424 protein-coding genes, 5 tRNA genes, 3 rRNA genes and 8 pseudogenes are annotated in these 461,373 nt (G+C 69.4%); 173 read left to right on the forward strand and 267 right to left on the reverse strand.

Going from position 1 to position 461,373, the window contains the following annotated elements; translation table 11 throughout:
* Positions 1-524: 524 nt before the first annotated feature.
* Positions 525-998: a hypothetical protein gene (locus C8E96_RS30085; RefSeq protein ID WP_228769991.1), complete on the forward strand. Its 474-nt coding sequence runs from the start codon at positions 525-527 to the stop codon at positions 996-998.
* Between the two features lie 246 nt (positions 999-1,244).
* On the opposite strand, the gene C8E96_RS30090 is transcribed toward C8E96_RS30085, so the two are convergent.
* A complete protein-coding gene (locus C8E96_RS30090; protein ID WP_091377318.1) occupies positions 1,245-2,672 on the reverse strand; it encodes a hypothetical protein in 1,428 nt (475 codons plus the stop codon).
* 189 nt (positions 2,673-2,861) lie between these two features.
* Here C8E96_RS30090 and C8E96_RS30095 point away from each other — a divergent pair, with 189 nt between their 5' ends.
* Complete coding sequence (locus C8E96_RS30095; protein WP_091377315.1) at positions 2,862-3,050, forward strand: hypothetical protein; 189 nt, start codon at positions 2,862-2,864, stop codon at positions 3,048-3,050.
* Positions 3,051-3,200: 150 nt separating this feature from the next.
* Here C8E96_RS30095 and C8E96_RS30100 read toward each other — a convergent pair whose 3' ends face one another.
* Together C8E96_RS30100 and C8E96_RS30105 are read right to left on the reverse strand one after the other, a co-directional pair.
* A complete protein-coding gene (locus C8E96_RS30100; protein WP_091377312.1) occupies positions 3,201-3,650 on the reverse strand; it encodes a hypothetical protein in 450 nt (149 codons plus the stop codon).
* Between the two features lie 119 nt (positions 3,651-3,769).
* Positions 3,770-6,430 carry an ATP-binding protein gene (locus tag C8E96_RS30105; RefSeq protein WP_133794894.1) on the reverse strand — a complete coding sequence of 887 codons (2,661 nt, stop codon included), beginning with the start codon at positions 6,428-6,430 and terminating at the stop codon, positions 3,770-3,772.
* A 207-nt stretch (positions 6,431-6,637) separates the two neighbouring features.
* On the opposite strand from C8E96_RS30105, the gene C8E96_RS30110 reads away from it, so the two are divergent.
* The gene (locus C8E96_RS30110) at positions 6,638-8,500 is read left to right on the forward strand and encodes a S8 family peptidase (protein WP_091377307.1); all 1,863 of its coding nucleotides are present in this window, start codon (positions 6,638-6,640) and stop codon (positions 8,498-8,500) included.
* A gap of 477 nt (positions 8,501-8,977) precedes the next feature.
* Here C8E96_RS30110 and C8E96_RS30115 read toward each other — a convergent pair whose 3' ends face one another.
* Positions 8,978-10,126 carry an NmrA family NAD(P)-binding protein gene (locus C8E96_RS30115; RefSeq protein ID WP_407642661.1) on the reverse strand — a complete coding sequence of 383 codons (1,149 nt, stop codon included), beginning with the start codon at positions 10,124-10,126 and terminating at the stop codon, positions 8,978-8,980.
* 251 nt (positions 10,127-10,377) lie between these two features.
* Here C8E96_RS30115 and C8E96_RS30120 point away from each other — a divergent pair, with 251 nt between their 5' ends.
* From C8E96_RS30120 to C8E96_RS34545, 4 genes and pseudogenes are all read left to right on the forward strand, one after another.
* Positions 10,378-12,132, forward strand: coding sequence for an FG-GAP-like repeat-containing protein (locus C8E96_RS30120; protein WP_166658168.1), 1,755 nt, complete (start codon positions 10,378-10,380; stop codon positions 12,130-12,132).
* A 13-nt stretch (positions 12,133-12,145) separates the two neighbouring features.
* The gene (locus C8E96_RS30125; RefSeq protein WP_133794896.1) at positions 12,146-12,598 is read left to right on the forward strand and encodes a HEAT repeat domain-containing protein; all 453 of its coding nucleotides are present in this window, start codon (positions 12,146-12,148) and stop codon (positions 12,596-12,598) included.
* A 72-nt stretch (positions 12,599-12,670) separates the two neighbouring features.
* A complete protein-coding gene (locus C8E96_RS30130) occupies positions 12,671-14,407 on the forward strand; it encodes an esterase/lipase family protein (protein ID WP_091377297.1) in 1,737 nt (578 codons plus the stop codon).
* Positions 14,408-14,581: 174 nt separating this feature from the next.
* Positions 14,582-15,031, forward strand: a pseudogene (locus C8E96_RS34545) (amino acid transporter); the annotation flags it as partial.
* Between the two features lie 30 nt (positions 15,032-15,061).
* Here the strand turns inward: C8E96_RS34545 and C8E96_RS30140 are convergent.
* Positions 15,062-16,360 carry a TetR/AcrR family transcriptional regulator gene (locus C8E96_RS30140; protein WP_091377294.1) on the reverse strand — a complete coding sequence of 433 codons (1,299 nt, stop codon included), beginning with the start codon at positions 16,358-16,360 and terminating at the stop codon, positions 15,062-15,064.
* 249 nt (positions 16,361-16,609) lie between these two features.
* Here C8E96_RS30140 and C8E96_RS30145 point away from each other — a divergent pair, with 249 nt between their 5' ends.
* A complete protein-coding gene (locus C8E96_RS30145) occupies positions 16,610-17,491 on the forward strand; it encodes a hypothetical protein (protein ID WP_091377291.1) in 882 nt (293 codons plus the stop codon).
* Positions 17,492-17,746: 255 nt separating this feature from the next.
* Here C8E96_RS30145 and C8E96_RS30150 read toward each other — a convergent pair whose 3' ends face one another.
* Positions 17,747-23,647, reverse strand: a complete 5,901-nt coding sequence (locus C8E96_RS30150; protein ID WP_166658169.1) for a DNRLRE domain-containing protein — start codon at positions 23,645-23,647, stop codon at positions 17,747-17,749.
* A 235-nt stretch (positions 23,648-23,882) separates the two neighbouring features.
* Here C8E96_RS30150 and C8E96_RS30160 point away from each other — a divergent pair, with 235 nt between their 5' ends.
* Together C8E96_RS30160 and C8E96_RS30165 are read left to right on the forward strand one after the other, a co-directional pair.
* Complete coding sequence (locus C8E96_RS30160) at positions 23,883-25,505, forward strand: helix-turn-helix domain-containing protein (protein ID WP_091377285.1); 1,623 nt, start codon at positions 23,883-23,885, stop codon at positions 25,503-25,505.
* 84 nt (positions 25,506-25,589) lie between these two features.
* On the forward strand, positions 25,590-25,958 hold the full coding sequence (locus C8E96_RS30165) for an Imm1 family immunity protein (protein ID WP_091377282.1): 369 nt from the start codon (positions 25,590-25,592) through the stop codon (positions 25,956-25,958).
* Between the two features lie 45 nt (positions 25,959-26,003).
* Here C8E96_RS30165 and C8E96_RS33600 read toward each other — a convergent pair whose 3' ends face one another.
* Positions 26,004-26,174 carry a hypothetical protein gene (locus C8E96_RS33600; protein WP_166658170.1) on the reverse strand — a complete coding sequence of 57 codons (171 nt, stop codon included), beginning with the start codon at positions 26,172-26,174 and terminating at the stop codon, positions 26,004-26,006.
* Positions 26,175-26,848: 674 nt separating this feature from the next.
* On the opposite strand from C8E96_RS33600, the gene C8E96_RS30170 reads away from it, so the two are divergent.
* Entirely contained in the window at positions 26,849-28,441 is a 1,593-nt protein-coding gene (locus C8E96_RS30170) for a hypothetical protein (protein WP_133794902.1), read from the forward strand.
* Positions 28,442-30,327: 1,886 nt separating this feature from the next.
* Here the strand turns inward: C8E96_RS30170 and C8E96_RS30175 are convergent.
* The 4 genes and pseudogenes from C8E96_RS30175 to C8E96_RS34550 form a co-directional block, all read right to left on the reverse strand.
* Positions 30,328-30,537: a hypothetical protein gene (locus C8E96_RS30175; RefSeq protein WP_091377274.1), complete on the reverse strand. Its 210-nt coding sequence runs from the start codon at positions 30,535-30,537 to the stop codon at positions 30,328-30,330.
* Positions 30,538-30,748: 211 nt separating this feature from the next.
* Positions 30,749-30,934 carry a YegP family protein gene (locus C8E96_RS30180; protein ID WP_091377272.1) on the reverse strand — a complete coding sequence of 62 codons (186 nt, stop codon included), beginning with the start codon at positions 30,932-30,934 and terminating at the stop codon, positions 30,749-30,751.
* Positions 30,935-31,504: 570 nt separating this feature from the next.
* Entirely contained in the window at positions 31,505-31,714 is a 210-nt protein-coding gene (locus tag C8E96_RS34295; RefSeq protein ID WP_228769989.1) for an NUDIX hydrolase, read from the reverse strand.
* A gap of 56 nt (positions 31,715-31,770) precedes the next feature.
* Positions 31,771-31,836: pseudogene (locus C8E96_RS34550) on the reverse strand (hypothetical protein); the annotation flags it as partial.
* 108 nt (positions 31,837-31,944) lie between these two features.
* On the opposite strand from C8E96_RS34550, the pseudogene C8E96_RS30190 reads away from it, so the two are divergent.
* A pseudogene (locus C8E96_RS30190) lies at positions 31,945-32,190 on the forward strand (tyrosine-type recombinase/integrase); the annotation flags it as partial.
* Positions 32,191-32,299: 109 nt separating this feature from the next.
* On the opposite strand, the gene C8E96_RS30195 reads toward C8E96_RS30190, so the two are convergent.
* Positions 32,300-32,373: transfer RNA gene (locus tag C8E96_RS30195), tRNA-Pro, on the reverse strand.
* Positions 32,374-32,803: 430 nt separating this feature from the next.
* Between C8E96_RS30195 and C8E96_RS30200 the strand changes: the two genes are divergently transcribed.
* The 5 genes and pseudogenes from C8E96_RS30200 (at position 32,804) to C8E96_RS30220 (ending at position 37,058) form a co-directional block, all read left to right on the forward strand.
* A complete protein-coding gene (locus tag C8E96_RS30200; RefSeq protein WP_091377265.1) occupies positions 32,804-34,924 on the forward strand; it encodes a sensor histidine kinase in 2,121 nt (706 codons plus the stop codon).
* Complete coding sequence (locus tag C8E96_RS30205) at positions 34,921-35,343, forward strand: roadblock/LC7 domain-containing protein (RefSeq protein ID WP_091377261.1); 423 nt, start codon at positions 34,921-34,923, stop codon at positions 35,341-35,343. Before C8E96_RS30200 ends, C8E96_RS30205 begins: the two co-directional genes overlap by 4 nt.
* Complete coding sequence (locus C8E96_RS30210) at positions 35,340-35,684, forward strand: DUF742 domain-containing protein (RefSeq protein ID WP_091377258.1); 345 nt, start codon at positions 35,340-35,342, stop codon at positions 35,682-35,684. Before C8E96_RS30205 ends, C8E96_RS30210 begins: the two co-directional genes overlap by 4 nt.
* A pseudogene (locus C8E96_RS30215) lies at positions 35,674-36,239 on the forward strand (GTP-binding protein). The gene C8E96_RS30210 and the pseudogene C8E96_RS30215 overlap by 11 nt, the downstream one beginning before the upstream one ends.
* A 27-nt stretch (positions 36,240-36,266) precedes the next feature.
* Entirely contained in the window at positions 36,267-37,058 is a 792-nt protein-coding gene (locus C8E96_RS30220; RefSeq protein WP_091377255.1) for an alpha/beta fold hydrolase, read from the forward strand.
* 3 nt (positions 37,059-37,061) lie between these two features.
* On the opposite strand, the gene C8E96_RS30225 is transcribed toward C8E96_RS30220, so the two are convergent.
* The 16 genes from C8E96_RS30225 to cmk form a co-directional block, all read right to left on the reverse strand.
* Positions 37,062-37,961 carry a DUF1906 domain-containing protein gene (locus C8E96_RS30225; RefSeq protein WP_091377252.1) on the reverse strand — a complete coding sequence of 300 codons (900 nt, stop codon included), beginning with the start codon at positions 37,959-37,961 and terminating at the stop codon, positions 37,062-37,064.
* 1 nt (position 37,962) lies between these two features.
* Positions 37,963-38,127 (reverse strand): hypothetical protein, encoded by a 165-nt coding sequence (locus C8E96_RS33605; RefSeq protein ID WP_166657832.1) that lies wholly within the window; start codon positions 38,125-38,127, stop codon positions 37,963-37,965.
* Positions 38,124-39,269, reverse strand: a complete 1,146-nt coding sequence (locus C8E96_RS30230) for a hypothetical protein (protein WP_091377247.1) — start codon at positions 39,267-39,269, stop codon at positions 38,124-38,126. Before C8E96_RS30230 ends, C8E96_RS33605 begins: the two co-directional genes overlap by 4 nt.
* 6 nt (positions 39,270-39,275) lie before the next feature.
* Entirely contained in the window at positions 39,276-40,304 is a 1,029-nt protein-coding gene (locus C8E96_RS30235; RefSeq protein WP_091377243.1) for a hypothetical protein, read from the reverse strand.
* A 20-nt stretch (positions 40,305-40,324) separates the two neighbouring features.
* On the reverse strand, positions 40,325-41,383 hold the full coding sequence (locus C8E96_RS30240) for a hypothetical protein (RefSeq protein WP_091377240.1): 1,059 nt from the start codon (positions 41,381-41,383) through the stop codon (positions 40,325-40,327).
* Between the two features lie 31 nt (positions 41,384-41,414).
* Entirely contained in the window at positions 41,415-42,281 is an 867-nt protein-coding gene (locus tag C8E96_RS30245) for a phage distal tail protein (protein ID WP_166658171.1), read from the reverse strand.
* Between the two features lie 5 nt (positions 42,282-42,286).
* Positions 42,287-43,426, reverse strand: coding sequence for a phage tail protein (locus C8E96_RS30250; protein WP_133794904.1), 1,140 nt, complete (start codon positions 43,424-43,426; stop codon positions 42,287-42,289).
* Between the two features lie 31 nt (positions 43,427-43,457).
* On the reverse strand, positions 43,458-44,177 hold the full coding sequence (locus C8E96_RS30255; protein ID WP_091377229.1) for a hypothetical protein: 720 nt from the start codon (positions 44,175-44,177) through the stop codon (positions 43,458-43,460).
* A 12-nt stretch (positions 44,178-44,189) separates the two neighbouring features.
* Entirely contained in the window at positions 44,190-44,462 is a 273-nt protein-coding gene (locus C8E96_RS30260; protein WP_228769988.1) for a DUF5361 domain-containing protein, read from the reverse strand.
* 116 nt (positions 44,463-44,578) lie between these two features.
* Positions 44,579-44,869 (reverse strand): hypothetical protein, encoded by a 291-nt coding sequence (locus tag C8E96_RS30265; protein WP_091377223.1) that lies wholly within the window; start codon positions 44,867-44,869, stop codon positions 44,579-44,581.
* 64 nt (positions 44,870-44,933) lie between these two features.
* On the reverse strand, positions 44,934-45,509 hold the full coding sequence (locus C8E96_RS30270) for a phage tail tube protein (protein WP_091378142.1): 576 nt from the start codon (positions 45,507-45,509) through the stop codon (positions 44,934-44,936).
* A gap of 64 nt (positions 45,510-45,573) precedes the next feature.
* On the reverse strand, positions 45,574-45,981 hold the full coding sequence (locus C8E96_RS30275) for a hypothetical protein (RefSeq protein WP_091377220.1): 408 nt from the start codon (positions 45,979-45,981) through the stop codon (positions 45,574-45,576).
* Positions 45,978-46,142 (reverse strand): hypothetical protein, encoded by a 165-nt coding sequence (locus C8E96_RS33610; protein WP_166657833.1) that lies wholly within the window; start codon positions 46,140-46,142, stop codon positions 45,978-45,980. Before C8E96_RS33610 ends, C8E96_RS30275 begins: the two co-directional genes overlap by 4 nt.
* 501 nt (positions 46,143-46,643) lie before the next feature.
* Positions 46,644-48,047 (reverse strand): ribosome biogenesis GTPase Der, encoded by a 1,404-nt coding sequence (der, locus tag C8E96_RS30280; protein ID WP_091377217.1) that lies wholly within the window; start codon positions 48,045-48,047, stop codon positions 46,644-46,646.
* Complete coding sequence (locus tag C8E96_RS30285) at positions 48,044-48,688, reverse strand: lysophospholipid acyltransferase family protein (protein ID WP_091377214.1); 645 nt, start codon at positions 48,686-48,688, stop codon at positions 48,044-48,046. Before C8E96_RS30285 ends, der begins: the two co-directional genes overlap by 4 nt.
* Positions 48,685-49,380, reverse strand: coding sequence for a (d)CMP kinase (gene cmk / locus C8E96_RS30290; RefSeq protein WP_228769987.1), 696 nt, complete (start codon positions 49,378-49,380; stop codon positions 48,685-48,687). Before cmk ends, C8E96_RS30285 begins: the two co-directional genes overlap by 4 nt.
* A 140-nt stretch (positions 49,381-49,520) precedes the next feature.
* On the opposite strand from cmk, the gene C8E96_RS30295 reads away from it, so the two are divergent.
* Together C8E96_RS30295 and C8E96_RS30300 are read left to right on the forward strand one after the other, a co-directional pair.
* Positions 49,521-49,946 (forward strand): nitroreductase family deazaflavin-dependent oxidoreductase, encoded by a 426-nt coding sequence (locus C8E96_RS30295; RefSeq protein ID WP_091377207.1) that lies wholly within the window; start codon positions 49,521-49,523, stop codon positions 49,944-49,946.
* A complete protein-coding gene (locus C8E96_RS30300) occupies positions 49,943-51,022 on the forward strand; it encodes a winged helix DNA-binding domain-containing protein (protein ID WP_091377203.1) in 1,080 nt (359 codons plus the stop codon). Before C8E96_RS30295 ends, C8E96_RS30300 begins: the two co-directional genes overlap by 4 nt.
* A 533-nt stretch (positions 51,023-51,555) precedes the next feature.
* Here C8E96_RS30300 and C8E96_RS30305 read toward each other — a convergent pair.
* The 4 genes from C8E96_RS30305 to C8E96_RS30320 all read right to left on the reverse strand — a co-directional run bounded on the left by C8E96_RS30305 (position 51,556) and on the right by C8E96_RS30320 (position 54,794).
* A complete protein-coding gene (locus C8E96_RS30305; protein WP_091377200.1) occupies positions 51,556-51,975 on the reverse strand; it encodes a CBS domain-containing protein in 420 nt (139 codons plus the stop codon).
* Between the two features lie 70 nt (positions 51,976-52,045).
* On the reverse strand, positions 52,046-53,203 hold the full coding sequence (locus C8E96_RS30310; RefSeq protein WP_091377197.1) for a kynureninase/PvdN C-terminal domain-containing protein: 1,158 nt from the start codon (positions 53,201-53,203) through the stop codon (positions 52,046-52,048).
* Positions 53,200-53,970: a tryptophan 2,3-dioxygenase gene (locus C8E96_RS30315; RefSeq protein ID WP_407642662.1), complete on the reverse strand. Its 771-nt coding sequence runs from the start codon at positions 53,968-53,970 to the stop codon at positions 53,200-53,202. Before C8E96_RS30315 ends, C8E96_RS30310 begins: the two co-directional genes overlap by 4 nt.
* A gap of 29 nt (positions 53,971-53,999) precedes the next feature.
* Positions 54,000-54,794 carry a PaaX family transcriptional regulator gene (locus C8E96_RS30320; protein ID WP_091377190.1) on the reverse strand — a complete coding sequence of 265 codons (795 nt, stop codon included), beginning with the start codon at positions 54,792-54,794 and terminating at the stop codon, positions 54,000-54,002.
* A gap of 74 nt (positions 54,795-54,868) precedes the next feature.
* On the opposite strand from C8E96_RS30320, the gene C8E96_RS30325 reads away from it, so the two are divergent.
* The 9 genes from C8E96_RS30325 to C8E96_RS30365 all read left to right on the forward strand — a co-directional run bounded on the left by C8E96_RS30325 (position 54,869) and on the right by C8E96_RS30365 (position 63,957).
* Positions 54,869-55,717: an LLM class flavin-dependent oxidoreductase gene (locus tag C8E96_RS30325; protein WP_228769986.1), complete on the forward strand. Its 849-nt coding sequence runs from the start codon at positions 54,869-54,871 to the stop codon at positions 55,715-55,717.
* Complete coding sequence (locus C8E96_RS30330; RefSeq protein WP_091377186.1) at positions 55,714-57,762, forward strand: oxidoreductase; 2,049 nt, start codon at positions 55,714-55,716, stop codon at positions 57,760-57,762. The genes C8E96_RS30325 and C8E96_RS30330 overlap by 4 nt, the downstream gene beginning before the upstream one ends.
* Positions 57,759-58,517: a creatininase family protein gene (locus C8E96_RS30335; protein WP_091377182.1), complete on the forward strand. Its 759-nt coding sequence runs from the start codon at positions 57,759-57,761 to the stop codon at positions 58,515-58,517. The genes C8E96_RS30330 and C8E96_RS30335 overlap by 4 nt, the downstream gene beginning before the upstream one ends.
* 30 nt (positions 58,518-58,547) lie before the next feature.
* Positions 58,548-60,074, forward strand: a complete 1,527-nt coding sequence (locus C8E96_RS30340) for a benzoate-CoA ligase family protein (RefSeq protein ID WP_091378134.1) — start codon at positions 58,548-58,550, stop codon at positions 60,072-60,074.
* Positions 60,071-60,751: an SDR family NAD(P)-dependent oxidoreductase gene (locus tag C8E96_RS30345; RefSeq protein WP_091377179.1), complete on the forward strand. Its 681-nt coding sequence runs from the start codon at positions 60,071-60,073 to the stop codon at positions 60,749-60,751. Before C8E96_RS30340 ends, C8E96_RS30345 begins: the two co-directional genes overlap by 4 nt.
* Entirely contained in the window at positions 60,748-61,575 is an 828-nt protein-coding gene (locus tag C8E96_RS30350; protein WP_091377175.1) for an enoyl-CoA hydratase family protein, read from the forward strand. Before C8E96_RS30345 ends, C8E96_RS30350 begins: the two co-directional genes overlap by 4 nt.
* Positions 61,572-61,979, forward strand: a complete 408-nt coding sequence (locus C8E96_RS30355; protein ID WP_091378130.1) for a RidA family protein — start codon at positions 61,572-61,574, stop codon at positions 61,977-61,979. The genes C8E96_RS30350 and C8E96_RS30355 overlap by 4 nt, the downstream gene beginning before the upstream one ends.
* A gap of 274 nt (positions 61,980-62,253) precedes the next feature.
* Complete coding sequence (locus C8E96_RS30360) at positions 62,254-63,366, forward strand: acyl-CoA dehydrogenase family protein (RefSeq protein WP_228769984.1); 1,113 nt, start codon at positions 62,254-62,256, stop codon at positions 63,364-63,366.
* Positions 63,367-63,378: 12 nt separating this feature from the next.
* Positions 63,379-63,957, forward strand: a complete 579-nt coding sequence (locus tag C8E96_RS30365) for a DUF4240 domain-containing protein (protein WP_091377169.1) — start codon at positions 63,379-63,381, stop codon at positions 63,955-63,957.
* Here C8E96_RS30365 and C8E96_RS30370 read toward each other — a convergent pair.
* Complete coding sequence (locus C8E96_RS30370; RefSeq protein WP_091377166.1) at positions 63,950-65,311, reverse strand: TrpB-like pyridoxal phosphate-dependent enzyme; 1,362 nt, start codon at positions 65,309-65,311, stop codon at positions 63,950-63,952. The two genes, C8E96_RS30365 and C8E96_RS30370, sit on opposite strands and share 8 nt — an antisense overlap.
* An 89-nt stretch (positions 65,312-65,400) precedes the next feature.
* Here C8E96_RS30370 and C8E96_RS30375 point away from each other — a divergent pair, with 89 nt between their 5' ends.
* Both C8E96_RS30375 and C8E96_RS30380 read left to right on the forward strand, forming a co-directional pair.
* Positions 65,401-65,883: a cation:proton antiporter regulatory subunit gene (locus tag C8E96_RS30375; protein WP_091377163.1), complete on the forward strand. Its 483-nt coding sequence runs from the start codon at positions 65,401-65,403 to the stop codon at positions 65,881-65,883.
* A complete protein-coding gene (locus tag C8E96_RS30380; RefSeq protein ID WP_091377160.1) occupies positions 65,883-67,052 on the forward strand; it encodes a cation:proton antiporter in 1,170 nt (389 codons plus the stop codon). The genes C8E96_RS30375 and C8E96_RS30380 overlap by 1 nt, the downstream gene beginning before the upstream one ends.
* Here the strand turns inward: C8E96_RS30380 and C8E96_RS30385 are convergent.
* The 10 genes from C8E96_RS30385 to ald all read right to left on the reverse strand — a co-directional run bounded on the left by C8E96_RS30385 (position 67,049) and on the right by ald (position 75,165).
* Complete coding sequence (locus tag C8E96_RS30385) at positions 67,049-67,504, reverse strand: VOC family protein (protein ID WP_091377158.1); 456 nt, start codon at positions 67,502-67,504, stop codon at positions 67,049-67,051. The two genes, C8E96_RS30380 and C8E96_RS30385, sit on opposite strands and share 4 nt — an antisense overlap.
* Before the next feature lie 31 nt (positions 67,505-67,535).
* Positions 67,536-68,714, reverse strand: a complete 1,179-nt coding sequence (locus C8E96_RS30390) for a DUF1015 family protein (protein WP_091377156.1) — start codon at positions 68,712-68,714, stop codon at positions 67,536-67,538.
* A 38-nt stretch (positions 68,715-68,752) separates the two neighbouring features.
* Positions 68,753-69,490: a pseudouridine synthase gene (locus C8E96_RS30395; protein ID WP_091377153.1), complete on the reverse strand. Its 738-nt coding sequence runs from the start codon at positions 69,488-69,490 to the stop codon at positions 68,753-68,755.
* On the reverse strand, positions 69,480-70,289 hold the full coding sequence (gene scpB / locus C8E96_RS30400; RefSeq protein ID WP_228772093.1) for an SMC-Scp complex subunit ScpB: 810 nt from the start codon (positions 70,287-70,289) through the stop codon (positions 69,480-69,482). Before scpB ends, C8E96_RS30395 begins: the two co-directional genes overlap by 11 nt.
* Before the next feature lie 212 nt (positions 70,290-70,501).
* Complete coding sequence (locus C8E96_RS30405; RefSeq protein WP_091377150.1) at positions 70,502-71,335, reverse strand: segregation and condensation protein A; 834 nt, start codon at positions 71,333-71,335, stop codon at positions 70,502-70,504.
* Positions 71,332-71,718, reverse strand: a complete 387-nt coding sequence (locus C8E96_RS30410) for a hypothetical protein (protein WP_091377148.1) — start codon at positions 71,716-71,718, stop codon at positions 71,332-71,334. Before C8E96_RS30410 ends, C8E96_RS30405 begins: the two co-directional genes overlap by 4 nt.
* Positions 71,715-72,653, reverse strand: a complete 939-nt coding sequence (locus C8E96_RS30415) for a ParA family protein (RefSeq protein WP_091377145.1) — start codon at positions 72,651-72,653, stop codon at positions 71,715-71,717. The genes C8E96_RS30410 and C8E96_RS30415 overlap by 4 nt, the downstream gene beginning before the upstream one ends.
* Before the next feature lie 101 nt (positions 72,654-72,754).
* Positions 72,755-73,069, reverse strand: a complete 315-nt coding sequence (locus C8E96_RS30420) for an ArsR/SmtB family transcription factor (RefSeq protein WP_091377143.1) — start codon at positions 73,067-73,069, stop codon at positions 72,755-72,757.
* 57 nt (positions 73,070-73,126) lie between these two features.
* A complete protein-coding gene (gene xerD, locus C8E96_RS30425) occupies positions 73,127-74,047 on the reverse strand; it encodes a site-specific tyrosine recombinase XerD (protein WP_091377140.1) in 921 nt (306 codons plus the stop codon).
* Positions 74,044-75,165, reverse strand: coding sequence for an alanine dehydrogenase (ald, locus tag C8E96_RS30430; protein WP_091377137.1), 1,122 nt, complete (start codon positions 75,163-75,165; stop codon positions 74,044-74,046). The genes xerD and ald overlap by 4 nt, the downstream gene beginning before the upstream one ends.
* Before the next feature lie 93 nt (positions 75,166-75,258).
* Between ald and C8E96_RS30435 the strand changes: the two genes are divergently transcribed.
* Positions 75,259-75,750, forward strand: a complete 492-nt coding sequence (locus C8E96_RS30435; RefSeq protein WP_228769983.1) for a DUF1707 domain-containing protein — start codon at positions 75,259-75,261, stop codon at positions 75,748-75,750.
* A 16-nt stretch (positions 75,751-75,766) separates the two neighbouring features.
* Here the strand turns inward: C8E96_RS30435 and C8E96_RS30440 are convergent, their stop codons facing one another.
* From C8E96_RS30440 to tyrS, 15 genes are all read right to left on the reverse strand, one after another.
* Positions 75,767-76,381: an NUDIX domain-containing protein gene (locus C8E96_RS30440; RefSeq protein ID WP_228769982.1), complete on the reverse strand. Its 615-nt coding sequence runs from the start codon at positions 76,379-76,381 to the stop codon at positions 75,767-75,769.
* Positions 76,378-78,087 (reverse strand): CTP synthase, encoded by a 1,710-nt coding sequence (locus C8E96_RS30445; protein ID WP_091377132.1) that lies wholly within the window; start codon positions 78,085-78,087, stop codon positions 76,378-76,380. The genes C8E96_RS30440 and C8E96_RS30445 overlap by 4 nt, the downstream gene beginning before the upstream one ends.
* Positions 78,088-78,308: 221 nt before the next feature.
* Positions 78,309-78,971, reverse strand: a complete 663-nt coding sequence (locus C8E96_RS30450) for a hypothetical protein (RefSeq protein ID WP_091377128.1) — start codon at positions 78,969-78,971, stop codon at positions 78,309-78,311.
* Positions 78,972-79,137: 166 nt separating this feature from the next.
* Positions 79,138-80,079 (reverse strand): copper transporter, encoded by a 942-nt coding sequence (locus C8E96_RS30455; RefSeq protein WP_091377126.1) that lies wholly within the window; start codon positions 80,077-80,079, stop codon positions 79,138-79,140.
* Positions 80,076-81,260: a putative cytokinetic ring protein SteA gene (steA, locus tag C8E96_RS30460; RefSeq protein ID WP_091377123.1), complete on the reverse strand. Its 1,185-nt coding sequence runs from the start codon at positions 81,258-81,260 to the stop codon at positions 80,076-80,078. Before steA ends, C8E96_RS30455 begins: the two co-directional genes overlap by 4 nt.
* Before the next feature lie 94 nt (positions 81,261-81,354).
* Positions 81,355-83,127, reverse strand: a complete 1,773-nt coding sequence (recN, locus tag C8E96_RS30465; RefSeq protein WP_176926782.1) for a DNA repair protein RecN — start codon at positions 83,125-83,127, stop codon at positions 81,355-81,357.
* A 55-nt stretch (positions 83,128-83,182) separates the two neighbouring features.
* On the reverse strand, positions 83,183-84,070 hold the full coding sequence (locus C8E96_RS30470; RefSeq protein ID WP_091377116.1) for an NAD kinase: 888 nt from the start codon (positions 84,068-84,070) through the stop codon (positions 83,183-83,185).
* Positions 84,067-84,876: a TlyA family RNA methyltransferase gene (locus C8E96_RS30475; protein ID WP_091377113.1), complete on the reverse strand. Its 810-nt coding sequence runs from the start codon at positions 84,874-84,876 to the stop codon at positions 84,067-84,069. The genes C8E96_RS30470 and C8E96_RS30475 overlap by 4 nt, the downstream gene beginning before the upstream one ends.
* A 4-nt stretch (positions 84,877-84,880) precedes the next feature.
* Positions 84,881-85,090, reverse strand: a complete 210-nt coding sequence (locus C8E96_RS30480; protein WP_228770021.1) for a hypothetical protein — start codon at positions 85,088-85,090, stop codon at positions 84,881-84,883.
* 41 nt (positions 85,091-85,131) lie between these two features.
* A complete protein-coding gene (locus C8E96_RS30485; protein WP_091377110.1) occupies positions 85,132-86,130 on the reverse strand; it encodes an HAD-IIA family hydrolase in 999 nt (332 codons plus the stop codon).
* A gap of 6 nt (positions 86,131-86,136) precedes the next feature.
* Complete coding sequence (locus C8E96_RS34305) at positions 86,137-89,076, reverse strand: hypothetical protein (RefSeq protein WP_228772123.1); 2,940 nt, start codon at positions 89,074-89,076, stop codon at positions 86,137-86,139.
* Between the two features lie 303 nt (positions 89,077-89,379).
* Positions 89,380-89,496: ribosomal RNA gene (gene rrf, locus C8E96_RS30495) — 5S ribosomal RNA — on the reverse strand.
* A 107-nt stretch (positions 89,497-89,603) separates the two neighbouring features.
* Positions 89,604-92,712 (reverse strand): 23S ribosomal RNA (locus tag C8E96_RS30500).
* A gap of 369 nt (positions 92,713-93,081) precedes the next feature.
* A 16S ribosomal RNA gene (locus C8E96_RS30505) occupies positions 93,082-94,599 on the reverse strand.
* The 16S, 23S and 5S rRNA genes sit together here, the layout of an rRNA operon.
* A gap of 582 nt (positions 94,600-95,181) precedes the next feature.
* Positions 95,182-96,465, reverse strand: coding sequence for a tyrosine--tRNA ligase (gene tyrS / locus C8E96_RS30510; protein WP_091380656.1), 1,284 nt, complete (start codon positions 96,463-96,465; stop codon positions 95,182-95,184).
* Positions 96,466-96,626: 161 nt separating this feature from the next.
* Between tyrS and C8E96_RS30515 the strand changes: the two genes are divergently transcribed.
* Positions 96,627-98,465, forward strand: a complete 1,839-nt coding sequence (locus C8E96_RS30515; RefSeq protein ID WP_228770115.1) for a bifunctional metallophosphatase/5'-nucleotidase — start codon at positions 96,627-96,629, stop codon at positions 98,463-98,465.
* 54 nt (positions 98,466-98,519) lie between these two features.
* On the opposite strand, the gene C8E96_RS30520 is transcribed toward C8E96_RS30515, so the two are convergent.
* From C8E96_RS30520 to argC, 9 genes are all read right to left on the reverse strand, one after another.
* On the reverse strand, positions 98,520-99,155 hold the full coding sequence (locus C8E96_RS30520) for a DNA-3-methyladenine glycosylase (RefSeq protein WP_228770116.1): 636 nt from the start codon (positions 99,153-99,155) through the stop codon (positions 98,520-98,522).
* The gene (gene argH, locus C8E96_RS30525) at positions 99,125-100,555 is read right to left on the reverse strand and encodes an argininosuccinate lyase (protein WP_091381400.1); all 1,431 of its coding nucleotides are present in this window, start codon (positions 100,553-100,555) and stop codon (positions 99,125-99,127) included. Before argH ends, C8E96_RS30520 begins: the two co-directional genes overlap by 31 nt.
* A 229-nt stretch (positions 100,556-100,784) precedes the next feature.
* Complete coding sequence (locus tag C8E96_RS30530; RefSeq protein ID WP_091380664.1) at positions 100,785-101,981, reverse strand: argininosuccinate synthase; 1,197 nt, start codon at positions 101,979-101,981, stop codon at positions 100,785-100,787.
* A complete protein-coding gene (locus C8E96_RS30535; protein ID WP_091380667.1) occupies positions 101,974-102,510 on the reverse strand; it encodes an arginine repressor in 537 nt (178 codons plus the stop codon). The genes C8E96_RS30530 and C8E96_RS30535 overlap by 8 nt, the downstream gene beginning before the upstream one ends.
* Complete coding sequence (argF, locus tag C8E96_RS30540) at positions 102,507-103,427, reverse strand: ornithine carbamoyltransferase (protein ID WP_091380671.1); 921 nt, start codon at positions 103,425-103,427, stop codon at positions 102,507-102,509. The genes C8E96_RS30535 and argF overlap by 4 nt, the downstream gene beginning before the upstream one ends.
* A gap of 3 nt (positions 103,428-103,430) precedes the next feature.
* Positions 103,431-104,621, reverse strand: a complete 1,191-nt coding sequence (locus C8E96_RS30545) for an acetylornithine transaminase (protein WP_091380673.1) — start codon at positions 104,619-104,621, stop codon at positions 103,431-103,433.
* Positions 104,618-105,505: an acetylglutamate kinase gene (gene argB / locus C8E96_RS30550; RefSeq protein ID WP_228770117.1), complete on the reverse strand. Its 888-nt coding sequence runs from the start codon at positions 105,503-105,505 to the stop codon at positions 104,618-104,620. Before argB ends, C8E96_RS30545 begins: the two co-directional genes overlap by 4 nt.
* 8 nt (positions 105,506-105,513) lie before the next feature.
* Entirely contained in the window at positions 105,514-106,686 is a 1,173-nt protein-coding gene (argJ, locus tag C8E96_RS30555) for a bifunctional glutamate N-acetyltransferase/amino-acid acetyltransferase ArgJ (protein WP_091381402.1), read from the reverse strand.
* A gap of 2 nt (positions 106,687-106,688) precedes the next feature.
* The gene (gene argC, locus C8E96_RS30560; protein ID WP_091380678.1) at positions 106,689-107,705 is read right to left on the reverse strand and encodes an N-acetyl-gamma-glutamyl-phosphate reductase; all 1,017 of its coding nucleotides are present in this window, start codon (positions 107,703-107,705) and stop codon (positions 106,689-106,691) included.
* 156 nt (positions 107,706-107,861) lie between these two features.
* Between argC and C8E96_RS30565 the strand changes: the two genes are divergently transcribed.
* Positions 107,862-109,007 (forward strand): hypothetical protein, encoded by a 1,146-nt coding sequence (locus tag C8E96_RS30565; protein WP_091575006.1) that lies wholly within the window; start codon positions 107,862-107,864, stop codon positions 109,005-109,007.
* Here the strand turns inward: C8E96_RS30565 and C8E96_RS30570 are convergent.
* The 7 genes from C8E96_RS30570 to def form a co-directional block, all read right to left on the reverse strand.
* Positions 108,999-110,594: a hypothetical protein gene (locus tag C8E96_RS30570; RefSeq protein ID WP_091380683.1), complete on the reverse strand. Its 1,596-nt coding sequence runs from the start codon at positions 110,592-110,594 to the stop codon at positions 108,999-109,001. The two genes, C8E96_RS30565 and C8E96_RS30570, sit on opposite strands and share 9 nt — an antisense overlap.
* Complete coding sequence (locus tag C8E96_RS30575; RefSeq protein WP_091380685.1) at positions 110,591-111,238, reverse strand: O-methyltransferase; 648 nt, start codon at positions 111,236-111,238, stop codon at positions 110,591-110,593. Before C8E96_RS30575 ends, C8E96_RS30570 begins: the two co-directional genes overlap by 4 nt.
* Positions 111,239-111,250: 12 nt before the next feature.
* Complete coding sequence (locus tag C8E96_RS30580; protein WP_228770118.1) at positions 111,251-112,234, reverse strand: asparaginase; 984 nt, start codon at positions 112,232-112,234, stop codon at positions 111,251-111,253.
* A 414-nt stretch (positions 112,235-112,648) separates the two neighbouring features.
* Complete coding sequence (locus C8E96_RS30585; RefSeq protein WP_091380687.1) at positions 112,649-113,152, reverse strand: flavoprotein; 504 nt, start codon at positions 113,150-113,152, stop codon at positions 112,649-112,651.
* The gene (locus tag C8E96_RS30590; RefSeq protein WP_091380689.1) at positions 113,149-114,579 is read right to left on the reverse strand and encodes an RsmB/NOP family class I SAM-dependent RNA methyltransferase; all 1,431 of its coding nucleotides are present in this window, start codon (positions 114,577-114,579) and stop codon (positions 113,149-113,151) included. Before C8E96_RS30590 ends, C8E96_RS30585 begins: the two co-directional genes overlap by 4 nt.
* Positions 114,576-115,499 (reverse strand): methionyl-tRNA formyltransferase, encoded by a 924-nt coding sequence (gene fmt, locus C8E96_RS30595; RefSeq protein WP_091380690.1) that lies wholly within the window; start codon positions 115,497-115,499, stop codon positions 114,576-114,578. The genes C8E96_RS30590 and fmt overlap by 4 nt, the downstream gene beginning before the upstream one ends.
* Complete coding sequence (gene def, locus C8E96_RS30600) at positions 115,499-116,044, reverse strand: peptide deformylase (RefSeq protein WP_091380692.1); 546 nt, start codon at positions 116,042-116,044, stop codon at positions 115,499-115,501. Before def ends, fmt begins: the two co-directional genes overlap by 1 nt.
* Positions 116,045-116,187: 143 nt before the next feature.
* Here def and C8E96_RS30605 point away from each other — a divergent pair, with 143 nt between their 5' ends.
* Complete coding sequence (locus C8E96_RS30605) at positions 116,188-116,742, forward strand: RNA polymerase sigma factor (RefSeq protein ID WP_228770119.1); 555 nt, start codon at positions 116,188-116,190, stop codon at positions 116,740-116,742.
* Positions 116,739-117,986 carry a hypothetical protein gene (locus C8E96_RS30610; protein ID WP_091380696.1) on the forward strand — a complete coding sequence of 416 codons (1,248 nt, stop codon included), beginning with the start codon at positions 116,739-116,741 and terminating at the stop codon, positions 117,984-117,986. Before C8E96_RS30605 ends, C8E96_RS30610 begins: the two co-directional genes overlap by 4 nt.
* 3 nt (positions 117,987-117,989) lie before the next feature.
* Here the strand turns inward: C8E96_RS30610 and C8E96_RS30615 are convergent, their stop codons facing one another.
* The 16 genes from C8E96_RS30615 to pyrR all read right to left on the reverse strand — a co-directional run bounded on the left by C8E96_RS30615 (position 117,990) and on the right by pyrR (position 134,618).
* Positions 117,990-120,023 (reverse strand): primosomal protein N', encoded by a 2,034-nt coding sequence (locus C8E96_RS30615; protein WP_091380698.1) that lies wholly within the window; start codon positions 120,021-120,023, stop codon positions 117,990-117,992.
* A gap of 30 nt (positions 120,024-120,053) precedes the next feature.
* A complete protein-coding gene (locus C8E96_RS30620) occupies positions 120,054-120,224 on the reverse strand; it encodes a DUF397 domain-containing protein (protein WP_091380699.1) in 171 nt (56 codons plus the stop codon).
* 6 nt (positions 120,225-120,230) lie between these two features.
* On the reverse strand, positions 120,231-121,064 hold the full coding sequence (locus C8E96_RS30625) for a helix-turn-helix domain-containing protein (RefSeq protein ID WP_091380701.1): 834 nt from the start codon (positions 121,062-121,064) through the stop codon (positions 120,231-120,233).
* Between the two features lie 57 nt (positions 121,065-121,121).
* Positions 121,122-121,526, reverse strand: a complete 405-nt coding sequence (locus C8E96_RS30630; RefSeq protein ID WP_091380703.1) for a DUF5313 family protein — start codon at positions 121,524-121,526, stop codon at positions 121,122-121,124.
* A gap of 59 nt (positions 121,527-121,585) precedes the next feature.
* Positions 121,586-122,767: a methionine adenosyltransferase gene (gene metK / locus C8E96_RS30635; RefSeq protein WP_091381406.1), complete on the reverse strand. Its 1,182-nt coding sequence runs from the start codon at positions 122,765-122,767 to the stop codon at positions 121,586-121,588.
* Between the two features lie 63 nt (positions 122,768-122,830).
* Positions 122,831-124,099: a bifunctional phosphopantothenoylcysteine decarboxylase/phosphopantothenate--cysteine ligase CoaBC gene (coaBC, locus tag C8E96_RS30640; protein WP_166658173.1), complete on the reverse strand. Its 1,269-nt coding sequence runs from the start codon at positions 124,097-124,099 to the stop codon at positions 122,831-122,833.
* Complete coding sequence (gene rpoZ, locus C8E96_RS30645) at positions 124,096-124,383, reverse strand: DNA-directed RNA polymerase subunit omega (RefSeq protein ID WP_091380704.1); 288 nt, start codon at positions 124,381-124,383, stop codon at positions 124,096-124,098. Before rpoZ ends, coaBC begins: the two co-directional genes overlap by 4 nt.
* A gap of 16 nt (positions 124,384-124,399) precedes the next feature.
* Positions 124,400-125,005 (reverse strand): guanylate kinase, encoded by a 606-nt coding sequence (gene gmk / locus C8E96_RS30650; RefSeq protein ID WP_091380706.1) that lies wholly within the window; start codon positions 125,003-125,005, stop codon positions 124,400-124,402.
* Positions 125,002-125,319: an integration host factor, actinobacterial type gene (mihF, locus tag C8E96_RS30655; RefSeq protein ID WP_091380708.1), complete on the reverse strand. Its 318-nt coding sequence runs from the start codon at positions 125,317-125,319 to the stop codon at positions 125,002-125,004. The genes gmk and mihF overlap by 4 nt, the downstream gene beginning before the upstream one ends.
* Before the next feature lie 688 nt (positions 125,320-126,007).
* On the reverse strand, positions 126,008-126,829 hold the full coding sequence (gene pyrF / locus C8E96_RS30660; protein ID WP_091380710.1) for an orotidine-5'-phosphate decarboxylase: 822 nt from the start codon (positions 126,827-126,829) through the stop codon (positions 126,008-126,010).
* Positions 126,826-130,170, reverse strand: a complete 3,345-nt coding sequence (gene carB, locus C8E96_RS30665) for a carbamoyl-phosphate synthase large subunit (RefSeq protein WP_091380712.1) — start codon at positions 130,168-130,170, stop codon at positions 126,826-126,828. Before carB ends, pyrF begins: the two co-directional genes overlap by 4 nt.
* Entirely contained in the window at positions 130,163-131,293 is a 1,131-nt protein-coding gene (gene carA, locus C8E96_RS30670) for a glutamine-hydrolyzing carbamoyl-phosphate synthase small subunit (protein WP_091380714.1), read from the reverse strand. Before carA ends, carB begins: the two co-directional genes overlap by 8 nt.
* Positions 131,286-131,828, reverse strand: a complete 543-nt coding sequence (locus C8E96_RS30675; RefSeq protein ID WP_091380717.1) for a PH-like domain-containing protein — start codon at positions 131,826-131,828, stop codon at positions 131,286-131,288. Before C8E96_RS30675 ends, carA begins: the two co-directional genes overlap by 8 nt.
* A complete protein-coding gene (locus C8E96_RS30680; RefSeq protein ID WP_091380720.1) occupies positions 131,825-133,102 on the reverse strand; it encodes a dihydroorotase in 1,278 nt (425 codons plus the stop codon). Before C8E96_RS30680 ends, C8E96_RS30675 begins: the two co-directional genes overlap by 4 nt.
* Positions 133,099-134,031: an aspartate carbamoyltransferase catalytic subunit gene (locus C8E96_RS30685; protein WP_091380723.1), complete on the reverse strand. Its 933-nt coding sequence runs from the start codon at positions 134,029-134,031 to the stop codon at positions 133,099-133,101. Before C8E96_RS30685 ends, C8E96_RS30680 begins: the two co-directional genes overlap by 4 nt.
* Positions 134,028-134,618 carry a bifunctional pyr operon transcriptional regulator/uracil phosphoribosyltransferase PyrR gene (gene pyrR / locus C8E96_RS30690; RefSeq protein WP_091380726.1) on the reverse strand — a complete coding sequence of 197 codons (591 nt, stop codon included), beginning with the start codon at positions 134,616-134,618 and terminating at the stop codon, positions 134,028-134,030. The genes C8E96_RS30685 and pyrR overlap by 4 nt, the downstream gene beginning before the upstream one ends.
* Before the next feature lie 254 nt (positions 134,619-134,872).
* On the opposite strand from pyrR, the gene bldD reads away from it, so the two are divergent.
* Positions 134,873-135,361 (forward strand): transcriptional regulator BldD, encoded by a 489-nt coding sequence (gene bldD / locus C8E96_RS30695; RefSeq protein ID WP_018686187.1) that lies wholly within the window; start codon positions 134,873-134,875, stop codon positions 135,359-135,361.
* A gap of 70 nt (positions 135,362-135,431) precedes the next feature.
* Here bldD and nusB read toward each other — a convergent pair whose 3' ends face one another.
* Genes nusB through C8E96_RS30710 form a run of 3 tightly spaced genes read right to left on the reverse strand, consistent with a single transcriptional unit; the run spans position 135,432 to position 137,549 of the window.
* Positions 135,432-135,851 carry a transcription antitermination factor NusB gene (gene nusB, locus C8E96_RS30700; protein ID WP_091380729.1) on the reverse strand — a complete coding sequence of 140 codons (420 nt, stop codon included), beginning with the start codon at positions 135,849-135,851 and terminating at the stop codon, positions 135,432-135,434.
* A gap of 1 nt (position 135,852) precedes the next feature.
* Positions 135,853-136,416: an elongation factor P gene (gene efp, locus C8E96_RS30705; RefSeq protein WP_091380732.1), complete on the reverse strand. Its 564-nt coding sequence runs from the start codon at positions 136,414-136,416 to the stop codon at positions 135,853-135,855.
* Between the two features lie 38 nt (positions 136,417-136,454).
* Complete coding sequence (locus C8E96_RS30710; protein WP_091380735.1) at positions 136,455-137,549, reverse strand: M24 family metallopeptidase; 1,095 nt, start codon at positions 137,547-137,549, stop codon at positions 136,455-136,457.
* Positions 137,550-137,610: 61 nt separating this feature from the next.
* Here C8E96_RS30710 and C8E96_RS30715 point away from each other — a divergent pair, with 61 nt between their 5' ends.
* On the forward strand, positions 137,611-138,039 hold the full coding sequence (locus tag C8E96_RS30715; protein ID WP_091380737.1) for a B-4DMT family transporter: 429 nt from the start codon (positions 137,611-137,613) through the stop codon (positions 138,037-138,039).
* A gap of 142 nt (positions 138,040-138,181) precedes the next feature.
* Here C8E96_RS30715 and C8E96_RS30720 read toward each other — a convergent pair whose 3' ends face one another.
* The 14 genes from C8E96_RS30720 to C8E96_RS30785 all read right to left on the reverse strand — a co-directional run bounded on the left by C8E96_RS30720 (position 138,182) and on the right by C8E96_RS30785 (position 153,032).
* Positions 138,182-139,663 (reverse strand): glycoside hydrolase family protein, encoded by a 1,482-nt coding sequence (locus tag C8E96_RS30720; RefSeq protein ID WP_091380740.1) that lies wholly within the window; start codon positions 139,661-139,663, stop codon positions 138,182-138,184.
* Positions 139,664-139,747: 84 nt separating this feature from the next.
* Positions 139,748-140,182 (reverse strand): type II 3-dehydroquinate dehydratase, encoded by a 435-nt coding sequence (gene aroQ / locus C8E96_RS30725; RefSeq protein ID WP_091380743.1) that lies wholly within the window; start codon positions 140,180-140,182, stop codon positions 139,748-139,750.
* Complete coding sequence (gene aroB / locus C8E96_RS30730; protein ID WP_091380744.1) at positions 140,179-141,288, reverse strand: 3-dehydroquinate synthase; 1,110 nt, start codon at positions 141,286-141,288, stop codon at positions 140,179-140,181. Before aroB ends, aroQ begins: the two co-directional genes overlap by 4 nt.
* Positions 141,285-141,797, reverse strand: a complete 513-nt coding sequence (locus tag C8E96_RS30735; RefSeq protein WP_091380747.1) for a shikimate kinase — start codon at positions 141,795-141,797, stop codon at positions 141,285-141,287. Before C8E96_RS30735 ends, aroB begins: the two co-directional genes overlap by 4 nt.
* Positions 141,794-142,987: a chorismate synthase gene (gene aroC, locus C8E96_RS30740; RefSeq protein ID WP_091380781.1), complete on the reverse strand. Its 1,194-nt coding sequence runs from the start codon at positions 142,985-142,987 to the stop codon at positions 141,794-141,796. Before aroC ends, C8E96_RS30735 begins: the two co-directional genes overlap by 4 nt.
* 1,168 nt (positions 142,988-144,155) lie before the next feature.
* Positions 144,156-144,977, reverse strand: a complete 822-nt coding sequence (locus C8E96_RS34445; RefSeq protein ID WP_091380784.1) for a prepilin peptidase — start codon at positions 144,975-144,977, stop codon at positions 144,156-144,158.
* Positions 144,978-145,076: 99 nt separating this feature from the next.
* The gene (locus C8E96_RS30750; RefSeq protein ID WP_091380789.1) at positions 145,077-145,931 is read right to left on the reverse strand and encodes a shikimate dehydrogenase; all 855 of its coding nucleotides are present in this window, start codon (positions 145,929-145,931) and stop codon (positions 145,077-145,079) included.
* Entirely contained in the window at positions 145,921-147,144 is a 1,224-nt protein-coding gene (gene mltG, locus C8E96_RS30755; RefSeq protein ID WP_091380792.1) for an endolytic transglycosylase MltG, read from the reverse strand. The genes C8E96_RS30750 and mltG overlap by 11 nt, the downstream gene beginning before the upstream one ends.
* Positions 147,141-147,632: a Holliday junction resolvase RuvX gene (gene ruvX / locus C8E96_RS30760; protein WP_091380795.1), complete on the reverse strand. Its 492-nt coding sequence runs from the start codon at positions 147,630-147,632 to the stop codon at positions 147,141-147,143. Before ruvX ends, mltG begins: the two co-directional genes overlap by 4 nt.
* Positions 147,629-150,292, reverse strand: a complete 2,664-nt coding sequence (gene alaS, locus C8E96_RS30765; RefSeq protein WP_091380799.1) for an alanine--tRNA ligase — start codon at positions 150,290-150,292, stop codon at positions 147,629-147,631. Before alaS ends, ruvX begins: the two co-directional genes overlap by 4 nt.
* Before the next feature lie 55 nt (positions 150,293-150,347).
* Positions 150,348-150,611 (reverse strand): hypothetical protein, encoded by a 264-nt coding sequence (locus tag C8E96_RS30770; RefSeq protein WP_091380803.1) that lies wholly within the window; start codon positions 150,609-150,611, stop codon positions 150,348-150,350.
* A complete protein-coding gene (locus C8E96_RS30775) occupies positions 150,608-151,024 on the reverse strand; it encodes a DUF948 domain-containing protein (protein WP_091380807.1) in 417 nt (138 codons plus the stop codon). The genes C8E96_RS30770 and C8E96_RS30775 overlap by 4 nt, the downstream gene beginning before the upstream one ends.
* A gap of 55 nt (positions 151,025-151,079) precedes the next feature.
* Positions 151,080-151,679 carry a hypothetical protein gene (locus tag C8E96_RS30780; RefSeq protein ID WP_133794906.1) on the reverse strand — a complete coding sequence of 200 codons (600 nt, stop codon included), beginning with the start codon at positions 151,677-151,679 and terminating at the stop codon, positions 151,080-151,082.
* 15 nt (positions 151,680-151,694) lie between these two features.
* Positions 151,695-153,032 carry a replication-associated recombination protein A gene (locus tag C8E96_RS30785; RefSeq protein WP_407642663.1) on the reverse strand — a complete coding sequence of 446 codons (1,338 nt, stop codon included), beginning with the start codon at positions 153,030-153,032 and terminating at the stop codon, positions 151,695-151,697.
* Positions 153,033-153,076: 44 nt separating this feature from the next.
* Here C8E96_RS30785 and C8E96_RS33790 point away from each other — a divergent pair, with 44 nt between their 5' ends.
* Positions 153,077-153,679 (forward strand): uridine kinase family protein, encoded by a 603-nt coding sequence (locus C8E96_RS33790; RefSeq protein WP_133794909.1) that lies wholly within the window; start codon positions 153,077-153,079, stop codon positions 153,677-153,679.
* Here C8E96_RS33790 and C8E96_RS30795 read toward each other — a convergent pair.
* On the reverse strand, positions 153,669-154,625 hold the full coding sequence (locus tag C8E96_RS30795) for a helix-turn-helix transcriptional regulator (RefSeq protein ID WP_091380818.1): 957 nt from the start codon (positions 154,623-154,625) through the stop codon (positions 153,669-153,671). The two genes, C8E96_RS33790 and C8E96_RS30795, sit on opposite strands and share 11 nt — an antisense overlap.
* Positions 154,626-154,707: 82 nt before the next feature.
* On the opposite strand from C8E96_RS30795, the gene C8E96_RS30800 reads away from it, so the two are divergent.
* Positions 154,708-155,289, forward strand: coding sequence for a TIGR03086 family metal-binding protein (locus C8E96_RS30800; RefSeq protein ID WP_091380821.1), 582 nt, complete (start codon positions 154,708-154,710; stop codon positions 155,287-155,289).
* Between the two features lie 2 nt (positions 155,290-155,291).
* Here the strand turns inward: C8E96_RS30800 and C8E96_RS30805 are convergent, their stop codons facing one another.
* The 6 genes from C8E96_RS30805 to aspS all read right to left on the reverse strand — a co-directional run bounded on the left by C8E96_RS30805 (position 155,292) and on the right by aspS (position 162,895).
* Positions 155,292-156,341 (reverse strand): zinc-dependent alcohol dehydrogenase family protein, encoded by a 1,050-nt coding sequence (locus C8E96_RS30805; RefSeq protein WP_091380824.1) that lies wholly within the window; start codon positions 156,339-156,341, stop codon positions 155,292-155,294.
* A 12-nt stretch (positions 156,342-156,353) separates the two neighbouring features.
* Positions 156,354-157,451: a pyridoxal-phosphate-dependent aminotransferase family protein gene (locus tag C8E96_RS30810; RefSeq protein ID WP_091380827.1), complete on the reverse strand. Its 1,098-nt coding sequence runs from the start codon at positions 157,449-157,451 to the stop codon at positions 156,354-156,356.
* 10 nt (positions 157,452-157,461) lie between these two features.
* Positions 157,462-158,283 (reverse strand): SGNH/GDSL hydrolase family protein, encoded by an 822-nt coding sequence (locus C8E96_RS30815; RefSeq protein ID WP_228770120.1) that lies wholly within the window; start codon positions 158,281-158,283, stop codon positions 157,462-157,464.
* A gap of 471 nt (positions 158,284-158,754) precedes the next feature.
* Positions 158,755-159,969, reverse strand: coding sequence for a hypothetical protein (locus tag C8E96_RS30820; protein WP_091380834.1), 1,215 nt, complete (start codon positions 159,967-159,969; stop codon positions 158,755-158,757).
* A 187-nt stretch (positions 159,970-160,156) separates the two neighbouring features.
* Positions 160,157-161,098 carry a DUF389 domain-containing protein gene (locus C8E96_RS30825; RefSeq protein ID WP_091380837.1) on the reverse strand — a complete coding sequence of 314 codons (942 nt, stop codon included), beginning with the start codon at positions 161,096-161,098 and terminating at the stop codon, positions 160,157-160,159.
* The gene (gene aspS, locus C8E96_RS30830) at positions 161,099-162,895 is read right to left on the reverse strand and encodes an aspartate--tRNA ligase (RefSeq protein ID WP_091380840.1); all 1,797 of its coding nucleotides are present in this window, start codon (positions 162,893-162,895) and stop codon (positions 161,099-161,101) included. It abuts the gene before it with no gap.
* 546 nt (positions 162,896-163,441) lie between these two features.
* Here aspS and C8E96_RS30835 point away from each other — a divergent pair.
* A complete protein-coding gene (locus C8E96_RS30835; RefSeq protein ID WP_228770121.1) occupies positions 163,442-164,233 on the forward strand; it encodes a hypothetical protein in 792 nt (263 codons plus the stop codon).
* A gap of 195 nt (positions 164,234-164,428) precedes the next feature.
* On the opposite strand, the gene C8E96_RS30840 is transcribed toward C8E96_RS30835, so the two are convergent.
* Complete coding sequence (locus C8E96_RS30840; RefSeq protein ID WP_091380845.1) at positions 164,429-165,073, reverse strand: hypothetical protein; 645 nt, start codon at positions 165,071-165,073, stop codon at positions 164,429-164,431.
* A gap of 127 nt (positions 165,074-165,200) precedes the next feature.
* Entirely contained in the window at positions 165,201-167,111 is a 1,911-nt protein-coding gene (locus tag C8E96_RS30845) for an intein-containing Rv2578c family radical SAM protein (RefSeq protein ID WP_091380848.1), read from the reverse strand.
* Between the two features lie 132 nt (positions 167,112-167,243).
* Between C8E96_RS30845 and C8E96_RS30850 the strand changes: the two genes are divergently transcribed.
* Genes C8E96_RS30850 through C8E96_RS30870 form a run of 5 tightly spaced genes read left to right on the forward strand, consistent with a single transcriptional unit; the run spans position 167,244 to position 172,016 of the window.
* Positions 167,244-168,662: a fatty acid desaturase gene (locus C8E96_RS30850; RefSeq protein ID WP_091380851.1), complete on the forward strand. Its 1,419-nt coding sequence runs from the start codon at positions 167,244-167,246 to the stop codon at positions 168,660-168,662.
* Positions 168,662-168,853 (forward strand): ferredoxin, encoded by a 192-nt coding sequence (locus C8E96_RS30855; protein ID WP_091380854.1) that lies wholly within the window; start codon positions 168,662-168,664, stop codon positions 168,851-168,853. Before C8E96_RS30850 ends, C8E96_RS30855 begins: the two co-directional genes overlap by 1 nt.
* Before the next feature lie 3 nt (positions 168,854-168,856).
* On the forward strand, positions 168,857-170,062 hold the full coding sequence (locus C8E96_RS30860; RefSeq protein ID WP_091380857.1) for an NAD(P)/FAD-dependent oxidoreductase: 1,206 nt from the start codon (positions 168,857-168,859) through the stop codon (positions 170,060-170,062).
* 1 nt (position 170,063) lies between these two features.
* On the forward strand, positions 170,064-170,666 hold the full coding sequence (locus C8E96_RS30865) for a TetR family transcriptional regulator (RefSeq protein ID WP_091380860.1): 603 nt from the start codon (positions 170,064-170,066) through the stop codon (positions 170,664-170,666).
* Positions 170,667-170,702: 36 nt separating this feature from the next.
* On the forward strand, positions 170,703-172,016 hold the full coding sequence (locus tag C8E96_RS30870) for a YibE/F family protein (RefSeq protein WP_176926811.1): 1,314 nt from the start codon (positions 170,703-170,705) through the stop codon (positions 172,014-172,016).
* A 236-nt stretch (positions 172,017-172,252) separates the two neighbouring features.
* Here C8E96_RS30870 and C8E96_RS30875 read toward each other — a convergent pair whose 3' ends face one another.
* Both C8E96_RS30875 and C8E96_RS30880 read right to left on the reverse strand, forming a co-directional pair.
* Positions 172,253-172,894: a hypothetical protein gene (locus C8E96_RS30875; RefSeq protein ID WP_091380866.1), complete on the reverse strand. Its 642-nt coding sequence runs from the start codon at positions 172,892-172,894 to the stop codon at positions 172,253-172,255.
* A 2-nt stretch (positions 172,895-172,896) separates the two neighbouring features.
* A complete protein-coding gene (locus tag C8E96_RS30880) occupies positions 172,897-173,607 on the reverse strand; it encodes an MBL fold metallo-hydrolase (protein ID WP_091380869.1) in 711 nt (236 codons plus the stop codon).
* Positions 173,608-173,737: 130 nt separating this feature from the next.
* Between C8E96_RS30880 and C8E96_RS30885 the strand changes: the two genes are divergently transcribed.
* The 4 genes from C8E96_RS30885 to C8E96_RS30900 are packed head-to-tail and all read left to right on the forward strand — an operon-like array spanning position 173,738 to position 176,636.
* On the forward strand, positions 173,738-174,619 hold the full coding sequence (locus C8E96_RS30885; protein ID WP_176926812.1) for a peptidylprolyl isomerase: 882 nt from the start codon (positions 173,738-173,740) through the stop codon (positions 174,617-174,619).
* A gap of 2 nt (positions 174,620-174,621) precedes the next feature.
* Complete coding sequence (locus tag C8E96_RS30890) at positions 174,622-175,377, forward strand: peptidylprolyl isomerase (protein WP_091380873.1); 756 nt, start codon at positions 174,622-174,624, stop codon at positions 175,375-175,377.
* A 6-nt stretch (positions 175,378-175,383) separates the two neighbouring features.
* Positions 175,384-175,926 (forward strand): hypothetical protein, encoded by a 543-nt coding sequence (locus C8E96_RS30895; RefSeq protein WP_091380875.1) that lies wholly within the window; start codon positions 175,384-175,386, stop codon positions 175,924-175,926.
* A 29-nt stretch (positions 175,927-175,955) separates the two neighbouring features.
* Positions 175,956-176,636 (forward strand): helix-turn-helix domain-containing protein, encoded by a 681-nt coding sequence (locus C8E96_RS30900; RefSeq protein ID WP_091380877.1) that lies wholly within the window; start codon positions 175,956-175,958, stop codon positions 176,634-176,636.
* Here C8E96_RS30900 and C8E96_RS30905 read toward each other — a convergent pair.
* The 15 genes from C8E96_RS30905 to C8E96_RS30975 all read right to left on the reverse strand — a co-directional run bounded on the left by C8E96_RS30905 (position 176,599) and on the right by C8E96_RS30975 (position 191,735).
* Positions 176,599-177,474, reverse strand: a complete 876-nt coding sequence (locus C8E96_RS30905) for a hypothetical protein (RefSeq protein WP_091380880.1) — start codon at positions 177,472-177,474, stop codon at positions 176,599-176,601. The two genes, C8E96_RS30900 and C8E96_RS30905, sit on opposite strands and share 38 nt — an antisense overlap.
* A gap of 52 nt (positions 177,475-177,526) precedes the next feature.
* On the reverse strand, positions 177,527-179,833 hold the full coding sequence (locus tag C8E96_RS30910; RefSeq protein WP_091380882.1) for a RelA/SpoT family protein: 2,307 nt from the start codon (positions 179,831-179,833) through the stop codon (positions 177,527-177,529).
* Between the two features lie 123 nt (positions 179,834-179,956).
* Positions 179,957-180,475 carry an adenine phosphoribosyltransferase gene (locus C8E96_RS30915; protein WP_091380885.1) on the reverse strand — a complete coding sequence of 173 codons (519 nt, stop codon included), beginning with the start codon at positions 180,473-180,475 and terminating at the stop codon, positions 179,957-179,959.
* A gap of 1 nt (position 180,476) precedes the next feature.
* Positions 180,477-181,682, reverse strand: coding sequence for a protein translocase subunit SecF (secF, locus tag C8E96_RS30920; RefSeq protein ID WP_091380888.1), 1,206 nt, complete (start codon positions 181,680-181,682; stop codon positions 180,477-180,479).
* Between the two features lies 1 nt (position 181,683).
* A complete protein-coding gene (gene secD, locus C8E96_RS30925; protein WP_091380891.1) occupies positions 181,684-183,492 on the reverse strand; it encodes a protein translocase subunit SecD in 1,809 nt (602 codons plus the stop codon).
* 229 nt (positions 183,493-183,721) lie between these two features.
* Entirely contained in the window at positions 183,722-184,120 is a 399-nt protein-coding gene (gene yajC / locus C8E96_RS30930) for a preprotein translocase subunit YajC (protein WP_091380894.1), read from the reverse strand.
* A gap of 113 nt (positions 184,121-184,233) precedes the next feature.
* The gene (gene ruvB, locus C8E96_RS30935) at positions 184,234-185,289 is read right to left on the reverse strand and encodes a Holliday junction branch migration DNA helicase RuvB (protein ID WP_091380897.1); all 1,056 of its coding nucleotides are present in this window, start codon (positions 185,287-185,289) and stop codon (positions 184,234-184,236) included.
* On the reverse strand, positions 185,289-185,876 hold the full coding sequence (gene ruvA / locus C8E96_RS30940) for a Holliday junction branch migration protein RuvA (protein ID WP_091380900.1): 588 nt from the start codon (positions 185,874-185,876) through the stop codon (positions 185,289-185,291). Before ruvA ends, ruvB begins: the two co-directional genes overlap by 1 nt.
* On the reverse strand, positions 185,873-186,457 hold the full coding sequence (gene ruvC, locus C8E96_RS30945; protein WP_166658175.1) for a crossover junction endodeoxyribonuclease RuvC: 585 nt from the start codon (positions 186,455-186,457) through the stop codon (positions 185,873-185,875). Before ruvC ends, ruvA begins: the two co-directional genes overlap by 4 nt.
* 51 nt (positions 186,458-186,508) lie before the next feature.
* Positions 186,509-188,260, reverse strand: coding sequence for a metallophosphoesterase family protein (locus tag C8E96_RS30950; RefSeq protein ID WP_091380903.1), 1,752 nt, complete (start codon positions 188,258-188,260; stop codon positions 186,509-186,511).
* Positions 188,261-188,350: 90 nt separating this feature from the next.
* Positions 188,351-188,863, reverse strand: a complete 513-nt coding sequence (locus C8E96_RS30955; RefSeq protein ID WP_091380906.1) for a DUF4262 domain-containing protein — start codon at positions 188,861-188,863, stop codon at positions 188,351-188,353.
* 87 nt (positions 188,864-188,950) lie between these two features.
* Positions 188,951-189,703, reverse strand: a complete 753-nt coding sequence (locus C8E96_RS30960) for a YebC/PmpR family DNA-binding transcriptional regulator (protein WP_091380909.1) — start codon at positions 189,701-189,703, stop codon at positions 188,951-188,953.
* Positions 189,704-189,713: 10 nt separating this feature from the next.
* Entirely contained in the window at positions 189,714-190,334 is a 621-nt protein-coding gene (gene pdxT, locus C8E96_RS30965; RefSeq protein ID WP_091380914.1) for a pyridoxal 5'-phosphate synthase glutaminase subunit PdxT, read from the reverse strand.
* A gap of 36 nt (positions 190,335-190,370) precedes the next feature.
* Positions 190,371-190,679, reverse strand: a complete 309-nt coding sequence (locus C8E96_RS30970; RefSeq protein WP_091380917.1) for an AzlD domain-containing protein — start codon at positions 190,677-190,679, stop codon at positions 190,371-190,373.
* 369 nt (positions 190,680-191,048) lie between these two features.
* Positions 191,049-191,735, reverse strand: coding sequence for an AzlC family ABC transporter permease (locus C8E96_RS30975; RefSeq protein WP_091380920.1), 687 nt, complete (start codon positions 191,733-191,735; stop codon positions 191,049-191,051).
* Between the two features lie 72 nt (positions 191,736-191,807).
* Between C8E96_RS30975 and C8E96_RS30980 the strand changes: the two genes are divergently transcribed.
* On the forward strand, positions 191,808-192,365 hold the full coding sequence (locus tag C8E96_RS30980) for a helix-turn-helix domain-containing protein (RefSeq protein ID WP_091380923.1): 558 nt from the start codon (positions 191,808-191,810) through the stop codon (positions 192,363-192,365).
* Between the two features lie 37 nt (positions 192,366-192,402).
* Here C8E96_RS30980 and pdxS read toward each other — a convergent pair whose 3' ends face one another.
* Positions 192,403-193,314, reverse strand: coding sequence for a pyridoxal 5'-phosphate synthase lyase subunit PdxS (gene pdxS / locus C8E96_RS30985; RefSeq protein ID WP_091380926.1), 912 nt, complete (start codon positions 193,312-193,314; stop codon positions 192,403-192,405).
* Positions 193,315-193,538: 224 nt separating this feature from the next.
* Here pdxS and C8E96_RS30990 point away from each other — a divergent pair, with 224 nt between their 5' ends.
* Positions 193,539-195,644, forward strand: coding sequence for an elongation factor G-like protein EF-G2 (locus C8E96_RS30990; protein WP_091381417.1), 2,106 nt, complete (start codon positions 193,539-193,541; stop codon positions 195,642-195,644).
* On the opposite strand, the gene C8E96_RS30995 is transcribed toward C8E96_RS30990, so the two are convergent.
* The 5 genes from C8E96_RS30995 to C8E96_RS31015 all read right to left on the reverse strand — a co-directional run bounded on the left by C8E96_RS30995 (position 195,645) and on the right by C8E96_RS31015 (position 199,965).
* The gene (locus C8E96_RS30995; RefSeq protein WP_091380929.1) at positions 195,645-196,619 is read right to left on the reverse strand and encodes an NUDIX hydrolase; all 975 of its coding nucleotides are present in this window, start codon (positions 196,617-196,619) and stop codon (positions 195,645-195,647) included.
* Positions 196,616-197,740: a glycosyltransferase family 4 protein gene (locus C8E96_RS31000; protein WP_091380932.1), complete on the reverse strand. Its 1,125-nt coding sequence runs from the start codon at positions 197,738-197,740 to the stop codon at positions 196,616-196,618. Before C8E96_RS31000 ends, C8E96_RS30995 begins: the two co-directional genes overlap by 4 nt.
* A 25-nt stretch (positions 197,741-197,765) precedes the next feature.
* Entirely contained in the window at positions 197,766-198,677 is a 912-nt protein-coding gene (locus C8E96_RS31005) for a phosphatidylinositol mannoside acyltransferase (RefSeq protein ID WP_091380936.1), read from the reverse strand.
* Entirely contained in the window at positions 198,674-199,282 is a 609-nt protein-coding gene (gene pgsA / locus C8E96_RS31010; RefSeq protein ID WP_091380939.1) for a phosphatidylinositol phosphate synthase, read from the reverse strand. The genes C8E96_RS31005 and pgsA overlap by 4 nt, the downstream gene beginning before the upstream one ends.
* A 188-nt stretch (positions 199,283-199,470) precedes the next feature.
* Positions 199,471-199,965, reverse strand: coding sequence for a MarR family winged helix-turn-helix transcriptional regulator (locus C8E96_RS31015; RefSeq protein WP_091380943.1), 495 nt, complete (start codon positions 199,963-199,965; stop codon positions 199,471-199,473).
* 119 nt (positions 199,966-200,084) lie between these two features.
* Here C8E96_RS31015 and C8E96_RS31020 point away from each other — a divergent pair, with 119 nt between their 5' ends.
* The gene (locus C8E96_RS31020; protein ID WP_091380946.1) at positions 200,085-200,648 is read left to right on the forward strand and encodes a YceI family protein; all 564 of its coding nucleotides are present in this window, start codon (positions 200,085-200,087) and stop codon (positions 200,646-200,648) included.
* Here C8E96_RS31020 and C8E96_RS31025 read toward each other — a convergent pair.
* Positions 200,639-201,205 carry an HIT family protein gene (locus C8E96_RS31025; protein ID WP_091381419.1) on the reverse strand — a complete coding sequence of 189 codons (567 nt, stop codon included), beginning with the start codon at positions 201,203-201,205 and terminating at the stop codon, positions 200,639-200,641. The genes C8E96_RS31020 and C8E96_RS31025 overlap by 10 nt on opposite strands.
* 77 nt (positions 201,206-201,282) lie before the next feature.
* Here C8E96_RS31025 and C8E96_RS31030 point away from each other — a divergent pair, with 77 nt between their 5' ends.
* Positions 201,283-201,732, forward strand: coding sequence for a cupin domain-containing protein (locus C8E96_RS31030; RefSeq protein WP_228770123.1), 450 nt, complete (start codon positions 201,283-201,285; stop codon positions 201,730-201,732).
* On the opposite strand, the gene C8E96_RS31035 is transcribed toward C8E96_RS31030, so the two are convergent.
* The 3 genes from C8E96_RS31035 to C8E96_RS31045 form a co-directional block, all read right to left on the reverse strand.
* Positions 201,718-202,095 carry a hypothetical protein gene (locus C8E96_RS31035; RefSeq protein ID WP_091380952.1) on the reverse strand — a complete coding sequence of 126 codons (378 nt, stop codon included), beginning with the start codon at positions 202,093-202,095 and terminating at the stop codon, positions 201,718-201,720. The two genes, C8E96_RS31030 and C8E96_RS31035, sit on opposite strands and share 15 nt — an antisense overlap.
* Positions 202,096-202,815: 720 nt before the next feature.
* On the reverse strand, positions 202,816-204,837 hold the full coding sequence (thrS, locus tag C8E96_RS31040) for a threonine--tRNA ligase (RefSeq protein WP_091380954.1): 2,022 nt from the start codon (positions 204,835-204,837) through the stop codon (positions 202,816-202,818).
* A 101-nt stretch (positions 204,838-204,938) separates the two neighbouring features.
* Positions 204,939-205,574, reverse strand: coding sequence for a DUF305 domain-containing protein (locus C8E96_RS31045; RefSeq protein WP_091380957.1), 636 nt, complete (start codon positions 205,572-205,574; stop codon positions 204,939-204,941).
* Between the two features lie 184 nt (positions 205,575-205,758).
* Here C8E96_RS31045 and C8E96_RS31050 point away from each other — a divergent pair, with 184 nt between their 5' ends.
* From C8E96_RS31050 to C8E96_RS31060, 3 genes are all read left to right on the forward strand, one after another.
* Positions 205,759-207,159 (forward strand): LVIVD repeat-containing protein, encoded by a 1,401-nt coding sequence (locus C8E96_RS31050; RefSeq protein WP_091380960.1) that lies wholly within the window; start codon positions 205,759-205,761, stop codon positions 207,157-207,159.
* A 158-nt stretch (positions 207,160-207,317) separates the two neighbouring features.
* Positions 207,318-208,730 carry an LVIVD repeat-containing protein gene (locus C8E96_RS31055; protein ID WP_228770124.1) on the forward strand — a complete coding sequence of 471 codons (1,413 nt, stop codon included), beginning with the start codon at positions 207,318-207,320 and terminating at the stop codon, positions 208,728-208,730.
* A gap of 101 nt (positions 208,731-208,831) precedes the next feature.
* Positions 208,832-210,247 carry an LVIVD repeat-containing protein gene (locus tag C8E96_RS31060; protein ID WP_166658284.1) on the forward strand — a complete coding sequence of 472 codons (1,416 nt, stop codon included), beginning with the start codon at positions 208,832-208,834 and terminating at the stop codon, positions 210,245-210,247.
* A 51-nt stretch (positions 210,248-210,298) separates the two neighbouring features.
* Here the strand turns inward: C8E96_RS31060 and C8E96_RS31065 are convergent, their stop codons facing one another.
* From C8E96_RS31065 to C8E96_RS31085, 6 genes are all read right to left on the reverse strand, one after another.
* Complete coding sequence (locus tag C8E96_RS31065) at positions 210,299-210,907, reverse strand: malonic semialdehyde reductase (protein ID WP_091381427.1); 609 nt, start codon at positions 210,905-210,907, stop codon at positions 210,299-210,301.
* Between the two features lie 102 nt (positions 210,908-211,009).
* On the reverse strand, positions 211,010-211,729 hold the full coding sequence (locus C8E96_RS31070; RefSeq protein WP_091575014.1) for a hypothetical protein: 720 nt from the start codon (positions 211,727-211,729) through the stop codon (positions 211,010-211,012).
* Positions 211,730-211,771: 42 nt separating this feature from the next.
* Positions 211,772-211,918 (reverse strand): hypothetical protein, encoded by a 147-nt coding sequence (locus C8E96_RS33620; RefSeq protein WP_166658177.1) that lies wholly within the window; start codon positions 211,916-211,918, stop codon positions 211,772-211,774.
* 390 nt (positions 211,919-212,308) lie between these two features.
* Entirely contained in the window at positions 212,309-213,340 is a 1,032-nt protein-coding gene (locus C8E96_RS31075) for a TolB family protein (RefSeq protein WP_228770125.1), read from the reverse strand.
* Positions 213,337-214,602, reverse strand: coding sequence for an MFS transporter (locus C8E96_RS31080; protein WP_091380966.1), 1,266 nt, complete (start codon positions 214,600-214,602; stop codon positions 213,337-213,339). The genes C8E96_RS31075 and C8E96_RS31080 overlap by 4 nt, the downstream gene beginning before the upstream one ends.
* A gap of 72 nt (positions 214,603-214,674) precedes the next feature.
* The gene (locus tag C8E96_RS31085; protein WP_091380969.1) at positions 214,675-216,090 is read right to left on the reverse strand and encodes a CBM96 family carbohydrate-binding protein; all 1,416 of its coding nucleotides are present in this window, start codon (positions 216,088-216,090) and stop codon (positions 214,675-214,677) included.
* 245 nt (positions 216,091-216,335) lie between these two features.
* On the opposite strand from C8E96_RS31085, the gene C8E96_RS31090 reads away from it, so the two are divergent.
* Entirely contained in the window at positions 216,336-217,517 is a 1,182-nt protein-coding gene (locus C8E96_RS31090; RefSeq protein WP_166658178.1) for a HupE/UreJ family protein, read from the forward strand.
* Here the strand turns inward: C8E96_RS31090 and C8E96_RS31095 are convergent.
* The 3 genes from C8E96_RS31095 to C8E96_RS31105 form a co-directional block, all read right to left on the reverse strand.
* Positions 217,514-217,966, reverse strand: a complete 453-nt coding sequence (locus C8E96_RS31095; RefSeq protein WP_091380975.1) for a hypothetical protein — start codon at positions 217,964-217,966, stop codon at positions 217,514-217,516. The two genes, C8E96_RS31090 and C8E96_RS31095, sit on opposite strands and share 4 nt — an antisense overlap.
* A 56-nt stretch (positions 217,967-218,022) precedes the next feature.
* A complete protein-coding gene (locus C8E96_RS31100) occupies positions 218,023-218,940 on the reverse strand; it encodes a helix-turn-helix domain-containing protein (RefSeq protein ID WP_091380979.1) in 918 nt (305 codons plus the stop codon).
* Positions 218,941-219,035: 95 nt separating this feature from the next.
* Positions 219,036-223,388: an OmpL47-type beta-barrel domain-containing protein gene (locus C8E96_RS31105; RefSeq protein ID WP_133794913.1), complete on the reverse strand. Its 4,353-nt coding sequence runs from the start codon at positions 223,386-223,388 to the stop codon at positions 219,036-219,038.
* A gap of 264 nt (positions 223,389-223,652) precedes the next feature.
* Here C8E96_RS31105 and C8E96_RS31110 point away from each other — a divergent pair, with 264 nt between their 5' ends.
* The gene (locus C8E96_RS31110) at positions 223,653-224,183 is read left to right on the forward strand and encodes an AMIN-like domain-containing (lipo)protein (RefSeq protein ID WP_091380988.1); all 531 of its coding nucleotides are present in this window, start codon (positions 223,653-223,655) and stop codon (positions 224,181-224,183) included.
* 150 nt (positions 224,184-224,333) lie between these two features.
* Here the strand turns inward: C8E96_RS31110 and C8E96_RS31115 are convergent.
* From C8E96_RS31115 to C8E96_RS31130, 4 genes are all read right to left on the reverse strand, one after another.
* A tRNA-Val gene (locus C8E96_RS31115) sits at positions 224,334-224,408 on the reverse strand.
* 1 nt (position 224,409) lies between these two features.
* Positions 224,410-224,481, reverse strand: a tRNA-Cys gene (locus C8E96_RS31120).
* A gap of 84 nt (positions 224,482-224,565) precedes the next feature.
* Positions 224,566-224,638: transfer RNA gene (locus C8E96_RS31125), tRNA-Gly, on the reverse strand.
* A gap of 124 nt (positions 224,639-224,762) precedes the next feature.
* Positions 224,763-225,188, reverse strand: a complete 426-nt coding sequence (locus C8E96_RS31130; protein ID WP_018687187.1) for an SsgA family sporulation/cell division regulator — start codon at positions 225,186-225,188, stop codon at positions 224,763-224,765.
* A gap of 377 nt (positions 225,189-225,565) precedes the next feature.
* Between C8E96_RS31130 and C8E96_RS31135 the strand changes: the two genes are divergently transcribed.
* From C8E96_RS31135 to C8E96_RS31170, 8 genes are all read left to right on the forward strand, one after another.
* The gene (locus C8E96_RS31135) at positions 225,566-225,976 is read left to right on the forward strand and encodes a TIGR02611 family protein (RefSeq protein WP_091380993.1); all 411 of its coding nucleotides are present in this window, start codon (positions 225,566-225,568) and stop codon (positions 225,974-225,976) included.
* A gap of 49 nt (positions 225,977-226,025) precedes the next feature.
* Positions 226,026-226,100: transfer RNA gene (locus tag C8E96_RS31140), tRNA-Val, on the forward strand.
* Positions 226,101-226,867: 767 nt separating this feature from the next.
* Positions 226,868-228,412 carry a TIGR02677 family protein gene (locus C8E96_RS31145; RefSeq protein ID WP_143116543.1) on the forward strand — a complete coding sequence of 515 codons (1,545 nt, stop codon included), beginning with the start codon at positions 226,868-226,870 and terminating at the stop codon, positions 228,410-228,412.
* Positions 228,409-229,617 carry a TIGR02678 family protein gene (locus C8E96_RS31150; RefSeq protein WP_091380997.1) on the forward strand — a complete coding sequence of 403 codons (1,209 nt, stop codon included), beginning with the start codon at positions 228,409-228,411 and terminating at the stop codon, positions 229,615-229,617. Before C8E96_RS31145 ends, C8E96_RS31150 begins: the two co-directional genes overlap by 4 nt.
* On the forward strand, positions 229,601-233,737 hold the full coding sequence (locus C8E96_RS31155) for a TIGR02680 family protein (protein ID WP_091381000.1): 4,137 nt from the start codon (positions 229,601-229,603) through the stop codon (positions 233,735-233,737). The genes C8E96_RS31150 and C8E96_RS31155 overlap by 17 nt, the downstream gene beginning before the upstream one ends.
* Positions 233,734-235,032 carry a Wadjet anti-phage system protein JetD domain-containing protein gene (locus tag C8E96_RS31160; RefSeq protein WP_091381002.1) on the forward strand — a complete coding sequence of 433 codons (1,299 nt, stop codon included), beginning with the start codon at positions 233,734-233,736 and terminating at the stop codon, positions 235,030-235,032. The genes C8E96_RS31155 and C8E96_RS31160 overlap by 4 nt, the downstream gene beginning before the upstream one ends.
* 247 nt (positions 235,033-235,279) lie before the next feature.
* Entirely contained in the window at positions 235,280-238,912 is a 3,633-nt protein-coding gene (locus tag C8E96_RS31165) for an AAA domain-containing protein (RefSeq protein ID WP_166658180.1), read from the forward strand.
* Positions 238,913-238,926: 14 nt separating this feature from the next.
* Entirely contained in the window at positions 238,927-240,429 is a 1,503-nt protein-coding gene (locus C8E96_RS31170) for a phospholipase D-like domain-containing protein (RefSeq protein WP_133794917.1), read from the forward strand.
* A gap of 756 nt (positions 240,430-241,185) precedes the next feature.
* On the opposite strand, the gene C8E96_RS31175 is transcribed toward C8E96_RS31170, so the two are convergent.
* The 4 genes and pseudogenes from C8E96_RS31175 to C8E96_RS31190 all read right to left on the reverse strand — a co-directional run bounded on the left by C8E96_RS31175 (position 241,186) and on the right by C8E96_RS31190 (position 244,787).
* The gene (locus C8E96_RS31175; protein WP_091381010.1) at positions 241,186-242,727 is read right to left on the reverse strand and encodes an MFS transporter; all 1,542 of its coding nucleotides are present in this window, start codon (positions 242,725-242,727) and stop codon (positions 241,186-241,188) included.
* A 13-nt stretch (positions 242,728-242,740) separates the two neighbouring features.
* Positions 242,741-243,499: pseudogene (locus C8E96_RS31180) on the reverse strand (SDR family oxidoreductase).
* Between the two features lie 26 nt (positions 243,500-243,525).
* Positions 243,526-244,023: an SRPBCC family protein gene (locus C8E96_RS31185; protein WP_091381012.1), complete on the reverse strand. Its 498-nt coding sequence runs from the start codon at positions 244,021-244,023 to the stop codon at positions 243,526-243,528.
* Positions 244,020-244,787, reverse strand: a complete 768-nt coding sequence (locus tag C8E96_RS31190) for a TetR/AcrR family transcriptional regulator (protein ID WP_228770126.1) — start codon at positions 244,785-244,787, stop codon at positions 244,020-244,022. The genes C8E96_RS31185 and C8E96_RS31190 overlap by 4 nt, the downstream gene beginning before the upstream one ends.
* Positions 244,788-244,888: 101 nt before the next feature.
* Between C8E96_RS31190 and C8E96_RS34315 the strand changes: the two genes are divergently transcribed.
* The 3 genes from C8E96_RS34315 to C8E96_RS31205 are packed head-to-tail and all read left to right on the forward strand — an operon-like array spanning position 244,889 to position 246,145.
* Positions 244,889-245,383 carry a hypothetical protein gene (locus C8E96_RS34315; RefSeq protein WP_228770127.1) on the forward strand — a complete coding sequence of 165 codons (495 nt, stop codon included), beginning with the start codon at positions 244,889-244,891 and terminating at the stop codon, positions 245,381-245,383.
* Positions 245,380-245,763, forward strand: coding sequence for an isochorismatase family protein (locus C8E96_RS31200; RefSeq protein ID WP_228770128.1), 384 nt, complete (start codon positions 245,380-245,382; stop codon positions 245,761-245,763). The genes C8E96_RS34315 and C8E96_RS31200 overlap by 4 nt, the downstream gene beginning before the upstream one ends.
* A gap of 46 nt (positions 245,764-245,809) precedes the next feature.
* Positions 245,810-246,145 (forward strand): MmcQ/YjbR family DNA-binding protein, encoded by a 336-nt coding sequence (locus tag C8E96_RS31205; RefSeq protein WP_228770129.1) that lies wholly within the window; start codon positions 245,810-245,812, stop codon positions 246,143-246,145.
* A gap of 21 nt (positions 246,146-246,166) precedes the next feature.
* Here C8E96_RS31205 and C8E96_RS31210 read toward each other — a convergent pair whose 3' ends face one another.
* Positions 246,167-247,117, reverse strand: a complete 951-nt coding sequence (locus C8E96_RS31210; protein WP_091381018.1) for a helix-turn-helix transcriptional regulator — start codon at positions 247,115-247,117, stop codon at positions 246,167-246,169.
* 92 nt (positions 247,118-247,209) lie between these two features.
* Between C8E96_RS31210 and C8E96_RS31215 the strand changes: the two genes are divergently transcribed.
* Together C8E96_RS31215 and C8E96_RS31220 are read left to right on the forward strand one after the other, a co-directional pair.
* A complete protein-coding gene (locus tag C8E96_RS31215; protein ID WP_091381020.1) occupies positions 247,210-247,626 on the forward strand; it encodes a VOC family protein in 417 nt (138 codons plus the stop codon).
* A 1-nt stretch (position 247,627) separates the two neighbouring features.
* Positions 247,628-248,188 carry a YdeI/OmpD-associated family protein gene (locus C8E96_RS31220; protein ID WP_091381021.1) on the forward strand — a complete coding sequence of 187 codons (561 nt, stop codon included), beginning with the start codon at positions 247,628-247,630 and terminating at the stop codon, positions 248,186-248,188.
* A gap of 6 nt (positions 248,189-248,194) precedes the next feature.
* Here the strand turns inward: C8E96_RS31220 and C8E96_RS31225 are convergent, their stop codons facing one another.
* Together C8E96_RS31225 and C8E96_RS31230 are read right to left on the reverse strand one after the other, a co-directional pair.
* A complete protein-coding gene (locus C8E96_RS31225; RefSeq protein ID WP_091381023.1) occupies positions 248,195-249,331 on the reverse strand; it encodes a carboxylate-amine ligase in 1,137 nt (378 codons plus the stop codon).
* 92 nt (positions 249,332-249,423) lie between these two features.
* Positions 249,424-250,242 (reverse strand): adenine nucleotide alpha hydrolase family protein, encoded by an 819-nt coding sequence (locus C8E96_RS31230; RefSeq protein WP_166658181.1) that lies wholly within the window; start codon positions 250,240-250,242, stop codon positions 249,424-249,426.
* 672 nt (positions 250,243-250,914) lie between these two features.
* Here C8E96_RS31230 and C8E96_RS31235 point away from each other — a divergent pair.
* From C8E96_RS31235 to C8E96_RS31260, 6 genes are all read left to right on the forward strand, one after another.
* Complete coding sequence (locus C8E96_RS31235) at positions 250,915-252,933, forward strand: alpha-1,4-glucan--maltose-1-phosphate maltosyltransferase (protein WP_091381026.1); 2,019 nt, start codon at positions 250,915-250,917, stop codon at positions 252,931-252,933.
* Complete coding sequence (gene treS / locus C8E96_RS31240; RefSeq protein ID WP_091381028.1) at positions 252,923-254,638, forward strand: maltose alpha-D-glucosyltransferase; 1,716 nt, start codon at positions 252,923-252,925, stop codon at positions 254,636-254,638. Before C8E96_RS31235 ends, treS begins: the two co-directional genes overlap by 11 nt.
* A gap of 11 nt (positions 254,639-254,649) precedes the next feature.
* Positions 254,650-255,990 (forward strand): maltokinase N-terminal cap-like domain-containing protein, encoded by a 1,341-nt coding sequence (locus C8E96_RS31245; protein WP_091381430.1) that lies wholly within the window; start codon positions 254,650-254,652, stop codon positions 255,988-255,990.
* A complete protein-coding gene (gene glgB / locus C8E96_RS31250; RefSeq protein WP_091381030.1) occupies positions 255,987-258,185 on the forward strand; it encodes a 1,4-alpha-glucan branching protein GlgB in 2,199 nt (732 codons plus the stop codon). Before C8E96_RS31245 ends, glgB begins: the two co-directional genes overlap by 4 nt.
* Positions 258,186-258,509: 324 nt before the next feature.
* Positions 258,510-258,851 carry a nitroreductase/quinone reductase family protein gene (locus tag C8E96_RS31255; RefSeq protein WP_091381032.1) on the forward strand — a complete coding sequence of 114 codons (342 nt, stop codon included), beginning with the start codon at positions 258,510-258,512 and terminating at the stop codon, positions 258,849-258,851.
* 23 nt (positions 258,852-258,874) lie between these two features.
* On the forward strand, positions 258,875-259,642 hold the full coding sequence (locus C8E96_RS31260) for an alpha/beta fold hydrolase (RefSeq protein ID WP_091381035.1): 768 nt from the start codon (positions 258,875-258,877) through the stop codon (positions 259,640-259,642).
* A gap of 45 nt (positions 259,643-259,687) precedes the next feature.
* Here the strand turns inward: C8E96_RS31260 and C8E96_RS33795 are convergent, their stop codons facing one another.
* Complete coding sequence (locus C8E96_RS33795) at positions 259,688-262,573, reverse strand: VPS10 domain-containing protein (protein ID WP_133794919.1); 2,886 nt, start codon at positions 262,571-262,573, stop codon at positions 259,688-259,690.
* A gap of 245 nt (positions 262,574-262,818) precedes the next feature.
* Between C8E96_RS33795 and C8E96_RS31270 the strand changes: the two genes are divergently transcribed.
* From C8E96_RS31270 to C8E96_RS31295, 6 genes are read left to right on the forward strand one after another with little or no spacing between them, the layout of a single operon-like run.
* Entirely contained in the window at positions 262,819-263,763 is a 945-nt protein-coding gene (locus C8E96_RS31270; RefSeq protein ID WP_228770130.1) for a carbohydrate ABC transporter permease, read from the forward strand.
* Complete coding sequence (locus tag C8E96_RS31275; RefSeq protein ID WP_267463846.1) at positions 263,720-264,949, forward strand: ABC transporter substrate-binding protein; 1,230 nt, start codon at positions 263,720-263,722, stop codon at positions 264,947-264,949. The genes C8E96_RS31270 and C8E96_RS31275 overlap by 44 nt, the downstream gene beginning before the upstream one ends.
* The gene (locus C8E96_RS31280) at positions 264,946-265,959 is read left to right on the forward strand and encodes an ABC transporter ATP-binding protein (RefSeq protein ID WP_091381041.1); all 1,014 of its coding nucleotides are present in this window, start codon (positions 264,946-264,948) and stop codon (positions 265,957-265,959) included. The genes C8E96_RS31275 and C8E96_RS31280 overlap by 4 nt, the downstream gene beginning before the upstream one ends.
* Positions 265,959-266,918: a carbohydrate ABC transporter permease gene (locus C8E96_RS31285; RefSeq protein WP_228770131.1), complete on the forward strand. Its 960-nt coding sequence runs from the start codon at positions 265,959-265,961 to the stop codon at positions 266,916-266,918. Before C8E96_RS31280 ends, C8E96_RS31285 begins: the two co-directional genes overlap by 1 nt.
* A 41-nt stretch (positions 266,919-266,959) precedes the next feature.
* The gene (locus C8E96_RS31290) at positions 266,960-267,574 is read left to right on the forward strand and encodes a hypothetical protein (protein ID WP_133794921.1); all 615 of its coding nucleotides are present in this window, start codon (positions 266,960-266,962) and stop codon (positions 267,572-267,574) included.
* Complete coding sequence (locus C8E96_RS31295; protein ID WP_091381045.1) at positions 267,567-268,367, forward strand: transporter substrate-binding domain-containing protein; 801 nt, start codon at positions 267,567-267,569, stop codon at positions 268,365-268,367. The genes C8E96_RS31290 and C8E96_RS31295 overlap by 8 nt, the downstream gene beginning before the upstream one ends.
* On the opposite strand, the gene C8E96_RS31300 is transcribed toward C8E96_RS31295, so the two are convergent.
* On the reverse strand, positions 268,368-270,017 hold the full coding sequence (locus C8E96_RS31300; RefSeq protein ID WP_091381047.1) for an AMP-dependent synthetase/ligase: 1,650 nt from the start codon (positions 270,015-270,017) through the stop codon (positions 268,368-268,370). It abuts the gene before it with no gap.
* Between the two features lie 91 nt (positions 270,018-270,108).
* A complete protein-coding gene (locus tag C8E96_RS31305) occupies positions 270,109-271,326 on the reverse strand; it encodes a lipase family protein (RefSeq protein WP_091381049.1) in 1,218 nt (405 codons plus the stop codon).
* Between the two features lie 115 nt (positions 271,327-271,441).
* On the opposite strand from C8E96_RS31305, the gene C8E96_RS31310 reads away from it, so the two are divergent.
* Positions 271,442-272,062, forward strand: coding sequence for a TetR/AcrR family transcriptional regulator (locus tag C8E96_RS31310; protein WP_407642689.1), 621 nt, complete (start codon positions 271,442-271,444; stop codon positions 272,060-272,062).
* A gap of 24 nt (positions 272,063-272,086) precedes the next feature.
* Positions 272,087-272,797 carry a spermine/spermidine synthase domain-containing protein gene (locus C8E96_RS31315; protein WP_091381054.1) on the forward strand — a complete coding sequence of 237 codons (711 nt, stop codon included), beginning with the start codon at positions 272,087-272,089 and terminating at the stop codon, positions 272,795-272,797.
* A 190-nt stretch (positions 272,798-272,987) separates the two neighbouring features.
* Here the strand turns inward: C8E96_RS31315 and C8E96_RS31320 are convergent, their stop codons facing one another.
* From C8E96_RS31320 to C8E96_RS31330, 3 genes are read right to left on the reverse strand one after another with little or no spacing between them, the layout of a single operon-like run.
* Complete coding sequence (locus C8E96_RS31320; RefSeq protein ID WP_091381056.1) at positions 272,988-273,671, reverse strand: hypothetical protein; 684 nt, start codon at positions 273,669-273,671, stop codon at positions 272,988-272,990.
* Positions 273,668-273,991 (reverse strand): hypothetical protein, encoded by a 324-nt coding sequence (locus C8E96_RS31325; RefSeq protein WP_133794923.1) that lies wholly within the window; start codon positions 273,989-273,991, stop codon positions 273,668-273,670. The genes C8E96_RS31320 and C8E96_RS31325 overlap by 4 nt, the downstream gene beginning before the upstream one ends.
* A 12-nt stretch (positions 273,992-274,003) precedes the next feature.
* Positions 274,004-274,306, reverse strand: a complete 303-nt coding sequence (locus C8E96_RS31330) for a YbaB/EbfC family nucleoid-associated protein (protein WP_091381061.1) — start codon at positions 274,304-274,306, stop codon at positions 274,004-274,006.
* 89 nt (positions 274,307-274,395) lie between these two features.
* On the opposite strand from C8E96_RS31330, the gene C8E96_RS31335 reads away from it, so the two are divergent.
* The 11 genes from C8E96_RS31335 (at position 274,396) to C8E96_RS31380 (ending at position 283,037) form a co-directional block, all read left to right on the forward strand.
* Positions 274,396-274,608 carry a hypothetical protein gene (locus C8E96_RS31335; protein WP_091381064.1) on the forward strand — a complete coding sequence of 71 codons (213 nt, stop codon included), beginning with the start codon at positions 274,396-274,398 and terminating at the stop codon, positions 274,606-274,608.
* 97 nt (positions 274,609-274,705) lie between these two features.
* The gene (locus C8E96_RS31340) at positions 274,706-277,009 is read left to right on the forward strand and encodes an ATP-binding protein (RefSeq protein ID WP_166658182.1); all 2,304 of its coding nucleotides are present in this window, start codon (positions 274,706-274,708) and stop codon (positions 277,007-277,009) included.
* 341 nt (positions 277,010-277,350) lie between these two features.
* Complete coding sequence (locus C8E96_RS31345) at positions 277,351-277,821, forward strand: CBS domain-containing protein (protein WP_091381434.1); 471 nt, start codon at positions 277,351-277,353, stop codon at positions 277,819-277,821.
* A complete protein-coding gene (locus C8E96_RS31350; protein WP_091381069.1) occupies positions 277,818-279,116 on the forward strand; it encodes an ArsB/NhaD family transporter in 1,299 nt (432 codons plus the stop codon). The genes C8E96_RS31345 and C8E96_RS31350 overlap by 4 nt, the downstream gene beginning before the upstream one ends.
* Before the next feature lie 26 nt (positions 279,117-279,142).
* Positions 279,143-280,513: a TrkH family potassium uptake protein gene (locus C8E96_RS31355; protein ID WP_228770132.1), complete on the forward strand. Its 1,371-nt coding sequence runs from the start codon at positions 279,143-279,145 to the stop codon at positions 280,511-280,513.
* Entirely contained in the window at positions 280,503-281,165 is a 663-nt protein-coding gene (locus C8E96_RS31360; RefSeq protein ID WP_091381072.1) for a potassium channel family protein, read from the forward strand. Before C8E96_RS31355 ends, C8E96_RS31360 begins: the two co-directional genes overlap by 11 nt.
* 118 nt (positions 281,166-281,283) lie before the next feature.
* Complete coding sequence (locus C8E96_RS31365) at positions 281,284-281,553, forward strand: hypothetical protein (protein ID WP_091381075.1); 270 nt, start codon at positions 281,284-281,286, stop codon at positions 281,551-281,553.
* Between the two features lie 101 nt (positions 281,554-281,654).
* Positions 281,655-281,834: an RGCVC family protein gene (locus C8E96_RS33800; RefSeq protein ID WP_091381079.1), complete on the forward strand. Its 180-nt coding sequence runs from the start codon at positions 281,655-281,657 to the stop codon at positions 281,832-281,834.
* A 79-nt stretch (positions 281,835-281,913) separates the two neighbouring features.
* Entirely contained in the window at positions 281,914-282,060 is a 147-nt protein-coding gene (locus C8E96_RS33630) for a hypothetical protein (RefSeq protein ID WP_166658183.1), read from the forward strand.
* 189 nt (positions 282,061-282,249) lie between these two features.
* The gene (locus C8E96_RS31375) at positions 282,250-282,633 is read left to right on the forward strand and encodes a low affinity iron permease family protein (protein WP_091381081.1); all 384 of its coding nucleotides are present in this window, start codon (positions 282,250-282,252) and stop codon (positions 282,631-282,633) included.
* Entirely contained in the window at positions 282,630-283,037 is a 408-nt protein-coding gene (locus C8E96_RS31380) for a low affinity iron permease family protein (protein WP_091381083.1), read from the forward strand. The genes C8E96_RS31375 and C8E96_RS31380 overlap by 4 nt, the downstream gene beginning before the upstream one ends.
* Positions 283,038-283,040: 3 nt before the next feature.
* On the opposite strand, the gene C8E96_RS31385 is transcribed toward C8E96_RS31380, so the two are convergent.
* From C8E96_RS31385 to C8E96_RS31400, 4 genes are all read right to left on the reverse strand, one after another.
* Positions 283,041-283,451: a DUF6098 family protein gene (locus C8E96_RS31385; RefSeq protein WP_091381086.1), complete on the reverse strand. Its 411-nt coding sequence runs from the start codon at positions 283,449-283,451 to the stop codon at positions 283,041-283,043.
* A gap of 48 nt (positions 283,452-283,499) precedes the next feature.
* Positions 283,500-283,715, reverse strand: a complete 216-nt coding sequence (locus C8E96_RS31390; RefSeq protein ID WP_091381088.1) for a hypothetical protein — start codon at positions 283,713-283,715, stop codon at positions 283,500-283,502.
* A gap of 31 nt (positions 283,716-283,746) precedes the next feature.
* Positions 283,747-284,319 carry a DUF6292 family protein gene (locus tag C8E96_RS31395; RefSeq protein WP_091381091.1) on the reverse strand — a complete coding sequence of 191 codons (573 nt, stop codon included), beginning with the start codon at positions 284,317-284,319 and terminating at the stop codon, positions 283,747-283,749.
* Positions 284,320-284,434: 115 nt separating this feature from the next.
* Positions 284,435-285,463, reverse strand: a complete 1,029-nt coding sequence (locus C8E96_RS31400) for an NAD-dependent epimerase/dehydratase family protein (protein ID WP_228770134.1) — start codon at positions 285,461-285,463, stop codon at positions 284,435-284,437.
* An 85-nt stretch (positions 285,464-285,548) separates the two neighbouring features.
* Between C8E96_RS31400 and C8E96_RS31405 the strand changes: the two genes are divergently transcribed.
* Positions 285,549-286,580 carry a Ppx/GppA phosphatase family protein gene (locus C8E96_RS31405; RefSeq protein ID WP_091381093.1) on the forward strand — a complete coding sequence of 344 codons (1,032 nt, stop codon included), beginning with the start codon at positions 285,549-285,551 and terminating at the stop codon, positions 286,578-286,580.
* A 414-nt stretch (positions 286,581-286,994) separates the two neighbouring features.
* Here C8E96_RS31405 and C8E96_RS31410 read toward each other — a convergent pair whose 3' ends face one another.
* Both C8E96_RS31410 and C8E96_RS31415 read right to left on the reverse strand, forming a co-directional pair.
* On the reverse strand, positions 286,995-289,298 hold the full coding sequence (locus C8E96_RS31410; RefSeq protein WP_228772124.1) for an ATP-binding protein: 2,304 nt from the start codon (positions 289,296-289,298) through the stop codon (positions 286,995-286,997).
* Positions 289,299-289,419: 121 nt separating this feature from the next.
* Complete coding sequence (locus tag C8E96_RS31415; protein ID WP_091381095.1) at positions 289,420-290,280, reverse strand: esterase/lipase family protein; 861 nt, start codon at positions 290,278-290,280, stop codon at positions 289,420-289,422.
* A 126-nt stretch (positions 290,281-290,406) separates the two neighbouring features.
* Between C8E96_RS31415 and C8E96_RS31420 the strand changes: the two genes are divergently transcribed.
* Positions 290,407-291,075, forward strand: a complete 669-nt coding sequence (locus tag C8E96_RS31420; protein WP_091381097.1) for a TetR/AcrR family transcriptional regulator — start codon at positions 290,407-290,409, stop codon at positions 291,073-291,075.
* A 14-nt stretch (positions 291,076-291,089) separates the two neighbouring features.
* Here C8E96_RS31420 and C8E96_RS31425 read toward each other — a convergent pair whose 3' ends face one another.
* From C8E96_RS31425 to C8E96_RS31435, 3 genes are read right to left on the reverse strand one after another with little or no spacing between them, the layout of a single operon-like run.
* A complete protein-coding gene (locus C8E96_RS31425) occupies positions 291,090-292,571 on the reverse strand; it encodes a flavin-containing monooxygenase (RefSeq protein ID WP_091381099.1) in 1,482 nt (493 codons plus the stop codon).
* Complete coding sequence (locus C8E96_RS31430; protein WP_228770136.1) at positions 292,568-293,455, reverse strand: SDR family oxidoreductase; 888 nt, start codon at positions 293,453-293,455, stop codon at positions 292,568-292,570. The genes C8E96_RS31425 and C8E96_RS31430 overlap by 4 nt, the downstream gene beginning before the upstream one ends.
* Before the next feature lie 2 nt (positions 293,456-293,457).
* The gene (locus C8E96_RS31435; protein WP_091381104.1) at positions 293,458-294,381 is read right to left on the reverse strand and encodes a patatin-like phospholipase family protein; all 924 of its coding nucleotides are present in this window, start codon (positions 294,379-294,381) and stop codon (positions 293,458-293,460) included.
* Positions 294,382-294,486: 105 nt separating this feature from the next.
* On the opposite strand from C8E96_RS31435, the gene C8E96_RS31440 reads away from it, so the two are divergent.
* Complete coding sequence (locus C8E96_RS31440) at positions 294,487-295,083, forward strand: TetR/AcrR family transcriptional regulator (RefSeq protein ID WP_091381107.1); 597 nt, start codon at positions 294,487-294,489, stop codon at positions 295,081-295,083.
* A 73-nt stretch (positions 295,084-295,156) separates the two neighbouring features.
* Here C8E96_RS31440 and C8E96_RS31445 read toward each other — a convergent pair whose 3' ends face one another.
* Entirely contained in the window at positions 295,157-296,098 is a 942-nt protein-coding gene (locus tag C8E96_RS31445; RefSeq protein WP_228770137.1) for a zinc metalloprotease, read from the reverse strand.
* A 442-nt stretch (positions 296,099-296,540) separates the two neighbouring features.
* On the opposite strand from C8E96_RS31445, the gene C8E96_RS31450 reads away from it, so the two are divergent.
* The gene (locus C8E96_RS31450; protein WP_228770138.1) at positions 296,541-298,130 is read left to right on the forward strand and encodes an adenylate/guanylate cyclase domain-containing protein; all 1,590 of its coding nucleotides are present in this window, start codon (positions 296,541-296,543) and stop codon (positions 298,128-298,130) included.
* A gap of 227 nt (positions 298,131-298,357) precedes the next feature.
* Here C8E96_RS31450 and C8E96_RS31455 read toward each other — a convergent pair whose 3' ends face one another.
* Positions 298,358-298,729 (reverse strand): VOC family protein, encoded by a 372-nt coding sequence (locus C8E96_RS31455; protein WP_091381109.1) that lies wholly within the window; start codon positions 298,727-298,729, stop codon positions 298,358-298,360.
* Positions 298,730-298,812: 83 nt separating this feature from the next.
* Here C8E96_RS31455 and C8E96_RS31460 point away from each other — a divergent pair, with 83 nt between their 5' ends.
* Entirely contained in the window at positions 298,813-299,058 is a 246-nt protein-coding gene (locus tag C8E96_RS31460) for a hypothetical protein (RefSeq protein WP_091381445.1), read from the forward strand.
* Here C8E96_RS31460 and C8E96_RS31465 read toward each other — a convergent pair.
* Complete coding sequence (locus C8E96_RS31465; RefSeq protein ID WP_091381111.1) at positions 299,055-299,660, reverse strand: TetR/AcrR family transcriptional regulator; 606 nt, start codon at positions 299,658-299,660, stop codon at positions 299,055-299,057. The genes C8E96_RS31460 and C8E96_RS31465 overlap by 4 nt on opposite strands.
* 97 nt (positions 299,661-299,757) lie before the next feature.
* Between C8E96_RS31465 and C8E96_RS31470 the strand changes: the two genes are divergently transcribed.
* Both C8E96_RS31470 and C8E96_RS31475 read left to right on the forward strand, forming a co-directional pair.
* Positions 299,758-301,404 carry an acyl-CoA dehydrogenase family protein gene (locus tag C8E96_RS31470; protein ID WP_091381113.1) on the forward strand — a complete coding sequence of 549 codons (1,647 nt, stop codon included), beginning with the start codon at positions 299,758-299,760 and terminating at the stop codon, positions 301,402-301,404.
* Complete coding sequence (locus C8E96_RS31475; RefSeq protein ID WP_091381115.1) at positions 301,397-302,239, forward strand: crotonase/enoyl-CoA hydratase family protein; 843 nt, start codon at positions 301,397-301,399, stop codon at positions 302,237-302,239. The genes C8E96_RS31470 and C8E96_RS31475 overlap by 8 nt, the downstream gene beginning before the upstream one ends.
* Positions 302,240-302,354: 115 nt before the next feature.
* On the opposite strand, the gene C8E96_RS31480 is transcribed toward C8E96_RS31475, so the two are convergent.
* Positions 302,355-304,319, reverse strand: a complete 1,965-nt coding sequence (locus C8E96_RS31480; protein WP_091381118.1) for a discoidin domain-containing protein — start codon at positions 304,317-304,319, stop codon at positions 302,355-302,357.
* 257 nt (positions 304,320-304,576) lie between these two features.
* On the opposite strand from C8E96_RS31480, the gene C8E96_RS31485 reads away from it, so the two are divergent.
* Entirely contained in the window at positions 304,577-305,740 is a 1,164-nt protein-coding gene (locus C8E96_RS31485) for an MFS transporter (protein WP_166658184.1), read from the forward strand.
* A 170-nt stretch (positions 305,741-305,910) separates the two neighbouring features.
* Positions 305,911-316,485, forward strand: a complete 10,575-nt coding sequence (locus C8E96_RS31490) for a calcium-binding protein (protein WP_091381122.1) — start codon at positions 305,911-305,913, stop codon at positions 316,483-316,485.
* Between the two features lie 51 nt (positions 316,486-316,536).
* Here the strand turns inward: C8E96_RS31490 and C8E96_RS31495 are convergent, their stop codons facing one another.
* Entirely contained in the window at positions 316,537-316,917 is a 381-nt protein-coding gene (locus C8E96_RS31495; RefSeq protein WP_091381134.1) for a winged helix-turn-helix transcriptional regulator, read from the reverse strand.
* 90 nt (positions 316,918-317,007) lie between these two features.
* On the opposite strand from C8E96_RS31495, the gene C8E96_RS31500 reads away from it, so the two are divergent.
* The 4 genes from C8E96_RS31500 to C8E96_RS31515 are packed head-to-tail and all read left to right on the forward strand — an operon-like array spanning position 317,008 to position 319,724.
* Positions 317,008-317,910 (forward strand): NAD(P)-dependent oxidoreductase, encoded by a 903-nt coding sequence (locus C8E96_RS31500; protein ID WP_228770139.1) that lies wholly within the window; start codon positions 317,008-317,010, stop codon positions 317,908-317,910.
* Positions 317,907-318,791 (forward strand): NAD(P)-dependent oxidoreductase, encoded by an 885-nt coding sequence (locus tag C8E96_RS31505; RefSeq protein WP_091381138.1) that lies wholly within the window; start codon positions 317,907-317,909, stop codon positions 318,789-318,791. Before C8E96_RS31500 ends, C8E96_RS31505 begins: the two co-directional genes overlap by 4 nt.
* A gap of 57 nt (positions 318,792-318,848) precedes the next feature.
* Positions 318,849-319,034, forward strand: a complete 186-nt coding sequence (locus C8E96_RS31510; RefSeq protein WP_091381140.1) for a CDGSH iron-sulfur domain-containing protein — start codon at positions 318,849-318,851, stop codon at positions 319,032-319,034.
* A gap of 30 nt (positions 319,035-319,064) precedes the next feature.
* Entirely contained in the window at positions 319,065-319,724 is a 660-nt protein-coding gene (locus tag C8E96_RS31515) for a HemK2/MTQ2 family protein methyltransferase (protein ID WP_091381144.1), read from the forward strand.
* Here the strand turns inward: C8E96_RS31515 and C8E96_RS31520 are convergent.
* From C8E96_RS31520 to C8E96_RS31560, 9 genes are all read right to left on the reverse strand, one after another.
* Entirely contained in the window at positions 319,708-320,697 is a 990-nt protein-coding gene (locus C8E96_RS31520) for an iron-containing redox enzyme family protein (RefSeq protein ID WP_091381147.1), read from the reverse strand. The two genes, C8E96_RS31515 and C8E96_RS31520, sit on opposite strands and share 17 nt — an antisense overlap.
* On the reverse strand, positions 320,697-321,857 hold the full coding sequence (locus tag C8E96_RS31525; protein ID WP_091381149.1) for a carboxylate-amine ligase: 1,161 nt from the start codon (positions 321,855-321,857) through the stop codon (positions 320,697-320,699). The genes C8E96_RS31520 and C8E96_RS31525 overlap by 1 nt, the downstream gene beginning before the upstream one ends.
* Before the next feature lie 71 nt (positions 321,858-321,928).
* On the reverse strand, positions 321,929-322,789 hold the full coding sequence (locus C8E96_RS31530; RefSeq protein WP_091381151.1) for a dienelactone hydrolase family protein: 861 nt from the start codon (positions 322,787-322,789) through the stop codon (positions 321,929-321,931).
* A gap of 103 nt (positions 322,790-322,892) precedes the next feature.
* Positions 322,893-324,434: an AMP-binding protein gene (locus tag C8E96_RS31535; RefSeq protein ID WP_091381154.1), complete on the reverse strand. Its 1,542-nt coding sequence runs from the start codon at positions 324,432-324,434 to the stop codon at positions 322,893-322,895.
* Positions 324,435-324,452: 18 nt separating this feature from the next.
* Complete coding sequence (locus tag C8E96_RS31540) at positions 324,453-325,715, reverse strand: ABC transporter substrate-binding protein (RefSeq protein ID WP_091381157.1); 1,263 nt, start codon at positions 325,713-325,715, stop codon at positions 324,453-324,455.
* Positions 325,712-326,866, reverse strand: a complete 1,155-nt coding sequence (locus C8E96_RS31545; protein WP_091381448.1) for a branched-chain amino acid ABC transporter permease — start codon at positions 326,864-326,866, stop codon at positions 325,712-325,714. The genes C8E96_RS31540 and C8E96_RS31545 overlap by 4 nt, the downstream gene beginning before the upstream one ends.
* A 7-nt stretch (positions 326,867-326,873) precedes the next feature.
* Positions 326,874-327,752, reverse strand: a complete 879-nt coding sequence (locus C8E96_RS31550; protein ID WP_091381159.1) for a branched-chain amino acid ABC transporter permease — start codon at positions 327,750-327,752, stop codon at positions 326,874-326,876.
* Positions 327,752-328,552, reverse strand: a complete 801-nt coding sequence (locus C8E96_RS31555) for an ABC transporter ATP-binding protein (protein ID WP_091381161.1) — start codon at positions 328,550-328,552, stop codon at positions 327,752-327,754. Before C8E96_RS31555 ends, C8E96_RS31550 begins: the two co-directional genes overlap by 1 nt.
* 637 nt (positions 328,553-329,189) lie before the next feature.
* Positions 329,190-330,002 (reverse strand): ABC transporter ATP-binding protein, encoded by an 813-nt coding sequence (locus C8E96_RS31560; protein WP_091381451.1) that lies wholly within the window; start codon positions 330,000-330,002, stop codon positions 329,190-329,192.
* A gap of 136 nt (positions 330,003-330,138) precedes the next feature.
* Here C8E96_RS31560 and C8E96_RS31565 point away from each other — a divergent pair, with 136 nt between their 5' ends.
* From C8E96_RS31565 to C8E96_RS31575, 3 genes and pseudogenes are all read left to right on the forward strand, one after another.
* Entirely contained in the window at positions 330,139-331,320 is a 1,182-nt protein-coding gene (locus tag C8E96_RS31565) for a GAF domain-containing sensor histidine kinase (protein WP_228770141.1), read from the forward strand.
* On the forward strand, positions 331,317-331,937 hold the full coding sequence (locus C8E96_RS31570) for a response regulator (RefSeq protein ID WP_091381166.1): 621 nt from the start codon (positions 331,317-331,319) through the stop codon (positions 331,935-331,937). The genes C8E96_RS31565 and C8E96_RS31570 overlap by 4 nt, the downstream gene beginning before the upstream one ends.
* Before the next feature lie 56 nt (positions 331,938-331,993).
* A pseudogene (locus tag C8E96_RS31575) lies at positions 331,994-332,799 on the forward strand (TIGR02452 family protein).
* Between the two features lie 5 nt (positions 332,800-332,804).
* Here the strand turns inward: C8E96_RS31575 and C8E96_RS31580 are convergent.
* Together C8E96_RS31580 and C8E96_RS31585 are read right to left on the reverse strand one after the other, a co-directional pair.
* Positions 332,805-333,236, reverse strand: coding sequence for an OsmC family protein (locus C8E96_RS31580; RefSeq protein WP_091381168.1), 432 nt, complete (start codon positions 333,234-333,236; stop codon positions 332,805-332,807).
* Between the two features lie 76 nt (positions 333,237-333,312).
* Positions 333,313-333,903: a hypothetical protein gene (locus C8E96_RS31585; RefSeq protein WP_091381171.1), complete on the reverse strand. Its 591-nt coding sequence runs from the start codon at positions 333,901-333,903 to the stop codon at positions 333,313-333,315.
* 270 nt (positions 333,904-334,173) lie between these two features.
* Here C8E96_RS31585 and C8E96_RS34700 point away from each other — a divergent pair, with 270 nt between their 5' ends.
* Positions 334,174-335,340 (forward strand): endonuclease, encoded by a 1,167-nt coding sequence (locus C8E96_RS34700; RefSeq protein WP_091381173.1) that lies wholly within the window; start codon positions 334,174-334,176, stop codon positions 335,338-335,340.
* Positions 335,341-335,452: 112 nt separating this feature from the next.
* Positions 335,453-335,998: a hypothetical protein gene (locus tag C8E96_RS31595; RefSeq protein WP_133794925.1), complete on the forward strand. Its 546-nt coding sequence runs from the start codon at positions 335,453-335,455 to the stop codon at positions 335,996-335,998.
* A 3-nt stretch (positions 335,999-336,001) separates the two neighbouring features.
* On the opposite strand, the gene C8E96_RS31600 is transcribed toward C8E96_RS31595, so the two are convergent.
* The gene (locus tag C8E96_RS31600; protein WP_091381179.1) at positions 336,002-337,600 is read right to left on the reverse strand and encodes a GMC family oxidoreductase; all 1,599 of its coding nucleotides are present in this window, start codon (positions 337,598-337,600) and stop codon (positions 336,002-336,004) included.
* A gap of 104 nt (positions 337,601-337,704) precedes the next feature.
* On the opposite strand from C8E96_RS31600, the gene C8E96_RS31605 reads away from it, so the two are divergent.
* Positions 337,705-338,295, forward strand: a complete 591-nt coding sequence (locus C8E96_RS31605) for a cysteine hydrolase (RefSeq protein WP_091381182.1) — start codon at positions 337,705-337,707, stop codon at positions 338,293-338,295.
* A gap of 936 nt (positions 338,296-339,231) precedes the next feature.
* On the opposite strand, the gene C8E96_RS31610 is transcribed toward C8E96_RS31605, so the two are convergent.
* From C8E96_RS31610 to C8E96_RS31620, 3 genes are all read right to left on the reverse strand, one after another.
* Entirely contained in the window at positions 339,232-340,263 is a 1,032-nt protein-coding gene (locus C8E96_RS31610; RefSeq protein ID WP_091381186.1) for a fatty acid desaturase family protein, read from the reverse strand.
* A gap of 242 nt (positions 340,264-340,505) precedes the next feature.
* The gene (locus C8E96_RS31615) at positions 340,506-340,919 is read right to left on the reverse strand and encodes a DUF4267 domain-containing protein (RefSeq protein WP_091381190.1); all 414 of its coding nucleotides are present in this window, start codon (positions 340,917-340,919) and stop codon (positions 340,506-340,508) included.
* A complete protein-coding gene (locus C8E96_RS31620; RefSeq protein ID WP_091381193.1) occupies positions 340,916-341,506 on the reverse strand; it encodes a TetR/AcrR family transcriptional regulator in 591 nt (196 codons plus the stop codon). Before C8E96_RS31620 ends, C8E96_RS31615 begins: the two co-directional genes overlap by 4 nt.
* A gap of 163 nt (positions 341,507-341,669) precedes the next feature.
* On the opposite strand from C8E96_RS31620, the gene C8E96_RS31625 reads away from it, so the two are divergent.
* Positions 341,670-342,029, forward strand: a complete 360-nt coding sequence (locus C8E96_RS31625; protein ID WP_228770142.1) for a YidH family protein — start codon at positions 341,670-341,672, stop codon at positions 342,027-342,029.
* Positions 342,026-342,280 (forward strand): DUF202 domain-containing protein, encoded by a 255-nt coding sequence (locus tag C8E96_RS31630; RefSeq protein ID WP_091381197.1) that lies wholly within the window; start codon positions 342,026-342,028, stop codon positions 342,278-342,280. The genes C8E96_RS31625 and C8E96_RS31630 overlap by 4 nt, the downstream gene beginning before the upstream one ends.
* On the opposite strand, the gene C8E96_RS31635 is transcribed toward C8E96_RS31630, so the two are convergent.
* Positions 342,270-343,499: a YncE family protein gene (locus C8E96_RS31635; protein ID WP_091381200.1), complete on the reverse strand. Its 1,230-nt coding sequence runs from the start codon at positions 343,497-343,499 to the stop codon at positions 342,270-342,272. The genes C8E96_RS31630 and C8E96_RS31635 overlap by 11 nt on opposite strands.
* Positions 343,500-343,567: 68 nt before the next feature.
* Positions 343,568-344,575, reverse strand: a complete 1,008-nt coding sequence (locus tag C8E96_RS31640; protein WP_091381202.1) for a hypothetical protein — start codon at positions 344,573-344,575, stop codon at positions 343,568-343,570.
* A gap of 514 nt (positions 344,576-345,089) precedes the next feature.
* Between C8E96_RS31640 and C8E96_RS31645 the strand changes: the two genes are divergently transcribed.
* Positions 345,090-345,602: a hypothetical protein gene (locus C8E96_RS31645; protein WP_091381205.1), complete on the forward strand. Its 513-nt coding sequence runs from the start codon at positions 345,090-345,092 to the stop codon at positions 345,600-345,602.
* A gap of 167 nt (positions 345,603-345,769) precedes the next feature.
* Positions 345,770-346,027: a hypothetical protein gene (locus C8E96_RS31650; RefSeq protein ID WP_091381208.1), complete on the forward strand. Its 258-nt coding sequence runs from the start codon at positions 345,770-345,772 to the stop codon at positions 346,025-346,027.
* Here the strand turns inward: C8E96_RS31650 and C8E96_RS31655 are convergent.
* From C8E96_RS31655 to C8E96_RS31710, 12 genes are all read right to left on the reverse strand, one after another.
* Complete coding sequence (locus C8E96_RS31655) at positions 346,024-348,027, reverse strand: EAL domain-containing protein (protein WP_091381210.1); 2,004 nt, start codon at positions 348,025-348,027, stop codon at positions 346,024-346,026. The two genes, C8E96_RS31650 and C8E96_RS31655, sit on opposite strands and share 4 nt — an antisense overlap.
* 133 nt (positions 348,028-348,160) lie before the next feature.
* A complete protein-coding gene (locus C8E96_RS31660) occupies positions 348,161-348,982 on the reverse strand; it encodes an SAM-dependent methyltransferase (protein WP_091381213.1) in 822 nt (273 codons plus the stop codon).
* A gap of 87 nt (positions 348,983-349,069) precedes the next feature.
* Complete coding sequence (locus C8E96_RS31665) at positions 349,070-349,957, reverse strand: alpha/beta hydrolase (protein ID WP_091381216.1); 888 nt, start codon at positions 349,955-349,957, stop codon at positions 349,070-349,072.
* On the reverse strand, positions 349,954-352,230 hold the full coding sequence (pucD, locus tag C8E96_RS31670; protein ID WP_091381220.1) for a xanthine dehydrogenase subunit D: 2,277 nt from the start codon (positions 352,228-352,230) through the stop codon (positions 349,954-349,956). Before pucD ends, C8E96_RS31665 begins: the two co-directional genes overlap by 4 nt.
* Positions 352,227-353,591, reverse strand: a complete 1,365-nt coding sequence (locus tag C8E96_RS31675) for an 8-oxoguanine deaminase (RefSeq protein WP_091381223.1) — start codon at positions 353,589-353,591, stop codon at positions 352,227-352,229. The genes pucD and C8E96_RS31675 overlap by 4 nt, the downstream gene beginning before the upstream one ends.
* The gene (locus C8E96_RS34330; RefSeq protein ID WP_091381457.1) at positions 353,588-354,061 is read right to left on the reverse strand and encodes a (2Fe-2S)-binding protein; all 474 of its coding nucleotides are present in this window, start codon (positions 354,059-354,061) and stop codon (positions 353,588-353,590) included. The genes C8E96_RS31675 and C8E96_RS34330 overlap by 4 nt, the downstream gene beginning before the upstream one ends.
* A complete protein-coding gene (locus C8E96_RS31685) occupies positions 354,058-354,930 on the reverse strand; it encodes an FAD binding domain-containing protein (RefSeq protein WP_091381226.1) in 873 nt (290 codons plus the stop codon). Before C8E96_RS31685 ends, C8E96_RS34330 begins: the two co-directional genes overlap by 4 nt.
* Before the next feature lie 13 nt (positions 354,931-354,943).
* Positions 354,944-355,804 carry a factor-independent urate hydroxylase gene (gene pucL / locus C8E96_RS31690; RefSeq protein ID WP_091381229.1) on the reverse strand — a complete coding sequence of 287 codons (861 nt, stop codon included), beginning with the start codon at positions 355,802-355,804 and terminating at the stop codon, positions 354,944-354,946.
* Positions 355,804-356,118 (reverse strand): hydroxyisourate hydrolase, encoded by a 315-nt coding sequence (uraH, locus tag C8E96_RS31695; protein WP_091381232.1) that lies wholly within the window; start codon positions 356,116-356,118, stop codon positions 355,804-355,806. Before uraH ends, pucL begins: the two co-directional genes overlap by 1 nt.
* Positions 356,115-356,648, reverse strand: a complete 534-nt coding sequence (gene uraD / locus C8E96_RS31700; RefSeq protein ID WP_324187091.1) for a 2-oxo-4-hydroxy-4-carboxy-5-ureidoimidazoline decarboxylase — start codon at positions 356,646-356,648, stop codon at positions 356,115-356,117. The genes uraH and uraD overlap by 4 nt, the downstream gene beginning before the upstream one ends.
* Positions 356,649-356,726: 78 nt before the next feature.
* The gene (locus C8E96_RS31705; protein WP_091381236.1) at positions 356,727-357,197 is read right to left on the reverse strand and encodes a flavoprotein; all 471 of its coding nucleotides are present in this window, start codon (positions 357,195-357,197) and stop codon (positions 356,727-356,729) included.
* Positions 357,194-358,333: a helix-turn-helix transcriptional regulator gene (locus C8E96_RS31710; protein WP_091381238.1), complete on the reverse strand. Its 1,140-nt coding sequence runs from the start codon at positions 358,331-358,333 to the stop codon at positions 357,194-357,196. Before C8E96_RS31710 ends, C8E96_RS31705 begins: the two co-directional genes overlap by 4 nt.
* A 138-nt stretch (positions 358,334-358,471) precedes the next feature.
* Here C8E96_RS31710 and C8E96_RS31715 point away from each other — a divergent pair, with 138 nt between their 5' ends.
* Both C8E96_RS31715 and C8E96_RS31720 read left to right on the forward strand, forming a co-directional pair.
* Positions 358,472-358,723: an AMED_5909 family protein gene (locus C8E96_RS31715; protein ID WP_091381241.1), complete on the forward strand. Its 252-nt coding sequence runs from the start codon at positions 358,472-358,474 to the stop codon at positions 358,721-358,723.
* Between the two features lie 65 nt (positions 358,724-358,788).
* Positions 358,789-359,139 carry a hypothetical protein gene (locus C8E96_RS31720; RefSeq protein WP_091381244.1) on the forward strand — a complete coding sequence of 117 codons (351 nt, stop codon included), beginning with the start codon at positions 358,789-358,791 and terminating at the stop codon, positions 359,137-359,139.
* 50 nt (positions 359,140-359,189) lie between these two features.
* On the opposite strand, the gene C8E96_RS31725 is transcribed toward C8E96_RS31720, so the two are convergent.
* The gene (locus tag C8E96_RS31725) at positions 359,190-361,355 is read right to left on the reverse strand and encodes a 3-hydroxyacyl-CoA dehydrogenase NAD-binding domain-containing protein (RefSeq protein ID WP_091381246.1); all 2,166 of its coding nucleotides are present in this window, start codon (positions 361,353-361,355) and stop codon (positions 359,190-359,192) included.
* A gap of 19 nt (positions 361,356-361,374) precedes the next feature.
* Complete coding sequence (locus C8E96_RS31730; protein WP_091381249.1) at positions 361,375-362,589, reverse strand: acetyl-CoA C-acetyltransferase; 1,215 nt, start codon at positions 362,587-362,589, stop codon at positions 361,375-361,377.
* A gap of 124 nt (positions 362,590-362,713) precedes the next feature.
* Here C8E96_RS31730 and C8E96_RS31735 point away from each other — a divergent pair, with 124 nt between their 5' ends.
* Positions 362,714-363,928 carry a TetR/AcrR family transcriptional regulator gene (locus tag C8E96_RS31735; protein ID WP_228770144.1) on the forward strand — a complete coding sequence of 405 codons (1,215 nt, stop codon included), beginning with the start codon at positions 362,714-362,716 and terminating at the stop codon, positions 363,926-363,928.
* Between the two features lie 13 nt (positions 363,929-363,941).
* The gene (locus C8E96_RS31740) at positions 363,942-365,300 is read left to right on the forward strand and encodes a cytochrome P450 (RefSeq protein WP_194957348.1); all 1,359 of its coding nucleotides are present in this window, start codon (positions 363,942-363,944) and stop codon (positions 365,298-365,300) included.
* On the opposite strand, the gene C8E96_RS31745 is transcribed toward C8E96_RS31740, so the two are convergent.
* Positions 365,268-366,059, reverse strand: a complete 792-nt coding sequence (locus C8E96_RS31745; protein ID WP_091381252.1) for a phosphotransferase family protein — start codon at positions 366,057-366,059, stop codon at positions 365,268-365,270. The two genes, C8E96_RS31740 and C8E96_RS31745, sit on opposite strands and share 33 nt — an antisense overlap.
* 408 nt (positions 366,060-366,467) lie before the next feature.
* Between C8E96_RS31745 and C8E96_RS31750 the strand changes: the two genes are divergently transcribed.
* Positions 366,468-367,109: a TetR/AcrR family transcriptional regulator gene (locus tag C8E96_RS31750; protein ID WP_228770145.1), complete on the forward strand. Its 642-nt coding sequence runs from the start codon at positions 366,468-366,470 to the stop codon at positions 367,107-367,109.
* Between the two features lie 48 nt (positions 367,110-367,157).
* Here C8E96_RS31750 and C8E96_RS31755 read toward each other — a convergent pair.
* Positions 367,158-367,820, reverse strand: a pseudogene (locus tag C8E96_RS31755) (PP2C family protein-serine/threonine phosphatase); the annotation flags it as partial.
* Positions 367,821-367,844: 24 nt separating this feature from the next.
* Entirely contained in the window at positions 367,845-368,168 is a 324-nt protein-coding gene (locus C8E96_RS31760; RefSeq protein ID WP_133794927.1) for a hypothetical protein, read from the reverse strand.
* 170 nt (positions 368,169-368,338) lie between these two features.
* Here C8E96_RS31760 and C8E96_RS31765 point away from each other — a divergent pair, with 170 nt between their 5' ends.
* The gene (locus tag C8E96_RS31765; RefSeq protein WP_091381260.1) at positions 368,339-368,737 is read left to right on the forward strand and encodes a MerR family transcriptional regulator; all 399 of its coding nucleotides are present in this window, start codon (positions 368,339-368,341) and stop codon (positions 368,735-368,737) included.
* A 2-nt stretch (positions 368,738-368,739) separates the two neighbouring features.
* On the forward strand, positions 368,740-369,093 hold the full coding sequence (trxA, locus tag C8E96_RS31770) for a thioredoxin (protein ID WP_091381263.1): 354 nt from the start codon (positions 368,740-368,742) through the stop codon (positions 369,091-369,093).
* Between the two features lie 8 nt (positions 369,094-369,101).
* On the opposite strand, the gene C8E96_RS31775 is transcribed toward trxA, so the two are convergent.
* Positions 369,102-369,659, reverse strand: coding sequence for a TetR/AcrR family transcriptional regulator (locus C8E96_RS31775; RefSeq protein WP_091381266.1), 558 nt, complete (start codon positions 369,657-369,659; stop codon positions 369,102-369,104).
* A gap of 99 nt (positions 369,660-369,758) precedes the next feature.
* Here C8E96_RS31775 and C8E96_RS31780 point away from each other — a divergent pair, with 99 nt between their 5' ends.
* Positions 369,759-370,145, forward strand: coding sequence for a DUF6463 family protein (locus tag C8E96_RS31780; RefSeq protein ID WP_091381268.1), 387 nt, complete (start codon positions 369,759-369,761; stop codon positions 370,143-370,145).
* A 181-nt stretch (positions 370,146-370,326) separates the two neighbouring features.
* On the forward strand, positions 370,327-370,854 hold the full coding sequence (locus tag C8E96_RS31785) for a DinB family protein (protein ID WP_228770146.1): 528 nt from the start codon (positions 370,327-370,329) through the stop codon (positions 370,852-370,854).
* Position 370,855: 1 nt separating this feature from the next.
* On the opposite strand, the gene C8E96_RS31790 is transcribed toward C8E96_RS31785, so the two are convergent.
* The 18 genes from C8E96_RS31790 to C8E96_RS31875 form a co-directional block, all read right to left on the reverse strand.
* Positions 370,856-371,260, reverse strand: a complete 405-nt coding sequence (locus C8E96_RS31790) for a VOC family protein (protein WP_091381468.1) — start codon at positions 371,258-371,260, stop codon at positions 370,856-370,858.
* A gap of 49 nt (positions 371,261-371,309) precedes the next feature.
* Positions 371,310-371,912, reverse strand: a complete 603-nt coding sequence (locus tag C8E96_RS31795) for a TetR/AcrR family transcriptional regulator (protein WP_091381274.1) — start codon at positions 371,910-371,912, stop codon at positions 371,310-371,312.
* A 9-nt stretch (positions 371,913-371,921) separates the two neighbouring features.
* Positions 371,922-373,079, reverse strand: a complete 1,158-nt coding sequence (locus tag C8E96_RS31800) for an acyl-CoA dehydrogenase family protein (RefSeq protein ID WP_091381276.1) — start codon at positions 373,077-373,079, stop codon at positions 371,922-371,924.
* Positions 373,076-375,025 carry an acetyl/propionyl/methylcrotonyl-CoA carboxylase subunit alpha gene (locus C8E96_RS31805; protein ID WP_091381470.1) on the reverse strand — a complete coding sequence of 650 codons (1,950 nt, stop codon included), beginning with the start codon at positions 375,023-375,025 and terminating at the stop codon, positions 373,076-373,078. The genes C8E96_RS31800 and C8E96_RS31805 overlap by 4 nt, the downstream gene beginning before the upstream one ends.
* An 8-nt stretch (positions 375,026-375,033) precedes the next feature.
* Complete coding sequence (locus C8E96_RS31810; protein WP_166658185.1) at positions 375,034-376,632, reverse strand: acyl-CoA carboxylase subunit beta; 1,599 nt, start codon at positions 376,630-376,632, stop codon at positions 375,034-375,036.
* On the reverse strand, positions 376,629-377,816 hold the full coding sequence (locus C8E96_RS31815) for an acyl-CoA dehydrogenase family protein (RefSeq protein ID WP_091381279.1): 1,188 nt from the start codon (positions 377,814-377,816) through the stop codon (positions 376,629-376,631). The genes C8E96_RS31810 and C8E96_RS31815 overlap by 4 nt, the downstream gene beginning before the upstream one ends.
* Positions 377,771-379,375 (reverse strand): acyclic terpene utilization AtuA family protein, encoded by a 1,605-nt coding sequence (locus C8E96_RS31820; protein ID WP_228770160.1) that lies wholly within the window; start codon positions 379,373-379,375, stop codon positions 377,771-377,773. The genes C8E96_RS31815 and C8E96_RS31820 overlap by 46 nt, the downstream gene beginning before the upstream one ends.
* A gap of 47 nt (positions 379,376-379,422) precedes the next feature.
* Complete coding sequence (locus C8E96_RS31825; protein ID WP_166658186.1) at positions 379,423-380,211, reverse strand: TIGR03084 family metal-binding protein; 789 nt, start codon at positions 380,209-380,211, stop codon at positions 379,423-379,425.
* A 218-nt stretch (positions 380,212-380,429) separates the two neighbouring features.
* A complete protein-coding gene (locus C8E96_RS31830) occupies positions 380,430-381,311 on the reverse strand; it encodes a hypothetical protein (protein WP_091381285.1) in 882 nt (293 codons plus the stop codon).
* 61 nt (positions 381,312-381,372) lie between these two features.
* Complete coding sequence (locus tag C8E96_RS31835; RefSeq protein WP_091381287.1) at positions 381,373-382,050, reverse strand: zf-HC2 domain-containing protein; 678 nt, start codon at positions 382,048-382,050, stop codon at positions 381,373-381,375.
* A gap of 5 nt (positions 382,051-382,055) precedes the next feature.
* Positions 382,056-382,607 carry a sigma-70 family RNA polymerase sigma factor gene (locus tag C8E96_RS31840; protein WP_166658187.1) on the reverse strand — a complete coding sequence of 184 codons (552 nt, stop codon included), beginning with the start codon at positions 382,605-382,607 and terminating at the stop codon, positions 382,056-382,058.
* Positions 382,608-382,669: 62 nt separating this feature from the next.
* The gene (locus C8E96_RS31845) at positions 382,670-383,953 is read right to left on the reverse strand and encodes an NAD(P)/FAD-dependent oxidoreductase (protein WP_091381292.1); all 1,284 of its coding nucleotides are present in this window, start codon (positions 383,951-383,953) and stop codon (positions 382,670-382,672) included.
* The gene (locus C8E96_RS31850) at positions 383,950-384,168 is read right to left on the reverse strand and encodes a ferredoxin (protein ID WP_091381293.1); all 219 of its coding nucleotides are present in this window, start codon (positions 384,166-384,168) and stop codon (positions 383,950-383,952) included. Before C8E96_RS31850 ends, C8E96_RS31845 begins: the two co-directional genes overlap by 4 nt.
* Positions 384,165-384,743: a ferric reductase-like transmembrane domain-containing protein gene (locus tag C8E96_RS31855; RefSeq protein ID WP_228770147.1), complete on the reverse strand. Its 579-nt coding sequence runs from the start codon at positions 384,741-384,743 to the stop codon at positions 384,165-384,167. Before C8E96_RS31855 ends, C8E96_RS31850 begins: the two co-directional genes overlap by 4 nt.
* Positions 384,727-385,710 (reverse strand): DUF1996 domain-containing protein, encoded by a 984-nt coding sequence (locus C8E96_RS31860; protein ID WP_091381296.1) that lies wholly within the window; start codon positions 385,708-385,710, stop codon positions 384,727-384,729. Before C8E96_RS31860 ends, C8E96_RS31855 begins: the two co-directional genes overlap by 17 nt.
* A complete protein-coding gene (locus C8E96_RS31865) occupies positions 385,707-386,495 on the reverse strand; it encodes a DUF4142 domain-containing protein (protein WP_166658188.1) in 789 nt (262 codons plus the stop codon). The genes C8E96_RS31860 and C8E96_RS31865 overlap by 4 nt, the downstream gene beginning before the upstream one ends.
* Complete coding sequence (locus tag C8E96_RS31870) at positions 386,479-386,985, reverse strand: COG4315 family predicted lipoprotein (protein WP_166658189.1); 507 nt, start codon at positions 386,983-386,985, stop codon at positions 386,479-386,481. Before C8E96_RS31870 ends, C8E96_RS31865 begins: the two co-directional genes overlap by 17 nt.
* 120 nt (positions 386,986-387,105) lie before the next feature.
* Positions 387,106-388,275: a S8 family peptidase gene (locus tag C8E96_RS31875; protein ID WP_091381300.1), complete on the reverse strand. Its 1,170-nt coding sequence runs from the start codon at positions 388,273-388,275 to the stop codon at positions 387,106-387,108.
* A gap of 252 nt (positions 388,276-388,527) precedes the next feature.
* Between C8E96_RS31875 and C8E96_RS33805 the strand changes: the two genes are divergently transcribed.
* The 5 genes from C8E96_RS33805 to C8E96_RS31900 all read left to right on the forward strand — a co-directional run bounded on the left by C8E96_RS33805 (position 388,528) and on the right by C8E96_RS31900 (position 395,300).
* Positions 388,528-390,672 (forward strand): S8 family serine peptidase, encoded by a 2,145-nt coding sequence (locus C8E96_RS33805; RefSeq protein ID WP_176926814.1) that lies wholly within the window; start codon positions 388,528-388,530, stop codon positions 390,670-390,672.
* A 14-nt stretch (positions 390,673-390,686) separates the two neighbouring features.
* Entirely contained in the window at positions 390,687-392,303 is a 1,617-nt protein-coding gene (locus tag C8E96_RS31885) for a trypsin-like serine protease (RefSeq protein WP_166658190.1), read from the forward strand.
* A 168-nt stretch (positions 392,304-392,471) separates the two neighbouring features.
* On the forward strand, positions 392,472-393,374 hold the full coding sequence (locus C8E96_RS31890) for a transcriptional regulator (RefSeq protein ID WP_091381307.1): 903 nt from the start codon (positions 392,472-392,474) through the stop codon (positions 393,372-393,374).
* A 243-nt stretch (positions 393,375-393,617) separates the two neighbouring features.
* Positions 393,618-394,589 carry a hypothetical protein gene (locus C8E96_RS31895; RefSeq protein ID WP_133794929.1) on the forward strand — a complete coding sequence of 324 codons (972 nt, stop codon included), beginning with the start codon at positions 393,618-393,620 and terminating at the stop codon, positions 394,587-394,589.
* Positions 394,590-394,655: 66 nt separating this feature from the next.
* Positions 394,656-395,300, forward strand: a complete 645-nt coding sequence (locus tag C8E96_RS31900; protein WP_091381310.1) for a hypothetical protein — start codon at positions 394,656-394,658, stop codon at positions 395,298-395,300.
* Here C8E96_RS31900 and C8E96_RS31905 read toward each other — a convergent pair whose 3' ends face one another.
* Positions 395,301-396,653, reverse strand: a complete 1,353-nt coding sequence (locus tag C8E96_RS31905; RefSeq protein WP_091381312.1) for a type I glutamate--ammonia ligase — start codon at positions 396,651-396,653, stop codon at positions 395,301-395,303.
* Positions 396,654-396,663: 10 nt separating this feature from the next.
* On the reverse strand, positions 396,664-397,617 hold the full coding sequence (locus C8E96_RS31910; protein WP_091381314.1) for an LLM class F420-dependent oxidoreductase: 954 nt from the start codon (positions 397,615-397,617) through the stop codon (positions 396,664-396,666).
* A 103-nt stretch (positions 397,618-397,720) separates the two neighbouring features.
* On the opposite strand from C8E96_RS31910, the gene C8E96_RS31915 reads away from it, so the two are divergent.
* Together C8E96_RS31915 and C8E96_RS31920 are read left to right on the forward strand one after the other, a co-directional pair.
* Positions 397,721-398,560, forward strand: a complete 840-nt coding sequence (locus tag C8E96_RS31915) for a helix-turn-helix domain-containing protein (protein ID WP_091381316.1) — start codon at positions 397,721-397,723, stop codon at positions 398,558-398,560.
* A 6-nt stretch (positions 398,561-398,566) separates the two neighbouring features.
* Positions 398,567-398,749: a DUF397 domain-containing protein gene (locus C8E96_RS31920; protein WP_091381318.1), complete on the forward strand. Its 183-nt coding sequence runs from the start codon at positions 398,567-398,569 to the stop codon at positions 398,747-398,749.
* 59 nt (positions 398,750-398,808) lie between these two features.
* Here C8E96_RS31920 and C8E96_RS31925 read toward each other — a convergent pair whose 3' ends face one another.
* Both C8E96_RS31925 and C8E96_RS31930 read right to left on the reverse strand, forming a co-directional pair.
* A complete protein-coding gene (locus C8E96_RS31925; protein WP_091381320.1) occupies positions 398,809-399,228 on the reverse strand; it encodes a VOC family protein in 420 nt (139 codons plus the stop codon).
* A gap of 114 nt (positions 399,229-399,342) precedes the next feature.
* Positions 399,343-401,415: a S9 family peptidase gene (locus C8E96_RS31930; RefSeq protein WP_091381481.1), complete on the reverse strand. Its 2,073-nt coding sequence runs from the start codon at positions 401,413-401,415 to the stop codon at positions 399,343-399,345.
* Between the two features lie 160 nt (positions 401,416-401,575).
* Between C8E96_RS31930 and C8E96_RS31935 the strand changes: the two genes are divergently transcribed.
* From C8E96_RS31935 to C8E96_RS31945, 3 genes are all read left to right on the forward strand, one after another.
* Positions 401,576-402,121 carry a TetR/AcrR family transcriptional regulator gene (locus tag C8E96_RS31935; protein ID WP_091381323.1) on the forward strand — a complete coding sequence of 182 codons (546 nt, stop codon included), beginning with the start codon at positions 401,576-401,578 and terminating at the stop codon, positions 402,119-402,121.
* 67 nt (positions 402,122-402,188) lie between these two features.
* The gene (locus C8E96_RS31940; RefSeq protein WP_091381325.1) at positions 402,189-402,569 is read left to right on the forward strand and encodes a nuclear transport factor 2 family protein; all 381 of its coding nucleotides are present in this window, start codon (positions 402,189-402,191) and stop codon (positions 402,567-402,569) included.
* Positions 402,570-402,645: 76 nt separating this feature from the next.
* Positions 402,646-403,266 (forward strand): hypothetical protein, encoded by a 621-nt coding sequence (locus C8E96_RS31945; protein ID WP_091381328.1) that lies wholly within the window; start codon positions 402,646-402,648, stop codon positions 403,264-403,266.
* An 11-nt stretch (positions 403,267-403,277) separates the two neighbouring features.
* Here C8E96_RS31945 and C8E96_RS31950 read toward each other — a convergent pair whose 3' ends face one another.
* The 6 genes from C8E96_RS31950 to C8E96_RS31975 all read right to left on the reverse strand — a co-directional run bounded on the left by C8E96_RS31950 (position 403,278) and on the right by C8E96_RS31975 (position 406,679).
* Positions 403,278-403,724 carry a hypothetical protein gene (locus tag C8E96_RS31950; RefSeq protein WP_228770148.1) on the reverse strand — a complete coding sequence of 149 codons (447 nt, stop codon included), beginning with the start codon at positions 403,722-403,724 and terminating at the stop codon, positions 403,278-403,280.
* A 2-nt stretch (positions 403,725-403,726) separates the two neighbouring features.
* Positions 403,727-404,905 carry a DUF6973 domain-containing protein gene (locus C8E96_RS31955; RefSeq protein WP_091381331.1) on the reverse strand — a complete coding sequence of 393 codons (1,179 nt, stop codon included), beginning with the start codon at positions 404,903-404,905 and terminating at the stop codon, positions 403,727-403,729.
* Positions 404,905-405,201, reverse strand: coding sequence for a hypothetical protein (locus C8E96_RS31960; protein WP_091381333.1), 297 nt, complete (start codon positions 405,199-405,201; stop codon positions 404,905-404,907). The genes C8E96_RS31955 and C8E96_RS31960 overlap by 1 nt, the downstream gene beginning before the upstream one ends.
* Before the next feature lie 194 nt (positions 405,202-405,395).
* On the reverse strand, positions 405,396-405,899 hold the full coding sequence (locus C8E96_RS31965) for a nuclear transport factor 2 family protein (RefSeq protein ID WP_091381335.1): 504 nt from the start codon (positions 405,897-405,899) through the stop codon (positions 405,396-405,398).
* 16 nt (positions 405,900-405,915) lie between these two features.
* Positions 405,916-406,377, reverse strand: coding sequence for an SRPBCC family protein (locus tag C8E96_RS31970; protein WP_091381337.1), 462 nt, complete (start codon positions 406,375-406,377; stop codon positions 405,916-405,918).
* Positions 406,374-406,679: an ArsR/SmtB family transcription factor gene (locus tag C8E96_RS31975; protein WP_176926815.1), complete on the reverse strand. Its 306-nt coding sequence runs from the start codon at positions 406,677-406,679 to the stop codon at positions 406,374-406,376. The genes C8E96_RS31970 and C8E96_RS31975 overlap by 4 nt, the downstream gene beginning before the upstream one ends.
* 103 nt (positions 406,680-406,782) lie before the next feature.
* On the opposite strand from C8E96_RS31975, the gene C8E96_RS31980 reads away from it, so the two are divergent.
* Positions 406,783-407,595, forward strand: coding sequence for a S1C family serine protease (locus C8E96_RS31980; protein ID WP_091381343.1), 813 nt, complete (start codon positions 406,783-406,785; stop codon positions 407,593-407,595).
* Positions 407,596-407,645: 50 nt separating this feature from the next.
* On the opposite strand, the gene C8E96_RS31985 is transcribed toward C8E96_RS31980, so the two are convergent.
* Together C8E96_RS31985 and C8E96_RS31990 are read right to left on the reverse strand one after the other, a co-directional pair.
* Positions 407,646-409,139, reverse strand: coding sequence for a CoA-acylating methylmalonate-semialdehyde dehydrogenase (locus C8E96_RS31985; RefSeq protein ID WP_091381344.1), 1,494 nt, complete (start codon positions 409,137-409,139; stop codon positions 407,646-407,648).
* A complete protein-coding gene (locus C8E96_RS31990) occupies positions 409,139-410,449 on the reverse strand; it encodes an aspartate aminotransferase family protein (protein WP_091381347.1) in 1,311 nt (436 codons plus the stop codon). Before C8E96_RS31990 ends, C8E96_RS31985 begins: the two co-directional genes overlap by 1 nt.
* Positions 410,450-410,639: 190 nt before the next feature.
* On the opposite strand from C8E96_RS31990, the gene C8E96_RS31995 reads away from it, so the two are divergent.
* Together C8E96_RS31995 and C8E96_RS33640 are read left to right on the forward strand one after the other, a co-directional pair.
* Positions 410,640-411,776 carry a glycosyltransferase family 39 protein gene (locus tag C8E96_RS31995; protein ID WP_091381348.1) on the forward strand — a complete coding sequence of 379 codons (1,137 nt, stop codon included), beginning with the start codon at positions 410,640-410,642 and terminating at the stop codon, positions 411,774-411,776.
* A gap of 152 nt (positions 411,777-411,928) precedes the next feature.
* Positions 411,929-412,072: a hypothetical protein gene (locus C8E96_RS33640; RefSeq protein ID WP_166658191.1), complete on the forward strand. Its 144-nt coding sequence runs from the start codon at positions 411,929-411,931 to the stop codon at positions 412,070-412,072.
* On the opposite strand, the gene C8E96_RS32000 is transcribed toward C8E96_RS33640, so the two are convergent.
* The gene (locus C8E96_RS32000) at positions 412,069-414,012 is read right to left on the reverse strand and encodes a TPM domain-containing protein (protein WP_091381350.1); all 1,944 of its coding nucleotides are present in this window, start codon (positions 414,010-414,012) and stop codon (positions 412,069-412,071) included. The two genes, C8E96_RS33640 and C8E96_RS32000, sit on opposite strands and share 4 nt — an antisense overlap.
* Before the next feature lie 83 nt (positions 414,013-414,095).
* Between C8E96_RS32000 and C8E96_RS32005 the strand changes: the two genes are divergently transcribed.
* Positions 414,096-415,700 (forward strand): PucR family transcriptional regulator, encoded by a 1,605-nt coding sequence (locus C8E96_RS32005; protein ID WP_091381485.1) that lies wholly within the window; start codon positions 414,096-414,098, stop codon positions 415,698-415,700.
* A gap of 41 nt (positions 415,701-415,741) precedes the next feature.
* Complete coding sequence (locus tag C8E96_RS32010; RefSeq protein ID WP_228770149.1) at positions 415,742-416,314, forward strand: amidohydrolase family protein; 573 nt, start codon at positions 415,742-415,744, stop codon at positions 416,312-416,314.
* Between the two features lie 4 nt (positions 416,315-416,318).
* On the opposite strand, the gene C8E96_RS32015 is transcribed toward C8E96_RS32010, so the two are convergent.
* Entirely contained in the window at positions 416,319-416,519 is a 201-nt protein-coding gene (locus C8E96_RS32015) for a hypothetical protein (protein ID WP_091381354.1), read from the reverse strand.
* A 318-nt stretch (positions 416,520-416,837) separates the two neighbouring features.
* Here C8E96_RS32015 and C8E96_RS32020 point away from each other — a divergent pair, with 318 nt between their 5' ends.
* The 6 genes from C8E96_RS32020 to C8E96_RS32045 all read left to right on the forward strand — a co-directional run bounded on the left by C8E96_RS32020 (position 416,838) and on the right by C8E96_RS32045 (position 422,795).
* Positions 416,838-418,376, forward strand: a complete 1,539-nt coding sequence (locus C8E96_RS32020; protein ID WP_091381356.1) for an NCS1 family nucleobase:cation symporter-1 — start codon at positions 416,838-416,840, stop codon at positions 418,374-418,376.
* Positions 418,369-419,211, forward strand: a complete 843-nt coding sequence (locus C8E96_RS32025; protein WP_091381358.1) for a nitrilase-related carbon-nitrogen hydrolase — start codon at positions 418,369-418,371, stop codon at positions 419,209-419,211. Before C8E96_RS32020 ends, C8E96_RS32025 begins: the two co-directional genes overlap by 8 nt.
* 9 nt (positions 419,212-419,220) lie before the next feature.
* Entirely contained in the window at positions 419,221-420,606 is a 1,386-nt protein-coding gene (gene hydA / locus C8E96_RS32030; RefSeq protein ID WP_091381361.1) for a dihydropyrimidinase, read from the forward strand.
* Positions 420,607-420,616: 10 nt separating this feature from the next.
* Positions 420,617-421,612, forward strand: a complete 996-nt coding sequence (locus C8E96_RS32035) for a TIGR03842 family LLM class F420-dependent oxidoreductase (RefSeq protein ID WP_091381363.1) — start codon at positions 420,617-420,619, stop codon at positions 421,610-421,612.
* A 112-nt stretch (positions 421,613-421,724) separates the two neighbouring features.
* A complete protein-coding gene (locus C8E96_RS32040) occupies positions 421,725-422,222 on the forward strand; it encodes a peptidoglycan-binding domain-containing protein (protein ID WP_166658192.1) in 498 nt (165 codons plus the stop codon).
* A gap of 9 nt (positions 422,223-422,231) precedes the next feature.
* Positions 422,232-422,795 (forward strand): hypothetical protein, encoded by a 564-nt coding sequence (locus tag C8E96_RS32045; protein WP_091381368.1) that lies wholly within the window; start codon positions 422,232-422,234, stop codon positions 422,793-422,795.
* Here the strand turns inward: C8E96_RS32045 and C8E96_RS32050 are convergent.
* Complete coding sequence (locus tag C8E96_RS32050; protein ID WP_091381370.1) at positions 422,772-423,653, reverse strand: PPK2 family polyphosphate kinase; 882 nt, start codon at positions 423,651-423,653, stop codon at positions 422,772-422,774. The two genes, C8E96_RS32045 and C8E96_RS32050, sit on opposite strands and share 24 nt — an antisense overlap.
* Positions 423,654-423,790: 137 nt before the next feature.
* Here C8E96_RS32050 and rocD point away from each other — a divergent pair, with 137 nt between their 5' ends.
* The gene (gene rocD, locus C8E96_RS32055; RefSeq protein WP_091381372.1) at positions 423,791-425,029 is read left to right on the forward strand and encodes an ornithine--oxo-acid transaminase; all 1,239 of its coding nucleotides are present in this window, start codon (positions 423,791-423,793) and stop codon (positions 425,027-425,029) included.
* Positions 425,030-425,073: 44 nt separating this feature from the next.
* On the opposite strand, the gene C8E96_RS32060 is transcribed toward rocD, so the two are convergent.
* On the reverse strand, positions 425,074-426,696 hold the full coding sequence (locus C8E96_RS32060) for an ABC-F family ATP-binding cassette domain-containing protein (protein ID WP_091381374.1): 1,623 nt from the start codon (positions 426,694-426,696) through the stop codon (positions 425,074-425,076).
* 62 nt (positions 426,697-426,758) lie between these two features.
* Here C8E96_RS32060 and C8E96_RS32065 point away from each other — a divergent pair, with 62 nt between their 5' ends.
* Positions 426,759-427,406, forward strand: a complete 648-nt coding sequence (locus C8E96_RS32065) for a phosphatase PAP2 family protein (RefSeq protein ID WP_091381375.1) — start codon at positions 426,759-426,761, stop codon at positions 427,404-427,406.
* A 108-nt stretch (positions 427,407-427,514) separates the two neighbouring features.
* Complete coding sequence (locus C8E96_RS33645; protein ID WP_166658193.1) at positions 427,515-427,673, forward strand: hypothetical protein; 159 nt, start codon at positions 427,515-427,517, stop codon at positions 427,671-427,673.
* Between the two features lies 1 nt (position 427,674).
* On the opposite strand, the gene zapE is transcribed toward C8E96_RS33645, so the two are convergent.
* Complete coding sequence (gene zapE / locus C8E96_RS32070) at positions 427,675-428,694, reverse strand: cell division protein ZapE (protein ID WP_091381377.1); 1,020 nt, start codon at positions 428,692-428,694, stop codon at positions 427,675-427,677.
* 40 nt (positions 428,695-428,734) lie between these two features.
* On the opposite strand from zapE, the gene C8E96_RS32075 reads away from it, so the two are divergent.
* The 7 genes from C8E96_RS32075 to C8E96_RS32105 all read left to right on the forward strand — a co-directional run bounded on the left by C8E96_RS32075 (position 428,735) and on the right by C8E96_RS32105 (position 432,123).
* On the forward strand, positions 428,735-429,499 hold the full coding sequence (locus C8E96_RS32075; RefSeq protein WP_091381379.1) for a pyrimidine reductase family protein: 765 nt from the start codon (positions 428,735-428,737) through the stop codon (positions 429,497-429,499).
* A gap of 179 nt (positions 429,500-429,678) precedes the next feature.
* On the forward strand, positions 429,679-430,158 hold the full coding sequence (locus C8E96_RS32080; RefSeq protein ID WP_091381381.1) for an Asp23/Gls24 family envelope stress response protein: 480 nt from the start codon (positions 429,679-429,681) through the stop codon (positions 430,156-430,158).
* On the forward strand, positions 430,155-430,451 hold the full coding sequence (locus C8E96_RS32085) for a hypothetical protein (protein WP_091381382.1): 297 nt from the start codon (positions 430,155-430,157) through the stop codon (positions 430,449-430,451). Before C8E96_RS32080 ends, C8E96_RS32085 begins: the two co-directional genes overlap by 4 nt.
* Complete coding sequence (locus C8E96_RS32090) at positions 430,448-430,630, forward strand: hypothetical protein (protein WP_091381384.1); 183 nt, start codon at positions 430,448-430,450, stop codon at positions 430,628-430,630. The genes C8E96_RS32085 and C8E96_RS32090 overlap by 4 nt, the downstream gene beginning before the upstream one ends.
* Complete coding sequence (locus C8E96_RS32095) at positions 430,627-430,989, forward strand: Asp23/Gls24 family envelope stress response protein (protein WP_091381386.1); 363 nt, start codon at positions 430,627-430,629, stop codon at positions 430,987-430,989. The genes C8E96_RS32090 and C8E96_RS32095 overlap by 4 nt, the downstream gene beginning before the upstream one ends.
* Before the next feature lie 4 nt (positions 430,990-430,993).
* On the forward strand, positions 430,994-431,530 hold the full coding sequence (locus C8E96_RS32100; RefSeq protein WP_091381388.1) for a DUF6286 domain-containing protein: 537 nt from the start codon (positions 430,994-430,996) through the stop codon (positions 431,528-431,530).
* Positions 431,527-432,123: an Asp23/Gls24 family envelope stress response protein gene (locus C8E96_RS32105; protein WP_091381390.1), complete on the forward strand. Its 597-nt coding sequence runs from the start codon at positions 431,527-431,529 to the stop codon at positions 432,121-432,123. Before C8E96_RS32100 ends, C8E96_RS32105 begins: the two co-directional genes overlap by 4 nt.
* A 2-nt stretch (positions 432,124-432,125) precedes the next feature.
* On the opposite strand, the gene C8E96_RS32110 is transcribed toward C8E96_RS32105, so the two are convergent.
* The gene (locus tag C8E96_RS32110) at positions 432,126-432,509 is read right to left on the reverse strand and encodes a DUF1801 domain-containing protein (RefSeq protein WP_091381392.1); all 384 of its coding nucleotides are present in this window, start codon (positions 432,507-432,509) and stop codon (positions 432,126-432,128) included.
* A gap of 51 nt (positions 432,510-432,560) precedes the next feature.
* Here C8E96_RS32110 and C8E96_RS32115 point away from each other — a divergent pair, with 51 nt between their 5' ends.
* Positions 432,561-433,655: an ATP-dependent DNA ligase gene (locus C8E96_RS32115; protein WP_166658194.1), complete on the forward strand. Its 1,095-nt coding sequence runs from the start codon at positions 432,561-432,563 to the stop codon at positions 433,653-433,655.
* A 2-nt stretch (positions 433,656-433,657) separates the two neighbouring features.
* Here C8E96_RS32115 and C8E96_RS32120 read toward each other — a convergent pair whose 3' ends face one another.
* Both C8E96_RS32120 and C8E96_RS32125 read right to left on the reverse strand, forming a co-directional pair.
* Entirely contained in the window at positions 433,658-434,197 is a 540-nt protein-coding gene (locus C8E96_RS32120) for a dihydrofolate reductase family protein (RefSeq protein ID WP_091381394.1), read from the reverse strand.
* A 19-nt stretch (positions 434,198-434,216) separates the two neighbouring features.
* Positions 434,217-435,131, reverse strand: coding sequence for an EamA family transporter (locus C8E96_RS32125; protein WP_091381396.1), 915 nt, complete (start codon positions 435,129-435,131; stop codon positions 434,217-434,219).
* A 761-nt stretch (positions 435,132-435,892) separates the two neighbouring features.
* Between C8E96_RS32125 and C8E96_RS34555 the strand changes: the two genes are divergently transcribed.
* The gene (locus tag C8E96_RS34555; RefSeq protein ID WP_133794930.1) at positions 435,893-436,840 is read left to right on the forward strand and encodes a cold-shock protein; all 948 of its coding nucleotides are present in this window, start codon (positions 435,893-435,895) and stop codon (positions 436,838-436,840) included.
* A 135-nt stretch (positions 436,841-436,975) separates the two neighbouring features.
* Here the strand turns inward: C8E96_RS34555 and C8E96_RS32135 are convergent.
* Positions 436,976-437,194 (reverse strand): annotated as a pseudogene (locus C8E96_RS32135) (transposase); the annotation flags it as partial.
* A 264-nt stretch (positions 437,195-437,458) separates the two neighbouring features.
* Between C8E96_RS32135 and C8E96_RS32140 the strand changes: the two are divergent.
* The gene (locus tag C8E96_RS32140) at positions 437,459-438,988 is read left to right on the forward strand and encodes an alpha/beta hydrolase (protein ID WP_091371320.1); all 1,530 of its coding nucleotides are present in this window, start codon (positions 437,459-437,461) and stop codon (positions 438,986-438,988) included.
* 246 nt (positions 438,989-439,234) lie between these two features.
* Here C8E96_RS32140 and C8E96_RS32145 read toward each other — a convergent pair whose 3' ends face one another.
* On the reverse strand, positions 439,235-439,852 hold the full coding sequence (locus C8E96_RS32145; RefSeq protein WP_091371318.1) for a DUF6319 family protein: 618 nt from the start codon (positions 439,850-439,852) through the stop codon (positions 439,235-439,237).
* Positions 439,853-439,980: 128 nt separating this feature from the next.
* Here C8E96_RS32145 and C8E96_RS32150 point away from each other — a divergent pair, with 128 nt between their 5' ends.
* A complete protein-coding gene (locus C8E96_RS32150) occupies positions 439,981-440,184 on the forward strand; it encodes a hypothetical protein (RefSeq protein ID WP_091371313.1) in 204 nt (67 codons plus the stop codon).
* A 3-nt stretch (positions 440,185-440,187) separates the two neighbouring features.
* Here C8E96_RS32150 and C8E96_RS32155 read toward each other — a convergent pair whose 3' ends face one another.
* The 3 genes from C8E96_RS32155 to ligD are packed head-to-tail and all read right to left on the reverse strand — an operon-like array spanning position 440,188 to position 442,836.
* On the reverse strand, positions 440,188-440,382 hold the full coding sequence (locus tag C8E96_RS32155; protein ID WP_091371311.1) for a hypothetical protein: 195 nt from the start codon (positions 440,380-440,382) through the stop codon (positions 440,188-440,190).
* 56 nt (positions 440,383-440,438) lie between these two features.
* The gene (locus C8E96_RS34350; RefSeq protein ID WP_228769726.1) at positions 440,439-441,755 is read right to left on the reverse strand and encodes a hypothetical protein; all 1,317 of its coding nucleotides are present in this window, start codon (positions 441,753-441,755) and stop codon (positions 440,439-440,441) included.
* 31 nt (positions 441,756-441,786) lie between these two features.
* Positions 441,787-442,836, reverse strand: coding sequence for a non-homologous end-joining DNA ligase (gene ligD / locus C8E96_RS32165; protein WP_091371274.1), 1,050 nt, complete (start codon positions 442,834-442,836; stop codon positions 441,787-441,789).
* A 29-nt stretch (positions 442,837-442,865) separates the two neighbouring features.
* Here ligD and hisS point away from each other — a divergent pair, with 29 nt between their 5' ends.
* The 7 genes from hisS (at position 442,866) to C8E96_RS32200 (ending at position 450,618) form a co-directional block, all read left to right on the forward strand.
* Positions 442,866-444,209 (forward strand): histidine--tRNA ligase, encoded by a 1,344-nt coding sequence (hisS, locus tag C8E96_RS32170; RefSeq protein WP_228769725.1) that lies wholly within the window; start codon positions 442,866-442,868, stop codon positions 444,207-444,209.
* 24 nt (positions 444,210-444,233) lie between these two features.
* A complete protein-coding gene (locus C8E96_RS32175) occupies positions 444,234-444,560 on the forward strand; it encodes a hypothetical protein (protein ID WP_091371270.1) in 327 nt (108 codons plus the stop codon).
* A gap of 28 nt (positions 444,561-444,588) precedes the next feature.
* Positions 444,589-445,032, forward strand: coding sequence for a peptide-methionine (R)-S-oxide reductase MsrB (msrB, locus tag C8E96_RS32180; RefSeq protein WP_091371268.1), 444 nt, complete (start codon positions 444,589-444,591; stop codon positions 445,030-445,032).
* A 111-nt stretch (positions 445,033-445,143) separates the two neighbouring features.
* On the forward strand, positions 445,144-446,064 hold the full coding sequence (locus tag C8E96_RS32185) for a TIGR04222 domain-containing membrane protein (RefSeq protein WP_166658195.1): 921 nt from the start codon (positions 445,144-445,146) through the stop codon (positions 446,062-446,064).
* A gap of 17 nt (positions 446,065-446,081) precedes the next feature.
* Positions 446,082-446,888 carry a DUF692 domain-containing protein gene (locus C8E96_RS32190; RefSeq protein WP_091371468.1) on the forward strand — a complete coding sequence of 269 codons (807 nt, stop codon included), beginning with the start codon at positions 446,082-446,084 and terminating at the stop codon, positions 446,886-446,888.
* The gene (locus tag C8E96_RS32195; protein ID WP_091371265.1) at positions 446,885-447,220 is read left to right on the forward strand and encodes a hypothetical protein; all 336 of its coding nucleotides are present in this window, start codon (positions 446,885-446,887) and stop codon (positions 447,218-447,220) included. Before C8E96_RS32190 ends, C8E96_RS32195 begins: the two co-directional genes overlap by 4 nt.
* A 305-nt stretch (positions 447,221-447,525) precedes the next feature.
* Positions 447,526-450,618 carry a S8 family peptidase gene (locus C8E96_RS32200; RefSeq protein ID WP_166658196.1) on the forward strand — a complete coding sequence of 1,031 codons (3,093 nt, stop codon included), beginning with the start codon at positions 447,526-447,528 and terminating at the stop codon, positions 450,616-450,618.
* Positions 450,619-450,620: 2 nt separating this feature from the next.
* Here the strand turns inward: C8E96_RS32200 and C8E96_RS32205 are convergent, their stop codons facing one another.
* From C8E96_RS32205 to hemE, 4 genes are all read right to left on the reverse strand, one after another.
* Complete coding sequence (locus C8E96_RS32205) at positions 450,621-451,868, reverse strand: CoA transferase (RefSeq protein WP_091371261.1); 1,248 nt, start codon at positions 451,866-451,868, stop codon at positions 450,621-450,623.
* 92 nt (positions 451,869-451,960) lie between these two features.
* Positions 451,961-452,653, reverse strand: a complete 693-nt coding sequence (hemQ, locus tag C8E96_RS32210) for a hydrogen peroxide-dependent heme synthase (protein WP_091371260.1) — start codon at positions 452,651-452,653, stop codon at positions 451,961-451,963.
* A gap of 12 nt (positions 452,654-452,665) precedes the next feature.
* Positions 452,666-454,306 carry a protoporphyrinogen oxidase gene (gene hemG, locus C8E96_RS32215; protein ID WP_091371258.1) on the reverse strand — a complete coding sequence of 547 codons (1,641 nt, stop codon included), beginning with the start codon at positions 454,304-454,306 and terminating at the stop codon, positions 452,666-452,668.
* Entirely contained in the window at positions 454,303-455,394 is a 1,092-nt protein-coding gene (gene hemE, locus C8E96_RS32220) for a uroporphyrinogen decarboxylase (RefSeq protein WP_091371256.1), read from the reverse strand. Before hemE ends, hemG begins: the two co-directional genes overlap by 4 nt.
* Before the next feature lie 149 nt (positions 455,395-455,543).
* Between hemE and C8E96_RS32225 the strand changes: the two genes are divergently transcribed.
* A complete protein-coding gene (locus C8E96_RS32225; RefSeq protein ID WP_091371254.1) occupies positions 455,544-456,107 on the forward strand; it encodes a DUF3000 domain-containing protein in 564 nt (187 codons plus the stop codon).
* Positions 456,108-456,134: 27 nt separating this feature from the next.
* Positions 456,135-456,443, forward strand: coding sequence for a hypothetical protein (locus C8E96_RS32230; protein ID WP_091574969.1), 309 nt, complete (start codon positions 456,135-456,137; stop codon positions 456,441-456,443).
* A 60-nt stretch (positions 456,444-456,503) separates the two neighbouring features.
* On the opposite strand, the gene C8E96_RS32235 is transcribed toward C8E96_RS32230, so the two are convergent.
* Complete coding sequence (locus tag C8E96_RS32235; RefSeq protein ID WP_166658289.1) at positions 456,504-458,954, reverse strand: zinc carboxypeptidase; 2,451 nt, start codon at positions 458,952-458,954, stop codon at positions 456,504-456,506.
* A gap of 232 nt (positions 458,955-459,186) precedes the next feature.
* Positions 459,187-460,338, reverse strand: a complete 1,152-nt coding sequence (locus C8E96_RS32240; protein ID WP_228772097.1) for a dipeptidase — start codon at positions 460,336-460,338, stop codon at positions 459,187-459,189.
* A gap of 257 nt (positions 460,339-460,595) precedes the next feature.
* Between C8E96_RS32240 and C8E96_RS32245 the strand changes: the two genes are divergently transcribed.
* A complete protein-coding gene (locus C8E96_RS32245; RefSeq protein WP_035282988.1) occupies positions 460,596-461,312 on the forward strand; it encodes a response regulator in 717 nt (238 codons plus the stop codon).
* Positions 461,313-461,373: the final 61 nt, after the last annotated feature.

Raw genomic sequence — 461,373 nt, forward strand, 5'->3', positions numbered from 1 at the left:
TGGCCCGGTTCCCGGGGGCCCTGACTGCGCCGGTCATGGACATGGTGTGCCCCGGGGCCGCGGGAAGCGGCGCCAAAGGCGGTCGCCGGTGAGCGTGTCGAAAGAGGTGGACCTCCCATGGGCCGCGGCCACGTGGATCGTCGAGCCAGGCGCAGAGGGTTCGACCCATTGGACAGCCTTGGTTTCGGTGCCGTCTTCCCGGGATATTCCGCCGATCCACTTGCCCTTTCAGAGCTCGCGCCCTCGCCCTCCACGCCCATCCACAGACTCAAAACGTCCTTATGACCGTCTACTGTGACCCCGATGGCGGGCACGACCGGCCGGCGGTCCCCACCCGGCTATCGGCTCATTGCGCGCCCCGGTGGTGGCTAGCGCGCTCCGGAGCGAAGGTCGCGAAACCCTCATTGCTGGAGCCGTCTTCGACTACGCTGCCGTTCGTGCCCGGACAGACATGGTCCCCCGATCCTGAGACACCCGTCATCGAACACCGACCCGGCCGGTGGGCGTTCATCGGCGGGCTGGCCATGGTCGTCGTCTTCGGGTTGATCGCCGTCTTCCCGGACGTCGGGCAACCGTCAGCTTCGTCGAGAGCGAAGAATATTTCTCCGGCCGCCGCGTCGTTCCTCTTCGGCGCACTCGCGCTGAGCGGCCTGCTGGTCATGATCGGCTCCGTCCCCCGCACGCATCGCTTCGTCGTCGATCAACGTGGACTGTGGTGGCGAGCCGGTCGCAAATCCGACCTGATCGCGTGGGAGGAGTTGCGTGCCGTGCGCGCACGGGAACCGCGCCCGCCGGTCAAGGGTGACCCGACCTCAAAGCCCGTACGGTCGGCCCTGGTGTTCACCCCCGCGGACGGCCGTTTCGCGACTCGCCACAGCGCGCTGGTGAAGCCCCTGCCGGACGCCAATCCGGACGTGGAACTGAGAGTGCCGAACATCGCCACGGTCCGGCAGCTGGCCCAGGAGATAGCCAAAGTCCGGCCGGACCTACTTCACTGAAGGCGACCGTCGGTGGACGGCGACGCCGTGACGACCTTCGAGTCGGACGACGCCGACGAGACATTCGAGGTCGAGCCTGATACCGAAAACGCCGGTCCGGGCCTGTCCCCGGGACCAGACCCGGCCCACCGGGGGGCATTCGAAGTCTGCCGTACAGCAATAGGAATCCTGGGTTGAGGATGCTCACTGGTCGCCAATGAGTCCATTGTGGAGGTTATGCGCTCAAGGCGGCTTGGGCGTCGCGCCTCAGGGTTCGCGGTGCAGGTACTTCTTGATGCAGTGCACCACGCCCTGGCGGGTGGCGAAGGCGTTGAAGTCGGCGAGAAGGCGCACAGTGAAGCCCATGCCGGTCCACAGTCGCTCCATCTCGTTGTCCAGCTTGGCGAGATCGGAGTGGTCACCGTGGCCGAACGTGGGGAGGTAGACATTCCTGCCCACGCTGGTGCTGTTCTCCACCAGGCAGTTGTTCCAGGTGATGTGGTGCCACTCCCGGACGCGGATCGTCGAGTCCGGCTGCGCCCCCGCCGCCGCGAACGCGGCGACGGCCTCAGCCAAGTGCGCCCCATCCGGGGTATTCGCGAACTCCCGCAAGCGTTCGAACGGCAGCTGGTTGACGATCGTGGGCCAGTGCACGAGCGGGTTGCGCACGACGTCGAAGCCGTCGGCGGTGAGCGCGGCGGCGACCTCGTCGTAGGCGTTCTGGATAGCGAACGGCGACGTGGTTCCCAGGATCCGGTCGGCCAGGGCCGGGCTGCCGACGAGGATCCGGAAGCGGTCGTTCTCCGCCCGGCCGACGAGGGTGATGAACATGTCGATATGAAAGATCGGCTGGAGGACACCCGTGCCCCCGGCGGGGAGGTCGAGGTGGAAATCCCCGGATTCCACCGTCGCGTAGAACTCCTTGATGCCGAGTGGACGCCGCGTACCGACGAGCCGCAGTGTGCGGCCCTTGTCGACGTGTCGGCCAAACAGTTCGCGGACGAAATCGGGCTGAGACTGCCCTGGGGGCACGGTGACGGGGATCTCGCCGCTTTCGATGCGCTCGAGGGTGTCCAGGAAGTAGTCGGCGCCCAGCATCCAGAAGTCGTCGCCGACGAGGCAGTTGCCGCCCTGGAAGATCAGGGGGGCTTGACTCGCCCGGACGGAGCTGTACTCCTCCACGTTGTCCGCGATCAGAGAGTCGCCGCTCCTGGGAAAGGTCCAGGGCTCGAGTAGGTAGGTTTGCCGCTCTCCCCCGTCCGTCAGGGCCACGTAGCCGTCCTCGGCCCAGTCGGTGAAGTCGATGTAGTCGGGCATGGGAACGTAGGTGACGTGCGCGGGCAGGTGCGAGGCTGAGTCGAACCAACTCTCGATCGTCTGTCGATCACTTTCGTGGTGGACAACGATGAAAGTGGTCCCAGGACGCAGCGCCCTGATCACCGAACGGTATCCGCTGGACAGGGCACGCGAGCGGACACCGAAGCTGGGGAACGCGAACAAGATGCTCTTGATCGCGCCGGAGAAAGACGAGACCAGGCTGGGGTCCGCCAGCCCCGGGGTGGACCTCACCAAGGCGCGGAACAGGTTCAGCGACCGGATGCGGCCGGCGTCGAGGGCTGGGAGTGGGTCACGGTCGGTTCGCTTGTGTCGGGGAGCATCGGGAACGAGGAACCGGTACGCGGTGTCGCGGTTCATGGACTCCCCTTTGCGTGGTGTTCGTACGGTCGCAGGAGGTCCGTCGCGTGCAGGAGGTCGGGCGTTTCAGCGCATCCTGCTGCGATCAACACTTGGGTACCGGGGCGATCATGTGCCGGTGGGAGAAGGAGTGCGTGGTGTCTTCGAACACGAGGGTCACCGCCGTGGGGGGTACACGGCATCCTCACCGTGAGCACGGAGGATGAATCCGGGGCGAGCGAGCCGGACTGCGGGTCGGCCGACGCGACGTCGGGTTCACCTCGCACCGTCCAGTCGAAGTCGCCGGTCGAACTGCTTTCGCTGGTGAGCGTGACCTTGCAGGTGCGGGGTTTGCCGGTGCCATACGAGCAGCTGGCATCGGTGGAAATCGCGTACTGAGCCGCGGGTGGCGCCGATGTGCTCCGCTCAGCCGGTTTGCGTTGTGGGGGTGGTTCCGCGGTGAGTGAGAGGTAGCCGACGTAGCAGGCGATCGCGAGGACGACGGTCGTCATCAGGCTGAACAAGGTCTTCATGTCCGCACCTCGTCTCTCAGCAACCCGGAGTCCAGCCGAAGATCGTCAGATGGATTCCGTAGTCGTGGTGGTGGCCTGCCGAGTCGACGGTGTGGACGCACACGCTGATCGTGGTGTCGAGCAGCGACTCCTCCGCCTCGCCGGGGACGCGGAGGTTGACGGTGACGTCCTTCGGCACGTCGACGTCGTGCGCGAGCAGGTACGTCGTGAAGCCATCGTCGGCCAGCTGCTTGAGGTGATCGCCGTCCATGTCGGCCAGCTCGGCGACCACCGTGTGGAAGTCGGCACGCGCGGTGAAGGCCTCGGCGATGGCGATGAGCCTCCTGCTCTCCGTGAAGATCGGCTCCGCGCTCCGGCTCGCGTCGAGGCTGTCCTTGGCCCCGAACTTGTCCTTCGCGCCTCCCGGCGCGTCGGTCACCTTGTCCTTCGCCCCGGTGGTGCCGGTTCCGGCGACGTTCTCGGGCATGTCTGGCTCCGTTCCGATCGGCGTTATCAGTACGGGATCAGCCTGAGGTCGCCGTCCGGCCGGTTGACACATCCGGACGAAACTGGACGAAATCGCCTGCCGATGGTCGGGACCAAGGGCTACGCCATGGCGTCGTCGAGCTCGGCGAGCAGGGAACGAACCTCGCCGCACTTGGTCAGCCCCAGCCGGGAGTACGCGGTGTACGCCTGTTCCAGGGCACGACGGGCCGCGGCAGTGTCGCCGATGTCGCGGAGTACCAGCGCGGATCCGGTGAGCACCTCGGCCCGGGCGTACGGATCGGCGGTGTCCTCGGTGAGGGCCAGGGCCGCGACGTGCCGTTGGACAGCGTCGGCGGATCGGCCCAGGTCGTGCAGGGCCAGGCCGAGGTCGAGCAGCGCGTAGGTCTCGGCCGTGGCGTCGCCGAGGTCGTGGGCGAGTGAGACCGCCTCGTCCAGGAGGTGGACGGCCTCGTCGAGACGGCCGGTCCGGTGCGCCACAACACCGAGACCGCGCATCGTCTCGGCTTGGCCGACTCGGTAGTCGAGCTCCTGGAACAGAACGAGGACGTGCCGGTAGTCGCGTTCCGCGTCCGCGTGGTGCCCGTGCTTCCGTTTGAGGTCGGCGAGGTTCCCCAGCGCCACTGCTTCGCCGACGCGGTTGCCGACTTCCGCGGCGATGGCCAGGGCGGCGGCGAATTGCGTGCGGGCGTCGTCGTCGCGGGCAAGCCGTTCGTACACCATGCCGAGGTTGTTGCGGGTACGTCCCTCGCCTCTGCGGTCCCCGATCTCGCAGTGGACGGCGAGCGCCTGCTCGTGTGTCCGAAGTGCGTCGGGGTACCGGCCCAGCTGCAGGTGGGCCAGGCCGAGGGCGTAGAGCGCCCGGCCTTCCCCGGCGCGGTCACCAGTTTCGCGGTAGACCTCCAGCGCGGCACCGACGTGGCGGAACGCCTCGCGATAGCGGCCCAGGCGCCAACACGCCAGCGCGAGACCGTGCAGCGCGGCGCCCTCGCCGCGCCGGTCGCCGGTCTCGCGGTGCATCTCAAGCGCCATCTGGTGGTGGCGCAACGCCTCACGGTTGTCGCCGAGACGACCGCACGCGGTGGCGAACAGACCGGTTGTCGTGGCTTCCCCGGCGCGGTCACCGGATGCCCGCGCCACCGATCGCGCCAGGTCGTGCAGGGAGTGCGCGTCGTGGTAATGCGAGTGCGCGTCCAGGTACGCCGCGAGCGCCCGGGACAGCCCTACCGTGTGGCCGGGTGACGTCGTCGCCGCCAGCCGCGCGGCGGTCAGCAGGTTCGCTCGTTCCGCGTCGAACCACCGCACGGCCGCCGGGGCGTCGGCGAACCGGGACGTGATCGCCTCGCCACCCGGGGACGGAAACCCTCGGTCGCGGGCATCGGTCGCGGAGTCCAGGTAGTGGTCGAGCAAGCGGGTCAGCGCCCCCGCCCGCACCGGCTCGGCCAGCCCCTCGGCCCGTTCAGCCGCGAACGCGCGGAGCAGGTCGTGCATCGCCACCCGGTCCGCGCCCACCTCCTCGATCAGGTGAGCTCGTGCCAACCTGCTCTGGATCGTCCTGGCGGCCGCCGGGTCGACGCCGAACAGCGCGGTGGCCGCGGCCAGGTCGATGTCAGCCCCCCGGTGCAGGCCGAGCAGCGCGAACGCGTTCGCGGCGTCGCCGGTGAGGTGCCGCAACGAGTGCGCGAACACCGCGCGCGCGGCCGTGTGCTCATCGTCGCCCGCACTGAGGAGATCGAGACGACGTGACTCGTCCTCCATCTCGGCGACCAACTCGGCGAGGGGCAAGGCTGGACGACTCACGGCCAGTTCCGCGACCAGCCGCAACGCCAGCGGTAGCCGCGCACACCGCCGCGCCAGCACCGCGGCGCTCGCGGGCTCGGCGGCAGCGCGCGGTCCGATGAGCCCGCGCAGCAACGAGAACGCCTCCGCTGGGGGGAGCCTGCCGAGGGAGATCCGGACCGCGCCGTATCGGGCGACCAGAGCGGGCAGGGTGTCGCGGCTGGTGACCAGGACGACACAGCCTTCGGACCCGGGCAGCAGGTCGTGAACCTGGTCGGGTCTGTGCGCGTTGTCGAGCACGACGAGGATCCGTTTGCGGTCCGTCAGGGTCCGGAACCTGGCGGCCCGCTCGGCCACGTCCGACGGGATGTCGGCACCGGAGAGGCCGAGCGTGCGGAGCAGCCGCTCCAGCGCCACAGCGGTGGACATCGGTTCGTCCGGGTCGTAGCCGCGCAAGTTGAGGTAGAGCTGGCCGTCGGGGAACTGGCAGGCAGCCCGGCGGGCCCAGTGCACGGCCAGTGCCGTCTTCCCGACCCCCGCCGTGCCGGAGATCAGCGCGGCGACCATGGCCTGTCCGGTCCGTGCCTGCTCGGTCAGGTGGTCCAGCGTCGCCAACTCCGCCGCACGGCCGACGAACCCGCGCACGTCGCCAGGCAGCTCCCGCGGCCCCACAGTGGTCGGCTGGGCGGTCAGCGGCGGGGTGGTCGATGAGGTGCCTGATCGGTCCGGCGTGCCTGCCGCGAGCCACAACTCGTGGAACCGCTCCACGTCGCCGCCCAGCGTTTCCACGATGAGCTCGAGCAGGCCCCATTTCGGCAGCCTGGGCTCGGAGAACGCGGCGAGCACGGTCGTCCGGCTACAGCCCAGTTCTTTCGCCATGTCCCGCAGGCTGGGCCACCCCGCCCGGTGGTGCAGATTGTGGAGCGCGTCGAACAGCGCCGCAAGGTCCGTGCCCGACACGTTCGGTCTAGACAGCGCGCCCACGCCTGCCTCCCTTGGCGCCCACCGAAATCGGCATCCCCCGGTGTTCCGTGGGCGACCCCGCACCGTCTCAGCGTGACGACCACAGGACTCGCTGTAAAGCCGGTTTCCAGGTGGTCCTTTGCCGTCCAGATTCGTCCGGATCCGTCAGGTCCGCGTCCCGGACCTCCAAAGTGGCCGCAGACGGAATAACCGGACGAAGGAAACGACATGGCAACCCGCGATCCCGCACTGGATCCACGACTCGGCGACCTGGTCGACAAGCTCACCGAACCCGGCTTGCTCGACGACGACCTCGACGCCGGGCGCGTGCGGGTCCAGTCGGTCGAGCACGAGAAGGTCCTCACCGTGCGCGTGCTGGTGAAGGTGTCCGGCGCGCCACCCCACGTGCCCGGCAGCACGTGGATTCCGCTGGCCGCGGGCATCCACGCCGTCGAGGTCCCGGTCGCCGAGTTGCGAAGACTCGCCGCCCACCCCACGGTGGACTACGTCGAGGCCTCGCAGCCCTACGCGCCGCAACTGGACACCGCGCTGGGCGAGACCGGTGTCGACCTGCTGCACCAGCCCGCGGCGCCGCGTCCGGCACTGACCGGCAAGGGTGTGGTGGTCGGGGTGATCGACAGCGGCATGGACTACACCCTCGACGACTTCCGCGACGCCGACGGCCGCAGCCGGGTCGCCTTCCTCTGGGACCAGACCGAGGAGCCAGCCGCGGGGGAGCACGCCGCGAGCCCATGGGGCCTCGGCGTGGAGTACGACGCCGCCGCGCTCGACCTCGCCCTCAAGCACGACGACCCGTTCAACGTCGCCCACCACCAGCCCGAGCCGAGCAGCCACGGCACCCACGTGGCGGGCATCGCCGCGGGCAACGGCCGCAGCGCGGACGCGCAGTTCCCTGCGGGGAAGTTCGTCGGCGCCGCACCGGAGGCGACGATCGTCTTCGTGCAGCCCCAGCCCGCCCGCGCCGGGTCGTTCACCGACTCGTGGACCGTGGCCGCGGCGGTGTCCTACATCTACGCCAAGGCCGACGAGCTGGACCTGCCGTGCGTGATCAACATGAGCCTCTCGCGCAACGGCGGCAGCCACGACGGCGCGAGCCTGGTCGAGCGGGTCATCGACAGCCTGGTGGAAGCCCAGTCCGGTCGGGCCTTCGTGCACGCGGCAGGAAACGGCCATGTCTGGGACAACCACGCCTCGGGCACGCTCGCGGCGGGCGCGACCCGCACACTGAGCTGGCAGGTCGGCGGCGGTCTGGAACTGCCCGGCGGCGCCGTGCCCGCCGCACCCGACCCGTCGCTCAACGAGCTGGAGCTCTGGTACTCCTCCAATGACAGCTTCCACGTCCGGCTGATCAGCCCGACCGGCGCGTCGACCGTTGCCTTCGCGCCGGGAGACCGGGACTTCCACACGTTCGCCGACGGCACGACCGCGCTCGTCGACTCCGAGCAGTTCTCCGCGCTCAACGGCGACGCCCGCGTGTTCATCCGGGTGGAACGGGGCACGGCGCCCGCGGTGACATCGGGGAAGTGGCAGGTCGAGATCACCGCCGCGGAGATCCGCGAGGGCCGCTTCGACGCCTACATCGAACGCGACGCACGCGAGCGGGGGGTGCAGCACATGCAGTCGTTCTTCCCCACGCCCGACTTCGACGGCGAGCAGACCCTGGGCACCCCCGCCACGTCGCGCACGGGCATCGCGGTGGCCAACTACGACCACCGCACGACGATGATCCAGGACGCGAGCAGCCGCGGGCGCACCCGCGACGGCCGGGCGAAGCCGGATGTCGCCGCCCCCGGTGTGCGGATCATGTCAGCCTGCTCGATGGGCGGACGTCCAACCGAGGCGGGCGCGGTGCACCCGATGCGGGTCCCGAAGACCGGCACCAGCATGAGCGCGCCGCACGTCGCGGGCATCATCGCGTTGCTTCTGCAGCGCAGGCCGGGCCTCACCAGCGAGCAGATCCGATCGATCCTCGTCGCCTCGGCCCGCCAAGTCGACGGCGTTGCCGTGTTCGACCAAGCATGGGGCCACGGCCGGGTGGACGCCGTCGAAGCCGTGCGGCTTCTCGGCTGACCGCAGCCGGAGTTCAGGTCGGTTGGGGAAGTTCACCCGATTGGGAAGATCGACTATGACGCCTCAACGGGATCAACAGGCGCCGCGGGAGCACCCGGCTCCAATTCAAACGCCCGCCGACCTGGGAAAACTTCCAGGACGACGGGCGTTTCAATGGCCGTCGGGCTGACAGGATGTGAACCTGCGACCCCTTGACCCCCAGCGGCGTCCCGATCATGCGCTGACCTGCTGAAACAGAGAATCCGCTGGACAACATGGGACTGTTGAACAACGTTGAGCGCAGCTGACGCTGGATCAAGAACGCACCACGCTCCAGATCCGCTCCTGCTCTGCCTGCACCCTTACTCCGCCCCAGTTCGGCTGTATCAGCTGGATCGGCTGGGTCGCCCATGGTTTCGGCTGCTTGCCTGACACTCTCGATGTGCTATGCCCGGGCAGCAGGGATCGAATCCATGTCACCGTGTTTGGCCGTTCCGCTCAGCGGAAGTCCGCCGCGTGGTCTACCGCCCACTGCCGGAAGGAACGGGGCGGGGTGCCGGTTATGCGCTCCACCTCGTCGTTGACCGGCTCCGGATTGGCGAGCATCTCCGCCTGGGCGGGCACCACCGCCTCCACCAGCTCCGCCGGGTACCCGGCGGCCTTCATCTGCTCGACCGCCTCATCCAGTGAGACCTCCTCGAACCGCACCGGCCGTCCGATCGCCGCACTGATCAGCGCCACCTGCCGCTTCTGGGTGACCAGTTCCAGCCCGGTGATCACGGGACGGGTACCGAGAAGGGCATCCGTCGTCAATGCCTCAACGGCGACCGCGGCCATGTCCGCCTCATGGATCAGCGGGCGGGCCAGCCCCGCGAACGGCGCCCGCACCACACCGGTGGCGCGAACCTCGTCCGCCCAACCCAGCGTGTTGCTCGCGAACCCGGTGGGCCGCAACGCCGTCCACTCCAGACCCGATGCCTCGATCAGGCGCTCCAACTCCGTGTGGAACATCGTGATCGCCTCACCCGGCTCCTCCGACTTGCTCCCCACCCCCTCAGAAGACAGGTACACCACCCGCCGTGCGCGTTTCCCGATCGCGTCGATCACATCCGACGCGCCTTCAGCGCTCAGGAACGGCCACACCAGGAAGACCGAATCGACACCCTCCAAAGCCTCCTCCAGCGACGCGGGATCACCAAGATCGCCGCGCACCGCCCGCACACCCTCCGGGAAGTGCGCCTCCCCACGCACCAGCGCCCGCACGGGTATCCCCGCCGCGTGCAACTGGGCCACCACCGCACCCCCAACGTTTCCAGTCGCGCCGGTCACCAGAATCCTGGGCTGTGTCATCGGAAATCCCCCTGTCTCGCCGTTCGATGACACAACTCTCGTACATCGACCAAGGTCGAGGTCAAGCCACGTTTCACCGGTCCACACAGGACGCCCTGGAACCCCTGGCTGAAACTCGTCCACCGCCGCGCGATTTCGATACCCGCCGCGTGACCGAGATACCGGGAACATGCGAGTCGCGGTCCTCACTGATCCAACCTCCGAGGTCGATGGCCGCGAGTTGGGGGCGCGCAGGTCAGGGCGGTCGACGACGATGGTGCCGGTTGGCTCGTCGGCTCCGCCGAATCTGGCGAGCATGGGTTCGACGGCGCGCTCGGCGAGATCCTCGTGGTTGAGGTCGATCGCGGTGATGACGGGGGCCGTTCGAGCGTGTTCGGCGTCTTAGCAGATCGACGACCGAGTGAAAATCGCCCGTTCGGACGTATCCGATCGCGTAACAGGCGGAGCGCGCTGAGCGACCACTACTCAGTGGGATGCATATATGACCGTGTGCGATGGCCATCTCAGGATCGAATCAGGTACGGGGCCGGCTGGAGGTAAGGGTTCCCATGTCTCGCAACGACGATTTCGACGGCGACGGACGCGCGGAGTTGCTGGTGTCCAGCCCTTGGGGCATCGGGATCCTCGAGATGTCGGGCAGCACGTTCACCGCGCCGGTGATGGCGCCCAACGGCACCCGGTTCGGCGGCTGGCTGCTCAACACCGGGGACAACCGGTTCGGCCCCGTCGGGGACTTCGACGGCGATGGCCGGGCCGAGATCGTGTTCTCGAGCCCTTGGGGCATAGGCGTTCTTGAACAGCGGGGCAGCACGTTGGCACCGCTGATGATGGCGCCCAATGGCACGCGCTTCGGCGGCTGGAATTTCCAGTCGGGCGACAACCGCTTCGAGAAGGCCGGGGACTTCGACGGCGACGGGCGCACCGAGCTGCTCATCTCGAGCCCGTGGGGCCTCGGCGTGTTGGAGCTCGCCGGGTCGTCGCTCGCGGCTCCGATGATGGCACCTAACGGCACCCGGTTCGGCGGCTGGAACCTCCAGACCGGGGACAACCGATTCGGGCCCGTCGGCGACTTCGACGGTGACGGTCGGGTCGAGGTGTTCGTCTCCAGCCCTTGGGGCGTGGGGATTCTGCAACTGCAGGGCAACACGATGCGGCCGCTCATGATGGCGCCGAACGGGACGAGGTTCGGCGGCTGGCTGCTCAACACCCGGGACAACTTCTTCCGTATCGCCGCGGATTTCGACGGCGACGGGCGTGCGGAGCTCCTCGTGACCAGTCCCTGGGGCATTGGGATTCTCGAACTCTCCGGCGGAACCCTCTCGGCGGTCACGATGGCGGCGAACGGGACGCGCCTGGGTGGCTGGGTCGTCGACACGACGAACAACCGCTTCGGTCCGGCGGCGGACTACGACGGCGACGGGCGGGCCGAGCTGCTGATGAGCAGCCCGTGGGGAATCGGCACGCTCGAGCTGAACGGCGGGGCTCTCACCTCCCCGCTCATGGCCGCGAACGGCACGCGCGTCGGGGGCTGGGTCGTCGACACCACGAACAACCGGTACGGCCCGGCCGCGGACTACGACGGCGACGGACGCGCCGAGCTCATCGCCACCAGCCCCTGGGGACTCGGCGTGCTCAAGCCGACCGGCACGTCGGCGGGATCGCCGGTGATGGCCCCCAACGGCACCCGCTTCGGCGGCTGGAACCTCCAGACGGTCGACAACCGGTTCGGCGTCCGCCGGTCGTGCTTCGAGCACGTCGTGATCCACTTCAAGACGCTCGTCGCGCAAACCGCCGCCATCACCACGTTCATGGACACGCAGTACAAGGCGATGGAGGACCTGTTCGCCGACTACGGCATCGCGACCTACCGCGGGACGACCGAGGACCTGAGCGCCGACACGACGCTCGCGGGCGTGGTCGACCTCGACGTGGGCTCGTGTCTCCTCGGAGTCCCCACGGCCGAACACAACACGCTCTTCGCCCGGCGCAACGGCGCGGGCGTCAACGACATTGTCGTCTATGTCGTCCGGACCCTGACCAACGGCGCGGGATCGACGAACCTGCTCGGCTGCGCCACCCACCCGGCCAACCAGCCGGGGTGCGCGGTCGTACAGGCGAACGCCCGGTGGCTGCTCGCCCACGAGGTGGGCCACGTGCTCGGGCTCAGACACTGGGCCAACCCGCCCGCGACGAACAGCCAGTACCTCATGTTCCCCAACGTCGGTTGGACGGGCACGCCGCCGGACATCGTCCAGACGGAGGTCGCGACCATGGTGGACTCGGCCCTCACCCGGGCCTTCTGAGAGGGGTGTGGCGATGGCCATGAACATGCAGGAGATCCGGTCGCGGCTCAGCTCCATCGAGGGCGACGCGCAGATGTACGTCGACCTCGGTGACGACGAGGTCCCCCTGCTGGTGGAACTCCTCGACGACGAGGAGGCATGGATGGCGCAGCGAGCGGTGTACGCCCTCGCCAGGATCGCGACACCGGACGCTCTCGCCGCGCTCGAGCAGGCCAGCGACAGCAGCCGCGCGGAGGTGCGCGTCGCCTGCGCGACCAGTGCGAACCTGCTCCCATCGGAGGCCGCCGACCGAGTCCTGACCAAACTCCTGACCGATCGGGAGGTGGGAGTGCGAAAGTTCGCCGTCGAAAGCGTGACGCCCGACAACGAGGACAGCGTCCGACAGCTCGTGGCCGAGATGACCGACGCGGACGACGACGCCCTCAGGGCCAAAGCGCAGACCCGGGCGCGCGAACTCGGATACTGACCCACCCCAATCGCCCGGTAACTCCCCCTGCGGTTCGGCCGATGATGTGGGTAGAGCGATGCGGAGCGTGCCATGGCCCAGCCGTCCGATGACGTATCAGTCGTCCTGGTGCACGGAATCGGCGCGCAGGCGATAGGTGACACGCTCAGCAAGTTCCTCCGCGGCTTGGAGACCACCCTTGTCGATCGCCCGAACCTGATCCGCGTCGACGAGGCCACCGCGCGGGTGACTGTCGCGGACAAAACGGTGACGGTGCACGAGGCGTGGTGGGCCGACATCCTCGGCGGGGACACCGTGCGCGGCACGTTCCGGCCGCTCGACATCCATGTCCTGGCCTGGTTCCCGTGGCTCAACCTCAAATTCGCCGCCTACGCCAACCGGCCCGTCGTCCGCGCGATTCTCTGGACACTCGTGTTGGCGCCCGCGGCGGTGCTGATGCAGTTGACCGCCCGAGTGTGGCTCCCGGTCGCGTCCTTCTTCATGCGGATGAGGAGGGGCGACTCGACGGAGCGGTTCACGATGGGCCCGCTGTTCGACGAGGTGCTCGCCGATGTCGGCAACTACCTGGCCTCCGCCGGAAGGGCGACGCGCCCGGGATCGTCCGTTGCCGACGCCGCCGCGCGCATCCAGCAGCGGGTGATCGACGCGGTACGTGCGGCCAATCCGGATGGAACCCGGCGGGTGGTGGTGGTCGCGCACAGTCTGGGCACGGTGATCGCCTACCACGCCTTGGCCGGGACACTCGCGGCAAAGCCCGGCGCGGCCGTGCCCCTGCTGGCAGGCGAAGACGCCGAACGCGTCTCGCACCTGATCACCATCGGCAGCCCACTGGCGAAGATCCGCTGGATCTGGCCGATGCTGGTCTCACCCCATGCCAGCCTGGCGACACGCATCCCGAACTTGTCCTGGACGAACCTGCGCGACCGACTCGATCTCGTCGCGGGCAAGCTCCGCCACCAGACCACGTGGGGTCCGGTGCACGACATACCCTTGTTCGGCCGCGCATGGCTGGCCACCGCCCACACCGCCTACGAGCGCGACCCGGATTTCACCGAAGTCCTCCTGTCCGCCCTCGGCGTCGAGCGGCGGCCGACACACGAACTCTCGGTCGCCACCCGGGTGCGGTTGCTCGCGGTGTCCCTCGGATCCATTGCGGCGGCACTGTTCCTCGTCGTGTTCGCGCTCGCTGTCTCACTCGCCGCGTCCGCGGCGGTGCTGTTCGTCCTGGCAGGCTCATTCGCCCTGGCGACCGCGCTCGACGTGGCGGGTTTCGGCGCCGACGCGATCGACACCGGTTTCCGACTGGGATTCGTGCTCGCCCTCTACGGCTATCCGCTGGTGCTCGGGATCCTGCTTCCGTTCGGCTGGGGGCGGGTCGTCGCCGGATACGAGCACTACGCGTTCCGGTATGGACAGTGGCCGCCAGAATCGCCGAAGGAGGAGGTCGACGAGCCCGCACCCCCGGCCGCTGCTCCGTTGAGACTGCGGGACCGGATCTCGGGGTGGCTGCTCGTTCTGGCGCTACTAGCGGCCGCCCTCCCACTCGGTGTCGTCATCTACCAAGACGTCTCGCCGGGCACACCCGGACCGTTCGATCCGGGATTGAGCAGCGGCGCCCGCGTCGGCTATGTGGCCCTCGCGCTCTTCGAAGGAGCGCTCACCGAAATCGTGGTCGGCTTACTCCTCGCCGCACTCTGGGTGATCCTGTTCGAAGGGCTGCCGACGGTCTTGCGGGCATACCGCCGCTGGGTTCACGATGTGACCGTCCCGCCGCGCGCGGATGTCGCGAGCCCTATCGCCGACGCCTAAGCCAGGTCAGAGGGGGCGGACGTTCTCCGCTTGCGGCCGCCTCGGTGACCTCTACGGCCGCAAACGGATCTTTCTGCTTCAGCCGCCCAAGGGGGACAGCCCCGCGGGTGCGGGGAGCACCCGGACTTACCGCCTCAGGTCTTCGGTGTGGTGGGGACAGCCCTCGTGATCTAGCTGATCTCCCGGGTCTCGCGCACAACGGAACTGCGCGCCGAGCGCATCGAGTTCGACGAGACCGCGCGCCAGTTCGTCACCGACACCCTCGCCCACGACGGGCAGCTCACGCTCATCGCCAACAAGCGGCAGACCGGCGAAGCCACCGAATACCAGGAAAAGGAACTCGAACAGCGAGACATGAACCCCCTCCCCGGAACCGCCGACGTCCTGTTCCTCGAGATCGACGTCACCGACCCCTCACAGTTCAGCGGCGTCCTCTCAGTACGCGGCCTGGAAGTCGACGGCTACCGCATCCTGCGCGCCGAGAGCCCCGCCGTCCCCAACGCACTCGCCGCCATCCTCCTCGCCCTGCGCGACAGCACCGGCGTCCGCCCGCACTGCCACTTCGAATGGTCCGAAGGCAGCCCGCTGCACCACGTCTTCCGCTACCTCATCCTCGGCCAAGGCCCTGATCCGGTCTCAGCAGTGCCCCACGACTCATCCGCCGTCGTCGTCACGAACGAGCAAGCCCCGCAAGCACGTCGCTCCGACGACGGCCGCATGGGTGAGTGGATCGTCATCGCGGCGGGTGAAACACCGCAGCAGCAGGTTGTTCGTCAGCGCGGCGGCCAAGTCGTAGGACGCGAGAGCGTCGTCGAAGAGTCCGTTCCGCTGGCCTGCCGCGATGACGGGCTCGATCAGACTGGGCAGATCAAGTTCACGTTTGACATGGATCGCCGTCTCGGGGGCGGTAGCGGTGTCATGTGCTACCACCATCAGGAATGCTTCCACATACTCGATATGGCGCACAGCGAAAGTCGCCAAGCGGCCGAGGAAACGTTTGACGATGACATCGGCTGTGATGCCAAGGGCGATGTCGTCCCCGACTTGCGACTTGAGCTCCTGGAAGGGCACGCGCAGGGCACTGACGACGATCATGGCCTTGCTGGGGAACAACTGCTTCAAGACGGGCAGCGGCACGCCTGACCGGACGGAGATGTGGACGAGCGTGGTCGAGAAATAGCCCCGGGCCGCGAACTCGACCCGCGCGGCGTCGACGACCGCGCTGCGCGGGTCCTCGGGCAGGCTGTCGGTCAGCGCGACCTCATAGGTCACCATGATCTCGTCGGCGAGCGGCCCCACCACGTCGTCGATGTGCTCATGGTTCTGGCCGGTGTCCACAATGGAGCCGATGAGCGCGACGACGACATCGCCGAAGAGATGGTCGGGCACGGCGGTCGGATCGGCGAGATGCCGCACGGCGAGGCCTTCGACCAAGGCCGTCAACGACACGGCCATCGACTCGGCGGTGAACGGCGCACGCAGCGACGCTCCCCAGCGAGCGAGGATGGCCTGATATGCCTTCATCCCGGCGTCGTCGTACGCCGCATAGGCTTGACGCAGCTTCTTCATCGCGCCGCGGTGCTCGCGCGCCAGAACGAGGGTGGCCAGCTGCGCCAGCGTAGCGGGATCCTGGCGCACTTGCTGAAAGTCCCAGGCACACACCGCCCTGATCGTCTGCCGCGGATCACCTTTGGTCTGGATGAAAGACTTCTCCACCATGTCGGTAAGGCTGCGCGTGACTCGCTCCGGCGCTTCCACCAGTGAAGCCAGAAGTTCATCGACGTAGCGGCCCTTGTCACCGAAGGTGGCGAAGAACGTCTTTTCGCTGACTCCCGCCCGCTCGGCTATCTCGGCGACATTGAGTCCCCGGCTCAAGACCTTGATCCCGTCTTCCAGCAACTGGGAAATCCCGGCAGCGATCAGTCTCGCGCGCGCTGGATTCGGATCGACCATCGGATGCCTCTGCTCGACAACGAGACCAGCCGATGGCTTGGGCCACCAGCGTCACCTACATCGCGCCCCAACCGGCAGACGTTAGTAATCGCTCACCCGCGGCGAAGGTGTTCACTCACTTGGGTTAGCGCGACCCGCAAGATCGCTCCGTTGAAGGCTCACCGGCCAAGCCCACAGACTCGGGTCACCCCAGGCGCGAACAACGGCTGTTCGCAACCGCCAGTCGGGCACAGATCAGGAGTCCTTGACATGAAACAACTCTCACTCGCCGTGCTGGGCGCGACCATGGTGGCATCGTTGGTCACGGCGACGCCGGCGTCCGCCGACGAGGCCGACCTGGTCACCACAGCGGAGACCAGCCAGGCGCTGTCGGCGACACCGGGCCTTCTCGCCGAGTCCGACACGGTCCTGACGACCGCGGACGCGGACTCCGCGGCAACCAGCACGGTGGACGGCACGACCCTCGACGTGCCGAAAGACGCGGGCGACGGCATCACCATCGACACCGCGGGCACCCCCGCCATCTCCGTGGAACTGCCCAACGCGGACGACGCGGCGACCGGGAATCTCGTCGCACCCGGCACCGTGGCCTACCCCGCCGACAACGGCACCTCCAACGCCGTGCAGGTCACCGAGGACGGTGGCGTTCGGATGCTGACGGTCATCGACAGCGCCGACGCCCCAACGGAATTCGCCTACAACATCACGGTCCCCGGCGGGGGCCGCGTCGCCCTGCAGCTCGAAGGAGGTGGGGCCGAGGTCCTCGACTCCGCGAACAACGTCGTCGCGCTCATCCAAGCGCCGTGGGCTCGCGACGCGGCAGGCCAGTCCATCCCGACGCATTTCACCACCGACGGCAGCGCGCTCACACAACACGTCGAGCACGCGGGTGCCACCTACCCGGTGACCGCGGACCCGTTCTGGATCATCGCGCCCACGGTGATCGTCGGGGCGTTCCAGGCAGCCGCCTATGCCTGCGGGCTTGGCTACCTGGCCGGTGCGGCGTGGCAGATCTTCTGGAACGGCTGGGTCTGGCAGCAGGTCCGCCGCGCGGGCCGCGAGGGCTGTGTCGAGGGGATGGTCGGCAGATTCGTCCCGTGGTCGAAGGTGCGAAACCTCATCAAGAGATGAGGTCGCGACCCTGAAGCCCGAGCCCTGCCGGACTCGGGCTTCAGGGGTAACACGCGCCGGTACCCGGAGAGAGGTCAGCACTGGTCACGCTCCGACCCCAATGCCTTTGGTACGAGCCCGGTGCCGCCACACACCTGCCTCAAACAGGCGTGGGGAATTCGCGGGTCAGCGGTCGAAGTTCCAGCGGCACTCGCCCCGCCAGAAAGCGGGCGGGGGCGGTCGCACGCGACCGCCCCCGCCCTCCTCACCCCCTCGTCACGACCAGCCCCACCACGGCAGACTCACGTACCTGGTCCATCCGTCGTAGACCGGCACCCACGCGCCGAACCAGCGGAACGCGTCGGTGTCCTCCCAGTACCGCTTCGACCACTGGCCCGGACGCAGCCACGCGGTCGGGCTGTCCCCGCACACCCGCCACCAACTGCACCGGTTCTTGGCGATCAGCACCGACCGCACACCCACGTTGATCACGATTCCGCAGATCTTGAAGATCCACCACCGCTTGCAGTCCCCGAGTCCGTCCACATCGGTGCAGTTGGCCGGGTTGCCGGAGCAGTAGTCGTACGGGTTGGCGCTGCCGCCGTACACCGGGTCGACGCTGAGGAAGCGCCCGGTGGTCGGGTTGTACACGCGCGCGCCCATCAGGACGAGACCGCCCGGGTTGTCCGCGGCCCGCTCGCGTGCGCCGAGCCAGCCGTAGCGCCGGGCGCCCGCGTCGGACGTCGCGCCGTACTGGTCGTACGCCGCGGTGTAGGCAAGACCGCTGCTTCCGTTGCCGACCACGCCCGCCACGAAGTCGCCGTGCAGGTTGGTCAGCTGCCACGTGATGCCCGCCGCGCTCGACCAGGTCGCCACCGGCGTGGCCGTGCCGGGCACCATCCGGGTGCTGACGCCACCGCCCTCATCCGTCCACAGAGGACTATCACTGTCGGAGCCGTAGTGGTGCTTGCGAGTCACCGTTCCGTCAGTCCACGACCGCACGCGCGAGACGCCCACGTCCAGAGTGAACGTGCTCGTGCGCGAGCCCTGGGTGATCGACTTCGCCATGTCGTTGCCGTGGTAGGCCACCGCGATCTCGCCGCCCGCCGCGTCCGCCGCGGGAACCGTGGTGGTCCGGCCGAGCGCGTCGTAGGCGTAGCCCGGCCCGGTGACCCGGTCCGCGCTGTCGTAGGTCCACGTGCGCGACCCCGACGCCGTCGTCGTTTGGCACGCCCCTTCCGCGGCGGGACCGAACGTGGTCAGCCCCGTGCGGTTGGCGTCCGCGTCGAGCGCATACACCCGGGACACGCACCCGGTCGCGTCCTTCGTGCTGTCGGTGACGGTGCGGCCCGCCTTGTCGAACGCCGCGGTCTGCGTGCCGAACGACGACGTGGTCAGCGCCCGCTGCGAGTGGGCGTTGAGCACCGCGCTCTCCGTCCACAGGGTGCAGTCCGCCTGGCCGCAGCCCGGCCGCTCGTAGCGAACCGAGGTGGGCACATCGTTCGCCGCGTACCCGCGGGTGACGACCACACCGGTGGGCCAGGTCTCCCGCACGAGACGACCATCTGCGTCGTGCTCCGCCTGGAACTGCCCGGCCTGGCTGTCGTGGGCTCCGGTCACCAGACCGCGCGCGTCGTAGGTGTACGAGCGCACCGCCTTGCCGTCGTCCACTCTGGACACCCGGCCCGCCGCGTCGAACTCGGTGCGGGTGGTGTTGCCGTCGGCGTCGGTGTAGGCCGTGACGCGGCCGAACGCGTCGTACGCCTTGGTGACCGCGCCGCCGTCGGACTCGGTGCGCAGCGGCAAGCCGCCTGCCTCGTCGTAAACCGTCCGCGTGACCGGCATCCCGGTGACGGATACCGCCGACAGCCTGCCCGCGGCGTCGTAGGCCTTGTCCGTGACCCGCAGGACACCCGCGCTGGTGCGCTCGGTCAGCGTCCGGACCTGGTTGTACAGGTCGTACGTCGTCACGGTCACCGGGACCTCGGGTCCTGTGGCGGCCTGCCCACCCGGCCCGGTGCGGCACACGAGCCCGGCCCACTCCGGCCGGTTGTCGCACTCGGTGGCGCCTGCCCCGGTGCCGGACCGGTAGTAGAGCGTCACTCGGGTGTCCGGCGTCGCGGTAGAGCCCGCGCCGCCTGCGACGGTGCGGCTGGCGATGCGGCCGTCGGCGTCGTACGCCGTGCGGGTGACCAGGTTCAGGCCGCCGGGATCGACGGTCTGCCCGGTCTCCGCGCTCGTCGTCCAGTCGTATTCGGACTTGGTGACCCGCAGGTCCGCGTCCCCCTCGGCGTGGCGCACGCCCGTCGTGGTAGTCGTGGGCAGACCGGGGGTCTGGCCCTGCGGCGCGCCCTCGTCGTAGGCGACGTGGGTGCGGACACGGCCGGTCACCGTGCGCCCGTCTGGCAGTGCCACCGGGTGCTCCGGCCCCAGCGTCTCCACCGGGTTGTTGCCCGCGGTGTAGGTGGTCACCGTGGACAGTCGGGCGGCGAGCGCGGCCTGCTCGGACGCGGTGGCCAGGGCGGTGGCACGGTTCGCCGCGGTCAGCGAGCGCACCGCGTTTCCGCGGGCGTCGTGCCACGTGGTGGACGTGTGCCCGCCCGGCGCGACGGTGTTGACCGCGCGGCCATCGGCGTCCAGGTAGGTGAGCGCGGCCTGCGCGAAGGAACTCGGCAGGGTCCCTGCCGCCTGGTCGCCGTCGGGCACCTGGGTCGGCGGGAACACCGCGGCCGCCGTCACCGGCGACTCCTGCTGGCCCCAGCGGCTGGTCTGCGCCGTGGACAGGTCGTGCGGCGCGCCCGCGCCGGACACCGCAACCCGGTACACGACGGTCGTCTTCGCCTCACCCGCCGGGCCGGTGCGCGACACCGCGGCGAGCCTGCCCGCGCCGGCGTCACCGGGCACGGCCGTGTAGCTCAGCCGCCACGGCGCCTGCGCGGGCGGGGTGATCACCGACAGCAGCCCATCCTGGCCGTACTCGTATACCTGGGCGACCTGACGCGTGGTGCCGCCGTCGGTCCAGTCGAGCCGCGGGTCCCGGGCCGACCGCAGCCTGCCCGCCGTGTCGTACGCGTAGCGCACGAGCACGACCGTGGCCATGCGACCCGCGTCGGGGTCCCACGCGGTGAGCGAGACCTGGCTGAGCCTGCCCGCCCGGTCGCCCCACTGCTCGGCGGTCGCAGTGCTCGCGCCCGCGTAGGCGAACTCGAGCGCGCGGCAGCCGCGCACCAGCCCGGCCGCGCAGGACACGCCGGCGGGCACTGGGGCGAGCACCCTGGTCGGGCGCAGCATGGACACCCCGTCGACGGTGGCTTGCTCCCACGAGTACGCCGTGGCGCCCGCGGAGCCGTCCGCGGTGGCCGAGGTGGGCATGTACTGCCCGCTCGGCGCGCCCGCGGGCCGGGTGAACGCCGTGCTCGTGCCCTCGGTGTCGCGCAGGGTGTAGGCATCGGTGGCGGACTTGTAGGTCAGAGTCAGGTTCTCCGCGCCCGGCTGCGGCGCGAAGGTCGCCCCGCTCGCGTCCGATGTGGACTGGGTGAACCCGATCGTGCCGCCCTTGGCCAGGTCGACCTGGACCAGAGTGCCCGACACCGTCACCTTGGTGTAGCTGTTGGCGACGGTGAGGCTCGAGGTCCAGCCCGGTCCGAACATCGGGTCGAGCCCGTCGGCCTGGCGGGTCGAATAGGTACGGGTGACGCCGACGTTGCTACCCGCGGCCACGTCGGTGTGCGAGACGGAGAAGTCGCCAGTGACCAGGTTGACCGTGCCGGGGCCGACCTCGCTGGTCGCGGCGGTGCCCTGGTCGCGGTCGAAAGTGAAGCGGGCCGCGCCGGACGTGCCGCCTCCGCTGAAGGCCGCGCGCACCTGGACCGGGCCGTCGGCCGCGGTCCCGCCGCCCGCTCCCAGGGTGCGGGCGACGTCCCAATTCACCTTGGTGGTCGTGCCATCCGCGGCGACCGGGGCAGGCCAGGCGACCGCGCCGCCGCCCGCGGCGATGGTGACGTCTCCGGCCGGGATGGTGCGCCAGTCGTCCGTGTCGGCCCGGCGCCAGTGGTAGGTCACGCCGGTCGCGCCAGCGGGCGCTTGGCCCTGCAGCGAGCTCGTGCCCGCGACGACGTCACCCGCCGTTGGCACCAGCACGGCCGCCGTCCCGGCGTAAAACGCGTACGCCCTCGTGGGCGAGAGGTTGCCCGCCCGGTCCTTGGCGCGCACGAACAGGGTGTGCGGTCCGTCGCCCGCCGGGGTGACGGTGACCGAGGCCGCGCCGCCCAAGGCGGCCACTTCGGCAGTCGGCGGGTTGGTATCCAAGCCGTGCACGAAGCCGACCACGTCGGCGGTGCCCGCGGCGCCGAGGCTGAACGTGCCCGGCTTGCCCGCGCCGCCCGACCACTCGCCCTCCGGGTATTCGGCGGAGGCCGCGGTGGGCGTCGCCGCCGGGGCGGTCGTGTCGACGGTGAACTCGCACCACGCCGACCACGGGGAGGTGTTGGTGCCGTCGGTGGCCCGCGCGCGCCAGGAGTACGTGCCGCCGTCGGCGAACGCGCCCGCGGCAACGGTGGCCGCCACAGTGGCGCCCGCCGCCGCGCCGACGGTGGTGCCGCCGATCTTGGCGCCGTTGGTCACCCACCACTCGAACTCGGCGGTGACGGTCGCGGTGTCCGGGTCGGACACGGTGGCCGACAGGCGCGGCGTGGCGGACGAGGTGAATGGCCTGCCTGAGCCGATCACGCAGCCGCCAGTGCTGGGCGTGGTCGCCGGGGCCGATACCGAGGGCGCCGCCGCATAGGTGACCGTGACCCGGGGCATGACGGCCGAACCGCCCTGCAGGGACCGGAACTGCTTCCAGTTGTCGGTCTCGTCGGCGGCCTTGACGCCCATGTACGCCTTGGCCACGCCCGCCGTGGCCGCCCGCTGGAAGAACGCCGTCGCGTCGACGCCCACCCAGTTGTCGTCGCAGGTGGTGCTGTAACCCTTGGTCTCGGTGGAGGTCGCCTCCCGCGTCAGCAGCGCGGGCTGGGACGTCCAGTGGATCGGGTTGCTGTAGGGCGCGACCGTCCAGATCTCCCAGGCCGCCGCGGTGCACGAGGCCGACCAGAAGTTCCAGAACTTCAGGCTGGCCGAGGTGATCCGGCCGTGGGCGAACGCACTGGTGTCCCACTGCAGGAACGACCGGGCGATCACGCCGCCGCCCTTGCCCAGTTGCAGGTCGTTGGCGCCGGAGCGGTCGACGGTGTCGTTCTGCTTGACGTAGGTGTCCGACGTCGGATTGATGGTCACCGACGGGTCAATGGTCACCGGGTACTGCGTCTCCGGGCTCGACAGCCACGCGGCGTCGCCCTCGAGAGCGAGGTCCACCCCGCCCGCGCGGGACTCCGCCGCAACGCCGAGCAGCTTTTCCCGGATCCGGCCGCCGTCGCGGCTGCCCTGGGCGTCCCACATCAGCGGCGTAGGCACCCGGCCGACCGGCGCGCCCGACGGGTCGACGATGGAGAGCGAGCCGGGACCGTCACCGACGAACTTCAGCGATCGGCTCACCAAGGGCAGCGTCAGCTTCGTGAGCTTGGCGGCCGCGGCGCGCGTGTGCACGACGAGGAACTGGTCGAACCCGGTGGAGGTGGCCTCCACGACCAGGTCGACGCCGGGGCGCACCGCGCGGTAGGTGGCGCGGGCCCCGTTCAGCACCGGCTCCGGCAGCGGACCGGACCAGCGCATCGATACGGTGTCCCCGGCCGCGTCCACGGTCGCCAGCGCGTGCTCGCCGGCGCCCGCCCTGCCGGACAGCTTCAGGCCGCGCGGGTGCGCGGCGGGCACGATGGCGCCGTCGGGTGTCTTGCGCAGGGTCAGGTCGGCGGGCACCCAGCGATCACCCTGCCGCACCCGGGACGGCCCGGCCGTCACGTCGGCGGTGAGCGTGCCGTCCGGGTTTGCCCACACGGTGGTGTTCTCGGACGCCGCAGAGGCCACCTCGATCCGCTTGCCGCAGAAGCGGGCGGTCGACCGCGCGGCCGCCGCGTCGGGCCGGGCGTCTGGGCAGGTTGCCGGTGCGGGTTGCGGCGCGGCCGGGGCCGCGGCGGCCAGGGGCCCGGGGCCGGGTACCTGTCCGCTCAAGGCCAGCGCCGCCACCACGGCGACAAGCAGCGGACGGCGGGCATAGGCCCGCCGACTGGTTGTTCTCATGTTCCGGAGTCCCCCTCATGGTCGTTGCGCGGAGCGGTGGCTCACGCGGCGGCGGGAGCATCGCCGATCACCGCCAGCCCCGGCAAGGGCTTTGCCGCGACGAGGGACGGTGGGACGATTTCAGTGCGCTGACCAGCGCGAACACGCCTAGTTGGGACAGTGCGACGACCTGTCTGACGGGGTGTGCATACTGTCGCCGTCCGCGCGGGCGCGCGGCGTGGATGGGGGAGCAGTCGTGTCACGGTCGGACGACAGATCCGCGCTCGCGGACCTGCTCGCGCAGCTGAAGGACCGCAGCGGTCTGAGCTACGCGGCGCTGGCACGCAAGACCAACATCAGCCGGTCATCGGTGCACCGGTTCTGCAGCGGTGCGGGCCTGCCGCCCGACTTCGGCACGGTTGAGCGGATCGCCACCGCGTGCGGGGCGAGCAAGGCAGACTTGGACTCGCTGTACCGGCTGTGGTCCCATACGGCCCAGTCGCCCGCCGAGGAGCCCCTGGCTGAGGCGACCGAACCCACTCCGGGCACGCCCGAGCCGGGACCGTCCGTCGAGGCGCCCGCCGCCCCGCGGTCCCGGCACGGCGCGGTGCGCTGGATCGCCGCGGCGGCCGCTGTCGCGCTGGCGGTCCTCGCGCTCGCGGTGGTGGGCACGAGCGGGGGCGAGCCGACCGGTCCCGCCGAACCGACCGCCGACAGCGCGCCGCCGTGGACGCAGGCGCCCGCGGCGGTCTCTCCGCACTTCTTCGGGGTGACGATCAACAGCTCCACCGGCGCCATGCCGACCTTCCGGGTGGGCGCGGTCCGGCTGTGGGACAGCCGCACCCGGTGGGCGAACCTGCAGCCCCGCCGCGGCCAGTTCGACTGGTCGATCCTGGACCGCCTCGTCGCGGGAGCCCAGGCGCAGGGCCTTCCCGTGCTGTTCACCATCGGCGGCACCCCCGAGTGGGCCGCGCCGACGAGCCCGCGCTCGACCTATGCCGACGGCTCCCGGACTGGTCCGCCGGACGATCTGGCCGACTGGGACGCCTTCATCCGGACGCTGGCCGAGCGGTACCAGGACCGGATCCAGGCCTACGAGCTGTGGGTCGTCGCCAACGACAGCCGCTTCTTCAGCGGCGACCCCGCGACTCTGGCCGAGATGACGGCCCGGGCCAGCAAGATCATCAAGGCCGTCGACCGGCGTGCCGCGGTCATCTGCCCCTCCATGGGCAGGCTGTGGGAGAACGAGGGCCGCACGTGGTTCGAGCGCTTCGCCGCGACCCGCGCCTACGATCACTGCGACGCGGCCGGGGTGAAGCTGCACCAGCGGCAGGCGTCGGACCCGCCGGAGACGCTGGCGGAACTGATCACCCTGATCGACCGCACGTTCCACAAGGCGGGCATACACCCGAAGGTGTGGAACACGGGGACGAGCTACGAGACGGCGCTGGCCGCGCCGCTGGACGAGGACACCGCGGCCGACCACGCCGTGCGCTTCTACCTCGCGGGCCTGTACGGGCAGGTCAACCGGATGTACTTCTACAGTTGGGGCGGGGTGAAGCTGCCCATCGTCCTGCAACGCGACGGCGGCCCCCCGACCCGCGCCGCCCTGCACGTCGAGGAGCTCCAGCGCTGGCTGCGGGACGCGGCGATCGAGTCGTGCGGGCACGGGACCGGGTACGGACTGCCCGCATCGGTGTGGCAGTGCCGATTCCGAGGAGCCGACGGAAGGCCGTTCCTCATCGTGTGGGCAGAGCGCGGGTCGGCTCGGATGCCCGCGCCGCCGGGTGTGCGGGAGATCCGCCACCTCGACGGGACGACGACGGCGCAGGCGGCGGATCTCCCAGTGACGACCCGGCCGATCCTGGTCACGCTCTGAGCCCGGCAGCTCCGTTGGGGGGGGACCGCGGCGATCAGCGCGACTTGAGCGACGGCAGGCGTTCCCGGGTGGTCCGCGACCCAGTTGATCTCGCTGCTGCGGTCGCGCGGAGTCTCGATCCCTGGGGACGACGTCGACCACCTCATGCACGTCCTGACCACCACGGCCCCGTTCGGCGCCACCCTCCGAACCACCGACGGCGGTGGCGTCGCCAGCGAACTCGTCGTCGGCATCCACGACAACCGGGGCGCCCTCTACTACAGCGACGACACCGGCTCCTGGTACACCCACGGCCCCACCCCCGACGACCACGGCCCGGTCTACGCCGAGGTCGACTTCCCCGACCACAGCGAAATTCCCGCCGCCGACATCCGGGCCGCGCTCACCGAGTACGTCCACAAACAAGCTCGGCCAATCGGCGTCACCTGGAAGCAGGACCCATTCGCCGGCTGAGATCGTCACTCCCGCCGCCGCAGCGCATAGCCGGGAACGAGTTTGTCAACCATGACCGGTCTGAGCCGCGCGAGCTGGGCCAGTTTCGTCATCGACGAAGGCGAACGTGTCCAGCAGGGCTTTCGCGCCGGGACCGGCCGGGCGGACCCCGTTCTGGTAGTCGCGGTAGGCCGCCATCGTGAGCTCGCGGCGGTGGGCCTGCTCCTCAACGACCATCTCGGCGTGGAAGTTGGCCTGGGAGCCGCCGGGGCGGTGGACATAGCCCTCGGTGGTGGCGACCGAATGTGCTTGAGGTTGATCTTCGCCGCGAACAGACCCTGCGGGCGGTGCGCGAGTTCGAGGGCGAGGGCGAGGGCGAGGGCGAGGGCGAGGGCGAGGGCGCGACGCAACATTCGCGCGTTGACGGGTCCGGCGGGGATCGACTTGAGACCGAGCCGCGTACCGGCCGGGCTGTTGACTCACCTTCGGAAGATGTTGAACCGGGTGAGGAACTCGAACCTGCCGAAGATCGAGGACTCGGGCCGGAAGTGGGACACGCCCAATGTCAGTGCTCACGACCCAGCGCGGTTGTCCCGGGTGGTGCCGGAGAAGCCGCGGTCGATGTAGACCCGATCCGCTGGCACCCCAGCGCTGCGAGCTGTTCGACCTGAATCTCGACGTCCGGATCGTTGGTCGAGCAGCGCGCGTACCCGCCCTACTGTCCCTGCATGACCCCGGATGTCCGGATAGGGCCCCACAAGTTGGACGACACCCTGAACAGGCTTACGGAACATCCCGACCAGCGGTCGGGTGCGCCTAGCGCGGTGTTCCGGTAGAGGATCCACCACCGGAACACCTCCAACCGGGTGCCGGTTGGCACCCCGCGTAGGCGATGATCCACAGTTGAACGGGTGAGCGACTCGCAGACGCCGCCCGTCCTGGACGGGCTCAGCCAACTGGAAAAAGCAGTCATCGACGCCGCCCGCCGAGGAACTTGGGCACAGCCCGACACCGAGCTGGAGGCCGAGCAACTCGCCTCAACCGAGGACCTGGGATTGCAGGTACGTGCCGAGCTGATCCGCGAACTGCTCACGGGGCGCCGCGGCGAACTCGATCCCCGCGGCGTGCTCATCCGGGGTGTTCGGGTGCTCGGCCTACTAGACCTGGACAACGTCAACGCGGTCACCGGCCTCGCTCTGGACGGCTGCGCGCTGCCGGACGGCCTCACGTGCAGGCAGGCCCAACTCCACCATGTGGACATGCGCTACAGCATGCTCTCGGCCCTGAACGCCCACGGCGCCCGCATCGACAGCGACCTGATCTTGAGCGACGCGCACATCACCTGCACCAGCGAGGACGGCGCCCTCCGACTCCTCGGCGCGCACATCGGCGGCCAACTCGGCCTCGACCGCATCACCATCACCAACACCACCGGCTCCGCCCTACACGCCGACGGCGTCCGCGTCGACAGCGACCTGTTCTTGGACGACGCCCACATCACCTGCACCAGCGAGGACGGCGCCCTCCGACTCCCCGGCGCGCACATCGGCGGCCAAGTCGGCCTCGACCGCATCACCATCACCAACACCACCGGCCCCGCCCTACACGCCGACCGCGCCCGCATCGACAGCAGCCTGTTCTTGCGCGACGCGCACATCACCTGCACCAGCGAGGACGGCACCATCCGGCTCCTCGGCGCGCACATCGGCAGCCAGGCTGACCTGGCACGAACACAGTTGACCAACGAGTCGGGCCCCCTGATGAAGCTGATGGAGACCCACGTCAGCGGCCCACTGTTCCTGCCTGCCACGCTGGTGTGTCCGCGATCCCGACTCGAAATCGGCGACCGACTCTGCCCCGACAGCACGCGTCGGATGGTCGTGGGAGGGCTGGTGTTCTCCCAGCTCGGGGACATCTCGTGGCGGCAGTGGCTGCACCTGCTGGTTCACCACACTCCCGAGTACCGACCCCAGCCCTACCAGCAACTCGCCGCCGTGGAGCGCTCCGCGGGGCACGACAACAACGCCCGCTTCATCCTCATCACCCAGCAAGACGACCTCCGCCGCCGCGTCCCCGACGCATTCGGCGGCCCTGTGGCTCGGTGGCGGCACTGGCTGTGGGGCTGGCTGGGCCGCTACGGCTACCGCGCACAACGCCTCGTCACAGCCCTGCTCATCGTCCTGACCCTCGCCGGAGCCACCGGCTACACCGCCGGCGAGATCACCACCCGACCCGACCACCACACCGCCGAACGCGTCCAACCACCCACCACCCCCGCCACCGCACCCGGCATCCCCTGCTCCACCGCCGAACTCATCGGCCTCGGCATCGACCGCGGCCTCCCCCTAGGCGCCACCGGCCTACGCGCACGCTGCGACCTCGACACCACAACCCGCTGGGGACAAGCCTTCACCTACCTGCTCTGGACACTCCAAGCCCTCCTGTGGGCTCTGGCCACCCTCACCATCGCCGCCTACACCGGCCTCATCCGAAAAACCACCTGACCATGCCCCGACAAGCCCCAGATCCGAAGTCCGGTGACACCCGACTGACGTACATCAGCGGGTCTGATCAATGAAGACCAGGCGGCGGCGGTGGGCGAAGCGGAACAGCGACCGCAAATGAGGTGAACGCGCCCGCGCGGCGGTGCCCCCGCTGGCTGTCGAGCACGTCGATGACGTCCTGCTCGGTAACCTCGCGCAGGTGTCGGTAGGTGCCCGACCAAGTCGTCAGGCACGGCTGGACCCGTCCGAAGTCCGAAGTAGGTGTAGAGGGTGCTGCGCGACCGTGGCCTGGCCCGGTCTCCACCGGCGTGGAGTTCCATCAGCCAGGCGCGGATCGAGCACCGCAGCGGCCAGCATCGTGGAAACGAGGGTGGGCAGTGCAGACCGAACCTTGCTGAGACGAACGGGAACGCCCTCCGCCTGGCCGAGAACACCATGCAGAGCAGCGAGCAATGTGCCCGGCATCGCTCGCTGCGCCCCTCCCAGCCAGAAAAATTGCCCGGCGGGCTCGACGTGCCGCTTGCTGCGCGGGCATCGGGTGGCACCTAGCGCGGGTCGAGCTACTGGCGAGCCAGTCTCGTCGAAGTACGCCTCGGTGGCGCGGCGGATCCGTGCGAGTCGCTTCGACACGGCGCTGTGGTCGATCGAACTCACAGGTCACCCATGCTGGTCGGCAGGCAAGTGCGACGAGTCGCGCACCTTCGCCGCATCGTCCGGAGCGAACCCACTCACACCGAAGGACTCACGCGGCGACCATGTCGTCCTGATACCGGCCGTCGCCGAAACCGAGCATCGGCGTGCTGATGACCGTCTGCGCCGCACCAGGACTGCTCGCTCAGGACCAGCGCCGCAGGGTCGTGCACCTCTACGACAACGTCGATGCTCACCTTGACCCGCCGCGGCTGAGAGTCACCCATCCAGCGAGCAAACGGCGACCGGATCCCGCGGTTCCGAAGATCGACAAGTCGCCCGGACATCTCCTGCGTGGTCGTCTGCGCGTCATCACAGTCAACCGACATGAACGGCCCTGTCCGGCCCCCGATGGCCCATGGCGGCGTCTACCGGCGTCAACGACAGCCAATCGGCGATGTACCGGTTTCTGGTCGTACAGGTCTGACCAGGGCGAATAGCAGCAGTTCAGGTCGGTCGGGAAAGTTCGCCCGATCGGTAAGATCGACTACGACCCCTCAACGAGATCAACGGACACCGCAGGAGGACCCGGCTCCAGTTTCGCTCCATACCGGCCGGTAGAAAGATCTATGCGTCCACAAGGGACGATCAACAACGTAAGTGTCGTTCAATATCAAAACACCCGCCGACCTGGGTAAACTTCCAGGAAGACGGGCGTTTCGATGACCGTCGGGCTGACAGGATTTGAACCTGCGACCCCTTGTTCTAATTCGGGTCCAATCTGACCTGCGGATTCTCGGCCCAAACACGCTCTGACCTCGAAAAACGTTGTTGACCGTTGTGGTCGTTTTACGCCCTCTGCCGGTGGCATGTTGTGCAAATGTTGAACGGGTCTGTCCTTTGTGGACACCCACAGGGAGGGGGCTTCCTGCCATCCCGTCGACCTGGCTTCAGCCCGATCGCGCCGTGTCAAGGGGGCACCTGCCGCCAAGAGTGAGGTTACCGCGGACTGCCCCCTTGACGCGGTGTGATAGCCCTCGGGAGGTCGTCGGGATGGCAGGAAGCCACCGACGAAACGTGAGATCACGTGCTCGCCGACCATCCTGGAGACCTGCCGCGCGGCGAGCGCTGTCCTTGCCATTGGCTGCTGTACAGCAAGCTGCCGCTCCCGCAGCTATAAGTCCCATCGGCTGGGCGATTCAGCATGCCCACTACTGAACCGTTTCGTGGATGTTGTCCCGTGATGCCGTCGGTCGCTAGCGGTCGTACCCGCCCGGCGACTCGGGCACGATCACGGCGGTGTCCCAGCTTCCGGGCGCGTATGTCGCGATCGGAAACGAGTTGGTGGAAAACTGGGAGGTCATCACCGTGAGATGTCCATCCTTGATCAGGAAGCCGTGCCCGTCCTGATGTGACGTCGTCTTACCCCTGTGCGTAACGTCAAGTGCCATGTCGATTCCCTTCATGTGACGCGATCATTGCTTGGTGAGGTGGTCCTTAGTGGACACCCACTGGGAAGTCACCGACAAACGTGAGATCACACGCGCGCTGACCATCCTGAAGACCTGCCGCGCGGCAGGCGCATTGTGGTACTAGTGTCACCGGATGGTCCTTGCGGGTCCGAGGTGGTTGAGACACCTCGGACCCGCAAGGACCTCTCGCGTTCGGTCGAGCGGTCTACTCGACGATCTTGCCCCCTCCCGCCTGGTTGATGATCGTCTGCGCCGACGTGCGCGCGTCCGACTTATTGATGTAGGTCTCGCTATGAGCGAGGACATTGCCGTTGCTGGAGACGATTCGGAAGAACCATTGCCCGGACGTCGCCTTGAGGATGCGGAAGGTCATGTCTTCGTCTTCTTTCATCAGTTACACGACCGTTATCGGACCGTGTTGGTTCCCATTTTTAGCACTCCCACTCTGTGAGTGCAAGCAGATGCGGCGCTCCAAACCACTAGATGTAGTGCCCGTAACGGACCGTGCACCCACATATTGAAGGCGTCAGAGCTGTCGCGTGCCGCCTACCAGTACTTACACTGATGTAGTTCGCTCTAGAAATTATGCTAGATATCGCTCTGCGTAGCCAAAACGGCAGGCCAATTCATCCGTTTGGCGGTTGCTTCAGAACCCGAATGCAATTCGTTACTGGTCGGTATTCGAACAATGTTGTGCGATTCGGTCTGGCTGGGCTGTACCAATGGGCCTAACCGCGATGTGCGTGGGGGCCTACGTTGGGTCTTACACAGCCCAGGCGGTTCGGCATGCGCGGCACGCCTTCAGTCCGCCGCCCGCGTGGGGCCGGTCCGGAGGACCCAGGCCCCACGCTTGGGCGAGCGGTAGAGAATCAGCGTGCCTGCGGGCGCCCGCAGGGCGTCCGCCTTGAACAAGTAAAGAAACTCTGCACGCACCGGCTACAGCAGATCGGCAGCCCCCGGACTAGGCAGAGATCAAGTCGAAGCCGTCGTGAGCGCGCACGGATGGGTAGGGCTCGAAGGCGTCGAGGACGCGGATCGCGAATGCTGGGGACATCAGGTTGCGTACTTCGTCGCGGGTGAGCCAACGGACCTCATGGGCTTCATCCGCCGCACGGGCGGAGCCTTCGCCTGGTGTGCAACGGAAGACGAGGGCGACGATGCCGCGCGGCATGTTTTGTAGACACCGCTGAGAGATCCAACATGGACGCTCAAGCCGGTTTCTTCTTCGATCTCGCGCCGGACACCTTCCTCGAAGGACTCCCCCAGTTCGAGGATGCCGCAGGCGCTTCCCAGTGGCCGTTGTCGCGGCGACGGATGGCCAGGATCCGTTGGTCAGCGTCGATGACTACGCCCGCCACGCTCACTGAGTGCTTGGGTGCTTCGCCCATGACGCTCGTTCCGGCTGTCGAGGCCGCCAAGCTCAAGGTGCAGGGGCTCACCCCGCACAAGCTGCGGCACACCGCCGCGTCCCTCGCGATCGCCGTAGGGGCTGATGTGAAGGTCATTCAGCTCATGCTCGGGCACGCTGACGCGTCGATGACGCTGAACGTGTACGGGCACCTGTGGCCGGACCGGCTGGACGAGGTGGCAGACGTCCTGGACATCCGCCGAACGGCGGCGCTGGAGGACGAGGATCGGGCCGCGTAAACGAACGAACCGCCCTGGGGCGTGTTGTGCATATGTTGCACAGCCCTCGGGCGGTTCGTGTTTACTGTCGACTGAAAGGCCGCCTACCTGCGTAAACGTGTCTTCCGAGTCGGGCTGACAGGATTTGAACCTGCGACCCCTTGACCCCCAGTCAAGTGCGCTACCAAACTGCGCCACAGCCCGGCCGCATCCGCTCTCGCGGGTGCTGGGCAAGACTAGCGCACCGGCCGTGTGGGGATCTAATCGGGGGCAGCCGGGCGGGGATCTTGCTGGGGGCACGAGGCGGGCGTGGTCCCGTGAATGGGAATGGGTGTAGCCGCCCTCACATTGCCCAATGCCCACCGGGAACGGTAGTGCGAGTCAATTCATCGGGAATCGCACGTAGACCCCCAGAGTGCCGTGAGATTTCGTCAACAGCAGTTAACGACAATCGCGCTGGATCCACACCTGCGCGCGGAAACTCGCTGGTAGAGCACAGTTCCGTCCCTATTTGTTGCCTGCCGGTGAACCCCGGAACCAGCCATGTGAACAGTGCGAGCTCGGCGCATTCAAACGGCCGGAAAGGCACGCGGCGGCCATAGACTGACGGGGCCGACTAATTAGCTGGGGACTCATGACCGAGCGTAGACGTGGTTCTGTTCGTGGCAGGCTGACCCAACTGCTGGCCGTGGCGCTGACCATCGTGCTCAGCCTGATCGGCTACGCGATGACCGTCGAGGTGCGCAGCTACCGGGCGGTCACGGCGGCGGTCGAGTCGGTTTCGCTCGCGTTGGGGGTGCAAGGGGTCGTTCACCAGTTGCAGCGGGAGCGGGGGCTGACTCTCGGGTTGTTGGGGGGCGACGACCGGTTCGCCGAGGGGCTCGCTCAGCAGCGGCGCCAGACCGACAGCGCGGTGGCGGCCTTGCGCGGCGAGCTTGACCGTGGGGTCCCGCGGGGCGGGGAGGAGCTTTCCGCGGCTGTGCGGGGGCTCGACAAGCTGGTGACCGTGCGGGCGGGCGCCGACGCGCGGACCGGGAAGCGGGCGGAGACCTTCGACTTCTACACCTCCGCGATCTCCGGGCTCAGCGACGTGGTCCTGACCTCTGAGGACACCACCGACCCGGGCCTGCGCCGCGGGTTGGAGGCGCTGCGGACGTTGGGGGACGTCAAGGAGTCGGTGGGGCGGGAACGCGGGTTCCTCAGCGGCGTGTTCGCCGTCGGCTGGTTCTCCGGGGACGAGTACGTCCGGTTCACCGAGATCCGCGCGACCAAGCTGGCCGCGGCGGCCGAGTTCGAGCGGTTGGCGACCGGCCCGCAGAAGGACGCCTTCGCCGCCGCGCAGCGGACGCAGGCCGGGCAGCAGGCGGCGCGGTTGGAGCAGGTGGCTTTGCTGGGCGCCGCTGGGCCGCTGCCCGAGGAAGTCGACCCGATGCTGTGGTTCGACTCCATCACCACGGTCATCGACGACCTGCGCGACGTGCAGACCTCCGTCGGCGACGACATCACCGCGCACGCCAAGGTGTTGCACCGCGAGGCCGAGACCGACGTCATCCTCGCCATCCTGGTGGCCTTCCTGGCCGTGGTCGTGTTGGTGTGGCTGGTGATGAGGAGCATCCGCTCGATCACCGTCCCCCTCGCCAAGCTGGCCAAGGACGCCGACACCGTCGCCTCCACGGGCCTTCCCGCGGCCATCGCCGCCGTGCAGGCCGGGCACACCGGCGTCGACGACGATCCCGTGCGGGTCGACGCCGAGGCCTGCGGCGAGATCGTCGCGCTGGCGCAGTCGATCGACCGGGTCCGCACGTCGGCGATGACGTTGGCCGGTGAGCAGGCGCTGTTGCGGCACAACGCCCGGCAGTCGCTGGCGAATCTGGGGCACCGCAACCAGAACCTGCTCCGCAGGCAGATCAGCGCGATCAGCGAGTTCGAGCAGACCGAGCTCGACCCGGACGCGCTGGGCAAGCTGTTCCTGCTCGACCACCTGGCGACCCGGATGCGGCGCAACGCCGAGAGCCTGCTGGTCCTGGTCGGCGAAACCAGCCCGAGACGGTCCGGCACACCGCTTCCGGTGGTGGACGTCATCCGCGCCGCACTGTCCGAAGTGGAGGAATACACCCGAGTCGAGCTGCGCGGCATCGACCCGGTGTTCATCTCCGGCTCCGTGGTCACGGAGGTGGCGCACCTGCTCGCCGAGCTGATCGAGAACGGCCTGTCGTTCTCCCCACCCGACCGCGCCGTCGAAATCCAGGGCAGGCGCACGAAAAACGGCTACCTGCTGGTCGTCACCGACTACGGCATCGGCATGTCCGCCGAGCAGCTCGACGCGGCGAACGCCAAGTTCCGCGGTGTCGACCCGTTCCTGGTGGCGCCCACGAAGTTCCTTGGCCACTACGTGATCGGCATGCTCGCGGCCACTTTGGACATCGGGGTCCGACTCGTCGAGTCGCCCACTTCCGGTGTGAGCGCCCGAGTTCTGCTCCCCACGAAACTACTGGCCGAGGCACCCGTGGAGCCGCTACCTGTGATCGTGCGCACCCGCCCGTCCAAAGCCCTCGACGACGTGCCGCCCAGCAGCGGACGCACCCGCAACGGGCTGGCCAAGCGGACCCGCAGGCCCGCCCCGGAACCCGTCCGCCCCTCCGCTGTCGAGACCACGAACGGCCGCTCCCCCGACGACGTCCGCTCGATGCTGTCGTCGTTCCGCAACGGCCACCAGCGCGGCACCAACCGCACGAGCGAACAGGACACCGCATGACTGTCGCCACAACGAATCCGCAGACCTTCGGCTGGCTGCTGGCCACGTTCGTCCGCAACACCCACGGCGTGCTCGACGCCGTCGCGGTGTCCTCCGACGGCCTGCTGCTCGCCCTGTCCCCCGGCCTGGACCGCGCCGACGGCGACCACCTCGCCGCCGTCGTCTCCGGGCTCTCCAGCCTGAGCCGCAGCGCGTCGCACCGCTACGACCTCGGTGGCCTGAAGCTGATGATGATCGAGATGAACCGCGGCTTCCTGCTTGTCTCGGCCATCTCCGGCGGCTGCTGCCTCGGTGTGTTCGCGGGCGACGACGCCGACATCGGGGTCGTCGGCTACGAGATCGCCCTGCTGGCCGAGCGGTTCGGCGCCGCGCTCAGCCCGGCGCTGATCAGCGAACTGCGAGAGGTGCTCCCACGATGACCAGACACGCGCTGCCCGACGACGGCCCGTTCATCCGGCCCTTCCTGGTCACCGCGGGCCGCACCCGCCCGGTCCAGCCGACACTGCGGGTCGACGCGCTGATCACCACCCTGCCCGCCGCCGGGTCCGCCCGGCTCACCTTCGAGGCCAAGCAGGTCGCCGACCTGTGCCGCACCCCGAAGTCGGTCGCCGAGGTGGCGACCGCGATCGGCGTGCCGCTCGGCGTCGCCCGAGTGCTGATCGCGGACCTGGTGGCGGCCGGGCTGCTGGCCTGCGGACCGGTCCCGGAGCTCGACTTGTCCGCGCTGGAAAGGATTCGCGAGCTTGTCCATGCGCTCTGACCGCGGCCCGGCGTCGGTGAAGATCGTCATCGGCGGCGGGTTCGGCGTCGGAAGACGACCCTCATCGGCGCGATCTCCGAGATCGAGCCGCTGGCCACCGACGCGGTGATGACCCAGGCGTCGATCGGGGTGGACGACGCGGCGGGGCTGCCGGACAAGACGACCACGACGGTGGCGTTCGACTTCGGCCGGATCACCCTCGACCCGCGGCTGGTCCTCTACCTGTTCGGCACGCCCGGCCAGGAGCGGTTCTCGTTCCTGTGGGACGACCTGTCCGAGGGCGCGCTCGGCGCCGTGGTGCTCGCCGACACCCGGCGGATCGAGGACAGTTTCCCGGCCCTGGACTACTTCGAGTCCCGCGGCACCCCGCTTGTGTTGGCCGTCAACCGGTTCGACGACGGCAGGCGCTTCGACCTCGGCGAGGTCCGGGAGGCACTCGACCTCACCGACGACGTCCCCGTGGTCTCGTGCGACGCCCGGTCGCGCGCGTCGGTCAAGCAGGTGCTCGGCGCGGTCGTGGAGGTGGCGATCGGGCAGCGGGCGCGCGCTATTTAAGGTGGGTGCGACGACAGGAGACCCACCGTGCCGATCGCTGACCTGGGTGACCGCAAGCTGCACTACATCCGCCGCGGCGAGGGCGCTCCGCTGCTGCTGATCCAGGGCATGGCCGGTCACCACGCCATCTGGGGCGAGCCGTTCCTGTCGCTGCTCGAACAGCACTACGACGTCCTCGCGTTCGACCACCGCGGCATCGGCGAGAGCGACCGGGCCGACGAGCCGTTCACCGTGGCCGAGATGGCTCAGGACGCGGCGAAGCTCATGGCCGCCGTGGGCTGGGACCACGCGCACGTGCTGGGCATCTCGATGGGCGGCATGGTGGCCCAGGAACTCGCCGTTCGGCACCGCGACCGGGTCCGCACGCTCACCTTGGGCTGCACCTACGCCGGGCCGGACGGCGGTTCACTACGGGCGCCGGGCCCGCTGCGCATGGTCGAGGCGATGAACACCGGCGACGTCGCCAAGATCCTGCGCGCGGGCTACGAGGCGAACCTGTCCCCCGCGTTCCGCGCCGATGAATCCCGGTTCACGCGGTTCACCGAGGTTTCGCTGTCCGTGCGCGTCCCGTCGCCGGTGATCCTCCTGCAGTTCCAGGCCATCCTCCAGCACGACGCCGTGGCGGGGCTGCGGACTCTCGACGTGCCCACGCTCGTCGTGCACGGCACCGCGGACGAGATGATCCTGCCGGTGAACGGGCAGCACGTGGCGAGCCTGGTGCCCGACGTCCGCCTGGAGACGATGGACGGGGTCGGGCACCTGTTCTGGTGGGAACAGCCCGAACGCAGCGCTGAGCTGGTCCGAGGACACGCCCGCTGACGGTCAGGCGGATTTCTGTTCGTCCGAACCCTTGGTGAGCTCGAGCAACGCCGCGAGCACCGCGGCGGGCAGCTGCACGCGCAGGATCTCCGCGTGCTGCTCCGGGGTGATGCCCTGGCCACTGCGGATCGCGGCGATGAGGTTCGCCTCGTCGTCGCTGAGCGCGCCCGCGAGCGCGTCGAGCTTCGCCTCGATACGGCTGTCCGCCGCCATCAGCCGGGCGAAGTTCAACGGCAGGTAGGACACCTCGGTGCGCAGGTTCGTCGTCCGGTCCTGGCCGTGGACAGGGATGTTCTCGTCGAGGGCTGCCATGTCGTCCTCCTGGTGGTCGAGTTGCCCGAAGTCGGGTTTGAGCACGTCGTTGACATCGCAGGCGACACCGCCCACGACGGGTTGACCGATCCGCTGGTAGAGATGCGCCGCCCGACTGCGGTGGCCGCCGGACCACGCCGCTGTCTGCCAGCCGTACGCGGCGTGGCCAGGGACGGCGGCGTCGATCACACTGGCCTCGCCGTAGATGCCGACCCGGTGTTTGCCCAGCACGGAAGCGGCGCCGTCGAGATAGGCGCGCACGGCGGGGAGCTGCCCGGGCAGGATGTCGCGGTCGGCGGCGAAGTAGATCGCCCGCGGCTGCGCGACACCGATCGCCGCGGCCTGGCCGAGCGCCCACCGTGCGTCGTGCGCACCCGCCGCCCGGCCTTCCAGAATGCGGCTGGTCGACACCGCCTGGTAGACCAGCGCGACGGCGAGCCCGTGCCTGCGCATGTCGGCTAGTTCCCCCGCGGTGATCGGCCGTACCCGCGAGGCGCCCTCCTTGCGCAGGTAGCGGATGACACCGCCGTAGCCCGCCTGCTTGATCGCCGTCGCGGCCGGATAGCCCGCCGAGTAGTCGAGGATCTGCATCTCACCGCTCCGGGGTCTCGTCGTCGCTGTCCGGCACGGGAGTCGACGCCGCCGCCTGCGCGGTCTGCGCCGCTGACGGGCCGCCACGGGTTTCCAGGGCGCGCAGGCGACGTTTGATGTCACGCAGTTCGCTGAGCAACGAGTCCGGCTGGTTGACCCGGGTCATGGCAGTCCTCCGCTGATCGGGGAAACGGTGAGTCGCACCTGCTCCTCGCCCGCGTCGTCGCCCGGGGTGACCTCGATGGCGACGACGCGCACCTGGAACTGGGTGCCTTTGGGGAAGAACTCGTCCCGCACGACGATCAGCGCGTGATCGCCGACCTGGTAGGAGCCGAGCACCGGGTCGAGGTCGCCGCGGACGGTCAGCTCGGGCAGGACGACCGGGTCGGCCGCGGCGGCCAGCGCCGAGCGGGCCTGTGAGCGCAGCAAATCCGCGTCGGTGAGGTGGACCAGCGACAGCTCGGTCTCCAACAACGGCCTGCCCGGCGCGGTGCTCTGCGCGATGCCGACGATCTGCCCGGCGTCGTCCTCGTCGCCCAGGGCGAACACCCGGGTGGCCATCGACGAGCCGTCGCGCGGCCAGGCGTACTCGATCAGGTTCCCGCCGTACTCCCACACGAGCGGCGTCCCGGACTGACCCAGCTCCGGGGTGCCGACGCGGAGCCGCCGCACTACGTCGCCGCGGTCGTCGTAGGCGACGTCGAAGACGAAGTCGGGCCCGTTCTCGAGGTTCGACAGTTCGCGCAGCGCGTCACCGACGGTCTTGAGCTCGCGGCCCGGGTAGGTCATGGTGCGCCGGAAGCCGGACACGACAAGGGGATCCGACTGCACGCCGATGTTGCCGCGCGGGTGCGCCTGGGCCGTGGCGACCAGGCCGCGGGCGATCTCGGCCTGGTCGGTGTCGGTGTAGGTGACGGTGATCGGCGACAGGTTGCCCACCGACGGGTCGAAATCCCTCGGCAGCACCCGGCGGTGGTCGAAGTACGACAGGAAGTCCGCCGCGCCGATGTCGATCGCGCGGTCGGCCGAGGAGTACTTGCTGGTCCAGATGATGCCGCCCCAGACCAGAACCCCGTCGCGCTCGACGTAGACGACGGTGTGCGCGGGCCGGGTGACGAACTCCGGGTCATGGACGGCGATGCGCGGGTCGCCGAGCACGAGCTGGCCCTGGAACTCCCCCGCGTCGTTCAGCGTGATGCCGAACGAGACCCCGCGCAATGGAAGCTCGGCGAGGACCTGGCCGGTGATCAGGTCGGCGACGATGTAGCGGTAGCGGCCGCCGGAGCGGCGCGTGTCAGTGGTCGGCATGCTTCCTCAGCCCAGCAGGTAGGACGTGTTCAGGAAGACCTGTTCGTCGATCGGCACTTGCTGGGCGTTGTCGGTCCACAGCACCAGCGACCCGCTGGGGTAGAGGCCCAGTTCGTAGAACTGCGGGGCGCTCTTCTGGTGTCCGTAGTAGGTGGTGGCGACCCAGCGGTGCGCCCACGTCGGCCGATACGCCTGCGGGAGCGTGAGAATCGCCGTGCCGTGGGCGGCGGTGGTGTTCTTGCGCGTGACGGAACCGCTCAGGTGCACGATCTGGCCGATGCGCCGGACCCGGATCGCCGTGCCGTCGTTGACGGGTTCGAGCCCCACCGCGGACCAGTCGGCGAGCAGCGGGACCTCCACCCAGCCGGTGTCGTCCTCCACGACGAGAGACCGCCACCCCGTGCCGTTCCAGAACTCCACCTTGCCGGTGTCGATCCGGTGCACGTAGAACCCTGGGTACGGGTCGACCGGGCGCTCAGAAGCGTTGCGCACCGGCAGGATCCCGCCGACCGCGCACGTGTAGGGGCGAAGGTCGACGATGTCGGCCGCGGCGATCATCGTGGCCCCCGCGCGCACCTTGAGGCGGGCGAGGCGCACCACGTCACCGGTGACCGCCGGGTCCGCCGGGCTCGCCGTCGGCGTGCCGGTGACGACCTCGACGGTGAACGCCGACCTCGAATCCCCGTACTGCGCGTCCGACTGGCGGGCGACCACCAGGTCGTAGCGCGGGTAGGAGGCGTGGGCGGGCGCCGCGGTGAGCACATCGACCGTCTTGACCTGGTCGAGCGTGGCCAGGTATGAGCCCGCGGCCGGGTTGCGGGTGCCCTGGATGACGGCCTGGAACGGCTGCACGGTGATGCTCGCCGACGGTGTCGCGGTCGGCCGCACGAGCCCCGGGTCCCCAGGCGCGGGCCGGAGACCGCTGCGCGACTGGAGCGGGCCTTTGGCGGCCAGCGCGAGTGCGCCGGTGGCGAGACGGGCGTCCTCGGCGTCGACGACGCTGCCGGAGAGCCATCCGGAATCACGTTCGGGCATGGTGCTTCCTTCGCTGGTGACTAGCGGGCGGTCGGGATCGCGAGCACGTTGATCGAGTCGTAGGGATATCCCCAGCCGGCCCCGGCCGTACCGGTGCCGTCCATGCGCTGCAGGGCGACCTTGAGCGTCATCACGGTGTTCGCGGGCTGGCTGACCAGCGCGGTCAGCACCACGGTGTTCATGCCCGCTCCAGGCCCCGAATTCACCACGGACAGGCCCACGACCGAGCCATTGGCGCTGAGCGTGCAGTCGTAGCGGTCGACATTGGACGTCGAGTCGATGATCGCCTGCGCGGTGACGTAGAGGGTGCGGGGGAAGTACACGGCGGGCACGGTGAGCCGGTTGAACACCTTGGCCGAGTCGGCGCCCGCCGAGATCCCCTGTGGCCAGCCTGCGTCGTTCGGACCGTACGTGGCGATGCTGTTGGTGACCGCGGGTTCCCAGCGCTGCCCGTCGTAGACCTCGAGCAGCCGCAACTCCTGGCGGTAGGCCGCCTGACCGGGGTACGGGGCGACCGGACGCGCGGTGGCGCTCGCGATCGGGATGATCCCGCCGACCGCCGCGGTGAACACCCGCCGGTCCACGATCTGCGCGGTGTCGATCACCGTCGCGTTCGCGGGGACATTGATCCGGGCGAGCACGATGTGGTCGCCTGCGACGGTCGGCTCGACCGGGGTTTCCGCTGGTGTCCCGGCGATGTGGCTGACCGTCAACGCGGAGGACGTGTCGCCGTACTGCGCGTCGGTCTGGCGCACCACGATGAGGTCGACCCGCGCGAAGGTCTGGTGTGCGGGAACCGCGCCGAGAACGTCGATCGTCTTCGTCTGGTCGAGCGTGACCAGGTACGACCCCGCACTGGGCGAGCGGGTGCCCTGCAGCACCGCCTGGAACGGGCCGACCTGGACCTGGCCGGACGCCGGGCTGGCGGGGATCACCTTTCCCGCGGAGGGGAACGGTTTGAGACCGGACCGGTTCTGCACCGCGCTCGCGCCGCCCGAAGCGAACACTCCGGTGGCGAGACGGGCGTCCTCCGCGTCCACGACGTTGCCGGACAGCCATCCGGAATCGCGTTCGGGCATCAGTGAACTCCTTGGGAGGTGGGGTGGCGGGTCAGCTCCATGCGTCCCGCCATTCGGCGGTCAGGCGGGCCGCCGCTTCGTAGCTCGCGGACCGGAAGGCGACGGTCGTGCCCCCGCGAACCAGGGGGAACCAGCGGGAACCGGGCAGCAGCGCCGAGCGGCGGGAGGCGAGGCCCTGCAACAGGACCGTGCGCGCGTCGGTGTCGACCACGAGCACCTCACCGGCCGCGAGCCGGATGGCGAACGCGAGTTCCTCGCCGGTCTGCGAGTTGACGATCACCGGGTCGGCGCAGGGGCCGCTGATCTTCCAGGTCGGCCAGGTGGCGGCCGACCCGGCGTTCTCGAGGGTCAGTCGGCCGCCGGAGGACCCGGCGCCGAAGTCCAGCGGGAAGCGCAGCGGGAAGGTCAGCCCGCCGCTGGACGTGGCCAGCGGGCAGGTCGCGGTCCGCAGCTCGGCGGAGTAGCGCAGCGGGTCCGGCGCGGTGACCTGCAAGGAGAACTCGAAGACCCCCGCCTTCTTGTCGAGCACCTTCGACTCCGCCGACAGGCGCACCAGCGAACGGCGGGTGACGTGCGGTTCGGTCACGACCATCGGCTGCAGCCGGGAGCCGTCGTTGAGCACGGCCGCGAGCCGGTCCTTGGCGCGCTCCTTGCGCAGCCGGTCCGGGGCCAGTGCGGTGCCCTCCAGGGTGATCACCCGGGCCGACCGGTAGGAGGGGGCGTCGAACGCGCCGTCCCGCTCGGGCCGGTCGGTCAGCGACAGGCGGACCGACGGCGAGGACGACCAGCCCTCCTCCTTGGTGATCCACCACTCGACCCCGTCCTCGTCGACGGAGTTGCCGATCCACCCGTCGACGGTGAAGACCGGTTGCTGCAGAACACTTCCCGGCAGTCGCATCGCCGTCACCGCTTCCCGGCCCAGGCCAGCTCGCGCGCGGCGATCCGGCCGATCTCGTATTCGGACTGCCGTGCCCGCGGGTGGATGTTGACCGTCACCGGGGCCGCCTCACGGCGCTTCGCCCCGGCGAACTCCATCAGCGCGGGAAGCTTCGAGAGCGGGATGATCGCCTCGGACTGGCCCGCCTCGGCCACGTTCACCAGCCGCCCGCCCGGCACGGGGGTGGCGATGCCGCCCTGGGCGAGTTGCGGGATCTGCGGCAGGTTGAGGCCGAACGTCTTGCCGCCGACCAGCGGCACCCAGTCGGGGATGGTCACGCTGATGCTGTTGAGGCCGCGGATCGCCATGTTGACCAGTCCGATGATCGCGTTGATCGGAGCTTTGACCGCGCCGAGCACCGCCTCGAACGCCGCCCTGGCGAACCCGGCGAGGCCGTCCCACGCCGACCGCAGGGCGCCGGTGACCCGGTTCCACACGGCGGGGATCGCCTCGCCGATCCAGTTGATCACCGGCATGATCACGGCTTTGATGCCGTTCCACGCACCGGAGACGACGGAGCTGATCACGTTCATGACCGTGCGGATGACGGCGGAGATTCCGTTCCACACAGTGGAGATGACCGTGCTGATGATGTTCATGACCGTGCGGATCACGGTCATCACGATGTTGATGTAGGTGCGGACATAGGCCTCGATCCACGGCCAGACGACGCTGATGATCTTCTTGATGAAGTCCATCACCGCGCCGACGACCTGGCCGATGATCCGGAAGGCCGTCGACACGACTTGTCGCACTTTTTGCGACTGCATGGCCATGTCGACGAGCTTGCTGATCAGCGGCATCAACAGACCGAGCAGGAAGCCCAGGACGTTGGCCTTCATCGCGGCGTTGAGTCCCTTTTGCGCGGTCGTGGCCGTGCGCAGGCCCTGACTGAACCGCGAGAAGAACCCGCCGCCCGAAGCCGCCTCCCGCCCGGCCCGCTGGATGGAACTCGACGCCTGATCCGCGGCGGTCTTGAGCTGCCGAACCTGCGTGGTGCTCTGCGTCGCCGCCGCACGGAAGCGGCCACCGGCGCCACTGGCCTGCGTCAGCGCGGTGCGGAACCGGCCGATCGCGCTTGTGGCCTGTACCAAGGCAGTTCTCATGCTGGCTGGCTTCCTTGTCTGGTGAGGGTGATCAGCGGAGGAAGGACTCGATGGCGCGAAGCTCGTTGCGGAACCGGGTCGCGGCGGAGCCGTTGCCGCGCAGCTCGCGGTCCAGGTCGAATAGCGCCTTGCGCAGCAGTTGGGTCTCCCGCTGGACCCGGGCGGTGTCGTTGCCCGCCCCCGACCGGTTTGCCGCCGCGTCGCGCCGCACCGCGTCGATGCGCCGATTCAGGGCGGTTTTCGCGGTGGAAAGGTCGGTACCGACCCGCCGCACGCCGCTGACGGCCGCAGTGGCGTCGCGCGCGACGCCCGACACCCGCCGGTCAACCGCTCCGATCTGGGTTCGGATAGCCGCGAATCGCCCCGAGAGGCCGGTGAGCTCCGTGGAGATCCGCCGGTTTACCTGGCTGCGAAGATCGCCGGTCTTCCCCTGCAGCTCGGTGATCCGGGTGTGCGCCCGGACCGCCGTGGCCTTGAGCTGCTCGGGTAGTTCGCCCCGGGCGCGCAGCTTGCGGTCCTCGATCATCTTCCAGATGTCGAGGCCGGGCGGCTCGAACTTGATCGCGCTCCATTCGGCCTTGATCCCGTTGACGCCCACGAGCGCGTAGTTGGCGTCGAGCTTGAGCCTGGTCAGTTCGCGCTTGATCCCCTTGATGTCCTCGAAGATCGCGTTCTCGGCCTTGCCGATCAAGTCGCCAACGGCCTTGACCATCGCCAACGACTGCTCGGGCGTCAGGAAAGGGTGCGTCATGGTGGTCCTCGGTCAGCTTGAGAAGAACGCCGCGAGGTCGGCGGGGCCCGCCGAACCGTCTTGCTCGTCCTTCGCCTGCGGGGCGTCCCCGGGGCGGGGGATCGCTTGCGGGTACGGGATTTCCTCGGCGTCCTCGTCCCGGTTGACCGAGGCGAACATCCAGTTCGACACGGCCAGGTGGTCCACCATCGCGGCCAGAAGGTGGTCGCTGAGGTTCCAGGCCGCTTCCTCGCCGTGCATCGACTTGGCGAACGCCGAATCCCCCGGCAGGTGCTCGATCAGCACCCGCAGCCGCCGGGAGGTCAGCTGGTCTCGGTGCCAGTCGAGGAGGTCGATCCCGTAGTACCGAAGGAGATCGGCCTCCAGGGCCTCGGCGTGCTCGTCGACGAGCGCGCCGAGGCTCAGCCTTCCCCCAGGCTCAGGCCCGTCTCACTGCCGTAGGCCTCCAACAGCGCCGCGACGTCCTGAACGGTCACGTTGTGCTTGTTGAACCGCTCGAACTGGTCGTCGCCGAGCAGGACCGCCAGCAGGCCGTCGATGTCGTTGTCGTCGACCTCGCTGAGACGCTTCGCCGTGCTGCGCGGGAATTCCCGGGGCAGGGTGAAAACCTCGTCGTCGAGTTCGAACTCCCAGTCGGAGCCGACAGCCTCGAGGCGCTGGGCGCGGGCGGCGTTGACGTTGAAGCGGGTCATCAGTGCGTTTTCCTCTCGGGGGAAGGGGCGCGTCCGCTGGGACGCGCCCCTCGGCTGGAACTGCTCAGGCGACGGCGTACGCCGGGTCCTTCATCAGGAACGTGACCAGCGGGGCCTTGTCCTCCACGGCGAGCGCGGTGAAGGTGACGCCCAGCTTCAGCGGCGCGGTCCGCACCAGGGCGATCTCGTCGGTCTCGGTGACCTGCCCGCGCCCGACCACGAGGCGGTACTTCACCTCGGTGCCATCGGTGAACTCGATGCCCAGCATCCGCTCGTCGTAGACCGGCTCCGCCGCCATCTCGTACTTGAACATCCCCGACCCGGCCGCCGTCGGGCTGACCGCGCCGCCGCCGAAGAAGAACGGCAGCGTGTCCTCGTTGAGCTGCAACATCTGGAACTTGAAGGTGAGGTCGCGGTCGGAGTACACGAACCGGGCGGGGCTGACGCTCTGCCAGGTGTCGATCGGGTCGATCTTGTCCTTCTTGGTGACCTTGACACCGTCGGTCGTGGTGTAGCCGAGGTCCTTCCACTCGGCGCCCCACGCCGCGGTGGCGTCCGCCGGGGCGGCGGTGCCCAGGGGGGCGACCAGGATCCGGCCGCTGCCCGCGACCCGGATCTCCTTGGCGTTCGAACCAGACATGCTCACTCCTTGTGCACCATCACGGGTCCCGCGCCGGGAATCGGCGGCGGGCTGAACAACGGGGTCAGTTGGGCCGCACGAGCAGCCGAACGGTGGAGAGGTAACGATTTCCCGCCGGGTGGTGGTAGTCGGGCAGCCACCGCGGCCCGTCCTCCTCGATCACGTCGACCACGAGCGCGCCCCCGTAGACGAGGTCACGCAGCGTCAGGACCGCCGACCGGGCGAGCAGCGCCACCCCGTGCGCGGCTGTCTTGTCGGGTCCGTAGCACTCCAGGTCGACCAGCGGGTGGTCGAGCCACTGGTCATCGACCCACGCGCCGCCGACCCGGGACACCAGCACGGCCTTGCGCGTCCCGTCGAACCCGGCGGGCGGTCGGTTGTCCACCAGGACCCCGGCCAGCTCCGGCCGGTTCTTCACCGAGTCCACGACCAGCCGCTCGATGTCCGGGAAGACGATCGCGGGCCCGGTCATTCCGCGCTCGGCGCGGGTGGGCGCCGCGTCGGCTTGCGGGTTTCCTCTTCCACGGCGACGGCGACGCGCCCGATCAGTGACCGCGCGGTGTCGGAGTCGACTTCGACCTCGTCACCGGGCGCGTGACCGTCCCACCAATAGGTCAGCCGGATTTTGGGCATGACTCTCCTTATGAATGCCGAATTCGGCGTTTACGAGACCCCGGAAGAATCGGCGCGCGCTAATAGCGCACGAGGAATCAACCGGTGAGGAGGCGACCGCGAATACGCCGTCCGCAGATTGCGGACTGCGCGCGTCGAGCTACCGAAGAGGGTGCGCCAAAGCCGAGCGCACCTAGCGTAAAGAGATCTGCCCGTGGGCGAACGTGGCTACCTGTATGGCATCCGTCGTCGTGGCCGACCGGGCACACGAAATACAAGACAAAGACACTATTCCCCCAGGAACGTTGTGTCGCGGATCAAACCCCCATCGTCCTCAGCCAGGCTGAGTGACACGAGACCGAGAAACTCGGGTCGCTACTTCGATTATGTCGTAGATCCACCGCAACTTTCAAGGTGATCGGCGAACGTTGTGGACAACCCGCGAAAAGCGCAGGTGGCGGCCCCGAAAACACAAATGCCCGACCCCTCGCGGGGGTCGGGCACCGGTGGAGAAGGCTCTGGCTACTTGCGGGCCTTCTTCTCCCGGACGCGAACCGAGATGCGGACCGGGCTGCCGGTGAAGCCGAACGTCTCACGGAACTTGCGCTCGACGAAGCGTCGGTAGCCCGCCTCGAGGAAGCCGCTGGTGAACAGCACGATTGTCGGCGGCCGGGTCGATGCCTGGGTGGCGAAGAGGATCTTGGGCTGCTTGCCGCCGCGGACCGGGGGCGGGGTGGCGGCGACCAGGTCGGCCAGCCACGAGTTGAGCTGCCCCGTCGAGACGCGGTGGTCCCAGGAGTTCAACGCGGTGCGCAGCGCCGGGGCGAGCTTGCGGACCGAGCGGCCGGTCAGCGCCGAGACGTTGACCTTCTCCGCCCAAGGCACCCGCACCAGTCCGCGCTCAAGCTCACGGACCATCGCGTGGCGGCGGTCCTCGTCGACCAGGTCCCACTTGTTGAACGCGAGCACACACGCGCGACCCGACTCGACGACCATCGTCAGCACCCGCAGGTCCTGCTCGGCGATCGGCTCGCTGGCGTCGAGGAGGACGATGGCGACCTCGGCGGACTCGATGGCCGCCTTGGTGCGCAGCGACGCGTAGTACTCGGTGCCGCTGGCGAAGTTGACCCGCTTGCGCAGGCCCGCGGTGTCGACGAAGCGCCACAGCTGGCCGTCGAGTTCGACGATCGAGTCGACCGGGTCGACCGTGGTGCCCGCGACCGAGTCGACGACCGCGCGGTTCTCGCCGGTGAGGCGGTTGAGCAGGCTGGACTTGCCCACGTTCGGCTTGCCGACCAGCGCGACGCGGCGGGGGCCGCCCTGCACGCCGAAGGTGTCCTTGGGCGACTCGGGCAGCGCGGCGAGGATCGCGTCGAGCAGGTCGCCGGAGTTGCGCCCGTGCAGGGCGCTGACCGGGAACGGCTCGCCCAGGCCGAGCGACCACAGCGACGCCGTGTCGGCGATCAGCCGGTCGTCGTCGACCTTGTTGGCGACCAGGATGACCGGCACCTTCGAGCGGCGCAGGACCTTGGACACGGCCTCGTCGGTCGCGGTGGCGCCGACAGTGGCGTCGACAACCACGACGACCGCGTCGGAGTGGGTCATCGCGTACTCGGCCTGCGCGGCGACAGCGCCCGCGAGGCCGTCGGCGCTGGGCTCCCAGCCGCCGGTGTCGAGCACGGTGAACTTGCGGCCGTTCCACAGCGCGTCGTAGGCGACGCGGTCGCGGGTGACGCCAGGGGTGTCCTGCACGACCGCCTCACGACGGCCGAGGATGCGGTTGACCAGCGTGGACTTGCCCACGTTCGGCCGCCCGACGACGGCGAGCACCGGCTTCGGTGTGGCCTCGCCGTCGTCGTCGGCGAACTCGTCGCCGATCGAGTCCCATTCGGACTCGTCGGACCAGGTGCCATCGAGCTCTGTCATTGATTCCGCTTCCGCTGTTCGTCAAGTTCGTCAACCAGGCCGGCGAGCCGGACCCGGATCTGTTCGGTGGCCTCGATGAGGCCGGTGCGCCCGCGTCCGACCGTCAGGTCGAACGGCTCGCCCACCATCATGTCGATCCTGGGGCGAAACCGCCGCCGGGCGCCTTCGGGCCGGTGCGTGCCGCGGGTCGCCACCGGCAGCAGGGTCGCGCCGGTCGAGCGGACCAGCCAGGCCGCGCCCTGCTCGGCGACCGCGACGTTGCCTTCGCCGCGGGTGCCTTCGGGGAAGACGCCGACCAGGCCGCCGCCCTTGAGGACGTCGACCGCGGTCAGGAGCGGGGTTCGGTCGGGTTCACCGCGCTTGACCGGGACCTGCCCGATCGCGCGAAGACCCCGTCCCGCGATGCCGCGGAACATCTCCTGCTTAACCAGGAACACCGAACGGCGCGGCAGCATTCCGAAGATGAGCTGCGGTTCGAGCATGGAGCTGTGGTTCGCGACCAGCACGACCGGTCCCGTGCGCGGGACCCGGTCGATTCCGTGCACGCGGATGCGGAACGCGGGGCGGAAACCCCAGCGTCCGATCATCCGGCCGACGTCGTGCAGCCAGGGCAGTGCCCCCGCGGGGAGATCTGTGGTCATCGACCCGCCGGTTGCACGGATGTGCCGCTCAGGCCGCGGTCACGGACCAGGTCGAGCAGGTGCGCGACCACGCCGTCGATGTCGAGTTCGGTGGTGTCGACCTCGATCGCGTCATCAGCCTGCTTGAGCGGCGAGGCGGCGCGGGTCGAGTCGAGCCGGTCGCGGCGCTCCACGTCGGCCTTGACCACGTCGACGGTGGCCGTGCGGCCCTCGGCGCTGTCCTGGCGGGTGCGGCGCGCGGCGCGCGCGTCGGCGGACGCGGTGAGGTAGACCTTCAGTCCGGCGTCCGGCGAGACCACGGTGCCGATGTCGCGGCCCTCGACGACGATCCCGCCGACGGTGGCCCGGACCTCGCTGATGATCTGCCGCTGCCGGGCGACCAGCAGTTCGCGCACCTTCGGCACCGCGGAGACCGCGGAGACGGCGAGGGTGACCTGCTGGCCGCGGATCTCGGTGGCGACGTCCTCGGAGCCCAGGTGGACGTTGGCGCGGTTGGGGTCGGTGCCGACGTGCAGGTCGGTGGCCTCGGCGACGCGGCGGACCGCGGTCACGTCGGCCGGGTCGACGCCCGCGCGCAGCACGGCCAGCGTCACGGCCCGGTACATCGCGCCGGTGTCGAGGTAACCCGCGCCGAGCGAGGCCGCGAGCCGACGCGCTACGGTGGATTTACCGGTGCCCGAGGGTCCGTCCATCGCGACGACTCCACGAAGCTGACCCTGTCCCACCGCGGCATCCTCCTGCTGATTTGTCCCAGACCAGTGCTCCATTCTGCCTGGCCCCTCCGGCGGGCCGACGCCCGGGCGATGTCGGTGGGCCGCGATACCGTCGTGGCATGACCGAGATCACGGACAGCTCGACCGGGTGGGTGGCCAGGCACATCCAGCGCTACGTCGAGACCGACGGTGCCGACGGGTACCTGTTCAACGGCTATCCGACGCTGCTGTTGACCACGCGCGGGCGCAAATCGGGTCAGCTGCGGCGCACCGCGCTGATCTTCGGCGAGTCCGACGGCCGCTATCTGCTGGTCGCGTCCAATGGCGGCGCGGTGAAGCACCCGGCCTGGTATCTCAACCTCGCGGCCGACCCGGAGGTGACGGTGCAGATCCGCGGCGAGGTGTTCGCCGCCCGCGCGCGCACCGCGACTCCGGAGGAGAAGCCGGAACTGTGGGCGGCGATGGTCGAGGTGTTCCCGACGTACGCCTCCTACCAGCGCAAGTCGCCGCGTGACATCCCCGTGGTCGTGTTGGAGCGGGTGTGATCAGCACTCGCGCGCTGAACCGGGCGACGCTGGCCCGGCAGTTACTGCTCGAACGCTCCGACCTCGGAGTCGTCGACGCGGTCGAGCACCTGGTCGGGCTGCAGGCGCAGACGCCGCACACCTGGTACGTGGGCCTGTGGTCGCGGCTGCGCGATCTCACCCCCAAGCAGGTGTCGGACGCCTTGGAGTCGCGTGAGCTGGTCCGGATCGCGCTGATGCGCTCGACCATCCACCTGGTCAGCGCCGCCGACTGCCTGCGGCTGCGCCCCCTGTTGGCCGCGATGCTGACCACTGGCACGAACGCGATCTTCGGCAAACGCCTCGTCGGCGTCGACCGGGAGGAGTTGGTGGCCGCGGGCCGCTCCATTCTGGAGGAGCAGGCCATGACGTTCGGCGAGCTGGGCAAGACGCTGGCCTCGAAGTGGCCCGACCACGACCCGTTGGCGCTGGCGCAGGCCGTCCGGGGGGATACGCCGCTGGTGCAGGTCACCCCGCGCGGGCTGTGGGGGCGGTCGGGCAAGGCCGCGCACACCACGGCCGAGCAGTGGCTGGGAGATCTCGAGGTCTCGGAGCTGACGCTAGCCGGAATGGTCCGGCGCTACCTGGGCGCGTTCGGCCCGGCGTCGGTGAAGGACGTGCAGACGTGGTCGGGGCTGACCAGGCTCTCGGAAGTGGTCGAGGAGATGGACCTCGTCACCTTCACCGACGAGCACGGCCGCGAACTGTTCGACGTACCCGACGCGCCGCGGCCGGACGAGGACACACCCGCGCCAGTGCGGTTCCTCTACGACTTCGACAACCTGTTGCTGTCCCACGCCGACCGGTCGCGGGTGGTCACGCCGCGGGTCAAGGAGCAGAACTTCGACCCGCATGGGCCGATCCCCCGGTTGGTACTCGTGGACGGGGTCACGGCAGGCGCGTGGACCACGGAGATCGGCAAGGAGCGGGCGGTGTTGAAGGTGCGGCCGTTCGATCCGTGGCCTGCTGCGGCGCGGGATGAGGCGGAGGAGGAGGGGGCGCGGTTGTTGGCGTTCCTGGCTGGGGAGATTTCGGACCAGCGGGTGGAGGTTGGCTGAGCGGCATCGCTGAGCCGCATTCCTGGTGCCCCAGGCGTGAGTGGTGGGTGCACCTTGGTTGGGCTGATCCATCCCGGGCTGGTGCGGTGGTGCACCTTCGGGTGGTTGGGCTGGCTGCCGCATCCCCACCGGGCTTGGGTGGGTGTGCACCTTCGGGTGGTTGGGCTGACTGCCGCGTCCACACCGGGCTGGTGCGGTGGTGCACCTTCGGGTGGTTGGGCTTGATTCGGGGACCCCTGAGATGGCCCTGCGGGTCAAGAGCGTGGGGAAAGGGACGCCCCGCCCCCGCGAGGGTAGGGCCATCTCCGCCCCGAATAAAGCCCAACCACCCGAAGCTGCAGTCGCGTTGATGGCCTCGCCTCAGGCGTCGGGGTGCGGACCATCGCGGGATCAACCCATCGCGGGGTCAACGCTCAACCACCGAAGCCGGCGGGGGCGGGCGGCTCGTTCATGCTTGCCAAGGCGTCAAGCGGATGGCCGCTTGGAGTCGGCTGAGCTGCCTTCGGCGTCCCGAAGGCGGCTCAGTCGTGGGGTTACCTGGCTGCGTAGACGCTTTCGACGAACTGGGCGATCTGGTCTTCCGACAGGTGCCTGCCCACGTCGGCCTCGCTGATCATCCCGACGAGGCGTTTGCCTTCCAGCACCGGTACGCGGCGGATCTGGTGGGACTGCATGGTGCGCAGCACCTGGTTGATGTCGGCGTCGGCCATGACGCAGTGCGGGGCGCCGTTGGCGAGGTCGGACGCCTTCATGTCGGCCGGGTTCTTCCCCTCGGCGCAACACTTCAGGACGATGTCGCGGTCGGTGATGATCCCGTGCAGCCGGTCGTCGTTGCCGCAGATCGGCAGCGAGCCGACGTCGAGGTCGCGCATCATCCGTGAGGCGACGAGCAGGCTTTCGTCCTCGTTGATGCACTCGGCACCGGCATGCATGATGTCGCGAGCGGTAGTCATTCGCGGCTCCTTCCGCTGGGTGGTCACGACCCTCCCAGCGTGCCCCCACCACCGCCGCACGGCGACTCGATCACGCGCTGACCTCGCCGAACGCCGCCATCGCCGCCCGCAGTTGGTCGTCACGCAGGTACGGTGCCGGGCCGAAGCGCAGGTGATCGCCGCGACTGTCGGTGAGCACGCCGCGTTCGGCGAGGGCCTTTTGGTACTCGGCCGCGCGCGGTGTGCGGATGGCCAGGAAACCGCCGAACAACTTGCGCGGGGAACGGTCTCGGGTGGCCACCGACGCGGGCAGGAGGAGGTCGTCGAACGCGGTCGCGAGCAGGGTGGTCTGGCGCAGGGAGATGTCACGCAGCACCGGCGCCGTCAGCCCCTGCTCGGCGAAGAAATCGATCACCGCGGCGGCCCGGTAATGGCTTGTCGGGTCGTAGGTGGAACCCGCGAACCGGGTGCCGCCGGGGCCGTAGGTGACCCTGGTGGGGTCCTTCTCGTCGGCGAGCGCGTCGAACTCGGCGAACCAGCCGGTGACGACCGGGCGCAGCCGCTGGGCGTGCGCGGGCAGCCGCAGGAAACAGTTGCCCTCCCCCAATTGCAGGTACTTGTAGCCGCCGCCGACGACCCACACGTCGGTCAGTCCGAAGTCGGGCAACGACATCGGGACGACCCCGAGCGCGTGGTAGGCGTCCACGAGCAGTTCGACGCCGTGCCCGGCGCAGGTGAACGCCAACCCGCCGAGGTCGGGGACGATGCGCGAGGTCTCGAACAGGACCGACGACACGAGCACGGCCGCCGTCGAGGAGTTCACCTCGGCGGCCAGCCGCTCGGCCAGGGTGTCGGCGGGCAGCGCGGGCACCTGCACGACCTCGATCCGCTCCTCGGCGAGCCGGGCGAGTTGGCGGCGCAGGGTGTGGAACTCGCCGTCGGTGGTGACCAGCCGCGGCCGGGAACGCAGGTCCAGCGCGGAAAGGAACCGCACCACGAGCTCGTGGGTGTTCGCCCCGAGCGCGATGTCGCCCGCCGGGTCGTCGAGCAGGACGCGGTACCAGTCGCGCAACTTGTCGGCCTTGGCGAACGCGCGCGACCACTTCTCGTCCACAGTGGACGCGGCGTCGTCGAACGCCTCGATCTGGCCCTCCAGCGCGACATCCGGCCACGCCTGGTGCGAGTGCCCGGTCAGCAGCAGCCGGTCGGCGACCCGGAAACGGCTGTAGTGCGCGGCCAGATCGCTCACAGTTCGCTCCGCACAGCCCACAGGTCCGGGAACACCGGCTGGAACAGGGTCTTGCGCAGGTAGGCCGCGCCGGGCGAGCCACCGGTTCCCGGCTTGTCGCCGATGGTGCGCTCGACCATCTTCACGTGCCGGTAGCGCCACTCCTGCAGACCCTCGTCGAGGTCGACGAGGTGTTCGGCCACTGTGGACGGACCGGAGTCGTCGGCGTAGACCTGCAGCAGCACCTTCTGCAGCCCCGGCGAGGGCTCCACCGGCTTGCGCACGTCGCGTTCGAGCAGGTCGACCGGGACGGCGTAGCCGTGGGAGTGCAGGTAGGCCAGGAACGAGTCGAACACCGACGGCCGCGACATCGCGCCCTCGATCTGCGCCCGCTGCGCACCGCCCTGCGGATAGTGGGCGAACGCGCGCTCGTCACGCCTGCCCAGCACCGCCTCCAGCTCGCGGAACTGCGCGGACTGGAAGCCGCTGGACGCGTCGAGGCGGGCCCGGAAGCTGGTGAACTGTCGCGGCGTCATCGTCTCCAGGACGTCGATCTGCGCGACGATGACCTTGAAGATGGTCAGCACCCGGCGCAGCACCCGCACCGCGTGCGGGGTGTGCCCGGAGACCAGGACGCGCTGCAGCTCGTCAAGTTCGTGCAGCAGCTGCTTGAACCACAGCTCGTAGACCTGGTGGATGACGATGAACAGCATCTCGTCGTGCTCGTCGGAGCGCGGCCGCTGCGCCCCCAGCACCTCATCGAGCGCCAGGTACGAGGTGTAGGTCAACGATGCTGCTGTGTCTGCGGACTGGTCGGTCACGGCGTCATCACTCCGTCGAAGTGGCGCTGCGCTTGTGGCGCGAGCGCCGGGTAGGCGTGGTGGAACAGCGTCACGGCCGCGGCCCGGCAGGGCGGCGGGGCGACGAGATCGGCGGGCAGCTCGGGGTCGAGCAGCGCGAACTGGCGGTAGGTGTGCATGAGGCGGACGCGCAGCTCGAACGCCGAGCGCGGGTTGTCGGCTTTGGCTTCGCCGAACTCGGCGACGAACGACTCGTAGCGGGCCGCGAGGGCGTCGAGGTCCCAGACCCGGGGCACGAAGGCCGCGAAGTCGGGCACCTGGGCGGGCTCGCCGACCATCACCCCAGCATGCGCGCTCACGTCGAGCTGGTCGAGCAGGGCGGCCACCTCGGCGGTGCGGTCGCGCGGGGCGAGCCAGGTGCCGTCCTGCACCGAGCCGAAGCCAAGGAACCGCAGCCGGGCCACCAGCCGGGCCCGGGACACCCGCTGCGACTCCGGGATCGTGTGCCACAGAATCGTCCACGGGCCCGCAGAGCTATCACGGCCCAGGCTGAAGATGCGCCGGTCGCCCTCGGCGAGCACCGCGGCGGCGCGCGGGGTGACCGTGTAGAAGACCATCCGGCCGTCTTTGACCCGTTCGAGCAGGTCACGGCGGACCAGCCTGGTCAGCGCCACCCGGGCGGCGCCCTCGGTGAAGCCGAATTCACCCAGCAGGGCGACGAGCCCGCCGGACCACACGGCGGTGCCCTCGCGGGGGCCGACGTGCGCTCCGAGAATGGTCAGGACCAGGTCCTGCGGCGCGGGTTCGAACACAGTCGGAGCATAGTTGACACCCCAGCTGGGTCAACCGTAGGGTTTTCGTAGGACGTGACCGCGGCCACAAGGACGTGACGCTGGTGAAGGTCGGTATCGGGCTCCCCAACACTGTTCCGGGATGTGACGGCGCGACGCTCGTCGAGTGGGCCCGACGGGCCGACGGCGGGCCGTTCTCCACGCTCGCCGTGCTCGACCGGGTGCGCTACGACAGCGTCGAGCCGTTCGCGGCGCTGTCCGCGGCCGCGGCGGTGACCAGTCGGATCGGGCTGGCGACGATGATCGCGATCGGGCCGCTGCGCGGTCCGGCGATGCTCGCCAAGCAAGCCGTGTCGGTCGACGCGCTGTCCGGCGGGCGGTTCACGCTGGGGCTGGCCGTGGGCGCGCGGCTCGACGACTACGACGCGGCCGGGGTCGACCACCGCACCCGCGGCGCCGCGCTCTCGACGCAGCTCGCGTACTTGCGCGGCGAGTTCGATTCGGCGGGTATCGGGCCGACTGTTCCGTTCGGGGCCAAGGGAATCGAGTTGCTGGTCGGCGGTACGAGCGGCGCGGCGCTGGCCCGGATGGCTCGCTACGGCGATGGTTACGCCCACGGCGGTGGACCGCCGCGCGCGTTCGGCTCGGCCGCCACGAAGGCGCGCGCCGCCTGGCGTGACCTCGGCCGGCCGGGTGCTCCCGCCTTGTGGGGTCAGGGATACATCGCGCTGGGCGACGCCGAGCGTGGCCGCGACTACCTGCGCGACTACTACGCCTTCACCGGCCCGTTCGCCGAGAAGATCGCCGCCGGCGCGCTGACGAGTGTCCGCGAGGTCAAGGATTACGTGCGCGGGTACGCCGACGAGGGCTGCGACGAGCTGATCCTGTTCCCCACGGTGGCCGATCTCGACGACCTGGACCGCCTGGCCGAGGCGCTGTCATGAAGGTCGCCATCGTCGGCGCCGGTCCGGCGGGCCTGTACCTGGCGATCCTGCTGCGCAAGGCCGGGCACGAGGTGTCGGTGTTGGAGCGCAACGCGCCGGACGCGACGTTCGGCTGGGGCGTGGTGTTCTCCGAGGAGACGCTCGGCGCGCTGCGCGACGCGGACCCGGCGACGCATCTGGAGATCACCGACTCGTTCGCCCGATGGTCCACTGTGGACATCCGGTACAGGGGCAAGCTGCTGCGCTCGCGTGGGCACACGTTCTCCGCGATCGCCCGCAAGCACCTGCTGGGAATCCTGCAGCGCCGCGCTGCCGACTTGGGCGCCGACCTGCGCTTCGGCGTCGAGGTGGACGAGCTGCCGCAAGCCGATCTGGTGGTGGCCGCCGATGGTGCCAACTCCCGGGTACGCACCAGGGATTTCCGCGCTTCGGTGAAGCCGCAGGGCTGCAAGTACGTCTGGTTCGGCACCGACCTGGTGCTCGACTCGTTCACGTTCTCCTTCAAGGAGACCGAGTTCGGCCTGTTCCAGGCGCACGCGTACCCGTTCGACGAGAACACGAGCACGTGGATCGTGGAGTGCGCCGAGCCGGTGTGGCGCCGGGCCGGGCTGGACACGATGAGCGAGGCGGAGAGCATCGCGTTCTGCGAGAAGCTCTTCGCCGACGACCTCGGCGGGCACCGGCTGATGTCGAACCGGTCGCTGTGGCTGGACTTCCCGCTGGTCCGGTGCGCGAGCTGGCACCGAGGCAATGTGGTGCTCCTCGGCGACGCGGCGCACACCGCGCACTTCTCCATCGGCTCGGGCACGAAACTGGCGATGGAGGACGCGATCGCGCTGGCCACGGCGCTGGCGCGGCACAGCGACCTCGGCGCGGCGCTGACCGAGTACGAGCTGGACCGCCAGCCGATGGTGGAGCGGTTCCAGCAGGCGGCGGGCGAGAGCGCGGCGTACTTCGGCCGGACCGCCACCTACACCGGGTTCGAGCCGGTCCAGTTCGCGTTCAACCTGCTCACCCGCAGCGGCCGGGTCTCGCACACGAACCTCGCGCAGCGCGACCCCGACCTGATCCGGGTGCTCGACGCCTGGTTCGCCTCGGGGACGTCGATGGTGCCCGGCGCGGTCGCCCCTCCCCCGCTGTTCGCCCCGCTGCGCCTGGGCGCCACCACGCTGCCGAACCGGCTGGTCGCGGAGGACGACTCGGTGCGCGCGGCGCGCGCGGGCGCCGGACTCGTGTTGGCCGGTCCCATCGCGGTGTCACCCGAGGGCCGGATCTGCCCCGACACGCCGTTGGCGTCGACGGCGAACGTCGACGAGCTGCACGACGCGGGCGCCTTGGTGGGTCTGCGGTTGACCCACGCGGGTGCCCGTGGGGCCACGCGACCGGCCGCGCAGGGGCTCGACATCCCGCTGCCCGCCGACCAGGCGTGGCCGCTGCTGGCCGCGTCCGCGGTGCCGTTCGGACCGTTCGCGCAGACCCCGAAAGCCATGGACGCCGACGATCTCGCCGCCGTCCGGCAGGCGTTCGCCGACGCGGCTGCAAGAGCGGCCGAGGCCGGGGTCGACGTGCTGGAACTCGACATGGCCGACGGTCACCTGCTGGCGGGTTTCCTGTCGCCGCTGACGAACCGGCGCGACGACGAGTGGGGCGGGGGGCACCGGTGGGCGTATCCGCTGTCGGTGCTCGACGCGGTGCGTGAGATGTGGCCGCGGCTGCTCTCGGTGCGGCTGACCGTGACCGACTGGGCGCCGCGCGGACTTGGCCTGCCGGAGGGAATCCGGCTGGCCAAGGCGGTGCACGAGCATGGCGCGGACCTGATCCACGTGCGGGCTGGGCAAAGCGTGGCCGAGGCGCGGCCGGAGTTCCGGCGCGGCTACCTGACGACGCTGTCGGACCAGGTGCGCAACCAGGCGGGCGTGCCGACGCTGGTGGGCGGATACTTGACCACACCGGACGAGGTCAACACGATCGTCGCCGCCGGACGCGCCGACTTGTGCGTGCTCGCACCGGAACCGTCACCGATCGAGGCGGTGGTGTTGTCATGACCCAGTTCGCCGATCTCAGCTCACCGCAGGTCGCCGATCTCCTTGTCGGCGACCGGACTCCGGTGTTGCTGCTGCCAGTGGGCGCGATCGAACCGCACGGGCCGCACGCTCCACTGTCGACAGACCCGATCATCTCGGCCGGGATGTGCGCACGGGCCGCTGAGCGGCTCGCCGACGACCCCGCGGTTCGGGTACTGGTCCTGCCCGCCCTGCCATACGGGGTCACGCATTACGGCGAGGCGTTCCCCGGCGCGGTCGGCATCAACGCCGAGACGCTGCACGCGATCGTGGTCGACGTGTGCACGTCCCTTGCGCGGCAAGGGTTCACCAAGGTCGTCCTGGTGAACAACCACTTCGAGCCGGAGCACGTGACGGCGTTGACCTGGGCCGTCGACTCGTTGGCCGAGCAAGGTATCCACACTGGATACCTGCATCTGCTGCGGCGGCGCAATGTCGAGCGGCTCACCGAGGAGTTCCGGTCCGGCTCCTGCCACGCGGGCCGCTACGAGACCTCGCTGGTGCTCGCCGACCAGCCCGCACTGGTGGACACGTCGGTGATGCGCGGGTTGCCCCCGCTCATCGTCGACATGCCGACCGCCATGCGCGAGGGCCGGACCGACTTCGTCGCGATGGGGATGGACCAGGCGTACTGCGGATCGCCCGCCGAGGCGACCGCCGAGGAAGGACAGTCCACTTTCGACACCCTGACCGAGCTGCTGATCGACGCCATCCGCGACCTGGCCGATCAGGAATGAGAGGACACCGAGGTGTTGCGCTACGAGGACATCCCCGACCGGCTCAACCTGGCGACGTACTTTCTCGACCGCAACCTGGCCGAGGGGCGGGGTGAGCGCACCGCCCTGCTCGGGCCCACCGGTCCCACGACCTACGCCGAGCTGGCGGAGCTGACCAACCGCGTCGGCCACGTCCTGCACGACCTCGGCGTTCGGGTCGGGCAGCGGGTGCTGCTGGCGCTCGGCGACGGCGTCGAGTTCGTCGCCACCTGGTACGCCGCGCAGAAGATCGGGGCGATCACCGCCGAGGTCTACACGTTCCTGCCCGCCAAGGACTACGCGTACTTCCTGGACTACACCGACGCCGCCGTCGTGGTCGTCGACCTGACCACGCTCGACCGGGTCCGCGAGGCCGGAACCGCTGGCCGCAAGGTGCTGGTCATCGGCGAAACCTCCTTGCGGGACAACGAATACTCGTTTGCTCCCCTGGTCTCCGCCGCGTCGCCTCGTCTGGATTCCGCACCCACGCACCGCGACGACGTGGCGCTGTGGAAGTTCACCACGGGGAGCACCGGAGCGCCGAAAGCCTGCGTGCACACCAATCGCTCGCCCGTCCTCAGCCACGACTGGTACGCCCGTGGGGTGCTCGACCTGGGACCGGACGACATCGTGCTGCCGGTGCCGAAGCTGTTCTTCGGCTACGCCCGCGATCTCGCCGCGCTCTACCCGTTCGGCGTCGGGGGTGCCGGGATCGTGTTCGGCGAGCGCACCACGCCGGAGCGGATCTTCGAGCTGATCGCGAAGTACCGGCCGACGATCCTGGTGAACGTGCCCACGATGATGAGCGCGATGGTCGCGCATCCGGATGCCGCGTCGCAGGACCTGAGCTGCCTGCGGCTGTGCACGTCGGCGGGCGAGGCGCTGCCGCCGGAGCTGCACCGCAAGTGGGACAAGGCGTTCGGTGTCGAGGTGGTCGACGGGATCGGGTCGTCGGAGGCGTACCACATCTACATCTCCAACCGGCCGGGCGCGGCGCGGACCGGGAGCGTGGGCACTCTGGTGCCCGGGTATGACGCCCGGATCGTGGACCAGGACGGCGCGGACGTTCCAGACGGCGAGACCGGCACGCTGGAGATCATCGGCGCGACCGCTGCGGTCGGCTACTACGGCGACCCGGACAAGTCCGCGCAAACGTTTCCGGGTGGTGACACCGTCCACACGGGAGACTTGTTCAGCCGCGACGCCGACGGCGCGTTCCACTATCAGGGGCGCGCGGACGACCTGCTGAAGGTGAGCGGCATCTGGGTGGCGCCGAGCGAGATCGAGCACTGTCTGATCGGACACCCGGACGTCATCGAGTGCGCTGTGGCGGGCCACGAGACCGACGGGCTGGTGCGGCCGTACGCGTTCGTCGTTGCCCGAGTGGAGATCGACGCCGAGGATCTGCGGGCGTATGTGCGGGAGCGCTTGTCTCCGCACAAGACGCCGGAGCGGGTCGTGTTCGTCGACGCGCTTCCCCGGACCACCAACGGGAAGCTCGACCGGCGGGCGCTGCGCGGGTTGGATGTGGCGCGGTGAGCAGGCTGGTGGTGGTGACCGGCGGAACCCGGGGCATCGGGGCCGCCGTGGCGGCGCGGTTCCGGGCCGCGGGTGACGAGGTGGTCGCGGTCGGGCGCGCCGAGTGCGATGTCACCGATGAGGATGCCGTGGCGTCGTTCTTCGCGGGTCTGGGTCCGGTCGATGTGCTCGTCAACAACGCCGGCATCTCGACCAGCGCACCGCTTGCGCGGACGCAACTGGCCGACTGGGAGGCTCAGCTGACCGTCAACGCGACTGGCGCTTTCCTGTGCACACGGGCGGTGCTGCCGGGAATGTCCTCACGCGACTGTGGACGAATCGTCACCGTCGCCTCGGTCGCCGGGCGGGTGGGGTTTCGTTACACCTCAGGGTATACGGCTTCGAAGCACGCGGCGGTCGGCTTGATGCGGGCGGTCGCGGCGGAGGTCGCCGGCACCGGGGTGACGTCGAACGCCGTGTGCCCGGGGTATGTGCGGACGGATATGACGGACCAGACCGTGCGGCGGATCGAGGAGCGGACCGGGCGCGACGGCGAGGCGGCGCTGGCCGCGATGTCGCCGCTGGGCCGGTTGTTGGAGCCGGAGGAGGTCGCGTTCGCCGTGGCGTTCCTGGCCGCGCCCGAGGCCGGGGCGGTCAACGGGCAAACGCTTGTACTTGACGGAGGAGGAGTTCAGTGAGTCCTTTCAGGGCTTCGCCTGGGTTTACCGAGAAGTGGGAACACTTCGGCTTCGACGTGACCGACGGCGTGGCCACGGTGACGCTCAACCGACCGGAGAAGCTCAACGCGCTGACCTTCGACGTCTACGCGGACCTGCGGGACCTTTTGGCGGAGCTTCCGCATCGAGGCGACGCGCGGGTGTTGGTTCTGCGCGGGGAGGGCCGCGGGTTCTGCTCGGGCGGTGACGTCGAGGAGATCATCGGCGAGCTGCAGCGGATGGAACCGGCGCAGCTGCTGGAGTTCACCCGCATGACCGGCGCGGTGGTCAAGGCGCTGCGGGAATGTCCGCTGCCGGTGATCGCGGCTATCAACGGGATCGCCGCGGGGGCGGGCTCGGTGATCGCCCTGGCCAGCGACTTCCGCCTGATGGCCCGCTCGGCGTCGTTCGCGTTCCTGTTCACCAAGGTCGGCCTGGCCGGCGCGGACATGGGCTCGGCCTACCTGCTCCCCCGGCTCGTGGGCCTCGGCCGGGCGACGGAACTGCTGATCCTCGGCGACAAAGTCGACGCCGACCGCGCCGACCGCATCGGCCTGGCCACCCAGGTCGTCGACGACGAGGACCTGGCGGCCACCGCGACCGCGTTGGCCCGCAGGCTCGCCGACGGCCCGGCGCTGGCGTACTCCACGACGAAGGTGCTGCTCACCCGGGAGTTGGACATGGACCTGGGCAGCGCCATCGAACTGGAGGCGATTACCCAGGCCCTCCTGATGAAGAGCGCCGACCACGCCGAGTTCTACGCCGCGTGGTCGGCGGGCCGCCGCCCGGTCTGGACCGGCCGATGACCCCGCACGAGATCGTGACCGCCCCCGGCCTGGCCGCCCCGGTCGGCTTCGCCCACGCCGTCATCGCCACCCCGGGCCGCGCGGTGTATCTGGGCGGCCAAACCGCCCAGGACGCGGACGGGAACATCGTCGGCACCGCCATGGCGGACCAATTCGACGTGGCCGCCGGAAATGTCGTGGCGGCCCTCGCGGCGGCCGGTGGGTCGCCTGGCCATTTGGTGTCACTGGTGATCTACGTGACCGACGTGTCCGCGTACAAGGCGGCGTTGCCGGAGCTGGGCCCGTTGTGGCGCAAGCACTTCGGCCGCCACTACCCCGCCGTCGCCCTCCTCGGCGTCACCGAACTCTTCGACGCCGAAGCCATGATCGAACTAATCGCCACCGCGGTGATCCCCCATGAATGACCCCCGAAGTTATCCACAGCCGACCCCAAACCAAGATCCTTTGACACCCCCCACCGATAGACTGGCCAAGGGCCGTCCCCCCGGGGAAGGGCGGGGGCTGCCTGGTGGGCTGCGCGATGGCGAAGATGAAGAAAAACCCGCAGGCCGGGTGCCCAGCGGGTCGCGCAGCGAAGGACAGGCTGGTGGGCTGCACGGTCGCGAAGAACGAGAAGCACGGGCAGGCGAACCCGCGCCCGACGGGCCGCGCGATGGAAGGCGGGGCGGTGGGGCCGAGTTGGCCGAGTACACCGAGAAGGTGGCGTCGGGTCCACTTCGGGAGATCGCCAAGCGAGGGGTTCCGGGGCTGATTAACCGACCGCTGCTCGCCGCGTTGGCGGAGCATGGGTTGCTTGGGCGGATCTTCCAGCGGGGTGCCGCCGGGTATGTGCCGACCTCCGCGATGGATCTGTGCGTCATCCGTGAAGCTCTCGCGCGGCATTGCACCGAGGCGGAGACCGCCTTCGCGCTCCAAGGGCTTGGGGCCTATCCGATTCTGCTCGCCGGGTCGTCCGACGTGGTTGAGGCGTGGATTCCGCGGATCGCCGCCGGTGAGGCCGCCGTGGGGTTCGCGCTGACCGAACCGGACGCCGGGTCCGATGCGGCGGCGCTGGCGTTGCGGGCCACTGTGGACGGCGATGACTTCGTGCTCGACGGCGAGAAGACCTACATCTCGCACGCGCCGGAAGCCGAGGTGTACTCGGTGTTCGCGCGCACCACCGACGGCGCGGGCGCCCGCGGCATCACCGCCTTCGCGGTCGCGCGGGACACCCCTGGTCTCACCGGTGAACACATCGACCTGTTGGCGCCCCACCCCATCGGGCGGTTGCGGTTCGACGGTGTGCGCGTTCCTCGTTCGCACATCCTCGGCGACGTCGACGGCGGGTGGGGGGTCGCGATGCGCACCCTCGACATGTTCCGCCCCAGTGTCGGCGCGTTCGCGGTCGGCATGGCGCAGGCCGCGCTGGACGCGGCGGTGGCGCACGCGGCGCAGCGGCAGGCGTTCGGGCGGTCGCTGTCCTCCTTCCAAGGGGTGTCGCACCAACTCGCCGATGTGGCGACCCGGCTGCGGGCCGCACGGCTCCTCGTCCACGACGCCGCCGCGGCCTACGACGCCGAGCCGGGGAAGACCGGGCACCTGTCGGCGATGGCCAAGCTGTTCGCCACCGAGACCGCCCAAGTGGCCGTCGACCTGGCCATCCAGGTGCACGGCGCCCGCGCGCTCGAACGGGGACACCTGCTCGAACACCTCTACCGGGAGGTGCGGGCGCCCCGCATCTACGAAGGCGCGTCGGAGGTCCAGCGGGAGATCATCGCGCGCAGCTTGTTCAAGAGTGTCGGTGCCCGCTGAGACGATGCGGGCATGACCGATGAGGCGTTCTGGCTGCTGATCGAGCGAGCCGCGGAACAGGCGGGCGACCGCGACGAGCAAGCGGAGTGGCTCGCCGAGGAACTCACGCGGCTCCCGGTCGAGCAGATCGTCGGCTTCCAGATCCAGCTGTCCGCCCACCGGTTACGCGCCGACACCTGGGACATGTGGGCCGCGGCGCGCGTCATCTTCGACGGCTTCTGCTCCGATGACAGCTTCTGGTACTTCCAGCTCTGGCTGCTCGGACTCGGCAGGCACACCTTCGACCGGGTCGTCGCCGAGCCGGACCTGCTGGCCGAAGTCGAGTCCGTGCGCGCCCTGGCCGCGAAGCCGCTCCGGACGTGGTCGGAGCGCGACTGGCCGGACTGGGAAAGCCTGGACTACGCCGCCGCCACCGCCTACCAGGACGCCACCGGACGCGAACTCGGCCTGGAGAAGGCGCTCCTGGACGCCGGGATCGACCTGCCCGTGAACCCGGACCCCGCCGACGTCGACTGGGACCCCTCAGACCTGACTGTGGTCGCCGCCCGACTCCCCCGGCTGAGCCTCCTGTTCAGCGCGCGCGTCAGGTAGACGCGGGCAGCTCGGCGAGCGCGCGCTCGATCTCCTCCTCGGGCAGGTCGTGGTCGATCATCTCGCCGCCGAGGTAGGCACCATAGGCGGGCAGGTCGAGGTGGGCGTGGCCGCACAGGGCCGTCAGGATCACCTTCTCCTCGCCGGTCTCCTTGCACCGCAACGCTTCGCGGACGCACTCAGCCAAAGCGTGGGTCGGCTCAGGCGCCGGGATGATGCCCTCGGCCCGGGCAAACCGGACGCCAGCGGCGAAGCACTCCTGCTGCGGCAGGGCGACGGCGTCGATCAGGCCCAGCTCGTAGATGTGCGACAGCAGCGGCGACATGCCGTGGTAGCGCAGACCACCCGCGTGGATCGGGTCGGGAATGAAGCCGTGGCCGAGGGTGTGCATCTTCAGCAACGGGGTCAGGCCCGCCGTGTCGCCGAAGTCGTAGGCGTAGACGCCCCGGGTCAGCGACGGGCACGCCGCGGGCTCGACCGCGCGGATGGCGGGCGACATGCGACCGGCCAGTTTCTCCCGCAGGAACGGGAACGCCAGGCCACCGAAGTTGGATCCGCCGCCCGTGCAGCCGACGATGACGTCCGGGGTGTCCCCAGCCAGCTCGAACTGCTTCAGCGCCTCCTCCCCGATCACCGTCTGGTGCAGCAGCACATGGTTGAGCACGCTGCCCAGCGCGTAGCGGGTGTCGGGGTCGGCGGCGGCCATCTCGACCGCCTCGCTGATCGCGATGCCGAGGCTGCCGGTCGAGTCCGGGTGCTCGGCCAGCACCGCCCGGCCGGACACGGTGAGATCCGACGGACTCGGGTGCACGGTCGCGCCGAACGTCTCCATCATCAGCTTGCGGTACGGCTTCTGGTCATACGACGCCCGCACCTGCCAGACCTCGCACTCCAAGCCGAACACCGCGCAGGCGAACGCGAGAGCACTGCCCCACTGGCCCGCACCGGTCTCCGTCGTCAGCTTCGTGACCCCCTCGCGCGCGTTGTAGAACGCTTGCGGGACGGCGGTGTTCGGCTTGTGCGAGCCGACCGGGCTGACACCCTCGTACTTGTAGTAGATCCGCGCGGGCGTGCCGAGCGCGCGCTCAAGGCGGTGGGCGCGGTACAGCGGCGACGGCCGCCACAGCCGGTACACGTCCTGGACCTCGTCGGGGATGTCGATGTAGCTCTCCCCCGACACCTCCTGCGCGATCAGCGCCTGCGGGAACAGCGGCGCCAGGTCGTCCGGCCCGACCGGCTGCTTCGTCCCCGGGTGCAGCGGCGGGGGCGGCGGCTCCGGCAGGTCGGGGATGATGTTGTACCACTGGGTCGGCATCTCCGACTCGTCGAGCAGGAACTTCGTGCGTCCGGACATGCCCGCCTCCCGTGGCTCGGTCGATCCGTCCAACGCTAGAACTGTCGCGCCGGCACGGCCAACGGAAGCGCGGTTGTTACGGTGGTGGGGTGAACGTCGAGGTGACACCCCTGCCGGGAATCGGCACGCGCCAGGACTTCGTCTCCCGCTCCGGCCGCCGCATCGGGGTGATCACCTACCGCGACGGCCACGCCGAGCTCATCGTCTCCAAGCAGGACGACCCCGACTCGTGCGTCGCGTCGATCCCGATGACCATCGAGGAGTCGAGCACGCTGGCGAACCTGCTGGGCGCACCACACCTGGTCGCGCAGCTCGAGGACCAGCACCGCGAGGTCACGGGCGTGACCACGCGCCAGCTGCCGCTCGCGCCGGGCTCGCCGTTCGACGGCAAGACCCTCGGCGACACCGAGCTGCGCACCCGCACCGCGGTCTCCGTTGTCGCGGTCGTGCGCACGGGCACCGTGCACCCGTCGCCGCGGCCGGACTTCCGGTTCGCGGGCGGCGACATGCTGGTCACTGTCGGCACCGCGGAAGGGCTCGCCCGGGCCGCCGACGTCATCGAACACGGCTGATGCCGGAGACAGCGGTCCCCCTGATCGAACTGGGCGCCGTCTTCTTCGGCCTCGGCCTGCTCGGACGACTCGCCTGGCGCATCGGCATCTCCCCGATCCCGCTGTACCTCGTCGGCGGGCTCGCGTTCGGCGCGGGCGGGCTGGTGCCGCTGCACGGCATCGAGGGCTTCACCCACATCGCGGGCGAGATCGGCGTGATCCTGCTGCTGCTCCTGCTGGGGCTGGAGTACTCGGCGGCCGAACTCGTCACCGGGCTGCGCCGGTCCTGGATGGCGGGCCTGCTCGACCTGGTGCTCAACGCGGCACCGGGCGCGGCGGTGGCGCTGATGCTGGGCTGGGGGCCGATCGGCGCGCTCGCGATGGCGGGCGTCACCTACATCTCCTCGTCCGGGATCATCGCGAAGGTCCTGGGCGACCTCGGTCGACTCGGCAACCGCGAGACGCCGGTGGTGCTGTCGATCCTCGTGTTCGAGGACCTCGCCATGGCCGTCTACCTGCCGATCCTCACCGCGCTGCTGGCGGGCGCGACCCTGCTCGGCGGCCTGACGGCGGTCGGGATCTCACTCGTCGCCGTGACCGTGGTGCTCGTGGTCGCGCTGCGGTTCGGCCGGTTCGTCTCGATGATCGTCGACAGCCCGCATCCCGAGGTCTTCCTGCTGCGCGTGCTGGGCGCGGCCCTGCTCGTCGCCGGTGTCGCCTCGCAGCTGCAGGTGTCGGCGGCGGTCGGCGCGTTCCTGCTCGGCATCGCGATCTCCGGGGCGACCGCGGAGAACGCGACGAAGCTGCTCGAACCCCTGCGCGACCTGTTCGCGGCCGTGTTCTTCGTGGTCTTCGGCTTGAACACCGACCCGACGACGATCCCGCCCGTGCTCGGCTACGCGGTGGCGCTCGCGTTCGTCACCACGCTCACGAAGGTGGCGACCGGCTGGTGGGCGGCACGCAGGCAGGGCATCGGCAGGCTGGGCCGGGCTCGGGCGGGCGCGGCTCTGGTCGCACGCGGCGAGTTCTCCATCGTCATCGCCGGGCTCGCGGTGAGCGCGGGCGCCGTGGACAGCCAACTGGCCGCGCTGGCGACCGCGTACGTGCTGCTCATGGCCATCCTCGGGCCCGTCGCCGCGCGAGTCGTCGAACCCGTCGCCGAGCTGTTCCGGCGCAAGGTGCCCGCCTAGGCGACGCAGAACTCGTTGCCCTCCGGGTCTTGCAGGACGACGCCGTAGTGGTCGACCCCGGGGTCGTCGAGCCTGCGCACGACCGTGGCGCCCGCCTTGAGCACCCGGTCCACAACGGCGTCGACCCGCTCCTTGCGTTCGGCCATCGGCACCGCGCGACCGCCGCTGACCTTGAGGTCGAGGTGCACGCGGTTCTTGCCGACCTTGGGCTCCGGGACCTGCTGGAACCAGACCCTCGGCCCGATGCCCGCCGGGTCGACGATGGACTCAGGGGTCTCACCGACACCTTCGGGCAGCTCCTCCTCGGGCACCCCCATCTCGGCCCAGTAGTCGCGCCAGGTCGCTTGCCCACCCGGCGGCGGCTCCGGGATGTAGCCGAGCGCCTCGGTCCAGAACGCCACCTGACGCACCGGGTCGGCGCAGTCGATGGTCACCTGCAATGTCAGTTCCATGGGCCCGAGCCTGCCACGGGGGTACGACAGTTCAGGCGAGGTCGGCGAGCAGCAGGCCGCTGCGCGGCTTCGGGGTGAAGTAGGTGCTCTTGCGGGGCATCCGGCCGCCCGCCGCGTGGACGGTGAGGACATCGGCCAGCGGAACCGGCGCGATCTGGAGCACGGCTTCGACGTCCGGGCCCGGGTCGCGGCCCGCGGGCAGGGTGCGCACGTTCGGTCCCTCCGGGTCCAGGGCGAGCGCCTTGCGGATCAGGAGTTCCTCGACGACCTCGTGGTCGATGCGGGGCAGCGGGTCGGTGGCCGTGGGCGGCGGCAGGTCGACCACCAGGGTGCGGTGGCCGTGCCGGACGACGACGGTGCCGGGGACGGTCGGCGCCACGGCGTCCGGGTCCTCGCGGACGGTCAGACCGCACGCGCGCCAGGCGGCGGCCAACTCGTCGGCCGTGCGGCCGGTGCCGACGATGACCCGGTGGAACGCGCCGATGCGCAGCCCGGGGCCGGCGCTGATCAGGGCGAGGATGCCGTCGAGCTTGGCTTCCGCGGCGGCGGCGACCCGGTGGTTGCCGTCGGCGACCAGCAGCGGGCGGGCGGCGGCGACGGCCATGATCGCGTCGCGGATGGGGCCGGGACCGAGCAGCCAGACCCGGTGCCGCCTGCCCGCGGAGTCCACGGTCGACACGGCGGGCGCGCCCGCGGCGGCGATGGCGTCTTTGACCGCCGCGGTGAGCGTCTCGCCATGGGTGACCGGGACGAGCAGGGCGGCGCTGGTCGCGCAGCCAAGCCCGGAGAGGACAGCGGCGCGTTCGGTGACGACGTCGGGGTAGACCTGCTCGGTGTGGCGGACCTGGCTCAGCCCGTCCAGATCCACCGCGGCCGGGTCGACCATGCACAGCAGGCCGGTCGCCGAGCCGTCCGGACCGTCGACCTCGTAGGGCGCGACGACGTCGACAACCGGGCGGTAGGCCATCCGAACAAGATCGACGAGCGCCCGGCGGGCCTGCGGCAGCGCTTCGAGCAGGCTGAGCCCGTCCGCGAGCGCCGCCGGGGTGCGGTGCGGGTGCTGCACGGCGAGCAGCGTGCCCCGCGCGGCGCCTGGCTGGGCCAGTGCCGCGCGGACACGGTGCTTCTCGGCGAACTCGTCGACGTCCGGCCCGGGAACCTCGGACCGAACGACCCATCCGCGCCTGATCGGACGCACCCAGCCAGTCATAGGATCATTCTGCATGGGTGCGTCTCACAATAAGACTCTTATAGTCCGACGGACTTGTATAGCGAGCCGACCTCGGGCCGGTTGAGCGAGCGGATCGACCCCGGACGCTGGTTGCCCAGGTAGACGTCGCCGATCTGGGTGCGCACGAGCTTGAGGACCGGGTGGCCGACCTCTTCGAGCATCCGGCGCACGATGTGCTTGCGGCCTTCGTGCAGGACGACCTCGACCAGGGCCTTGCCCGCGAAGTTGTCGACCATGCGGAACGAGTCGACCCGCGCGGGGCCGTCCTCGAGCATCACGCCGTCACGCAGGCGCTTGCCGACGTCGCGGCCGACCGGGCCGGGGACCTCGGCCAGGTAGGTCTTGAGGACCTCGAACGACGGGTGCATCAGCCGGTGCGCCAGGTCGCCGTCGTTGGTGAGCAGCAGCAGGCCCTCGGTGTCGGCGTCGAGCCTGCCGACGTGGAAGAGCTTGTCGGCGCGGTCACGCACGTAGTCGCCGACGCACGGGCGGTTGCGCTCGTCGTCCATCGTGCTGAGCACGCCCTTGGGCTTGTTCAGGGCCAGGTACACGCGGTCATCGCGGACGATGACGCGCGCGCCATCGACATGGATGACCGCGGTCTGCGGGTCGACCCGCATGCCTTGCTCGCGCACGACCTTGCCGTCGACACTCACCCGGCCCTGATCGATCAGATCCTCGGCCGCACGCCGCGAGGCGACTCCCGCGCTGGAGAGCACCTTCTGCAGGCGAATGCCTTCCGGGCTATTCGACATCGTCAATCGCATCCACTTCTGGCAACAGCGGAGCGATCGGGGGCAGGTCCTCCAAGGAGGCCAAACCCAATCGCTCCAGGAACAGCTCGGTTGTCCGGTACAGGAGCCCACCGGTCTCGGTGTCGGTGCCGGTCTCCTCGATCAGACCGCGCACGACCAGGGTGCGGATCACGCCATCGACGTTCACACCGCGCACCGCCGCCACCCGCGACCGGGTCACCGGCTGCCGATAGGCGATGACCGCGAGGGTCTCCAGCGCCGCCCGGGTGAGCTTCGCCCGCTGCCCGTCGAGCAAAAGCTTCTCGACGACCGGCGCGTACCTGTCACGAGTGTAGAACCGCCACCCCTGACCCACTCGGCGCAGGTCTATGCCGCTGCCTTGTTCGGTGTAGCGGGCGGCCATCCGACGGAGGGCCTCACGCACCCTGGCGACGCTCTGGTCGACCGCGCCCGCGAGGAGTTCGTCCTCGGCCGGGGCGTCGACGACCAGCAGCAACGCTTCGAGGGCGGCGTCGAGATCGGCGTCCTCGGTGAGGTCTGGGAACTGGGAGCCGATGGTGACGAGGTCGTCTTCGGTGAGGACGTCGGCGGGGTCTGGTTCTTCGGTGCCGTCGGTGGAATCGGTGCCGAGGTCGGGATCGGTGCTCGCGTCGGGAGCAGTGCTCTCGCCCGCGGTGGAGCGGTGCTCTCCATCGAGAGCAGTGCTCTCAGCTGTCCCCGGTTCAGAGGCCTCGCCGGGAACAGAGCGGTGCTCACCGTTGTGAGCAGTGCTCTCGCCTTCCCCAAAACCCGAGGTCACGGCGCCGCCAGAGCGGTGCTCACTGTTGTGAGCAGTGCTCTCGTCCGGCCCAGGATCGGCGGCCTCGCCGGGAACAGAGCGGTGCTCACCGTTGTGAGCAGTGCTCTCGCTTTCCCCAAAACCCGAGGTCACGGCGCCGGCAGAGCGGTGCTCACTGTTGTGAGCAGTGCTCTCGTCGCCGGGTTCGGTGGGTGCTGTGTCGTCGACGGGGCTCACCCGTAGTCCTCCTCTTCGGTGCCCGTCGTCGGGGGCGACGCCGCTTCGGCGTCGGCTACCGTGCCGCCGGTCCATTCCACGTGTAGTTCACCGAGCGGGTCGGCCTGCTCGAAGAGCACCGTCGCCTCCCGGTACAGCTCCAATAGCGCCAGGAACCGCGCCACCACCTCGATGGTGTGCTCGCAGTCCGCGGTCAGCTCGGCGAAGCTCGCCCGGCCCATCTCCGCCAGCCGCACCCGCAGCAGCGCCGCCGTCTCCCGGACCGACACCTTCCCCATGTGCAGGTGGTCCAGCGACAGCGTCGGCGGCGGCTTCGGCCGGAACACCGCCGCCGCGATCGCGGCGAACCGTTCCGGGTCGACGCCGAGCATCACCTCCGGCAGCAGTTCCGCGAACCGGTCCTCCAACGCCACCGACCGCGGGTACCGCCGCAGCGCGCCCTTCTCCAGTTCCGAGAACAGGGCCGCCACCTGCTTGTACGCCCGGTACTGCAGCAGCCGGGCGAACAGTAGGTCCTTGGCCTCCAGCAGCGCCAGGTCGTCCTCGTCCTCGACATCGCCCGCGGGCAGCAGCCGGGCCGCCTTCAAATCCAGCAGGGTCGCCGCGACGACCAGGAACTCCGTGGTCTCGTCGAGGTTCCAGTCGTCACCCAGGGCCCTGAGGTGGGCGATGAAGTCGTCGGTGACGCGGTGCAGCGCCACCTCGGTGACGTCCATCTGGTGCTGCGAGATCAGCTGCAGCAGCAGGTCGAACGGGCCTTCGAAGTTCGACAGCCGAACCGTGAACCGGCCGCTCGGCACCGCCTCGGGCGCATCTGCCACCGCGGTCACTGCCCGGTGTCCTGGCGCAGCCTGCGCACCAGCACCGAGTCCTCGCCGTAGGCCTCGAGGTCGGCGAGGATGACCGAGATCGCCTCGCGCACGACGCGGCCGCGGTCGACGGCGAGGCCGTGGGCGGCGCGCAGGGTGAGGCGGGCGTGTTCGAGGGCGAGCAATTCCTCATCCGAGACGTAGACGGTGATCTTGGAGTTGTGTTTCTGCCGGGGCGTGCCACGTGGGCTCCGGACGACCGGCGGCGGGGACGGGGACGGGGGCGCTTCGAACACCTCCGGAGAAGGTGCGTCAAACCAGTCGGTCTCGCCTTCGGCCTGTGGGGCGGGACCGGTGGGCCGGAACAACTCCGCCGCCCCCGGCAGGGAACTGCGACGAGTCACCTGGCGATCACCTCACGTGCGAGCTGGCGGTAGGCCTTCGCGCCCGCCGAACGCGGGGCCCAAGTCGTGATCGGCTCGCCCGCGACCGTGGTCTCCGGGAAGCGCACCGTGCGGTTTATCACTGTGTCGAACACCGTCTCGCCGAACGCCTCGACCACGCGGGCCATGACTTCACGCGAGTGCAGTGTGCGCGGGTCGAACATGGTGGCGAGGATGCCGGTGATGTCCAGCTTCGGGTTCAGCCGGTCCTTCACCTTCTCGATGGTGTCGATGAGCAGCGCGACACCGCGCAGGCTGAAGAACTCGCATTCCAGCGGGATGAGCACGCCGTCGGCGGCCGTCAGCGCGTTGACGGTCAGCAGGCCGAGCGAGGGCTGGCAGTCGACGAGGATGTAGTCGTACTCGTCGATGATCGGGCGCAGCGTGCGCACCAGGGTGTGTTCACGCCCTACCTCGGTGACCAGTTGCACCTCGGCGGCGGACAGGTCGATGTTGCTCGGCAGCAGGTCCATGTCCTCGACGCAGGTGCGGATCACCACGTCGTGGATGCCGACGGACCGCTCGATGAGCACGTTGTAGATGGTGCGGTCGAGCTGGTGGGCCGGGATGCCCAGGCCGACCGACAGCGCACCCTGCGGGTCGAAGTCGACGAGCAGCACCCGGCGGCCGAACTCGGTGAGGGCGGCGCCCAGGTTGATCGTGGACGTGGTCTTGCCGACCCCGCCCTTCTGGTTGCAGACGGCCAAGATCTTCGCCGGACCGTGGCCGTTGAGTAACGACGGCTCGGGGATGTGCCGCCACGCCCGGCCGGTCGGACCGACGCCGCCCCCGTTGCCACTGGAGTCGGCGAAGGGCTGCTCGTCGTCGTCGGACGCGGCGCGCGGCGCGATACTCAGCTCCACCGTGCCACGTCCCGACTGCGGAAGTGTCGACATGGCGATCTAGCTCCTTGTCGCCTGCGATCGGTGTCAAGCGCAGCGTAAGCGGGTATTGGTCACCCACCAACGCGGCTCGCCGCACGAACGCTCAGGTCAGGTCAGGTGTCGGTGGGGCCAATAGCCCCAAGGACGGAGTCGAGCAGCCCGGGAAATGCCTGGTCCAGGTCGTCGCGGCGGATCGAGAGCCACCGCTGGTTGCCGTCCGGGCGGGTATGGGTGACCCCTGACTCACGCAGCACGCGCAGATGCTGGGACAGGGTCGACTTGGCCACGGCGACCTCGAGGTGCCCGCACGACATCTCGTTCGTCGAGGCGAGCTGCGCGACGACAGCCAGGCGGGTGGGGTCGCTCAGCGCGTGCAGCACCCCGGGAAGCGTGACGTGGTCCACCGTCGGTTCGTCCAGCTCACCCATCTCGCACCTCCAGGGCGCACAGGGTATTGGAGACCAATAGGTGAGCGGAACTCAGGACTACCCGAGGGCGCGCGGATGCGCGGTGGCATAGACCTCGCGCAGCGTGTTGACCGTGACGAGCGTGTAGATCTGGGTCGTGGTGACCGACGCGTGGCCGAGTAGTTCCTGGACAACCCGCACGTCAGCGCCACCTTCGAGCAGGTGCGTGGCAAACGAGTGGCGCAGTGTGTGCGGGGAGACCGGGACCCGGATGCCCGCCTGTTCGGCCGCGAGCTTCAGCGCGTTCCACGCGCTCTGCCGGGTGAGCCGCCCGCCGCGGACGTTGAGGAACACCGCGGGGGTGCCCCGCCCGCCCGCGGCCAGCCCCGGCCGGGCCCGCACCAGGTAGGCGTCGAGCGCGTCGAGGGCGGGCCTGCCGATCGGGACCAACCGCTGCTTGCCACCCTTGCCGTCGAGCAGGACCGTGCGTTCCACCGTGTCGATGTCGTCGAGGTCGAGCCCGACCGCCTCGGAGATCCGCGCACCCGTCGAATAGAGGACTTCGAGCAGCGCGCGGTCGCGCAGCACGCCCGGGCCTTCGCCGACCGGGGTGTCGAGCAGGCGCAGGACGTCGTCGACCGGGAGCGCCTTGGGCAGCCTGCGCGGCGGGGTCGGCGGCTTCACCTCGCGCGCCGGGTCGTGTTCGGTGATGCCCTCGCGCACGGCGAACCGGTGCAGCCCGCGCACGGCGACCAGCGCACGGGCGGCGGACGACGCGGCCAGCGGCGGGTGGTCGGCGTCGCCTTCGCGCAGCTTGGCCAGGAACGCCGACACGTGCCGCTCCCCCACGTTGCCGAGATCCCCGACGTTCTCGGCCGACAGGTGGTCGAGGTAGCGGCGCAGGTCGCGGGTGTAGCCGTCGATGGTGTTCGGCGAGGTGCCGCGTTCGACGGCGAGGTGGTCGAGATAGGTGCGCAGGACGGCTTCGGGGGCGCTCAGCGGAGTCCCCCGATCACGTCGGCCAACGGCACGTGCTCAAGCCCATGCGCCTGCGCGACCTCGGGCAGCACGATCGCGCCATCGACCACGTTGACCCCCTTGGCGAGCGCGGGGTCGGCAGCAACCGCGGCCCGCACCCCGCCCGCGAGGGCCAGGACATAGGGCAGCGTGACGTTGGCGAGCGCGCGGGTCGAGGTGTTCGGCACCGCTCCGGGCATGTTGGCGACGCAGTAGAAGACCGAGTCGTGCACCCGGAACGTGGGCTCGGCGTGCGTGGTGGGCCGCGAGTCGGCGAAGCAGCCACCCTGGTCGATGGCGATGTCGACGAGCACCGACCCCGGGCGCATCCGCGAGACGAGCTCGTTCGACACCAGCGTCGGGGCCTTGGCGCCGGGCACGAGGACCGCGCCGATCACCAGGTCCGCCCAGCGGCAGGCCTTGTCGATCTCGTAGGCGTTGCTCGCGATGGTCTGCAGGTGCCCGCGGTAGGTGAAGTCGATCTGCCGGAGCCGGTTGACGTTGGTGTCGAGGACAACCACCTCGGCCTGGAAGCCCAGCGCGATGCTCGCCGCGTTCATCCCGGACACCCCGGCGCCTATGACGACGACCTTGCCCGCCGCCACGCCGGACACCCCACCGAGCAGCACACCGCGGCCACCTTGGGCGCGTTCGAGGCAGTGCGCGCCGACCTGCGGCGCCATCCGCCCGGCGACCTCGCTCATCGGGGCGAGCAGCGGCAGCGACAGGTCCGGCAGCTGCACCGTCTCGTACGCGATCGCGGTGGTGCCCGCGTCGACGAGGGCGCGGGTGCATTCGGCGCTCGCGGCGAGGTGCAGGTAGGTGAAGAGGGTCTGGCCGCGGCGCAGCCTCGGGTACTCCTCGGCGACCGGTTCCTTGACCTTGAGCACGAGTTCGGCGGCACCCCACACGTCGTCGGCGGTGGGTGCGATCTCGGCGCCCGCCTCGAGGTACTCCGCGTCGGGGAAGGCCGAGCCGTCACCGGCGCCCGCCTCGATCAGCACCCGGTGCCCACGGTCGATCAACTCGAGCACCCCGGCGGGCGTGATGGCCACCCGGTACTCGTGGTTCTTGACCTCCCGCGGAACGCCGACCAGCACGCAGTCGAGCGTAGTGCCGGACGCCGCCCTCGACCCGATGACGCGCGGCGAAACCGGTCATCGACCCCGCGCGTCTGATCTATTGTGACGACCGTGAACGACCCTGACGCGATCCGCATCGGCACCGCGGAACGCGACGACGTGGTGCGGATCCTCGGCGCGCATTTCACCGAGGGCAGGCTGCCTGTCGACGAGTACGACGAACGCATCAACGTGGCGGTCAACGCGGTCACCCGCCGCGACGTGCGTGCCCTGTTCGTCGACCTGCCGCCGCCCTACCCGGCGTTCATGGTCCCGCCGACGATCGCCGCGCCCCCGCTGCCCGCCTACCCGCCGCCCGCGCCGGTGCACGCCTATTACCCGCCGCCACCGGACTACTACTACTCGCCCAAGTCCAAGGTCGTGGCCGGCATCCTGCAGATCTTCCTGCCGTTCGGGGTCGGCCGGTTCTACACCGGCCACTACGGCATCGCCGTCGCCCAGCTGCTCACCTGCGGCGGCTTCGGCATCTGGACGCTGATCGACGGCATCCTGCTGCTGGTCAACGGCGGCACCGACGGCGAGGGCCGCCGCCTACGCGATTGACCCCCGCCGTCCTGGTTCAGGACCGCTGGGCGAACCTTGTCGGCTCGTCGGTCCACGGCGCGTCCGGGACGCGGGGCGCCGCGGCGCCGGAGTCCACGGCGAAGGCCGCCAGCACACCGCCGACCGCCGCGGCGTTCACGATCTCGCCCGACAGGACCATCCGGACGGCCTGCTCCAGCGGCACCCGGTCGGCGACCATGTCGGCCTCTTCGTCCCCAAGCACCTCGTGGTCCACAGTGGACAGACCAGTGGCCAGGTAGACCCGGATGGCCTCGTCGGTGAACCCGGGCGAGACAGCCATGTCCACCAGGACCGACCAGTCCGACGCGACCACGCCGACCTCTTCGACCAGTTCACGCTTGGCCGCGACCAGCGGGTCCTCGCCCGCGTCGATCAGCCCGGCGGGCAACTCCCACAGCCTGCGCCCCACCGGATGCCGGTACTGGTCGACCAGGACCAGCGTCCCGTCGTCGTCGAGCGCGACCACCGCGACCGCGCCGAGGTGTTCGACCACCTCGCGCGACGCGGTGTTGCCACCGGGCATGCGGACCTCGTCGATGCGCAGCGCCAGGATGCGTCCGATGTGGATGTCGCGAGTGGACGCCACGGAGAACTCGTGCCGGTCGGTCACGCCTTCGCTCCCGCGGCCACCGGCTCCTCGTCCAGTTCCACCGGCAGGCGCTCGGCCAGCAGGTAGGTCATGGCGGCCTTGATGAAACCGGCGAACAGCGGGTGCGGGCGGGTCGGCCTGCTCTTGAGCTCCGGGTGCGCCTGGGTGCCGACGAAGAACGGGTGGACCTTCGCGGGCAGTTCGACGAACTCGACGAGGTGGCCGTCCGGCGAGGTGCCGGAGAACACCAGACCGGCCTTGGAAAGGCGGTCGCGGTAGGAGTTGTTGACCTCGTAGCGGTGCCGGTGGCGCTCGGTGATCTCACGGCTGCCGTAGACCCCGGCGACGACGGACCCGGCGGTCAGCGCGGCGGGGTACGAGCCCAGCCGCATCGTGCCGCCCATGTCGCGCTCGCCCGCGACAACGTCCTCTTGGTCGGCCATGGTGCTGATGACCGGGTGCTTGGTGTTCTCGTCGAACTCCGCGGAGTTCGCCCCTGCGATGCCCGCGAGGTTGCGCGCGGACTCGATCACCATGCACTGCAGGCCCAGGCACAGGCCGAGCGTGGGGATGCGGTTGGTGCGCGCGTAGGTGATCGCGCCGAGCTTGCCCTCGATACCGCGCACACCGAAGCCGCCCGGGATCAGCACACCGTCCACACCGGACAGCGCGGCAGCCGCCCCGGCGGGCGTCTCGCACTCGTCGGACGGAACCCACAGGATCTCGACCTTCGCGCGGTGGGCGAAACCGCCGGCGCGCAGGGCCTCGGTGACCGACAGGTACGCGTCGGGCAGGTCGACGTACTTGCCGACGAGCGCGATCCGCACCGTCTCCTTCGGCTTGTGGACCCGGTCGAGCAGGTCGCCCCACACGGTCCAGTCGACGTCGCGGAACGGCAGGCCGAGACGGCGCACGACATAGGCGTCGAGGCCCTCGCCGTGCAGCACGCGCGGAATGTCGTAGATGGAAGGCGCGTCGGGCGCGGCCACGACGGCCTCGGTGTCGACGTCGCACATGAGCGCGATCTTGCGCTTGAGCCCGTCCGGGATCTCCCGGTCGGCCCGGCAGACGATCGCGTCGGGCTGGATGCCGATGTTGCGCAGCGCGGCGACGGAGTGCTGCGTCGGCTTGGTCTTCAACTCACCCGACGGCGCGAGGTACGGCACCAGCGACACGTGCAGGAAGAAGACGTTGTCGCGGCCCACGTCGTGGCGGACCTGGCGCGCGGCCTCCAGGAACGGCAGCGACTCGATGTCGCCCACGGTGCCACCGACCTCGGTGATGACCACATCGGGCGCCACACCGCTCTCGTCGGGCAGCGCCATCGCTCTGATCCGCGACTTGATCTCGTCGGTGATGTGCGGGATGACCTGCACGGTGTCACCGAGATACTCGCCGCGCCGCTCCTTGGCGATGACCGCCGAGTAGACCTGGCCGGTGGTGACGTTCGCCGAACCGGAAAGCGAGCGGTCGAGGAAGCGCTCGTAGTGGCCGATGTCGAGGTCTGTCTCGGCGCCGTCCTCGGTGATGAAGACCTCGCCGTGCTGGAACGGGTTCATCGTTCCGGGGTCGACGTTGAGGTACGGGTCCAGCTTCTGCATGGTGACGCGCAGGCCACGCGAAGTAAGTAGCTGGCCGAGGCTGGACGCGGTGAGCCCCTTGCCCAGCGAGGAGGCGACGCCTCCGGTCACGAAGACGTGCTTGGTCGTCCGAGCTTGCTGAGGCAACGATGCTCCCGTGGTCGATCTTTGCGTCGGCGGCTGGAAATTACCGCCCGTTCCACGGGACTTCACACTAACACTCTGTTGGATGGCGCACCCTTCGGGTGCGCGGCTCGGTCGCCTTGATGGTGACGTTTCGGGGGCCCCGCACGAACACTGCCAACTTCGATGGCGTGTTCGTGCGGGGCCCCCGAAACGTCACCGCGACCGAGCGTGGTTGTTCAGCTTCACGGCGTGGGCGAGCAGGCGGTTCGGCCGACCACGACCTCGCCATTGATCCCGGAGGCGGGGAGGAAGGTGATGCGCATCATCGTCAGGGCGATGCTGCCGTCATTGGGCTCGGGCAGGGTGATCTCGTTGAACGTCGCCGTCGCGAGCACCGTGCCGCCGGTCCTGGTGAGGTTCTTGACGTACCCGCGCGGCATCGGGTTCGGCAGGCCGGTGATGCCCGTCATCCCCGCGAACGACCAGCTCGCGCTGGTGCCGCCCTGCGTCGCGTTGCAGGTGACGCGGTAGCTCGTCAGCTTCACCCGCGGGCCGCCCACCGAGACCAGCGCCGAGAGCTCGAACGCGCCGCCCGCCGCTTCCGACTTGGTCGTGGTGACGTCGTTCGCCGGGTCGACCACGGTCGTCGTGCAGGAGGTGTTCGCGGTGCCCCAGCGCACGCCGGACGCCGTGACTCCCGGGGTCGACGCCGTGGTCTGGCCGTCGACAGCGCACTGGGCGAGCGTCGGCACGCTGGTCGTCACGCCCGCCTTGACGAACTGGGCCGATCCGAGTGCCGCCACCCCCGCCGGGTTGCTGGCCAGCGCGGGCGTGGCGCCCGCGACCAACCCGACCGCCGCCACGGCCGCGCAGAACCCCAGCCGCGTTGCCCTGATGTGTCCCATTGCCGCTCACTTCCCTTGTTCCTGGCGCAGATATCGATGCCTTCATGGGGCACATCGGTCCAGGGACAAGGGAAATGAGCAGGATCACCGGCAGCCCACCCGTCCGTGCGGGGCAGACCATCCGAACGGGTTTCGCGGGTGACTACCGCTCGCTGTGCGTGGAGTTCTACTCGGCTGGGGCACCGGGTGCGGGGGCCTGCGCGTTGCCCGCGTTGCCGTAGCGGCCCACCTTGCCCTCCAGCTGCTCCCCGAGCGCCAGGATCGTGACGATCCGGCCCGCGGGGGTGTCGGCGTTGTCCACCGTCGAGAGGATCGACGACGCCGCCGTGTCCGCGCGGATCACGCCCACCGCGCCGGTCCCGTTGGCCGAGCCCGCCGACCCGGCGAGCACCGCGCCCGCGCCGGAGCGGTCCACCTGGGCGGCGAAGCGCGCGAGGGTGGCCGCGCGGTCGCCCGCGCCGTCACCGGAGGCGGCGCCACCGGTCAGGATGATCGCGAGCTGCGCGGGCTTGAGCTCCGGGGACGCCTTGATGAACCCGCCATCGGTCAGCCCGGACAACACCGCCGCCGACTCCTCCGGACTGACCTGCGGCTTGTTGTCGGCCTTGCTGATGAGCATCAGCGGCCCCAGCAGGCCGCCCGCGAGGGAACCCGGGTCGCTGACGGTCGGCAGCTGCACACCGGCGGGGAGCAGGCGGGTGACGATGTCCTTGAGCTCGTCGGCGCGGCCCTGATCGGCGAAGGCGTCGGTCAGCTGCAGCTCCCCGGTCACGACGGCGCCCGCGTTGGCCACCAGGCCCTTGAGGGAGTCGCGGTCGGACGGGCGGGCGTCGGCGGTCGTCACCAACACGACCGTGCGCTGCGCGAGGGAGCCCTTGACCGCGGCCGGGCCGATGGTCGCGGCGAACGAGTCGGCGTCGCCGAGGCGGGCGTTGAGGGCGTTGCGGTCGTCTTCGAGTTCGGCGACCTGGCCGCCGAGTTCGCTGTTCTCGTTGTTGAGCCCGGACAGCAGCGTGCGGCTCAGCGTGGTCGAGCCCAGCACCACCCCGACAGCAAGCGCTAGGAAGACCGCGGCGATCGAGATGACGTGGTAGCGCAGCGAGATCACGAGAACAGCCCCTTGAACCAGTCGACGAACGAGTTCCACGTGCCGATGATCGAGTCGGTGTACGCCGCGCCCACACCGGACACGACCAGCGCCGCGGCGATCGCGACCATCGCGGCCATGACCAGCAGCACGATGGCGGCGACGGACACCCGGCTGCGGTGCAGCGCGGCGACGGCCTTGCCGTCGACGAGCTTGCTGCCGAGCTTGAGCCGGGTCAGGAAGGTCGACGGGTTGGAGCCGGAGCGGCCCCGGTCGAGGAATTCCCTGAGCGTGGCCTGGAAACCGACCGTGACCACCAGGGTGGCGTCGTGGAAGTCGGCCAGCAGCAGCGCCAAGTCCTCGGCGTTGCCGGACGCGGGGAACGTCACCGCGCCGATGCCCAGGTCCTGGATGCGGACGAGACCGGGCGCATGGCCGTCAGTCTGCGCGGGCACGACGACCTCGGCGCCGGACCGCAGCGTCTCGGTGCTGATGCCGCGCGGGTCGCCCACGATGATGTCCGGCTTGTAGCCCGCGGCGCGCAGGGCGTCGGCGCCGGAGTCGACGCCGACCAGGACCGGGCGGTGCTCGGAGATGTAGCGCTTGAGCAGCTTGAGGTCGGCGACGTGCTCGTGTCCACCCGCGACGACGACGACCTGCTTGCCCTTGAGCGGCGTGGCCAACTCGGGGACGCCGACACCGTCGAGGATCATCGTGCGCTCGCGGTGCAGGAACTCCATCGTGTTCGCGGAGAACGCCTCGAGCTGCGCGGACATGCCCGCCTTGGCCTCGATCATCTGGTCGGCCACGGACTCGCGCGTCTGCTGGACACCCTGCGCGATCTCGCGCTCGCCGATGTAGACGGTGCCGTCGTGGAGGCGGAGCTTGGTGCCTTCCTTGATCGCCCGCAACGCGTCCTGGCCGACGCCGTCGATCAGCGGGACACCCGCTCCGACAAGGACTTCGGGCCCGAGGTTGGGGAAACGGCCGGAGATGGAGGGCGACGCGTTGACCACCGCGCCGACCTCGGCGCGCACCAGGGCGTCGGCGGTGGCGCGGTCGAGATCGAGCTGGTCGAGGACGACGATGTCCCCTTGGGACACTCGGCGCAGCAGGTCACCGGTACGCCTGTCGACCCGTGCTACGCCGGTCACCCCAGGTAGGGCGTGCTGTGATCGATGGAGGACGCCGGGAAGCTTCATGGCCCGATGGTGACAAACCGATCCGGCTTGGTCCGTTTGCCACGCCGGGGGTGCGGGCGGTTTCCCGCGCACGGGGGATGCGCCCCGCGCGCCCTCAGCGGCGCTTGGGGCGGGGTTTGCCGCTGAGTTCCCAGTCGTGCTTTTCGCCGTCGGCCAAGGCCAACAGCTCTTCCGCGTGGGCCCGACCGGTTTCCGTGGACTCCATGCCCGCCAGCATCCGGGCCAACTCGATGACCCGCGTCGGCTCGTCCAGGGTCCGCACATCGCTGCGCGTGACGCCGCCGGTGGCGCTCTTGTCGACGATCAGGTGACGGTCGGCGAACGCGGCGACCTGCGCCAGGTGGGTGACCACGATGACCTGGTGGCTGCGCGCCAGCCGGGCCAGCCTGCGGCCGATCTCGACCGCCGCCCGACCACCCACCCCGGCGTCGACCTCGTCGAACACCAACGTCGGCACCGGGTCGGAGTGGGCGAGGACGACCTCGATCGCCAGCATGACCCGCGACAGCTCACCGCCCGACGCGCCCTTGTGCACCGGCAGCGGGAGCGCTCCATCGTGGGCGACCAGCAGCAGCTCCACGTCGTCGACGCCGTCGGCGCCAGCGTGCAGGGTCTGGCCCGCCACGTCGAGCGCCACCGGGTCGCCTTCGTCGGCGGCGCGGGGGCGGACGGTGATCTGGATGCTGGACTGGCCCATCGCGAGCCCGCCCAGCTCGTCGGTGACGGCCTTCGCCAGTTCCTCGGCGGCCTTCTCGCGCGCCGCGGTCAGCGCCACCGCGATGCCTGCGAGCTGCTGGGCCAGCGCGATCTTGCGGGCGGCCAGCTCACCGAGGGCACCCTCGGAGGTGTCGAGGCCCGCCAGCTTCTCGTTCGCGTCGCGGGCCCAGGCGAGGACACCGTCGATGTCGGCGGCGTACTTGCGGGTGATCGTCTTCAGCTCGGACTGCCGCGCGAGGACCTGTTCGAGCACGGCCGGGTCGGCGTCGAGGGAATCGAGGTAGGCGGTCAGCTCGGAGCCGACGTCGGTCAGCAGCACGGCGGCCTCGGCCAGACGCGGTTCGAGCTCGCGCAGGCGCGGGTCGTCGGCGCCCGCGAGGCGGCGTTGGGCTTCGCCGATCGCGCCGAGGGCGCCGGGCAGATCCGGGTCGCCGTCGGGTGAGCCCGACACGGCGAGGCTGGCGCCGGTGGCGGCTTCACGCAGTTGGTCCGCGTCGGCGAGCCTGCGGGCGCGGTCGACGAGTTCGACGTCCTCGCCGGGCTTCGGGTCGACCGCGGCGATCTCGTCCAGGCCCAGCCGAAGGATGTCGGCCTCGCGGGCCATTTCCTTGGCTCGGCGGGTCCGGTCGGTGAGTTCGGTGCTGACGGCGATCCACTCGTCGCGGACGCGGCGGTAGTCGGCCAGCACGGAGCTGACGTCCTCGCCGGCGTAGCGGTCGATGACCGCGCGCTGCTCGGCCGGGCGCAGCAGGCGGAGCTGGTCGTTCTGCCCGTGCACCGCGATCAGCTGCTCGGCCAGGTCGGAAAGCACGCCGACGGGCACGGACCGGCCGCCGAGGTGCGCTCGGGAACGGCCGTCGCTGTTGACGCTGCGCAGCGCGATCAGGCTGCCGTCGTCGTCGGGTTCGGCGCCCGCCTCGGTGGCGACCGCCGCGGCCGGGGACCCGGTCAGGCCCTCGAACCGGCCCTCGACGACGGCCTTGGACTTCCCGCTGCGCACACGGGACGCCTCGGCACGTCCGCCGGAGAGCAGGTGCAGGCCGGTGACGACCATGGTCTTGCCCGCACCGGTCTCACCGGTGACGACGGTGAACCCGGGGTGGAGCTCCAGCGTGGCCTCATCGATCACGCCGAGGTCCTGGATACGCATCTCCGCTAGCACAGGGCGCACCCTAGCGGCTCCGACCGACATCCGGGCGCACGTGTCACCGGGATCGCCACCCCTGGACCGGCAGATCGAACTTGTCCACCAGCCGGTCGGTGAACGGCTCGTCGCGCAGCCGGACCAGCTTGATCGGCAGTTTCCCGCCCGCGATCTCGATGCGGGAGCCCGGCGGGATGTCGAAGGTGCGACGGCCGTCGCAGCACAGCACAGCGGGATGGCCCGCCGGGTCGACCTCGACGGCGACCACGGAATGCGGTGAGACCGCCATCGGCCGGGAGAACATGGCGTGCGCGTTGCTGGGCACCACGAGCATCGCCTGCACGTCGGGCCACACGATCGGCCCGCCCGCGGAGTACGCGTAGGCGGTGGACCCGGTCGGCGTGGCGCACAGGACGCCGTCGCAGCCGAAGGACGACACCGGGCGGCCGTCGATGTCGATGCGCACGTCGAGGATGCGTTCGCGGCTGCTCTTCTCGACGCTGGCCTCGTTGAGCGCCCACGTGTCGGCGATGACCTGGCCGTCGAGCCGGGCGATGACGTCCACGGTCATCCGCTCTTCGACCCGGTATCCCTGGGTGACGACAAGGCTGACGGCTTCCTCCAACGCGTCCGACTCGGCTTCGGCGAGGAAGCCGACCCGGCCGAGGTTGACGCCGAGCACCGGCACCCCCGCGGGCCGCGCGAGTTCTGCGGCGCGCAGCAGCGTGCCGTCGCCGCCGAGGACGAAGACCAGTTCGGTGCCGACCGCCGCCTCCGGGCCCAGCGGGACCACCCGCCCGTAGCAGGACGGGTCGAGGTCGGGGGCCTCGTCGTCGAGGACGCGCAGCCGCACGCCCGCGGCGGCGAACGCGCCCGCGACCTTCTCCGCGGTGCGCCGGTTCTCGACGCGGCCGGTGTGCACGACCAGCAGGATCTCGCGGTCCGTCATTGCGGCCCTTCCTCGACGGCCTTCTCGACCAGCGCGCGGGCCTCCGCCTCGGGCAGCGGTTCGCCGCGGCGCAGCCAGACGAAGTATTCGACGTTCCCGGACGGCCCGGGCAGCGGGCTGGCCACGACACCGTGTGCGCGCAGACCCTTGCGCCCGGCGGTCTCGATGACGCCCAGGACGGCCTCGGCGCGGAGCTCGGGACTGCGGACGACACCGCCGGTGCCGAGCCGCTCCTTGCCGACCTCGAACTGGGGTTTGACCATCGGCAGCAGGTCGGCGCCGGAGGTCGCGCAGGCCAGCAGCGCGGGCAGGACCAGGCCGAGGGAGATGAACGACAGGTCGGCGACGATCAGGTCGACCGGGCCGTCGGTGTCCTCGGCGGTCAGCGCGCGCACATTGGTCTTGTCGCGGACCAGGACGCGGTCGTCGGTCTGCAGGCGCCAGACCAGCAGGCCGCGGCCGACGTCGGCGGCGACGACCTGGGTGGCGCCGCGGCGCAGCAGGACGTCGGTGAACCCGCCGGTGGACGCGCCCGCGTCGAGGCAGCGCTTGCCTTCCACGGCGATGCCGAACGCGTCGAGCGCGCCGATGAGTTTGTGCGCGCCGCGGGAGGCCCAGTTCGGGTCTTCCACGTCGTCGCGGAGCACGATGGGGGCGTCGTTCTCGACGCCGGTGGCGGCTTTGGTCGCGACGGTGCCGCGGATGGTGACCCGGCCGTCGGAGATGAGCTGGGAAGCGTGTTCCCGCGAGCGGGCGAGGCCTCGGCGCACCAGTTCCGCGTCGAGCCGCGCCCTCTTGGGCGGCACCGGGTCAGACCTTGTCGATGCCGGCGAGAGCGGCGGTCAGCGCGACGTGCACGGTGTCGTAGCGCTCGACGTGGTCGGCGACCGGCAGCGCGTCAAGGCCGTTGAGACCCGCGACGGCGTCGTTGATCGCCTCGTCGTCGATGACCGGGTCAGTCACAGAGCCGCTGGGCGGCGGCCCGGGAATGGGTCGTGGCCTGGTTTCGTCGAAATCCACCTGCACCCCTCCACGCTATCCGATCGACGGGTGTGACCGCGTCAGCGCGGTCCGGAGAGTCCCAACGCACTGAGTGCGGCCGCCGAGCCCCTATCGGCCGACCGCACGGTCACTGGACCGCCGTCGCCTGCCCAATGCGCGGCGCAGAGGGCGCGCAGGAGGTCGAGGTGGTCGCCGTCGCCGCTCGCCGTCAGGTCGCCGTCCGTCGCTTCGACGGTCCAGCCGGGCTTCGCAGTGAATTCGGGGGCCGGTTCGGTGAGCACGGCGAGGTCTTCGGCGACATAGGTGGGGCGCTCGTGCGCGCCCGCTTCCAGCAGGTCACGCGGGGTGGCGACGCCGGTGAGGACGAGCAGGGAGTCGAGCTTGGCCGTCACGGCACCTTCGATGTCGGTGTCGAGGCGGTCGCCGACGACCAGCGGCCGGTCGGCGTCGGCGGAGCGGACGGACTCGGCCATCAGCGGCTTCGCGGGCTTGCCCGCCACCAGCGGCTCGCGGTCGGTCGCCACGCGCAGGGCGTGGACGAGGGAACCGTTGCCCGGCAGCAGGCCGCGTTCGGTGGGGAGAGTGCGATCGACGTTGCAGGCGACCCAGAGCGCCCCGGCGCGGATGGCGACGCACGCTTCGGCGAGGTCGGGCCAGGCGGTCTTCGGGGAGAGGCCCTGCAGCACGGCCTTGGTGTCGGGACCGGCGACGCGGACGACACGGAAACCGGCTTTGACGACCTCGTCGGCGAGCGCGTCGGAGCCGATGACGAGGACGTCGTCGTCGGGGTCGAGGTGCTCGCCGAGCACGGCGGCGCCCGCCTGGGCGCTGGTGCTGACCTCACCGGGGTCGGCGGTGATGCCGATCCCGGTGAGGTGCGCCGCGACTTCTTCGGGTGCCCGTGAGGCGTTGTTCGTGACGAACCGCACCGCGACGCCGTGGTCGCGGGCGGCCAGGACGGCCGGGGCCGCGCCTGGGATGGCTTCGCCACCGCGGTAGACGGTGCCGTCGAGGTCAAGCAGCAGCGCGTCGTAGCGGTCGAGCAGCGAGTCCGTCATTGCTTGTCAGCCTCGGTCGGTGGAGTCCTTGTCGGCGGCGGTGTCGGTGCTCGGCACCGAATCCGCTGCTTCGTCGGACTCGTCGGCCGGCGCGTCGTCGTCGGATGCCTTGTCCGCCAACGGTTCCGCGTCGACGTCTTCGTTGGAGTCGGCGTCGGTGTCGTCGGCGGGCAGGGGCTCGACCTCGATGTCGATTTCGAGGGTCTCGCCCGGGAGCACCGCGGCCACCTCGGCCTCGTCGGCGCCGAGGGCGAACGCGCGCTCAGCGGCGTCGGTGTCCTCGTCGTCGTCGACCTGCGCGGCGTTGAGGAACCAGCGGACCGCGTCGTCGGTGCGGCCCGCCGCTTCCAGGTTGTCGGCGTAGGCGTAGAACAGGCGCGCGCTCCACGGGTCGTGGCGCTTCGGGTCGAGGTCCGGGCCCTGCAGCGCGACGACGGCGGCTTCGAGCTGCCCCATGTCCCGCCGGGCACCGGCACTGACGATCCGCAGTTCCACGGCGACGTCGGCGGGCAGGTCGGAACCGGCTTCCTTCGCCAGCTCCAACGCCTTCTCGGGCCTGCCCATGGCGCGCTCGCAGTCGGCCATCACGGCGATGTGGGCGTTTCCGCCACTCATCCGGCGCACCGCCCGCAGCTCCGACAGGGCCTCGGCCCACTCCCCCGCGTGGTACGCGGTCAGACCTGCGGCCTCACGGACCACGGCCACGCGAGCAGCGCGCTCACGGGCGTAGCGGGCGTGGACGAGAGCCCGCTGCGGGTCCTCGTCGATGAGCATGCCCGCGGCGACCAGGTGCTTGCCGATCATCTCGGCCAGCGACTTGGGCAGGCTCCGCAGGCCGGCGCGGGCCTCGACGTCGAGCTTGGCGTAGTCGGCGCCCTCCGGCACCGCCGGACCACTGTCGAACGGCGCGTCGCCCTCACGGCGGGGGCGCTCCTCGCGGGGACGGTCTTCCCGGCGCGGACGCCGGTCACCGTCATCGCGGCGCGGACGGCGCTCTTCGTCCCGGTCGAACCGGCGCTCCGCCGGAGCCTCGACCTTGGCGGGCCCGGCGTCGGCCTCCGTCACGGGGCTGTCGGAAACGACCTCGGCCGAGGCTGATTCCGTTGCCTGCACAGTGGATTCGCCGGCTTCACTGACGATGGGCTCATCCGTCGACGCGACGTCTTCGACGTTGTCGCGGTTCTGGTAAGCCGGGCGGTCGTCGCGGTGGTCGGGGCGGAAGCCGGGACGGTCGGCGGGCTTGTAGCCGCCGCGCTCGCTCTTGCCGGTGGGACGGGTGCTGCGGCCGTCGCGGGCACCACCGCGGTCGTCGCGGGAGCCGCCGCCTGCCTTGTAGCCACCCCGGTCGCTGGTGCTGGAGGAGCCCCGGTAGCCGCCGCGGTCGTCCTTGTCGGACGGGCGGTAGCTGGGACGGTCGCTGGTGCTTGAGGAGCCCCGGTAGCCACCACGGTCGTCCTTACCGGACGAGCGGTAGCTCGGACGGTCACCACGGTCGCTCGTGCTGGAGGAACCGCGGTAGCCACCACGGTCATCCTTGCCCGACGGGCGGTAGCTGGGACGGTCACCACGGTCGCTGGAACCGCCACGGCTGTCCCGGTCGGACGGCCGGTAGCTGGAACCACGGTCGTCGCGGGAGTCCGAGCGGGGGCCCCGGTCGTCACGGTCGTTGGACCGGTAGCTGGGGCGGTCGCCCTGGCCGCGGCTGTCGCGGTCGGCGGGCTTGTAGCCGCCACGGCTGTCCTTGTCGGCCGGGCGGTAACCGCCGCGGTCGCTGGAACCGGTGCTGGAGGAGCCGCGGTAACCACCGCGGTCGTCCTTGCCCGCCGCACGGTAGGTGGGGCGGTCGCCGGAGGTGCCGCGCTCGTAGCCGCCGCGGTTCGGACGGTCGGGGCGGTCGCTGGAACCGCCACGGCTGTCCCGGTCGGACGATCGGTAGCTGGGCCGGTCGCTGGTGCTTGAGGAGCCCCGGTAGCCGCCGCGGTCGTCCTTACCGGACGGGCGGTAGCTGGGGCGGTCGCCACGGTCGCTGGACCCGCCGCGGCTGTCGCGATCACCGGACTTGTAGCCACCACGGTCGTCGCGGTCGTTGGAGCGGTAGCTGGGGCGGTCGCCACGGTCGCCGGAACCACCACGGCTGTCGCGGTCCGCGGGCTTGTAGCCACCACGGTCGCTGGAGCCACCGCGGGTGTCGCGGTCACCGGACTTGTAGCCGCCACGGTCGTCGCGGTCACCGCCACGGTATCCACCAGTGGAGCCACCACGGGAATCGCTCGACCCACCGCGGTATCCACCGGTCGAACCACCACGCGAGTCACTCGACCCACCGCGGTATCCACCAGTTGAACCACCACGAGAATCGCTCGACCCACCGCGGTATCCACCGGTCGAACCACCACGCGAATCGCTAGACCCACCGCGGTACCCACCGGTCGAACCACCACGCGAGTCACTCGACCCACCGCGGTATCCACCGGTCGAACCACCACGCGAGTCACTCGACCCACCGCGGTATCCACCGGTCGAACCACCACGAGAATCGCTGGAGCCACCGCGGTAACCGCCGGATCCACCCGACGAACCGCCGCGGGAATCGCTGGAGCCGCCCCGGTATCCGCCGGTCGAACCGCCACGAGAGTCGCTTGAGCCACCGCGGTATCCGCCCGAGGAACCACGGGAGTCGCTTGAGCCGCCGCGCGAATCACGGTCGCCGCCGCGGTAACCGCCGCGGTCGTCACGGTCGTTGGACCGCGGGCCGCCGCGGTCGTCGCGCGGGCGGTAGCTGGAGCCTCGCGAGTCGGCGCCTGGGCGCGAGTCGCTGGAGGTGCCTCGGTAGCCGCCTCGGCTGTCGCCACCCGCGGGGTTCGGGCGGTAGCCGCCACGGTCCTGGGAGCTGCCCCGGTGCGGGCGGCCGGAGTCGCCGGAACGCGACTCGTCACGGCGCCACACGGAACCGGTGGCACGGTCACCACCGCGGGAGCTGTCGTCACGGCGAGGCTTGAAGTCGCGGCTTGGTGAGGTATCGCGGCGGGGGGCGCCACGGCTGCCACTGTTCGCGCGGCCCGTTCCTGATCCGCGGTCGCTGCCCCGGCGGTCGTTGCCGCCCGAATCGTCCCGTCGCCCGAACTCCGACACTTCGTCCTCCCGCGTGCGGGTCCTGCCCCGCAACAATTTCTCTACAATGACGCCAAAGGGGCCTGTGGACAGTGCACGCTTAAACGTGCTCCTCCACAAGCCCCTTTGGGAATGATTGTCCGGCGGCGTCCTACTCTCCCACACCCTCACGAGTGCAGTACCATCGGCGCTGGCAGGCTTAGCTTCCGGGTTCGGGATGGGACCGGGCGTTTCCCTGCCGCTATGACCGCCGTAACTCTATGAAACTATCAACCATTCGACCCACACCCAGGACACCTGTGGTGTCGGGGGTGTGGGGTGGTTGGTGTCTCAGACACCGCACAGTGGATGCGTAGCATGTTTGTAGCAAGCCCTCGGCCTATTAGTACCGGTCAACTCCACCCATTACTGGGCTTCCATTTCCGGCCTATCAACCCAGTGGTCTGCTGGGGGCCTTAACCCCTCAAAGGGGGTGGGAGACCTCATCTTGGAACAGGCTTCCCGCTTAGATGCCTTCAGCGGTTATCCCTTCCGAACGTAGCCAACCAGCCATGCCCCTGGCGGGACAACTGGCACACCAGAGGTTCGTCCGTCCCGGTCCTCTCGTACTAGGGACAGCCTTCCTCAAGTCTCCTGCGCGCGCGGCGGATAGGGACCGAACTGTCTCACGACGTTCTAAACCCAGCTCGCGTACCGCTTTAATGGGCGAACAGCCCAACCCTTGGGACCTACTCCAGCCCCAGGATGCGACGAGCCGACATCGAGGTGCCAAACCATGCCGTCGATATGGACTCTTGGGCAAGATCAGCCTGTTATCCCCGGGGTACCTTTTATCCGTTGAGCGACGCCGCTTCCACCAGCCAGCGCCGGATCACTAGTCCCGACTTTCGTCCCTGCTCGACCTGTCAGTCTCACAGTCAAGCTCCCTTGTGCACTTGCACTCGACACCTGATTGCCAACCAGGCTGAGGGAACCTTTGGGCGCCTCCGTTACCCTTTGGGAGGCAACCGCCCCAGTTAAACTACCCACCAGGCACTGTCCCTGAACCGGATCACGGTCCGAAGTTAGACACTCAGTACGATCAGAGTGGTATTTCAAGATTGACTCCACAACCACTGGCGTGGCCGCTTCACAGTCTCCCACCTATCCTACACAAACCGAACCAAGCACCAATACCAAGCTATAGTAAAGGTCCCGGGGTCTTTCCGTCCTGCCGCGCGTAACGAGCATCTTTACTCGTAGTGCAATTTCGCCGGGCCTATGGTTGAGACAGTCGAGAAGTCGTTACGCCATTCGTGCAGGTCGGAACTTACCCGACAAGGAATTTCGCTACCTTAGGATGGTTATAGTTACCACCGCCGTTTACTGGCGCTTAAATTCTCAGCTTCGCCCCGAAGAGCTAACCGGTCCTCTTAACGTTCCAGCACCGGGCAGGCGTCAGTCCGTATACATCGTCTTGCGACTTCGCACGGACCTGTGTTTTTAGTAAACAGTCGCTTCTCGCTGGTCTCTGCGGCCACCTCGCCCTAGCCTGCAAGAGGCTTCAAGCGCTGTGGCCCCCCTTCTCCCGAAGTTACGGGGGCATTTTGCCGAGTTCCTTAACCATAGTTCACCCGATCGCCTTGGTATTCTCTACCTGACCACCTGTGTCGGTTTGGGGTACGGGCCGCGTGGAAACTCACTAGAGGCTTTTCTCGGCAGCATGGGATCACTCTACTTCGCCTCATTCGGCTATGCATCACGTCTCAGCCTATGTGTGACACGGATTTGCCTATGTCACGGCCTACACGCTTACACCAGTCACCAACTGCTGGCGGAGCTACCCTCCTGCGTCACCCCATCGTTTGGCTACTACCGGATCAGGTCCCGCGCTCCACGCACCAGACCCGAAGGTCCGGATTGCTTTGGGCGGTTAGTATCACCGAGCTCACCAGGGACGCGTCCACACGGGTACGGGAATATCAACCCGTTGTCCATCGACTACGCCTGTCGGCCTCGCCTTAGGTCCCGACTTACCCTGGGCGGATTAGCCTGGCCCAGGAACCCTTGGTCATCCGGCGGAAGAGTTTCTCACTCTTCTTTCGCTACTCATGCCTGCATTCTCACTCGCACAGCCTCCACGACTGGATCACTCCGCCGCTTCCATGGCTGCACGACGCTCCCCTACCCATCCACACCACTGCACCCGAACCCGAAGGAACGAGTGGATGTATTGTGTGAATGACACAGCTTCGGCGGTGTGCTTAAGCCCCGCTACATTGTCGGCGCAGGACCACTTGACCAGTGAGCTATTACGCACTCTTTCAAGGGTGGCTGCTTCTAAGCCAACCTCCTGGTTGTCTGGGCGACCCCACATCCTTTCCCACTTAGCACACACTTAGGGGCCTTAGCTGGTGTTCTGGGCTGTTTCCCTCTCGACTACGAACCTTATCGCCCGCAGTCTCACTGCCGCACTCTAACACACCGGTATTCGGAGTTTGGTTGATTTCGGTAAGCTTGTAGGCCCCCTAGACCATCCAGTGCTCTACCCCCGGCGTGAAACATGCGACGCTGCACCTAAATGCATTTCGGGGAGAACCAGCTATCACGGAGTTTGATTGGCCTTTCACCCCTACCCACAGCTCATCCCCTCAGTTTTCAACCTAAGTGGGTTCGGGCCTCCACGACGTCTTACCGTCGCTTCACCCTGGCCATGGGTAGATCACTCCGCTTCGGGTCTAGACCACGCGACTCAAGCGCCCTATTCAGACTCGCTTTCGCTACGGCTACCCCACACGGGTTAACCTCGCCACGCAGCACTAACTCGCAGGCTCATTCTTCAAAAGGCACGCCATCACCCCGAAAGGCTCTGACGGCTTGTAGGCACACGGTTTCAGGTACTCTTTCACTCCCCTCCCGGGGTACTTTTCATCTTTCCCTCACGGTACTAGTCCGCTATCGGTCATCAGGAAGTATTTAGGCTTAGCGGGTGGTCCCGCCAGATTCACAGCAAATTTCACGAGCTCGCTGCTACTTGGGAACACTCTCAGGAGACACCGGGTTTTCACGTACGGGACTCTCACCCTCTACGGTCGCGCTTTCCAGCAACGTTCCACTAACCCAAGTGTTTTCTAACTCCTCGACCGTCCGGCAGAACGATCAGAAAGGTCCCACGACCCCGAACACGCAACCCCTGCCGGGTATCACACGTATCCGGTTTAGCCTCATCCGCTTTCGCTCGCCACTACTCACGGAATCACGGTTGTTTTCTCTTCCTACGGGTACTGAGATGTTTCACTTCCCCGCGTTCCCTCCACACACCCTATAGATTCAGGTGCGGGTGACACCACATGACTGATGCCGGGTTTCCCCATTCGGACATCCTCGGATCTCAGCTCGGTTGACAGCTCCCCGAGGCTTATCGCAGCCTCCTACGTCCTTCATCGGCTCCTGATGCCTAGACATCCACCGTATGCCCTTAATATCTTGCTACAAAGATGCTCGCATCCACTGTGCAGTTCTCAAACACCAACCAGAAACCCACCACATCCATTGAAAACACGTTCTCGACCGTGTCGAGTGTTTGTCTTCTGTGGTGGCCCTGACCAGAGGACAACCCCACAACGGGTGTTGTCTCAGGACCCAACAGTGTGCCGACACACATCCACTCCACAACCCCAGTCCTCAGCGTTCCACGCGCACCCTTGCAGGTGTGCAGTACTAACCGGATGACCGGCGCCGCGAGTCTCAGCTCGTCCAGTAGTTCCACAGCGAATGAGCAACCACCCACAGCGCGTTCGGCTGCAGCGTGGCCCTCCCACACGGTCCAGCAAGCTGGTCCGCGGGTCAGATGCTCCTTAGAAAGGAGGTGATCCAGCCGCACCTTCCGGTACGGCTACCTTGTTACGACTTCGTCCCAATCGCCAGTCCCACCTTCGACCACTCCCTCTGCAAGCAGTTGGGCCATGGGCTTCGGGTGTTACCGACTTTCGTGACGTGACGGGCGGTGTGTACAAGGCCCGGGAACGTATTCACCGCAGCGTTGCTGATCTGCGATTACTAGCGACTCCGACTTCACGGGGTCGAGTTGCAGACCCCGATCCGAACTGAGACCGGCTTTAAGGGATTCGCTCCACCTCACGGTCTCGCAGCCCTCTGTACCGGCCATTGTAGCATGTGTGAAGCCCTAGACATAAGGGGCATGATGACTTGACGTCATCCCCACCTTCCTCCGAGTTGACCCCGGCAGTCTCCTATGAGTCCCCGCCATTACGCGCTGGCAACATAGAACGAGGGTTGCGCTCGTTGCGGGACTTAACCCAACATCTCACGACACGAGCTGACGACAGCCATGCACCACCTGTGAACCGACCACAAGGGGGCCTACATCTCTGCAGGTTTCCGGTCCATGTCAAGCCTAGGTAAGGTTCTTCGCGTTGCATCGAATTAATCCACATGCTCCGCCGCTTGTGCGGGCCCCCGTCAATTCCTTTGAGTTTTAGCCTTGCGGCCGTACTCCCCAGGCGGGGTGCTTAATGCGTTAGCTACGGCACGGAGAACGTGGAATGTTCCCCACACCTAGCACCCACCGTTTACGGCGTGGACTACCAGGGTATCTAATCCTGTTCGCTCCCCACGCTTTCGCTCCTCAGCGTCAGTATCGGCCCAGAGACCCGCCTTCGCCACCGGTGTTCCTCCTGATATCTGCGCATTTCACCGCTACACCAGGAATTCCAGTCTCCCCTACCGAACTCAAGTCTGCCCGTATCGACCGCAGGCCCAGGGTTAAGCCCCAGGTTTTCACGGCCGACGCAACAAACCGCCTACGAGCTCTTTACGCCCAATAATTCCGGACAACGCTCGCACCCTACGTATTACCGCGGCTGCTGGCACGTAGTTAGCCGGTGCTTCTTCTGCAGGTACCGTCACTTGCGCTTCGTCCCTGCTGAAAGAGGTTTACAACCCGAAGGCCGTCATCCCTCACGCGGCGTCGCTGCATCAGGCTTTCGCCCATTGTGCAATATTCCCCACTGCTGCCTCCCGTAGGAGTCTGGGCCGTGTCTCAGTCCCAGTGTGGCCGGTCGCCCTCTCAGGCCGGCTACCCGTCGTCGCCTTGGTAGGCCATTACCCCACCAACAAGCTGATAGGCCGCGGGTTCATCCTGCACCGCCGGAACTTTCCACCACAACACATGCGTGAAGTGGTCATATCCGGTATTAGACCCAGTTTCCCGGGCTTATCCCAGAGTGCAGGGCAGATTACCCACGTGTTACTCACCCGTTCGCCGCTCGTGTACCCCGAAGGGCCTTACCGCTCGACTTGCATGTGTTAAGCACGCCGCCAGCGTTCGTCCTGAGCCAGGATCAAACTCTCCAATAATGAATGTTTGATAAACCTGACAAACAGACACCAAAACTGGCATCAATTCATCTCAAAGGAACCCACTAAGGGGTTCTATATTTAAGCTCTACTGGCTTAAATCGGCACACTGTTGAGTTCTCAAACAACACACGCACATCCGAATTAACCACCCCGGTAAGGAGCGACAGCATCAGAGGCTGGTATTGCTAACAAGTTTTGTTTCTTTGGCAGGTCGCCCACTCTATCACCAACTGGTGAGAGCTTGGTTCGCGACCCCCTGTGCCAGGCTCCGCTCCGGTTTGACCGGCTCGTTCCGCGCTGACTTGGATAAAGTTACACGGGGCCAAACCTGGGGTCAAATCGCACCCCCAGGTACCCATCACGGGCGGAAACCGCAGGTCACCGCCCCCGTGTGGGCTCTAGAGTCAACGTAACCCACCCGATCTCCGGTGTGAATGTGACGGCGATCACATCAACTTTCTTCGAAGATGCGCCCACACCGCTCTGACCTGCGGAAACGCCGATGGCCGCCGATCCGGGAGGATCGACGGCCATCAGAGGGACCACTCGGACGGACTCACGCCCGTCCACCACCAGGCACTAGACCTGCACCTCGACACCGGCGGTGTTGCGCTTGCCGCGGCGCAGAACCAGCCACTTCCCGTGCAGCAGGTCCTCCTTGGACGGTGTCCACGCCTCGTCGGTGACCTTGCCGTTGTTCACGTACGCGCCGCCCTCGGTGACCGTGCGCCGAGCCGCTCCCCTGCTGTCGGCCAGGCCAGCGGCGATGAGCAGGTCGACGATCGTGGGCTCGTCGGACAGCCGGGCGGTGCCCGTGGGGGCCTCCGACATGGCCGCTTCCAGGGTTCCCAGGTCCAGGCCGCCGAACTCGCCACGGCCGAACAGGGCCTGGCTCGCGGCCACGACCTGGTCGGTCTGGTGTTGGCCGTGCACCAGCGTCGTGAACTCCTCGGCCAGCCGCTTCTGCGCGGCCCGCAGGTGCGGGCGCTCGGCGGTGTCGCGCTCCAGGGCGTCGATCGCCTCGCGGTCGAGGAAGGTGAACAGCCGCAGGTAGCGGATGACGTCGGCGTCGCCCACGTTCACGAAGTACTGGTACCAGGCGAACGGCGAGGTCATCTCCGGGTCGAGCCAGACGTTGCCGCCGCCGGTGGACTTGCCGAACTTGCGCCCCTCCGCGTCGGTGACCAGCGGGGCGGTCAGCGCGTGCACCGACTCGCCGTCGACCCGGCGGACCAGGTCGACGCCGCCGATGATGTTGCCCCACTGGTCGGAACCGCCCAGCTGGAGCTTGCAGCCGTGCGCGCGATGCAACTGCAGGTAGTCGTGCGACTGCAGGAGCAGGTAGCTGAACTCCGTGTACGACATGCCGTCGCCTTCGAGGCGGCGCTTGACCGTCTCACGCGCGAGCATCACGTTGATCGAGAAGTGCTTGCCGACGTCACGGAGGAACTCCAGGGCCGACATGCCGTCGGTCCAGTCGAGGTTGTTCACCAGGACGGCGCCCGTGCCCTCCCCATGCGAGTCATCGAAGTCGACGAAGCGCTCCAGCTGACCGCGGATCCGGCCTGCCCACTCGGCGACCACGTCGGTGGTGTTCAGCGTGCGCTCGCCGGTGTCGCGCGGGTCGCCGATCATGCCCGTGGCCCCGCCCGCGAGGACGATCGGCCGGTGCCCGGCGCGCTGGAAGCGGCGCAGCATCAGCAGCGGGACGAGGTTGCCCGCGTGCAGGCTGGGGGCGGTCGGGTCGAATCCGCAATAGAGGGTGAGCGGCCCAGCGTCGAGATCCCGGCGCAGCGCGTCGAGGTCGGTGGACTGCGCGATCAGGCCGCGCCAGGACAGCTCGTCGAGAATGTGCTCACTCACGGGGCCATCCTCCCGCACGCCCCCTACCTGGGCGCGAGCGGATTGCCCGGCACCGGTTGTTCGCCAGACCTTCGCCGTCCACTTAGGCAACACCTATGCACGAATGGCGATACAGGTGCAGGATGCCGAAATCCTTGTTTCACCCGACTGGAGGCGACCCCGTGCCAGGTGCAAGACCAGTTCTCCGCTACGCCATGCCCGTCGCGCTCGCCGCGGCCGTCATGGTCGCGATCCCGCTGACCTCACCGTCCAGCGGTCCCCAGGCCGAGGCGTGGACCCCCATGTCGCCGGTCGCGGTCGACTACGCGGCGGAATCGGCCGCGGGCACCGCGCGGGGCAGGCTGCTGGGCTTCAACGACTTCCACGGCGCGCTCGAGCCGCCCATCGGCAGCGGCGGCCTGGTGAACGGCAACCCCGCCGGTGGCGTGGAGTACCTCGCGACCTATGTGGAGCGGCTGCGCGCCCAGGGCGAGGCCAACGGCGAGAAGGTGCTGACCGTCGGCGCTGGCGACCTCGTCGGCGCGACCCCGCTGATCAGCGCCGCGTTCCACGACGAGCCGTCGATCGAGGTGCTCAGCGCGCTCGGCCTGAACATCGCCTCGGTCGGCAACCACGAGTTCGACGAGGGTGTCGACGAGCTCAAGCGCCTGCAGAACGGCGGCTGCCACCCGGTCGACGGCTGTCAGGACGGCGACGGCTTCGACGGCGCGGACTTCCGCTACCTGTCGGCGAACGTGGTCGACAAGCAGACCCGCAAGCCGATCCTGCGCCCCTACGAGATCAAGATGGTCCAGGGCGTCCCGGTGGCCTTCGTCGGCATGACGCTCGAGGGCACGCCCAGCATCGTGAACCCGGCGGGCATCGCGAGCGTGGACTTCCTCGACGAGATCGAGACCGCGAACTCCTACGCGGGCCAGCTGAGCAGGCTCGGCATCAAGTCGATGGTGCTGCTGATCCACGAGGGCGGCCAGCAGAACTCCCCGCCCACCCCGCAGGACCCGTCGAGCTGCGCGAACTTCGCGGGGCCGATCACCAACATCGTCGCCGGGCTGCGCCCGGAGTACGGCCTGGTGGTCTCCGGGCACACGCACCGCTTCTACAGCTGCGCGCTGCCGAACTCGTCGGGTGCGAACAGCGTGGTCACCAGCGCGGGCTCCAACGGCACGCTGGTCACCGACATCGGCGTCAAGCTGGACCGCAAGACGCGCAAGTTCACCAACATCTCCGCGCGCAACGTGATCGTGGAGAACGGCGTCAAGAACGCGGACGGCACGTGGGCGAAGGACGCGCAGGGCAACTTCATCCGCAACCCCGACCTGGTGAACGCGGCGGCGAAGGCCATCGTGGACAAGTACCGGGCGGCTGTCGCGCCGTTGGCGAACAAGGTCGTCGGGTCCATTACCGCCGACATCACGCGAGCCGTCACCGCCGCGGGTGAGAGCGCCCTGGGCGATGTGATCGCGGACGCGCAGCTGGCGTACACGAGTTCGCAGCAGGCGCAGATCGCGCTGATGAACCCGGGCGGCATCCGCGCGGACCTCAGCTACGCGTTCTCACCGGGCGGTGAGCAGCCGGGCCAGGTCACCTACGGCGAGGCGTTCACCGTGCAGCCGTTCAACAACCTGGTGGTGACGCAGACGCTGACGGGCGCGCAGCTCAAGGAGGTGCTCGAGCAGCAGTTCGCCGGGTACGCGGGGCAGGCGACGACGAAGTTCCTGCAGGTGTCGGCGGGCTTCTCGTACTCCTATGACACCACGTTGGCACTGGGTTCCCGGGTGTCGCAGATGGCGTACAACGGTGTGCCGATCGACCCGGCCGCGAGCTACAAGGTGACGTCGAACGACTTCCTCGCCAACGGTGGGGACGGGTTCACCAAGCTGTCGCTGGGGACCGGGCGGGTCTACGCGCCCGGGTTCGACGTGGACGCCTTGGTGGCGCACCTGACGAACGCGGCGCCGGTGGCTCCGGGACCGCGAGACCGGATCACCAAGATCGCTTGATAGTCGCTGTTCGACCGCGCCCGGCTCGGCCCACCGAGCCGGGCGCGGTCGTGTTCAGGTGCGGGTACGGGCTTTACCGCCTCGGCGGTAGCCGCTGACCGCTGGGGAGCCATCGACCCAGAACCGCCAGGGAACGTCCATCGCGACTGCCACGCCGACGCGGGGGCCTGCCTGGATGGTGTCCGCGGGCAGTGGGTCGGCGGCGAGGACGCGGACGGGTGAGTCCGGGTCGGTGAGGTCGACGCCGTTGTGGGGGCGGTGCAGGCCCAGGGCTGTGGTGAGCCTGGCCGGGCCTTTCGCCAGCTCCGCGTCGCGGCGGGCGGTGGGGCGGCGCAGGCGGGCGAGTTCCACCCCGGAGACGACTTCCCCGGCGCGCAGGAGGACGGCGCCGGGGACGCCGTCGGTCAGGGACACGATGTTGGCGCAGAAGTGCATGCCGTAGACGAAGTAGACGTACAGGTGGCCCGCCGGGCCGAACATCACGTCGTTGCGTGGGGTCCGGCCGCGGTAGCAGTGCGAGGCCGGGTCGTCGCCGCCGCGGTAGGCCTCCACCTCGACCAGGCGGATGGCGACGGTGCCCTCGTCGGTGCGTGATTCCAGGACGCAGCCCAACAACCGCTGGGCTGCGACGACCGGGTCTACGGCGAGTTCGGCTCGCGTCAGGACGCGGTCGGTGCCTGTTCCGCCCAAGTCCGGTACTCCTCGATCCGCCGCACGACACGGTCACGCTGTTCCGCGACCCGTTGGGGCGCGGTTCCACCGTACGCATCGCGCGAGGCGATGGAGCCGGTGACCGTGAGGACTTCGCGGACCTTCGGGGTGAGCGACGGGTTGACCTCGGCCAGTTCGGCGTCGGTCAGGTCGGCCAGGCCCACTCCCCGGTCCTCGGCGCGCCGGACGCAGTCGCCCGCGGCTTCGTGGGCGACGCGGAACGGGACGCCTTCGCGCACCAGCCACTCGGCGATGTCGGTGGCGAGGGTGAAGCCCGCGGGGGCGAGTTCGGCGAGGCGGTCGGTGTGGAAGGTCAGGGTCGAGAGCATGCCCGCGATCGCGGGGAGCAGGAGCTTGAGCTGGTCGACGGAGTCGAAGACCGGCTCCTTGTCTTCCTGCAGATCACGGTTGTAGGCAAGCGGTTGCGCCTTGAGGGTGGCGAGCAGGCCGGTGAGGTTGCCGATGAGCCTGCCGGACTTGCCGCGGGTCAGTTCGGCGACGTCGGGGTTCTTCTTCTGCGGCATGATCGAGCTGCCGGTGGCCCAGGCGTCGTCGAGGGTGGCGTAGGCGAACTCGGCGGTCGTCCAGATGATCACTTCTTCGGCGATCCTGGACAGGTTGACGCCGAGCATGGCCACGGCGAAGGCGAACTCGGCGGCGAAGTCGCGCGAGGCGGTGCCGTCGATGGAGTTCTCCGCGGGCGCGTCGAAGCCGAGTTCGGCGGCGATGGCGGCCGGGTCGAGGCCCAGCGAGGAGCCGGCGAGCGCGCCGGAGCCGTAGGGCGACACGGCGGCGCGCTTGTCCCAGTCGCGCAGGCGGTCGACGTCGCGCAGGAGGGACTGGGTGTGGGCCAGCAGGTGGTGGGCGAGCAGCACGGGCTGGGCGTGCTGCAGGTGGGTGCGGCCGGGCATGGCGGCGTCGGGGTGGCGCTGCGCCTGGAACAGCAGGGCTTCGACGACGTCGAGGACACCACCGGCGATGAACCTGGCGGCGTCGCGCAGGTACATGCGGAACAGGGTGGCGATCTGGTCGTTGCGGGACCGGCCCGCGCGGAGTTTGCCGCCGAGGTCTTTGCCCGCGCGGTCCATGAGGCCGCGTTCGAGGGCGGTGTGGACGTCCTCGTCGGCGAGGACGGGGGTGAACGCCCCGGAGACCACGTCGGCCTCCAGGACGTCCAGCGCCTCGATCATGCCGGTGAGTTCGTCCGCGGTGAGCAGGTTCGCGCCGTGCAGGACGCGGGCGTGGGCTCGGGAGCCTGCGATGTCGTAGCGGGCCAGTCGCCAGTCGAAGTGGGTCGACAGGCTCAGGGCCGCCATGGCTTCGGCCGGTCCGGAACTGAACCGCCCACCCCACAGTGCGGTGGGTTCCTGCTCGCTCACGAAAGTGCCTCTCTGCAACGGATTGACGGCCCGCGCCCGCTCGTTCACGAACGCGGGACCGCCTCGATTTCGCCGCCTAGTCCATGTAGGCAACCCCCACCCGCCCTGGGGGGCTGCCCTTGGCCAGTCTATCGGCGTTGGGGCGGCGGTGGGGCGGTTGAGTGTCGCCTGTGGACAGTTGGGGGCGGGTGTGGACAAGTCGGCGGATTTGGGTGCGCCGATTTGACTTCTAGTGCTGCTGTGCGCGCTTTGCGGCGATCTTGCTGGGGAGGCCCCAGAGCTGGACGAAGCCCTTGGCGAGGCCCTGGTCGAAGGTGTCGCCCTCGTCGTAGGTGGCCAGGTTGAAGTCGTACAGGCTGACGTCCGACTTGCGGCCGGTGACGGTGGCGCGGCCGCCGTGCATGGTCATGCGGACGTCGCCGGAGACGTATTCCTGGGTCTCGGCGATGAAGGCGTCCAGGGCGTACTTCAGCGGGGAGAACCAGAGGCCGTCGTAGACCAGTTCGGCCCAGCGCTGGGCGACGCTCTTCTTGAAGCGGGCCAGGTCGCGCTCGACGGTGACGTTCTCGAGTTCCTGGTGCGCGGTGATCAGCGCCATGGCGCCGGGGGCCTCGTAGACCTCGCGGCTCTTGATGCCGACCAGGCGGTCCTCGACGATGTCGATGCGGCCGATGCCCTGGGCGCCCGCGCGCCGGTTGAGCTCCTGGATGGCCTGCAGCATGGTGACGGTCTGGCCGTCGATGGCGACCGGGACGCCCTTGTCGAAGGTGATGACCACCTCGTCGGCGTCGCGGGGCTCGGCCGGGTTCGAGGTGTACTCGTAGACGTCCTCGATCGGGGAGTTCCAGATGTCCTCGAGGAAGCCCGTCTCGACGGCGCGGCCCCAGACGTTCTGGTCGATGGAGTACGGCGACTTCTTCGACACGTCGATGGGCAGGTTGCGGTCCTCGGCCCAGGCGATGGCCTTCTCCCGGGTCCACGCGAAGTCGCGGACCGGGGCGATGACCTTCAGGTCGGGGGCGAGGGCGCCGATGCCGACCTCGAAGCGGACCTGGTCGTTGCCCTTGCCGGTGCAGCCGTGGGAGACGGTGGTCGCGCCGTGGTACTTGGCGGCCTCGACGAGGTGCTTGACGATCACCGGGCGCGAGATGGCCGAGACCAGCGGGTAGCGGTCCATGTAGAGCGCGTTGGCCTGCAGCGTGGGCAGGCAGTACTGCTCGGCGAACTCGTCGCGGGCGTCGGCGACGACCGCTTCGACGGCGCCGCATTCGAGGGCGCGCTTGCGGATCGTGTCGAGGTCCTCGCCGCCCTGGCCGACGTCCACCGCGACCGCGACGACCTCGGCACCGGTCTCCTCGGCGATCCAGCCGATGGCCACCGACGTGTCCAGCCCACCCGAGTAGGCCAACACCACCCTGTCACTCATTGCTCTCTCCTTGTTTTGGCAAGTCTGGGGATCCATTACCGGTGCGTGCTGCCATGGCGGTGAACCGCTCGGCCATGTCCTGGCCGCACAGCGGCGGGCGGACGATCACCATGAGGGTGTCGTCGCCCGCGATGGTGCCGACGATGTCGATGAGGGCGGCGCGGTCGATGGCGCTGGCGAGGAAGCCCGCCGCGCCCGGCGGGGTGCGCAGGACCGCGAGGTTCGCGGAGCTGTCCGCGGAGACCAGCAGCTCGCTGAGCAGCCGCACCAGCCGGGCGGTGCCGCCCTGGACGCCGCGGACGGGGTTGCCGTCCTCCGGGATGACGTAGACGGGGGCTCCCCCGTCGGCGCCGCGCAGCTTCACGGCGCCGAGTTCGTCGAGGTCGCGCGACAGCGTGGCCTGGGTGACGTCGATGCCTTCGGCGCCGAGCAGCGTGGCAAGTTCGGTCTGGCTGCGGATGGCGCGCTCGGACACCAGCTCGACGATGCGGGCCTGGCGGGCGGCTCTGGTGGAGGCGGAGGCGGTCATCGGTTCGCCACCAGCCACGCCATGAGCGCCTTCTGCGCGTGCAGCCGGTTCTCTGCTTCGTCCCACACCGCGCTGGCGGGGCCGTCGATGACCTCGTCGGTGATCTCCCAGCCGCGGTGCGCGGGCAGGCAGTGCAGCACGATCGCACCGGGGGCGGCCCGCTCCAGCAGGCCGGTGTTGATCTGCAGCTTGCGGAACGGGGTCACCCGGTCCTTGCCGTCGTTCTCCTGGCCCATCGACGTCCACGTGTCGGTGACGAGCACGTCGGAGCCGTCGACCGCGGCGTGCGGGTCGGTGAGCAGGGTGACGCTGCCGCCGGTCTCGGCGGCGCGGCGCTTGGCGTCGAGCACGACCTCCGACAGCGGCAGGAACCCTTCGGGGGCGACGACCCGCACGTGCATGCCCGCGGTCGCGCCGCCGAGCAGCATCGAGTGGGACATGTTGTTGGCGCCGTCGCCGAGGTAGGTGGCGGTGAGGCCGGCGAGCTTGCCGTGGCGTTCCTCGATGGTCTGCAGGTCGGCGAGGACCTGGCAGGGGTGGAACTCGTCGGACAGCGCGTTGATCACCGGGACGCTCGCGCCCGCGGCCATCGCCTCGATGCGCTTCTGCGCGTACGTGCGCCACGCGACCATGTCGACGTAGCGGGACAGCACCCGTGAGGTGTCCTCGATCGTCTCTTCGCGACCCAACTGCATGGTGCGGCCGTCGACGACGATGGGCTGGCCGCCGAGTTGCTGGATGCCGACCTCGAAGGACAGCCGGGTGCGGGTCGAGTTCTTCTCGAAGATCGTCGCCACCGACAGGCCCTCGAGCGGGCGCTGGGCCAGCGGGGCGCCCTTGAGCGCCTTCGCGAGGGTGAGGACCTCGCGCTGGTCGTCTGGTGAGAGATCGTCGTCTCGCAGGAAATGCCGGACCATGGTTCAGCTCTCCTGTGCGGTGTCGAGGATGGCGGGAAGCGCCGAGAGGAATTCGTCGGCCTCGGCGTCGGTGAGGATCAGCGGGGGCGCGAGCCGCAGCGCGTCGGGCTGGACGTTGTTGACGAGGAATCCCTTGTCCAGCGCGGCGGCGGAAACAGCGGCCGACACCGGCTTGGTCAGGCCGACACCGAGGAGCAGGCCTCGGCCGCGCACGCCGGAGACCAGCGGGTGGTGCAGGTCTTCGATCCCGGCGGTGAGGTGCTTGCCCAGGGCGGCGACGTGGTCGAGCAGGCCGTCGGCGGCGATGGTGCGCAGCACCGCGAGACCGGCGGCGCAGGCGACCGGGTTGCCGCCGAAGGTCGTGCCGTGGTGGCCGGGGGCGAACAGGTCGGCCGCCGCGCCGATGCCGACGCAGGCGCCGAGCGGCAGGCCGCCGCCGAGGCCCTTGGCGAGGGTGATGATGTCGGGGGTGATGCCCGCCTGCTGGAAGGCGAACCAGTGGCCGAGCCTGCCGACGCCGGTCTGCACCTCGTCGAGAACGAGCAGCGCGCCCGCCTTCGCGGTGATCTCGCGGGCGGCCTGCAGGTAGCCGTCGGGGGCGACGACAACGCCGCCCTCGCCGAGGATCGGCTCGATGAAGACCGCGGCGGTGTCACTGTCCACAGCGGACCGAAGGGCTTCGACGTCGCCGAACGGGATGTGCACGACTCCGGCGTCGAGCGGCTCGAACGGGGTGCGCTTGGCGGGCTGCCCGGTGAGCGCGAGCGCGCCCATCGTGCGGCCGTGGAAGGCGCCCTCACAGGCGATGATCTTGGTCTTGCCGGTGAGCCGGGTGAGCTTGAACGCGGCCTCGTTGGCCTCGGCGCCGGAGTTGCAGAACAGCACCTTGGCCTGGCCGGTCAGGCCCGCGACGTCGAGGATCGCGTCGGCCAGCTCCACGGACTGCTGGTTGATGTAGAGGTTCGACGTGTGGCCGAGGGTGGCGATCTGGCTGGTCACGGCCTCGACGACGGCCGGGTGTGCGTGACCGAGGGCGTTGGTCGCGATGCCGCTGAGCAGATCGAGGTAGCGGTTGCCGTCGGCGTCCCACACTCGCGAGCCCTCGCCGCGCACGATGGTCAGCTTCGGCGTGCCGTAGTTGTCCATCAGCGCGGACTTCCACCGCGCCTGGCCGTCCACATTGGATTCGATCATGACTCCCCCTCGTCCGGCAGCACCATGGTCCCCACACCGCTGCTGGTGAACACCTCGAGCAGCACCGAGTGCGCCAGCCGCCCATCGATGACGTGCGCCTTGGGCACCCCGCCGACGACCGCGCGCAGGCACGCCTCCATCTTCGGCACCATGCCGCTTTCCAAGCCTGGCAACAGTTTTTCGAGCTCCGTCGCGCGGATCTCGTGCAGCAGCGACGACTTGTCCGGCCAGTCGGCGTAGAGGCCCTCGACGTCGGTCAGCACGACGAGCTTCTCCGCCTCCAGCGCGATGGCCAGCGCGGCGGCGGCGGTGTCGGCGTTCACGTTGTGCGGCAGGCCATCGCGGTCGGGCGCGACGGTCGACACGACCGGGATGCGGCCCGCGTTGACGATGTCCATCACGGCTTCGGGGTTGACGTGCACGACGTCGCCGACCTGGCCGAGGTCGACCTCGACGCCGTCGACCGTGGCGGTGCGCCGCTCGGCGGTGAACAGGTGGGCGTCCTCACCGGAGATGCCGACCGCGTACGGGCCGTGCTGGTTGATCAGGCCGACGAGTTCGCGGCTGACCTGGCCGGTGAGGACCATCCGGACGACGTCCATGGTCTCGGCGTTGGTGACCCGCAGGCCCGCCTGGAACTCGCCCTCGATGCCGAGCCGGTTGAGCATGGCGCTGATCTGCGGGCCGCCGCCGTGGACGACGACCGGGCGCAGGCCCGCGAGCCGCAGGAACACCATGTCCTCGGCGAAGGCGCGCTTGAGCGACTCGTCGACCATGGCGTTGCCGCCGTACTTGACCACCACGAGCGCGCCGTGGAAGCGCTGCAGCCACGGCAGCGCCTCAACCAGGACATTTGCCTTGGCCTTCGCTGTGTCAATTCCCATTGCGCTGTTCATGACGAGTAAGCGCTGTTCTCTTCGACGTACGCGTGGGAAAGGTCGGTGGTGAGAATCGTCCCGCTGCCCTCGCCCGCGTGCAGGTCGATCACCACGTCGATGTCGCGGCCGGTCAGGTCGGCGGCGGAGCGGTCCTCGCCCCGGCCGCCCGCGCGGCACACGGTGACGCCGTTGATGGTGATGTCGAGCTTCTGCTGGTCGAAGTCGGTCGGCGCGTTGCCCACGGCCATCGCGATGCGGCCCCAGTTGGGGTCGGAGGCGAAGAACGCGGTCTTGCACAGGTTGTCCTGGGCGACGATCCGCGCCGCGGCGAGCGCTTCGCTGTCGTTGGCGGCGCCGTTGACCGTGATCGTGACGTGCTTGGTGACGCCCTCGGCGTCGGCCTGCAACTGGGCGACCAGGTCGGCGCAGACGGCGCTGAGCGCCTCGGTGAACTCCGCCTCCGACACCGCGACGCCGGACGCGCCGGAGACCAGGAGCAGGACGGTGTCGTTGGTGGAGGTGCCGCCGTCGACGTCGAGCCGGTTGAAGGTGAACTCCACCGCGGAGCGAAGCGCGGGCTCGACGGCGGCCGGGTCGATCTGGGCGTCGGAAGTGATGACCGACAGCATCGTGGCCATGTTCGGCGCGCACATGCCCGCGCCCTTCGCGAAACCGCCGATGACCCAGCCGTCGGCGTGGGTGAACGCGGTCTGCTTCGGGACGGTGTCGGTGGTCATCACGGCGGTGGCGGCGGCGAGGCCCGCGTCGGCGCCGGAGGCCAGTTCCTTGGCGGCAAGGTCGATGCCGGAGCGGACCGCGTCCATCGGCAGCCGCTCGCCGATCAGGCCGGTGGAGCAGACGGCGACGTCGATCGCGCCGACGCCGAGGACGTCGGCGACCTTCTCGGCGGTGGCGTGGGAGTCCTGGAAGCCCTCGGGGCCGGTGCAGGCGTTGGCCCCGCCGGAGTTGAGGACGACGGCCTTGAGCTTGCCGGTGGTCAGGACCTGCTGCGACCAGAGGACGGGCGCGGCCTTGACCTTGTTGCGGGTGAACACACCGGCCGCCTGGGTCGCGGGACCGTCGTTGACGACCAGCGTCAGGTCGGGCTTGCCGTTCGCCTTGATCCCGGCGGCGACGCCCGCCGCGCGGAACCCCTGCGCCGACGCGACGCCCTGGGCACGGTCGATGGTCACGGTGCGACTCCCACAGTGGACAGGCCGGTGGTCTCCGGCAGGCCGAGCGCGATGTTCATGGACTGCACGGCGGCGCCCGCCGTGCCCTTGGTGAGGTTGTCGATGGCGGCGACGACCACGAGCCTGCCGAGGTCGGCGTCGACGGTGACCTGCAGCTGCACGGCGTTGGAGCCGAGCACCGCGGCCGTGGTGGGCCAGCGGCCCTCGGGGAGCAGGTGGACGAACGGCTCGTCGGCGTACGCCTTCTCGTAGGCGCCGCGCACGTCGGCGGCCGGGTCGATCAGCTGGGCGCTGCAGGTGGCGAGGATGCCGCGCGGGAGCGGGGCGAGGACCGGCGTGAACGAGACGGCGACCAGCTTGCCCGCCGCGGCGCTGAGGTTCTGGGTGATCTCCGGGGTGTGCCGGTGGGCGCCGCCGACGCCGTAGGCGCTGAGCGATCCCATGACCTCGGAGCCGAGCAGGTTGGGCTTGAGGCTCTTGCCCGCGCCGGACGTGCCGGACACGGCGACCACGACGACCTCGGGCTCGACCAGCGCCATCGCGGGGGCGAGGGCGAGGGAGCTGACGGTCGGATAGCAGCCGGGGACGGCGACCCGGGTCGCGTGGCGCAGGTTCTCGCGGGCGCCGGGGAGTTCGGGCAGGCCGTAGGGCCAGTGGCCCGCGTAGTCGCCGCCGTACCAGCGGTCCCAGGCGTCGGCGTCGGTCAGCCGGTGGTCGGCGCCGCAGTCGACTACGAGGACACCCGCGTCGAGCTGGGCGGCGATGGCGGCGGAGTGGCCGTGGGGCAGGGCGAGGAAGACGACGTCGTGTCCGGCGAGGACCTCGGCGGTGGTCTCCTCGAGGACCCGGTCGGCCAGCGGCAGCAGGTGCGGCTGGTGCTCACCGAGTTTGGACCCCGCGTTGCCACCGGCGGTGAGCGCGCCGATCTCGACGTCGGGGTGCGCGAGAAGGAGCCGAAGGAGCTCTCCCCCGGCGTATCCGCTGGCGCCCGCGACGGCGATCCGAACGTTCATACGGATGATTATGCACTCTCATGCAAACTCACTCAATCCGTTTCACTCGACCGTGGCGACCGCCACAGGTGGGCCGATCGGGTCAACCCGGCGAAATGGCGCTCGACCAGGGCGTCGACTCGGAAAAATGGCCGAATGCGGACGCGTGGCAGAGCAGTGAGACCCCTGCCCGGGGTCGACCAGGGCCGGTTGGCGGACCTCGTGCGCTGGGCTGAGCGGGACGAACTCGCCGCGCACGGGGTTCTCCCGTTCCACCAGGGGATCTGGGTGTGGATCGGCCTGTGCTTGCTGGTCCGCGTCGCGTTCACTCTCTCGGCGCTGGTGACGGTGAGCGTGATGCTGGGCGGCATGGTCCATTTCGCGCCGCAGGGCAGTTGGTGGCTGTTGGCGGTCGCCGCACTGCTGGCGGGAGGGTCGTCGACCGGGGTCTGGGACTACTACCGCAACGTCTTCCACCCGACGGACCGCAGGCTGGACTGGCTGGACCGGGTCGCCGACGAGTTCCACTCCTGGCGGGTGCCGCCCGCCCGGTTCTGGCCGCAGACCCGCCGCGAGCGCAGCGTGCTGCCCCTGCGCCTGCTCGACGCCCGCCATCCGGCGCTGGCGTGGATCCGCACGCCGCTGCACCGGTGGCTGCTGCGCGGCTTGGCCCGCGGCAATCCGCGCGTGCCGGAGGAGACGCGCTGGGACTGGGCGCGGTGGTGGGCGCGGACGCAGGAGATCCGGCACCTGCCGACCTATGTCGCGGTGGTGACGGTCCTCTTCATCGTGATCAGTCTGCTGCTGTCCCGCGCGGGCTGGATCCGGGTCGACGGGAGCCTGCTGCGGTCCCGGACGGAGGGGCTGGCGGCTTTCCTCAGCTCCGACCCCGCCGTTGCCAGTGGCCTGGTGCCGCTCCTGGAAGGCGCGGTGCTGGGGTTCGACACGCTGCGGGACTACCTGTGGCAGATCGTGGACACGATCCCGCTGCTCGGCCTGTCGGACGTGTTCTGGCTCGACCGCCCGAAGACCTACGGGTCCGATCCGGTGCAGAGCGCGCTGGTGTTGCTGTTCCGCGGGTTGATGTTCGCACCCGCGATCGCCTATGTCGTCTATCTGTTCCGGAGTCAGGACCGGATTGTGCTGCGCAGGCCGTCCTCCGCCGGTCCGGTCGAGCGGGCCGTGGTCGCGGTGCTGCACCGGCGGGGGCTGACGACGCTCCCCGGTGATGACGCGGTCCTGCTGGAGGTGGGGCGGTCACTGGGCGAGCGGGACGCGGACGCGGTGGTGCGGGCGTTGGTTTCAGAGCAGGCGTCAACTTGACGGGCGGACGCGGTTCTCGGGGTTGTCGTCGAACGGTGGGTCGAGGTGGAACCGCAGTTTCATTCCGGCGTGGCGGTCGCCTTGTCGCGCGCGGTGGGCGAGTTCGGTGAAGTGACCCCGTTCCAAGAGGACCTCGGCCAGGCGCCACCGGCCGCGGCCGGTGCGGTCGACGAAGTCGCGCAGTTCGTCCTCTCGTCCCGCTTCGGCGAGGTGGTTGGTCCAGGCATCCACGGCGAAGGGGAGGTCGGCCTCGGCGCGGGCGCGGAGTTCGTCTTCGCGGCCTAGAGCCGACAGGAAGCGGCCGAAGCGCTGGCGGGCATGGTCGTGGTCGAGATCGCGGAATTGGTCTATGTCCTGGCTTTCGACCAGTCGGTCCATCCATCGGTGCAGGGCGGTGAGGTCTCCTGCCTTCGCGCGGGCGCTGAGGGTGTCGTCGTCGGGGAGGGTGGCGGCGAGGAAGCTCGCGGCGTAGGTGTCTCCGGCCTCGGCGCGGGCGCGCAGGTCTTCGTGGCGGCCCTGGGTGTGCAGCAGGTGGTCGAGTTTGCGGGCGGCGGTGTCGTCGCCCGCGTCGGCACGGGCGCGGAGGGCGTCCTCGTCGCCGCGGGCGGCCAGGATCTCCGCCAGTTTGCTCGCGGCGTAGCCGTTGCCCGCGTCGGCCAGTGCGGCGAGTTCGGTTTCCTGGCCTAGGCGGACGTGGAGACCCACGAGTTCGCTGCGAGCCCTCGAGTCGCCCGCTTCGGTGAGCGTGCGCAGTTCGTCCGCGCGGCCGAGGACGCCGAGCAGGTCGATGACGCGAATGCGGGCGAGTTCGCCGTCGACCTCGCGCAGGTCGTCCACGCGGCGCTGGGTGTACAGGAGGGTGATCAGGCCGTCGCGGGCTTCCTGTTCGCCGGCGGCGAGGCGTTGGCGGAGTTCGGTTTCCAAGCCCTGCTTCGCGAGGAGCGACGCCAGGCGTTCCCGGAAACGGCGGTTGGAGAAACCTGGTCTCGCGCCCGCGCGGGCGACATCGGTGGCGTCCTCGATCTCGCCCGCGTCGACCAGGACTGTGATCAGTTGCTCGGCCGCGTAGCGGTCTTCGGCGAGTGTGCGGAGTTCGGTGATCGCCGCGTGTCGGACGAGATGGTCGACCTCCAGGCGGCGGGCCCGGGAGTCGCCCGCGTGCGCTCGGGTGCGCAGTTCGTCGATGAGGCCGTGGTCGGCCAGCAGTTGGGGCAATGCCCCGATCGCGGGCGCGTGACCCGCGTCGGCGAGTAGGCGCACCTCGTCCACTTCGTCGCGCGCGACCAGGATGCCGACAAGGGCGTGCATCGCCTGCTGCGACTCGGCGGCGAGTGCGCGCAGGTCGTCGAGGCGGCCTTGTTTCGCCAGGACCCGGGACAGCGGGCCATACGCACCCCGGGCGCGGAGGTCGTCGGTGCGTTCGAGGAGTTCGAGGAGCTGGATCCAGAGCCGGGCGGACGTCGGGTCGCCGCTGTCCGCCCGGTCGCGGAGTTCGTCGAAGAGGCCGTGGGTGATCAGCAGGCCGGGCAGTTCGCGCTGGGCTGCCCGGTCGCCCGCGTCAGCACGCCCGCGGACCTCGTCGATCACTTCTTGCGGGCGAGGGTCACGCCGTCACGCAGCGGGAGCATGACGCTGTCGACGCGGTCGTCGGCGACGACGATGTCGTTGATCTGGCGGATCGCGATGTCAGCGGGCTCCTGGGCGGAGTCGTCGACCACGCGGCCGGAGCGCAGGACGTTGTCGAGGGCGATGACGCCGCCGGGGCGCAGGCGCGGGACCAGTTCGGCGTAGTAGTCCGGGTAGCCCTGCTTGTCGGCGTCGACGAAGGCGAAGTCGATCACCGGGTCGGCGGGCAGGGCGCGCAGGGTCTCGATGGCGGGGGCGATGCGCAGGTCGATGCGGTCGGTGAGGCCCGCGCGCTCCCAGTACTTGCGGGCGATCGAGGTCCATTCCTCGCTGACGTCGCAGGCGATCAGCCTGCCGCCATCGGTCAGGCCGCGGGCCACGCAGATCGAGGAGTAGCCGGTGAAGACCCCGACCTCGACGGCGTACTTCGCGCCGAGCATGCGCACCAGCATGGTGAAGAACTCGCCCTCGTCGTGCGAGATCTGCATGACGGCCGCGTCCGGGTACGCCTCGACGGTCTCGGCGGCGAGGTCCCGCAAAACATCGTCCGCGGGGGTGGAGTGGGCCAGCAGGTAGTCGCTGATGGCGGGATTGAGGATGTCCATGCCGCCATTCAACTACCGATAGAGCTCGAACGTCGCGCCGATTTGATCGCGGTCGGCGCCGTCTGCGAGGAGGAGTTGCAGCAGGATGCGGGCCTTCGCCGGGTCGAGGAAGCCCGCGTGGATGAGGCCGCGGTCGAACAGGTCGCGCTCGGAACCCGGGTAGCCGTAGGTGGCGCGCAGGACCGAGCCGGAGCCGGTTCGACTGGCGAGGACCACGGGTACGCGCTGGGCGAACTCGGCGACCAGCGGGACCATGCCCGCGGGAACGTGGCCCGCGCCCAGGCCGGCGATGACGATGCCGTCGAAGGCGTCGCCCGCGCGGCGCAGGAGTTCGCCGTCGTCGCCGAGGGTCACGGTGACCAGGGCGACGCGGAGCGCGGAGATCTTGTCGGTGGCGGGCAGGACCAGGTCGATGCGCGGGGTGCCGCGCAGGCGGGGTTCGCCTTCGACGATGAGGCCGAGGGGGCCGAAACCCGGGGAGACGAACGCGCCGGTGCTGCTGGTGTGGCTCTTGCGGACGAAGCGGGCGCCGTGGACCTCGTCGGACATGACGACCAGGCAGCCGAGGCCGCGGGCGTCGGTCGCGAGGGCCACGCGGATGGCGGCGTAGAGGTTGGCCGGGCCGTCGGCGCCCGCGGAGGCGGGGGCGCGCATGGCGCCGGTGACGACGACGGGGGCCGGGCTGTCGATGGTGAGGTCGAGGAAGAGGGCGGTCTCCTCGATGGTGTCGGTGCCGTGGGTGACGACGACGCCGGTGGCGCCGTTGGCGAGTTCCTCGCGCACGGCGTGGCTCAGGGCGGTGAGGTCGTCGAAGCCCAGCGATGGGCTGGGCAGGGAGCGCAGGGTGCTGGCGGTGAGGTCGACGCCGAGGTCGGCCAGGCCGGGGACGGCGGCGACCAGTTCGTCGGCGCCGAGCGCGGGGATGATCCCGCCGCTCGCGCTGGGGGCCATGGCGATGGTTCCGCCCATGGCGATGATGGCCACACGAGGCCGCACGATTCCTCCACGACGTTGAACAGGGACTTGAGGCCGCGCGAAACCCACTTCGTCGCGCTGATTTCGCGCCTTACCGGGAGTAAATACCCCACCCTCCACGGGGGCGCCGCCCTTGGCCAGTCTATCGGTGCTGGTGGGGCGGGGGTAGGGATGCGGGTTGGGGTGTGGACAACTGGCGCGGATGGGGGCCGATGGTGGGGTGGATGTGGATAACCCGTGGGGCACGGTTGCCTGGAAGGTGCGGCAGTGGTAGCCACGGGCCTCGGGGACGCGGGCGCGTTGGCGCGTCGGGAACGCGGGCGCTTGGGCGCGTAGGCGGGTGGACGCTTGGGGAACGCGGGCGCTTGGGCGCGTAGGCGGGTGGGCGCTTGGGGAACGTGGGCGCGTTGGCGCGACCAAGGTGGACCACGTCGGTCAGGGGTTGCCCAGGAGGTCGAGCAGTGGGGTCCAGGGATCTCCCACAGCGGCGTCGGAGATGTGGGCGCCTGCGGCGGTCAGGGTGTCGAGGTGGGACTGCCAGCGGGGGTGGGCGCGCTGCGCCGGGTCGGCTTGGGGGCGGATGACCACGCGGACGCCGGGGGTACCCAGGGCCTCGCCCAGCGCGGTGAGGGCCTGGTTGTCGGCGATGCCCAACGCCAGCTTGGCCAAGGAGTTGGCTGTTGCCGGGACGAAGAGGAAAGCGTCCGGGGTCGGGTAGGGCTTGGGGTGCGACGGGAGGCGACCGGTGCTGCGCAGCGGCAACTCGGTGAGGGCCTGCAACCGCGGGGTCTCCCCCACCGCGTCCATCCAGCGGGCCGCGGTGGGGGTCAGGGTGATCGCCAGGCGCCAGCCCGCTTTGGCGGCGGGCTCGGCGATCTCGACCCGTAAGCGCTGGTCGACGCCATAGCCCGCCGCCGCGACGAGGCCCAGGGTCTTCATCGCCGGAGCAGGGCGCAGAACATGGCGTCGGTGCCGTGGCGGTGCGGCCAGAGCTGCACGTACGGGCCGTCACCCAAGTCCGGCACGTCCGGGAAGTACTCGCGCGCGTCGATCGGGGTGACGCCGGTGCGGCGGACCACGTCGGAGACCACGCCGATCGTTTCGGCCAGGTGCGGGGAACACACCACGTAGGCCACGACACCGCCCGGCCGGACCAGGTTCAGCGCGCTCGTCAACAGAGCGCTCTGCAAACGGGTCAGGTCGCCGACATCCGAGGGCTGCCTGCGCCAGCGGGCTTCCGGCCTGCGCCGCAGGGCACCGAGTCCGGTGCAGGGCGCGTCGACGAGGACGCGGTCGTAGGAGCCCACTTCCAGGCCCGGGGACCGGCCGTCGGCGACGTGGATCTTGACCGGCAGGCCCGACGTGATGCGCTCGATGAGCTTCGCGCGGTGCGGGGCCTTCTCCACGGCGTCAAGGGTTCCCGCGTTGATCGCGGCGAGGGCGCCCAGCAGCGCCGCCTTGCCGCCGGGACCGGCGCACAGGTCGAGCCAGCGCAGGTCGGAGCCCTCGACCTCGGGCCGGGTCAGGGCGAGCGCACACAGCTGACTGCCCTCGTCCTGCACGCCCGCGAGCTTCTCCTTGACCGGGTCGAGGTCGCCCGGGTCGCCCGCGCCCGCGTCGAGGCGGACGCCGTAGGGCGAGTACGGGGCGACGTCGCCGCCGGTCATCGCGGCCAGTTCCTCCGCGCTGACCTCGCCCGGGCGGGCGACGAGGTGCACGGCGGGACGCTCGTCGTCGGCGCGCAGAGCATCCGACAGTTCTTCGCCGGTGGTGCCGAGGGCGTCGGCGAAGGCGCGGGCGATCCAGCGCGGGTGGGCGTTGCGGGCGGCGAGGTTGCCGACCGGGTCCTCCGTGGCGTCGGGGGCGAGCTGGTCGAGCCAGGCGCTCTCGTCCTTCTCCGACACCTTGCGCAGCACGGCGTTGACGAAGCCCGTGGGCCGCGGGCCCTGGTCCGCGCGCACCATGTCCACAGTGGACGCGACGGCGGCGTGGGCCGGGATGCGGGTGCGCAGCAGCTGATAAGTGCCCAACCGCAGCGAGTCGAGCAGGAAAGGCTCCACTTTGGACAGCGGGCGGTCGATGCACTCGGCGAGGATGTCGTCGATGAGACCCATCGCGCGGCAGGTGCCGTAGGTCAGTTCGGTGGCCAGCGCGGCGTCGCGGCCGGAGATGCGGCGGTCGCGCAGCAGCTTGGGCAGCACGAGGTTGGCGTACGCGTCGTCGGCGCGCACGGCGCGCAGCGTGTCCAGCGCGGCCCGGCGGGCCGGGTCCTCGGTCGGGGGACGCTCGGGCGTGTCCGGCCTGCGCGGCGGTCGCGCGCGGCCCGGTCGTGATGGCCGATGCGCTCGTTTGCCTGGCTGCGTCACGTCAACCGCTCCCCTGCTTCGATGCGGATGCCGCGCGCCCAGTCGGTCGCCTGCATGCGTTTCTTCCCTTGTGCCTGTACTTCGCCCAGCTGCAACGGCCACGTGGCCGTCCCGACCAGGATGCGCTTGCGCTCGACGAGCAGTTCACCCGGGGCGAGATCGCCTTCGGCGCGGCTCATCGGGCCGAGCTTGATCCGCTCGCCGCGGAACTCCGCCCACGCGCCCGGTTCCGGCGTGACCGCGCGGACGCGGCGGTCGACGGCGAGGCCGGGGAGGGTGAAGTCGACCTTCGCGTCGTCGACGGTGATCTTGTGGGCGTAGCTGACGCCCTCTGCGGGCTGCTCGCGCGCGACCAGCTTGCCGCCTTCGATGCCGTCCAGTGTGGACAGCAGCAGACCGGCGCCCGCGTGCGCGAGGCGGTCGAGCAGGGCGCCGGAGGTGTCGTCGGGCCGGATCGGCTCGGTGAGCACACCGAAGACCGGACCCGCGTCGAGTTCCTTGACGATCTGGAACGTGCTGGCGCCGGTGATCTCGTCGCCGTGGTAGACCGCCGCCTGAACCGGGGCCGCGCCACGCCAGGCGGGCAGCACCGAGAAGTGCAGGTTCACCCAGCCGCAGCGGGGAATGTCCAAAGCGGACTGCGGCAGCATCGCGCCGTACGCCACGACGGGGCAGCAGTCCGGCTCGATCTCGCGCAGCCGCGTCTGGAAGGACTTGCTGGACGCCTTGACCGGGCTCAGCACCTCGATGCCGTGCTCATCGGCCAGCGCCGCGACCGGCGACCGGACCAGCTTGCGTCCGCGTCCGGCGGGCGCGTCCGGCCTGGTGACGACCGCGGCGACCTCATGGCGTCCGGACTCCAGCAGCGCCCGCAGCGACGGGACGGCGACCTCGGGCGTGCCCGCGAACACCAGCCGCATCAGTGGGCACCGAACAGCGGGTGCGGGCTCTGCTTGAGCGTGGGCACGGCGCCGTCGAACCAGTCGGCGTTGCGGATCTCGCGCATCGCGAGCTTGCGGGTGGCGTCGTCGAGCCGGTCGACGAACAGCACGCCGTCGAGGTGGTCGGTCTCGTGCTGGATGCAGCGGGCCAGCAGGTCGGTGCCCTCGATCTCGATGGGCTCGCCGTGCAGGTTGCACCCGCGCGCGACCACGTTGCTGTGGCGGCGGCAATCCCAGGAGAAGCCGGGGATGGACAGGCAGCCCTCGGGGCCCAGCTGGTAGTCCTCGCCGACCGAGGTCCACACCGGGTTGATCATGTGCCCAGCGAACCCGTCGCAGTGGTAGGTGAACACGCGCAGCCCGACCCCGAGCTGCGGCGCGGCGATCCCGGCACCGCCCTGGGACTCCATGGTGTCCCAGAGGTCCTTGACGAGGTTGTGCAGCTCTCGGTCGAAGTCGACCACCTCGGCCGCGGGCGTGCGCAGCACGGGATCCCCGAAGAGCCGGATCGGCTGAACGGTCACAAAGCTCCTTCGACGTGCGGGCGGTCGTCCCAGTGTATTCAGCTCCGATGCAACGCTTCACCCCGGAGCGGACACCTACCTTCGTGACTACCATCGCGCGATCAAGCTGGGGGGCGAGAGCGCTGGACGCATCCGACATCGCGGTGACCTCCGACAGCGACGCGGTCTTGTGGCGAAGAGCGGCCGAGGGCGACCGCTCCGCGTTCGGCCTGCTGTTCGAACGCCATGTCCAAGCCGTGTGGAACCACGCGTACCGGCTCACCGGGTCGTGGGCGCAGGCCGAGGACGTGACGTCGGCCGCGTTCATGACCGGCTGGTCGAGGCGCCGGGAGGTGACCCTGGTCCGGGACAGCGCGCTGCCCTGGTTCTACGCGGTCGTGGGCAACCTCGCGCGCACCGAGTTCCGGCGGTCGACCAGGTTCCTGCGGGCGGTGCGACGGGTGCCGGTCGAGGAGACCGCGGGCGACCATGCCGACGCCGTCGTCCAGCGGGTCGACGACGACCGGCGTACCAGGGAGGTCGCCGAAGCCGTGCGCTCGCTGCCGAAGGCGGAGCGGGAAGCGGTGGAGCTGTGTCTGTTGGGGGAAGTGTCGACCGCGGACGCGGCCGCGTTGCTCGGGGTCGCGGAGGTCAGCGTGCGATCGCGGCTGTCGCGGGCACGGGCCCGGCTGCGCACTGTGCTGGAGGAGAGGGCATGACCGAGGAGTGGAGGCCGTACGTCGCGCCCCCGCGGGATCTGCCGGACGACGTCCGCGACCGCATCCGGACCCGGGCGCTCGGCGAGGCGGCGGGGGGCAGGCGCCGCACACCGTTGGCCGTGGCGGCCGTCGTCGCACTGCTGGTGGCGGGCGGCTCGGCGGCGGTGGACTGGTTGGCCGGAGTAGAGCCACCCGCCAACGGCCTGCCGGGGCCGGAGGTCGACATGACCCGCGCGCAAACCGAGTTGGACCGCTGCTGGGCCGCCGTCGTGGACGCGGGCAAGGCCGCGCGATTCCCTCATCGGGCGACTTGGCGGCCGGTGATCGGCTGGCAGGTCGAAGGCCGGTGGATCTTGGCGGCCCGGTCTGGGGAGACGCCGATCTTCTGCGAGACGACCACGACGTCGGTGACAGTGGCGGACCCGAAAGCCTTGGCACCAGCCGCGTCGGGGACGGGGACGGCCGCGCTGCTGTTCACCCCGGCGGGCTCCGTCGCGGGGGTAGCGGACCCGACCTGGTCGACGCTGTTCGTCGACGCGGAATCCGGCGGCCCGACCGTGGGCCACGGCACGCAGGCCATGGTGAAGGACGGCATGTGGGTCGGGATGAATCCATTGAGCCAGGGTCCGATGAAGGTCTCCGCGACGGCCCCCATTGGGGACGGTGGCCCCCCGGAGGTCCGCAACCTGCCCACGCCCGCCGCTCCCGCGGTGTCCGTGGTGGATCGTCCCCTTCCGGCGGGCGAACGCGCCTCGTCGCAGGGCGCCTTCCTCGGCGAATGCCTGACGAAGTCGGAGACACCCGTGGTGGACCCCGACGCCTGGCAGCCGGGTGCGATGACGTCCGGTGGGGCGAAACGAACCGTCGTGGCGCGGCTTGGCGATCTGGTGGCGTCCTGCACCCGCGACTATGACGCGGGCACGGGTAGCCGCCGGTTCTCCTTCAGCGTCATCCATGAGGAGGTGATGCTCGCCCGGCCGATCCAGTTCGTCACGCTGGTCGAACCGGAGGCGGGTGAGAGCGCGTGGGCAATCGGGGCGGTCGAACCTGAGGTCTCGGGGATGAAGCTGACCATGAAACCCGGAGCGGAACCGATCTCGGTGCCGATCATCGGTTCGACGTTCGCGTTGCCGATCCCCCAAGAGCTGATGCCACAGGCATATGCAGTGCCAACGGGGGTTCAGGTCGTGGTGACCGATCGCAACGGCAAGGAGATTCACTCCGGGCAGTTGTTCCCGGGGTGACGGTCAGATCAGGTCGAGCGGGTCGAGTTGGACGCGCAGCGGGTCTGGTTCCTTGCGGGCGGTGCGGATGGCTTGGGCCTTGGCCAGGGCGGTGGCCAGGGCTCGGCCTTCGGCGCGGGTCACGCGGATCAGGGCGCGTTCGCGGGCCGCCTGGCCGTTGGCGTCCAGGTCGCCTAGCGGGACCGGGCCGAGGACTTCACCCGTCGGGGGCAGGGGGAGGTCGTCCAGGAATGCGGCGAGGGCGCTGGGGGTGCCGTCGACGGAGGCCATGCGGACGGCCGGGGGGAAGCCGAGTTCGGCGCGGGCGGCGAGTTCGCGGGACGCGTGCCAGACCGGGTCCCAGCGGACGAGGGCCTGGACGGTGGGGGCGGCCGAGTCGGCCATGACGACGACTCGGCCGCCGTCGCTTGCGGGCCTGACCAGCGCGGACGCGGTCATCCAGCGGCGGAGGGCTTCCTCGGTGGCGCGCAGGTCGGCGCGGTTGAGGAGGGCCCAGGCGTCGAGGAGGAGGGCGGCGCCGTAGCCGTGCTCGGCGACTGGTTCGGCGCCGGGGGTGGCGACGACCAGGGCGGGTTCGGGGCCGACTGCGGCGAGGACTTCTTGGCCGCCGGACGTGCGGACGGGGACGCCGGCGAAGGCTCGGCCCAGTTCCTCGGCGGTGCGTTTGGCGCCGATGACGACGGCGCGGAGTTTGCGGGAGCCGCAGGTGGGGCAGCGGTAGTTGGCGTCGGCGGCGGCGCACCAGCGGCAGGCGGGGGGTTTGTTCTCGCCCTGGCTCAGCGGGCCCGCGCAGCGCCGGCAGCGGGCCGGGGTGCGGCAGTCCTGGCAGGTCAGGGCCGGGACGTAGCCGCGGCGCGGGACCTGGACCAGGACGGGGTGGCCTGCCTTGAGGGCGGCTCGGGCCGCGTCGAAGGCGACGGAGGGGACGCGGGCGGTGCGGGCGGCCGGGTCGCGCGCGAGTTGGGTCTCGTGTTCGCCGATGGCGGTCACCCGTGGGGCGGCGTCGCGGATGGCGTCGCGGGTGGCGACGATCTCGGGGGCCCAGCCGGAGTCGACGAGGACCTGGGCCTCGGCGGTGCGGGCGAAACCGGCGACGAGCACGCTGGCCTTGCCGAGGGCGCCGCGCTGGATGAGGACGTCGCGGACGTGTGGGTAGGGCGAGCGCAGGTCGGAGTGCTGGTCGTCGCCGTCGTCCCAGACGACGAGGATGCCTGGCTTCTCGACCGGGGCGTAGGCACTGGCTCGGGTGCCGACCACGATCCGCGCGCGACCGCGCCGCAGGGAAAGCCAGGCCCGGTAGCGCTTCGCGGGACCTTGGTCGGCCGACAGCGCGACAACGGCGTCGGCTCCCGCGAGGGCCACGCAGGCGGCGTGGACGCGGGTGACATCGCGGTGGTCCGGCACGACGAGGACCGCGCCTCGGCCCGCGGAGGCGGCGGTGGCGGCGAGTTCGGCGAGGCGGGTGGGCCAGTCCTCCCCCGGCAGGGCCTGCCAGACGGCGTGGGCTTGCCTGCCGGTGCGGACGGCTTCGAGGAAGGCGGTGCCGCGCGGGTAGCGCGACCAGCCCGCCGGGTCGGGGACGGCGGGCGGTGGGGCGGGTTCGGCGGGGTCCTCGGCTTCGACCCGGCCGTGGCGGGGTGGGATGGCGAGGCGGAGGACGTCGATCATGGTGCCGCCGTAGCGGTCGGCGACGGCGCGGCAGAGGCGGGCGATCTCGGGGGCCAGGACCGGTTCGGGTGAGACGACTCGGTCGAGGAACTGGAGGGTGCCCGCGTGGTCGGACTCGGCGACCCGCTCGATCAGGAACCCGTCGACGAGTTGGCCCGCGAAGCGGACGCGGATTCGGCAGCCGGGGACGGCGTCGGCGTCGAGTTTGTCGGGGACGAGGTAGTCGTAGGTGCGGTCGAGGTGCGCGAGGGGCACGTCGACGTAGACCTTGGCGACGGGGAGATCGGGGGCGGGCTGTTGTTTGCCCTTCGGCGGGGCGGGTTTTTTGGGTGCGGCGACCTCGAACAGGGCGTCGGGGTCGGAGGTCATGTGCGCTGGTTTACCAGAGCGGACCGACGATCACTCGGTGCGGGCCAGCAGGTGCGGTGCCCAAGAGGAGGCGGGGAGGTGCAGAGTTCCCCCATCCGGGTTCTTGGAGTCGCGGAGGTGGACCTCGGTGGAATACGACACCTCGACGCAGTCATCCCCTACGGGGCTGCTGAAGGTCGACTTCCGCCACTCAGCGTGCATGCTGTTTCAGCTCCGTTCGTAATCGGCCGCCATCATCGCCAGGAAGTTCACCGAATCGGCGGAACTCAACGACAGCTTGGCCAGCATATCCGTCAGGCCATGGAACTCGTCGGTGTCTTCCTGCTCGTGCAGGAACCCCGAAGCGCCTTCGTGTTCCACGTAGACGATCGGCGGTTCCTTGGCGAACTCCAGCTTCGAGAAGTAGCCGGGGTTGCGATAGAGCCCGTGCCGGAAAGGGATTACGTGGATGGAGATATTCGGCAGCTTGGCTATATCCATGAGCCAACGCAACTGCTCGACCATCAGTTCCGGGCTGCCGCACGACCGGCGCAAGACGGCTTCATCGATGATGGCCGTATACGCCGGGGCTGCGAGTTTGGTCAGCACCGACTGGCGCTCCATGCGCCCAGTCAGGCGCACGGTCACCTCTTCTTCGCCCGGATCACCGAACGACAAGACCCTCCGCGCATAGCCGCGGGTCTGCAGGAGCCCCGGCACGTATGACGGAGCGAAGTTCACGATGGAGATCGCAGCGTCCTCGAAGATCGGCAAGGCGGGGCGATCGACCGGGAACCGCACCGCGAGCCAGTGCGGCGCCTGCAAGTCCTCCACCAAGCCCATGGTTCGCTTGCGGTCGGGACCGATCACCCCGTAGATCGCCAGCATGGCGGAGACTTCGGCGATGCTCGCGACTCGGCGGGCGTTCTCCGTGCGGTTCAGGGTGGCGATGGAGACGCCCAGCCGCGCTGCGGCTTGGCGAGTGGTGAGGCCCGCGCGCTCGCGCATGGTCGTCAGTTCGTTCCCCAGGGCGCGCATTCGGGCGGGCAGTCGTTCGCTCATGTGTTCATGAGATCAGCTTCCACCCAAGCCGCAACCGCCACGAATGGCTGAGCTTTCTCAGGGGTCGTAACGCTGATCGTGGTAGGCCGCGTACATCGCCACGACTTCCGCGCGGTCGTGCGGTTCCGCCTCTTCGCGGATCCGTCGATTCAACCCGGCCGGGTATCCGTGTTTTACGAGCCGCCGCTCCGACGCGTGCTCCATAAAGGACATCGCGAAGTACAAACCGGTGATATAAGCCAACGTCACCATCGAGAACCGCAACGACAACGGGCCTGGCACCAACATCAGCAGCCACCACGGCGCCAACAGCACCAGCGACCGTGCCAAATGCCGGAAGACCCATGTCCGACACGTCAGGTCCCACAGCACCCAGTGCCGGAACCGATCAGGCAGCCTTCCCCCGATGGCATACCAAAGCCACCGCACGGGGCCAGGACGGTCTCGGACCACACCGGACATGCTAAGCGGCCGGTGTCCAGGTGGCTTGATCACCCTGAACACCGGCCGCTTAGGAAGAACTAGTGACCGACGGCCTGCTTGAGGTCGTCCGCCCGGTCCGTGCGCTCCCACGGGAGGTCCAGCTCCGGGCGACCGAAGTGGCCGTACGCCGCGGTCGGCGCGTAGATCGGCCGCAGCAGGTCGAGGTCGCGAATGATCGCCGCGGGACGGAGGTCGAAGACCTCGCGAATCGCTTCCTGGATCTTCAGCGGGTCGGCGTTCTCGGTGCCGAACGTCTCGACGAACAGGCCCACGGGCGCGGCCTTGCCGATCGCGTACGCGACCTGCACCTCGATACGCGAAGCGAGGCCCGCCGCGACGGCGTTCTTCGCGACCCAGCGCATCGCGTACGCCGCCGAGCGGTCGACCTTTGACGGGTCCTTGCCGGAGAACGCGCCACCACCGTGCCGCGCCATGCCGCCGTAGGTGTCGACGATGATCTTGCGGCCGGTCAGGCCCGCGTCACCCATGGGGCCACCGATGACGAACCGACCGGTCGGGTTGACCAGCAGGCGCACGTTCTCGGTGTCGAGGTCGAGGTCCGCCAGCTCCGGCAGCACGACCTGCTCGCGCACGTCGACACCGAGCAGCTTCTCCAGGTCGACGCCCTCCGCGTGCTGGCTGGACACGACCACCGTGTCCAAACGCACCGCGCGGTCGCCGTCGTACTCGATGGTGACCTGGGTCTTGCCGTCGGGACGCAGGTACGGCAGCACACCGTCCTTGCGGACCTTGGTGAGCCGCTTCGCGAGCCGGTGCGCGAGCGCGATCGGCAGCGGCATCAGCTCGGGGGTGTCCGTGCAGGCGTAGCCGAACATCAGCCCCTGGTCGCCCGCGCCCTGGCGGTCGATCTCGTCCTCGGCGTGGTCCACCCGCGACTCATACGCGGTGTCGACGCCCTGGGCGATGTCCGGGGACTGCGACCCGATGGCGATGTTCACGCCACACGAGTTGCCGTCGAAACCCTTGGCCGAGGAGTCATACCCGATCTTGAGGATGACGTCACGCACGATCGACGGAATGTCCGCGTACGCCTCAGTGGTGACCTCACCGGCGACGTGCACCTGGCCGGTGGTCACCAGCGTCTCGACCGCCACGCGCGAACGCGGGTCCTTGGACAGCAGTGCGTCCAGAACGGAGTCACTGATGGCGTCGCAGATCTTGTCCGGGTGGCCCTCAGTGACCGACTCCGAAGTGAACAGTCGGCGGCTACCTGTCTCACTCACGACTAACCCCACCTCATCCGAAGACTTATCGTCTTCACTTTATCCAGGCGGCGTGTCGCGCCGCGACCGGCTGATTGTGCTCACCACGGCATCCCAGACTTCGGACGCCACTTGTGCTTTCGAACCGAAGGCGATAGCTCGTTCCGTGCCGTCGGCACTGAGCAACCACCCTTCATTGTCCTCGGTCTCGAACGCTTTGCCTTCTCCCACCCTGTTGACCACGAGCAAATCGCAACCCTTGCGGGCGAGCTTGGCGCGCGCGTGGTCGAGGACGTCGGACCCGTTGTCGCCGGTCTCGGCGGCGAACCCGACTATGACCTGGCTGGCGACCTGGCCGGAGCCCGGTTCGCGACGCCGGTTCTCGACCAACTCGGCCAGCACGTCGGCATTGCGGGTGAGCGCGACCGCGTCCGGATCCGCTTCGGTCTTCTTTATTTTGAACTCGGCCCGGTGCGTCGGCCGGAAATCGGCGACGGCGGCGGCCATGACCACCACATCGGCGTCGGCGGCCGCTTTGTGAACAGCGTCGCGCAATTCCGCCGCGGTTCCGGCATTGATGATCTCCGCGCCCGCGGGCTCCGGGAGCGCGGCGGTGTGGGCGGAGACCAAAGTCACGCGCGCGCCGCGCTGCACGGCCGTGCGTGCGAGGGCGTAGCCCTGCTTGCCGGACGAGCGGTTGCCCAGGAAACGGACCGGGTCGAGAGGCTCGCGGGTGCCGCCCGCCGAGACGACGACGTGCAGACCCTCCATGTCGCGCGGGAGGGCGTCGGAGCGGGCCATCAGCAGCCGGGCCAGGTCGACGATCTCGGCCGGGTCGGCGAGCCTGCCCTTGCCGGTGTCGGCGCCGGTGAGCCTGCCGCTGGCGGGCTCGGACACCACGACCCCGCGCGAACGCAGGGTGGCGACGTTGGCCTGGGTGGCCGCGTGCTCCCACATCTCGGTGTGCATGGCCGGGACCATCAGCACCGGGCAGCGCGCGGTGAGCAGGGTGTTCGTCAGCAGGTCGTCGGCCAGACCGTGCGCGGCCTTGGCGAGCAGATCCGCCGTCGAGGGCACGACCACGACGATGTCGGCCTCTTGGCCGAGTCGCACGTGCGGCACCTCGGGCACATCGGAGAACACGCCGGTGTGGACCTTGTTGCCGGACAGGGCCTCGAAGGTCGCGGCACCGACGAACCGCAGAGCGGCCTCGGTCGGCACCACCCGCACGTCGTGACCGGACTCGGTCAGTCGGCGCAGGACCTCACAGGCCTTGTAGGCGGCGATGCCGCCGCCTACGCCCAGGACGACCCGAGGCCGGGACGTCACTCGCCCTCGGTGTGCTCAAGCAGACCGGAGTGGATTTCGCGCAGCGCGATGGACAGCGGCTTCTCGCGCGGGCCGGGCTCGACGAGCGGGCCGACGTACTCGAGAAGACCCTCGCCCAGCTGGGCGTAGTAGTCGTTGATCTGACGCGCGCGCTTGGCCGCGTAGATCACCAGGGCGTACTTGGAGCTGACCTTCTCGAGCAGGTCATCGATCGGCGGGTTGGTGATGCCTTCGAGGGCGGTCGACGGCTCGCCCAATGCGCCCAACTCGGTAGGGGTGATCACTCGCAACAGCTCCAGGTCAATCCGATGATGGCGTGAGTACCAAGGTTAGCAACTCGGTGGCGGCCTGCCGTACATCGGCATTCACCACGACCGCGTCGAACTCCGTCGACGCGGCCAGTTCTTCCTGCGCTATGGCCAGCCTACGGGCGACCACGGTCTCCTCCTCGGTGCCACGGCCGGTGAGCCTGCTCACCAGCGTGTCCCAGGACGGCGGCACCAGCATGACCAGCTGGGCCAGCGGCATGGCCGCGCGCACCTGGCGCGCGCCCTGCAGCTCGATCTCCAGCACGGCCGGCTTGCCCGAGGCCAGCGCGGCCTCGACCGGGGCGCGTGGGGTGCCGTAGTGGTTGCCCGCGAACTCCGCGTGCTCCAGCAACTCGCCCGCCTCGACCATGCGGTCGAACTCGGCGCGGGTGACGAAGTGGTAGTGCGCGCCGTCGATCTCGCCGGGGCGCGGGGCCCTGGTCGTGACCGAGACACTGAAGTAGAGGTCGGGGTGGAGCCTGCGCAGTTCGCCGACCACGCTCGACTTGCCCACACCCGACGGACCCGACACGACAGTGAGCCGGGACCGGGTAGCGACACCCGGGCCCGGCTCACGGCCGTTCAAACTGTCATTCACTCGCTGGGGAACTCGGCGAGCAGGGCCTTGCGCTGACGGTCTCCGAGACCGCGAAGACGGCGGCTCGGGGCGATCTCAAGGCGCTCGATGATCTGCTGAGCACGCACCTTGCCGACGCCTGGGAGGGCCTCCAGCAGAGCGGTCACCTTCATCTTGCCGAGGATCTCGTCGTTGTCCGACTGAGTCAGCACGTCCTTGAGGGTGGTGCCGCCTCGCTTCAGGCGCTCCTTGAGCTCAGCCCGGACGCGACGGGCGGCAGCCGCCTTCTCCAGCGCTGCGGCCCGCTGCTCCTCGGTCAGCTGGGGAAGGGCCACGATTTCCTCCGTGGGGATTGGTTCTCCGGATCGGTGCCAGGACGTTACCGAGCCCTGGCCTGCGAAGACAACGCGGGTCCCGTCTGTGCGCACGGTGACGACGTGCTAGAAGTTGATCAACGTCCGCGCTTGGGCGGTGCTGTGACCTGCGTCGATCGTTTGCGTGGGGGCGGAAAGTGGCTCGTCACGGAGCGCGATCGGGCGCCCACGGGAGGAGAAAGTGTCATTTCCACCACTTTCCGAGTTGTTCTGAACACACCCTGTCAGACGACCCGCTGCTACCTGCGGGAACAGGTTTGGGGTTCGCGCATCCACCGAATGGCGCAATGTGGGCCGATTCTGCGTCCGATTTTCGCGGCGGGGTGCGGTGCCGCTGATGGGGAAACGCCGGGATCAGGACGCGTCGAGGGGCAGGTCTGGGGCTAGGGGTGCGGAGGAAATTCGGGGCTTGCCGATGCCGTTTTCTCGCGCACGAGAAACGGCATCGCGGGCATTGGAAGGCCGCATATGGGCGCCGCGCTGCCGGGAGGGGCTCAGGGGGCCATGGGCGTACCGGACCGGGCAGGGTTACGGACGCGGCGGGTCGACAGGCGTGCGGGGCGGCTGGAGGGGGTCGGTCTCGCACGCACACATGCGAACGAGAAGACGGCGCCGTGAGGTGCCACGGCGCCGTCTTCTCGTGCGTTGTTCAGCCTGCGGCCAGTTCGTCCCTGGCCCGCAGCGCGGCGGTGCGGAGGGCCGCGACATCAGGGCCGTGTTTCAAGACGTCCCTGGAGCTGGTGGGCAGCACGTGGGCCATCGGACCGAACACCCGGTCCAAGTCCGCCGCGCCCGCGCCCTGGGCGCCCACGCCGGGGGCCAGGATCGGGCCGTTGAGCTTGGACAGGTCCAGGCCCGTCTCCCCCACCGTCGCGCCGATGACCAGGCCCACCGAGCCCATCGGGTCGGCACCCGCGTTTCGCAGAGACGCTTCGTCCACGACCGTCTGCGCGACCAACTTGCCGTCGCCGACCGCGCGCTGGACCGACGCGCCCTCCTTGTTCGACGTCAGCGCCAGGACGAACACGCCTCGACCCGTTCGCTCCGCCTCGTCGATCGCCGGAGCCAGCGAGCCGAACCCCAGGAAGGGCGACAGCGTCACCGCGTCCGCGGCGAGGGGGGAACCCTCACCGAGATACGCGGCGGCGTAGGCGGCCATCGTGGAGCCGATATCGCCCCGCTTCACGTCGAGCAACACAAGCGCGCCCGCCGCCTGGGACTCGGCGATCACACGCTCCAACACAGCGACCCCGCGCGACCCGTAGGCCTCGAAGAACGCCGACTGCGGCTTGAGGACCGAGATCTCCCCCGCCAGCGCCTCCACACACGTCAGAGCGAACCGCTCCAGGCCGCTGACGTCCTGGGGCAGACCCCACGCGTCGAGCAGGCCGGGGTGTGGGTCGATACCGACGCACAGGCGCCCCCGCGCGGCGACCGACTCGGCCAGCCGCGCGCCGAACGGGGCCCTCACTTGCGGCCCTGGGCGGCCACGTCGGCCCGCAGGGACGCCTGCAGCTCCTGCAGGGACCGCACGCCGATGTCGTCGCGGATCAGGGCCTCGATGCCGTGCACCGCCGCCGCCGCGCCCTGGATCGTGGTGATGCAGGGGATGTCGCGCGACACGGCGGCCGTGCGGATCTCGTAGCCGTCGACACGGGGGCCGGGGTTGCCGTACGGGGTGTTGATCACCATCTCGACCCCGCCCTCGCGGATGAGGTGGACGATGTCGACCTCACCGGGGACCGCCTCGGTGTGCTTGCCGACGACCGTGCACGGAATCCCGTTGCGCCGCAGCACTTCCGCTGTGCCCGAAGTCGCGAGGATCTCGAACCCGAGGTCGGCGAGGCGCTTGACCGGGAACACCATGGCGCGCTTGTCGCGGTTGGCGACGGAGACGAACACGCGGCCCGACGTGGGCAGCGAGCCGTAGGACGCCGTCTGCGACTTGGCGAACGCCTTGCCGAAGGACACGTCGATGCCCATGACCTCGCCGGTGGACTTCATCTCCGGGCCGAGCAGCGAGTCGACGCCGTGGCCTTCCTTGGTGCGGAAGCGGTGGAACGGCAGGACCGCCTCCTTGACCGCGACCGGCGCGCCCGGAGGCAGCTCGGCGCCGTCGCCGAACGCGGGGAGCATGCCCTCCTCGCGCAGCTCCGCGATGGTGGCGCCGAGCATGATCCGCGCGGCGGCCTTCGCGAGCGGGGCCGCGGTGGCCTTGGAGACGAACGGGACCGTGCGGCTCGCGCGCGGGTTGGCCTCCAGGACATAAAGCACGTCGTCCTTGAGCGCGTACTGCACGTTGAGCAGGCCGCGCACGCCGACGCCCTTGGCGATCGCCTCGGTGGAGCGGCGGACCGCCTCCAGGTCGGTGCGGCCCAGGGTTATCGGAGGCAGGGCGCACGAGGAGTCGCCGGAGTGGATGCCCGCTTCCTCGATGTGCTCCATCACGCCGCCGAGGTAGACCTCGTCGCCGTCGCACAGGGCGTCGACGTCGATCTCGATGGCGTCGTCGAGGAACCGGTCGACCAGCACCGGGTGCTCCGGGCTGACCTCGGTGGCCCGCTGGATGTAGCCGGCGAGGGTGGCCTCGTCGTAGACGATCTCCATGCCGCGGCCGCCGAGCACGTAGGACGGGCGGACCAGGACCGGGTAGCCGATCTCGTCGGCGATGCGCTTGGCACCGGCGAACGAGGTGGCGGTGCCGTACTTCGGCGCGGGCAGCCCGGCCGAGGTCAGCACCTCGCCGAACGCGCCGCGGTCCTCGGCGAGGTGGATCGCCTCCGGCTGGGTGCCGACGATCGGCACGCCCGCGTCGGCCAGCCGCTGCGCCAGGCCCAGCGGGGTCTGGCCACCGAGCTGGACGATGACGCCCGCCACGGTGCCGGAGCGCTGCTCGGAGTGCACGACCTCCAGGACGTCCTCGAACGTCAGCGGCTCGAAGTAGAGCCGGTCGGAGGTGTCGTAGTCGGTGGACACCGTCTCCGGGTTGCAGTTGACCATGACGGTCTCGAAACCGGCTTCGCGCAGGGCCATCGCGGCGTGCACGCACGAGTAGTCGAACTCGATGCCCTGGCCGATGCGGTTCGGGCCGGAGCCCAGGATCAGCACCTTGGGCTTGTCGTGCTGCGGCGTGACCTCGTTCTCGGCTTCGGGGTCGAGCTCGTAGGCCGAGTAGTGGTAGGGCGTGTTCGCGGCGAACTCGGCGGCGCAGGTGTCGACCGTCTTGTAGACCGGGCGCACGCCGAGGCGGTGGCGCAGCGAGCGGACACCGTCCTCACCGGCGAGTTCGGGGCGCAGCGCGGCGACCTGGCGGTCGGAGAAGCCCGCCCGCTTGACCCGACGCAGCAGCGGCTCGTCGAGCACGGGCGCGTCCATGACCTCGGTGCGCAGCTCGATGAGCGACGCGATCTGGTCGATGAACCACGGGTCGATGCCGCTGGCCTGGTGCACGTCGTCGACGCTCGCGCCCATCCGCAGCGCGCGCTCGACGGTGTAGAGCCTGCCGTCGTGCGCGGTCCGCAGGGCGTCGAGGGCGGTCTCCTGGGTCATGGTGTCCGGGTCGGGCCGGGTCCAGAAGCTCGCGTCCTTGGTCTCCATCGACCGCAGGGCCTTGCCCAGCGCCTCGACGAAGTTGCGGCCGATCGACATGGCCTCGCCGACGCTCTTCATCGTCGTGGTCAGCGTGGCGTCGGCGCCGGGGAACTTCTCGAACGCGAACCGCGGGACCTTGACCACGACGTAGTCGAGGGTGGGCTCGAACGACGCCGGGGTCTCGCCGGTGATGTCGTTGGTGATCTCGTCGAGCGTGTAGCCGATGGCGAGCTTCGCGGCGATCTTGGCGATCGGGAAGCCGGTCGCCTTCGACGCCAGCGCGCTGGAACGCGACACCCGCGGGTTCATCTCGATGACGACCATGCGGCCGTTGCCCGGGTGGATGGCGAACTGGATGTTGCAGCCGCCGGTGTCCACGCCGACCGCGCGCAGCACGTCGATGCCGACGTCGCGCATGTGCTGGAACTCGCGGTCGGTCAGCGTCATCGCGGGGGCGACGGTGACCGAGTCGCCGGTGTGCACGCCCATCGGGTCGATGTTCTCGATCGAGCAGATGACGACGACGTTGTCCTTGCGGTCGCGCATCAGCTCGAGCTCGTACTCCTTCCACCCGAGCACGCTCTCCTCGATGAGCACCTCGGTGACCGGGCTCTCGGTGAGGCCGGTGGAGGCGAGCCGCTCCAGCTCGTCGTGCGTGTGCGCCATGCCGGAGCCCAGGCCGCCCATGGTGAACGACGGGCGGATGACGACCGGCAGACCCAGGTCGGCGACGGTCTCGCGGACCTCTTCCATCGAGTGGCACACGCGGCTGCGCGGGGTCTCGGCGCCGATGTCGGCGACGATGTTCTTGAACTTCTGCCGGTCCTCGCCGCGCTGGATGGCCTCGATGTCGGCGCCGATCAGCTCGACGCCGAACTTCTCCAGGACACCCTTCTCGTGCAGGGCGACGGCGGTGTTGAGCGCCGTCTGCCCGCCGAGGGTGGCGAGCACCGAGTCGACCGGGTGGCCCGCGTCGAGTTCGGCCTGCAGGACCTTCTCCACGAACTCGGCCGTGATCGGCTCGATGTAGGTGGCGTCGGCGAACTCCGGGTCGGTCATGATCGTCGCCGGGTTGGAGTTGACCAGGCTGACCCGCAGGCCCTCCTCGCGCAGCACGCGGCAGGCCTGGGTGCCGGAGTAGTCGAACTCGCAAGCCTGGCCGATGACGATCGGGCCGGACCCGATCACCAGCACGTGCTTGATGTCTTCACGCTTAGGCATCTTCGCCTCCCATCAGAGTCACGAACTGGTCGAACAGATCGGCGGCGTCGTGCGGTCCGGCCGCCGCTTCGGGGTGGTACTGCACGGAGAACGCGGGCACGTCGAGCGCGCGCACACCCTCCACACAGCCGTCGTTGGGGCAGTAGTGGCTGACCTCGGCGGCGCCGAAGGGGGTGTCGAACCGCTCCCCCGCCTCGCCTTCGAGGGCGAAGCCGTGGTTCTGCGAGGTGATCGCGACCCGGCCGGTGGCGACGTCGATGACCGGGATGTTGATACCGCGGTGGCCGTACTGCATCTTGTACGTCCCGCGGCCGAGCGCGCGTCCGAGGATCTGGTTACCGAAGCAGATGCCGAACAGCGGGATCCGCCGCTCCAGCACCGACTTGGTCAGCGCGACCGCGTGGTCCTGGGTGGCCGGGTCGCCCGGGCCGTTGGACAGGAAGACGCCGTCGGCCTCGATGGCGAGGATGTCGTCGAGCGTGGCCGACGCGGGCAGCACGTGGGTCTCGATGCCGCGCGCGGCCATCATCCGCGGGGTGTTGGACTTGATGCCCAGGTCGAGGGCGGCCACCCGGAAGCGGCGCTCACCGTCGGCCTTGACCACGTAGGTCTCTTTGGTCGTGACGTCGCGCGCGAGGTCCGCGCCCGCCATCTGCTCGATCTCCCGGACCCGGCCGACCATGTTGTCGACGTCGGTCAGGTCGTCGCCGGAGAACACACCGGCGCGCATCGCGCCGCGCTCGCGGATGTGCCTGGTCAAAGAGCGGGTGTCGACGCCGCTGATGCCGACGACGGCCTGGTCGACCAGGACCTCGTCGAGGCTGCGGGTGGAGCGCCAGTTGGAGGCGATGCGCGCGGGGTCGCGCACGACGTAGCCGGACACCCACACCTTCGTCGACTCGTCGTCCTCGTCGTTCCAGCCGGTGTTGCCGATCTGCGGGGCGGTGGCCACCACGATCTGCCGGTGGTACGACGGGTCGGTCAGGGTCTCCTGGTAGCCGCTCATCGCGGTGCAGAACACCACCTCGCCGAACGTGGTGCCGGTGGCGCCGAAGGCTTCGCCGCGGAAGACCCGGCCATCCTCCAGCACCAACGCGGCGGCAGTCCGCGTGCTCTTACTCACCGTGCGGTACCTCCGGGGTATTGGTCTTCAGGGCGCGTACAGCGGGCACCCATGTTTCGTAATCGGTCTTCTCGTCGGCCCGGAAGCCGGTGTCGAACTGGCTGTCGCCGATCGCCCAGCGGATCACGAGCAGGCCGTCGCCGCCCATGATCTTTCCGGCGATGCCGGCCTCCGTGCGCGCGTCCACGACCGACTCGGCGGGAATCCACACGGGACTCGCGCCGGTGCGGTCAAAGAGCACGCCCTCGGTAAGCAGGTGGGCGGTCGCGTCGGCGCGGTAGCCGACGTCGCCCACGGCGACCCGGTCCTGCCAGCTCTTGTCCGTCACGGTGCTCGCGTAGACGCCCGTGCTCGGCGGTAGGAGTTCCTCGGTCTCACGCGAACGCACGCGCTCGAGCAGACCCGCGGGAACCTGCGGGAAGGCGGGCAGGACAGCGGACTGTCGGCGGCCGCGGTTGCGGTAGCCCCACAGCATCAGGCCGACCAGCAGCAGGAAGATCGCCAAAAACAGCAGGGAAAGCCCGAGCCTGCTCATCGGACCGCCTTCCCGTCGCGGGCGGTGACCTCGCCGCGCAGCAGCGTGGCGACCACGGTGCCCGGCAGCTCCATGCCCTCGTACGGGGTGTTGGCGGCGATGCTGGCGAGGTCGGCGCCGTGGACCGTCCAACGGCCCGCCGGGTCGACCAGGGTCAGGTTCGCCGGTTCGCCGACCGCGATCGGGCGACCCTGATCGGGTAGCCCGGCGATCTCAGCGGGGCGCTCGCTCATCACCCGGGCGACACCGCGCCAGTCCAGCAGGCCCGGCTCGACCATGGTCGCCACCACGATCGGCAGCGCGGTCTGCAGACCGAGCATGCCGGGGCGGGCGGCGGACCACTCGCAGTCCTTGTCCTGGTGGGCGTGCGGGGCGTGGTCGGTGGCGACGCAGTCGACCGTGCCGTCTGCCAGCGCCGCGCGCAGCGACTTGGCGTCGTTGGCGGTGCGCAGCGGCGGGTTGACCTTGTTGACCGGGTCGTAGGTGTTGAGCCGGTCGTCGTCGAGGAGCAGGTGGTGCGGGGTGACCTCGGCGCTGACCTGGGTGCCGCGGCCCTTGGCCCAGCGCAGGACCTCCGCGGTGCCCTCGGTGGAGACGTGGCAGACGTGCAGCTTGGCGCCCGCGTGCAGGGCCAGCAGGCAGTCGCGGGCGACGATGGACTCCTCAGCGACCGCGGGCCAGCCGGTGAGACCCAGGCGCGCGGCCGTCTCACCCTCGTGGGCCTGCGCGCCGACGGTCAGCCGCGGCTCCTCGGCGTGCTGCGCGATGACCACGCCCAACGCCTTGGTGTACTCCAGGGCGCGACGCATGATCAGCGGGTCGGCGACGCAGAGGCCGTCGTCGGAGAAGATCCGCACGCCCGCTTTGGCCATGGTGCCCAGCTCGGCGAGCTTCTCGCCCTTGAGGCCCACGGTGACCGCGCCGACCGGGTGGACGTCGACGAGGCCGACCTCCTGGCCGCGCCGCCACACGTGCTCGACGATGACCGCGTTGTCGGCGACCGGGTCGGTGTTGGCCATGGCGAACACGGCCGTGTAGCCACCGAGGGCGGCGGCGCGGGAACCGGTCTCGATCGTCTCGGTGTCCTCGCGACCCGGCTCACGCAAGTGGGTGTGGAGATCGACGAACCCCGGGAGGGCGACCAGGCCGTCCGCCTCGATGACCTCGTCGGCTTCTAAGCCATTGCCGATTTCGGCGATGACACCGTCGCGGATCAACAGGTCTACGGGATCGCCTTCGCCATAGGGCTTGGCGCCGCGGATGACCAGGGTCATGAACCGTCTTCCTCTCCGGCCAGCAGGTGGTACAGCACGGCCATCCGGACGTGCACCCCGTTGGCGACCTGTTCGGTGATGGCCGCGCGCGGCGAGTCGGCGACCGCCGGGGCGATCTCCATCCCGCGCAGCATCGGACCGGGGTGCAGCACGACCGCGTGCTCGGGCAGCAACCGCGCCCGCGCTTCGCTGAGGCCGTAAGTGATCGAGTACTCCTTGGCGGACGGGAAGAAGCCGCCGTGCATGCGCTCGGCCTGCACCCGAAGCATCATGACCGCGTCCAGCGTCGGCAACTCGGCGTCGAGTTCGTGGCTGACCTGAACCGGCCAGTTCTCCACACCCGCGGGCAGCAGCGTGGGCGGCGCGACGAGGACGACCTCGGCGCCGAGCGCGGTCAGCAGGTGCACGTTGGATCGCGCGACCCGGCTGTGCAGGACGTCACCGACGATCGCGACGCGCCTGCCGTCGATCCCGCCGAGCCGGTCGCGCAGCGTCGCCGCGTCGAGCAGGGCCTGCGTCGGGTGCTCGTGGGTTCCGTCACCCGCGTTGATGACGCTCGTGCCGACCTCGGAGAGCCAGCCCGCGAGACGATGCGCGGCTCCCGAAGCCGGGTGGCGCACGATCACGCAGTCGGCGCCCGCGGCGGCCAGCGTGAGGCCGGTGTCGCGAAGGGACTCGCCCTTGCCCACAGAGGACCCGCCGGAGGAGACGTTGACCACGTCGGCGCTCATCCACTTCCCGGCGATCTCGAACGAGACGCGGGTGCGGGTGGAGTTCTCGTAGAACATGGTGATCACCGTGCGGCCGCGCAGCGTCGGCAGCTTGCGGACCTCACGGCCCAGCAGGGTCTTCTTGAGACCGTCGGCGGTGTCCAGGATGGCCAGCGCGGTCGCCGGGTCGAGGCCGTCGGTGCTCAGCAGGTGCTTCACTCGGACTCCTCCGGCCTGCGCAGCAGAACGGCGTCGTGACCGTCGGTCTCGGCGAGTAGGACGGCGACCTCCTCGGATCGGGCGGTGGGCACGTTCTTGCCCACGTAGTCGGCACGGATGGGCAGTTCGCGGTGGCCGCGGTCGACGAGCACGGCGAGCTGGACCGCGCGCGGGCGGCCGGCGTCGCGCAGCGCGTCGAGGGCGGCGCGGATGGTGCGGCCGGAGAACAGCACGTCGTCGACCAGGATGACCAGGGCGTCGTCGATCCCACCAGGCGGCAGCGCGGTCGCGCCGAGCGGGCGGGTGGGTTTGCGGCGCAGGTCGTCGCGGTAAAGGGTCACGTCCAGCGTGCCCACCGGGACCTGGATGTCGGTGAATTCGGCGATCTTCGCGGCCAGCCGCTCGGCCAGCGGGCCGCCACGAGTGGGTACGCCCAGCAACACGACCGGGCTCGCCCCGGATGCGCCGAGGGCGGTTTTCTCGATGACCTGATGGGCCATTCGAGCGATGGTGCGCGCGACATCGCCGGCCGAAAGCAGCTCACGCTGCCCAGCCGGGTCTGCCGCGCCGCGGTCTCGCGACGCCACAGTGGACTCCTTCCCCGCCTCACTGGACGGGCTTTAAAGGATGTCGATCAACCCAGTTGACCTGGGCTCACGTCGACCGTATCAGGCCGATTCCGGCGACTTGGCGGGTGGTCGGGGGCATGTTCGCCAGGTCTCATGGTCCGATCAGCTTGACCTGGTGACAACTCTGGGTAACCATTACTCAGCGTGTTGATTTGAAGCTACCCGAGGCTGTCGCTTAGCGCCGTCGGGGCGAACGAACGGAGAACCGCCGCATGGGCGACTACGCCAAGGCGCTAGGAGCCAAGCTCCGCGCCATCCGCCAGCAGCAGGGGCTGTCGCTGCATGGCGTCGAGCAGAAGTCCGGCGGCCGCTGGAAGGCCGTCGTGGTCGGCTCCTACGAACGCGGTGACCGTGCCGTCACCGTGCAGAAGCTGGCCGAACTCGCGGACTTCTACGGCGTGCCGGTGGTGGAACTCCTGCCTGAGGGCCGGGTGCCGTCCGGTGCCGAGCCCGCCACGAAGATCGTGATCAACCTGGAGCGGCTGCAGCAGCTGCCCGCGGAGAAGGTCGGCCCACTGGCCCGATACGCGGCGACCATCCAGAGCCAGCGCGGCGACTACAACGGCAAGGTGCTCTCGATCCGCACCGAGGACCTGCGGTCGCTCGCGATCATCTACGACATGACCCCCGGCGAGCTGACCGAGCAGCTCATCGACTGGGGCGTGCTGCCCCCTGAGGCCCGCCCGTCCAAAGAGGATTAAGCCGGGACAGCAAAACACCCGAACGCGCGCAGACGGGGATGCTGCGCGGTCGGGTGTTTTTCATTAGTGCCTAGCGAGAAGCACGGAGCCGGTCGGCGATACCGCCGATCCGACCCAGCACGCCGTTGACGAACCGCGGCGAGTCATCCGTCGAGAGCGTCTTGGCCAACTGCACGGCCTCGTCGATCGCGACGGCGTCGGGCACGTCGTCGGCCCAGAGGATCTCGTAGAGGCCCAGCCGCAGGACCGCGAGGTCAACGGCGGGCATCCGGTCGAGCGTCCAGCCCTCGGCGTGTTCGGTGAGCAACTCATCGATGCGGGCCTGGTTGGCGCACACACCCTCGACGAGCGTGATCGTGTAGTCGTTCACCGGGGCGACGTCCGGCGAGCCGACCCGGGTCGCCATGAGGGTGACCGGGTCGTCGCCTCGCAGGGCCGCCTCGAAAAGGAGGTCGACCGCGCGCTTGCGTGCCTTGCTTCGGGCTCCCACGTCAGCTGCTGACCCGGCCGAGGTAGCGCCCGTCGCGGGTGTCGACCTTGACCTTCTCGCCCGTGGTGACGAACAGCGGCACCTGGATCTCGGCGCCCGTCTCCAGCTTGGCCGGCTTGGTGCCACCGGTGGAGCGGTCGCCCTGCAGGCCCGGGTCGGTGTGCTCGATGACGAGCTCGACCGAGACCGGGAGCTCGATGAACAGCGGCGTGCCCTCGTGCGAGGAGACGTTCGCGCTGCTGTTCTCGAGCATGTACTTCGCGGCGTCGCCGACGACCTCGGGCGAGATCGAGATCTGCTCGAAGGTGTCGCCGTCCATGAAGACGTACTCGGAGCCGTCGTTGTACAGGTAGGTCATGTCGCGGCGGTCGACAGTCGCGGTGTCGACCTTGACGCCGGCGTTGAACGTCTTGTCGACGACCTTGCCGGTCATCACGTGCTTGAGCTTGGTCCGCACGAAGGCAGGGCCCTTACCCGGCTTGACGTGCTGGAACTCGGTGACGGTCCAGAGCTGACCCTCGAGGTTGAGCACCAGGCCGTTCTTCAGGTCGTTGGTCGAAGCCACGAGCTAGATCTCCTGTGTTTCGCGCATGGGTGATCGTCCTAGACGACCATGAGCTGCTTGGTGGTCAAGGTGAGGAGCTCGGGTCGGCCATCCCGCACGACCAGCGTGTCCTCGATGCGGACACCGCCCTTGCCGGACAGGTAGACCCCCGGCTCGACCGTGACCGCCATGCCGGCGGAAAGTGTACCTTCACCGGTCTTGGCCAGGGCGGGTGCCTCGTGGATCTCGAGTCCGACGCCGTGTCCGAGGCCGTGGAGGAACTCCGCACCGCGGCCGGCGTTCTCGATCACCTCGCGAGCGGCGGCGTCGACGTCCTGTACTCGGGCTCCCGGTTTAAGAGCGGCGCGGCCCGCCGCCTGTGCGGCGGCGACCAGGTCATAGACCTCGCGCTGCCAGTCGGCGGGCTGACCGAGCACCAGGGTCCGAGTCATGTCGGAGTGGTAGCCGTCGATGAGCGCGCCGAAGTCGAGTTTGACGAAGTCGCCCTGGTGCAGGACGGCGTCGGTGGGGCGGTGGTGCGGGATGGCCGAGTTGGCGCCGGTGGCGACGATCGAGTCGAACGAGGGCTTGGTGGCGCCGTGGTCGAGCATCCGGTTCTCCAGGTCGCGGGCGACCTCACGCTCGGTGCGGCCCACGGTGAGGCCGCCGTGCTCGATCAGGTCGGCGAGCGCCCGGTCAGCCGCGGCGCAGGCCATCCGCAGCGCCTCGACCTCGGTGTCGTCCTTGACCATGCGCAGCCGCTCGACCAGGTTCGGCGCCCGGGTGAACTTGAGCGAGGGGGCGGCCTCGGTGAGGGCGTCGAGACCGTCGACGGAGACGTGCTGGCTCTCGAACCCGGTGCGGCGGTAGGCGGCGTCGTTGTCCACCTTCGCGGCGAGGGCCAGCGCGCTGGAGCGGTCGATGAGGTGCTCCAGCTCGGGGACCTGCAGGCTCGCCTGCTCCACGTAGCGGCCGTCGGTGCAGAAGACCGTGCGCTCCTCGCCGTCGGCGTGCACGAGCAGCGCGCCGTTGGAACCGGTGAAGCCGGTGAGGTAGCGCAGGTTGAGCAGGTCGGCGACCAGCACGGCGTCGAGCCCCTGCTCCCGCAGCAACTCGCGCAGGTTGGCGCGGCGACGAACGTGAGCGTCAGGCATAGACGTGAGCTTACGACTCACCAAGCTCCCTCGTCGGGTCGTCACGTCCTACTCTGCAGTAATGCAGACGTGGGTTATTCGGGGTGTGGTGTTGGCCGTCGTCCACGCGGTGGCGGCGGTCGTGGTGGCGATGCTCAAGGCATCCGAGCCGACCGGGCGGACGTTTGTCGAGGCGCTGGTCCTGGGCGTGCTGGTGGGTGTCGCAGCGACCTGGGCGGCGGTGGACGCCTGGCGCGGCGTGGCCGACCGGGCTCGGGCTTGGGTCATCGCCGCGCTGATCGCCGGGTGGGGTTCGGCGGTGCTGACCGTCATCGGGCGGGCCGTGCTGGTGGACCAGACGGGCACCAGTTCCCTGGGTTCAGCCCTGACCGGCGGCGCCGCGTTCACCGCCCTGCTCGTGCTCGTCCCCGCGGGTCTCGGCCTGATCGTCGGCACCAAACTCGAACGCCCCTCCCCCACCGCAGGCAAACGCCGCAAGTCCCGCACCTAACCCCGCGAGTCGCCCCTTCCAGCAAGTGAGTCGCCCCCTCCGGCAAGTGAGTTCGACATTCGCGGTGCTCGCGGCCCAGGCTCACCGTTGAACTCACTTGCCTGGAGGGGCGACTCGTTTGCCTGGAGGGGCGACTCGCGGGTCAGGGGGTGAGGGTGGGGGCGTCTGGGTAGTCGCGCCAGCGGCGTGGGGTGATGGGGACCGGGACGGACGAGTTCAGCGCGGCCAGCGCCGGGTCGGTGAAGGGCCAGAGGTGTTCGTCGAGCACGAAGGCCAGGCGGCTGTCGGCGGTGACCACCTTGGCGGCGGCGTCGAGGCGGGCGCGGACCGGCAGGGATTCGAGCGCGGGGATGCGGCTGTCCAGCACGCGGACGGCGAGCCGCTCCGCCACGGCGCGGCGTTCGACCCGCAGCAGGCCGCCCTCGACCACCACATCGATCGTGCGCTGCGGCGATGGCATGGCGAACCCGCGCAGCGCCTCGGGCGCGCGGGCCGGGTCTTCGCAGGCGCCCGCGTTCGCGATGTCGGCGCCGAAGTGGACCAAGTCGGTCGGGGCGTGCCCGGTGCGGGTCGCGCGGACCAAGTCGACGGGGATGCGGTCGCACGGGTCCTCGACCGAGCGGATGGCGTGCCCCTGCGGGTCGCGCACCAGGCCGGGGCCTTCCTTCCACGGGCCCGGGATGTGGATGGGCTGCGCGGGTGACCTGCGGAAATCCTTGTCCCAGAAGGTGATCGTCGTGCCGTGCTCGGTCTCGTGGGCGATGGCGAACGCGCCCAGCGCGGGCACCCACATGAGGTCCGCGCTGAACGCGTCGACCACGGAGCGCATTCGGGCGGCGGTGCTGCTGAACGCGCGGAAACCGCCGGGCGACAGCGTCTCCACGTCGACGGTGAACGTGGGGTCCTTGGCGCGCAACAGGAACTGGCCCGCGCCGTTCCACCCGGCGTCGCTGCCGGTGGTGTCGGTGAACATCAGGTAGAACCAGCCGTCGACGTACACCGCCGCGGGCTGGCCCGCGCCGTAGATGTTCTCGCGCAGCACGTTGCGGGCCGCGGTGACGATCGGCTTGCCGCCGTTGCCTCTGCTCCAGACGCGACCGTCGGGGCTGGTGGCGACCCCGATCGAGTTGCCGTGGGCGTGGTCGCCCGCCGCGCCGGTGTAGTACATGTAGTAGACGCCGCGGACCTTGATCACCGATGGGTCGCACGTGTGCATTCCGTCGAAACCCGTTGCGCTGCCGGAGAAAATCGGTGTCGCGGGGCTGCCGTCAGGTCCGACGAACCTGCTGTCCAGGGAGGTCGACTCGGCGAGGAGGATGTCGTCGCCCGGCGGGTTGGCCACCCCGAGCTGGCTGCACCACCACATGCGGTAGCGGCCGCCGTCGAGCATCAGCGTCGGGCCGTAGTTGTACGGGGCGTCACCGCCGCCTGCCGCGACCACGCCGGGGCTCTGCCGCGGGCGGTCGGTGCGCAGCGTCAACTGCGGGGTCGGCGGCGCCTCGGACGGAACCGCCGACGTGGCGGTGGGTCGGGATGAGCCTGCTTCACCCGCGGCTGTGGTGCAGCCTGCGAGGAGGCCGCCGATCAGCAGAATCGACGCGGCCCGGCAGCGCGGACTCGACATGCGGGGGTGATCGGCCTTCCGGGCGGGTGACGGGAGGGCCCCAGTGTAGGGGTGCCGCGTCGTCCGGATGGGTGAATCGGACGATCAAGGTTTGGCGTTGTCCGCCAGCCACCGCAGGGCCAGGGCGTAGCCGTCGACACCGAGTCCGACGATCACCCCCGCGGCCAGCGCGGACAGGTAGCTGTGGTGCCGGAAGTCCTCGCGCTTGTGCACATTCGAGATGTGCACCTCGATGAGCGGCGCGGTGAGCTGCGCGGCGGCGTCGCGGACCGCGATCGAGTAATGCGTCCACGCAGCGGCGTTGAGCACGACCGGGATCTTGTTCTCGGCGGCCTCGTGCAGCCAGCCGAGCATCTCGCCCTCGTGGTCGGTCTGCCGCACCTCGACGTCGAGGCCCAGGTCGGCGCCGGTCTCGACGCAGAGCCGGGCCAGGTCGGCGTGGGTGGTGCTGCCGTAGATCTCCGGCTCACGCGTGCCGAGCCTGCCCAGGTTGGGGCCGTTGAGGACGAGCACCTTCACAGCATCACCCCGGTCGATCCGCTCGGCTCCGCCGCGATCGCCGAGTAGGCCGCCGCGAGGAGCGACGGGTCTGGTCCCTCCAGCCTGCTGGGCTTGGCGAGACCGTCGAGGACGACGAAACGCAGGACACCGGACTTGGTCTTCTTGTCGCTCAGCATGCCCTCGATGAGCTGCGGCAGCGCGTCGGCGTCGTAGGTGACCGGCAGGCCGATGCTGGTCAGGATGCTGCGGTGGCGGTCGGCGGTGGCGTCGTCCAGCTTGCCCGCGAGCCGGGCGAGTTCGGCGACGAAGACCATGCCGACGCTGACCGCGGCGCCGTGGCGCCACTTGTAGCGCTCGCGGCGCTCGATGGCGTGAGCCAGGGTGTGGCCGTAGTTGAGGAACTCACGCAGGTCCGATTCGCGCAGGTCGGCGGCGACGATGTCGGCCTTGATCTGGATCTTGCGGCGGATCAGCTCGCCGATGACCTCGCCCTCGGGGTCGAGCGCGGCGGCCGGGTCGGCCTCGATGAGGTCGAGGATGACTGGGTCGGCGATGAAGCCGCCCTTGATCACCTCGGCCATGCCCGCGACCAGCTCCCAGCGCGGGAGAGTGGCCAGGGTGGCGAGGTCGACCAGGACCGCGGAGGGCTCGTGGAAGGCGCCGACGAGGTTCTTGCCCGCTTCGGTGTTGATGCCGGTCTTACCGCCTACGGCCGCGTCGACCATGCCGAGCAGGGTGGTCGGGACGTTGACCAGCTTGACGCCGCGCATCCAGGTGGCGGCGACGAAGCCTGCGAGGTCGGTCACGGCGCCGCCGCCGAGGGCGACGACCGTGCCCTGGCGGTCAAGGCCGATGCGGCCCAGCACCTCCCAGCAGAACGCGGCGACGGAGAGCGCCTTGCCGTCCTCGGCGTCGGGGATCTCGATGCGGTGGGCGTCGATCCCGGCGGCGACCAGCTCGTCGCGGGTCGCCTCGGCCGTGGCGGCGAGCGTCGGCTGGTGGATGATCGCGACCTTGGAGGCGCCCTTGACGGCTTCGATCAGGTCGTCGAGCAGGCCCTTGCCGATGACGACGTCGTAGGGCTTCTCGGTGGCGACCCGGATACGCACCGGCTGCACGGTCATTCTCCTCGGTTCAGGACGGTGGCGAGCTGGGAGACGATCTCGTCCGGCGACTTGGTGTCGGTGTCGACCTCGACGCTCGCTATCTCACGGTAGAACGGGAGCCGGGCGTCGAGCAGCTCCTTGAACTTGGCGCGCGGGTTGACCCCGGCGAGGAGCGGCCGGGCGGTGGACAGCCCGGTGCGGCGCACGCCTTCGGCCATGCCGACGTTGAGGAACACGACGGTGTGCTCGGCCAGCAGCTTGCGCGACTGCTCGGAGAGGACCGCCCCGCCGCCGAGGGACAGGACGCCGTCGTGCTCACGCAGCGCGACCGCGACGGCCTTCTCCTCGGCGGCGCGGAACGCCGCTTCGCCGCCGTCGGTGAAGATGTCGCTGATCGACTTGCCCATGGTCTCGACGATGTCGGCGTCGGTGTCGCGGAACGCGACCCCGAGCGCCTCGGCGAGGGCCGTGCCGATGGTGGTCTTGCCCGCGCCCGGCGGGCCGACCACGACGGCGACCGGGCTCACCAGCGGTTCCGGAGCGCTTCGAGGTAGCCCTCGACGTTGCGCTTGGTCTCGGCGAGCGAGTCGCCGCCGAACTTCTCCAGCGCGGCCTCGGCGAGGACGAGCGCGAAGACGGATTCGAGCACGACGCCCGCCCGGGGCACCGCGCACACGTCCGAGCGCTGGTGAATGGCGACGGCCGGTTCACCAGTGACGACGTCGACGGTCGACAGGGCGCGCGGCACCGTGGAGATGGGCTTCATCGCGACGCGGGCGCGCAGCGGCTCACCGTTGGTGATGCCGCCTTCGAGCCCACCGGCCCGGTTGGACCGCCTGGTCACGCCTGCGACGGTGCCCTCCGCCCGGTCGATCTCGTCGTGCGCCTGGCTCCCCCACCGGCGGGCGGTGGTGAAGCCGTCGCCGATCTCGACGCCCTTCATGGCCTGCACGCCCATGAGCGCGCCCGCCAGTCGAGCGTCGAGGCGGCGGTCCCAGTGCACGTGCGAGCCAAGGCCCGGCGGCAGGCCGTAGGCGATGACCTCGATGACGCCACCGACGGTGTCGCCCGCCTTCTTGACGGCCTCCACCTCGGCGACCATGGCCTCGGTCGCCGCCGCGTTGAACGCCCGCACCGGGCTCTCGTCGATGGCCGCGAGGTCACCGGGCCCCGGCGTCGGGCTGTCCGGCGACGCCTCGGCTCCGCCGATGGACACGACGTGGCTGATGACCTCGACGCCGAGGAGCTGGCGCAGGAAAGCCTTCGCCACCGTGCCCAGCGCCGTGCGCCCCGCGGTCTCCCGCGCGCTGGCGCGCTCAAGTACGGGGCGGGCCTCGTCGAAGCCGTACTTCTGCATGCCGGGCAGGTCGGCGTGGCCGGGGCGGGGCCGGGTCAGGGGCTCGTTGCGGCCCAGCTCGGCCAGCTCGGCCGGGTCCACCGGGTCGGCGGACATGACCTTCTCCCACTTGGGCCACTCCGCGTTGTCGATGTGCACGGCGATCGGGCCGCCCTGGGTCAGCCCGTGGCGCACCCCGCCGAGAAACTCGACCTTGTCGGTCTCGAAGCCCATGCGGGGGCTACGCCCAAACCCGAGCCTTCGGCGAGCGAGCTGCTCGTTCAGGTCCGATGTGGTGACCTCGACCCCCGCCACCATGCCTTCCAGCACGGCGACGAGCGCGGGTCCGTGTGATTCTCCGGCGGTAATCCAACGCAGCACGGCCTGATCCTGTCATGACACCCCGGCCCCCGACCGCGCGGATGGGACGAAGGGAACAGTGACGAATCCGACGAAACGGCTGGTGGAGGGGTTTGAGTGATCACCTCCTGATCGCGTTCGGGGAGCGGACGTGTGGATTTCGGGGTGCGGACACTTGTTTGAGGAGAGGTCAGGTGCTGTCGGGTTGGGGGTGGGCGGGTGGATGACGCGTGGCGGTGGTGAAGGTCGAGCGGGCGGCGGACTGAGGACTGACTGGTGGCTGGGTTGGCGGGTCAGGACGGGCCTGTGGGGGGAGCGGCTAATGCGGGTGGCTGGATAGACGGGCTGGGGTTGGCGGGTCAGCACGGGCCCACCGGGGGTGGCGGCTAATGCGGGTCGCTGGATAGACGGGCTGGGGTTGGCGGGTCAGCACGGGCCCACCGGGGGTGGCGGCTAATGCGGGTCGCTGGATAGACGGGCTGGGGTTGGCGGGTCAGCACGGGCCCACCGGGGGTGGCGGCTAATGCAGGTCGCTGGATAGACGGGCCGGGGTTGGCGGGTCAGCACGAGCCCACCGGGGGTGGCGCCTAGCGCGGGTCGCTGGATAGACGGGCTGGGGTTGACGAAGAACGTGTGACCGAATCGGCGGGTTGCGGGGTAGCGCGGTAGCGAGATGGCGGACTCGCGCTGGTGCGGGGTCGGAGAGTCGGCGGGGTCGCAGTGGGCGGCACCCGACAGGGCGACGGAGTTGGCGAGCCGGCGTCTGGCGGGATAGCGAACCGGCGATGCCTGGGGGCTGGGGTGTGGCAACGCCGACTGGGGCGCGGGCCTGAGGCGGGTTGATGGTGGGTTGGAGAGCTGACGGGCGTAGCGGCACCGGAAAGGTCGGGGATGACAGGTTGGCGCTCCGGCGGTGGCGGGGTCACGGATGGTGACCCGAAGCGTTTGGAGCGCGCGGGGGCTAAAGCGCGCGGGGTTGGGCTCGAAGCGCACGGGGTTGGGCTCGAAGCGCACGGGGTTGGGCTCGAAGCGCACGGGGTTGGGCTGGATGCGGAGCTGAGGTGGATGCGGAGCTGAGGTGGATGCGGAGCTGAGGTGGATGCGGAGCTGAGGTGGAAGTACCGGGCTTGGGGTGGAGAACAGGGCTTGGGGTGGAGAAAGGGGCTTGGGATGGACGAACGGAGTTGGGCTAGAGGGATGTGAGCGGTGCTCCTCCGAAGATCACGAACAGGGTTGTTGCCGCGAGTAAGCCTGGGCCGTGGGGGATGCCCGATTGCCAGCGGGATCTGACGTCGCGTGGGGTTGCTGTTGCCAGCAGGACGGTGACGCCTGCGGCGAGTACGGCCGCTATGGGCAGTGCGGCCAGGTGGACAGCACCAAGGATCGCTCCGAGGGGGCCGGAGAGTTTGACGTCGCCTGCGCCCAAAGCTGTTGGGCGGAGTAGGTGGACCGCGGCGTGCAGGGTGAGGAAGAGGGTTGCGCCGGTGGCGGCTTGCCAGAGGGTTGCGGGGTTGTCGGTGCTGAGGGCCGCGACCGTTATGCAGGCGGCGGTTATCGGGTAGGCGGGGATAGTCAGGGCGTTGGGGAGTCTGCGGTGGTGGAGGTCCGTCATCGTCAGGGCGGTGGCGAAGCAGGTGAAGAGGAACGCCGACGGGAGCCAGCCGGGGGCAATATGGCCTGTCGTCCATTGGTAGGCGATTAAGGACCAGAGTAGTGCGATGGTGAATTCGCAGATGCCTGGTTTTACTGTAGTGCCGCGCGGGATTCGTGCCAGCAGCCAGCGGATGAGGGCTCCCGCGGCGGCGCCTGCGATGGTGGTCGCGGTGATGATGAGCCAGTGACGGAAGCCTGGCGTGGCACGGGAAGCCGCTAGTGCCAAGGCAAGTACGGCGAGTGAGGCGAGCGGGAGCAGCAGTCGAGTTCGCCGGAGTCGGCCGGGGCTTGACGGCGTGCGGCGCGAGGAGTGTTGACACAAATCTTGGGTGTGAGCGTGGGAGGTGAGGGATGGCATCGGGACCCCCTTTCGCTGATGACGCTACCGAACGGGCGTTCGAGTGTCATTTACACGATGGTATGGGGATGGCTGTTTGACGCTTTTTTGGAATTGTGCTCAGAGGGGGAGCGGGAGCATTCCGCCGGTGGCCGCGTGGAGTGCGTCGCGCATCGCGGTGCGGGGGGCGGTGAGGCCGGTGAAGTGTTCGACCTGGGTGAAAGCCTGGTGCAGCAACATGTCCAGGCCCGTCGCCAGCCTGCCGCCCGCTGCTGTGACCGCTTCGGCCACTGGGGTCGGCCAGGGGTGGTAGATGACGTCGAGCAGGCAGGGAGCCTTCGCCAGTTCAGTTGCCAAAGGGGCGGTGGCGGCGGCCGGGGCGGTGTTGATGACCACGGCCGACGACGACGCCAACGCGGCGAAATCGGTGGTGGACCAAGCCTGGACCGCCACCTGAAGCCCCAGCCGGGCCGCACCTGCGACCGCCGCCGCGGCGCGGGCCGGGTCGCGGACTATCAGGGTGGCCAACTCGACGTCGAGGTCTACAAGGGCCGCCAGGGCTGCTCGGGCGGTGCCCCCGGCCCCTAGGACCAGGGCGGTGGCTCCTGGACGACGCACATACCCGCCCGCTGCCAGGAGGGCTCCGGTGACGCCGTCGATGTCGGTGCAGTCGGCGTGCCAGGTGCCGTCAGGGCGGTGGATCAGCGTGTTCGCGGCGCCGACCGCGACGGCTCGGGGGGTGGCCGTCGTGGCGAACCTCAGTGCCGCGAGCTTGCCGGGCATGGTGACCGACAGGCCCGCCCACTCCGGGCCCATCGACGCGACCAGGCCCGGCAGGCGGGCTTCGTCGCACTCGATTCGGTCGTAGGTCCAGTCCGGCAGGCCGAGCGCCGCGTAGGCGGCGTTGTGCAGGACCGGGGAGAGCGAGTGATCGACAGGTGAGCCGAGGACGGCCGCGCGTCGGTCAGTACGCACCGTTGGCCTTGGCCTTCTTGATGTTGGCCTCGTGCTGGTCGTTCGTGTCGGCGAAGCAGGACAAGCCGTTCTTCTCGCATTTGACGAAGAACAGCCACGTGGCGTCCACCGGCTTCGCGGCCGCGGCGAGGGCTTCCTTGCTGACCGCCGCGATCGGGGTCGGAGTGAGACCCGTGTTCTCGTAGGTGTTGTACGGACCCGCCTTCGCGCGATCCTCCGGCTTGGTGGTGATCGCCGGGCGGTCGAGGACGTAGTTGATCGTGGAGTCGTACTCCAGCTTCATGGCCTTCGCCAGCCGGTTGTACGTGACCCGCGAGACCTTCTCGAAGTCCGCCGCGATCGCCTCGCGCTGGATCAGGGAACCGATGACCAAGACCTGGTACGGGGTGAGCCCAGTCGTCTCCGCGAGCTTCGGCATCCCGTAGCTCTGCAGCCGCGCCGACGACTCGGTGACCAGCTTCGTCCACAGCTCCTCGGCGGTCGATCCCGGCTTGACGTCGTAGACATCCGGGGCGATCAAGCCTTCGAGCCTGCGCGCAGGCTCCGGCGCGCGGGAGGCGTCAGGGACGGCCCACTCGGGGACACCGAGGGCCTTCAAGTCACCGGTCTCGGCGACCTTGGCCAACTCCTCGACCGGCACACAACTCTTCTTGCCGTCGAGCGTCGCGCACGATGCGGCGGACAGCAGGGAGATGACGCCGGGGGTGACGGTCGTGCCGTTGGTCAGGTCGTGGAGCTGCGTACCAGCCTTGATCTGCAGATTCCCGACCTTGGACGCCGGGGTGACGATCTTCTGGACCGCCGCCTCGCCGGAGATCTTCGTGCGCATCACGTAGTAGCCGGGCTGGATCGAGCGGACCTTCGCCTCGTCCTGCGCCGCGGCGAGGAACGCCTTGCTGCTCGCGATGATGCCGTCCTCGGCCAACCGACTGGCGATGGCTCCCGTGGAGTCGCCGCCCTTGACCTCGAAGACGACGTCACGCTCGCCCGCGCCGGTGAAGTCGTCGTAGCCGCCCAGGCCCGAGAGCTGGGTGAAGCCCCACCACACACCGCCGCCGATCAGCAGCGCAACCACGATGCCGAACACGGCGAGCCGGTTGCGGCGCTTCTTGCGCTGCTGTTTGGCCTTGCGTGCCGCCACCGAGGCGGCGGTGGGCCGCCGGGGCCGCTCCCGGCTGGGGCGTTCCTCGAACAAACCGAGATCGTCGGTCATGAGTCCTCCGCAGATCGAGCGAGTGCCGCGGACCGGGCGTCTAGCCACGACTGCAGGATCTCCACCGCCGCCGCCTGGTCCACCACCGCTCGCTGGCGCTTGCCCTTGACCCCCTGCTTGCTGAGCATCCGAGACGCCGACACCGTGGTCAGCCGCTCATCGGCGAGCCGCACCGGGACCGGCGCGATCCGCCGGGCCAGCTCCGTGGCGTACGCGTGCGCGCTCTCGGCCGCCGCGCCGTGCCGCGAGGCCAGCGTCCTCGGCAATCCGACCACCACTTCGACCACCTCGTGCTCGGCGACGAGCTCGGTGAGCCGGTCGAGGTCCCCACCCGACCGTTCGTCCCGAGACAGCGTAACGAGCGGTGTGGCGAGGATCGGACCCGGATCGCTCACGGCGACCCCGACCCGCACGGAACCGACGTCCACGGCGAGCCTGCGGCCACGCCCTGGGTCGTCGGTTCCCGGCCGGTCGAATGCGGGAGTCACGATCCGCCCAACGCCCTGCGCAGGGCGTTCACCGCCTCGCCGATACCGTCGGCGTTCGCGCCGCCGCCTTGGGCGAGGTCGGGCTTGCCGCCTCCCCGCGCGTCGATGGCCGAGGCGAACGAGGGGACGAGCTTGCCCGCGGCGAGGCCGTTGTCCCGCGCGGTCGAGGTGGTGGCCACGACGAACGCGACCTTGCCGTCGACCACGGAGAACAGGGCGACCACGCCGGGTCGGGAGCCGAGCCGGTTGCGGACCTCGCTCGCGAGGGAACGCAGGTCGTTGCCGCCGACACCGTCGGGCACCTTGAGCGCGACCAACGCGGTCCCGTCGAGGTCCTGCGCCTGGTCGACGAGGGTTCCGGCGGAGGCCAAGAGCTGGCCCGCGCGGAGCTTCTCCAGCTCCTTCTCCGCGCCGCGCAGCCGCTCGATGAGCGCTTCCACCCGTGCGGGTACCTCGACGTCCGGGACTTTAAGCATCGTGGCGAGGTTCTGGACCAGGGCGCGCTCCTTGGCCAGGTAGCGCATGGCGTCCATGCCCACGTAAGCCTCGAGGCGCCTGCTGCCGGAGCCGACCGAGGACTCGCCGAGCAGGGTGATCGGGCCGATCTGCGAGGAGTGCTCGACGTGCGTGCCACCGCACAGCTCACGCGACCACGGTCCGCCGATCTCGACCACGCGGACCTGCTCGTCGTAGGTCTCGCCGAACAGCGCGACCGCGCCCATCTCCTGGGCGCCGCCCATGTCGGTGTAGACCACGCGGACCGGCAGGTCCTTGCGGACGGCGAGGTTGGAGACCTCTTCGATCTCGCTCTTGGTCTCCTCGGACAGGCCGCCGGACCAGGCGAAGTCGAGCCGCAGGTAGCCGGGCTTGTTGTACGACCCGCTCTGCAGCGCGGTCGGGCCGAGCACCTGGCGCAGCGCGGCGTGCACGACGTGCGTGCCGGAGTGGCCCTGACGTGCGCCGATGCGCCATTCCTGGTCGACGGTGGCCTCGACGTGCTGGCCTTCGGTGGCCTCGCCGCTGAGCACGCGCACCTGGTGCACCCACAGCTTGCGGGCGATCTTCTGGACGTCGAGGACCTCCATCTCGACGCCCTCGCCGGTGATCGTCCCGGCGTCGCTCTCCTGGCCACCGGACTCCGCATAGAGCGGGGTGCGGTCGAGCACGACCTCGACGATGTCGCCCTCGGCGGCGGCGCTGACCCGCTTGCCGTCACGGACAAGGCCGCGGATGACGGACTCCGACGCGAGGTCGGTGTAGCCGGTGAACTCGGTGCCGCCCAGCGACAGGAGATCGCGGTAGACGGACTGGTCGCCGTGGCCGGTCTTACGCGAAGCGGCGTCGGCCTTGGCGCGGGCGCGCTGCTGGGCCATCAGCTCGCGGAAGCCGTTCTCGTCGACCGACAGCCCCTTCTCGGCGGCCATCTCCAGGGTCAGGTCGATCGGGAAGCCGTAGGTGTCGTGCAGCTGGAAGGCCTGGTCGCCGGGCAGCATCGCGCGACCCTCGGCCTTGATCTTGTCCGCGGCGAGGTCGAAGATCTTCGACCCGCTGACCAGGGTCGCGAGGAAGGTCTCCTCCTCCTTGCGCATGACCGACTCGATCCGCGCGAAGTCGCTGGCGAGGTCGGGGTAGGACGGCGACATGGTGTCGCGCACGACCTTGGCGAACTCGCCCAGCACCGGCTCCTGCACGCCGAGCAGGCGCACGGACCGCACGATGCGGCGCAGCAGGCGGCGCAGGACGTAGCCGCGGGCCTCGTTGCCGGGGGTGACACCGTCGGCGATGATCATCATGCCGGAGCGGGCGTGGTCGGCGATGACGCGGAAGCGCACGTCGTCGACGGCGTTGCCCGCGCCGTAGCGGCGGCCGGACATCTCCTCGGCCTTGCTGATCACCGGGCGGACCAGGTCGGTCTCGTAGACGTTGTCGACGCCCTGGAGCAGGTAGGCGACGCGCTCGATGCCCATGCCGGTGTCGATGTTCTTGCGCGGCAGCGAGCCGACCGGCGGGTGGCCCTTCTTCGGGCTCAGGTCGCCGCGCTCGTCCTGCATGAAGACGAGGTTCCAGATCTCGAGGTAGCGGTCCTCGTCGGCCTCGGGCCCGCCGTCGACGCCGTGCTCGGGGCCGCGGTCGTAGTAGATCTCCGAGCAGGGGCCGCCGGGACCGGGCACGCCCATGTCCCAGTAGTTGTCCTCGCCGCCGCGGCGCTGGATGCGGTCCAGCGGCAGGCCCGCGATCTTCTGCCACAGCTCGAGGGCTTCGTCGTCGTCGTTGTAGACCGTCGCCCAGAGGCGGTCCGGGTCGAAGCCGTAGCCGCCGTCGGCGACGCTGTTGGTCAGCAGCGTCCAGGCGTGCTCGATCGCCCCGGCCTTGAAGTAGTCGCCGAAGGAGAAGTTGCCCGCCATCTGGAAGAACGTGTTGTGCCGGGTCGTCTTGCCGACCTCGTCGATGTCGCCGGTGCGCACGCACTTCTGCACGCTGGTGGCGCGCGGGTACGGGGCCGGGGCGTCGCCGAGGAAGTACGGCTTGAACTGCACCATGCCCGCGTTGACGAACAGCAGGTTGGGGTCTTCGAGGATCAGCGACGCGCTGGCGACCTTGGTGTGGTCGTTGGCGACGAAGTACTCGGTGAAGCGCTTGGAGATCTCGTGGGTCTGCACGGTCTTGTTCCTAAGGAATCAGTGGGTTCGGCGGCGGGGCGGCGCGGCGAACGGCTCAGCCGTTCGCCCTACGCGCTCGCGCGCCGGGTCGGACCCCGGAGCGGCGCTCGACGACGTCGGTGAGTTCCTCTTCGCGTTCGACCATGCCCGCGCGCACGTCCGCGCCGAAGGCGCCGATGGCGCCCGCGAGTTCACGCACGGCGTCGCCGACGTTGCCCGCGATTCCCGCGGGGGTCACCGCGTGCGCGGTCTGCTTGGCCTTGCGGGACAGAGCGACGCCGGTGGCCACGCCGAGGCCGAGCCAGAAGACCCGCTTCATGCGCGGACTCCCTTGCGCTTGCGGCGGGCGGGACGCGAGTGCTTGCCCTCGATCTCGCCCTTGGCGCGGCGGCGGGCCTTCATCGCCTTGCTCACGCCGTAGGACAGCGCGGCGAACTTGACCAGCGGGCCGCCGAGCGTGGCGGTGAACACCGAGGTCAGCGCGGAGACGTTGCCGGTGACGGCCTGCGCGTTGGAGGTGATGCCGTCGACCCGCTCAAGCTGGGCGTTGACGTGCGTCAGCGTGGTGTTGGCGCCGTTGAAGAGCGGGTCGCTGTTCTCGTGCGCCTTGCGGATCGCGATGGTGGCCTCGTCCAGCGTGCGCCCAAGCTTGAACAGCATGATGCCCAGCAGCACTACCAGCAGCACGAACGCGCCTGCGGCGATCAGCGCGGCGATCTGCCCTGCTGTCACGGGCCCTCCTCGTCAACGGGGTTTTGATCGGCGTCAGGCTACCGCGCCCGGGCCTTCACCTCGGGACAGGCACACCACTGACGGTGATCCCGCCGCTCGGCGCGCCGAATCCGAGAACGTGGGTGAAGGAAACGGTAAGCGCCTTTGCGCTGGGAGGCACTTGTTTATCCAGGATGATCACGCCGCGCAGGGTCTGACCGGCCGGGACATCGGGTGTCCAGCCGGTGTCCAGGCCGGCGATCCGAGGGCCGTAGCCGCTGTCGGTGTCGTCGCTCGCGACGAAATTGCCGAACAGGGGGAGGTTGACGGCGTTCCCCGCGCCGTTGCGGACGCGGGCGGTGACACGGACCCAGCCGTCCTGCTGCTCGACCTGGACGACTTCGAGCGTGACCTTGCCTCTGGTCGTCTTCCACGATCCGGTGACCGTTTTCGCCTGATCGAACGGGAGGTCGGCGGGAGCGCTGCCGTTCAGGTCGCCGCCGTTGGTGCCGCCGCTTTTCGCCCGCTCGCCGAACTCGATGGAGAGCGGGCCGAAGCCGATCTTGTGCACGGTGAGGCCCTGGATCACGAGCGCGACGAAGACCAACCCGAGGAAGACGGCCAAGCCGGTCCACCAGCGGTGGTCGGTCCGTCTCCGTGGGTATCGGGAGGCCATCGGACCAGTGTGCGCTCAGTCGCCGCGGATGACCCTGCGGAGTTTGGGGACGCGGTCGGCGAGTTGGCGTTCGGCGCCGCGGGTGGTGGGCTCGTAGTAGTCGCGGCCGACCAGTTCGTCCGGCGGGTACTGCTGGGTGAGGACACCGTCGGGGACGTCGTGCGGGTAGCGGTAGCCGGTGGCGTTGCCGAGTTGCTTGGCGCCTTGGTAGTGCCCGTCCCGCAGGTGGGCGGGGACCAGCCCGGCGCCGCCGGCGCGGACGTCGGCCATGGCGCTGTCGATGGCGGTGATCACCGCGTTGGACTTCGGAGCGGTGGCCAGGTGGACCGTGGCCTGGGCGAGAGCGAGCCGGGCCTCCGGCATGCCGATGAGCTGCACGGCCTGCGCGGCGGCGGTGGCGGTGAGCAGGGCGGTCGGGTCGGCCATGCCGATGTCCTCGCTGGCGTGCACGACGAGCCTGCGGGCGATGAACCGCGGGTCCTCCCCCGCCTCGATCATCCGGGCCAGATAGTGCAGCGCGGCGTCCACGTCGGACCCTCGGATGGACTTGATGAACGCGCTGATGACGTCGTAGTGCTGGTCGCCGGAGCGGTCGTAGCGCACGGCGGCCTTGTCGACGGTCGCCTCGACGGTGGCCAGGTCGATCGAGCCGTCGCGGGTGGCGACGGCGGTGTCGGCGGCGGCTTCCAGCGCGGTCAGGGCGCGGCGGGCGTCGCCGCTCGCGAGGCGGACGAGGTGGTCCTCGGCCTCCGGGTCGAGGGTGACGGCGCCCGCGAGGCCGCGGTCGTCGGCGATCGCGCGGCGGATCAGGTCGCGCAGGTCGGTGTCGGTGAGCGGTTGCAGCTGCAGCACCAGCGAGCGCGACAGGAGCGGGGAGACGACGGAGAAGAACGGGTTCTCCGTGGTCGCGGCGACGAGCAGGACGATGCGGTCTTCGACCGCGCCGAGGAGCGCGTCCTGCTGGGTGCGGGAGAAGCGGTGCACTTCGTCGATGAACAGGACCGTGGACTCGCCGGAGTGGCTGAGCCTGCGTTTGGCGTCGTCGATGACCGCGCGGACCTCTTTGACGCCCGCCGACAGCGCGGACAGGGCGACGAAGCGGCGGCCGATCGCGGAGGAGACCAGGGTGGCCAGCGTCGTCTTGCCGGTGCCGGGCGGTCCGTAGAGCAGGATCGACGCGGGCGCGGCGCCTTCGACGAGCCTGCGCAGCGGGGCGCCGGGGCCGAGGAGATGGTCCTGGCCGACCACCTCGTCGAGGGTCGCCGGGCGCATCCGCACGGCCAGCGGTGCGTTGGGGCGCCGCGCCGAGGAGGTGGGCGCGGCGAACAGATCCAGATCGAACTCCTGTTCCACAGGGATCGACGCTACCCGTTCCGCGCGTGCGACAATTTTCCCCCGTGACCCCGTCTGCGCGTGTCGTGCTGCTCGCGGGCCCTTCGGGCTCTGGGAAATCGACGTTGGCGGCCCAGGCCGGTGTGCCGGTCCTGCGCCTCGACGACTTCTACCGCGAGGGCGACGACCCGCTGCTCCCGCGCGACGCCACTGGTCAGGTGGACTGGGATCTGCCCGCCGCGTGGCATGCCGAGGACGCTGTCGACGCCATCATCCGGCTCGCTTCCACGGGGAAGATCCACGCGCCGCACTACGAACTGGGCGCGGACCGGCGGGTGGGCGGGTACGACCTCGTTCTGGACGGTTCGCCGGTGTTCGTCGCGGAGGGGCTGTTCGCGGACCGGATCGTGGAGGGTTGCCGGGAGGCGGGGGTGCTCGCGGACGCCGTGGTGCTCGCGCCGGGTGGTGGGCGGACCTTCGCGCGGCGGCTGGTGCGGGATGTGGCGGAGTCGCGGAAGCCTACGCACGTGCTGGTGCGGCGGGGATTGCGGCTGTGGCGGGAGCACTCGGCGGTGGTCCGGCGGTGTGAGCTGGCGGGGATGCGGCGGCGGACGTCGGCTGAGGTGTTGGGGTTGCTGGAGGAGCTGTCGCGGCCGGTCAAGGCCTGACGATCGCCGCGAGGTAGCGCTCTCCCAGGACCCGCACGTGTTCGACCAGTTCCGGTGGTCCGTCGAGCCGGAAGTCCATCCCGAGCATGCTGACGTAGATCGCGATGGTCTCCAGGGTGTCCGCGCCCGTCACCAGGACGCTGGTGTGTTCATCGACGGCTTCCACGATCCCGACGGTCGGGTTGATCCGCGCGACGACCACCGGTGCGGGTGCGAGGACCGTGATCCGGGCGTGGACCTTCCAACCCGTCGAGGCGATCTCGCGAAGCACGAAGGCGACGAGGTCGTCGTCGGGCAGCAGGCGGGGCGCGAAGCGGCGGGTGCCGGGGACCACGGTGCCCGCGCTCGCCACCGGGAGGGCTCGCCACGCGTGGTCGTCGAGGTCGTAGGTGACGAGGTACCACCGCCGCTGCCAGCTGATCAGGCGGTACGGCTCGACCTGGACGCCGTCGATCCGCAGGGTCGCGTTGTCGCGCACGGCGGCTGCGATGGTGTCGAGGACCGCGGCGGCGACCGGTGCGTCGGGTTCGCGTGAGCCCGTCACCGCCGGGCCGACCGCGGTGGCGGTGCGTAGGGCTTTCACCTTGCGCTGCAAGCGTTTCGGCATGATCTGGGTGAGTTTCGCCAGGGCCCGGGCGGTGCTTTCCTCGATGTCCGCGATGCCCGTCGCACCCTCCTCGGCGACGCCGATCGCCACCGCGACCGCTACGGCTTCGTCGTCGTCGAGCAGCAGTGGCGGCATGCTCGCGCCTTGGCCCAGGCGGTAGCCGCCGGTGGAGCCACGCTCGGCGTGGATCGGGTAGCCCAGTTCGCGCAGCCGCGCGATGTCGTGGCGCAGTGTGCGGCCGGTGACGCCGAGGTGATCGGCCAGTTCACTGCCGGTTCGTGCCCGCTGGTCCTGCAGCAGGGAGAGCAGGCGCAACAGTCGCGTTGCCGTCTCCGCCACGAATCCTCCCGCAATTAGGAACGAAAACAGCCTAATGGGGTTTTAAGTTTCAGGTACAGCCCGAACAGCGAAAGGCACCACGATGACGAACACCAGCACCGAGCGGCTCACCTGGCGCCAGACCCTCGCCGAGTCCCACCGGATCCTCGAAGCCGCCGTCGCGGGTGTCGGCGATGACCAGTGGACGCTGCCGACCCCGTGTTCGCAGTGGACGGTCACCCAGGTCGTGCAGCACGCGGCCGGTGACCAGCTGGCCTACGCCTCGACGCTCGGCTTCGGCAGCGGGCCGGACTTCGACCCGTTCGCTCCGTCCGGGTCGGTCGACGGCAGCCCGGTCGCCTTGGTCCGGGACGCCGTGGAACGCACGGCCGACGCCTGGGCGCGGACCGACTCGGACACCGCGCCGACCCCGCTTCCGCACGGCGAGCTGCCGATCGCGGTCGCCGCGGGCGCGTGCGCGCTGGACGCGGCCGTGCACGCGTGGGACATCGCCGTCGCCACGGGCAACCCGTCGCCGCTGAGCGAGCCGCTGTGCGTGGAACTGCTCGAGGTGGCGCACGCGATCGTGGAGCCGCTGCGGCAGTGGGGCGCGTTCGCCGCCGCGGGCGCCACCGAGGCGGACGACAGCGCGGAGACCCGGCTGCTGCGCTACCTCGGCCGCTAGTGTCACGGCCGCAGCAGCGGCTTGATCACCTCTCGGGCGTCCATCGCGGTGTACGCCTCCGCGACCCGGTCCAGCGAGTACTCCGCGTCGAAGACCAGGCCCGGGTTGATCTTCCCGTCGAGCACGTCGGCGAGCAGTTCGCTGATATATCCCCGAACCGGCGCCACACCGCCCGCGACGGCGATGTTGTTGCCGAACATCTGACCGACGGGGAGTTCCGGGCCGCCCGCGGGGACGCCGACGTACCCCACCCGGCCGCCGGGGCGGACCGAGTCGAGTGCCTGCTGCATGGATTCCTTGGTGCCGACGCATTCCAGGACCGCGTCGGCGCCGATGCCCCCGAGCAGCTCGATCACCTTCACGGCGCCCTCGTCGCCGCGCTCGGTGACGATGTCGGTGGCGCCGAACTCCTTCGCCACCCGCTGCCGGGCGTCGTGTCGGGACATGACGATGATCCGCTCGGCGCCCAGGCGGTGGGCGGCGAGGACCGCGCACAGGCCGACCGCGCCGTCGCCGACGACGGCCACGGTGTCCCCCGGCCCGACACCGGCGGCGATCGCGGCGTGGTGGCCGGTGCCCATGACGTCGGACAGCGTCAGCACGCTCGACAGCAGGCTCTCGTCCGGCACACCTGGGGTGGCGACGAGTGTGCCGTCGGCGAACGGGGACACGACGTACTGCGCCTGCGCGCCGTCGATCGGGTCGCCCGCTTTGTCGGTGCTGCCCCAGTAGCCGCCGCGGGCGCACGACGTATAGACGCCGTTGCGGCAGTGCACGCAGTCGCCGTCGCTGACCGCGAAGGGGGCGATCACGAAGTCGCCCGCCTTGACCGTGCGGACCGCCGAGCCGACCTCCTCGACGATCCCGACGAACTCGTGGCCGATCCGGCGCGGCTTCTCGGTCGGCGAGACACCGCGGTAGCCCCACAGGTCCGAGCCGCAGACGCAGGACGCGACGACGCGGACAACGGCGTCGGTCGGGTTGCGTAAGGCGGGGTCGGCCACGTTCTCGAGCCGGATGTCACCAGCACCATGCAGGACTGTCGCGCGCATGTATCCGAGCTCCTATCGGCCGAGGACCCGGCGCAGCGCGCCCAGGACGAGTTCCACCCGGTCGAGCCGGGCGTTGTGGCCCATCAACCCGATGCGCCACACACTGGTGGCGAACGCGCCCGCCCCCGCGCCTATTTCCAGGTTGTAGTCCGAGAGCAGAATCTGCCGGACCTTGGCGGAGTCCACGCCGTCCGGAACGCGCACGGTCGTCAGCTCCGGCAGCCGGTGGCCTTCGGCGGCGAACAGCTCCAAGCCAAGTTCGCCGAGGCCTTCCCGCAGCCGCTCCCCTGCGACCCGGTGCCGCTCCCAGACCGTCTCCAGCCCTTCCTCCAGCACCCGCCCCAGCGCAGCGTGCAGCGACGCGATCATGGCCACGGGCGCGGTGTGGTGGTAGGTCCGGCCGCCGTTGCTTCCGTCGACGTAAGCGCCGATCAGGTTCAAGTCCAAGTACCAGGTAGGCGGCTTCGGCAGACGACGCTCCCACGCGCGCTCGGACACCGTGAACGGCGCCAGACCCGGCGCGACGCCGAGGCACTTCTGGGTGCCGGAGTACGCGACGTCCACGCCCCAGTGGTCGATGCTGACCGGGATTCCGGCCAGTGAGGTCACGCAGTCGGCGACCACGAGCGCACCCGGGTCGCGCGTGTGGACGGCGACGGCGAGGGCGCCGATGTCGCTGCGCACACCGGTCGAGGTCTCCGCGTGCACAGCGGCGACGACCTTGGGCGCGGGATGCGCGGCGAGGACGCGCTCGACGTCGACGGGCTGTCCCCACTCGTGATCGACTCGCACGACCTCGCCGCCGTAGCGCCCGGCGACGTCGACCATCCGCTCGCCGAAGAGCCCGTTCACCGCCACGACGACCACGTCGCCGGGTCGCACGAAGTTCGCGAACGCGGCCTCCATGCCGATCGAGCCGGTGCCCGACAGCGGCAGGGTGCGGGCGTTCTCCGTGCCCCACACCACCCGCAGGCGCGCGCACGTCTCATCGAGCACGCGCAGGAACTCCGGGTCGAGATGGCCGAGCAACGGCGCGCCGAGCGCGGCGGTCGCCTCCGGATACGGGTTCGACGGTCCGGGTCCGAGCAGTACACGGTCAACCAGTGCCATGCCCTGGACTTTACGGACGGGCGGGGGCCTCCGCCGGTACGGGCCCACTGGGTTCCGCGCGGCCCAGCATCGACCGGACCATGATCCCCACCGCGTAGGGCACCAGGTCGCGTCCGCGACGCCACAACCACGGGATGCCCTTGATGATCAGCCAGGCGAAATGCTCGGCCTTGTTGGCGGGCCTGCCGCCCTCGCAGACCAGGCTGACCGGGTTCGGCACCACGCAGCCCGCGGCGGCCAGCAACTCGCCGAAACCGGCGGCGAGCATGCGGTGGCCCAGTTCGGAGGGGTGCAGGCGGTCGACCGCCCAAACGTCGGGGCCGTACGCGCCGGGCATGCGGTCGAGGTCCAGGCACGGGGCGCCGGTCTCGGTGACAACCTCGTCGATCACCGCGTTGAGGCGGTCGATGCGGTCCTTGAGGGCTCGACGCAGCGAACCGGGGAGGCGGAAGACGCGGCTGTGGTCGTGATAACGGGCGAGCAGGACGACCGCGCCCTGGGCGTTGAGCGCGGTCACCACGCGGATGAGGTGCGCGCGTATCTGCCGCGGGTCGAAGTCCGAGCGGAGGGTGTCGTTCATGCCCGCGATCACGATGGCCGTGTCGGGGCGGGTCTTGAGGGCTTCGGGGAGTTGTCTGTTGTGGACGCAGGCTATGCGGGCGCCGGTGAAGGAGAAGTTGTTGATCTGGGCGCCCAGGGCGTCACCCAAGAGGGGGCCGACGCCGCGCCAGCCGCCTCTGGGGAGAGGGTCGCCGACGCCGAAGGTTGTCGAGTCACCGAGGACGGCGAGCCTGCTCGCCGTCCAAGCCGTGGAAATCGCCACCGCGGTCACGGGGTCAACGATCAGGGGTGTTCGCGCACGGGCGGTGAGATTGGGGTGTCTGTGGAGGGGCGTGTCAGCGAAGTCTCGGTGCTTGGCTGGAGGTTGTTGCTGGAGGTTGTTGCTGGAGGTTGTTGCTGGGGGTGTTGCCGGCGGGCTTTGTGGGTGGGTGCCTGTTTGGGTGGTTCGCCTTGATTCGGGGACCCCGGAGAAGGACCTGCGCGGGTAAAGCGGGCAGGGTGAAGAAACTGCCCCGCGCCGGGCGAGTTTAGGTCCTTCTCACCCCGAATCAAGGCGAACCACCCAAACAGGCCGTTCTGTTGGGCCCCTTGCGATTCGGGGTGGTCGGGAGGGTTCTCTTGCCTTCGGGGTGGTCGGGACGGCTCCCCCTGCCCTCGCGGTGGTCGGGACGAATCCCCCTGCCCTCGCGGTGGTCGGGACGATCCCCATGCCCTCGCGGTGGTCGGTTCTACGGCCTACGGCCTATCGGAACGCTGGGTAGAGGTCCAGCGTGCGGTCGCCGAACCTGGCCCTCATCGCGGCGGCCACTGTCTCGGCGTGGTCGACCACGGCGCTTGCCCCGGCCCTCTTGGCGGCCTTCGCCAGGTCTGCCCAGCGGGCCACCAGGACCTCGCTCTGATGTGGTGTGTCCACCGCGCCGCCCGACCCGAGTTGGTCGATGTCGGGGACGGTCAGGTACTGCCAGGTCGTCAGGCACACCCAGAACACCTGGGCGTCCAGCAACCTCGGCAGCAACACCTCGTCGTCGTCCAGGTCCGGCCACATGACTCGGACCTCCGCCCGCCAGGCGGCGAGCATGGCGTCGGTCATTCCCGGGGGCAGCGCGTAGGCGCACCAGCAGCTGGGGAACGGCACCGTCAGGTAGGCGGCGTCGAACATCATGTTTCGGACGCAGCCGCCCTCGAAGTCGAGGAAACGCACGCCGCGGTTGGTGATCAGGTTGTTGTCGGGGCAGGAGTCCGACGGGCTGAACGCGCGGTGCCTGCTGTTGTCCAGCAGTGCCACGGTGCCCAGGGCGAACTCAGCGGCCGCGGGGCTGGTCTCGATGCCGAACTCGCTTGCCAGCAACGCCGGCAGAGCCGCGACGGCTGTGGGGCCGTGTTCGGCGAGGGGGTCTTTGGCGCTGGGTGGGCTCTGCCTGCGCAGCAGGGCGTCGAAGTCGGCTTCACGCCCCGCCGTCGTGGCGTGCAGGCGGCCCAGGGAACGGGCCCAGGACAGCAGCGCGCCCTCTGCGGCGCGCGCGTCGGTGCCGTGCAACTTGCCTGCGAGGGTCGGTGCGCGGCCCAGGTCTTCCATGACCAACAGGCGGCTGTCGCCGTCGTGGGCGAACAGTTCCGGGCACATGCGGTCTTCGGCGGTCAACGCGGTGAAGAGTTGGTAGCTCACGGCCTCGCGGATCCAGCTGTCGCGCGGGGTGGTGCCCGGTGGCTGGACGTAGCGCTTGACGGCGAGGGTGCGTGGGAGGGAGAAGGGGCTCGACGCCACCTTCACGCGTAAGACGATGGAGCGTTCGCTGCCGCCCAGGTCCTCCGGTTCGGCGAGCTGGATCCGGGCCCCGAACCGCTTGGTGAGCACCGACTCCGCCGCGACGACAGTCGCCAATACCTCCGCCTGCTGGTCCGGTGACGTCACGGTGTCGTTTGTCTCCGGTGGGTCGGCGGCGATCTCCACACTCATCTCCTCTGACCCTACTCCCGATCGTAGGTCCCCAAGACCGGGCCTTGGGTGTCCCCGAGGACCGTAGTGGTAGGCGACGATCCAGAGGGAGGGGGCGGTCGAGAAATCACGGCGCGAAGCCAGAACGAGTGTCGTACTCCCAGACCGTGAGACCTACGTTTGAAATCCTGGGAACCAGGTTTGAAACTCAGCCAGGCGATAATGGGCGTACGGCGTCGTTGGCGAACCGCCTGCTCCGGCGCACCATCAGCACCGCCGAAGCGGCGACCACGATGCCCAGCAGGTTGATCGTCAGCTGACCGGCCGAGTCCAGCACCTTCTGCCATTCGCCGAGGATCGCGGCGACGGCGATGTAGCCCGCGGCGGGCACGGTGGTGACCGAGATGAACACGCCGACCAGGGCCGCGGACTTCGCCGACGTCATCGACAGCATGCCGGCGGCACCCGCCAGCACGGCCACGATCAGTGACCACGGCCCGACCTCGTAGACGAAGTCGACCTGGTGGTCGCCGACGATGGCGCTCGCGTCGAACAGCCCGGCCGTCCAGCCCAGCCACGTCCCGCCCGCGGTGATCGCGATCGCCACCACGAAACCCAGACCCAGCGCGAGACTCGCGCGCCGCACCAGGTCCCAGCGGCCGCGGACCAGTCCGACCGCGATCGCGGCGAGCGGTCCGAACTCCGGACCGACCACCATCGCGCCGACGATCGTGATCGGCGAGTCGGTGATCACGCCGACCGCGGCCAGCAGGCACGCGATGATCAGAAAGGCCAGGTAGGTGGCGTTGAGGCGGGACTCCTCGCCGGTGCGGGAGACCAGTTCCTCCCACACCACCGCGTCCGCCGCCTCGCCGGGGGCGTCGCGCTCGGCGAGGTCGGCGGCGTCGGACATCACGGTGTCGATCACGTCGAGGGTGATTCCCCCGGTGTGGTCGATGCCCAGCGAGCAGAGCACGGCCAGGATCTCGTCCGCGGCCTCGCGGGCGACGTCAGCCTCGATGACGTCACCCGCGGGCTGGATCGCGGCACCTGGAAACAGCACGACATGGGTCGCGCCGACGTGCTCCTGGAGCACGTCGAGCGCGGCCTTGCTGCTCTCGGGCGGACAGACCGCGCGGAGACGGAGCACTTACGCCTCTTCGGGCTTGGGCTCCGCCTTGGCGGGCTTGAAGTCGACGCCCGCCTCCTTGCGCTGCTCCGGGGTGATCGGCGCGGGCGCGGCCGTCAGCGGGTCGTAGCCGCCGCCGGACTTCGGGAACGCGATGACCTCGCGGATCGACGGCTCACCGGCGAGCAGGGCCACGATGCGGTCCCAGCCGTAGGCGATGCCGCCGTGCGGGGGTGGGCCGTAGGCGAAGGCGTCGAGCAGGAAGCCGAACTTCTCCCGCGCGTCCTCCTCGCTGATGCCCATCATCTTGAAGACGCGCTCCTGCACGGCCTTGCTGTGGATACGGATCGAGCCGCCGCCGATCTCGTTGCCGTTGCAGACCATGTCGTAGGCGTAGGCCAGGGCGTTGCCCGGGTCTTCCTCGAAACGGTCGATCCACTCGGGGTTCGGCGAGGTGAAGGCGTGGTGCACGGCGGTCCACTGGCCGGAGCCGACGGCGACGTCACCGGCGCTGACCGCGGCGGAGGCCTCCTCGAACAGCGGGGCGTCGACGACCCAGACGAACGACCAGGCCGACTCGTCGATGAGGCCGCAGCGCTTGCCGATCTCCAGGCGGGCGGCGCCGAGCAGTGCCCGCGCCTCGGACTTGACGCCCGCGCCGAAGAAGATGCAGTCGCCCGGCTCCGCGCCCGCGGCCTTGGCCAGGCCCTCGCGCTCGGCGTCGGACAGGTTCTTGGCGACCGGACCGCCGAGCGTGCCGTCCTCGTTGACCAGCACGTAGCCCAGGCCGCGGGCGCCGCGCTGCTTGGCCCACTCCTGCCAGGCGTCGAGCTGCTTGCGGGGCTGGCTCGCGCCGCCCGGCATGACCACGGAGCCGACGTACGGCGCCTGGAACACGCGGAACGGGGTGTCGGCGAAGAACTCGGTCAGCTCGGTGAGTTCGAGGTCGAAGCGCAGGTCGGGCTTGTCGGTGCCGTAGCGCGCCATCGACTCCAGGTACGGGATGCGCTGGATGGGCTTGGGGATCTCGTAGTCCGCCAGCTCCTTCCACAGCGCGGAGATGATGCGCTCGCCGAGGGCGATGACGTCGTCCTGCTCGACGAAGGACATCTCGATGTCGAGCTGGGTGAACTCCGGCTGGCGGTCGGCGCGGAAGTCCTCGTCGCGGTAGCAGCGGGCGAGCTGGTAGTACCGCTCCATGCCGCCGACCATGAGCAGCTGCTTGAACAGCTGCGGGGACTGCGGCAGCGCGTACCAGGAGCCGGGGGCCAGCCGGGCCGGGACGAGGAAGTCGCGGGCGCCCTCGGGGGTGGAGCGGGTCAGCGTCGGGGTCTCGATCTCGAGGAAGTTCTCCTCGTGCAGGACCGTGCGCGCGATGCGGTTGGCCTCGCTGCGCATGCGCATCGCGCGGGCCGGGGCGCTGCGGCGCAGGTCGAGGTAGCGGTGGCGCAGGCGCACCTCTTCGCCGACGGTGACGTTGTCGTCGAGCGGGAAGGGCAGCGGGGCGGACTCGCTGAGGACCACGAGCTCGGTGGCAAGGACCTCGATGGCGCCGGTCGGCAGCTCCGGGTTGTCGTTGCCCTCGGGGCGGGCGGCGACCTCGCCGACGACCTTCACGCAGAACTCCGCGCGCAGGCGGTGGGCGCGCTCGGCCATCTCGCCCTCGCGGAAGACGACCTGGGCCACGCCGGAGCCGTCACGGAGATCGATGAAGATCACGCCGCCGTGATCGCGCCTGCGGGCCACCCAGCCGCTCAGGGTGATGGTCTGCCCAGCGTGCTCGGCGCGGAGTGTTCCGGCCTCGTGCGTGCGGATCACGGGTGACGCGCTCCTGTCCAGATGGTGGGACGCCGCCAGGCGAATTTTCGACCGGGGCAACATGTGTAGAGGTCAGGCTAGCCAATGGGCGCCTGGTTCTGTCGAGCAGGTTTCCACCTGGGACTTGACTGCCTTAGCAGTCAACAGAGCGCTATGGCGCGCGACCATCGTAGTCAACCGTTCAGTGGCAGACTTTGACCCATTTGGGTGCATAGTAGTGGGGCCAATAGGGCTATCTAGTCACTGAAGGCAGCGAAACGGTTACCCGCGAATTAACACTGTGGCTACCCATAGGGACGCCTACGACGTACTGTGACCACCAGGGCGTAAGGGGTAACCCAGGGAGTGAACATGGGTAGCGGTATCACCCGCGAGCCAGTTCGTGAACTTCACCAGAACGGGAGTGTCCGCCATGCGATGACGGCCGAGCCGGATTCTTTGGCGGCTGACGCGTTCCCCACGGCACTGCGGTCTGCGATCCAGGCCAGCGGTCTCAGTCTGGACCGTATTCAGTACCGACTGCGGGCACGCGGAGTCTCGATCAGCGTGACGGCACTGAGCTACTGGCAGTCGGGAAGACGCAGGCCCGAGCGCGCCGAATCACTAGCGGCGCTCGGCCATCTCGAAGACGTGCTGTGCGTGCCGACCGGGTCGCTCATCGCCCTGCTCGGACCGCCCCGCCCGCGCGGCAGAGTCAACCGCGAGTCGTCGCGGCTGACCGTCGAGGCACTGTGGGGCAACAGCGAGCCCGTCTCGCAGCTGCTCAAGCGCATCGACTTCACGACCGACGCCGCCATGACCAAGCTCAGCCAGCACGACCGCATGGTGATCGCGGCCGACCGCGGCGAGAAGTCGATCAACATCCGCCAGGTCTTCCGCGCCGAACACGACGGCGCGGACCGGACCGTGATGGTCTACGACCTCGAACGGCCCGGCAGGCCGTTCCCGACGATCACCGCCGGTGAGAGCTGCCGACTGGGCCGATCCGCCCAGGACGCGGGCGCGGGCCTGGTCGCCGCGGAATTCCTGCTGGACCAGCCGCTGAGCCGCGGCGAGACGGCGATCGTCGAATACGAACTGAAGCACCCCGGCCCGCCGTACTCGCGCGGCGACGACAGCTACTGCCGCAAGTTCACGACGCCGGTCCGTGAGTTCGTCCTGGAACTGCGCTTCGACCCGTCGGCCCTGCCCACGTACCTCGAGCAGTACACCGTCGACGGCGATGACCAGGTGACGAACCGGCGCAAGCTGGAGTGCACGCCGGACGGGAAGGCGCACACGGTGGCTCTGGACTTCGGTCCGGGGATCTTGTGTGTGCGCTGGGAATGGCCAGACTAGTCCGCCTCCCCGAAATTTTGACTTGGGGTCACCAGGCGGGTGATGGTGCGGGTGGGTGGGTGACCGTGGTCGGCTGCCGTCGCGGTCCCCTTAGGTGACGGCCATGGCGCGGGGGTTTGACAAGCCACAGTGAGGGTGAGGAGAGCGGGTCGGGGAATGTGCCTCGGCCCGCCATGATTCTTTGTTGGGGTTTGGTCAGGGCCAGGTTGCCACGTCGAGGGTGAAGATCGCGGTGCCGGATTGGCCGCGGGCGTTGGTGGCGGAGATGGTGATCGGGTAGCGGCCGGGTGGGGTGTCGGGGGCGGTGAAGATCCAGACCACCGCGCGGCCGCCCTCGTAGACGACGGTGGGACTGAACGTCACGCGTGATCCCGCGGGGGCGTCCCGCACGGCCAGGCGCACCGCTCCCCCGCCGGTCACCGTCACGCGGGTTTGGGCGGCGAAGCCCGCCTGGGCGGTTTCGGTGGCCGGGGTGAGCCACACCCGCGCCCCTCCTGGTTCGCGTTCCGGGGCGGTGATGGTCAGGGAGAAGAAGCAGCTGGCAAGTTCCCCGTCGATGTTTGTCGCGGTGACCGTGACCGGGTGGATTCCGCCGGGTGTCCAGCTTCCGCAGGCCACGGTGAGCCGGGTCGACCCGCCGGCCGCCAGCAGTGGGGGTGAGAAGGTCGCGGACACCCCGTCGGGCAGCCCGAGTGCGGCCATCGTGAGTGTCTGCGGGCGCGAGCCCGGCGTCGTGCCGATGACCACGGTGGCGCTGTCGTGCGCGTCCACCTTCACCGACAGGGAGTCGACGGACACGGTGAAGTCGCCCCGGGTGACGTGGGTGGGGAAGATCGACACTGGCGGGGAGTCTCCTGGGCTGCGGGGAGACCCACGATCGGGGCGGGTGGCCCGCTAAACAATCCGTACCCCGACAGGTATGGGTACGGATTGTTTGATCAACACACCTTCTGTCACGGCCGGTTGGTCAGAGCAGGGTCAGCTGCTCCTGGACCAACGGCGCCTCCGTCGGCGAGGGCAGGCTGCCGCGCGGCCAGGAAGGTTCGGCGCGGTCTTGGCCGGCGAAGCCGTGCGCGCGCAGCAGTGGGCCGACTCGGGTGCCGAGCGCGCGGCGGTAGGCGATGTCCGCGGTGCTGCGTGATCCGTAGATACGTCGGTACAACGGGACCAGTGCCGGATGATCACGTGCCAGCCACTTCGCGAACCATTCCTTCGCGCCTGGGCGCAGATGTAAAGGAAGCACTGTCACCCCGGTCGCGCCCGCTGCGGCGATCTCGGTGAGGAGGGAATCGAGCTGTTCGGTGGTGTCGGTGAGGCCCGGGAGGACCGGGGCGACGAAGACCGCGCACGGCAAACCGGCGTCGGTGATTCGGCGGACCAACTCGAGGCGAGCCTGCGGGGAGGCGGTGCCGGGTTCGAGTCCGCGCTGCAGTTCGCGGTCGAGCAGGGCGATGGAGACACCGACGCCCACCGGGACGTCGGAACTGACGGCCGTGAGCAGCGGTAGGTCTCGGGACAGGACCGTGCCCTTGGTCAGGATGGAGAACGGCGTCCCCGAGTCGGCCAGGGCACGGATGATCCCGGGCATCAGCGCGTAGCGCCCCTCGGCGCGCTGATAGGGATCGGTGTTTGTGCCCATGGCGACGTGTTCACGGGTCCAGCGCGGCGCGCGGAGCTGTTTGGCGAGGACTTCGGCGGCGTTGACCTTGACCACGATCTGGCTGTCGAAGTCGTGGCCCGCGTCGAGATCGAGATAGTTGTGCGTCCGCCGGGCGAAGCAGTTGTGGCTGACCACCCCGTCGGCGATGAAGTCGCCGGTGCCGGTGGTGATGTCGAACAGTGGCAGGTCGATGCCCAGCGCCTGGATCTCGACCACGCCGAGGCGGGCGGCGGACTTGATCGCGGCGTCGTCGATCGTGCGCTTGGCCGCGACAGCCGGGCCGATGGTGTGGAACAGGCGCAGGTGTTCGGCGAGCCCACCGTCGACGCGCACGCAGCAGCGTCCCTCGGGAGCCCTGCGTTCCTCGACCGCATGGTGGAAACCGAAGTGTGCCAACGCTTCGAGGACCGCGGCGGCGGCTTTCGCGCCGAGGTTGCGGAACCGGACGATCCGGTTGGCGAAAGTGCCGTCGCTGTCGAACACGCCCGCCAGCAGGCCCTTGCGCCACTCGTCGGTCGGTGCTTGCGGCCACGGGACCGGCAGGCTCTGCGCCAGGTCGCCGGTCAGATACTCGGCGACGCGCGCGTGGATCTCGGCGGCGGGTGCTCCCCCGCCGTCGCCGCGGGCGATTCCGCATAAGTAGCCGCGGCGGTAGTCGGCGGTGTCCTTGGGCGGGGCGGCGAAGCGGCCGGTGCCCATGAGTTTGTTGCCAGCGGTCAGGTGTGGGCGCCTGCCCGGGCCCGCGACGGTTCCGGTGACGTGTTTCCAGCCGCGTTCGGTGAGGAACCGGTGGTCGCCGCTGGCGATCAGCGACGTCCCGTCCTCCAAGGTGACCCGGTAGGCGGGCTTGACCGTGGACCAGTGGTCGCGCACCTCGGTCGGCACGTAGTGCCGGTAGCTGCCCCGGCGCTGCGTCCCATAGACGCGGTCGCCCACGCGCAGCGCCGAGATGGGCTTCGTGGAGCCGTCCGCCATGAGGATCGGGGTGTCGCCGTGCAGGCAGTAGCTGCACGCGTGCGAACACCCGCGATATGGGTTGACCGTCCACTGGAACGGCATCGGCGAGCCGCCCGGCACCCGGTTGAGCACGGACTTGGCCAGCACCTCGTGGAAGACCATGCCCGCGAACTCCGGCGTCCGCACGCTGCGCACCAGACCGGGCAGGCCGGGAAGGGCCTGCTCGTCCGCGCTCCCGACCCGCTGCCCATCCCATCGCACGAGGCCTAGTCGAACACATGTTCGAACACGGTGTCAACGACTCGATCGGTGGTTTACAAAAACCCAACCCTTGTCAAACCGGCTTTACAAAAGCTATGGTTTTGTCCAATCAGCATCCGGGAGGCGAGGGCAATGAGGCCAGGACAGGACACCGGGACCGTCTCGCAGAGTTCGACCGAGACGTGGACCGACGGCAAGCGGTACCTCTGGCTGATCGGCCTGGTGGTGCCCTCGCTGGCATTCCTCGCGATCGGCATGCACCAGCTCACCGACTGGGCGGTGTGGCTGTGGCTGGGACCGGTGGTGATCCTGGTGATCGTCCCCGCGATCGACCTCATCGCCGGGCTCGACCGGTCGAACCCCCCGGACGACGTGATCGAGGCGCTGGAGAAGGACAAGTACTACCGCTGGATCACCTACGCGTTCCTGCCGATCCAGTACGCGGGCTTCATCACCGCCTTCTACCTCATCGGCGGGGACAGCCTGTCGGTCGTCGAGAAGGTCGGCCTGGCCATCTCCATCGGCTGCATCGGCGGGATCGGCATCAACACCGCCCACGAACTCGGCCACAAGAAGGAGAGCCACGAGCGCTGGCTGTCCAAGATCGCCCTGGCGCAGAGCTTCTACGGCCACTTCTACATCGAGCACAACCGCGGCCACCACGTGCGGGTCGCGACGCCGGAGGACCCGGCCAGCAGCCGGATGGGCGAGAACCTCTACCAGTTCTGGCCGCGCACGGTCTTCGGCTCCGTCAAGAGCGCCTGGCACCTGGAGAAGAAGCGCTACGCCCGCCGCGACCAGCACCCGTTCCGCCTGGGCAACGACGTGCTCAACGCCTGGTTGATGTCCGCGGCGCTGTGGGGCGCGATGATCATCGCCTTCGGTGTCGGGATCCTGCCGTACCTGCTCATCCAGGCCGTGGTCGGCTTCTCGCTGCTCGAGGTCGTGAACTACCTGGAGCACTACGGGATGCTGCGGCAGCAGGTCGGCCCGCCGGATCGCCGCCGCTACGAGCGCGTCGCCCCGAGCCACAGTTGGAACTCCAACAACATCGCCACCAACGTTCTGCTTTATCACCTGCAGCGGCACAGCGACCACCACGCGAACCCGACGCGGCGCTACCAGACGCTGCGCGACTTCGAAGAGTCCCCGGTGCTGCCCACCGGCTACGCGGGCATGATCGTGCTCGCCATGATCCCGCCGGTGTGGCGCCGGGTCATGGACCCGCGGGTGGTCGCGCACTTCGGCGGCGACCTCACCAAGGCGAACATCTCACCCCGCAAGCGCGACAAGATCCTCGCCAAGTACGGCACGGCCACACCGTCGACCACGGACACGCCTGCGGACACCGCAGTCCGTGTACCCGCGAACCTGATCCACGTGGGCAAGTGCCCAGGTTGCGGCTACGTCTACGACGAAGCCGTCGGCGACCCGCGCGAAGGCTTCCCCGCGGGCACCCCGTGGAGCGCGGTGCCGGACAACTGGTGCTGCCCGGACTGCGGTGTGCGGGAGAAGATCGACTTCCTGCCGGTCACGAAGGTCGGTGTGTGATGCGGATCGTGGCCGATCGAGCCCGCTGCGAGGGCCTGGGCATGTGCGAGGCGATGGCGCCGGACTTCTTCGAGGTCGGTGACGACGGGACCGTGACGGTCCTCGACGGGACTCCCGGCGAGGAGCACCGCTCGGCGGTGCTGGCCGCGGTGGACGCCTGCCCGGTCCTCGCGCTGAGCCTGGACGGCTGAGCCGTGGACCTCGTCGTGGTCGGCGCCTCGCTCGCGGGGCTGCGCGCGGTGGAGTCGGCCCGCCGGGCGGGGCACACCGGGCCGATCACGCTGATCGGCGCGGAACCGCACCTGCCCTATGACCGGCCGCCGCTGTCCAAGGCTTTCCTCGACACCGACGGTCCGACCGAGGTTCGACCATTCCGCGACGAGGCCGACCTGCGCGACGAGCTCGGCGTGCGGCTGCTGTTGGGCACGCCCGCGCAAACGCTCGACCCGGTCGCCTGCGAGGTGTCAGTCGGGCGGCGGACGATCCCGTACGACGCGGTGATCATCGCGACCGGCGCGTCCCCACGACCGTTCCCGGGCACGTCCGGTATCGCGGGGGTGCACCAGTTGCGCACCGCCGACGACGCCGTCGCGATCCGGTCGGCGCTCGACAACGGGGCGCGGACAGTGGTGGTCGGCGCGGGCTTCATCGGCTCGGAGGTGGCCTCGGCGGCTCGGGCGCGCGGGCATGAGGTGACCGTCGTGGAGGCGGCTTCGCTGCCCCTGAGCCGGTCGATCGGAGTCGACGCGGGCACGGTGTGCGCGGACCTGCATCGCGCGAACGGGACGGACCTGCGGCTCGGTGTCGGCGTCGCGGCCATCGAGTCGGCCGACGGCCGGGTGACCGGTGTCCGGCTGGACGACGGGACCGTGCTGGACGCCGACCTGGTGGTGGTCGGAACCGGTGTGGCACCCGCGACCGGGTGGCTGCGCGGAAGCGGCGTCCCCCTGCACGAACGCGACGGCGGCGTGCTCTGCGACGAGACACTGTGGACCGGCGTGCCGGGCGTGTACGCGGCGGGCGACGTCGCGCACGTCCCCAACCCGCTCTTCGACGGCGACCTGATGCGGCTCGAACACTGGACCAACGCCGCGGAGCAGGGCGCGGCCGCCGCCCGGCACGCCCTCGACCCGGCGTCGGCGCGGGGGCTCGCGCCGGTCCCCTACTTCTGGTCGGACTGGTACGGCCACCGCATCCAGTTCGTCGGCACCCCGGACTGCGACGAAGTCCGGGTGGTGGACACCGATACGTTCACGGCTCTCTATCGCCGAGGAGACCGGATCGTGGGTGCGTTGACCGTCGACCGTCCGCGCGAGGTGATGAAGTTCCGCAAGCGCATCGCCGGGCGCGGCGACTGGTCGGAGGCGCTCGCTTTCAGCGCGCGGGAAGGTGCGGCTTAACATGAACGTCGTGACGATGGCCGAATCGACCGACGTCGCGGCCGGTGGCCCGCAGCGACAGCGCATCATCGCCGCCGCGGCCGCCCTCACCACCCGGTCGGGCTGGGCGTCGGTGACGATGTCGCGGCTCGCCGACGAGGTCGGGGTGAGCCGCCAGACGGTATACAACGAGATCGGGACCAAGCCCGCCCTGGCCAAGGCCATGGTGCTCGACGAGCTGGGGCGGTTCCTCTCGGTCGTCGACAAAGCGTTCGACGAACACCCCGAGGACCTGATCGTCGCGATCACCGCGGCGGTGCGTGGCGTCCTGGAACTGGCCGAGGGCAACACGCTGTTGCACGCCATCGTCTCCGCGACCCACGGCGCCGATACCGAACTGCTGCCGCTGCTGACCACCCACGCGGAGTCGCTGTTGAGCACCGCGAAAGCCGTCGTGGCCGACCGGATGCGCCCCTTCCGCCTCCCGTTCACCGCCTGGGAGTTCGACGCGGCGATCGACATGGTCGTGCGGGTGGTGCTCAGCCATGTGATGCAGCCTTCGGGCAGCCCGGAGGAAACCGCCGCCGACATCGCGTGGATCGCCCGGCGAGTGCTGTTCCCCTGATCCGCGGGCACGGACCAGTCCTGAGAGGATTGGGCGGTGGATGACTGGGAGACGCGGCCGATCCCGCGCGTGCGCGCGGACGACGAGCCTGAGCGCGCCTCCAAGGGCAGGCACACGGCGGGCCCGGATGGCGCGGGCCGTCGTCGTCGCCGCGATCCCGAGGACGAGATAGCGGTAACCGGCCACGGGCACGGACATGGACCGGCCACCCCTGCTTCGGCGCCGGTGCGGCGGCTCCTCGCGTTTCTGGTGACGCCGTTCGCCTTGGCCGCGATCATCGGGATGGTGCTGCTGTTCCCCACGGGCGACGGGCCTGAGGGTGTCGGGTCCGGCCAGGAACCGGTGCTCGGCACGGTGACCGCGGCGGAGGCCGGGCCGTGCCAGTTCGGCGGTCAGCCGGGCGCCGAGCCGAGTCCCGACCAGTGTCTGACGGTCACGGTGCAGATGACCGACGGGCAGGCCTCGGGCAGCGAGATCCGCACGGCCGTCCCCTTGGAACCGAGCACCCCACGCTTCGCCGTGGGCGACGACGTCGTCCTCAGCTACGGCGGCGGCGACCCGCTCAGCGGCGGCTCCTACCAACTCGTCGACTTCCAGCGCGGCACGCCCCTCGCCGTCCTCGCCCTCCTGTTCGCCGCCGCGGTGTTGGTCCTCGGGCGCTGGCAGGGGCTCAAGGCGCTGACCGGCCTGGGGCTGACGTTCGCGGTGCTGCTGCTGTTCGTGCTCCCGGCCATCCTCGGTGGGGAGAACCCGCTGCTGGTGGCGATCGCGGGGGCGGGCGTCATCATGTTCGCGGTCCTCTACCTGACCCACGGCTTCTCCGCGCGGACCACCACGGCGGTCTTGGGGACGATGGTCAGCCTGGCCCTCATCGGCGTGCTGAGCGCTCTCTTCGCGGCGGCGTCACGGCTGACCGGGCTGGACGAGGAGACAGCGAACCTGGTGGGGGCGCTGGGCACCGGCATAGACACGCGCGGGCTGCTGCTGGCGGGCATCGTGATCGGCGCCCTCGGTGTGCTCGACGACGTGACCGTCACCCAGACCAGTGCGGTGTGGGAGTTGCGGGCGGCGAACCCGACGCTGACTTGGCGGGAGCTCTACGCGGCGGGTTTGCGGATCGGCCGCGACCACGTGTCGTCGGCGGTCAACACGTTGGTGATGGCGTACGCGGGTGCGGCGCTGCCGGTGTTGCTGTACTCGTCGCTGTCGGATGTGGGCCTGGGCGCATTGCTGGGGTCACAGTCGATCGCACAGGAGATCGTGCGGACGCTGGTGGGCAGCATCGGGTTGGTGGCGGCGGTGCCGGTCACGACCGCGTTGGCCGCGTTGGTGGCGGTGCGGGAGGACTAGCCTGCCCCACCCACTGGTGCGCTGGTGCCTGTTTGGGTGGTTCGCCTTGATTCGGGGACCCCGGAGAAGGACCTGCGCGGGTAAAGCGGGCAGGATGACGAAACTGCCCCGCGCCACGCGAGTTTAGGTCCTTCTCCCCCCGAATCAAGGCGAACCACCCAAACAGGCCGTTGCGTTCTGCCCCTTGCGTTTTCGGGTGGGTAATGGTCGTGCACCAGCGGCCAAAGCCAGCCAGGCTATGGCAGATTCGCCACGAACCGGGTGATCGCCTCAGTGCGCAACCGCTGAGCCAACTTCCCCTGCGGCGCAACCGAAGCGAGCTGGAACAGCGGCCGCTCCGGCGCTGCCTCACCCCGGGCCTCCGCGCGCAGTTGGGCCACAAGCAGTTGCGAGAAAACCAATCCGCTCGTGTTCTCACTCCCCGCGAGCGCGTCCGCCAACCTCCGCAGGGCGAGGATGCCGAGTTCCCGGCCGCCCGTGCCCGAGTACGCCGCGAGCGCGATGTTGATGGACTTTCCCTTGGCGCCGACCAGAAGCCCGACCGTGCGCACACCGCGCACATCGGTCACCAACAAGTCGAGGCGTTCGACGGTCCGCAGGTCGACGGTCTTGCTGCCGATCGTCTCCGCCACCACGCGCGGGCCCTGCAGCCAGATCCGCCGACGCGCGGTCATCCAGGTCAGCAGGGCCAGCGTCCCGGCGACCACGGCCGCGGTGATCAAGCCCGGCGTCTGCCCGAAGATCAGGCCGACGACACCGCCGACTGCCGCGCCGAACAGCAGGGCGACCGCGACGGTCACGCAGCCTCGGCGCCGCGACGGGTCGGCCAGGGTCAGTGGGATCCGCTCCGGCTCGGCCGGAGGCTGGGGGGCGGTCATGGTCAGATGCCCCGGCCGCGGCCGCGGTGCGCCGATGACGGGTCGGTCAGGTCGATCATCCCGGTGAGGAACGGGTTGCTGACCCGCTCACGGCCGATCGTCGTGGTGGGCCCGTGTCCCGGGAGGACCACCGTCTCGTCGTCGAGCGGCAGGATCTTCGAGCGCAGCGACGCCGTCATCCGGTCCATCGACCCACCGGGCAGGTCCGTGCGGCCGATCGACCCCGCGAAGAGGGTGTCGCCGGAGAACAGCAGCAGGCCGCCCTCCTCGGTGGCCGAGCGGAACGCCACCGACCCCTCGGTGTGGCCGGGGGTGTGGTCGACGGTCAGCTTCAGGCCCGCGAGGTCGAGTTCGACCCCGTCGGTCATCTCCTTGACCTCGCTCGGCTCGCGCATTTCGAGGCGGCCGAAGAACGACGCGGCTTCCCGGCTCATGCCGCGCATCGGGTCGGTGAGCATGTACCGGTCGTCCGGGTGGATCCACGCGGGCACGTCGTTGCCGTCGCAGACCGGGGTCACCGAATAGGTGTGGTCGAGGTGCCCGTGGGTCAGCAGCACCGCGACCGGCGAGAGCCGGTGCTTGCGCAGCGCCTCGGCGATCGGCTCCTCAGCGTCCTGACCAGGGTCGATGATCACACACTGGCCGCCCTCCTCGGGCGCGACGAGGAAGCAGTTGGCCTGGAAGGCCCCAGTCGGAAAGCCGACGACGAGCACGGCGGAACCTCCGGTCGACGGATTCTTGGCAAGCTCTCAGCCTAGTGGGCCGTCCCACCACACGGTTCTTACCGGGGGTGCCCATAGACTGCGCGCCTGCCAGGAACGTGTAGGTCAGGGAGGGTGCCAGGTGCCGACTAACGAGCAGCGCAGAGAGGCGGCCAAGCGCAAGCTGGAACGTCAGCTGGCGAACAGGGCCGAGCGTGCGCGCAAGCGCCGGATGTTCGGTGTGGTGGGCACCGTGGTGGCCGTCGTGGCCGTCGTGGGTCTTGTCTATTGGCTCGCCAACCGCAGCGACGACCCGGTCACCCCGGCGGACGCCTCCACCTCGCCGAGCGCCGACGCCGAGGCGCCGGTGGACACCCCGGCGAACATCCCGACCGCGCTGGCGCCCGCGCCGAAGCGTCCGAAGGCGCTGCCCGCAAAGGTCACCTGCGAGTACCCGGCCGAGGCGGGCAAGCCCGCGGCCAAGCCCGTGCAGGCGCCGCCCACGGCCGACATCTCCGCCGAGGGCACCGTCGTGGCGACCGCGAACATCGCGGGCGGCGACGTCAAGCTGACCCTGGACCGCACGCTCGCGCCGTGCGCGGTGAACAGCTTCGTGAGCCTGGCCAAGCAGGGCTACTTCAACGACACCCGCTGCCACCGCCTCACCACCAGCGACGGCCTGCAGGTCCTGCAGTGCGGCGACCCGTCGGCCTCCGGCAGCGGCGGCCCCGGCTACAGCTTCGACGACGAGGTCTTCCCCGAGCTGAAGTACGGCCGCGGCATCCTCGCCATGGCGAACGCGGGCAAGAACCCGCAGACGAACAAGGGCACCAACGGCAGCCAGTTCTTCATCGTCTACGGCACCGCCGAACTGCCCCCGAATTACTCCGCCTTCGGCACGATCGACGCCGAGAGCCTCAAGAAGATCGACGAGATCGCCAAGAAGGGCACCACCCGCAAGGGCTCGCCGGGCGACGGCTCGCCGAAGGACGCGGTCACCATCAGCACGGTGTCGGTGGCCTGAGCATGAACCGCACCGCCGCGACCGGGCTGCTCCTCGCCTGCCTGACCCTGACCGCCTGCGGGTCGGGTGTGTCGGGCAGCCCGGTCGGGGTGGACTCGGCCCCGACCACGTCGGAGAAGTCGTCTGCCTCCGCGCAGGCGACCTCCGCCGGAGACGGGACGCCATGCCGGTACAAGACCAGCACCGGCCAGCCCGCGCCTGAGGGCAAGGACGTCGGCAAACCGGCCGAGCGGGCGAAGGACAAGCCCGCCACGGTGACGCTCACGACCAACCTGGGCGCCATCGCGATCACCCTGGCGACCGACACGGCGCCGTGCACCAGCCGCAGCATCGCCCACCTGGCGGCGAAGAAGTACTTCGACGACAGCCCGTGCCATCGGCTCACCGCCGCCGAGAGCCTGTCGGTCCTGCAGTGCGGGGACCCGACCGGCCAGGGCACCGGCGGCCCGGGATACACGGTGCAGGACGAGAACCCGGGCAACCTCAAGCCCTCCGGCGTCGGGGAGACGGTGATCTACCCGCGCGGCACGGTCGCGATGGCCAACACCGGCCGCCCGAACAGTGGCGGAAGCCAGTTCTTCCTGGTCTACCGCGACTCCAAGCTGCCCCCGACCTATGCGGTCCTCGGCACCGTCGACGACAAGGGCCTCGCGGTGCTGGACAAGATCGCCGCGGGTGGCGTCACGCCACAGATGGGCGAGCAGGACGGCGCACCGACCGTGCCGGTCAAGATCCAGAAGGCCACGGTCGAGGACTAGGCCCAGGTGACCGACCGCTGGGAGCAGTACCTCTACGAGCAGCACTCGGCCGAACAGCTGGCCACGTGGGCGGTCAGCCTGCGCTATTTCCGGTTCTGCCGGGCCTTCGGCGGCCACGCGGGCGACGGCGACCAGCTCAGGGTCGCCCTCGCGGTCGACTCCCGAGACGACCTGGACACGATCCTCGCCGCGCTCGGCATCCCGCTGACCATCCTCCCGGCGGACGAGCCGCGACCGGTCGCGGGCCAGTCCTACACCGGGGCCGAGTACGCCCGGTTCCGGGACGCGATCGACCAGTTCCCCGACGTCGCCCAGCCCAGCCATGTGCGGCTGGCCGGTGGAAAAGCGTTCGCGTGGGTTTCCCGCGGCCGACTCACCGTGTCGATCACCGATGAGGACGACATCTGGTCGGTCACCGACGCGGCCGTCGAGGTGGCGCGGCGGGTGGAGCCGATGATCGACCCGATCGCGAACCACGTCATCGACCCGCCGGGACACGACCGACACTGCGTCTGCCCGACGTACTACCCGGAATTCTGGGCGACCTGACTGTCGTACCCCGCTGTCACACTCGGTGGATGACCTATCGGGAGTGGCCGGTCGACCGCCCAGGCATCGCCTGCGTGTGGTCGCGGAGCCTGGCCTCGGCCGCCACCCACCGCATCGTCCCCGACGGGTGCGCCGACGTGATCTGGGAGCGGGAGACCGGCAGGCTCTTCGTGGCGGGCCCGGACACCGCGGCGCAGCTCGGCACCTCGGAACCCGGGACCATGGTCGGGCTGCGGTTCGAACCGGGAGCCATCGCCTTGGGCGTCCCCGCCGACGAGTTACGCGACGGAAGAATCGATCTCGACGCCTTCCGCCGCGACGGCCGGGAGTTGGCCGAGCGGCTTGGTGCGGCCGAGCATCCGCATGAGGTGTTGCTCGACGCGTTCCCCGCCCACGTCGACCCGATGATCGACCAGGTCCGGGACCTGGCCGAGCGCACCGGATCGGTGCGGGCCATCGCGGATGCCGTGGGGCTTGGGGAACGTCAGCTCCGGCGGCGCAGCCTCGCGGCGTTCGGGTACGGGCCCAAGGTCCTGCACCGCGTCCTGCGCTTCGACCGGGCGGTGCGGCGGGCCAGGGCGGGACAGCCGTTCGCCGACGTCGCCTACCGCGAGGGCTACACCGACCAGGCGCACCTGGCCCGCGAGGTGAAGGCGCTGGCGGGCACCACGCTCACCGCGTTGACCGGCCGTACACCTCCAACGTCCTGAGCGCGTTCACCGTCAGCACCCCGGCCCACTCGAACTCCGTCACCGGCGTCCAGATGGCCCACTTCGGCCGCCACCCGCCGTCCTCGTGCTGGGCCATCACCAGGGCGTCCAGACTCACCTCAAGCTCGGCGGAGGTGAACCAGCGGGCGGCGAGACTGTCCGGTGTGGACGCGTAGTCGTGCGGGTCGTGCAGCTCCCCCTCGGCGAAGCCGGGCGGGACGATGCCGGTGCCGCCGAGTCGCACCAGCCCGTTGTCGCGGACCATCGTCCCGATGTGCTCGGCCGCCTTCTCCGCCCGGGCCCGGTCGGGGGCGTGGTCGAGGAACTCCACGCAGGCCAGGGCCTCATATGGGTGCGTCGCCGTCAGGGCCTCGATGCGGGGCCAGCAGAACTCGGCCGCCCGGTCGACCCACGGGTGCTCGACACCCGCGCGCCACAGGGCTCCGACGAGGTTCGCCGTGGGCAGCAGCGAGCCCTCGTAGGTCTCCGGGACCTCCCACCACGGCGCCCTCGGGTAGTCGCGGGCGTTGGGGTGGACGAACGGGACACCCCCGTCCGGGGCGCTGATGGACTCCAGGTAGTCCGCGACCCCGTCAGGCGAGGCGCCGACCTCATGCAGGATGTTCAACGCCGACAGCACGGTCACCGGCTGGCTGCCCGGGCCGCGACCGTCGGGCTCCAGCGCGTTGCCGTAGCCGCCGTCGGGGTTGCGGTACGCCTCCAAGGCCGCGACGACAGCCGACGCGTCGCCGGCGCCGAAGAGGAACTCGAACCGCCTGCGGTCGAGCAGTCGGGCGTTGAGCAGGACGAACTTTTCAGCACGGTCGAAGGAAGTCACCGAACCAACGTAACTCCGTGCGCACGTCCGGTCTTGTACGAAACGGACACCGCTAAGACGCGGACGTCACCCGGTAGACGTCGTAGACGCCCTCGATGCTGCGGACCGCCTTGAGCACGTGCCCCAGGTGCTTCGGGTCGCCCATCTCGAACGAGAAGCGCGACACCGCCACCCGGTCGCGCGAGGTCGTCACCGAGGCGGAGAGGATGTTGACCTTCTCGTCGGCCAGCACCTTCGTCACGTCCGACAGCAGCCGGTGCCGGTCGAGCGCCTCGACCTGGATGGCGACCAGGAACACCGACGACTCCGACGGCGCCCACTCGACCTCCAGCAGCCGCTCGGGCGATTCGAGAAGTTCGCCCGCGTTGGTGCAGTCGGTGCGGTGCACGCTGACGCCGCCGCCGCGGGTGACGAAACCCAGGATGTCGTCGCCGGGCACCGGGGTGCAGCAGCGGGCCAGCTTGACCCACACGTCGCTGGCGTCCTTGACGACCACGCCCGCGTCACCGGAGGCGCGGCGCCGGGTGATCGTGGACGGTGTCGCGCGCTCGGCCAGCTCCTCCTCGGCGTGCTCGACCCCGCCGAGCAGGGCCACCAGCCGCTGCACGACGTGGCGGGCCGAGGTGTGGCCCTCCCCCACCGCCGCGTACAGGGCGCTGACCTCGGGATAGCGCAGTTCACGGGCCAGGGCGTTCACCGATTCGGCCGACACGAGCCGCTGCATGGGCAGGCCGACCCGGCGCACCTCCTTGGTGATCGCGTCCTTGCCCGCCTCGATCGCCTCTTCCTTGCGCTCCTTGGCGAACCACTGCTTGATCTTCGCCCGCGCGCGCGGCGACCCGGCGAAGGCCAGCCAGTCGCGCGACGGGCCCGCGCCCTCGGCCTTCGAGGTGAAGATCTCGATGACCTCGCCGTTCTCCAGCTTCCGCTCGAGCGCGACCAGCCTGCCGTTGACCCGGGCGCCGATGCACCGGTGCCCGACCTCGGTGTGCACGGCGTAGGCGAAGTCGACCGGCGTGGACCCGGCGGGCAGCGTGACGACGTCGCCCTTCGGGGTGAAGACGAAGATCTCGCGGGCCGCCAGGTCGTAGCGCAGCGACTCCAGGAACTCCCCCGGGTCGGCCGCCTCACGCTGCCAGTCGAGCAGCTGGCGCATCCACGCCATCTCGTCGACGTCGGTGCCGCTGTGGGTGCCCCTGGTCTCCTTGTAGCGCCAGTGCGCGGCGATGCCGTACTCGGCGGTGCGGTGCATCTCGTGCGTGCGGATCTGCACTTCCAGCGGCTTGCCGTCCGGGCCGATCACCGTGGTGTGCAGCGACTGGTAGACGCCGAAGCGCGGCTGGGCGATGTAGTCCTTGAACCGGCCCGGCATCGGCTGCCACAGCGCGTGCACGACGCCCATGGCGGCGTAGCAGTCACGCACGTCGTCGACCAGGATGCGCACGCCGACCAGGTCATGGATGTCGTCGAAGTCGCGGCCGCGGACGATCATCTTCTGGTGGATCGAGTAGTAGTGCTTGGGCCTGCCCTCGACCTTCGCGGTGATCCGCGAGCCCTGCAGGTCGGCGCCGAGCTGCTCGACGACGGTGCGCAGATAGGTGTCGCGCGAGGGCGCCCGGTTCGCCACGAGCCGGACGATCTCGTCGTACTTCTTGGGCTGCAGGATGGCGAACGCCAGGTCCTCCAGCTCCCACTTGACCGTGGCCATGCCGAGGCGGTGCGCCAGCGGGGCCAGCACCTCGAGGGTCTCGCGGGCCTTCTTGGCCTGCTTCTCCGGCGGCAGGAACCGCATGGTGCGCATGTTGTGCAGCCGGTCTGCCAGCTTGATGACCAGCACGCGCGGGTCGCGCGCCATGGCGATGACCATCTTGCGGATGGTCTCGGCCTCGGCGGCGGAGCCGAGCTGCACCTTGTCGAGCTTGGTGACGCCGTCGACCAGGTGCGCGACCTCGTCGCCGAAGTCGGCGCGCAGGCTGTCGATGGAGTAGTCGGTGTCCTCGACGGTGTCGTGCAGCAGAGCCGCGACCAGCGTCGTGGTGTCCATGCCCAGCTCGGCCAGGATCGTCGCCACGGCCAGCGGGTGGGTGATGTACGGGTCGCCGGACTTGCGCCGCTGGCTGCGGTGCGCTTCCTCGGCGACGTCGTAGGCGTGCTGCAGCAGCGCGAGGTCGGCCTTGGGGTGCAGCTCGCGGTGGACCGCGGCCAGCGGCTCCAGGACCTGCTTGACCGGCGCGGCACGCTGCGCGGTGATGCGCCGGGCCAGGCGCGCTCGGACTCGGCGGGTGGCGGACGGTTCCCGTCCTGCGGGCGTCAGCGGCTCATGGGCCCCTGGGGCCGCGCTGTCTACCTCATGGGACAACCGTGCTCCCGGCAAGTTCGGTCGCCAGTGGCGAACGACTCCCGGGTCACTCGTGTGACCCGGATACCGAGGATAACGCCGGAACGGGTGACGAACTTCCGCTGGGGCGCTGAAACGCCCATGTCAGACGACGAGCAGCGAGCGCAAGTTGTGCCCTGCAAGTCGCTCACGACCGCCCAGCGCGGCGATTTCCACGACGACCGCCACCGCGGCGACCTTCGCGCCCGCCCGGTCCACCAGGCCCGCGGCGGCCTCGATCGTGCCGCCGGTGGCCAGCACGTCGTCGATGATGACGACGTTCGCACCGGGCTCGACCACGCCTTCGGGCAGCTCGAAGGTGGCCGTGCCGTATTCGAGGGAGTAGGTGACGCTGTCGGCCACGACCGGCAGCTTGCCGGGCTTGCGGACCGTGACCAGCCCGAATCCGTGCACCGCGGCCAGCGCGGCGCCGAACAGGAAACCGCGGGCCTCCAGCGCGACCACCGTGCTGACGCCGTCCGGGATCTCGGCGGCGAAAGCGTCGGTGACCGCGCGGAACGCGTCCGCGTCCGCCAGCAGCGGACTCAGGTCGCGGAAGAGCACCCCTGGTTCCGGGAAGTCGGGGACTTCCCGGACCAGGGTGAGCGCGTCTTCCAGGCGCACGTCAGCGCCGCTTCTTGCCCGTCGGCCTGCCGGAGGGCTTGCGTCGGGCGTCGGAGGCCTTCGGCGTGCGCGACGGGACACCCGCCGCGATCGCCATGGCCTTCTCCCGACGCAGTTCGGCGTTGAGCGCCTCGTCGTCGGACAGATCCGTCTCGGCCTCGTCGGTGCCTTCGGCGGTCTCCGCCTTGCGGGCGACGTTCGCGCGGCGCTGGGCCACGCGCTCGGCCTGCTGCTTGTACTTCGACTCGGTCATCTTCAGGTCGACCAGCAGCGGCGTCGCCAGGAAGATCGACGACAGCACACCGGCGACCATGCCCGCGGCCATGATGAGCGCCAGGTCGCCGAGGGTGCCGACACCGAGCACACCGACACCGATCACCAGCAGCCCGAGGACCGGGAGCAGCGCGATGATCGAGGTGTTGACCGAGCGCATCAGCACCTGGTTCAGGGCGAGGTTCGCTGTCTCGGCGTAGGTGCGCCGAGTCAGTCCGAGCAGGCCGCGGGTGTTCTCCTTGACCTTGTCGAACACCACGACCGTGTCGTAGAGCGAGAAGCCGAGGATGGTCAGCAGACCGATCACCGTCGCGGGCGTGACCTCGAAGCCGACGATCGAGTAGATGCCCGCGGCCACGATGACGTCGTGGAACAGCGCGACGAGCGCCGAGACCGCCATCCACTTCTCGAAGTACACCGCGAGGAAGATCGTCACCAGGACCATGAACACGCCCAGCGCGATCAGCGCCTGACGCGAGATCTCCCCGCCCCAGGTGCCCGACACCGCGCTGTCGCTGATCACCGCGACAGTGGACTCACCACTGGGCGACTGCGGCTTGAGCTGCTCGAACAACGCGTTCTTGACCAGGCGGACCTGGTCGACGGTCAGCGCTTCGGACTTGATCTGGATGGTCGCGTTGGCACCGGTGCCGACCAGCTGGACTGCGGCCGGGTCCTGGTTGATCGCCTCCTTGAAGACGGTCTCCACCCGCTCGGTCGAGATCTGTCCGGACGCGCTCGCCGACGGCAGCTGGATCTTGGTTCCGCCCTCGAAGTCGATGCCGAGGTTGAACCACCGGAAGATGATCGACGCGACGCACACGAGCATCAGCGCACCGAAGATCACATACCAGCGCTTGCGCTTGCCGACGATGTCGAACGCCCCGTTGCCGAGGTAGAGCCGCTCGAAGACACTCTGCTTCTTGGTCGACACGTCACACTTCCTTCGCGGCGGTGCCAGCGCCGACCCGCGCCGCACGCAGGGTCTGCTGGTTCCGCTGGACGGCTCCGAGGCCGGAGAGCTTCGAGTTGGACAGCCACTTGGACTTCGACGCGAGCGCCACCAGCGGGTGAGTTACGAAGAAGACCACGATCAGGTCGAGCACGGTGGCCATGCCCAGCGTGAACGCGAAGCCCTTGACCTGGCCGACGGCCAGGATGTAGAGCACCGCGGCGGCCAGGAACTGGATCGCGTCGGCGGAGAGGATCGTGCGCCGGGCCCGGACCCACGCGCGCGGCACGCCGGACCGGAAGGACCTGCCTTCGCGCACTTCGTCTTTGAGTCGTTCGAAGAAGATGACGAACGAGTCCGCGGTGATACCGATCGCCACGATGAACCCGGCGATGCCCGCGAGGTCGAGGGTGAACCCGACCCAGCGACCCAGGAGCACCAGCACGCCGTAGACGACGACCGCGGACAGCACCAGCGACAGGATCGTCAGCACACCGAGCAGGCGGTAATAGAACAAGCAGTAGATGAAGACCAGCAGCAGACCGATGCCACCGGCGATCAGACCGGCCTCCATCGAGGCCAGGCCGAGGGTCGCCGACACGGTCTCGGCCTCGGAGGACTCGAAGGACAGCGGCAGCGAGCCGAACTTCAGCACGTTGGCCAGCTTCTGCGCCTCGGCGGTCTTGAAGCCGCCCTCGCCGCCGGTGATCTGGGTGTCGCCGTTGATGGCGCCCTGGATGGTCGGCGCGGAGACGACCGCGGTGTCGAGCACGAACGCGGCGCGCTGCTGGACATGGGCGGCGGTGTACTCCGACCAGATCCGGGCGCCCTCGCTCCGGAAGCTGACGCTGACGACGTTGCCGACGCCCTGCGGGTCCGGCTGCGAGATGGCGTTGTCGATCTCGCTGCCCTCGAGGAACGACGGGCCGAGGATGAACTTCTCGACACCGTCCTGGTCACACGTGGCCAGCGGGAGCTTCGGGTCGTCGTTGCCGATCAGCGGGTCTTTCCGGCCGCAGTCGAGCGTGGCCAGCGCGGCCTGCTGCAGCGCGGCGTCCGCGGGCGCCTCGGCGCCGTCGGCGCCCTTGCCCGGCGCGAGCTTCGGGTCCTGGCGGCACGCCTTGGCGGCGGTGATCAGCTGCCCGACCGGGGTCTTCTGGTCGTTGAGCAGCGCGGCGTACTTGGTGCAGGCGTTGTCAGCAGCAGGCGGCTGCGCGGGCTGCGACGGCGGCGCGGGCTGCGACGGCGCGGGCTGCGCGGCCGGAGCCGGACGGCCCTGCGGCGCACCCGAGGTGGGCGCACCGGCCGACGGCGCGGGCGCCGACGTGGGGGCACCGCTCGCGGGCGGCTGCACAGTCCCGGAGGCGGGCGGCTGCACGGTCCCGGACGGCGGCGGGGCCTGCTCGGCCGGGGCGGCGGGAAGCGCGCCGATCACGGGACGGAACCGGAGCTGCGCGGGCTGCGCGAGGTCCTTGGCCTTCTCACCCTGCTCACCGGGGACGGTGATGATGATGTTGTTGCCGTCGAGGATGACTTCGGCGCCGCTGACACCGGTGCCGTTGACCCGCTCCTCGATGATCTCTCGAGCCAGGTTGAGCGACTCTTTGGACGGCTCGCCGGTCTCGGTGCGCGCGGTCAGCGAGACACGAGTACCACCCTGCAGGTCGATGCCCAGTTTGGGCTTCGCCTGATGGTCGCCGGTGGCGAACACCAGGGCATACAGGACAACGACGATTGCTATGAAGAACGCCAAATAGCGTCCTGGGCGGATCTGCCCGGCCGGTGGTGCCACGGTCGGTCCGTCTCCTCGGCTAGCTTCGGATGTGAACGCATGACTCCCGCGCGCTGGGGGCCAAGCGAAGTGCGGCTGACCAGTGTGTTTGGTCATGACACTGCGCCCGCACCCGAGTCACACATGTGGGTGAGGGCGCAGCGTACCTCTTGCGGCGTGAACCCAGTGTTGCGCGGGTCACTGTCCGCCTGCGTCGGGTTCCGGGCCGTGGCCCGGAACCCGAGGTCGGCTACTTCTTGTGGTCGAGCGGCGGGGCGACCTGGGCCGTGGAGCCCGGGACCTCGGTGGCCTTGGTCGCCTCAGCGGTCTCAGTGGCCTCGATGTCGTCGTCGGTGTCCTCGATCGAGTCCTCGTCGTCTTCGACGTCGGGGCCGACCTTCTCGCGGACGGCCTGACGCAGCCAGCTGGTCTCCACGCCGGGAGCGATCTCGATGCCGATCGTCGCGTCGTCGGAAACGTCGGAGACCGTGCCGTAGAGGCCGGAGGTCGTCATCACCCGGTCGCCGACGGCGAGCGAGTTCTGCAGCTCCTGCTGCTGCGCCACCATCTTCTTCTGCCTGCGCGAGCCGAGGATCAGGGGGATCGCGAGCACCGCCACGAGCAGCAGCGGGAGCAGAGCCTGGTTCATTTCACTCCGTTTCGGGAACGTTCCCCGATGCGGGAAAAGTCCGATTGTTCGGGGTTTGCCTCACCCGAGTGTGCCAGGTGCCAGCCGCTTCATCACAGCTCACACGTGGTCGATCACTCATCGAACAGGGTAGGCCCCGCCTGGCCGAAGGCTTCGATCGGGGCGGGCAGGCCCAGGTGTGTCCACGCCGCCGCGGTCGCCACGCGCCCGCGTGGTGTGCGCGCGAGCATCCCCGCGCGGACCAGGAACGGCTCGCACACCTCTTCGACCGTCGTCGGTTCCTCGCCCACGGCCACCGCGAGGGTCGAGACCCCGACCGGGCCGCCGCCGAAGGACTTCACCAGGGCGCCGAGGACGGCGCGGTCGAGCCGGTCGAGCCCCAGGTCGTCGACGTCGTAGACCTTCAACGCCGCCTGCGCGACCTCGCGGGTGACCGCGCCGTCGACGCGGACCTCGGCGTAGTCACGGACCCGGCGCAACAGCCGGTTCGCGATGCGGGGTGTTCCACGAGAGCGGCCCGCGATCTCCTCGGCGCCGTCCTCGTGCAGGTCGACGCCCAGGATCGTCGCCGAACGGCGCAGCACCCGCTGCAACTCGTGCGGCTCGTAGAACTCCATGTGCGCGGTGAAGCCGAAGCGGTCGCGCAGCGGCCCGGTGAGCGCGCCGGACCGGGTGGTGGCGCCGACCAGGGTGAACGGCGCGATCTCCAGCGGGATGCTGGTGGCGCCGGGGCCCTTGCCGACGACGACATCGACCCGGAAGTCCTCCATCGCCAGGTACAGCATCTCCTCGGCGGGCCGGGCGATGCGGTGGATCTCGTCGATGAACATGACCTCGCCCTCAGCGAGGTTCGACAGCATCGCGGCCAGGTCGCCCGCGCGTTCCAGGGCGGGGCCGGAGGTGATCCGGATCGGCCTGCCCAGCTCCGCGGCGATGATCATGGCGAGGCTGGTCTTGCCGAGCCCGGGCGGGCCGGAGAGCAGCACGTGGTCGGGCGGCGAGCCACGGCGGGTCGCGCCCTGCAGGACCAGGTCGAGCTGCTCACGCACCCGTGGCTGGCCGACGAACTCCGACAGCCGCTTGGGCCGCAGCGTCGCCTCGTCCTCACGTTCCTCCGGTTCGGCGACCGGGGACAGCTGGGACTCCCACTCGTCCATGTCGGGCTCCATCAGCGCTTGCGGCCCAAGGTGGCCAACGCCTTGCGCAACACCGCCGACGTGTCGCTGACGCCGTTCTCCGCGAGGACACCGTCGACAGCCGCTTCGGCCTGCTTGGCGGCGAAGCCGAGACCGACGAGCGCCTCGACGACCGACCCTCGGACCTGGCCCGCGGGCGCGGCCGGCGACTCACCGGCGACGGTGCCGACCTTGTCGCGCAGCTCGATGATCAGCCGCTCCGCGCCCTTGCGGCCGATGCCGGGCACCTGGGTGAGGATGGTGATGTTGCCGTCGGCCAGCGCGGCGCGCAGCTGGTCGGGTTCGAGCACGGCGAGGGTGGCCAGCGCGAGCCGCGGTCCGATGCCGGACACGGTCTGCAGCAGGCGGAACAGGTCGCGCGCCTCGGTGTCGGCGAAGCCGAACAGGGTCAGCGAGTCCTCGCGCACGACCAGGGCGGTGGCCAGCGAGGTCTCCTCGCCGCGGCGCAGCGTCGCCAGGGTGTGTGGGGTGGCCTGCACGGCGAGTCCGACCCCGCCGACCTCGACGACCACGTGGTCGAGCCCGATCGCCGCCACTGTGCCTCGCACCGAGGAGATCACTTCGTCACCGTCCTGATTCGGGTTGCCTTGGCCGCGGCGGCCAGCCTCGCACGGTGCGTGCGGGCGATCTCCGCCGCCCTCGCCTCGGCCTGCGCCATCCGGTCGCGCATCGGCGCGCGCCACAGGTGGCAGATCGCCAGGGCCAGCGCGTCGGCCGCGTCGGCGGGTTTGGGGGCCGTGGTGAGTCCCAGGATCTTGGTGACCATGACGGTGATCTGGGCTTTGTCCGCCCTGCCGGACCCGGTGACGGCGGCCTTGACCTCGCTCGGGGTGTGGAACATGACCGGCAGCCCACGGCGCGCGGCGCTGAGCGCGACCACACCGGCGGCCTGGGCGGTGCCCATGGCGGTGCGGACGTTGTGCTGGCTGAAGACTCGCTCGATGGCGACGACCTCGGGGCGGTGCTCGTCGAGCCATTCCTCGACGCCGTCGGCGACCTTGAGCAGGCGTACCGCGAGGTCGTCGTCGACCGGGGTGCGGATCACGTCGACCGCGACCGCGCGGACCGTTCGCCCGGCGCCGCCGTCGACCACCGCGATGCCGAGGCGGGTCAGGCCCGGGTCGACTCCCAGCACGCGCACAGCCGCCGCTCCCTAGCTCGCTCCTGAACACTCGTTCGAGAGCGTAGGCCGTCAGGGGCGGGCGTCCACGGTCGACACGCGGGCCACGGTGATCGGCTCTTCGATCAACTCCGGGCGCAGCGGGTCGCATTCCGGCTTGAGCCACGGGAGGTGCCGTTCGGCGTCCGGGTCGGTGGCCCAGGCGCGGCAGGTGGTCTCGAGTTTGACCGGGAAGATCGTCAGGCCGCCCTGGTCGTCGATCCGCAGGCGCAGGAATCCCTTGTAGTCCTCGATGCTCTGGCCCGCCATGACCTCGTTGAGGTTGATCCCGAAGCGGCTGGCGATCATCAGGTACACGGCGACCAGCTCGGCGTCGACGAAGCCGACGAGCAGCGGGGTGCCGACCGTGACGATCACCAGCGTCGCCCAGTCGCCGACCAGGCCGTCGGGCAGGACCGAGCTGTAGAGCCAGATGACGACGAACGCCCACGCGATGCTGAGCAGCACGTGCCCCGTCGCGTGCAGGACACCCGCGATCGTCGCGGGCCACCCCCGTTTGGGGTCCTCGATTCTGGCGAACGCCAGCGCGCCGAGGACGAGGCCGAAGCCGACCAGGATCGCCGGGGTCCAGCTCGCGACGAGACCGAAGAAGCCCTCCGGGCCGTGGCTGCCCAGGGTCTGCACGAGTCCATAGAGGACAGCCAGGGTCATGATGGTCTGGAAGATCCCAGTCATGGCCCAGAAACCTGGGTTACGCCAGGGAAGCCGGAAGATCCCGGCGGCGAACCGCTCCGATGTCCAGCGGTCCGGGTAGCGCTCGGCCAGCTCGTAGTCGGCGGGCACCGACGGCTCACGCACGCGTGAGGTCGGCGGCGGCAGGACCAGTTTCTGGGGCAGCTCATGGGTGGCGGCGAGGTAGGCGCCGCCGAGCCCACAGGTGATCCGCTGCCGGTCGCCGCCGTGCTCGGCGTAGCGGACGTAGTGGTGCCTGTCGCCGGAGAGCATGACCCGCACCGACGCGCCCTGTGAGCGGACGATCTCGCGGTCGAAGAACTCGAAGGTGTCGTAGCTCTTGGTGTGGCCGCCGGACCCGGCGTCGACCCAGGCGGGAGCAGAGGTGCAGAGGATGACCCCGTCGCCGGGGCGCAGCTCGGCCGACGCCCGGCGGAAGTACTCCAGCTGCGGTGCGTCGATGTAGTCGTCGAACTGGGTGTCGATGGCGAAGAGCCACCAGCGGTGCGGCAGCTCGATGGCGAAGTACGACCGGGTCTGCTCGGTATCCCACCCGCCGAAGTTGCGTTTCTGGGCGAAGACGCGGAGGAAGGAGGTGAGGCCGTCGTACCAGTCGTGGTTGCCCGGCAGGGCGAAGAGGGTGGGGGCGTCGCCGTTGAGCGCGGGGAAGGCGGCGCGGTAGACGCCCTTGGTGCGGTCCTCGTAGTTGCGGGTCGACGCGGAGGGGTAGACCTGGTCGCCGCCCATGATCAGCAACCGGCCGCGGGGCAGCTCGTGCCCGTCGATGTCGAGCTTCTCGGCGGCCAGCAGGGTGGCCACGGAGTAGGTGGCGTCGAAACCGTCACCGACGTCGGCGACGAAGTCGATCCAGAGCTCGTCATCGTCGTCGTAGCGGTGGACGGTCGCGGGGAGGCTGCCCTGGAGTTCGCGCTTGTCGGCGTAGGAGCCGAAGATCGTCGCGATCACGGACTGGATGCCGGTGCTGATCAGGACCTTGGGGGCGAGCCAGCGGACCGCGGGCTGCGGTTTGAAGCCGAGTTCGGTCTCGGCGAAGGTTCGGGGGCGGGGACGGGAGCGCGGTGGTGGGGTCATGGGCCTCCTCTCGTGCGGGAAGCCTAGCGAGGTGATCACTATCGGGTGACGGCCGTTCGGTCAATGTTCGGCGAATGGCCTATCGGCCTGTCAGGGACCGTCGATGCCCGGGCGCCAGCTTTCGGGGCGACCGCTCTCGGTGAGGACCGGTTGCCACTGGGCGAATCCGGCGGGGGCGTCGGGGCTCCACGGCCAGTGGCCCTTGGGGGTGGCGACGATGAGTTGCAGCGCCGGGAATTCGCCGGAGGGGTACAGCAGGAACGCGCTGCCCAGGAATTCCGGGTAGTACATGCGGTGGACACGTTCGACGACCACCGGCACGCCGTCGAAGAAGTCGAGGTACGGCAGGCCGGGGAAGAACCGTTCACCCGAGGCGGCGCGGCGGACGTAGAGGTCGATCAGGGGTTGGGCCATGTCCACCGGCAGGCCGATGACGACCGCCTCCGGCGCGCCGAAGCGGCGCCAGGCGCCCACCGAGAAGGCGTAGGGGGCGCCGTTCTCGTCGCCTTCGATCTCGATGACGGCGTGGCCGTCCTCGTCCGCCGTGCGCAGCAGCCACTCGCGCAGGTTGTTGTCTTCGGCGGTGGCGCCGTCCAGGGCCATGCGCACTCCTCGTCGGTGGGGATCGACTCGGGAAACAAAGCGGCCCGGGCAGCGAACCCGCCCGGGCCGTTCAGTTCAGCTTGCCACTCAGGCGTCGACCTCTGCCATGACATCGTCCGAGACATCAAAGTTGGCATACACGTTCTGTACGTCGTCGGAGTCTTCGAGCGCGTCGATCAGTTTGAAGATCTTGCGGGCGCCCTCGGCCTCCAACTCGACCGTCACCGACGGGACGAAGCTCGCGTCCGCCGATTCGTAGTCGTAGCCCGCTTCCTGCAGCGCCTTGCGCACGGCGACGAGGTCGGTGGCCTCGGAGATGATCTCGTAGCTCTCGCCGAGGTCGTTGACCTCTTCGGCGCCCGCGTCGAGGACCGCCATGAGGACGTCGTCCTCGGACAGGCCGTTCTTCGGCAGGACGACGACGCCCTTGCGGTTGAACATGTACGCCACGGAACCCGGGTCGGCCATCGAGCCGCCGTTGCGGGTCATCGCGATGCGCACCTCGCCCGCGGCGCGGTTGCGGTTGTCGGTGAGGCACTCGATCAGCACGGCCACGCCGTTGGGGCCGTAGCCCTCGTACATGATCGTCTGCCAGTCGGCGCCGCCCGCCTCCTCGCCACCGCCGCGCTTGCGGGCGCGTTCGATGTTGTCCTGCGGGACCGAGTTCTTCTTCGCCTTCTGGATCGCGTCGAACAGCGTGGGGTTGCCGTCCGGGTCACCCCCGCCGGTGCGGGCGGCGACCTCGATGTTCTTGATCAGCTTCGCGAAGAGCTTGCCACGCTTGGCGTCGAGGGCGGCCTTCTTGTGCTTGGTTGTCGCCCACTTGGAGTGGCCGCTCATCTCTCCTCCGTCATGATTTCCGAACGATGTCCACGAACAGGCGGTGCACACGGTGGTCGCCGCCCAGTTCCGGGTGGAACGCGGTGGCCAGCACATCGCCCTGCCGAACGGCGACGATCCTACCGGCGGCGGCACCGGCGGCAGGCGTATCCGGAACCGTAGCCAACACCTCGACGGCGGGCGACGCGGACTCCACCCAAGGCGCCCGGATGAACACGGCGTGCATCGGTCCGCCGTCGATCCCGGCGACGTCGAGGTCCTCCTCGAAGGAGTCGACCTGCCTGCCGAAGGCGTTGCGGCGCACGATCATGTCGAGCCCGCCGAGCTGGTGCTGGTCGGGTCGGCCGTCGAGGACCTTCTCGGCGAGCAGGATCATCCCGGCGCACGAGCCGTAGGTCGGCATGCCCTCCGCGATGCGGACGCGCAGCGGCTCGAGGAGTTCGAAGGTCTCCAGCAGGCGGGAGATCGTGGTGGACTCCCCACCGGGCAGCACGAGACCGTCGACCTCGGCCAACTCCGACTGCCTGCGCACAGAGATCACCCGGGCGCCGCCCTCGGTCAGGGCGGCGGTGTGTTCCCGAACGTCGCCCTGCAGCGCGAGGACACCGATCAGCGGACGGTCAACGGACATCGAACCCTCTCCCACGTGTGGTTTTCCAGCTTAGTCTCACGCCACTCCGGCGAGCCGGAGCAGCGCGGCGGTCGCGGCCGCGGCGGCCACGACGACGACGAACGGCGCTTTGCGCCAGGCGAGCACGCCACCCACCAGGACCCCCGCGGGCAGTGCCCAGCCCGCGAAGGACGGCCCCTTGGCCAGCGACGAGGTCGCGACCAGGGCGACGAGCAGAACGATCGCCGAGGTGGAGAGCAACTCGCGGAGGTGCTCGGGCATGGTGACCCGCTCGCGCAGCATGACGCCGCCGAAGCGGAACGCGAAGGTGCCCAGGGCGAGCACGAGAATCGGGATCAGCGTCATACCGTCACCTGACCTTGTCGAGACGGGACAGCGGGCGCGGCACAGCAGTCGACGCGGTGACTCCGCTTGCTCCCGCGGCGATGGAAGACGGCACGGCGGCCGGGCCAGTCCGCCCAGCGATCACCCGAACACCGCCGCCCTCTGCCGGACCAGCGAACTCGGTTGCCGGACGGGAGAACTCGGTTGCCGGACGGGAGAACTCGGCTGCCGGAAGGGGCAACTCGCCTACCGGAAGGGGGAACTCGGTTGCCGGAAGGGGCGACTCGGTTGCCGGAAGGGGGAACTCGGTTGCGAGAAGGGGCGACTCGGTTGCGGGAAGGGGCGACTCGCGAGTCGCTGGGGGTGCGGTGAGGCGAAGCGGCGCGGCGGTCATGCGGGCACCTCCACTTTCTTCCGTCGCGGCACCGCGAGCAGGCCGAGCAGCGACAGCAGGACCGGCACACCGGCGGGCAGGAACGGTGTGGTGGCCAGGGCGATCGCCGCGCCGAGCAGCGCGGGCCGCAGCGTGCCGCTGTCCTTGAGCGCGGGCAGGACCAGCGCGAGCATCACCGCGGGGAACACCGCGTCGAGGCCGAGCACGCCGGGGTCGCTGACGAGCTGACCGGCGAGCGCACCGCCGAGCACGCCCGCGTTCCAGGCGATGAACAGCGTGCCACTGCAGGCCCAGTAGGCCGCCCGAGCGCGGCGGGCGTCGGACTGGGCCAACGCGAACGCCACCGACTCGTCGACCAGCAGGTGGCTCCCCACGATCCGCGCGGGCCAACTCCGACCGATGAGGTCGCCGACCGCCAGGCCGAACGGCAGATGGCGGGCGTTGAGGATGAGACCGCCGAGGACCGCCGCGAGTGGACCCCCACCCGACGCGACCACGCCGACCGCGAGGTACTGCGAACCACCGGCGAAGATCAGGACCGACATCGCCACGGGCACCCACACCGGCGTCCCCGCGGCGACCGAGATGGCACCGAAGGACGCGCCGTTGACCGCCGCCGCCAGGGCGATCGCCAGCACGCCGCGCCACAGCTCGGCATCGAGTGTTCGCCATATCGAACGCATGTGTCTTATCCTGAACATACGCGACGTGTTCGTCAAGGCGAACACGACGACCGTCACACCGAACGGAGAGAGATGGAGCAGCGCGGCGCGCCGTTGGAGGTCATCGCCTACTCGCTGCGGCGGGAGCGGGAGCGGATCGGCCTGTCCCTGTCGGAGCTGGCCAAACGCGCGGGCATCGCCAAGTCCACGCTGTCGCAGCTCGAAGCGGGTGCGGGCAACCCCAGCGTCGAGACCCTGTGGGCACTCGGCGTGGCGCTCGACGTCCCGTTCAGCAGGCTGGTCGAGCCGCCCAAGCCGAAGGTCCAGGTGATCCGGGCGGGCGAAGGGCCGATTGTCTACTCCGAGCGTGCGGACTACACGGCGACGCTGCTGGCGTCCTGTCCCCCGCACGCGCGGCGCGACATCTACCTGATCACCGCCGAACCGGGCGGCAAGCGCGAGTCCGACCCGCACATGCCGGGCGTCATCGAGCACGTCGTGATCGCCTCGGGCCGGGCCCTGGTCGGCCTGACCGACGAGCCGATCGACATCGGACCCGGGGACTACATCGCCTATCCGGGTGATCTTCCGCATGTGTTCGAAGCCCTCGAAGCGGGCACGACGGCCTGCATGGTCTCCGAGCACGTGTGACGGGTGGCCCGATCTCCGGGCCACCCGCCGACGGAGATCACCAGCCGCGCTGGGCCAGGCGGTGCGGCTCCGGAACTTCCTCGACGTTGATGCCGACCATGGCCTCGCCCAGACCGCGGGAGACCTTGGCGATCACGTCGGGGTCGTCGTGGAAGGTGGTGGCCTTCACGATGGCCTCGGCGCGCTGGGCCGGGTTGCCGGACTTGAAGATGCCGGAGCCGACGAACACGCCCTCGGCGCCGAGCTGCATCATCATCGCGGCGTCGGCCGGGGTGGCGATGCCGCCCGCGGTGAACAGCACGACCGGCAGCTTGCCCGCCTGGGCGACCTCGCGGACCAGCTCGTACGGCGCCTGCAGTTCCTTGGCCGCGACGTAGAGCTCGTCCTCGGCCAGGTTCTGCAGGCGGCGGATCTCGCCGAGGATCTTGCGCATGTGGGTGGTGGCGTTGGAGACGTCGCCGGTGCCCGCCTCGCCCTTGGAGCGGATCATCGCCGCGCCCTCGGTGATGCGGCGCAGGGCCTCGCCCAGGTTGGTCGCGCCACAGACGAAGGGCACGGTGAACTGCCACTTGTCGATGTGGTTGGCGTAGTCGGCCGGGGTGAGCACCTCGGACTCGTCGATGTAGTCGACACCGAGCGACTGCAGCACGCGGGCCTCGACGAAGTGGCCGATGCGGGCCTTGGCCATGACCGGGATCGAGACGGCCTCGATGATGCCGTCGATCAGGTCGGGGTCGCTCATCCGGGCCACGCCGCCCTGCGCGCGGATGTCGGCCGGGACGCGCTCGAGCGCCATGACGGCCACGGCGCCCGCGTCCTCGGCGATCTTGGCCTGCTTGGCGTCGACCACGTCCATGATCACGCCGCCCTTGAGCATCTCGGCCATACCGCGCTTCACGCGGGTGGTGCCGGTCTCGGCGACGGGAGTGGTGGTCTGTGCGTCGGACACGATGTGGGGCCTTTCGAACGTCGGAGCTGGTGCTTTACCCAGACTACGTCCGATGTGGCCCGCTCCCACATGCCAATCCCAGGCGATCTCGAAAGGCCACTTTCGCCCGCATGGCTGGCCAGTGGCCACATGGGGTTGTCCCGACCGGAGAACAGGTGTGAGATCGAACACAAAGTGCCGATCGGGAGCCCCGGCGGCTCCCCGACGAGTGGGAGGTGGGCGACATGGGAAGCAAGCACTCCGAGAACGGCCAAGCCGAGTCAGGTGTCGCGGCGGACGACCCGGCCAAGGTGCGCAACATCGTCCTCGTCGGTCCATCCGGCTCGGGCAAGACGACACTGACCGAGGCGCTGCTGACCGCGACCGGCGTGCTGCCGCGCGCGGGCTCGGTCACCGAGGGGACGACGGTGTGCGACCACGACCCGGCCGCGGTGCGCCAGCAGCGCTCGGTGGGCCTGGCGGTGGCGCCGTTCCTGCACGAGGGCATCAAGGTCAACCTGATCGACACCCCGGGATACGCCGACTTCGTCGGTGAGCTGCGCGCCGGTCTGCGCGCCGCCGACGCCGCCCTGTTCGTGGTGTGCGCGGCCGAGGGTGTGGACGCGGCCACCACCACGCTGTGGGCCGAGTGCGCCGCCGTCGGCATGCCGCGCGCTGTCGTGATCGCGCGCCTCGACCACCCGCGGGCGGACTTCGACGGCGAGTTGGCGCTGTGTCAGGCCGCGTTCGGCCCCAATGTCCTGCCGCTGTATTTGCCCACCGGCGACGACGGCCTGGTCGGGCTGATCACCCAGCGGGTGTTCGACGGCCACCCGCCCGCGGTCCGCGACGCCACCCAGGCCGAGCTCGAACAGGTCGCCGACGCCCGCGACGCGCTGCTCGAAGGGATCATCGCCGAGAGCGAGGACGAGTCCCTGATGGACCGCTACCTCGCGGGCGAGCCGATCGACACCGACACGATCATCGCCGACTTGGAGACCGCCGTCGCCCGCGGCTCGTTTCATCCGGTGATCCCGTTCTGCGCCTATACCGGCGTCGGTATCCAACCCCTGCTTGAGGCTCTGACCAGGGCGTTCCCGTCGCCGCTCGAGCACCCGGTGCCGATGGTCACCGACCCGCATGGCAAGCCGCACGCTCCCCTGACCGCCGACCCGAACGGCCCGCTGGCCGCCGAGGTCGTCCGCACGGCCGTCGACTCCTACGTCGGCCGGGTGTCGCTGGTGCGGGTCTTCTCCGGCACGCTGCGCCCCGAGCGCCAGATTCACGTGTCCGGGCACGGCCTCGCCGACCGCGGCCACGACGACCACGACGTCGATGAACGCGTCGCCCACATCTACTCACCGCTCGGCGCGGGCCTCCGCGAAGTCCCCTACTGCGTCGCGGGCGACCTGTGCGCGCTGACGAAGGTCGGCTCGGCGGAGACCGGCGACACGGTGTCGGCGCCGGAGGACCCGATCCTGATGCGGCCATGGCAGATGCCGGAACCGCTGCTGCCGGTGGCGGTGATCGCGAAGACCCGCAGCGACGAGGATGCCTTGGCGCGCAACCTGTCCAGGTTGGTCGCCGGTGATCCGACGCTGCGGATGGACCGCAACCCGGAGACCCACCAGCTGGTGCTGTGGTGCATGGGCGAGGCACACGCGGACGTCGTCCTGGCCCGGCTGCGCGCGGGCGGCGCGGACGTGGAGACCGAGCCGGTGAAGGTGTCGCTGCGGGAGACGTTCGCCGGGCCTTCGCGGGGACACGGGCGGCATGTGAAGCAGTCCGGCGGGCACGGGCAGTACGCCGTGTGCGACATCGAGGTCGAGCCGCTGCCCACGGGGTCAGGGTTCGAGTTCGTGGACAAGGTGGTGGGTGGGGCGGTGCCGCACCAGTTCATCTCGTCGGTGGAGAAGGGCGTGCGGGCTCAGCTGGCCCGTGGCGTGCAAGGGCATCCGATGGTGGACATCCGGGTGACGCTGGTCGACGGCAAGGCGCACAGCGTGGACTCCTCGGATGCGGCTTTCCAGATGGCCGGGTCGCTGGCGTTGAAGGACGCCGCGTCGAACGGGCGGATCTCGCTGCTGGAGCCGGTGGACACGGTGGAGATCCGGTTGCCGGACGAGCACCTGGGCACCGTGCTCGGCGACCTGTCGTCGCGGCGCGGCCGGGTCCTGGGCACGGAGTCGGACAGCGACGGGTACACGGTGATCCATTCCGAGGTGCCTGCCGCCGCTCTGCCCCGGTACCTGATCGAGCTGCGGTCGATGACGTCCGGCTCGGCCTCGTTCAGCCGGGGATTCGCGCGGTTCGACCCGGTGCCGGAGTCGCTGACGGCGCAGTTCGCCTGATCAGCGGACCGCGCGGAGCGTGCCGTCCCAGGTCGTCGCCGTCGGGAGGAGTTCGGCCAGCTGGACCGGGTACACGGTTTCCCCGGTCGCCTTGAGGTCCGTTGTGGACCACCAGCGGTGTTCGCCGATGGTGCGGGCCTCGAGGTCGGTGAATCCGACGGTGTCGATCTTCGCGTCTTCAGGCAGCCGCGCGAGGAAGAACCATTCCTCGCCGTCGTAGTTGCGGCCCTCGAAGCTGAACGCCACCCGCCTGCGCCACAGCGGGCCTTCCAGGACGTCCGGTTCGAGCTTGACCCCGGTCTCCTCGAACAGCTCCCGGGCCGCCGCCGTGCGCAGGTCCTCCCCCGGCTCGACGCCGCCGCCCGCGGTGAACCAGAACTTGTCCTCGGCGCGGTCGGGGTCGTGCCCGTGGAACAGCAGCACCCGGTCCTGGTCGTCCAGCAGGATCACCCGCGCTGACGGGCGCGGCCTGGGGAACTCGTCGAGGGTCGGTTCGGCGATCTCCAGGTAACCGGGCTCCGGTGCGGTGCCCGCGAGCTTGAACCACCGCACGACTCGCCGTCTGCGTTGGGTCAGGGTGTCCCGGACGGCGTCGCCGTGGACGCGGCGGGCGATGACCATGCGGTGTTCGGCGTCGATCAGTTCGGCGGCCAGGGCCAGGGCCAAGGCGGGACGGTCGACTTCGGCGAGGACCCTGGTGAGTTCGTTCTCGGCGGTCTCACGGTCGGCGCGGGCGGCCCGTTCGGCGCGTTCGGCCACCACCCGCAGGCGGTCGCCGAGGTCGTGGTCGACGACGCCGGACACCGCGCGGGCGACCACCGCTCTGCGCGCGAGGGCGGCGTCGAGGGCAGCCCAGGCCGCGTCGGTGCGCACGTGCAGCCGGTCCAGGCGGTTGGCGGTGCCGACGAACCAGACGCCGATGACGACGACCAGCGACAGCACCACGACCAGCGTGGTGAGTTCCCAGCCGGTCATGACACCTCGCCGACCTGCCGTGGGTTCGCCGCGACAGCCTGCTCATAGACCCGCAGGACCTGGTTCGCCACGACCGACCAGTCGAACGCGGCCACCCGCCGCTCCCCCTCGGCCACCAGCGACGCCCGCCGCGACGGGTCGGTCAGGACCGAGCGGAGGCCGTCGGCCAGGGACACGGGGTCGTTGACGGCGGTGAGCACCCCGGCCCGGCCGTCGTCGAGGACGCGGCGGAAGGCGTCGAGGTCGCTGGCGACCACGGCCGTCTCGGCGGACATCGCCTCGGTGAGGATGATGCCGAAGCTCTCGCCACCGGTGTTCGGCGCGCAGTACACGTCGACGCTGCGCAGCGCGCGGGCCTTGGTCTTGTCGTCGACCTGGCCGAGCAGGTCGAGCCTGCCCGCCAGCTCCGGACCGGCCATCCGGCGCAGTTCATCCTCGTCGCCGCGCCCCACCACGAGCAGCCGCACGTCCGGCAAATCCAAGTGCCGCATGGCATCGAGCAGCACCGGCATGCCCTTGCGCGGCTCGGTGTAGCGGCCGACGAAGCCGATCGTGCCGCCCGCGCGCGGGTACCCGTCGAGCGGCTCGGCGTCGCGGAAGAAGGCGACGTCGACGCCGTTGGGGATCTCCACCGCGTCGCCGCCGAGGTGCTCCACCTGCACCCGCCGGGCCAGGGCCGACACGGCGATGCGCGCGGTGATCTTCTCCAGGAACGGCTGGAGCACCCCTTGGAACGCGCTGAGCGTGCGCGAGCGCGGGGTCGAAGTGTGGAAGGTCGCCACGATCGGGCCGTCGGCGATCATCAGCGCCAGCATCGCCAGGCTCGGCGCGGTCGGCTCGTGCAGGTGCAGGACGTCGAAGTCGTGGTCGCGGATCCAGCGGCGGACCCGGGCGTAGGACACCGGGCCGAACGACAGCCGGGCCACCGAGCCGTTGTACGGGATGCCGACCGCGCGGCCCGCGGGCCGGACGAACTCGGGCAGCGGCGTGTCCTCGTCGGCGGGGGCCAGCACGTCGACCTCGTGGCCGAGGCCACGCAGCGCCCTGGCCAGGTCCACGACGTGGGCCTGCACTCCTCCGGGTACCTCGAAGGAGTACGGGCAGACAATCCCGATTCTCAACTGACGGTCCTCACCAGGTGTGGATCTATTCGCGCAGCGCTTCCTGGCGGGTGGCCGAGAGGTCGGCGACCCACAGTTTCTGCAGCATGTGCCAGTCTGCGGGATGCGCGGCGATATCGGCGGCCAAAACGTCGGCGAGGGCCTGCGTGGCGGCTTGGACGCCGTCGGCGCCGCTGACCCGGATCGGCGGGTGCAGCCGCAGCCCCCAGCCGTCCTCGGTGAACCACAGGCCCGCCGGGATCAGCGCCGCCCCGGTCTTGGCGGCCAGGTACGCCGGGCCCGCCGGCATCCGGGTCCGCTCGCCGAAGAAGGTCACCGGGACACCGGACGGGGTCAGGTCGCGGTCGGCGAGCAGGCAGACGATCCCGTTGGCGCGCAAGCGTTCCGCGAGCACCTCCGACGGCGCCCGGTCGCCGCCGGACGCGGCGAGGATCTCGAAGCCGAGCGACTCGCGGAACGCGACGAACCGGTTGTAGAGCGACTCGGGCTTGAGCCGTTCGGCGACCGTAGCGAACTTGCCGTGCCTGCCGACGAGCCACACGCCCGCCGCGTCCCAGTTGCCCGAGTGCGGCAGCGCCAGGATCACGCCGTTGCCCTCGGCGAGGGCGGCGTCGAGGTTCTCCCGGCCGGTCATGTCAGCGTCGATCACGCGGTGGACCTCGGTGTGGTCCATCGACGGCAGCCGGAACGCCTCCATCCAGTACCGCGCGTACGAGCGCAGCGCCTGGCGGACCAGTTCATCGAGCTCCGACGGGCCTGCCTGCGGCACGACCCTGGCCAGGTTGGCCCGCAGCTGCCGGGTGCCCGGCCCCTCGCGGCGGGCGGCGAGGTCGGCGCCGAAGCGGAACAGCCCGCGCGCGACCCCCTCGGGCAGGACGCGGACCAGCCGCCATCCCGCGGCATAGCCCCAGTCCGCGAGGCGGTGGCCGAAACTCATGCGCTCTCCTCCTTGGCCGCGCGGCGCACCGCGAGCAGCCGCTGGGTGACCGTCGCGACGGACCCCACGGCCAGCAGCCACAGTGCGACGGGCAGCGCGTACGGGACGCCGAGACCCGCGAGAAGGGCCCCGAGCAGGGTGATGATCAGCCGCTCGGCGCGCTCGACGAACCCGCCGTCGGCACTGAGCCCGGTCGCCTCGGCGCGGGCCTTCACGTAGGAGATGACCTGGCCGGACACCAGGCAGATCAACGCGGCCGCGGCTGAGGAACGGTCACCGCCGGAGAAGGCGTACCAGGCGATCGCGCTGAACAGGGCGCCGTCGGCGATCCGGTCGCAGGTCGCGTCGAGCACGGTCCCGAACCGGGTACCACCGCCCTGCGCCCTGGCCATCGCGCCGTCGAAAAGGTCGAAGAGGACGAACACGGTGACGACGAGGGCACCCGCGACCAGGTGCCCGGTCGAGAACAGCCAGAGCGAGGCGGCCACCGCGCCCGCCGTGCCGATGAGGGTGACGGCGTCGGGGGTGAGACCGATCCGGAGCAGCCACCCGCCGATGGGATCGGTGACGCGCGAAACCGAGGCGCGAGCGAAGATGTTCAGCATGAGGGCGTCGGTTGCACCTAACAGAAGGACGACGTGGCCCAGGCAGCCTACTTGTCCGCCTCCCCGGAATTTTGACTTGGGGTTGAGTACCAGCTGATGGTGCGGGTGGGTGGGTAACCGTGGTGGACTTGCGTCACGGTCCCCTTAGGTGACTGTTGGGTGCGCTTGGTGAGTTTCAGCGCACGCGTCTAGCAGTCGGTTTCTCGGCAGCCTGGGAGTTGTTTGTCTGGGTCCAAGCCTTCCAGGACAGCCTTGCTGATCTCGCCCAAGACCTTTACCTGTTCCGGGGTCAGGCGGTCGAAGAGTTTCTCGCGGACGGCCGTGACGTGGCCGGGGGCGGCGGCGGCCAGGGCGGCGAAGCCGTCGTCGGTGAGGACGGCGAGGGAGCCGCGCTTGTCGGTCGGGCATTCCTGCCTGCGCACCCAACCCGCGTGCTCCAGCCGGGCGACCGCGTGCGACAGCCTGCTGCGTGACGAGCCGCGCAGGCCCGCGAGTTCGCTCATCCGCATCGACCGGTCGGGCGCGTGGGACAGGACCACGAGGATCTCGTAGTACGTGTACGGCATGTCGGAGTCGCGCTGGAGTTGGCGGTCCAGCTGATCGTTGAGTGCGCCGCTCATGGTGATGAAGGCGCGCCAAACCTCCTGTTCACCGTCGTCCAGCCAGCGCGTGTCGTCCGTCATGTCTCACATCCTACCTCATAGTTGAACCCTCAACGGTTCTCGTGTAGGGTCTGCGATTGAGAGTTCAACTACTCAAAGTTCAACTGTTGCTTGCTCAACGAACTCAGGAGACGATCCGCATGACCACCACCGCCAGCCTCACCGAGATCCCCGGTTTCATCGCGGGCACCTGGGACATCGACGCGTCGCACTCCGATGTCGCCTTCACCGTGCGCCACCTGGTCATCACCAAGGTCCGCGGCCGCTTCGACGACGTGACCGGCACCATCGTCACCACCGACGACCTGGCCACCGCGGGCGTCGACGTCGTCATCGGCCTGAACAGCATCAACACCAACAGCGAGCAGCGTGACGGGCACCTGAAGTCGGCCGACTTCTTCGAGACCGAGACCTACCCGGAGATGACCTACAAGGCGACCGGCGTCCGCCCGGCGGGCGACAAGTTCGTCCTCGACGGCGAGCTGTCCCTCAAGGGCGTCACGAAGACCGTGCCGGTGACCTTCGAGCTCAACGGCTTCTCCCCCGACCCGTGGGGCGGCACCCGCATCGGCCTGTCCGGCGACGCGTCGATCAACCGCAAGGACTTCGGGGTGAACTTCGAGGGCGTGCAGAACGGTCTCGCCGTGGTCGCCGACAAGATCGACATCCACCTCGAGATCGAGGCCGTGCTGCGTCAGGGCTGAGCCCAGGCCTCAGCGAGCAGAGCGCGGGTTTCGCCGAGCAGCTGCGGCAACACCTTGGTGTGACCGACGACCGGCATGAAGTTGGCGTCGCCGCCCCAGCGCGGCACCAGGTGTTGATGCAGGTGAGCGGCGATACCCGCGCCCGCGACCACCCCCTGGTTCATCCCGATGTTGAACCCGTGCGGCGCCGCCACCCGCCGCGCGACCCGCATGGCCCGCTGGGTGAACTCGCCCAGTTCGACGGTCTCGGGCGCGGTCAGCTCCGTGTAGTCGGCGACGTGCCGGTACGGGACGACCATGAGGTGGCCGGGGTTGTACGGGTAGAGGTTCAGCACCGCGTAGACCAGCTCACCGCGCGCGATGATCAGCGCGTCGGCGTCGTCGAGGTCGACCAGCCCGCAGAACGGGCAGCCGTCCTCCTCGTCGTGCTCGGGCTTGTTCTCGCCGCGGATGTAGGCCATCCGGTGCGGCGTCCACAGCCGTTGGAGCGCGTCCGGCACCCCCACCCCGTTCTGGGCGACGAGCTCGGGCTCTCCGGAGCCAACGGCAGCGGCCATGTCCACGATCCTAGTGGCGGCCAGTTCTCCCGGATTGGCCATGGTCGCGACCCGGGCGGCTGCATAGGGTCGGGCGGGTGACCTTGCTGATCAAATCCCCCGCCGACGTCGAGCGCCTGCGCGCGGTCAGCGGCGAGTACCGCGTCCTGCTCTCCGGTGCCGACACCGGCGGCAGGCTGGCGGTCGTCGAACAGATCCTCCCGCCAGGCGCGCTCGGCGCTGCCCCGCATGTGCACCACGGGCACGAGGAGGACTTCATGGTCACCTCGGGCGCGATCACCTTCGACACCGCGACCGACGCCCGCGTGGTCGCCGCCGGTGGCGTGGTGTCGGTCCCCCGAGGCGCCGCCCACGGCTTCCGCAACGACACGTCTGAGGTCGCACGGTGCATCGTGACTTTCACGCCCGCCGGGTATGAGGACTACTTCCGGCTGATCGACGAACTGGTCCGGGCTGGTACGTCCCCCGACGCCGACACCCTTGCGCGATTGCGGGCGCGGTTCGCGACCGAGTCAGCGACTCGCTAGTGCCCGAATGTAGGCGTTGGCTTCGGAGCGGAACATGAGGACCGTTCCCACGATCGCGGCTGCGGCGACGATGGTGATCGCTATGAGCTCGATTCCCGGGCCTGTTCCGACGAAGGTGCTCGCGGCGAGGTAGAGGAGGAGGGCGGCGATGAGGGCCAGCACGATTCTTGGGCCGCGCCAGCCTTTTCGGAGATTGCCCGCGCAGAGGACGATCACTATGCCGACGAAGAAGACCACGCCGTGGCTGGGGACGGGGTTGGTGTTGAGGATGATGGTGATCAGGACGAAGAGCAGGAGCGAGATGCCTAGGGTGAGCCAGACGGCGTAGGCCTGGTCGAGGCACTTCGGTCGCTCGTGATCCATGGGGCGATGGTATCGATTGTTGGTGGTTTCGGCGTTTTGAGCGACCCGTTTGGGTGGTCTGCTTGCCGTGGGGGTGCCTGTTTGGGTGGAGTGGTTTCTTTGGGGCCCCTACGAAGAAAGACCCCTGTCGTGGAAAAGCGGGTGGGGAGCCTTCGGCCCACGACCACGGCAAGTTTAGGGGTCTTTCTTCTCCCCCAAAGAAACCACTCCACCCAAACAGGCCGTCGCGTTGGCCCGTTGCGATTCGGGGGCGGGGGCTTTGCGACCGAAACAAGCCGTGGCGTTGGCCCGCCGGTTTCATGGACGGGTGGGCCTGCGCCAAACAAACCGTGGCGTTAGCCCGCCGGGTTTCATGGACGGGTGGCCTGCACCCGAACAGACCGCCGGGATCCGCCCCTCACCCTCGCGGGCGGTGAGCCTGCGCCCAAACAAGCCGCGGCGTTAGCCCGTTGAGTTTCGTGGGCGGTCGGCCTGCACCCGAACAGACCGCCGGGATCCGCCCCTCACCCTCGCGGGCGGTGAGCCTGCGCCCAAACAAGCCGCGGCGTTAGCCCGTTGAGTTTCGTGGGCGGTCGGCCTGCACCCGAACAGACCGCCGGGATCCGCCCCTCACCCTCGCGGGCGGTGAGCTTGTGCCCGAGCAGGCCCCGGATCCTGGGTGAATGAGAGAAGCGGGCCGTTCCTTGGAAACGGCCCGCTTCTCTCACTCGCTATTGGTCCCTATTCGGCGACCTTGAAGGTCTCCGCCGAGGGTGACGTGTTGTCCCGGCGTTCGATCCATTCGTGGACTGCCTCCACCGCGCGGTCCACGGGGATTCCGTTGACCTGCGACCCATCGCGGAAGCGGAACGACACCGAGCCGGACTCGACGTCCTTCGCGCCTGCCACCAGCAGGAAGGGGACCTTCTGCAGGGTGTGGGTGCGGATCTTCTTCTGCATTCGGTCGTCCGATGTGTCCACGTCCACCCGGATGCCCTTGGCGCGCAGGGCCTTGGCTACCTGTTGCAAGTGCTCCACGTGGTCCTCGGCGATCGGGATGCCGACGGCCTGGACTGGGGCCAGCCACGCCGGGAAGGCGCCCGCGTAGTGCTCGGTCAGGACGCCGAAGAAGCGTTCGATGGAACCGAACAGCGCCCGGTGAATCATGATCGGCTGCTGGCGTGAGCCGTCCGGGGCGGTGTATTCCAGTTCGAAGCGGCGGGGCTGGTTGAAGTCGAGCTGGATGGTCGACATCTGCCAACTCCGGCCGATGGCGTCCTTGGCCTGCACCGAGATCTTCGGACCGTAGTAAGCGGCGCCGCCCGGGTCGGGGACGAGGTCGAGGCCGGAGTCGACAGCGGCCTGGCGCAGCGTCTCGGTGGCCTCTTCCCATTCCGCTGGGTCGCCGATGAACTTCGGCGAGTCGTCCCGGGTGGACAGTTCCAGGTAGAAGTCGCTCAGGCCGTAGTCGGCGAGCAGGTCGAGGACGAACTTCAGCAGTGACCGGAGCTCGCCGGGCATCTGCTCCTTGGTGCAGTAGATGTGCGAGTCGTCCATCGTCAGGCCGCGGACCCGGGTGAGGCCGTGGACCACGCCGGACTTCTCGTACCGGTAGACCGTGCCGAACTCGAAGAGCCGCAGCGGCAGCTCGCGGTAGGACCGCCCGCGCGACCTGAAGATCAGGTTGTGCATCGGGCAGTTCATGGCCTTGAGGTAGTAGTCCTCGCCCTCGAACTGGATGGGCGGGAACATCGTGTCCGCGTAGTACGGCAGGTGGCCCGAGGTGTGGAACAGCCCGCTCTTGCTGATGTGCGGGGTGTTCACGAACTCGTAGCCGGACTCCTCGTGCCTGCGGCGCGCGTAGGTCTCCAGTTCGCGGCGGATGATGCCGCCCTTGGGGTGGAACACCGCCAGGCCCGAGCCCAGTTCGTCCGGGAAGCTGAACAGGTCCAGCTCCACGCCGAGCTTGCGGTGGTCACGCCGCTCAGCCTCGGCGATGCGCTCCAGATGCGCGTCGAGCGCCTCCTGCGACTCCCACGCCGTGCCGTAGATGCGCTGCAGCTGCGGGTTCTTCTCGTTGCCGCGCCAGTACGCCGCCGCCACCCGCATCAGCTTGAACGCCGGGATGTGCTTGGTCGTGGGCACGTGCGGACCGCGGCACAGGTCGCCCCAGACCTGCTCGCCGCTGCGCGGGTCGAGGTTGTCGTAGATCGTCAGCTCGCCGCCGCCGACCTCCATCACCTCGTCCGTGTCCACATCGGACTTGAGGTCGACCAGCTCCAGCTTGAACGGCTCGGCCGCCAGCTCCTGCTTCGCCGCTTCGACCGACTCCACCACACGGCGGGAGAACCGCTGCGAGCCCTTGATGATCGCCTTCATGCGCTTCTCCAGCGCCTGCAGGTCCTCCGGGGTGAACGGCTTGTCCACCGAGAAGTCGTAGTAGAAGCCGTCGCGGACCGGCGGGCCGATGCCGAGCTTGGCCTCGGGGAACTGCTGCTGCACCGCCTGCGCGAGCACGTGCGCGCAGGAGTGGCGGACGACCGCGCGGCCGTCGTCGCTGTTCGCGGCGACCGGCTCGACCGTGGCGTCGGCCTCCGGGATCCACGACAGGTCGCGGAGCTGACCGGCGGAGTCGCGCACGACGACGATCGCGTCGGGACCCTTGCCGGGGAGACCGGCTTCGCGCACGGCAGCGCCCGCGGTAGTGCCCGCCTGCACCACCACGCTCGTGGCGGGTGCGACGGCTACGGGCTGCTCGGACACGGTGACTCCTCGGTTCAGAACAAAGCTGACGAGGAGTGATGTTATCGAGCCACCCGGACGCCGCGCTCCCCGGTTTGCCCTGCCTGTGGATAACTGGCCGGCTAGGCCCCGAGCATCTCCTGCATGCGGCGGATCTCGGCGGACTGGGTGGCGGTCACGTCGTCGGCCATTTCCTGCACCCGCACCTCAGTGCCCTTGGTCCGCACGGTGTCGGCCATGGCGAGCGCGCCCTGGTGGTGGGCGATCATCAGCCGCAGGAACAGCTTGTCGAACTCGGCGCCCTTGGCCGCCTTGAGCTGGTCCATCTGCTCCGGCGTGGCCATGCCCGGCATGCCTTCGTGGGCGTTGTGGTCGCCGTGGCCCGCGGGCGGCACGGGCGGCTTGTTGTGCGTCTTCAGCCAGCCGTCCATCATCTCGATCTCCGGGCCCTGCGCGTCGGCGATACGCGACGCGAGCCCCTTGACCTGCTCGTCCGCGCCGCGGTCCGGGACGAGCACGGCCATCTGGATGGCCTGCCGGTGGTGCACGATCATGTCCCGCACGTAGGTCACGTCCGCGTCGTTCGGCGGGGTGCCCGGGCGCGCGCTGCCCGCTTCCTCAGGAGACAGCGTCTGGTTCGACTCCCCCGGCTTACCCGGCTGGAGCACCGGCGCGGTCGGCTTCGCACCCTGGGGCTCGTCACCACTGCACGCGGTCAGCCCAAGCACCGCACCCAGCACCACGACTCCGCCAGCCATCCGCCGAAACCACATTCAGAGCACGCCCTCTCCTGTCCAGCAGCACAACGTCCGCAAGGTACTACGAGATCTGTTGCCATTCACTCCTCGACTGGGAAAAACGCCGGTCAGGAAAGGCTTCTGCCTGAGAGAACACCGGTCAAATAATGTCGTGACCCACTTCCTGCAGCGAGGGGATCTTCCTGTGACCCACTCCAAACGCCGTCTGGCTTGCGCGGCCGCGGCGGGCGTCGCCGTCGCCGCCGTCCTCACCGTCGGCACCTCCACCGCACTGGCGGCGCCGCCACCGCCCGGCCCGGGCGTCGACCAGATCGTCAGCAGCCCGAACATGAAGCAACTGGCGAACGTCCCGCCCACCGCGCCCCTGTCGGGCGCGAGTTCGACCGGCACCGACCTGGCGTTCACCGGCAACTACGCCATCCAGGGCAACTACCTGGGCTTCACCATCTACGACATCACCACCCCGAGCGCGCCGAGGATCGCCAGCCAGGTCCTTTGCCCGGGCGCGCAGAACGACGTCTCGGTGCACGGGAACCTGCTCTTCCTGTCCACCGACTCGCGGCGCACCGACGACTCCTGCAACTCCGGGTCCTCCTCCAGTGGCACCACCTACTGGGAGGGGATCAAGATCTTCGACATCGCCGACAAGGCGAACCCCCGCTACCTCAAGAGCGTCAAGACCGCCTGCGGGTCGCACACGCACACTCTTGTCCCGGACAAGGCGGGCACGGACGTCTACCTCTACGTCTCGTCTTACAGCCCGTCGACGACGCTGGCGGACTGCCAGCCGCCGCACGACAAGATCTCGATCGTGAAAGTGCCGCTCGCGGCGCCCGCGACCGCGTCCGTCGTGGCGACCCCGGTCCTGTTCCCGGACGGCGGCAACCCGGGCTCGAGCCGCACCTCGGCCACCACGGGCTGCCACGACATCACCGCGTACCCGTCGAAGGACCTCGCAGCGGGCGCGTGCATGGGTGACGGCGTGCTGCTCGACATCGCCGACCGCCTCAACCCGCGGGTCATCGACCGGGTCCGGGACGACGCGAACTTCGCGTTCTGGCACTCGGCGACGTTCAACAACGCGGGCACCAAGGTGATCTTCACCGACGAGCTCGGCGGCGGCGGCGCGGCGACCTGCAACAAGAAGACCGGCCCGACCCGGGGCGCCGACGGCGTCTACGACATCAGCGGCGCGGGCGACACCCGTGACCTGGTGTTCCGCAGCTACTTCAAGATCCCGCGCTTCCAGACCAACACGGAGAACTGCGTCGCGCACAACGGCTCGCTGATCCCGGTCGAGGGCAAGGACATCATGGTCCAGTCCTGGTACCAGGGCGGCGTGTCGGTGTGGGACTTCACCGACTCGGCCAACCCGCGCGAGATCGGCTTCTGGGAGCGCGGCCCGCTGCCCAACGGCGGCTCCGGCGGAACCTGGTCGGCGTACTACTACAACGGCAACATCTACTCGTCCGACCTGGTCAAGGGCCTCGACGTGCTCGACATCAGCGACCCGGCGACCGACGGCGCGAAGAGCGTGCGGTTCACCGAGCTCAACGTGCAGACGCAGGGCACCTACAGCGGCTGACGTTCGACGGGAAGGGCCCTTCCGGACTCCGGCGGGGCCCTTTTCCTACGCCAGAGTATTCCCGGCTAAACGGCAACTGGGAAAAATAATCACTGTTTGGAAGTAGATCCACGGGAGACACTGCGCGGATAAGTCATCCTACGAATGAGGGGAACAGCGTGAGGGCGACACGCCATAGTTCAAGATCCCGATACGTAACAGCCGCGATCATCGGCGCCACCACTATCTCACTCTCCCTGTGGGGAGCCACCGCCGCGGCGGCGCAGAACGCCGACCTCGGCGAGCCCAACTTCGTCACCAGCCCCAACGTGCGCCAGGTGGCCAACGTGCCCGCCACCGCGCCACTGCTCGGCGGCGGCGCCCGGTCCTCGGACCTCGCGTTCACCGGCGACTACGCCATCGGCGGCAACTACAACGGCTTCACCATCTACGACATCAAGCACCCGAAGAAGCCCAAGATCGTCAGCCAGGTGCTCTGCCCCGGCTCGCAGGGCGACGTCAGCGTCGCGGGCGATCTGCTGTTCTACTCCGTCGACGCGCGCCGCAGCGACGACTCCTGCAAGTCCACCGCCGCGACCGACCCGGAGAAGTACTGGGAGGGCGTGCGGATCTTCGACATCAGCGACAAGGCCAACCCGAAGTACGTGAAGTCGGTCGAGACCGACTGCGGGTCGCACACGCACACGATGGTGCCGGACAAGGCGGGCACGGACGTCTACCTGTACGTGTCGTCCTACGGCCCGTCGACCTCCATCGCGCGATGCAAGCCGCCGCACGACAAGATCTCGATCATCAAGGTGCCGCTGGCGAACCCGACCGCGGCGACGGTCAGCTCCGCCCCGGTCGTCTTCCCGAACGGTGGCAACTCGGGCATCCCCGGAAGCTTCCCGGACCACCACGTCCGTGAGACCAGCGGTTGCCACGACATCACCGCCTTCCCCGAGAAGGACCTCGCCGCGGGCGCCTGCATGGGTGACGGCGTGCTGTTCGACATCTCCGACCGCGCGGCCCCCAAGGTGATCGAGCAGATCCAGGACAACGCGAACTTCGCGTTCTGGCACTCGGCGACGTTCAACAACGACGGCACCAAGGTCATCTTCACCGACGAGCTCGGCGGCGGCGGCGCGGCGACCTGCAAGCCGGAGATCGGCCAGGTTCGCGGCGCGGACGGCATCTACGACATCGTCGGCACCGACCTCGTCTTCAAGAGCTACTTCAAGATCCCGCGGCACGACAGCGAGATCTGCGTGGCGCACAACGGGTCGCTGATCCCGGTGGCGGGCAAGGACATCATGGTCCAGTCCTGGTACAAGGGCGGCGTCTCGATCTGGGACTTCACCGACTCGGCGAACCCGCGCGAGATCGGGCACTTCGACCCGCTGCCGTCGCGAATCGGCCCGTCGGGCACGTGGTCGGCTTACTACTACAACGGCTACATCTACTCGAACGACGGTCAGCAGGGCCTTGACGTGCTGCAGATCAACGACCCGCTGACCGATGAGGCGAAGTCGGTTCACCAGAAGGTGTTCAACGCGCAGACCCAGTACTCGCTGCGTCACGGCAACAACTGACCGAGCCACCGTTCTCGGGATCGCGGATGGCGAAGATCACACCGCCCCGAGATACTGCGTGGTACAGACCTGCAGGGAATGAAGGGAAAAGAGTGAAGTCAATTCACTTCAGCAAGAGGTCTCGCCGGGCCGCGCTCGCGCTGCTCGGAGTGGCCGCGGCAGGCCTGTCGGTGGTGGGCGGTCCGTCCGCCGCCGCTCAGGACTTCCCGGCCGACGACGAGATCGTCACCAGCGCGAACGTCTCGCACCTGGTCAACGTCCCGCCCACCGGCCCGCTCTCCGGGCCGAGTTCGGTCGGCACGGACCTGGCCTTCAGCGGCGACCACGCCATTGTGGGCAACTACCTCGGGTTCACGATCTACGACATCAAGAACCCGAAGAAGCCGACGATCACCAGCCAGGTGCTCTGCCCCGGCGCGCAGAACGACATCTCGGTGAGCGGGAACCTCGTGTTCCTCTCCACCGACTCCCGGCGCACCGACGACTCGTGCAACTCCGCCTCCCAGAGCGACCCCGAGAAGTACTGGGAGGGCATGAAGATCTTCGACATCAGCGACAAGGCGAACCCGAAGTACGTCGCGGCTGTCGCGACCGACTGCGGATCGCACACGCACACGCTGGTGCCGGACAAGCGCGGCAAGGACGTCTACCTCTACGTGTCGTCCTACGGCCCGTCGGCGGCGCTGGCCAAGTGCAAGCCGCCGCACGACAAGATCACGATCATCAAGGTGCCGATCAAGAACCCGTCGGCCGCGGCGATCGTGGCCACCCCGGTGCTGTTCCCGAACGGCGGCAGCCCGGGCAAGCCCGGCACGGTCGAGACCGGCTACGTGGTGCCGACCAGCGGCTGCCACGACATCACCGTCTTCCCGGCCAAGAACCTGGCCGCGGGCGCGTGCATGGGTGAAGGCGTGCTGATGGACATCTCCGACCGGGAGAAGCCGCGGGTGTTCAACACCGTGCGCGACGACGACCACTTCGCGTTCTGGCACTCGGCGACGTTCAACAACGACGGCACCAAGGTCGTCTTCACCGACGAGCTCGGTGGCGGCGGCGCGGCGACGTGCAACGCCAAGATCGGCCCGACCCGCGGTGCCAACGGCATCTACGACATCACCGGCCGCGGCGACGAGCGCAAGCTCGAGTTCCGCAGCTTCTTCAAGATCGACCGTCACCAGACGGACGAGGAGAACTGCGTCGCGCACAACGGCTCGCTGATCCCCGTCCCGGGCAAGGACATCATGGTCCAGGCCTGGTACATGGGCGGCGTGCAGGTGTTCGACTTCACCGACTCGCGGGCGCCGAAGCAGATCGGCTTCTTCGAGCGTGGCCCGGCCGCCGACCCGAACACCGGTGGTGGTGTCTGGTCGTCGTACTACTACAACGGCTACATCTACGCCTCGGACATCGGCAAGGGTTTCGACGTCATCGAGATCAACGACCCCGCGACGAACGTGGCGCGCGGTCACAAGTGGACTGAGCTGAACGTCCAGACGCAGTACGGCTACGGCAGGTAATCAGCTGCACGACGAAGGGCCCGCGGTCACCCGCGGGCCCTTTTCGTTGGCTCAGACGGTTTCCACGACCTGGTCGTACTCCAGGCGCGGGCCGCGCGGGAACGCGGCGTCCGCACCGGGGTTGCCGATGTTGACCACGACCAGCGAGCGCTTGCGGCCGTCGGGGAAGAACTCGCGGTCGACACCGGCGGCGTCGAAGCCCGCCATCGGACCGGCGGCCAGCCCGGCGGCGCGCACCCCGAGCACGAAGTAGCCGACCTGCAGGGCGGCGTTGAACCTCGCGTTGTCGGTCCGGTGGGTCTCGTCGGCGTAGTAGTCCTTGGCCCCCGGCAGGTGCGGGAAGAGGGTGGGCAGGTGCTCGTGGAAGTCCACGTCGGCGGCCAGGATCGCGACGAGCGGCGCGGCCGCGGTCTTGGCGCGGTTGGCCTCCGCGAGCAGCGGCAGCAGGCGCTCGCGGGCCTCGTCGGAGCGGACCAGCAGCACGCGCAGGGGCTGGCCGTTCATCGCGGTGGGCGCCCACTTGACCAGGTCGTAGATCGCGCGGACCTGTTCGTCGGCCACCGGCTCGGCGGAGAAGGTGTTCGCGGTGCGGGCCTCACGGAACAGCAAGTCCTGGGCGTCCTGCGGGAGGGCGAGGGTGGCGTTCAGGGTGGCGGTCATCAGGTCCCCTTGGTCGGGCGGGCGGTTCACTGATGGCCAACTTGATTGAGAGCTTGACTATTCCAGTTGAGAGCTTGACTATCTCGTGAGCCGCGCCACTCCCTACGTGCGGAGTTTGTAAGGAACCACGTCGGCGAGGAAGTCGTCCGCGATCTTGTCCGCGACCACCACCGGGTCCAGCGGACTGCCCAGGCGCTCGGACAGCGCCCGGATCTCCGCCGCCCGCTTCTCCAGGATCTTGGTCAGGACGCGCTTGCCCCGCAGCCACAGCATGGGCGCCACGACCGGCCTGAGCAGGCCCTTGCCCCGCACGTCGGCTTCGACGTCGACCGTCCAGCCGGGCCGGACCCAGGCTTTGACGACGCCGACAACCCGGTCGTGCTCGATCGAACCGACCAGCTGGGGCGCGTCCTCCTGGAGCCGGTCAAGGTCGAGCGCGGCCGTCCCCCGCACGGTGCCCGCGAGGCCCTCGACGCTCCCGTCGAACGTCGCGTCGACCTTCGAGGCGCCTTTGGCCACGGTGACCTCGATCGGCACGTCACCCGCCCGGTCCACTCGCACCCGCACCTCGGTCGGGCTGTCGGCGACCACCTCGGCGACGTAGTGACCAGGCCGCTCCCCCGCGGTGACGACTTCGTAGCGGGCGCCCGCGCGGGCGTGCTCGCCCGCCACCAGCGCCAACCCCTCCCGCCGCCGCCCGTCGACCAGCACGACACCGTCGTCGTCGAACACCAACTCCTGCCACCGCTTCACCAGCAGCGGCACGACCTCCGCGATGGAGTCGTCCACTCCGACAAGCGTGACGGCGCTTTTGATCCGCATCCGCGCAGCGTAAAGCCGCGCACGCCGGCGCGCTCGGGATGATCAGCCGCCGTGGGCGTGCAGCCGGTCCACTTCGGCGCGCAGGGCCTCAACCTCTTCGGCGAGCGCGAGCACGTCCACTTGGGACGCCCAGTCGCGGCTCAGCGATCCGCTCGTCCAACTCCCTGATCGCCACGGGCACCGTGACACGGGGAACCGCGATCAACTCGTCCGCCGCGGACACGTCCCGGGCAGTGGCGGGCCTGCCGCTGATGAAGGCGGTCAGCTGCCGCTCGATCCTTCGGCATCACCTCATACCCGGCCAGGGCACCTGGCACACCAGCGCGATCAGCAGGTGATCCGTGCCGATGTGGTCGCCCTCGACTCGGCGGCGGCGTCCGCCGACAGCAACCCACGCACCAGATGCCCGACACCCACACAGCCGTCGGCCGACACCGCAGCATACTCCGTCGCCCGCGACACCACCGACGCCATCCGTCGCGTGTAGCGGCGGTTCCAACGCCTGTCCGAGTGCGCCGCACTCATCGATGCCTCCCCCGGCCGAGCCTTTGTTCTCGGTCTCCGCGGGAATGTACGCACTCAGCCCAGAGCTGTGGGGGAATGCGCGTCCCGCAACAGCAGAGTGGGCTTGCCCGAGCCGTCTGCGGGGACGGTCCAGACCTCCTTGCCGCCGTCGTCGAGTTGCTGGGCGTAGGCGAGGGTGGAGTTGTCCAGCCAGGCCGCCTGGTCGTCCACGCTGCGGGTCTCGGCGGTGGTGGTGACCTGGCCGGTGGCGAGGTCCAGCACGGAGAGCCGCCAGCCCAGGGTGTAGTCGCCGTCGATGGCCGCCTTGAACGCGATCCGGGTGCCGTCGGGCGCGAGCGAGGGGCATTCGACCTGGGCGCGCAGGGTCTGGACGGTCCGGGCCGCGAAGTCGCCCTTGACCAGGTACCGCTGCCCGTCGGTGTACATCGTGGCGTAGAAGGTGTTGTCGTCGGCGGTGAAGGTGACGCCCCAGTAGTTGACGTCGACCGACTGGTACGGCTTGCCGTCCCGGGTGACGGCGAAGGTCTCCAGCGTCTTGAACAGGGTTCCCGTCTTGGTGTCGTAGATCCCGGTGCGGGTGGCGAAGTTGAGGGTGGCGTAGCTGTCGCCGCCGACGAAAGCCGTCCACGACACCATCCGGCCGCTGGCCGACACGCGGACCCGGTTGGGCACGCCGCTGACCTCGATCACCTTGCGTTCCCGCAGTTCCGCGTCGAGGACGCGCATCGACACCGTGCCGAGCACCCCGTCGGCGAACAGGCACGCGGCCGTCCCCGCGGCGGCGTAGACGCGGTCGCACTTGGTCGCGGACACCGCACGGGCGCCGCCCGGGTTGGCCTTGTCGACCGTGGTCACCTGTCCGGTGCTCGTCAGGGTGAGCACCCGCGGACTCGGCGCCAGGGACACCGCCTCGGCCGTGGTCTCGATGGGCTTGGCCGAGTCCTTGGACTGGATGTAGCCGATCGCCAGGCCCGCCAAGGCGACGGTGGCGACCACTGTGGTGGCGATACGGGCGGTGCGCCCGAACCTGGGCGGCGCGGGCGGGTTTACCGGCGTCTCGGTCTCAAGTGTGGACGGCTCGGTCATGCGGTCACCTCAGTGTCGGAAGTGGTGGATCGGGTGAACAGCAGCAGCGCCGTGGCCACGACGGCCAGCACGGTGACCCCGGCGGCCAGCCTGCTGGCGGCGACCGGTCCCCACAGCTGCCAGGCGAGTCCGAACAGGACGGACGAGGCCAGATAGGCGAGGGCCTGCCCCGTCTGGATCAGGGCGATGCCGGTGGTGCGCAGGTCTTCGGGCACCACCCGCCCGGCCATCGCCATCAGCACCCCATCCGTCGCGGCGTAGAACAATCCGTAAAGGACCGGCACCGCGACCAGGAGCGGCCAGCCCCCCAGCGGGCCGAACAGGAGCAGGTAGACCGCGATCAGGGCCACGTAGCCGCCGAGCAGGATCGGCGCCCGGCCGACCCGGTCGGCCAGCGCTCCCAAGGGAATGGCCAGCAGCAGGTACGCCAGGCTGGTGCCCACCGCGAGCAGCGGGAACCAGCCGAGCTCGATCGCCTCCCGGCGCTGCAGCAGCAGGTAGACGAAGCCGTCACCGATCACCGCGAAGCCGAGCAGGCAGGCGGCAAGCAGCAGCCTGCGCACCGGTGCGTTCCGCAGCAGCGAAGTGACGTCGGGGCGGGCGATCCGCGCCGCGGGCGGGCGGTCGTCGACCCGGTCGCGCACGAACAGCACGAGGATGAGCACCCCGAGCGCGGCGATGCAGGAACTGGTGACCAAGACCGCGTCGAAGGCCTGGCCCGCCGCGGCCAGCACCGCGATGGCGACGAGCGGGCCGAGGAACGCGCCGAAGCTGTCCATGGCCCGGTGCACACCGAAAGCGCGGCCCAGCGCGTGCGGCGGCGCGGACAGGCTGATCAGCGCGTCCCGGGGCGCGGTGCGCAAGCCCTTGCCCGCCCGGTCGAAGGCGATCACGACCCCGATCGCGCCCACCGAGCGGCCCGCGAGGAGCAGCCCGAGCTTGGCCAGCGCCGACATCGCGTACCCGACGCCCGCCACCGCCTTGGGTTTGCGGATCCGGTCCGCGACGTAGCCACCGACGAGCCGCAGCAGCGCGGTGGCGCCGGTGTAGATCCCGTCGATCACGCCGTAGGCCACCGGGCTCATCGACAGGCCGAACACCAGGTACACGGGCAGGATCGCGCTGACCATCTCGGCGGAGATGTCGGTGACGAGGCTGACCGAGCCGAGTGCGAACACATTGCCGCCGACGACGGCCAACCCCCGTCGGCGGGTGCCGTCCGGCTCTTCGGCGGCCGGGCGGTCGATCGAGGACAGGTACATACCGGCATCCGTTCCAGGTGAGCGGGAGGGTGCCCTCCCCGGCCGGGGAGGGCACCCGTCACTGGCCTGCTATCAGTGGCACGCGGTGGTGCCGCTGTCGGTGAAGGTCTTGCCCGCCTCGGGGACGAACTGCCAGTCGTAGCTGTTGGCGTGCAGCGTCAGCTTAAGCACGCCCCAGGTGCTGCTGTTGCGCACCTGGCTGTTGGGCTGGATGGTGCCGAAACCACCCAGGCCGGTGCCGCCCATGCCCGCGACGAACTGCCGGATGCCGCGGGTGTTGTCCAGGCCGCCGGTCGAGTTCATCGGGGCGAACCGCTCGTAGTTGTGGTTGTGCCCGGTGACGATCACCTCGGCGTTGAAGTCGTAAAGCGCCTTGTAAAGCGGCGAGACCGAGGTGTTCGGGCCGTGGCTGGCGCCCGAGGTGTAGCGCGGGTGGTGCCAGTAGGCCGCGGTGCACGGCTTGGTGCTGGCGGCCAGGTCGGCGCGCAGCCACTGCTCCTGGGTCGAGCCCGCGGAGCAGGACACGACCGAGCAGTTGGAGTTGAGCGCGACGATGTGCCAGTTGCCCAGGTCGAAGGAGTAGTAGCCCTTGCCCGGGGTGCCCGCGGAAGCGCCGAAGTAGTTGAAGTAACCCGACGCGCCCGAGGTGTGGTACTCGTGGTTGCCGGTGGCGGGCTTGGTGCGGGACTTGTGCCTGCCCCAGGTCGGGCCGTAGCAGTTGGTGTAGTCCGAGGCGGTGCCGTCCGGGTAGGCAGTGTCGCCGATGGCCATGACCGTGCCGGTGATGCCGTCGAGCAGGTTGGCGGTGGCCGCGTCGCCCGCGGTGCCGCAGTTGGCGATGTCGCCCGCGCCGACCAGCACCGGGTCACCCGAAGGCGCAGGTGTGGTGGTGGTCGGGGTGGTCGTGGTCGTGCCGGAGGTGACCACCAGTTGCGGCGCGTTGGCGCCGGTCTCCCGGGAGTCCCAGTAGGCGCCGTCACCGTTGGTGGAGGTGCCGCCGATGCTGAAGGTGCCGTTGCCCGTGACGTGGGAGGTCACGTCGATCTCGTACCAGGTGCTCGCGGTGACCGCGCCGAGGGTGCCCAGCGTGGCTCCGCCGATGGCGGGCTGGTTGTTCCAGGTGACACCGGTCTCGGACCAGCTGGTGTCGACCATGGCCCGCCAGGTGCCGCCGCTGGGGCTGCCACCGGTGCCGTTCACGTGGATGCGGAGCTTGGCGCTGGTGACCGCCGAGGTGAGGCCGCTGACGCTGAACTTCAGGAACGTCTTGCGGACCGGGGAGTTGTCCACGACGAACTGCGTCGACGTGCCGTAGTTGGTGGTGGCGGTGGTGTCCTGGACGTAGGTGTCCGCGACCGCGGTGAAGGTGTTCGTCGCCGCGGCGGCGATCTGGGGAGACAGGAGGGCGATCGAGCCCGCGACGGTGGCGGCGACGGTGGCCACCCCGATCGACGAGCGGATGAGGCGTCGGCTACTTCGTAAACCCATCTGTGCCTTCTCTCTCTTGCGAGGATGCGGCCGCGCTTGGGGGGAGCGCTGCCGCCGCAGAAGGCTAGAGATCAAGAACATCAGCGGACTGGCGTCGGCACGAACATCGAATGAACACGGAACCGGTGTTGAACACCAGGCGACGTTGGGCCATTTGGTCCACTGAGGACGGTTCGCCAAGAATTCGCGGCCCGGCAACCTATGGGCCACGCACTCAACTTGTTGAGGGGCTTCGCTTCCCGTTCGTGACGATCTTGGCTTCGCTGCGGGCTTTCCCCGGTGTCCGGTTCGCCCTGGGTCTCACGGTCCTCGTGGGAATCCTGATGGGACTGACCGCGACAGTGGCGTCGGCGCACGTCCCGACGACGGACGGCACGTCCATGATCCGCCAGGACGGCGCGCTGGTGCGCTACCGGCTGGAGCTGGACTACGACACGCTCACCCAGGTCGCGGGCCTCGGCAAGCTGCCGGTCGAGACCAGCGAAGCCGAGCACCAGTCCTTCCTCAAGACGGGCCACGAGAAGGTGGCGGCCTACGTGACCGAGCGCCTGGCCGTCGAACTCGACGGCACCCGGTGCGCCGCCAAGCTCGACGACACGGGAATCGTGAAGCGGCAGAACTTCCTCTACGCCCGCCTGCACCTCGTCTACACGTGCCCGAGCGCGGCGAACGGCCAGTTCACCGTGCGCTACGGGGTGTTCGCCGAGTCGCACGCCATCGGCTCCGACCACATCAACGTCGTCGACTACGTCCTCGGTGGCGTCGGCGGCAGCGACGTCTTCGAAGGTGGCCACCGCGAACTGCGGGTCGGCGAGCGCGGCACCGCCGCCGCCGGTGCGCCCGAGTCACCGGACACCGGTTTCCTGTCGTCGACGGCTCGCTTCGTGGGGCTGGGGCTCGAACACATCCTGCTCGGCATCGACCACGTGCTCTTCCTGGTGCTGCTGCTGCTCGGCGCCAAGAACTGGCGCAGCGTCATCCGGCTCGCCACGGCCTTCACCGTGGCGCACAGCGTCACGCTCGCCCTGGCCGTGCTCGGGTGGGTCGACGTCCCGTCGGAGATCGTCGAACCGCTGATCGCGGCATCCATCGTCTATATCGCCGTGGAGAACATCGTCCGCGGCGAGTCGCGGCACCGGACCCTTGTCGTGTTCGCCTTCGGTCTGCTGCACGGCCTTGGCTTCGCCGGAGCACTGGACTTCACCGACGACTTCAGCGGCGGCCTGATCGTCGGGCTGCTCAGCTTCAACCTGGGCATCGAACTCGGACAGCTCTTGATCGTGCTGCTGGTGTTCCCGCTACTGCTGTTGGCCCGCCGCCAGTCGTGGTCGTCGCGGGCCCACCTCACCACGGCCGCCATCGTCGGCGTGATCGGCCTGTTCTGGCTCGTCGAACGCCTGCTCCTGTCCCCCGGCGGCGCCGCTTAGCCCGCGAGCAGTTCCCGGGCGTGCGCCTCGGCGAGTTCCGTGGCCCGACCACTGCTCGTGGCGTAGGCGTAGAAGTGATGCACGACCTCGCCGCTCACGATCGAGTCCAACTCCGACTCCTTGGCCTTGGCCTCGACACCTTCGACTTCCTCGATGGGGTGGTCGCGGTGGGCCAGGCGGCTGGCCGCGATCAGCGGGTGCGGCGGCCAGACCTCGATCTCAGCTCCCCTGACCTGGCCATGGCAGACCCAGTAGTGGACGACCCGGAAGCCGGTTTCCTCGTCGCAGCGGACCAGGATGTAGTCGTCGAGTTCAGCGAGGAGGATCTCGGCGCGTTCGAGCGTGCTGAAGGTCCCCGCGATGTCACCGGTCCCTGTCGGCTGCGCGCGGACAACTGCCCACGTGGTGTCCATGGCCGCCATGATGCCGGGGTCGGGCCCGAAGATCACGCGAGTTCGCCCTGTCAGGTGATGAGACGGCTTGTGGCGTCAGTGACGCGTGGACGTCACCACTCCCAGCGCATTCCGCAGATGCCCACCGGTGCGTTGGTGAACACGACGTGGGTCTGGCCGTCGGTGTTGAGGGTGAGTTCCTGGAGGTCCTCCAGAGGATCGGCGTGGTTGGGCGCGCGCACCGAGAAGCAGTGTCGCGGCAACAGCGCTTGGTCGAAGGTGACCTGGGCGATGAAGGTGCTCACCGGCGCCCAGAAGGCCCGCGTGTGCTCCAGGGCCCGGCCGTGGGAGTGGTACCGCGTGGTCTGGTCGACGATGATCGTCTCGCCAGGGGCGAGTTCGTGGTCGAACTCCAGTTTGCACACCAGATAACCGCTCTCCGCATCCCATCGGCGGTCCACCAGCGACGCCCCGCGGAAGGTCGTCTCGGGAATCTCGGGGTCGGGATGCTCGACCCACGAGATGTCGAAGTAGTGCCTGGTCGGTGCGGTCGCCCGCATGACCTGCCGGGTGATGAGCGCGCGTTCGACACCGTCCGCGTCGAACTCGACATGATCGTCGACGGCGACGTAGCGCAGCGTCTGGTACTCGGGCATCCGCAGGTAGGTGGCCAGCCTGGGCAGCTCGTCGAGCGGCCACAGGTCGAGCAAGGGTGCGCCAGGGGCTTGGTCGGCGGGCGGGCGTCCACGCGGCCTCGGGGGTGGCAGCAGCGCGATCAGCGAACCCGCGGGCACGTGCAGGACACCCTCGAGTGCGATCAGGGCCTCGATCGAGTCGTGCCGCTCGGGTTGTCTGCGGCCGGTCTGCCAGTAGCTCAGGGTGGCCGTGCTGAGGGTGATCCCGCGGGCCGCGAGGTGCGCGCGCAGCCGTTCGAGGCTCAGCCCCCGCGTCCGGATCGCCAGGCCGAGGGCCTCATGGAACGGCCCGGCGGCCAACACCGCGTTCAGCGCCGCGCCGGTGTAGTCGCTCATCCCGGTGCGCCCCTCCGATCGCGTGCTGATCCTCGGAGAATATGCGCACGCGGCGGAACCCGCAGCCGTCAACGGGTTCCCCGGATTCGCGCAGACTACTTCAGGCCGACCACCACTGAGAGCACCTGGCCATCGTCGAGGCGGACGCTGAGGCGGTAGGTGTGGTTGGCGGTGAGTCCCTTGGTCTGCCAGTTGTAGATGTACTGCTGCGCGGTCGCGTCCCAGCGGAAAGCGCCCTCGGTGCCGGCCGGGTCGCTGGTGGCGATCTCGTTCACCGAGGCCGTCGTCAGGCTGCCCTTGACCGGGGCGAGCCACTGCGGGGCGGCTGGCGCCTGGACGAAGGCGCCCGCGGTGTTGCGCAGCTGGAACTTCACCGGGACCGTGCTGCCCGTCTTGAAAATGCTCGTCGCCGAGCCCGCCAGGATGCTGGGGTCGTTGATCGGCTGCAGGAACCCGCCGAACCGGTAGAGGTGCACCCGGTACCGGCCGGACAGCGTGGTGGCGTTGCCCGCGTTGTCCTTCGCCGTGGCGGTGAAGGCGTAGGTGCCCGCGTCGACCAGGGTGACGACGACCGTGCAGCTCTCCACACCGGACACCGCGTCGGTCGCGGCGCAGGTCGGAGCCGGTGCGGAGTCGCGGTAGACCGCTCCGTCGGCGACGCTGGTGGAGACGATCACCGGCGCCTCCTGGTCGACGTTGACGCCGGTCAGCGTGGCCGTGGCGGAGTTGCCCGCCCGGTCGGCAACCGTGCGCGAGACCGACTGGTTCGCGCCGTCGCCCAGGGTCACGTCGTCCGGGCAGGCGGTGGCCGGGATGCCGGAACCCGCGTCGGAGCAGGTGAAGTGGACGGTGACCGCCTGGGTGTGCCACGGCTGCGAGCCGCCGACGATCGAGGCGGTGATGACCGGCTTGGTCTTGTCGAGCTTGACCGTCACGGAGTCGGTGCCGACGTTGCCCGCGGTGTCGCGCGCCGAGCCGGTGACGACCTGCCCCGGGGTGTCGACGCTGACCACGACGTCCGGCGTGACCGAGCCCGCTTCGAGACCGGAGCCCGAGTCGTCGTCCCGAGCGATGAAGTGCACGGTCGTGTCGCTGTTGTTCCAGTCGTCGGCGTTGGGCGCCGGACTGACCGTGTGGGTCACGGCCGGGGCGATGTTGTCCCACTTCAGCGCCACCGCGTTGGCGGGCTCGGCGTTGCCCGCGTGGTCCACGGCCCAGTAGGCCACGGTCCCCGCGCCGCTGCCGTCGAGCGGGACCGACACTGTCTTGCTCGCACCCGCGGTGACCTGTTCCGCGCCGCCGTCGACGCGGTAGTGGATCTCCTTGACGCCGGACAGCGCGTCCGCGGCGGTGAGCACGACGTTCGCGGTCGAGCCGGTGCACCAGCCGTTGGTCTTCGTGCACTGGTTGTTGCTGGTGGTGGCGGGCGCGGTGCCGTCGATGCTGATCCCGCCGACCGTCTTGCCCGTCGTGGTGTTGCCCGCGACGTCCGTGGCCGGGTCGCTGGTCACCGACTGGTTCGCCGCGTCGGTCTTGAGCACCTTGCTCGTCGGGCAGGTGGCGACGCCCGAGCCGGCGGTGCCGTCGGCCAGTGTCGGGTCCGCGCAGGCGAAGTCGACGACGACCTCGTCGCGGTACCAGCCCGCGGCGTTCGGCGCGGTGATCGGGCCGCCGGTGATCGCCGGACCGGTGCGGTCGATCGTCACCCCGGTCACCGACGTGGGCGCGCTCTCGTTGCCCGCCTTGTCTTTCACCGTCACCGGACCGGCGCCGAGGTCGCGACCCTCGCCGGTGATGACGCTGTCGGCGGGCTGCGTGGCCGGGTCGATGCCCGACAGCCCGTCCGCCGCGGTCCAGCCGACGGTGACGTCGGAGTTGTGCCAGCCCTCGGTCGCCGTCGGCGTGAGGGTGGGCGCGGTCAGGTCGATGCCGATCCCGCCGACCGCGGTGGTCGCGGTCTTGTCGACCCCGTCGACCGCGGTGCCGCCCACGGACTGGTCGGCACCCTCGGCGGTCAGCTCCACCGGGTCCGTGCACCCCGCGACACCGGACTGGCTGTCGGCGCAGGCGAAGGACACGGTGACCGGGGCGTTGTTCCAGCCGTGCGCGTTGGCGGGGGTGCGGCTGCCCGAGATCGTCGGGACGGCGTTGTCGATCCACACCCCGATGCTGTTGCCCGCGGTGTCCTCCAGGTTGCCCGCGGTGTCGACGCTCCAGAAGTCGATCACGTGCTTGCCGCCGGAGGTGAACGCGAACGGGCCGGTGTAGAGCTGCGACGAGCCGTCGTCGACGCGGTAGTAGGTCGCGGCGACGCCGGACAGCGCGTCCGCGGCGGTGAGGGTGACCTCGGCGGTGTCGGCGTGCCAGCCGCCGGCGAACGGGGCTGTCACCGTCGCGGCGGAGTTGGGGGCCGCCCGGTCGATGCCGATGCCGGACACGGTGGCCACGGCGGCGTTGCCCGCCTTGTCCGTGCAGGTGGTCGACGCGGACAGGTCCGCGCCCTCGCCGCCGACGGTGGTCGGCACGGGTGCGGCGAGCACGCCGGACCCGGTGTCGGTGCAGGTCCAGGTGACCGTGACGTCGCCCGCGCTCCAGCCGGTCGCGCTCGGCGAGCCGGTCAGCGTCGGCGGCGTCTTGTCGACGTTGACGCCGGACACGGTCGCGCTGCCGGTGTTGCCGGCGGCGTCGGTGCCGGTGCCGGTGGCGGACTGGCCTGCGCGCTCGCCGAGGGTGATCGGGGTGGTGCAGCTGTCCACACCGGACAGTGCGTCGACGCACTCGAAGGACACGGTGACGTCCTGGTTGTGCCAGCCGTGCTCGTTCGCCGAGCCGCTGACGGACGGGGTGACGACGGGCTTGGTGGTGTCGATGCTGACCGTCGCCGGGTCGGTCGCGGAGTTGCCCGCGGTGTCGACCACGGTGCCGGAGGCGTCCTGGTCCTTGCCCTCGGTGTCGACTGTCCGGTCGGGTCCGCAGCTCGCCACGCCCGAGCCGCCGGTGTCGCCGCAGGTGAAGGTGACCGCGACGGCGCCGTTGTGCCAGCCGTTGGCGTTCGCGGCGGGCGAGAGCGAGTGGCTGATCGACGGTGGGGTCTTGTCGATGTTGACGGTGACGGTCTTCGCGGACTCGGTGTTGCCCGCGTTGTCCACGCTCCAATACGACACCAGGTAGCTGCCCTCGGCGCTCAACGGCAGGCTCGCACCGGTCTGGGTGGGGCCGCCGTTGACGGTGTAGTGCGTGGCGCGGACGCCGGAGAGCGCGTCGGCCGCGGTCAGCGCGACGGTGACGTCGGTGTTGTTCCACGCGGTCTGGGGCGCGGTCGCACCGGTCGTCGGCGCGGTCCTGTCGATGTCCACATCGGACAGAGTGGTCCCGGTGGTGTTGCCCGCCTTGTCCTTGGCAGTGCCGCCCGCGGACTGGTCGGCGCCCTCGCCCTGGAGCACCACGGGCGCCGAGCAGGTGTCCACTCCGGACAGCGCGTCGGCGCAGGAGAAGGACACGGTGACGTCTTGGTTGGTCCACGTTCCGGGGACATACGGCGTCGCGCTCGCCGAGATCGTCGGCGCCGCCTTGTCGATGTTGACGCCGCCGACCGACGCGGTGGCGGTGTTGTCGGCGTTGTCGGTGGCGGTGCCGCCGACCGACTGGTTCCCGCCGCCGCCGGTGAGCGTCTTCGAGGCGCCCGCGGTGCCGTCGGCGAGGCAGCTCTTGATCAGTGACAGGCCGTCGGAGCAGGTGAACGACACGGTGACGTCGGTGTTGTTCCAGCCGAACCCGTTCGCCGCGGGGACGCGGTTCCCGCTGATCAAAGGAATGGCGGTGTCGCGCTTGACCACGACCGAGGACGGCGGGCCGACGTTGCCCAGCGCGTCGGTCGCCGTGCCGCTGACCGTCTGGCCCGCGGTGTCGGCGGCGACGCTGGTGCCTCCGGTGACCGAGCCGCCGCCGACGCCGGTTCCGTCGTTCGCGGTCCACGACACGGCCACGGTCGCCCGGTTCCACCCGGCCGCGTTCGGCGTCGGGGCCAGGGACGCGACGGCCGCGGGGCCGGTGTTGTCCAGCACGTACGACGCGGTGGTCTGCGCGGTCCTCATGGTGCAGGTGTTGACGTTGCTGCTCTCGCCGATGGTCACGGCGCTGCTCCGCACGCCGTCGGACGCGGTCGGCGCGGGCACCGCGAACGTCCACACGGTGCGGGCGACCGTCGAGGTCTGCTTGGCCAGGCCGGCGACGTGGACGCAGCGAGCCTTGTCGTCGGTGTTCACGGTGAGGGTGAGCGTGGACCCGCTCTTCGCGTAGTAGACCCCGCCGGAGGAGATCCCGCCCGCGGTGTAGACGACGGCGGGAGACCCGAAAGCTGCGGCGTGCGCGGTGGGTGCGCCGAGCACAACCACGGCCGCGGCGATGCCGAGTGCGAGTCCTCGGCGTGCGAGCGAGTGCAGGTCCATCGAGTCACCGATCCCCAAAGACGGGCGAAGTCGACGGGCGCCGGTTTCACCGCGGGTCCGACGGGGGTCGTGCGCCGGGGAGGGCCTGTTACCCAGTTCCCAAGACTGGTGACTTTCCGGGACTTTAGGCCCTGATTTCACAGTCCGCTCCAGTCGCTTCGCGCTGGGAGACCCCGGTCGCTCGCGTGCTGGTTGTCGGCCAAGCAACCGGCCGCGGCGATGGGCGTCTTTCAGGGCAGTAACACTTTCGCAGAGGAGGCCGTGATGAGGCGATCCCTGGTGGTCCTGGTGGCGATGGTCTTCGGTGTGCTCGTGGGGGTGCCCGCCACGGCGGGGGCGAGTACGCCGTACTGCGGGATCACCTGGGGCTCCCTGCCGAAGCAAGCGGCCCCCGGTTCGACTGACGAGCTCTACGCCATCCGCACCGGCCGCCACACCTGCTTCGACCGCATGGTCCTCGACGTGAACGGTGATGTGCGCGGCTACTCGGTGCGCTATGTCGACGAGATCCGCAAGGACGGGTCGGGCGAACTCGTCCCCGTACGCGGCGGCGCCCGACTCGAGGTCATCGCGAAGGTCCCGACGACACCGACCGACGCGATCTTCCTGCCGAACGGTGAACTCGCCGACGTCACCGGCTACAGCACTTTCCGACACGTCGCGTGGGCCGGGCAGTTCGAAGGGCAGACCACCATCGGCCTGGGTGTACGCGCACGCCTGCCGTTCCGGGTACTCCTGCTCGACGGACCCGGCACCTGGTCGCGCATGGTCGTCGACGTCGCCCACCGCTGGTAGCGGCAAAGCGAAACGCGGGATCAAGCGCTCGCCGACCATCAAGGGAAACCTTGCGACAACGGTGGCGAATGGAACGGTCGACAGCCGCCCGAAACGCTGAACGGCCTGTCGGTGAATTCACCGACAGGCCGTCTGACCAGCTTTGCAAACTGGTGGGCGATACTGGGATTGAACCAGTGACCCCTACCGTGTCAAGGTAGTGCTCTCCCACTGAGCTAATCGCCCGAGGCGGAGACGGGAATCGAACCCGTGTACAGGGCTTTGCAGGCCCTTGCCTAAGCCACTCGGCCACTCCGCCATGACAGAATCGTCCGATTGGACCACTCCGTCAGAACCTCGAAAGAGACTTCCGAGTACCGGCGCAGAGGCCGATCGACTTGCGAGCGGACGACGAGATTCGAACTCGCGACCCTCACCTTGGCAAGGTGATGCGCTACCAGCTGCGCCACGTCCGCAGTCCCAAATTTTCGGTACTGTGGGCCGTTGTTCGCGCCCTGTTCCCTCCGCTTTGGTACGAGTGGAACTCTATCGGACGGGTCTTCGACCTTCCAAATCGGGGGTCTACTTCGGCCTGTTCCCTCAGGTCAGGTCGGTGGAGATCAAGTGCGTGAGCGCCTCGTCGACGTCGACCCAGAGGTGTTCGTTGCCCGGGACCACGACGTCGTAGGTGCGGTCGAGGAAGTCGGCGAGCTCCTGGGCGGACGCCTCGAACACGGCGTGGCCCGAAGGGGAGCTCAGCTCGATCACCACGACCTCGGGGTCATCGACCGCCGGGCGGATGCGGACGTCGCCGTCGCCCGCCTCGGCGATGAGGCCGTCGGCCAGGAGGTCGCGCGCGAAGACCCACTCGACCCAACCGGCGCGGCCGGTACGGAACGCCGCGACGACGGCGTACGGGTCACGCGTGTCGTAGCGCAGCTCGACCTTCACCGGGACCGCGGGGGTCCTCGGCGCCAAGAGGTCGAACACCGCTGTCGACCGAAGCGTGACATGATCGTTTCGCATCGTCGCTACCCTTCTGCTCCCTTCCCAGCCAAACGACTGAGTCCCTTACATGTGACGCTCCAGCACGACGATTAGGACGCCGGATGGAGCTATGTCACCCATCTGGGCCACTGTCGTTCGCGCAGGGCGGTCGTGCCGCTTCGTTCGGTTACGAACTTTGTCGAGGCCTCTCCATACTGGCTGGTTTTTGGCCCAGGGGGTAGCGCCCGACACCTGATTGTTGGCGGACTGACAATTCCCAGTTTTCGAATGTGCGGCTGACCTGCGCGTCGCCAGAACCCTGTGGCCAGAAGCACGTAGCCGCAGGTCACGCGCGTCACTCTGCCGACCCGCGGAGTGTCTTGCACACTGAGGCCCACCCCGGAAAGGTGAAACATGTGACGAGCGACACTCGCGAAGACGGCCCGATGCGCCCCGACTGGGCTGACCGCAACGCCACCACCCGCATGATCTGGCGGGTCGGCGTCGGCGTCGTCGGCGGGATCGTGCTGATCGCGGGCATCGTCATGATCCCGTACCCCGGCCCAGGCTGGCTGGTCGTCTTCGGCGGCCTCGCGATCCTCTCCATCGAGTTCAAGTGGGCCCACCGAGTCCTCGCCTACGCCCGAGGCAAATACGACGCCTGGACCGACTGGCTGCGTCGCCAGCACCTCGCCGTCCGCATCCTCATCCTGCTGCTGACCGGAGTGATCGTGGTCGTCACCATCTGGCTGCTGAACGGATTCGCCCTGATCGGCGGCTGGGTCGGCATCGACTGGCCCTGGTTGCGATCCCCGATTTTTGGATGATCCACCCGACCCTGTAATGTCTACCCCAACGACGCGGCCCAGCCGCGGCGGGCGATTAGCTCAGCGGGAGAGCACTTCGTTCACACCGAAGGGGTCACTGGTTCGATCCCAGTATCGCCCACCAGATTTTTGCTGGTCAGACAGCCTGTCGACGATCTTCGTCGGCAGGCTGTTGATCGTTTTGGGGAGCAGTAGGGGAGCAGAGGTTCTTTAGATCCACCGGTGTTCGCTGTGAGTTCCGCTCACGCTTGGGGCGAAGCCGCAGGTCGCGGCCTGGAGCGCATTGCTCAGGCATGTGGGCCGACGTGATCCCTTCGGCATCTCCGAAGGGATCACCGCCGCGCTTTGATCTTGGATCGTATGTGGCTGGAAGCGATCGTGGCGAACTGAGCCAGGTCCCCGGCACCGCGATGGTCCCCGGGGCACCAGCACCGCCTCGTCGTCGGCCAGTCGTGATGCTGCCCCCCGACCCGTGTCAACGGGGCCAGGCAGGTGCCGGGAGTCGATGAGCGGGCAGGGTTCACGACGTGATAGTCCGTCTCTGAGCTACAGCTCTGTGCCTAGCCGCCACGGTGGTGGCTGGGAACGAGCGCGTGAAGATCCGCTGTCACTAGCCGCTGATAGGCCTGCCGATTGCCGCCGCTGGCGAGCTTTCGAGGGCGTGTACGGCTAAAGGACGCACGAACCCGCACCCCGGGTTACGAGACATCTCTTAGGCCAACAGAGTGCATTGCTCGAATCGGGTGACGGGTCACAGATAGCGATACGTCGAAAGGCGGACAGCAGATAGACAGATCGCGATGCACGAGTACGGCCAAGCGGAGGAGACAAGCCCTGAACGACGACGAGCTAGTGGGAGCGTGGGAATCCGCCGGAGCAAAGATCCTTGCCTTGGCCTCGGCTGGAGCCCTGCCGGGCCAGATGCCCGTCGTCAGGTATCTGGGGTCGAAGCTCGCGCCGTTCTACCGGATCGTGCTTGACGTCCTCTTCGCCGAGGAGTCACGGCTCGGTCTTCAGCTCTCGACCGCGACCATCACCCAACGGGTCGCCAGTCGCATCGAACTGGCAGCAGGTGGCACGGTCGACTGTCCTCCGGTCGCGAACCTGCTGGAGCAGCTCCACGAGTGGGGCAACGTCGATCGGATCCACAACACCCACCGCAAGGGCGACTACCAGGAATATCTCAAGCAGGATTACCTGTACCAATTGACGCCTGCCGGCACGCTCGTGCACCGTGAGTTGACCCGGATCGACCAGGAGCTCGGTATGACCGGGGCGCTGCAGGCGTCGATGCTGCCCGAAGTGCGTCAAGCGCTGATCGCGTTGAGCAACGCGTTCACTGAGACCGATGCGGAGAAGCGCAACCAGGACGCCTACATCGCTTTCACCCGCGTGGTCAACGGGTTCACGCTGCTGTCCGAGAACGCCAAGCTGTTCGTCCAGGGCCTGAACCGGTCGCTGCACTTGGACTCCGCGGAGAAGGCCGAGTCGTTCCTGGAGTACAAGACGATGGCCGTCGACTACCTGCAGACCTTCTCGATCGGCATCGCGAAGTTCGCTGCGGGTATCGCCGAAGGCATCGAGGCCGCTGAGAACTGCGGCCTGCTGGACGTCCTTCCCGAAATCGCCGCCGTCGAGGCGGCGCCCACACCTGGCGTGTCAGCGGTGGACGCGGCCACCCGTGACGCGGAGATCATGCGTGAGAGGTGGCTCGGGCTCCGTCGGTGGTTCTTCCACGACGGCGATCAGCAGCCGGTGGTGACCACCCTGGCCGATCGCTCCGTCGACGCCATCAGCCGGATCATGACGACCGTTCGGCAGCTCAACGACGAGCGGTTCCACCGGGTGAACCGCAAGGCTGACCTGGTGACGATGGCACGGTGGTTCTCCGATCAGGACACCGACGTGGTGTTGCTCTGGCGCGCCGGGTTCAGCCTCTACCCGGCCCGTCACATCGGCGCTCCACACCCGGCTGAAGCCGAGGCTGACATCCGGCCGGGCGTCAGCTGGTGGGAAGGTGTCACCCCGCCGATTTCGCTACGCCTGCGCACCCAAGGTCCGAGGGCGAGTGGCGGCGTCGCCTCCAGACTGCCTGATCAACGCATGGCGAAGAAACTCCTCAAAGAACGGCAGCAGGCCGAGGACGCCGTGGTGGAGGCTGCAACCAGATCACTCGCCGGGCGGAGCCCGTGCCGGTTGTCCAGTCTCTCGCACCTTTCCGCCGCAGAGTTCGACGTGCTGCTCCGCTGCCTGGACGTCGCGTTGGCGAGCCGTGATCACGACGGAGTCCAATCCGCGGAAACCAGCGATGGAATGATCAAGGTGATACTCAGGCCACCCGCGCCGGGCGAGTTCACGACCATCGCCACCCCGCGTGGAACCATCGGCATCGCCGACTTCCATATCACGCTGGAGGATCTGGGAGCGATCCCGTGATCCTGGAAGAGACCGCGCGTGAGCAGATTCGCCAGGCCGCTCGTTTCCTCGTGCAGCACTCGGTGCTGCACTCCAACGGACGCAACGCCAAAATGGCAGCACTTGTGCACGACCATGCCAAGGTGCTCAAAACGTGGTTCGAAGAATACCTCGGCTGGCCGTTGGTGATCGAGCGGGACGTCATCCGTTTGGTCAAGGTGCCCGCACCTCTAGCGGTGGCGCATCGGGACGACGCGCCCTCCGCACGCTGCTGCACCCTCTTTTGCCTGCTGCTTGCCAGCGCGGAGGACGCAGGTGCGCAGACGGTCATCTCCGAACTCGCCAAGGCAGTCGCCACGATCTCCGTGGCCACGACCGGGATTTCGGTATTCGACCCGGCGGAGTACTCCGAGCGCAAGGCGCTCGTTCAGGCGATCCGGTTGATGACCGAGCACGGCGTGCTGGTTCCCGTGCAGGACAACGCCTCAACGCGTGATGACGAGAATAGGTACGTCGAGTCCGAAGGAAACGCGCTCTACGACGTTGACCACCGCACGGCGGCGCTGCTGCTCACCTGCCCGACTCCGCCGACCAGAGCGCTCGTGGCACGGGAAATCACCCGGCAGTCCTATCCGGACACAGCAGAGGGCGCCAGCAGGATGCGACGGCACGCCATCATGCGCCGCCTGGTCGACCAGCCAGTGATGTACTTCAACGAGCTACCGGAAGACCAACTGGACTACTTCCGCAACCAGCGCCCGCTCTTCGTGCGCCAGCTGCGGGAGATGCTCGACACGCGCCTCGAAGTTCGTGCCGAGGGCGCCGCCGTCATCGACGAAGAGCTAACCGACCTCACCTTTCCCAAGGACACCAAGGACCCGTTCGCCGCACTGCTCTTCGCCTCCGCCCTCGCGGAGGAACCGAATGCGGCGGACTCAGCTCACCTGGTGACAGTCGAGGCGCTGGCCAGGATCGCGGCGCGCACCGCTCCGCACCTCCAGGCCCGAGGCATCAAAGCGAGCAGCCCCAAAGAGGTTCAACAAGCTGCACTCACCATCCTCAACAAACTCCGGCTGGTCGAACTGTTGGAGGACGGCGGTCTCCGCACGCTGCCCGCGCTCGGCCGATACCGTAACGTCCCCGAGCCGCTCGCACCCGAACAACAACCTGCGCCGGCGCTCTTCGCGCTGCCCGGCGACGAGGAACCCGATGTCATCCAGTCCTGACTCCGACCAGTGGCGGAACGAACAACTTGCGGTGCTGCTATCAGGTGCCCCACCGATTCCCACAAGTACCCGGTTCAAGCCGTTGCGCGTGGGTCTGGTGGGCATCTGGCAGTACGGCAACGAGGAGTTTCACTTCCACGACGGACGCCTGATCCTCAACGGCCGCAATGGCAGCGGTAAGACCAAGGTGCTGGAGGTGACCAGCCCGTTCCTTCTCGACGCGAACCTGTCCGCGCGGCGACTCGACCCGTTCGGCAACAACGCGCGGTCCATGCGGGAGAATCTTCTCTACGGCGGTCTCAAGCACCAGATCGGTTACGTCTGGTGCGAGTACGGGCGCATCACCGACGACGGCGGCACCGAGTATCGCACGATCGGTGCTGGCATGCGGGCACGTGACACGAAGCCCGGAGCACCGGAGTCCTGGTACTTCATCACCCCGCTGCGTGTCGGCGTGGACTTCAGCCTGTACGACAACTCTGACCGGCCGTTCGACGAGGGCGACCTCACCAAGCAACTGGGTGAGTCCGACGACACCGTTTTCACCACCGCCGAGCACTACAAGAACAAGCTCGCGCGCGACTTGTTCGGCCTGAGTCCGCAACGCCTGCACAGCCTGGTGGAGCTGCTGATCATTCTGCGTAGGCCGAAACTGAGCGAGAACCTCAGCATCGAACGCCTGGAGGAGATCCTCTCCAACGGGCTGCCGCCGATCGACGAAGAGCTGGTCGCCGGGCTCGCCAAGAACTTCGATGACCTCAAGCGGGACGAGGAAGACCTCAAGCGGTTCGAAAAGGCTCAGGTCGAGGTCGATCTCTTCCTCGACAGCTACCGCACGTACGCGCGGCGGATGACCAAGCACGTCACCAACGACGTGCGCGAGGCCGACAAGAAGTACCGCGACGTGCTCAACCGCGGCAAGCAGGCAGCGCGCAATCTCCACACCACCGAAGGCGCCATCACCAAAGCAGATTCCGACATGGAACGGCTCGGCGGCGAACAGACCGCGCTGCGCGGCAGGATCCGCGCGCTCGAGACCAGCCCGGAGATGAAGAGCCGAGAGACACTCACCAGGCTCAAGGACGAAGCTGATGAAGCAGCGCGCGTAGCCATGACGGCGAAGCTCAACACAGCCAGAGTCGCCAGCCAGCTACTCACCGTCCGGCGAGAGCTCGGTGAGGCTGAGAAAAGGCTCACCAGCGCTCGCAAGGAGGTTTCCGCGGCCGAGACACACACTCGCGATCAGGCAAAACACGCGGGACTTCGCCAAGAGGTCGAGTCCGAAGTGGACGGGCTTCACACGAACACGATGACCGCACAGAAGAACGTGCAGAGCTACATCGGGGCTCGGCAGGCAGTGGTGTCGGAGACGCGTCGGTTGCAGCGCGAGCAGCAGGAAGTCCAGGTAGTGGTCAATCGAGTGCAGGAAAAGCACGACGACCTGGCCGCACGCAGGACCGGGGCCGCCGAGAGGGTACTGGAACTCGAGTCGGATCTCGACAAGCAAGTTGAGTGGCTGTCCAAGGCGATCGTGTCGTGGTCCGGACAGTGCGTCGAATGCCGGCTCACCGATGAGCAGGTCACCCAGCTCATCGAATCGGTGAACCTCGCTGGTGAACGGGAGGCTCCCCGGCTGGCCGATCTGATCGCGGAACACGTGAGCCACGCTCGGTCCGGACTGCTGGAACGTCGCAGTTTGAAGAGCGCCGAGCGGACCACATTGTCGCGCGAGCGCGAAACCGTGACGGCGCAACGACAACATGTGGCGGCCGAGACCGACCCACCGCCGCCTGCTCCGCTGGTCGCCCGCCGCGACCGCGCAGGGTTGCCTGGAGCGCCGCTGTGGCGTCTGGTCGACTTCCACCGTGAGGTCGCGGACGACGCACGAACGGGCATCGAGGCGGCTCTGCTCGGATCAGGGCTGCTGGACGCCTGGGTCACCCCGGACGGCACCCTGGTGGACGCCGAGAGCTGGGACGCGATCCTGCTGCCGGATCCCGCACGAGCCAGCGGCCTTTCGCTGACGAGCCTGCTGCACGCCGTGACCCATGAGACTGTCCCGGAAGCCGTGGTCTCCGACGTCCTCGCCAGCATTGCCGTGGTCGTTGAAGATACTGCGGGCGATGAGGTTCAGCCGTGGGTCTCGCCCGACGGCCGCTGGGCGATCGGCCCGGTTCGCGGGCGTTCCGGCCAGGCTCAGGCGAGCTACATCGGGGTGGCCGCGCGGGAAGCCGCCCGGCAACGCAGGCTCGCCGAACTCGACCACCAGGTCGCGGAACTCGCCGGGTTGATCTCAGCCCTGGACGCAGACCTGCAGGCATTCGACAACCGGCTGCTCATGCTCGCCGAGGAACAGCGCAGTCGGCCCACCGAAAACGCTGTCCTCGCTGTCCATGGCGAGCTGTCGATCGCCCGCAACCACGACGAGCAGCTCAGCATCGAGCTCGGAAAGTCCGCATTGCGGCTCGGCACTGTCAAGACCACCCTTAGCCGAATCACCGAGGTGCTTCGCGCCTACGCGGCCAAGCACCTCACCCCGACCACACCTAGTCAACTGGACGCGGTGAGTGCGGCTCTGAGAGATCTGGAGATCGCCCTCGAACGGTTCGTGGCGAAGATCGGCATCGTCTTGCTCCTGGCAGAGCAGCACGATGATCTCATCGAACGAGCCGACCAACTGGCACAGAACCGCAGCGAGCTCGCCGGGCAGTTCGCAGTCGCCGAAGAACACGCTGGCAAACTGCAAGCGGAGCTCCAAGAGAGGCATCAACTGCTCGATGTCGGTATCCAGGAGACGTTGACGCGGCTGGAGGGCGTGCAGAACGTGCTGGACGGGTCCGAGCGGGAGAGCAAAGCGCTCACTACTCGAAGGCAGGAGCTGGGTGAAGAGCGCGGCTCGTTCAAGCACGCGGTCGAGACGCTCACAGCGGAGGCTGACAGGCTGCAGGGGCTGCTGCAGACCGCGCTCGCGGAGTTCCGGCGAGCCCGCGACCGTGGCTTTCTCGACCTGGCTGGCGCTTCGAGTACCGACCAGGCGTCCGACGACCTCGCCGAAGCGGCTCGCGTTCACTCGTTGCTGTCCGGGGAGCAGTCTGACGAGGCTGCCAGGAACACCGCCCGCAACGACGTCGACGGCCAGTTCCGTGTGCTGCAAAGGGAGATCGAGGGACCAGATTGGCGCCCATGGGGTGACAACGACGGGGATCTCTTCGTAGTCCAGGTGACCTTCAACCACGCCGACCACTCCATGTCCGCCCTCCGGGAGCTGATCGCCGACGAGATCGACACCCGCAGCACGTTCGTGCAGGCGAAGGAACGCAAGCTGTTCTCCGAGGTGCTGCTCGGCTCAATGGGCGAGCACCTGCGCCAGCGCCGCCTCGACGCAGACATGCTGGTCAAGGAGATGGACGCGCAGCTGCAGAAGCACCCCACCGCGTCCGAGATGCGGATGAGCATCAAGTGGGTGCCCGCGGAGAAGGCCGGCAAACGAGTCCACGACGCGATCAAGCTGCTCGACCGCGGGAAGACGAGCTTCCTGGCCGAGGACGCACGGGACGCGCTGATCGAGTTCCTCGGCGAACAGGTGAAGGAGGCGCGCCAGCGGGCCGAGTTCGGTGACTGGAAGACCCACCTCTCCGAGGCGCTCGACTATCGCCGCTGGTCTGAGTTCAAGCTGCAGGTCGTATACCACGACAGTCCGAAGCCCGTCGATCTCACCGATGAGCTGCATAAACGGAAGTCCGGCGGCGAAAAAGCCTCGTTGCTGCAACTACCGATGTTCGCCGCGGCCGCTGCCCACTACGCGGGCGCTGCCGCGACGTCGCCACGGCCGATCTACCTGGACGAGGCGTTCGCCGGCATCGACGCGGAGATGCGGGCGAGCTGTATGGGCTTGTTGACTGGCTTCGATCTTGACTTCGTCATGGCAAGCCACGACGAGAAGGGATTCCACACAACGGTTCCCGGCCTTATGACGTACGTGCTCCGCCGCGATCCGAAGATCTTCGGCGTGCTTGCCACACCCATCGTGTGGGACGGCACTCGGCGATACCGGTTGGAGGACAGGTCGCTGCGGTCCGGCCCGCCGCCCTCGATCCTCGATGCGGACGAACCGGCATGACGGTGCGACGTATCACCGACCCCGCACTGCTCGCATGGGCGAAAACCCCTGGCGGCGAGGAGTTCTGCACAAAGGCTCAGGAGAAGCTCGCCAAGGGCCGGAAGCTCGACAAGTGGCTCAGGTACAAGGTGAGCGCGACAAACCTGGCAGACTTGCGGGCGTTGTTCGGCCACGATGAAGGTGTCGTCAACGCGACCGGTGTGCAGCTACGCAAGGCTGACACGGCGTTGCGCCGCACCAGGTTCAGCATCGGCATCCACTTGCTGCTCGTCTCCGTGGGCAAGCCAGTCATCAGCTCGCAGGCGCGAAAGCGTCACCAGGACCGCCTGAACAGGCTGCGCGTGGCCGAGGAACGTTGCCTCCTTTGGGAGGTGATGCGTCCTGTGCCACAGCTAGATCGAGAACGGCACCTGCTCGAAACGCTCGACCTGGGCACCACATCTCAGGTACCTGAATGCTCGGCGACCGTGACGAAGTCGTGGTCCACCTACGAAGCGGCGATCAGAGCAGGTGCCTACTGGTACCCAGAGTCGCTGACGCATGTGCCGTGGGAAAAAGAGGTGGCTTCCAACGCCCTCAGCGGCTCCAAGAAGTGGACCATGTCTCAACTGCAGGCGTTCAGCCGACTCGTGGGCACAGGTCTCAAGGAGGCCATGCAGTGGACCGATGCTCTGATCCGGGTCGCCGGACCACTCACGTGGACGAACCAAACGCCCATCGCCGACGCAAGCCTCGCCACGCCGTGGATCGATATCCCCGCACAAGGTTCGCTCGAATCCGGCGAACTGCATTGCTCCGCTGACGGTGTGCTGCTGGTGGAGAACATCACCACGTTCGAACACCTTCGCCGCAACACCGATCTCACTCAGACCTGGCTCTGTGTGTGGCTCGAAGGCAACATCAGCAAAGGTCTCATCCCGTTCCTCCGGCACATCGCCCCACGACATGTCGCCGCGTGGTGTGATCTCGACCCAGACGGCATCGAGATCGTTCAAAGCGTGGAGAAAGGACTCGAACGCAAAGTGGTCCCAGTTGGGATGTCGCCCGAAATCTGGACCAACGGCACCAAACTCGCGGAGAAGACACCGGACGCACACCTAACTTGGCAGCGCATGGCGGCCGAACTCGCCGAGACCGGCCCCGAGTCGCTCCGTTCGCTCGCAGCGGCCATCGCCATCACCGGCCGGCGCTGCGAGCAGGAGAGCATCCAGTTCGAGACCACTCCTGCAGTCGTGCAACAGCTCAAGCAACTCGTTGCTGGACAAAGTTCCTCGGCTGAAGAAGGTCGCGGTTAAGGATGAGGTCGAGCAAGCGAGCAGCTTTGCCTCGACGGCGTGCACGGCGTCGGCACCGTCGACCCACCTCGCGGGTGGAGGGTCGATCTCTGCGACCCGCACGAGCGCGCGGGGCGAGCTTGGTGGGCCGCCGTCGCGCTTCCCGCGCATGCCGAGCGAGGCGACGGCCGCAGTGGTGCATATCTTTCCGCGTCCAGCGCCCCCAGGTGCTCTAAGGTTAGAGATTCTGCGCCGACGAAGGAGGCACATGCCGCTGGCCGAGGGTGCAGCCCTGCTGCGAGGACGCTATGAGCTGGGCACGCGCAGGTCGGCCGCCGGAGACGCCGAAGCGTGGACCGCCTACGACGAGGACGGCGTGCAATACCTTGCCCGCACGTGGGCCTACGACGGCGACGAGCCCGACCCCGTCCAGCGGGCACTCTGGGACGCCGAGTTGCGCACTCTCTACAGGGTCGGCAGCAGCCCTGGCGCCGACGACACCCTGGCCGTCCTCAAGGACGCAGGGCTCGACCGCGACGCGAAGTCTTTCGTCATGGTCCTACAGGCGACCGGCTACGACAGTGTCGCGGACGCCCTCGCTGCTCGGGCCGAGCACGGCTGGCTCTCCTCCCACAACCCCGCCGATCGGCGGGAGCTTTGGCGAGCCGCTGGCCGTGTCGCCGCTGGGCTGGCCGTGCTGCACTCTCAGGACGTCCTGCACCGCGACGTCGGCGCTGCTGCCCTGCTGTACCTGCCCGACGAGCCTGCCGAATCCATCCGGCTTGGCGGCTTCGAGTGGTCTGTCCGGCTCGGCCGCCCGCTGGACGCCGACCCGCCCGTCAGCTGGTCCTCGCCGCCCGAGCGGCTCGCTGGCGACACTGCGGCCTGGCGCCCCGACGACGACTGGTTTGGCTTCGGCATGCTGTGCGCGCGTCTTGTGCTCAACCTCGAGCGGTACGCGAACAACGCACCGACCGAGCGGTACGCCCGTGTGGTAAAGGCTATTGAGGCCGCGAGGACCACACTCACGGAGCCTGAACGGGCACTGCTCCTCCGCCTGATCGACCCCGAGCCGCTTGAGCGGATGACCCGCCCGCACGACGTTCAGCTCTCCATTCGCGGGATCGTCGCGCTGCTTGCGGCCCCGCCAGCAGCCCGCGCGGACGATCGACCTTTCACGCTCATCGTCGACCCAAAGCAGGTTCGTCTCTACGATTACCTGCTCGAGCGAGGGCTACGGGAGCACCTCGGCTTAGACGACGGCCAGCCCTACGACCCGCGGAACGTCGCCCACACCGACGGCTTGGCGGTGTTTCTACGCCGCGACCTCGACGGCGGGTCCTTGTACGCTGTCCCGAAACAGGAGACCGTCCTGCTGGTCGGCCGGCGCACAGTGGTCCGGCTCCGCAAGTACTCCCACCGCGACGAGGCACCTACATGGCAGATTGCATTCTGCGTAGGCCCGGCCCAGCTCACGAACAGTGAGGGAGGGGCGGCCCGCGTACGTCTGCCAGCCGGTCGGCTCGCGGTCAGGTCGACAAGGGCCGCTCACAACGACCGGGGCCTGGCCCTGGCGTCCGCGACATGGGACACGGTGCTGCCCCGCATCGAGCGCGGCGCCGACCTGGCGCGCGACCTCGCCCAATTCCACCAGTTCGTCCGCGCCACTCACCAGATCGAGCTGCTCATGCTCGACGCGACGATCTTCCCCATCGAGCTGGTCGCCGGGCCGGACCCCGCCGACGACCTCGGCTTCGAGCAGATCACCGTTCGTGAGCGGCCACGCCCTGAGAACAGGCAGGTCCTCGCGTTCCTGCACAACGACGACCTCGCTGGTTTCCTGCAGCGCGAGCTTGAGGCTGGCAAGCCTGACAGCGGCAGCGTCATCCTGTCCGGCGAGCGTGGGGACGCCCTGGCACTGCCCGCAGGCGGTAAAGACAACCAGTGGCGCGTCCACGCCGTGGACGACACTGCGCGGACCGCGACGCTGCGACGCCAAACCTTCGACACCGACCGTCCGTCGCCGCCCGACAATGGCTACCTGCGCGGCGCGGGCATGCCCGGTCAACTCAAGCTCATCCGACGCCGCAAACAGGCCATCGACGCCCTCGACCGCCACAGCTATCTGCTGCGCAGCCTGGCCGCGCCGGGCCAGGTGTACATCGACACCGGCGCGGCCGACTTGCCTGTCCGGCTCGCTCCAGAGACCGTCGACGAAGCCAAGCGCCGCGCGATCGAGGACATCCTGCGGGTCCGGCCCATCTATGCCCTGCAAGGCCCGCCCGGCACCGGGAAGACCACGCTGGTCGCCTGGCTTCTGCGCGAGATCCTCCACGACGACCCAGTCGCGCAGGTCCTGGTCACGGCCCAGGCACATGGCGCCGTCGACGTCCTCCGGGCACGGGTTACGGAGGCCTTTAAGGACGTCGCACCGGAGCGCAGGCCCCTCGCGGTCCGGCTCGGGTCTCGCAGAGACGACGACACCGCACTAGACACTGTCGAGGACGTCGCCCTACAGGTCCTGCGCGACAGCAGCAGCACCCTCGCCGGCCTGTCTGACCGCACGCCCGCCCAGCAGGATTGGCTCGACCACGCCACGGCGATGGCCGACGAGCTTGCCAGCCACGAGGCACGCGGGACGGGCGCCGCCGATTTCGTAGAACTGGTCAAGCGCGGCGCGAACCTGACTTACTGCACGACCAGCGCCGGCGAGCTCGAGGCTATTGCTGGCGACCAGTCCTTCGACTGGTCCATCGTGGAGGAAGCCGGGAAGGCGCACGGCTTCGACCTCGCGCTGCCCCTGCAGGCGGGCCATCGGTGGCTTCTGATCGGCGACCACAACCAGCTCCCGCCATATCGGTACGAGGACTATCTGCGCGGCGTCGACGCCCTCGATGAGGTTGTGGAGGCACTGCAAGCGCTGCCCGATACCGGGCCTGGCGTGCTGGACTGGGAGTGGGTCTCGTCGTGGAAGGACAAGACCACCGAAGAACGCGCCGCCTTCCAGAGCTACGCCAAGGACTGGCTCAAGACCTTCAAACGCACGTTCGAGCACTGCCAGGTTGCCGTCGGTCAAGGTGACGCCGGGCAGCGCCTGACCGACGACTCGGCGGGCGGCGCCGCCGCGGGCGTGCTCATCGAGCAGCACCGTATGCACCCCGACATCGGCGAGCTGATCTCGCGTGCGTACTACGGCGATCGGCTCGTAAACAGGACCGTCCAAGAAGGTAGGCCCATTGCCCGCGTGTTGCACGGCTTCGCCGAACCGCTCGAGATCTGCGGGAAGGCGATCGTCTGGCTCGATGTCCCGTGGTGCCGCGACGAGCCCAGGACGGCCGAGACCGGGCCGGCCCAGGGCCGACCGCGCTACACCAACGACGCCGAGGCCAAGGCCCTGGCAAATTTTCTGGCGTCGTTGCGGCGGGAGGCGTCTGGCGCTGCGGAGCTTGCCGTCCTGTCGCCGTACAATCAGCAGGCGTCTCTGCTGCGACGCCGGATGAAGAAGGCCGCCCTCCCCGAAGGGCTCGAACTCAAGCCCGCCCTCAATGCTCGCCCTGGCGCTCCCGGCGGCGCCAGCGGCGTTCACACCGTCGACTCCTTCCAGGGCAACCAGGCCGACGTCATCGCGGTGAGCCTGGTGCGTAACAACCTTCACGACCCGGGACACGGCCTGGGCTTCCTGGACGACGCGAGCCGGCTCAATGTGCTGCTGTCCCGTGCCGAGCGGCTGCTCGTGCTCGTAGGTTCCTGGGACTTCTTCCGGGAGCAGGTCAGCACCGTCGAGCTCGACGACACCGCAAACCCCTTGTGGCACCTCAAACGGATTGTCACCGACCTAAGCGATTGGTTCGCCTCTGGCCGTGCCGTTCGGCTCGGTGCCGACCTTGGTGGCTTGTCATGATCGTTCTGTTGCCAGTGAGCAAGTTTCGCGTCCCATACGACCTCGCCCGCGGTAAGCCGTACAGCCGGCTTGAGCACATGGTGCTCACCGCCGTCGCCGACGGCGGTGCGACCCTGCGGTCGCTGGCCGAGGCTTTCCGCGTGCACGACAGGCTTCTCGTCCAGGCCGTCGTAACACTCGTCAACGCTGGCTGGGTCGCCGTCCAACGAGGGCCACAAGCGTCGTTCGTGCTTACCGGGGCTGGGCACGAGGCCGTCAGCGGGGACCGTGAGCCCGTATCGGTGATTGTCGAGACCGCCCGCCCCGGCATCGTGGTGATGGAGCGTCACTCCGGTCAAGTCGCCCGGCAGTCCGAAGCTCGGCCCTACCGCCGGGACGACCTGACCGAGGTCTGGGACACCGCCCCCAGGATTGGTACTAGGGTTGTGCGCGACTCTGTGGACGAGGCGCAGGTCCAGAAGCTCCTGCACCGCGAAGCCGGTGAACGGGTGCGCCGGATCGGCCAAATCGAGGAGATCAGCCGCGACGCGCACTGGCTCCCCCTCGACGTCGACATCGACGCCAAGCAGGTACTCGGCTTGCCGCCGCCCTGGCGCCACGCTCTTACAGCCCCGGCCCTGGCCGCTGTCGCCGCAGCGGTCGGCCGCTTCCCCCGCGCGCTTGCAACGTCTCGCGGGGCGGCCCGTCCCGCGAGACGCCGCTTTCTGGGCGTGACCGACGAAGGCCGGGTACACCGGCGCGGCACCACCGTGCTGCTCGCCGCCGACGACGTGCTGCGCGGTGAGCAGGCGCACGCCGCCGCTCTGGCCCAGGCGCTCCAGTCGGCACGGACCAGCGTCGCTTTGGCCGTTCCCCGTCTTGACGGGTCGGACGTGTTCGAGGCCCTAGCCGCTGGCTGCGCCGACGCCGTGACCCGGGGCGTCCGCGTGGACTTGCTGATCGGCTCCACCGACAGGGACCCGGCCGCCCTGACCGCCGTCGCAAACCGCATCGGTTACGGCGCCGACGCCCGCCGAGGCCGGGCGTTGCTGCGGACCCGCGTCACGGGCAGCGGTGCCAGCCTGCTGCTGTGGGACAGTGCGCCAGGACAGCTCGTCGGCATCGTTACCGGCCACGCGTGGGTCGGCGGGACGGCAGGAAGCCCCCAAGCTGCAGGCGTAAGGGTCCTCTCGCCCGCATTATGTGCCGACCTCGCCCGCGCCGTCGCTTCACTGTGGACTGGCCGCAGCGGCGACGACTTCTCGGGCGAGCCGATTAGATGGCGGCACCTTGCCGACGACGTCGAAGAGGCCGCCGCTTGCTCCTTGGACGCCGCCGTGAACGGTACGGCGACCACAGCCGAGCTGCTCGTAGATGAGGAGTGTCTGGCCGTGGACGACGTCCTGGCCGCCGACGCCGCCGTCGGCCTGTACGTCCCGGACCCGACGGGCGGCGACGTCGGGCGCAGAGGCGTCCAGCTGATCGTGCGTGGCCCCGGCGCCCAGCTCGTCCGAGCAGCTCCGGACGCGCTCGGATAGCGCCCGTCAGCAATACTCGGACCGCCAGATTCCGGATGGACAGAACCTTTGACGGTCATCCAGCGGCGGGTACGCACCGGCAGCCGTCGAGCGTCAAGCCACAAGCTGGCGGGCCGCAGGCATCCGCTCATGCTGGCGATGCGCGGGTGCTGCTCGACCAATACGAAGCCAAGGAGCGCGTGTCAGGTCGCAGACAACGCACGACACCCAAACCTGGGCCCGCACTTCCCCAAACGGTCGTCAATCCCGGCAACCGGTCAACGATGTTCGACCATCGAGTCACCCCGAACGCGGCGCCACCCGACAAGGCGAGCGCATACCGTGGCCGGAGCCCGGCAGGGGAGCAATTTTTGGGGAGCAAATGGGGAGCAAAACGATGCGCTGAACCTGCCTAAATCGTCCTGAAAGTCGAGGAACGGAGCCGCCTGACCTGCAGTAGTCACATTTCCGCAGGTCAGGCGACTTTTCTGGCATAGTTCACACCGAAGGTGTCACTGTTCGATCCCAGTATCGCCCACGGACTCGGGCGACGTGTGTCTGCGGAAAGCGCAGACCACGTCGTCCGTTGTCGTATCTGGGGGCCGAGCCCCCAGACCCCACGGTGCGATGTCTCGCGATCCAGCGTGGTGTGGATTGGGGTAGGCCCTCTATAGGTACGCGCTGAAGACCAGGTCGAAACCCTTTGTTTGGCTTGCGACCTGGTCTTTGTTGGACCGGGGAGTGCCGACCACGAAGGTCTCGGGGGCAGCTGCGTGGTCAGTGGGAGTCGGGGGTGGCGTCTCGTTTCGGGACTCGGCCGAGGAGGACGGTGGCCGCGACCGCGGCGAGTGCGGTTAGGCAGGCGGCGATCAGGGCCGTTACCTGGAGGCCGTCGGTGAAGGCTGCTTGGGCCGCGGTGAGCCAAGGGTCTCCCACGCGGGCTGGGAGTCCGCTTGCCGACTCCGCCGTCGCGCCCAGGGTCTCGCCTGCCTCGGGTGGGATACCCGGGGGCAGGGCGTCAGCCATTCTCGCTCGGTAGACGGTGGCCGCGGCGCCGCCCAGCAGGGCGATGCCCAGGGCGCCGCCGAACTCCGAACCGGTCTCCGACAACGCGGACGCCGCGCCGGCGCGCTCCGGCGGTGCGGTGGCCACCACCATGTCGGTCGCCAGCGCCGCGACCATGCCCAGGCCCGCGGCCATGACGGCACCCGCCGCGACCAGGACCGGGAGGCCGGAGACCGGGTCCACCTGGGTCAACCCGGCGAAGCCTGCCGCGGCGACGGCGAAGCCGACGCCCACGACGTGGCCGGGACGCAGCCACCGGGTCAGGGCGGCGACGGACCCGATGCCCACCGCCATGCCGCCGAACATCGGCAGTGTCCACAGGGCCGCGGTGAACGGCCGCATGTCCAGCACCAACTGCAGATACTGCGACGACGACCACCCGAACCCGGTCATCACGAACATCATCAGCGTCCCGGCCAGCAGCGCGACGCTGAACGGGCGCTCGGCGAAGAGCCGGACGTCGATCATCGGTGTCGGCAGCTTTCCCTGCCTGCGGACGAACACGACGCCCAGCACCGACCCGACCACGATCGTCGCGACCGGCAGCCAGTGCGCGCCGTCGGCGGCGAGTTTCTTGATGCCGTAGATCACCAGCAGCACAGCGCCGAGCGACAGCACGACGCTCACCAGGTCGAGCTTGCCCGGCCGCGGGTCGCGGAACTCGGGCAGCAGCAGTGGTCCGAGTACCAGCAGCAGGACCATGACCGGCACGTTGATCAGGAATACCGATCCCCACCAGAAGTGTTCGAGCAGGATCCCACCCGCGATCGGCCCGATCAGCGCCCCGCCGGAGAAGCCCGCCGTCCACACCGAGACCGCGACCATGCGCTGCTTCGCGTCGTGGAACATGTTGCGAATCAACGACAGGGTCGCGGGGGCGAGGGTGGCTCCGGCCACGCCAAGCAGGGCGCGGGCGGCGATGAGCATCGTCGGTGAGTCCGAGTACGCCGCCAGGACCGAAGCGGCGGCGAACGCGAAACCGCCGCACAGCAACAGCCTCCGGCGGCCGATCCGGTCACCGAGGGAGCCCATGGTGATCAACAGCCCGGCGAGCAGGAAGCCGTAGATGTCCATGATCCACAGCAGTTCGGTGCCGCTCGGACGCAGGTCGGCGCTCAGGAACGGCAGGGCGAGGAAGAGCACCGACAGGTCCATCGAGACCAGCACGCACGGCAGGACGAGCACGGCGAGGCCGATCCACTCGCGCCTGCCCGCGGTAGGCGTGGTGTCGGTCGGTGAGGACTGCGTGACCATCACTGTTCTCCTCTTACGCCGTGGTGGTCAGGCCGCCATCGACGGCGAGCACGGCGCCGGTGATGTAGGCGGAGGCCCGCGAGGCCAGGAACGTGGTCACACCGACGATGTCCTGGTCCTGGCCGAGGCGCTTGAGCGGTGCGTGGGCGGTCATCTCCGCGCCGAGCGTGGCGGCCATCATGTCCGACTCGAAGGCGCCCAGGGCGAGCGCGTTCACCGTGACCCTCGGGCCGAGGCGCTTGGCCAGGTGCCGGGTCAGGTGGTGCATCGCCGCCTTGCTCGCCGCGTAGGAGTAGGTCTCCATGGGCGGCACGTGGATCCCGTCGATGGACCCGATGTTGATGACCCTGGCCGGGTCCTGGTCGGTCCCGGACCGCTCCAGCACCTCGCGCAGGAACCTGGTCAGGTGGAACACGCCCTAGAGGTTGAGGTCGAGGACCTTGTCCCACGCCGCGTCGTCGAAGTCGTCGATCGGCGCCCCGTGGGTGGCGCCGGCGTTGTTGACGAGGATGTCCAGTCTCGACTCCTCGGCGACGAACGCCTCGCTCAGCCTCCGACACTCGTCCTCAATGGACAGATCCGCGGGCAGTGCGACGCATTCGCCGAACCCGGACAGCTCGTCGGCGACCCGACGACACGCCTCGGCGCTGCGCGAGGACACGTACACCTTCGCGCCCGCCAGCACGAAGCCTCTGGCGATCATCAGCCCGATCCCCCGGCTGCCACCGGTGACCAGCGCGGTCTTCCCCTTGATCGAGAACAGCTCTGACACGTCTCTCCCCTTCCCCCAGGGCGCTCTCAGTCGAACGAGCGCCGGTACGCGTCGATCAGGTACGGCCAGCCCGCCGAGTCCGAGGCCATGTCCGCGCGCATCCGCGATCCACCGTCGCCGTGCCGGTCGAACCCTCGATGGGTCAGCACGACCTTGCTGGACTCGGCGGACTCCGCGGTGAACACCACCTCGATCTCGCTTCCCTGCTCGGGACCGTCGGTCGTGGCCCAGTCCGCGGTCAGCTCCCAGGACAGCACGACGCGGCGCGGGGGCTCCCACCTCAGCACCCGGCCCCACTTCATCTCGCTGCCGTCGACGGTGCGTTCCGTCCACAGCGCGCCCGCCGCCGGCTCGAAGCCCACCGTCTCCAGCGGCGCGCCGGTGAACCCCTGCTTCTCCGGCCACCAGCCGCCGAAGCCCTCGGTGAAGGCGGTGAACGCCGCGTCGAGTTCGGCGGGCACGGACACCGTCACGGTGATCTCGCCGACCGGATCCACAGTGTCCATTTCGGACCGCTCAGTCATGTCTTCCCTTTCCGCTCTGGTCCCCCACCGGAGCCACCGGGGTCCGACCGGGCCTCGCCGAGCGCGGCCAGTCGGGTCTGGACTCCGTCCAGGAGACGATCGATGTAGTAGGCGTAGAACTCCTCGTTGAAGTCGTGCACACCCTCGGCGTCGGCCTCGGAGCCGTGCACGAACTTCCCGATCGCGGCCAGTCCGGGCCGCTCCGGGTCGTCCCGGAAGGACGCGAGGACAGCGGCCGCCTGCTGGTGCGCCGAAGGCTCCTGGTCGTGGTCGTCGTCCAACGCCACCAACAGGAACGCGCCGTTGAGCAGGGTGCTGTAGATCGCGGGCGCTTCGTCGCCGAAACCCGCCTTGCGCAGCACCTGGATTCCCCGGTCGATGATGTCGAGCGCGGCGGGGACCGTCGGCCCCCGGAACACCAGCCTGCGGGCCACGCCCGGGTATTCGCGGACGACTTCGCGCCCCCGCACCAGCAACTCGGTGAACCACTCCCGCCACGGCACGTCGGCGTCCGGGCAGGGCATCCGGCGCACGATCCGGTCGGTGACCTTGTCCAGGACCGCGTCGCGGTCGCCGACGTGGTGGTAGATGACGGTCGGCCACACCTCCAACTCGGCTGCCAGCACGCGGATCCCCCACCCCTCCAGACCGTGCCGCACCGTCAGGCGCATCGCGGCCGCGACGATTTTCTCCGCGGTCATCGGGGGGCGGTCGTCGGACCGTGGCGTACGCGGAGCACGCGGCGTGGACGGCTTCTTCGTCACGCTGTGCACCTCCGGGGATGTGGTCGACCTGGTTTGCCCGCCACCGCTCGCGAGTGGTTTAGTGGTGACGTTCTTGTACACCGTACAGGAGGGTCTCCCCGATGTCATCACTCGGCCGCGCCGCGGACCGCCACACCGAACCCGAACACGCGATCGTCGAACTGCTGCGCCCGGTGCGCGGCGCCCTCATCGCGGCGATGTCCTGCCAGGCCCTCTCCGCGCTGGCCGGGATCGTGCCGCTGATCGCCGTCGTGGAGCTCGGCCGGGTGCTGCTCGCACCGGGCCCGCCGGACGCGGCGCACGCCTGGACCGTCGCCATGGTCGGCGCGGGCGCGCTGCTGGTGCGCCTGGCGTTCCTCTTGGCCGCGGGAGCGCACAACTCCGGCTCGGTCAAGAAAGCGGTGCAGGACGACGTGTCCGCGATGCACCATGCAGAACCACTTCCTCGACGCGTTCGAGCCGGGCGCGTCGCCACTGCCGGAACTGATCGCCGACATCGCCACCCTGCGCGCGCGGTGTCACGCACTCGGCGTCCCGGTGATCTACTCCGCGCAGCCCGGCGGGCAGGATCGGGCGCAGCGCAGGCTGCTGCATGACTTCTGGGGCCCCGGAACCGGGAGCCGCGCGGATCCGCGCCGAACTCACGCCCGGCGAGGACGACATCGTGCTCCGAAAGTGGCGCTACAGCGCGTTCCACCGGACCACCCTCGCCGACCTGCTCCGCGAGCGTGGTCGCGACCAGCTCATCGTGTGCGGTGTGTACGCCCACATCGGCTGCCTGATGACGGCCTGCGAAGCGTTCAGCGGCAACATCGAGCCGTTCGTCGTCGCCGACGCGACCGCCGACTTCTCCGCGGACCACCACCGCATGGCACTCGACTACGCCGCTTCACGCTGCGCGATGGTCACCACCGTGGACCAGGTGAGCGGCCACCTCGCGCGAGCCGCCGCCGACATGCCCGCGGCGGCGGGCTGAAGCACACTCGAGAACGCCGACCACCCCGATTCGACGGAGGAGACACGTGGCGACCAGCGCCCACGTTCGAACCATCGCGCTCGGTCTACCGGAGACCGAGGAACGCACGACGTGGAACCAGCCCACGTTCCGGGTCCAGGGGAAGATCTTCTGCTGGCTGACCGAGGACGGAGCCGCCGCGGGAGTCAAGGTGAACAAGGCCGAGCGCACCGAACTCATCGCCGCGGACCCGGAGAAGTTCTTCCACACCGAACACGACACCAGGTACAACGTCGTCCAGATCCGGCTGGACCGCATCGACCAGGACGAACTGGCCGAACTGGTACGGGACGCATGGCAGGCGACGGCACCGGCCCGGCTCAGAAGCTCCCTGGAACAGTGACGCCGCGCTGATCCATGATGATCAACGAGTGGGTGCGGCATAGCGGCCCGCCAGTTCCCTCCCGATCCGGGCCAACTCCGCTTGGACAGCGGGTGGTTCGACGACGTCGACCTGGGTTCCCCAGCCCGCGAGGTTTCGGGCGATATCCAGTGGAGTCGGCGCGGCGATCCGCACCCTGGACCGGCCGTCGAGTTCGGCTTCGGTTTCGCAGTGGCGGCCGAAGTGGTTTCGCAGGATGGGCACGAACCGGGTCTCGATGAGGACCGTCGCCCAGGTTCGGGAGCGCCGCTGTTCCACCTCGCCGACGACCTTGTCCCACGCGGTGGCGAGGGTGAAGTCGTCCGGGCGTTCGGCGGGCTGGTCGGTCAGGTCGGCCTCGACGATCCGGTCCACCCGGAACGTCCGCTGTCCGCGTTCGGTGCCCGCCAGCAGGTACCAGATGTCGTCCTTGTCGACCAGGCCCCACGGGTCGATCAGGCGTTCCGACCGCTCGCGGGTGCCGCTGGTGTAGATCAGCCGGACTTTGCGACCTCGGACCACAGCCGACTGCAGCAGGTCGACCAGCTCCGGTCGGCGCCGATCCCGTTCGCCCCAGCTGGTCGGGTCGATCATCGTGGCGCCCGCGGCGGCCTCGGCTTCGGCGCGGAACGTCGGTGGCAGGGCCCGGACGAGTTTGCGCAGGGCGGACTTCGCCTTGTCGGAGACCGCGGCGGCCGGGCCGACCAGCAGGAACAGGGCCTGCGCCTCGGTGGCGGACAGGCCGCTGAGGTCGGTGCGGGCGCCGCCGACCAGCGACCAGCCGCCGCCGCGGCCGGGTTGCGGGTACACCGGGACGCCCGCCGCGGACAGCGCCTCCAGGTCTCGGCGGGCGGTGGCGACGGACACCTCCAGTTCCTCGGCCAGTTCGGCGGCGGTCACCCGGCCGCGGGACTGCATGAGCAACAGGGTGGCGACGAGACGGTCAGCACGCATGTCTCCCACCTTCTCCAACAAAGTGCTCAGTTGATGAGCACTTTAAGCGGCAGGATCGTCCTTGTCACCGACCGAGAGAGAAGGAACCACCGATGCTGCGAGGACTCACCACCGTCAACTTCTTCGCCGACGACGTCCCGGCCGCCGTGGCCTGGTACACCGAACTGCTCGGCGTCGAGCCGTACTTCGCCCGCCCGGTCGAGGGGACGCCCGTGTACGTCGAGTTCCGCATCGGCGACTACCAGCACGAACTCGGCATCGTGGACAGCCGGTTCGCCGTGCACCCCAAGCCGGACGCGGCGGCGGGCCCGGTCACGTACTGGCACGTGGACGACGTCGAGGCCTGCTTCGACCGACTGCTGGCCCGCGGGGCGACGGTCCACGAGAAGCCGATCGAGCGTGGCCCCGGATTCGTCACCGCGTCGGTCGTCGACCCGTTCGGCAACCTCCTCGGCGTCATGTTCAACAAGCACTACCTGGACATCCTCGACTCCCGGACGGCGGCCTGAGATGAACACCTTCACCGCGAACAGTGCCGCCCAGTGGCGGGCGTGGCTGGCCGAGCACAGCGAATCCGAGACCGAGGTCTGGCTGGTGATCCACCACAAGGACAGCGGCACCCCGAGCCCGCGCTACCACGAGGCGATCGAGCAGGCCCTGTGCTTCGGCTGGATCGACGGCCTGCACCGCAAACGCGACGCGAACAGCTCCCAGCTCCGGTTCACGCCCCGCAAACCGCGCAGCACGTGGAGCCAGGTGAACCGGGACCGCGCGGCGGCGATGATCTCGTCGGGGCAGATGACCGCGCGGGGGCAGGCGGTGATCGACGCGGCCAAGGCGAACGGGACTTGGGAGGTTGTCGCGGACTCAGGGCTGCTTGCGGCACTCGAGCTGAACGCGGCGGCTCGGGAGAACTTCGAGAGGTTTCCGCCGTCGTCGAAGCGGCTGATCATGGAATGGATCGGTGGCGCCAAGAAGGTGGAGACGAGGGTGCGGCGGATCGAGCGGGCGGTGGAGCTGGCGGCGGTGAACCTCCGGGCCAACCACCCCGGGGTCCGGGCTCACGGCTGACCACCGTCAGGACATCGAACGCAAGGGGGTGCGCGGGGAGGTGCCTTGCAGGGTTCGGCGGGCGGCGACCGTGACGACCTCGCTGAGGTTGCCGTGGGCGGCGAGGGTTCGCCGTTGCCAGGTGGCGCCGTTGCCTTGGGCCAGGACTTTCCGCAGCAGCTTCTCCACCTGTTGGCGTTCGCCGGAATCCTCCAGTTCGTCCCGGACGTGGCGCATCAGCGCGACGAGGATCTGGTTCGGCGGGACCCTTCGCGAGGTGGCGACGTCCATCGCCGCGCCCTCCATGCCGTCGCGGGCGGCCCGCCAGTACGCGGCGCGGAGGACTTCCGGGGGCACTGGCAGGGCCATGGTGCCCGCCTGGGTGGCGCGGATCGCGGTGGCGACCAGGGCTCGGACAAGTGCGGCCAGCAAGGTGGTCTCGTCGACTGTCGCCGGGACGTCACTGACTCTGACCTCCACCGTCGGCAGGTGGTGTGACGGCCGGATATCCCAGTACACCATGCCTTTGTCGAGCACCATGCCCGACTCCATCATCATCGCGACCAGCGAGTCGTAGTGCTCGGCCGAGGTGAAGTACGGGGGCGGGCCACCGCTGGGCCAGCGGGACCACATGATCGAGCGCCAGCTCGCGTAGCCGGTGTCGCGGCCGCGGTGGACCGCGGAGTTGGCGGTCAAGGCGAGCAGGATCGGGAGCCAGGGCCGGAGGTGGTTGCTCACCTGCACGGCCGTCTCCCGGTCGGGGACGGCGACGTGGATGTGGCAGCCGCACACCGCGTGTTCGCGGGCCATGGGGCCGAACACGTCGGCCATCCGCGCGTAGCGCTGCTTGTCGGTCAGGGGTTGGTCGCGGTCGTCGCCGAGGCTGACTCCGGTGGCGACGAGTCGGGCCGACGAGCGGACAGCGGCGGCGGCCGCGGCGGCTCGGGTGGCCAAGACCTGGGCGCGGACCTCGCGCATAGTCCAGCAAACGGTCGTCTTCGTCTCGACTTGGGCGCCCAGCAGTTCCAGGTCCAGTTCGACGCCGTGCAGGCGCGCGGACTCGACGACAGCCACGTTGTGTGGGAGCAACGCCCCGGTTGCGGGGTCAACGAGAAAGAACTCCTCCTCCACCCCCACGGAGGGACATGGAGCGGGAGATCGCATGGCCACACCCGACTTTCGCGCTGGCGGCGAAGTCGCCGCGGTCGTGTCCGACCCGACCTTCGTCCTGCCTTGGGTACCACTCGGGCGGTTTCCTAAACCGGCGCGACCACCACCGGGCAGGGTGCGTGGAACAGGGCCTCGTTGGTGACGCGGCCGGTTCCGCCCTGGCCACGCGTGCCGCCGCGACCGACGACGAGCAGGTCGGTGTCGTGGATGCCCGCGACGAACTCGTGCGGCAGACACCGCCGGGCGTCGACGTCGACCCTCAGGTCCGGGTGCAGACTCGCCGCCCTGGCCAGCGCCCAGGCCACGATGTCGTCGCCCAGGGCGGTCGCCGCGTGCACGACGCGCAGAGTGGCGTCCTCGCGGGCGGCCATCTCGACCGCCAGCGCCAGCGGGGCCTCGTCGGTGACGCGCCCGATGGCGACACTCACCGTCGCGTGCCTGCCACGGATCGCGTCCGGGTGCCCCTTCACCACCGCGACCGGGCACTGCGCCCGCGCGGCCAGGGGACGCACCAGGTGCCCCAGCCCCAGGCCCGGATGGTTGCGTCCGCGCGCGCCGACCACGACGAGCCGGGCCGCGGCGCCCGCCTCGACCAGGGCCTCCAGCGGATCGGCGGCGTCGATGAAGTGGCGCTCCACCGGCAAGGCCGGGTACTCGTGCACCACCTGGTTGACACCGTGGGCGACGGCGCCCGCGCGGGCGCCGGTCGACTGGTAGACGTGCAGCACGTCGCCGAGCAGGCACGCGTGCCGCGCCGCCCAGGCCACGGCGCGGTCGCCGAGGTAGGAGCCGTCGGTGCCCACCACCACCCCAGACCCCGGCATCGCCTCGCCTGCCGCCGGTCGCGGCCTGCTCTGTTCCGGTAGGAGGACGGACGGACGGGCGTAGTGCAGGGTGTCTGGCATCGAATTCCTCACGTCATCGTCGAGGCTCGGCATCACCGGTCAACAACTGTGTCCTATTCCGACAGTGATCGCCATACCGCGGGCGAGGAATACCCCAGGTGCGGGACCCGGGTCGGCGCACGATCGGATGGTCTGTGGTCACCGGGTCGGGTGGTCTGTGCCCGGGTTCCACCGCGACGGGGTCCGCATTGGGCATGGTGACGTATCGAGGACGCGTCGCCCACACAGGTGGATCTGCCGAAGGAGCGACGCGCTTGGATTTTCCCGGGAGACTGCGATGAGGCGCGCGGCACCGCAACCGAAGGACGATCGGTCGACGCAGGGACGCGACGGCGCGACGGTCTTGGAACCCTACGAAGCGCCGGACCACGACTGCCCGACGTGCGGCATGCCCACGACCGGCGTGCTCTGCACCTCCTGCGCGACCCAGTGACCTTCGGATCCGACTAACCCGATTCAGTGATGCTCGACCGCGATGGGGTGATCCGACTTTCGCCGCCGAGATCATTTGGCCACAGTGGACGCGCGCGGCCGAGGCGATCGGGAGAAGCGCGGGCCGTTGTTCGTTCGTTCGGAAACCCTGCCAGCCGGTACCCGAGTGGGCGACATTGTCCGACCATCGCGTGACCCGGTGCGCTGAAGAATTCGGATCGGAAAAGAATAGAGCTGACTGTGCGCACCGAGAGTCGCCGGACTCACCCCCGATCCACGCTTCCCAAGTCCGAACGCATCGTCATCGACGACGTCCTCCCGGTCGTCAGCCGCGGCAAATCCCCGTCGAAGGCCGTCGTGGGCGAGCACGTGCCGCTCAGCGCGACGGTGTGGCGCGAAGGCCACGACGCGGTGGGCGCGACGGCCGCGTGGCGCGGCCCGAAAGACCGGGGCTGGCGGCGGACCCGGATGACCGCGGGCGCGCCGGGCCAGGACCAGGTCGTGACCACCATCGTGCCTGACCAGGTCGGACTGTGGTCGTTCAAGATCGAGGCGTGGAGCGACCCGTGGACCACGTGGCGGTCCGCGGTCACCGCGAAGGTCGCCGACGGCCAGGACGCGGACGCGCTGGCGAACGATCTCGAGCTCGGCGCGCGGCTGCTCGACCGGGCCGCCCGCCGCCCCGGCGTGACGTACAAGCCGATGCTGACCGAGGCGGCCGCCGCCCTGCGCGACACCGGGCTCCCCCTGGCCGAACGGATCCGGCTCGCGCTTGACGAGCCGGTCAGCTCGGCGCTGTACGACAACCCGATCCGCGACCTGCTGACCACCGGGGCGCCACACCACATCTGGGTCGACCGCGACCGCGCCGCGTTCGGCTCCTGGTACGAGTTCTTCCCGCGCTCCACCGGCGGCGTCGACGAGAACGGCGCACCGGTGCACGGAACGTTCGCCACCGCCGAACGCGCGCTGGACCGGGTGGCCGCGATGGGGTTCGACGTGGTGTACCTGCCGCCGATCCACCCGATCGGCGCGGTCAACCGCAAGGGGCGCAACAACTCCGTGCACGCCGAGCCGGGCGACGTCGGGTCACCCTGGGCGATCGGGTCGGCCGACGGCGGCCACGACGCGGTCCACCCCGACCTGGGCACGCTCGTGGACTTCAAGTCCTTTGTGGCCCGCGCCGACGAGCTGGGCATGGAGGTCGCCCTCGACCTGGCTCTGCAGTGCGCGCCGGACCACCCCTGGGTCGCCGAGCACCCCGAGTGGTTCACCACGCTGCCCGACGGGACGATCGCCTACGCCGAGAACCCGCCGAAGAAGTACCAGGACATCTACCCGCTCGACTTCGACACCGCCCCCGCGACGCTCTACGCGGAGATCCTCGAGGTGGTGACCGGCTGGATCGAGCGCGGGGTGCGGATCTTCCGAGTCGACAACCCGCACACCAAGCCGCCGGACTTCTGGCACTGGCTGATCGCGCGGGTCAAGCGCACCTACCCGGACGTGCTGTTCCTGGCTGAGGCGTTCACCCGGCCCGCCCGCCTGCACGGCCTGGCCCGGCTCGGCTTCACCCAGTCCTACACGTACTTCACCTGGCGGACCGGGAAGCGCGAGCTGATCGAGTTCGGCGAGGACCTGGTCGCCCACGCCGACGAGACCCGGCCGAACCTGTTCGTCAACACCCCCGACATCCTCCACGAGTCGCTGCAGCACGGCGGGCCCGCGATGTTCGCGATCCGGGCGACGCTGGCCGCGACCCTGGCGCCGACCTGGGGTGTCTACTCGGGATTCGAGCTCTACGAGCACGAAGCCGTGCGTGAGGGCAGCGAGGAGTACCTCGACTCGGAGAAGTACGAGCTGCGGCCACGCGACTTCGAGGGCGCGCTCGCCCGGCACCGCTCGCTGGAGCCGTGGCTGGGCGCGCTCAACGCGATCCGCCGCGCGCACCCGGCGCTGCAGCAGCTGCGCACGCTGCGGTTCCACGACCTCGACGACGACTCGCTGCTGGCCTACAGCAAGGTCGACCCGGCCACCGGCGACACCGTGGTCGTGATCGTCACCCTCGACCCCCACCAGCCCCACGAGGGCACGCTGCGCCTGCCCCTGGCCGACCTTGGACTCCCCGACCGGTTCGCCGTCGTGGACCTGGTCTCCGGGCAGCGCTGGCAGTGGTCGGACACCAACTACGTGCGGCTCGACCCGCGACGGGCGGTCGCGCACATCGTCTCGATCCCCAGGAGGACCCATGGGCACTGATGCCCACCCCCGGCGCGCACGGTCCGTGGCACCAGAACCCGAATGGTTCAAGAGCGCGGTCTTCTACGAAGTGTTGGTCCGCGCGTTCAGCGACTCCAACGGCGACGGCACCGGCGACCTGCGCGGCCTCGCCGACAAACTCGACTACCTGGCCTGGCTCGGTGTCGACTGCCTGTGGCTGCCGCCGTTCTACGACTCACCGCTGCGTGACGGCGGGTACGACATCAGCGACTTCCACCGGGTGCTGCCCGAATTCGGGACCGTCGAGGACTTCGTGTACCTGCTCGACCAGGCGCACTCGCGCGGGATGCGGGTGATCACCGACCTCGTGTTGAACCACACTTCCGACGCCCACCACTGGTTTCAGGAGTCGCGCCGCGACCCCACGGGCCCGTACGGCGACTTCTATGTGTGGGCCGACACCGACGAGGGCTACTCCGACGCGCGGATCATCTTCGTCGACACGGAGACGTCCAACTGGACCTTCGACCCGGTGCGCGGGCAGTTCTACTGGCACCGGTTCTTCTCCCACCAGCCGGACCTGAACTACGAGAACCCGGCCGTCGCCGAGGCGATGATCGACGTCCTGCGGTTCTGGCTCGACCTGGGCATCGACGGCTTCCGGCTCGACGCCGTGCCCTACCTGTTCGAGCAGGAGGGCACCAACTGCGAGAACCTCAAGCCCACGCACGACTTCCTCCGCACGTGCCGCAAGGTCGTCGACGACGAGTACCCCGGCACGGTGCTGCTGGCCGAGGCGAACCAGTGGCCTGCGGACGTGGTCGAGTACTTCGGCGACAAGACGGTCGGCGGCGACGAGTGCCACATGGCGTTCCACTTTCCGCTGATGCCAAGGATTTTCATGGCGGTGCGCCGGGAGTCGCGGTTCCCGATCTCGGAGATCCTGGCGCAGACCCCGGCGATCCCGGACGGGTGCCAGTGGGGGATCTTCCTGCGCAACCACGACGAGCTGACCCTGGAGATGGTCACCGACGACGAGCGCGACTACATGTACGCCGAGTACGCGACCGACCCGCGGATGAAGGCGAACATCGGCATCCGGCGCAGGCTGGCGCCGCTGCTGGACAACGATCGCGACCAGCAGGAGCTGTTCACCGCGATGCTGTTGTCGCTGCCGGGGTCGCCGGTTCTGTACTACGGCGACGAGATCGGCATGGGCGACAACATCTGGCTCGGCGACCGCGACGCCGTCCGCACGCCGATGCAGTGGTCGCCGGACCGCAACGCCGGTTTCTCCCGCTGCGACCCGGCGCGCCTCTACCTGCCGACGATCGCGGACCCGGTGTACGGGTACCAGGGCGTCAACATCGAGTCGCAGATGGGCAACACGTCCTCGCTGCTGCACTGGACGCGGCGGATGCTGCAGGTCCGCACCCGGCACACCGCGTTCGGACTGGGCGAGTTCATCGAACTGGGCGCGTCGAACCCGACGATCCTGGCGTACCTGCGCAGGCACCGCCGCGAGGACGGCACCGAGGACCTGGTCATGTGCGTGAACAACCTGTCCCGGTTCCCGCAGCCGGTGGAGCTCGACCTCTCGGAGTTCGCCGGGCACACCCCGGTCGAGCTGACCGGGTGCGTGCAGTTCCCGCCCATCGGCGAGCTGCCGTACCTGCTCACGCTGCCCGGGCACGGGTTCTACTGGTTCCAGCTGGCCGAGATCGAACGCGGGGACGGATCGTGACAGTGGACGCCATGGCGGACCTCCTCCGCGACTGGCTGCCCGCGCAGCGGTGGTTCGCCGCGAAGGACAGCGTGATCCAGCGGGTGAGCACCGTGCGGGAACACGTGCTGCGCGACGCCGACCCGATGCTGGTGCACGCGGTGGTGGCCGTCGACTTGGACGCGGAAACCCAGCACTACCAACTGTTGCTGGGGCTGCGGCCGAGCCTGCCGGAGCAGCTCGCGCACGCCGCGATCGGCCGCCACGACGGCATGGCCGTCTACGACGCGGTGCACGACGCGGAGGCGCTCAGCCTGCTGCTGGGGCTGATCGCGGCCGAACGCGAGGTCGGCGAGCTGCGGTTCACCCCGGAACCGGGGGTGCGGCTCGACCCGGACCTGCGGCCGCGGCCGGTGCTGGCCGAGCAGAGCAACACCTCGGTCGTCTACGGCCAGCAGTACATCCTCAAGCTGTTCCGCCGCGTCTCCCCCGGCGACAACCCGGACGTCAGCCTGCACCGGGCGCTGCACTCGGTGGACTCCGAGCACATCGCCACCCCGCTGGGCGGACTCCGGGCGCCACTGCTCGGGGTCGACACGGATCTGGCGTTCCTGCAGGAGTTCCTGCCCGCCGCGGCCGACGGCTGGCCGATGGCCACGGCGAGCGTGCGAGACCTACTCGCGGGCACGGGCGGCGACGCGGCCCGGGTCGGCGGGGACTTCGCGGCCGAGTCGTACCGGTTGGGACAGACGGTGGCCGCCCTGCACGCGGATCTGCGGACCGCGCTCGGGGAGACGGTCACCGATTCCGTGCACGCGACCGAACTCGCCGCCACCATGCACCGCAGGCTCGACCGCGCGCTGACCCGCGCCCCGGAGTTGGCGCGGCACGAGGCCGACATCCGGGCGGTGTACGACCAGGTCGGCAGCGCGCGCGGTCCGATGCGGGTGCAGCGAATCCACGCGGACCTGCACCTGGGGCAGGCGTTGCGCACCCCGGCGCGGTGGGTGGTGATCGACTTCGAGGGCGAGCCCGCCGCGTCGAGGCAGGACCGGGAGACGCCGTGCTCGCCGCTGCGGGATGTGGCGGGGATGCTGCGGTCGTTCGACTACGCGGCCAACCACCTCCTGGTGGGCTGTGGTCCCGCCGGTGGCCTGCACGAGCAGGCCCGGCTGTGGACCGAGCGCAACCGGACCGCGTTCTGCGATGGTTACGCGGATTTGGCCGAAGATCCACGGGCCGACTCCGCCCTGCTCGCCGCGTTCGAGTTGGATAAGGCCGTGTACGAGGTGGCCTACGAGCGCACCCACCGGCCCACCTGGGTCGGGATTCCGCTCGCCGCCGTCGATCGACTCCTAGGAACCGCGCCATGACCAAAGCCCTGGCCAACGTCCACCTCACGATCGACACCGCGGCGGCGCCGCTGTCCGCCGACGACCTGGGCAGACTCCTGGCGGGCGCGCACCACGACCCGCATTCGGTGCTCGGGCCGCACCCGGTCGCCGAAGGCACCGCTGTTCGGGTGCTGCGCCCCGGCGCTCGTGAGGTGCGCGTGCTCACCGAGGAGGCGACGTACCGGCTTCGCGATCTGGGCGGGGTGTTCGCCGGGGTGGTCCCGCTGGTGCTCGAGGACTACCGCCTGGCGGTGGTGTACCCGGAGAGCACCGTCGAGGTCGACGACCCGTACCGGTGGCTGCCCACGGTGGGCGAGTTCGACCTGCACCTCATCGGCGAGGGCAGGCACGAGCGGCTGTGGGAGGTGCTCGGCGCGCATCCCCGGCGGTTCGACACGGCGGCGGGGCCGGTCGAGGGAACGTCGTTCGCCGTGTGGGCGCCGACGGCTCGCGGCGTGCGGGTCACCGGCGACTTCGACCACTGGGACGGGCAGGCGACACCCCTGCGGTCACTGGGTTCCTCGGGCGTGTGGGAGCTGTTCGTGCCCGGCGTCGGCCCGGGAACCCGCTACAAGTTCCGCATCCTGGGCGCCGACGGGAACTGGCATGAGAAGGCCGACCCGATGGCGTTCGCCACCGAGGTCCCGCGCGCGACAGCGTCGGTGGTCTTCCAGTCGGTGCACCAGTGGCACGACGACGAGTGGATGGCCCGGCGGGCGGCGACGGAGTGGTCCTCGGAGCCGGTCAGTGTGTACGAGGTCCACTTGGGATCGTGGCGGCCCGGGTTGTCCTACCGGGAACTGGCGACGGAACTCGGCGAGTACGTCTCGCGGCACGGGTTCACCCATGTGCAGCTGATGCCGGTGGCCGGGCACCCGTTCATCGGGTCGTGGGGCTACCAGGTCACTTCGTACTACGCGCCCACCCCACGCTTCGGGTCGCCGGACGACTTCCGCTACTTCGTCGACCACCTGCACGCCCTGGGCATCGGGGTCCTGGTCGACTGGGTCCCCGCCCACTTCCCGCGCGACGAGTGGGCCCTGGCCCGGTTCGACGGCAGCACGCTCTACGAACACGCCGACCCCCGACGCGGCGAACACCCGGACTGGGGAACGCTGATCTTCGACTTCGGCAGGCCCGAGGTCCGCAACTTCCTGGTCGCCAACGCCCTGTTCTGGCTCGAAGAGTTCCATGTGGACGGACTCCGGGTCGACGCGGTCGCCTCGATGCTGTACTTGGACTACTCCCGCGAAGACGGCCAGTGGTACCCGAATGAACATGGTGGCCGGGAAAACCTCGACGCGGTCAGCTTCCTCCAGGAACTCAACGCGACGGCCTATAAGAACCACCCCGGAATCATGATGGTGGCGGAGGAGTCGACCTCCTGGCCGGGCGTCACGCGGCCGACCCACCTGGGCGGGTTGGGGTTCGGCTTCAAATGGAATATGGGCTGGATGCACGACACCCTCAGGTATCTGGCCCACGACCCGATGTACCGCTCCCACCACCACGACGAAATGACCTTCTCGCTGCTCTACGCTTTCAGCGAGAACTTCATGCTCCCGCTCTCGCACGACGAAGTGGTGCACGGCAAGGGCTCTTTGTGGAACCGAATGCCGGGCGATGAGTGGAACAAGGCTGCGGGATTGCGGGCGCTGTACGGCTTCATGTGGGCACACCCCGGCAAGCAACTCCTGTTCATGGGCGGGGAATTCGGCCAGACCGGCGAGTGGTCGGTGGAAGCGTCCCTTGAGTGGCCCCTCCTGGACTCCCCCCACCACGCGGGCCTGTCGCGGCTGGTGACTGACCTGAACCAGACTTATCGGGACACGCAAGCGCTTTACAGCGTGGACGGAACCCCAGAAGGCTTCTCCTGGATCGCGGCGGATGACTACAAGGGCAATGTCCTGTCCTTCGCCCGCATCGGCACAGACGGCTCGGTCCTGGTGTGCGTGGCGAACTTCGCCGGAATCCCCCACCACAACTACCGCATTGGCCTCCCAACGGGCGGACAGTGGCACGAGGTACTGAACACCGATGACATAACCTATGGCGGATCCGGGGTAATCAACCCGGAGATCAAGGTGGAAACGATCGAGTGCCACGGCCGCCAGCACTCAACAGAACTCTCACTTCCCCCATCAGGCGTGATCTGGCTGGCACCGACCGACTAGGCACTAAACGCAAGGGGCCCAACAGAACGGCCTGTTTGGGTGGTTCGCCTTGATTCGGGGGAAATGGGGCTAAACTTTCGGCGCGGGTGGGTTTCACCTCCCCACCCTCTTTGCCCGCGCAGCCCCATTTCGAGGGGTCCCCGAATCAAGGCGAACCACCCAAACAGGCACCCCAAGCCCCAAGCCGCCCCAGGCACCCCAAGCCAAACGTCCGCAAGCACGACGAGGTAGAAGCAAGGTAGAAAGGACGTCGTGGCAAACCGAATCAAATACGTCCTAGTCCGAGCCTTCCAACGCCGAATCCTCAACCCCCTCGTCCGAGCGATGGCCAAGCGAGACATCCTCCCCCCATCCACAGCCATCCTCGAAACAACAGGCCGTAAAACCCGGAAACCACGCCAGATCCCCGTAACCAACGGCACCATCGGCGACACCTTCTGGATCGTCGCCGAACACGGCCGCAAAGCCGACTACGTGCGAAACCTCATCGCCAACCCCCGAGTGCGAGTCAAAGTGGGACGCACCTGGCGCGAAGGCACCGCCCACGTCCTCCCCGAGGACGACGCCCGTGCCCGTTCCAAGCAGCTCCCACACCAGGTCAACCAGCGCACGGTCCGCATCGTCGGCACCGACCTCCTGACCATCCGCATCGATCTCGAACCCTGAGCGCGACCTGCTAAGAAGAGCGCATGAACTGGGAAATCGTGGAGTCCGGCCCCATCGACGCGGCGCACTCTGTGTTGTTGCTGCCGGGTGGGATGTGCACCGCGGCCTTCTATCAGGATCTGATGGCCGAACCGAGTCTCACCGGGGTCCGCTTGGTCGCCGCGACCCTGCCGGGTTTCGGTGGCACTCCCCCGCCCGAGGATCTCGGCCTCGAGAACTACGCCAGGCTCGCCGCGGGCCTGGCCGCGGAACATGGCTGCGACGCGGTGGTGGGCCACAGCTTCGGGGCCAACGTCGCCATGGAGATGGCTGTGTCGGCCGGATTCACCGGTCCGCTGGTGCTACTCGCACCGAGCCTGTCCCGCGGCGACGCGGCGATGCCCCTTCGGGTGTTGAACCAGCTCGGGAAGGTGTTGGGGCATCTGCCCTACATCGCGGCGCTCAAGGCTTTGGAGCCAGCGCTGAAGAAAGAGGTCTCCCCGGAACGCCATGCGACGCTGGCCGCCGAGATCCGGCGGAACGATCCGCGGGTCAACCGGCGTCAGGTCCGCGCGTACCTGGAGCACCTGGACGGGCAGGGCGCGGGGCCGCTCTGCGCGAGCGGCGTGCCCGCATGGCTGGTGTTCGGTGAGAAGGACGACGTGGGTTTGACCGACGACGAGCGGTCGACGCTCGAAGCCTGTGCCCAAACGAAGGTGGTCATGGTGCCCGGTGCCGGTCACATGACGCTGACCTCGCACCCGACCCTGGTGGCCGAGATCCTGCTCGAGGCCCTCGCCTCGGTGGACTGACGCGAAAGCCCGTGGCCCGCACGAGGTGCGGGCCACGGGCTTTCGTCACAGGGTCAGGGTCCAGGTGTCCAGGACGCCTGTGTCCGCGTTTGCCGCGTCTTGGACCCGCAGGGTCCAGGTGCCGTTGCGGACTTCGTTGGACAGATTGACGGTGTAGGTCTTGTCGATGTTGTGCGTGCCGCTTCCGGTGCGGTTGTGCAGGACGTACGCGGTGCCGTCCGGTGCGATCAGGGACACCACCAGGTCACCGATGTAGGTGTGTTTGATGTGGACTTCCACTGTGGACGTCGCCGACGCGTTGCCGGTGCAGCCGGACATCGCGATCGTCGAGTTCACCGTGGTGTTGTCCGGGATGGCCACGTCGGTGCCGTTGGTGTTCGTGCAGCCGCCGCCGACGGTGTTCACCGTCAAGGTGAACGTGGTGCTCCGGGTGGCCGAGGTGGCCGCTCCGGTGATGGTCACCGTGTAGGTGCCCGCCGGGGTGGACGCCGAGGTGGCGATCGTCGCGGTGGACGAGTTGCCCGCGGTGACCGACGCCGGGCTGAACGACGCCGTGGCGCCCGCGGGGAGACCGCTGGCGCTGAGCGTCACCGATTCCGCCGTGCCCGAGACCACCGCGGTGCTGACCGTGGTCGTCGCGGACGCGCCCTGGTTCACCGTGGCGGTGGCCGGGGACGCCGAGAGCGAGAAGTCGTTGCTCGGGGTGGAAGTGGGTCGGATCTGGTAGATGCCGAGGCCGTAGGTGGCCGCCGTCAGCACGGTCTGGCCCGAGGACACCGAGGTCTCCAGGTCCGTCACCGGCACCACCGGCAGGTTGGTGCCGATCGGCGCCCAGTTCGCGCCGCCGTTGGTCGAGGTGAAGGCGCCGACATCTGTTCCCGTGTACAGGATGTTGCGGTTCTGCGGGTCCAGGACGATGTCGTTGACCGGGGCGTCGGGCAGGTTGCCCGAGATCGGGGTGTAGGTCGCGCCGCCATCGGTGGTCTTGAACAGCTGCGCGACGCTGGAGCCGTTGCGGTAGCTGGAAAGGGCGATGTAGGCGAGGTTGGCGTCGGTGGGGTCGACGGTCACCCGGGTGACGTACCTGGTGGGCAGGCCCGCGGTGATGTCGGTCCACGTGGTGCCGGTGTTGCGGGTGACCCACAGCTTTCCGTCGTCGGTGCCCGCGTAGATCACCCGGGCGTCGGACTTGGACACGCCGATCGCGCTGACCGTGCCCCATGTCGTGGTGGTCAGGGTCGGGCTGATGACGCTGAAGGTCCCGGCCGAGTTGGTCGAGCGGTTCACCCGGTCTCCGGCGTAGTACACGATCGCCGGGTTGGTCGGGTCGAGCACGACGGGGGTGAACCAGTTGCGCCTGCTCGATGTGGTCGAGCCGAACGCCGACATCGAGTTGCCACCGTTGGTCGACCGGGCGCAGCTGCCGTTCTGCGAGCAGGCGTAGACCTTGAGGTGGTTGGTCGGGTCGATCACGTTCGCCAGACCGTCACCGCCGTAGTACTCGCCCCAGCCCGCCCACGAACGCACGGAACCGTTGTCCTGCAAGCCGCCGTTGATCCTGGTGGGGTCCTGCTGGGAGACGCCGACCGAGTAGAACTGCATGTTCGACAGGTTCTGGCTCTTGGTCCAGGTGCCGCCGAGCGAGCCGTTCTGCGTGGAGCGGTAGACGCCGCCGTCGTTGCCGATGTAGACCTTGTTGGCCACTGACGGGTCGAACGCGACCGAGTGCTGGTCGACGTGGAACGAAGAGCCGTTGCTGGTCCAGCTGCCGCCCGCGTTGGAGGACTCCAGCATCGGCACGCCCGGGACCCAGATGTGCTGCGACGCCGTGGGGTCGACGAAGATCCGGCCGAACCACCAGCCGTAGCTCGACTGCGAGCTGCTCAGCGACGAGGTGCTGGTGATCTTCGTCCAGGTGACGCCGCGGTCGGTGGAGGTCCAGAAGCCGAGGAAGTTGCCGGGGGTGTCCGCGGCGATGACGTACATCCGGTTCGGGTCGCTCTTGGCGACCGCGACGCCCATCCGGCCCAGGTTGCTGCTCGACGCCGGGAGCCCGCCCGCGAGGCGGGTCCAGGTGGCGCCGCCGTCGGTGGAGCGGTGGATGCCGGAGCCGGTGCCGCCGTAGACCCGGCCCGCGGGGGTGCGGGTGTGGTCCCACATGGCGGTGTAGATCGCGTTGGAGTCGGCCGGGTTGATCGAGACGTCGATGGCGCCGGTGGTCGTGTTGGCGCCCGCGAGGACCTGCGTCCAGGTCGCCCCGCCGTCGGTGGTTCGGTAGACACCGCGTTCGCCGCCCGGCTGGTAGAGCTTGCCCGCGGCGGCGACGAAGACGCGGTTGGAGTTGTTCGGGTCGACGGCGATGCGGCCGATGCGGTCGGTGCCGGTCAGGCCGAGCGCCGTCCAGGTGGCGCCGCCGTCGGTCGACTTGTAGACCCCGTTGCCGGGGAAGGAGTACGACGCCGAGCCCGGGTTGCCCTCACCGGTGCCGACGTAGATCGTGCCGTTGGGTGCGACAGCCACCGCGCCGACCCCCTGGGGCAGGTCGCGACCCCACGAGTAGGCGAAGGTCACGCCGCCGTCGGTGCTCTTCCACAGGCCGCCGGACGCGGCGCCCGCGTAGATCGTGTTGGCCCGGGTCGGGTCGGGCGCGATGTCGGAGACGCGGCCGCCGAGGCCGGGGCCGAGCGACTGCCACGAGGCGGCGGCTTGCAGGGCGCCCCGCTCGTGACCGGCTTGGAGGTTCTTCGCGTGCCCACGCGCGCGCGAAAGGTTGCTTGCCAGGTCGACCGTGGGGTCCGGGAACAGCCGCTGGCGGGCGAACCACTCGTCCGCGCCCGCGGGTCCCGCGGCGTCCGCCTCGACCGCCATCACGCCGATCACCCGGTCCGCCTCGTTCGGCGTGGCCGCGGCGGGCAGAGCAATTATTCCCATTCCCATTAACAGTGCGAGCGCACTTCTGGACCGCTTCATGACGACCTTCCCTCGCGATACGGCGTTGCAGAGACGCCGGGCGTCATGCTGAGGCAAGGGAGGTGATGTTGGATAGGACCAAACCGACCAATCCGGCATTCTGATTATTGCCGGTCTTCCATTGTGTTAACGCCGATCGTGTGTCACGGTTCCACCGGCCACGGACGCGCCGCGTCCTTCTTTCGTTGTCAGGAGCGGCATCGGCGATGAACACCAGGTCGCTCGGCGCGGTCGCCGTGACGCTGGTGTTCGGCGCGTCGCTGGTCCTGCTGCTGTCGGGGTCGCTGCACGAGCCGGGCGGGCCGCCGCCGCTGACCCCGGACCTGGTGCCGGACCCGCTGTCCACCAAGGGGTACACGGAGGCGACCGCGCTCGGCGCGTTGGCCCAGGCAACGCTGAACTCGGTGCTGGTGTGCGTGATCGCGGTGCCACTGAGCGTGCTGGTCGCGGCTACCGCCGGGTTCGCGCTGAGCCAGGTAGCGCCGCGGGTGGCCCGGCCGGTCATCGCGTTGTCCCTGGTGGCGCTGATGGTGCCGGCGATCTCCCTGCTGGTCCCCCGGTTCGCGCTGTTCCGCGCGCTGGACCTGACCGGCACGCTCGCGCCGCTGGTCGCGCCCGCTCTGATCGCCACTTCCCCGCTGTACCCACTGGTTTACTACCTGGCGTTCCGCGCGGTGCCGAGCGAGCTGTACGACGCGTGCAGGCTGGAGGACATGTCGCCGCTGCGCGTGTGGTGGCGGGTCGGGATGCCGTTGGTGCGCCCGGTGACCGCCGGTGTCGCCGCGCTGACGTTCGTGCTCACCTGGTCGAACTTCCTCGACCCGCTGGTGTTCCTCTACGAACGCGACACGTTCACCCTGCCGCTGGCGCTGCGGTCGCTGGCGACGCTCGACCCGAGTGACTTCCCGGTGTTCCTCGCGGGCGCGGTGCTGGCCACCGCCCCCGCGTTGCTGGTTTCGCCGTCGCGCAACGAGGTTTGCGACTCAGGAAGGACGAAGGATGAGGTTGGTGCGGGCCCTGGCCGGGTTTGCGGCCGCGGCGCTGGTGGCGACGGGCTGCGCGTCGAGCGCGGGCGACCCCGGTCCGGCGGGCGAGGTGAGCCTGCTGGTGTTCGGCGACCCGCACGAACTCGCCGCCTACCGCAAGCTTGAGGCGGCGTATGAGAAGGCGGTGCCCGGCGCGGACCTGCGGCTGATCGAGGCGAGCGACCGCAAGGACCTGATCACCCGGCTCTCGACGTCGATCGCGGGCGGCAAGCCACCGGACCTCTTCCTGATGAACTACCGCTTCTACGGCCAGTTCGCGAAGCGCAACGCCATCGAACCGGCACACGACCTGCTGGAACGCTCGACCGCGATCCACGCCCGCGACTTCTATCCCCAGGCGCTGTCGGCCTTCCAGGTCGACGGCAAGCAGCTCTGCATGCCGCAGAACATGTCCAGCCTGGTCGTGTACTACAACAAGGCGCTGTTCGCGAAGCACGGCGTCGCCGAGCCGAAGGCGGGCTGGGGCTGGCACGACATGGTGGCCACCGCGGCCGCGCTCACCCGCGACGCCAATGGGGACGTCGTCAAGGGCGCGGACCCCGACGCCACGCCCGGCACGCCCGTGCCGACCGGTCCACCGCCGGTTTCCTACGGCCTGGGCCTTTCGCCGGAAATCATCCGACTGGCGCCGTTCATTTGGTCCAATGGCGGCACTCTTGTGGACGACGAGAAAAGGCCGACGCGATTCGCGTTGGACGAACCCGCGATCGAGGCATTGTCGGAATTCATCGATCTGCGTGGGAAACACGGTGTGGTCCCGACAGATCAAGAAGTGGAGAGCCAGGACGACGAGGCCCGGTTCGCCGCGGGCGGACTCGGCATGCTGATGTCGTCGCGCCGCTCCACCACCACGTTCCGAAAGATCACCGGCTTCGAGTGGGACGTGGCGCCGCTGCCCGTGCACCGCACGCAGGCCACCGTCCTGCACAGCGACGCCTACTGCGTCACCAAGGGCTCGACGAACAAGGCAGGCGCGTGGCGGTTCGTGGAGTTCGCGCTGGGCAAGGAGGGCGCCTCGATCATGGCCGAGACCGGGCGGACCGTTCCGTCCTCCGTCGAGGTGTCCCGGTCCCCCGCGTTCCTCGACCCGACGAAGCCGCCGCGCAGCGCACAGGTGTTCCTCGACTCCATCCCGGCTATCCGCGCCACGCCCGCGGTGTCGACGTGGCCGGAGATCGAGGATGTCGCCAACGGCATCCTGGAGAACGCCCTGTACTACGGCCACGCGCCACGCGAGGTCGCCCGTCAGCTCGACGAGCAGACCCGGTCCCTGTTCGAGCGCGGCAGATGACGGCCGGGCTGGAGCTGGTCGGCGTCCACGCGGCGCACGGCAAAGCCGAGGTGCTGCGCGGAATCGACCTGACGGTGCCGAAAGGTGAGCTGCTGGTGCTGCTCGGCCCGTCCGGTGCGGGCAAGTCGACCCTCCTGCGGGTGATCGCCGGGCTGCACCCGGTGTCGGCGGGCGCGGTGCGGATCGACGGGCGGGACGTGACCGCGCTGAGCCCTGGTCAGCGGGACGTGTCGATGGTGTTCCAGGCGTTCGCGCTGTTCCCACACCTCAGCGTGGCCGACAACATCGGTTTCGGACTCCAGGTCCGCGGCATGGGCAAGCGCGAGGTGCGGCGCCGCACCGAGGTGGCCGCGGCCATGGTGGGCTGCGAGAAGGTGCTCGACCGGCGGCCCGAGCAGCTCTCCGGTGGCGAGCGCCAACGGGTCGCGCTGGCCCGGGCGCTGGTGCGTGAGCCCGCCCTGTTCCTCCTGGACGAACCACTGTCCAATTTGGACGCCGAACTGCGGGTGCGGACCCGCACCGAGCTGCGGGCGCTGCACGACCGGGTCGGGGCGACCATGGTGCACGTGACCCACGACCAGACCGAGGCGCTGGCCATCGGCGACCGGGTCGCGGTCCTGCGCGACGGCCGGATCGAGCAGGTCGGCACCCCGGACGAGATCTGGCGGCGGCCCGCGACGGCGTTCGTGGCCGGGTTCGTCGGGTCGCCTGCCATGAACTTCCTGCCCGGCGACGGTCCGTGGCGGGTGCCTGGGGCCGTTGCGGGGCAGCAGGTCGGCGTTCGCCCGGAGTCCCTGCGGCTCGACACCTCCGGCGATGGCTTGGCGGCGACGGTCACCGGCGCGGAGGTGATCGGTGAGGACGCCTGGGTGCGGCTGCGGATCGAGGGCCACGCGCTCGTGGCTCGGGTGCCCGCGACCACGCGGCCCGAGATCGGGGCACGGGTGGTCGCCCGCGCGGACGCCGCCGACCTGCACGTGTTCGACGCCGACGGCAGCCGGGTCGGCTGATGCTGTCCACGGAGACCGAGCCGGCCGACGCCTTGGTCGTCGACACCCCCGAACCCGCCCGGAAGCCTGCCGGATTCCTGCGGTCCCGCAAGGTGCAGCTCGCACTCATGCTGGCGCCGTTCCTGCTGGGTCTGACGGTGCTGGTGATCGGGCCGGCGCTGGTCACGTTCGCGCTCGCGTTCGCCGACTACGACCTGATCGAGACCGTGCGGTGGATCGGGTTCGACAACTTCGTCGAACTGGCGGCGAGCACGGCGTTCCACGAGGCGCTGCGCAACTCGCTGGGCTTCGCCGCCGTCGCGGTGCCGCTGCGGCTGCTGATCGCCCTGGGGCTGGCACTGCTGCTGCACCGGCGCGCGCCGGGGGTCGGAACAGCCCGGACGACCGTCACCCTGCCGTCCGCGGTGCCCGAGGTCGCGTACGGCCTGCTGTGGCTGTGGTTGCTCAATCCGATGTATGGGCCGGTCAACCAACTCCTGCGGCTGTTCGCCGAGCCCGACTCGATCCCGAACTGGCTGACCGACCCGGCCGACGCCAGGGCCGGGATCGTGCTCATGAGCCTGTTCACCATCGGGGAGACGTTCGTCGTCCTGCTGATCACCCGCCGGGCGCTGCCCCCGCACGTGTACGAACTCGCGGCGATCGAAGGAGCCACCGGATTCCAGGTGTTCCGCCGGGTGACGCTGCCGCTGATGGCGCCGGTGCTCGGGCTGCTCCTGCTGCGGGACACGATCCTGAGCTTCCAGTTCTCCTTCGTTCCCGCCCTGGTGGTGACCGACGGCGGCCCACCACCGTACGCGACCACCTACCTGCCACTCTTCGTCTACCGCAACGCCTTCGAGTACCTCCGCTACGGCTACGCCGCCGCCGCGACCCTGGTCATGCTGGTGTGCACCGGGATCGCGGTGTTCCTGCAGTGGCGACTGATCCGGCGATATCGGTCGCGCTATGACTGGTGATCAGACCGTAACGACTCCGCGCGGTTGCTCGATGACCGATCGTGACCCATGGCCGATTATGGATCTTCCTGGTGGTGCTGCTGGCGGCGTCCATGGCACCGCTGCTGCTGCTCGACCTTGACCGGGCCGGGCAGCTCGCGAGCGCGTTGGCGCTGCCGCTGGCGGTCCTCATCTATGCCCTGTCGACGATTCCGCTCAAGGGCAAGGGCGCCATCCCGTGGCGGAAGCTGTCGGTGGTCGGCGCCATCGTGATCGCCGCACTCGGCGGGACCGGTGTGCTGTATGCGGCCTGGCAGAACACCCGGGACCTGCCGGTCGACTTCCCGGACGGCGAAGGAGGGACCTGGAAGGACGGTTACCACGTGCTGGTGCCGGTTCCGGGGAGCCCGCCCGAACGCGGCCGCCTCACCATGTCCGCGACTTTGGACAACGTCAACAAGACCGGCGACTGCGAGCAGACGGCGACCCTGGAGTACACGCCGGTGCTCGACGGGCGCCCGCAGCCGTCGACATCGGCCGAACCCGGTCGGGAAGTCGACCTTTCGCTGGCGGGCGTGGTCAAGAAGGCCGAAGTCAGGATCACGCTGCATTACGACTCCGGCAACACCAACTGTGCGGTGAACCTCTACCTGGGCGAGGCGGTCCTCCATGATTAGACGCACCACCGCGGTCCTGCTCGTCCTGGCGCTGGTCGGATGCGGGGCGCAGGCGGACGAGCCGCTGTTCGGCAAGACCGTGAACGTCGGCGTGGCACCCAGTTCTCCCGGTCTGGGCGTCGGTGACAGTGCGGGCAACCGCAGCGGGTTCGACCACGACCTGTCCAACTGGCTCGGCGAGCGTCTCGGGTTCACCCCCGTCCCGGTGGTGGTCCTCGCACGGGACCGCGAGGCCGAACTGGGGCGCGGCACGGTCGGGATGGTGGTGGCCACGTACTCGATCACCGACGATCGCAAGGAGTTGGTCGGCTTCGCCGGTCCGTACCTGCTCAGCCAGCAAGGTGTCATGGTGCGGACCGACGACAAGGACAAGTACCGCACGCTGTCCGACCTGAGCGGCAAGACCCTGTGTGTCACGGCAGGCTCGACGTCGGCCAAGCAGGCGCGTGAGCTCGGCTTCCCCGTGTCCCTCGCGGAGAAGGAGGTCTACGAGCAGTGCCGCCTTGCCCTGCACGCCAACCAGGTCGACGCGATCACCACCGACCAGCTGATCCTCTACGGCCTCCAGCAGGTCGACTCCGACACGTATGTGATCCCGGACATCACCTTCGGCCAACAGGAGCGCTACGGCATCGGCCTGCCCAAGGGCGACAAGGCCAAGTGCGAGGCCGTCACCGCGAAACTCAAGACCTTCCTGAACGACGGCTACTGGGAAAGGTTCTTCGCCTCCAATCTGCCGAACGTCCCTACCGCCGGGCACAAGCCGAACGTGAACAAGATGAACCCCTGCTGACTACTTGAGGTAGAGCTGGTCGATCACGTCCTGATAGTGCTCCTGAATGACCGCGCGGCGGATTTTGAGGGTGGGCGTGAGTTCGCCGGTGGCCACGGAGAAGTCGGCCGGGAGGATGGCGAAGTCGCGGATGCGTTCCGGGGGCGCGTAGTTCTCGTTGGCCGCCGCCAGCAGGTCCTCGATGATCCGGCGGATCTCCGGGTGGGCCGCGGGGTCGCCGTCGACGGCGTTCTCGGTGGCCCAGCGGGAGGTCTCGTCGGGGTCGAGGGTGATGAGGGCGACCGGGTACGGCCTGCGGTCGCCGATCATGACCGCGTTCGCGACCCAGCGGGACTGGCGCAGGTCGTTCTCCAGGTTGGCCGGGGTCAGGTTCTTCCCGCCGGCGGTGATGATGATGTCCTTCTTGCGCCCGGTGATGAACAGGTAGCCGTCCTCGTCGACCCGGCCGAGGTCGCCGGTGTGCAGCCAGCCGTCGATGAGGGTTTGGGCGGTGGCGTCGGCGTTGTGGTGGTAGCCGGGGAAGACGTTGTCGCCCGCGACCAGGACCTCGCCGTCGTCGGCGATGCGGACGGTGATGCCGGGCAGGGGCTTGCCGACGCTGCCGTAGCGGACCTCGCCCGGGGAGTTCGCGGAGATCAGGGCGGTGGACTCGGTCATGCCGTACGCCTCGTAGATGGGGATTCCGCTGCCCGCGAAGAACTCCAGGATCTCCGGAGCGATCGGCGCCGCACCGGTGAGGGCTTCGCGGATGCGCCCGCCCAGCGCGGAGCGCACCAGCTCTTGAGCCTGCTCCGTGGTGGTCCCGGACCGCTCGATCTGGTCGCGCACCATGCCGTAGGCCTTCTCGAACAGTCGCGGCACCGACGGCAGGTGGGTGGGCTGGACCTCCATCAGCTCCCCGACGACCGCACTGATGTCACCGCCGAAGTACACCAGGGTGGCGCCGCACTCGAAGGTGGTCAGCTGGACCATCCGGGCGAACAGGTGCGCCAGCGGCAGATACAGGTAGATCGTGTCGCCCTCGCTGAGCGTGGTCCGCTGTTCGATCGCGTCGAGCGAGGCGCGCCAGTTGCGGTGGGTGAGCACGCAGCCCTTCGGTGGGCCGGTCGTTCCCGAGGTGTAGACGATGGTGTTGGCCGTGTCCGGGTCCACCTCGACCTCGCCGACCGTCCCGCTGCGGGCGATGACGTCATCCAAAGTGGACACACCGGGCCGTTCGACGACATCGATCACGATGACCGTGCGCAGCAGCGGCAGCCGCTCGCGCACCGCGTCGATCCGGTCGAGGTGCTCGGCCTGCTCACAGATCACCGTCGTGGCACCGGAGTCACCGATGACCCAGGCGCACTCCTCGGCGGAGTTGGTGGGATACACCGGCACCGACACCGCGCCGAGTGACGCGATGGCCAGGTCGCAGACCGTCCACTCGGGACGCGTCTCGGCGAGGAGGGCGACCCGATCGCCCTGGACCACCCCTTCGGCGGCCAGCCCGGCGGCGACCGCGCGGACTTCCGCGGCCAGTTCGGCGTAGGTCCGCTCGACCCACTGGCCCGCCGCGCGGTAGCGCAGCGCGGGCAGCGGCCCATAGGTGGCCCCAGCCCAGTCGGCGAGCCCGCCGAGGGTGGCGGGACGGGTGTCGGTGTCCGGCATGTGCGCACTCCTTCAGTCTGTTGTGGACGAAGGCGGCCGCGGTGGTGGACGCCCAGCACACCCACCACCGCGACCACCGCCCCCGGGGGAACTAGCAGGACGACTTGGTGGCCTTGCCGCCGAATCGGTCGCCCAGCCAGTTCAGAGCGTTGGTTCCCCACGCCGAGATCGCGACGATGTGGCCCGCCAGCGGAATCGGCGTCCATTGCAGGTCCGCGCCCACCGCGCAGTAGCGGTCACGCAGCTTCTTGGCTCCCGCGTAGGGAATCAGCTCGTCGACGGTCCCGTGGTAGAGGTAGACCGGTGCCGCGGGCTTCACCGTGCCGAGCTTGTTCTCGACCAGCCGGGCCTGCCAAGCCGGGTGGTTGATCAGGTCGGGCGTCGTGGTGAGGTCGTTGAGCCGGGTGAACGGCGCGGTGAGCGCCAGCTGCGCGACACACGAGTTGCGCACCTTCTCCGTGACGTCCTTGCCGCGCTGGTTCAGGTGCTCGGCGAACGGCAGCTCGGGGTACGCGGTCGAGTACCCGATGGCCGCGGCGACGACCAGGCCGGAGCCCGGCCCGCCGTTGTTGAACGCGGCGACCTCGTTGAGGTCCGACGGCACACCGCCTTCCGCGATCCCGACCAGCTTCAGCTCAGGGGCGTACGTGGCCTGCAGTTCGCCTGCCCAGGCCGCCGCTTGGCCGCCCTGCGAGTAGCCGAATGCACCGATGGGGGCGTTCGGCGACAGCTGCGCCTCCGGCAGCCGGGTGGCGGCCCGGGCGGTGTCGAGCAGCGCGCGCCCTTCGGACTGGCCCACCGCGTACGTGTGGGTACCAGGCGTGCCGAGACCTTCGTAGTCGGTGACCGCGACCGCCCAGCCCTTGAACAGCGCCTGGGCCAGGAACGCGATCTCGACCTCGGTGCCCTCACGCAGGTGGTAGGAAGGCGCGCATTCGTCGGCCATGCCCTGGGTTCCCATGGCGTAGGCGATCAGCGGACGCGGCCCGGTCCCGGTCCAGGCCGTCGGCGGCACGAGCACGGTGGCGGAGACGGCGTTCGGCGTCCCGGTGGCCGAGGTCGAGCGGTGCAGCACCTGGTACGCCTTGACCGGCGCCGGAAGGATGCGGAACGGCTCGGGGTGCCAGTCGACCTTGCGGCTGCGGATCACGTCGCCGGGCGCGCCTGCCGGAAGCGGGTCGGGGGCGGTGTAGAAGGGGTCCTGCGACGGAACGGGCAACTCCTCGGCGGCGTGCACGACGGGAGCGACACCTCCCGCCACCAGCGCCAACGCGGCGAGAGAGGTGATCAAAGCGGTTCGGCGGGCCATGCTGCCTCCGGAAAGTGGAAAGCTTGATTTCCGGAATGTAGAACCGGCCGAGTACAGTGACAACCCCGATTACCACTTTGTGTCCGCCGGATGAACGGGAGTCGCCATGACCCGGGTGAAACGCGCCTACGCGGGCGTCGAGGGCGGACAGCGCAAGGCCGAACGCCGCGAGCGGCTGCTGCTGGCAGCACTGGACCTGTTCACCGCGCGCGGCTACCAGCAGACCAAGATCGTCGACTTGTGCACGGTGGCAGGCGTATCCACCCGCAACTTCTACGAGGAGTTCCAGGCCAAGGAACAGCTACTGCTGGCCCTGCACCGCCGGATCAACGCCGAGGCCCTGCGCCGAGTCACCGCCGTCCTCGACACCATCGCCGACGCCGACGTGGTCACCCGGGTCTCCACCCTCCTCGACACTTTCGTCGCGAGCGTGACGGCCGACCCGAGACTGCCCAAGCTCGCCTACGTCGAGGCGGTCGGCGTCAGCGTGGACATGGAGCGACAGCACCGGGAGTGGCTGACCCACTGGGCGAAGTTCATCGAGTCCGAAGCCCGCCACGCGGCAGAACAGGGCGTCGCCCCCGACCGCGACTACCGCCTGACCGCCATCGCGCTGGTCGGCGCCATCACCGGTTTGCTCCGCGAATGGCAGGCACACACTCCACCCCTGGCGGCCGACGAGATCGCCACTGAGATCAGGGGCCTGATGCTCGCGGCCATCACCCGTCCGGTGTGACCACAGTGGCCGTACCCTGCCGGGATGGGTAAGAGCTTCCAGGAACTGGACTGGCGCCAGACGCCGCTCGGCGAACTGATGCTGCGCAGGCGGTGGGACCGCACGTTCGAGAAGGACGTCTTCGAGATCAAACTCAACGACGAGTTCCTGATGTCAAGCCTGTTCACCGTCGCCGAGGAGGAAGTCGCCCGACACGCGCTCGCAGAACTCAGCGGCACAGACTTCGACGTGGCCGTCGGCGGTCTCGGGCTCGGCTACACGGCACTGACGGTGCTGGAAGACCCACGGGTGCGGTCGCTGGCGGTGATCGACGCACTCGGCGAGGTGATCGAGTGGCACGAACAAGGACTGATCCCGGCGGGAACAACACTGACCGCCGACCCCCGGTGCACTTTGGTACACGGCGACTTCTTCGCGATGGTGCGCGACCCGAAAGAGTCCCCTTTGGACCAAAAGTTCGACGCGATCATCGTTGACATCGATCACTCACCACGACACCTGCTACACCCGAGCAACGCGGACTTCTACGAACCAGAGGGAATAGCAAGGCTGGCAGACCTACTCAGGCCTGGCGGAGTGTTCGGCCTCTGGTCGAACGACCCACCGGACACCGAGTACGTGGCAGCGCTGGAGCAGAGCTTCACGAACGTCAAAGCGGAGATCGTAAAATTCGCCAACCCGCTACAGGAACGCGAAGCCACTGCCACTGTCTACGTTGCGACGACCGCCAAATAAGCCCGAACCCACCAGAACGCAACGGGCCAGCACCACCTGCCTGTTTGGGTGGTTCGCCTTGATTTGGGGTGAAATGGGCCTAAACTCTCGCGGCGCGGGGCAGTTTCTTCACCCTGCCCGCTTTACCCGCGCAGGCCCATTTCCGGGGTCCCCAAATCAAGGCGAACCACCCAAACAGGCACCCCGCGAATCAGCCGTCGGTCGTCCCACCTGCGCCGCCGCCGGTCGCGCCACCACCACCATCAGGCCCACGATTCCCAGGCCCGTTAGGCGCCCCACTGGAAGCTCCAGAAGCCCCCTCCACAGAATCCATCGACGCGTTCAAATCAGCCCGCATCGCCTCGACCGACGTCTGAAACGCCTTGCAGATAGCAATGATCGAACTCACTGCCCGATGAACGGCTTCCTCCGCCGCCGCACTCTCCCCGGTCACGTCATCCCAGAACCCGCCGTCCAGCACCACCGACACAGCCGGGTCGGTGCTCTGCGCGATCTCCAGAATCTGCCCGCCCGACTCCTGGGCCAGCTTGTCCATCGACTCGCCGATTTCCCGCACCTTGTCGGACAAGAGGAGCAGCCGCTGCTTTTCCGCCTGCAGCTCCGCGAGTTCCTTGTCCGCCTGCTGCTGCGCCGCGTCCGACGAATCGCCCGACGAACTCTCGGCGTGCTGCGACTGGGCCGCCGAGTGTTCCTCGATCGCCTTGTCGAGCGCCTTCACCGCCTTGTCGATCTGCTCGGCATAGGCGTAGATCGACTCGGGCTGGTAATCGATCTGGCGGATCGCGTCGACCGGGTCCGGTGCGCCGATCTTGGCGGCCGCCGCGGCGAGCCGGGTGCAGCCTTGCATCGCCTGCTGAATAGCCGGGTGGCTCACAGACCCTCTCCTGACCGCTCGACGCCCTGCGTGTTGTCCGACTCGGCGCGGTCGAACGCGTCGGCGTTGGCCTCGATGCCGGTTGCGAGTTCGACCAGACCGGTCTGGCGCCTGCTGACGCTTTCGCGGCGGCGGCCCATGATGTTGTCCAGGTCGGCCGCGAGCATCGGTCCCGGCCCCGAGATGCCGAAGGTGCCCTCGGGCACCGTGGCCGCGTCCAACTCGCCCCGCGCGGAGCCGACCTGTTCGCCCGCGCTGCGGAACCCCTTGGCGGACCCGCGCATTCCGGTCGTATCGGCCCGGAATCCTGTTCCAGTCACCACTTCCCCCTTCTACTTCGTTCCCAGGTAGTACGAACGCCGCTCGGCCACCAGCTCACGGGCGTTGCGCTGGGCGGCCGACGCGGCCTGCAACACCGCGTTCGCCAGCACCGCGGGGTCGACCCGGCCCACCAGCGAGGCGTTCACCGCGACCTCGATCACATTCGCCGAGGTGTCCACCCCGACCTCGACCAGCTCGCCCGCGTCCCGGCCGTACACGACGCGCTCGGCCAGATCCCGTTTGAGCGCCAGCCTGGCCTGGTCGAGTCGTTCGGCCTTCGCGGCCATCTCCTCCAGCGAGGGCAGTTCACTCATCAGTCCCCAGATCGGTTTCGCGGTTCTGTCAGTTTCCGACGGAGATCATCCGCACGGGGTTCCATCTTGCCTAACGTATTCTGGGTTTTGTGCACACCTCGGCGAACGGCTACTGGGTGCGGGCCCGCGCGGGCGATCCGCCGCCCCGCCCGCCGTCGCCGAGCCCGGTCGAGCCGAAATGGGTGCGGGCGACCACGAACGCCCCCGCCGTGACCCGTCCACGCGTGATCCGTGAGGACGAACCCGAGTCGCCCCGAACCTGGCTGGTCGACTCCTTCGACCTCCCGGCATCGCGCCGGTAAGGTCCCGGCCGAAACCCGCCACACCAGACCGGGTCAGGGTTACCCTCGACCGAACCTATCGCAGCGTTCTCGCTGGTAGATGATCTGGGGAGCATGGATGGCCGACGGTGCGGGCGCGAGCCGGGTGCCGGTCGAACTGACCAGTTACGTGGGCAGGCTCGAAGAGGCGGCACGGGCCAAGCGGATGCTGGATTCCGGGCACCTGCTGACCCTGAGCGGCACCGGTGGCGTGGGCAAGACTCGACTGGCGGGCCGGGTGGCCGCCGATGTCGACCAGCTCTTCCAGGGCGACGTGGTGTTCGCCCGACTCGCCGAGTTGCGCGACGCCGAGTTGCTGCCGGACCTGGTGGCCGACGCGCTGGGACTGCGCGACCAGTCCGGGCGCACCTCGACCTCCGTGGTGATCGAGCACCTGCGGAACCGGCGGATGCTGTTGCTGCTGGACAACTGCGAGCACCTGGTCGAGGCGTGCGCGAAGTTCGTCACCGCGGTGCTGCGGGAATGCCCACACGTGTCGATCCTGGTCACCAGCAGGCAGTCCATCGGCGTGTCCGGCGAGCAGATCCTTCCCGTTCCGCCGTTGGCGACCCCGGTCGCCGACGACGTTCGATCACCGGCCGACCTGGAGAAGTTCGACTCCGTGCGGCTCTTCGTCGACCGGGCGCGCTCGGTCGTGCCGACGTTCGAGGTGACCGACGACAACTTCGCCGACGTGGCCCGGCTGTGCCAGGACCTCGAAGGGCTGCCACTGGCCATCGAGCTCGCCGCGGTGCGCGTGCGGTCGCTGTCGGTGCGACAGCTGACCGAGCGCCTCACCGACCGGCTCGCGCTGTTGACCAAGGGCAGGCGGACGGCCCCGCGCAGGCAGCAGACGCTGCGGGCGACCATCGACTGGAGCTACGGCCTGTGTTCGGCGCCGGAGCAGCTGATGTGGTCCCGGGCCGCGGTGTTCTCCGGCACGTTCGGCCTGGCCGCGGCCGAGCACGTCTGCGGCGGCGCGGGAGTCGACCCCGATGACGTGCTGAACCTGGTGGACGGGTTGCTGGACAAGTCCATCCTGGTTCGCGAGGAGCAGGGCGGCGAGGTCCGCTACCGGATGCTGGAGACCCTGCGCGAGTACGGCCTGGACCGCTTGGACGAGGCCGCCGACCGGCAGCGGGTGAGTGAGCGGCACCGTGACTGGTACGCCGGTCTGGCCGACCGGTTCGAGCGCGCGTGGATCGGCCCGGACCAGGTGCCGCTGATGGCGGCGCTGCGCCGGGAGTACCCGAACATCCGGGTGGCGCTGGACTTCTGCTTCACCGCCCCCGGCGAGGCCGCGGCGGGCGTGCGGATGATCGCCAAGATCATCGACTTCTGGTCGGTCAGCGGCCTGTTCACCGAGCTTCGGGTCTGGATGGACCGGGCCATGGCCACGCTGCCCGACGACGCGCCGGAGCGGGTGACCGCGCTGCGGATCGACGGCTGGACGGCGCTGTTCCAAGGCGACGCCAAGTCCGTCGTCGACCGGTTCGGCACGGCGGGCGAGCTGCTCGCGCGCAGGCCCGACGAGGTCGAAGCCGCCTACGTCGCGGCGGGCTGGGGCGTGACGGCGGTGTTCAGCGGCGACCCGGCCGCCGCGGTCCCGCTGACGAAGACCGCGTGGGACGGCTTCCGCGCGCACGGGGTCCGACGTGGCGAGTCGTTCGTCCCCACCCCCTACGGACTCTCCGTCGGCCTCACCGAGGACTACCAGCGGGGCCGCGCCGTGCTCCAGGAGATCATCGCCCGATGCGCCGAACTGGGCGAGACGCACTGGCGGTCGTGGGCGCTGTGCTGCCTGGGATTCCTCGACATGAAAGCCGTCCGCGACGCCGACCTGGCCGACACGATCGGCAGGCAGGCGCTGCGGATGGCGCACGAGGTGGGCACCGTGGAGGTCGAGGCGTTCACCACGGAGACCTTGGCCGCCGTCGCCGCGCACAAGGGTGAGCACGTGCGGGCGGCGACCCTGCTGGGCATCGCCGAGACCGGGTGGACGGCGATGGGCACGACACCCGCGGCCTACGTGCCGCTGTTCGAACTCCGCGAGGAGTACGCCGCGCATACCCGCGAGGCGCTGGGCGACACGGCGTTCGAGCGGGCGGTCGCGCTGGGCCGAGCGCTGCCCCCCGAGGCCGGCCTGCGCTACACGCTGAACGAAACCGAGCCCGCCGCGGCGCCCGCGCCCGACTCCGGGCTCACCAAGCGCCAGACCCAGATCGCCGAGCTGGTCGCCGAAGGCCTGACCAGCAAGGAGATCGCCCACCGGCTGGTGATCTCGCAGCGCACCGTGGAGTCCCATGTGGACTCTATCCGCACCAGGCTCGGCTTCCACACCCGCTCGGAGATCGCCGCCTGGGTCGCGCGCCGCGACCACTGAACCGTCGCGGCATTGCGCCGGGCGTCCGTTTACGGCAGGTTGACGCCCGGAGCGCCGGGAAGTCTGGTCGGCACACCCACCTCACGAGAGGTGGGCTGTTGGTGTCGACCGGGGGTTTCCCATGGCGCTCGTCTTGCCCGCGGAGCGGATCTCGCACCTGAACGCGGGCGGCTGGGCCGTCACGGTCCCGGCGATCCCACGACCACGTCTTCGATCCGGTGACCGGCGTCAGTGGCGTCCGGAGTGGCGCCCGACCAGCCGCACAGCGAGCACACCCACCAGGAACACCGCGATGATGACGATGGTGCCCGTCAGTCCGGACGACGTCGAAGGTGGCCGAGATGCGCGCACGTGATCTTGCCGAGGAATACCCCCTGGTCCAGGTGACCGACAGCGCCCTGGTCGCCGCGGAGCTGATCGCCCAGCAGCGTCGGCCCGGGGTCGTCGTGGTCGACGCGGACAACCACCCGGTGACCGTGCTGCCCGGGTCGCAGGTGCTCCGGTTCATCGTCCCCGGCTACGTCCAGGAAGACCCGTCGCTGGCCCGGGTGTACGACGAGCGCGGCGGCGCGGAGGCGTGCGTCGGCAAGCTCTCCGGGCGCACGGTCAAAGAAGTGCTTCCGCCGCAGGAGAAGCGCTACGAACTGCCCCTGGTCTCCGGTGACGCCACCGTCATGGAGTGCGCGGCGATGATGGCCCGGCTGCACAGCCCCCTGCTCCTCGTCGCCGACGGCGACACGATCCACGGCGTCCTCACCGCGTCGCACCTGCTCGACGTCATCCTCAAGACCAACCCGGGGCCCGGCGAATGAGCGTCAGCCAGATCCTCTCCATCGTCGTCTTCGTCGGCGCCTACACCCTGATCGCCACCGAACGCGTGCACCGTGTCGCGGCCGCCCTGGGTGGCGCGGCGCTGATGCTCGCGCTCGGGCTGACCAACGGCGAGACGGCGTTCCACTCCCTTGACGCGGGCGTCGACTGGAACGTGGTGTTCCTGCTGCTCGGGATGATGGTCATCGTCGGGGTGATCAAGCAGACCGGCCTGTTCGAGTACCTCGCCATCGCGGCGGCCAAGCGGGCCAAGGGCAAGCCGTACGCGGTGCTGGTGATGTTCGTGGTCATCACCGCCGTCGCCTCCGCGGCCCTGGACAACGTCACCACGGTGCTGCTCATCGCGCCGGTCACGTTCCTGGTGTGCGACCGGCTCGGCCTCAACCCGATCCCGTTCCTGATCGCCGAGGTCCTGGCGTCCAACATCGGTGGCACCGCGACCCTGATCGGCGACCCGCCCAACATCATCATCGCCAGCCGCTCCGGGCTCACGTTCAACGACTTCCTGATCCACCTCGCGCCGTTCGTGGTCGTGCTGATGGCCGTGTTCGTGCTGGTCTGCCGATGGATGTTCCGCAGCGCGTTCAAGTACGACGAGAAGCGCGTGGCCGAGGTCATGGCGCTCTCGGAGCGCGAGGCGATCCGGGACAAGACGCTGCTCTGGCAGAGCATGATCGTGCTGGCCCTGGTGCTGGTGGGGTTCGTGCTGCACAGCGCCCTGCACCTCGACCCGTCTGTCGTGGCGCTGCTGGGCGCGGGCGTGCTGGTGCTGATCTCGAAGATCACCACCGAGCAGGCCATCGCCGACGTCGAGTGGGAGACCCTGGTCTTCTTCATGGGCCTGTTCATCATGGTCGGCGCCCTGGTGAAGACCGGGGTGATCGACAAGGTCTCCCAGGCGCTGGCCGACGGGGTCGGCGGCGAGCCGCTGCTCGCGGTGATGGCGCTGCTCGGCCTCTCGGCCGTGCTGTCGGCCATCGTCGACAACATCCCGTATGTGGCGACGATGTCGCCGATCGTCAGCGACCTCGTCGCCGCCCAGGGCGGTACCCCGCAGGCGGAGTCGCTGTGGTGGTCGCTGGCCCTGGGCGCCGACCTCGGCGGCAACGCGACGGCCGTGGGCGCCAGCGCGAACGTGGTCATGCTCGGCCTCGCCGCCCGCAACGGCACGCCGATCAGCTTCTGGCAGTTCACCCGCTACGGCATCGTCATCGCGACACTGTCCGTGGTGTTGGCCGCGCCGTACCTCTGGCTGCGCTACTTTGTCCTCGCTTGAGTCCGATCGGGTGACATGAGGCCTTGGTGAGTGCTCCACTGATCGCGGAGACACGGCGGCGCGCAATCGCGCTCCTGCGGCATCCCGCGCGGGCGGTCGCTCTCGCCTTCGCGGCCGCGACGCTGCTCGGGACCTTCCTGCTCACCATGCCCATCGCCTCGGCGTCCGGGGCGGCGACCGACCCGTTCACCGCCTTGTTCACGGCGGTGTCCGCGGTCTGCGTGACCGGGCTGGTCGTGGTGGACACCGCGGGCCACTGGTCCACGTTCGGCGAGGTCGTCATCCTCGGTCTGATCCAGGTCGGCGGCTTCGGGATCATGACCCTGGCCTCGCTGCTGATCCTGCTGGTCTCGCGCCGGATCGGGTTGCGTATGCAGATGACCGCGCAGGCCGAGACCAAGGCACTGGGCTTGGGCGAGGTCCGCAAGGTGCTCCTCGGCGTCATCATCACCAGCCTGCTCGTCGAGGCCGTCATCGCGGTGTTCCTCATCGCCCGGTTCGCCACCGGGTACGACAAGTCGTTCGGCCAGGCCGTCTACCACGGGGTCTTCCACGCGGTGTCAGCGTTCAACAACGCCGGGTTCGCGCTCTACCCCGACAGCATCGTCAGGTTCGCGACCGACCCGTTCATCTGCGTGCCGCTCATGATCGCCACCATCACCGGCGGCCTGGGCTTCCCGGTGCTGCTCGAACTGGCCCGAAGGCGCAAACGGCGCGGCAAGCGGTGGTCGCTGCACACCAAGATCACCATTCCGGTCTACTTCGGACTGCTGGTCTTCGGGGCGGGCGCGTTCCTCGCCTTCGAGTGGGGCAACCCCACCACACTGGGCCCGATGGGGACGCTCGACAAGATCCTGATCGGCTTTTTCCACTCGGTCCAGCCGCGCACGGCGGGCTTCAACAGCATCGACATGGCCCAGGTGCACCCCTCGACCCTGCTGCTCAACGACGTGTTGATGTTCATCGGCGGCGGCAGCGCGGGCACCGCGGGCGGCATCAAGGTCACCACCTTCGCGCTGCTGGGCTGGGTCATGCTGGCCGAGATCCGCGGCGAGCCGACCGTGCACATCATGGGCCGCAAGCTGGCCGGCGAGGTCCAGCGGCAGGCGCTGACCGTCGCGCTGCTCGGCGTCGGCGCGGTCATGGCGGGCACGATCGTGCTGCTGTCGATCACGCCGTTCCGGCTCGACGACGTGCTGTTCGAGGCGACGTCGGCGTTCGCCACCGTCGGCATGTCCACCGGCATCACCGCACAGCTGCCCGTCGCGGGACAGGTCGTGCTGGTGGTGCTGATGTTCATGGGCAGGCTGGGGCCGATCACCCTGGCCTCGGCACTCGCGCTGCGCGAACGCGCGCGGCGCTACGAACTCCCCGAGGAGCGTCCGATTGTCGGATAAGAAGGCACAGCGCGTCGTCGTCATCGGCCTGGGCCGCTTCGGCACGTCGCTCGCCATGGAACTGATCGGCCGGGGCACCGAGGTGCTCGGCATCGACTCCGACCCACACACCATTCAGCGGCTCTCCGGCGAGCTGACGCACGCCGTCGTCGCCGACACCACCGACGAGGACGTCCTGCGCCAGCTCGGCGTCGACGAGTTCCAGCGCGCCGTGGTGGCGATCGGCACCGACCTGGAAGCCAGCATCCTGACCACCTCACTGCTGGTCGACTTCGACATCCCGAACATCTGGGCCAAGGCCATCAGCCGCCAGCACGGGCAGATCCTGCGGCGCATCGGCGCGCACCACGTCGTGCTCCCCGAACACGAGATGGGTGAGCGTGTGGCCCACCTGGTGACCGGCCGCATGCTCGACTACATCGAGTTCGAGGACGACTACGCGATGGTCAAGACCATCGCGCCCGCCGAGGCGGTCGGCCTGCCGCTGGGCGAGAGCAGGCTGCGGGCGAAATACGACGTCACCGTGGTCGGCGTCAAGCGTCCCGGCGAGGACTTCACCTACGCGACCGCCGAGACCGTCGTGCACGAGGGTGACGTGCTCATCGTCGCCGGCCGCACGCCCAACGTGGAGCGCGTCGCCGAACTCACCTGAGTACGGACACCCAAAGCTACGTACCTGAGTAGGTAATCCCCCCGACGCCAATCTTTCGTCGCGCGTTCACGCTGGTCAGCGAGCCAGTACAGCGGATCGAGCCGGAAGAGAGCCCGCCATGTCGGAGCCGACCATCGCCCTGAGCCACCGCGCGGCGGCACTGCTGCGGGCCGTGCGCGCGGGCCGGGTCGACATGACCTGCGGCTCGGAGCCGGACATGTTCGTCGACGGGCTCAACTGCTGCGACCAGCCGACCGCGCACGCCCTGTTCCACCAGGGCCTGGTCCGGCCCGCGCGGCTCGGCTCGATCACCGAGCACGTGCGCGCCGAACTCACCGACGCGGGCCACGACGTGCTCGGATCCGAGCCCAAGGTCACCGCCGCGTAGGTCGTATTCCGCGCCGTCGGCCTTGACAACGTGCTACGGTGCTTATGGCGCGAACTATTCGCACGTCTCCCGGTGTGTATCCAAAACCTGACGGGAGAAATATGCCCACGATCGACACCCGCGTGACCATTTCCGAGGTACCGGCCGATAGCCTGGCCTCGGCGGCGTGCCCGGCGTGCAGTCACGAGTGGAGCGCGCACGACCAGATCTCCACTCGGTACTGCAAGGCGACGACTGCGGGCTCCTACAGCCGCGGATGTGTCTGTCCGGCCGCGAAGTAGCACTGATTATTGTTCGGGGCGGGGGAACTTTTCCCCCGCTTCCGAAGACGAACCGTTCGAAAGGAATTTCACCGTCACCATGACAAATGATTTGTTCAGCCACCCCATCAACGAGCCCACCGAGGACAACGCCGACAAGGCCGCCCTCCGCCCCGCCGCGTACGAACACCTGTTCCGCGAGCCCGCCAGCCCCACGGCGACCCCCAGCGACGACTCGTCGAACTGAGGTCCCTCCCGGTCTCCTGACCGGCTGCCGCTCCCGCGCGCGCCGGGGCTGACGTTCCCCCGCAAGCCGGGGTCTTGCTGTCCGTCACACCGGCGGGTGTCGAGCTGATCGACTTTGGGTACCTCCAGGGACACGGATGTCCGCGAGGAGGTCACGATGTCTCAGCACCCAGGCCCGAACGCTCCCACCATGCCTTCGGATGTCGACGGCGACATCTCGATGTTCGACCGGTTCGCGACCACCGCGGCCGGGTTCGTCTCCAAGGCTTGGTTCTTCATGCTCTGCGTGCTCCTGGTGCTGCTGTGGGCGCCGTCGTACTTCCTGCTCCCGGATGTCGACACCTGGCAGCTGATCATCAACACCGCCACCACGATCGTCACGTTCCTGCTGGTGGCGCTCCTGCAGAACACCCAGCGCCGAGCCGATGACGCCGTGCAGCACAAGCTCAACGCCATCGCCGACGGTCTGTCCGACCTGATGGGCCACATCGGCATGGAGAGCGCCGATCTGCGGCGCGACCGCGACGAGCTGCGTGCGGCCGTCGGATTGGAAGACCACGAGAGCGCGAAATGAGCACGCGGCACATTCGTGAAGCGTTCTCCACGACCGCCGAGGTACTCGCCAAGGTGGCGGGTTCGCCGTGGACGAGCGGCTTGGGCGTGCTCACGGTGCTCACCCTGCTGATAGCCGGTGTCAGCACCGGGTTCGCGGACACCTGGCAGCTCGTCGTCTACTCGGCCGGGTCCCTGGTGAGCTTGCTCGTGTTGTTCAGCATCCAGCACACCACCAACCGGCAGACGAATGCGATCCTGCTCAAGCTCGACGAGCTTGTCCGGGCCACCGAGGGCGCGCACGACGAGCTCATCGCCATCGAGGATCGCGAGCTGCACGAACAGGAACAGCTGCACGATCTCCAACGCCAAGGCGAGCTGCGGCCGACGGCTGTGCCCGCGGAGGACGCGGGCAAGAGCCGGTGACCGTCAGTCGCGGTGCGTGGTCGCGCCCGCCCGCAGCCGGGAGTGGTAGCGAGTGTGCGCCTCGGCGACGAGTTCCGCGCTGAGCCACGCGATCGGTGTGACCTCGACCAGCAGCGGCTCGTTGTCCGGGCCGAAGTCCACCGGCTCGCCGTAGAGGATCCAGGGGCGGGCGCCTTCCTCGAGTTCGCGCAGGTATTGGCAGACGCGGCGGGCGAGCCAGTCCCGCGCGTCCAGCGACCACCAGCGCGGCACCGCGAGCGGGTTGGCCGACAGGCCGGGCATGCGCAGGCCGCTCTCGTGGTCGGTGCTGGGATGCAGCGCGTCGGCCTCAGGCCCCTGGGAGTAGCGCAGATACACCGGCCTGCCGAGTTGGGTGATCTCCGCCAGCTGCGCCAGTTCGTCCACAGTGAACATATCGGTCACCCGCGGCGACTACCCGGCACGGCAGGCGGAGAAACTCGCCTAGCCCTCTTCGAGGTGCATCGCGCGGTCCTCGGGGCCGCTCGGCCGCGCGGAGCCGGTGTCGCGGGCGATCTCGGTGCCCTCGGTGTCGATCAGGTCGCCGGGCAGGTCCTCGCCGTCGGGATCGGTCAGGGACACGAATCCGTCATCGCGGACGCCCTCGGCTACGCCGTCCTGGTCGAGCCCTTCCTGCTGTTCCGAGCGTGGTTCGGTCATGGCTTCCTCTCTCCCTGAGTCATTCGCGGAGTCATTCGCGGCCGAGATAACGCACCAGCTGGCTGGGTAAGTCGTCCTCCGCGACGCAGGAGCGCAGCCGGGGCGGGTCCGGGCGGCCGCACTGGCGGCCCGCGGCCACATCGGCGAGGAAGGCGCCGACGACGCGCGGCTCGGGCACCACCTGCCCGCCGAGGTAGCGCAGCACCTGGATGTCGTGGGCGGCGTTGGTCTCGGCGACGGCCGCCCACCCGTTCTCCTCGTCCCACACCAGGGCCAGGTCGCGGTCCGGGTCGGCGGGGTCGTGATCGTCGACCGCCAGGTAGGCGTTCGAGTGCCGCTCGACCTCGCACCACCCCGACTTCGGGGAGATGCCGACCTCGGCGCAGACAGCGGCGAAGTACCCCTCCAGTGACGCCTGGGCGACCCCGTCGGCGTCGGGGCGCTCGTTGATCTTCATCGACACGGTCACCCTCCCTGGCTCAGCACGGACCATGCCGGACACGGGGCTCGCGGCACTCGCGTCCGGGGTCCGGGGGCCGTGCCCGCACAGCCGCGGCATCAGTTCCACGCGGTCGGGGTCGTCGGCGTGCGGCACGTCCCGCACGGGCGTGCCGTCGTGTCGAACGGCATGGCCCGCGCTTGTTCGGCTGTCATGGCATCGTATTCCCAGGTCGTGGCCCCGCAAACCCGTGATGGGTGTTTACCGCGCTCCCCGTGGGCTAGGGCCGCCGGTGGGTGCCGGGACGAAGCGCGGGACTCGCGGGCACTCCCGCGTTCTCCGCCAGGCCGCCGACCAGGTCCCGCACCGTCGCCGCGGCGTCCAGCTTCGGCCGCCAGCCCAGCTCCCGGCGGGCCAGGTCCGTGTTCAGCACCGGGCTCCCCATCGCCAGGTCCAGCCACCCCGGCGGAGTCGGCTGCAGGTGCGCCCGCCAGGCGGCCGCGGCCAGGGGGCGGAGCACCCGGTCCGAGGTCGGCAGCAGACGCCGCCCGACGAGCGCGGCGACGGCATCGGCGGGCAGCGGCGGCTCAGCCGCCAGGTTCACCGGCCCGTCGTAGCGGCGGTCGATAGCGGTGGCGACGGCGTCGGCCACATCGGTGGCGTGCACGAACTGCAACGTCAACGACCGGGGCAGCGGCACCGCGGGAAGCAGGCGCTTGTCCGCCGCCTTGAACAGCAGCCGCGGCGCCAGCGGGCCGAGGAAGTAGCGCGCCACCTCGCTGGCGGAACGCCGCTGCAGCACCAGACCGGGCCGCAGCCGGGTCACCGTCAGCTCCGGCCGGGCCGCCTGGACCCCGTCCAGGATTCGCTCCACTTCGGACTTGTCCCGGCTGTAGCCGGAGGTCGAAACGCCGTCCGTGGGCCAGGTCTCGTCGATCCGGGTGGAGTCGGTCGCCGGTGAGTACGCGCCGACGGACGACAGGTAGACCAGGTGCGGCACCTTCGCGTTGACGACGGCGTCGATCACCCGCCTGCTGCCTTCCACGTTGACCCGGTGCAGGTACGCCGGATCATGGCTGGGCTGGATCGCCCAGGCCGCGTGGACCACGGCGTCGGCGTCGGCGAGGACGCGGACCAGCAGGTCGCTCGACGCCGGTGTGGACAGGTCGATGTGGTGCCAGTCGGCGGCGTCGTAGGGCGGCTCGCGATCGGGGAGCCTTCGGCAGACTCCGACCAACTCGTGGCCGCGGAGGCGTTCGATGACGGCGGTGCCGATGTTGCCCGAGCCGCCGATGACGACGATCTTCATGTGCCCCCTTTCCGTCAGACTCAGGCGATACCCGTTGTCCGCCGGGCGAAACGTTTGACCTGGGGGATCGCGGGTATCCGGTCGCATGAGAATCGGCGTGATAGACATCGGGTCGAACTCAGCGCAGCTGCAAGTGGTCGACGCCTTCACGGGCTCCCCGCCGCTGCCCTCGTACGCGTTCAAGCGGCCAACGCTGCTGGGCGAGGAGTTCGGGCCCGACGGCGCCATCACCGACGTCGGGGTCCGTCGCGTCGTCAGCGCCGCGGCGGCGGCGCTCGCCAAGGCGCAGAAGCTCGAAATCGAGGAACTGTACGTCTTCGCGACGTCGGCCGTGCGCGACGCCGAGAACCGGGACCAGGTGGTCGACGCGATCGAGCGGCGAACCGGCCTGCGCGTGCAGTTCCTCAGCGGCGAGGACGAAGCGCGGCTGACCTACCACGCGGCGCACCGGTGGTACGGCTGGTCCGCGGGCCGCCTGCTGCTGCTCGACATCGGCGGCGGGTCGATGGAGATCGTGCTGGGCCGCGACGCCGAGCCGGAACTGGCGGTGTCGCTGCCGTTGGGCGCGGGCAGGCTCACCCGGCGGTTCTTCACCAGCGACCCACCGCCCGCGAGCGAGATCAAAGACCTCACCCGCTACGTCCAGGACTCCGTGCGCGAGGTGGCGGACCGGCTGCGCTGGGAGGGCGCCTACCGCCGGGCCATCGCGACTTCGAAGACGTTCAAACAGCTGGCGCGGATGGCGGGGGCGCCCCCGCAGCGGGCCGGGCCGTTCGCGCGGCGGCTGTTGACTGTGGAGGACCTTGAGCGATGGATCCCCCGCCTCGCCGGACTTCCCGCCGCCCAGCGGGCGAAGTTGCGGGGAGTGTCGGCGTCGCGGGCACACCAGATCCTCGCGGGCGCGCTGACGGCCAAGATCACCATGGTGGCGCTTGGGGTGTCTACTGTGGACTTGTGTCCGTGGGCGCTGCGGGAGGGAATCATGTTGCGGCACCTGCAATGCGCTGACCAGGCTGAGCCGGTGCCGTTGCAGTCTGTTCGGACGTTGCGGGAGGTGGCCCCGGCATCACTCGTCACCCCGCGAACACCGATGAGTCCGCTGCGGCTCGCGCCTTAGGCCGTTTCTCGGGTGCATGCTTGGTTTCGCCTGCCGGCTTGGTGCGGGATGCCTGTTTGGGTGATCCCTTACGTTTGGGGACACGGAGGCATGAACCGCCGCCTGAACCCTCGCTTATCCACAGCCTCGCCGAACCATCCACAGGAATCCGCACGCCCATCGCCAACCCCGCCTCCACCGATAGACTGGCCAAGGGCAGCCCCCCGAGGTGGGTGGGGGTTTGTTGTCGCGCGGGGGGCGGCTTCCTGTCGGCGGGTAGTTGTCGCGTGGGGATTGTGGAGTGCGGGGCGGGCTGTTGTGATGAGGCGGCGGGGCGTGGCCTAGCGGCCAGCCACCCAAGCGACGAACTGGGCGCAGTTGCTGAAGCCCAACTCGTGCGGAGCGGGCTGTTGCGATGAAGCGGCGGGCCGTGGCCTAGCGGCCGGCCACCCAAGCCGCGATCTGGGTGCGGTTGCTGAAGCCCAGTTTCGTGCGGATGTGGTCGATGTGGGTTTCCGCCGTGCGCAGGGAGATGACCAGGGACTTGGCGATCTCCCGGTTCGTCATGCCCTTCGCGACGAGTTCGGCGACTTCCATCTCGCGCTTGGTCAGCGGTGCCTCGGCCGCCTCCGGGACCACCCGGGACATGTCCTCGCGGAGCGCGTAGGAGATCGCGGTGTCGTTGGGCAGGGCGGCGCCGGTGGTGAATTCCGCGGCGGCGGTTTCCGGGCCCAGGCCCTCGGTGACCAGGATGATGTCGCGCTGCATGGGTTCGACGAACGCCGTGTAGTTCGTCGGTGACGCGCCGACCGAGTTCCACACTGTTGTTGCCGCGCCCAGCAATCGGGCCGCGCGGCGGAGTTCGCCGAGGTGGGTCGAGCAGCCCGCCAGCACCGTCAGGGCAAAGGCCATCACCGCGCGGTCGCCGTAGCGTCGTTGCAGTCGGAGCACCGCCAGGCCCGCCTCCAGCGCCGACTCGTACTCACCCGCCAGGTACTCCGCCGCACTGAGCGACCACAGGGCCCAGCACCGCCAGGACACCTCGCCCAGTTCCGTGTACCGATCCACGCAGTCGCGCATCACCACCCGGCCGGTGTCCAGGTCGCCGGTCAGGCTCACGGCCAGGCCGTAGTTGAACCGCGACCACAGCTCCCCGCTGAGGTCGCCCATGTCCTGGAACGACTCGCTGGCCCGGTGGAACAGTTCCGCCGCCTGCGCACCGTCGTTGCCCATCAGGGCGTGGTAGGCGCGGATGTGGTCGACGTAGGCGCGGGCGCGGTCGTCGCCGATCCGCTCGGCGACCCCGGCCGCCTCGGCCAACGTGGTCTCGTAGGCGGGGATGTCGCCCTGGATGAGAGCCAGGAACGCGTCGACCCAGCCCGCCGCGGCGCGCAGCTCCGTGTCGCCGGGGGCGACGCCGACCAGTCGGGCGCACCACATGCGGCCCTCGGTCAGCAGGCCGCGCATGACCCAGTACTCCTTGACATCGGTGACCATGCGCAGGCCGACCAGGGCCTCGCCCTCGGAGCCGATGCAGTAATCCAGTGCCTGCCGCAGGTTGGCGTGCTCGAAGTCGATCCGGTCGATCCAGTCGAGCTGCGCCGGGCTGAACCAGTCGACGGCGAACTGGCTTGTCAGCGCGGTGCACCAGTCGCGGTGCCTGCGGCGCATCCGGTCGAGATCGCCGTTCGCGCGCAGCCGCTCCTCGCCGTACTGCCGGACCGTCTCCAGCATCCGGAACCGCACCTGCCCGTGGTGCTCCTCGCGCAGCAGGATGGACTTGTCGATCAGGCCGTCGAGGACGTCGAGCAGCTCATCGCCGTCCAGGCCGTCGCCGCAGCACGCCGCCTCGGCCGCCTCGAGGTCGAAGCCGCCGGAGAACACCGACGCCCGCGCCCACAGCAGGCGTTCCTGCTCGGTGCACAGCTGGTGGCTCCAGTCGATCAGGGTCGCCAGGGTCTCGTGCCTGCTCGGCGCGGACCGGTTGGCCTGGGTCAGCAGGGTGAACCGCTTGTTGAGCCGGTCGGCGAGCTGGCGGGCCGACAGCGACCGCAGCCGCACCGCCGCGAGTTCGATGGCCAGCGGCAGCCCGTCGAGCGCCCGGCACAGCCGGATCACGTCCTCGACGTCGTCCTCGGTGATGGTGAACGACGGGACGACAGCGGTCGCGCGGTCCAGGAACAGCCGGACCGCGTCGTAGTTCTCCATCGCCGCGACGGACTCGCCCGGCTCCGGCACCGCCAGCGGCTGCACCGGCAGCACGTGCTCGCCCGCCACCCCGAGCGACTGGCGGCTGGTCGCCAGCACCACCACGTCCGGGCACGAGGTGAGGATGGCCTCCACCAGCCGCGCGCTCGCCTCGACGAGGTGCTCGCAGTTGTCCAACACCAGCAGCAGCCTGCGCGCCCGGAGGTGGTCGACGACCAGGTCGATCGGTGCCCTGGTCGAGCGGTCACCCAGGCCGAGCCGGTCGGCGACCGTGTTGACCAGCAGTTTCGGCTCGTGCAGCTCGGCGAGGCCGACGAAGACGACGTCGTCGCCGAACGACGGCCGGACCGCGGCGGCCACCCGCAGCGCCAGCCTCGTCTTGCCCACACCGCCCGGGCCGGTGAGGGTCACCAGCGGGGCGACTCCCAGCAGCCGTTTGACCTCGCGGATCTCTGTTCCGCGCCCGACGTAGGTCGTGATCTCGGCGGGCAACCGGGGGCCCGGCAGCCGTTGGACAGCCGCATTCGTCACGCTCACTCACCACCACCAAGTGTTCGGCGCAACAGTCTGACAGAAGTCGGACATTTCTGACCGCTGCCACATCGCACTTGATCTTGGCGTGGATCGCCCCGGCGCGCGAGGCGGGGCCCCGCTACAGCGGCGGACCGAACCCGCAGACGACCGGCTTGGCGGCCGCCGGGTCGAGCCCGTTGATCACCATCTGCGCGACTCCGCTGTCGAACGCGAGCCCGACATGGCCGACCGGGTCGTACGGGCACACGTCCTGGACGAACAGGTTCCGCACGCCTGGCTCACGCACGAACGAGGTCTCGTGTGGAGTGACCAGAGCGTCGTACTTCGTCGCGATGATCGTGTACTCGACGCCAGGCTGGGCGATCGGTCCGCTGGTCAACGCCTTGACGGCGGAGCCGCCGACGAGGATCTCCGGGCACGCCTGGCAGCCGAAGGTGGCCAGCACGATGTCCACGACCGGCCGCAGCCCGAGGAAGTCGCCGACGCTGACCAGGCCGCCGAACGTGGTGCCGTGGGTGGGCGGGGCCATCGCCACGACATGGCCGACCTTGCCGCTGTAGCCGAGGACCTTGGGGCCGTAGAGCGACTGGAAGCCGCCCTCGGAGTGGCCCACGATGTCGACCTTCGCCGCGCCGGTGGTGGTGAGCACGCGGTCGATGAACGCGGCGATTTCCGGCGCGGACTTGGTGATGGACACCGTCCCACCCACCGGGAAAGCCGGGCTGGCCTGACCGTAGGTGAGCGAGAAGGCGCAGTAGCCCGCCGCCGCGACCTGGGGGCCGAGGTAGGAGTAGTTGCCGGGTCCGTTGCCGCCGAGACCGTGCAGCAGCACGACGGGATTGGGGTGCGCGGCCGAGGGACGGCACGTCCAGTCGTCGAAGCCGGAGGTCGGGGCGGCGGTCGCTCCAGGTGCCGCGACAAGCACGGCACCGGTGGCCAGCGCGGCCGCGAGGGCGATTCGGAGGATCTTCGGTCGCATCTGCGGCTCCTGTGGCGCGACGGGACGAGACAACGAGTAGAGCACGATGGCCGGTTATGAACAAGAGCTCTTGTTACTAATCAGTCACCCTGTTTGAACTGTATCGATGCCGGTAGCGTGGAAGTCATGACTTCCCCACCCGGGCGCCGCATCCGCGGTCTGGACGCCGAGCAGCGCAAACAGGCGCGACGCGACCAACTGCTCGACGCCGCCCTCGAGCTGTTCGCCGCCGACGGCTACCACAACACGTCGATCGAGCAGATCTGCCAAGCCGCATACGTGGGGACCAAGAGCTTCTACGAGGTCTTCGACAGCCGCGAGGACTGCTACATCGCCCTGCTGCGCCGCATCACCGAGCGAGCCACCGCGGCGATGGTCGAGGCGCTGCGCGTCGCGCCCGAGGACGAGGACCGGGCCATGGAGCTGCTGGTATCCACCTTCGTCCACGCCTTCCTCGACGACCCGCGCATCGCCAAGGCCAGCTTCGGCGAGGCGGCGGGCCTGTCCCCCGCGGTCGAGCGCGAGCGCCGGTCCAACCGCCGGTGGGCGGCGGCCTACATCGAGTCGGTGTGGCAGAAGTACGGCGTGCCGACGGGCGAACTCGGCGTCGACACCCACCGGATGGCCATCGGCATGATCGGCGGCATGTTCGACATGCTCGGCGACTGGATGCTCGACTCCGATCTCACCAAACCGTCCGATGTGGACGCGTTGGTCGGCGATCTGGTCGACTTCACCCGCGTGGTGCGGTTCGGGCTGACCGCACCCGACGCGCGCCGGGTGCGGTCGGCCTGATCACGCTGACTTGATCAGGCATAGGTGTAGTCGTCCAACGGGAACCGGCCCGCTTCGCGCAGCGCGTTGAGGGTCGACGTCGGCCGCAGGATCGCCGCTTCGCCGTGCTGGTTGAAGTAGTAGCTGCGCGCGGTGGAGCAGCTGCCCGCGTAGAACACCGAGTCGTCGAGCTTGGCCGTGACCCGGTCGAGGAACTGGTCGTTGGCCCGCTCGGTGACCTCGAACGTGTCGGCCCCGCGCTTGCGCAGCTCGCCGAACAGCCGGTGGATGTGCCGCATCTGGGTCTCGATGGTGGTGAAGTACGACAGGCCGCTATAGGAGTACGGGCTGGCCAGGGTGAGGAAGTTGGGGAACTTCGGCACCGTGATGCCCTCATAGGCCTGGAACCTGGTGTCGCGCCACCACTTCCCGAGGTCGCGGCCCTCACGGCCGATGATCTCGATGGCCGGGAAGTTGACGTCCCAGAGGTTGAAGCCGGTCGCCAGGACCAGGGTGTCGAGCTTGGTCTTGGTGCCGTCGCCCGCGACAATCCCGTCCGGCTCGATCCGCTCGATGCCCGAGGTCTCCAGGTGCACGTGCGGCTTGGTGAACGCGCGGAAGTACGTGTTGGAGAACGTGGGCCGCTTGCAGCCAAAGTCATAGTCGGGGGTGAGCTTGCGGCGCAGCTCCGGGTCGCGCACCTGGTTGCGCAGGTGCCGCTTGGCCAGCGCCGCCGCGGACCGGCCCGCCATCGGAACCTTCTTGTAGTGCAGCACGCCCGCCACCATCAGCACTTCGAGCAGGGCGGTGTTGAACAGCCGCGCGACCCGCTGGGTGATCGGCACCTTGGCGAACAGGCGCCGGACCACCGGCGGGATGCGGCCGTCGATCTTGGGCACGACCCAGATCGCGGTGCGCTGGAAGACGGTGAGGTGCTTGACCGTCTTGGCCAGCTCCGGGATCAGCTGCACGGCGGTGGCGCCGGTGCCGATGACCGCGGCGCGCTTGCCCGCGAGGTCGTAGGTGTCCTTCCACGCCGTGGTGTGGATGATCTCGCCCGCGAAGGTGTCGATGCCAGGGATGTCCGGGGTGTGCGGCTGCGACAGGAACCCGGTAGCGGTCACGAGATAGCGGGTGGTCACCGGAGCGGACCCGGCGATGGCCACCGTCCACAGGTGAGTGTCCTCGTCCCAGCGCGCGCCTTCGACGACAGCGCCGAAACGCATGTGGCGGCGCAGGTCGTACTTGTCGGCGACGTGCTCGGCGTAGCGCTTGAGTTCCGCGCCGGGCGCGAACAGCCGCGACCAGTGCGGGTTCGGCTCGAAGGAGTACGAGTAGGTGACCGACGCGATGTCGACCGCGAGCCCCGGGTACCGGTTGACGTGCCAGGTGCCGCCCAGGTCGTCCTCGCGTTCGAGGATCAGCAGGTCCTTGACGCCTTGGCGCTTGAACTCGATGGCCGCCCCCATGCCGCCGAATCCGGCGCCGACGATGACGACCTCGTGGTCTGGCCTCACTGTTCCTCCTCGATGGCGAGCGCGTGCGCGTGGGCTTGGCCCGCGACTCGGTTCTCATACGCCGCGCGGGTTCTGCGGTCCAGCGACGTGAGCGCGCGGCGGTCGCCGAGCGCCCGCCTGCCCACCCGCATCACCGGTTCCGGGGTCACCGCGTCCAGGATGTCCCAGCCCGCAAGGAATCCGGGGACGGGGATCTCCGCCTTGCGGGTCCGGCAGCTGCCCAGCACGGCGGCGGCGATCACCTCCGGGTCCACGGTCGGCATGCCCCGGCCCAGCGGCGCGCCGGAGGCGAGTTCGGTGCGGACCGCGCTGGGCAGCACGGCGCTGACGCTCACGCCGGTGTCGGCGTACTCGCGGCGCACGGCGGCGGTGAGGCCGACGGCGGCGAACTTGCTGGCGTTGTAGACCGCCATGCCCGGCAGCGGGATCTTGCCCGCCATGGACGCGATGTTGACGACGTGGCCGCGACCGCGGGCGATCATGCTCGGCATCACCAGGCGCATGCCGTGGATCAGGCCCCAGATGTTGACGTTGAGCGTGGTGCGGGACAACGCGTCGGACTCCTCGAGGAACCCGCCGAGCGGCATCACGCCCGCGTTGTTGACCAGCACGTCGATGTGGCCGTGTTCGGCGAGCACCTCTTCGACGAAAGCGGCGAACGACGGCCGTGAGGTCACGTCGAGTTGGTGCGCCCGGACGTTGCCGCCGATGCTCTCCGCCGCTTCCTTGACCGCGTCACCGTCGAGGTCGCCCACGTGGACGGTCGCGCCGCGGGCGGCGAAGGAGGTCGCGGTGGCCCGGCCGATGCCCCGGGCGCCGCCGGTCACCACCACCACGGCGTCGTCGAGAGCGAGTTTCGGGTATCTGCGCTTGAGAATCGCCACGATCATCCCTTTCGGACAGTGCGGTCGCGGACGGCGGCGCGGCTGGTGCGCAGCGAGGTCTCCAGGACGCGGGCCGCGCGCCTGCCGTCCATGAAGTTCGGGCCCATCGCGGCCAGGTCCTCGGGGCCGGGGTCGAGACGCAGCACCTTCGTCCCGGCGGCCCGCAGCGCGGCGACTTCGGCATCGACCAGGCGGCTCATCCGGGTCCGCACGAGCTGCTCGACGCGGCGCAAACCCTTGGGCCGTCCAGGATCCACCGAGGCCATCGGCGCGAGCACGACAACTTCGTCGAGTCCCAGCGGGAGCAGCAGGTCGGCGGAGGTGGGTGAGGCGATGCCGCCGTCGGCGAAGCGGCGACCGTCGATCTCGACCGGCGGGAACCAACCGGGCACCGCCCAGGACGCGCACACGGCGTCCTTCATGGAGGCAGTCGGCGCGGTCGGCGACCCGAAGGCGACCCGCTCGCCGGTGTCGTAGTCGCACCCGACGACCCAGGCCGCTGGGTGCTTCACCCAGCCGCCTGCCGGAACCAGGGCGTCGACCAGGTCGATCAGGAAGGCCGGGTGGCCGGACCCGACCGGGAGCAGCCCGGTCAACCTGGTCATGCCCGCGGCGTCACGGCGGCGGGCCAGCTTGAGCGAACCGAAGCGGGCGTGCGGGAGCGGCGGAAACCGATGTGGGGCAGCCGCGAGATGCCTGCTGACGGCGTCGCGCACCCCAGGAAGTCCTCGGTGCGCGTCGAGCAGCTCGCCCACCCCGACCCCGCTGCCGAGCAGCGTCACGAACTCGGCGCCCGCCGACGTCCCGAGGAGCACGTCGGCCGTCCGCGGATCCCAGCCGAACGCCTCCTCGACCGCGACCAGCGCGCCGACCGTCCACGCCGCACCCAGCGTGCCGCCACATCCGATGACAAGACCGCGCCGCATGACACCTCCTCGGGTCACCGGGAGACTAACAGTATTCGAATACCACCGGTAGGCGTATCTGAAGACCGGCGGTATCCTGATACCGGCGAGGGCTAAGGTGGTGGCATGGCGAGACTGACGCGGGCCGAAAGCCAGGCGCGCACGCGAGCACATCTGGTGGCCACGGCGAAGGAGATGTTCCTCGCCGACGGCTATTCGGTGACCTCACTGGAAAAGGTCGCCGACGCCGCCGGGTACTCCAAGGGCGCGGTGTACTCGAACTTCCGCAACAAGGACGAACTGTGCCTGGCGGTCCTCGATGACATCCACGCGGAGAAGGCCATGAAGATCGCCGAGGCGATCGCGGGCGCCGACACCATCGACGAACGCCTGTCGGCGTTCCAGAAGTGGGCCGAGGAGAACATCGGCAACGTCGGGTGGACCGCACTGGAGGTCGAGTTCGCGATCAGCGCGCGACGCGATGACGTGGTGCGCAAGGAACTGGCTAACCGCGATCGGATGATCCGGGACCTGATCGCCGGGTTGATCACGGCTCAGGCGGAGGAACTGGGGATCAGGCTGCCGATGCCCGCCGACGCCGCCGCGACCGCCCTGCTGAGCCTGGGGATCGGGCTCGGCCTGCAGCGGGCCATCGACCCGACGATCGAGGTGGCGGTGCTGACCGATCTGATTCGGATGCTCGCCGGTTCTTCCTCCCAGTAGCCCGAAGCCGCTTTGTCCACACACGACAGTGCGCCCCACACCGCCAGCGGCGTGGGGCGCACTGTTCAGTGCCTTACGCCCGGTATGCGGTCCACATGTTGCTCATCCGCTGGCTCTGGCCCGCGGTGAACTGGTTGTAGCAGGAGTCGTAGGAGTAGTCCATGTAGTTGTGAATCGGGTCCAGACCCGGCAGCGAGCAGGAGTCGCGGCCGGCGGGGCAGCCGTTGGTGGAGCTGGACTGCGCCGGGGTGTCCGCGACCTCGTCATTGGTGGAGGTGCAGCCGCCCTGGAAGGTGTGGTACAGCCCCAGCCAGTGGCCCACCTCGTGCGTGCCGGTCTCGCCCAGGTTGTAGTTGGCGATGCCGCCGCCGGGCAGGGAGTCCCAGTGGACGCGGACGCCGTCGATGGCGGAGTTGCCGCTCCACGGGAACGTGGCGATGCCGAGGTAGCTGAAGTCGACCAGCCAGATGTTCAGCGCGTTCATGCCGCCCTGACGGGTCTGCGAACGGTACTTCGAGCTCGACTTGTCCTTGTGCCAGTTGTCGTTGAAGAAGCGGTCGACGCCCGCGAGGGTGAAGGTGAAGCCGGTGTTGGCGGCCTGCGAGGACTCCTGGCCGCCGAACGTCTTGTTGAGAACGTCGATCTGGGCGGCGATCTGCGCGTCGGTGACGTTGCCGTGGCCGTTGCTGCCCGCCATGACGTGGACGTAGGTCGGGATCGTGGCCGCGGCGAGGGCGCCCTGGGGAACGTACTTGCCCTCGGCGCGCTTCTGCTCGAGTAACTTCTTGCTCTGCGATTCGACGCGGGCGACGTCCCAGGCCGTCATCTCTTCGTGGTCGGGACCCCAACCGCCCCTCGCGGAGGAGTTCTGCTGCGGGGTGACACATTCTGCCGCGGTGTTGCCGTTGACGAACGCGGCGGCCGGTGCGGTCGAGGCCAGCGGGGTCATCGCGAGCGCCGCTGCGGCCAGCGTCGCGATACCTGCTGCGCGCAGGGTGGTGGGGGGACGTCCCATCGCCTTCTCCTTGGGCTTAGGGGGCAGGGCCGTCGAAACCTATGCGGGAGCGCGAATGTTTGGGAAGACTCTGCTCGGGCGGAAATTTTCCCGTTACCAGAGTTGTGGGAACATCGATTTGTTGCCGAACCGCATATAGGCAGGACAACTTGGCCAGCGGCCTCAGAGGTGGCCCTGGCGTCGGGTGCGGCCCGACGCGACGTCGACACCGGGTGCGCAAAACCGCCGTCTAGTGCTGAACCTAGCAAACGGCCCGCGCCGAATAGTCCGATTCCCACAGATAAACCCGGCCTCGGCGCGCCCGCGGAATGGCGGCTCGACGTGCCGGAACACCGTGGATACGCTCGCCGAACCACCTCGCCGAGCGGGAGTGCGAGACGGTTTCCGGCTCGGCTCCACGGTTGCAGCGGAGGCAAGTGATGCTCACCCCGATGGCGGTCCGTTGACCACCGGCGACCGCGCCCGACTGAACCGGTCCCGCTCGCCGTTCGGCTCACCGCTGCTCGGCGGCGCCGACCAGGACCAGCGGACGCTGCGGATCCGGGTGCAGCTCCTGATCACCGTGAGTCTGGTGCTGGCCAACCTGATCGGGGCCGTGGTCGTCGCCGCGCTGCAGATCGTGGTCATCCCCGGCCCCGGCCTCGACGACCGCACCCGGATGGTCGCCATCATCGGCGCGCCGACCTATGTGGTGGTGGCCCTGATCATCGGCTGGACCTGGGGCACCAAACGGGCGCTCGGGGTGCTGCGCTGGTCGATGGAACGCCGCGTCCCGACCGCCGCCGACCGCCGCGCCACGGTGCGCGTGCCGATGCGGCTGACCCTGATGCAGGCGTCGCTGTGGGGGCTGGCCACGGTGCTGTTCACCGGCACTTTCGCTTTCCTGCAGCCGAAACAGGTCCCGACGGTGGCGTTCACCGTCGGCTTCGCCGGCATCGTGGTCTGCGCGATCGCCTACCTGCTCACGGAGTTCGCGCTGCGCCCGGTCGCGGCGAAGGCGCTGACCAACGACCCGCCGACCAGGGTCGGCGGCGCGGGCGTTCTGGTGCGGATGCTGGTGTTCTGGTCGCTGGGCACGGGCGTGCCGGTGATCGGCGTGGTGGCGGTCGCCGTGTTCGCCTTGGCGCGCAAGAACGTCTCGACCGACCAGCTCGCCACGACCGTGATCGTCCTGGGCGGGATCGTGCTCGTCGTGGGCCTGCTGGTGATGGTCATCAACGCCCGCGCGACCGTCGCCCCCATCCAGTCCGTGCGCGACGGGCTGTCCCGGGTCCAGCGCGGCCAGTTGGATCTGGAGATCCCGGTCTACGACGGCACCGAGTTGGGCCTGCTGCAGGCGGGCTTCAATCGGATGGCGGCGGGGCTGCGCGAACGCGAGCGAATCCGCGACCTGTTCGGCAGGCACGTCGGCCAGTCGGTCGCCGACGAGGCCGTCGCCGACAGCGGAACCCACCTGGGCGGTGAGGTCTGCGAGGTGGCGGTGATCTTCGTCGACATCGTCGGCTCCACCACCCTGGCCGCCACCCGGCCACCGGAGGAAGTGGTGGGGCTGCTCAACCGGTTCTTCGCCGTCGTCGTCGACGAGATCGACGCCCACGGCGGCTTGGTCAACAAGTTCGTCGGCGACGCCGCCTTGGGCGTCTTCGGCGCCCCCGTCCCACTTGACGACAACGCGGGCAGGGCATTGGCCGCCGCCCGCGCAATCGCGGCACGGCTGCCGGTGGAGGTTCCCGAGTGCCCGGCCGGGATCGGGGTCGCCGCCGGAATGGCGGTGGCGGGCAACATCGGCGACGAACGGCGGTTCGAGTACACGGTGATCGGCGACCCGGTGAACGAGGCGGCGCGGTTGACGGAACTGGCCAAGTCGGTGCCGGGTCGACTGGTCGCCTCGTCCCGCGCGGCAGCGGCGGCGGCTCCCGAGGAGGCGGCGCGTTGGCGTGCGACCGATACGGTCACGTTGCGCGGGCGGACTGAGGACACCACGGTTGTCGTGCCGATCGTCGATCCGGCTGGAGTGGTGACGGGGAATTAGGTTGGGCGGACGTGCGTTGCGGGGTGCCTGTTTGGGTGGTTCGCCTTGATTCGGGGACCCCGGAGAAGGACCTGCGCGGGTAAAGCGGGCAGGGTGAAGAAACTGCCCCGCGCCGCGAAAGTTTAGGTCCTTCTCCCCCCGAATCAAGGCGAACCACCCAAACAGGCCGTCAGGATTGGCCCCTTGCGACTCGGGGGTGGGAACGAGATCCCCTCCGTCGCGGGCGTCTAGGTGATCAGGGTCGTTTTCGGTCGTACGACACAGAATTCGTTGCCTTCAGGGTCAGCCAGCACCGTCCACGATTCCTCCCCCGTCTGCCCGATCTCGACCCTCGTGGCGCCAAGGCTGAGGATTCGATCGATCTCGGCCTCACGTTCCTCCGGGGACGAGGTCAAGTCCAGGTGCAGTCGGTTCTTGACCACCTTCCGATCCGTGACCGGCATGAAGCACAACCCGACCGAAGCCGTCTCATGCTCACCGACGACGACCTCCCGCTCCCGAACCGACAGGATCTTCCACCCCAGCACTTCAGCCCAGAAGCGGGCGAGGCCGAGCAGGTCGTGGGCGTCGATGACGATGTGGTGCAGCGATACGGGCATGCCACGAGTGTCCCCCGAACCACCGACACCGGCGATCACGCGTTCCGCGTATGGTCGGCGCACTGAACGACGAGAGGACTGCCATGTTCCGCATGCTCGGACTCGCGATCGCCGCTGTCGGCGCCGCCCACTTCGTCGCGCCCAAGGCGTTCGAGCCGGTCTCGGTGAAGGCGTTCCCCGAGGACACCGAGCAGTGGATCTACCGCAACGGGGCCACCGAGGTCGCCCTCGGCGCCGCGGTCGCCATGCGGCGCACGCGCAAGCTGGGCGTCCTGGGTCTGGCCGTCTACGGCGGGTGGCTGGGCAGCCGGGTTCTCGCGAACCGCTAGTCGGGCCTGCCCAGCGCCCGGTCGATGAAGGCCAGCAGGGCGGGCAGCACCCTCTCGCCGGTGTCCCCTCGGGACAGCGGAAGCACAAGCACGTCGCTGATGGCGCCGACGATGCCCGCGGCGGTGATCCCCGCGTCCTGGTCGGGGACCTCGCCCGCGGCGATGGCGGCGTTGATCGCGGTCGCCAAGATGTCGGAAAACGACTGGTGGAAGACCAGCCGCTCGGCTTCGACGAGCGGGTCGACCGGTTCGGCGATCAGCGCGTACGCCATTCTCGGTGAGCGCATCGCGCGGGTGCAGAACGTCTCGGCGGCGGCGAGGATCGACGCGCGGGCCGACGACGTCAGCTTTTCGGCACCCGCCTGGGACGTGGCGACGACCTCGCGGCTCACCGCCGTGCGGAAGACCTCGGCGAACAGTTCTCCCTTGCTGGGGAAGAACTGGTAGATCGACCCGGTCGCCACCTCGGCCCGCCGGGCGACCCCGGCCATCGAGCAGCCGGCGTAACCCTCCTCGACGACCAACTCGGTCGCCGCGCGGACGATGCGTTCTCGGGTCATGGCCTGCTTCTTGAGCACGGCCTCGGTCTTGCGATACGCCACCCGCGCATTCAACCACCGCAAGAATTGAACCTTGCTTCAGACCTACACCGAGGGCTACCGTCGAAACGCGCCGACACCACCCCGACGGAGGAACCCGATGCCCGCCACGCATGAGGTCACCAACCAGGTTCCGCCACTGACCGGCTACGACGTCGCCGACTACCCGGCGCTGCTCGAAGGCCTGCGCCGCGAGGGGGCCGGGTGGGCGGAAGCCGACCTGCGCGCGCTCGGCACGCTCGCGGGCGGCGAGCAGGCGCAGGAGTGGGGCAGGCTGGTCGAGAAGTACCCGCCGGTGCTGCGCACCCACGACCGCTTCGGCCACCGGGTCGACGAGGTCGACTTCCACACGCACTGGCACGACCTGATGACGGTCGCCGTCGAGAACGGGCTGCACGCGGCGCCGTGGCGGGACCGGCGGCCGGGGGCGCATGTGGCCCGCGCGGCGAAGATGTTCGTGTGGGGGCAGACCGATCCCGGGCACTTGTGCCCGATCTCGATGACCTACGCCGCCGTCCCCGCGCTGCGGGTCGAGCCGACGCTGGCCGCGGACTTCGAGCCGCTGCTGACCGCGTCGGTCTACGACTACGGGCTGCGTGAGCCCAGCGGCAAGCGGGGGCTGATCGCGGGCATGTCGATGACGGAGAAGCAGGGCGGCTCCGACGTGCGGGCCAACACGACCCGGGCCACGCCGAACAGCGACGGCACGTACACCGTCGTCGGGCACAAGTGGTTCACCTCGGCGCCGATGTCGGACCTGTTCCTCACCCTCGCCCAGGCGCCCGGCGGGCTGACCTGCTTCCTGCTGCCGCGGGTGCTGCCCGACGGCACCAGGAACGCGCTTCGGTTGCAGCGCCTCAAGGACAAGCTCGGCAACCGCTCCAACGCGTCCTCGGAGATCGAGTACGACAACGCCATCGGGTGGCGGGTCGGCGAGGAGGGGCGTGGGGTGCCGACGATCATCCAGATGGTCAACCTGACCCGCCTGGACTGCGCGGTCGGCTCGGCGTCCGGGATGCGCCAGGGCGTCGCCCAGGCGGTCCACCACGCGACCCACCGAGACGCTTTCGGGGCAAGGCTCATCGAACAGCCGCTGATGGTGAACGTCTTGGCCGACCTCGCGATCGAGGCGGAAGCGGCGACAGTCGTCGGGATGCGGCTCGCGGGAGCGGTCGACCGCGCCATCGCGGGCGACGAACACGAGGCGATGGTCCGCCGGGTCGGGCTGGCCGTGACCAAGTACTGGGTCTGCAAGCGCGCCCCCGCCCACGCGGCGGAAGCCCTGGAGTGCCTGGGCGGCAACGGGTATGTCGAGGAGTCCGGAATGCCCCGGCTCTACCGGGAGTCGCCACTGCCGTCCATCTGGGAGGGTTCCGGCAACGTCGCCGCACTGGATTCGCTGCGTGCCATGGCGAAGCAGCCGGAGTCGGTGGAGGCCTTCTTCGCCGAAGTCGACCTGGCCGCGGGGACCGACGCCCGGCTCGACAACGCGGTCGCCCGGGTCCGCAAGGAACTATCACACTTCGACGACATCCAGTACCGGGCACGGCGAATCGTCGAGTCAATGGCCTTGGTGCTGCAGGGTTCCCTGCTGGTCCGCCACGGACACCCAGCGGTCGCCGACGCCTTCTGCGCTTCACGTCTCGACAGCGATTGGGGCGTCGCTTTCGGCACCCTGCCCACGGGGATCGACACCACCACGATCATCGAGCGCGCGAAGCCACGCGGAGGAGACTTCGATGCCTGAGACCCTGCGCACCGAAACCGAGGCGGGCGTCCGATCGATCATCCTGTCGCGTGCGGCCGAGTACAACACCATCACCTTGGCCCTACGCGACGAACTCGGGGCGGCGATAGACGAAGCCGATGACGACCCGGAAGTCCGCGTGATCCTGCTGCGCGCCGAGGGAGCCGCGTTTTGCGCGGGTTATGGCTTGGACTGGTCGACGGAACTACAGGCAACCGAGGCGACCATGGACCGGGCGTGGGACTCGGTGATGGACATGCGCGAGATGTCAAGGTTCGTCGACACCTACATGAAGCTCTGGTACGCCACCAAACCCACGATTTCGGCGGTACAGGGCTGGTGCATAGCGGGCGGCACGGACATGGTCCTGTGCTCGGACATCATCATTGCCGGCGAGGGAGCCTCCTTCGGCTACCCACCCTCACGGGTGTGGGGCACCCCGACGACCGCGATGTGGGTCTACCGCCTCGGCTTCGAGAAGGCCAAGCGCTACCTCCTGACCGGCGACGAAATCCGGGCGAAAGAGGCGGCGGACATAGGCCTGATCCTCGAATGCGTCCCGGATGACCAGCTGCTGGACCACGCCACCGCACTCGCCGAGCGGATGGCTCAGGTCCCACTCAACCAGCTGCGGATGCTGAAGCTGCTCTGCAACCAGACCGCGGAGAACATGGGCATCAGCTCCACCAGGACACTCGGCACCCTGTTCGACGGCGTGGCAAGGCACACCCAGGAAGGCCGAGACTTCGTGGAACGTTCCGCCACCATCGGAATCCGCGAAGCAGTACGAGAACGCGACAACCCTTTCGGCGATTACGGCTCACGCCCCCGCTGACACATCACCACCACAACGTCACGAAAGCTCGTCACCACCCCCGAGCAAACCTCAAGGGACGTCCCCTTCGTCCGGACGGGCCAGCGGGGATCGGTGGTGTTGTGGGCAGCTTGAGCTAGTAGCCGATGTTTGCCAGCGCGGCCTGGCCGAGTCGGTCTCGCAGCTGGTGCAGGTAAAGGCTTCGCGGTCCGACAGGAGTGCCAAACGAGTCGTACTCCCCGGTCCCGGTCCGTCGATTCGCGCGGCAGCCGATGGCCCAGTTCCGTGCCCCGGGCGGACTGGAAATGATCATCGAGTCGCCCACGCAGTTGTAGTAGACCTGGTACGCGCCAGACCATCCATGCCCGGTCCCCGAGTTCCCCCGGTTGTAGGCGGCCATGCTCTGGGTCCCGCTGCGGCTCTTGTGGACGACGTTGTCGAACAGCGTTCCCACACCCCACCGGTGGTGCGGCCCCAACTCCGATTCCGAGTTCTCCGCCCGGCTATCGAGAAACACGTTGGGTCCAGGGGTGTTCCCGCCGGTCACGAAGTCGTGTCGGCCCGTGCTGGAGTACACCCGCATCACCAGGATGTGCGAAGCCCCCTCTATGTCGAAGGGGTACCGCCGTCCCCCGGTGATCTGCGACTTGTGATCGACGGACGCGCTGTCCTGAACCGTCACGTTGCGCGTCCCCCGCGTGAACACCACTGTCCCCTGGACGAAGTGCGCGGAGGTGATCTCCCTGGCCCAGCCGTCCCGGACCGCGCTGAACGCGAGCATCCGCTCCGCGTGTGCCTCATCGGTCGCCGAGGTGAACGACGACTCCGCCCGCAGGTACTCGACGCCGACGTCGCGGACGCGGCCCGAGAACGTGTACTTGTAGACCGCGCCGCCGCCGAACTGGCTCTGGAACGCCTCCACCATCGGGCCGTCGAAGGTGAGCCGGTTGCCCTCGATCGCCGTGATCCGCCGTTCGTAGTGCATCGTGCGGCTCGCGGGCGTCCACGGACCCTCCAGACAGGTCGAGCCGCTCACGTCGGCCGTGTCGTAGGCGGTTCCCTTGCCGGTGCAGGAATCCATGCCCACCGAGTCGATCCACTCCTGGTCGGGGGTGCGGGCCACCACGACCTCGTCACCGACCCGGAAGCCCGACGCGTCCGTCACGGTCAGGGACTTCGCGCCGACCGGGACGTAGCTGTCCGAAATGGACTTCCGAGTGCCTGACACCTCGCTGATCGATCCGCTGCCCGCCGCCGTGATCAGGGTTCGCGGCGAAGTCCCGGTCGCCCTGATCACCGTGCTCTGCCCGGCCCCACGCAGCACGACACCGGACGCGCGGATGGCCAACGTCCCCGACACGGGGTAGACGCCCGCGACGAGTTGGACCGCACCCCGGAAGCCGTTGGCGTCCAAGGGAAGCGCGCTGACCGCGTCGATCGCCGCCTGGATGGAGGCACCCGCGTCACCGGAGGTCGGCGGCTGCACGGTCCGCCGCGCGGCCACGACCGGAAGCGCGACACCGCCGCCGCGGTAGCCCACGGTGGAGAAGTCGGCGATCCGGTCGCCGTTGCCGTACGCGGGTGTGACGAGCCTGCCGTCCGCGCCGACGAACAGCCGCTGACTCTGCGCGGCGGCCACGTGGATCTCCGCTTCGGTCATCGAGTTCCACGCGTTCACCGAGTTGCCGTGCCCGAGGTAGCGCACGTAGCGCGCGGAGACATCGGTGAAGTCGAAGGTCTCCAGGCCCAGCCCGGTCCCACTTCCCCGACCTGAACGCACCGTGGTCCACGATGAGCCGTCGACCGAGGTCTGCACGTCGAAGATGGCCGAGCGCTGGTCCCCGGCGAAGAACGCGAAGCGCACCGACCCGACCGTGTGCGTGGCCGAGAGGTCGAAGGTGATCGACTGCCCGTCGCCGCTCGCCGACCATCTGGTGCCGGGATTGTGATCAAGGGTGTTTCGCGGCGGATTGCCGTCGTCGGCGCTGGCGGTCACCGATTTCACCGACGCCGCCACATAGGCGACAGCGGCCTCGGCGGACACCGGCGCCAGGGTTCCGATGACAAGCGCGCCGATGACGGACAGACTGAGCACTCTCATCGCGGCCTCGCAGGTAGACGCGGTCTGGTCACGGCAACGTAACGACACCGACCGATAGCTGACAAGGTTTCACGTTGGCCGGTTATTTACCGCTTTTCGATCAGTCGGCGATTGGTCCACCACATTCGCCGCGATTCCCGAGAAACGAATCGGCGACCAGGAGAAACGCGCGCCGAGGCAGACCAATCCGGCAGTGAGAGGTCTTCGGTGACGCTCGGCCCATTCCGCTCCGGCCCTACACAGTCCAACCTGGACCGGTGACGACCACCGCGCGCCTGTTCACCCCGGCCTTCGTGCTGCTCGGCATCGCCGACCTGGGCTACTTCACCGCCGTCGGCGTGGCCATCTACACGTTGCCGCTCTACGTCACCGGACCGGTCGGGTCGGACACCGCGGGCGCAGGCCTCGCGTTCGGGGCGTTCGCCGTCTCCTCGCTCATCCTGCGTCCGTTCGCCGGGCGCCTTTCCGACCGGATCGGCAGGCGGGTGCCGCTCGTCGGCGGGGCCCTGTTGGCCGCGATCGCGCTGGCGCTCACACCGCTGGTCGACTCCCTGCCGATGGTCGTGGCGCTGCGCCTGCTACTCGGGGTCGCCGAGGCCGCGTTCGTCGTGGCGGGCTTCGCCGCGCTGGCCGACCTGGCGCCGCCGAGCCGGATGGGCGAGGCGATCAGCTACAACTCGCTGGGCCTCTATCTGGGTCTCGCGCTCGGTCCCCCGCTGGGCGAACTCCTGTTGGAGCACGGGAATTTCACGGTCGCCTGGATGGGCGCGGCGGTAGTCGTGGGGCTGAGTGCGCTCGTCGTTCTCGGCATCGGCGAGACGCGCGCACCGACCGAGCCTGACAGCGGACCCGTGCACCTCATCCACCGCAGCGCACTCGCCCCCGGCATCGGTTTCTGCACCTCCGTCATCGCGATGAGCGGCTTCCTCGCGTTCGTCTCGCTGCACGCGGTCGAGGTCGGACTGGCGGCCACCAGCCTGCCCCTGTTCGTCTACGGCGCGGTCGTCGTGGTCTGCCGGGTCGTGTTCGCCAAGGTGCCGGACCGGCTGCCCTCGCTGCGGCTCGCGGCGGCCGCACTGGTCGTCGTCGCGGCGGGCTTGTCGACCATGGCGCTCTCGACGACGCCGGTCGGCCTCATCACCGGCGCGGCGCTGATGGCCTTGGGCATCACGTTCAGCACCCCAGCCTTCTTCTCTGCGATCTTCGCGACCGCCGGACCAGGTGATCGGGGAGCCGCGGCGGGCACCGCGAGCGCGTTCCTCGACCTCGGACTCGGCGGCGGCCCGATCCTGCTCGGGCTCGTGGCCCGTTCGGCGGGCATCCCGTGGGCTTTCGGTGTCGCGGCGGGCGTCGCGCTGCTGGGGTGCGCGTGGACAGTCACGCTCCTACGACACAAAGCGACGAAGCCGACCCAGGTATAGCCCATTCGGGTGAATGACACCGGCTGAACAGCCCCTCCGTAACGGGCTCCTCCAAGCGGGCGACTACCGGCTTGGTGACTTGGTGCCGAATCGGGTCACTGCGCGGGAGCCGAATTACCAACTTTGACAGCAGGCGTCGGGGGACGCTGTCGTCGAGGGGCGGTCTGGCCATGCTGGTCACCAAGAAGACTCGTCGATCCACCGGACGGCGGGCCACCGCCGCGCTGACCAGCGTCGCACTGGCCCTCTTCGGGCTGTTCGCGACGCCACCGGTCGCGACCGCGCAGGAAGCGCACGTGACCAAGCTGGTCAACGGGATCAGCGCGTTCGCCGACTTCAGCAAAGCGCTGAAGACCGTGGGCAAGTTCGGCGAGGCGCTGCCGGTCGTCGGCGTGAGCCCCGGTGCGGCACTGGGTCTCGACGACCTCATCGCCGAGACCGTGCACAAACCCCTCAAGGACAAGGAAACCTTCGCCGACCTCGCGGGCACGTACCCGCTCGGGGGCGGGCGGCCCGGCACCCTGACGGTCACGACCAGCGACGTCGCGGGCGTCAAGCGGGTCGACGCGACCCTGCACCTGACGACCGTCGCCGACAAGCAGCCGATCAGCGTCGCCAGCGCGAGCCCCGAGGTCACCGTCTCGACCTCCGGCGCGGTGGACGTCACCTTCACCCTCGACGCGACCCTGCACTTCGCCTACGACGCCCCCCGCGACTGGTTCTACGTGGTCAAGGACGGCGCGTCGCCGAAGTTCACCGTGGGCGCGAAGGGGGCGTTCGACCCCGTCGAGCTGCCCACCGCCGGGTTCGGCATCCTCGGCGTCGACCTGAACAAGGCCGCGTCCCACATCACCGTCGAAGCCAACATGACGGTCTCCGCCGACGACCCGGACGGCGACGGCAGGCTCGCGCTGAGCCCGCCCACCGTCGGCACCGGCACGGCGGAACTGGCCACCGCGGGCGCGGCGGCCGGGCTGTTCCACATCGGACTCGCCGCCCCGGCGGGCAAGGTCGACGTGGCCCTCGCCTTCACCGCGCAGCCGCTCGCGGGCACCGCCGTCGGCGGCATCAGCGGCACCGTGAACGTGCTGTGGCCCGACATCGCCACCGGCTCCCCCACCGTGAGCGTCACCGGCCCGGACCTGGCGCAGCTGACCCGGTTCACCACGCTGAGCCCGCGCGACCTGGTCGAGGGCCTGAGCCACCTGGCGAGTTCGATCGAGGCCATCCAGCGCGCCCAGTGGGGCGACGCCGCGAAGCCGATCGGCAACGTGAACCTGCCCTTCATGCGTGGCACCTTGGCCGACGCGGTCAAGGCGAGCGGCGTGCTGGCGAGCTTCGTCGAAGCCAACGTGTTCAAGCCCGAGGAGGACAAGGCCAAGGCGGGCCTGCCGAAGTTCACCTCCGTGCAGGAGATGTTCAAGCTGCTCAACGTCGGGCCGATCACGGTGACCGGGGTGGCGTTCCACGACACCACCAAGAAGCTCGAGTTCACCCTGACCATGAAGCAGGACGCGCCCACCGACCCGGCGCAGCTCAACGCGCAGTCCGCGCTCACCTCCGGACAGGGCTCGAACGTCTCCTACGAGGCGAACAAGCTCAAGCACCTCAACAAGGGCAAGGACTGGGCGGTCGACTTCTTCAAGGGCCGCATCGTCTCCGCGGGCACGTCCCAGGGCGTGGTGAAGTCCAACACCGTCGACGAGCTCACGCTCGAAGAGGCCTGGATCGGCGGCACGCCCGCACCGGGCGCGGCCTACAAGATCACCTCACCGGACCCGATGATCGGCCAGGTCTCCTTCGGCGATCTCTTCAGCGGCAAGGGTTTGCGCGACGCCAACGCGCTCACCGCGAAGGCCACGGTGAAGCCGAGCTACGAGGCCAAGGCCACGCTGGTCCTCGACCTGCGCGACCCGATCAAGGGCGACGCCTGCAAGCCGCTCGACCCCGACGCGGCCGCGGGCGGCTGCCCGTTCGCCGACAAGAACCCCGACGGCACCACGACCCTGGTGTCGAGCCTGCCCCGCACGCCGGACCGGTTCCTGCTGCGCACCGGCGGAGACCTGCTCAAGGCCGACGCCCCGGTCGACACCGCGATCGACGTCAACGGCAGCGTCGGCTACCTCAAGGTGCACCTGTCCGGCGAGCTGAAGCTGTCCAAGAAGGACGGTTCGGCGAACATGCTCACGGTGGGCCTGAAGAAGGTCGGCGACGCCGACGGCGACCTGCCGCTGTCGCAGGTCTTCCCGAAGCTCGTCGACGACCTGTCCACCCCGGCCAAGGAGCCGGAGAACCTGCTCACGATCGCCGTCGGCGGCAAGGCGAGCGCCACGGTCTCGCTCGACGTCCCCGGCATCACCGACTTCTTCGGCGGCCCGGTCAGCGTCGGCATCACCATGCCCGACATCACCGACCCGGCGACCGTGCAGTTCACCGGCCTCGACGCGCTCGACAAGGCCAAGGCGTTCGACTTCGACCCGAACAACCCGCGCGCCATGTTCGGCCAGATCATCAAGGCGCTGCAGGTCCTCAACAGCTCACTGAAGGTCGTCGACGGCGACGGCGCGGTGAAGTCCGCGCTGACCACGCCGCTGCCGATCGTCGGCAAGTCGCTCTCGGACCTGCTGGGCAGCGCCGAGACCGGCGGCGGTCCCACCGTCTCCTACAGCAACGAGACCTTCAACGGCACCACCCTCGGCGTCATCACCGACACCAGCCGCGAGGGCGCCACCGCGTTCACCGACGACCTCGAAGGCCGGGCCGTGCTCGTCGGCACCCAGCCCATGATCGTGGCGCTCGCCGACACCGGCAACAAGCGCCTGCTGCTCACCCAGCCGTGGGCAACGGCACCCGCGAAGGGCACCGCGTACACCTTCCGCAGCCCGCTGGAGGACGCGGTCGACAAGCTGACCGCCGCTCCCCCGGACTACCTGCAGGACCTCGTCACCGTGCTGAACGACGCGCTGCCCGAGGGCAGCGGGATCTCCTTCGCCTACAAGGTTGTCGGCACCACGCCGTCGATCGTGCTCAACGTCGACATGAAGCGGAAGGTCGCGACTTCGCAGCCGGTCCGGTTCTCCTTCACCGACAACCTGGGCACCGGCCGGTCGCTGGTCGCCGCCGAGGGTGAAGCGACCGCGAACCTGGCGCTCACCGGCTCCACCAAGATCGGCTTCGTGCTTCCGCTGGCCGCGGGCGCGGGCCCGGCCGACGCCGCCGGGCTGTCCGTGCTACCGGATTCCACTGTGGACCTCACCGCGGACGGCGGGATCACCGGGGTGGTCAAGTCCTCGATCGGCCCGCTGTCCATCGCGCTCGGCAACCCCGCCGGGCCCGAGCGGGCGGTCGCCAAGGCGCACTACAACGCCCACCTCGGCTACGGACCCGGTGGCACCACACCGGTCCCGCTGTCGGACTTCGTGAAGAACGTGTCGCTGACCCTCAACGGCGACAACAAGCCGGTCACCTGCGCGGGCGACCCGGCGGCCGGGACCGACCTCGCGTTGTGCGCGGTCATGCCGGTCTACGTCAGCGCGAACAACGTCAACTGGAACAAGCTGTCCGCGCCCTCCGACTCGTTCATCGTGCGCCTGCCGCGCACCGGGAACCTGGCCGACGCCTTCGCGTTCACCCCCGACCTGCCGGGCGGAGTCAAGCGCTTCGACATGCCCTCCAATCTCGCAGAGGAGATCGCCAAGGCGTTGCTGGACTTCTCCCAGTTCGGCGACGGCATGGAGAAATACCTGGCGATGATCGAGGCGGCCCTGCGGCTGGCCGCGTTCGACGGCAAGCTGCCGCTGGTCGGCGACGACATCCAGCAGGGAGCCGACGAGTTCGGCAAGCTGCGCGCCAAGATCCAGGAGGCGATGAAGCAGATTCCGGGCGGTGGTCGGGTCGCCAACACCACCGAACTGACCAACTGGGTCAACAACCACCTCAAGCCCGCCGTCGGTGACACGCTCACGGTCGGGTTCAAGTGTGAGGCGGTACTGCAGCCCGCGACCTCGCCGACCGCGTCGGCGCAGGGCACCAAGGGCACCACCAAGTACCGCTACGGCGTCGTGGCCACCGCACAGGGCCAGGACGCGCCACCGGCACTGATCGAGGTGCTCGACGGCAACGCCACCATCAGCGACTCGAACTTCAACCGGCTCACGTGGGTGAAGTCGCAGTACGCGACCGGATACAAGATCATCCGACTGGCCGACTTCAACAACCCGGCCAGCTGGAAGGTCGTCGCCGAACTGGGCAAGGACGCGACCAGCCACGACGACAAGGTCGTCACCCCGGCGGGTGCGAACTACGTGCCCGCGACGACCAACCCGAAGCTGGCCGACTGCCCGGACGGCGCCGCGCTGCAGGACATCACGGGCGCCACCTTCACCTTCGACGTGTGCGCGAACAAGATCGTGCCTGGCGACCCGTGCACCAAGGAACTGCCTGGCCTGAGCAGGCCGCTGGACATCGGCATCCCTGGCCTGTCCCTGCGTGAGGCCGCCGACCCGGGCAAGCGCACCGGGGTCACCGCGAACCTGGCCTACCGGCTGCACGTCAAGGTCGGCGTGGACAAGGCCAGCGGCTTCTTCGTCGCCACCCAGGACGCGACGCTGCCCGAACTGGGCGTGAAGCTCAGCTTCACCCTGCCTGAGGCGATGAAGGCGCAACTGGCCTTCCTGGAAGTCGACGTCAAGCAGCACCCCGGCGGCGTGACGGACCTGTTCACCGGGACGTTCTTCGTCGACCTGCACAAGAAGGGCGGCCCGAGCTGCGTCAAGGGCTGCCCGGGAACCAACGACGACCGCATCGCCCTGGCCGACCTCGCCGACCTCGACGCGGTCACCGACGTCTCGCTCGCGGCCAAGGTCGGCATCGACTGGGACTTCAAGGTCAGTGCCGACTCCGCCCTGCCCGGCATCTCCGGCTGGTTCCACCTGGACTGGGAATGGAAGCTGGGGCAGAAACCCGGCGAGGGCACACCGAACATCGCGTTCAAGAAGGTCACGCTGAACGCGGGCGATTTCCTCGGCTCGGTCCTCAAGCCGATCGCGGAGAAGATCGCGCTGTTCACCAAGCCGATCCAGCCGGTGATCGACCAGCTCTACGCCCCGATCCCGGTGCTGTCGGACCTCTCACGTGCCGTCGGCGGCGGTGACGTCAACCTGGTCACCATCGCCAAGTCGTTCAGCACGATCGCGGGCGGGCCGGACCTCGAGTTCGTCGACCGGATCCTGCAGACGATCCAGTTGGTGAACAAGCTCGCCCAGAGCGGCGGCGACGTCGAGATCGGCGACTTCACCGTCAACGGGGAAGCAGCCAAGACGACGGTGAACTCCCCGGACAACGCCGCCTCGCTCATCAGCGGCAGCACGCCCGTACCCGGTGATCTGGCAAGCCGGATCGACCTGGCGGGCAGCGGCGAGGACGTGCTCGGCGCGGACAAGGCGGGCGGCAAGGCGGGCTTCAGCTTCCCGGTCCTCAGCGACCCCACGAAGCTGTTCGGCCTGATCATGGGCCAGGACGTTGACCTGATCAAGTTCGACTCCGGCCCGCTGCGCCTGGCGTTCTCCTACAGCCAGTCCTTCGGCCCGGTCTACGCCCCGCCGCCGGTGCTGGTGAACATCTCCGGCAGCGCGTCGGTGGAGGCGCGGTTCCGCGCGGGCTTCGACACCTATGGCATCCGCAAGGCCGTGGAGGCGGTGCAGGCGGGCCGGGACATCCCGGTGACGATCCTCGACTCCATCTACCTGGAGACCGTCGACGACGCGGGCAAGCCGCTGCCGGTGGTCACCTTCCGCGGTGAGCTGGCCGCGGGCGCCGCGGTGAGCGTCGTGCTCATCGAGGTGGGCATCAAGGGCGGTGTGGCGCTGACCATCAGCCTGAGCTGGGCGGACCCGAACAACGACGGCAAGTTCCGGTTCTTCGAGTTCTCCAAGCTGGCACTGCAGAACCCGATGTGTCTGTTCAACATGGACGGACGGCTGAGCCTGTTCCTGAAGGTCTACATCACCCTCGGGTTCTCCCCGTTCAGCGTGTCGTTCGACTTCACCCTGGCCGACATCACCTTGCTCGACTTCTCGGTGAAACCGAACTGCACACCGCCACCACCGAACCTGGCCGATCCAAGCGGCACGACGCTGCTCCTCAATGTCGGCAGTCGGACGTCCGAACGTGGCGACGCCGCGTGGAAGGACCGCACGGCCGAGGAGAAGTGGACGGTCACCCAGCTGGTCAACAAGGACGGGTCGTTCCGGGGCTTCGCGGTGAGCGCGCTCGGATTCCGCGAGGAACACCTCGACCCCAACCTGACCAAGGTGTCCGGCAACGCCACGGGCGACACCGGGAAGCGGATCTTCGTCTTCCAGGGTGACGCCGACAAGAGCGAGGCGGGCCAGGACAAGGCCGCCGAGGCCAAGCCGTTCGACAAGGAAGTCGAACTCACCGGCGGCAGCGGCGACGACTCGGTCAAGACCAGCATCGGCAAGGCCACCATCAACGGCGGCCCGGGCAAGGACCAGATCACCACCGGCGACGTGCACAGCGCGTTCGGCGGCAAGGGATCGGTGACGGTCAACGGTGACGGCGAGGACGACACGATCACCGTCGGCGGCGCGGGCAACACGGTCAACGGCGGCGGCGGCATCGACCGCATCGCCGTGGGCCTCGGCGAGAACACCGTCAACGGTGGCGACGGCGACGACGTCATCGGTGTGGGCGCCGACAGCCCGCTGGCCGCGAACAACCCGGGCAAGTCGCAGTACGTGGCGCAGAAGAACATCATCATCGGCGGCCACGGCAGCGACCGGATCTCCGGCGGCTCGGGCGGCGACGTCATCTACACCGGGCAGAAGCTCGGCGTACCCGCCGACGACACCGGCGTGGACGAACCGGGTCACCCGGACAAGACGGTCGTCGAAGGCAAGATCGTCGACGCGACCAACACCGTCAACACCGGCACGGGGTCGGACACCGTGTTCGGCAGCCAGGGCTTCGACTTCGTCACCGGCGGGTCGCTGCTCAGCCAGGTCGACGACATCCGCGGTGGCGGCAACAAGGACGTCCTCACCGGCGGTTTCGGCAAGGACAAGGTCTACGGCGGACCCGGTGACGACTACGTCATCGCCGAGCCGTCCGATGTCGGCGCCGAGACCAGCACCGGTGTGTTCGGGCCGGAGCGGTCGGTCAACCACCGGACGCTGCCCGCGAACGTGGCTCCGCAGTCGAAGCTGCTGGTCGGCGGCTACGGCAACGACCACGTGATCGGCGGCGACGGCGGAGCCGAGATGTTCGGCGACAAGCACGCGAACCCGTGCGCGCCACCGAGCAACGACCCGGAGTCCAAGCCACCGGCGGAGCCGGAGGACAGCCAGGACGGCCGTGACCTGATGACCGGCGGCGCCGGTGTCGAGACGGCCGCGGCGGGTGGCAAGGCCGACCAGGTCGACCTGCGGTCCAACGCCGACCTCGGCTGCGGGCAGCGCGACGACGACGTGATCGCGGGCGGCAACGACAACGACAAGCTGTACGGCGGGCACGGAAAGGACACCGCCTACGGCGACTCGGGCAGCGACTCGGTCTACGGCAACGATGACGACGACTCCCTCTATGGCGGCACGCAGAACGACTTCATCGAGGGCAACAACGGCTCCGACCACGCCTTCGGCGGCGGCGGTTCCGATGTGGTCGTCGGCGGCACCCGCAAGGCCGGTGAGCCCGACAGCGGTGGCGACCACCTCTACGGTGACGCCGAGAACGACCTGCTCATCGGCGACAACGGCAGCGGCGACGCGGTCGCGGGCACCGGCGGGCCGTTCGACCTCGACGGCGCCAACGCGGCGGCCGGTGGTCCGGACTTCATCTTCGGCGGCGACGCCGACGACCGGGGCTTCGGCGGCCTGGCGCACGACGAGGTGTCCGGCGGGGCGAACAACGACTACCTGGAAGGCAACAACGCCGACGACGTCATCCACGGCGACGGCGGCGAGGACCGGGTGGTCGGCGGCAGCGCCGAAGTGGCGTCCACTGTGGACAACCACAAGGTGGGCAGGCCGGACGTCGGCGACAAGCTCTTCGGTGACGGCGGTCCCGACCTGATCACCGGTGACAACGCGGTCCTGTCCCTTGTGGACGGAACGCAGGCGTCGCCGATCACGCTGGGCAGGCAGTTCGCCAAGGCGCACAAGGTCGAGCTGCTCGACCTCGGCTACGCGCCGACCGCCGGCACCTCCGGCGGCGACGTGATCAACGGCGGCGGCGACCAGGACGTGATCTCCGGCCAGGGCGGCGAAGACGCGATCGCGGGCGACGACGCTGACGACTACGCCGAGGGCGGACCGGCGCGCGACACAATCTCGGGCAACGGCGGCCAGGACGACCTGGTCGGCGGCAGCTCGACGGAGGAGGCGCCGGGCGTCGGACAACCGGACGTCGGCGACCTGATCCACGGCAACGCGGAACAGGACTTGGCTTTGGGTGACAACGGTTCACTGGTCCGCTTCGGGCCGCCGAGCAGGCTCACCCAGGAACGCGGGATGACCGGCCGGGCGATCGTGCTCCTGGACCTCGGCCTCACCCCGCACGCCGACTCCTCCGGCGGTGACGAGGTCTTCGGCGACGACGGCACCGACGTCCTGCTCGGGCAGGGCGGTCCGGACCGGCTCCAGGGCAACGCCCACGACGACTATGTCGAGGGCAACCAGGGGGTCGACTGGATCGAGGGCGACAGCGGCAACGACGACCTCGTCGGCGGCAGCAGCACTCCGCTCTCAGGTTCCGGTGCCACGACCTCCGGTCAGCAGGACGCCGCGGACGCTCTCTACGGCGGCCCCGGTGACGACATCGGCATCGGCGACAACGGTGTCGTGCTGCGGCCCGCGGCCGGTGAGGTCCCGACCAGGGCGACCCAGCGGCTGGCCACGGCGGGCGGCAACCCGATCACCGGGCGGATCATCCAGCGCTACGACCTGGACAACGGCGGCGTGCTCAACGCGCCCGCAGGCGACCGGTTCGGCGACGACCGGGTGTCCGGTGGGTCCGGTGTGGACGTGCTGTGGGGCCAGGACGGCGGGGACTTCCTCTCCGGCGGCGGCCAGGCCGACTACCTGGAAGGCAACGGCGGCAACGACATGCTGCGCGGCGACCGGATGCTGTCCGAGCCGTCGACCGAGACCACCTCGGTGCCGTTGACCGACCCGGGCTGGCCGGGAGCGGCGAGCGCGGTCGACGAGCTGGAAGGCACCGACACGACGTCCGGCCAGGACGACATGGTCGGCGGCAGCGCGGCGGTCGGGTTCCGCGACGGCGGCGACGCCTTCGAGGGCAACGGTTCCGACGACGTGCAGCTCGGCGACAACGGCACGCTGGTCCGCACCATGCAGGGCCAAGCCGGTGCCATGTCGGAGAAGGTCTACGCCGAGCGGTACGCCACGGGTCAGGTGCCCGCGGACGCGACGGTGTCGCGCACGCACGATCCTGAGCTGCCGGGTCCGTCGACCAGGTTCTGCACGACCGCCCAGGCGACGTGTGAACCGGTGGGCGCCTTCGGCAACGACACCATGTTCGGCAACGACGGCGACGACGGGATGTGGGGTCAGGACGGCGACGACACCATGACCGGGTCGGCGGACGACGACGACATGTACGGCGAACTCGGCAACGACACCATGTTCGGCAACGACGGTCGGGACGCGATGCTCGGCGACCGCGGCGGTGTGGTCAACGAGTTCCTCAACGCCGACGACGTGGCCGCCGACAGCTTCACGATCTCGATGAACTCGGTGCCGCAGGAGAACTACACCGGGTTCCGGGCGGGTGCGTACGACCGCAGGGTCGACCTGCTCCACGATGTCGACGGCGACGTGTTCATCGGCGGTCCGAGCGACCCGGCCATGCCGCACAACGGCATCGCCGAAGGTGGCGACGACCGGATCCGCGGCGGCCTGGGTGACGACAACATCCACGCGGGCTTCGGCGACGACCTGGCCAACGGCGACAGCGGCGGCGACGAGGTCTTCGGCGGCGACGGCGCGGACGTCCTGTGGGGCGGCAAGGGCTGCGACCCCGTGGTCAACGCCGCGACACCGGACTGCCTCGTGAACGGTGTGTTCAACGCCGATTCGCGTGGCACGAACGACCGGTTCATCGACCACGTCTTCGGCGGCGTCGGCGGCACCTCGCAGGCGTCCCTGCAAGGAGCGGTCGGCTCGGACGTCCTCGACTTCAACCCGCGCGGCGCCTACCCGGGCAACTGCGCGGCGGGCCCCTGGCCCCAGACTCTCGGCTCCGGCGCGATCGACCCGTGCCGCTGGTTCGAGATGACGGAGAAGGTCAACGACGACCCGAACAACCTGGTGACACTGGCCGACAACCAGCACCACCAGGGCACCGACTGGCAGTACGGCGGCTGGGACCGCGACGTCCTGCAGGGCGACGTGGCGGGCAACGGCCCGAACCCGGGCGACCGGCTGATGGACTGGTCGGGCGCGTACAACCTCTACACCCACTGCAACGCGGCCTATGGCGGGTACAACGACGTCCGCCAGTTCAGCCCGGAGATGCAGAACTTCCTGCAGAAGATCGCATGGGGCACGGGTGCGGGCCAGACGGTGTCGGACGCGGTGACCCCGGGAACGTCGGCGTTCCGGGAACTGGCGCTGGTGTATCCGGCGGACTTGAAGGTGCACGGCAACGGCAAGGCCTACCCGACCACGCCGGGCCACTTCGATTCACCGGTCTCCTGCGTCGACTGACAACCGGAACCACGAACCGCCCCACTCGCGAGGTGGGGCGGTTCGTGTTTGTCAGGCCGTCGCCGACATGGACGTGTGGGGGTCGCCGACGACTTCAAGACGACTTCGCCGGATCCGGTCACGACCCCACTCGCCAAGCGGTAGCAGCGCCTCATTGAGCGCCGCGCCCGCGTCGGTCAGCGTGTACTCCACCTTCGGCGGCACTTCCGCGTAGACCGTGCGGTGGATGAGCTCGTCCTCTTCCATTTGGCGCAGATGCTGGGTCAGCATCTTCTCGCTGACGCCGGGCAGCGCGCGGCGCAGTTCGGCGAACCGGCGGACACCGTGGGAGTGCAGCTCCCACAGGATGAGGCCCTTCCACTTGCCGCTGACGACGTCGAGCGCGGCGTCGATGCCGCAGATGTACGGCCCGAGGCGGGGTGCTTTCGCCATCGGATCCTCCCCTTCACTTACCAAAAGGTAAGTACCGCAGTAAATAGTGGGTACTTCCGTGATGGTACGCCGTCACACAACATGATCGGTGTGGCTGAAACCAACCGAAACCCGAACCCCCCGACCGATATCACCCTGCTCGGCCTCGGCGCGATGGGCGGCGCGCTGGCCGCCGCTTTGCTCGACGCCGGTCATTCCGTGACCGTCTGGAACCGCACCCCCGGCCGCGACACGGACCTGGTGGCCCGCGGAGCCCGTACCGCGGGCTCGGCCCGCGAGGCCGTGTCGGCGAGCCCGGTGGTCGTCGCCTGCCTGCTCAAGCACGACTCGGTGCACGAGACCCTCGACCCGGTCGTCGACGCCTTGCGCGGCCGGACGCTGGTCAACGTCACCACCACGACGCCGAACGAAGCCCGCGAACTCGCGTCCTGGGCGGCCGACCACGGCGTCGACTACCTCGACGGCGCGATCATGGCCGTGCCCGCCATGATCAGCTCCCGCGCGGGTCAGATCTTCTACAGCGGCTCTCGGACGGCGTACGACGCGCTGCTGCCGATCATCGAGACCTGGGCCACGAGTGAGTTCCACGGCGAGGACGCCGGCCGGGCCTCGCTGGTGGACCTGGCGATGCTGTCGGGGATGTACCAGATGTTCGCCGGATTCCTGCATGGCGCCGCGATGGTCGGCTCGGTCGGGATGAGCGCGGCCGACTTCGCGGCCCGGCAGGCGCCGTTCCTGGCCGCCATGACCGGCGAACTCGCGGGCTTCGCCGACGTCGTCGACGGGGGCGACTACACCGTCCCCAATCAGCAGAGCCTCGACTTCTCCGACCTGTCGCACATCGTGCGGGCGAGCCAGGACCAAGGCGTCGATCCCGCTCCCATCGCCGCGGTTCAGGCGCTGATCGATAGGCAGGTCGCCGCAGGCCATGGCTCCGAAGGGTTTGCCCGGGTCTACGAGAGCCTGCGGGCCGGAGAGCTGGTGGGGCGATGAGCGCGATTCCGGTCACCGTGATCGGGCTCGGCCCGATGGGCCAGGCCATGGTCCGCCTCCTGCTCGCCGCGGGCCACCCGGTCACGGTCTGGAACCGCACGCCGTCGCGTGCCGAAGGCGTCGTCGCCGACGGCGCCCGGCTGGCCGCCTCACCCGCCGACGCCGTGGCGGCGGGCGACCTGGTGATCTTGAGCCTGACCGACTACCAGGCGATGTGGGACATTCTCGGCGACGCGACGGCGGCCCTGGCCGGGCGGACGCTGGTCAACCTCAGCTCCGACACCCCCGACAAGACGCGTGACGCGGCGGCGTGGGCGCGCTCGCACTCGGCGTCGTTCGTGGCAGGCGGCGTCATGGTGCCCCCGCACATGCTCGGCACCGACCTCGCCTATGTGTATTACAGCGGCGACGTGGCGGCATTCGACGCGCATCGCGCGACACTCGCCCACCTCGGTGAGCCGCGCTTCCTGGGCGACGATCCCGCTCGGGCCCAGCTGATGTACCAGGCCCATCTCGACGTCTTCCTGACCACGTTGTCGGGCTTCGTGCACGCGACCGCTCTCGTCGGCTCGGCGGGCATCACGGCTGAGGAGTTCCTGCCCGAGGTCATGCGGCTGTTCCACGCGATCCCCGACATGATCGCCGAGGACGGCGTCGCGGCGCTCGGAGCCCGGATCGACGCGGGCGAACACCCGGGCGAAGTGGGCAACAGCGTCATGATGGGTGCCACCGCCGACCACATCGAGGCGGCCAGCCGATCCGCGGGCATCGACCTCACGCTGCCACGCGCCGTCCAAGCCCACTACCACCGCGCGATCAGTGATGGACATGGCGCCGAGGCGTGGACCCGGATCATCGACGGTATCCGGGCCCCGCGATGAACCCATGAGGTTTCCCCGCCGCGGTTGAACCGGGCCGCGGCGGGGAAACCTCTCCCAATGGAAAGACGAGTCCGCACCACCAGAGATGGCCCTGTCCTCATCGAAGGGCCGGTGGAACTCACCACAGAGGACGGCAGGACGGTCCACTCGGACCGCTTCGTCACCGCACTGTGCACCTGCCGCAGAAGCAGCATCTACCCGCTCTGCGACGCCAGCCACCGCAAGAAGGTCCGTGAGGTTTAAACCCGTTGCGGCACAGGGTATTCGCCGCCCATGCTGCTACTGCGACCGCCGGGCGTCTACCGGCCACAGTCCGACACCAGGCTGCTGCTGGACGCCTTCGAGGCGGCCGCGATCCCGCCCGGTGGCACCGTTCTCGACGTCGGCACCGGAACCGGCGCCATAGCCATAGCCGCCGCCAGAGCCGGGGCCAGACACGTCACCGCCGCCGACGTCAGCCTGAGAGCCGTGATCGCCGCCCGGCTCAACGCCAGACTCCGGCGCGCCCGCGTCTTCGTCGAACACGGCGATGCCCTGGACTTGGCCCTGGGCCGCAGATTCGACCTGATCCTCGCCAATCCCCCCTATGTCCCCGCTTCCACCGCCCGACCCCGAGGCCGAGCCAGGGCCTGGGACGCGGGCCACAACGGCCGGGCCATCCTTGACCGCCTGTGCGCCCTGGCACCGGACCTGCTGGCACCGAACGGAACACTGCTGGTAGTCCACTCAGGACTCTGCGACGCCGACACCACCCTGCACCAGCTGCGCGGCGGCGGACTCAAAGCCGCCATCGTCGCCCGTCAGGACGAACCGTTCGGCCCGGTGATGAACCAGCGGGTCGATCTGCTCGAAAGCCGGGGACTGATACCACCGGGCCGCAGGCACGAAGAACTCGTCGTCATCCGCGCCGACCGGGTCACCCAGCCGCGCTGATCCGCTGGTCCACCAGCAGTGACGTCCGGTCCGCCTGCCACGACGCCAGCAGGTGATCGGCCAGCCGGGCCTCCAGCAGCTCCGTGCCCTGAATGCCGAGCACCACCTCCGCCGCCAGTTCCGGTTCGTCATCCAGCAGCCCGCCGATGACGTCCTCCCGCATGACCTGCTCGTGGACCGCGTCGGCTTCCACGTGTTCGCTGAAGAAGAACCGGCAGGCGGGCCCGAACCCGAGCCGGTCGACCGCCTTGACCAGCCTGCCCGCGCTGGGCGCGGTGGTGATCTCGGCGGCGGCGAAGTGGCCGACCAGGGCACCTCGGCGGGCGCGGTGCAGACCGAACAGCGACATCAGGTTGACGACGGCGATCGCGGGCGCGGGAACGAGGTCGAGGTAGTGCCAGTACCCGTTGTGCAGACCGGCGTCGGCGAGCAGGTCGGCGTAGAGCTGAGAGTGCATCCGCTCGGCCCGGCCGCCGCCGAACTCGTCGAACTCGACCGCCACGAGCGCGGCCTTCGCGCGGCCGCGCAGCCGGGGGATGACCCACGCGTGCGGGTCGGCTTCCTTGAGGTGGTAGACGGAGCGGTGGATGAAGTACTCCCGCAGGTGCCACGCTTCGCCCCGGTCGCGCAGGAAGTGCGACACGCCGGACCCCGGCACGGTCTCGACCAGCAGCTTCTCCAGCTCACCGGACACATCGGACCCGCCCGCGACGTCCGCGCGCACGGCGTCGAGGAACACGCGCTCCATTGCGCCGCGCAGCCGGAGCAGCTCAGGCGACCACTCCAGGTCGCCCAGCCCTTCGGCGAAACCGCGGTAGTGCAACTCGTAGCAGAGGTGCAGCGCGAGAGTCAGGTCTTCGCCGTACGGGTCGGCGGTCACGGAGGTAGGCAGAGGCTGGTCGTCACCGAGGATGGCGGCGCGGACCGCCGCGGAGAGTTCACCGCGCGCGGCGGGCAGGGTCGGGCTCGTCATCAGGTCCTCCCAAGGGCTTGAGTACCCACACCGTCGAGGTCCACGCCTTCGACCAGCCGGTCGGCGAGCATCGCCACGACCGCCCCCGGCCCGGCGGCGCGCTGCAGCTCGGCTCCGGTGCCACGCAGGCGAAGCAGCGACCACGCGACCCGCACGAAGGCCAAGTCGCCCGCGTCCTCGAGCGCCGGAGTCACTTCGGCGAGCAGCTCGGCGACCATCCGGTGCCCGGTCACCAGGACACCGTCGACCGGGTGCACCGCGGGCCCGTCCACTCCGTACCTCGCCGCCGACCACACCGCGGCGGCGGCCATCTGCGGGTCCAGCCGCGGACCTTCCCGGCCCACCGCCAACTCCTCGACCGCCGTGCGCACCAGCGCGCGGCTCAAAGCCGCCTGCAGCACCGATTCCCACGCCTCGACCGTCGTGTCGGCGGCCCGGAACTCCACGGTCGGCAGGTGCGGGGACAGGCGCGCGAACCAGAACGTCATCCGGTCGTCGATCAGGACGCCGCAGTCGACGAGCCGTTCGACCGCCCGGTCGTACTCGGCCGCCGACGTGCACCACGGCGGCAGCCCCGACCCGGGGAACCGCGACTGCTCGACGGCCCGCCAGCTCTGATAGCCCTGGTCCCGCCCGTGGCGCAGCGGCGAGTTCACCGACAGCGCGAGGAGCGTGGGCAGCCAGGGCGCGACGTGATTGAGCACGCCGACCGCGGTCTCCCGATCGGGCACGCCGACGTGGACATGGCAGCCACAGGCCTGATAGTCCCGGATGAGTCCGGTATGGACACCTTCGATCGCGGCGAACCGGGCGCCCTCGGTGCGCGCGGGCAGCATGTCGCCCATCGGGGGCACACCTGTGGCGACCACTCGGACACCCAGCGTGCTCGCGGCCCGCGCGAGCAGCCGCCGACCGGCGACGAGCTGCGCGGCGACCTCATCGAGCGAGCGGCAGACCCCGGTCGCGGCTTCCACCTGGGTCTGGAACAGCTCGGCGTGCCACAGCGTGGGCCCCGGCTCGGCCCGGACGAGGGCGAGCACGGCTTCGGCGCGCGCCACCGGCGATCCAGCGGTGTCCACAAGGAGGAACTCCTCCTCGACGCCCAGCGTCGTGCGGGCGGCGTCCTCGTCCGCCGCGCCGAACTCCTCGCGGGGCGCCATGGCGCGGTGTTACCCCCAAGGTCAGGCCGCCAAACTCGGTGGCCCGGCGCGCGGCCGGGCCACCGGTTCGGTCAGGAGTGCGGGCAGGTGTCGAGGTACCGCAGGATGGTCGAGTCGGTCGGCCGCGGGCAGAGGAACTGCTCGTACCGAACGTCGTTGTCGATGAACCGCTTCGACCACGAGATCAGGTACTTGGCCATGGTGGTGTTCGGCGAGTTCGGGAAGTAGTGGCTCGCCCCGGCGAGTTCCATGTACGCCTTGTCCGGCGCACTCGCCAGGGAGTCGTAGAACGGCTTCGCGTGGTTCGCGGGTGAGGCGACGGTGTCGTTCTGCCCGGCGATGATGAACGTCGGCACGCGCACGTTCGACCAGTTCTTGGTGGTGTGCCAGGGCGCGAGCGGGATCGCGGCCTGCAGGGTGGGCCGCTTGTTGGCCGCCTCAAGGGAACCGCCACCGCCCATCGAGTGCCCCGCCACGGCGAGTCTCGTCGAGTCGACCCGGGCGCGGACACTGCTCTGCCCGGTGAGGTAGTCCAACGCCGCCAGCAGTTGGGTGCCGCGACTCGGCGGGAAGTCGTAGATGCTGATCGTGTCGATGACGAACACGACGAAGCCCTGCGAAGCCAGTCGAGGCCCTATCCACGCCACCGACGACTGGGTTCCGGTGTAGCCAGGCACGACCGCCACCGCGCCGAACGTGCCCTGGCTGGTGTCGGTCGGGTAGTAGATGGTCCCACCGCCGAATCCGGTGACACTCGAACGCGAGACGGTGAGCTGCGCGGTGGCGAAGTACCCGCGGCTCGCCTCGATGCTCGCGACCGTGGGGGCAGGCCCACGCTCGTAGGGATTGACCTCGACGGCGGTCGCCGCGGGCGCGGCGACCAGCGCCATGGTGAGAGCGACGAGTGAACCAACTCTTAACAGTCGTGACATATCCGCTCCGTAGTCGCAGGGTGACTTTGTGATCGGAGCCACAACTTACTTAAAAGTAGTTACCCGCCGGTAGTCCTCGGTTATCAATGACAACCAACGTTGTTCAGTTGATCCCGCGGTCCAGACCCGACCAGTACGGCTGCCGGAGCTTGAACTTCTGGATCTTGCCCGTGGCCGTGCGCGGGATCGAGTCGCGGAACTCGACGCTGGTCGGCGCCTTGTAACCGGCCATCCGCTGCTTGCAGTGGGCGATGATGTCGGCCTCCTCCGCGCTCGCGCCCTCCGCGAGCACCACCAGCGCCTTGATCGTCTCGCCCCACTTCTCGTGCGGGACGCCGATGACGGCGACCTCGGCGACCGCCGGGTGGCTGAAGATCGTGTCCTCCACCTCGATCGACGAGACGTTCTCGCCGCCGGTGATGATCACGTCCTTCTTCCGGTCGGAGATCGTCAGGTGACCGTCGGCCGGGTCGATCGTGCCGCCGTCGCCGGTGTGGAACCACCCGTCCTTGAGCGCTGCCTCGGTCTCCTCCGGCTTGTCCCAGTACCCGTCGAGCACCACGTTCGACTTCGCCAGCACCTCCCCGGACTCCGACACCTTGAGCTGCACGCCCAGCGCCGGAAGGCCCGCCCGCGACAGCTTCCGGGCGCGCTCCTCGGCGGGCAGGGCGGCGGCGGCGGGCTGGGAGCGGTTGAAGGTGAGCAGCGGCGAGGTCTCGGTGAGGCCGTAGATCTGGGTGAACTCCCAGCCCAGTTCCTCCCCCACCCGCTGGATGGTCCGGCTCGGCGGCGGGGCGCCCGCGCAGACGATCCGCACCCGGTCGCGGCCGGGGATCTCGCCCTCCCAGGTCGCCGCCGCGTCGAGGACCGCGTTCCACACCGCGGGCGCGCCGCACATCAGGGTGACCCCGTGCTGGTCGACCCGGCGCAGGATCTCGGTGCCGTCGACCTTGCGCAGGACGATCTGCTTGGCGCCCAGCCCGGCCATGGTGAACGGCATTCCCCAGCCGTTGCAGTGGAACATCGGCAGGGTGTGCATGTACACGTCCTGCTCCCACGCGCGGGTGTGCAGGCCGAAGGTGAGCCCGTTGACCCAGATGTTGCGGTGGGTCAGCTGCACGCCCTTGGGCCGGGCGGTGGTGCCGGAGGTGTAGTTGATCGTCGCCGTGGCGTCCTCGTCGGGGTTCGACCAGGGGCGCGGCTCGACGCCGGGGCGCATCAGCTCGGACTCGGTCTGCTCGCCGAGCACGAACCGATGGTTGGCCTTGACCCCGGACAGCGCGCTGTCGAGTTCGGGGTCGACGAGCAGCACCGACGAGCCGCTCTGCCCGACGACGTACTCGATCTCCTCGGGCTTGAGCCGGAAGTTGACCGGCACGCAGATCCGCCCGCTCATCGGCACCGCGAACAGCAGCTCCAGCAGCCGCGCCGAGTTGTGGCTGACCACCGCCACCCGCTCGCCCTCGCCGACGCCGAGCGCGTCCAGGCCCGCCTGCCAGGCCCGGACCCGCTCGCCGAGACGGCCGTAGGTGGAGTCGGGCACCGGTGGGCCGGGCTGGTCCGGCTCGTCGACCACGCCGGGGCTGTCGGCGAAGCCCAGTTCGGCCCGGTCGAGGAAGTCCCCGACGGTCATCGGTACCCGCATCACACTCTCCTCTTCGGCTTACTTCTGGTGTGGAGCCTGGTACTTGTCGGCGTCCGGCGCCTGGAACAGCGGCTTGACGTACTTGAGTCCACCCTCTGCCGCCGCATCGATCTGCGCAACATAAACCTTGCGGGTGGGCGGGGCGCCGGGCTTGGAGAAGTCCAGATCCGCGATCAGGTTGTCGGTCGAGGCCGAGTCGGTCTCGGTGAGCGCCTTGGCGATGCCCTCGCGGGTGAGGTCCTTGTTCTCGCAGGCCTTCTTCAGGACCGACCCCCACACCGCGCCGACCGCGTAGCCGTAGGGGACGCCGATGTTGGCGGGCTCCTTGTAGGCCGCCTTGTACTTGGCGGCGACGTCCTTGGCCTTCGGGATGTCCGCCGAGAACGGCACGCCGCTGGCGACGAGGTACAGCTTGTCGAGTGCCGCGGCGGCCGGGCTCGACAGCAGCGCGGGGTCGAACACGGGGTTGTTGCCCATCAGCGGCACGTTCAGCCCGAGCGCCTTGTTCGCCGCCGCCACCGAGCCGGTCTGCGTCGGCGAGGTGGTCAGCAGGATCGCCTTGACGCCCTCGCCCTTGAGGCCGGTGACGATGTTGGTCAGGTCGGTGTCGGTGGAGGTCACCTTGACCTCCTTGACCTCGAGCTTGTGCTGCTCGGCGTAGTGCTTGGACCCGCGCAGGCCGTTCTTGCCGTACTCGCCGTCGATGTAGATGTGGCCGACCTTGTCGCCGTCGGCGACCATCCCCTGCTCCTGCAGGTAGGACAGGCCGTCGATCATCTCGACGTCGTAGGTGGTGCCGACGATCATCACGTACGGGTTGTCCAGCAGCTCCGAGGACCACGATGCCGGGGTCACGACCACCTTGTCCGACAGCACGTTCTGCTTCAGCGCGGCCACCACGGGCGAGCCGAGGAGCTGCACGAAGCCGAGCACCTTCGGCTCGATCTGCGGGTACAGCGTCTTCGCGGTGTCGGCCTTGTAGCCGTGGTCGACGGTCTCCAGCTTGACCTTGCGCCCGCAGACCCCGCCCTCGGCGTTGAAGTCCTTGGCCCACAGCTCATTGCCCTGGGTGATGCCGAGCCCGAGGTTCTTGAACACACCCGTCTTGTCGGTCATCACGCCCAGGGTGATCTCGGCGTCGGTCACGCCGATGCCGGACTTCACCCCGGCGGCGTCCGAACCGGACGATCCGGAGCCGCCCGCCTTGGTGCTGCACGCGGAAAGGGCGAGCGCGGCCGCGAGCGTGACCGCGGCGGTCGTCCGCGACGGAGAACGGGTCATGACGTTTCCTCTCGGGTGATTTCACGTGGTCGTGCGCGGAACAGGCCGGTGAGCCGCCTGCCGATCGCCGCGAGACCGCCGGGCTCGAACAACACGACGACCACGATCGCCGCGCCATAGATGAAGGAACTGACCAGGATCGGGGTCAGGCCGCCGCCACCGGTCTCGCTGAACCAGCCGAGGTCGCCGGAGAACAGGGTGAGCGCCTGTGGCAGCCCGTGGACGATGAGCGCGCCGACCACGGCACCTGGAACGGAGCCGAGCCCGCCGATGATCACCATGGCGAGGAAGGCGATGGACACGTTGATGCCGTAGGTGCCGTACTCGCTCTCGTCGGGTTTGAGGATGTCGAACCAGAGCACGGTCATCACACCGGCAAGGCCCGCGAACGCCGACGAGACCGCGAAAGCACCGGCTTTCGCCCGCGCCACGCCGACCCCCATCGCGGTGGCGGCTGCCTCGTTGTCGCGCACCGCCCGCCACGACCGGCCGACCCGGCCGCGCACGGCGCCGCGGGCGAGCAGGAACGCGATCGCGGTGAGGATCAGGAACAGGTACCAGATCCGTTCGGCCGCCCGGATCGGCACGCCCATCAGCTCGATTTCGGGGCCGCCGTTGGAGAACGGGAACCCGAACAGCTCGAAGGTCGCGGGGGTGCGGCCGGTCGACGTGCCGCCGGTCAGCGCGTCCAGCGACTGTCCGAAGTAGAGCCCGAGGAACACCAGCGACAGTGACGCGACGCCGAGGTAGATCCCCCGCAGCCGTCCGGCGACCGGGGCGAACGCCAGGCCGACGAGCGCCGAGATGACCACCGCGCCGATCAGGGCGAGGCCGGGGTCGAGTCCGAGGCCGATCACCCGGTCGTCGTCGGTCGGTCCGGAGAGGACGGTGTAGCCGGTGGCGCCGACGAGCAGGAAGAAGGCGTGGGCCAAGGAGAGCTGGCCCGCCTGTCCGGTGAGGAGGGTCAGTCCGATGGCGCCGACCGCGCCGATCATCATGTACTGCCCGGCTTTGAGCCAGGCGGTGTCGATGTAGAGCGGCAGCGCGGCCAGCAGGACCACCAGGGCGATCCAGGCGGCGGCCCGGATCGGCCTGGCCGTGGAGCGCCGGGCAGGCGGAGTCGCGACAGGGGCGGGTGTCGTGGTTTCCATGACCAGTTCAGACACGGGTGCTCTCCCTTGTGCCGAACAACCCTGATGGCCGGACCACCAGCACGACCAGCATCACCAGGAACACGGCGGACTTGGAGAAGTCGAACGAGATGTACTGGGCGGACAGGGCTTCGGTCAGGCCGACGACGAGCCCGCCGACCACAGCGCCCGCGGTGGAGTCCAAGCCGCCGAGGATGGCGGCGGGGAAGGCGGCCAGCGCGATCGAGTGGGTGCCGCGGGACAGGCCGGAGCCGGAGAAGTCCTGGGTGGCGATGAACAGGACCGCCACACCGGCCAGCAGACCGGCGACAAGCCACGCCGTCGCCGTGACCCGCGAGGAACGGATGCCCATGAGGGCGGCGGCTTCCCGGTTCTCGGCCTGGGCGCGCATCGCGACACCCCAGTTGGAGTACCGGAACGCGAGGAAGAAGGCGGTGACGAGGACCGCGCCGACACCGATCGCGACCAGGTGCGTGCGGAACAGGGTCAACCCGCCGACCTGGATCGGCTGCGCGTCCCACGCCTCGCCGAGGAACGGCACGGTGACACCGAGGCGGCGCACGATCTCCTCGGTGATGATCACGTCGAGCCCGATCGTGAGCAGCGCCAGACTGTTCGCGTCGGCCAGTTTCGACCGGGACAACAGCAGCCGCTCGACCAGCAGCGCGAGCAGCCCGGCCGACACGATCCCGACCACCGCCGCGCCGACCCAGCCGAGACTGTCGCGGGTCACCACGACGAGGTAGCCGCCGACCAGCACCAGCGAGCCGTGGGCGAAGTTCACCACCTCGGTCGCCTTGAAGATGACCACGAAGCCCAGCGCCAGCAGCGCGAACACCGCGCCCTTGCCCACCCCGTTGACCACCAGCTGCAGGAATGTCTCCATCAGGCGTCCTCCGATCCGCTGCCCAGGTACGCCTTGACCACTTCGGGATCGGCCTGGACCTCCGACGGCGTGCCGTCGGCGATCCGCCTGCCGAAGTCGAGCACCGTCACCCGGTCGGCGATGCCCATGACCAGGTTCATGTCGTGTTCCACCAACAGAATCGAGATCCCCAGCGCGTCGCGCAGGTCCCGGATCGTGGCGGCCATCTCGGCGGTCTCCACGGCGTTCATGCCCGCGGCGGGTTCGTCGAGCAGCAGTAATGTCGGCTCGACCGCCAACGCCCGCGCCACGTCCGTCCGCTTGGCCGCGCCATAGGAAAGAGCGGCGACCGGGGCGTGCAAGACCTTGCCGAGGCCGAGGAACTCGCAGATCTCGACGGCCCGCTCGGTGTGCCTGCGTTCCTGCTTGACCGTCCACGGGAGACGCAGGCCGCAGGAGAGGAAGCCGCCGGTGGTGAGGGCGTGCCTGCCGAGCATGACGTTGTCCAGGACGGTGGAATGCGGCGAGAGCGCGGTGTTCTGGAAGGCGCGGCCGATCCCGAGCTTGGCCAACCGGTGCGGGCGCTGCCCGGTCAGCTCGGTGTCGCCGAACCGGACCCGGCCGGAGGTGGCGCGGTAGACACCGCTGATCACGTTGAAACAGCTCGACTTCCCGGCCCCGTTCGGCCCGATCAGGGCGTGCACGGTCCCGGGGCGGACGGTGAAGGACACGTCGTCGAGGGCTCGGAGACCGCCGAAGGCGAGGGTCACGGAGTCGACCTGAAGCTCGACCAGGTCCTCGCGCAGCGTCGGGGCGCTCATGCCTGCCACCTCGACAATCCACGAATCCAGCCGCGCGGACGAACGCCCGCCCGGAAACGAGAGCACCGCTCGCCATCGCGAGCACCGCTCTCCAACACCTCCCGAGAGCGCCGCTCGCCATCGCGAACACCGCTCTCCAACACCTCCCGAGAGCACCGCTCTCCTCTGTGAGCACCGCTCCACAACGCCTCACGAGAGCACCGCTCTCTGTTGTGAGCACCGCTCCCGATCACCCGCGGAGAGCACTGCTCTCCATCGCGAGCAGTGCTCTCCACCACCTGCCGAGAGCACTGCTCTCCGAAGAGAGCACCGCACCCACCCGCCAACAGAGAGCACTGCTCTCTGTTGTGAGCACCGCTCCCGACCACCCGCGGAGAGCACTGCTCTCCGCTGCGAACGCCGCCCCCACCAGCACAAAGAGAGCACCGCTCGCCACCGCGACCACCGCTCTCCACCACCTGCCGAGAGCACTGCTCTCCGCAGAGAGCACCGCACCCACCCGCCAACAGAGAGCACTGCTCTCTGTTGTGAGCACCGCTCCCGACCACCCGCGGAGAGCAGTGCTCTCCGGAGCGAGCACCGCTCTCCGGCGAAACCCGCTCCAGCGCGGCGTCGACGACTCGTCCGGTTCGCCCGCTCATGCCACCCACCTCGACAACCCCCGCACCCCAGCACGCTGTTCGGCGGCGCCGCGCGCCTCGGCTTCGGCGGTGGCGGCCGACTCGGCATGGCCGCCCAGGTACAGCCGCTGCACGTCGTCGCTCGCCGACAGGTCCGCCGCTGTGCCGGACAGGGCGGTGCGGCCGGTCTCCAGCACCACGGCGTGGTCGGCGACCCGCAGGGCCATGACCGCGTTCTGCTCGACGAGCACCACCGCCGTCCCCTGCGCGTGGATCTCGCGGATGATCTCGCCGATGCGGTCGACGATCTTCGGCGCCAACCCGAGCGACGGCTCGTCGAGCAGCAGCAGCTTGGGCGCCGACATCAGGGCACGGCCGATCGCGAGCATCTGCTGCTCACCACCCGACAGCAAGCCCGCGCGTTGTTTGGCGCGTTCGGCCAGCACCGGGAACAGCTCATGGACCCGAGCCCGGGCCGCGGTGCGTGCCTCGGCCGTGCGGGCGCCGATGCCGCCCGCCCGCAGGTTCTCCTCCACGCTCATCCGGGCGAAGACCTGCCTGCCCTCCGGCACCCCGACCACGCCGAGGCGGACGATCTCGGCCGGGTCCAGCCGGTCGATCCGCTTGCCCGCGAACTCGACCTGCCCGGCGACGACCGACCCGCGGTGCAGGCGCAGCGTCCCGGAGATCGTTCGGAGCAAAGTGGACTTTCCGGCGCCGTTGCTGCCCAGCACGGCCAGCACGCTGTCGGCGGCGACCTGGAGATCGACCCCGTGCAGGGCGGCCACCGAACGGCCGTAGCGCACCTGCAGATTCCGCACGACAAGCACCAGGGCCTCCTCGTCGCGATGTGGCGGCACTCACATCGGCTTGGGTGTTCCGGCAATGGTGCTGACCGGTTCCGCCCGGCCACACCCCCAGATGGAGAGGTGTACGAATCGCCCACGGCGTGCAATGGTTTCCGTTGTGTCGGCCGAACACCGGGTGAACGCGGAGCGAGCGATCGAGCAGGAATCCGTGCTCGACGCGCTGCTGCGAGAGCGCGAGGGACTGCTCGGCACGCTCGACCGCGTGGTCGCCCTGCATGGCACGGCTCGGCTCATCCGCGACACCATCGGCGTCGACGCGGCGTTCATCGCCGACCTCGACAACTCCGACCGCGCCGTCATCCGCTGGCTCGCGGGCAACAAGACCAACTCGCTGCAGAACCTGGCCGTGCCACGCGGGCAGGGAGTCGGTGGAACAGTGCTGGCCCTCGGCAGGCCGATGCAGGTCAGCGACTACGTCCAGTCCTCGGCGATCACCCACCAGTTCGACGAGCAGGTCAGCGGCGAGGGCATCTCGGCAATACTGGCCGTGCCGATCATCGACCCGTTCGCCTCCAAGATCGTCGCGGTCGCCTACGCGGCGATGCGCACCTCGGCCCGCTTCGGCGACGACGCCGTGGGCCGGATGGAGACAATCGCCTCGCAGGCGGCCAAGGCGCTGCATGTCGCGGGCCAGGTGGAATCCACCCGGGACCGGGCGGTCTCCGCCGAGCGGCAGCGGATGCAGGCCAACCTGCACGACTCGGTCGGCGCGATGCTGTTCTCCATCGGCGCCCAGGTGCGCGACCTGCACACCGCCGTCACCGACAACCCCGGCCTCACGACCCGGCTGACCCGGCTCGAACAGGAGGTGTCGGCCGCGTCGATCGCGCTGCGCGAGTCCTTGCTCGCCCTGTCGGAGTCGACCCCGGAGCGCGCGCTGCCCGTCGAGCTGGCCGAGCACTGCCGCTCCTTCGAGGCCCGCAGCGGCGTCCCCGCCCGGTTCGTGCAGCTCGGCGACCTGCGCCCACTCGACGCCGAACGCACGTCGCTGCTGGTGTCGGTGGTGCGCGAGGGGCTGCTGAACGTCGAGAAGCACACCCAGGCCTACTACGTCGTGGTGAGCCTGAGCGCGACCGACGACGGTGTGCAGGTCGTCGTGGCCGATGACGGCAGGCCTGATCCCACGGACGAACCGGTGATGAGCTGCGGGATGGGGGTGCGCGCCCTCTCCGAGCGGGCCGCCCGCCTCGGCGGCCGGGTCAGCCTGGTCCGCGACGAGGACGGCGGCACGACCCTGCGCGCGTGGCTGCCGGGCGTCGAGAAGCGCGCAACGGCATGACGATCCGGATCATGGTGGTCGACGACCACCCCGTCGTCCGCGACGGCGTGTCCCTGCTGCTGCGCTCGGACCCCGCGATGCAACTCGTCGGCGCCGCCGAGTCGGGCCGCACCGCGATCGAGCGGATCGCCGAGCTGGCACCGGACCTGGTGCTGCTGGACCTGCGGATGCCCGACATGCTCGCCCCTGAGGTGATCACCGAGCTGCGCAAGGTCCACCCCAGCGCCCGCATCGTCGTGTTCACCGCACACAGCGACCACCAGGGTCTGCGGGCGGCGCTGGAGGCGGGCGCCAACGGCTGCCTGCTCAAGGATGTGGCGGGCACCGACCTGGTCTCCGCCCTGCGCCGGGTCCTCCGCGACGAACGCGTCATCGACCCGAGAATCCTGCCCAGCGCCGACGTCCAGTCCGACGCCCTGGCCCGCAGCGGCCTGACCCGCCGCGAGTACGAGGTTCTGCGGCTGGCCGCGCAGGGCCAGACGAACCCGGAGATCGCGGAGTCGACCGGGCTGACGCGCAACACGGTGAAGACGTATCTGCAGGCGGCACTGCACAAACTCGGCGCCCGGAACCGGGTGGAGGCCATCAGCAAGGCGAGTGAGGCCGGGCTGCTGTAGCCCAATTCACTTGCCACGGCGGGGATCATTCGAAACATGTGCAAGAGGAAGTGCCCATGAGGGCCCAGCTGCGCGAGATCGCGCGTCACACCGAGGGCATCGTCCACACTGGACATTACCGATCCCCGCTCGGCCGCGAGGTCACCTTCGCGGCCGAACTCGCGATCGCGTTGGCAGGCACCAGGATCTACGGCCCGGACCCGGTGCCGGTGTCACACCTGGACAACGACCGGCCCACCCGCATCGAGGTGACCGGAGAAGGCAGCATCCAGGCCGCGCACCGACTCTCGGTGAAGCCCGATCCGGTGGCGGTGCTCAACTTCGCCTCCGCCCGCAACCCTGGCGGCGGCTACCTCAACGGCGCGCAGGCCTAAGAGGAAGCACTCTGCCGAGACTCGGCCCTGTACGCCACCTTGCTGCGAGCGCCCGACTTCTACGCCCACCATCGCGGCAACCGCGACGCCTTCTACACCGACCGAGTGATCCACTCCCCTGCGGTGCCAGTCTTCCGCGACAGCCGGGGCGAGTTGCTGGAAGTCCCCTTCACCGCGGGCTTCCTGACCTCCCCCGCACCCAACGCGGGCGCATCCGACGCCAGGCCCCCGAACAAGCGCACCGCATCCCGGCCGTCCTGGCGAGCCGTGCCGAGCGAGTCCTCGAAGTGGCCGCCGCCAACGACTACCGCCGCCTGGTGCTCGGGGCGTGGGGATGCGGCGTGTTCCAGAACGACCCCGCCCTGGTGGCAGGCACGTTCCGCGACCTGCTCACAGGTCGCTTCGCCGGACACTTCGACGAGGTCGTCTTCGCCGTCCTCGACCGCACCGGCGCGACCCGCGACGCCTTCGACCGGACGTTCGCCTAGGCCGCCTAGGCCAGAGTGGCGTCCAGTTCGATCTTCACGCCGGTCAGCGCGGCCGACACGGGGCAGGTCTGCTTGGCCTGCTCGGCGATCTCAAGGAACTTCGCCTCGTCGGCGCCCGGCACCTCGGCCCGCACGGTCAGCAGGATGCCGGTGATCCCGAATCCCTCGCCGACCTTCCCGAACTCCACCTTCGCCGAGGTCTCCATCCGGGTCGGCGGGATCCCGGCGCGGGCCAGCAGCGCGGAGAACTGCATGCAGTAGCAGGACGAGTGGGCCGCGGCGATCAGCTCCTCCGGGCTGGTCTTCCCGTTGGGCTCCTCGGTGCGGGCGGGCCAAGACACCCCGAACGAGCCCAGGCCCGAGCTGTCCAGGTTCACCGTGCCCGACCCGCTCGCCAGGTCGCCGGTCCATTTCGCGGTCGCCGTGCGGTCGGTCATGTCCGCGTTCCCTTCGCCGAAGTCGATGCGGTCACCGACCAGCGTTGGACACCGGACCCGCCTTGTCCACTCGACGCTATGCCTCAGGGCTGCGCAGCTGTACCGACCCGTGGGCCTCGCGCGGCGGGGCGGGCGTCGGCACCGCGGGCGGGCCGCCCCGGAGCGCGAGGAAGGCGGTCGGAAAGGCGACCACGACCGCGGCGACCAGCAGCCAGAACCCGATACCGACCCCGGCCGAGTACTCGATCAACGCCCCGACGGGACTGTTGTTGGTGGGGCGGAAAGACGCCTCCCAGCTCACCACCTGGGCGGTCACCGTCGCCACGGCTCCCGCGAGGAACGCGGTGGCGACCCCGCACAACGCGGCGGCGAGCCGCTTGGCCGCGGGGGTCGCGCGCCGGGGCGCGGCGACGAGACTGGCCACGGCCGCGACCAGCAGCGCCCCCGCCGCGATCGACAACGGCACCCCGGTCACGGGTGCGTCGCCCGACTTCGGGCCGCCGGTGGTGGAGAAGTCCCACCCGGTGATCGTCATCGTGAGCACCTGACCGGCCGCGCGCACTTCGCCGCCGAACAGCGGCAGGAAGGTCCCGACCACCGTCGACACCGCAGCCGCCAAGCCCAGCAGGCCGCCCAGGAGCGCGGTCGCGCGCCACCCGGCAGTCACGGGTGGCGGCCCCTGCTCGGGTCCGTCGGACGGTGGCTCTGACTCTGATCCCAGGCTGGTCATCCCCTGATGGTGCCCGAACAAACCGCCGCCCGGACCGCTTTGTACGAGGTTCTGGCACGCATTAGCTCCACAACCGCTCCACAGCGTTCACTCTTTAGTGGCGCTTTTTGTGAGAATCTTTCCTCGACCGTGTCGCAACGGACACGGGGCGTCACCGGTGCTGGTGAAGTCGCCGGAGGCGTCAGCCGTCGGGGAAAGGACCTCACCATGCTGACCAAAAGCCGGACACGCTGGAACCTCTTAGGCCTGGTGACGGCCACCGTGGCCGTCACCATCGGACTGCAGGCCCCCACGGTCGCCGCCGCCGCCCCGCTCACGGTCGCCCAGGCGATCAGCCAGCAGAGCGGGGCCACGGCCACCGTCCGCGGCTATGTCGTCGGGCAGCCGACCGCGACGACCACGGTGGTGCGTTCCAATTTCCCGTCGGATTACGCGATGGCGCTGGCCGACTCGGCGAGTGAGACCGGCACCTCGCGGATGATCTACGTGCAGATCACCTCGGCGTTCCGCGCGAACTATGGGCTGCGGACCAACCCGAGTCTGATGGGCAAGCAGCTCGACGTCACCGGGACGCTGAGCTCGTACTTCTCCCACCCGGGCCTGGTTTCGACCACCGCGTTCGCGCCGGCAGGCGGCACGCCGACCACCACCACGACGCCACCGACGACCGGCACACCGGGCGACTACGACGACACGTACTACAAGACGGCGATCGGCAAGACCGGTCCCGCGTTGAAGACCGAGCTGAACCGGATCATCAGCACCCAGACCAAGTTGAGCTACGACCAGGTGTGGAACGCGCTCAAGGCGACCGACCAGGACCCGGCGAACAGCGCCAACGTCATCCTGCTCTACAGCGGCCGCTCGCAGAGCAAGACCACCAACGGCGGCGACCCGGACGACTGGAACCGCGAGCACGTCTGGGCCAAGTCGCACGGTGACTTCGGCACCGCCACCGGGCCGGGCACCGACATCCACCACCTGCGCCCCGAGGACGTCTCGGTCAACGCCAACCGCGGCAACAAGGACTTCGACCTGGGCGGCTCCCCCGCCGCCGAGGCGCCGGGCAGCTACACCGACGCCGACTCCTGGGAGCCGCGCAACGCGGTCAAGGGCGACGTCGCGCGGATGATCTTCTACATGGCGGTGCGCTACGCGGGGACCGACGGCTTCGCCGACCTGGAACTCAACGACAGCGTCAACAACGGGACCGCGCCGTACCACGGCAAGCTGTCGGTCCTGAAGCAGTGGAACACCCAGGACCCGCCGGACGCCTTCGAGAAGCGGCGCAACCAGGTGATCTACGACCAGTTCCAGCGCAACCGCAACCCGTTCATCGACCACCCCGAATGGGCCAACGCCATCTGGAACTGACGACAGCCGCGTTGGGGCACCCGGGTGGTGTCCCAACAGGACTCTTGGCACGCCTGTTGATCTACGCCAGACTGCGGCGAGTTGACCTGACTCAAACGCAGGAGGCGGCTCGATGAGGCAGTCCAGGACCAGTCGATTCAGGCGCAGCGCGGCCGTGGTGGCGGCCGCGCTGCTTCTCTTCCCCCTCAACGCTCCCACCGCGTCCGCGGCGGTGGGCGATCTGGCGTGCACGGGCAACTTCCAGTTCAACTTCACGCCACCGCTGACTTCGAGCTCCACGACGGCCGCGGCGGAGGTGTCCGGCGGACTGGTGGACTGCTTCTCCGCCAACGGGTCGTACACCCGGCTGAAGTCTGGCTACCGCACCGGCGTGGGGTCCGTCAGCCGAGAACTCGGCACCGCGCCGTGCGCGCCGGTCATGACGATCACCGAGGGCGCGGTGCTGTACTGGAACACCGGTGAGCGCAGCAAATTCGACATCACCGTCAACACCGACCCGAGCTCGGGCGACCTCACGATCAGCGCGTACTTCACGCACGGGCCGCTCGCCGGGGACACCGCCAACGCCTACCCGATCGTCTTGCACCCCAACGCCGACTGCGCCACCAACGGCCTGTCCTCGCTCACCTCGGATCTGCTCGAAGTGTTCTGGGAATAGCCCTCAGGCCGAGGTCATGAACTGAGCGCAGTGCTCGCCGATCATCATGGCCGGTGCGTTTGTGTTGCCACCGACGATGCTCGGCATGATCGACGCGTCGGCGACCCGCAGCCCCTCGATGCCACGCACGCGGAGCTGCGGGTCGACGACCGCGCGCTCGTCCACACCCATCCGGCAGGTGCCGACCGGGTGGTAGACCGTTGTGGCGCGGTTGGGCAGTTCCCGCATCAGGGCGGCATCGTCGGCATAGTCCGGCCCCGGTGAGAGTTCCGCGGTGACGTCGCCCGCGATGACCTTGTTCGCCATGATCTCGCGCACCAGCTTCATGCTCTCCAACAACAACTCGGAGTCGCGCCGCGCGGTGAGGTAGGCCGGGTCGATCAGCGGCGCCGCGGTCGGGTCGGCGGACGCCAGCCGCATCGTGCCGCGGCTCTCGGGGTAAATCAGCGTCGCCATCACGGTCAGCGCGGGCCGCGGGTCCACGTTGTGTCGAATCGGGGCGTCCTGGTTGGGGAACGGGTAGGACCACGGCAGGGCCAGCAGCTGGATGTCGGGCACCGCACCCGCCCGGGAGCTGCGGACGAACCCGACGGACTCGAACACCGTGCGCCCCACCCAGGTCCCACCGGAAACAGCCTCCTTCAGCACCCCTTTGGCGAAGTACGGCCCGGTTCCGCGATGCTGCGCGCTCTTGGTCAGGTAGGTCATCGGGACGAACATGTGGTCGTGCAGGTTGTCGCCAACCGGCAGGTCGGCCCGCACCTCGATTCCCTTGTCCCGCAGGTGTTCGGCCGGTCCGACACCGGAGAGCATGAGCAGCTGCGGCGAGCCGAACACGCCCGCCGACAGCACCACCTCACGGGAGGCGTGGATGACTTCCCGGCCGGACTTCGTCAGGATCTCCACCCCGGTCGCCCGGCCGCCCTCGATGACCACCCGGGACACCGTCACCCCGGTGCGCACCCGCAGGTTCGGCAGACCCGCGCCGAGATACCCGATGGACGAGCTGTAGCGCAGCCCGCCGTCGATGTTCTGCTGGACGACGCTCGCGCCTTCCTGCTCCTCGCCGTTGTAGTCGTCGTTCTTCTTCACTCCGGCGGTCTCGCTCATCGCCTCGATGAAAGCCTCGGAGGCCGCGGTCATCCCCTGCTGCCGGGTGACTTTGATCGGCCCGCCCGCCCCGCGCAGGTCGTTGCCGCCGTCGGCCCAGTCCTCCATGCGCTTGAAGCTGGGCAGGACGTCGTCGAAGCCCCACCCGGCACAGCCATCGGCGGCCCAGTCGTCATAGTTGCGGCGGTTGCCGCGGACGAAGATCATCCCGTTGATCGAGCTGGACCCACCGAGCACCCGCCCCCGGGTCTGCGGAATCCGCCGGTCGAGCGCGCTTGCCTGGGGAACGGAGTAGTAGCTCCAGTCCAGCCGCTTCTTGAGCTGGGGGATGTTGTGGAACACCGCGATCATCCCGGGCTTGCGCACCAGCCTGGACTTGTCGACGGGGCCCGCCTCGAGGAGCACGACCTCGGCCCCACTCTCGGCAAGCCGTCGGGCCACGGCGCAACCCGCGCTGCCCGCGCCAACGACGACATAGTCAGGATGCTTCATGCGCCGACCTCCGGAGCCACAGTGAACCCCCACACTAGAACACGTTCTATCTTTAGCGGAAGCGTCCAGGTGTCAACCGGGAAGAAAATCGGCATGATCTCCCCATGACCCTGGACCCGCGGCGTGTCGCCGTCCTCGCCCTGCACTGGCAGGTCAACGTCATCAAGCCGGAAGGCTTCTTCGGCGGCATGCTCGCCGAACCAGTAGCCCAGAGCGGCGTCGTCGACCGCGCCACCCGCTTCCATGAGTCGGTTGGGGTGCCGGTGGCCTTCACCAGGTTCACCGTCCCGGTGGGCGAGGGAGCCCTGGTCCGCAACACCGGCTTCATGAAAGCGGTCGGCGACGCCCAAGAGGCCTTCCGCCCCGACAGCCACGGCGCGGCACTGATCCCGGAGATGGCAGGCCAGGCCGCTCAGGTCTTCGACAACCAGAAACTGTCCGGCCTGGCAGGCAGCGAACTGCCGGAATGGCTGACCGAACACGCCATCGACACGGTCTTCATCACCGGAGTCGCAACAAACCTGACCGTCGAACAGACGGCCCGGCACGGGACCGACCTCGGCCTGACCGTCCACGTCATCAGCGATTGCGTCACGGCGGCCACGGAGGAAGCCCACCTCGCCTCACTGGCCAACCTGGACCTCGCGACCGCGGGCGGCCTGACCGCGGCGGAAGCCCTGGCCATGCTCGGCTGAGCCACCCACACCCACACCCACAGCCACAGCCACAGCCACAGCCCCACCGTGGCACGTTCACCCGCCCCGCACGCTGGGACACCACCCACCCCGCACCGTGGCGCACTCCGCCCACCCCGGACACCCAGGAACGCCACCCGCCCCACACCGTGGCGCACTCCGCCCACCCCGGACACCCAGGAACGCCACCCGCCCCACACCGTGGCGCACTCCGCCCACCCCGCACCCCTCGGGCGTTACCCACCCCACACCCTTTGGGACGCCCCCGGGCACCCTTGACGCCTCTACACCCCAGAAAGCCCCCGACCCGCCACCTCGGCAGCCCCCACCCCGCAGTCCGACAACCCCACCCGGCACCTCGGCACGAACAAACCTCACCGGATGCCCTTGTCCTTGCCGCTCCGGACGTGGTCACCCTCAGGGACACGCCTCCCCCATAGCTCCGGACGTGGTCACCTCAAGGGACGGCTCTTCGCCCCTGCACTTCCCCCTTGCCCCTCGTCCTGGCCGCTTTTAATTCTCGATCATCGCTGTCAAGGGTCGGCTTGCCGATCGCGCAGCGACGGCCGTCTACGGCCGCCCTTGACAGCGATGATCGAGAATTAAACAATCGCGCCAGAGGGGCCACCCACTTCACTAAGACCCCGAGTTCTCGTTGGCTCCCAACAAGAACAGTCCCCCTCGGACACAATTGTTTAACTCTCGATCATCGGCGTCAAGGGCGGCGCAAGCGCCGTCGCTGCGCGATCGGCAAGCCGACCCTTGACACCGATGATCGAGAGTTAAAGATGGCCAGGACGAGGGGGCAGGGGGTAGAGCAGGGATTAAAAGCCAAAGACCGCATAGGCAACCCCGTCCGGGGTGGGCTGTCGGTGGTGCGGTCTTTGGGTGCCGTGCCTTGCCGTGCCGCCTGGTTGAGTTGGTGGCGGTGCTGGGTTAGACGGCAGCCGTTGCGGGTCGGGGCTCACGCAAGGGTGCGCCCGAATCGTGCAGGTGGCTCAGGACCTGCAGGTACGACTCCAGCATCCCGCACGCCAGGTAGGGGACGCCGATGCTCGCGCAGTAGTCCCGCACCATCGGTTGCGCGTGCCGCAGGTTGACGCTCGGCATGTTCGGGAACAGGTGGTGTTCGATCTGGTAGTTCAAGCCGCCCAGCAGCACGTCGACACCATGGTTGCCGAGGATGTCGCGCGACGTCAGGACCTGCTTGCGGAGGAAGTCGAGTTTCTCGTCCTTCGCCACCAGCGGCATGCCCTTGTGGTTCGGGGCGAACGACAGGCCCAGGTGGACGCCCATGACGCCGTGGTGCACGAGGATGAACAGCACTGCCTTGCCCGGCGAGAGCACCATGAACACCGCCGTCAGATATCCGGCCGTGTGGGCGATGAACAGGAACGCCTCCAGTCGGACCGCCCTGACCTCACGCTTCACGATGGCCTCGACGCCCGCGACCTTGAGCATGACGCCCTGGGTCAGCAGCAGCGGGAGGAACAGGTACGCCTGGTAGGCCGCGATCCAGCGCAGCGGGCCGGTCTTGGTGCGGGCCTGGTCGCGGCTGAACGCCAGCGCCGGGATATCGATGTCCGGGTCGTCGTCGTGGTTCGGGTTGGCGTGGTGGCGGTTGTGCTTGCCCACCCACCAGCCGTAGCTGATGCCGGTGACCGTGCCGCAGATGTAGCCGACCAGGTCGTTGTACTTGCGGGAGGTGAAGATCTGCCGGTGCCCGGCGTCGTGGCCGAGGAAGCCGAACTGGGTCGACACCAGCGCCACACCCACCGCGAGCAGCAGCTGCCACCACGAATCGCCGAGCATCACGAAGCCGACGGCCACCGCGGCGAGGGCCAGCACGGTGAGCGCCATCCGGACCGCGTAATAGCCGTATCGCCGGTCGAGCAGGCCCGCGGCCTTGATCGAGCGGGCCAGGTCGGCGAAGTCGCTGCCTCGCCGTTCAGCCAGTAGTTCGGTCATCGTGGGCAACCTCCGTCGACGAACAGGACATCCGTGGCGAAGCCCGTCAGGGAATCGTTCTGCCGTCAGCGGTCGCCGCACTCCCAGCGACCATAAGGCCGAACCCGCTGCGAACCGCAGAACAGCGGCCTAACCCCAAGCGACAATCAGCGTTCGTACGCGTGGACGACCAGAACGTAGTCAAAATCCCACACAGCCGTGGGCGGCGAGACGAGGCCCGCGGCCCACGTCTACCCCCCAGGCTAGCTGGTCGCGGGGGCGACCACCGTTTCCGTTCGACCACGGTATTGGTTGTGGATCAAGAAAGCCGTCGCGAGGACGAGTGCCGCGGTGGCGCCGTGGACGCCGAACGCGGTACCGGGCGACCCGGAATGCGACAGCACGATGACCATGTCGCCCGCCGGGACGACGGCGACGACCGCCAACGCGATCGCAAGCGCGCGCCGCTGTCCGGCGGCCAGCAGCGCCAGCACGACAAGGCCCGACATGATGTCGCGGATTCCCTTGACCGCGAGGAAACCGGTGTCCTGCGGCCAAGCGGGCAGGCCGAAACCGGACGCGAGGGAGTGCGGGGCGATCAGGTAGCCCAAGCCGATGCCGATGATCGCGAGAGCGAGCAGGATGGCGAGGCCGTTGGCTAATTTGGTGCTGGTCATGACATTTCTCCAGTGGGGACGGCGCCGTCGAGTGCGGCGGTGACAAGACGTTCGGCGTAAGCGGGGTCGATCGGCATCCCGGTGAACAGGACGCGGTAGTAGAGGGCGCCGGCGAGCTGGTCGAACAGCACGACCGCGTCGGTGTCCGCGCGAAGTTCGCCGCGCTGCTTGGCCCGCTCGATCAGGGCCAGCACGAGCGCGTTGCGCCGGGTGAAGACGCCGTGGATGAGTTCACCGATGTCGTCGTGCCGCGCCGCGGCGGCCGCGAGTTCGGCCACGAGACCCAGCGACCGCGACCGGTTGATCGCCGCGACGATGTGCGTGAGGTAGTTGACCAAGTCGACCCGGATATCCCCCGTGTCGGCGACCGGATCTGCCTCCTGCATCCGGGCGGTCACCGCGACGGCGAGGTGGTCCTTGGAGGGCCACCGCCGGTAGAGGGTCGTCTTCGCGACCCCGGCCGCCTCGGCCACCGCGTCGATCGACAGTCCCGCGTACCCGCGTTCGACCAGCTGCGCGGCGGCTATGTCGAGCACCCGCCTGTCCACCTCCATGTCGCGGGGACGTCCGCGCTTCGACTCGCTCATCCGAACTCCTTTTCGCTACTTGTGTAGCGTAAGTCAGGTCGAGCGATTTACGCAACCCTTGTTTCGTAATTGGCTCACAGCAGGGCCGCATCGGCCCAACAGTCCATTGTGGACTTACCTGCTCGCCGCGCAGGCGCGCGACACCGGGTGGATGATCGACCGCATGGACGAACGCTGGCCCCGCCAGGTCTACGGCGTGGGCGAGGACCCCGACGCGCGGTTCACCCTCGCCAACGAACGCACGATGCTCGCCTGGATCCGCACAGCCCTGGCACTGATCGCCGCGGGCGTCCTGGTCGACGCCGTCAACCTCCCCATCGCCGACGGCCCGCGCCGCTGGCTGGCGGCGGGTCTGGTGCTGCTCGGCGCGATCACCGCGACCGGCGGCTGGTTCCGCTGGGCCCGCACGGAACGCGCGATGCGCACGGGCGCGCCCATGCCGGCGCCCACCCTGGGCGCCGTGATCGTCGGCGGCCTGCTGGTGGCGGCGGCGCTGGTGCTCACGGTGATCCTGCTCCGATGAGCCTGCACGTCGAACGCACCGGCCTCGCGTGGGCACGGACCACGCTGGCGGTCATCGGCCTCGCCGCAGTGGTGATCCGGCTGCGCATCGACCAGCCCTTCCTGGTCGGCGCCGCCACCGTCGCCATCGGACTGCTGCTGCTCGCGATGCTCCGCGGAAACCGGCGAGCCGACGGCGCCATGCCCGCGACCGTCGTCGGGCTGGTCCTGGTCGTCGTCGCGGTCGAGCTGGTCGGAATCCTCAGCGGCTGAGCCACCCGGCGTCGACCTTGCCCAGCCGCATCCGCTGCGGGTGGTCGCCGACCGCCACGCTGGAGACCTCCTGGCCGGTCGCGTACGAGATCGCGGAGACCCGGTCGCTGCCGCTCCAGGAGACGAAGCAGTGCGCGCCGTCGCGGCTGGGGGTGGCCCAGTACGGCTTGAGGCCGGTGCCGACCAGGCTCGGGAAGCCGAAGTCCGCCCGGTCGACGATCGCGGCGTAGTCCGACATCGTGCCCGCCACGCAGATCTTCCTGTCGTCCCCGCCCATCGCGATCCCGTGGTGCGCCGAGTCGAGCAGGTACCGCTCCCTCGGCAGGTCCTTCACGTGGTCGGCGATCGGCAGGTTCGCGACCCGGGTCACCTTGTCGTTCACGAGGTCGTACTCGACGAATCCGTGGAAGAACGAGACCTGCAGGTAGGCGTAGCGCTCGTTGTCCGTCAGCGTCATCGGCCGGACGGCGGCGCTCATCCCCGGATACCCGGCCTCGGCGAGCTTCGCCCCCATGTCGACCCGCTTGATCACCTGGTTGGTGGCGGCGTCGACGACCTGGAAGTACCGGGCCCCCTTGGTCGAGTCGAGGGCCGGGAAGTCGAGCGGGGTGTAGACGGTCCCGATGCTGGCATGGAAGATCCGCGTGGCGTCCCGCGAATACACGTTCTCGTGCGGCGAATCGCCCGAGGGGAACGACCCCACCTCACGGCCGGTTGCCACGTCGAGGATGTGCACCACGTTCGCCGTGGAAGCCGACACGGCGACCCGGGTCCCGTCCGGCGACAGCGCCATGTGGTCGGACCGCTGCCCTTGGACCACGAACCGCCAAATGATGGCCCCCGAGGCCAGGTCGATCGAGACGACGTCGGCCAAGCTCGGCCGGGAGACGATCAGCCGCCTGCCGTCCGGGGTGGTGTACAGGTCGTCGACGAACTGGTCATGCCCCTCGCCGATGAGCTGCCGGATAGCCAGGAAGTAGGCCAGGCGAACCGGGTTCAGCGCGATCTCGGTCATCCGCTGCCGGATGTCCGGGATGACGTTGACCCGCGCCAACCTGCGGAGCGGCAACTCGGCGGAGACGACGTCAGCGGTGCCGTCCCAGTTGTTGCCGACGAAGAGCACGTCCCGCAGCGGAACGGCTTGCGCGGGCGCGGCAGGCACCACGACCGCCGCCGCCAGCGCGACCGCGGACAGCTTCGCGACCAGCTTGATCCTCATCCGACCCTCGTTTCTCGGCGCCCGTCCAGGTCAACGACCACCCCCTCACCGAGTTACGCGAGAATCGTTCACATCTTGGTGACGCCTCGCTGGAACCGATTGGCCCGGTGCCAGGCGAAGTACGGTTCCGTCTCCGGCCGGTGCGCCGAGCAGCGCAAGGTGCCCACCAGGTTCACGTGGTCGGCGAACCGGCCGCTCGGCGTGGCCTCCGCCGTCCGGATCCACCCGTCCTCGTCGACGGTGATGTAGCCCAGTTCGAAGAGCAGATCGCACCCGAACGCACAGGCGGCCATCGCCACGTTGCGCAGGTCGCGGCGCTCTTCGTCGCTGCATTCGGACCGGGGCTTGATATGGGCCGCGACCAGGAACCGCAGCGGGAAGACACTCCCGCACAAGGCGCACGACGCAGTGCCGACACTGCCCACGACCAGCTCCCGCAGCTCCGCCTGCTCGACCCGGCGGACCGCGGCGGTCATCTTGTCGAGAGTCTCCGCGGACAGTGCCCGGATGGTGACGTCGTCGACCGAGTCGAACACGGTGCGCATCTCGCTCATCGCCCGCTCGGACTGGCCGTCGAGGCCGACCCGGCGCAGCAGCGCGGGGTGGTCGGGCACGTCCGACAAGTGGGAATCGCACAGCACGAAGATCGCTTCGGCGAGGACCATCGGTGTGGCGAGCAGATCGGCCGCGGCCTGGGTGAACCCGGCCCTGGCCGCGGTGTCGGAGGCGGCAGGCGGCCCCGTCAGACCGTGCGTCTCCCACAGCGCCGGATCGCCGCCGAGGTGCCAGAACGGGTACTGCGGTGTCGCAGTCGCACCGAAGTCGGGGAGGAGTTCGCCGACCTGCTCACGGAACTGCGGCCAGTCGAACAACCGTCCCTGGCCCGCCGCGAGGCGCCCGAGGGCCCAGAGCAGCGCGATCGGCTTGTGCCGGGCAGGTTCCCCGACCGCGTTGTGGACCTTCAGCGACCGCAGCGACTCCATGAGATCGGCGACCAGCAGCTGCCCAGCCAGCTCTCGCTCCAATCGCGGACCGTCCGCGAGCCCGTAACCAGGCACTTCGAGAACCAGACGCATGCGTTTGCTCCTGTTGCCATCCTTGCTGGCATCTGCACGCTGTCCGATCGGTCCCTGTGCACGCGTAAGGCTCTTGCGCAACGCCTCAACGTCGGTGTCCGGGCCCAACTTGATCGGCCCCTCGATCAGCGACCGTTCACTGAGTGACAACCCTTCGGTTTGGCGCGACTCGACGGCAGCGGAGCTGATGATCGCTGACCGCCGAGCAAGCCTGCCGAGGAGAACGACCAGCGCAGGCCGATAGTCCGCATTACGTGGTCGCGCCTTGGCCTTGCCCTTCCCACCAGCGCTATTGAAGATCAGCGACAGTCGCTCACCATGAGGCTCCACTGCGAACTCGGCGAGGAGCGGGGTTCCGGAGTCTGTGTACGGATGCACAGTTCCACTGTTCCCGATCAAGGTCACGGTGACGATTCGGTCAGTCCCGGGACAGGAAACCGCCCCAGGGTGTCGGTGCCGCACCCGATCGTGGCACCATCTTGCGCACGCGCGGGCGGCACCTGAGGGAGATCGGATGAACGACCGGACCGAACAGGTCGATGACCTCCAGCTTGTCGCCCTGCCCAGTGCGATCGGCTGTGCCGAGATGTTCGTCCGGTTCTCGCTGACCGAGTGGGCGCTGCGGGACATGCGTGACGTCGCCTCCGAGGCGGCCCGGGTCGTCGCCACCGCGGTCGTGGACACGGCCAATCCGGCTGACCCCGGGATGATGACCGCGAGGGTGCGGCTGTCCGGCGCCGACCTGATCTTCGAGGTCGAGTCGCCGCGGCCGGTGCCGACGCCTGCCATTCCCGGCGTGGCCCGGGTGGGGACCACGCAGATCGACCACGGCCGCTACATCGTCTGGTTCGCCCTCGCCCTCCCCAGCGGCATGAACGCCTCGGCGGTGCCGCTGCCCCGACGCCAGCGCAAGGCCTCTCAGGCCGCGCGGGCCGCGGTGCCCGACGAGCCGATGACGACCGACCCGGACGTCATGCGGCGGATCTTGTTCGGCCTCAACGGTTCCCCCGACCAGCGCCGACCGTAGGTATCTGGGGGCCGAAAGTCCCCTCTTAAAAGTGTGTCGACGCAATCTGGTCACCCTTTGTAACGTCGGCAGGGTGAAGGTCCGATGCAACCTAATGACGGGGTCACGCATCTAATACCTCACCAGCTACGAATACGAAGTACCCACAGACCAGGGGGGAACCCGAAATGTCCGAGCCACACGAACTGAGTCATCGCACCCTCGCGGTGCTGCGAGCCGTCGCCGCGGGGCGCGCGCAGATCAGCTGCGGTCGCGAACCCGACCTCTACATCGACGGGGTCCCGTTCTGCGACCAGTTCAGCGCCCACACGCTGACCCACGACGGCTACATCGCCGCGGGCACCGGCCGCTTCGGCCAGCTCGTCGCCGCCACGCTCACCCCCGCGGGCATCCGCGCCCTGGAGTCGGTGGCCGTCGCCGCCTAGGCGACCACGTTCTCCAGGCTGTCGGGCTCGCCGAAGTGCGCGCCCACCGCCCGGTCCGCGCCCGCCCGTCGCCACCAGTCGGCCTGTTCGGCGGTGTCGACGCCGGGCACCAGCACGTCACGGCCGGACTCGCGGACCATGGGCAGCAGCTCCAGCACGGACCGCACGAACATCGACTTGGGGTCCGGCGCCGTCCCGATCCGCTCGATCACCCGGTGGCCCAGCCGCACGGCGTGCACCGGGTGGTCCTCCAGGCAGGCGACGTCGCCGGGCGTCTGGCCGAACCCGGTCAGCACGATCCGCACGCCCAGGTCGATCAGCACCGACACGTTGTCCTCGGCCTGCGGGTCGGCCAGCGCCGACACCGGGACCCCCAGGTCCAGCCGCTCCAGGCCGCCTGCCCGGCGCACGGTGCCCACGAGGTCCTGGTCGGCCGCCTGCTCGTCGGTCAGCTCCACGTACAGCCGCTCGACGAACTGGGCGGTCCGCTCGCAGGCGACGCCGAGCGCCCACTGGTCGACCGGGACGCTGAGCCCCGTGTCGCGCAGCAGCTCACGGCAGCGGTCGTGGTCGAGGCGGCCGTGGACCGGGCTGTCCCAGTACAGCAGCGCCTGCCAGGCCACGGTCGTGCCGGTCTCCAACTCCACGACCGGCCGGAAATCCAGGTCGAGCTCGCCGCTCTCCCACGCCCCCGGGATGGACGCGGTGAGCCGGAAGCGGTCGCGCGCGGCCAGGTCCTCGGCTTCGACGAGACTCCACTGCCTGCGCCCGGAGGACTTCAGCCTCCGCAGCGTGATATCGGTGGCGCGCAACAGCTCCGCGGGCTCGGTGCCGGCGCGCGGTGAGCGCAGCACCGCGATCGACGCGGTCACCGCGACTCCTTCACCGTCCACATAGGTCGGTTCGGCGAGTGCGTCGTTGATGTCGGTCGCGAGCGCGGCCACGTCGTGCCGACCGGGCGTCAGCAGGGCGAACTCGTCGCCGCCGATGCGGGCGAGTGCGCCATCGTGCTCCTCGGCGATCATGGCCAGCCTGCCCGCGATCGCGCTGAGCAGCTGGTCGCCCGCGTGCCTGCCGATTCCATTGTTCACCACACCGAAATCGTCGAGTCCTATGTGGAACAGCGAGACGTCGGCCGTGCTGCCCATCGACTCCTCGAGCCTGCCCTCGAACGCCTGCCTGTTGGCCAGCCCGGTGAGCATGTCGCGGGTGCCCTGGGTGCTGAGCCGGTGTTCGATCAGGTGCAGGTCGGAGATGTCCTCCACCATGGTCACGTGGTGGTCCGGCTTGCCGTCGCGGTCGCGCAGCAGGGTCACCGCGACCCGGACCCACGCGGTGTCGCCGTCGGCGCGGAGGAACTGGGTGCGTTCGCGGACCGTGTCGCACTCGCCCGCGAGGAGTTCGGCGTAGCGCTCACGCAGGAAGTCGGCCTCGTCCGGGTGGAACAGGTCGTCGAGGCGCTTGCGGAACAGCGTTCCCTTGCGGTAGCCCAGCATCTCTTCGAGCGCCTCGTTGGCGCGCGCGACACCGCCGCCGAGGTCGCTGATCAGCATGCCCACCGCGGAGGTGGCGAACACGTCCTGGAAGCGCGCCTCGCTGACCTGCAGGTCGCGCTCGACGTTCTCCTTGGCCCGCACCAGGGCGTGCCGAATGTCCTCTTGCTCGGAGAAGAGTCGGTCGCGGGTGGCGGCGGTGAATCCGGCCGCCACCGTCGCGAGCGCGGGGATGACCTCAGCCGGGGACACACCCTCCACTTCGGACAATCCAGGACCCAGCACGTCGATCGTGGCGCGGATGCAGCCCGCCTTGGCGAACCCGGAGGCGACCAGTTCCTGGCCGATCTCCACCGCCGGGGCCAGGTCGGCACCGGGGCGCACGCAGGCCGCGAGGCGGGCCAGGAGCTCGCCCAAGCCACTCTCGATGTCGTCACGCGAGCGCGAGACATACACGACCTGGTTCAACGCCGCGGCCCATCTCCTGGCCAGCTCAGCACGGTCCACGGTGACCGTCCGGGTGGCGGATCATCGGTGTCCTTGTCGACTGCTCACTCAAAGATATGCGCCGGAGAGCTACCACTCTGCACCCAATCGGGTACATCGTGCCACTCGGACCCACGCACAGCGGGCATTCCGCTCAGCCGTTCGAGTGACCCACCGGCTTCTGGGCGACGCCCGCATACAGATTCGAGCGTTCGGCGTCGGCGGTGTCCTCCGGCCGCTCGGGCCGCCACTCGGGGGTGAGGACCAGGCCGGGCTCGACCAGGTCGAACCCGTCGAACATCCGGGTGATCTCCGCGTGAGTGCGCGGGAAGATGGGGTCCTGGCTGTTCTTGAACACCTCGACCGCGCCTGCCATGCCCGCGGGCGCGTGGTCCCAGGTGAACGCCGAGAGCGCGAGGTAGCTGCCGGGGGCGACCGCGTCGCGGTAGCGGGCGGCGAGCGCCCACGGGTCGTCGCCGTCGGGGATGAACTGCACGACGCCGACCATGAGCAGGCCCAGTGGCTTGTCCAGGTCGAGCAGCTCACGGGTCCGCGGCGCCTGCAGGATCTTGTCCGGGTCCCGCATGTCGGCCTGCAGGACGGCGGCGTTCTTGTTTCCCTCCAACAGGAGTTCGCTGTGCGCCACCGCGACCGGCTCGTAGTCGACGTAGACGACGCGCGCGTCGGGGTTGACGTCGTGGGCGACCTCGTGGACGTTGCCCACGGTCGGGATGCCGGATCCCAGGTCCAGGAACTGGGTGATGCCCTGGTCGAGCAGGTAGAGCACGGCGCGCCGCAGGAAGGCCCGGTTGAGCCTCGCCATGTCGCGCGCGGGGACCTTCGTCACCAGCTTCTCGGCCAAGGCGCGGTCGCCGGGGAAGTTGTGGCCACCGCCGAGCAGGTAGTCGTACACCCGCGCGGCGCTGGGCAGTTCGGTGTTGACACCCTCGGGCACCCAGCTTGCAGTGTCAGTCACGATCCACCTCGGGATTGGGGTAAAGGTTCAGGCCAGACTAACGACAACCCGTGTCGTCCGATCGGGTCATCCTTGATAACTTGATCTTCACCTAGCGTGATGATCCGGCAGGTTCTCCCGCAGGAACAACGCGGTCTCCTCGACGGCCTTCTTGACGTGCGGCTCGACGTCGTAGAGGTCCACGTGCCGCTCGCAGTCGAGCCACACCGCGCGCTTGACCCCCGTGACCCGCTCGTAGAGCCGTTCGGCGAGTTCGGGTGCGCAGTAGTCGTCGACCTTGCCGTGCACGACCAGCAGCGGTGTCGCGGCGAGCAGTTCGGCGGAGTTCAGGGCGTCGAACGTCATCAGGGTGTGCAGCGACCCTCGGGTGACCTCGTTCGTCCAGTGCTCGGCCGCGCCGCGTTCGGTGCCGTAGTAGGAGTACGGCTCCTCCCCCGCCATCGCCGCCTCCCCGTCGTCGGGCGCGACGGCCGGGATGAGGTCGTCGTAGCCCGCGAGGAACACGCCCAGCGCGGCCCGGTAGGCGTCGATCCCCATCCGCTCGGCGAAGAACGCGGGGCTGTTGTAGGCGCCCGCGATCCCGGCTACCGCCTTGACCCGGGGGTCGCTCGCCGCGGCCCGCATGACGTAGCCGCCGCCCAGGCAGATCCCGACCAGCCCGATGCGGTGCGCGTCGATCTCCGGCCGGGCCGCGAGCAGGCTCACCGCGGCCCGCAGGTCGGCCAGCTTCCCTTGGGTGTCCTCATGTCCGTGCCTGCCGCCGCTCTCCCCGAAGCCGCGGTGGTCGAAGGCGAGCGTGGCGAAACCGGCCTCGGTGAGCCGCTCCGCGTAGTGGCCGACGACCTGCTCCTTGACCCCGGTGAACGGCCCGCTCAGCGCCACCGCCGCGTGCGGGCCCTCGGCGTCGGGAATCCGCAGCTCGCCGACGATGATCACGCCGTCGGACCAGAACTCCAGCCGTTCGGTGACACTCATGTCGTTTCCTCGGTCTCGGTGATGTGTTCGGGCCGCACCGGCACCCGGGTGAGCGCTTTCCCCGTCGCCGCGCGGATGGCGGCGACGATCGCGGGCGTCGAGGAGATGGTCGGCGGCTCGCCGACGCCGCGCAAACCGTAGGGCGCGTGCGGGTCGGCCAGTTCGAGCACGTCGAGCGGCATCGGCGGCATGTCGAGGATGGTCGGGATCAGGTAGTCGGTGAACGACGGGTTGCGGACCTTGCCGTCGACGACCTGGATCTCCTCCATCACCGCCAGCCCGAGCCCCTGCGCGGAGCCGCCTTGGATCTGCCCTTCCACGGCCTGCGGGTTCATCGCCTTGCCGACGTCCTGCGCGCAGGCGAGTTCGACGACCCGGACCAGGCCCAGTTCGACGTCGACGTCGACGACCGCCCGGTGCGCGGCGAAGGCGTACTGCACGTGCGCGTTGCCCTGCCCGTGCGAATCGAGCGGCTCGGTGGGCCGGTGCCGCCACTCGACCGTGTGCTCGATGACCTTGTCCCCAAGCAGTTCGACCAGGTCGGCGACGATGGCGTCGTCGGTGACGACCTTGCCGCCCTCCAGCCGGGCGCCGGGGCTTTCGGCCAGTTCCAGTACTTCCCCGCGGACCTTCTCGCACGCCGCCCGCACGGCGCCGCCGGTGACGTAGCTCTGTCGCGAGGCGGAACTGGAGCCCGCGCTGCCGACATTCGTGTCGGCGGGCAGGACGGTCACCTGGGTCACCCCAAGCTCGGTCCGGGCGATCTGCGCCTGCAGGGTCACCAGCCCCTGGCCGACCTCGGCGGCGGCGGTGTGCACGGAGACGACAGCCTCGCCCGCGACGACCTCCAGCCGGACCCGCGCGGTGGAGTAGTCGTCGAACCCTTCGGAGAAGCCGACATTCTTGATCCCGACCCCGTAGCCGACACCGCGCACGACGCCTTCGCCGTGCGTCGTGTTCGACACCCCACCGGGCATCTCGCGCAGGTCGTCGGCGGCGGGCGGCGGCATCGGCTTGTCCCGCACCAGCTTCAGCAGCTGCTCGACCGGGGCCGCGGAGTCGATCACCTGCCCGGTCGGCATCCGCGAGCCCTCGCGGACCGCGTTGCGCAGGCGCAGCTCCACCGGGTCCATGCCGAGCTTCTCCGCCAACAGGTCCATTTGGGACTCATAGGCGAAACAGGCCTGTACCGCGCCGAATCCGCGCATCGCACCGCAAGGCGGGTTGTTCGTGTAGACGCCATAGGCGTCCACGTGGACGGACTCGACCTCGTAGGGCCCGACGCCCAGCGTCGCCGCGTTCGCCACGACAGCCGTGGTGCTCGACGCGTACGCGCCGCCGTCGAGGACGATCCGGGCCCGCACATAGACGAGGTCGCCCGCCTCGGTGGCGCCGTGCTCGTAGCGCAGCCGCGCCGGGTGCCGGTGCACGTGGCCGAAGAACGACTCCTCTCGCCCGTAGACCATCTTGACCGGCTTCCCGGTGTGCATCGCCAGCATGCAGGCGTGCACCTGCATCGACAGGTCCTCCCGGGCCCCGAACGCGCCGCCGACGCCCGCGAGGGTGAGCCGCACCTTGTCCTGGGGCAGCCGCAGCGCCTCGGCGACCTGCTTCTGGTCGACGTGCAGCCACTGGGTGGCGACGTAGAGGTCGATCCCGCCGTCCTCGGCCGGGACCGCCAGACCGGACTCGGGGCCGAGGAAAGCCTGGTCCTGCATGCCGACGCTGTACTCACCGGTGACGACGACCGGCGCCGTCGGCTCGGGGTCGCCGGTGCGGACGCGGACGTGCCGCACGCAGTTGCCGGTCTCGTTGTCCGGGTGCAGCACCGTCGCGTCCGGCCGCAGGGCGTGGTCCATGTCGGTCACCGGGTCGAACACCTGGTACTCGACCTCGATCGCGGCGACCGCCCGCCGCGCCGTCTCGGGGTGGTCGGCGGCCACGATGGCAACCGGTTCCCCTTGGTAGCGCACGATGTCCTCGGCCAGGATCGGCTGGTCGGCGTGTTCGAGGCCGTACCGGTTGCGGCCGGGCACGTCGGCCTGGGTCAGCACCGCGTGCACCCCGGGGATCCGCAGCGCGCCGCCGACGCCGATGAGCTTGATCCGGGCGAACGGGTGCGGGCTGCGCAGGGTCGCGCCCCACAGCATCTCGTCGGCCCACAGGTCCGAGGAGTAGGCGAACTCGCCCTTCACCTTGAGTGCGCCGTCCGGTCGGACCGGGCTCTGGCCCACGCCGCCTTCAGTGCGGGTGCGTTCGGAGGATCGGGTCATCGCAGCATCCCCGCCTTGCGGGCGAGCTTGACGCTCGTCGTTTTCAGGTCGCGGGCCACGTCGGCCTCGGTGACCAGGCAGGACTCGTCGTCCTCGATCACCGCGTTGCCGCCTGCCAGCAGCAGCGCCAGCGGCGGCAGTGAGCCGAACACCAGGGCCGCCACCGGGTCGGCGATGCCCGCGTGTTCCACGCCGGTCAGCCGCCAGAGGGCGACGTCGGCGAGCTTTCCGGGTTCCAGCGAGCCGAGTTCTCGTTGTCTGCCAAGGCAGGCAGCGCCGCCCATGGTGGCCAGCCACAGCGCGCGGCGGGCGTCGAAGGAGGCGGCGCCGTCACGCAGTCGGGCCAGGTACATGGCCTGCCGGAGTTCCCCACCTAGTCCACCGTCCTCATTGGACGCGGCGCCGTCCGCGCCGAGTCCGACCGGGACACCGGCGGCCAGCATGTCCGCCACCCGGGCGATTCCAGCGCCCAGCCGGGCGTTCGACGACGGGCAGTGCGCGATGCCGGTCCGGCTCTCGCCCAGGGTGCGGATGGCGCCGTCTGAGAGGTGCACCCCGTGCGCGAGCCACACGTCCGACCCGGTCCACCCAAGGCGTTCGGCGTACTGCACGGGGGTGCAGCCGAACTCGGAGAGGCACTGCTTCTCCTCTTCGAGGGTCTCGGCGAGGTGGGTGTGCATCCGGACGCCCGCGGCCCGGGCGAGTTCGGCGGCGCCGGTCATCAGGTCCGCGCTGACCGAGAACGGCGAGCACGGTCCGACGGCGACACGGACGAACGAGGCGGGCGACGGGTCGTGCCACCGCGAGATCGCCTCGCCGGTGCCCTCCAGCGCGTCGGCGGTGTCCTCGACGAGGGAGTCCGGTGGCAGGCCGCCGGTCGACGTGCCGCGGTCCATCGACCCGCGCACGGCGTGCAGGCGGATGCCGACCTCGGCGGCGGCGTGGACGGTCGCGCCGAGCAGGTCGCCCGCGTCGCGCGGGAAGACGTAGTGGTGGTCGGCCGCGGTCGTGCATCCCGTGCGCGCCAAGCGAACCAGGCCTGCGGTGGCGGCGGCTCGAGTCGTCTCCTCGTCGATGCCCGCCCATACGGGATAGAGGCGCACGAGCCAGTCGAACAGGTCCGACTGCTGGGCGAGGCCGCGGGTGGCCCACTGGTAGAGGTGGTGGTGGGTGTTGACGAAACCGGGGGTCGCCAGGCAGCCGCGGCCGTCGACCCGGCGGTCGGCGGGCAGGTCGTCCGGGGCCGGGCCGGGACCGACGGACTCGATCAGCCCGCCGTTGACCACCACGTGCCCATCGGTGTACTCGGTTCCCGCGGCGTCCACGGTGGCCACCGCGGCGCCCTCGATGACCGTTCTCACGAGGCGCCCTCCATCCGGGACGCCGCGAGGCGCACCGCGTCGAGGATCTTCTCGTATCCGGTGCAGCGGCACAGGTTTCCGGCCAGGGACTCGCGGATCTCGGCGTCGGTCGGCTTCGGAACCCGGCGAACCAGGTCGTGCGTGGCGACGATCAGACCAGGGGTGCAGAACCCGCACTGCACGGCACCGGTCTCGACGAACGCCTCCTGCACGGGATCGAGCTGGTCGCCGTCGGCGAGCCCCTCGACCGTGCGCACCTCGCGGCCCTCGACCTGGCCCGCGGCGACCAGGCACGCGCAGACCGCGACCTCGTCGAGGAACACCGTGCAGGAGCCGCATTCCCCTTGCTCGCAGGCGTTCTTGGAGCCGGGCAGGCCCATCCGCTCGCGCAGCACGTAGAGCAGGCTCTCGCCCTCCCAGACGTCCTCGGCGACCTTCTGCTCGCCGTTGACCCGCACCGTCACCCTCATGTAGACCAGCTCCCAGTCCGGTAGTCCGCCCAGGCCCACGCCAGCGTCCGCCGGGCCAGCACGCTCAGCGCGTGCCGCCGGTACGCCGCGGTGCCCCGCACATCGTCGATCGGGTTGGCCGCTTCGCCCACCAGCTCACCGAAGCGGCGCATCATGCTGTCGGGCAACGGTTCCCGCGTGTCCCACAGTCCGTCGATCTCGGTCTCGGCGAACGCCTCCGCCTCCGGCGCCCGCAGCGGTGTCGGCCCCGCCGAGCCGATACCGGTGCCGACGGAACGCTTGCCCGCGTTCAGCGCGAGGCCGAACGAGCAGACGGCGATCACCATGGCGTTGCGGGTGCCGACCTTCGCGAACTGCTGGGGACCCGAGGCGACCGGAATGCGGGTCGCCACAATGAGTTCGTCCGGTTCGAGCACCGACTTCTTCGGACCGACGAAGAACTGACTCGTCGGAATCCTCCTGGTGCCGCGGGTCGACGCGACCTCGATCTCGGCCGCGCAGGCCAGCAGTGGCGGGTGCGCGTCACCGGCGGGGGACGCCGCGCCGAGGTTGCCGCCGACCGTGCCCCGGTTGCGGATCTGCGGCGACCCGACGGTCCGCGACGCCATCGCCAGGCCGGGCAGCTTGGCGCCCAACTCGGTGATGATCCGGTTGTACGGCACGCCCGCGCCGAGCCGGACCATGTCGTCGTCGAGGTCCCACTCGGCCAACTCGGTCACACCGCCGAGGTCGAGCAGCGCGTCCGGCCTGCGGAGGTCGAAGTTGAGCTCCACCATCACATCGGTGCCACCCGCGATCGGCACCGCTTCCGGGGTCGCCGCCTTGGCCTCGAGTGCCTCGGCGAGGGTCGTCGGTCGCAAGAAGTCCATTGTGGAATATCCCCTACCACCAAGCCAGGCCCGCATCGGGCGCGTCGGAACGACGGACGGTGCCTTCGATCAGGCCATAGGGACGGTCGGCGGCGTGGAACACCTCTCCCGGGTTGTCCAGTCCGAACGGTGCGAGGTCGACGAGGAAGTGGTGTTTGTTCGGCAGCGCCAGGCGAACCTCGACGAGGTCGTCGTCGCCTTCGAGGACCCGCTCGCCCATCGCGTGCAGCGTCTGCTGCAGCGAGCGGCTGTGGGTGTCGGCGAAGGCGGTCAGCAGCCGGTCCCGCGCTCCCGCAAAGGCTTGCGCCCAGTCCCGTCCGGTCGAGGCGTGCCGCCAGTTCGCGGTGACGGCGGTGGCCAGGATGCGGTCGTGGGTCTCGGGGAGAGTGGTGTAGCGGTCGCGAGGGAAGCCGTGGAACTCCGAGCCGGTCGTGTTGAGCACCACCAGGTCCGCCACCCCGGACACCACCCAGGCGGACTCGCCGTCACAGGTGGCGGTCGTGGTCCGCGTCCCCGCGCCGCGGGCGAAGGAGTGGCCGGTCGCGGCGATGCGGTCCCAGGTGTACTGCTCGATCCGCACGCGGGCTTGCTTGATCTCGGCCGTCGTGGTCACGAAGTGCCGCACCAGGCGCAGGGCGAAGTCCTCGATCTCGCCGACACCGTCGCGGGCGAAGGCGTACACGGTGTTCTTCTGGGTGTCGGTGGGCAGGACGCCGCTGTTGTCGCCGGTCAGATGGGTCGCGGCGAGGTCACCGGCGAGGGTGGTGGTGACGTTGAGGTCGGTGATCGCGTGGGTGTCGCCGTCGCGGTCGACCCGGACCAGGCGCGTCTCGGCCTTGCCGTACTGGTTGTCGCCGAGCTCGAAACCGCCCATCAGCTCCCCCGGTAGGTCGAGTAGCCGTAACCGCTGATCAGCAGGGGCACGTGGTGGTGTCGGTCGTCGCGGACCGTGAACGCCACCACCACCTCCGGGTAGAACGCGGCCGGACCAAGGTACTCGCCGGTGTCGAAAACCAGCCGGTGTTCACCCGGATGCGCTGTCCAGCCCGAGATCCGGCCGTCCCCGTCGGTCTCGCCTTTCGCGACTTCCCGCCAGTCGCCGTCCCGGCGCTCGTCGTGGCGCACGGGGATGCCCACCGCGGGCTTGCCTCGGGCGGTGTCGAGGACGTGGGTGGACAAAGTGGTCATGCCTCAGCCAGCTTCACCAGCCGCAACGCGGCGATCTTGCACAGCTCTTCCCGAACCTCTTCGCGCTCGGCGGCGACGTCGTTACGCAGCCGACGGTGAGCTTCGGCGAGGATGGCGTCCGCGGTCAGCCCGGTGGCGCAGATGAGGAAGACGTGGCCGAAGCGGTCCTCGTAGTCCACATTCGCCTGTTTGAGCTCGTCACCGCCCCCGCCCGCGGCGGCCTGCTCACCCCGCGACCACCCCGCCTCACGACTGTCACCGACGGCGCGCTCCCCGATGCGCGGATGGGCGTCAAGGGCCTCCCGCAGGTCTTCCCACTGGAGGGCGGCGAACACCCGATCGGACCGCGCGATGAGCTGATTCACGTCCCCGTAGGGCCGCCCCACCACCATTTCCCCAGCCCAACGCCGCGACGAGCAACACGCCAGCAGGTCATCGAGGGCACCCGCCGGGTCGGCGTCATTGAATCTCCACAGGAACGAGTCGCCGGGCACCCTGCCAGTAGACACCGCCACGGCACACGCGGCCACCGACAGAGGGGAATTTTGTCCGATTCCGGTCCAGTTGAGATCAAACTCAGGATTTGATCACCCCGAGAATTGCATTTGCTAACGGGCGAGAGTGTCCAGCACGGGGGTCCAGCCTGCCCGGACGCACTCGTTCGGGAGGACCTCGACTCCCCAGCCGGCCAGTGCTCCCAGGCTCCGATCGAACGCCGGGTGCGCCGCAAGGGTCGCCTTCACGTAAGGGCAGGCGATGGTCCGGACTTTCAGCCCGATCGACTCGTTGAGAATGCCGAGCGCGAACGAGTCACTGATGCCCGCCGCCCACTTGTTGATCGTGTTGAACGTGGCAGGCGCCGCGACGATCACGTCGGCGTGCGGCCACTCGACAGACCGAAGGTCGTGTCGTACCGGGTGTCCGGTCTGACGGGAGAGTTCGTCGAGGTCGAGCCAACTCGCGGCGGTCGGCGTGGCCGCGAGGCAGACGCTCCATCCGTTGTCTCGCAAGGAATCGATGAGCGTGCCGACTTGGAGTGCGGGCGGCGCGGCGGAAACGACGAGGTAGACGACGCTCACCGCACCACCTCCGCGCGACGGGCGAGCGCGCGCAGACCGGGCGTTGCTCCCTGCCGTTCGCGGCCAAGCAACGTGACCAGGACGCCGCGGGCGGCGGCGTTGCGCGACACCGACTGACGCGCGACTCGTTCCGCCTCCAGCAGATGCAGCACGGCAACCGCATCGCTGCCGTGGTCGGCGGCGGCCTGCGCGAGATCAATGTGCACCTGCGACCGGCGGCCACGAAGGACAGCGGGCAGCCGGTCGGTGTCGATTCGCTCCCCGAGCCGCCGCGCCTCGGCAGCGTCGCCGAGCGCGGTCGCGACCGAAAGCTGGTGGATCGCCACATTCGTCGGCCCGAACGCCGTCCAGCCATGGTTCGCGTCCACGCCAAGGCGCTCCGCAAGCACCCGCGCCTCGACGAGCCGACGACCAGCGGCGGCGGAGTCCCCTTCTCTCGCCGCCAAGACGGCGAGCAACAGGGTCAACGCACCACGCGCCGACAACGCTGCGCGGTCCTTGTTGTCCGTCAACGGCTCCAGTGCCACAGCTGCGCATTCCTCGGCGGCGGCCCGGTGACCGGCCTTGAGCAAGGCGCAGCCGACTTGGTACTGGGCCACGCCCACCAGCGCGGGTCGCTCACTATCCATCGCGGACCGCAGCGCCCGGTCCGCGGCCACGCAGGCAAGCGCAGAATCGCCGATCTTCGTGGCCAGCTTCGCAGCGACGACATAGGTGGCGGCAGAGGAGTTCGGCGGCTGGGGCGTGGTGATCAACGAGGGAAGAACCCTTGCGGTGGTTTCGTAATCAGCCTGCTGGTACAGGCGGTGAACCTCGTCGACGGAGGGCAGATCCCGAATGGAGTCCATGTCGGCGCCACCGAACATCGCCCGACGAAGGCCATCGAGGAGGGGGCGACTGTCCTTCTCCGGTTCGTGGTTTGTCGGTTCGACGAAGAGCGTGAGCATCCCGGCGAGTTCCTCGGCCGTGACACCTAACGCGGTCGCGAGATGGGGTCGTATCCACGGCTGAGGTTCAATCGTGGTCGTCTCCCAGCGCACAACAGTGGACCGTTCCACGCCCAATCGTTGAGCCAGCGCCTCCTGACTGAGCCCGGCCGCCTTCCGTGCACGGGCAAGCCGCACGCGCTTGGGCATTCCACTCCTCCCGACAACCCGCAGTGCGACCACGGTAGCTCAGAGTCGCTGCTCAACGCGGCTTTGCGCCATTTCTGCGCCACTCGCTGCACCCGAGATGCTGTGGTTCACAGTGATCGCCGGCGGTTGAGTCAAGTCATGCCACGTCCGACGTCGCCGAAGACGCTTTCGCAGACCCACGAGCTGGTGATGAGCTTCCGGCCCGCCTACACCGCGCCGCCCGCCGACTGGAAAGCGTTCCGCGAGAAAGCCGCCCGGCTCTACACCGAGATCGCCGACATCGACCGCCACCACCATCATGAGGCGATGGCTTGGGCGAGTTCGGAGCGCGAGAAGGCGGCGGAGATCGGGCGCGCGATGAGGGAGGCGCGGGCCGTCGAAGCAAAATGAGGCGACTTCGGCGGTGTCCTCCGCCGACAATCCACCGCGAACGCCGCCGACCGGAGAGCCGAACCATGAGCCAGGACCGAACGACCACCCTGTGGCGCCCCACGGGCCCGGAGGAGCTCGACCTGCTCCGCCAGGCGGACTGGCGGCGGTGGCCGCCCCGGCTCCCCGAGCAGCCGATCTTCTACCCAGTCCTCAACGAGGACTACGCGATCAAGATCGCAAAGGAGTGGAATGTCCCCCACCACGGCGCCGGCTACGTGACCAGGTTCGAGGTCGACACCGAGTTCCTGACCAGGTATCCCGTTCAGCAGGCAGGCGGCCGAACCATTCTCGAACTCTGGGTTCCCGCCGAGGAGCTCGACGAGTTCAACGACCACATCGTCGGTCCCATCGAACTCATCCACGAGTTCCGATAGGAAAGGGCTGCCCACCGCCGAAGCGGTGGGCAGCCCTCATCACCAGCGACTTACTCGAAGATCTCGCCCTTCTCAGCCTTCTCCACCAGCGAAGCAGGCGGGAGGAACCGGTCCCCGTAACGCTCGGCCAGCTCACGCGAGCGGGCAACGAAGCCAGGGATGCCGCCCGGGTAACCGTTGATGTACTGGATGACACCACCGGTCCAGGGCGGGAACCCGATGCCGAAGATGGACCCGATGTTGGCGTCCGGCACGGTCCGCAGAACTTCCTCGTCGAAGCACTTGACGGTCTCAAGGCCTTCCGCGAAGAGCATGCGCTCCTGCATGTCCTTGAACGGGACCTCCACGGTGCCCGCCGCGAAGGCGTCGGCGAGGCCCGGCCACAGGCCGGTGCGCTTGCCCTCGTCGTCGTACTCGTAGAAGCCCGCGCCCGAGGAGCGGCCCTTGCGGTCGAACTCGTCGATCAGGCGGTCCAGCACGCCCTCCGACGGGTGGACGTCCCACGTGCCGCCCGCGGCCTCGATGGCCGCGCGGGTCTCCTGCCGGATCTTGCGCGGCAAGGTGAACGTGAGCTCGTCGAGCAGCTGCAGCGGCGCGGCCGGGTAGCCCGCCTGCAGGCCCGCCTGCTCGATCGACGACGGCGCGACGCCCTCGCCGACCATCGCGACGGCCTCGTTGATGAAGGTGCCGATCACGCGGCTGGTGAAGAAGCCGCGGCTGTCGTTGACGACGATCGGGGTCTTCTTGATCTGCAGCGTGTAGTCGAAAGCCTTGGCCAGCGCGACATCGCTGGTCTTCTCGCCGACGACGATCTCCACCAGCGGCATCTTGTCGACCGGGGAGAAGAAGTGCAGGCCGATGAAGTCCTCCTGCCGCTTCACCCCCGTCGCCAGGTCGGTGATCGGCAGCGTCGAGGTGTTGGAGCCCAGCAGCGCGTCGGGCGCGACCAGGTCCTCGATCTCGCCGAAGACCTTCTTCTTCAGGTCCGGGGACTCGAAGACGGCCTCCACGACCAGGTCCACACCGGCCACGTCGGCCGGGTCGGCCGTGGGCGTGATGCGGGCCAGGACCTCGTCGGCCTTCTCCTGGGTGAGCTTGCCCCGGGACACGGCCTTGGCGAGGATCTTCTCCGAGTACGCCTTGCCCTTCTGCGCCGACTCAAGGGAAACGTCCTTGAGCACGACCTCGATCCCCGCGCGGGCACTGGAGTACGCGATACCCGCGCCCATCATCCCGGCGCCCAGCACCGCGACCCGGCGAGCCGTGTACTGCGGCTGGCCGTCGGGACGGCTGTTGCCCTTGTTGATGGCCTGCAGGTCGAAGAAGAACGCCTTGGTCATGTTCTTCGCGACCTGGCCGACGACAAGGTCCACAAAGTACTGCGTCTCGATCTTCTGCGCGGTGTCGATGTCGACCTGGCAACCCTCGATCACCGTCGCGAGGATGTTGCGCGGGGCGGGCATCGGCGCACCCTTGAGCTGCTTGCGCAGGTTCGCCGGGAACGCGGGCAGGTTCGCCGCGAACGCCGGGTGCGACGGGGCGCCACCGGGGATCTTGAAGCCCTTGCCGTCCCACGGCTGCTGCGCGGCGGGGTTGGCCTTGATCCACGCCTTCGCGGACGCGATCAGCTCCTCCGGGGTGGACACGGTCTCGTTGACCAAGCCCAGTTCCTTGGCCTTGGCGGGCTTGTGCCGCTGACCCTGCAGCAGCACATTGAGCAGCGCGCTCTGGATGCCGATCAGCCGCGGCACGCGGACACAGCCGCCGCCACCGGGCAGCAGGCCCAGCCCGACCTCGGGCAGGCCGATCTCGCTGCCCTTGACGTCGAGCGCGACCCGGTAGTGCGTGGCCAGCGCGAGTTCCAGGCCACCGCCGAGCGCGGCGCCGTTGATGGCGGCCACGACCGGCTTGCCGAGGGTCTCCAGCCGACGGAAGTCGGCCTTCATGCCGTCGCAGCGCTCGGTGATGGCCTGCGCGTCATCCGGACCGGCCGTGATGAGCATCCGCAGGTCGCCGCCCGCGAAGAAGGTCTTCTTCGCCGAGGTGAGCACGACACCGGTGATGGAGTCCTTTTCGGACACCAGGCGGTCGACGGTCTCGGTGAGCGCCACCCGGAAGGTGTCGTTCATCGTGTTGGCCGACTGGCCCGGGTCGTCCATCGTCAGGGTCACGATGCCGTCGGCGTCGGACTCCCACTTGAACATGTTCTCAGTCATCTGTGTGTTCTCTCCGGGATCAGACGCGCTCGATGATGGTCGCGACGCCCATGCCGCCGCCGATGCACAGGGTGATGAGGGCGCGCCGGGCGCCGCGCCGCTCCAGCTCGTCGACCATGGTGCCGGTGATCATCGCGCCGGTCGCGCCGAGCGGGTGGCCCATGGCGATCGAGCCGCCGTTGACGTTGATCTTCTCGTGCGGGATCTTCAGGTCCTTCATGAACTTGAGGACCACCGCGGCGAAGGCCTCGTTGAGTTCCCACAGGTCGATGTCGTCGGGCGTCAAACCCGCCAGTGCCAACGCCTTCTGCGCGGCCGGGGTCGGGCCGGTCAGCATGATGGTCGGCTCGGCGCCGGTCACCGCGGCGGAGACGACGCGCGCGCGCGGGGTCAGGCCCGCGGCCCGACCGGCTTCCTCGTTGCCGATGAGCACCAGCGCGGCGCCGTCGACGATGCCCGAGGAGTTCGCGGCGGTGTGCACGTGGTTGATCTTCTCGACCCAGTGGTACTTCTGCAGCGCCACCGCGTCGAAGCCGCCCATGTCGCCGATGCCCGCGAACGACGGCCCGAGCTTGCCCAGACCCTCCACAGTGGACTCGGGGCGCATGTGCTCGTCGTGGTCGAGGATCGTCACGCCGTTGCGGTCCTTCACCGGGACCACGGACTTGGCGAAGTAGCCCGCCGACCACGCCGCCGCCGCGCGCTTCTGCGACTCGACGGCGTAGGAGTCGACGTCGTCGCGGCTGAAGCCCTCGATGGTGGCGATGAGGTCGGCACTGATGCCCTGCGGGACGAAGTACGAGTCGTAGTTCGTCTCCGGGTCGTTGAACCAGGCGCCGCCGTCGGAGCCCATCGGCACGCGCGACATCGACTCGACGCCGCCGGCGATCATGAGCTGGTTCCAGCCGGAGCGGACCTTCTCGGCCGCGGTGTTGACCGCTTCGAGGCCGGAGGCGCAGAACCGGTCGAGCTGCACGCCCGCGACGGTGTCCGGCAGGCCCGCGGCGACCGCGGCGGTGCGCGCGATGACCGAGCCCTGGTCGCCGACCGGGGACACCACGCCGAGCACGATGTCGTCGATGGTCGCCGGGTCGAGGTCAGGGTGGCGCGCGGTGAGCTCGTCGATGAGACCGACGACGAGCGAGATGGGCTTGACCCCGTGCAGCGATCCGGTCTTCTTGCCGCGGCCGCGCGGCGTGCGGATCGCCTCGTAGATGAAGGCTTCGGTACTCACGCTCGTCCGATCCTCTCCTCAAGTTTTGAGCTAATGCCCATTAACATAGTGCCGTTGTTTCGCAGGTTGTCAACCTCTCGGCGCTGCTCTACCGTGGTTAGTCGAGTCTCACTGAGGGGGATAGGTGACAGCCGAGGTCGGCCGGGTGCCGGTACGCAGACCACGCAACCGCAAGGCCCAGCTGGCCGAGGCGGCCGCCGACCTGTTCGGCAAGCGCGGCTATCACGCGGTCGGCGTGAACGACATCGCCGCCGCCGCGGGCATCACCGGCCCGGCCGTCTACCGGCACTTCCCCAACAAGCAGGCCGTCCTCGGCCACGTGCTGTTGACCGGCGTCGACGTGCTGACCGAGCGGCTCACCGAGGTCACCGCCGCCGCCGAGGGCGATCCGCACCGCTGCGTCGGCCCGCTGCTGCACACCGCCGCCGCGGTCTCCATCGAGCAGCGCGAGCTGACCGCACTGTGGCGCTGGCAGGGCCGCCACCTCCACGATGGCGACCAGAAGGAGATCCAGCGGCGAGTCGGCACCCTGCTCGCCCAGGCCATCGCGGGCCTGCGCGGGCTGCGTCCCGAGCTCAGTGCCGCGGATGCCCACCTGCTCAGTTTCGCCGCGATGAGCGTGTACGGCAGCGTGGGCGACCACCACGTCAACTACGCCCGCGAGCCGTTCGAGCTGCTGCTGGCCCGGCTGGCCGAGGCCGTCGTGCTCAGCGATGTGGTCCCGGCCACTCAGGACGCCCCCCAGGCCGCGTGGCGGGCCCGCACGCAGATGCCCGTCTCCCGGCGTGAAGAGCTCCTCACGGCCGCGACCAGGCTGTTCCGCGACCACGGCTACCACGCGGTGAGCATGGAGGACATCGGCGCGGTCACCGGCATCGCGGGTCCCAGCATCTACCGGCACTTCGCGGCGAAGTCCGACATCCTGCTGGCCGCGAGCCGCCGGATGGCCGACCGGCTGCAGCTGGGCCTCGACACCGCGCTCGCCGAGGCGGCCGACCCCGCCGACGCGCTGCACCGGCTGACCAGGTCTTACGCCGACACTGTGCAGCGCTCCGACGACCTGATCGCGGTGTACACCAGCGAGCTGGTCAACCTACCCGAGCGCGACGCCAAGGAGCTGCGCAGGCTGCAGCGCGGCTACGTCGCCGAGTGGGTCCGGCTGCTGCGCGAGATGGGCCCGGCCCTGACCGAGCCGGAGGCCAGGGTCGCGGTGCACGCGGCGCTGACGGTGGTGAACGACCTGCCGCGCACGGGCAGGGTCAAGTCTCGACCCGCTTTGACAGCGGAGATCGCCGGGTTGGCGATGGCGGTCCTGCGGGAGGCGGCACACGGCTCGTAGACAGGAGGCTCGGGTGTCCGTTGCAGACAGACTCGTCCGGTGGCTCAGCGATCGGCCATGGCCGGTGCGCGAGTACGCACCCGCTCCTGAGGGCCTGCGCCCGATCCTGGGTGACAGCGGTCCGCCCGTGCTCGGCCACACGATCGCCGTCCTGCGTCAGGGAATCGACTTCGGACTCCGCCGGTACGAGCGCTTCGGCCCGGTCACATGGATTCGCGCGTTCGGCACGACGGTGATCTCCGCCGCGGGCCCGGAGGCGGCGCAGGTGGTGCTGGCCAACAAGGACAAGGCGTACTCGCAGCAGGGCTGGACGTTCTTCATCGGCCCGTTCTTCCACCGCGGGCTGATGCTGCTCGACTTCGAGGAGCACCACCATCACCGCAGGCTGATGCAGGAGGCCTTCACCGCCGACCGGATAGCGGGCTACACGCGCAAAGTCGCGGAGTTGGCGGCCCGGGAGATTCCACTGTGGCCGGTGACGCCGGGGTTCGAGGTGTACCCGGCGTTGAAGAAGCTGACCCTGGATGTGGCGACCGAGGTGTTCATGGCCACCGAGGTCGGCTCGGAGGCGTCCAGGCTGCGCAAGGCTTTCGTCGACACGGTCCGGGCGGGCACGTCGGTCGTGCGGTATCCGGTGCCGGGCGGTCGGTGGAAGGCCGGACTCCAGGGGCGGAAGATGTTGGAGGACTTCTTCCGGCGGAGCCTGCCGCAGAAGCGGGCGAGCGTGGACGACGACCTGTTCTCCGCGCTGTGCCACGCGAAGACCGACGACGGCGCGGTGTTCTCGGACGACGATGTCGTCAACCACATGATCTTCCTGATGATGGCCGCGCACGACACGTCGACGATCACGACGTCGGCGGTGATGTATTTCCTTGGGAAAGACCAGGAGTGGCAGGACAAGGTCCGCGCGGAGGTGCTCGCGGGAGACTCGTCGGACACCTTGGAGCTGGTGATCAAGGAGTCCATGCGCCTGGTCGCGCCGGTGCCGTCGCTGGTTCGGGAGACGGTCAAGGACACGGAACTGCTGGGCCACTTCGTGCCGAAGGGCACCAAGATCATGGTGACGCCGTGGATCAACCACCTGCTGCCGGAGTACTGGCCCGACCCGAAGCGCTTCGACCCGCTGCGGTTCGCCGAGGACCGGCGCGAGGACAAGGTCCACCGGTACGCGTGGATCCCGTTCGGCGGCGGGGTGCACAAGTGCATCGGCATGCACTTCGGCATGTCCGAGGTGAAGACGCTGCTGACCCAGCTGCTCCGGACGTTCCGCTGGTCGTTCCCGGAGGGCTACGAGGTCCGCTGGGACCCCACCGCGCTGCCGATCCCGACCGACGGCCTACCTCTGCGGTTCGAACAAGTGCCGCAGTGACCTCCGCGCCTCGTCCGCGTAGCGCTGGATCCCGGACGTGATGCCGTAGGCGAGGTCTTCGAGGACGGTGCAACGGGCGTAGAAGGCGGCCCGCGCGGCGAGCGGGCCGTCGATGAGGACACCGAGGTCGCGGTAGATCAGGCCGTGGTCGTAGGCGGGGTCGCAGAGGGCGGCGTCGGTCCAGTCGATGATGCCGGTGACGTCGCCGGTGGCGGGGTCGACGAGGACGTGTTCGATGCCCAAGTCGTTGTGCGAGAAGACGGAGGGCTCGGTTCGGGTCGGCGGCTCGGCGTCGAGGAACCTCTCGATGGAGCGGCGGTATTCCCGCGGAACCTCCACCGCCGCGTAGCTCTCGTGGGCTTCGGCCAGCCACTGGCTGACCGGATCGTCGTCGGTGTCGACCAACCCGGCCACCGCGTCCACGGGAATGGCCTGCACCGTGTCGACGTAGGCGTTCAGCACCTTCGCGATCCCCGGCGGTGGGGTGACGTCGACCAGCGGGATGCCGGGGAGTTTGCGGTAGGCCATGCACTCGGGTTCCACGAACACCGGCGTGGGCACCGCGAAAGGCGAGAACCTCGCGACCGTCTCGAGCAGCTTCGCCTCCCGGAGCACGTCGGTGCCCCCTTTGGCGAAGCGCACGATCAGCTCGCCGTCGACCTCATAGGCGACATTGTCCTGGCCCTCGCCCAGCCGGACCACAGCCTCACAGCCGATCCCGTGCGCGGCAAGGACAGCGTGGACGTCGTGACTCGCCATGAGCACAACCTAGACCGCCAGGGGCGTCTCGTGCTTCTGAATTCCGTCAGACCCGACTGGCCACGCGGCGTTGGCACGGCCAGCCGGTCTCACCTACTTCAGTCGCTTCAGGAAGCGGACTCGTCGGCGTCCTGGGCCGTGGGTGCGGTCTCGGTCGCCGGTTCGACGTCATCCTCGACGAAGAGGGGTCCGTCGAAGTGCAGGGTCGCGTCGAGGTCGCTCATGGTGGTCCTTCCGTTGGCGGCGGCGCCCAGTACGCCGCCGCGGCAGGCGAAGGGTACTTCAGCGGGTCAGCGCAAGATCGGGACACGCCGCGATCCGTTGCACCGCTTTGGTTATGGTCGCCTTCGCAGCGGCCGCTCGGTTACGATGCGATCGCATCATAAACAGGTGGAGCGGAGTCGGGCCTTGCCGAAACAGGTGGACCACCAAGCGCGGCGGCAGCAGATCGCCGAGGCGGTGTGCAGGCTGGCGGGCAGCCAGGGCCTGGACGCGGTGAGCCTGCGGCAGGTCGCGGTCGAGGCCGGGGTGTCCATGGGGATGGTCCAGCACTACTTCACCACGAAGGACGACATGCTGCTGTTCGCCTTCCACACCGTCAGCGAACGCGTGGAACAGCGCATCCGAACCGCGGTCGCCGACGTCGGGTCGGATGCGCGCACCCTGCTGCGGGCGCTGCTGGTCGACATGCTGCCGGTGGGTGCGGAGAGCCGGGCCGAGGCCCCGGTGTGGGCGGCGTTCCTCGCCCGCGCGATCGTCGAACCCCGCCTGGCCAAACCGCTGCGCGAAGGCGGCCGGGGCATGAGCACCTTCATCGCCGACCACATTCGCGCCGGCGCTCCTCGGGAGAACATCGACCCGACCTTCGAGGCGCTCACCCTGCTGGCACTGGTCGACGGCCTGATGTCACACCTGCTGATCGGCCAGATCGACGACACGACCGCCTTGGCCACGCTCGACCACAACCTCGACCGCATCTTCGGGCACGCGCACGAGCAGCGCGGTGACGTTGTCATGCCCACCGGCGTCGAGGGCGTACCCGACGAGTGACCGCGCGTTCTCCAGACTGCCCGAGCCACGAAGGTTGGCCCGCAGGGCTTCGGCGGTCGGGAGGTATCGCCACAGGCCGTCGGTGCACAGCAGAAGCCGGCCCGGACCCCGCGGGCGGTAGCTGCGGATCAGCGGAACCGGCTCGTCCGCGTCGGCGCCGAGCCAGGCGGTCAGGACTTCGTCGGCCCCGGTGTCGTCCTCGGTGAGGACCATCCCCGGTCCCTCGTCGGGCAGCCAGTAGGCGCGGCTGTCACCGACACTGCCCACCCAGATGCCCGCTTGCCCGCAGATGCCCGCGACATACGTACAAGCCGGTGCGGCATGGACCGACTCAGCCAACGCGGAGACCGCGCGGCCCGCCCGCAAAGCCGCGTCCACCAAGGCGACTTCAGGTATGACCCCACCCCGAAGCGCCGCCGCGAGAGCGGCCAAACCGGTTTCCGCGGCCACCCGCGCCGCCCGCTCAGCCCGCGGCGACATCGAAACCCCGTCGCACACGACCCCAAGCGTCCAGCCGTCGACCACGTCCAACGCCACCGCGTCGGCGTTGACACCGCGCCGAAGTCCTCTATCGCTGACACCGGCCGCACCACTGTCCGTCGTGATCTCCAAGCGGGCACGGAAACCGGGTTGGCCCGCTCCGCAGTGCCAGCAATAGCCGTCCGGTGCCACAGTTCCGCCGCAGATGACGCAGCCAGTCGTAATTGTCATGTGCGGCGAACTTTAGTCGGCTCGCTACCCCAAACCGAACCCGTCGTCGACAGACTCGGCGGGGATGGGCGGGCAGACGTGACCGGCCCGGAGCCAGGCTCCTGCCGCCGCGAGCAGGTACTCGTCGCCACTCGGATCGGCGGGCGTGAAGGCGAATTCCGCCCGGATTCCTTCAGTCGGATCGGTGTTCAGCGCGGTTTGGCCCTGCGGCTGCCGTGGGTCGGCCCGCCACGGGCAGTTCGCCGCACGGAAGGCCTCGGCCATGGCTTCGGAAGTCGGCCGCTCCAGGGAAACGAGCTCCCGGTCGGGAAAGTCCGGTGTGTCGAACTCCGAGCTCGACACGTGCACGCCCGTCACCAAGCGGCACTGGCACACCACGAACTCGACGCTGCCGTAGCAGAACCGGTGCGGCCAACGGGACCGCTTCCTGACCCGCCCACCTCTCGCACAACTCGTCGGCCGAGGCGCGATGCTACGGGCTTGCCTTGACGCCTGCGGCAACGTTTACCGTCGACCGCATGAGAATCGGCGAGCTCGCCAAACGCGCCGGGACGACCACCCGGGCGCTGAGGTTCTACGAGTCCCAAGGGCTGCTCGAAGCGCGGCGCACGGCCAACGGGTATCGGGAGTACGACGAGGACGACGTGCGTCTCGTCGACGAGATCCGGACCCTCCAAGCGGTCGGGCTCACCCTGGACGACACCCGTCCGTTCGTCGAGTGCCTGCGCGCCGGCCATGAGGCCGGGGACTCGTGCGCCGACTCGATCGAGGTCTACCAGCGCAAACTCGCCGAGGTGGACGCCTGCCTCGAGCGGCTCACCGCGGTCCGGGCCGGTCTGGTCACCAAGCTGACCGCCGCGTGGGCCCGGCAGCCCGACCCGTGCCGGGTGGCCGAACCAACCGAACTCAAGGAGTAGCCATGTCCCCGACAAGCCTGACCGGTGAGCTCTCGACGGTCACCGACGAGACCTTCGAAGCGCGCGTCCTCCGCCACGACAAGCCCATCCTGGTCGACTTCTGGGCCCAGTGGTGCCCGCCGTGCCACATGATCGTCCCGGTGCTCCAGCAGATCGCCATTGAACGCGCCGATTCACTGACCGTGGTCAAGATCAATAACGATGAGAACCCACTCACCGGTCGGAAATACCAGGTGATGTCACTGCCGACCCTGATGCTCTTTGTGGACGGTCAGCCGGTGCGGGCGGTGGTGGGAGCACGCCCGAAGGCCAAACTCCTGGCGGAACTGGACGCCGCCCTGCGCGACACGAGGTAACCGCCGGATCACCGCTCAGGTGTGAGGAGGAGTTCGCTGGCGCGGGTCATGACCTGGACGCGACTGCGGGCGGGGTGGTCGGCGGCCAGGAAGTGGCTGCCGATCGCCATGCAGAAGGCGAGCAGGCTGCGGGCCTCGACCTCGTCCGGGTCGGGGCAGAAGGTGCTGATCGCGTCGCGGAGGAGTTGCATGCGGCCGTTGTCCACGCGGCGCAGGCGTTCGGCGACGGACTGGTCGCGTCGCGCCCAGTCGCGGATGGCGAGGTCGATGGGAAGCAGGCGATCACTGGAGAAGGTGAGCTGTCCGGCCACCCGAACCTTGGCCATCGTGTCGCCGTCCACTTGCGCGACCCGATCGACGACGTCGCCGACGCTCTCCCGCTCCCAGGTGTCCAGCATCTCGGTCAGCAGTTCGTCCCGGTCGGCGAAGTAGCCGTAGAACCCGCCCTTGGACACGCCGAGCGACTTGGCCAACACCTCGACGCGCACCGCGTCCACGCCGCCCGAGGCCAGCGCCCGCAGTCCGGCTTCGACCCACTTCTCCCGCGGGGTGCGCAGCGCTCCCATGTATGGCACACCTCACCTTCATTCGTTATACGGTGCCGTATAACGGGTATAGCCTCGTGGATATACGCAACCGTATAACCACAGTGATGGGGGCACCAAATGATCAAGTGGGCCGGCGGGCTGATCGTGCTGTGCGGAGTGGGGCACACGTTGGGCGCCTTGGTGCAGACGGCGCCGCACTACGCCGGAAGCTGGTTCAGCTGGGCGTTGTGGGAGGAGCACAACAACGACCCGCTCGCGATGAGCCACACCACCGCCGCGTTCTGGTATTCGGTGTACAGCTTCGGCTTGCCGCTGCTCCTGATCGGCCTGATCGTGCTGTGGATGGGTCGCCAGGGCATCACACCGCCGCCGTTCATCGCGTGGAGTGTCGCGGCGTGGACTGTGGTCGGCGCCGTTCTCTCCGGGCTCTCGCCCTTGCTGTTCCTCCTGCCCGCGGCCGTCCTGCTGCTGGTCGGAGCCCGGCGCCAGGCGGCGAGTGTTTGATCGACTCCATGCCCACCTTGGGATAGCATTCGGGCAACGCCTGCGCGCAGACCGCGACGCGCAGTTCTTGCGACTCAAAGCCGACGTCCGCGCATTCCGCGAGGAATCACCCGCGCCGCAGAACGTCGATCCCATCGGACTCCCTATCGGGACGTCGACAACCACACCGCAAGGCCTGTCCATGCCCATGAACAGAATCGAGCCGACAATGACCTGGTCGATACCACGCACCACCACCGGCGCCGAACGCCAGTTGCTCGAGACCATGCTGGATCGCAACCGGTCCGAGCTGATCAACACGGTGCGCGGCCTGTCCGAAGCAGAGGCCCGCCGCCGCCTCGTCGCGTCGCCGACCACCCCGATCGGCTTGCTCAAGCACGCCGCGGTCGCCGAACGGATCTGGTTCCAGCACGTCCTGGGAGGCCTGCCCAAGAGCGAATGCGATGGCGGCACAACGGCGTCCGACACCAGTTTCATCGTCAGCGACAACGAGACCGTGGCCGAGGTGATCGCCGAATTCGAGCGCGCCGGCGAGCGCTCACGCGCGATCGCCGCCGGTTTCGACCTCGACGACACCACGACACACCCCGACCTCGGCGAGGTGAACCTGCGGTTCATCTACCTGCTCATCATGGAGGACTTCGCCCGCCACGCAGGCCACGGCGACATCCTCCGCGAGCAGATCAAGCATCCAAACGACGTTCGCTGAACTATGACGGGTCCTCGCGGTGGCACACGAACTCCACCATGAAGCCTTCCGGGTCCTGGACGAACGCCGCGTAGTACCCCTCGTGGTACTCGGGGAATTCCCTCGGCTCATGCACAGCCACAGCACCCAGCCGCCGAGCCGTGTCGAAGACTTCGTGCACCGCCGCCCTCGTGCGCACCATAAACGCGAGGTGCTGCAGGCCCGGCTGGTGCCGCGAGTGCGCACCTTCCTCAAGCGCTCCGTAGAAGAACAGCCAGGTGCCGACCTTCCCGCCGGCGGGCCGGTAGGAGAACTCGGTCTCGGTGCTGAAGAACGGCTCGAACTCCACCATCGGCATGACGACGTCGTAGAAGGCCTTCGCCCGGGCGAGGGAGGCGACATTCAGGCCGAGGTGACCGAGTGGCATGGCCATACAGTAGCCGCGGGCCTGTCGACGAGCCGCCCACGGCGGACCCTCAGGACAGAGCGGCGTCCAAAGTCATCGCCCACTGGCGCAGCACCCGCGACCGGCGCTTGGCATCGTCGGTGAGGAGGTTCGCCAAGCCCAGGCCGCGAGCCAGGTCCAGGGTCGCCTGGACCGCCTCCCGCACCCCCGGTCGGGACTCGTCGGCCCCCAGCGCCTCCACGGTCATCCGGTGCGCCTCCCGCCCGACCCGGGCTTCCAGCGGCACGACCTTCTCCCGCAGCTGCGAGTCCGAGGAAGCCGCCACCCACAGCTGCAGCGCCGCCGAGAACAGCTTGCTCGCGTACATCTCGCCGATCGTGTCGACGACGAACTCGGTCCGGTCCCGCCCCGGCGGCAGGTCCGGCAGCCCCTGCCGCAGGTGCGCCAACCGCTCCTCGGTGACGTACTCGATGGCCGCGGTGACCAGGTCCTCCCTGGTCGGGAAGTGGTGCTGCGCCGCCCCGCGGGACACCCCGGCCCGTTCGGCGACGACCGACACCGTGCTGCCGGTCCACCCGAGTTCGGCCAGGCAGTCAATGGCGGCCGCCAGCAGCCGCTGCCGGGTGGCTCGGCTGCGGTCCTGCTGCGGCTGCCTGACTGCCTCGGTGCTCACGTCACATCCCTAGTACGACTTCGGCAGCCCAAGGGAGAACTGCGCCACGAAATTCAGGATCATCTCACGGCTCACCGGCGCGATCCGGGTCAGCCGGGACGCGCCGATGAGTGCGCCGAGACCGTACTCGCTGGCCAAGCCGTTGCCGCCGTGGGTCTGCACGGCGGCGTCGACCGCCTTGATCACGGCCTCCCCGGCGGCGTACTTCGCCATGTTCGCGGCCTCGCCCGCGGCCATGTCGTCGCCGCCGTCATACAGCGCGGCGGCCTTCTGCATCATCAGCTTGGCCAGTTCCAGCTCGATCTTGGCCTGCGCCAACGGGTGCGCGACGGCCTGGTGCGCGCCGATCGGCTCCTTCCACACCGTGCGGGTCTTCGCATACTCGACAGCCTTCTCCAGCGCGAAGCGGCCCATGCCGACGGCGAACGCCGAAGCCATGATCCGCTCCGGGTTCAGGCCCGCGAACAGCTGCATCAGCGCCGCGTCCTCCGAGCCGATCAGCGCGTCGCCGGGGAGTCGGACGTCGTCGAGGAACAGGGAGAACTGGTAGTCCGGGGAGACGATGTCCATCGGGATCTTGGTGAACTCGAACCCGGCGGCGTCGGTCGGGACGACGAACAGCGCGGGCTTGAGCTTGCCGGTCTTGGCGTCCTCCGTGCGGCCGACCACCAGCACCGACTGCGACTCGTCGACACACGAGATGAACACCTTGCGGCCGCTGAGGATCCAGCCGTCGCCGTCACGCCGGGCGGTCGTGGTCAGCTTGTGGGCGTTGGACCCCGCGTCCGGCTCGGTGATGGCGAACGCCATGCGCAGCGAGCCGTCGGCGAAGCCCGGCAGGTAGCGCTGCTTCTGTTCGTCCGTCCCGAATCGGGCGATGATCGTCGCGCAGATCGCCGGAGAGACGACCATCTGCAGCAGCCCGGTCCCGGTCGCGCCCAGTTCCTCGCACACCGCGGCCAGGTCGCCGATGCCGCCACCGCCGCCGCCGAACTCCTCCGGCACGTTGACGCCGAGGTAGCCGAGCTTGCCCGCCTCATTCCACAGCTCGGTGGTGTGCCCGCCGGACCGGGCCTGCTTGACCAGGTAGTCGTGGCCGTACTTGCGGCCCAGTTCGCCCACGGCCGCCCGCAGGGCCTGGCGTTCCTCGGACTCGGTGAAGCTCATGATTCCTCCACGACTACGGCGAGGACCCGGCCGACGTCGACCTGGTCTCCTGGGGACACGGTGAGTTCGCTGACCACTCCGGCGACGGGCGCGTCGATCCGGTGTTCCATCTTCATCGCCTCAAGCCACAGCAGCGGCTGCCCGGCGTCGACCCGCTGACCCGCCTCGGCCGCCACCCGGATCACGGTCCCGGGCATCGGCGCGAGCAGCGAGCCCGGAGCGACGTGGTCGGCCGGGTCGTCGAACCGCGGCGGCACGGTCAGCGTGACGGACCCGAAAGCCGAGTCCACACAAGCGATGCCCGGGTACCAGGCGAGGTCGAACACCCGCCGCACGCCCGCGACCTCCAACTCCACCCGCGTGGGCGAGGAGGAGAGCAGCCGGACGCCCTCGACGCCGGAAAGGCCGTCGCGGGTGATCCGGTAGCGCACCTCGTGCTCACCGGAGGCCGACTCGTACCGCTTGACCTGCGGCTGCGACACGACATTGCGCCACCCGGCCGGAATCCGCCCCTGCACTTTCGCCGCCGCCCGGTTCGCCTCGGTGTCGGCGATGGCGGCGGCCAGCGCGGACAGCGACTCGGCGTCCTTGTCGGCGATGGGCGCGGCGAGGGTGTCGAGGCCGTGCCGGTCGAAGAACGCGGTGTCGGTGTCGCCCGCCAGGAACGCCGGGTGCCGCAGCACGCGGACCAGCAGGTCGCGGTTGGTCCGCACGCCGTGGACCCGCGCCCGCAGCAGTGCTCCGGCGAGGGAGCGGGCGGCGCTGGTGCGGTCCGGCGCCCACGAGATGACCTTGGCCAGCATCGGGTCGTAATGCACGCCGACCAGCGATCCGCTGACCACGCCGGAGTCGACCCGAATACCCGCTCCAGGCGGGTTGGCGAAGGAAGCGAGAGCACTGATCTCGAATCGGTGCAGTGCTCCGCTTTGCGGCAGCCAGTTCGCCGCGGGGTCCTCGGCGTAGAGCCGGACCTCGATGGCGTGCCCCCGGCTGACCGGCGGCTCAGGGTCCAGCGGGGCACCCTCGGCGATGGACAGCTGCAGCGCGACCAGGTCGAGCCCGGTGACGCATTCGGTGACCGGGTGCTCGACCTGCAGGCGGGTGTTCATCTCCAGGAAGAAGAACCGGCCGGACTCGTCGGCCAGGAACTCGACCGTCCCCGAACCCTCGTAGCCGATCGCGGCGGCGGCCTTGCGGGCGGCGTCGAACAGCCGCTCCCGCATGCCCTCGGTCCGCTCGACCAGCGGCGACGGCGCTTCCTCGATGACTTTCTGGTGCCTGCGCTGGATGGAGCACTCCCGCTCCCCCACCGCCCACACCGTGCCGTGCCGGTCGGCCATCACCTGGACCTCGATGTGCCTGCCGGTCTCCAGGTACGGCTCGATGAACACCGTCGAGTCGCCGAACGCCGACCCAGCTTCGGATCGCGCCCCCTCGACCGCGCCGGCAAGTTCGGCCTGGGAGCGGACGATTCGCATCCCACGACCGCCGCCACCCGCCGATGCCTTGACCAGCACCGGGAACTCGGTGACGGTCTCCGGGTCCATATTGGACAGAACGGGAACACCGGCGGCAGCCATCAGTTCCTTGGACTCGATCTTCGAGCCCATCCGCTCGATCGACTCGACCGGCGGACCCACCCAGATGAGCCCGGCGTCGATGACGGCGCGGGCGAACTCGGCGTTCTCCGACAGGAAGCCGTAACCGGGGTGGATGGCGTCGGCCCCGGCATCACGTGCGGCCTGGATCACCAGGTCGGCGCGCAGGTACGTCTCAGCGGGGGTGTTGCCGGGCAGTCGGACCGCGGAGTCGGCGTCCGCGACGTGCGGGGAGTCGGCGTCCGCGTCGGAGTACACCGCGACGGTCGCGATGCCGAGGTCGCGGGCGGTGCGGAAGACCCGCCGCGCGATCTCCCCACGGTTGGCCACGAGAACTGAGGTGATCATGTGGGCGCTCACATCCGGAAGACGCCGAAACCGTCGGCGCCCTTCACTGGTCCATTGTGGATCGCGGACAGGGAGATCCCGAGCACCGTGCGGGTGTCCCGGGGGTCGATGATGCCGTCGTCGTAGACCATGCCGGACAGGAACGTCGGCAGCGACTGCGCCTCGATCTGGCCTTCGACCATGGCGCGCATGGCCGCGTCGTGCTCCTCGTTGTAGATCTGCCCCTTGGCTTCGGCGCCCTGGCGCATCACGATCGAGAGCACGCCCGCGAGCTGCGCGGCCCCCATGACCGCGGATTTGGCGCTGGGCCAGGCGAAGAGGAACCGGGGATCGTAGGCACGGCCGCACATGCCGTAGTGCCCGGCGCCGTAGGACGCGCCGATGAGCAGCGAGATGTGCGGGACCTTCGAGTTCGACACCGCGTTGACCATCATCGCGCCGTGCTTGATCATGCCGCCCTGCTCGTACTCCTTGCCGACCATGTAGCCGGTGGTGTTGTGCAGGAACAAAAGCGGGGTGTCGGTCTGGTTGGCCAGCTGGATGAACTGGGTCGCCTTCTGCGCTTCCTCGCTGAACAGCACGCCGCGCGCGTTGGCAAGGATGCCGACCGGGTAGCCGTGGACCTGCGCCCAGCCGGTGACCAGGCTGGAGCCGTAGAGCGGCTTGAACTCGTCGAAGTCGGAGCCGTCGACAACCCGGGCTATGACTTCGCGCGGGTCGAACGGGATCTTCAGGTCCGTGGGCACGATGCCGAGCAAGTCCTCGGCATCGTGCTCGGGTTCGGCGTAGTCGGCGGCCGGGGCCGGGCCGAGCTTGCGCCAGTTGAGCCGCTTGACGATGCGCCGCCCGAGCCGGATCGCGTCCTGCTCGTCGGCGGCCAGGTAGTCGGCGAGGCCGGAGACGCGGGCGTGCATCTCCGCGCCGCCAAGGGATTCGTCGTCGGAGTCCTCACCGGTGGCCATCTTCACCAGCGGCGGCCCGCCGAGGAACACCTTCGCGCGCTCCTTGACCATGACGACGTAGTCGGACATGCCCGGCAGGTACGCGCCACCCGCGGTCGAGTTGCCGAACACCAGGGCGACGGTCGGGATGCCCGCGGCCGAAGCGCGGGTCAGGTCACGGAAGGTGCGGCCGCCGGGGATGAAGATGTCCTTCTGCGTCGGGAGATCGGCGCCGCCGGACTCGACGAGGTTGATCGTGGGCAGCCGGTTCTGCGCGGCGATATCGGCCGCGCGGAAGCCCTTCTTCATGCCCCACGGGTTGATCGCGCCGCCTTTGACCGTCGGGTCGTTGGCGTTGATCATGCACTCGACGCCTTCGACGACGCCGATGCCGGTGACCAGGCTGGCGCCGACAGGGAAGTCGGAACCCCAGGCGGCGAGCGGGGACAGTTCGAGGAACGGGGAGTCCGGGTCGAGCAGCAGCTCGACCCGCTCGCGGGCCAGCAGCTTGCCGCGCTGGTGGTGGCGGGCGGTGTACTTCTCGCCGCCGCCCGCCACGGCCTTGGCGTGCTCGGTGTCGAGTTCGGCGAGCTTGGCCAGCATCGCCTCGCGGTTGGCCTTGAAGTCGGCCCCCGCACTGTCCACTGAGGAGCGCAGTGTGGTCATGAGGTGTATCCCAATCGCTTCGCGGCCAGGCCGGTCATGATCTCGTTCGTGCCGCCGCCGATGCCGAGGATGCGCATGTCGCGGTAGTGGCGTTCCACTTCGGACTCGCGCATGTAGCCCAAGCCGCCGAAGAGCTGCACCGCCTGGTGGGCGACCCATTCGCCGGTCTCCACCGCCGTGTTCTTGGCGAAGCACACCTGGGCGATGACGTCCTCCCCCGCGAGGTGCCGGGCGGCGACGTCACGGGTGTAGACGCGGGCCACGTCGATCCTGCGGGCCATCTCGGTGACCGTGGTCTGCACCGACTGCCGGGAGATCAGCGGGCGGCCGAAGGTCTCCCGCATCCGGCACCACTCCAGCGTCAGGTCCAGCGCCCGCTGCGCCGCCGCGTACGCCTGCACCGCGAGGGTCAGCCGTTCGGCGACGAAGTTCTGCGCGATCTGGATGAACCCGGTGTTCTCCTTGCCCACCAGGTTCGCCACCGGCACCCGGCAGTCCACAAACGATATTTCGGCGGTGTCGGAGCACAGCCAGCCCATCTTCTCCAGCCGCCTGCTGACGGTGAAGCCGGGCGTGTGCTTCTCGATGACCAGCAGCGAGATCCCGTGCGCGCCCGCGTCGCCGGTCCGCACCGCCGTCGTCACGAAGTCGGCGCGGACGCCGGAGGTGATGAACGTCTTGGCGCCGTTGACGATGAAGTCATCGCCGTCGCGCTTGGCGGTGGTGCGCAGACCCGCGACGTCCGAGCCGCCATCGGGTTCGGTGATCGCCAGGGAGCCGATCAACTCCCCAGCCAGAGTCGGCCGCACCCACTGATCGATGTGCCGGGGGTCTCCGGCGAAAGCGATGTGCGGCACGGCAATGCCGCAGGTCAGCAGCGCGGCGATGAGCCCGCCGGACGCGCCGGCGTAGTGCATCTCCTCCACGACGACCATGGCATCGATGACGTCGCCGCCACCGCCGCCGACCGCCTCGGGGAACGCGACGCCGAGCAGGCCGAGGTCGGCCGCCGCGCGGTGCAGCGACCGGGGAACCTCGCCCTCGCGCTCCCAGGAATCCAGGTGCGGCAGCACTTCGGTGTCCATGAACCGGCGCACGGTCGCGCGCAGTTCCCGGCGCTCCGGGGTGTCGAACGGGTTCACAGGAAGACCTCCGGGACGTCGATGTGCCGTGAGCGCAGCCATTCGCCGAACGCCTTGGCCTGCGGGTCGAACCGGGTGGCCGCGGCGACGCCCTGGCCGAGCAGCCCGTGCACGACGAAGTTGACCGCGGCGAGGTTCGGGTAGAGGTGCCGCTCGATGTCCAGACCCACGGTCTCGGGCAGCAGGGACCGCAGCCGCTCCACGGTCAGGGTGCGCACCAGCCAGTCGAACGCCTCCGGCCGACGCACCCAGAGACCCAGGTTCGCGTCGCCGCCCTTGTCGCCGGACCGCGCGCCGACGACGGAACCGAGCGGAACCCGCCGCGTGGGACCGAAATCGGTGCCAGGGTCGGTCCAGTCGACAGCGCGAGCCTCGACAGCCACGCCATCGGTCCACTTCAGCACGCGCTTCTCACCGTTGGGCAGGACCGCTGTGTGCTCGACCTCGTCGGGCGTGACGTACTCGGGTCGGTACACCCCGATCGGCGTGCCGTCCGCGGGCGGAGCCGTCAACGTGAAACCGGGGTACGAGGCCAGCGCGAGTTCGACGGTCGCCCGCGAGAACGCCTTGGCCCGAGCCGGATCCGGCGTCTTGACCATGACGTGCAGCAGCGCGCTGGCCGCTTCCTCGGTGTCGGCGTCGGGGTGGTCGGTGCGGGCCAGTGTCCACGTGAGACCGTCCGCGCCGATCAACGACTCCAGCTGCCGCCGCACCAGCGCGGCCTTCGAGTCCACGTCCAGTCCACACAGGACGAACGTGGCGCTGTTGCGGAAGCCGTCGAGGGTGTTGACGCACACCTTCACAGTCTCCGGCGGCGGCCCGCCGCGCACGCCGCTGATCTGCACCCGGTCCGGACCGTCCGCAGTCAGCGAGATGGTGTCGAACCGCGTGGTCACGTCCGGGCCCAGGTAGTCGACCCCCTGGATCTCGTAGAGCAGTTGCGCCGTCACGGTTTCCACCGTCACCGAGCCACCGGTCCCGGGGTGCTTGGTGATGACCGAGGACCCGTCGGCCGAGATCTCCGCGATCGGGAAACCCGCGTGGCCCAGATCCGGGACCTCGGTGAAGAAGGAGAAGTTGCCGCCCGTGGCCTGCGCGCCGCACTCGATGACGTGTCCGGCGACCGTGGCCCCGGCCAGGGCGTCGAAGTCGTCGCGGGCCCAGCCGAAGTGCGCGGCTGCCGGTCCCACCACCAGCGAGGCATCGGTGACCCGCCCGGTCACCACGATGTCGGCACCCGCGCGCAGGCATTCCGCGATCCCCCACGCGCCGAGGTAAGCGTTTGCGGTGAGCGCCCCTTCACGGGGAAGCAGGTCGTCGCCCTCGACGTGCGCGACGGAGACCTCGATGCCGAGCTTGTCCGCCAACGCCCGGATCGCCTGCGCGAGACCCCCCGGGTTCAGCCCGCCCGCGTTGCTGACGATCTTGACCCCACGCTCGACGGCCAGCCCGAGACAGTCCTCAAGCTGCCGGACGAACGTCTTCGCGTACCCGCCCGTCGGGTCCTTCATCCGCTGCCGACCCAGGATCAGCATGGTCAGCTCGGCAAGGTAGTCGCCGGTCAGGACGTCCAGTTCGCCACCGGTCAGCATCTCGCGCATCGCGGAGAGACGGTCGCCGTAGAAGCCGGACGCGTTGCCGATGCGGATCACGCCTTCGCCCTCCCGGTCCCCGGCGCCCCGGCGAAGGCCTGCGCGATGTCGAGCCACTCGTCGGCCTCCGCGCCGAACGCGACCAGCGCGGTGTCGTCGCGGTGCACGCGCTGGGTCACCAGGCGGCAGAAGTCGACGGCGGGTCCGGTGACCCGCTGGGCGGCGTCGGACGGTCCCCAGGTCCACAGGGTCAGGTCCGGCGCGAGCAGCTCCACCCGGAACGGCTCCGCGGGCGGCGTACGCCCGTTGAGCTGGAACGCGAAGTCCCGTGTGCGCACCCCGAGGTGGGCGACGTGCTTGATGCGCGGACTCGGCGACCGCTTGATCCCGAGCGCGTCGGCCACGTCGCAGGAGTGCGCCCAGGTCTCCATGATCCGGGCGGTCGCCATGGACGCGGCGCTCATCGGCGGCCCGTACCAGGGCAGCTTCGTCCCGGCGGGCACCTGCGCGAGGGCGGAGTTGAGGGCGTCGCGCAGCGATCGCCAGCGGGCAAGCAGCTTCGCCGGCGGCTCAGCGGCGCCCTCGGCGGCCCCGTCGTCGACGAAGTGCGCGACGTTGCCCCCGCTCAGCGCGGCGGCGAACTCGGCCTGGAAAGCCTCCGGATCGGTCACCGCCAGCAGGGACCGCTCGTCGGTCCAGGCCAGGTGGGCGACCTGGTGGGCGACCGTCCACCCCGCCGCCGGCGTCGGCGTGGCCCACTCCTCGTCGGACAGCGGCTCGACCCAAGAGTCGAGTTCGGCGCCTTCGGCCCGCAGGTCAGCGAGCAGCGCGGTCAGATCGATCACCTCTCCACCGTCGCACGCCGGACCAAACAAATCAAGCATGCGTGCTTGATTTTATTCCCGGAAGTGCAGCGAAAGGCCCTCTGACCAGTGCCTTTGGTCAGAGGGCCGCTCAGCTCGACGTCGCTGCTCGATCGGGTGATCCCTGCTCGATCACCCGATCGAGGTCCAGCCGAGCCGTGGTTCTCACCCCACAGCGTCGGTGTCGGTGGTACCTCCTCTCAGCCAGTGGCTTTGCCGCCATCGGGTTTGGCGGCGAACCAGGTCCCGCCGACGCCCTGCCCCTTGATGTCGCACGGGACCTTGTCGTCGGCGAAGAGATAGAGCGGCCAGCCCCCGGCCGTGAGCTGCCTGGAGCCGTCGCCACGCTCAACCGTGCCCAGCACGGACGGGTCGGCGCCGTCGAGTTTCGGTGCCGCGCCCTCCGGCACCAGCAGCGGCGGCCACTTCGCCGCGCAGTCACCTTCGCAAGTGGACTTGGGCGGGTTCGGGGTGTCCTTGTCGAACCGGTACAGCGTCATCCCGGCCGCGTCGGTGAGGATCTGCCCGATCGGCGCCACCGGCATCACTTTCACCTCAAGGGATCCAACTTCGGGGGCGATGGCCTTCTTGCCCGCCGAGGTGAAGCCGAACCAGGTCCCGCCGACACCCTGCCCCTTGATGTCGCCCGGTTCCGTGTCCTGGGCGTAGGTGTAGGCGGGCCACCCGCTGATGCTGAGCTGCCGCGTGCCGTCCGCGCGCTTCAGGCTCGACACCAGCGCCTTGTCCACCCCTTCGACGGCGACCTCGGCGCCTTCCGGAACCAGGACTGGAGGCCACTTCGCCGCACACTCACCGTCGCAAGTGGACGTCGGGGGTTTGGCCGTGTCCTTGTCGAACCGGTACAGCGTCTTCCCGTCGCCGGTGGTGATGATCGCCCCGAGGTCCGGCACGGTGGCGACGGCGAGTTTCGCCGGTGCCGCGCCGGTGTCCGGATATGCGTCGGATTTGACCACCGCGACCTCACTCGGAATCGTGCCGGTCGATTCGCCGCCGCACGCCGTCGAGGCGATGCCGATGGGCACCAGCGCCACGGCCAGGGCGAAATTCCGAATTCGCGTCATTGGCTCTCCCATTTCCGTATCGGCTTTCCCAAGGGAATACGTGACGGCGGCCGATCCGGTTCTACTTTTCTGGCGCCTTGAGCGTTGTGATGACTTTTCCGGAAGAAACGCGGCGGACTTCGACCCGGTCGATCTGGGCCACCGGATACGGCGTCGTTCCCGACACCACCACCCGCTCTCCCTTTTTCGGCGGGTCGAACAAGGCGATTTCCGTGGTCTCCCCCGCGCGGGACACGACAACGGCCGAACACGGCGTCGACCCGGTGATCCCGCCGAGGTCGAGCGCGATCCGGCTGCCGTCCGGCGTTGTCTCCACCCAGGCGTGCGACGTCGACGATTCGAGGGATCCGCTGACGCCGCCCGGCTCCTCGGCGACGGGATCGAGCCGGGTCAGCGCCGACGGCGGCTCCGAAGCGACGGGCGGGTCGGCGCCGTCCCAGCCGAGGAACCCGATCGCGGTCACCGCCCCCGAGAGGAACACCAGCACCGCCGCCGCGGTCGCCGCGCCCCAGTGCTGGAACCGCCGCCGCTTCGTGGGCAGGCCGTAGATCACGGCCCCCCGCGCGGGGGCATCCGGCCAGGTCTCGGCGACCGTGTCCAGCAGGCCGGGCAGCTCTTGCAGTTCGAACAGCTCCACCTGGCAGTTCGCGCAGCCCGCGAGGTGGCCTTCGAACGCCTCCGTGCCGCGGGCGTCGAGCGTCCCGAGGGCGTAGGCCGCGACGTCGAAGTGCGAAGCCATGCCGCTCACCCCCGCGCTCGAAGCGCGCGCCGCAGGGCCCGCATCGCGTGGTAGGTCCGGGATTTGACCGTGCCGGGCGGGATGCCCAGCAGGACCGCGGCCTCGTCGACCGTGTGGCCCTTCAGGTAGGTCTCGATGATCGCCTCGCGCTGATCAGGCGAGATCCGACGCAAGGCTTCGTGCACGACGATCGCGTCGACCGTGCTGTCGGCCTTGTCGGACACGCCGACCCGGTCCTCGGCGATGTCGGTGCCGCGGATCTCGATGGGCCGGACCTGCCGCCCGCGGTGGGTGTCGATCACGATCCGGCGGGCGACGACGAACAGCCAGCCGCGCAGCATCTCCGGCCGCTGATCAAGTTTGTCGGCGTGTTTCCACGCCCGGATGAAAGTCTCCTGGACGACGTCCTCGGTCCATTGCCGGTCGTATTTCGTCAAACCGAGAACATGGGCGCTGAGCTGGTTCGCGAATTGACGATAAAGCTGCCGCACCCACTCGTCCTTCGGGTCGTCAGGCACGACCGCCACCGGTCTGACTGCCCGCGTATGGCGACCCACTCGGGGGAGCATGGCCGACTGCCGTGATTCTGTCCATTCAGCACGCTCGGTCACGGAAACCCTCATTGTCCGGTCATTATTCCGTTTGGTCCATCGAATGAGTGCCGACTGGCGTAGTGGCGTTCGATGAGGACTCGGGCGGGGATGCCGTCGCGGGGCGGGCGCGCGTGCGGCCCGCGACCGGCGGTGGGGACGGGAAGCAGCCGGTCCAGGGTCGCCGTCCAGTCGAGCATCGCGTGCGGGCGGTCCCACGTGGCGACCGCGACCAGGTTCCCGGCCCGGACGAACCCGGTGACCCCCGCGTCGAGCGGGACGGTGTCCGTGGCCAGCGCGGGCATCCCGACGTGTTGCACCCGCACGTCGAACTGGCTGGTCCAGGCCCTGGGCAGCGGGGTGAACGGCTTGGCCGCCCACTTGCCCGCGAGCAGGTTCTCCGCCGCCGCCCGGCCGCCCTCGACCGCGGTGATCCAGTGCTCCACCCGCCGGGGAACGGGGTCGAACCGCAGGTTGGGCCAGCGGGCGATGTCCCCGGCGACGACGACGTCGTCGACCCCGGCGGCGAACAGCGTCGGCTCGCAGAACACCCCGTCGTCCACCCGCAGACCGGACCCGCGCAGCCACTCCACCGACGGCGTGCTGCCGACGGCCAGCACCACGCACGCGGCGAACACGACGTCGCCGTTGTCCAGGTGCAGGCCGACGCCGTCCCGCCCGGTGTCCCACTTCCTGATCCGGGCGTTGCTGCGGGTGTCGACCCGGTGCCCGGCGTGCAGGTCGCCCGCCGCGTCGGCGATCGCGTCGCCGAAGCGGTGCAACAGCTTGGCCGAGTTGTTGACGACGATGACCTCGCGCCCCATCGCCCGCATGCTCGCGGCGAACTCGCAGCCGATGAACCCGCCGCCGACGACCACCGCGGGCAGCCTGCTCATCCGCAGTGCCGCCCGGACCCCGTCGGCGTCCTCGACCGTGCGCAGCACCCGCACCCGCGGGTCGTGTCGCGGCGCGCCCGGCAGGGACCGGGGATACCCGCCGGTGGCGAGGATCAGGCCGTCATAGCCGACTTCCTCGCCGCCGGGCAGGAGAACCGCGTGTCGGGCGGTGTCGAGCCCGATCGCCCGGGTGCCGAGTCGCCAACCGACATCGAGGTCGACGGTGGCCTCCAGCGTCACGTCCCGGGCTTTGAGGCTGCCGCGCAGGAGCGCTTTGCACACCGCGGGCCGGTGGTACGGCTTGCGCGGCTCGTCGCCGATCATCACGACCTCGCCGTCGAAACCCAGCTCCCGCAGCCGTTCCGCGGCCCGGAAGCCCGCGGCCCCCGCGCCGACCACGACGATCCGCTCGGTCACCGGGCACTCTCCCGCAGCCGGATCGCCTGCATCGGGCAGTTCCGCGCGGCGGCGGCGGCCGCGGTTTCGTCGGCCGGGTCGATCCGCCTGCCGTGCCGGAGCCGGTTGTCGCTGAGCCGGAACACCTCGGGCGCCTCGGCGACGCAGATCCCGTACAACTCGCACCGGTCGTTGTCGACGCGCACCACCGTGGCACGTCCGCGTCCGCGTCTCATACGTTCTCCGTCTCCACTCCGAGTCGTTCGAGCGTGTGCGCGGGCAGGGCGCGCAGCACCGCCAAGGTGACGGCCGGGACGAGCAGGGTGATCCCGCCCAGCCACAGCACCGAGAGGTGGCCGTTGGCCACGGCGCCCAGCAGGGAATGCAGTGCGCCCAAGGGAATCGCGAGGTACGCCGTGCGATGCAGCCACGCCCAGCGGCGGTAGGCGGTCCACCCGTGCAGGCACGCGCTGAGCGCGATGGCGACCATCAGGTACAGCGACACCACGCCGAGCCCGTGCCGGACGTTGGGGACAAGCAGATAGTCGATCGGCATCGGTCCGCTTGGCAGGAACCGGAAGCACACCGCGTGCACCACGGCGAACACGATCGTCAGCGTCCCCAGGGACAGGTGCGCGGCGCGCATCGCCTTGCGGCTGACCGCGTGCCGCCCCCACCCGGTGACCGTCATGACGCCCAGGCACAGGGTCAGGCACATGAGCCCGTAGGCGAAGCGCGCGCTGAGCGCCGCGACCGCCCGCACGCCGGGTTCCTCCGCCGCCTGGGCGAGCAGGTCAGCAGGTGCGGCCACTGTTGACGCACCTCACCACGTCACCCATCTGCGCGCGGTTCATCAGCAGGTGGACGAAGCCGTGGTCGGAGTCGGGCCGGTGGTTCTCCTGCGGGAACCCGTCGAGCGCGAACCCCTGGGCCACATTGGCTTTCGCCGGGACCGCGTACTCGACGGTCATGTCCAGCTGCGGGATCGCGACCGTGTTGCGCGGGCACCGACCGGAGCTGTCGGGGAACCTGACGTGGTCGCGGTGGTTGGCGCTGTCGAGGCTGCGGCCGTCCCAGCAGCTCGGGTACTCCAGCAGCCGCACGACACTGCGTCCGCGCGGGCAGACCGGGTACTTGGCCGTGGTCCGGTCCTCGAATCCTTTGCAAGTCCAGCTGACCCGGACGTTGCCCGGACCGTTCTCCCCCGGTTTGGCGTCGCCGGTGGTCATCCGCAGTCCCTGTGGCGCGGCCACGACCTGCTGGAACCGGTTGCCGCGGAACAACAAGGTGACCCTGCCGTCGAGGATCGCGCCGAGGTTCCCGTCCTTCCCGCCGCCGGGCTGACCGGCGTCGTCGCCGTTGCGGGTCAGGTCGCGCAGCACCGGCCACAGGTAGGACGACTTGTCGCCGGTCACGCACGTGGTCCCGCCGCGCAGCAGGGACCGGTCGTTGGAGCGGCCGTTGGTGGTGAGGTTCCCGACGTGGTCGTGCTGGTGCTGGGCAGCGTTCACCACGCCCGGCGCGGCGATGTGGTTGTCGGAGTTGCGGTGTTTCTCCTCGTTGTTCCCGCACTTGTTGACGAACGAGCCCGGCGACGCCCGCCGTTCGATCCGAACCTTGTTCGGCCGGACCTTCGTGATGTCGACGTAGAACGCCTTCTGTGGGGCCGTGCCGGTGCCGGGACCGCCGCCGTGGGCGCGGGCGATGCCGATGCCCGCCGCCGAACCGCCGACGACGAGCGCGGCGACCGCGAGTGCCGTCCAGTGCTTGACCTTCATGTCCTGGTTCCTTCCATCTCGTTGACTGCGAACGATCCGACAGCGGGCGGCGCGGCCTTCCCGCGCGAGCGGCGCAGCCAGGCGATGAGCAGCACCACCAGCGCGGACTCGGCGAACACCAGCAGCCCGACCAGGGCGAACACCCGGGCGTCGGCCCGCAGCTCGGTGTCGAAGGAGGTGCCCGCGAGCGGCTCGGCGATCGTGGTGAAATCCACCAGCCCGGTCTTCTCCAGCAGGTTCTGGTGCCGCAGCACCGCCTGGTTCGCGATGGACGCGAGGTCGCGCACCTCGGCGTTGCGGCTGCCGCCGCGCACCTGGGCGATGGTCACCAGGACCGAGCCGTGGGCCTGCCGCAGGCGGTTGGCGAAGATCTGGTCGAACTCCTCGGGGCTGCCCGCCGCCCGCAGCTCCGCCAGCCAGCCCTGCTGCGATTCGTTCGGCTCGTCCGGCAGCGGGACCCGCAGTTTCGCCGCGGACTGCCGCACCGCGACGTCGAGCTGCCCGTGGTCGACCATGAGCGTCATCCCGAGCGCCTGGATCTTCGGGTTGCGTGAGACCTCGCGGGCGATCTCACCCGCGGGTCCCTCCCAGAGGCCCGCCCGGCGCGCGGCACGCAGCAGCTCCACGTCGGCGGCGCCGAGCGGACCCCATTCGGTCGGTCGCGGCTCGGGGTTCCGCGACTCGACGAGGATTGTGGGCACCAGCCCCACCGCGACCACCGCGAGGAGCAGCACGGCGGCGACCGCGGCGAGGACCCGTCTGGGCCCGCTAACGATTGACCGCACTGGAATCCTCCAGCACCGTGGTGATCTCGGCCTTGCCGCCGGTGGCGCCGACCACGAACCACTCGGCGTCGCGCCCGGTCATCTCACCGGGCATGGAGTCCCCGGCGAAGGTGTAGAGCGGCCTGCCCGCCAGCGTGGCCTGCTTCGGCCCGCCCGGTCGGTCGACGGACCCGACCATGGACTGGTCGAGATCGGTGATCTTGAGGTCTTCGGTGAACGGCACCGGCCGCCAGGTCTCCGCGCACTTGCCCGTGCACGCTGACCTGGCCGGACTTGTCTTGTCGCGCACGAATCCGTAGACCGTGCGCCCGTTGCCGTCCACGACGATGGGACCGCTGTTGAAGCCGCGCACCAGTTGCAACCCGGCGGGGCGTGGCTGCGCGGCAACGAGTTCGACGTGGTGTCCCCGGCGTTCCTTGGGCTTGGCTTCGTCGCCGCCGTGGCATCCCGCCACAGCGAACGCCAGGCCCACCAGCATGACCGCTTTCATTCCGACCTCCGCGCTGCCGTCTTGGGTCTGTGCAAGGACGTACGAGCGGGGACTCATTACGGTTTAAAGAAAGTGAGCGCCCCCGCGGAGTTCGCGGGGGCGCTCACTGGTCGGGTTTGGTCAGCCGGTGAAGAGCAGGCGGTTAGGGGTGCCCGGACTGGCGTTCTGGATGCGGTTCCTGGTCGCGGAGCGCACTAGCTCGCGTTGGACCCGTGCGGGCGAGGCTTGCGGGTCGGTGGCCAGGATCAGCGCGGCCGCGCCCGTGACGTGCGGTGTCGCCATGGAGGTGCCGCTCAGTGTCGCGATTTCGCCATCGAGGAACGATGACGGGATGTCGACACCGGGCGCGTAAAGGTCCACGGCTGGGCCGAAGTTCGAGAACACCGCCTGGTTGTCGTCGGCGTCGGACGCGGCCACGGTGATCGCCTCGACCACCCGGGCGGGCGAGGTCTCCCCCGCGTCCTCGCCGTCGTTGCCCGCCGCGACGGCGAACGTGACACCGGCGCGGATGGCCCCACGAACGGCTTCGTCGAGGGCGTCGTCCCGCGGGCCGCCGAGGCTCAGGTTGGCCACCGACGGGCCGTCGAGGTTGCTCACGACCCACTCGATCCCGGCGATCACCCCGGCGGTGCTGCCGTCGCCGTCCTCGTCGAGCACCCGCACCGGCACGATCCTGATTCCCTTGGCGACACCGAATTCTCGGCCGCCGATCGTGCCCGCCACATGGGTTCCGTGGCCGTTCAGGTCGTCCGGGTCGGTGTCGCCGTCGATGGCGTCGAACCCGCCGACAACCCGACCCTCGAAGGTCTCGTGGTCGGCGTCGACCCCGGTGTCGATCACGAACGCGGTGACGTTCTCGGCGGCCGAGTCGACGCTGAAGTCGTCGTCGAGGGGAAGATCGCGCTGGTCAAGCCGGTCGAGCCCGTAGGACGGCGGCGCTTCGCTGATCTTGACCCGCTGGTTGGCCTGCACGTACGCGACCGACTTGTCCGCGGCAAGCCGACGCGCCTCGCGGTCGGACATCGTTGCCACGTAACCGTTCACGGCCGTGTCGAACGTGCGCTCGGTCCGCCCGCCGTACCGCGAGGTGAGGGCGCTCGCGGTACGGGTCTGCTTGTCCTTGAGGACGACGATGTAGCTGCCCTCGATCGAGTCGGGGCTGTCGGCGAGCCGGACAACTCCTTCTTGGGCCTGCGCGGGCATGGACACCGCGACGATGGTGGCGACGGCGGCGGCGGTCAGCCCGATGCCGCTGAGAACGCGCGTGGATCTGCGGCGCTTCCTGTTCATCAAACGTGGTCCTCCGGTCCGAGTGACTCGGGCGCAGGTGTCCACACAGGACAGAGCCGAGAGAGATCAGCCGAAGGCACATCGGCTGGTATGGACCATAAGGGCAGAAGTCGAACCGCGTCAACGGGCACGGCCGATTCCCGCGCTCCGCCAAGTTAAGAGTTAGCGGCCGTCACCCGTTGTGCTCACTCACGCACTCGCCCCATGGTTGGGCAGGATTCCACCCTGCATTGTGAGATCTTGGAGCACATAGTGAGAACCTTCGTGAAGGCCATCCCGGTGGTGTGTCTGCTGGGACTGGGCCTGCTCGCACCCCTCGCCGGGGCGCAGGAGCACCACCCGACTGGAGAGATCCGCTATACCGGTGGTGCCGACCCTGTCCCCGGCCGCTACCTCGTGGCGCTGCGCGCGGACACCCCCTCCCTGCGATCGTCCGGCGTGCACGCCGCGGCAGGCGAGCTGCTCGCCCGCTACGGCGGTGAGCGCAAGCACGTGTTCGAGAACGTGTTTCCCGGCTATTCGGTGGTGATGTCCGAGCGGGCCGCCAAGGAGCTGGCCGCCGACCCGGCCGTGGACTACGTGGCCCAGACCCACCTGGTGCGCCAGACCGGGGACACCCAGCCGAACCCGCCGTCCTGGGGCATCGACCGGTCGGACCAGAAGACCCTGCCGCTGGACAAGTCCTACACCTACCCGAACAAGGGCGAGGGCGTGCACGCCTACGTCCTCGACAGCGGCATCCGACTCACCCACCAGGATCTGGCCGGGCGCACGGTCAACGACCCGGACTTCAGCGGCGAGACCGACAACACCTCCAACGAGTGCACCACGAACGGCCACGGCACCCACGTGGCGGGCACCATCGGCGGCACCCAGTACGGCCTGGCCAAGGCGGTCACGCTGCACGCCGTGCAGACCGTCGGCTGCGGCGGCTCGGCGCCGGACGACAACCTGGTCAAGGCGCTCGACTGGCTGGTGACCAACGCGAAGAAGCCCGCGGTGGCGAACCTGAGCCTGACCGCGGACACCCACCCGTACAAGCCGCTGCAGGACGCGGTCAAGCGCGTCGTCGCCAGCGGTGTCGTGATCGCCATCGCCGCGGGCAACCACGGCGGTGACGCCTGCGCCTACACGCCTTCGGACACCACCGAAGGACTCATCGTCGGTGGCAGCGACAGCGACGACACCATCCGGGACGGCACCAACACCGGCAAGTGCATCGATCTGTTCGCCCCCGGCGGCAGCATCGTCTCGCTCAATAGCAACACCGACACCGGCACGTCCACCCGCAGCGGCACGTCGATGGCGGCCCCCCACGGCGCGGGCGCGGCCGCGATCTATCTGAGCGCGAACCCTTCGGCCACACCGCAGCAGGTTGAGGCCGGTCTGGTGGCCCTGGCCACCGACGGTGTGCTCACCCAGATCAAGGACTCGCCGAACAAGCTGCTCAACGTCCGCGAGATCGGCGGCGGCGGAGGCGACACCCAGGCGCCGATGGTCCCCGCAAACCTGCGCTCGACCGGCGCCACCAGCACGTCGATTTCCCTCTCCTGGGACGCTTCCACCGACAACGTCGGCGTCACCGGATACGACGTGTACAACGGCACGACCCTGGCGACGACGGTCACCGGCACCACGGCGACGGTCGCCAGCCTAGCCGCCGGCACGACGCATGTGTTCACTGTCAAGGCGAAGGACGCCGCGGGGAACGTCTCAGCGGCGAGCGACCCGGTCAAGGCGAGCACCGAGCCGGGCGGTGGCGGCGACGACGAACCGCCGACCACGCCAGGCAACCCGCGGTCCACCGGGGTCACCGAGAACTCGGTTGCGCTCGCCTGGGACGCCTCCGTCGATAACGTCGGCGTCACCGGTTACGACGTCTACAACGGCGCGACCGTCGCCACGACAGTCACCGGCACGACGGCCACCGTCACCGGCCTGACGGCGGACACCGAGTACTCGTTCACCATCGTGGCCAAGGACGCCGCCGGGAACACGTCGAAGCCGACGACGGCGGTCAAGGCCCGCACGACCGGCGGCAACACCGGCCGGACGTTCACCAATGACGCCGACTTCCCCATCCGCGACTTCGAGCGCGCGCTGAGCCCGATCACCGTCACGCTGTCCGGGCAGGCCGCCGCGAAGGTGACGCTTTCGGTCTCCATCAAGCACACCTGCGCCGAGGACCTCGGCATCTCCCTGATCGACCCCAACGGCAAGGTCTACCCGGTCAAGTACAGCGGCTCCGGCAACTACCAGTGCACCGCGCTGACGGCACCGAAGGCCTACACGGTGTCCTCTGTGGTCTCTCCGGCCGCGGGCAAGTGGCAGCTGCGGGTCACCGACTACGGCCCCGGCGACACCGGCACCCTCGACTCGTGGTCGATCACCCTGTGATGGAAGGAACGACAGTGAAACGCTTTGTCATCAAAGCCGGGCTGTGCGTCGCCGCCATCGTGGCGACCCTGGTGCCCGCGGCAGGTTCGGCGGGCGCGGTCAAGGGCGGTGAGCACACCACCCACGACCAGTACCCGTGGACCGTGGTGATCACCAGGGCGGGCAGCGCCCACCCGCAGAAGGTGTCGTGTGGTGGCGCGCTGGTCCGGCCGAACAAGGTCGTCACCGCCGCGCACTGCATGGACCCCCAGTACGGCGATATCAAGGACAAGACAGTGATCTGGGGTCGAACCGACCTCACCACCACCGCGGGCACGGTCGCGAAGATCACCTCGTACTGGAAGGTCCCCGAGTACCAGTGGGGCAGCCTGGCGGGCGACGACGTGGCCGTGCTGACCCTCGACCAGAACGTCGGCACCCCGAGTTCGCTGCTCGCCATCGCGGGTCCGGGCGACACCGCGCTCAACGCGGTCGGCACGTCGACCACGTTGTCCACCTGGGGCAAGTCCGGGGCTGGGACGACCAGCGCGGACTACGACCCGGTCATGAAGAAGGCGACGCTGCCGATCATCGACCCGGACGCGTCCGGCGGCTGCAAGAACATCGGCTGGACGTTCACCCCGGAGAAGCAACTGTGCTTCGGCCCGGTGAAGAACGACACCCTGGGCGTGTGTTCCGGGGACAGCGGAAGTCCGCTGGTGGCAAGCACTCCCGCGGGCTACCGGCTGGTCGGGCTGATCGAGTCCGGCGACTCGAACTGCGCGGGCCCGCAGGTGGGCGCCAAGATCACGCAGTACGAGTCCCGGATTCGGGAACAGCTGGGCGATCCGACCGGCGACGACTTCTCCCTCGGCGTCGCGCCCGACACCCTGTCCGTCCAACCTGGACAGTCAGGCACGGTGAAGGTCGCGACGACCGTGACCGGTGGGGCGGCGCAGACTGTCACACTCGCCGCGTCCGGCCTGCCCGCGGGGGTCACCGCGAAATTCGACCCGGCGTCGGTGACGGCGGGCGCGAGTTCGGCGCTGACGCTCTCCGCAGCCGCGTCCGCCACCCCCGGATCGGTGAAGGTCACGGTCACCGGCACCGGGACCTCGGCGACCAAATCGGCGTCCATCGCGCTCACGGTCGCGGGCGGCGGTGGTGGCGGCTTGACCAACGGTGGGTTCGAAGCAGGCGACCTGACCGGCTGGACCTCCGGTGGGACGGGCGCAAGTTCCACTGTGGTCAACAGCGGCGCACACGGTGGCACCCATGCCGTCCGGCTCGGCGCGACCACTGCCACCAACGGCGAGTCCACCGTGCGGCAGACCTTCACCGCCGCGGCGTCGGGCCAACTGTCCTTCTGGTACGCACAGACCTGCCCGGACACGGTGAAGTACGCGTGGGCCAAGGCGACACTCACCGACGACACGGCGGGCACAATGACAACGCCGCTCGCCAAGACCTGCACCGACGGCCAGGGTTGGAAACAGATCACCGCCCAGCTCACCGCCGGACACACCTACACCCTGACCCTGCTCAACCGCGACGACAACCACCCCAACGACCCCGTACACACCTTCTACGACGACGTCACGGTGGCCAGCACCGCGATCAGCGCGAGCACGACCCAACGCCTCGACGCCTGATCCACTCTGGACGAACGGCCTGTCGGTGACCTCACCGACAGGCCGTTCCACACCCGGTTTAACTGTTCACATTCAGGAACTGAATGACGCTCTCCGTCGCGACCTTCGAATTGCCCGGTCGGCTGATTAGGGTCTGTTCGAAGCGAATCCAGCCAACGGGGAGCCATCATGGTCAGCCAATTGAATCCGGTGGCCGAGCGGTCCTCACCCTTCGCGGACTGCCTTCGGGCCGCGATCGACGCGCGTGACCTGACCCTCGGACGCATCGCGGCCCACCTGCTCGCGCGTGGGGTACGGGTCAGCGTGGCGACCCTGAGCTACTGGCAGTCCGGCCGCAGCCACCCGGAACGCCGAGCGTCCCAGCTCGCGGTGAAACACCTGGAGGAGATCCTGCGGGTGGCGCCGAGGACCCTGACGGAGTTGCTCGACCAGCCCAGGCGCCGCGGCCGGTCGCTGATCCACCTGCCCATCGGCGCCCTCTGGCCGCACCCGGACCAGATCGAGGACGCGACCAGCCAGGTCGACACCGAGTGGGACGACCGGCTCACCCGGATCAGCCACCACGACCGGCTCATCGTCGGCCCGGACCGAGACGAGCGGTCCACCGTGTCCCGGCAGGTGCTGCGGGCGAGCGCCGACGGTCCGGACCGGTGGGTGGTCATCGTGCACCTCGACGCGCACGACGGCCCGTTGCCGCTGGTCAGACCGCTGCGGCACTGCCACCTCGGCCGAGTCGTGCACAAGCCGGAGGCCGGGCTCATCGTCGCCGAACTCCTCTTCGACACCCCGCTGCGCCGCGGCGAGACGATCATCACCGAGCACGAGTTGGTCACCCGGGCCCCGTATCCGCCCGCGGGCAACTACGAGCGAAAGTTCCGGATGCCGGTCCGCGAATACGTCGTGGAGGTGTGCTTCGACGCCGCCGCGGTGCCTGCCCACTGCGAGCAGTACACCGTGACCGAGACCGGCGAGGAGGTCGTGCGGCAGGTCCAGGTCGGCGACAGAGGCACGGTGCATGGTGTGGCGCTGGACTTCGGGCCGGGTTGCTATGGGTTCCGCTGGCAGTGGTGAAGGACCAATCCCAGGCAACGTACCAACGGTTCCTCGCAACCCCCTTGACACAATTCGTGGGCAATCTACTGAATTGGCATGGATTTAGTGAATATTTAAGCGGACGGCGAGCGGTGGTGGTTGGGTCGTACCTGCAAAGCGGTTCGGTCGCCTGCCCGGACCGAACGGTTCTGGGGTCCGACACTTTCTAGGGGGAGTCATGGAACGAGGGTTTTACGTATAGCCGCGCCCACGGTGGTCAGCATGCTCGCGATCACGCTGCAATCACCTGGTTCTGCAGGCGCGACAACCGCGCGATCGCAGGGTGCCGCAGGTCCTGGATCTGCTGCCGGTCCGGTCGTCGCGACGGGCACTATCACGCGGGACAGCAAGCCGATCGGTGGCGCGAGCGTGGTGGCACGGATATGGCCGAACGGCGAACAGTTGAACGCCCTTCCTGAAGGCGCAAAGGTTGATCTGCGAGAGATGGCTCGGATCCGGGCCGACCACAACGGCAACTTCCAGGTCGTGCTTGATCCAGCTCAAGTCCCCGCCACACACCGTGACAAGGAAGGCAGGGTCGCCGTCGAACTGTTGACGAACTCCGGCGACCAGCACATCAGCTGGCATTTCAGTGCATTCGAGTCATCGCACGATGCCCGCGAGTCCACAGCGAAAAGTTGGTCCACGCCTGCCGCGGCCGCAAAAGGCAGTCAGGCTCCGGCTACGTTCCGCTTCGACTTCGGATCGACACCCAGCGTCCTGGACGTGCACGATCCGCCATCGGACTGGGTGAGCGAATCCGGAGCGCGCATGTCGACGAGTTCCGCGGCACTCGTCGACGGCGGGGCTCAACCCGTCGACGCCAGCGAATTTTGCGGAGGCCCCTTGGAAGCAGGGCCGTGGCGGGAAGGCATTCGAGAGCACTTCCTGAACGTCTATGCGTGGAGCGGAGCCATGGCGACGGTCGATCAGACCATCGGATCCAGCTCAAGCCATACGCTCGGGATCGCCGTGCGGACCGCTCAGGGGTGGAGCGCCACCGGGTCAAGCACCCTGGCGATCACTCAAGGTGCCGGTCAGGAGATGAGCGGCATCGCCGACGCCGCCATCTACAACGCCTGCGGAAGAACACGGGTGAGAATGTCACCCATGCGAGCGGGGTCGATATCGGTCCGTTCAGTGTCTCGGCTCAGTCCGGATTCAATGAGGGAACCGAGATCAAGTGGACTGTGACCAAACCCAGCATGGCCTGCAGCAACAGCCGCGAAGGTTGGCCCAATGCGTCACAGGTCGACCTGCGTGCTGCTGGATGATCAGGGGCAGGCGCCGATCCAAGACGGCGGGAACAAGGAGATCCTGATGCGGACACGCCACACCGCGGCCTCTGCGGTACTTCTGTCCTGCGTCATCCTCCTCGGCGCATGCTCGGGCGAGCCCGGGCCGCGACTCCGGGACGCCGCGCCTGGAACCGGCGGCATCGTGGGGCAGATCGACACCAAGGCCGAGACGCCCTACTCCTTCGACGACGCGACTCTCTGTCTCGTCGGTCCGGGGTCAGTCACCATCGAGAAGGTCGAGATCGTCGCCCCGACGGGCGGCTTGCGGCTCGGAACGTTCTCGGTGCTGCCGTCGAAGGGCGGCAAGGTCAGCAACTACATCAGCGACCCCCGCCAACGTCTGGACGAGGTGGGCTTTCCGACGCAAGGACCGATGACCGTCGACCGCGTCTGCCCGCCCGCGAGTGATGGTGGGGTGTTCCTACTCGGTGTCGAGGTCACCAAACCAGCTGATGCGACGGCGTCGGGGAGCGGGTTTGTCGTCAGTTATCGGTCGGGTGAGGAGACCCACCGGACGTACTTGCCGCCGGGCATCGTGCTCTGCCAAGGCAGCGATCCCGATCTGCCCGACTGCGACCGAAAGCTCGATCTGCGACCCCCGCCATGATCAGGCGCGCAGGTCACCGCGGGCGCGCTGCCAGTCGGTGACCGAGTCCAGCCCCGTGTTCAGCTCCTCGCCCAGCAGCGCCGCTCGATGGTCGACCGCCGCGTCTCCCAGCAGGGCGCGGGCGAGTTTCGACTCGGTGAGGCGGGTCAGGGCATCCCACGGGGTGCGGGCGAGGTCGCCGACGACCCGGCCTTCGGCGGGCAGCGGAAGGCGTTCCTCGATGCCGGACAGGCCTGCGGCGAGCAGGGCGGCGACGACGAGATGGGGTTGGGCGTCGGCGCCCGCGAAGCGGGCTTCCATGCGCAGCGACGGGCCGCGGCCGACCAGGCGGACGGCAGCGGTGCGGTCGTCGGTGCCCCACCGCAGGGTGCGCGGAGAGAAGGGGGCGGTGCGCAGGCGCACGTAGGAGTTCCAGGTGGGCGCCCAGAACGCGGTCAGATCACCCGCCGCGCGCAGGATGCCCGCGAGGAAGTGTCCGAACACAGTGGACGGTTCGGTCGGCTGGGCGCCCGCGACCATCGACATGCCCGCCGCGTCGGCCAGGGCGAGGTGGACGTGGCAGGAACTCGCGGTGCCCGCGGACTCGGCGGCCAGGTATCCGGCACGGACCCCGCGCGCGGCGGCGGCCTGGCGGATGGCGAGTTGGTGGAGCATCGCGTCGTCGCAGGCGGCGAGGGCGTCGCGGGCGCGCAGGACGATCTCGTACTGGCCGGGGTGGGCCTCGCCGCGGGCGGACTCGGCGCCGAGGTCGAGGCGGTCGATGGCGGCGTGGACGTCGGCGAGCACGTCGCGCATCGGGGAAAGGCCGTCAACGGCGTAGTCGACGCGCCGGTCTGTGATCGGGGTGCCGTCGGCGGTGGTGAAGGTGACCTCGTGCTCGATGCCGACGGACGGGACGAACCCGAGCTTCTCGGCGGCGGCGATGTGTTCGCGCAGCAGGGTTCGCGGCGCTTCGGCGACCGGGCGGCCGTCCGGCCACTCGACGTCGCAGACGACGAACCACGCGCCCGGCCCGGCCGGGGCGAGCGTGGCCAGGTCGGGTCGGAGGGTCAGGTCGCCGTAGCCGCCGAGGAAGGGGTCGACGGCGGAGGCGTTGACGGGATCGCGTTCCGGGTTCCAGCCGAAGACGTGCGCGACCATGCCGTAGCCGGAAGGCATGACGGTGTCGACGAAGAACTCGGCGCCCACCTCGACCGCGGCGAACCGGGCGTGCGGGTCGGGCACCAGGCAGACGACGCGGCGCACGTCGCCGGAGGCGACCGCCGCCCGCAGCGCCCCGGACAGCGAGGACGCGGCGAGCGCGCGGTCGGCCAGGGTTCTCGGCCCGACCGGCCGCTGGTGCTGGATTGTCATGTTCGGGCCATCACGGCCGCGGGGCGAGCGCCCGGACGGTCTCGATCGGGTCGGCCCCGGTCGGCAGGACGGCGATGGCGGGCGTGGTCAGCCCGGCGTCCACATAGGACTGGACGCGTTCGCGGCAGTGGTCGACGCTGCCGTGCACGATCAGGTCGTCGACCACGGAGTCCGGGATGGCGGCGTTGGCTCCCGCGCGGTCGCCCGCCGCCCAGGCGTCGTGCATGGGCTTGAGTTCGTCGCCGCGGCCCAGCCAGTCGTGGAAGGCGGCGTAGGCGGGGACGGTGAGGTAGCTGCTGATGAGCAGGCGACCCAGGGCGCGCGCGGCGGCGGCGTCCTCGGTGGGGCAGACGAAGATGCGGGCAACCAGTTCCAGGTCCGGGCCCACCTCGGCCCGCACGGTCGGCACGTCGCCGGCGCTGAGCCAGTTGGTGATCGCGCCGTCGGCCTCACGCGCGGCCAGCCTGAGCATCCCGGGCCGCAGGGCGGCGAGCATGATCTCGGGCGGCTGGGCCGGTGGGCGTTCCAGGCGGAACTTGGTGATCTCGAAGGTGCCGTACTTCTCGGTGACCTTGTCCCCGGCCAGCGCCGACCGCAGGAAGCGCAGCGTGTCGCGCATCCGGTGGAAGGGCTGGTCGAAGTCGATGCCGTTCCACCCTTCGACGATGGTGGGTGAGGAGGTCCCGATGCCGAGGGCGAAGCGGCCAGGGGCGAGTTCGGCCATGGTGGCGGCGCTCATGGCGAGCAGGCCGGGCCCACGGGTGTAGACGGGGACGATCGCCGTGCCGAGGCGCAGCTCGGGGGCCCATTCGGCGGCGAGGACGAGCGGGGTGAAGGCGTCGGTGCCCGCGGTCTCGGCGGACCAGACGTCGGTGTAGCCGAGGTCGGGCAGTTCCTTGACCAGGTCCCGGTGTGCCGCCAGGGGGACCCCGGTCAGCGGCAACGTGATGCCCCACCTCGACATAAGCGCCTCCTGGATCGACTCGTGCCGACAGCGTTTCATATCCCGATAACCCTCAGCCATCAGTGTCATTTCCGACACGCGAAACAGCTGATCTGATGAACACATGAGCGAACGACTGCCCGCCCGGCTGCGCGCCCTGGCAAGTGAGCTGACGAGACTGCGGGAACAGGCGGGCCTGACCACCCGCCAGGTCGCGGCGCGGATGGGCACCTCCATCGCGACCATCAACCGCACCGAGAACGCCAAGCGGACTCCATCGGTGGCCGATGTGGCCACCATGCTGGCGATCTACGGCGTGACCGGAGCGGAGCGCACCCGAATCTTGACCATGGTCGAGGAGGTGAACTCGCCCGGCTGGATGGAGGTGAGCCCCCGGTTCACCCACCTGCTGAAGGCGCTGATCGACTTCGAGTCGGAAGCCATCTCCATCGTGAACTTCGGACCATCGATCGTGCCAGGACTGCTGCAAACGCCCGGGTACGCACGGGCGATCACCAAGACGGGACTCTTGGACGAGTCCCAGCGGGAAGCGTTGGTCTCGGCCCGGATGGACCGCCAGAAGGTCTTGGTGAAACTGGTGGCGCCGCGCTACATCGCCTTCCTGGATGAGGCTGCGCTCCGGCGGCCCTATGGCGGCCAAGAGGTCATGGCGAACCAGATTCGGTGGCTCATGGATCGGGCGAAACTACCCAACATGGAGATCCGCGTGATCCCCTTCCGCCACGGCGGCTACCGCAACCCGGGGCACTTCGCCATGTTCGAGTTCGAACGCACGTCGCGGATCGTCTACGTCGAGCACGACGGCGCCTCTGGCTTCCTGGACGAACTCGACGACATCAACCTGTTCGCGCACACGACGTCTGGTTTGATGAAAGTGGCGCTGGGATCCGCCGATTCGGTGAACTTCCTGGCGAGAATTCTGGCCGATTACGAACGGAGCTGAAACAGCATGCACGCTGAGTGGCGGAAGTCGAGCTTCAGCGGCGCCCAAGACGCCGACTGCATCGAGGTCTCCTACTCGGCCGAGGTGTGGCTGCGCGACTCCAAGAAGCCCGAGGCAGGCACCCTGCGCCTGCCCGCGTCGTCATGGCAGCCCGCCCACCTGACCTCGTTGGTGGTTCGCCCCGGCTGACCGTGGAACGCCCGCGGCGGCCGCGCACGGGCTGGTGCGCGGCTCACGGCGGTGGCAGGTCAGACCTTCGCCTGGTCTCCCGCGATGTTCACCATCCACGGGACACCGAACCGGTCGGTGCACATGCCGAACTCGTCGCCCCACATCTGCTTCTCCAGCGGCACCTGCACGGTCCCGCCGCCGGACAGCTTCTCCCAGTAGCCGCGCAGCTCGTCGGAGTCGTCGCCGCTGAGGCTGACCGCGAACGCGGAGCCCGGGTTGTACTCCTGGCCGGGCGGGGTGTCGGCGCCCATGAGGGTGAAATCGTTGTCCGCCTCGAGCATGCCGTGCATGATCTTGTCGGCCTCCGGCGCGTCCGGCATGCCGAACTCACCGAAGGTGCTCAGCGTCAGGTTGCCGCCGAAGACCTCCTTGTAGAACTCCAGCGCCTGCCGCGCGTCGCCGTTGAAGCTGAGGTAGGGGTTGAGACGGGAAGCCACCGGATTCTCCTTGTCACCAGACTGGATCGGACCCGTCGAAGCCTAGCCACGGCCGCCGACAACCACCGGCTGGAACGGGGCCTGACCTGTTGAAATAGGTCAGACCCCGAACACTCACAGCCCCAGTGCCTGCTTGAGCCAGCGCACCTGCATCAGCATGAAGTTCTCCGCCACGTCGTCCTCCTGCGGCGTCATGTGCGTGACCCCCGGCAGCGGCAGCAGCGCGTGCGGGCGGCCCGCCGCGACCAGGGCGCTCGACAGGCGGATCGAGTGGGCCACCACGACGTTGTCGTCCGCGAGCCCGTGGATGATCAGCAGCGGCCGGTCGAGCTTCGGCGCGTCGTCGATCAGGGAGTTGCGGTCGTAGACCTCGGGGCGCTCGTCGGGGTGGCCGAGGTAGCGCTCGGTGTAGTGGGTGTCGTAGAGCCGCCAGTCGGTGACCGGGGCGCCCGCGATGGCCGCGTGGAAGACCTCGGGCGCGCGCAGGACCGCCAGCGCCGACAGGTACCCGCCGTAGGACCAGCCGCGGATCGCCACCTTCGTCAGATCCAGGTCGGGGTGGTCGGCGGCGACCGCGTGCAGGGCGTCGACCTGGTCGGTCAGGGTGACGTCGGCGGGCTCGAACGCGATGGCGCGCTCCCACTCCGGGCCGCGCCCCGGCGTGCCGCGGCCGTCGGCGATGATCACGGCGAAACCCTGGTCCGCCAGCCACTGCGGGACGAGGTAGGCGTTCCGCGTGGACAGCACGCGCTGCGCGTGCGGGCCGCCGTAGGGGTCCATCAGGACAGGAACCTTCGTGCCCGGGACGTGGCCGGTCGGGTAGAGGACCGCGACGCGGAGCGCGCGCTCACCGACCGTCAGCAGCTCGACGTTCGGGGTCAGCGGCGGCTCGACGGCGAGGCTCTTGACCTCACCGAGAACCTCACCCCCGCGCAGGACGCTGATCTTCGGGCCGGACCAGCCGAGCGACCAGGACGTCAGGACCGTCACGTCCCCGCCGCGGGCGGCCGAGTGCACGCCATCCACAGTGGACACCTGCTCGACCTTCTCGCCCGCGCGGTACACGTGGACCTGCGTCGAGTCGTCAGCAGAGGCGGTGAACAGGATGTCGTCGCCGATGTCGAGGACCGAGCGGACCTGCAGGTCGCCGGAGACGGCCTCGTCGCCGACGAACAGGCGGTTCGCGCCGTCGGACGCGGCCACCCGCACGAGCTTGCCCGCCGGGTTCCACGCGGGGACGCCGGTGACGATCTCGATCCACGTGTCGTCGGTCTCGGTGTGCACGACCTCGGTGGCGCCGGTGTCCGGGTCGACCGCGCGGATCTCCACGGTGCGCTGGTCACGGGACTGCACGGCGATCAGCGGCTTGCCCGCGGCCGACCAGTGCGCGGTGGTCAGGTACTCCAGTTCGCCGTCCCAGTCGACGTCGACGCGGGTGCCGTCGAGGCTGATGATGGCGAGGCTGACCTTGACGTTCGGGGTGCCCGAGGCCGGGTAGGACACGGTGACGGGGTCGGAGCCGGGGTTCGCCGGGTCGGCGATGTGCCAGCGCTGGACCTCACGCTTGTCGGTGAACGCGACCAGCAGCTTCGTGCCGTCCGGGGACCACCAGTACCCGCGCGAGCGGCTCATCTCCTCGGCCGCGACGAACTCCGCGAGCCCGCACGCCCGGCCTTCACCCTCGGGCGTGGCGATGGCCCGGTCGCCCGCGCCGTCCACGCCGACCACGCGCAGAGCGTCGTCGGCGACGTAGGCGACGTGGGTGCCGGTCGGGTCGGGACGCGGGTCGATGATCGGGGTCGCGGTGGCCAACTCGCGCGTCTCGCCGGTGTGGGCGTCGGCGACGAAGAGACGTCCGGACAACGCGAACGCCACGACCCGGGTCTGCGCGTCGGTGGCGCAGCCGATCACACCGGCGCCCTGCTCGCGGCTGCGCTCACGGCGCGCGCGCTCCTCGGGCGACAGCTCCTCGGAGCCGCCGAGCAGCACGGCCGGGTCGGCGAGCCGGGTCTCGGTCCCGCTCGCCAGGTCCTGCTTCCAGAGGAGGTGGGTGCGGTCCTCGCCGGTCGCCGACCTCAGAAACAGCGCGTAGGAGCCGTCCGGGGCGACGCGGAACTCGCGGGGGGAGCCGAGGGTGAAGCGCTGGGTGCGCGCCTGAAGGCGGAGAAAGGTCGTCTCACTGGTCACCCCCACAACCTAAACGAACGGTGGCCGGGGGCCCGTCTCGAACCGGCCGCCGGCCGATTACGGCAGCGGCTTGAAGAGAGGCGGCGGAGACCCCCAGTCCCCGCCGACCCGAGTGGGACCGTACCATACGGTATGGCACGTTTCGGAAGGGTCGCGAAGCATGGCGGGTAAACGGGACTGGCTGCGCGAGGGAATCTCGATCTTGACCGAGGAGGGGTCCCAAGCGCTGACGATCGACCGGCTCTGCGGCCGCCTCGGTCTGACCAAGGGGTCGTTCTACCACCACTTCGCGGGGATGACGGGGTACAAGGCCGCCCTGCTGGAGCACTACGAGCGGATCGGCACGCAGCGGTTCATCGAGGCGGTCGAAGCCGACCCCGTCGAGCCGGTGGTCATGCTCGACCGCCTGCTCGACCTGGTGATGGCCAGCACCGAACTGGGGCTGGACACGGCGATGCGGGCCTGGGCGCAGCAGGACCCGCAGGCGGGCGAGATGATGGCCAGGGTCGACCAGGCCCGCGTCGAGTACATGGAATCCCTTTGGCTGCGCCACCGCGGCGACGCGGCCGAGGCCCGCATGGTCGGCCAACTCCTCTACGCGGTCCACGTTGGCGCCCGGCACATGCTTCCGCCGTTGCAGCGACACGAACTGGGTGGTGTGTACCGGCTGCTTCTGGACCGGTTGAAGGGATGGACCGGCCCATGATCTTCACTCGATCCGCCACGAGCGAACGCCACAGCGGCGCGGGACCGAGGCGTCAATAGTTGGTGCCATGCCGAACCTCGACCACACCGAAAGCCTCCGTGCCGCCGAGCGGCGCCTCCAGAGCGCCCAGTTGGCCTCCGATGTGACCGCGTTGGACGAACTGATCGACGACGCCGCATGGTTCACGGGCCCGGACGGAAAGCTCTACACCAAACAGGACGACCTGAGCGCGCACGAAACCGGCCACCAGGTGCTGAGCCGCCTCGACGAGGAGGACCTGCGGGTGCTGGCCACCGAACACAGCGGTGTCACCTGGTTCCTCGGGACCCTGGAAGGCGCTGTCGGCGGCCAAGCGCTGACCGCCCGACTGCGCTACACCCGCACCTGGAGGCGGGACGAGCAGACGGGCTGGAAGATCATCGCGGCCCACGCCACCTTCCTGGTTTGAGCCTGGCTGGTCAGGCACGGGCGGGAAGATCGTCAATCCCTGGATGGCCGGACGGGACATGGGCTTAGATCGCAGGGTGACTTTCGCCATCGGCATCTTCGATCTGTTCACCTACGCCATCCCCGGATCGCTGTACCTGGCGTTCTTCGCCCACGTGATCACCCGCCTGCACCTCCTCGGCGGCGGCGCGATGACGGGCACACCGGCCTGGCTGCTGGTGGTCCTGGTCGTGGTGCTGAGCTACCTGCTGGGCTATTTGGCATACCCGGCGGGCGAACTGGCGAACCGGATCGTGCCGCGTCGGCGCAAGCGGAACGCGAGCCAGGAATTCCGGACCCGGGTTCCCGCCGCCGAGGGCCGCGACTTCGTCGATATGGACAGGTCCGTTCTACTGTCCGCCATAGAGCTGCACGATAAGGACGTCGCCATCGAGGTGAAACGCCTACGGGCGACGGGCCTGATGCTGCGCAACTCCGCACCCCCACTGGCTTTGGGCTTCGTCGCCGCGGTGGTCGAGCTGTTCGCCGGACGCAACCACGCACTGGCGGCGGGTTGCGCTGTTCTCCTCCTGGGCGGATTCGTCGCGTTCATCGTCCAAGCCCGCCGCCTCGCGCACTGGGCGGTCATGAAGACACTCGAACTGTGCTACTGGATCCCCGACATCGATGACCGCTGCCGCCAAGTTCCGAAATCCTGAATCCCTTCCGGTCAGCGGCCTGCGGGACTTCCGTCCGGGTTGGTCAGCTTGATGGCGCCGCTGTCCGCCCGCAGGACTACGTCCGACCGGTATGTCCCGTCACCGAGCGCGGCGAGTTGGCCGAGGCTGACCATCCGGACGATCTTGTCGTCGCGTTGGAAGATGAGGAGGTTGCCGTCTTGGACATAGTCGCCGCCGTGTGTGCCCTCGCCGTCGATCTCAACGGGTCGGCCTAGTTCCCGCTCGATCCGCGCGCCGGATGCGGGGCCCGTGAGGATGTGCACGGCCGTCCAGTCGCCGGGGGCCAGGTCCTTGAGCGGTCGTGAGCCGCCCGAGCGGGCCAGTTCGGTGATCGCCTTCTCGAGGCCGTCGTCGAATTCCACCGTTACTCCCGAGGTGTTCGAGCCACATCCCGCCAGCACGGCGAGCACAGTGATCAGAGTCAGTATCGAGCGCATGGTCAGTACTGGTCCGGGGTCGCCGACGGCTTGCCGGGATCGCGGTCGTTGCCGCGGTCGGGGTTGTCGGTCGGCCAAGGGTTGCTTCTGGTGTCCCGGGTCTCGCCCGGGTTGGCCTCGTTGGACGGCACCAGCGTGTCGTTCTTGTCGATGATCACCATTCGGCCGTCCTTGACCGCCTGCTCGACCAGCGTCGCGAGTTCCTCGGGGCTGGCGTCCGGGTTGGCGCTCGCGATCTGGCGGCCGACTTCGTTGTTGTGCAAGTCCATGCCCACCGGGACGTGGTGACTCGACGGATTGCGTTCGTGGGCGGTGGCGAACTCGCCCGCCCACTGCTCGCCGTACCGCTGTGTCATCAGCGCGTTCCAGTAGGCGTGTCGGAAGGCGTCCGCGTGCCCGTCGGTCAAGCCCTTGCCCTCGAACTTGCCTTCCGCGGTGTGCAGGGCGGTTTGCCGGATCTCGGCGAACTCCTTGAGTCCCATAAGTCCTTTGCGCGACTGGAGATCGTCGAGCAGCTTCGCCTCGGCCTCGGTGATCCGTTCCTTGTTGAAGCCCGCCCGTTCGGCGAGCCAGCCGGTCAGTCCGCTTGGCCACGTCGTCATGCCGTCGGTCTTGACCTGGTACTTCGCCAGCAGCTCGCGGTGGCGTTGCTCGTCGACGACACGGTCCTCGCCCGCTTCCGCGGCTGCTTCCAGCGTCGTGGCTCCCGCGTCGTCGATCTCGCCGGACAAGATGCGCTTGAGCACGGAATTCAGATCGGTGTCGATCATGGCCGCTTGGGCCAAGAGGGCCTGCACCTCCACCTGCAGGATCGCGGCGGTGAGGAGTCCAGTGGCGTGTTCGGTCTTGACGACCTCGCCGTTCTCGATCCGGTAGCCGTTCCTCGTCGCGTGGTCCTCCGTCGCCTCCACGCCGCGGACCAGCTCCCGCACGGACAGCTCGGCGTCATCGATGACCTTCACCGCCGCGGACAGTCGGGCGGCGAGTTCCTCCAGCGCTTGGCGACGCGCGCGCAGGTCACTGTCGGCGGCTTCCGCCGCCTCCCCGGACCACTCGGCCGGCTTCGCACCGTCGAGCTCGTCCTGCAGGCCGACGACCAGCTTCGTCTGCGCGGCGAGCTGGTCACCGATCTGCCCGATGACGTCGGGCTGCCACTGCTTGATCTCGGACCACGTGGCCATCAGCGACCTTCCGTCCGGCCGAAGCCTTGCGCGGCGTCATCGTCTCGCGCCCGGTAACCATCGGCGGCCGTGGTCAGCGCGGTCGCGTAGGAGTCCATTCCCTCGGCCCATTTACCGCGGACGGCCTCCCAGTGCGGGCCGAGCGCACCCGCGGTCCCGGCGGACTCCGTGCCCGGCAACGCCGCGGCGAGGTCCGCCACCTTGCCCAACTCCAGCTTGCGCACGACATCCGCGGCTTGCTTCGCGGCATCGGCCGCGGTACTCAGCGCTTCAGGATCGACCAGGAACCCCGTCATCTCCCCACCCCCATCGCCGATCGAGGGTAGCAGCGACGCCGCAGGCCGTAACCGTGATTGCAGACGAGATGGGTGATCGAATACGCCGAACAAGTTGTTTCAAGGGCAGACCGAGCAAGGGCCGTCCCCGTCGAACATCACGAGCAAGCCGGGCAGGCCACAGCACTCCCGTGACGGGCGCTCATCCGCTGACCTCAGGACTTGGCGCGGGCCGGGTCGGCCATCGGCACGATGTGTTTCTCACCGAGTCGGGTGACGACCGCCAGTGGCTTGCTCAGCACCGACACCAGTCGGGCGATGGCGGGCCTGCCCTGCTTGCGCAACAACAGCGGTCCGATCTTCCCCATGATCTCCGTCGCCGCCGGCAGCGGCCTGCCGAACAGGGTCAGCTCGGTGATCAGCCCGTTCTCGTCGAACCGAAGCAGCTGTGCCTCCTCCAGTTCCTCCCGCCCACAACGCCCATGAAAGAACAGAGCGCGAGTCGAATCGTCGCCCACCTCGGTGTGGAACTTGATGTCGCTGATCACCGTGAAAGCGGCGGCCATCATCGCGGAGACCTGGTCGGGGCCGGTGAAGCGGAATCGGGCGGTCAGCGGCGAGATGACCGTGACGGTCGGGGCGAGCAGTGGCCGAACCGCGTCAGCGTCGGCGTTTTCGGCTGCCGCGCGCCAGGTGGCTGTGGTCTGGTCGGTGGTCATGGCCGACGGTACCGAGTCAGGCCACCGTGGCGTCGGCGAACTGGGTCAGGATGAGGGGCCAGCCGCGTTCGGAGTCGACTGCGGTTTGGATGTCTTCGCCTGCTTCGCCGTGGCGTTCGAGGTGGCGGTGTTCGAGTTCCACGCGGGTCGTGTCCGGGCCCTCGGGGATGAAGCGCACCTCGACCTCGCTGGCGCGGGCCGTATCCGGGTCGTACGTCCAGTCGCCCTGCAGGTTCCAGGTCAGGACGAAACGGTCGTGCGGGTCGTAGGCGAGCACCGAGCCCCAGTCGCATTCGGCGCCGTCCTGGCCGCGTTCGAACCAGCCGCCGCCGGGTTTGGGTTCGATGACGATGTCGGCGAAAGCGCCGTCACCGATGTGGTGGTCGGCGGGCCACCACGTGCCCATCTTCGTGGCGAACACGGTGAACGCGCGCTCCTGCGTGGCCTTCACGATGATCGACTTCTGGACCGGCGTCACTTCTCCTCCTCGACAGCGGCCGCGAAGGCCGCCAATGCCTTGTCCCACAACTGATCGAGATAACCACGCAACGCCGCGACGCCCGCCGGGTCGACCCGGTAGCGCCTGCGGGTGCCCTCGGCGTGGTCGACGACCAAGCCCGCGTCCTTGAGCACCTTGAGGTGCTGCGACACCGCGGGCCTGCTCACCGGCAGCTCGGCCGCCAGTTCGCCCACCGCGCGCGGCCGCTCTACGAGCAGTTCGAACACCGCCCGCCGGGTCGGGTCGGTGAGGGCCGCGAAGGCTGCTTGGTAAGTCACCACGAACGGTAAGTTACGCCTTACCGAGGTGCCGGTCAACGGTTTCTTGGCCAATCCCTCGCCATTCCACAGGTTCCTCATATCCGCCGGGCAGAACCTTGGAGCCATGAACCAGTACCCGCCGCTCTACACCCACCCCCAGCCGCCGCGTGGCCGCGTCAAGCGCGGCGCGGTCGCCCTCGTCGCCGCGTCCGTGCTGGGCGCGGGCGCCCTCGGCGGCGTGGCGGGCGCGCTGATCGGGACCGACCACCCCTCCTCGCTGCACCCGACCATCGCCCAGAACGCGTCGGGCAACACACCCACCGACATCACGGCGACGGTCGCCAAGGTGATGCCGAGTGTCGTGCAAGTCGGTGTGCGGACCGTGAACTCCCAAGGCGTCGGGTCCGGCGTCATCCTCAGTGCCGACGGACGCATCCTGACCAACAACCACGTGGTCGCGGGCGCCCGCGAGATCATGGTGACCTTCGCCGACGGCAAGACCGCCCAGGCCGAGGTGCTCGGCGCCGACCCGGGCGCTGATCTCGCGCTGCTGCAAGCCAAAGACGTCTCCGGACTCACCCCGGCGACCCTGGGCGACTCCGGCGACCTGAAGGTCGGCGACGAGGTCATCGCGATCGGCTCGCCCGCCGGTCTACAAGGGACGGTCACGACCGGCATCGTCAGCGCCCTCGACCGTGACGTGTCGATCCCCAACCGGGGCTCGCAAGGCGCTTCGTACAAGGCGATCCAGACCGACGCGTCGATCAACCAGGGCAACTCCGGCGGCCCGCTGTTCGACACCGCGGGTCGGGTCATCGGGATCAACTCGGCGATCTACTCCCCCGTCTCCGGCACCGACGGATCGGCCGGGAGCGTGGGCATCGGGTTCAGCATCCCGATCGACGCGGTGAAGTCCGTGCTGGAGAAGATCGAGTGACACCACGCACCGGGCGGGCCACGTGGGCCGTGGCCCGCACGGTGCGTGTCCTACACGTTGCGCGGAAAACCGAGGTTGACGCCGCCGTGTGAGGGATCGAGCCACCGACTGGTGACCACTTTCGTCCTGGTGAAGAAGTGGATGCCGTCGGGGCCGTAGGCGTGGGTGTCGCCGAAGAGGGAGTCTTTCCAGCCGCCGAACGAGTAGTAGCCCACGGGCACCGGGATCGGCACGTTCACGCCGACCATGCCGATCTCCACCTCGTGCTGGAACCGCCGGGCCGCGCCGCCGTCGTTGGTGAAGATCGCCGTCCCGTTGCCATACGGGTTGGCGTTGACCAGCTCGACAGCGTCCTCATAGGTCGGGACGCGGACCACGGACAGCACTGGACCGAAGATCTCGTCTTGGTAGAGCGCCATTCCCGGTTCGACATGGTCGAACAATGTCGGCCCGAGCCAGAATCCCTCGGGTTCGCCATCGATCTCGTGCTCACGGCCGTCGACGACCAACTCGGCGCCTTCGCCGGTTCCGCTGTCCACATAGGACGTCACCTTGTCCCGATGGGCCGCGGTGACCAGCGGACCCATCTCACAGCCAGGCCGCCTGCCGTCGCCGACCTTCAGTTTCGCGATCCGTTCGCGGATGCGCCCCACGAGATCGTCGCCCACGGGGTCGACGGCGACGACGACCGACACGGCCATGCACCGCTCCCCCGCCGACCCGAAGCCCGCCGACACGGCCGCGTCCGCGGCGAGATCGAGGTCGGAGTCGGGCAGCACGACCATGTGGTTCTTGGCCCCGCCCAACGCCTGCACGCGCTTGCCGTGCCGGGTCCCGGTTTCGTAGACGTAGCGGGCGATCGGGGTCGAGCCGACGAACGAGATCGCCCGCACGTCGCGGTGTTCGAGCAGGCCGTCGACCGCGACCTTGTCGCCGTGCAGCACGTTCAGCGCGCCGTCGGGCAGACCGGCCTCGGCGAACAGCTCGGCGATGAAGTAGGCCGCCGACGGGTCCTTCTCACTCGGCTTGAGGACCACGGTGTTGCCGCACGCCAAGGCGTTCGGCACAAACCACAGCGGCACCATCGCCGGGAAGTTGAACGGCGAGATCACCCCGACCACGCCCAGCGGCTGGCGCAGCGAGTACACGTCGACCCGGGTGGAGACGTTCTCGCTGTACCCGCCTTTGAGGAGGGTGGGCACCCCGCAGGCGAACTCGACCGCCTCCATCGCGCGCTGCACTTCGCCCGCCGCGTCGTCGGTCACCTTGCCGTGTTCGGCCGTGACCAGATCGACCAGCTCCCGCTTCCGGGCGTTGAGCAGTTCGCGAAATCCGAAAAGGACAGACGTTCGAGCCGCCAGCGAGGCGTCCCGCCATTCCACGGAGGCCGTGCGCGCCGCCGAGACGGCCGCCTCGATCTCCGTGGACCCCGCGAAATCGACGTGGGCGGCGACCTGTCCGGTCGCCGGGTCGAAGACCTCGCCGAAGCGGTCGGTGTCGCCCGACCACGGCTTGCCATCGATCCAGTGGCTGATCCTGCGCATCAGCTCACCCCGCCCGGCACCGCGGCGATGGACTCGCCGAGCACGTCGAGGGCTTCGTCGACTTCGTCCTCCGTCAGCGTCATGGGCGGCGCCAAACGGATGACATTGTTGTGCAGCCCGCCTTTTCCGACGAGCAGTCCGCGCGCACGCGTCTCCTCCAGCACCCGCACGGCGGCTTTCGGGTTGGGGTCCTTCCCTCCCGGCACCACGAACTCGATGCCGATCATCAGCCCCTTGCCCCGGACATCACCGACAAGCGGGTTGCGCGTGGCGATGTCGTGGAGCCCCTCGGACAGGCGCAGCCCGAGCTTGGCCGCGTTCGCCTGCAAGTCGTTGTCCAGGATGTAGTCGAGCACGGCGTTGGCGCCCGCGGTGGCCACCGGGTTGCCGCCGAAGGTCGAGATCGAGTTGGCCGTCAGGCAGTCCATGACGTCCGGACGCGCGACCAGACCGCCGATGGCCAGGCCGTTGCCCAGCCCCTTGGCGAACGTCATCATGTCCGGCATGACGCCGTGGGCCTGCATGCCCCAGAAGTGCTCGCCCGTGCGGCCCCAGCCGGTCTGCACCTCGTCGGAGACCAGCAGGATGCCGTACTCGTCGAGGATCTCCTTGTACGCCTTGAACAATCCGTCCGGTGGAACGCAGAACCCGCCCACCCCTTGGATGGGCTCGGCGATCATGCACGCGACGTCGCCGGAAGTAGTGGTCTGCAACACTTCCCGGAGGTCGTCGGCGCACGCCCGGATGTAGTCCACATCGGACAGCTGACCGAACGGACTGCGGTAGCGGTATCCGCCCTGGGCGTAGCTGACCTTGACCGGGGAGAGCGAGCTGGCCGACCAGCCGCGGTTGCCGGTGATGCCCACGGTGGCGAACGCGCGGCCGTGGTAGGAGTTGCGGATCGCCAGGACCTGGTTGCTGCGGCGGAACTGGGTGGCCAGCATCAGCGCAGTCTCGTTGGCCTCGGTGCCGGAGTTGGTGAAGAACACCTTCGCGTCCGGGATGCCGGACAGCTTGGCGATCTTCTCGGCCAGCTCCACCTGCCCGCGGATCAGGTACAGCGTCGAGGTGTGCAGCACGCCGGTGTCGAGCTGGCGGCGGATCGCGTCGCTGATCTCGGCGACGTCGTAGCCGATGGCGTTGGTCAGGATGCCGGCGAAGAAGTCGAGGTAGGTGGCGCCCGTCGAGTCGGTGACGCGCCTGCCCTCGGCGCGCACGAGCTCGATCGGCTCGTCGTAGTAGAGGGCGAGCCACGACGGCAGGACGGCGCGGTGACGGTCGATCAGCTGGTTCTGCTCGAGGTCGGCCATGCCCGCGAGTCTGGTCGGCGACCGGCGCCGACACCATGGTCACTGTGTATCGGCGATGCCGGATGGCGCTACACAGTGACCACCGGCACCCTCGCCTGGTGGCAAAGCCGATTCGCGATTCTGTCACCGTTTTCCGAAGTCCCGGGATTCGCCGGACGCTCGCGTGGAACTCGGTCACAGTGGTCAGGTGATGATCACCCAGCTCCGGCTGTCGAGACCGGTGGTCGCGGCCCTGGCGCCCGCCGCGGTGTACCTCGCCGTCCGGCTCACCGGGCTGCTGATGCTCGCCGTGTTCGCCGAGTTCCACGACGAGAAGCTGACGGACATCCTGCGGGCGTGGGACGGGAACTGGTACCTGACGATCGCCGAGAACGGCTACGAGCGGGTGCCGAAGGAGTTCGTCGACGCCTTCGGCAACCACACGACGCACACCGCGATGGCGTTCTTCCCGGGATTCCCGTTCATCCTGCGCGCGGTCGCCGCGGCCACCGGGACCAGCCAGTTCGCCGCGGCCCTGATCGTCAACGTCGTCGCGGGCATCGCCGCCGCCTACGCCATCGCCCGGATCGGACGGAGGCTCACGGGTGGCGGAGGTCTCCTGCTGGTCGCCCTGTGGGCCGGGGCGCCCATGGCGATCACCCTGTCGATGACGTACACCGAAGCCCTGTTCACCGCGTTCGCCGCGTGGGCGCTGGTGTCGGTCCTGGAGCGGCACTGGGTGGAGGCGGGCTGCTACGCGGTCGGCGCGGGCCTGATCCGCCCCACCGCCACCGTCATCGTGGGCGTGGTGTGCCTGGCGGCGCTCCTGGCGCTGCGGACCGAACGGCGGTGGGAGGTCGTGGTCGGCGGTCTGCTCGCCCCACTGGGCCTGGTCGGCTACTGGGGCTACGTCGCCGCCCAGACCGGGAAGCTCGGTGGCTGGTGGCAGATCCAGCGGGAGGGCTGGAACTCCCAGTTCGACTGGGGGGTGTCGAGCTTCTCCTTCGCCACCCGCATCCTGGCCGACGGCCAGGTGGTGATGGACCTGCTGATCGTGCTGATCCTGCTGGGCGCGGTGGCGCTGACGGCGGTGAGCGCGCTCAGCGGGCGGGTGCCGTGGCCGCTGGTCCTGTATGGGGCGGGGATCGTGGCGGTGACGATCGGGTCGGACGGGATGATGGCGTCGAAACCCCGGATGCTGGTGCCCGCGTTCGTGCTGCTCATCCCGATCGCGGTGGCCTTGGCCGGCCGGTCGAGGGTGACGAAGCTGGCGTGGACGACCACCTTCGTCCTGTTCGGCTCCTGGTTCAGCGCGTACAGCCTCACGGCGTGGCACTACACGATCTAGCCCTGGCGGCTCGGGAGCGACGGGTAGACCATGTTCCGTATGGAGCCGACAGCCGATGATCGGGCGGGCTGCTCCGATCGAGCATCGCTGGGCGAGCTATTGGCTCGCCATCGGCACGAAGTCCTCGCTCGGTCGACATCGTTCCGACCCGAATGCTCAAACCACACTTAAGATCGTCCGCGCTCTCCGACGCGCTGGAGCTCTGCCTGGCCCCGCACGGCGATTCCCGACCCGGATTCGTGAATCTCGTCGACCGCCTGCGGCAGACCGCGACCGGCCCCGAGAGCACGAACTAGAACCGGCCCCCACCGCCGATGCGGCGGGAGCTGCTGGACCCGCCGAACGACCCAGGGCTGTAGCCACCACCACCGCCCCCACCGCCCCGCAGCACGCTGTTCAGCATAATCCCGCCCAAGATCGCCCCCGACGTCCCACCGAACGGCGACTGCGGCGCGTTGCGGCGCTCCCATTCGCGGACGTCCGCCTCCGCCGCCCGCGCGGCCCGAGCACCCAGGTCGGCCGCGGTCTGCGCGTGTTGGAGGGCCGTCGACGGGTCCGATTCGCGCAACCGGCCGGCCTCGTCGAGGTGGCGCTGGGCCTCCGACAACCGCGTGCGCGCTTCGGCCTCTACGGCACCTCGGCGGGTCGAGATGAAGTCGCCCGCGGCGGTGACCTGGGCGGACGCGGCGGTCATCGCCTGGTCGAGCTGTTCGCGGAGGCGTTCGACGCGTTGCTTCTCGGTGGCGGCCGCGGCGATGGCCTTGTCGAGTTCGACGTCCGCCGCCGCGATCTCGGTGAAGCTGCCAAGCGGGTTGCTGCCCTGCGCGGCCTCGGCGCGGGTCAGTGCGTCCGCGGCAGCAGCGCGCGCTGAGGCCAAGTCCTCGCCGCCGTGGGCGGCCAAGTCGCCCGCGGCGGCGAGGTCGGCTCGGGCCTCCTCCAACGCGGCGGGCAGCGTGGCGATGGCGTGGCGGATGTTGTCGGCGGCGCTGTCGACCGCGTCGAGGAGGGTGCGGGCCTGGCCGACGGCGCCCTCGGCCGCGCGGATCGCGGCGACGGCGGGGCCTTGCTGGCCCGCGGGGCGAGCGACGAACGAGCGGCCCTCGGTGATGTTGCGGTCGGCGAAGTCGAGCCGCTCCTTCGCGTGGGTGACGTTGTCGCGCACCGGGGCCAGGGTCGGAGCCGGGAACTCGCCGACGAGCCGCTCCAGCGTGGCCGTCGATTCCGGCAGCCTGCTGCTCAGGGTGACCATCTCCTGGGTCAGCGCGTCGAGCCGCTGCGGGGCGTTGATCAGCAGGTCGCGCATGCCGTCGAACTCGGCGACCTGGGCGTCGAGCTCGCGGTCGGCCGCGCCGCAGCCGCTGATGATGTCGACCAGCAGGTCCCGCCGCTGCTGCGGGGTCTCGGGGATCTTGTCGTCGAGCCGCTGCCGGAGGGTGAACGCCTGGGCCAGGGCGGCCTTCGCGGTGTCGAACGCTTCGGCGAACGGACGCGTCTGGTCGGCGCCGAACTCGCCGCGGGCCAGTTCCAGCTCCTCCGCGCTGGTGCGCAGGGCGTTGTCCAACTCGACCAGCAGATCCTTGGACCGCTGGTCGAGTGCCTCCACCGGCAGCGCGCCCAACGCCGCCGTGTCGAGCGGGTCGACGTCGCGGGCGGCCTCGATGCTCGCCTTGACCCGCGACCGCTTCCGAACCCGGGTGTAGACGTACACCCCGCCGAGGCCCGCGGCGATCGCGGCGCCGCCGATCAGCAGACCGCGGCCCGAGGCCGACGCTCCGGCGGCGGTGTCGAGCCCGGACGCGGCGGCGACGGCCGCACCGGCCCAGTTCTGGGTGCGCAGTGCCGGTTCGATGCCGTCGACCAGCAGGTTCTCGAACTCGGCGTCGCTGATCTCCTGGGGCAGCCCGGCGGAGAACAGGTTGTACTCGCGGTCCACGGTGGCGACAGCGAGCACGACATCACGGTCGCCCAGGGCGCTGAGCGTGGCGGTGCGCTGGGCCCACGAAGCGGCGGCCTGGCCGTCGAAGTCGGGCACGAACACCACCCACAGGCGCAGCTTGCGCGACTCGTAGAGCTTGTCGATCGCCGCCTGCACCTCGGACCGCTCACCGGCGTCCAGCGCTTGCGCCGTGTCGGTGATCTGGTTCGCCAGCCGCGACGGCGGGTCGGCCGACGCCACCCCGGGCAGGCAGATCAGGACTAGGAAGGCCACGACGGTCAACACCCGGGCGAACGGCATGGCGTGAATCTAACGGGTGGCGGACGGGTGTACCGGCTGGTCAAGGTGTACCGGCACGCCGCGTCGCGGCTTACAGTGTGTCGATGTACCCGACCGTGTCGGAGATCTTGGCGCTGCCGGTCATGCGGCAGGGCGCGCCGACCGTGGTCGCGGGCGCGTCCGGGCTCTCGCACCGGGTCCGGTGGGTGCACGCCGCCGAGGTCGCCGATATCGCCCACCTGCTGCGCGGCGGCGAACTCGTCCTCACCACCGGCATCGCCCTGCCCGACGACCCGGAGGCGCTGACCCGCTACGTCGACGAGCTGGCCGGGATCGGCGCCGCGGGGATCGTGGTGGAACTGGTCCGGCACTGGAGCCACGCCCTGCCCCCGGCGCTGTCGGCGGCCGCCGAGCGGCACCGGCTGCCGCTGATCACCCTGTCGAGGGAAACCAGGTTCGTCGCGGTCACCGAGGCCGTGGTCGGCCTGATCGTCGACGCCCAGGTCGCCGAGCTGCGCACCGCGGAACAGGTCCACGAGACGTTCACCGCGCTCACCGTCGCGGGCGCCGAACCCGCCGAGGTCCTCCGCGAGGTGAGCAGGGCGTCGGGCCTGCCGGTCGTGCTGGAGACACTCGCCCACGACGTCCTCGCCTACGACGCCGGCGGCGAGGCCCCCGGCGAACTGCTGGCCGACTGGGCACGACGCTCCCGCGCGGTCACGGTCTCCGAGCGAACCGCGTACCACGACGCGGCGGGCTGGCTGGTCACCGTCGTCGGCGCGCGGGGCAACGACTGGGGCAGGCTCGTGCTGCTCTGCCCGGAGCCACCGGCACATCACCACATCGTGATCGTCGAGCGAGCGGCCTCGGCGCTGGCCGTGCACCGGCTGGCCGCCCGCGACCGCGAAGGCCTGGAACGCCACGCCCACCGAACCCTGCTCACCGAGCTGCTGGCCGCCCCCACCCCACCCCCGGACCTCGTCGCGCGGGCCACGGGACTTGGTGTGCCGTTGGAGAACCGCCAGCTCATCGGCGTCTCCGTGCGACCGGGCACCGAGGTGACCCCGGCGCCGGCGATGGCCACCCAGGAGGTCCTGCGCGACCTCGCGGAGGCTACCTCCCTGGCGACCCGGCGGGCCCGGGTGGCGGCCCTGGTCGGCATCGTCGACGACACTAGTGTGCGAGCACTGCTCTCACTGACCCCGCAGGCCGACACCCAGTCGGTCCTGCGCAGGCTGGCGAAGGAAATCCACCAGTCCCCCCGCGCCGTCGTCCTGGCCGTGGGGACGACGGTCGGCACGATCAGCCAGGCCCGACGCAGCCTGATCGAAGCCGCCCACGTAGCCCAAGCCGCCCTACGCACCCCCGGCACAAAACCCTTCCACCGCTTGGATGACGTGCGGTTGAGGGGTCTGCTCCACCTACTCGCCGACGACGACCGGGTGACCGCCTTCGCCGACCGCGAACTGGCCGCCCTCATCGCGAGGGACACGGCCCACGGCAGCAGACTGCTGGACACGCTGCGGCACTACTGCGAACACGGCGGCAACAAATCAGCGGCGGCAGCGGCCGCTCACATGTCCAGAACCGCCTACTACCAACAACTAGCCCGTATCGAGCAGATCCTGGCCGTCTCCCTCGACGACCCGGAGTCGGTGCTTTCGCTGCATGTGGCGCTTCTGGCCTTGGACGTGCGCAACAGCGGATAGCCCCGCCCCAGCACACCAGCCGGCGGATAAGCTCAACGAACGTGACCGACTTGATCTCGCGTCCCCGAAGACCGACCTGCACCTGTATCCCCACACCAGACCTGCGCGCCGCCCTCACCGAGGGCAGGCAAGCGGCCCGCTCCGACCATGGCGTCGAACTGGGCTGGATCTTCGACATCCCAGGCGAACGCGGCCTCGCCGCCGCCGATGTGACCCTCGACTTCCTCCGCGACCACGCTCCCGAAGGGACGGTCGCCTTGGGGCTCGCCGGGATGGAGAACGGTGTGCCGCGGGCGAAGTTCGCCGACCACTTCGCCCAAGCTCGCGCCCTCGGCCTCAAAGCCGTCGTGCACGCGGGCGAGACCACCGGCCCGGACACCGTGTGGTCGGCACTGCGCGACCTCAAGGCCGACCGCGTCGGCCACGGCATGTTCGACACCGACCTCGACCGCGAGTACCGCCTCATCACCGACTTGGCGGGACTCGACGTCGCGGGCGTGTGCGACCTCGCCCGGGCGGGCGTGGCCGCGAGCTACGCCCCGGATTCGCTCAGGAAAGACCTGACCGATCGGATTGCGGATATCGGGTCGACCCCCGACGCGGGATACCCCTAATGGTTTAGGGGGCGGGAATGGGAACGACCATTTCCGCCGCGGGCACCCGGCCGGTCCCGTCTTCCAATGCCCCGACCCGCCAGACGAGGACGAGGGCCAATGCGACCATCACCGCCATCGCCGCCGCGGGCACGAGCCGGGCGCCGAGACCAGGTGGGATCTCTTGGCAGTCAACAGGATCACCATCGGTCGCGGTGTCCGACACGGTTCGTCGCGAATCAGGCCAGGCCATGGAACCCCCCGGTTGCCGGCGCCCAGGGAAATACGGCGAATAACGCCGATTTCCCTCCGAAACACAAACCTAACCTTTAGGTCGACGTCGGGCAATAGGCCGATGCGACGCACAGGGGCACCGCATAGGGGTGCCCGCTCGCATAACCGCCGCGACGGCGCCGCCGGATTAAGCAACTGGCACTGTGTGCACTGTGTGCGGGAAGCCTGAACACAGTGACACTGCCGGGTGACAGCGGCTGCCTCCACGATGCCGGGATGGAACTCTGATCCACGAGCATCGGAGTAGGCGATGGCGATTGCGGAACAGTCCACCCAGATCACCCAGCCCGACGGCCGAGTCGACCTGCCCGACCACGCCGGGATAGCGAACAGCCGCTACTACAACCCCGAACTCGCGCCCGTGCCGGTCGAGAAGCGCACGTGGACGACGTACAACTACTTCGCGCTGTGGATGGGGATGGCGCACAACATTCCGAGCTACACGCTGGCGGCGTCGCTGATCGCGTTCGGGATGGACTGGATCCAGGCGTTCATGACGATCACCCTGGGCAACCTGATCGTGCTGATCCCGATGCTGCTCAACAGCCACGCGGGCACCAAGTACGGCATCCCGTTCCCGGTGTTCGCCCGCGCGTTCTACGGGGTGCGCGGAGCGAACCTGGCCGCCCTGCTCCGCGGGTTCATCGCCTGCGGCTGGTTCGGCATCCAGACCTGGGTCGGCGGGCAGGCGCTCTACGTCATCGTCGGCACCCTCGCGGGCGACGGCTGGACGAACTCGGCGGTGGTGCTCGGGCAGCACTGGACGCTGTGGCTGTGCTTCGGCCTGTTCTGGATCATCCAGATGCTGATCATCTGGCGCGGGATGGACGCGATCCGCCGGTTCGAGAACTGGACCGCTCCCCTGGTGTCGGTAGGCTTCCTGATCCTGCTGGGCTACGTGCTCGTCAAGGCGGGCGGGCTCGGCCCGATCCTCTCGGCGCCGTCGAAGCTGGGCTGGGGCGCGGACTTCTGGAAGGTCTTCGCGCCGTCGCTGATGGCGATGATCGCGTTCTGGGCGACGCTGTCGCTGAACATGCCGGACTTCACCCGGTTCGGCGGCAGCCAGCGCAAGCAGATCCGCGGGCAGATCCTCGGCCTGCCGACGACCATGTCGTTCATCGCCATCGTCGCCATCCTCACCACCTCCGGCGGGCAGGTGCTCTACGGCGAGGCGATCTGGGACCCGGCGCTGCTCGCGGCCCGGTTCGACAACCCGGCGGTCATCATCGTGGCCTTGGTGGCGCTGGTGCTGGCGACCGTGTCGTGCAACCTCGCGGCCAACGTCGTCAGCCCGTCCTACGACTTCTCCAACGCCTTCCCCAAGCGCATCACGTTCGCCATGGGCGGGCTCATCACCGGGGTCATCGGCATCGCGGTCATGCCGTGGCGGCTCATCTCCGACCCGTCGATCTACATCTTCGCCTGGCTCGGCTTCTACGGCGGCGTGCTCGCAGCGGTGGCGGGCGTGCTCGTCGGCGGGTATTGGTTGGTTGTGCGCACGCACCTCGACGTCAAGGACCTCTACCGCGACGGCGGCGGCCGCTACTGGTTCAACGGCGGCTGGAACCTGCGCGCGGTCGTCGCCACCCTGGTCGGCGCGGTGCTGGCGGTCGGCGGCGCCTATGGCGGTCCGTTCCCCGCCGACGGGCTGATCCCGCTGCTCAAGCCGCTCTACGACTACAACTGGCTCGTCGGCGTCGTCGCCGCTTTCGCCACCTACCTCGCGTTGTCGCTGCCCTCGCGCGACGACGTTCCTGTTCGGCTACAAGAAGGAGAAGCCCGTGCCTAACCTCATCAGGGCGGGGCTGGTCCAGCAGAAGTGGACCGGCGACAAGGACTCCATGATCGCCAACGCGGTCGAGGCCATCGCCACCGCCGCGTCGCAGGGCGCGCAGGTGGTGTGCCTGCAGGAGTTGTTCTACGGCCCCTATTTCTGCCAGGTGCAGGACGCCGACTACTACTCCTACACCGAGGGCATCCCGGACGGCCCGACGACCGAGCTGATGTGCGAGGTCGCCGAGCGGCACGGCGTCGTGCTGATCGTGCCGATGTACGAGCAGGAGCAGCCCGGGGTGTACTTCAACACCGCCGCGGTCATCGACGCCGACGGCACGTACCTGGGCAAGCACCGCAAGAACCACATCCCACAGGTGAAGGGATTCTGGGAGAAGTTCTACTTCCGGCCCGGCAACCTGGGCTACCCGGTGTTCGACACCGCGGTCGGCCGCATCGGCGTCTACATCTGCTACGAGCGGCACTTCCCCGAGGGCTGGAGGGCGCTGGGCCTGGCCGGGGCGAAGATCGTGTTCAACCCGTCGGCGACGAGCCGGGGGCTCTCGGAGTACCTGTGGCGGCTGGAGCAGCCCGCGGCGGCGGTGGCCAACGAGTACTACGTCGGCACGATCAACCGGGTCGGCGTGGAACCGCTGGGCGACAACGACTTCTACGGCCAGTCCTACTTCGTCGACCCGCGCGGTCAGCTCGTCGGGGACGCGGCGTCCGACACCGAGGAGGAGATCGTCGTCCGCGACCTGGACATGGACAAGCTCGCCGAGGTCCGCGACCTGTGGGCGTTCTACCGCGACCGCAGGCCCGACACCTACGAGTCGCTCACCCGGCCCTGAGAGGACGAGATGACCACGCTCATCCGCAACGGCACGGTCGTCAACGCGACCGGCCGGATGGCCGCCGACGTGCTGGTCGACGGCGAGACCATCGCCGCGGTGGCCGCACCCGGTGTGTTCACCGAGGCGGACACTGTCATTGATGCCAAAGGGAAGTACGTGATCCCTGGCGGCATCGACGCGCACACGCACATGGAGATGCCGTTCGGCGGCACGTTCTCCAACGACACCTTCGCCACCGGCACCACGGCCGCGGCGTGGGGCGGCACGACGACGATCATCGACTTCGCCGTGCAGGCCAAGGGAACGTCATTGTTGTCCACGATGGACAAGTGGCACGAGAAGGCGGACAACCACTGCGCCATCGACTACGGCTTCCACATGATCATCTCCGACGTGAACGACTCGTCGCTCAAGGAGATGGAGTCGTGCATCGACGCCGGGGTCAACAGCTTCAAGATGTTCATGGCCTACCCCGGTGTCTTCTACTCCACCGACGGCGAGATCCTGCGCGCGATGCAGCGCGCGTCGGAGACCGGGTCGATGATCATGATGCACGCGGAGAACGGCATCGCGATCGACCAACTCGTCGCCCAAGCGATCGCGGCGGGCCGCACGGAACCGCTGCACCACAGCCTGACCCGGCCACCGGAGCTCGAAGGCGAGGCGACCTCGCGGGCGATCCAGCTCGCGAAGGTGACCGGCGCGCCGCTCTACATCGTGCACCTGTCGGCCCGGCACGCGCTCGAAGCCGTGGCGGCGGCCAGGAACACCGGGCAGAACGTGTTCGCCGAGACCTGCCCGCAGTACCTTTACCTGTCTATTGAGGACATGAAGAAGCCGGACTTCGAAGGCTCGAAGTACGTCGCCTCTCCCCCGCTGCGGCCCAAGGACCACCAGACGGACCTGTGGCGCGGGCTGCGGACCAACGACCTGTCGGTGGTGTCGACCGACCACTGCCCGTTCTGCTTCAAGGACCAGAAGGAGATGGGCCGCGACGACTTCTCCAAGATCCCCAATGGCATGCCCGGCGTCGAGCACCGAATGGACCTGCTGCACCAAGGGGTCGTGGCAGGCGAGATCAGCCTGGAGCGCTGGGTGGAGATCAGCTCCACCACGCCCGCCCGGATGTTCGGCCTGCACGGTCGCAAAGGGACGATCGCGCCGGGCGCGGACGCCGACATCGTGGTGTACGACCCGACCGCCAAGCAGACCATCTCGGCGGCCACGCACCACATGAACGTCGACTACTCCGCCTACGAGGGCATGGACATCACCGGCAAGGTCGACACGGTCCTCTCCCGGGGCGCGGTGGTCATCGCCGACGGCGCGTTCCACGGTCGCGAGGGACACGGCAAGTTCCTCAAGCGCGACCTGTCTCAGTACCTCATCTAAGGAGCGGGACATGGATTTCGGAGTGGTGCTGCAGACCGACCCACCCGCGCGGGAAGTCGTGCGGCTGATGGCCGAGGCCGAGCAGCGGGGTTTCACCCACGGCTGGACGTTCGACTCATGCGTGCTCTGGCAGGAGCCGTTCGTCATCTACTCCCAGGTGCTCGCGGCGACGAACTCGCTGGTCATCGGCCCGATGGTGACCAACCCGAGCACCCGCGACTGGTCGGTGACCGCGTCGCTGTTCGCCACCCTCAACGACATGTTCGGCAACCGCACCGTCTGCGGCATCGGCCGCGGCGACTCGGCCCGCCGGGTCATCGGCCAGAAACCGGCGACCCTCGACGTCCTGCGCGACGCCATGCACGTCATCCGCGAACTGGCGGAGGGCCGCGAGGTCGAGCACCACGGCGCGCCCGTGCGCATCCCGTGGGTGCGTGACGGCAGGCTGGAGATGTGGATGGCCGCCTACGGCCCGAAGGCGCTGAAGCTGGTCGGCGAACACGCCGACGGCTTCATCCTGCAGACCGCCGACCCGGCCATCGCCAAGTGGACCATCGACGCCGTGCGCGACGCGGCGAAGGCGGCGGGCCGAGACCCGGGCGGCATCACCATCTGCGTCGCCGCCCCGGCCTACGTCGGCGACGACCTGGCCCACCAGCGCGACCAGTTGCGCTGGTTCGGCGGCATGGTCGGCAACCACGTCGCCGACCTGGTCGCCCGCTACGGCGAATCCGGCCCGGTGCCGCACGAGCTGACCGACTACATCCGCGGCAGGCAGGGCTACGACTACGCCCACCACGGCAAGGCGGGCAACCCGTCGACGGACTTCGTCCCCGACGAGATCGTCGACCGGTTCTGCCTGCTCGGCCCGGCCTCGGCCCACGTGGACCGCATCGCCGAGCTGACCGAGCTGGGCGTCGACCAGTTCGCGCTCTACCTGATGCATGACCAGCGCGAGAAGACCCTGGCCGCCTACGGGGACGACGTGATCCCACACGCGGGCTGACTCGCCCGATGGGGCGGCCGGACGTGTCCGTTCGGCCGTCCCGAAGGCGATGCCTCGGCCGCCTGTGCGCCAGCAGGGTAAGGGGATCACCCCCGAGCCGAGGAGTCGGCGCATGAGCGAGCTACCTCCGCTGAATGAGGAACTGGCGCCGGGCGACCAGAGCGACCACGTGCTCGCGATGCAGGAGCGCCTCGCCGAGTTCGGGTACTTCCACGACGCCGTCGACGGCGTCTTCGGTGAGTCCACAGAGGACGCCCTGCGCGAGTTCCAGCGCAACTACGGCCTTCCCGAGGACGGCCGCGTCGGCCCCGAGACCTGGGAGGCGCTCGGCCGGGAGACGGTCAGCTACGCCGAACCCGAACCCGCGGGCCCGGAGGTCGGCGAGCTGTCCGAGGACGGTCAGTGGCGCTGGGACGGCAGCGACTGGCAGGCCGTGAACAGCTCCGAGCCCACCGACGCCACGCCCGGAATGCTCTCCGAGGACGGCCAGTGGCGTTGGGACGGCGAGCAGTGGCAGCCCGTCGGAAGCGCCGACGAGGAAATGTCGACTGAGCAGTTCCAGGACGTCATCGCTCAGTCCATGCAGGTCAACTCATCGGAAATGGCGTAGGAGGGCACCGTGACCGGAGCACTGGGCACAGCGGGCGCGGCGCTCGATGTGGTGAACAAAGGTGTGGAGACGATCAAGCTGATCATGCGGCCCGGCCACGAGCTGGTCGTGGAGGAGGGCGGTTTCGCCCGCTGCCTGCCCGACGGCGTCTCCGACAGCACCCTCGAGGGCGGCGCGGACGCGGAGATCGTCGGGATCTCCTCGGAGTACCACGGCGAGACGCAGAAGGGCATCCTGGGCGAGACCCTCGGCGGCTTCCTCGGCGCCGCGTGGAAGTGGGACATGGTCTTCAGCTGGAAGTACAACGTCCGCGACAACGACCACGGCGCCTACATCCTCGACGCCTCCGCCGACGTGCGCACCAGCCTGGCGTCGGACCAGATCGCCTGGGAGTGGAAGGTCAGCTTCCCCGGCGAGGGCCGCTGGGTCGACCGGGACGAGGGCATAGTCGAGCTGCCGTTCAAGGTCAACATCACCTGCACGCACTCGGTGATCTACGACAAGCTCTGGTACAAGCAGGTCTTCCGCGGCTGGATGCGCGGCGACGGCTCATTCCGCTGCGCCGGCCAGTAGCGGGTCGTTCTTCTTGAGCCGCTTGAGTTCCGCGGCGACGTCGTACGCCGGTTCCGGCAGCTTGGGGTCGAGGTCGCGCAGGGTCTCCAGGAGGATCTGCGCGATCGCCCAGTTGCGGTACCACTTGCGGTCGGCCGGGATGGCGTACCACGGGGCGTCCTCGGTGGAGCAGCGGTCGAGGACGTCGGCGTAGGCCTGCTCGTAGTCGCCCCACTTGGCCCGGACGTCGAGATCGCTCGGGTTGTACTTCCACTGCTTCTCCGGCGTCTCCAGCCGGGCGAGCAAACGCTCGCGCTGCTCCTCGGCGGAGATGTTCAGGAAGCACTTCACGACGGTGGTGCCCGCCGCGGCGAGTTCGGCCTCGAACTCGTTGATCTCGTCGTAGCGCGGCTCCCACTTCGCGGGCGGGACCAGTTCGTCGACGCGGACCACCAGGACGTCCTCGTAGTGCGACCGGTCGAACACGCCGATCAGGCCCGCCGCCGGGACCTGCTTGCGGATGCGCCACAGGAAGTGGTTGCGCTTCTCCGTCGGGGTGGGCTTCTTGAACGACGCGACCCGCACGCCCTGGGGGTTCATCAGGCCGAAGACGTGCTCGATCGTGCCGCCCTTGCCCGAGGTGTCCATCCCCTGCAGGACCAGCAGGACACTGCGCTCACCGCCGCCGAACGTGCCCTCCGCCCACAGCGCCTCCTGCAGTCCGGCCAGCTCCGCGCCGGTCCCGACCAGGCCCGCGGCGGCTTCCACCTTGGACGACGGACCGACCGGCGTGTCGCGCGGCGCATGCGGGATGGCACCGCCCGCGCGTACCCTCAGCGCGTCGCGGACGGACGTGGACGTGCCCTGTTTCTTAGCCATCCAGGAAGAGTAAACCGCCGGACCGACTTCTGCTCGCGCAACAAACCACCGCCCGCCACGCAGATGGCGCAACAAATCGGCGTAATAAGCAACACTCACCGGATGAAACCATCATGCTGCCCCCTTAGCCTGGGGGCATGACCGTGACTGTCCCTCCCACCACCGCAGCCACGCCGGAGTCGGCGGCCGACTTCATCGCCATGGACGAGCGCTGGAGCACGCACAACTACCACCCGCTGCCGGTGGTGATCGCCGAGGCCGAGGGGGCCTGGGTGACCGACGTGCACGGCAAGCGCTACCTGGACTTCCTCGCCGGGTACTCCGCGCTCAACTTCGGCCACCGCCACCCGGCGCTCGTCGCCGCGGCGGTCGAGCAGCTGCACAAGGTGACGCTGACCAGCCGCGCCTTCCACCACGACCAGCTCGGGCTGTTCTGCCGCGAGCTGGCCGAGCTGACCGGCACCGACCTCGTGCTGCCGATGAACTCCGGCGCCGAGGCCGTCGAGTCGGCGGTGAAGGTGGCCCGCAAGTGGGCCTACCGGGTCAAGGGCGTTCCGGAGAACACCGCGGAGATCATCGTCGCGGGCTCGAACTTCCACGGCCGGACCACCACGATCATCTCGTTCTCCACCGACGAGGTCGCCCGCGCCGACTTCGGCCCGTTCACCCCGGGCTTCAAGGTCGTCAAGTACGGCGACGCGCAGGCGCTCGAAGCCGCCATCACCGACCGCACCGCCGCGATCCTGGTCGAGCCGATCCAGGGTGAGGCGGGCGTCCTCGCGCCGCCGTCGGGCTACCTGCGCGAGGTGCGGGCGCTGTGCGACCGCAACAACGTGCTGTTCATCGCCGACGAGATCCAGTCCGGCCTGGCCCGCACCGGCACCCTGTTCGCCCTCGACGCCGAGGGCGTCCGCGCCGACCTGTACACGCTGGGCAAGGCCCTCGGCGGCGGCATCCTGCCGGTGTCGGCGGTCGTCGGCCGCGGCGATGTCCTCGGCGTGCTCAAGCCCGGCGAACACGGCTCGACCTTCGGCGGCAACCCGCTGGCGTGCGCCGTGGGCCGCGCGGTGGTCAAGCTGCTCGCGACCGGCGAGTTCCAGGAGCGCTCCGCGACCCTGGGCGCCTACCTGCACGGGCGGCTCGGCGAACTGGTCGGACGCGGTGTCGCGGAGGTGCGCGGCCGTGGCCTGTGGGCGGGCGTCGAGATCGCCCCCGGCGGCCCCAGCGGCCGGGTGGCGTCGGAAGCCCTGATGGAGCGCGGCGTGCTGTGCAAGGAAACCCACGACACGACGCTGCGGGTCGCGCCGCCGCTGGTGATCACCGAGGCGGAGATCGACCTCGGCGTCGACGCCATCGCCTCGATCGTCACCCACTGAACTCCGGGCGGCCGGGTGCATAGCCCCGGCCGCCCGGCCTCCACTCATCGGGCTCGGCGCACCCGGGTCTCGTCCCACACCGGTTCGTCCGATTCGGACACCACACCGTCCGATTGGAACACCAGGAACCGGTTGAAGGACCGGGCGAACCAGCGGTCGTGGGTCACCGCGACCACCGTGCCCTCGTAGGCCTCCAACGCGTCCTGCAGCGCCTCGGCGGAGTGCAGGTCGAGGTTGTCGGTGGGCTCGTCGAGCAGCAGCAGGGTCGAGCCGCCCAGTTCGAGCAGCAGGATCTGGAACCGCGCCTGCTGCCCACCCGAGAGCGTCTCGAACCGCTGCTCGGCCGACCCGCCGAGGCCGTAGCGGCTCAGCACCGAGGCCGCCGCGCCGCGGTCGAGGCCGGCCCGTCCGCCCTCGCCGTGCCACAGGATGTCGACGAGCGTGCGCCCCACCCACTCCGGATGGTGGTGGGTCTGGGCGAACAACCCCGGCACGACGCGCGCGCCGAGTTTGCGGACACCGGTGTGCGCGACGCTGGTGCTGTCGGCGAGCAGGCGCAGGAAGTGGCTCTTGCCCGACCCGTTGGACCCGAGCACCGCGACCCGGTCGCCGAAGAAGACCTCGACGTCGAACGGCTTCATCAGCCCGGTCAGTTCCAGGTTCTCGCAGGTGATCGCCCGGATGCCGGTGCGCCCGCCGAGCAGCCGCGGCTTGACCTTCTGCGGGCGCGGCGGGACCGGGGGCGGGCCGATCTCCTCGAACTTGCGCAGCCGCGTCTGCGCGGCCTTGTACCGGCTCGCCATCTCGTGGCTGGTCGCCGCCGCGCGCTGCATCAGCTTGACCAGGTCCTGCAGCTTGGCGTGCTCCTCGTCCCAGCGCCGCTGCTGCTCGGCGATGCGCTCCCAGCGGGCCTCGCGGGCGTCGTGCCAGCTGACGAACCCGCCGGGGTGCGTCCACGCGGTGCCCGCCTCGACCGTGACCACCTGCGTGGCGACACCCGCGAGCAGCTCGCGGTCGTGGCTGATCAGCAGGATCGCCTTCGCGCTCTCCGCGAGCTGCCGCTCCAGCCAGCGCTTGCCGGGGACGTCGAGGTAGTTGTCCGGCTCGTCGAGCAGCAGGACTTGCTCGCGCCCGCGCAGGAGCGCCTCCAGCACCAACCGCTTCTGCTCGCCGCCGGACAATGTTCGGACCTCGCGATAGCGCGCCTTGTCGTAGCCGACTCCGAGGGCGGCGACGGTCACCGTGTCCCACAGGACTTCCGCGATGTAGCCGCCGGCTTCGTCGTAGTCGGCGATCGCCTGGGCGTAGCGCATCTGCGTCGGCTCGTCGTCGGTCTCCATCAGGGCCAGCTCGACCCGGTCCAGCTCGGCCGACGCCGCCCGCAGCGGGGCGGGCGCGACGGCGAGCAGCAGGTCGTGCACCGTGCGGTCGTCGCGGACCGAGCCGACGAACTGCGGCATCACCGCCAGCCCGCCCTGCACCGAGACACCGCCGTCCGGGGAGGTCAGCTCGCCGCTGATGATCCGCAACAGCGTGCTCTTGCCCGCGCCGTTCTCCCCGACCACCGCGACGACCTGGCCCGCGCCGATCCGCAGTCCGGCGTCGCGGAACAGCACCCGGCCGTCGGGCAGGGTGTAGGAGAGCCCGGAGGCATCGAGGTGTCCCATGCCCGTGATGGTGTCTTATGAGGGCCGCCGGGAGCGAACCAGTTGTCGGGCATAGTGGCGGGGTGGAACGTCCGCTGCTCGCCGCGCCCCGATTCGCCCTGGCCCTGGCCGCTCTGTTCGTGCTCGTCATGGCCGCGATCGGCGTGGACGTCGCCGGGAACACCGAGGCCGGTCCGTTCGACCAGGCCGTGTTCGACGTACTGACCCGGCGGCCGGACCTGGCGGTCCCACTGACCCTGTGCACCCACCCCGCCGCGATGATCGCGATCATGGCGGCCATGGTCGCCATCGCCCTGCGCGCGGGCAGGCCCCGGGTGGCCGCGCTGGCGGTCCTCGGGCCGGTGGTGGCGGCCGGGATCAACACCGTGGTGCTCAAGCCGCTCTTCGACCGCACGCACGAGGACAGCCTCGCCTACCCCAGCGGCCACACGACGACACTGGTCGCGATCCTGGCGGTGCTGGTGCTGGTCGCCGCCGCCAACGCGACACCCGGGCGCGCGGTGGCGACTGCCGCGATCGCGCTCGTGCTGGTCGCCGTGGGAGCGGGAGCGATCATCGGCCGCGAGTTCCACTACCTCACCGACACGGTCGGGGCGCTGTTCTGGGGCGTCGCTGTGGTGATCGTTCTGGCCGCTCTGATCGACTTCGCGGCCCAGCGTGTGGGCGACCCACCGTCCGTGCAGCCGCCCCTGGAAAGCACCTCACGGTAACGAGTTCACTCGTCCGGCTCACCCGAAGTAGCGAACGGACCACCCTGTGGCGTCAGAGGGTTGCGGGCGTACTGTGCGTGTACGGGGAAGCCGGACGAGAGGATGTACGTGACTGACACGCCCATCTACGACCAGGTGCGCCAGGAGCTGCGGGATCATCCGCGACCCGCCAAGGCCCGATCACGGGCCGCCGACTCGGACGCCGGTTTGTCCGTGTGGGCCTTGATCGACCGCTCGCAGCGCGCCGCCGACTCCCCGCGGCGCTGACTCAGCGAGCGGCCGCGGCGTCGCGGGACAGCGCGACCAGCCTGCTGACCGCGCGCAGGTACTTCTTGCGGTAGCCCCCGCGCAGCATGTCCTCGGTGAACAGGGCCGACACCGGCTCCCCCGACACCACCACCGGGATGGCGCGGTCATAGAGCCGGTCGGCGAACGACACCACGCGCAGCGCGACGTCTTGGTATTGCAACGCGTGCACACCGCGCAGATGCACGGCGGTCACGCCGTCGACGAGCTTGCCGTAGCGTGAGGGGTGCAGCGAGCCGAGGTGCCCGCAGAGCGCGTCGAAATCGTCGACAGTGGCCCCTTCGATCGCCTCCGCGCTGGCCGCCAAGTCCACATCGGACAGTGGGGCGGGGGCGTCGGGCAGGCCGCGGTGGCGGTAGTCCGGCCCGTCGACGCGCACCACGGAGAACCGTGACGACAGCGCCTGGATCTCGCGCAGGAAGTCGTCCGCGGCGAAGCGGCCCTCGCCGAGCTTGTCCGGCAGCGTGTTCGACGTGGCCGCGACGTGCACGCCCGCGTCGGTCAGCTGCGAGAGCAGCCGGGTGACCAACATGGTGTCGCCCGGGTCGTCGAGCTCGAACTCGTCGATCGCCAGCAGCCGGTGCTGCTTGAGCCGCTCGACGGCCTGGGTGAAGCCGAGCGCGCCGACGAGGTTGGTCAGCTCGACGAACGTCCCGTAGGCCTTCGGGCCGGGCACGGCGTGCCAGATCGAGGCCAGCAGGTGGGTCTTGCCGACACCGAAGCCGCCGTCGATGTAGAGCCCGGGCCTGCCGGTCTCGGCCTTGCCGCCGAACATCCGCGAGAACAGCGACTTGTCCGGCCGCGCGTTCACCTTCGCGGCGAACGCGGCGCAGTCGCGGACCGCGGCGGCCTGGCTCGGCTCGTCCGGGTTCGGGACATAGGTGTCGAACCGGACCGCGCCGAACCGGGGCGGTGGGGCCATCGTGGCGATCAGCTCCTCCGCGCCGATCTCGGGCGCGCGGGCGAGCAGGCTGGCGGGCATGCACGGGAGCGTAGCGGCGTGATGGGATGTCCTGGTGCACATGTTGTGGCCCGAGAACCGGGTTTCCCCAGGTCAGGGTTCACCGGCTGTGGTGGACGACACCGAACTCGAAGCGCTCTACGCCTATCCGGGCGACCTTGACCGGGCTTGGGTGCAGGTCAACTTCGTCAGCAGCGCCGACGGCGCGGTCGCAGTGGCGGGGCAGTCGGCGGGCCTGTCCAGCCCCGGCGACAAGCGGATCTTCGCCTTGGGCCGCGACCTGGCCGACGTGGTGCTCGTGGGCTGGGGCACCGCGCGCGAGGAGCGCTATCGCGGGATCAAGAGCACCGAACTGAGACGAGAGCGGCGTTCCCGCCTCGGGCTGGCACCGGTGCCGCCGATCGCCGTGGTCACCGGGCGGTGCTCGGTGGACCCGGACTCGCCGCTGGTGACCGACACGCTCGTGCCGCCGATCATCGTGACCGCCGAGTCGGCCCCGGCGGAGCGGCGCGCGGCGCTGACGGCGGCGGGCGCGGACGTGATCGTGGCCGGGGACGAGCGGGTCGATCCGCGGCTGGCGCTGGTCTCGCTCGCGGAACGGGGGTTGAAGCGGGTGTGCTGCGAGGGCGGGCCGCAGCTGTTCGGCTCGCTGATCGAGGCCGACCTCGTCGACCAGCTGTGTCTGACTGTCTCGCCGTTGCTCGCGGGCGGGCGCGCGGGGCGGATCGCCCTGGGAGCGCCGCCGGAGGTGCCGCGGCGGCTCACGCTGGCGTCGGTGCTGACCGAGGACGGTTTCCTGATGCTGCGCTATCGCCGGGAGGAGTGACACATTCGTCGACCGGGCGGCAAGTATCCACTTGAGACACCGGATGTCAGCTGATGGTGTCCTTTCGGATTAACTCTTTCCGGTCAACCTGCCGCTTGACCCGGGCAACGGCCCCCGCGCCTTCGAGAATGGATCGTGACGTCGATCCGTTGCAGTCCAGCCGAAGGAGCCTGCCCAGCATGGTGACGACCAACAGTCAGAACGACCTGCGCGACACGGTCCCGGCCGCCCGCCAGTCCCCGGCGCCCGCCCGGCTGGCCGACGAGAACGGCCAGGGCAAGACCACCATCGCGTCCAACGTCGTGCAGAAGATCGCGGGCATGGCCGCCCGCGAGGTCTCCGGCGTGCACGCCATGGGCGGCGGCATGTCCCGCGCGTTCGGCGCGATCAAGGAGCGCATCCCCGGCGCGGGCACATCGTCCACCGCGGGCGTCTCGGTCGAGGTCGGCGAGAAGCAGGCCGCGATCGACCTCGACATGATCGTCGAGTACGGCGCGAGCATCGCCGACCTCGCGCGCGCGGTGCGCCGCAACGTGATCACCGCGGTCGAGCGGATGACGGGCCTGGAGGTCATCGAGGTCAACATCTCCGTGGAGGACGTCCACCTGCCCGACGACAACGCGGGCGACGACGCCCCCGAGAAGTCCCGGGTCGAATGACCGCGATCCACACCGGCGAGCTGGTCGACCGGATCGGCGAGGCCGTCCTCGCCGATCCGGCGGTGGCCCGGCTCGACGGCGGGCCCTTCCAGACCGTCGCGACCTATCTGCCCGGCAGGCGCGTGGTCGGCGTGACCGCGGCCGACCGGATCACCGTCTCGGTGGTCCTGCGGTTCGACCAGCCCATCCCGGCGGTTGTCGCCGCCCTGCGCGACCGGGTCCGGCGCGTCGCGGGCGACCTCCCGATCGATGTGCACGTCAACGACCTCGAGAGCAAGGAAGTACCGGCATGAACACGACCCAGATCGGCCTGGTCTCGGGCCTGCTGCTCGGGCTGGCCGCCACCCAGGGGTTCGGCGCGTTCCTGATCACCTTGGTGCTCGGCTTCATCGGCCTGGTCGTCGGGCGGATGCTCGACGGCGAACTCGACCTGTCCCAGGTCCTCAGCGGGGCCAAGGGCAAAGACCGGTGACCCAGGTCAGCGAGCGGCCGGTCGAGGACCGCGGCACGCTGCGGGTCGACCGGTCGGTGGTCCGCAAGATCGCCGAACGCGCGGCCGACGAGTCGCCGGGCACCACGGCGATGGCCCGCAAGCTGGCGGGTGTCGAGGTGGGCACCCAGGGCGCGCGGGTGGACGTGACCGGCGACGGCGCCCAGGTCCGGCTCAGGGTCGACGTGGCGCTGCACTACCCGGCTCCCGTGCGGACCGTCGTCGAGGACGTGCGCGAGCGCGTCATCACCGAGGTCGAGCGGCTGACCGGCTACCACGTGCGCGGCGTCGACGTGACGGTCTCCGCGCTGCGGCCCAAGATCCGTCCCCGAGTGGAGTGAGCCCGTGCGTGTCCTGGTGAGAGTCCTGAGCCTGCTGCTCGGCCTGGCGTTGGCCGCGGCGGGCGCGTTGCTGGCCATCGAGGTCGCGTGGGCGTGGTGGCGGCCGGCGAGCCCGTCGCTGCTCGTCCCCTGGCGGCAGTGGCGCGACACGCTGGCCGACCTGAGCTGGCAGAGCACCCCGGTACTGATCACCGCGGCCGCCGTCGCCGCGGCCGGCCTGCTGCTGGCCCTGTTCGCGGCCCTGGCGCGGCGCACGAACGTCGGCCTGCGGGAACCCTCACCGGGCGTCACGGTCGAGACGTCGCCGCGTTCGCTGGCCCGGATCGTGGGCACGCGCGTCCGCGGCGAGGACAACGTGACCGGCGCGTCGGTGAGCGCCACAGCCAAGCGGGTCCGGGTGCGCGCGACCAGCGCCCTGGAGTCGGAGGCCCAACTGCGTCCCCGGCTGCTCGGTGCCGTGCGGGCCACCCTCGCCGACTTGCCGCTGCAGCGTCAGCCCAAGGTATCCGTGGTCGTCGACTCCCCCAGGGACCGCTCATGACCTCCCCCGCCACCCGCGCCGCCGCCCGCTCCTACGGTGGCGAACGCGCCCTGACCATGACCACCGGCCTGCTCCTGCTGCTGCTCGGAGTCGGCGCGGCCCTGCTGGGCTACGGCGTCTTCGGCGAGGGCAGGGCCGCCCGCGCTGTCCTGGACCCGCAGGTCCTGCGCACCTTGGTCGACTGGCAGTTGGCCGCCCGGATCGGCGCGATCGTGCTGGGGCTGGTGCTGCTGGCCTTCGGCCTGCGGATCGTTTTCGCCACCCTGCGCCCGGAACACCACCCGGACCTGGCGCTGAACCCGACCAGGGGCCACGGCGTCCTGGTCACCGCGGGCGCCATCACCGAGGCCATCGCCACCGACGCGGAGCAGGTCCCCGGCGTGAGCAAAGCCCGCGCCACCATGGTCGGCGACGAGGAGGAGCCCGCGCTGCGGCTGAGCCTGTGGCTCGAAGACGGCACCGACGTCAAACAGGTGTGGCGGGAAGTGGACGACACCGTCCTGCGCCAGGCCCGCGAATCCCTCGGCGTCGACCACCTGCCGACAGCCGTGCGGCTGGAACTGGGCGCGGCGCAACGGCAGCGAGTGCGCTGAACTCAGCCCTTCTTGAGCTTGCGCCAGCCCCCGGCCCGGTTGTTCGCGATGATCTGCCGGAACATCGCCAGCAGAGCGGGCGCGTTGATCTCCTCGCCCGGACGGACGGCGACGGTGCGGGCTGTCTTGTTGTCATGTCCGCCGGTGATGATCCCCTCCGGGTCGGGGACGATCGCGCCGTCGTAGAGGAAAATGTTCACGTGGTCCTTCGCGGGCAGCAGCGCGCAGATGTTCCCCCGCAGCACGAAGTACGGCCGATCGGTGAACTTGATGGTCTCCTCGACCTCGGGGTCCGCGGCGTGCACCAGCTCCCGCACCTGCCGGTAGATCTCCTGCTGCCAAGGCAGCAGGCTCTCGATGCGGGCGTCGACGCGTGGATCGGTCATGGCCTCCACGATAAGCGTGTTCGGCTGCCGGAAGCCCGCCGAACGGGCAGTATGGGCGGCGTGGCGCTTCCACTGACTCCGCCGGTGCAACCGATGCTGGCCAAGGCTGTCAAGTCCATCCCGGACGACACGAATCTGGTGTTCGAGCCGAAATGGGACGGCTTCCGCTGCCTGGTCTTCCGGGACGGCGACGAGGTGATCCTGCAGTCCCGGTCGGGCAAGCCGCTCAACCGCTACTTCCCCGACGCCGAGGCCGCCCTGCGGGAGGCGCTGCCGGAGCGGGTCGTCATCGACGGTGAGCTGGTCGTCGACATCGACGGCAGGCTCGACTTCGACAAGCTCGCCGAACGCATCCACCCGGCGGCGAGTCGGGTGACGATGCTGTCGGAGACCACGCCCGCGCGCTTCATCGCCTTCGACGTGCTCGCCCTGGGCGACGAACTCCTGCTGGAGACCCCGGGCGTCGAGCGGCGGCGCAGGCTTGAGGACCTGCTGAAGGTCACCGATTCCGTGCACCTGACCCCGGCGACGACCAGCTCGGACCTGGCCCGCCAGTGGTTCGAGATCTTCGAGGGCGCGGGGCTCGACGGGGTGATGGGCAAGCCCGCGGACGGCCCGTACACGCCGAACAAGCGCACGATGCTCAAGTTCAAGCACTCGCGCACCGCGGACTGCGTGGTGGCGGGGCTGCGTTGGTACAAGGACACCGAGCCGGGCGAGGCTGTGGGGTCGTTGATGTTGGGGCTCTACGACAACACGGGCGGCCTCAACCACGTCGGGGTCGTCGGGTCGTTCTCCGCGGTGCGCAGGCGGGAGCTGGCGGTGGAGCTGGCCGAGCTGATCCCCGGCGGCGCCGAGGGGCACCCGTGGGCGAGTTGGCATGAGGCGCAGGCGACTCGGATGCCGGGGGCGGTAAGCCGGTGGCGCACCACTGAGCAGCCGTGGGTGCCGCTGCGGCTGGAGCGGGTGGTCGAGGTCGCGTATGAGCACACCGAGGGCGGCTACCCGAGCCGTTTCCGGCACACCGCGCAGTTCCAGCGGTGGCGCCCGGACCGCGAGCCCGCTTCGTGCACGTACGAGCAGCTGGAGGAGCCTGCGCGGTACGACTTGGCGTCGGTGCTGCGCGGTGAGGTGCGGGCGCGGTAGTACTACCTTCTCGGTTCGTACCGCATCGCCACGGCCCCCGAGCTGAACTCCAGCCTGTCCACAAGCTTCAGGTCGACCGGCTTCGTCAGCCCCGCGAACAGCGTCGGCCCGTGGCCCGCGATCCTGGGGTGCACCACGAACTCGTACTCATCGATCAATCCCAGCTCCGTCAGCGCCAGCGGGAGCCGCACACCGCCCACGAACAGTCCCTTGCCCGGCTGCCGCTTGAGTCGCTGGACGGCCTCACCCAGATCCCCGCGCACGAGTTCGGCGTTCCAGTCGACCTGTTCCAGGGTGCTTGACACGACGTACTTCTTCGCCGCGCTGATCGTCTGGGCGAACGGTTCCGTCCATTCGGGTCTCGGCGTCGACGGCCGAAACGCCGATTCCATCATTTCGTAAGTCACCCGGCCGAAGAGCAGGGCATCGGCCCGGTTGAGGTTCTCTACCGCGTGACGATGCATGTCCTCGTCCGCGGGGATCCCGCGATGGTCGCAGCATCCGTCCAAGGTGACGTTGATGGAGTACCGAAGGGGTCGCATTTCACGAGATTAACGCTGCTTAGACGTCAGGGCGGGCGGTGCGGGTGGCGCCCGCGGAGGCGGCCACGACGCAGCAGATCGCGACCCACTGGGCCGGGCTCAGGGCTTCCCGCAGCACGACCAGCCCCGCGATCGCGGCGACGGCGGGTTCCATGCTCATCAGGACGCCGAACACCCGCGGCGGGATGCTGCGCAGCGCCTCAAGTTCGAGTGAGTAGGGGATCACCGAGGACATCAGCGCCACCCCGAGGCCGACGAGCAACACCATCGGCGAGAGCAGCGTGGCCCCGGCCTCGACGACGCCGACCGGCGCGGCGATCAGCCCCGCGCACGCCATGGCCAGCGCGAGGCCCTTGCCGTCGCTGGACTGGCTGCCGAGCTTGGCGCTGAGCAGGATGTACGCCGCCCAACAGACACCGGCGCCGAGGGCGAACAACAGCCCGAGGACGTCCGCCCCGCCGAGGGTCTGCGCGAGCAACACGACACCGGCCCCGGCGAGCACCGCCCACAACGCGTCCAGCCATCGCCGCGAGCCCAGCAGGGCGACGCTGAGCGGGCCGAGGAATTCCACGGTCACCGCGATGCCGAGGGGGATGCGGGCGAGGGAGAGGTAGAACAGGAGGTTCATGGTGGCGAGCACGACGCCGTAGCCAAGGATGACCGGCAAATCCTTGCGCGCAACCCGCAGCGAGGGACGCCAAATCAGCAGAAGAATGGCGGCCGCGAACACCAGCCGAAGGGCCACCACCCCAGAGGACCCGGTCACCGGAAACAACTGCTTCGCCAGCGCCGCCCCCACCTGCACGCTGACGATCCCAATCAAAACCTGCGCCGTAGGCGGAACAGCCCCCACCAACCGAGGCGTGCCGGAAACAACCGCCCCCAACCACGACGAAGCCGACCGACGCGCCCCATCGACGTGCGCGACAACCACGAGCCCACCTCCCTTTCCGAGCGCCCCGCCCCCCGGGTAACCACGGCGTGCACCGGCAGATTCCGAGCAGTCCCCGGGCAAACCTCCCAGCGAACCCCGCCGGATCACCCAGCCATCCGCCGGCAACCTCCCAGCGAATTCCCGGGCAACGTGCTGGCGACCTGCCAGACCTCCCAGCAACCCACTGCCAAACCTCCCAGCGAACCCGCCAGACCACCCAGCAAATCCGCCGCCAAAACCACCCGGCAATCCGCCGCCAAATCTCCCAGCCAACCCCGCCAGGTCACCCAGCCACCCGCTGGCGAACCTCCCAGCAAATCCCCGGGCAACCTGCCGGCAAACCCGCCAGACCTTCCAGGAACCCGCTGGCGAACCTCCGAGCAAATCCCGCCAGGCCGCCCAGCCACCCGCTGGCGAACCTCCCAGCAAACCCTGGGGCAAACCTCCGAGCAAACCCCCGCCAGACCTCCGAACAAACGCCTGACAAACCTCCGCCCACCCTGGGGGGCAGCCCTTGTCCAGTTTATCGGCGATCGGGTGGTGATGGGCTGATGTCGATCTTGCTGTGGATAACCGCCGGACACTGTGGACAATCCCGGCGAACTCATCCTAAAGACCTGGTCTCAAACTCGGCGTGTCGCTAGGTCAACCAACGGCCCGCCCCTGGCTCCGCACCGCCCGCCTGTGGGCCCGGCCCGACGGACCGGAAGTGCGTCAGAGAGACTGGGGCCAGTGCCCGCCCTCTCGACCTGGAGCCTTTGATGCCGCAAGGGACCGTCCGTTGGTTCGACGCCGATCGGGGTTTCGGCTTCCTCGCGCCCGAGGACGGCTCGCCGGACGTGTTCGTGCACGTCTCCGAGATCGTCGAGGACGGCGGCGCGAAAATGCTCCGCGAGGGTCAGGCCGTCGTGTTCGAGGTCGGCGAGAACGACCGCGGGCCCCAGGCGCTGAGCGTTCGCGTCACCGCCGATGCGGCCACCGGCAGCGCCGTGGGCCTGCTCGGCACCGTCAACTGGTACGAGCCGGGCAAGGGGTACGGCTTCGCGTCGCCGGACGGCGGCGGCGCCGACATCTTCGTGCACAGCTCCGCCATCGTGACCGGCGGCGTGGTCACCGAGGGGCAGCGGGTGGCCTTCCTGATCGTCGAAGGCGAGCGCGGCCCGCAGGCCGGGCACGTGATCCCGCTGGGAGCAGGGGCCGGCTCACCCGCTGCGGCTGGTATCGCGGACGGTGCCGACGGCACGGTGGCCTGGTACGACGAGGACAAGGGCTTCGGCTTCATCAACCCCGACTCCGGCGCCGGGGACATCTTCGTTCACGCCCGGGCCCTGGCCGAGGGGCTGACGTGGCTCGCGGAGGGCGACCGCGTCGCCTACGAGGTGGCTAGTGGAGACAAGGGCCCGCAGGCCCGCGACGTGCACCTGGTCCGGGGCGCCGAGCCCCAGACGGCGCCGCAGCGGTCTGCACCTGCTGCGGCCGCAGGGCCGGCCGCGCGGGACGTGCCCGTACGAGGCGGCGAGGGCGTCGTCGCGCGCTACGACGGCGACCGCGGCTTCGGCTTCATCACCCCGGACGCAGGCGGCGACGATCTCTTCGCCCACGTGTCCGTGATCATGGGGTCGGAGCCGCTGCAGAAGGGTGACCGGGTCCGGTACGCGGTGCGTCAGAGCGACCGGGGCCCGCAGGCCGACCGCATCGAACGCCTCTGAAGAGGCGGCCCCACCGATGGCTGATCACTTCCCGACGAGAGTGCTCGTTCATCCCCATCGATGGTGCCGTCAGCAACCCGGCTGCAGCCTCCTCAAGGAGATCGATCTCCCTCGTGGTGACGGGCCGCGTTCGGTCCGGTCGTAACGCAGCCCGAGGCGTTTGAACGGCAGCAGCCAGGAGATGGTGCGTTCGACGACCCAGCGGACCCGGCCGAGGCGGGACTTGCCCTCAATCCCGCGCCGGGCGATACGGACCTTGATACCGCGGCGGGTCAGGTAGCGGCGGCAGCGGCGGTAGTCGTAGCCCTTGTCGGCGTGCAGCTTGTCCGGTCGGCATCGTGGCCGGCCCGCCCGGGCCGCCCACCCGGACCGCGCGGCGCTGGTCGGGACGGGATCAGGGGTTCGATCAGCTCCCACAGCCGGTCTTCGACCCGCCGCTGCTGCGTCGTCTTCGCCATGACTGCCCACGATCGCCGACCAGGACCGGCAGGTTACGCAGTGACACACCCTTAAGTGTTGAGACCAGGTCTAAGTCTGAGCGCGAGCGATTTACCGTGGTCTCACCCGCGAGCCGGCACGCTGTGGGCCGGTGATCAGGCATAGGAGGGACGCGCGGGCGTGAGGGTCGGACGGGTGTCCTGGCTGCTGCCGGTCGCGTTGCTCGCCGCGTGTACGGCGGGGCCGTCGGAGCGGCCTGCGATCGTCGTGAACGACGGGGACCCTGGTCCGCCCGCGACCACCGACGCCGGGCCGCAGCCACTTCCGCCGCTCGGTGAGCCGAAGAACCAGGCCGTGCGGTGGGCTCAGTGCGGGCCGGAGGTCACCGACCGGCTGGCCAAGCTGGCTCCACCGGCTTCGCTGAAGATCGACTGCGGGCGGGTCAACGGCGTCCTCGACTCCCCGTACGCGCCCGGCCGGGGCACCATGCGGATGCAGGTGCTGCGGGTGGGCACCGGGCCGGTGCCGCTCGTCGTGGTGAATGACGTGGATGGGCTGCCCAGCACCCTTTACGCCGTCAAGCTGGCCATGACCCTCTCCCCCGACTTCCTCACCAAGTTCTCCCTCGTCGGCCTCGACCGCCGCGGCACCGGCAACTCCGACGCCGTGCGGTGCGTCCCGGAGGAGGTCCGCGACGAGTTGGTCGCGTTGGATCCCCGAGCGAGCGACGTCACCGCCTGGGTCGACCTCGCGCGGACCGCCGGGCAGCAGTGCACCCTCGCGCTGGAGTCGCGGCTGCCCGCGATCGACAGCTGGCGGACCGCGGCCGACCTCGAGTCCGCCCGGCTCGCACTCGGCATGGAGCGGCTGCACGCGATCGGTCACGGCGAGGGCTCCCGGGTGCTGTCGGTGTTCGCCGAGCGCTACCCCAACCGGGTGGGCCGGATGGTCCTCGACGGGGTCCCCGACCCCAACGAAGACGCCGCAGTCACCCTCGCCGGTGTCGCCGAGGGCGCCGACGCCTTGTTCAGCGCGTTCGCCGAAGAGTGCGCCCGCCGCGCCTGCGAACTGGGCACCAACGCCCGCCAAGCGCTGACCGAGGTGCTGTCCGCGGAGCCATTGGCCACCGAGAACTTCGACCTCACCCCCGGAATCGTCCTGCGCGGCGTCCTCGCCGCACTGCCCGACCGGCAGGCGTGGCCCGCCCTGTCGAAAGCCATCGCCGACGCCCGCAGCGGCGTGCCGGACGGCCTCGCCGCGTTCGCCGCCCCCGTGGTCCAGGAAACCGACGAACTCCCCGCGATGTTCGACGGAACCCTCGTGACCAGGTGCAACGACACCCGAGGCCGCCTGTCGACCGCGCAGATGGAGGCGACCGCGAAGGACTGGAACACCCGCTACCCGGTCTTCGGCGGCCTGACCGCGCAGTGGCTGGCCCTGTGCAGCCCGTGGCCGGTGGCGAGCCACCCGGTGACCCAGCCGCACGCGGAGTCCGCACCCCCGATCGTCGTCCTCTCGACGGCCACGGACGGTGTCACCCCACACGCGGGCACCCAACACGCCGCCCAGCAGTTGACGTCGGCGGTGCTGGTGTCCTGGCAGGGAACGGGCCACGGCGCCCTCGGCATGTCGCCGTGCGCCACCGACACCGTTTATGGCTTCTTCAGCGACGGCAAAATCCCTCGCGATGGGACAGTCTGCCCGCCCTGATCAGCTTGTCTGGCGAGTTTGGGTGGGGGTGCCTGTTTGGGTGGTTCGCCTTGATTCGGGGACCCCGCCAAATGGGCCTGGCGCGGGCTCAAAAGGTGGGCGAAGTACAGCCCACCCGCGCCGAAAGTTTAGGCCCATTTGCCCCGAATCAAGGCGAACCACCCAAACAGGCCGTCGGGATCGGCCGGTCGCGTTTCGCGGAATGGTCGATCGCCTACCTGCCCGATCCTGAAGTCCGGCTCCGTTCTAACCCAAGTCCCGCAATGCCCGCTGTGCCGCGTCAAGCTCCGCCTTCAACTGCTCCACGCGAGCCAACTGCCGCCGCTTCGCCGCCTCCAAAGCCGTCCCGATCGCCTCCCCCACCCCCGAAGGCAGCGACTTGGCCGCCCGCGCGACATCGCCCGCGGGCACCGGCTCCCACCGGACCACCCGCTTCTTCCCCACCAGCACATCCACGGTCCACTCGCCCTCGAGCGTGGAGTGCAGCGTCACCGTCACCTCCGCGGGCTTGTGCGGCGGCGGCTTCCGCACCACCGGGGCGGGCTCGATCCCGACCACCACCTCCGGCAAAGCCGCGGCAACCGGTTCGACCACGACCGGCGCCGGAGCCGGTTTCGGCTTCGGCGGCGGCTTGACCAGGGTCAACTCCGCAGGCGAGAAGGTGAGCTCGTCGCGGGAGCCGGTGGGGCGGACCTGGATGAAATCGCCTTCCGCGGGCTCGGCGAACCCGACGACCTTGCCCGACTGGCCTGCCGTCACCCCCACGGCCGCCGCCGTGAACCACACGCCCGCGGGTTTGCCCGCCGCCACGTCACCCCTGAGTCGCTCGACCTGTTCGGTCGACAGCGACGCCACCCTCGCCATTCGTTTCCTCCCGGTGCACTGATCCGCGCGTAGTGTGCCCGGTGGGTCCGACAGTCCGACAGGCCCACAGCCACCCGTTCGGACGGCAGCGGATGCCATCAGGGCGCGGCAGGCTTACATTGCCGAAGATGACGGTGCGGTATCTCTGGTGGCGCAGCTGCTACGACGGCGAGCTGCACGCGTTTCCGATGGCGCCCGGCACCCGGTTGGCCCACCAGCACTACCGGGCGTCCTGCACCCACGCCGCGCCACCCGACCTGGAGCCGGAGGGCAGTGACGGCCCGCGGTGCGAACTCTGCGTGATGATCCTCGAAACCAGGCAGTCCACTTAGGACTCAGTGTTCGCGAAGCCGGTACTCGCAACCATATTCGACCGCGTAGTGCAGGTCGTAGTGGTGCACGATCTTCGGCCCGCCGTGCAGATGGACATGGGTCACCGTCGAGCGGGGACTCTCCGGCGACGCCGCCAGCGTGTCGACCCGGCCGTCCAGTGGACCGCCGACGTAGCGCACAAGGTACGAACCCGTCATGGCGGTCTCCTTCCCTTCCTTGCAGTGTAAAGGAAGGGACCGACAAAATCGCGTCTCTACCGGTGCAGACCCATGTGGAACCGCACCAGCGACACAGTGTGTTCGCCGAGTGTCGTCGACTCGCGGAGCAGTGCGTCCACCCGGGTGACGCGCTCGGCGGTGGGGACCAAGTAGGAAGTCGCAGCGCTGTTCCTGAGCCAGGAGGCGATATCCGCGTGCGCCCGGCCACCCAGGTAAGCATCGTCGAGGAGTGCCAGATTCGTCTCGATCCGCGTCCACGCGTCGCGCGCCGTCAACAACCGGTAGGCGGCGAATCGACTGTGGGGTGGCTGGTCGACACCCAACTGGCGCAACAGGAACGACATGTCGAGTTCATGCCCGCGTAGCGACACCACAACCTGGCGGGTGACCGCCGCCGCCGGGTCGGCGAGCATCGGCGTGAGCAGGCCGACCGGCGTGTCACCCAATCGCCGCAACGCGCGGACGGTTTCGACGCGGACCCTGGTGACGGGATGGGTGAGGAATGGACGCAACAACTCGGTATCACCCCCGGTCTCACCCATACCGGCGATGACAGCGGGCGTGGGCGAGACCGCGAGGAGAGCGCGATAGGCGCCGCCTGGGTCGCTTCCGGCACGGCGCAGCACGGCCTGCGCGGTTTCACGAACAATCCTGTTGCGGTCAGTCAGCGCGGCTTCGGCCGGTCCGCGCTCACCCGCCGATCCCAACGCGTGCACCGCTTCCGCGCGCACAGCGGCCGTCCCACTGGACAACAAGCTCCGCGTGAGGTCGAGATCCCCCATACGGATCAGTGCCTCCGCACAGTGCAACCGAATGACGGTGTCATCGTCGGAGCGCACCGCGCTGAGCAGCCGGTCGAGCGGAAGACGGCCCATCGCGAGCCGATAGGCGGCGCGGCGGACCACGCGGTTCGACGAGGCCAGTGCCACCGCGAGGACTTCGGGAGGACCTTCTCGCAGGTTCGCCTCCACGACTCCGGCCAGCCACTGTCCCTCGGCGCGCTTCGCCAGGAGGAGCGCGAGCGGAGCGAACGCCTGGAACGCGGCTCCGGGCAACTCACCCAGGCAGCGGAGCGCCACCTCCCGGGCGCGGGCACGAATCTCCGGCACCCAGTCGGCGCAGCGCAAGGCGAGCACGGGCCAAAGCGCGGGATTACCGCGCCTGGCGATATCGGTCACCGCGCTCTCACGCACCCGGCCGGACCGGTCACAGGCGGCGAGCACGACGGCCACCTCGGGCGACGGGTCGGGCACCGCAGGCCCGCGCCACCAGTAGCTCCGCGCGCGGAGATCGAGGACGGTCCACAGTCCCGGGTCGTCGCCGGCCAGTGCGAGACGCGCGGCAGTGATCAACGAGACATCCGCGAAACCGAGGGCGGCCGAGTCAGGTGTCGTCACGGGCTTTCGAGGGCTGGACCCGCTTGGGCTCCCCCGGCATTTTCGGATAGTCCGGCGGATACGGCAGGTCGCCCAAGCCGTTGTCGCGCTCATCCCGCTCCGCCAGTTCGATCAGCGGCTCCAGCGAGAACGCCTTCTCCGCCACCGGCGCGTGCAGGTCGCCCACCTGCGCGAACCGGGCGGGCATCGTGAGCACCGAGAAGTCCTCCGGGTGCACGTCCCCCAGTTCGTCCCAGGTGACCGGCGCGGAGACCAGGGCGCGCTGCGTCGGGCGGATCGAGTACGCCGAGGCGATCGTGCGGTCGCGGGCCATCTGGTTGTAATCGATGAAGATGCGCGACCCGCGCTCCTCCTTCCACCAGTTGACCGTGACCTCGTCGGGCATCCGCCGCGCCACCGAGCGGCCGAACGCGATCAGCGCCCGCCGGACCTCCACGAAGGTCCAGCGCGGCTCGATCGGGACATAGAGGTGCACGCCACGGCCGCCGGAGGTCTTGGGGAACGCCTCGATGCCGTGTTCGGCCAGCAGCTCACGCACGGTGAACGCGACCTTGACCGCGTCGGTGAAGTCGGTGCCCGGCTGCGGGTCGAGGTCGATCCGCAGCTGGTCGGGCCGGTCGACGTCGGCCCGGCTGACCGGCCACGGGTGGAACGTCAGGGTGCCCAGGTTCACCGCCCACGCCACCACCGCCAGCTCCGTCGGGCAGACCTCGTCGGCGGAACGGCCGCTGGGGAAGGCGATGCGCGCGGTCTCGACGTAGTCGGGCGCGCCCTTCGGGATGCGCTTCTGATAGAACGCGTCACCCCGGTTGTCGGCCCTGGTGGACAGCTTCGCGCCCTCGAAGACGCCGCCAGGCCAGCGTTCCAGCGTCGTCGGGCGCTCGCGCAGCGCGCCGAGGATGCCGTCGCCCACGGACAGGAAGTACTCGACGATCTGGCGCTTCGTCAGCCCCAGCTCGGGAAAGTACGGCTTGTCCGGATTGGACACTCGCACGGCCCGGTCGCCGACGGTGATCTCCACAGCCTCTGTTGCCACCGCCCCAGACTACGGCGACGAGGCAATGCATGCGCGGAAGTATCCACAGCCCCGGTACCGTACTGCTCGTCATAGCTACCGCGATCTGCGAGGAACCCGTACCGGTGAAGATGGACAACAGCCCCGCCAGGGGCACCCGTGACCTGCTGCCCGCGACCGTCGCCGTGCGCGACCATGTCCTGGCCCAGATCACCGAGGTCTACCACCGGTTCGGCTACCAGCGCATCGAGACGCCCGCCCTGGAGAACATCGAGCGCCTCACCGGCGGCCAGGGCGGCGAGAACGAGAAGCTGATCTACCGGGTCCTGCGCCGCGGCCTCGACGAGACCGTCGCCGCCGACACCACGCTCGGCGAACTGGTCGACCTCGGCCTGCGCTACGACCTGACCGTCCCGCTGACCCGCTTCTACGGCAACAACCAGGCGACCCTGCCGCAGCCGTTCCGCTCGTTCCAGGTGGGCCCGGTGTGGCGCGCCGAGCGCCCGCAGAAGGGCCGCTACCGGCAGTTCTACCAGTGCGACATCGACATGCTGGGCGAGGAATCGGTGCTGGCCGAGGTCGAGCTGATCGAGGCGACCACCGAGGCACTGGCCGCGGTCGGCCTCGACGGGACCACGGTCCGCGTGTCCGACCGCCGGTTCCTGTCCGCGCTGGCCGAGGGCATCGGCCTGCCGGAGTCGGAGTGGACCGGGCTGTTCATCACCCTCGACAAGCTCGACAAGGTCGGCTGGGACGGCGTGCGCGCCGAACTGGCGGGCCGCGGCCTCGAAACCGACCGGATCGACCAGTTGCAGGCGAGCATCACCGGCCTGCAGGGAATCGACCCGGCCAAGCTCGCCGACCAGCTCACCGCGTCGGTGCCCGGCCTGTCCGACGAGGTCGTCGCCGACCTGTCCGCCACCGCCGACGCGCTGCGCTCACTGGCCGAGACCAGGCCGCTGACCTGGGAATTCGACCCGACGCTGGTGCGCGGGATGGGCTACTACACCGGTCAGATCTTCGAGATCGTGCACCCCGGCTCCTCGGGCTCCGTCGCGGGCGGCGGGCGCTACGACAAGCTGATCGGCCGTTCCCTGGGCCGCGACGTGCCTGCCTGCGGGTTCTCCATCGGCTTCGAGCGCATCGTCGACCTGCTCGAAGGGCAGGCGCGGGGAGAGTCCGTCGCGGTGCTCTACGAGGCCGACGTTCCGCTCGCGCGGGTCACCGGCACCGCTCGCGAGCTGCGCGCGGACGGCCGGCCGGTCTCCCCCATCCGCAGGCGCGGCAAGTTCGGCGCGCAGCTGGGCAGGCTGGAGGAATGGGGCTTCACCTCGTTCGTCCACCTCAAGAGCGAGCAGGCGGAGATCGAGGAGCGCAAGCTGGGCGACAGGTAACCACGTTCGGGTTACCGTTGAAGCATGGTCGCGACAGGTTCCTCGGGGACAGCCGACGATGAGCCGCGCCCGGGTCCGCCGGGCCGCTTCGCCGACGACCTGATCGGCCTGGATCCCGACGACCCCGAGGCCAGGGCGTTCGCTGAACACCTCGACCGGGTCGAGCGGGTGCGTCCGGGCTACACCGTCGAGGGCTACATCGGCGGTGTCGGCGACTTCGCCGACGCGGCCAACCGCCTGGGCGGCCACTACCGCGTCACCGCGGGCATCGTGGTGACATTGATCCTGCTCGGCGTCATCGTCGCCGCGTGGGACACGCTGGTGTTCATCTTCAGCATGCTGCTGGGCTGAACCCGTGCGCGCTTGGAGGAGAAATCTCGTGAAACCCGTTGTCGGCGCCACCCCCAGGGTCGTCAAGTCCGAGCAGGAATGGCGGGCGCAGCTCAACCCCGAGGAATTCGCGGTGCTGCGCCAGGCCGGAACCGAGCGCCCGTTCACCGGTGAATACACCGACAGCAAAACGGTCGGGGTCTACCAGTGCCGCGCGTGCGGCGCGGAGCTGTTCCGCAGCGACACGAAGTTCGAGTCGCATTGCGGCTGGCCTTCGTTCTTCTCCCCGCTCGCGGGTGAGAGCGTCGTGCTGCGCGAGGACCGCCAGTTCGGGTCGGTGCGCACCGAGGTCCTGTGCGCGAGCTGCCACAGCCACCTCGGCCACGTCTTCGAGGGCGAGGGCTACCCGACGCCGACCGACCAGCGCTACTGCATCAATTCGATTTCCCTGCGCCTGGTGCCCGACACCTCAAGTCCGGCTCAAGAAGCCTAAATCTGACCCACGGCTTCCCTAAATCTAAATCAAGGTCCCTTGTGCTCGCGGTCACACCGCGAACAGCATGTGTCACGTCAGGGCAACTTGGCGTGAGGGGGGATCGAGATGATGAATGAACCGTGGGGAATCGCGGGACCGGATTTCCTGAGAATCTACGTGGTCGCTTTCGCTTTCGCTTTGCTGTTCGCTTTGGCGGTGCGGATCATGGTCCGCGCGGGGTCCGCCGATTCGCGGGCGGCGAGTGGGGCGATCGGGCCGGGTCAGCTCTCGCTCGACGAGCTGGCGTACCTGGCGGGCGGGCCTCGGCGCGTCGTCGAGACCGCCGTCGCCAGGTTGATCGACCGCGACAAGGTCCGGCCGAGCCGAAAGGGAACCGTGCGGGTGGTCGAGGGGTCCACCGCGACGGACCCGATCGACCAGGCGGTGCTGGCGGACATCAAGCGCAACCAGGAACGCAGTATCGGTCTGCTCGTCGACAAGGTCGGTCGGCGCGACGTCGTGCGCAAGCTCGGCGAAGCCTTGGCCCGCAAGGGGTTGCTCGTCGGCGAGGACGCGGCTCGGGCCCGATGGGGTGTCCTGCCGATGATCGTGCTGTTCGTGGTCGGGGGCGCGCGGTGGACGAACGGGTTGGCCGAGGGACGGCCGATCGGCTGGCTCACGGTCGCCCTGGCCGCCACCGCGGTGGTGACGGTCCTGCTGTACCGCAAGGCGGTGCCGGAACGGACCTACGCGGCGGAACGGCTGCTCGCCGAGGCCCGGGGAACCCGGTCGTCGAAGCAGGTGAACGACGCGGCGGTGCTGTACGGGGGTGCGGCGGGGCTGGCCGGGGTGGTCGGCGTGGTCGCGCTCAGCGGCCTCGCCGCCCACCCGGACACCGAGTTGGCCTCGGCGTTGGAATCGCAGAAGCAGGCGATCGCCGCGAGCAACTCGGGGTCGTCGGGGTGTGGTTCGGGGCCCTCATCCGGGGGAGGATCGTCGTGCGGCAGCAGCGGCGGGGGTGGCTGTGGCGGCGGCGGTTGCGGCGGATGAGATAGAGGGTGATCGGTGTGGGTGAGCTCGGGGTGGGCATCGGCTGGCGGTCGGAGATCGACCTGACCGTGGAGCGGATGCCGGGAATCGACTTCGTGGAGGTCGTGGCGGAGAACATCCACCACGACCACCTCCCGGAGTCGCTGCGGGTCCTGCTGGACCGGGGCATCCCCGTGCTCCCCCACGCCGTCTCCCTCTCGCTCGGCGGAGCCGATCCGGTCGACGGAGCCCGGATCGACCACCTCGCCGCGGTGACCGACGCGCTCGGCGCGCCGATGGCCAGCGACCATGTCTGTTTCGTCCGGGCGGGCGGGCTCGACTCGGGGCACCTCATGCCGGTGCCGCGCACCCGCGACGCCCTCGATGTGTTGACCGCGAATGTGAAGACCGCACAAGCGGCGCTGGGGGTGCCGCTCGCGTTGGAGAACATCGCGGCCCTGCTGCGGTGGCCCGACGAGGAGCTGACCGAGGCGCAGTTCCTCACCGAGCTGGTCGAGCGGACCGGATGTCTGCTGCTGGTCGATGTGGCCAACATGTGGGCCAACGGCCGCAACCTGGGGCAGGACCCAGCCGACCTCCTCGACGGGCTGCCGCTCGACCGGATCGCCTACGTGCACGTGGCGGGCGGGGTCGAACGCGACGGCGTCTACCACGACACGCACGCCCACCCGGTGCCGTCCGGGGTGCTGGAAGTGTTGCGGGAGCTGTGTTCCCGGGTCCGGCCGCCGGGTGTCCTGTTGGAACGCGACGACCTGTACCCGACGGATTCCGCCCTGCTGGCCGAACTCGAAGCCATCCGCGGCGTCCTCGCGGCCACGGCGTGAGCGGCGCGCGCGAGCGACTCGCCGCGGAGCAGGCCGCGCTGCTGCGGGCACTGCTGGCCGACGGCCCGGCCCCCGCGGGGTTCGACGAGCACGCCCTGCGGGTGGAGGCCGATGCCCTGCTGGCCAAGCGCAGGCGCGTCGTCGCCCAGCTCGCACCCGAGGTCGCGGGCGACCTGGATGAGCGCTACCGTCCCCTCTTCGACGAGTACGCGCGCGCCCATCCGCGCACCGTGGGCTCCCGTGCCCGCGACGACGCGGCGGCGTTCACCAAGTGGCTCATCGCCGGTGGTCACGTGACGGAACCCAAACGCCGGTGGTGGCGTCGCACCTGAGTTCCCGGCCGGGGCAACGGTTTTCGCGGGTTCTCGCGAGCCGGTGGCCGGGCACCCGGGTGGTGTCGACCCCTGTCGGCACCACCCGGCCACCCAATCGGATGATGCGCGGGCGGCCGAAAATCATTAACTTGAAATTACTGGGGCTTGATTTCTGGGGGAACTGCGCGTCACCTGTCGTCGGCCCTTGTGCGTTGTCATTTTCCTGACCGGTGGGGGCTGGTACACAGATGAAACGGACAATTTCTCTCGTTATCGCGATCGGATTGGTGGCCGCGGGCTCGACCGCCGCCACAGCTCAAACGGTGCAGCCATCGAGGCAACCGTCGAACGACGCCAAGGCGGTCACCTTGATCACCGGCGACCGGGTGCTGCTTTCGGCGGGCAAACCCGCCGTGCTGCCCGGAAAGGGCCGCGAACGGATCGCGTTCCGCACGTACACCGTGGCCGGACGGCTCAACGTCATCCCGGCCGACGCGTTGCCGCTGGTCTCCTCAGGCAAGCTCGACCCGCGGCTGTTCGACGTGACCGGCCTGCTCGACGCGGGCTACGGCGACAGCAGGGGCGACCTGCCGCTGATCCTCACCGGTCCGACGCCGCGCTCGGCGGGCGTTCGGACCGTGCGTGAACTGCCGTCGGCGGGGGCACGCGCGGTCGCCGCCGAGAAGTCGTCGCTGGGCGAGTCGTGGCGGGCGCTTGCGGCGGGCCCGGGCAAGGTGTGGCTCGACGCCCGGCACAAGGCCAACCTCGACCGCAGCACGGCCCAGATCGGCGCGCCATCGGCGTGGCAGGCGGGCCTGACCGGAGCCGGGGTGACCGTCGCGGTCCTGGACACCGGGGTCGACCAGACCCACCCGGACCTCGCGGGCCGCGAAGTCGGGGAACAAAACTTCACCGACTCCGCCGACGCGGTGGACCGCGTCGGGCACGGCACGCACGTCGGATCGACGATCGCGGGCGGCGGGGCGAAGTACAAAGGCGTGGCGCACGGCGCGAAGCTGCTCGACGGCAAGGTGCTCTCCGACCAGGGCTGGGGCCAGGAGTCGTGGATCATCGCGGGCATGGAGTGGGCCGCCGAGCAGGGGGCCGACATCGTCAACCTGAGCCTGGGCGGGCAGGACACAGCCGAGGTGGACCCGCTGGAAGCGGCGGTCAACCGGCTCACGGCCGAACGCGGCACCCTGTTCGTCATCGCGGCGGGCAACTCCGGTCCGTCGGCGGGTTCGGTGGGTTCGCCGGGCAGTGCGGAGGCGGCGCTGACGGTCGGCTCGGTCGAGCGCGACGACACGCTCTCGTTCTTCTCCAGCCGGGGACCGCGCGTGGGCGACGGGGGCATCAAGCCGGACGTGACCGCGCCGGGCTCGCAGATCGTTGCCGCGCAGGCGAAAGAGGGTTCCATCGGGACTCCCGTCGAGCCGGGCTACGTGTCGATGTCGGGCACCTCGATGGCCACCCCGCACGTCGCGGGCGCGGCCGCGCTGCTGGTCCAGAAGAATCCACAGTGGACGGCGGGGCAGCTCAAGGCAGCACTGACCGCGTCGGCTCGGCCGACGGCTGGGGAGTCAGCGTACGCGCAGGGCTCCGGGCGGATCGATGTGCCGAAGTCGTTGGCGCAGAACGTGACCAGCGAGCCGACGTCGGTCAGCTTCGGCGTGCCGCAGTGGCCGCATGACGACGACCAGCCGGTGTCGAAGGAGATCACCTACCGCAATGGCGGAACCGCGCCGGTGACCCTGGACCTGACGGCGGACTTTGTCGGTCCCGATGGGAAGCCCGCGCCCGCCGGGATGATCGCGTTGTCGCGCGACCGGGTCGAGGTTCCCGCGGGCGGCACCGCGACGGTGGGTGTCACCTCCGACACGAGGCTCGGCTCGGTCGACGGCGCGTACTCCGGCGCGGTCGTCGCGAGGTCCGGCGAGACGGCGGTGCGCACCCCAGTCGGGGTGGACCGCGAGGTCGAGAGCTACCAGCTCAAGGCGACCTTCCTCGGTCTCGACGGCAAACCGTCGCCGGACGCGTACACGCTGCTCTTCGGACTCGACTCGGGTCAGCCGTACTTTGTGAACAGTCCGGACGGTGTGGTCACGCGGCGACTGCCGAAGGGCCGGTATCTGATCGACACGTTCTTCAGCTACGAGACGGCTTCACACGTGCTCGCCGATCCGGGGTTCACGCTGACCAAGGACACGGAAATCGTGGTCGACGCCCGGATCACCAAGCAGCTCAAGGTCGTCGCGCCGGATCCGGCGGCGGTGTCGGTCCTGGCCTCCGCGGGTTATGAACTCACCACGGAGCACGGGTCGATCGGGGTGGCCGCGCTCGCGGACTCCGCGGAGCAGATCTACACCGCCCACCTGGGGGCGGAACTGCCCGCGGACAAGTTCCTCTGGACGTTGAACACGTCGTGGATGGCGGGCAAGGACTTCTACGGCCTGGCGCATTTCCAGCCGAAGTCCGTGCCGACCGGGCTGGAGAAGACGTACCGGCCCGCCGACATGGCGACGGTGCGCACCGCGCTCGGTCAGCCGACCGCCCAGGCGGCGAACGGCCTTCGGGTGACGTTCCCCCTCTACTCGGACGGGCGGGGCAGCAGTTGGGCGATCGGGCGCGAGATCACGATGCCGGGCGGCCTCACCGAGCACTTCTCCACCGAGAACACGCAGTGGGAATCCGAGGTGATGATCGGCGAGCCGCCTGCGATCCTGGGTGCGTTCCGTTCGGCGCCAAAACAATTGCGTGCTGGTCGGACCTACCAGGAGCGGATGGCCGGGGCGATCTTCGGGCCTGCGCTGCCGCGGTCGACGTACCCATGGGCGGAACGGTTCGGTGACGAGATCGGGTTCAACATCGGCCTGTTCGGCGATGGCGCGGGCAACGCCGGATTCACCGCCGTGACCTCCGGCAACACGACCCTCTACCGCGATGGTGTCAAGCTCGGGGCGAGCCCGGACGCCGGCTACGGGGTGTTCCCGGTGCCCGCCGCGAAGGGGGCGTACCGGCTCACCACGGAAGGGGTGCGGGGCGAGGTGTTCGACGTGAGCACCAGGGTGTCCGCGGCATGGACGTTCACCTCGGCGTCCGGGGACAAGGCCATCCCGCTGTCGGTGGTTCGGTTCCACGGTGCCTTGGACGAGAGCAACAGCGCCCGCGCGGGCAGGCCGTTCCTGCTGCCGGTGAGCATGCAGCTCGAAGACGGATCGACTGTCACACCACGCAAACTCGGCGTCGAAGTGTCCTACGACGAGGGGAAGACGTGGCGGCGGGCGACTGTGGCCAACAACAGCGCGTTGCTCTTCCATCCGGCTGAGGCGAAGTCCGTGTCACTGCGGGCCAAGGCGGAGGACGGGCGGGGCGGGACGGTCGAGCAGACGATCATCCGGGCGTACAAGTTGAAGTAGGTCTACCACCAGGATGCGGGGTCGCCGCCGGGCGTACGGGGTCCGTGACCGTAGCCCGGGGGCGACCCCGGCATCGCGCCGGGGAAGCGGACGTGCCGGACGAGTCCGAAGTCACTGTCCATTTCGGACAGGTACGGTTCGGCGAAACCGGGTTCCTCGGCGGAGTCCACTCGACCGAGTTCGTCGAGCCACAACGCGGTACGGGCCAGGGAAACGCGGACGTGCCAGGTGCCGCCTTCGACCGACCTTCTCCGCAGGGCGTCGATTACCCCGTAGGCCGCGAGCCAGCCGGTCCCGTGGTCAAGCGCTTGCGCAGGCAGGGAGACCAGCTTCCCGTCGGATTCCCTGGCGATGCCTGTGGCGAGTTGGACGAGGCTGTCGAATCCGCGTCGATCCCGCCACGGTCCACTGTGGCCGTACGCGGACAGGCTGACCAGGACCACGCCCGGAGGCAGGTCTTGCGGGCCGAATCCCTTGGTGGCGAAGGTGTCCGGGCGGAACGACTGCACCATGACGTCGGCGTCGGCGAGGAGTTCCCGCAGGGTCACTCGATTCTCGTCGGCGCGAAGGTCGAGGTGGCAGGTGCGTTTGCCGAAGCCGGTGTCGATCACCAAGGGGCGCACGGTCGGCAGGTGCGCGGCGCCGACATGCAGGACGTCGGCGCCATGGGCGGCGAGGGTGCGGCCGCAGACGGGGCCGGCGATGACATGGGTGAGGTCGAGGACGCGGACACCGACGAGGGGCCGGTCAGCGGGTGGAAGCGGCCGGGCAGGCGCGTCGGCGATCCGCTCGACCGAGACCAACGGCTCAGCGGCGACAGCTCTGCCTTGCGGGTGCTCCCGCCACTCGTCGCGCCCGCGCAGCATCGCGGCCGCCCCACCCGCGGCGAGCACCGCCTCCGCCACGTCGTGGGCCCGCCTGCGCGCCACCTCGGCCGCCACGTCGTCACCGAGGACCGCGCGAACGGCGGCTTCGTGGTGCGGGTAGTTGCAGTGCAGCTTCACCCAGCCGTCGGCGGCACGGTAATCGCCGGACAGTGGAGCCCACGTGTCTCCGGGCGAGCGGCCGTCGACGAGCACCTGCCGCTCACTGCGGAATGCGGCGGCCGCATGCCTGACGTCAACCGATACGGGACCGGGATCGGTTCCCCGCTCCCGCAGCAACTCGGCCGCTGCCTGCGTCACCCCCTCGACACAGCGGGCGGCGGCATGGGCGACCCGGAACGGCCCGGGCAGGATGCGCTCGGTCATGACCCTCCCGCTTCACGACAAGCCATGCGGAAACCGCCCACTCGACAAACGGGCCCACGTCATGCCTGGCGGCCGACTGGTCTGGCCGACGGTCAGGGGAGGTTCGCGACGAGTTCGGCCGGGGGCACGCGGGTGCCGGTGTAGAACGGGATCTCCTCGCGCACGTGGAGGCGCGCCTCGGTGCCGCGCAGGTGGCGCATGAGGTCGACGATGCGGTGCAGTTCGTCGGCCTCGAAGGCGAGCATCCACTCGTAGTCGCCGAGGGCGAACGACGAGACGGTGTTGGCACGCACGTCCGGGTAGTCGCGGGCTTCCTTGCCGTGGTCGGCAAGCATCTTGCGGCGGTCTTCCTCGGGCAGCAGGTACCACTCGTAGGAGCGGACGAACGGGTACACGCAGATGTACTTGCGTGCTTCCTCGCCTGCGAGGAACGCGGGGATGTGGCTGCGGTTGAACTCCGCGGGCCGGTGCAGGGCGACCTGGCTCCACACCGGGGTGGACGCCTTGCCGAGGGCGGTGCGGCGGAAACCGGAGTAGGCGGCCTGCACCTGCTCGATCTCTTCGGCGTGCCACCAGATCATGTAGTCGGCGTCGGCCCGCAACCCGGCGACGTCATAGACACCGCGCACGACGACGCCTTTGCTTTCCAGGCCGTCGAGGTAGTCCGTCACCTCCGAGCCCGCGAGTCCGCGGTCGTCGGGCAGGCGACCGGGTTCGATGCGGAACACCGACCACATGGTGTAGCGGATGGTGTCGTTGAGCTCGGCGTAGTTCAGGCGGGCCATGGGTTCATCGTCTCATTCGAGGGTGAGCGTGTGCAGGTGGGCAGCGACACGTCGGGCCGCGGCCTCCCCGGTCCCGATGCACGCCGGGATCCCGACACCGTGCAGCGCGGCTCCGGCCACGGCCAGGCCGGGGTGGGCGGCGACCGCTTCCTCGATGCGGGCCACGAGAGCGGTGTGGCCCACCCCGTACTGCGGGAGGCCACCACCCCAGCGGGTGACCACGGAGTCGATCGGCGGGGCGGTGACGCCGGTGAGGTCGAACAGGTCGGCGCGGACCAGCCGGACCAACTCCTCGTCATCGGCACGCAGCGCACCCGGGTCACCGAAGCGGCCCACGGAGCCGCGGACGACGACGGCGTCGAGGTGGGACCACTTGGTGGCGGAGTAGGTGAACGCCTTGACGGCGAACGGAGCCCCATCGGACCGCCGCTCGCCCGCGCCGACCAGGATGCCGGACGTGCCCGGCAGGTCGGTGCCGACAGGAAGGGCCAACGCGACCACCCCGACCGACGCCACCTCGATCCGCGAGTACCCCACCGACGCGACCGGCACCACCCGTTCCAACAGCTTGCGCGCGGCGGGCGGGGGCACGGCGACCACGACCGCGTCCACATCCAGCACCGACTCCCGCGGCTCATGCCCGGGCGCGGCGGCGCCGAGGACCAGCCGCCACCCGTGCGGGTGTTTGGTCAGTTCACGGACCGGCACCCCGAGCCGAACGTCGACATCGCGCGCCAGCCGGTCGACCAGGGTGCCCAGGCCGGTGGCCAAGGTGCCGAAGACCGGAGCACCGCTTCCCGCCGAGAGCACCGCTCCCGATTCGCCGGCACCGCCGCTCACCGAACCAGGACGCTGCTCCAAACCGAGAGCACCGCTCACCGAACCAGAGCGCCGCTCCAAACCGAGAGCACCGCTCTCCGACGAGAGCACCGCTCCGGCACCATGCCGGCCGCTCTCCAAGCCGGACGCCCGCTCCGAACCGAGAGCACTGCTCTCTGGCGAGAGCACCCGTCCCGAGACCGGAGCACTGCTCGCCGGGGTGAGCACTGTTCTGGCGGCCGCCGTCAGTGAGGTGGCACCCGCGTCGAGGGCGGCGGCGATCTGGGGCATCGTCGCCCGCAGGCCGAGGTTGTCGATGCTGCCCGCGTACACGCCACCCAGCAGCGGGTCGATGAGCCGGTCCGGCAGTTCGTCCCCATACCGGGAGCGCAGCAGCGCGCCCAGGCCGATGTCCGAGCCCTCCAGTCGGATCGGAGCCAGCGTCCGCTCCGCGGCCACGCGGTCGCGGCCCTCATCCGACAGCACCCCAGCCACCGCGGCCGGGTCGGCGGGGATACCCAGCATCGTCCCGCCCGGGATCATGCGGGTCACCCCGCCCGCCCGCACCGTCGAGCGGGCACCGCTGGGGTGGGTGACTTCCAGCCCCAGTTCCTTGATCAGCGCGGTCGCTTCGGGACGCCGGGCCAGGTAGGCCTCAGCGCCCACGTCGTAGCGGATGCCGGCGAAGTCGATCGTGCGCAGCTTGCCGCCGAGGCGGTCGGACTGTTCGATGACCGTGATCACCGCGTCCGGTCCCAGCAGGACCCGCAGCCGGTGCGCGGCGGTCAGGCCGGCGATGCCGCCGCCGATCACCGCCACCCGCACGGCGCTCACCGGGTGGTGCCGTGCACCAGGTCGACAACCTTGGTCAGCACATCCGGGTTCGTCTCCGGCAGCACCCCGTGCCCCAGGTTGAACACATGCCCCTGCGCCGCGCGGCCTTCCGAGATGATCCGGGCGACCTCACGCCGGACGACCTCGTCGCCCGCGAACAGCGCGGCGGGATCGAGGTTGCCCTGCACGACCGGGCCGGACTCGAAACCCGGCACGGCGAGCCGCGAGACCGCGGTGTCCAGCGGCGTGCGCCAGTCGACGCCGACCACGTCGGCGCCCGCCTCGCGCATGGCGCCGAGGAGGTGGCCAGTGCCCACACCGAAGTGGATGCGGGGCACGCCCGCGTCGGCGAGGCCCGCCAGCACCTTCGTCGAGTGCGGCAGGACGAACTCCCGATAGTCCTTCAGCGACAGCGCGCCCGCCCACGAGTCGAACAGCTGGACCGCGTCGACCCCGGCGGCGAGTTGCGCGCGCAGGAACGTCAGCGCGATGTCGGCGAGCCGGTCGAGCAGCGCGTGCCACGTCGTCGGGTCGGCGTACATCAGGGCCTTGGTGCGCTCGTGGTTGCGGCTCGGGCCGCCCTCCACCAGGTACGACGCCAGGGTGAACGGCGCCCCGGCGAACCCGATCAGCGCGGTGTCGCCCAGCGCGGACGTCAGCAGCCGCACGGCCTGGGCGACCGGCTCGACCTGCGACGCGTCGAGCGTCGGCAGTGCGGCAACGGCCTCGGCGGAGCGGATGGGCGAGGCCACGACCGGGCCGGTGCCCGCGACGATGTCCAGGTCGACCCCGGCGGCCACCAGGGGCACCACGATGTCGCTGAACAGGATCGCCGCGTCGACGCCGTGCCTGCGCACGGGCTGCATGGTGATCTCGCAGACCAGGTCCGGGTCGAAGCAGGCGGCCAGCATCTTGGTGCCCGCCCGCAGCGCGCGGTACTCGGGCAGCGAGCGGCCCGCCTGGCGCATGAACCAGACCGGGACCCGTGCGGGCTTCCCACCTCGGGCGGCCACCAGGAACGGCGACTCGGGCAGGCTTCGACGGGCGGACTTCGCCGGGGACTTCACGGCGGTGTTGATGTCAGTCATCGCCTTGCCATGGTCCCACGACGCGGACTCGCGGCTGTCGAGCGGGAGCCGAATCGGCCAATGTCACACTCACGGTGGCGCAATCAGGCGTCAAATACTCGGCGCGCCGTTCCAACTCACTGACTCGGGTGGTCTTACAGTTACCAGTCGTGACCGGAACGTCGACAGCGCCTGAACTCTTCAGGCAGGCCGTCGAGGCGCTGAAGTCGCTGCGACCTCGACCGGAGCTGCAGCTCGCCGAGGTCCGCCCGCCGCAACGGCTGGCGCCCTGGGCGTTCGCGATCAGCGCCGAGGCGGTGGGCCCCGCGGAAGTCCAGGCGACCGGCCGACTGATCCTCCTGCACGACCCGGAGGGCCAGGAGGCGTGGGAGGGCGTGCTGCGCGTGGTCGCCTACGTCCGCGCCGAGCTCGACGCCGAACTGGCCGACGACCCGCTGCTGCCGAGCGTGGGCTGGTCCTGGCTGACCGACGCGCTGGCCGCGTCGGGCGCGGACTTCACCGCGCTGGGCGGCACCGTCACCGACACGTCCTCGGCCCGCTTCGGCGACATCGCGGGCCCGGCCCGGGTAGATGACCTCGAACTGCGCGCGTCGTGGACCCCACGCACGGCCGCTTTGCGCGCGCACGGCGAGGCGTTCTGCGATCTGATGGCCAGCGTGGTCGGTCTGCCGCCGGTCGGGGTCGCGCTGTTCGGTCAACGCCGGGGCGAGTGACCGCACGATGCCCTAGGGTCACCGACCATGCGAATCGCTTGCTCGGCCGTCATGGCCTTGTCCTTCATCGGCGCCGTCATCTGCATGTTCCTCGCCATGGACGCGCTCAACTCGAGCAACCAGAACGAAATCTGGGTAGCGGTGGTCAGCGGCTTCACCTTCGGCGTGCTGAGCATCGGCGCGGGGATCTGCGCCACCGCGTTCCGCACCAGCGGCCCCGCCCAGCCCAAGCCCGCACCCCAGTACCCGCCGTTCGGCGCACCCCAGGCAGGCCCGCACACCGGCCAGCAGCCCGCCGTCCAGCAGCACGGTCAGCAGTGGCCCGGCCAATCCTGACTTTGCCGAAATGACAGCGGGCCGGTGCACCAGCACCGGCCCGCCGTCGTTGAAGCGCTACTACTTCTTACGTGCCTTGGCCTCGAGCGCCGAGCGGGTGCAGACGTCGCCGACGTCCACGGTCTGGCCGCGGTCGGCGTAGACCTCCGCCAGGCCCACGAGCCTGCCGCGCTGGTCGCTGCACGTCAGGGTGTAGGGCTCCTTCGGGCCGTACGTGGTCGGCAGCGGCGAGAAGAAGTTGACGTTCATGTTCGACCAGTCGTCCGGCGTTCCCGGGTCGCCCTGCTCGTAGTTGACCATCACCGCGGTGTAGTCGCCCGCGGGCGGGTCGAAGAGCACCGCCTTCTCACTGCGGGTGCCACCACTGGCCGACGAGCTGACGATGTTGCCCGCCGAGTCGAAGATGTAGAGGTCCCAGTCGGTGGCTGCGCTGCCCCACTCGACGGTGACCTCCATCTTCCCGTTGTCCACCGCGGGCATGCCGTCGATGTGGAACGGCATGCTCTCGGCGGTCATGTCGGTCGGGAAGTTGGTGTTCTCCGCGGGGATGCCCGCGGGGTTCGCCAGCGCGATCGGGGCCTGGGCGGGCCCCTGCGGGTCGCGGCCGTAGCGGCCCGCGACGTACGGCCTGGTCGACGGGTTGACCGCCCAGCTGAACCGGCCGCCCGTGCTGAGCAGGTCGGACTTGATCACGTCGGCGACCTGGATGGGCTCCTTGACCGAACCGTCCGGCTGCACGACCGGCGAGGTCGGCGTCTGGAACGCCTTGCGCACCTGCAGCTGGTAGCCCTTCGGCGCCGTACCGGTCAGCGTCGCGTGGGTGGTCGAGTCGGCGGCGTTGGCCAGCATGTCGATGAACGCCTGGCGGTTGCCGCCCTTGCCCGCGCCCGCGGCCGGTGCCAGGCCCGCGTACTCGGCGACGACGCCGTCGGCGAACGGCCCGTGGAACTCGTTGGGGCCGACCTCGAAGGTGAAGCCCCAGCCGCCGGTCGCGAAGTACGACCAGTCCTCGGTGGAGCCGGTGGTGTCATACAGCGCCCACGACGGCTGGCTGGTGTAGCCGTTGCGCGAGGCCATCTTGTCGCCGAGCGCCTTGTACGCGGGCTCGTCGAGCGGCGGCCGCACGTCGGCCACGCCGGGCACCCGCAGCACCAGGTTGGAGTAGGTGTGCAGGGTGATCAGGTTGGTCACCTGGCGGTTGGAGACGATCGAGCGGATGTTGCGGGTCTCCGGCTCCGAGAACGGGCCCGAGCCGCGGAAGGTGTCGCTGCTCCACGCCGTCGACGCGCCCGCGCCGCCCCAGAAGCCCGCGTAGTTGCGGTTGGGGTCGGTGCCGCGCAGGCGGCCCGCCGGGTTCGCCTTGCAGACACCGGTGCGGTACGCCTCCGGGGAGTCGTTGACGTTGCAGTTCTTGCGCTTCATCTCGTAGTCGAAGCGGCTGAAGTCGCCCTTGGGCTCGGCCTCACGGGAGATGTTGAAGCCGTCGGGGTTGACGATCGGCACCACGATGTTGCGGGTCTTGCCGACCAGGGTGCGCAGCTCACCGCCCGCCTTGTAGCCCTTGACCAGCTCGATCGCCCACTCCATGGCGTGCTCGCCCGCGGGCCACTCACGCGCGTGGTGGATGCCCATCGTGAAGTTGACGGCCTTGCCGTCGCGGATGTTCTCCACGTTCGAGGCGATCTCGACGCCGACGACGTCGCGGCCCTCCCAGGTGGGCTCGGGCAGCGTGAAGGCCTTGACCAGCCCCGGGTTCTTGCGGGCCAGCTCCTTCAGGTCGAAGTCGTACTCGTAGTGGCGCCGGTAGGACGTGCGCCCGGAGGGCAGCACCGAGCCCGCGGTCTTGGCCGCGTACTCCTTGTCGGTCTTGGCGTTGGCGATCGAGCGCGCGGTCAGGTCGCCCTGCACGACGGTCGACTTCATGCCGCTGGAGCGCAGGGTCTCGCGGTCGGCGTCGTTGGCGAGGACGACCTCGACGCTGGTGGCGTCGGCCTTCTCGGTGACGTCGAGGCCGAGCGCGAAGAGCCGGTCCTTCTGCTGCTTGTTCGGGGTCTCGACGCGCACGATCTCGGCGCGCTGGACGGCCTGGGTGGCGCCGCCCTGCGCGTTGAGCGCGAGGAAGTCGACGCCGAGGGCGACGTGGCGCGAGGAGCCCGCGTAGCGGCAGGCCTGCACGATCAGCTCCTGGCCCTTGGCCACGAAGCTCTCAGCCAGCTCGGCGCTGCGCAGCGCCGACGAAGCGGACACGACCGCGCCGGTCGCCTTGTCGAACACGGCGACATCCCAGTCGCCGCTGCCGTTGCCGTGCGGCTTGAGCCGCGCCTGGACGAGGCCGTCGACCGTCGAGGTCACCTCACGTCGGTCCGCGCCCTTGGTGCCCGAGGGCAAGGGCTTCTCGAAGCAGGACCGCGCGACGGCGAAGTCGCTGCGCAGGACGTTGTCCTCCGCGCTCGCCGTCGTCGAGGTCAGACCGATGACCACCGCCCCGCTGAGTCCTACCGCGGCGGCCACCCGCCACGTCGGTACACGTCTGGCTGAAGAGCTCACGCCCGTCTCCTCCCAAGATCCGCCGCCACCCGCAAACGTGGCGGCAGCGTGACGCTAACCACGTCATCAACAGAATTGACGGTTTACCAGTTGCCAGATCAACTTGAGTGGACGTCTGGTGGAGTCGGTGCGTCCAGAGGGCCCACGACGGGCCCCATACCGCCACGAAGACGAAGAAGTTTTTACCTTTTGCCAGTTATTCGCGTCCGGCCGCCACCCGTTCGGCCCAACGCAAGGCGCGCAGGACGTTACGCCCAGCAACCTTCGCGCAGTCGTCCTCACTCCACCCGGCGTCCAGCAAAGCGGCGAACAGGGCCGGATATGTACCGACGTTCTCGAGACCCGCGGGGAAGACCGGGCAGCCGTCGTAGTCGCCGCCGACACCGATGTGATCGACGCCGACTACGTCCCTCGCGTGCTCGAAATGGGCCACGACCTCGGCCAATGTGGCCTGCGGCTGGTCGTGGCGGCCGTCCCAGGTCTCGCAGAACCGCTCCCGGGCGGCCAGGTCGGCGTGCTTCTCCCCCGCCTGCTCCATGGCCGCGGCGAGCCGGTCGTCCCACTCGGCGATGGCCGGGGAAATGAACCGCGGAACGAAGGTCACCATCAGCACGCCGCCGTTGTCGGGGAGACGTTTCAGCACGTCATCGGGCACATTCCGGGGGTGGTCGGTGATCGTGCGACAGGACGAGTGGCTGAAGATGACCGGTGCCGTGCTCACGTCGAGGGCGTCGCGCATCGTCGTCGCGGCGACGTGGGAGAGGTCGACGAGCATGCCGAGCCGGTTCATCTCGGCGACGACCTCGCGACCGAAGTCCGATAGGCCCCCGACCTGCGGTTCGTCGGTCGCGGAGTCCGCCCAAGGGGTGTTGTCGTTGTGCGTCAGGGTCATATAGCGGACCCCTAGCCGGTGCAACGCGCGCAGGACACCGAGGGATTCCGCGATGCAATGGCCGCCCTCGGCGCCCAGCAGCGAGGCGATCCGACCGTCCGCGAAGGCGGATTCGGCCTGGTCAGCGGTGTAGGCGAGGCGCAGATCGTCGGGGTAGCGGGCGGCCAGGCCGTGCACGATCTCGATCTGTTCGAGGACGGCGGTGACGGCGGAGTGGCCGGTCAGCTGACAGGGGACGTAGACCGACCAGAACTGCGCGCCGACGCCCCCGCGACGCAGTTTGACCAGGTCAGTGTGCAGATCGTGCTGCTCTGTGGAGAGGTCGGTGCCCGCTACCGCGGCACGGGGGTCGGGCCCCCATTTCTCCCGGAGCGCCCACGGGAGATCATTGTGTCCATCGACCAACGGCGTACTGGCGAGAAGCCGCCGAGCGCGGTCGGATCCAGGGTTGTTCACTACCCCTGACCTCATTCCATCGTGTGACCGTGTACATCCGTTACGTCACCATTCAGTGAGTCACCCAATCGTGCGACATTCACGTCCCTCAGTCACAACCCGATCGGATACTTACCCGATTGATCGTCCCGCTAACCCGCTTGGGCGGCTAGGCTGCCTTCGTCGACACCACTTTCGGTCCAACGGCGGCGCGGCTGTTTGGTCGAAAGTCCCAGTGCCGGTCGGGGGGCAACGACCGACTCCAGGGAGGTAGTGACGTGGCTGCCGTCGGCTTAGGTCAGGCCGTTCGAACCACGCCAGCCGGCTCATTGCCGGCGAACATGGTCCCGCACCCGCGGGAAGAGTTGTTCTCAGTGCTGGTGGTTGACGACCACCCACTGTTGAGGGAGGCGATAGCCGCCCGGCTCACGCAGATGGGCGCGGGCACAGTGCACGAGGCCGCCACGGTGGCCGAGGCAAGAGCGCGAGCACAGGCCACTGGTCCGTGCGATCTCGCGATTCTGGACCTCGGGTTGCCTGACGGTAGCGGGATCGAGCTCGTCACGGAGCTCCGCAGCCACGGTTGGCCGCGGATCGTCGTGCTGGCTTCTTCCGACGACCCGTACGCGGTGCGGTCGGCCTTCCAAGCAGGCGCTCAGGCGTACCTGCTGAAGTCCGCTTCGCCGGTCGTGGTGACCGACGGGGTTCGACGGGTGCTCGAAGGCGGCGTCTACGCCGACCCGAGTGTCGCGCCGGTCCTCGCCACGGGAACCAGGGTCCCGGGCACCGACAACACCCCGCGTGAGCTTTCGGCTCGCGAGGTGGAGGTGCTCCAGCTCGTCGCTGACGGGCAGTCCAACAAGGAGATCGGCGAGGCGCTGAACCTTTCGGCGCTCACGGTGAAGTCTCACCTCTCGCGGATCGGCCGGAAGTTGGGCACGGGCGACCGCGCCCAGATGGTGGCTCTCGCCATGCGAGCGGGCGTCATCCGCTAGACAACAGCGGTCGTGTGGCTGGGCTGGGCATGGCCCAGCCACACGACTGCTGCTGATCTGG

It is taken from the genome of Actinokineospora alba (assembly GCF_004362515.1).
Classification (GTDB): Bacteria; Actinomycetota; Actinomycetes; order Mycobacteriales; family Pseudonocardiaceae; genus Actinokineospora; species Actinokineospora alba.

Bases quoted from the DNA above. Each gene is read 5' to 3' on its own strand.
- C8E96_RS30865 (WP_091380860.1), top strand. From the start codon at position 170,064: ATGAACGTCGTGACGATGGCCGAATCGACCGACGTCGCGGCCGGTGGC.
- argB (WP_228770117.1), bottom strand. From the start codon at position 105,505: ATGGGAATTGACACAGCGAAGGCCAAGGCAAATGTCCTGGTTGAGGCG.
- C8E96_RS31985 (WP_091381344.1), bottom strand. From the start codon at position 409,139: ATGCGCAGGATCAGCCACTGGATCGATGGCAAGCCGTGGTCGGGCGAC.
- C8E96_RS31215 (WP_091381020.1), top strand. From the start codon at position 247,210: ATGCTGCGAGGACTCACCACCGTCAACTTCTTCGCCGACGACGTCCCG.
- C8E96_RS32090 (WP_091381384.1), top strand. From the start codon at position 430,448: ATGAACACGACCCAGATCGGCCTGGTCTCGGGCCTGCTGCTCGGGCTG.
- C8E96_RS31810 (WP_166658185.1), bottom strand. From the start codon at position 376,632: ATGACCACACTGCGCTCCTCAGTGGACAGTGCGGGGGCCGACTTCAAG.
- C8E96_RS32005 (WP_091381485.1), top strand. From the start codon at position 414,096: ATGTACCCGACCGTGTCGGAGATCTTGGCGCTGCCGGTCATGCGGCAG.
- C8E96_RS30890 (WP_091380873.1), top strand. From the start codon at position 174,622: ATGAACCGCACCGCCGCGACCGGGCTGCTCCTCGCCTGCCTGACCCTG.
- C8E96_RS31380 (WP_091381083.1), top strand. From the start codon at position 282,630: ATGAGCACGCGGCACATTCGTGAAGCGTTCTCCACGACCGCCGAGGTA.
- C8E96_RS30810 (WP_091380827.1), bottom strand. From the start codon at position 157,451: ATGGCACTGGTTGACCGTGTACTGCTCGGACCCGGACCGTCGAACCCG.
- C8E96_RS30225 (WP_091377252.1), bottom strand. From the start codon at position 37,961: ATGCAGATCCTCGACTACTCGGCGGGCTATCCGGCCGCGACGGCGATC.
- C8E96_RS31340 (WP_166658182.1), top strand. From the start codon at position 274,706: ATGGCCGACGGTGCGGGCGCGAGCCGGGTGCCGGTCGAACTGACCAGT.
- C8E96_RS31330 (WP_091381061.1), bottom strand. From the start codon at position 274,306: ATGAGTGAACTGCCCTCGCTGGAGGAGATGGCCGCGAAGGCCGAACGA.
- C8E96_RS33605 (WP_166657832.1), bottom strand. From the start codon at position 38,127: ATGACCCGGGTCAACCAGCCGGACTCGTTGCTCAGCGAACTGCGTGAC.
- C8E96_RS31025 (WP_091381419.1), bottom strand. From the start codon at position 201,205: ATGGCCGCTGCCGTTGGCTCCGGAGAGCCCGAGCTCGTCGCCCAGAAC.
- pdxT (WP_091380914.1), bottom strand. From the start codon at position 190,334: ATGTCCGTTGACCGTCCGCTGATCGGTGTCCTCGCGCTGCAGGGCGAC.
- C8E96_RS31920 (WP_091381318.1), top strand. From the start codon at position 398,567: ATGCACGCTGAGTGGCGGAAGTCGAGCTTCAGCGGCGCCCAAGACGCC.
- C8E96_RS31070 (WP_091575014.1), bottom strand. From the start codon at position 211,729: ATGCGGATCAAAAGCGCCGTCACGCTTGTCGGAGTGGACGACTCCATC.
- C8E96_RS30180 (WP_091377272.1), bottom strand. From the start codon at position 30,934: ATGAAAGAAGACGAAGACATGACCTTCCGCATCCTCAAGGCGACGTCC.
- C8E96_RS30980 (WP_091380923.1), top strand. From the start codon at position 191,808: ATGGAGCAGCGCGGCGCGCCGTTGGAGGTCATCGCCTACTCGCTGCGG.
- C8E96_RS33800 (WP_091381079.1), top strand. From the start codon at position 281,655: ATGCCCACGATCGACACCCGCGTGACCATTTCCGAGGTACCGGCCGAT.
- C8E96_RS30900 (WP_091380877.1), top strand. From the start codon at position 175,956: ATGACCTATCGGGAGTGGCCGGTCGACCGCCCAGGCATCGCCTGCGTG.
- C8E96_RS31785 (WP_228770146.1), top strand. From the start codon at position 370,327: ATGCCCATGAACAGAATCGAGCCGACAATGACCTGGTCGATACCACGC.
- C8E96_RS31110 (WP_091380988.1), top strand. From the start codon at position 223,653: ATGAGGCGATCCCTGGTGGTCCTGGTGGCGATGGTCTTCGGTGTGCTC.
- C8E96_RS30100 (WP_091377312.1), bottom strand. From the start codon at position 3,650: ATGCCCGAGAACGTCGCCGGAACCGGCACCACCGGGGCGAAGGACAAG.
- C8E96_RS30850 (WP_091380851.1), top strand. From the start codon at position 167,244: ATGAGGCCAGGACAGGACACCGGGACCGTCTCGCAGAGTTCGACCGAG.
- C8E96_RS31980 (WP_091381343.1), top strand. From the start codon at position 406,783: ATGAACCAGTACCCGCCGCTCTACACCCACCCCCAGCCGCCGCGTGGC.
- C8E96_RS31510 (WP_091381140.1), top strand. From the start codon at position 318,849: ATGGAAAGACGAGTCCGCACCACCAGAGATGGCCCTGTCCTCATCGAA.
- C8E96_RS31850 (WP_091381293.1), bottom strand. From the start codon at position 384,168: ATGAGACGCGGACGCGGACGTGCCACGGTGGTGCGCGTCGACAACGAC.
- C8E96_RS31780 (WP_091381268.1), top strand. From the start codon at position 369,759: ATGATCAAGTGGGCCGGCGGGCTGATCGTGCTGTGCGGAGTGGGGCAC.
- C8E96_RS31580 (WP_091381168.1), bottom strand. From the start codon at position 333,236: ATGACCGACCGCACGGCGACCGCGAAATGGACCGGCGACCTGGCGAGC.
- C8E96_RS31935 (WP_091381323.1), top strand. From the start codon at position 401,576: ATGGCGGGTAAACGGGACTGGCTGCGCGAGGGAATCTCGATCTTGACC.
- C8E96_RS31540 (WP_091381157.1), bottom strand. From the start codon at position 325,715: ATGACCCGTTCTCCGTCGCGGACGACCGCCGCGGTCACGCTCGCGGCC.
- C8E96_RS31350 (WP_091381069.1), top strand. From the start codon at position 277,818: ATGAGCGTCAGCCAGATCCTCTCCATCGTCGTCTTCGTCGGCGCCTAC.
- C8E96_RS32075 (WP_091381379.1), top strand. From the start codon at position 428,735: ATGTTGTGGCCCGAGAACCGGGTTTCCCCAGGTCAGGGTTCACCGGCT.
- C8E96_RS30370 (WP_091377166.1), bottom strand. From the start codon at position 65,311: ATGTCCGGACGCACGAAGTTCCTGCTCGACGAGTCGGAGATGCCGACC.
- argC (WP_091380678.1), bottom strand. From the start codon at position 107,705: ATGAACGTTCGGATCGCCGTCGCGGGCGCCAGCGGATACGCCGGGGGA.
- C8E96_RS31035 (WP_091380952.1), bottom strand. From the start codon at position 202,095: ATGGATCACGAGCGACCGAAGTGCCTCGACCAGGCCTACGCCGTCTGG.
- C8E96_RS30205 (WP_091377261.1), top strand. From the start codon at position 34,921: ATGACTGTCGCCACAACGAATCCGCAGACCTTCGGCTGGCTGCTGGCC.
- C8E96_RS31790 (WP_091381468.1), bottom strand. From the start codon at position 371,260: ATGCCACTCGGTCACCTCGGCCTGAATGTCGCCTCCCTCGCCCGGGCG.
- C8E96_RS30630 (WP_091380703.1), bottom strand. From the start codon at position 121,526: ATGTCCGGTGTGGTCCGAGACCGTCCTGGCCCCGTGCGGTGGCTTTGG.
- C8E96_RS31875 (WP_091381300.1), bottom strand. From the start codon at position 388,275: ATGAACAGGAAGCGCCGCAGATCCACGCGCGTTCTCAGCGGCATCGGG.
- C8E96_RS31470 (WP_091381113.1), top strand. From the start codon at position 299,758: ATGCCCGCCACGCATGAGGTCACCAACCAGGTTCCGCCACTGACCGGC.
- C8E96_RS30955 (WP_091380906.1), bottom strand. From the start codon at position 188,863: ATGGCCCTGGACGGCGCCACCGCCGAAGACAACAACCTGCGCGAGTGG.
- C8E96_RS30110 (WP_091377307.1), top strand. From the start codon at position 6,638: ATGGCAACCCGCGATCCCGCACTGGATCCACGACTCGGCGACCTGGTC.
- C8E96_RS30250 (WP_133794904.1), bottom strand. From the start codon at position 43,426: ATGAGAACTGCCTTGGTACAGGCCACAAGCGCGATCGGCCGGTTCCGC.
- C8E96_RS30390 (WP_091377156.1), bottom strand. From the start codon at position 68,714: ATGACTGGCTGGGTGCGTCCGATCAGGCGCGGATGGGTCGTTCGGTCC.
- C8E96_RS31545 (WP_091381448.1), bottom strand. From the start codon at position 326,866: ATGGAAACCACGACACCCGCCCCTGTCGCGACTCCGCCTGCCCGGCGC.
- C8E96_RS31615 (WP_091381190.1), bottom strand. From the start codon at position 340,919: ATGACCAGCACCAAATTAGCCAACGGCCTCGCCATCCTGCTCGCTCTC.
- C8E96_RS31765 (WP_091381260.1), top strand. From the start codon at position 368,339: ATGAGAATCGGCGAGCTCGCCAAACGCGCCGGGACGACCACCCGGGCG.
- C8E96_RS30235 (WP_091377243.1), bottom strand. From the start codon at position 40,304: ATGCCCGAACGTGATTCCGGATGGCTCTCCGGCAGCGTCGTCGACGCC.
- C8E96_RS32105 (WP_091381390.1), top strand. From the start codon at position 431,527: ATGACCTCCCCCGCCACCCGCGCCGCCGCCCGCTCCTACGGTGGCGAA.
- C8E96_RS30285 (WP_091377214.1), bottom strand. From the start codon at position 48,688: ATGACCACAGATCTCCCCGCGGGGGCACTGCCCTGGCTGCACGACGTC.
- C8E96_RS30990 (WP_091381417.1), top strand. From the start codon at position 193,539: ATGGGAAGCAAGCACTCCGAGAACGGCCAAGCCGAGTCAGGTGTCGCG.
- C8E96_RS30330 (WP_091377186.1), top strand. From the start codon at position 55,714: ATGAAGGTCGCCATCGTCGGCGCCGGTCCGGCGGGCCTGTACCTGGCG.
- C8E96_RS31645 (WP_091381205.1), top strand. From the start codon at position 345,090: ATGAACGACCGGACCGAACAGGTCGATGACCTCCAGCTTGTCGCCCTG.
- zapE (WP_091381377.1), bottom strand. From the start codon at position 428,694: ATGCCCGCCAGCCTGCTCGCCCGCGCGCCCGAGATCGGCGCGGAGGAG.
- C8E96_RS30365 (WP_091377169.1), top strand. From the start codon at position 63,379: ATGACCGATGAGGCGTTCTGGCTGCTGATCGAGCGAGCCGCGGAACAG.
- treS (WP_091381028.1), top strand. From the start codon at position 252,923: ATGGGCACTGATGCCCACCCCCGGCGCGCACGGTCCGTGGCACCAGAA.
- argF (WP_091380671.1), bottom strand. From the start codon at position 103,427: ATGGTCCGGCATTTCCTGCGAGACGACGATCTCTCACCAGACGACCAG.
- C8E96_RS31665 (WP_091381216.1), bottom strand. From the start codon at position 349,957: ATGAGTGTCACCGAACGGCTGGAGTTCTGGTCCGACGGCGTGATCATC.
- C8E96_RS31300 (WP_091381047.1), bottom strand. From the start codon at position 270,017: ATGCCGGACACCGACACCCGTCCCGCCACCCTCGGCGGGCTCGCCGAC.
- C8E96_RS31080 (WP_091380966.1), bottom strand. From the start codon at position 214,602: ATGTACCTGTCCTCGATCGACCGCCCGGCCGCCGAAGAGCCGGACGGC.
- uraH (WP_091381232.1), bottom strand. From the start codon at position 356,118: ATGACCACTTTGTCCACCCACGTCCTCGACACCGCCCGAGGCAAGCCC.
- hisS (WP_228769725.1), top strand. From the start codon at position 442,866: ATGCGCGGAAGTATCCACAGCCCCGGTACCGTACTGCTCGTCATAGCT.
- C8E96_RS32205 (WP_091371261.1), bottom strand. From the start codon at position 451,868: ATGACCGAGCGCATCCTGCCCGGGCCGTTCCGGGTCGCCCATGCCGCC.
- C8E96_RS31635 (WP_091381200.1), bottom strand. From the start codon at position 343,499: ATGAGGATCAAGCTGGTCGCGAAGCTGTCCGCGGTCGCGCTGGCGGCG.
- C8E96_RS30150 (WP_166658169.1), bottom strand. From the start codon at position 23,647: ATGAGAACAACCAGTCGGCGGGCCTATGCCCGCCGTCCGCTGCTTGTC.
- C8E96_RS32040 (WP_166658192.1), top strand. From the start codon at position 421,725: ATGAGCGAGCTACCTCCGCTGAATGAGGAACTGGCGCCGGGCGACCAG.
- C8E96_RS31230 (WP_166658181.1), bottom strand. From the start codon at position 250,242: ATGCCAGACACCCTGCACTACGCCCGTCCGTCCGTCCTCCTACCGGAA.
- recN (WP_176926782.1), bottom strand. From the start codon at position 83,127: ATGCGTATCCAGGACCTCGGCGTGATCGATGAGGCCACGCTGGAGCTC.
- C8E96_RS30210 (WP_091377258.1), top strand. From the start codon at position 35,340: ATGACCAGACACGCGCTGCCCGACGACGGCCCGTTCATCCGGCCCTTC.
- pucD (WP_091381220.1), bottom strand. From the start codon at position 352,230: ATGACCCGATCCTCCGAACGCACCCGCACTGAAGGCGGCGTGGGCCAG.
- C8E96_RS30680 (WP_091380720.1), bottom strand. From the start codon at position 133,102: ATGACCCTGGTCATCCGCGGCGCCAAGCCCTATGGCGAAGGCGATCCC.
- C8E96_RS31650 (WP_091381208.1), top strand. From the start codon at position 345,770: ATGTCCGAGCCACACGAACTGAGTCATCGCACCCTCGCGGTGCTGCGA.
- C8E96_RS31100 (WP_091380979.1), bottom strand. From the start codon at position 218,940: ATGAGCGACTACACCGGCGCGGCGCTGAACGCGGTGTTGGCCGCCGGG.
- bldD (WP_018686187.1), top strand. From the start codon at position 134,873: ATGGGCGACTACGCCAAGGCGCTAGGAGCCAAGCTCCGCGCCATCCGC.
- C8E96_RS31600 (WP_091381179.1), bottom strand. From the start codon at position 337,600: ATGAAGCATCCTGACTATGTCGTCGTTGGCGCGGGCAGCGCGGGTTGC.
- C8E96_RS30255 (WP_091377229.1), bottom strand. From the start codon at position 44,177: ATGACGCACCCTTTCCTGACGCCCGAGCAGTCGTTGGCGATGGTCAAG.
- C8E96_RS30610 (WP_091380696.1), top strand. From the start codon at position 116,739: ATGACCGAGGAGTGGAGGCCGTACGTCGCGCCCCCGCGGGATCTGCCG.
- der (WP_091377217.1), bottom strand. From the start codon at position 48,047: ATGACAGAGCTCGATGGCACCTGGTCCGACGAGTCCGAATGGGACTCG.
- C8E96_RS32110 (WP_091381392.1), bottom strand. From the start codon at position 432,509: ATGACCGATCCACGCGTCGACGCCCGCATCGAGAGCCTGCTGCCTTGG.
- C8E96_RS30960 (WP_091380909.1), bottom strand. From the start codon at position 189,703: ATGAGCGGCCACTCCAAGTGGGCGACAACCAAGCACAAGAAGGCCGCC.
- C8E96_RS30305 (WP_091377200.1), bottom strand. From the start codon at position 51,975: ATGACTACCGCTCGCGACATCATGCATGCCGGTGCCGAGTGCATCAAC.
- C8E96_RS31045 (WP_091380957.1), bottom strand. From the start codon at position 205,574: ATGGCTGGCGGAGTCGTGGTGCTGGGTGCGGTGCTTGGGCTGACCGCG.
- C8E96_RS30820 (WP_091380834.1), bottom strand. From the start codon at position 159,969: ATGAGTGTGGAGATCGCCGCCGACCCACCGGAGACAAACGACACCGTG.
- C8E96_RS31445 (WP_228770137.1), bottom strand. From the start codon at position 296,098: ATGGGACGTCCCCCCACCACCCTGCGCGCAGCAGGTATCGCGACGCTG.
- C8E96_RS30295 (WP_091377207.1), top strand. From the start codon at position 49,521: ATGACCGAGATCACGGACAGCTCGACCGGGTGGGTGGCCAGGCACATC.
- C8E96_RS30625 (WP_091380701.1), bottom strand. From the start codon at position 121,064: ATGAGCGAACGACTGCCCGCCCGAATGCGCGCCCTGGGGAACGAACTG.
- C8E96_RS31065 (WP_091381427.1), bottom strand. From the start codon at position 210,907: ATGACCGCCACCCTGAACGCCACCCTCGCCCTCCCGCAGGACGCCCAG.
- C8E96_RS31715 (WP_091381241.1), top strand. From the start codon at position 358,472: ATGCCACGTCCGACGTCGCCGAAGACGCTTTCGCAGACCCACGAGCTG.
- C8E96_RS30335 (WP_091377182.1), top strand. From the start codon at position 57,759: ATGACCCAGTTCGCCGATCTCAGCTCACCGCAGGTCGCCGATCTCCTT.
- C8E96_RS30585 (WP_091380687.1), bottom strand. From the start codon at position 113,152: ATGAAGACCCTGGGCCTCGTCGCGGCGGCGGGCTATGGCGTCGACCAG.
- C8E96_RS31685 (WP_091381226.1), bottom strand. From the start codon at position 354,930: ATGGACTTCTTGCGACCGACGACCCTCGCCGAGGCACTCGAGGCCAAG.
- C8E96_RS31220 (WP_091381021.1), top strand. From the start codon at position 247,628: ATGAACACCTTCACCGCGAACAGTGCCGCCCAGTGGCGGGCGTGGCTG.
- C8E96_RS34315 (WP_228770127.1), top strand. From the start codon at position 244,889: ATGTCATCACTCGGCCGCGCCGCGGACCGCCACACCGAACCCGAACAC.
- trxA (WP_091381263.1), top strand. From the start codon at position 368,740: ATGTCCCCGACAAGCCTGACCGGTGAGCTCTCGACGGTCACCGACGAG.
- C8E96_RS30575 (WP_091380685.1), bottom strand. From the start codon at position 111,238: ATGGACATCCTCAATCCCGCCATCAGCGACTACCTGCTGGCCCACTCC.
- C8E96_RS30450 (WP_091377128.1), bottom strand. From the start codon at position 78,971: ATGGGACACATCAGGGCAACGCGGCTGGGGTTCTGCGCGGCCGTGGCG.
- C8E96_RS31535 (WP_091381154.1), bottom strand. From the start codon at position 324,434: ATGCGGGTACCGATGACCGTCGGGGACTTCCTCGACCGGGCCGAACTG.
- C8E96_RS31385 (WP_091381086.1), bottom strand. From the start codon at position 283,451: ATGTTCACTGTGGACGAACTGGCGCAGCTGGCGGAGATCACCCAACTC.
- C8E96_RS31200 (WP_228770128.1), top strand. From the start codon at position 245,380: ATGACTTCTGGGGCCCCGGAACCGGGAGCCGCGCGGATCCGCGCCGAA.
- C8E96_RS31305 (WP_091381049.1), bottom strand. From the start codon at position 271,326: ATGGCCCGCCGAACCGCTTTGATCACCTCTCTCGCCGCGTTGGCGCTG.
- C8E96_RS31605 (WP_091381182.1), top strand. From the start codon at position 337,705: ATGACCCTGGACCCGCGGCGTGTCGCCGTCCTCGCCCTGCACTGGCAG.
- C8E96_RS32050 (WP_091381370.1), bottom strand. From the start codon at position 423,653: ATGGCTAAGAAACAGGGCACGTCCACGTCCGTCCGCGACGCGCTGAGG.
- C8E96_RS30145 (WP_091377291.1), top strand. From the start codon at position 16,610: ATGAAACAACTCTCACTCGCCGTGCTGGGCGCGACCATGGTGGCATCG.
- C8E96_RS30355 (WP_091378130.1), top strand. From the start codon at position 61,572: ATGACCCCGCACGAGATCGTGACCGCCCCCGGCCTGGCCGCCCCGGTC.
- C8E96_RS30385 (WP_091377158.1), bottom strand. From the start codon at position 67,504: ATGGAACTGACATTGCAGGTGACCATCGACTGCGCCGACCCGGTGCGT.
- C8E96_RS31480 (WP_091381118.1), bottom strand. From the start codon at position 304,319: ATGAGAGTGCTCAGTCTGTCCGTCATCGGCGCGCTTGTCATCGGAACC.
- hemQ (WP_091371260.1), bottom strand. From the start codon at position 452,653: ATGGCCCGCCTGAACTACGCCGAGCTCAACGACACCATCCGCTACACC.
- C8E96_RS32020 (WP_091381356.1), top strand. From the start codon at position 416,838: ATGGCGATTGCGGAACAGTCCACCCAGATCACCCAGCCCGACGGCCGA.
- C8E96_RS31390 (WP_091381088.1), bottom strand. From the start codon at position 283,715: ATGACCGAACCACGCTCGGAACAGCAGGAAGGGCTCGACCAGGACGGC.
- C8E96_RS31610 (WP_091381186.1), bottom strand. From the start codon at position 340,263: ATGACCGAACTACTGGCTGAACGGCGAGGCAGCGACTTCGCCGACCTG.
- C8E96_RS33610 (WP_166657833.1), bottom strand. From the start codon at position 46,142: ATGCCCAAAATCCGGCTGACCTATTGGTGGGACGGTCACGCGCCCGGT.
- C8E96_RS31490 (WP_091381122.1), top strand. From the start codon at position 305,911: ATGCTGGTCACCAAGAAGACTCGTCGATCCACCGGACGGCGGGCCACC.
- C8E96_RS31155 (WP_091381000.1), top strand. From the start codon at position 229,601: ATGTCATCCAGTCCTGACTCCGACCAGTGGCGGAACGAACAACTTGCG.
- C8E96_RS31365 (WP_091381075.1), top strand. From the start codon at position 281,284: ATGTCGGAGCCGACCATCGCCCTGAGCCACCGCGCGGCGGCACTGCTG.
- C8E96_RS31460 (WP_091381445.1), top strand. From the start codon at position 298,813: ATGTTCCGCATGCTCGGACTCGCGATCGCCGCTGTCGGCGCCGCCCAC.
- C8E96_RS31270 (WP_228770130.1), top strand. From the start codon at position 262,819: ATGAACACCAGGTCGCTCGGCGCGGTCGCCGTGACGCTGGTGTTCGGC.
- C8E96_RS32085 (WP_091381382.1), top strand. From the start codon at position 430,155: ATGACCGCGATCCACACCGGCGAGCTGGTCGACCGGATCGGCGAGGCC.
- C8E96_RS31315 (WP_091381054.1), top strand. From the start codon at position 272,087: ATGGGTAAGAGCTTCCAGGAACTGGACTGGCGCCAGACGCCGCTCGGC.
- C8E96_RS30115 (WP_407642661.1), bottom strand. From the start codon at position 10,126: ATGCTCGCCAGATTCGGCGGAGCCGACGAGCCAACCGGCACCATCGTC.
- C8E96_RS31415 (WP_091381095.1), bottom strand. From the start codon at position 290,280: ATGCGACCGAAGATCCTCCGAATCGCCCTCGCGGCCGCGCTGGCCACC.
- aroB (WP_091380744.1), bottom strand. From the start codon at position 141,288: ATGACCGTGCAGCCGGTGCGTATCCGGGTCGCCACCGAGAAGCCCTAC.
- C8E96_RS31640 (WP_091381202.1), bottom strand. From the start codon at position 344,575: ATGCGTCTGGTTCTCGAAGTGCCTGGTTACGGGCTCGCGGACGGTCCG.
- C8E96_RS31965 (WP_091381335.1), bottom strand. From the start codon at position 405,899: ATGACCACCGACCAGACCACAGCCACCTGGCGCGCGGCAGCCGAAAAC.
- C8E96_RS31520 (WP_091381147.1), bottom strand. From the start codon at position 320,697: ATGACGAGCCCGACCCTGCCCGCCGCGCGCGGTGAACTCTCCGCGGCG.
- C8E96_RS30275 (WP_091377220.1), bottom strand. From the start codon at position 45,981: ATGACCGGGCCCGCGATCGTCTTCCCGGACATCGAGCGGCTGGTCGTG.
- rocD (WP_091381372.1), top strand. From the start codon at position 423,791: ATGACCGTGACTGTCCCTCCCACCACCGCAGCCACGCCGGAGTCGGCG.
- glgB (WP_091381030.1), top strand. From the start codon at position 255,987: ATGACCAAAGCCCTGGCCAACGTCCACCTCACGATCGACACCGCGGCG.
- C8E96_RS31075 (WP_228770125.1), bottom strand. From the start codon at position 213,340: ATGACCGAGCCGTCCACACTTGAGACCGAGACGCCGGTAAACCCGCCC.
- C8E96_RS31185 (WP_091381012.1), bottom strand. From the start codon at position 244,023: ATGACTGAGCGGTCCGAAATGGACACTGTGGATCCGGTCGGCGAGATC.
- C8E96_RS31940 (WP_091381325.1), top strand. From the start codon at position 402,189: ATGCCGAACCTCGACCACACCGAAAGCCTCCGTGCCGCCGAGCGGCGC.
- C8E96_RS31420 (WP_091381097.1), top strand. From the start codon at position 290,407: ATGACTTCCCCACCCGGGCGCCGCATCCGCGGTCTGGACGCCGAGCAG.
- C8E96_RS31085 (WP_091380969.1), bottom strand. From the start codon at position 216,090: ATGGGTTTACGAAGTAGCCGACGCCTCATCCGCTCGTCGATCGGGGTG.
- C8E96_RS31505 (WP_091381138.1), top strand. From the start codon at position 317,907: ATGAGCGCGATTCCGGTCACCGTGATCGGGCTCGGCCCGATGGGCCAG.
- C8E96_RS31105 (WP_133794913.1), bottom strand. From the start codon at position 223,388: ATGGACCTGCACTCGCTCGCACGCCGAGGACTCGCACTCGGCATCGCC.
- C8E96_RS30715 (WP_091380737.1), top strand. From the start codon at position 137,611: ATGCAGACGTGGGTTATTCGGGGTGTGGTGTTGGCCGTCGTCCACGCG.
- C8E96_RS31015 (WP_091380943.1), bottom strand. From the start codon at position 199,965: ATGACGGACGACACGCGCTGGCTGGACGACGGTGAACAGGAGGTTTGG.
- C8E96_RS31990 (WP_091381347.1), bottom strand. From the start codon at position 410,449: ATGGCCGACCTCGAGCAGAACCAGCTGATCGACCGTCACCGCGCCGTC.
- C8E96_RS34555 (WP_133794930.1), top strand. From the start codon at position 435,893: ATGCCGCAAGGGACCGTCCGTTGGTTCGACGCCGATCGGGGTTTCGGC.
- C8E96_RS31895 (WP_133794929.1), top strand. From the start codon at position 393,618: ATGCTCGCGATCACGCTGCAATCACCTGGTTCTGCAGGCGCGACAACC.
- C8E96_RS31530 (WP_091381151.1), bottom strand. From the start codon at position 322,789: ATGTCACGACTGTTAAGAGTTGGTTCACTCGTCGCTCTCACCATGGCG.
- C8E96_RS33630 (WP_166658183.1), top strand. From the start codon at position 281,914: ATGACAAATGATTTGTTCAGCCACCCCATCAACGAGCCCACCGAGGAC.
- C8E96_RS31835 (WP_091381287.1), bottom strand. From the start codon at position 382,050: ATGGCTTCGCACTTCGACGTCGCGGCCTACGCCCTCGGGACGCTCGAC.
- C8E96_RS34330 (WP_091381457.1), bottom strand. From the start codon at position 354,061: ATGAGGGTGACGGTGCGGGTCAACGGCGAGCAGAAGGTCGCCGAGGAC.
- C8E96_RS32060 (WP_091381374.1), bottom strand. From the start codon at position 426,696: ATGGGACACCTCGATGCCTCCGGGCTCTCCTACACCCTGCCCGACGGC.
- pucL (WP_091381229.1), bottom strand. From the start codon at position 355,804: ATGGGCGGTTTCGAGCTCGGCGACAACCAGTACGGCAAGGCCGAGACG.
- C8E96_RS31630 (WP_091381197.1), top strand. From the start codon at position 342,026: ATGAGCCTGCACGTCGAACGCACCGGCCTCGCGTGGGCACGGACCACG.
- C8E96_RS31890 (WP_091381307.1), top strand. From the start codon at position 392,472: ATGGTCAGCCAATTGAATCCGGTGGCCGAGCGGTCCTCACCCTTCGCG.
- C8E96_RS31555 (WP_091381161.1), bottom strand. From the start codon at position 328,552: ATGAGCGCCCCGACGCTGCGCGAGGACCTGGTCGAGCTTCAGGTCGAC.
- C8E96_RS30130 (WP_091377297.1), top strand. From the start codon at position 12,671: ATGGCCCAGCCGTCCGATGACGTATCAGTCGTCCTGGTGCACGGAATC.
- C8E96_RS30805 (WP_091380824.1), bottom strand. From the start codon at position 156,341: ATGCGCGCGACAGTCCTGCATGGTGCTGGTGACATCCGGCTCGAGAAC.
- C8E96_RS30995 (WP_091380929.1), bottom strand. From the start codon at position 196,619: ATGACCGGCTGGGAACTCACCACGCTGGTCGTGGTGCTGTCGCTGGTC.
- C8E96_RS30395 (WP_091377153.1), bottom strand. From the start codon at position 69,490: ATGTCGAATAGCCCGGAAGGCATTCGCCTGCAGAAGGTGCTCTCCAGC.
- C8E96_RS31455 (WP_091381109.1), bottom strand. From the start codon at position 298,729: ATGCCCGTATCGCTGCACCACATCGTCATCGACGCCCACGACCTGCTC.
- C8E96_RS30420 (WP_091377143.1), bottom strand. From the start codon at position 73,069: ATGGGTGAGCTGGACGAACCGACGGTGGACCACGTCACGCTTCCCGGG.
- C8E96_RS30855 (WP_091380854.1), top strand. From the start codon at position 168,662: ATGCGGATCGTGGCCGATCGAGCCCGCTGCGAGGGCCTGGGCATGTGC.
- C8E96_RS32000 (WP_091381350.1), bottom strand. From the start codon at position 414,012: ATGCCGTTCGCCCGGGTGTTGACCGTCGTGGCCTTCCTAGTCCTGATC.
- C8E96_RS31860 (WP_091381296.1), bottom strand. From the start codon at position 385,710: ATGAAGGTCAAGCACTGGACGGCACTCGCGGTCGCCGCGCTCGTCGTC.
- C8E96_RS31165 (WP_166658180.1), top strand. From the start codon at position 235,280: ATGCCGCTGGCCGAGGGTGCAGCCCTGCTGCGAGGACGCTATGAGCTG.
- C8E96_RS31475 (WP_091381115.1), top strand. From the start codon at position 301,397: ATGCCTGAGACCCTGCGCACCGAAACCGAGGCGGGCGTCCGATCGATC.
- C8E96_RS31175 (WP_091381010.1), bottom strand. From the start codon at position 242,727: ATGGTCACGCAGTCCTCACCGACCGACACCACGCCTACCGCGGGCAGG.
- C8E96_RS33795 (WP_133794919.1), bottom strand. From the start codon at position 262,573: ATGGGAATAATTGCTCTGCCCGCCGCGGCCACGCCGAACGAGGCGGAC.
- C8E96_RS30710 (WP_091380735.1), bottom strand. From the start codon at position 137,549: ATGCCTGACGCTCACGTTCGTCGCCGCGCCAACCTGCGCGAGTTGCTG.
- C8E96_RS30875 (WP_091380866.1), bottom strand. From the start codon at position 172,894: ATGACCGCCCCCCAGCCTCCGGCCGAGCCGGAGCGGATCCCACTGACC.
- C8E96_RS34295 (WP_228769989.1), bottom strand. From the start codon at position 31,714: ATGCCGCGCGGCATCGTCGCCCTCGTCTTCCGTTGCACACCAGGCGAA.
- C8E96_RS32155 (WP_091371311.1), bottom strand. From the start codon at position 440,382: ATGACGGGTTCGTACCTTGTGCGCTACGTCGGCGGTCCACTGGACGGC.
- C8E96_RS31020 (WP_091380946.1), top strand. From the start codon at position 200,085: ATGACCACCACCGCCAGCCTCACCGAGATCCCCGGTTTCATCGCGGGC.
- C8E96_RS30245 (WP_166658171.1), bottom strand. From the start codon at position 42,281: ATGCGACTGCCGGGAAGTGTTCTGCAGCAACCGGTCTTCACCGTCGAC.
- C8E96_RS30470 (WP_091377116.1), bottom strand. From the start codon at position 84,070: ATGACGGACCGCGAGATCCTGCTGGTCGTGCACACCGGCCGCGTCGAG.
- C8E96_RS30530 (WP_091380664.1), bottom strand. From the start codon at position 101,981: ATGAGTGACAGGGTGGTGTTGGCCTACTCGGGTGGGCTGGACACGTCG.
- C8E96_RS30085 (WP_228769991.1), top strand. From the start codon at position 525: ATGGTCGTCGTCTTCGGGTTGATCGCCGTCTTCCCGGACGTCGGGCAA.
- C8E96_RS30240 (WP_091377240.1), bottom strand. From the start codon at position 41,383: ATGCCCGAACGCGATTCCGGATGGCTGTCCGGCAACGTCGTGGACGCG.
- C8E96_RS32145 (WP_091371318.1), bottom strand. From the start codon at position 439,852: ATGGCGAGGGTGGCGTCGCTGTCGACCGAACAGGTCGAGCGACTCAGG.
- C8E96_RS31515 (WP_091381144.1), top strand. From the start codon at position 319,065: ATGCTGCTACTGCGACCGCCGGGCGTCTACCGGCCACAGTCCGACACC.
- C8E96_RS30770 (WP_091380803.1), bottom strand. From the start codon at position 150,611: ATGAAGCGGGTCTTCTGGCTCGGCCTCGGCGTGGCCACCGGCGTCGCT.
- hydA (WP_091381361.1), top strand. From the start codon at position 419,221: ATGACCACGCTCATCCGCAACGGCACGGTCGTCAACGCGACCGGCCGG.
- C8E96_RS31830 (WP_091381285.1), bottom strand. From the start codon at position 381,311: ATGACGCGAATTCGGAATTTCGCCCTGGCCGTGGCGCTGGTGCCCATC.
- cmk (WP_228769987.1), bottom strand. From the start codon at position 49,380: ATGGACGGACCCTCGGGCACCGGTAAATCCACCGTAGCGCGTCGGCTC.
- C8E96_RS30175 (WP_091377274.1), bottom strand. From the start codon at position 30,537: ATGAAGGGAATCGACATGGCACTTGACGTTACGCACAGGGGTAAGACG.
- fmt (WP_091380690.1), bottom strand. From the start codon at position 115,499: ATGCGGCTGGTGTTCGCGGGCACGCCCGAGGTCGCCGTCCCGTCGCTG.
- C8E96_RS31950 (WP_228770148.1), bottom strand. From the start codon at position 403,724: ATGCGCTCGATACTGACTCTGATCACTGTGCTCGCCGTGCTGGCGGGA.
- C8E96_RS30090 (WP_091377318.1), bottom strand. From the start codon at position 2,672: ATGAACCGCGACACCGCGTACCGGTTCCTCGTTCCCGATGCTCCCCGA.
- pgsA (WP_091380939.1), bottom strand. From the start codon at position 199,282: ATGCTGAACATCTTCGCTCGCGCCTCGGTTTCGCGCGTCACCGATCCC.
- C8E96_RS31005 (WP_091380936.1), bottom strand. From the start codon at position 198,677: ATGAGTTTCGGCCACCGCCTCGCGGACTGGGGCTATGCCGCGGGATGG.
- C8E96_RS31285 (WP_228770131.1), top strand. From the start codon at position 265,959: ATGCTGTCCACGGAGACCGAGCCGGCCGACGCCTTGGTCGTCGACACC.
- C8E96_RS31820 (WP_228770160.1), bottom strand. From the start codon at position 379,375: ATGCGCGAGATGCTGACCGGTGGCGAACTGGACGTCCTGACCGGCGAC.
- C8E96_RS31710 (WP_091381238.1), bottom strand. From the start codon at position 358,333: ATGCCCAAGCGCGTGCGGCTTGCCCGTGCACGGAAGGCGGCCGGGCTC.
- C8E96_RS34445 (WP_091380784.1), bottom strand. From the start codon at position 144,977: ATGCCATCCCTCACCTCCCACGCTCACACCCAAGATTTGTGTCAACAC.
- C8E96_RS31495 (WP_091381134.1), bottom strand. From the start codon at position 316,917: ATGGCGAAAGCACCCCGCCTCGGGCCGTACATCTGCGGCATCGACGCC.
- C8E96_RS31130 (WP_018687187.1), bottom strand. From the start codon at position 225,188: ATGCGAAACGATCATGTCACGCTTCGGTCGACAGCGGTGTTCGACCTC.
- C8E96_RS31800 (WP_091381276.1), bottom strand. From the start codon at position 373,079: ATGAGCTTCACCGAGTCCGAGGAACGCCAGGCCCTGCGGGCGGCCGTG.
- steA (WP_091377123.1), bottom strand. From the start codon at position 81,260: ATGAAGCTTCCCGGCGTCCTCCATCGATCACAGCACGCCCTACCTGGG.
- C8E96_RS33640 (WP_166658191.1), top strand. From the start codon at position 411,929: ATGCTCAAACCACACTTAAGATCGTCCGCGCTCTCCGACGCGCTGGAG.
- C8E96_RS31915 (WP_091381316.1), top strand. From the start codon at position 397,721: ATGAGCGAACGACTGCCCGCCCGGCTGCGCGCCCTGGCAAGTGAGCTG.
- C8E96_RS34700 (WP_091381173.1), top strand. From the start codon at position 334,174: ATGCTGACCAAAAGCCGGACACGCTGGAACCTCTTAGGCCTGGTGACG.
- C8E96_RS32230 (WP_091574969.1), top strand. From the start codon at position 456,135: ATGCGAATCGCTTGCTCGGCCGTCATGGCCTTGTCCTTCATCGGCGCC.
- carB (WP_091380712.1), bottom strand. From the start codon at position 130,170: ATGCCTAAGCGTGAAGACATCAAGCACGTGCTGGTGATCGGGTCCGGC.
- mltG (WP_091380792.1), bottom strand. From the start codon at position 147,144: ATGACCGACGATCTCGGTTTGTTCGAGGAACGCCCCAGCCGGGAGCGG.
- C8E96_RS30620 (WP_091380699.1), bottom strand. From the start codon at position 120,224: ATGCACGCTGAGTGGCGGAAGTCGACCTTCAGCAGCCCCGTAGGGGAT.
- C8E96_RS31805 (WP_091381470.1), bottom strand. From the start codon at position 375,025: ATGATCACCTCAGTTCTCGTGGCCAACCGTGGGGAGATCGCGCGGCGG.
- C8E96_RS31995 (WP_091381348.1), top strand. From the start codon at position 410,640: ATGATCACCCAGCTCCGGCTGTCGAGACCGGTGGTCGCGGCCCTGGCG.
- C8E96_RS33600 (WP_166658170.1), bottom strand. From the start codon at position 26,174: ATGGTCGTTGAGGAGCAGGCCCACCGCCGCGAGCTCACGATGGCGGCC.
- C8E96_RS31375 (WP_091381081.1), top strand. From the start codon at position 282,250: ATGCCTTCGGATGTCGACGGCGACATCTCGATGTTCGACCGGTTCGCG.
- C8E96_RS30950 (WP_091380903.1), bottom strand. From the start codon at position 188,260: ATGACCCCACCACCGCGCTCCCGTCCCCGCCCCCGAACCTTCGCCGAG.
- C8E96_RS30720 (WP_091380740.1), bottom strand. From the start codon at position 139,663: ATGTCGAGTCCGCGCTGCCGGGCCGCGTCGATTCTGCTGATCGGCGGC.
- C8E96_RS31870 (WP_166658189.1), bottom strand. From the start codon at position 386,985: ATGAAAGCGGTCATGCTGGTGGGCCTGGCGTTCGCTGTGGCGGGATGC.
- C8E96_RS31905 (WP_091381312.1), bottom strand. From the start codon at position 396,653: ATGACAATCCAGCACCAGCGGCCGGTCGGGCCGAGAACCCTGGCCGAC.
- C8E96_RS30485 (WP_091377110.1), bottom strand. From the start codon at position 86,130: ATGACGGACTCGCTGCTCGACCGCTACGACGCGCTGCTGCTTGACCTC.
- C8E96_RS31625 (WP_228770142.1), top strand. From the start codon at position 341,670: ATGGACGAACGCTGGCCCCGCCAGGTCTACGGCGTGGGCGAGGACCCC.
- C8E96_RS31910 (WP_091381314.1), bottom strand. From the start codon at position 397,617: ATGTCGAGGTGGGGCATCACGTTGCCGCTGACCGGGGTCCCCCTGGCG.
- C8E96_RS32150 (WP_091371313.1), top strand. From the start codon at position 439,981: ATGACGGTGCGGTATCTCTGGTGGCGCAGCTGCTACGACGGCGAGCTG.
- C8E96_RS30615 (WP_091380698.1), bottom strand. From the start codon at position 120,023: ATGACCTCCGACCCCGACGCCCTGTTCGAGGTCGCCGCACCCAAAAAA.
- C8E96_RS30265 (WP_091377223.1), bottom strand. From the start codon at position 44,869: ATGACCCGCTTCAACGTCAACGCCGCCCGCGCCCAGCGCCTCGAGGCT.
- C8E96_RS31225 (WP_091381023.1), bottom strand. From the start codon at position 249,331: ATGCGATCTCCCGCTCCATGTCCCTCCGTGGGGGTGGAGGAGGAGTTC.
- C8E96_RS31725 (WP_091381246.1), bottom strand. From the start codon at position 361,355: ATGACTGAGAACATGTTCAAGTGGGAGTCCGACGCCGACGGCATCGTG.
- C8E96_RS31960 (WP_091381333.1), bottom strand. From the start codon at position 405,201: ATGACGGGGTTCCTGGTCGATCCTGAAGCGCTGAGTACCGCGGCCGAT.
- C8E96_RS31815 (WP_091381279.1), bottom strand. From the start codon at position 377,816: ATGGCTGCGCTCACGGCACATCGACGTCCCGGAGGTCTTCCTGTGAAC.
- C8E96_RS31775 (WP_091381266.1), bottom strand. From the start codon at position 369,659: ATGGGAGCGCTGCGCACCCCGCGGGAGAAGTGGGTCGAAGCCGGACTG.
- C8E96_RS31440 (WP_091381107.1), top strand. From the start codon at position 294,487: ATGGCGAGACTGACGCGGGCCGAAAGCCAGGCGCGCACGCGAGCACAT.
- C8E96_RS31345 (WP_091381434.1), top strand. From the start codon at position 277,351: ATGCGCGCACGTGATCTTGCCGAGGAATACCCCCTGGTCCAGGTGACC.
- C8E96_RS30535 (WP_091380667.1), bottom strand. From the start codon at position 102,510: ATGACCGCCTCCGCCTCCACCAGAGCCGCCCGCCAGGCCCGCATCGTC.
- C8E96_RS31260 (WP_091381035.1), top strand. From the start codon at position 258,875: ATGAACTGGGAAATCGTGGAGTCCGGCCCCATCGACGCGGCGCACTCT.
- C8E96_RS30800 (WP_091380821.1), top strand. From the start codon at position 154,708: ATGACGAACACCAGCACCGAGCGGCTCACCTGGCGCCAGACCCTCGCC.
- C8E96_RS31955 (WP_091381331.1), bottom strand. From the start codon at position 404,905: ATGGCCACGTGGTCCGAGATCAAGCAGTGGCAGCCCGACGTCATCGGG.
- C8E96_RS31210 (WP_091381018.1), bottom strand. From the start codon at position 247,117: ATGCGTGCTGACCGTCTCGTCGCCACCCTGTTGCTCATGCAGTCCCGC.
- C8E96_RS31745 (WP_091381252.1), bottom strand. From the start codon at position 366,059: ATGGCGAGTCACGACGTCCACGCTGTCCTTGCCGCGCACGGGATCGGC.
- C8E96_RS30125 (WP_133794896.1), top strand. From the start codon at position 12,146: ATGGCCATGAACATGCAGGAGATCCGGTCGCGGCTCAGCTCCATCGAG.
- C8E96_RS30230 (WP_091377247.1), bottom strand. From the start codon at position 39,269: ATGCCGACCACTGACACGCGCCGCTCCGGCGGCCGCTACCGCTACATC.
- C8E96_RS30780 (WP_133794906.1), bottom strand. From the start codon at position 151,679: ATGGCCTCCCGATACCCACGGAGACGGACCGACCACCGCTGGTGGACC.
- ruvB (WP_091380897.1), bottom strand. From the start codon at position 185,289: ATGGAGCCCGACATGGACGAGTGGGAGTCCCAGCTGTCCCCGGTCGCC.
- C8E96_RS31160 (WP_091381002.1), top strand. From the start codon at position 233,734: ATGACGGTGCGACGTATCACCGACCCCGCACTGCTCGCATGGGCGAAA.
- C8E96_RS31435 (WP_091381104.1), bottom strand. From the start codon at position 294,381: ATGCGGCGCGGTCTTGTCATCGGATGTGGCGGCACGCTGGGTGCGGCG.
- C8E96_RS32120 (WP_091381394.1), bottom strand. From the start codon at position 434,197: ATGCGACCCCTTCGGTACTCCATCAACGTCACCTTGGACGGATGCTGC.
- C8E96_RS30415 (WP_091377145.1), bottom strand. From the start codon at position 72,653: ATGTCGACACTTCCGCAGTCGGGACGTGGCACGGTGGAGCTGAGTATC.
- yajC (WP_091380894.1), bottom strand. From the start codon at position 184,120: ATGAACCAGGCTCTGCTCCCGCTGCTGCTCGTGGCGGTGCTCGCGATC.
- C8E96_RS30120 (WP_166658168.1), top strand. From the start codon at position 10,378: ATGTCTCGCAACGACGATTTCGACGGCGACGGACGCGCGGAGTTGCTG.
- hemE (WP_091371256.1), bottom strand. From the start codon at position 455,394: ATGACTGACATCAACACCGCCGTGAAGTCCCCGGCGAAGTCCGCCCGT.
- C8E96_RS32185 (WP_166658195.1), top strand. From the start codon at position 445,144: ATGAATGAACCGTGGGGAATCGCGGGACCGGATTTCCTGAGAATCTAC.
- C8E96_RS30545 (WP_091380673.1), bottom strand. From the start codon at position 104,621: ATGATCGAATCCAATGTGGACGGCCAGGCGCGGTGGAAGTCCGCGCTG.
- C8E96_RS30975 (WP_091380920.1), bottom strand. From the start codon at position 191,735: ATGCGTTCGATATGGCGAACACTCGATGCCGAGCTGTGGCGCGGCGTG.
- C8E96_RS31295 (WP_091381045.1), top strand. From the start codon at position 267,567: ATGATTAGACGCACCACCGCGGTCCTGCTCGTCCTGGCGCTGGTCGGA.
- C8E96_RS30140 (WP_091377294.1), bottom strand. From the start codon at position 16,360: ATGGTCGATCCGAATCCAGCGCGCGCGAGACTGATCGCTGCCGGGATT.
- C8E96_RS32115 (WP_166658194.1), top strand. From the start codon at position 432,561: ATGGGCGGCGTGGCGCTTCCACTGACTCCGCCGGTGCAACCGATGCTG.
- C8E96_RS31405 (WP_091381093.1), top strand. From the start codon at position 285,549: ATGAGAATCGGCGTGATAGACATCGGGTCGAACTCAGCGCAGCTGCAA.
- C8E96_RS31595 (WP_133794925.1), top strand. From the start codon at position 335,453: ATGAGGCAGTCCAGGACCAGTCGATTCAGGCGCAGCGCGGCCGTGGTG.
- C8E96_RS31720 (WP_091381244.1), top strand. From the start codon at position 358,789: ATGAGCCAGGACCGAACGACCACCCTGTGGCGCCCCACGGGCCCGGAG.
- C8E96_RS31245 (WP_091381430.1), top strand. From the start codon at position 254,650: ATGGCGGACCTCCTCCGCGACTGGCTGCCCGCGCAGCGGTGGTTCGCC.
- C8E96_RS32175 (WP_091371270.1), top strand. From the start codon at position 444,234: ATGGTCGCGACAGGTTCCTCGGGGACAGCCGACGATGAGCCGCGCCCG.
- C8E96_RS31570 (WP_091381166.1), top strand. From the start codon at position 331,317: ATGACGATCCGGATCATGGTGGTCGACGACCACCCCGTCGTCCGCGAC.
- C8E96_RS30200 (WP_091377265.1), top strand. From the start codon at position 32,804: ATGACCGAGCGTAGACGTGGTTCTGTTCGTGGCAGGCTGACCCAACTG.
- C8E96_RS31525 (WP_091381149.1), bottom strand. From the start codon at position 321,857: ATGGCGCCCCGCGAGGAGTTCGGCGCGGCGGACGAGGACGCCGCCCGC.
- C8E96_RS31620 (WP_091381193.1), bottom strand. From the start codon at position 341,506: ATGAGCGAGTCGAAGCGCGGACGTCCCCGCGACATGGAGGTGGACAGG.
- C8E96_RS31280 (WP_091381041.1), top strand. From the start codon at position 264,946: ATGACGGCCGGGCTGGAGCTGGTCGGCGTCCACGCGGCGCACGGCAAA.
- C8E96_RS30380 (WP_091377160.1), top strand. From the start codon at position 65,883: ATGCCGGAGACAGCGGTCCCCCTGATCGAACTGGGCGCCGTCTTCTTC.
- C8E96_RS31255 (WP_091381032.1), top strand. From the start codon at position 258,510: ATGGCCAAGCGAGACATCCTCCCCCCATCCACAGCCATCCTCGAAACA.
- C8E96_RS31550 (WP_091381159.1), bottom strand. From the start codon at position 327,752: ATGGAGACATTCCTGCAGCTGGTGGTCAACGGGGTGGGCAAGGGCGCG.
- C8E96_RS30675 (WP_091380717.1), bottom strand. From the start codon at position 131,828: ATGAGCAGGCTCGGGCTTTCCCTGCTGTTTTTGGCGATCTTCCTGCTG.
- C8E96_RS31400 (WP_228770134.1), bottom strand. From the start codon at position 285,463: ATGAAGATCGTCGTCATCGGCGGCTCGGGCAACATCGGCACCGCCGTC.
- C8E96_RS32035 (WP_091381363.1), top strand. From the start codon at position 420,617: ATGGATTTCGGAGTGGTGCTGCAGACCGACCCACCCGCGCGGGAAGTC.
- C8E96_RS30970 (WP_091380917.1), bottom strand. From the start codon at position 190,679: ATGACGCTGATCCCGATTCTCGTGCTCGCCCTGGGCACCTTCGCGTTC.
- C8E96_RS32080 (WP_091381381.1), top strand. From the start codon at position 429,679: ATGGTGACGACCAACAGTCAGAACGACCTGCGCGACACGGTCCCGGCC.
- C8E96_RS30270 (WP_091378142.1), bottom strand. From the start codon at position 45,509: ATGTCTGGTTCGAACGCCAAGGAGATCCGGGTCGCGGGCAGCGGCCGG.